The organism is Flavobacterium soyae, from assembly GCF_045348165.1.
GTDB lineage: Bacteria > Bacteroidota > Bacteroidia > Flavobacteriales > Flavobacteriaceae > Flavobacterium > Flavobacterium soyae.
On the sequence record NZ_CP150845.1, the window covers coordinates 3,114,262 to 3,575,634 of the forward strand.

Genomic DNA, 461,373 nt, shown 5'->3' on the forward strand with positions numbered 1-461,373 from the left:
GTTTGTATTTAGTTTATGATTCTTTCAAAGTAAAAGAGGTTGAAGTTTTATCTGTTTTTGCCAATAAAGTACAGCCCGAAAATATTGAATTAGTTACAAAAAGCCTTCAAAAAAGTCTTCCTTCAAATGTTTTAGTAAATACAATTCCGCTAGTTTCAAGTTTGAACAATCCAACAATGCAGGAAATTGTAAACGAACTTGATGCAAAAGTTTTGTTTGGAGAAAATTATCTTAATAATGAGATTGGGCATTTTAGCGTGGGAGCCATGCAATTGCATAACTATTTGGTTCACTTACACAATAACGCACTTGTAATTACACCCGGAGATCGATCTGATATTATTCTGGGCGCATTACAGGCAAATGAATCAATAAATTATCCAACCATTTCAGGAATAATTCTAACGGGAAATATAGTTCCGGAGGAAAGTATTTTAAAGCTGATTGAAGGACTTTCTGCCATTGTTCCAATTATTGCAGTTGACGGTGGAACTTATCACATTACAAACAGAATTGGGTCTATTAAATCTAAAATCTACGCTAACAATACGCACAAGATTGAAACTTCAATAACTACATTTGAGAAATACGTTGATAACGACGCTTTATCTGAAAGATTAATCACTTTTGAAGCAGAAGGCATGACGCCAAAAATGTTTCAATACAACATGGTTAAAAGAGCCAGACAGCACCGTAAACATATCGTTCTGCCTGAAGGAAATGATGATAGAATTATTATTGCAGCTTCAAGACTTTTAGCGATGGATGTAGTCGATATTTCAATTATCGGAGACAAAAAACAAATTGAAAGTAAAGTGTTAGAACTTGGAATTGCATTTGATTTTTCGAAGATAAATATCATTAATCCAAAAGAATCTGAACTTTATGAAGATTATGCCAATACGTATTACGAACTTAGAAAAGCTAAAAATGTAAGCATTACAATGGCAAGGGATTTAATGGAAGACGTTTCGTATTTTGGAACTATGATGGTGTACAAAGGTCATGCTGACGGAATGGTTTCGGGTGCGTCGCATACAACGCAGCATACTATTTTACCAGCACTTCAATTCATTAAAACTAAACCAAATTCATCGGTTGTTTCATCTGTATTTTTTATGTGTTTAGAAGACAGGGTTTCTGTTTTTGGTGATTGTGCCATTAATCCAAACCCTACGGCAGAGCAATTAGCAGAAATTGCAATTTCATCTGCAGAATCAAGTTCTGCCTTCGGAATTGAGCCAAAAATCGCCATGCTTTCTTACTCTTCCGGTGCTTCTGGAAAAGGAGATGAGGTTGATAAAGTAAGAACGGCAACCGAAATTGTAAAACAAAAACGTCCTGACTTAAAAATTGAAGGACCAATTCAATACGATGCTGCTGTTGACCGCGAAGTTGGAAAAAGCAAAATGCCGGATTCTGAAGTAGCAGGGCAGGCGAGCGTACTTATTTTCCCTGATTTAAATACCGGAAATAATACCTATAAAGCCGTTCAAAGAGAAACAGGGGCTTTAGCAATTGGTCCAATGTTACAAGGTTTAAACAAACCTGTAAACGATTTAAGCCGAGGCTGTACAGTTGATGATATTATCAATACGGTTGTAATTACGGCAATACAGGCACAGGGATTATAAATCAATTAAAAATTAAAAAATAGAACGCGGATTAGACTGATTCGCTACCGCGAAAACGCAGATTTACACGGATTTTATTTTTGATAGAATAAAAACCCGTTTTAATCCGTGTCTTTACGAAGTAAATCCGCGTCATCCGCGTGCCAATCTCGGCAAAAAAAATGTCTTCGAGATTAAAATAAATTTAGTGACTTAGCGCCTTTGTGGCAAAAACATAAAAAATGAAAATACTAATTATAAACTCAGGAAGTTCATCCATAAAATACCAATTGATGGTTATGCCGGAAAATGAAGTAATTTGTACGGGTATGATCGATAGAATTGGTTTAGAAACATCAAATATTACTTTTAAAACAGCTTCAAATTCCTATGAAGAAATACTGCCTGTTCATACCCATAAAATTGGTTTGCAAAAGGTTGCCGATATGCTTTTAGATGCTGAAAAAGGAGTTATAAAAACAACTTCAGAAATTACTGCAGTTGGTCATAGAGTAGTGCATGGCGGAAGTTATTTCTCAAATACAACTATAATTACTGAAGAAGTTAAAGAGAAAATAAAAGAACTTTCAGAACTGGCTCCACTTCATAATCCTGCTCATTTAGTAGGGATAAATGTTGCCGAAGAAATTTTTTCGGGAGCAAAACAAGTAGCAGTTTTTGATACTGCTTTCCACCAGACAATTCCGGTAGAGGCTTATAAGTATGCTATTCCAAATTTCCTTTTAACAGAACATAAAGTTCGTGTATATGGTTTTCATGGAACAAGTCATAAATATGTTTCAGAAAAAGCCATTGGTTATTTAGAAAAAGTTTCGAGAATAATTACAATCCATTTAGGAAACGGTTGCAGTATGACCGCTGTAAAAGACGGAAAAAGTATCGATACAACAATGGGGTTTTCTCCGGCAAATGGTTTGGTTATGGGAACTCGTGCCGGTGATATCGATCAATCGGTTATTTTTTATATGGTTAAAAATTTAGGCTATACACCAGATGAAGTAAATTCTATTTTACTGAAACAAAGTGGAATGCTTGGTTTAACAGGTTATAGCGATCTTCGCGATATCGAAGCAAAAGCCGAAGAAGGAAATAAAGATTGTCAATTAGCCTTATTAATAAATGCCTACAGAATTAGAAAAACTATAGGTTCATATACAGCAGCTTTAAACGGATTAGATGCTATCATTTTTACCGCAGGGATTGGTGAAAATTCTTCGTACATGCGTAAATTAATTTGTACTGATATGGATTATTTTGGAATTGAAATTGATCAGGAAAAAAATCAAATTCGGTCAAAAGAAATAAGAGAAATTAGTACAGTAGATTCAAAAACTAAAGTTCTGGTTGTGCCAACTGATGAAGAATATGAAATTGCAAATCAGGTTTTTCAGTTGCTAAATAATTAAGATTTAAGATGGAGAATAAACTATTTGAGCTTGAAAAATAACTGGAAGATTATTCTGAATATTCTCAATTAGACATAAAAATCCGTTTGTTGTTTCCTGAAAATTTTAGAGAAATTTATACATATAAAATTTTTGGAGATAATCTACTTTCTATCCCAGCAAATTTAATTATCGATGGTGACGATGATGAATTTGAAAAGCCATTTAGTTTTTTAAACTCATCAGAAGAATTAGATGTTTTTGAAAAAGAGTTTAGATCTGAAATTTCAGATCATTTTCTTCAAGTAGGTCATTTATACAATTTTACGGAAATTGTACTATTAAATAAGATAAAAAATACAGTGCATGTTTTTCATGTTTCTGATATTGCAGATAAAGACTGGTTGAATTATAAATTAGAAAATGGAATTTGTAATTTTGATGAGTTTGTAAATAGTATTCGACCACAGACAGTTTCTTGTTTAATTAATCCAAAAGATTATTCTGAATGGGATATGTTTGAAATTAGAAATGAAACTGAATTAAAAACTGAAACTGAATTGATGGAATTTAAAGATAGAAAAACTCTCAATGAAGAATATTTAGAACAAGTGAAAAAATCTTTAGAAAAAGGATTTATTATTAATTACTCCCCTAAATCGGTGTTATTCAGGTTGAAAAAATAATTTTATCGAAAATGCAAAAAAAAGCTTCTCAATCCAGAAGCTTTTTTTTGCATTTAAAAAATGAATATTTGTCAGTATCTTTGAATATAAAACCGAATATCTTGAAATCGATACTTTTAAAATCAATTTTCTTGTTTTTCGCTGCTTTTCAAATTCAAGCACAAGAACTACTTCCTTTCGTAGAAAATTATAATAAATCAGACTATCAGGGCGATAACCAAATCTGGAATGTGGCTCAGGGTATAGATAAAGCTATGTATTTTGCCAATAACCATTATTTATTGCGTTATGACGGCGTTATCTGGGAAAAATATTCTCTGCCAAATAAAACTATCATTCGTTCTATTTTAATTGAGGGAGATCGAATTTATTCCGGTTCTTATAAAGAATTTGGATATTGGTATAGAGAAAATGGTAAAATGCGCTACGTTTCAATTACCAAAAATCTTCGCTTATTTGATGAAAAAGACAATGAAGAAATCTGGAAAATTTTCAGGTTTAATGGCTCATTATATTTTCAGTCTTTCAATGACGTTTTTATTTACGATGGAAAACGCATTCAAAAAATTAAATTTCCTTTTTTAATATCCTACTGTTTTGTAGTTGATAATAATTTGTATGTCGCTTCGGTTGATAAAGGCCTTTTTAAAATGAAAGGTTCCAAAATTGCAACCCCAAAAAACTGGGATGTTTTAAAAAACACTGTTGTTCATGCGATCGAAACATACAAGGGCAGGACTTATATTTTTACACAAAAAAAAGGGATTTTTATTGCTGAAAATAATGGTTTAAAACCTTGGAATAATCCATTAAATGAAACATTAAAATCAAATGGAATTAATGTAGCCAAGTTTATTAAAAACAACAAATTAGTTGTCGGAACCGGAAATAAAGGGGTTTTTATATATGATTTTAATACCAATACTTTTAAAAATATCGACCGGAATAATGTTTTAATGAACAATTCGGTTTTAAGTATTGGTTTTGATAAAGAAGAAGATTTATGGCTGGGCCTGGATAACGGACTTGCTCATGTTGAGGTCAATTCTCCTATTTCATTCTTTTATGATAATTCCGGAATTCTGGGATCAGTATATTCGGTTGCTACTATTGATAAAGGTTATCTAATTGCTTCAAATCACGGAATTTTTGAATTTGATTCGGGTAATTTTAAAATGCTTCCCAATACACAAGGACAGGGCTGGAATATTACTAAAATTGGCAATAAATATGTTATAGGTCATAACGACGGAACTTTTTGCTATGAAAATGGAGTTTTAGAAAAAATAAATAATGTGAGCGGAGGATGGAATTTATCAAAAAGTACTATTAACGATACTTACTTTCAGTCTACATACAGCGGAGTTTTAGTTTATGATAATGCATCAAAACTAACACAGAATCTGAGGATAAATGATCTTTCGAAACCCATTAAATATGTAGCCCAAAACAAAAAAAATGAAATTTGGGCAGCTGACAATTATCGCGGATTATATCGGGTTTTTCTCGATGATAATTTTAAAACTGTAAAAGTTGAAAATATCACCCAGCAAAGCAAAATCAAAAATGATTTTGGTGTCAAGATTTTTGAATTTAGAAATGAAATCCTTTTTCTGATTAATAATGTTTGGTACACATTTAATTCTATTTCAAATAAATTAGAAGAAAATGAATTATTCAACACCAATTTCAAAAACATCTCTGACGTTGTAGCAATCGATAAGGATCATTTTATGGTTCTTCAGGATGGAATTCTATACCATATATATTCGCACGATAATAAGTTTGTCTGGAACATCATTCAGGAGAAATATTATAAAGGAAAGCTGATTAACGAAAACCTGAGAATTTTTAGAAGTCAGAATCATTATTTACTCAATCTTGATGATGGATTTATTTCGCTTCAGTTAGGATATGAAAACAAACAAAACAAAGGCGTTAAAGTTGAAGCTTATAATGATAACGAACTGCTTGAGAACGACGGAAAAATAAAACACAATACAGAACTTCGAATAAATGTTATTTCCGGAATTTATGGTGCAAGCAAACCAAATTTGTTTTATCAAATTAATAAAGGCAAAAATTATATCCCAATTTCAAATGGAGCAATAGTTTTAAATAATTTAAGCAGCGGTTCGCATTCAATTGCAATTTTTAAACATGACGGAGCCAATTACGATAAAGTTTCCAGTTTTGATTTTAGAGTGGCACAGCCGTGGTATTTCTCCTTTTGGATGATATTACTTTACCTGTTAATAATAGCAGCGGTTTTATTTTTCTATTATAAATGGAATAAACTTCGTTACACTCAAAAATTAAAATTACAGGCCGAAGAATTAAAGCACCAGCGTGAAATTCTTGAAATGGAATTAAAAAAGGAAAACGAATTAAATATTCAGGAATATGAAAAACATATCTTAGAACTGGAACTGCTGACAAAATCTTCTGAGGTTGCCGGAAAATCTTTATCAATTGCTAAGCAAAGCGAAATGATTGACAATATCCAAAGCATTTTAGATTCTGAAAAAGATTTTAACAAACTTAAAAGCGAGATAAAAAAAGCAATCAAGATAAATGAAGTAAATAAGCACGAATGGGAAATATTCGAGACAAACTTGAATCAAATTCATAATGAGTTTATCATAAATCTGTCAAAAAAATATCCGCACTTAACTCCAAAGGACATAAAACTGTGTGTTTATCTTAAAATGAACCTTTCTTCTAAGGAAATTGCACCTATGATGAACATCTCTTTTAGAGGTGTAGAACTGCACAGATATCGTCTAAGAAAGAAATTAAATCTGACTCAGGACGAAAACCTGTCAAAGTTTTTATTAACTCTGTAAGATTTGAGTTTGTTTTTTATAGAATTTATATTTTTTCACATCAAAATTTACATAATTCCAATACATCATTACTACATCATAAGGTTATGTTAATGAAATTAATTTAACATTTATGATACTGATAATCATTAGGATACGCTTGTGTTTTAACACAATGATGTGGCTATGCTGTAGTGGTTTTTGATGTACTACAACGTTGTAATTGCTTAATTTGGCTCTACTAACTTAAACGATTACAAACTGTATGAAAAATTTTATTTTTAGCTTTTTAGCGCTCTTATTACTGCCAGCGTATATGTCTGGGCAGGTACAAGCAATTAAAGGAAAAGTAGTTGACAGCAGCGGAATGGGAATTCCCGGAGCAGTAATTGCTTCATCTGATGCCAGAGCAACTGCTGATGCAGATTTCGACGGAAACTTTACCATCAATGCAAAACCTGGAGACATTTTAAAAGTCTCTATGTTAGGTTTTGACTCAGTTTCTGTACCGGCAACTGCCGCACCAATGACAATCACTTTAAAAGAATCAGCTGATACTGCCTTAAAAGAAGTTGTTGTAATTGGGTACGGTACAAGAAAAAAGATTGATAATACTACAGCAATTTCTTCACTAAAAGGAGAAGATGTAGCAAAAACAAAAGTTCTAAATGCATCTCAGGCTATTCAGGGTAAAGCGGCAGGTGTACAAGTAACTTCTTCTGATGTACCAGGAAGTACTCCTTCTGTAGTAATTAGAGGTTTAGGTACAGCTTTAGGAGGAAGAACACCTTTGTATATTGTAGATGGTATGGCAACAGAAAATATCAACAATATCAATACAAATGATATTACTTCATATGACATTTTAAAAGATGCTTCTGCCTTAGCTATTTATGGTACAAGAGCTGCAAATGGAGTAATCATTATTACTACTAAAAAAGGTAAAGGAGATAAAGTCTCTGTTGAAATTGAAAGCTTTGGTGGTGTAAGAACTCCGCTTAAAAAAGTAAAAATGGCGGGTAGTAATAAATACGCATACTATACCAATTCAGCTTTACAATCTACTACATATTCTCAGGACCAGCCTGTTAATACAGATTGGTTTGACGAGATTACAAGAACAGGAAGTTATACTCAAAATAACATATCTGTTTCTGGAGCTACAGAAAACATTAAATACTTTTTCAGTTTAGGAAATTATGAAGAAAAAGGGATATTAAACGGTTTAGATTATGGCCGTACTACTTTTAGAAATAATAATGAATATAAAATTTCTAAGAAACTAACTTTAACTCAAAACTTTAGTTTAACATCAACGAAATCAGCTCCACAGCCATTATCAGCTTTTACAAATGCTTACAAACAATCACCTGTAGTTCCTGTGTATTTTGCAGATGGCAAATATGGAGTGGCTCGTGTTGGAGATGATGGTTTTGCAAGTGAAACTGGAAACTCAATTAATAATGTTGGAAATCCGGTTGCTCAACTTGATTTCTTTGATGAACAACAACGAAGTATTACTTTACAAGGAGGTTTAAAATTAGATTATGAAATTTTTAAATCTTTAAAATTTACTTCACAATTTAATGGTGAATATTATACTTGGAAACAATATAATTATGATGATACAGAAAACATTTGGTTAGCTGCAAATCCTAATAAAACGTCAACGGATTATAGAACAGAGTTTCCAACTGCTAATATCAATTTATTAACAAAAGGAAGAGAACAATACTATAACTGGAGTTTATCTAACTACTTAACATATAATAAAGTATTTAACGAAATCCACGATGTTGAAGTGACTGCTGGTATTGAAACCTATGTTAAAGGATCAAGAGAAAAATTGACCATTAAAAGAAAGAATGTAAATGCTGATGCTAATTATTGGTCTTTAAAAGATGTTGAATATGCGACAAATGTAACAAGTTATAAAGATGAGGTTTTTAACGAAACTAAATTAGCATCTTACTTAGGTCGTTTCCAGTACAAATTGATGGATAGATATTTATTGACAGGAACAGTTAGACGTGATGGATCTTCAAATTTTGCTAAAGATTATCGTTGGGGAACATTCCCGGCTTTTGGAGCAGGATGGATCATTACCAAAGAAAATTTCATGGCTGATGTTAAAGGACTTAACTTATTAAAATTAAGAGGAAGCTGGGGTAAATTAGGAAATCAAAATGTACCGCTTAACAGTCAGGGTTATACTTCAGGTCTGAATGCCTATTTAGGAGGTTCTATTTTAAATGAAGGAACTACAATTAACTCACAAATTGACCCAAGTTTGTCTTGGGAAGTTACTGAGGAATCTTCTGCAGGTTTAGATTTTGAGTTTTTAGACAGCAGATTAAAAGGAACTTTTGACGTGTATGATAAAAATACAGACAACGTAATTTTGAATACAAAGCCTTATATGACATCAGGAATTACTTCTGCATCACCGGCACACGTTGGAGAAGTGTCTAACAAAGGTTTTGAAATCTCTTTACGTTGGGATGATAAAATAGGCGAAAATTTCAGCTACTATGTTGGGGGTAACTTCTCTAACAATAAAAATGAGCTTACTGGTTTAAAAAATGTTATTTTATCTCCGGTTATTGGCGGTGGATTAGGAAATGGTCAGGATACCAAATTACTTGATAACACTACTATAGGTCAGCCATTAGGAAGTTTTTATATCTATGAGTACGCTGGTTTTGATTCTGCAACAGGAAAAATGTTATACTACAATGCTGCAGGAGATAAAGTAACTCAGGATGCTTTGAGTGCTACAGCCGACAAAAAATATGTTGGTTCAAGTTTACCAAAATCTAATTACGGAGTTTCTTTAGGATTCAATTACAAAAACTTTGATTTTTCTGTTGATGGTTATGGTACCGCTGGTGCAAAAGTATACAACGGGAAAAAAGCACAGCGTTTTTACGGAGAAAACATCGAAAACTCAATTGCTACTGATTTCTGGACAGCAAATAATGTAACAGCTTCAAATCCTGCACCTTTTAATCAGGTGCCGGTGGCTTCTACTTATTACTTAGAATCAGGTGACTTTTTTAGAATCAACAATATTACACTAGGATACAAATTACCATTGCAGGAAGGTAGTTTCATAAGTGCATGCAGAATTTATTTAAATGCGATTAATCCATTTATTACACAAAAATTCTCAGGGTTCACTCCAGAATTAAACGGAGATGGAAATCCTTATGGAACTCAAGGTGTTGAGCTTGATGCTTACCCAACTTTAAGATCATTTGTACTTGGTGCTAATTTAAAATTTTAATATTATGAAAAAGATATATATAGCAGCGTTTGTATTATCAGCATTCTTTTTTACAGCATGTGCAGACGATTATTTAGATGTAGATCAAACAGAATCTATTTCTACAAGCGATGTAGAGTTATTTAATAACGATGCAGGAGCAGCTCAGTTCGTGACAGCAATTTATAATAAGTTTCTAAATTGGGATATGACTTCATTCGGCTGGATCGGGTTATCAAGTATTACATCTGATGATGCTGATAAAGGATCTTCTGCCGGAGATACAGGAACAGATAAAGATGTATTGGATGCTTTGACTTATAATGCTTCTAATCCTTCTGCAGAAAGTACTTTTATAGCCAATTATGATGGAATAAACAGATGTAATCAGGCCTTAAATATACTTCCAAAATTAGATAAAGTAGATGCTGCCTTAAGAAACAGATTAGCAGGTGAGGCTAAGTTTTTAAGAGCTTTTATGTATTTTACTTTGGTAAAATGTTATGGTGGAGTACCAATTGTAGATCATTTACCGGTTCCGGGTTCAGACTCAGACAGAATAATGCAGTTAACTCGTAAAACACCTGCAGAAGTATATGCTTTTATCGAAGCAGATTTAAATGATGCAATTGCTGCATTACCTGAAAAAGGAGCTTATGGAGCTAATGAAAAATCAAGAGCTTCAAAGGGTGCTGCTTATGCATTATTAGCAAAAGTAAGTTTATATCAAAAGAAATGGCAGCAAGTAATTGATAATGCTAACAAAGTTACAGGTTACTCAATTGTTAGCGATTATGCGTCAATGTACAGAGCATCAGGAAAATTTGATTCAGAATCTATCTTCGAAATTTATGCACAAGGAGCTGTTCCTGCTAAAGGAATCGAAGGGTATTCTAACACGCAAGGTGCTCGTGGTACTGGCGGCTGGGGCTGGGGGTTTAATACACCATCTCAAAGTTTAGTAAACGCATACGAGGCTGGTGACGTTAGAAAAGCTGCAACTATCATTTTTAGAGGACAAACTTTATATGATGGAAGACTTATTCCAACAACAGTTGAAAATGAAAGATACAACTACAAAGCTTACTCATCATTATACACTAGTGCTTGGGAAACAGATGTTGACATTAAATACCTAAGATATGCCGAAGTTTTATTAATGAAAGCAGAAGCATTAAATGAACTAGGACAAACTTCAGACGCTATTCCATTATTAAACCAAATTAGAAACAGAGCAGGTTTAGGAAATACTCCGGCAGTTTCTCAAGCAGATGTTAGAATTGCAATTTGGAAAGAAAGAAGAGTAGAAATGGCTTTTGAGCACGACAGATTTTTTGATTTAGTACGTACAGGTCAGGCTAAAGCTGCTTTTGCAGTAGATGGAAAAACTTTTACTGAGGGTAAAAACGAATTATTTCCTATCCCGGCGTCATTCATCAAACAGGCAAATGGTTTATCAGCTCAAAATCCTGGTTATTAATTCTTAAAGACATTAAAAATGAAAAAAAATAAATCTATTTTCATGCTTTCTTTTGTTTTGGTTTCAGCATTGTTTGCTGGCTGCGAAGATAGTATTGATAAAGTAAACAGTCCAATTCCGTATGAGTCAATTGGAGGATATGAAAATTCAGATGATATTGCAGCTGCTCACTTAGTATCTAAATTTAGTTTTGACGGTAACATAGCAGATTCAAAAAATAGTATAACAGACGGATCAGCAACAAATGTAACCTATGAAACCGGTATAAAAGGAGAAGCTTATAAAGGATCTCCTAGTTCTTTTATTTCATATAATACAGTTGCAAATTCAGTAGTAAACGTAAAAAGCATAACAGTTTCAATGTGGATTAAAACAGATCCACATACTGGCGGTGCACAATCATTATTTATGCTTCCTAAAAAAACAGATTTTTGGGGAAATATTTTTACACTTATTGAAGGAACAGGGCCAGCAACAACAATGCTGCTTAAAAACCATATTCAAAAAGATGTTACACCAAGTATTCCCTGGGCAGGGCAATTTATTGAGCATGGCGGAGCAAATGTTTTAACAAATATGTTTGGAACATGGAAACATTTAGTATGGACATACAATGGTACAAGCTCTACTTATAGCATTTACATTGATGGACAAAAGCTGAATATCCCTGCATCTATTGCAAAAAGATATGCGAGCGATCCTACAACGGGAGGAGCTCCTTATGGAGAATTAGCAAATTCTGAAGTTTCTAAATTTATCATTGGAGGTTATCAGCAGCATTTAGGTGCTCCTTGGGGCAATGCAGATGGGTGGATGCTTCATTATACAGGCTTAATGGACGAATTCAGAATTTATGATGCAGCCCTTACTGACAATGAAGTCGTAGCTCTTTATAAATTAGAAAAAGACAAAAGATAAGCATTTTTTACACACCTGGAGGTTTATCCTCCAGGTGTATTTTAATTAGTTAATACATTATTTATCGACATGAAAATTTCAATATACATAGTCTCTCTTTTTAGTTTTTTTAACTCATGTTCATCGTCTGGACCAGACGGAACCTCTGGAGGAACCCCATTACCAACAACTCCAACTACACCAACAAAGCCTTTAACAGATGCTGAAGCTATGGATCAGGTGCAGAAAGATGCAATAAAATATTTTTGGGAATATGCAGATTCTAATTCAAAACTTGCAAGAGAAAGATATCTTACTGATGATCCTAATTTTGAAGCAAATATTATAACAACAGGAGGTTCAGCTTTTGGTTTAATGAGCATAATTGTAGGTGTAGAAAGAGGTTTTTTACCTAGGGCAGAAGCTGTTTCTAGACTTACAACAGCATTAACTTTTCTGGAAAAAGCAGAACGTTTTCACGGAGCATGGCCGCACTGGATGGATAATAAATCAGGAAAAGTAATTCCGTTTGGAACAAAAGATAATGGAGGAGATTTAGTAGAAACTTCTTTTGTCTGCCAGGCATTAATTACTATCAGAGAATATTTTAAAAACGGAAGCACAGCTGAAAAAGAATTAGCCACAAAAGCTGATGAACTTTGGAAAGGCGTAGAATGGGATTGGTACACACAAGGACAAGATGCACTATACTGGCATTGGTCTCCAAATTATGGTTGGGAAATGAACTTTAAACTAGAAGGATATAACGAATGTTTAATTACGTATGTAATGGCAGCTTCATCGCCAACACATCCAATTTCTGCAGAAGCTTATCATAAAGCTTGGGCAAGAAATGGGGCTATAGCAGATGGCAGATCTCAATACGGTATTCCGGTAGTTTTAAACTACAATGGGGCTTCAGGAAATGTTGGGCCAATGTTCTGGTCGCATTATTCTTATTTAGGTTTAGATCCAAATAACTTAAAAGATAAATATGCAGATTACTGGCAATTGACTCAAAACCATGCTAAAATTATGGTTCAGTACAGTATCGCCAACCCAAAAGGCTTTAAAGATTATTCAGATAAATGCTGGGGATTAACAGCAAGCTATACCAGAAACCCAGATGGTACAACAGGTTATACAGCACACCAGCCTAATAATGACAATGGTGTAATTTCGCCAACTGCTGCATTATCATCGTTTCCTTATACGCCGGTAGAATCTATGAAGTTTCTGCATTATTTATATGATGAAAACAAAGCAAAATATGTTGGAATAGCAGGGCCTTATGATGCTTTTTCGCCGCAATACAATTGGGTAACACCTCGATATTTAGCGATCGATCAGGGAACAATAGCGCCAATGATAGAAAACTACAGAACTGGTTTATTATGGAAGTTATTTATGAATGCATCTGATACTAAACAAGGTTTAAAAAAGCTTGGCTTTACATCAGGAAAATACGGTTTTTAAGATATAATCTATTATGAAATATAAACTGGGTTTAGTATTGCTTTTTATTTCCGTATTGGGTTTTGCTCAAAGTGAAACAACAGGAAAGTTAAAAACAGTTGTAGTAACCAATTATGAATTAGGTTATGTACTACACAAACCAGCAAATACGAAAGATAAAAAGCCGCTAATAGTTTTTATTTCAGGAGATGGAGAAAAAGGGACAGATATTGAAAAAATAAAAGTTCACGGCCCTTTAAAATATTTAAAAACAAATACATTAGACGCTTATGTTTTGGCGCCGCAATGCAAAGAACAGGAGAATTGGGATACAGAATCAATTTACGAACTGATTTTAAAAATTCAGAAAGAGAACAAAATTGATTCAGAAAGAATATATGTTACTGGTTTGAGCTCAGGAGGCTGGGCATCATGGAATTTGGCTTTTGCACATCCGGATCTATTTGCCGCAAACGTACCTGTCGCTGGCTTTGTAGATTTAATTCAGTTAGAGAAAACTTGTGAAATAGCCAATATTCCAACCAGAATTTTCCACGGATTATTAGATGATGTGGTAAAAGTAGATTATGCCATAAGCGTTTATAAAGAGCTAAAAAAGTGTAATGCAAAAGATGTTCAGTTAACTATTTTTGATGATGCTGGACATGACAGCTGGACAAGAGTTTATGACAATCCCGAAATTTATGACTGGATGTTGAAACAGAAAAAATTGAATATGAACAAATAAATATTATAGAATGAAATCGCTATGATTCCAAATTACAAATAGAATGAAGAAAAGCGATTCCATGTTCCATTAAAAAACAAATATTAAATACACATGAAAAACAAATTAGTCTTACTTTTTTTAGGATGTGCTGTTTTGGGTTACGCTCAAAAAAAGAGCACAAAAAGTACAGTGAAAATTAAACCTAAGTCAGAGTTTGTAGCAGAGTTAATGTCAAAAATGACATTAGAGGAAAAATTAGGACAGTTAAATTTACCAACATCTGGTGATATTACAACAGGGCAGGCAAACAGCTCAAATGTTGCAAAAAATATCGCAGAAGGAAAAGTGGGCGGTTTGTTCAATATAAAATCAGTGCAAAAAATTAAAGAAGTACAAAAAATAGCTGTCGAACAAAGCCGTTTAAAAATTCCATTGCTTTTTGGTATGGATGTTATTCACGGTTACGAAACAACATTCCCAATTCCGTTAGGATTATCTTGTACATGGGATATGGCTTTAATTGAAAGAAGTGCGCAGATTGCTGCAAAAGAAGCAAGTGCAGACGGAATCAACTGGACATTTTCACCAATGGTAGATATCTCACGTGATCCGCGTTGGGGAAGAGTTTCTGAAGGTTCAGGAGAAGATCCGTACTTAGGAAGCCAGATTGCAAAAGCGATGGTAAACGGATACCAACAGCACGATCTTTCAAAAAACAACTCCATTTTAGCGTGTGTAAAACACTTTGCATTGTACGGAGCGCCAGAAGGTGGTCGTGATTACAATACAGTTGATATGAGCCATATCAGAATGTTTAATGACTATTTCCCACCTTACAAAGCAGCTGTTGACGCTGGTGTAGGTTCGGTTATGGCTTCTTTTAATGAAATTGACGGAATTCCTGCAACTGGAAACAAATGGTTAATGACAGATGTTTTAAGAAAACAATGGGGTTTTAAAGGTTTCGTAGTGACAGATTTTACAGGAATTCCTGAAATGATCGAACATGGAATGGGGAACCTTCAAGACGTTTCTGCCTTAGCATTAAATGCTGGTGTAGAAATGGATATGGTTGGAGAAGGTTTCTTAGGAACATTGAAAAAATCATTAGACGAAAAAAGAGTTTCTATCGAGACAATAGACAATGCCGTTAGACTTATTTTAGAAGCAAAATATGATTTAGGATTATTCCAGGATCCATATAAATATTGTGATGAAAAAAGAGCTAAAACTGAAATATTCACAGCAGACAGCAGAAAAGAAGCACGTCAAATCGCTGCACAATCATTGGTTTTGTTAAAAAACCAAAATCAATTATTACCTCTTAAAAAATCAGGAACAATTGGTTTAATCGGGCCTTTGGCAGATGCTAAAGAAAACATGCCGGGAACATGGAGTGTAGCTACAAGAATGGAAAATGCCGTTTCATTATTGGCAGGAATTAAAGAAGTTGCAGGACCATCAACAAAAGTTTTATATGCTAAAGGAAGTAATTTAGATTACGACGAAGAATTTGAAACTAAAGCTACAATGTTTGGAAAAACATTACACCGTGACGGTCGTTCAAAAGAAGAATTATTAGCAGAAGCTTTAAAAGTAGCACAGCAATCAGATGTAATTATTGCTGCACTTGGAGAATCTGCTGAAATGAGCGGGGAATCAAGCAGCCGTACGAATTTAGAAATTCCACAAGCACAAAAAGACTTATTAAACGCATTATTAAAAACTGGAAAACCAGTAGTTGTAGTATTATTTGACGGACGTCCGTTAGTGATTACTGACGAAGAAAAAACAGTTCCAGCCATTTTAAATGCTTGGTTTGCGGGTACAGAAGCAGGTTACGCAATTGCTGACGTTTTATTTGGAGATGTAAACCCTTCTGGAAAATTAACAACAACTTTTCCAAGAAGTGTAGGGCAGTTACCAATTTACTACGCACACAAAAATACAGGAAGACCGCTTTCTAATACAGAAGGAAAATTCGAAAAATTCAGATCAAACTATATTGACGAAAGAAACGAGCCATTATTCCCATTTGGTTTTGGTTTAAGCTACACGACTTTTGATTACTCAAACCTTAAAATTTCTTCTGATAAAATGAACTTCAGCGGAAAACTAAAAGTAACGGTTGACGTAGCAAATACAGGAAATTTTGACGGAAAAGAAACAGTTCAATTATACATTAGAGATTTAGTTGGTTCCGTAACAAGACCAGTTAGAGAATTGAAAGGTTTCCAAAAAATAGCACTTAAAAAAGGTGAAAAACAAACAGTAAGTTTTGATATTACTGTTGAAGATTTAAAATTTTATAATTCTGATTTGCAATTCGCAGCAGAACCTGGACAGTTTGATATTTTCGTTGGAGGAAATTCAACTGCCGACAAGAAAGTTAGTTTTGAGTTAACTAAATAGTTGGTTTATTGATTAGTAAGGGCCCTTCGTTTGGTTGACGGAGGGCTTTTTTATAAAAGAACATTTTTTATAAATCATAATTTTTAAAATAATGAATACTAGTAAAGCACTCAGAATACCACTTTTTTTAGCAGTAACAATTGTTTTTCAATCGTGCTGCGTAAAAGAGAATGCAATAGTGGCACACCGTGGTGCATGGAAAAAAAATAATCTTCCCGAAAATTCTATCGCATCTTTAAGACATGCCATTGACTTAAAATTACCCGGTTCAGAATTTGACGTTTGGAGAACCGCAGATGATTCGCTCGTAATCAACCACGATGCGCATTATAACAAATTGCTTGTCGAACAAACCAATTATGCTGACTTAATAAAGTTTAAACTTTCTAATGGAGAAAAACTTCCAACATTACACGAATATATTTCAGAAGGAAAAAAGAACAACAAACACACTCTTTTAGTCTGCGAAATAAAACCTTCGGAAATTAGTAAAGAAAGAGGAAAACAAACTGCCATAAAAGCAGTTGAAACCATCAAAAAACTAAAAGCAGATAAAAATACCTGTTACATAAGTTTTGACTATGAAATTCTAAAACAAATTAGACAAGTTGACCAGAAAACGGTTTTGCAGTATTTAGAAGGAAATAAATCTCCGAAAGAAGTAAAAATAGATAATATTAACGGTGTTGATTATCATTATTCAGTCTTTAAAAAGCATCCTGAATGGATTAAAGAAGCAAAAGACAATAATATAATTCTAAATGCCTGGACAGTTAACGAAGCGGCTGATATGGATTGGATTATAGAAAATAAATTCAATTACATTACCACAAACGAACCTGAACTTTTAAGCGAAAGATTAAAAGAAAAAAAATAGATTTTCATCATCATTTTACTAAGAGATTGAATTCTATAAACTTAAAAAGAATACAAATGAAAAAGATATTCCTATTGCTTTTGGCTGCCTGTACAACAAGTATTTGGCCGCAAAAAGCTAATATTCCCGGGAAAACAGATTGGTTTGACCCAAATAAACCTGCAACAACTTATTGTAATCCAATTAATATTGGATACAATTTTACTACTCACAATCATAATGGAATTCCTGAATCGCGCCGTTCCAGTGCCGATCCGGTAATTATTACCTATAAAGGCGAATACTATTTATTTGCTACGAATCAGGCAGGTTTCTTCTGGAGTAAAGATATGTCAGACTGGAATTTTGTTTATGGAAGTTTTCAAAGAAAACCTGGTGACGACGATCAATGCGCCCCTGCGGCGTGGGTTGTAAACGATACTTTATTTTATGTGGGTTCAACATGGAATAGAGATCATCCAATTTGGAAAACTGCCGATCCAAAATCAGGAAGATGGACACGTCATGTAGACAAAGCCATGCTGCCAACTTGGGATCCTGCGATTTTTCAGGATGATGACAAGAAAGTATATATGTATTACGGTTCAAGCGGAAAACTGCCGCTTGTAGGAACAGAGGTTGATTATAATACATGGCTTCCAAAAGGAAATCAGGCCGATTATGCACAATTATACAAAGCAACAGAAGTAGAAGATATTCAGCGTCCGTATGGGCAGATCAAAGAAGTTGCTGTTTTAGACCCTGCAGCGCACGGCTGGGAACGTTTTGGGCCAAACAATGATATGGAACCAGCACCTTGGGGAAATTTCATTGAAGGAGCGTGGATGACCAAACACAACGGAAAATATTATATGCAGTATGGCGCTCCGGCAACCGAGTTTAAAGGTTATGCAAATGGAGTTCATGTTGGAGATAATCCGTTAGGGCCATTTACCTATCAAAAACACAATCCAATGTCATATAAGCCAGGCGGATTTGTGATTGGAGCTGGACACGGAAATACTTTTGCAGATAACTACGGAAATTATTGGAACACAGGAACGTGCAAGATTTCTATAAAAGACCGTTTCGAGCGCCGTATCGATATGTTTCCGGCAGGTTTTGATAAAGATGATGTAATGTATTCGATAACCTCTTATGGAGATTTTCCAATTGTTCTTCCAACAAGTCAGCGTGACCAAACAAAGGGTGCTTCATCTGGATGGATGTTACTTTCGTATAAAAAGCCTGTAACTGTTTCTTCTTCTGAGGAATGTTTAGAAGTTGAAACACACAGAATGGATAACGGCGGAAAAAAAGTTTACGAGAAATTTTGTTATGGTCCTGAAAATTTAACCGATGAAAATATCCAAACCTATTGGTCTGCTAAAACAGGAAATCCGGACGAATGGCTTCAAATGGATTTAGGCCGTCAAATGGAAATTAAGGCCTTGCAGATCAATTATGCAGACCATAAAGCAACGCAGTATAACAAGGCGATGGATATTTATTATCAGTATAAAATTTTTATGTCTGATGATGCACAAAACTGGACTTTGGTGGTTGACAAATCTAAAAATGATAAAGATGCACCACATGATTATGTTGAATTAACAAAATCGTTTAAAGCACGTTACATAAAAATGGTTAACATTCACAATGCATCTGGATTGTTTGCTATTTCAGATTTCAGAGTTTTTGGAAATGGATTATCAGAGAAACCAAAAGCGGTTACGTCGTTTAAAGTGGACAGAAATAAACTGGATTCAAGAAACGCTATGATTTCATGGAAAAAACAAAATGATGCCGTTGGATATAATATTTATTATGGAATTGCTCCGGATAAATTATACAACAGTATTATGGTTTATGGAGATAACACGTACGATTTTAGAGGATTAGACAAAGGAACAAAGTATTATTTTACTATAGAAGCCTTTAATGAAAACGGTATTGGCATAAAAAATAAGATTATCGAAGTAAAGTAACATTATTTTAAAGAAAACAAGAAAAACTCTAATTATGAACAAAAAAGGTTTATAATTAGAGTTTTTTTTTGAGAAAAGGCTGCGAAAAATACCTGACAGTTCTATAGAATTTTGTTTCTTTGTAAGAGAAGCCAAAAAAGCAACATAACCCCAAAATGTTATTAAAATTATGAAAAAAACGATTCTTTTAACTGCTTTAGTTTTAAATGGATTGACCGCATCTTTTGCTCAGTCAAATGATGAAAAAAACATTAAATTATTTTATAAAAAAGCTTTAACCGAAGCTAAATGTTATTCTTGGTTAGAATATCTTTCAAATGATATCGGAAGCCGTTTATCTGGATCAAAAGGTGCTGCAGAAGCTGTTGAGTATACAAAAAGACAATTAGAAGGTCTGGGGCTTGACAAAGTTTATCTTCAGGAAGTTATGGTTCCTCACTGGGTTCGAGGCGAAAAAGAAACTGCTTTTATTTTAGATGGAAAAGTAAAAACTGCGGTGCCAATCTGCGCACTTGGAGGTTCAGTTGCAACTCCAAAAACAGGAATTACTGCTGAGGTAATCGAAGTACAAAGCATTGACGAATTGAAAGGTCTTGGAGATAAAGTAAAAGGTAAAATTGTATTTTTTAACAGACCAATGAATCCTGAAAATATCGCAGCATTTGAATCTTATTCAGGTGCAGGAGATCAAAGAAGAAGTGGTGCAAAAGAAGCTGCAAAACTTGGGGCAGTGGGTGCAATTGTGCGTTCATTAAATTTTCGTTTAGACGATTTTCCTCATACAGGAGCTCAAAGCTACGATGATTTACCTAAAAATCAATATATTCCGGCAGCGGCAATCAGCACAAATGGAGCTGAATTATTGAGTAAATTATTAAAAGCAAATCCGGCTTTAAAATTCTATTTCAAACAATCTTGTGAAACATTGCCGGATGCATTATCCTATAATGTTATTGGAGAATTAACAGGAACTGTAACTCCGGAGAACATTATTGTTGTTGGCGGGCATTTAGATTCCTGGGATTTAGCCGATGGTTCTCATGACGATGGAGCAGGAGTAGTACAAAGTATGGAAGTTGTCCGTATTTTGAAAAACCTAAACTATAAACCAAAAAATACTATTCGCGTTGTTTTGTTTATGAATGAAGAAAATGGAGGAAAAGGCGGTGCTAAATATGAGGAAGTTTCAAAACAAAAGAATGAGAACCATATTTTTGCTTTAGAAAGTGATTCAGGCGGATTTACTCCAAGAGGTTTTTCTATCGAAGCTGATGATGCTAATTTTAAAAAGATTCAAGGATTTAAAGATTTCTTCGAGCCATATTTTATTAATAGTTTTATCAAAGGACATGCAGGTTCAGATATTGAGCATTTAACTTCAAAAACAATTGTAAAAGCAGGTTTAATGCCAGATTCACAGCGTTATTTTGATTATCACCACGCAGCAAACGATAAATTTGATGCCATTAACAAAAGAGAATTAGAGCTTGGGGCAGCAACGATGACTTCGTTAATCTATTTAATAGACCAAACGGGAATTGTTCTTCCATCAGCAAATTAAGACTTTTTAATCAGCATATTTGAAAGCTGCGAGTATAAACTCGCAGCTTTTTTTATTTGATAAAATTCTAAGTTTAATTTTTCATTACTAAATAATAAAAAAATGTAATTGGAATATTAGAAAACAGAATTAAAATTTTAACCGCAATATCTCTTCTTTGCTCAGGAAGATGAATAAATCTTTCTGTTAAATAAAAAAGCATTATCGTATTTAATACTATTGCAGAAAGTACAAATGGCCACGCAATGATTAAGATATTTGAACTTTCATTTGACACAATATAAAGTATAAACAGCAGTGTAATGATTATAAAGGTTCCAATTGCTAATTCAGTAGATTGTTTTTCTTCAAAAGATTTATGGTTGATGGTTTTCATAAGGTTTAAATTTTAAATGTTTGCTGAATAGATACTATGGGCATTAAAAGCATTTTTGAAAAATCCAGATAATAGAATGAATGCGCTCGTTTTCCCCTGATAAATTGTCGAACGAAGTATTTTATCTGTTTTGGATAAAATAATGTTCCTGATAAAATTACCATGAACAAATACAAACTTCTTTTTCCATTGCCAAGAAGATAATACTGCATCCCGATTTCTTCATAAACAGAAATTCCGGTATTAGTTAAAACATGAATAATATCATGATCTTCCAGTTTTTCCTGAATATCAAAATGATGTTTATAGAGAAAATTTCCTAAACCATATCCCAAACTATCTTTCGGGAAATTCATTAATTCGGCTTTATTAATTTCCCATGGCTCATTCTTCTTAAAATATTTTTGATAAGGCTTTTTTGTGTATTCATATAATCTTTCAATTAAATAATCTCTCATATTTTGGGTAGTTAAAAGTTCTTTGAATTTCAAAGTGAATAGTGAAATAAAAAAGCTAATTGGTTTTAGCATTAGCTTTTATTGAATTTTAATAATTATCAATTATAGCTGTAAGCAAATTTGAATTGGCTAGGTCAGAAGGGGCAGTTACTTTTTCTTCTAACGGAATTTCATTACCATATCTTTCCTTTAATATTTTTTGAACCCTTGGATCTTCTAGATTAAAACTCTTCAATTCTCTTAGTTTTGAAAGTTCGATTCCGGCGGCGTTTTTATAAATCTTCCAAACTAATTCAGAACAATAAATCTTTGTATCAGTCCATTCAAAATAGGCATCATATTCTTTTCCATCAAACTGCTGGCTGTAATCTTTCATTTTTTGAAGAACGGGCGGGGTTAAAACTTTATCAGCATTTTTTAATCGTTTTACCACATATTTATTGTCTTTTCCGTGCTGAATCCATTCATCAAGCGGTGTAAGTTTCACAGGCTGAACTGCCTCAAAAACAAACCAATTTCCGTTTATATTATAAATGATACCGCAATGAGAAAATTTAGAATTGGTTGCAATTCGCACCGCTTCACATTGAGGAGATTGTGAAGTTTGGAATATAATATCTCCATCCTGAATTTTATCTAAAACTATATTCGTTTCAGATTTTGCTTTAGAAAATGGATTATTTGGAAAAACTTTCATCGCCACAAATAATGCACAGCCAAAACTCAGCAGAAATGTAATGATTAGAAAAATATATTTTTGTTTTTTCATAGCTTAGCAAAAAGTATTTAAAGTACTTTGAGTTGCAAAGTAAATAATAAAAAAAATAGTTACCAAATAAATGATAACTATTTTTAGAATATATTTTTGAAGAAGTATTAGATTCTAAAAATACCGCCAACAGCAATAATTCTTTGAAAGAAATAAAAGTGTTGTGATGCTTTATCCTCATTACTTACAGTAGTTTTGATATCGTGCATATCAATATAACCGCCCTTTAGCTCACCCTGAAGATAGAAGTGTTTAAAGAAAGTAAAGTTAATACCTGCTTTTGCAGATAAACCATAACCTGAAACATGAAAATCATCGTGACGTTCTTTTCCTAAAAGAGTTGTATTTGTTTTAGGATATAAAATTCCTCCGCCAATACCTTCAGTTAAATTAATTTGAACTTTATCAATATTAGGTAAACCAAACCATTTTGAAATGTCATCATGTCTGGCAACTTCTGTATTGATGTAGTTTAAACCATCTGTATGCTCGTACATTAAAAATGCAGGACCATTTGGATTAGTAACACCCATGTCATAACCACCTTCTATAGCACCATTTAAAGACATATCTACAGGTTTATTGATGTAATCTCCATTGTAGAGAGCAGCAGCAGGATCATTCGCAGGTAAATTAATATAACCATTAACTTTGGCCGTTTGATTCTGAGTCATTACATATTTCATGTGGTCAACACCAATGGCAACGCTGTAATGATCGCTGATAAAATAACCAAATTTCAGGTTAGTCTGCGGAATTGTCATATTAGCAGGGTTGATATAATCAACATGCCATCCTTTAGGTTTGTCGTGAGCAGCCATGTTTTCTACTCTAAACTTGTAATCTTTTCCGGTAAATGTCACATCAGATTTTGAGTAACTTTCTCTATTACCACCCCAAGAAACAAAGAACTTTCCTTTATTGTGTGCTGTGTATTTGTCTTGTATTGCAATTTCTTCCTGAGCAAATGTGTTGACAGCAAAACACATTAAAAAGAAAGGCAAAAATAAAAATTTTGTTTTCAAAGAAATATTAGATAAAAAATTAAAAGGCGTTTACAGTTTTTCTAATAGCAACCAACTTATTCATTAAACCTTCAAAATAGTCTAAATGAAGCATGTTAGCGCCATCGCTTTTTGCGTTTGCAGGATCAAAGTGTGTTTCGATAAAAATTCCGTCAACACCCACTGCAATACCAGCTTTAGCTACAGTTTCGATCATATCAGGTCTTCCTCCTGTTACTCCGGCAGTTTGGTTTGGCTGCTGTAAAGAATGCGTAACATCTAATACCGTTGTTGCATATTGCTGCATAGTAGGAATTCCTCTAAAATCAACAATCATGTCCTGATAACCAAACATAGTACCGCGATCTGTAACCATAACATTTTCATTATTACAGTCTAATACTTTTTGTACAGCATGCTTCATACTTTCCGGACTCATAAATTGCCCTTTTTTCAGGTTTACTGTTTTGCCGGTATTAGCTGCTGCAACAACTAAATCAGTCTGACGGACTAAAAATGCAGGAATTTGTAGAACATCAACATATTGTGCTGCCATATCGGCATCTTCGTTAGTATGAATGTCTGTAACTGTTGGAATGTGAAAAGTTTCTGAAACTTTTCTTAAAATTTTTAAAGCTTTTTCATCTCCAATTCCAGAAAAACTATCAATTCTGGAACGATTTGCTTTTTTAAAAGACCCTTTAAAAACATAAGGAATCTGAAGTTTGTCGGTAATACCAACTAATTTTTCAGCAATTCTAAGAGCCATTTCCTCTCCTTCAATAGCGCAAGGCCCCGCCAATAAAAAGAAATTCCCGCTGTCAGTATGCTTAATTTGTGGAATATGCTGTAAGTTCATAAAATTATTTTTTTTGCAATGCAAAGGTAGTTATGATTTATGAATAGCAGATGAAGATTTAAGATTATTTTAAGACCAATAATTGTTAATAATGTAATATTTTTCTTTAATTGTGTTTTTTCTTGCTTTTTAGAATGATTTTGTGCCGAAACTTCTGGATTCTTTTATAAAAGTCAAAAAAATGGCTTTCTCAAAAAAGAATTTTTGCTTCGAAAACAAGTATAATAAAACATTACAATTTAGTTTTACGATCTAGTAATCTTTTTACAAAATATTGAATAATAATAACGATCAGAAGAACTAAAGAAGAAAATATAATAAATGAAGCAAGACCGATAAGCGGCATTCCGCATCTTGTAGAAGTAGGATTTTGTTCAAAATACTTTGAAAAATTATATGAGCCGATATAAAATGAAACAATTGAGAGAACAATTTGAAGAACTATATTTGTAATTAATACAGCTTTAAACCTTAAGAAAATAGGTTTTAAAATTGCAATTGTGCCAAATATTAATTGAAATAATAAAGGTAAAACGATTAAAATTAAAGGAGTTGTCCCAAACATTTCGGCTTATATTTTTGTCAATTATAATTTACTCTTTCTTCAAAGACAATCCCATCGGAACCATTAAAATTCCTTTTTCATAAATATTCAAATACAGTGTTACAGGCTTTTTTTGTCCTTCCCAGGTTAGTTCATATACATTTAAAAATCCGGCGCCCATGTTGCTTCTTTTAGTTGGAAAAGGGCAGCAGGTTTCTAAACGTTTATAAGTGATTTTTTCACCATTAGGGCCGGCTAAAGCATTCAAAAAACGAACCTCATTTGTCGCTTCATCCTGCGTATTTCTAAAAAATATATTTACAGGATAATCAGGATCATAGCCGTATTTTTTGTCTTTGCTAAATTGTGTAATAACAAACGTATTATTCTTATTTAAAATTAAATCAGGAGCATTATCGTCTACATTTTTCAAAGTAGATTTTGTACTGATACAAGAAGTTACTGAAATTAATAGAATAATAAAAAGACTTATTTTTTTCATGGTTGAGGTTTATTTTGGTCACACAAATGTAAAAGGTTTTTGTCACAGATTATAAATTCAAAAAGAAAATAGAATAAAAACTCCTTGATAATTTGTTTAATCTGTGTTATCTGCGTGCTATTATACTTCCTTTTTTAAATTCAGTTTTAATATACCTTTTACAATCAGATATTGTGCCACAAGATAAGTAAGCATAATAATGAACGAACTTTTTTGAATTGGCATATGAAACTTGTTGATTGCCAATATGCTATCAGAAACTACAAAAAACAGCGCCCCAAAAAAAACATATTGATTCGCAGGTTTTTTCCAAATTAAAAGTCCGTTGTAAGCAAACAAAAGCATAACAGAAATTACGCTGGCATAAATGATAACCGGAATTTTTAAATCGCCTAAAGCAGGTAGTAAAACCGATAACATTCCGATTAAATAACAAGCAATAATGAGGCTTCCGAAAATAAAAATTATAGCATCCTTTTTTACTTTCTCTTTAATCTGTCTATTAAAAAGGATACAATACATAATGTGAGCGATTAGAAAAGAAACCAGCCCCAGAATAAAATAGATTTCAGCAATGTCTGCAAAAAGCAAAATTACGTCGCCAATCCAGGAAAATACCAACGCTGTTATAAGGATATTTTGCGTTGGGAATTTTTTAGAAAAATAAACTCCTACAATTAACAAAGGAATTAGAGCAGGTTTTAAATAACAGTCTAAACTTTCATACCCAAGATATAAAAGCAGTAAATAAATAAAGCTGAAAGCAATATAAATTTTAAAAAATACGGTGTTTTTCATTATGTGGTTTGAGATTTTATGGTTTGGTTTTGGTTAGTTCTAAAATTGATGGTTACAAAGTAAATCGTTATCAAAAATGATAAACTTAAATACCCTAAAATTATATAATTACTTAAAGAGAAAACGGAATTTAAACCAAACCAATCGCCGTAAAATGCTATAATACCAATAGCAATTGATAACCGGAAACCTTCCCAAAAAACAGCAAATCGGCTTTTGTCCATTAATTCAGAATTACTGTAAATAGTAACGAGAATAAAAAAGCCGTAAACAAAGATATCTGGAAGGCCAATTTTGGCAATATTATCAAAAAGAAAACTCACAAACAAAAGCGTAATTAGAATTTGTGTAACCGACCAATAAATTAGTTTTTGCGAATTCTGTGTTCCGTATTTATCAAAATTAAAAACATCTTCAATTTTGTTTACCGGATATTTTTCTTCGAAATTTTCAGGTCTCCATCCGGTTGGTTTAAACCAGATTGTAAGTTTATCTTTCCAGTTTTCAGCACGCCAGGCATCTTTTATTAATAACGTCAAATGTTGAAAATTTATTTTTACAGGGTTCCAGGTATTGGCAGGTCTTGTGATTCCGTAAACAGGAGGAACATCATCTAATTCTTCCTGAAAAGTACCAAAAAGTTTGTCCCAGAAAATAAATATCTGCGAATGGTTTTTATCTAAATATTCAGGGTTTATAGCATGATGAACACGATGATGCGAAGGCGTTACTATAATGTGCTCTGCAAATCCCATTTTTTTAATGTGTTTGGTATGATACCAAAATTGTAAAAACAAATGGAGTGGAAGTGTAATAGCAATTACAGAAGCCGGAACGCCCAATAGCGCCGCAGGAATCAACAAGAAAGTAAACAAATTAACTAAACTTGCAATGGGCTGACGAAGCGCACAGGCAAGATTAAACTCTTCACTGCTGTGGTGAATGGCATGTTTGTTCCAAAGGAAATTAATTTGATGCGCCAGTCGATGGCTCCAGTAGCCGTAAAAATCGATGACAAAAAAGGCAATAATATAGGAGAGAACGTTAGCTTCCTGATGGAAAATAGCAATTTTTGAAACCATCCATTCATAGGAAAGAAAAGTGACGCTTAGTCCCAAAACATCTTTTACAGAATTGGTAATTCCAGAGCTGATGCTGGAAACACTGTCAATTAATGGAGCAGTATCGTTTTTTTTGTAAATGCCATATAGTTTTTCAATTACAATTAAGACTAAAAAAATAGGCATTGCGATAATTAATATTTTTCCATATTCTTCCATAAAAAAACATTCTATTTTATCCCAAATATAGAATAAAATAGAATGTTTTTTAAATTATTGGTAAATTAAACAATTTCGGCGCTAAGTCCAGCTTCCAAAAGTTGTGTACATTGAGGTTTTAATTTATCCATTGGTCCTGTTTTTACAGTGCATTTTCCGTTGTAATGTACAATTAAGGAACATTGTTCTGCTTGTTCAGATGTGTGATTACACACTCGCATTAAGGTATCAATTACGTGGTCAAAAGTGTTCACATCGTCGTTATACACAATGATTTCGTTATTGAATCCGGTCGCCTCTTTTTCGCGAACTCTTTCTCTTACTTTTTCTTTAGTACTCATTTCTTTTTAGTTTTTTGTACTGCTGTAATTACTATTAACTAATTTACGTATTTTAATGAAACCCAGTTGTTTCTTTGAATTTTTTTAACATATGTTAGCCCTTTTTCAGTGCAGGAAGCATCAATAAAAGGAATGTCTTCTTCATAAAAACCGCTAAATAATATAATTCCATTTTTGTTTAAACAATCTACATAACTCTGCATATCGTTTAATAAAATATTTCTATTGATGTTAGCAATAATCAAATCGTAACTTTTCCCGGCTAATAAAGCAGCATCGCCTTCGTAAACGCTGATATGTCTGCAATTATTGCGTTCGGCATTTTCGATAGAATTTAAATAACACCAATTGTCAATATCAATGGCATCGATTGGTTCTGCACCTTTCATTTCTGCCAAAATAGCCAAAATAGCAGTTCCGCAGCCCATGTCTAAAGTTTTAAGGCCTTTAACATCCATTTCTAATAAATGCTGAATCATCATGTGGGTTGTTTCGTGGTGCCCGGTTCCAAAACTCATTTTTGGTTCGATTACGATATCAAATTCTGCATCTGTTTTTGGGTGAAAAGGAGCGCGGACATGGCATTTTCCGTCAACATCAATAGGTTCGAAATTCTTTTCCCATTCTTCGTTCCAGTTTACCTGATCGATTTCTTCAATTGTATATTCAATTTTAAACTCTTCTGATTGTAAAATGTAAATATCATCCAGAATATTCTCATCCCATAAATCTTTTTTCACGAAAGCCGAAATTCCGTTTTCTGTTTCTGTAAAACTTTCAAACGCTTTTTCGCCTAATTCAGCAACTAAAATTTCTGAACCAAGTTCCTTTGGCTCTATCGTAAAATGATATCCTAAATATATATTTGACATAAATAATTTTTTTGCAAAGGTAAGAATCCAAAGCAGAAGTTGTTCAAAAATCTAAGTGAACATTCTTAATTTAAGAATTATTTAAAATATAAAAAAAGCGACACTTTTTGAGTATCGCTTATATTTTGTTTTTGCCACAGATTAAAAAGATTAAAAGGATTTTTTTTGCCACGAATTCGCGAATTTTTTTAATTTGAATTTGTGGCGAAAAAACACAGAAAATAAAATTTGTGTAAATCATTTTAATCTGTGGCTAAAAAATAAATTTAGATAGCCGTTACAATTGCTAAGAAATCATCTGCTTTTAAAGCAGCACCTCCAATTAAACCACCATCAACGTCTGGTTTAGAGAAGATTTCCTTAGCATTTTCTGGTTTTACAGAACCACCGTATAAAATAGAAACTTCATCAGCGATTTCAGCCCCAAAAGCTTTACGGATAGTTTGTCTGATAAATTCGTGCATTTCCTGTGCTTGTTCTGGCGAAGCAGTTTCTCCAGTTCCAATTGCCCAAACAGGCTCATAAGCTAAAACAACTTTTGTCCAGGATTCTTTTGCAATGTGGAATAACCCATCACGTAATTGATTTTCAACAATATTGAAATGATTCCCTGACTGACGATCTTTTAATTCTTCTCCAAAACAGAAAATTACAGTTAAATCATGTTTTAAAGCAGTATCAACTTTATTTGCGATTAATGCATCAGTTTCGTGAAAAATAGCTCTACGCTCAGAGTGACCCAGAATTACGGTATTAACACCAATACTTGTTAACATATCTGCAGAAATTTCTCCTGTAAAAGCGCCGCCTTCAGCCTGGTGAACGTTTTGAGCAGCAACACCTATAGTTGTGTTTTTTACTTTTGCCACAGCAGCTTGCAAGTTTACAAATGTTGGAGCAACGATTACTTGCGCAGTAGTTTGTGCTGGTATTTTAGTAATTAATTCGCTTAACAATTCTTCAGTCTGTGCTGCGTTTTTATGCATTTTCCAGTTTCCTGCAACAATCTTTTTTCTCATTTTGGTAGTTTTTGTTATTTTTTTAATTTTTTGTTTTTAATGAAGTAAAGTCAAAAATTGAAATTGATTTTTGACATTTATATTGATTTTAGACTTGCTAAAGTTTCATTGATTTTGTCGAAATCAGTTTCGATAGCACGGTATAAAACAATTTTTCCAGTTTTGTCTACGATAATATATCTCGGAATCCAGTCTAAGTCAATAGCTTTTCCAAAAACACCTTTCATTCCATCGTTCATCATAAAATGATCGCCTTTTAATTCGTGTTTTTCGATTCCAATTTTCCATTTTTCAGCAGTTTTATCTGCAGAAAGGAATAGATATGAAACATTAGGATTATTAGCCTGCAGCTCTTTAACTTTTGGCATAGCTTTTACACAGTCGCCGCACCATGAAGCCCAAACTTCAATGACTAAAGTTTTTCCTTTATATTTTTTTAAAATGTTTTTGAAAGAAGCCTGGCCTCCATCAAGGGTTAATAATTTTTCAGACAAAGCTTCTTTCGAAAAACTTGTTTTCTGAGCCTGTGTGCATGAGAAAGTTATAAATGAAATAATGATTAGCGCTAATTGTTTCATACAATAAATGATTTTTAACAAAGTTAAACAAACAATTGGAAAGCCAAATAGAGATTAACAAAATTTGAAGAGTCGTTTATTTTGTAACAAAAAGTTAATTTTCGGTTAGAAAAAGCTGAATGAAATCGTAATAGTTGAGGTTAAAATCCTGGATTTTTTTGACCGGTATTTTTTTAAATACAAAAAATGAATGACTTTTTTATTTTGAGACTAATTTTGAAGGCAAAAAAACGTCAGGTTTCAATAAAAAAAGCTGCAATTTGTATTGCAGCTTTTTTGAATGATATGATATTATTTTTTAAATGCCATAAGCGACATCAGATAGTTTTAAATCATCAACATCATTATAGTGTACTTTTTGAACAATAGTTCCGTTGTGTAATACTACAATACTTGGATTTGCTCTTTCAATAGTTTTTAAAGCTGTTGCATCGCAGAAATAAAAATCGACATCTAAATTATATTGTTTTTTTGCTTTTGCAATTTCCTCCGCTCCAGAAGCCGTCATTGCAATTACTTTATAACCTTTTGCTTTAGCTTCTGCAGTAACTTTGGCTAGTTTTTTCATCCCGGCCGGTTCAGATTTAGTTAAATCGTAAGTTACAAAAATCAATAATTTTGGTTCTTTTAGTAATTCTGCTTTGTAATCAGAATCGTCCTTAGTCATTGTAAAATCGTGAATTGGCGGTACATATCCTTCTGTAATCACTTTATCTTTTCTGTCAACAAATGTTGCACCTTCAGGAATATTCATTAAATCTTTCTCTGTAAATTCTTTATCAACGCCATTTACTTTATAAATAAACACCATTTCGACTACTGATTTTGGAGCACCTTCAGGAATTTCCATTCCTTTTTCGATGTTAGTTCCAACTTTGTAAGGACGGAAATCTTTTATCGGATTATGGTTTAAAACCCAAACAGCTATAAAAGCACATAAAACTACGCTTACATAAACTGCAAAATTGGTTTTTGGAGTTGAAAATAATGGTTTTATTAATCTTTGATTGATGAACAAAACCAAAATAAAAAATAATAAAACAACATCTTTTGTAAATGACTGCCAAGGTGTTAAATGCAGCGCATCGCCAAAGCAGCCGCAATCTTTTACCACATCAAAATAAGCAGAGTAGAAGGTAAGGAATGTAAAGAAAACGATTAATAGCAATAAAGCCCAGATTGTTGTTCTTGTTTTGTATCCAACCAATAACATAACTCCTAGTACTACTTCAAAAATCACTAAGAAAATGGCTAATCCTAATGTTAATGGCTCTAAAAATGGCATATTGAAAACCGGCTCACTAAAATATTCAGTTAATTTATAAGAGAAACCAACGGGGTCATTTAGTTTTATTAATCCGGAAATGATAAATAATACACCGACAAATAATCGGGAGAATTGAGTAATGATGTTTTTCATGGAGTAAATATTAAAGTTGAAATTCCGAATTTTTAAATCACAAATTCCAAAATCTTGTTGGAAAATTGGAATTTGGTCCCGAAACTTCGGGATTATTTTTTTGGAATTTTATTTGTTTATCGGATTGAGAATTAAAGCAAAAACGGAGTAATTAATCATATCCTGATAATTAGCATCGATACCTTCAGAGACTAAAGTCAGCCCTTTATTGTCCTCAATTTGTTTTACGCGAAGTAACTTTTGTAAAATTAAATCTGTTAAAGAACTTACACGCATGTCACGCCAGGCTTCGCCGTAATCGTGATTTTTGGCTTCCATTAATTCTTTGGTTAATTTTACTTTAGCATCGTATAATTCGGTTGCTTTTTCAACATCAAGATCCGGCTGATCAACAACACCCAATTCTAACTGAATCAAAGCCATGATAGAATAATTGATGATTCCGATAAATTCTCCTTTTTCATCTTCATCAACTTTACGGATATCATTTTCTTGTAAACTTCTGATTCGTTGTGCTTTTATGAAAATTTGATCGGTCAATGATGGAAGTCTCAAAATTCTCCATGCACTGCCGTAATCTTTCATTTTATTGATAAATAAGGTTCGGCAAACCGTAATTACATTATCAAATTCAAGGGAAGTATTCTTCATTTATTGCTGTATATTTGCTAAAATTTCTCCAAAAATAAGGATTAAATTAAAGAGTTTCAAGTTTAAGGTTTTCTTTGTTTCAAGTTTTTTCTAAACAAAGTGTTAATGCCGATAACTTGAAACTAAGAAATAATAAAAGTTTCAAGTTTCAGGTTTCAAGTTCTCGAACTGACGTAATCTGCATCAACTTGAAACTTGAAACCAATAAAACTTGAAACAAAATGTTGATTAACTGTAAAGGTGAGCTTATAGATTTATCGATTCCTAAAATAATGGGAATTTTGAATATCACGCCCAATTCTTTCTTTGATGGAGGAAAATATAAAAACGAAGATGAAATCATTTCTCAGGTTGATAAAATGCTTTCTGAAGGGGCGGCATTTATTGATATTGGCGCCTATTCAAGTAAACCCAGTGCCGAATTTGTTTCGGAACAAGAAGAAATTGACCGAATTATTCCTGTCATAGAATTGATTTTAAAGCATTTTCCGAAAGCTTTATTATCAATCGATACTTTTAGGGCCGAAGTTGCAAAAGCGAGCATAGAAATCGGTGCAGCGATTATAAATGATATTGCAGCGGGTGAATTAGACGATAAAATGTTTGAAGTTATTGCAAAATACAACGTTCCGTACATTATGATGCACATGCGCGGTAATCCGCAGACAATGCAGAGTTTGACGCAATATGATGATATTGTAAAAGAAATACTGTTCTATTTTTCTGAAAAAGTAAAAAAAGCCAGAAGTTTAGGAATTAACGATTTGATTCTTGATCCCGGTTTCGGTTTCGCAAAAACAACAGATCAGAATTATGAAGTCATGCAAAAAATGGAACTTTTTAATTTATTAGAATTACCTGTTTTAGCAGGTGTTTCAAGAAAATCGATGATTTATAAAGCACTTAATATTACGGCGCAGGAAGCTTTAAACGGAACAACTTTTTTGAATACAATTGCGTTGACAAAAGGAGCGAAAATCCTTCGTGTTCACGATGTAAAAGAAGCGGTGGAATGTGTGGCTTTGTTTAATAAATTAAGTTTATGATATAAATAATCGCTTGGTTTGTTATTCCGAGGAACGAGGAATCGCACTCGAAACTCGACAAAGATTGATGACTTTCTTTGAGGAAGTACTAGTGCGATTCCTCGTTCCTCGGAATGACATACTTTGTACTAAAATAAAAATGAATATGAAATACGTTGCTCTAATTATTGCTTTTCTTCTTTTCTCCTGCGGAAAAAAACAAGATGTTTTACTTCCAAAATCAAACATAACAATTGTAAAAGACGTACAAGATCTTTCGCCAATTTATATCTTTTTTGAAACCGAAGGAAAAGATACAATCGCAGATGTAAACCGTAAAAGTGCGATAATTTCAACCAACTGGATTTTCAATATTGACAAACGTCTGCCTTTAAAATTGGTAATTCCGGAAGTAATGAAATTACAGGAAAAAAAGCGAGCTGACAGCGCCCATAAAAACGAAAATGCCGAAAATTATTATTCTTACGCAGATTCTATCGGGAAAAATCTAGCCTTTGTACCTTTTACGAAAGTGTATTATAAAACGGAAAAGCCAAGTAGAGAAAATTTGGTAGTTTATTTTAGAAAAGGAAAAAAACAGGTTTTCATGGCAAATAAGGAAATAAAAATTTCAGAAATATTACAACGTTTCTACACTATAAAATTTGAAAGAGTGCCAAATTTGGTATTTTTCTTCGATAAAAACATGAGTTATGAAGAATATATTCAGTATAAAATTCTACTGCAAAAACATGTAACTTATAATCTTGATAAACTTCCGGTAGAATTCATTAACTAAAACTTGAAACCTGAAACAAAGAAAACCTGAAACAAAAAAACAAAAAACTCTATTGATGATGATAAGGTTCGTTCCTTAAAATTGTAAACCCACGATATAATTGTTCGATAAAAAATAAGCGAACCATTTGGTGTGAAAACGTCATCAGCGAAAGCGAAACTTTTCCTTGAGCTTTACTGTAAACCGTTTCAGAGAATCCGTATGGGCCTCCAATTACGAAAACCAAAGTTTTGATTCCCGAATTCATTTTCTTTTGCAATTCTTCAGAAAAACCAACACTGGAGAAGTTTTTTCCGTTTTCATCCAATAAAATCAACTGATCGGCTGGTGAAAGTTTAGACAGAATCAATTCGCCTTCTTTTTCTTTTTGCTGACTTTCAGATAAGTTTTTTACGTTTTTGATATCGGGAATAATCTCCAAATCAAATTTGATGTAAAACGACAAACGTTTGGTATAATCGTCAATCAAGGTTTGAAGTGATTTATTATCAGTTTTGCCAATGGCGATGAGTTTGATATTCATTGTTCTTTTATTTTGCCACGAATTGCTCGAATTAGCATGAATTTATTTTTTTTGCCACAGATTAAAAGGATTTTCACAGATTGTTTAAAGGAAAATAAAAAATCCTTTTTAATCCTTTTAATCTGTGGCTAAGATTATTTTTTATTTTCAAAAACCGTTTCGAAATGTTCTACAATAGGAAACGGCTCATAATAATGATGTAAAATCTTTTTCCATTCCAGATATGCTTCAGAAGTTCTAAAACCTACAGTATGATCTTCAAGTGTATTCCAGTCAACCAATAAAAGATATTTGTTTTCAACTTCAAGGCATTTCTCTAAGCGATGTCCTAAATAACCATCAATTGATGAGATGTATTGGCTTGCTTTTGCAAAATCAGCTTCAAATTGAGGTGCTAATTCAGGTTTTACAAAAAGATATGCGGCTTCTAGAATCATATTTATAAATATTTTTTTTACGCAGATTTTGCAGATTTAAACAGATTTTATTTTTTAATATTTTGACATAAAAAAAATCTGCGTTCATCAGCTTAAATCTGTTTAAAATCTGCGTGCAATTTTTACACAGATTAACAGTTTTAGTTTTTAGAAAACTTCGCTTCAAAAATTTTAAACCTATTATCAAGATCTTTTATTAATTGTTTTTTAACCGATTCATCCTGAATAAAACTGTAATTGATGCTGTTGTAAACGTATTTCTTTATTACTTCGTAATTAACATCAGGATATCTTTTTGCTAATAAAACATATTGTTCGGTCATATTACTTCTTAAAATTCCTGCATCGTCTGTACTGATTACAATTGGAACATTAAATTCTTTGTAAAGCGTAAACGGATGTCTGTTTTCTTTTACTTTTAAAATGAACTCATTACTTGCTAAATTGATCTCAATAGGAATATTATTTTTAGACATATATTTTAATAAATCATACGAATTTGCTTCGTAAGCGATATCAACTCCGTGACCAATCCTGTTTGCACCGGCAACATATATGGCGTCGTTAATATGCCATGTTAGATCTTCTGGCTGCACCAAACCTAAAGTCAATTCACCAGCGTGAAGAGTATATTTTACATCTGGAAATTTAGAGTGGCAGTATTTAAACATTACCATATGTAACCAGTAATCTTTCATTGAATTTTCTCCATGTTCAGGAGAAACTATGTTTACGCCGGCAGTTAATTTGCTTTCGTTTGAAGAAATGAAAGCGATAATCAGATTTTTAAATAAATCAACCGGTTCCATAAAACGCAGCACAAAATTTTGGTAACGCATGGTAAAACGCTCATCGTCAATTTTTAAATCTTTATGCAGTTTTGCTATGAAATTGTTATTGAAATCTTCGGCATATTTTTTAGCATCTTTTTTCTCAATCGATTTGTACAATTCGTCTAAAAGTTTTAATACTGCTTTTTCATCTTTTTGACTGGCTGCCTGACGAAGTTTTGTATTAAAATCAGTTAAATCAGAAATATTCATATCGCAGGGAATTGTTGATAGTTGTGTTTCTATATAACTTACATTTTCACTAATGGCGCGTTTTTTTAATTCAAGCATTCCTTCTGCAAAATGACCTGCAATAGTGGGTTCAAATTTCATAAAAGAATCAAAAAATAAATCATCAGAAGGAACAGAGCCATTATAATCTTTAGCCGACCAGGTTTGCATTACCTGTTGTTCGTATTGAGCTAATTTTCCGTTGTTTTTAAGAGAAGAAAAAGTCTGCCAGTTTCCTTTTTCAGGTTTGGTTTTAGAAACTTCCATGGTTTCTAAATTCAAATAAAAGTCTTCTGCAATGGCTCTTTCTAAAAGTGGTTCTGCATAAACCGATCCTGAAAAATGGTGGTGTAAATCGCCTCCTTTTGGCATTTGTTGAAAAAAAGCTGTTAAGAGAGCTTCATTATTTCTGATTTTTTCTAAATAACTTTCAGCTGTTTGAGAAAAGCCGATTTGCGCTATAAAAATACAGAAAAGCGTAATTATCCTTGTCATACTCTAAGTTTAAATTACATGCAAATGTAAGAGTTTTGGAGGAGATTAAAAAATTGATTTTCGTTGTGTTGGTTTTTTACCGCAAAGCTCGCTAAGGTTTTTCGCAAAGAACGCTAAGTCTTTTTTAGATTACCTAAGTTCATAAAATGCGAAAGACGCACTGCAGTGCGTCTCTACGAAAAAACCTTTGAGCCTTTGTTCCTTTGCCACTTTGAACCTTAAGAAAACAATACATCATGAATTGCCTCAACCCTGTCAAAAACGCTTTTTGCAAAAGGGCAAAGCGGAATAATTTTCAGGTTATTAGCTCTCGCATATTCTACGGCAGCCATAACTAATTTTTTGCCAACACCTTTTCCGTTAAATTCTTCGTTAACTTCTGTGTGGTCGATTATAAATTTGCTGTCACCAGCCCAGGTGTAAGTCATTTTTCCGGCTTGTTTTCCATCTTCTACGGCTTCAAAATATCCTCTTCTTGTATCGTTAATTTGTTGAATTTCCATGATAAATTATATTAATGTGGTTTTAATTTCTATTGAATGTGTAAGTGTTTTATGTATTGGGCAGCTATTGGCAATAGTTTCTAATCGTTGCCTTTGTGTATCGTCAACTTCGCCAATTACTTCAATTTTTCTTGTGAATAATGATACATTTCGATCAGAATTTCTTTCGAAATCAATTTTGACATTAATTTCTGAAACGTTCCATTGTTTACGATTAATGTACATTCGTAAAGTAATTACTGTGCAGGAAGCCAATGATGCCGCCAAAAGTTCTGTTGGATTCAGGCCTAAATTCTTTCCTCCAATTTCCTGAGGTTCATCAGAAATTAAAATGTTTCCGCTGGCTGATGCTATTTCTGTTCGATACAAGCGCGTATCTATTTTTGCTGATATAGTATTCATATTTATTTGATTCTCGGTTCAGGTAATGGAACAAATTCTGTTTCGCCTGGAACTTTTGGGAAAGTTTGGTTTGTCCAGTCAGTTTTTGCTTTTTCGATGAGGTTTTTGTCTGAAGAAACAAAATTCCAAAAGATAAAATGTTCTTCAGGAAACGGAGTTCCTCCAAAGATATAAACCCTAGAGTTTTCGGAAATTTCAAACTCGCAAAGTGTACTGTCGGTTGTTATTAAAATTTGTTTCGGCTCGTAAACGTGTTCACCGCTTTTAATTGTTCCTTCTAAAATATACAAACCGCTTTCGCCGAATAAATCCTTGCCAATGTTTATTTTTTTAGCATCGGTACTTTTGATTTCAATAAAATAAAGCGGACTGTAAACAGGAACCGGGGATTTTTTGCCAAAAGCTTCACCGGCAATTAATTTATATGAAACTCCGTCTTCTTCCCAAGCTGGAATACCATCAGCTTCAACATGTGTAAAATTCGGATCCATTTGCTCTAATTCTTTAGGAAGCGCTACCCAAATCTGCAATCCGTGAAGCATTTTGTCTGAATGTCTTAAATATTCTGGTGTTCTTTCAGAATGCACGATTCCTTTTCCGGCAGTCATCCAGTTTACAGCACCTGGTTTTATTTCTAATTCTGTTCCTAAACTATCACGGTGCATGATGCTTCCTTCAAACAAAAAGGTCAAAGTCGAAAGTCCGATATGCGGATGCGGCGGAACATCCATATTTTGATGTTGATTTAAATGTGCAGGTCCCATATGATCGATAAACACAAATGGTCCGACAGCTCTTTTTTCACGGAAAGGCAATAAACGACCCACCATAAAATTACCAATATTGGCAGCACGTTCTTCGATGATTAAACTGATATTTGACATGGTATTTTTATTTGATTTGAAAACAAAATTAGAACAACTGGGCGTGTTTGTAACTTAATTTAGATTAAGAAAACTTGTTTTTGAATTATAAAAGTAAGGAAAACCTACGATGTTGTTTTTGTAGTGTAGATTAAATTTAACACATAGAAACATAGATTTAAAATTGTAAAAGGAAGATTATCTAAAAAAAAATCTAGATTTTCACACATAGCTATGTTTGTTAATGCAAGTGAAATGCCTTTTTACAGCACTGAAAACTATGTTTCTATGTGTTTAGAAATTAATCAATCAATTCAAATTCTAAAATTTCACTCTCAGTTCCATTTATAATAATCGACAACTGATGCGCTCCCGTATGAAAAACTCTCGTTGTAATCAATTTAAAAGATTGGTTTCTTTCGATTTTGGTTAATTGATTGGGCTGATAGGTTTTCTCACTGATTTTAAAGACTTTTTTCGCCAAATGCCCTTTTGCTTTTTTATAATGAACAGCATATTCTAAACGAATCGTTTTTGGTTCATTATTTTTATTATTTAAATGAAATTGGAATTGCAGATAATCTCCAATTTTTACAATGGGAGTTATTATTTCAAAAGAAGAAAGCTCAATATTGGAGCTTTCTAAGCCATAATGACTTAAAATTTCAGGATGACCTTGTTTTAATAAAGTTCGGCAGCCGTGTTTTATAATTCCGTCAGTTTCTTTACTGTGTCCTTTCCATTTTGAAGCAATTTCAAGTACAATCTGCGGATTATCTTTTGCAATATCATTTAAGTTATTGGCAACGCTTCTGCGGACATATTCTGATGGATCGTTTTTTAGATTGTCTAAAATTGGAAGAATAGGGGAAGGATCTTTTTTCAAAAAGGGAATTGCCATTGCCCACGGTAATCTTGGGCGTGAACCTTCGCTGGCTAATCTTCGAACGTGATGACTTTTATGCAAAGACCATTTTGTCATCTCGTCGATCATTTGCTCTTTATATTTTAAAATAAAAGGACGAACTGCAAATTCGCAGCTTATAAACTGAGTTATAGAAACAAAGGCTTTCACCGAAGTTTTAAAATCGGCTAAACCGTACATTTCGATATAATCGGCAAAGAAAATGAATGCCAGATTACCATCGGTAAAATTATTTTTCTTTAAGTTTTCGATGATTTTATCAATTATAGAAACGGCTTCGGGGAAATTTTGCGGCATAAATTGGTGAAACACAACTGTGGTATGTTTCATTCTTTCTTTCCATTCTTTTTGAGCAAAATCACCTTCGTAAATTACCTCAATAAATTTTTGTTTGTTGAATGGCGGATATACTTCGGCGACAGCCTGACTAAATTTTTCGTAAAAAGAAACCGAGTAAATATCTTTAATTAATCCCATAAATTTTGCTTGATTGAGCCTCAAAGATATTTAATGTTCTTTGATTTTTGACAAACAAATTATTTAAGAACAGGGATTTTTATTTAAGATATATCATAAAGGACAATGCGTTTTTTTTAACGTTTTATAAAATAAATTGAGTTATAGGTAAGTAATAAAATAAAAACCGAAAAATCAAAACTATGAATATTGATTTTTCGGCTTTTAAATAATTTAGTTTGGTAAACAAGAAAGATCTTTAGCAATTTTTAAGTAAAATTTATTCAACCAGTTTGTTGTAGATTGTTTATTATCTGGTGTAATAATACTAATATGGTCTTGCCCCTGAATAACGGGATGTACATCCCAAACGCCTTTTGGGGCTAATTTTCTATGAATTGTATCTGTTAAAATATAATCATGTCCAATTGGATATTGGCCAGAAGGCACACTTACTAATCCATCGCAAGGTCTCCACTTATTATACCCCAAAGGTAAGTCTAAGGTAGTTTTACCTATGCCAGCTCCATCTGGTTTTAATAGTGGATTCATATTATCCGAAGGTGTCCAGGTTCCATCTGATTGCTCTGTCATATCATTAAATGAATAAGAAGCATAGTATACATTACGAGAACTTTTTGCCCAATAATTTTGCATTTGCGATGCTTTTACGCTTAAATCATAAACGCAATTATCCTGTGACTGCCAAAAACGGGCTGCAGAACCTTCATCTGCCGCTGTTTTGCCAAAAACACGTTCCATGTATGCTTTAGGACTTTCGTTTTCCTGTCTTTGAAGCCCCCATTGTCCCAAATCAAAATTATAAATGGCATTTTCTTCGAGCACAATTCCGCCCATTGCACCCATACCAATCAGCATTTTCTTTATGTTATCACGAAAATCTACAAAATCTGCAGGCAGGGCGCCATCGTGAACACCAGAAACGGTTGTATGACTAGCTGCCCAGTTATTTTTTCCACCTTTAAATAAATCAGAAGTTGGTGCTTCATGAGGGCCGGGAATATAGGCTTTCTCTTGTTCATCACCGTTTTCGAGTAACTCAATTAATAATCTTGGGGTAGGGCCTCCCATACTATGTCCTATAAAATGAACTTTGTTGGCAGCACTCCATTTAGGGTAAAATCCCGGGTAGGATTCTCCGTATCGATTGTGTCCGTGGCGCATAGCATGCACAGCTCCATAATCGACCACACCGCCCACTATATTATAATACAATTCAACGGCTCGGTCCCAATTACTGGATAATGGCCCCATTGAAGCGGTATAGGTTGTATAGCCCTGTGTGTTTAAATAAGTTTGAATATCACCTTTACCGCCCCAATAATAAAAACCATTCATTTCATCTCTTCCCCAGCCGCACATTCCATGTACGAGTACTATAGGATAATTATTTTGACGATGAGCTGGATAGGCGGGTAAATTTGCCGTGGGTTGTTCTCCCGGAATATAAGGCTGAGGAGCAGGATTATCTTCCTTATCGCAAGAAAATAAAAGTGCAGCAAAAATCAATAAGAGCGTAAATTTGTTCATCTTTATAAAATTTAATTAATAGAATAGGTTTAAATTTTTTGAAACTATTTTGAAATTTTATTCCTGTAAATAGTTCATACTGTTTAAACTGGTTTTGATATTTTTAATAGCTATTCTGATAAAGGTATTTTTAAAATGAACTAACAAGCATCCTTTAAAAGTTTTTAAAATAACATTATAAGTTTTTTTTGCAGGTTTGTAATGGAATCACTTTGTTATCAACATTTAAATAAAAAATTAAGTTTTTTTCAAATGCTCTAAATTTTCAAATCCATAAAATAAGTCCTAATTTAGCATATTATTAAAATTAGAAAAATGATAAGCGAAGCTCAATTTCAAGCAGAATTGCAACTTTTGATAAGCAATGCCATTAGAGAGGATGTTGGTTCAGGCGATTATAGTTCACTTGCCTGTATTCCTGATACTGCTCATGGCCAGGCAAAATTACTGGTAAAAGATCAGGGAATAATTGCCGGTGTTGAAGCAGCCAAAATGATATTTGAACATGTAGATCCAAAACTAAAAGTAAAAACGTTTATTGAAGACGGAACACATGTAGAATACGGCGAAGTTGTCTTTGAGGTTTCAGGAAGCTCACAGTCTATTTTAAAGGCCGAAAGAGTGGTTTTGAATACAATGCAGCGTATGTCTGCCATTGCTACAAAAACAAGTCATTTAATGAAACTTTTAGAAGGAACTAATGCTAAAATATTAGATACACGTAAGACTACGCCAAATTTTAGAGTTGCTGAAAAATGGGCTGTAAAAATAGGCGGAGGTGAAAATCACCGTTTTGCCCTTTATGATATGATTATGCTAAAAGACAATCACATTGATTTTGCCGGCGGAATAACACGTGCGATATCTAAAACTAAAGAGTATTTAAAAGAGAATAATCTGGATTTGAAAATTATTGTGGAGGCCCGTAATCTTGATGAAATTAGAGAAATTTTGCTAAGCGACGGCGTTTACAGAATACTGATTGATAACTTTAATTATGCAGATACAAAAACAGCAGTAAATTTGATTGGTACAAAATGCCAGACTGAATCTTCGGGGAATATAAGTGAAAAAACAGTTCGTGAATATGCTTTATGTGGTGTAAATTATATTTCATCAGGTGCTTTAACGCATTCTGTTTACAATATGGATTTGAGCTTAAAAGCTTTTTAATGAAGTTATGAATTTTGAGTTATAAGTTATGAGTTATGAGTTTGGTTTTGAAAACAATTGATTATAAATAAATCTAAAATCTGAATTCTAAAATCTAAAATCAAAAAAAATATGTCGAAAGAAATAGAAGATCGGATTGAAAAACTGCCTGTAATACGCAATGCAGCCCGATTTTTTAAGAGAATAAAACTACCTTGGTTAGAAGGTTTTTCACTGTATGATTTGCTTGAAATGTACACTTTAGGAATTCTTGAAGGAGCATTTTCGTATCATGCCAGTGCAGTTTCTTTTAGTTTTTTTATGGCTTTATTTCCTTTTGCCTTATTTATTTTAAATTTAATTCCGTTTATCCCTATAGATAATTTTCAGAATGATTTTCTTCAATTTGTGCAGCAAGGCGTTCCTCCAAATACCTATGATGCTATTAGTAAAATTATCAGTGACATCTTAAATAATAGTCATTCAGGTTTATTATCATCAGGTTTTTTGCTTTCTATTTTTTTGATGGCCAATGGTGTTAACGGAATTTTAAGTGGTTTCGAATCATCTAAACACGTATTTGATAAACGTGGTTTTTTCAGACAATACCTGGTTGCCTTGGCAATTTCACTTTTAATGACTATTATATTGTTTGTGACAGTGGCGACAATTGTTGTTTTTGAGGTTTTTATTCAAAAAACAATCATTCAGGATGTATTGAGTGACCGTATTCCTCTTATCATTTTAGGACGATATTTATTTGTTGTTCTGATGATTTTGATAACATCTTCAATATTATTACGTTATGGCACAAAACAGTACAATAAAGTGCCTTTTATAAGTATTGGATCTGTTTTTACAACGGTACTAATTGTTATATCTTCGTTCTTTTTTGGGATTTGGGTTATAAAATTCTCAAAATACAATGAACTTTATGGTTCAATTGGAACATTATTAATTCTAATGTTTTATATTTGGATAAACTGTATGATTCTGCTTTTAGGGTTCGAATTGAATGCTTCTATCAGAAAATTAAAACAAAAAAAAAATAAATAATATGAAAAATTGGATGTTAATGATTGGTGTGTTTTTCTTTGCATTGAGTATTCAGGCTCAAAATGTTATAGGAAAATGGAAGACAATTGATGATGAAACAGGAGAAGCTAAATCTGTAGTTGAGATTTATGAAAAATCAGGAAAAATTTACGGAAAGATTGTAGAAATACTTCGCGAAAATCATAAAAAAGATGTTTGTATAAAGTGTGAAGGTGCCGAAAAAAACAAACCAATTTTAGGAATGATGATTATTAACGGTCTTAAAAAAGACGGTTCAGAATATAACGGAGGAACAATTTTAGACCCAACCAGCGGTAAAAAATACAAATGTTATATTTCATTAGAATCTGGAGATAAATTAAAACTTCGCGGTTATGTTGGAATTTCTATTATGGGAAGAACGCAGTACTGGACGCGAGTGAAAAACTAATTCAAAATTAAATGCGAAAATTAGCTTCAATAGTTTTATTCTTAGTCATAACCTTAAATAGTTTTGGACAAAAGAAGAATTCGCCATTACCAATAAGTCATCTTACAGGTGACTTTTATGTTTATAAAACATTTCATGATTATAATGGAACGTTGATTTCTGCCAATGCCATGTATCTTGTTACAGATAAAGGCGTTGTATTGTTTGATGCTCCTTGGGACGAAACTCAGTTTCAGCCTTTATTAGATAGTATAAAAGCAAAACATAATAAAGAAGTGATAATGCTTTTTGCAACACATTCTCATGATGATCGTGCAGGAGGATTTGATTTTTACAGAAAAAAAGGAATCAAAACATATTCGATTAAGTTAACAGATGATATTCTTAAAAAAGAGAATAAACCGAGAGCTGAATTTATAATTCCAAATGATAAGTTTTCTACAGTTGGACAGCATACTTTTGAGGTTTACTATCCGGGAAAAGGCCATGCGCCTGATAATATTGTAGTTTGGTTTAATAAAGAAAAAGTACTTTACGGAGCTTGTTTTATAAAAAGTGCCGATGCTCAGGATCTTGGTTATTTAGGAGATTCTGACGTAAAAGAATGGAAAAAATCGATTGGTAGAGTGAAGGCAAAATTTAAGAATCCAAAATATATTATTCCCGGTCATGAAGACTGGACTAATACAGAATCTTTAAATCATACTTTGAAATTGGTTGATGAGTATTTAGCTCAAAAATCTTCAGTTAAAAAGTAACAGATAACTATTAAATTCTGATTGTAGTTAAAAAATAGTTTAATTTTGTTTGAATTAATAAGAGGAGATATGACTGTAGCGGATAAAAATATATTGGAAACTTACTCAAATTTATTTGAAGGACTTAGTTTTTCAAATAAAATTGAACTTATAGAAAGATTAACAAAGTCTATTAAAAGTAATAAGTCAAAAGAAAATAGTTTCTATAAATCTTTTGGAGCTTTTGCATCTGAAAAATCTGCAGAAGAAATTGTTTCTGATATAAAAGCTAATAGAAACTTTAAGGATAAGGAAATTAAGTTTTAATGGGATATTCTAAAAGGATTAACTATACTTCCAATTTTTGGGTCAATAAAGAGATATGCCATTGAGAAAGTTAGACTTAAAAAATTAGGAAAACCTATTAATGACGAGTTTGATCTTTTAATTGGAGTAACTGCAATCGAGAATCAATTGATTTTGGTTACTGATAATACTAAAGATTTTAAGCTTTTAGACGGAATTCAAATGGAGAACTGGTTTGAAAGAAGCTAAATATTTTTGTTCAAATACATTCTTCAATCTTTATTAAAATATCTGCATGTTTTTTATCGAAGTTATTTTACCGCTTTCCTTAGCAAAAACCTTTACATATCGTATTTCTGAGGCCGAATTCCATTTTATAAAAAAAGGAATGCGTGTGGCGGTGCCTTTTGGTAAAAGTAAAATATATACAGCACTTGTATTAGATATACATGAAAATGCACCGACTTTATATGAGGCTAAAGAAATTCATCAAATTTTAGATGAAAAACCCATTGCAACCGAAACGCAGATTAAACACTGGCTTTGGGTTGCTAATTATTATATGTGCGGTATTGGTGATGTGTACCGCGGCGCATTCCCAACCGGATTATTATTAGAAAGTGAAACTATTGTTTCGCATAAACCAGAAGTTGTTGTAAACGATTCTGAACTTTCTGATGATGAATTTTTGGTTTACGAAGCGCTGCAGCATCAGAATTCGCTTAAAGTTCAGGAAATTGCTTCGATTTTAAATAGAAAAAATATCCTGCCCATTCTTCAAAAATTAATAGCAAGAGATATTATTGTTTTAGAAGAGGAAATAAAAGAAAATTACAAACCAAAACTGGTTCGGTATGTAAAATTACATTCACAGTACGAAACAGATCAGGGTTTGAGTGAGTTGTTGAATATTCTGAAAAGTGATAAACAAAAAGAAATTGTTTTGGCTTATTTTCAAATAAGTGCTTCAGAAAAAAAGCCAATAACAGTTAATAAACTGGTTGAAGTTTCAGGCTCAAGTTCAGCAGTTGTGAAAACTTTGATTAAAAATGAAATCTTAGAAGAATATTATTTACAGCAAGATCGTATTTTATTTAACGGAGAAAAAACAGATAAGGAATTACAATTAAGCGAAGCACAGCAAAATGCTTTTATCGCTATAAAAGAAAGTTTTTCTGAAAAAGAAGTCTGCTTGCTTCACGGCGTAACATCAAGCGGAAAAACAGAAATCTATATCAAATTAATTGAAGAATATCTGCAAACGGGAAGACAGGTTTTGTACCTGCTTCCGGAAATTGCACTTACAACACAGTTAGTTTCTCGTTTACGATTGCATTTTGGAGATAAAGTGGCTGTTTTTCATTCTAAATATAGTAATAATGAAAGAGTTGAGGTTTGGAAACAAACACTCGAAAATTCAGAAAAAGCTCAAATTGTAATAGGAGCGAGGTCGGCATTGTTTTTACCTTTCAATGATCTTGGTTTATTGATTGTGGATGAAGAACATGAACAGACTTTTAAACAGGCAGATCCAGCGCCGAGATATCACGCCAGAGATGCGGCAATTGTACTGGCTAATTTTCATAATGCCAAAGTGCTTTTAGGCTCGGCAACGCCAAGTATTGAAACCTATTTTAATACGCAGAGCGAAAAATACGGTTTGGTTACGCTTACAGAACGTTATAACAATGTTCGAATGCCGGAAGTTGTTTTGGTTGATTTAAAAGACAAGCATTTCAGAAAGAGAATGACGGGGCATTTTAGCGATCTTTTAATTGAAGAAATTGCTGAGGCTTTGTCTCTGGGAGAGCAGGTAATTTTGTTTCAAAACAGACGAGGATATTCTCCTATAATAGAGTGTATCACCTGCGGACACGTACCACATTGTCAGCAGTGCGATGTGAGTTTGACTTTTCATAAATTTAAAAACCAATTACGCTGCCATTACTGCGGTTATGCAATTGCTAAACCAACGCATTGTCACAGCTGTTCCAGCATTGATTTAACGACTAAAGGTTTTGGAACAGAACAAATAGAGCAGGAGTTACTATCACTTTTTCCGAAGGCTAAAACAGCAAGAATGGATCAGGATACAACCCGTGGTAAATTCGGTTTTGAAAAGATTATCGATACCTTTAAAAATCGGGAAATCGATATTTTGGTTGGAACTCAAATGCTGGCCAAAGGTTTAGATTTTGATAATGTAAGCCTGGTTGGAATTATGAACGCTGATAATATGCTGCATCATCCTGATTTCAGGGCTTTTGAACGCAGTTTTCAAATGATGACACAAGTTGCAGGAAGAGCCGGAAGATCAGAGAAACAGGGTAAAGTTGTTATTCAAACTTATAATCCGAGTCACAATACAATTCAACAGGTTACAAACCATAATTATATAGGTATGTATAAGGAGCAATTGTATGACAGGCAGATTTATAAATATCCGCCGTATTTCAGGATTATTAAACTAACGATAAAACATCGCGATTTTGATAAATTGAAAGAAGGTTCAATGTGGCTGTATCAGGTTTTAAGCCAAAACCTGAATATGCCTGTTTTAGGTCCGGAAGAACCGGCTATAAGCAGAATTCGAAATGAATATATAAGAACTATCTTAATTAAGATTCCACAAAACCTGCATTTAGGAAATACAAAAAAAACTATTCAGAAAATGTTGAATAGTTTTGAAGCTGTTGCTCAGTACAGAGCTATAAAAGTTGTTGTCAATGTCGACTTCTATTAATTAATTCAAGTTGCTAGTTTAATAATTCAATAAATAAATCGGCTCTAAAAAAATTTAATCCCTGCGGGATATTTTTTCTGGCAGATTTTATTATTCTGCTGCCAATATTTAACTCCTAACGGAGTAACAAAAAAATATCTCTGGATTACATATCGGTAGAAAAGATATTTCCAAGAATTTCAAATGTCCCTATGGGCAATGTCATTAAGTTAAGCTTTTAGAAAATAAAATTATTGCAAATCAAATCCGTGTTTATCAGCGTTTTTACGAAGTAAATCTGTTTTATCCGCGTCACAATTAGACGCTGATTTTACTGATTCGCTAAAGCGAAAACGCTGATAAAAACTGATTTTTTTAATTACTTTCTTAATTAAACTGTTAAGTAATTTTATAGATTTCCTCTTAACTTAATGACATTGCCCGTAGGGACTACACTTTATTAACTAGCAGCTTGAATTAATTAGATGTCGACAATGCTTTTACTAAATCTTCTTTCTTGTTTCGGCTAAGCGGAATTTTGGTAATTCCAATTTCAGCAAATTTGCTATTAAAGCGTTCTACCTTATCAATATTAATGATATACGATTTATGAACACGAATGAATTTGTCTTTTGATAAATCGTTTTCAAAAGATTTCATTGTCGAAAGTACCAGATTACTGTCGTCTTCAGTTACCACCCTTACGTAATCCCCAAAAGCTTCAATCCATTTGATTTTAGCTGTAAATATTTTAAGTTTTTTAAGGTTGCTTTTAATAAAAATATGTTCGCCTTCTTCTTCTTTAACCTCTTTTTTAAGCAAATGCATATCAATTGCTCTTTTTACTGAAGCATTAAAACGGTCTACAGCGATTGGTTTTTGCAGATAATCTGTGGCATCATAATCAAAAGCTTTTAAAGCATATTCAGCTTTAGAAGTGATAAAAATAATTTGTGGTTTAGATTTTAAACCATCAAGAAAATCAAAGCCATTGATGACTGGCATTTCTATATCAAGAAAAATTAAGTCGATATTATTTAGTGAGATACAACTTTTTGCTTCTATTGCATTAGAAAAATCCCCGATTAAGTGCAAACCTGGGTGATTATTAACTAATTTTGCAATAATTGTCCTTTGTATAGAACTATCATCCACAACAACACAGTTTAGTTTCATAACATTTTAATTTAGAATAAATTCAGGATAGCAGTAGTAAATATATAGTTTTTTTGGAAAAAAAACTAAAATGAACGTATATTTTTTGCATTATGACGAATAATAGAAAAATTGTGTTGTATATTTAAAAATATTGGTTACTTTTGCACCCAATTTTAACAAATAAATTTTTTATTTATGAATCATTATGAAACTGTTTTCATTTTAAATCCCGTTTTATCTGAGGTTCAGGTGAAGGAAACAGTAACGAAATTTGAAGAATTTCTTACTAGCAGAGGAGCTGAAATGGTATCAAAAGAGGATTGGGGTCTTAAAAAAATGGCTTACGAAATCCAAAACAAAAAAAGTGGTTTTTATCACTTATTTGAGTTCAAAGTAGCTGGAGAAGTTCTGATTGCTTTTGAAACTGAATTTAGACGTGACGAAAGAGTTATGCGTTTCTTAACTGTAAGTTTAGACAAGCATGCTATTTCATGGGCGGAGAGAAGAAGAGCAAAATTAAAATCTACTAAAGCTTAATTATTATGTCTACAATAGAGCAATCTGCAAAAGGAAAAAAAGACGGAGATATCAGATATTTAACGCCTTTAAACATTGAAACTAACAAAACTAAAAAGTATTGCCGTTTCAAAAAATCAGGAATCAAATACATCGATTATAAAGATGCTGATTTCTTATTGAAATTCGTAAATGAGCAAGGAAAAATTCTTCCTCGTCGTTTAACAGGAACTTCATTAAAATACCAAAGAAAAGTTTCTGTAGCTGTAAAAAGAGCTCGTCACTTAGCTTTAATGCCATACGTGGCCGATTTATTAAAATAATTAAAAACTCTAGTCGCTGGTTTCTGTTAAATCAGAACCTAACTTCTAAAATATAAGGACAACAACATGGAACTTATTTTAAAACAAGACGTACAAAACTTAGGATTTAAAGATGATGTAGTATCTGTAAAACCTGGTTACGGTCGTAACTTTTTAATTCCTCAGGGTTTTGCTACATTAGCAACTCCTTCTGCTAAAAAAGTTTTAGCTGAAAACCTAAAACAAAGAGCACATAAAGAAGCTAAAATTGTTGCTGATGCAAAAGCATTAGCTGAAACTTTAAAAGCTCTTGAAATTAAACTTACTGCAAAAGCTGGTGGAGAGAAACTTTTTGGTTCTATCACAAACATCGATATTGCTGAAGCTTTAGAGAAATCTGGTAACGCTATCGACAGAAAATTCATCACTAGCGGTATCGTGAAACGTACAGGGAAATATTCTGCGAGCATCCGTTTACACAGAGATGTTATCGTTGAATTACCATACGAGATCATTGCTGAAAAATAACATTTTGTTAACTTCTTGTTAATAAAATATAAAAATCACTCTTAGGAGTGATTTTTTTTTGCCTAATTTTGAGTGAATTAACTCACTCAAAACCAGGAAAATGAAAAAACTATTTGCATTAATGTTATGTGTGCTGGGGCTCACCGCGGCCACAGGACAAACCACTACGTCGAGTATTAAGGGTATAGTAAAAAGTTCAGGTAATGAACTATTGCCGGGAGCTGGTATTTTAGCAGTTCATACTCCAACCGGAACTAAATATTCTGCCGTTTCCAATGAAGATGGAAGGTTTAATATTTTGAATATGAGAATTGGCGGACCTTACAAGATTTTAGTAACCTTTGTTGGATATCAAAGTCAGGAATATAATGACATATATCTGGATTTAGGAAAACCATTTAATATAGATGTACTTCTGGCTGATGAAAGTCAGACGCTTGAGGAAGTTAAAGTTACCTCAAAAGATAAAGTTTTTAAAAGCGGGAAAACCGGTGCTGAAACAACAATTGGAAGGAAAGAGCTAACAGCGCTTCCAACAATTTCAAGATCGGCAGAAGATTTTACCCGTTTAGAGCCAACTGCAAGCGGAGGTTCTTTTGGTGGTAGAAATGATCAATATAACAATTATTCTTTAAACGGAGCGGTTTTTAATAATCCATTCGGACTTGATGCTGCAACTCCAGGAGGGCAGACAGGTGCTCAGCCAATATCGTTAGATGCAATTGAGCAGATTCAGGTTGCTACAGCTCCTTATGACGTAACTTTATCCGGCTTTACAGGAGCTTCTGTAAATGCGGTTACCAAATCAGGAACGAATGAAATTCATGGTACAGCTTATGCATTCTATAGAAATCAGGATTTGACAGGTAGCAAGATTAAAGGAGAGAAAATATTTGTGCCTTCATTAGAGCAGACTCAGGCCGGATTTAGTTTGGGAGCACCAATTATTAAAGATAAATTATTCATTTTTGGGAATTTTGAAATTGATAAGCGAAGTGATTTAGGCTCTAATTTTGTTGCTAATAACAATGATGGGGTTACCGGAATTAATGAATCAAGAGTTCTGGAATCAGATTTAATCGCGGTTTCGAACGCTTTGGCAAATTTAGGTTACAATACGGGTGCTTATCAGGGATTTAAGCATGAATCAAATTCAAGCAAAGGGATTATAAAATTAGATTGGAATATTAATGATAATCATAAATTAGCGGTTATTTATAATTTTCTTGATGCCTCAAAAGATAAACCGGCACACCCGACAGCTCTTGGTTTTAGAGGACCAAATGCTTCTATATTGCAATTTCAAAATTCAGGATATCAAATCAATAATAAATTGAGTTCCTTTTTAGTGGAGCTGAATTCTAAATTCAGCGAATCGGTATCAAACAAACTGCAGGCAGGTTATACTCATTTTGATGATTACAGAGAACCGTTTTCTGTTCCTGCGCCTGTTATAAATATTCAGGACGGTGCAGGATCAAATTATATTATTGCAGGTCATGAACCTTTTTCTATAAATAATACATTAGATCAAAAAGTAATTCAAATTACTGATAATTTGACTTATACTGTAGGGAAACATGCTTTTACTTTTGGAACTTCTTTTGAGAAATTTGAATTTAAAAATTCTTTCAATTTAGCAGGGTATGATAATTTTGGAAACCCAAATGGTTATGCGGGAACATTTTTTACACCTTATTTTACAGTACAGGATTTCTTAAACGATGCTGCGCAGCCATATGCTACAAGTATTATTGCACAAAATCTTCAATATGCTCAAGATACATATAATACAAAAAGTCAATTTGCTGTAGGCAGTGATGGCGGTTGGAAGCTGGCAGAGCTAAATGTAGGTCAATGGGCTTTTTATGCTCAGGATGATATTAGTTTAAGTGATGATTTTAAATTAGCCGTAGGTTTAAGAATTGATAAGCCTTTGTATTTTAATACTGCAGACTTAATTCAGAAATATATTGACACTGATAACGGCGGGGCAGGTAGAAATAATGATATTGATTATTATGATCCTCAAACGGGAGAAGCTGTTAAATTGATTTCGACGGATTTACCCAGCGACAGGATTTTGTGGTCACCACGTATAGGTTTTAACTGGGATGTAAAAGGCAATGCGACTTCGCAGCTTAGAGGAGGGTCTGGAATCTTTACAGGAAGAATTCCGTTTGTTTGGTTAGGAAATCAGGTAAGCGGCGCAGATGACAGCTTTTTGCAAATTATGGATCCGGATTATAAATGGCCGCAAGTATGGAGAACAAGTTTAGGTTACGATCATAGATTTGAAAGTAATTATATCGTAACGCTTGATTTGTCATATAATAAAGATATTAATGCGGTACATGTACAAAACTGGGGTTTAAAACCTCCAACAGGAGTATTGGCGGGTGTGGATAACAGACCAATTTATGTGGCGGCAGATCATGGCGAGAATAACGCTTATGTAATGACAAATTCTTGCAAAGGAAGTGCTTTTAATGCTTCTGCTAAAGTGCAGAAAACATTTGTAAATGGATTGTATGCAAGTATTGCTTATAATTATATGAAATCAAAAGATGTTAACTCTATTGAAGCAGAGATTACCGGAGATGCTTTTTCTTTTAATCCTGCTTTAGGAAATGTAAATAATGATGTGCTTTCGAATTCAAAATATGGTGATAATCATCGTTTTATTGGAGTAGCTTCAAAAAAATGGAAATACGGAAAAGATAAGTGGGCAACTACAGTTTCTGCGTTTTTTGAATATGCTCAGGGAGGACGTTTTAATTATACATATGGAGGAGATATTAACGGAGATGGTTCTACAGTAAATGATTTGATTTATATTCCAACAACTGCAGAAATTGCCCAAATGACTTTTAGCGGTGCTGGCCAGGGAGAAGCTTTTGATAAATTTATTTCGCAGGATAAATATATGAAAGACAGAAGAGGGCAGTATGCAGAACGTTATGGTGCAATATCACCTTGGAGGGGACGATGTGATATTAAATTATTACAGGATTATAATTTTAAGTATTCATCGGCATCTGAAAAAACAAACACGATTCAGTTTAGTATCGATATTTTAAATTTTGGAAATTTATTAAATTCTGATTGGGGTGTTGTTCAGGTACCAACTAGTGTTCAGCCTATTGGGGTAACTGTTGTTGGAAATACGCCAACTTATACGTTTAATAATACCCAAACCAAAACATTTAGTTATGATGCCAGTTTAACGTCGAGATGGCAGGCTCAATTTGGTGTTAGATACATTTTTTAGTAATGATAAAAAAGTTATAAATTTGCCCTCGCATTTGCGAGGGCTTTTTTTTTATTATTAAAAGTTCTTTTAAGGCGTTTAAACAATAAAAAAATAATGAAGTACGCAAGATTAACAAAAGAGCAGTTTGATGAATTACATGCAGAATTTGCAAGTTTTTTAGCAACTCAGGCAATAGATAAAGCAGAATGGGATTCTCTTAAAGTAAATAAACCGGAAGTTGCTGAGCAGGAACTGGATGTTTTTTCAGATTTAATCTGGGAAGGTGTTTTAGGCAGAGCAGAATTTTTAGAACATTTTTCAAAGAATCATATTTTTTTATTTCAATGTTTTGATACTTACGTACAATCGATAGTATTGAAATCATTACTTCCGGAAACTGATTTTTTGACGAAAGAAGGTTTGCAGTGGCTTAGTGATAATATGTTTACTGAAAATATCGAAATGAAAGTTGGAAAAAAGGTCTTTACTGAGGATAGAAATTCTTCAATTTTTGAATTGATTAAGCAGGGGGCTTTTCTAAGTGAAGGACAATTATTTACGCAAATTAATACAATTTTAGAATCTTAGTTTATAATAAGTTCATTTTCAAAAGTTTAAAAAAGGATAAGCAATCATGTTAATTGTTTATCCTTTTTTTACTTTTTTAACTTTTGTTTATACTTTTATGTTTTTTTATACCCGTATTTCTACGTGCTTTTTTGTTAATAATTAAATTTTTGAAATATCATCTAATTTTAACAGATTTTGAATTGTAATGTGTGTCAAAATGTTAAATTTCAATCGTTTTCGATATGTTTTGTGTAGTACTTAACTTATAAATATTAAATTTAACATAAAAATGTAAGTATTTTTAAGCCTAATAAAACAGGGTGTTTCGTAATAAAAACTCCGTATTTTCTTATATTAACAAAGATTTATTATTTTTTAAATTTTATTTTCTTTAAAAAAATAAGAATTTTACGCTTGTTTTATAATTTTGTTTTTTATAATTTTAGGATACAAAAGTTAAACAAAATGGTTTTCGGCTTTACTTCACTAAATACCAAAAGAAGATTTATCTGTATGACTTTTTAAAATCAAAATGTATACTATGTAATAATTATAATCGAATTGGCTTTGTAATAATAACTTTTAATCGAGTGCTTATGGAATTGACATTTACTTTCTTTATTGAGTTTGCATTAGGTCTTCATATTATTTTAGCTTTATTTTTTATTATTCTGAAGAAAAACAAACTTCTACATCCTTTTGATTCTACTTTTTTTGTTACTGACTTTTTTCAAAAGTTTTCAATATTCAATTCTAAATATTTAAAGTGTTGTCTGCATTGTGTTGACGATAATATTGTCTGTTAAATTTTTTAATGGATAAAACCTTTAATGTTTAATTGATTCAATTTCGAATTTGGTTTTAGATGAATCAAAATCATAGAAAGAGTAAATCAGCTTTCTATTTGAAATCGATTAAATATTATAGAATTAAAATTCTCCTCCCACACTTTAAATTTTCGTTTATGAAAATTCATTTAAAAACAAATCACTTCATTTGGAAGATTGATTCAGATCAATATTCCCCAAAAGTTTCGAGAATATTTTTATTGGAAGAAAATAAAAAGTTCTCATCTGTATACTTCGGTATATTAGATACAACATAATTTTTTTATAAAAATTTAAACTATAGTCTTTATGTGCTAAGGATTTGTTTTAGAGTTTAACTAATTGATTTTTAATGTTTTTTTTAATTGCCTAAGCATGCGTGCTTATGGCAGCAGGTATTTTATTGTCCATTTTCTAATCTTCCAAATTATGAAAAAAAAATTTACTTTTTGTAGTCTCAATTTTCAGAAGAGATTATTCGGACTATTATTTTTATTCTTATTATGCACAAATGTATTTTCGCAGACTATTTGCAGACCAGTGTCTCAAACAAATAGTCAAGGCGGATTTTTGTGCGTAGGATTAAACATTGATAGCCCTGCCAATGCTTATGACAGCGCTGGCTTAACGACTTTTGCAACCCTGACAAATTCTGTTGGTGTAAGCTGTTTCGTAGAAGAAACAATGACCTTGAACCAGACGGCCAGAGCAGGAGATCAAATTGCAATTTACTTTGGTACAGGAAATGGTTTGCTGGATCTTGGATTGTTATCTAATGTATCTCTTCAAGCCAAAATGTCTGGTACAAATGTAGGTTCAAGTGTGGCTTTAAATGATCCAAATTTGAATTTGAATTTTTTATTAGGAAACACTGTTGCGGTTGCAGAATATACCTTAACAGGCGATGCCAATCAAGTGCAAATTCAGGTTGGAGGGAATTTAAGTCTTTTGCTCAGCTTACGACTTTATGATGTTCGTTTAGAGTTTGCAGAACCAACAGTTACTGGCGGTTTATTACAAACTGTTTGTGCCGGGTCTGCGACAACGCTTACAGCGACTCCGGCCGCAGGAACTACGCTTGCATGGTATAGTTCTGAAGCGTCGACTGTACCATTAGCAACAGGAAATACTTATACAACCCCTGTTTTAAATACTAATACCACTTATTACATTAGTATTTCCCGAACTGCCGGATGTGAAGGCAATGTCCGGGTACCAGTTGTTCTTAATGTTTCTAACCCGGTTGCACCGGCGGTTAATAACGCCGGGACAGCTATTTGTTCTACGGGAGCAACGCAGCAGACCACTTTAACGCTTTTAAATCCTATTCCGGGAACAACATACTCATGGTATTCTGTTTCAAGCGGCGGAACGGCACTGGCGACAGGAGATAATTATTCATCTACAGTACCTTTGGGTACCACAACCTTTTATGTCGAAGGTGCGATAGGCAGTTGTATAAGTCCTACTCGAACTGCAGTAAATGTAGTTTCTACAGCAGTTCCTGCAACGCCAACAGTGTTAACGCAAAGTGTTACGATTCAGTCAGGTCAGAATACAACTTTAAATGCAGAAACTTCTGAACCCGGAGTACAATTAAACTGGTACGATGTAGCTGCAGGCGGAACGCCGGTTGCAACAAATACACCAAATTTTACGACACCTATTTTAACTGCAACAACAACATATTATGTTGAAGCTCAAAGTCCAAACGGCAGTTGTGTTAGTGCAGCTAGAGTTCCTGTAACGGTTACGGTACAATCGTCGGTTTTAGGCGGATGCCTTGAAGCCAGCAGTCAGCAGACAACACAAAATGGTTTGTGTTTATTATGTAGTTCTACAGATCCAAATAATTCTGTAGATGGAAATACAGCAACTGCAGCGAGACTTACGGTTCCTCTAGGTTTAATTAATGGATGGATTCAGCAGACATTGCAATTTACCAATCCAGGTAAAACGGGTGACATCGTTGATGTTGAATTAGAAATACCAGGCGGATTAACCAATCTTTCATTATTAGGAGAGATTAGTCTGGCAACGTATAATGGAGCTACATATAATAATGACAGAATTTCAATTGACAATCCGTCAATTATTTTGCAAGCATTAAGCGGAGACCGTTTTAGAGCAAGTGTAACTGCCGGAGCAAATTTTGATCGTGTAGAAATTCGATTAGGAGGTTTGGCTGCATTAGTAGCAAATTTAGATATTTATCAGGCTTCATATAGATATAAAGCTCCGGTTATAACAGGCAGCACAACTGTTTGCAGCGGACAAACGACAACATTAACCGCTGCTCTTGCAGTTGGTGAAACTGTTAATTGGTATAGTGCAGCGACTGGCGGGGCCTCATTAGCTTCTACAGCCGCATTTACGACTCCGGCTTTAACAACTGGAACAACTTATTATGTTGAAGTAACAAGAAATGGCTGTGTTAACAGTGAAAGAAATCCGGTTCTTGTTACAGTAAATAATCCAATTGCACCAGCATCAGTTGTTGCTTCACCTGCAAATATATGTAGCGGAGATACAACAACAATAACGGTTCAATCACCAGTTGTAGGCACGACCTATAATTGGTATGATGCGGCTTCAAACGGAAATTTATTGTTTACAGGGACTTCTTATACAACACCAAATTTAACTGCTCCTGTAACTTATTATGTTGAAGCGGTTATTGGAAGTTGTTTAAGTGCTGCACGTACTCCGGTAAATGTAAATATAAATCCACAACCTTCAGTACCTGTTCCTGTCTCTTCAAATGTGATTATTCAGTCAGGTCAGAGTGTGATGTTGGCAGTTACAAGTTCACCTGGAATTGGATATACATGGTATGATGCTCCAACGGGAGGAACTATTTTAGAGCCTACTAGTAGTACATATACTCCAACTCCGGCTTTAACTGCAAATAAAACATTTTATGTGGAGGCTGTAGATTTAGCAACAGATTGTGTTAGTAGTGCAAAAGCTGTAATTAATGTTACAGTAATTAATGCAATTAATAGTTGTTTGCAAGCTGGCTCTCAAATAACAAGTACAGGTGGTTTGTGTGTTTTGTGTACTTCTGCTAATCAAAATAATTCTGTAGATGGTGATATAAGTACATATGCAGAACTTACTGTACCGCTTGGTGTTACAGGTTATATTCAGCAGCTTTTGACTTTTGCTACGCCAGGTCAGACAGGAGATATAATTGATGTTGAATTAGAAATACCAGGCGGATTATCTAATAATTCATTATTAGGAGCGGTTAGCCTGGCAACGTATAATGGAGTAACGTATAATAACGACAGGGTTGCAATTACCAATAATTTATTGAACCTTCAGCCACTGACAGGAAATAGATTTAAAGCAAGTTTTACTGCAGCCGCACCATTTGATCAGGTTGAGGTAAGATTAGGAGGTTTGGCAACAGCATTAGCTAATTTATACATTTATGCAGCTTCTTACAGATTTCCAAATGCAGTAATAACAGGAGCTTCGGCACCAATTTGTTCAGGGCAGACAGCTTCTTTGACAGCTTCTTCTACAGGAACAGAAACCTTTACATGGTATGATGCTCCAACAGGAGGAAACATTGCTGCAGTTAATCCAACTGCCCCTTTAACATCTACTACAACATATTATTTAGAAGGAACTCGAGGAGGAACTTGTATTAATAGTTTACGTCAGGCTGTTACCGTTACAGTACTGCAAATTCCTACAGATGCTGATGTTATAATTACAACTCCGGTTGAGGCTACTTGTGCCGGAGATGCAGTTTTAACCCCAACATCATCAACAATTACAGGAGCTGAGTTTAGATATTATACGGATCAAAATAAAACTCAGGAAATTATAACAGGAACAACTGTAGTAAGTCAGCCGGGAGTAACATTTACTAAAGATGCTATAACAGGAGAACTTACTATTGCAGGTTTAAATGCTGCAGGAACACCTTATAATTATTTTGTCTCAATTTTAAATGGAGGTACTTGTGAAAATGTTAATGGAACATTAAAACAAGTAACTGTTAACTTTCCTTCTACTACTGTTTTAACTGTAAACGCAGCATTGACAGGCTGTGGAAGTGCTAATTTAAGAGATGCAATAACTAATTTTGATTCAACAGGAAATACAACTTATACTTTCTACGATCCATCAAATAATGTAATAACTTCAGATGCTGCTGCTAATATTACAGTAAGCGGTGTTTATTCAATTTTGGCTCAGGGTAATGGAGTTACTTGTCCTTCAGTGCTTCAGTCTGTATCAGTAACAATAAATGCCTTGCCAAGCCTGGTAGTAACAAACCCATCAGAATCAGTAAATATAGGCTCAAATGTTACCTTAACAGCGGTTTCAACAGGAACAATTTCATGGTTTGATCCACAAGGAAATGCTTTAACGGGACCAACTTTTACTACTGGGGTTTTAAATACACCGGGAGTTTATACTTATACCGTTGTTGCCAATGACGGAATCTGTTCTGCAACTGCAGCAAAAGTTATCAATGTAATTGATCTTAGCAGCTGTCAATCTTTAACAGAAAGAGTTTATGCTACTGCACAAACATCAGGAACAATGATTACAGGAACTGTTACTGACGGTGCAAATGCAGTTGACGGTAATCCGCAGACGTTCTCTACAATTACAACAGGTTTAGGACTTTTAGGAGTTGGTACAACCTGGCAAAATTTAACCTGGCCGGCACCTATTGTAAAAGGAACGCCGGTAACTATTAAATTAGGTTCTGAATCCAACGTATTAACGGTTGGTCAAAATTTATCAGTAATAGGAACTATAGGCGGAGTTGATATTGGAACGATGCAGCCCGTATCTGGCCCATTATTGAATTTAATTCCTGGAGATAATACCTTTGAGTTTACTTTTGTTCCTTCAGATGTTTCGGGTCCGCAGAATTATGACGGAATACGTATTCAGTCAGCTTCGCTTTTAACTGTTGTTCAAAACACAAAAGTATTCGATGCTCATTACAACAGATCAGTTTCAAGTGCGGTTTGTACGCCAGGTGATATTCGCGATATTTTTTATGGAGCAACTGATTTGGGAGCTGTAACTGTTACAGGTGCAATAGGAGTGAGCGATGCGTGGAATGTTGCAGACAATGATATTGCAACTTTTGCTACAATGTACAGCGGAGCCGGGGCTTTGGCCGCAGCCGACTTAACAGTCGAATTTAAAACACCATCAGTAGTAAGTGATACACTAAGGATTGTCGTTTCAAGACCAGGTTCAATTTTAAGTGTTAATTTATTAAATGGATTTACTATTCAGCGTTACTTAGGAAGTGTTGCTGTTGGAGCGCCAATTGACAATTCAAGCCCATCATTTAGTTCAAACTTATTGCCGGGAAATACAATGGCAATGGTTCTGGTTTCTTCACCAACAGAATCATACGATAGAGTAAGAATTCGTTTAGGGGGAACTGTAGGAGTATTAGATTTATTAAGAATTCACACGGTAGAAAGAGCTGCAAACACAACCGTAATAGGAGCCGATCCGGATAATAAAATAACAGTTTGCCCGGGAGCAGATATAACGCTTCAAATACCCGAAGAAGCCTGTTCAACCTATATTTGGTATGATGCACCAACAGGAGGAACTGCACTTGCTACAGGAATTACTTATACAGTACCGGCAAGTTTACCAGCAGGAATCTATAAATATTATGTTCAGCCAGTACGTTATGGCTGTGAAACTTTTGCAAGAGGAGAAGTAACAGTTGAAATTAAAGCTTCTGCTCCGGTAAATGCTTTAACAAATATTACGTTAAACGGAGGAACGGCAACTTCAATTTGTTCTCCATCAGGAACTGTAACTTTAGCCGCAAGTTTGAGCGGAACACCAGTTTTAACAACTCCAGTTTACTATTGGTACAGTTTTAACGGAACAACAAGTCAGTTAATTACCGGAGAAACAACTTCACAGTTAATCGTTAACGGATTAGCTCCGGGAACTTACACCTATTATGTAGGAGTTAGCGGAGATCAATTTTGTGAAACTGCAGCTGCAGACAGAAAACAAATTACATTTACAATTCTGCCTCCTTCAACTGTAAATGATATTTTAGTTGATGACTTAACAGTTTGTCACAGCGTATCGGCATCATTAACTCCAACTGCACCAACACTAACAAATCCGGTATTTACCTGGTATTTAGATGCAGCTAGGACACAGCCAATAACAAATGGTTCAGTTATAGGAGGAGTTACTTATACAATCAATACAGCGGGTGTTTTAACAGCTGTAGGATTAACAAAAGCAATGAGTCCAATTACTTATTATGCGGCGGCGGCCAGTGATAATACTTGTGAAAATCTTGCAGGAACATTACAAGATGCCGTAATTATAATAAGTGATCCAAATACACCAACCACTACAGATGCTACACAAGATTTCTGTTTAGTTGATGCGCCAACAATTGCAAGTATTCAGGTAAATGAATCAAATGTAGTTTGGTATAATGTTTCAACAGGCGGAACAGCGATTCCATCTACAACAGCATTAACAACAGGAACTTATTATGGAGCTGCGACAGATGCAATAACAGGATGTGAAAGCAGCGTAAGATTAGCAGTTGCCGTAAGTGTGACTGATCCGGGAACACCAACTACAACAGACGCCACACAAGATTTCTGTTTAGTTGATGCGCCAACCGTTGCCGATATTCAGGTAAATGCACCAGCAGCAGGCACAATAGTTTGGTACACAGCTGCCACAGGCGGAACAGCAATTCCATCAACAACAGCATTAATAACTGGAACATATTACGCTTCAATTCTAAATCCAGCAACAAACTGCGAAAGCAATGTTAGATTAGCAGTTGCAGTAAGTGTGACTGACCCAGGAACGCCAACAACAACAGATGCAATACAAGATTTCTGTTTAGTTGATACGCCAACAGTTGCCGATATTCAGATAAACACACCAGCCGTTGGAACAATAGTTTGGTATACTGCCGCAACAGGCGGAACAGCAGTTCCTTTGACAACAGCATTAGCAACAGGAACTTATTACGCTTCAATTTTAAATCCAGTAACAAACTGCGAAAGTAATGTTAGATTAGCAATTGCCGTAAATGTAACCGATCCTGGAACACCAACCACTACAGATGCTACACAAGATTTCTGTTTAATTGATGCTCCAACAGTTGCCAATATTCAGGTGAATACACCAGCCGTTGGAACAATAGTTTGGTATACTGCCGTAACAGGCGGAACAGCAATCGCTTCTACAACAGCTTTGATTACAGGTACTTATTATGCATCAATTTTAAACGGAACAACAAATTGTGAAAGTGCGGTAAGATTAGCTGTTGCTGTAAGCGTGACTGATCCGGGAACACCAACTACTACAGATGCCACACAAGACTTCTGTTTAGTTGATGCTCCGACAGTTGCCGATATTCAGGTAAATGCACCAGCTGTTGGTACAATAGTTTGGTATACTGCCGCAACAGGCGGAACAGCAGTTTCTTCTACAACAGTATTAGCAACAGGAACATACTACGCTTCAATTCTAAACCCAGCAACAAACTGCGAAAGTAATGTTAGATTAGCAATTGCCGTAAATGTAACCGATCCTGGAACACCAGCGACTACAGATGCAGCACAAGACTTCTGTTTAGTTGATGCGCCAACCGTTGCCGATATTCAGATAAACACACCAGCCGTTGGAACAATAGTTTGGTATACTGCCGCAACAGGCGGAACAGCAGTTCCTTCGACAACAGTATTAGCAACAGGAACATATTATGCTTCAATTCTAAACCCAGCAACAAACTGCGAAAGTAATGTTAGATTAGCAATTGCCGTAAGTGTAACCGATCCTGGAACACCAGCGACTACAGATGCAGCACAAGACTTCTGTTTAGTTGATGCGCCAACCGTTGCCGATATTCAGATAAACACACCAGCCGTTGGAACAATAGTTTGGTATACTGCCGCAACAGGCGGAACAGCAGTTCCTTCGACAACAGTATTAGCAACAGGAACATATTATGCTTCAATTCTAAACCCAGCAACAAACTGCGAAAGCAATGTTAGATTAGCAATTGCCGTAAGTGTAACCGATCCGGGAACACCAACTACAGCAGATACGACACAAGATTTCTGTTTAGTTGATGCACCGACAGTTGCCAATATTCAGGTAAATGCACCAGAGGTTGGCACAATAGTTTGGTATACAGCAGCTACTGGCGGAACAGCAGTTCCTTCGACAACAGTATTAGCAACAGGAACTTATTACGCTTCAATTTTAAATCCAGCAACCAACTGCGAAAGCAATGTTAGATTAGCAATTGCCGTAAGTGTAACCGATCCAGGAACACCAACTACAGCAGATACGACACAAGATTTCTGTTTAGTTGATGCACCGACAGTTGCCAATATTCAGGTAAACACACCAGCGGTTGGCACAATAGTTTGGTACACAGCTGCGACAGGCGGAACAGCAGTTTCTTCTACAACAGCATTAGCAACAGGAACTTATTATGCTTCAATTCTAAATCCAGCAACAAACTGCGAAAGCAATGTTAGATTAGCAATTGCCGTAAGCGTAACCGATCCAGGAACACCAACTACAGCAGATGCCACACAAGATTTCTGTTTAGTTGATGCTCCGACAGTTGCCGATATTCAGGTAAATGCACCAGCGGTTGGCACAATAGTTTGGTATACAGCAGCTACTGGCGGAACAGCAGTTCCTTCGACAACAGTATTAGCAACAGCAACAGGAACATATTATGCTTCAATTCTAAATCCAGCAACCAACTGCGAAAGCAATGTTAGATTAGCAGTTGCCGTAAGCGTAACCAATCCGGGAACACCAACCACTACAGATGCCACACAAGACTTCTGTTTAGTTAATGCACCAACTTTTGCTAATATTCAGGTTAATGAGTCAAACATTGTTTGGTACAGTACTGTAACAGGCGGAGTGCCAATTGTTTCGACTTCTACTTTGGTAAACGGAACCTATTATGCAGCCATTTTAGATCCAGCAACAAATTGTCAAAGTGCGGTAAGATTAGCAATTGCAGTTACTGTAACAGATCCTGCTACACCAACAACTACAGATGCTGCACAGACTTTCTGTTCTGGAAACGCACCAACAGTTGCTAATATCCAGGTAAATGAAACAAATGTAGTTTGGTATACTTCTGCTGCAGGCGGAACAGCAATTCCAGCTGCAACAGCTCTAGCAACAGGTAATTATTATGGAGCTATTCAGGATCCGGTAACAGGATGCGAAAGCAGTGTGAGATTATTAGTTGCAGTTACAGTTGGAAATACAATTAATCCAACAACGAATAATGCGGCCCAAAGCTTCTGTTCAACAACATCACCAACAATTGCAAGCATTCAGGTAAACGAAAGCAATGTAACTTGGTTTAGCACAGCAACAGGCGGAACAGCAATTCCAGCTGCAACAGCCTTAACATCTGGAGTTTATTATGGTAATATTGTAGATCCGGCAACAGGTTGTGAAAGCTCAACTCGTTTACAGGTTACTGTAACGGTGACAGATCCGAGCCCGACGCCAACTACAACAGATACTACACAGGATTTCTGCTCAATAAATACACCAACAGTTGCCGACATTCAGGTAAATGAAGCAAATGTGATTTGGTATACTTCTGCTGCAGGCGGAACAGCAATTCCGTCTACAACAGCTTTAGCAGCAGGAACATATTATGGAGCTGTGTCAAGCGCTATAAATTGTGAAAATCCAGCAAGATTAGCAGTTGCAGTAAATGTAAATACTCCGGGTATAATTACAACGCCAAATACAACACAAACGTTCTGTTTATCTAAACTGCCAACGATAGCAAACATCTTGGTTAATGAACCAAATGTTGTTTTCTATGCAGCTGCAACAGGCGGAACACCGCTGCCGGCAGGAACATTACTAACAGCAGGCACCTATTATGCTGCCGCACTTAGTAACACAACAAACGGATGTGAAAGCGCTGCAAGACTGGGTATTACAATTGCCTTTGAAAATGATGCATTAGTACAGCTTACAACTACAGACGACACACCATGTGTTTTCCAGGGAGTAACCTATTCAATTGCAAATGGAAAATCAAATTATGTTTGGTCAGTTACAAACGGAACAATCACTTCCGGCGGAGGAACTGCAGATGGATCTGCAACAATTTCATGGTCAGATATTGGACCGGGAAGAGTTGAGGTTACTTACACTAATAACTGTGACGAAACCACAACTAAATTCCTAAATGTAACAGTTGCAACATGTTCTGATTTAACAATTACAAATGTGGTTGATAATCCAACGCCTAATTTTGGTGATAACGTAACATTTACAATTACGGTAAACAATGTTGGCGAAGGTGGTTTCATTAATACAATTGTTAGTGATTTGCTGCCATCAGGATACAATTTAGTAAGTTCTAATACATCAACAGGTACTTATGATCCGGCAACGGGACTTTGGACAATTCCAACGCTGCCAGCAGGACAAAGTGTTACGTTAACAATAGTTGCAGAAGTACTTTCAAGTGGAAACTACTTAAATGTTGCCACAATTGAAAACTCAACTCCTTTAGATGTCGATGCGGCAAACAATACAGCTTCAGTTTCGGTTGTGCCAATTTGTTTAACAGTTTACAATGAGTTTACACCAAATAATGATGGAGCTAATGATTTGTTTAGAATTGACTGTATCGAAACACATTCTAACAATGAGTTAAAAGTTTTTAATAGATATGGTGCATTAGTGTACAGCAAAGCCCACTATGAAAACGATTGGGACGGAACTGCAAATGTATCCGGAGTAGTTAATAGAGGAGATATGCTGCCAACAGGTACTTATTTTTATGTGATTACCATTGGAGATGGAACGGTTAAAAAAGGATGGTTATCAATAATGAGATAACATTCTATTAATCATCTAATTAATTAAACTAAATAAGTATCGTTATGAAACTATATATAAAACCATTAGAAACGTATTTAATTTTAATATGTTCTCTTATTACTGTTTGTGCCAGCGCACAGCAAGATCCTCAATATACGCAGTATATGTATAATACAATGGCGGTAAATCCGGCTTATGCCGGATCTACCGGCACTCTCGAAGCCACGCTTTTACACCGTTCTCAATGGGTAGGAATTTCAGGAGCACCAGAAACACAATCGTTTTCCATTCACTCACCGCTTTCAAATGAAAAAATCGGTTTAGGGCTGAGTGTTGTCAATGATAAAATTGGACCTTCAAATGAGTTATACCTTGACGGAAACTTTTCTTATTCATTACCTCTTGGGTATGAAAAAAGATTAGCATTTGGTATAAAAGCAGGTATGAGAATGCTGAATATAGATTGGTCTAAAGGGAGATATTATAATAACAATGATGTTCTCTTAAACCAAAATATAGACAATCAAATGAAATTGGCAGTAGGAGCAGGAATTTACTATTACACAGAAAAATGGTATTTAGGATTTTCTGTTCCAAGTTTTATTTCAAACAACTATTATGATGATGTGCAGGAATCGATAGACTACGATCGTTTGCATTATTATTTAATGGGAGGATATGTTTTTGATTTGAACCCAAATTTGAAGTTCAAACCGGCATTTTTAGTAAAAGCAGTGAGCGGAGCGCCGCTGACTGCAGATGTATCGGCGAATTTTATGCTTTATGAAAAATTTGTTATTGGCGGGTCATATAGAACAGATGATTCAGTAAGTATTCTGGCAGGTTTTCAAATATCTCCAAGTTTTTATCTCGGATATGCATTTGATTACACTGTAAGCCAATTGAATAAATACAACGATGGAACACATGAATTCATCCTGCGTTATACATTCAACAAAGGACAAAGCAAAATTAAATCTCCTCGATTCTTCTAAAAACAAAACATATGAAAAAAATATATATCCTAAGTTTAGTCTTGAGCATTACGTTTAGTTTTGCTCAAAAGACTAATTTAAAGAAAGCCGATGCTTTGTTTAGAAATTATTCATATACAGATGCATCAAAGGCTTACGAAGAAATTTTACAGAATGTTAAAAGTCCGTCAGCACAAACATTAAAAAATGCCGCAGACTCCTATTATTTCATTTCTGATGCAAGAAATGCCCTTAAATGGTATAGAAAACTATACGAAGCTCAGGGCAATAATCTAACCGATATTTACTATCTGAGATATATTCAAAGTATGAAAGCTGTTATGGATTATGAAGAAGCAGATAGAGTAACCAAAGAATATTTAGATAAAAAAGGAGATCAAAAGGAAATAAACCGCTATGTTGCCCAGAAAAAGCAGCTGGATAGTTTAGCGAAAGCAAAACCACTGTATCAAATAAAAAATCTGGATATCAACACCAGTAAATCTGATTTTGGAACCACTTTTTTTCAGGAAAAAATCGTCTTTACTTCGGCAAGAGATACAACCAAGTTTAGCGAAAAACTATACACATGGAACAATCAGCCATTTTTGAATTTATATGTTTCCGAAAGAAACCCGGCAGATGGAAGCCTCTTCAATGAAAGTTTGTTTTTACCAAACGTAATGAGCAAATATCACGAAGCAACAGCCACATTTGATGCAAGCGGAAAAACGATTTATTACACCACTAACATTCTAAAGAAAAACAAATTAGTTGTAGATGGAAATAAAATCAATAACTTTCAGATTGTACGAGGTTCAGTTGTCGATAATAAACTGGAAAATCCGCAAAATGTATTCTTTAACAGCGATGATTATTCTGTAGGGCATCCTTGTTTAAGCGACGACGGCCAATGGTTGTTTTTTGCATCAGATATGCCGGGCGGATTTGGTGAAACGGATTTATATGTAGTAAAAATTGCCGATGACGGAACTATGAGTACACCACTGAATCTGGGACCAAAAATCAACACAATTGGTAATGATCTTTTCCCATATTACAGAAACGGAATGCTTTATTTTTCTTCTGACGGGCATTATGGTTTAGGAGATTTAGATGTTTACGAAAGTAAATTTTTTGCAGACGGAACTTTTTCTACACCAAGAAACCTGGGCGCTCCAATAAACAGTAACAAAGATGACTTTACTTATATCGTGGATAAGTCGGATAGTTACGGTTACGTTTCATCAAACAGAACAGGAGGAAAAGGCGACGATGATATTTATTCTTTTGTAAAAGGAAAACCTGTTTGCAGCCAAAGCATTTCAGGAATGGCAATCGACAGAAAATCTAAACTTCCATTACCGGATGTTACCATAATGGCTTACAATTCTTTTAAAGAAGTATTAGGTGAAGCAAAAACGAATTACGAAGGAAAATATGCCATTGTCGTTCCATGTAATAAAGTGGTTAAAATGATTGCAGCTAAACAAAATTACAGCAGCGATGATAAAACCGTAGAGACAACAAAAGAAAACGAAGGCGAAATTCCAAACGTTAATTTTGAACTCAGTAATTATGACGATTTAGTTGTAAAAAAGAAAGGTGTTGAAAAAGTAGATGTTAACCCAATTTATTTTGACTATGACAAATACGATATTACACCTCTGGCAATCGAAGAATTGGCGAAAGTAGTTTTCATCATGCAAAAATTTCCAAACATCAGAATCAAAATTGAATCACACACAGATTCAAGAGGAAAAGATACTTATAACTTAAAACTTTCTGATAATAGAGCAAAATCAACAAGAGATTATATTATTTCACAAGGAATAGACGCTTCAAGAATCGAAAGTGCCATTGGTTACGGTGAAAGTCGTTTAATCAATAAATGCAAAAATGGAGTAAAATGTACTGAAGAAGAACATTTGTTAAACAGACGCTCCGATTTCATCATTATTCAAAAATAGTACTGTATTTTCAATCTAATTTATTGATAATTAGATTGTGAAATATAGAACGCAAAAACCATTTGGAAGTTGGTTTTTTTAAGATTCTTTTTTAAGAATAATGGACAAGGAGAAAATCAGGCCGCAAGTTTTTGCAGCCTGATTTTTGATTTTATAAAACTTTCGTTTTTTTTAATGTTTTTTGAACCAAAATAATCATAATTTTGATATTCATTTATTTTCAAATCAAAATCAGCATTATTTTAATATTTTATGAATATTCAGGAAACCATCCAAACATTAAGAGACGAACTTAATCAACACAATTACAACTATTATGTGTTGGATAACGCTACAATTTCTGATTACGATTTTGATATTAAACTAAAAGAACTTCAGGATTTAGAAAATAAACACCCGGAGTTTTTCGATGAAGATTCTCCAACACAAAGAGTAGGCGGAACGGTAACAAAAAATTTCAAAACCATTGCGCATCAATACAGAATGTATTCGCTGGATAATTCGTATTCTAAAGAAGATTTAATTGATTGGGAAAACAGAATTCAGCGTGTTTTAGGAAATATAAACCTGCAATATACCTGCGAATTAAAATACGACGGAGCCTCAATCAGTATTTCTTATGAAAACGGAAAACTTGTTCAGGCATTAACACGCGGTGATGGTTTTCAGGGAGATGAGGTTACCAATAACATTAAAACAATCAAATCAATCCCAATCAAATTAAAAGGAGATTACCCTGAAAAATTTGACATTAGAGGAGAAATTATTCTTCCATATGCCGGTTTCGAAAAAATGAACCAGGAATTGATCGAGATAGGAGAAACTCCATATTCAAACCCAAGAAACACAGCTTCAGGAAGTTTAAAACTGCAAGACAGTGCCGAAGTCGCAAAACGTCCTTTAGAGTGTTTGTTGTATTTCGTAACAGGAAATAACCTTCCGTTTGAAACGCAGTACGAAGGATTAGAATTAGCCAGAAAATGGGGGTTCAAAGTGCCAAACGAAGCCAAATTGGTCAATGATATGCAGGAAGTTTTTGATTTTATTGACTATTGGGACATACATCGTCATCAATTACCTTATGAAACAGACGGCGTTGTAATAAAAGTAAACAACATTCATTCTCAGGAAGAATTAGGTTATACAGCAAAATCACCACGCTGGGCAATTGCATACAAATTCAAATCAGAGCAGGTTTCAACCAAATTAAAATCAATTTCTTATCAGGTTGGGCGCACAGGAGCCATTACTCCCGTGGCTAATCTTGAACCAGTTCAATTGGCCGGAACTATTGTAAAAAGAGCGTCGCTGCATAATGCAGATCAAATTGAAAAACTGGATATCAGAATAAATGATACCGTTTTTGTTGAAAAAGGAGGAGAAATTATCCCTAAAATTATTGCAGTTGATTTAGAAAAACGTCCGGAAAATTCAGAAATAACACAATACATTACACATTGCCCGGAATGTCAGACTGAACTGGTCAGAAATATCGGAGAAGCAAATCATTACTGTCCGAATTTTTACGGCTGTCCTCCTCAGATTATAGGAAGGGTGCAGCATTACATTTCAAGAAAAGCAATGGATATTGAAGGACTTGGCGGAGAAACTGTTGCATTACTTTTTAATAACGGATTAGTATACAATTATGCTGATTTATACGAATTAAAAGTTGAGGATATTTTGCATTTAGAAAGAATGGCACAAAAATCAGCCGAAAATTTGGTAAATGGGGTAGAAAAATCAAAAGAAATTCCGTTTGAAAGTGTACTGTTTGCACTCGGAATTCGTTTTGTTGGAGAAACCGTTGCCAAGAAACTGGCCAAACATTATAAAAACATCGACGCTTTAAGCCAGGCTTCTTTAATGGATTTAATTCTGGTTGATGAAATTGGAGAAAGAATTGCCAAAAGCGTAATAGAGTTTTTTGAAAACGAAGAAAATAAAATCATAATTGAACGTCTTAAAAGTTATGGAGTTCAATTTGAAACCGTAGAAAGAATAAACCCAAATGCTACCGAAAAATTTATTGGAAAAACTTTTGTAGTATCAGGAGTTTTCAGTCAATTTTCAAGAGATGAATTAAAAAAGACGATCGAAGATAACGGTGGAAAAGTAGGAAGTTCGATTTCTGCAAAAACCGACTTTGTCGTGGCGGGAGATAATATGGGGCCGGCTAAATTAGAAAAAGCAACTAAATTAAATATTCCTATACTATCTGAAGATGATTTTATAACTAAACTCAATGAAGGCTAATAAACCATCGTTAATTTTATTCTTCCTGGCGTTACTGTTTACAATTATTTTTGATTGGACAGAACAAGATTTCCTTGCAATTTATGCGAAGGCAATAGTTTTGCCTGCCATTTTTATTTATTTTTTAATCAGCAGTGAATTCAAAATCAAGAAAACCGAAAGTTTTATTTTTCTTTTTTGCTTTATAGGTCAGGTTTTTGATCTTATGGATGTTGAGGTTTCTGAAATTGGAGCTGTATTAAGTTTTCTTGTCGTGTATGCCTTAATTATGAAACTTTTTATTGTAGAACACGAAAGAATAAAACTGCAGAAAAAAGATATCCTGCCAATATCTTTAGTAATAATTTTTATTGTTTATCTGCTCATTTCAGTACTCAGTATGAAATTTGACAACACTAAAAGCTTTGATTATATATATATCATCTACGGAATAATTCTAAGTTATATAAGTTATTTCTCTTTTGTAAGCTATATTACAAAAGGCACATTTATAACCCTTTTAATGTCATTAATGACAGTTAGTTATATATTTTCAGATATATTCTACATCTTCAACGAATACTTTTCACAGTCCGTAGTTCTGGTTTTGATACGTGATATTACACAAATTTTAGCCTACTACTTTATGGTCGAATATTTCCTCGAAAAAACAAAAATGCAAAAAAGGGCCTTATACAATAATTGATTTGGCCTGATTGCTGTGTGCTTTATCTTTATCAAAATAAAAATCGATACGCCCTAAATTGATTCCATAACAGCCAACCTGATTGACCAATACATTTTCTCCTGTCTTATTTTTTACAATCGTTGGCTTATCAAGAAAAGTATGAGTATGGCCGCCAATAATTAAATCAATATCCTGTGTAAGCTCAGCCAATTTTAAATCAGAAATTTTCGAAGGTTCATCTTTGTATCTGTATCCAAGATGCGAAAGACAAATTACCAAATCACATTTCTCTTGTTTCTTTAATAACTGCGTCATATCCTGAGCAATTTCAACAGGATTATTATAAACAGTTTCTTTGTATAATTGCTTGTCAACTAAACCCTGAAGCTCAATTCCCAAACCAAAAACCCCAACCTTAATACCATTTTTATTAAAAATTTTATAAGGTTTTACCAGACCGTTCATTACGGTGTTTTTAAAATCATAGTTCGAGCAGATAAACTCAAAACTTGCATGAGGCATTTGAGCATATAAGCCATCAAGACCGTTATCGAAATCATGATTTCCTATTGTTGAGGCATCATATTTCATCATACTCATCAGCTTAAACTCCAGTTCACCGCCATAATAGTTAAAATACGGAGTTCCCTGAAAAATATCGCCTGCGTCTAACAAAAGAACATTTGGATTTTCCTTACGAATTGTTTCAATAAGTGCCGCACGACGTGATACGCCGCCTTTATTTGGATTACGCGGATCATCAGCCGGAAATGGATCTATATGACTGTGAACATCGTTTGTATGCAGAATCGTTAAGTGTTTTATATCGTCATTTCCAAAACTGCTCAATGACAATCCTAAACTTAATAAGGCAGTACTTGCAGCAGTTTTTTCGATAAATTCTCTTCTTTTCATTTTGTATATTTTTTGCGGGAACTTTATATTTTTAGTGTTTAACTTTTTTTAGCCACAGATTAAAAGGATTAAAAAGATTAAAAAATCTGTGCAAATCTTTTTAATCCTTTTAATCTGTGGCTAAAATTTTTACGCATATAGAAAAAAATGTAATAAGCTCTTGTCTTTTATTCTTCTGTAATACGAATATCTCTAGGAATCGGAATCGTATCGACTTCTTTAAAATAATCAATCAACAGATTTCGAAGCTTATAATTCAAATCATATTTCTGAATATTTTTTGCAAAAAAACTCATGTTATCGCCGCCATTTGCCAAATAATCGTTTGTAGCAACATAATATGTTTTATTTACATCAAGTGGTTTACCCTGAATCATAATATTTTTTGCCGTATTGTCTTTTGCAATAGTAAAAGTCATTCCAGACAAAGGATGCGGTTTTTTCTCTCTTATAATATAAGAAGTAATCTCTAAAATCTGATCTCCTTTTAAAGCCAGGACAACCAGATTATTTTCAAAAGGCATAATTTCAAAAGCAGATCTTGTCGTTACATTTCCTTTTGGTAAAATTGCCCTGATACCGCCATGATTTAAAAAGCATAAATCAACATTTTTATTTTCGCGGGTTTTAAAAACTTTATTACCTCTTTCTAAACAAACATCGGCCAATAAATTTCCAATAGTGGTCTGCCATTTTCCTGTACTTTTGTCTAGTGTTTCAGGACAATAAGCAAGAACACTGTCTAAATCTTTATTAATATGATCTCGATAAGGCTTAATAAATTTCTCAATTTCGGGAGTTTGTGCACTATTTTCTGCAACAGGAAGCTGTTTTCCTTCTATCTTCGTTAAATTATAATTCTTGGTGCAGCAGGAAAATATTGAAATCAGTGTTAAGAATATAACAAAAAGTTTTAAAAATCGGTTATACTTTTTTAGTTTTACCATTTTAAATGCGGCTTAAATAATTAATTTTGTAATTCGTAAAAGTACTATGTTTTTAAATTATATAAAGGAATTTTTTGTAAAAAAATCATTAAAAAATAACTTAAAAACTATCAAAGACGAAGTTTTTACCAGTAATATACAAACCGTTGGTTTGTTGGTTGATGAGAGTGAATTTCGCCATTCTAAAGAGTTAATAAAAGAACTTTTGATAAATGGAATTGCTCCAGAAAACATAAAAGTTGCTGCGTACAGACGTAAGTTCGATAAGAAAAAAATGTATTCAAGACCTACTTTCGGTAAAAAACATATCGATTGGAGAGGGAAGGTTACAGAAGTTTTTTTAAATGAATTTATTGATACAGAATTTGATCTTTTGATTAGTTATTATGAAGAGGAAAACTCTATTTTAATGATGATAACAAGTAAATCAAAGGCAAAATTTAAAGTAGGATTTTCTTCAGTCGACGAAAAATTAAATCGATGGATGATCAATACTGCGATGGCTGAGTATAAACTTTTCATTACTGAATTGTTTAAGTATTTAAAAAGTATAAAATAAAATTATAAATCAAAATATGCAATCATTAATAGGAACTGGTGTTGCGCTTGTAACCCCATTTAAAAAAGACTTTTCAGTAGATATTGAAGCCTTGCAGCGTGTCGTTAACTTTTCGATTGATGGAGGAGTTGAATATCTTGTTGTTATGGGAACAACAGCAGAAAATGCTACCTTAACACAAGAAGAGAAAGAGTTAGTTATCAGCACCGTAATTGATGTTAATAAAGGAAGACTGCCATTGGTTCTTGGAGTTGGAGGAAATAACACCATGCAGATTGTTGAAGAATTAAAAACAAGAGATTTTTCTGCTTTTGAGGCGATACTTTCAGTTTCACCATATTATAATAAACCAACTCAGGAAGGTATTTATCAGCATTTTAAAGCAATTGCAGAAGCATCTCCAATTCCTGTAATATTATATAACGTTCCGGCAAGAACATCAAGCAATATGCTTCCTTCAACCGTGGTTCGTTTAGCAAATGATTTTAAAAACATCGTAGCAATAAAAGAAGCTGCGGGTGATATGGCACAGGCATTAAAACTTATAAAAAATGCACCAAAAGATTTTCTGGTAATTTCTGGAGACGATATGATTGCTTTGCCTATTGTTTTAGCTGGCGGTGCTGGTGTAATTTCAGTAATAGGACAAGGTTTTCCAAAAGAATTTTCAGAAATGATTCGCTTAGGACTCAATAAAAAAGCTGTTGAAGCGTTTAAAACACAATACTTTTTATCAGATTGTATTGATATGATTTTTGAACAGGGAAATCCTGCCGGAATCAAACAAATCTTTCAAGCTCTTGGTATTGCTGAGAATGTAGTTCGTTTACCACTGGTTTCTGTAGATGACGCTTTAGCGGCAAGATTAAATGAGTTTGTAAAAAACAGCATTAAATAATTGTTAAAGTGTTAGTATTATAAGATACTAAAAAATTATTTTGCAGTCGCTAAATTAATGACTAAATTTGCACCCGAAAGCTTCGGTGTGATTTTTACTTTGGCATAATGTCTAAGAAAATCATAATAAAAGTAAATAAATGAAAAAAATAGTATCTCTATTAATTGTTGTCGCCCTTTTTTGTTCTTGTAGTGATTACCAAAAGGCATTGAAAAATGAAGATGTTGCGGCAAAGTTCGAAGTGGCGACAAAAATGTACGAAGCGGGCAAGTATAATAAAGCAATTCGTCTTTTTGAACAATTAGCGCCAACATATAGAGGTAAACCTCAGGCTGAAAAACTTTTTTATATGTTTTCACAGTCTTATTACAAAACAAAACAATATTATCTGGCAGGATATCAGTTTGAAAGTTTTGTTTCAGGATATCCACGAAGCGAAAAAGTACAGGAATGTGCTTATTTAGGAGCTTACAGTTATTCAAAATTGTCTCCGGTTTACAGCTTAGACCAGACAGATACAGTAAAAGCCTTAGAAAAATTACAGGCATTTATTGATAACTATCCAAATTCTGAATATATCGCTCAGGCAAATGAAACTGTGCAGGTTTTGAATGGAAAATTAGAGAAAAAAGCATACGAAAATGCTAAAGGATACAATGAAATTTCAGATTATAAATCAGCTCTGGTAGCTTTTGATAATTTTATAGCTGATTTTCCGGGAACTCCTTTCAAAGAAGACGCTTTGTTTTACAAATATGATTCAGCATATAAATTAGCAATAAACAGTGTTCCTGCAAAAATGGAAGAACGTTTAAATATTGCAAAAACAGCTTACGCAAACTTAATTAAGTTTAAAAGCGATACAAAATATAAAAAAGAGGCAGACGAAATGAATGCCAGAGTTGAAACGGATTTACAAAAATATACTAAATAAAAATAAGTCATGGATTTAAAAAAGACGAATGCTCCTGTTAACACAATAACTTACAATAAAACAGTTATTGAAGAGCCAACAGGAAATGTGTATGAAGCAATTACCATTATGGCTAAAAGAGCAAACCAAATTAATTCTGAAATTAAAAAAGAATTAACAGAGAAATTAGAAGAGTTTGCAACTTACAATGACAGTCTTGAAGAAGTTTTTGAAAATAAAGAACAAATCGAAGTTTCTAAATTTTACGAAAAATTACCAAAACCACACGCTTTAGCTGTTCAGGAATGGTTAGACGGAAAAACTTACCACAGAGGTTCAAACAAATAATATAGTATAATGTCAGTTTTAAACGGGAAAAAAATTTTACTGGGAGTCTCTGGTGGAATTGCAGCCTATAAAACAGCCTCATTAGTACGACTTTTTATAAAAGCAGGTGCACATGTCCAAGTGATAATGACACCTGCTTCTAAGGATTTTGTAACCCCGCTTACGTTATCTACGTTATCAAAAAATCCTGTACATTCCAGTTTCTTTAATCAGGATGATGAAGATGCTGTATGGAACAACCACGTTGAATTAGGCCTTTGGGCCGATTTGATGCTGATTGCTCCGGCAACAGCAAATACATTGTCAAAAATGGCAGTAGGAAATTGCGATAATCTTTTAATTGCAACATACTTATCGGCTAAATGTCCTGTTTATTTTGCTCCCGCAATGGACTTGGACATGTACAAACATCCCTCTACAATTTCTAGTTTTAATGCTTTAAAGAAATTCGGCAATACAATTATTCCGGCTGAAAAAGGAGAATTAGCAAGTGGTTTATCCGGAGAAGGCCGAATGGCTGAACCAGAAAATATTATAGCTTTTCTTGAAGCAGACTTAGAAAGTAAACTACCCCTTAAAGGAAAAAAAATACTAATTACTGCAGGTCCAACATACGAAGCAATAGATCCCGTACGTTTTATAGGAAATCATTCTTCTGGAAAAATGGGATTTGATATTGCAAATGCAGCCGCAAATCTTGGGGCTCAGGTTGTTTTAGTTTCGGGGCCAACACATTATAAAGCTAAAAATCCTTCGATTGAAGTTATAAATATAATGTCAGCGCAGGAAATGTACGATGCTTGTCACAAACATTTTAATGATAGTGATGCAGCAATTGCAGCAGCAGCCGTAGCAGATTACAGACCCAAAGAAGTTGCGTTACAAAAGATTAAGAAAAATGCAAGTGAGTTTTCGATTGAATTAGAGAAAACAAAAGACATTTTGTCCTCTTTAGGAGCTATTAAAAAAAATCAGTTTTTAATAGGCTTTGCCCTTGAAACAGAAAATGAAATTGAAAATGCTAAGCTGAAAATCCAGAAAAAAAACTTAGATTTGATAGTTCTAAATTCTTTGCAGGATGAAGGTGCCGGTTTTAAACAAGAAACCAATAAAGTAACATTTATTGATAAAAATTTTAATATCGAACCAATGGAATTAAAATCGAAAGAATTTGTAGCTGTCGATATTTTAAACAAAGTGGTTTCGCATTTTTCAAAATCATAAAGATTTAAAATATTTTATAAAAAGTAAGAATAGTTGTTCTATTTTTGCGGGTAATAAAATTTTATTTGTATGAACAAAATAGTTACACTTTTCGTATTTTTTATTTTTGGCTTTACTCAGGCGCAGCAGCTAAATTGTACAGTAACTATCAATACTGAAAGGCTTCCTACACCAAATCAGCAGGTTTTTAAAACGCTGCAGGCATCTTTGTCTGAATTTGTAAATAAAACAGACTGGACAGGATCAGGATCTGCTTTAAAACAGCATGAAAGAATTAATTGCTCAATGTATATTACATTGTCATCCTATAGTTCTGACCAGTTTACAGGAACTATTCAGGTGCAGTCTTCAAGATTAATTTACAATTCGACTTATTCTTCGCCAGTTCTAAATTTTAATGACAAAGACTTTAATTTTAGATACACAGAATACGAACCATTATTGTTCAATCCATCTGTTTTTGAATCGAATTTAGTATCTGTAGTATCTTTTTACAGTTACATAATTTTGGGTATGGACGCTGATACCTTTCAAAGTGGTGCCGGAAATCAATATTTTGAAACGGCTCAAAACATTGCAAGCGTTGCTCAGCAAGGCGGATTTAAAGGATGGAGTCAGACAGACGGACTTCAAAATCGTTATTATTTAATAACAGATATGCTTTCTCCAATGTATACTGATTTACGTCAGACAACTTTTTTATATCATACAGGTTTAGATACTATGAGCAATGATTTAAAAGGAGCAAAAGAAAAAGTAAAATCTTCTTTATTACTTATTGGAAAAGTTAATTCAGTTAGGCCAAATGCATTTTTAACCCGCGTATTTTTTGATGCAAAATCAGATGAAATAGTTTCTGTTTTTTCCGGAGGCCCAAGTATTCCTGTTACGGACTTAACCGATATTTTGAATAGAGTTTCGCCTTTAAATAATTCAAAATGGTCGCAAATTAAGTTTTAAAAACTTAATTTTTTTTCCTTTCTTCGTAGCACTTTATTTTTATAATTTCCCTTTATGATAACTTCACTATCGATTAAAAATTATGCTCTAATTGAAAAGCTTTCTATTGATTTTTCAAAAGGTTTTTCTATAATTACAGGTGAAACAGGTGCAGGAAAATCGATTATTTTAGGAGCAATTGGACTTGTTTTAGGAAAAAGGGCAGATTTAACTTCATTAAAAAACAAAGAAGAAAAATGTGTTATTGAAGCACATTTTGAAATTTCTAAATACAGCTTAAAAGATTTTTTTGCAGAAAATGATCTCGATTATGAAGATGAAACCATAATTAGACGTGAAATTTTACCTTCAGGAAAATCAAGAGCGTTTATAAACGACAGTCCGGTAAACCTTCAGGAATTACAGGATTTGAGTCTTTTTTTAATCGATATACATTCGCAGCAGCAAACCCAGGAATTGTCTGATGAAACGGTTCAATTTAAAATAATTGATGCTATTGCTGATAATTTTGATACAATTCTAACCTATCAAAATCTATTAAAAGTTTATAAATCAGAGAAATCAAAATTAAATGCTTTATTAAAAAAACAAAGTGATTCAGGAAAAGAGCAAGAGTACAATACTTTTTTATTGAACGAATTGGTTTCGGCTAAATTAAAATCTGGAGAACAGGCAGAATTAGAAGCTGATTTTGAAAAACTGAATAACGTCGAAATTATAAAAGAATCAATTGATAAATCGCTTGTAATTGCAAATGAAGAGCAGTTTGGTGTATTTCATAATCTGAATGAAATTAAAAATGCACTGCAAAAAATTGCGCCGTTTTCGGCAGAATATCAAAACTTTTTTGAACGAATCACCAGTATTTCTATTGAATTTGATGATGTTTCAAAAGAATTGCAAAACGCTTCTGAAAAATTATTAAACGATCCGGAGCAATTAGAATTAGTAAGTCAAAAACTGCAGTTAATTTTTAATCTGCAAAAAAAACACCATGTTAATTCTGTAGACGAATTACTTCAAATTCAGGCAGATTTAGGAAATACACTTTTAGAATTAGATAATATCGAAGAAGAAATCGAAACCTTATCGAAATCAATCGAAGAAAAAGCAACAGAATTAGATGCTTTTGCAGCAACAATTCATCAAAATAGAATAAATGCAATTCCGGTTTTATCAAATCAGCTAATATCGATTTTAGAAACATTAGGAATGCCAAATGTTCGTTTTAATATTGAACTTTTACCATCTGAAACTTATTTTCAAAACGGAAAAGACGAATTACAGTTCTTATTTTCAGCCAATAAAGGAACTGATTTCGGTTTATTGAAAAAAGTAGCGTCAGGCGGGGAAATGTCTCGTATTATGCTGGCAGTTAAAGCAATTTTAGCACAGTATTCAAAATTACCGACCTTAATTTTTGATGAAATTGACACCGGAGTTTCGGGAGAAATTGCCATTAGAATGGGAGAGATTATGAAAGAAATGAGTGCCAAAATGCAGATTTTTGCGATCACACATTTACCGCAGATTGCAGCAAAAGGAGATTCGCACTTCAAAGTTTCTAAAGCCACAATAGGCGATCATACACAGTCAGAATTAAAGTTACTGTCTCAGGACGAAAGAGTTATAGAAATTGCTCAAATGTTATCCGGAGCAGTCGTTTCAGATTCGGCTTTAAATCACGCCAAGGCCTTGTTGAACTAAAGAAATACTTTATATTTGTCATCGAAAAATAATTAAACAAACATAAATAAATCGTCGTTTATCCTGATTAATGGCTGATTTATGAGTAAATAAAAAAAGTATGATTATAGAACCTAGAATGAGAGGATTTATTTGTTTGACTGCCCACCCAAAGGGAGCTGAGCAAAATGTTAAAAATCAAATTGAATATATCAAATCAAAAGGTGCAATTGCCGGAGCAAAAAAAGTATTAGTTATTGGTGCTTCAACAGGTTTCGGATTAGCTTCAAGAATCACAAGTGCTTTCGGATCAGATGCTGCTACAATTGGAGTATTTTTCGAAAAACCGCCGGTTGAAGGAAAAACAGCTTCACCAGGATGGTATAACTCTGCAGCTTTTGAAGCAGAAGCTCATAAAGCAGGTCTATATGCAAAAAGTATCAACGGAGATGCTTTTTCAAACGAAATAAAAAGAGAAACATTAGATTTAATAAAAGCTGATTTAGGACAAGTAGACCTTGTAATTTACAGTTTAGCTTCTCCAGTGCGTACAAATCCTAATACGGGAGTTTTACACCGTTCGGTTTTAAAACCAATTGGGCAGACTTTTACAAACAAAACAGTCGACTTTCATACAGGAAATGTAACTGAGGTTTCGATCGCTCCTGCAAACGAAGAAGATATTGAAAACACAGTCGCAGTAATGGGAGGTGAAGACTGGGCAATGTGGATTGATGCTTTAAAAAATGAAAATTTATTGGCAGAAGGTGCTGCAACAGTAGCTTATTCTTATATTGGGCCGGCATTAACAGAAGCAGTTTACCGTAAAGGAACAATTGGCCGTGCAAAAGACCATTTAGAAGCTACAGCATTTACTATTACTGATAACTTAAAATCTATTGGCGGAAAAGCTTATGTTTCTGTAAACAAAGCATTAGTTACACAAGCAAGTTCTGCAATTCCGGTTATTCCGTTATATATTTCTCTTTTGTATAAAATCATGAAAGAAGAAGGTATTCACGAAGGATGTATCGAGCAGATTCAGCGTTTATTTCAGGATAGATTATACAACGGTTCTGAAGTTCCTGTTGATGAAAAAGGAAGAATTAGAATTGACGACTGGGAAATGCGTGACGATGTTCAGGCAAAAGTGGCTGAACTTTGGAAAGAAGCTGCAACAGAAACGTTACCGACTATTGGAGACTTAGCAGGTTACAGAAATGACTTCTTAAATTTATTTGGATTTGAATTTGCAGGAGTTGACTACAAAGCAGAAGCTAATGAAGTAGTTACTATTGACAGTATCAAATAAAAACACATAAATCTTACAGTAAAAACCATCAACCAAAAGTTGGTGGTTTTTTTATGAATATAACTATCTTTGCTGAAATTTTCAAAGTTTAAAATATTCCACTTAAAACCGCATTCCTGCTATGATTTTTTCTTTAATTATACCCGTGTATAATCGCCCGGACGAAGTTGATGAACTTTTAGAAAGTCTTACAAAATCTGATTATAATGAACCTTTTGAAATTGTTCTGGTTGAAGACGGATCATCGATTCCTTGTAAAGATGTTGTAATGAACTATGATGGGAAATTGAATATCTCATATTATTTTAAACCAAATTCTGGTCCCGGCGATTCTAGAAATTTTGGAATGCAGAAGGCGAGAGGGGATTATTTTATCATTTTTGATTCTGATTGTATTATTCCATATAATTATTTAACTGAAGTTCGTAAAGCTTTAGATGAAAAATATGTGGACTGTTTTGGCGGGCCGGATAAAGCCTTGAAAAGTTTTTCGAACATTCAAAAAGCAATTAATTTTGCAATGACATCTTTTCTTACAACAGGCGGAATTCGTGGCGGTTCTGAAAAAATTAATAAATTCCAGCCAAGAAGTTTTAATATGGGAATTTCGAAGAAAGCTTTTGAAGCTTCAAAAGGCTTTGGAAATATTCATCCTGGCGAAGATCCCGACTTATCGATCCGTTTATGGAACTTAGGATTTGAAACCAGACTGTTTTCTGAGGCTTTTGTGTACCACAAACGTAGGATTGACTGGGAAAAATTCTCCATTCAGGTAAAAAAATTCGGTATAGCAAGACCAATATTAAACAGTTGGTATCCAGAACATAATAAACTTACTTTCTTCTTTCCAACCGTATTTATTGTAGGTTTATTGATAGCTTTTTTACTATTAATTTTCAATATTGATATTTTATTACAATTATATTTTGTATATTTCGTTATTATTTTTCTTACAGCAAGTATTCAGAATAAAAGTATCAAAATTGGGTATTTATCGGTTATTGCTGTTTGGAAGCAATTTTATGGTTATGGAACAGGTTTTTTGGAATCTTTTGTGAAAGTTATTTTACTAAAGAAGAAACCGCAAGAAGCTTTTCCTCGTATGTTTTTTAAAATATAATATGACAAAAATTATCGGCTTGACCGGCGGAATAGGAAGCGGTAAAACGACAATCACTGCTTTTTTTAAGGAAATGGGGGTTCCTGTTTACATCGCTGATGATGAAGCTAAAAAAATAATGCAGTCGGCAGAAATTATTGCAGCATTAAAAAATGCTTTTGGAGAATCGCTCTTTGAAAATAATGTTTTAAACCGGGCAAAATTAGCTGATATTGTTTTTAATAATGCAGATAAATTAGAAGTTTTAAATTCGATTGTACATCCTGCGGTAAAAAAAGATTTTCAATTTTGGTTATCACAAAATAAAGATGAAGCTTTTGTAGTTTATGAAGCTGCCATTTTATTTGAAAGCGGCAAGTACAAAGAACTGGACTATATAATTACAGTTACTGCTCCTGAAGAATTAAGAATTGAGAGAGTGATGAAACGTGATAATGCAACACGCGAACACGTTTTAAGCAGAATGAAAATGCAGTGGGATGATGAAAAACGAATTTCTTTGAGCAATTTTGTTATTAATAACAGTAATCTTAAAATTGCTAAAGAAGAAGTTGTTAAAATTCTTAAAATTTTGAATATAAAACAAAAACAGTCTTAAATGTTAATATTTGGTTAATGTATTATTTAGTATATTGTTAAAATATTAATTTTGTTTCGATGAATAAATTATTTTTTAGAATACTTGTTTTACTGATGAGCTTGTCCTTGATAGGGATAATTCTGGTGCAGGTATTTTGGTTTAACTCTTCATTTAAAAATAATGAAGAGCAGTTTAAATACCACGTTACCCAAGTTATCGGAAATGTTGCAGACAAACTTGAACAGCAAGAAGAATACAGTTTTTACGATAAATATAATCGCATAAAAGACAGTACAGGTAAAATTCCTAAAAAGGAAGATTTACTGGAAGTATTTTATGTGCAGAGAAATACAAAAACAAATAAAACAATAGTTTATTCTAATACGCTGACTTCTGAAGATTACGATATAAGCGGATCGCTTTTTAATAAAAAATTCAGTAGTGAGAGATTTAAGAATTTCAGCTCTAAAAGAGTAACCGAAGTTTATAATAACAATAACGGAATTGATAATAACAATTTAGGTCAAAGCATAATACCAGACCTTACAATTGAAAAATCAGGAAGTTTAGATATTTTAAATAAAGTTCAGCAGCAAATTCAGTATAAAGATATTGCATCCTTAACTCCAATTGAAGGAAGAATTACTAAAGATAAACTTTCTAAGCTTTTAAAGAAAGAATTACAAGAATACGGAGTTAAGACGAAGTTCGAATTTGGGATTTATAGCAGCGGTGTTCCAACTAAGATTAAATCAGATGGATTTCACTACGACAAAGAAGCGACATATAATATTCCGATATATACTGATAATGAAGGAAATAGCAGGTATGAATTGTCAGTTACTTTCCCTCATAAAAAGAAATTTTTGCTATCAGAATTATTAAGTATCACTATTCTGTCAATAGTTTTTACTTTAATTATAATAGTTGCTTATACAAGTGCCCTAAATCAATTATTGCGTCAAAAACATATTTCTGAAATCAAAACAGATTTTATTAATAATATGACACATGAGTTTAAAACTCCAATTGCAACAATAAATTTAGCACTGGATGCAATTAGAAATCCTAAAATTATTGAAGATAAAGACAAAGTCTATAGATATCTTCAAATGATAAGGGATGAAAATAAAAGAATGCATGCACAGGTTGAAAACGTTTTGCGTATTTCAAAATTAGAAAAACGAGAACTTGATATTACTAAAGAACCAACCGTGGTGACTGATGTAATTGACGATGCAATTGAGCATGTAAATCTTATTTTAGAAGATAGAAAAGGTACTGTAGTAAAACATTATAATGCAGCAAGAACGACTTGTTTAATCAATGAAGTTCATTTTACAAATGTTTTGGTAAATATTTTAGAAAATGCCATAAAATATTCTCCTGATACTCCTGAAATTGAAATTTTTACAGAGAATGTAAAAGACATGATTTTGATAAAAGTAAAAGATCATGGTTTAGGAATGAGTAAGATAGCTCAAAAACGAGTGTTTGAAAAGTTCTATAGAGAGCACACAGGAGATCTTCATAATGTAAAAGGACATGGTTTAGGTCTGGCATATGTAAAAAGAATTGTAGAGGATCACAATGGTCAAGTATATGTTGAAAGCGAAAAAGGAAAAGGTAGCACCTTTATAATAAAAATACCATTAATAAATTAAAATATGGAAAATACTAACAAAAGAATACTTTTAGTAGAAGATGACCTAAATTTTGGGGCGGTTCTTAAAGATTATCTAATGTTAAATGACTTTGAAGTTACTTTAGCTAAAAACGGTATGGAAGGTTTCGAAAAATTCAAGAAAGACGTTTACGATTTATGTATTCTTGATGTAATGATGCCTTATAAAGATGGTTATACTTTAGCAAAAGAAATTAGAGAAAAGAACAGCGAAGTGCCAATTATCTTCTTGACAGCAAAATCTATGAAAGAAGATGTATTAAAAGGATACAAAGCTGGTGCTGACGATTATTTAAATAAGCCTTTTGATTCAGAAGTTTTATTGATGAAAATCAAAGCGATTATTCAAAGAAAATCAGCTGATACAAAAGCAGAGCAAGTACAATTTGAATTTAATATTGGTAAATTCCATTTAAACTCAAAACTTAGATTCTTGACTTTCCAGGATGAAGAGCCAATTAAATTGTCTCCAAAAGAGAATGAATTGCTTAAAATGTTAATTCTTCATGAAAATGACTTAATGCCAAGAGAATTAGCTTTGACTAAAATCTGGAGAGATGACAACTACTTTACTTCAAGAAGTATGGACGTTTACATCGCTAAACTTAGGAAATACCTAAAATCTGATGAAGATGTTGAGATTCTTAACATTCACGGAGAAGGTTTCAGATTAGTTGTAAAAAGCAAAGTTTCTGAATAATAAATTCATCTAAAAACGATATAAAAGCTCTGAGTAATCAGGGCTTTTTTTATGTCCTAAAATTTGGTTTTAAATTTGCAACACAATCATGTAATTTCGACTGAAAGGAGAAATCGCACTCGTAAATCTGCAACGTAAGTCGCCAATCTTTGTCGATATACGCGTGCGATTTCTCCTTTCAGTCGAAATGACAAACACTAGATAAAATATTAAAATTTCTAATTTTATTTCTACATAATCTATTGCTTTCATTTTCAAAACAATAACTTCTTATTTGTTGAAGAATTTAAAGCTAAAAATATTTTTCATACAACTTTTCTGAAAAATAAATTTGGAAATTCAAAAAACAATTCTGAATATTTGCAGACGAAAAAAATAATAACCCTTTAAAAACGAAGAAAAATGTTTGTACTTACATCGACATCACAAAACTTCACACCAAACGGATTTGGTGCAGCACTTCTTCGTGGCTTATTTCAATCTTAGAAATACATTTTTAGATATATAAAAAAGCCCGAAGACATTTAGTTTCGGGCTTTTTTTATTCTAGACACTTCAAAATTTTCCCGAAAAATATTTTACAAACTATCCGAAAGGATAAAAAATCCGCATGCTTATTTCATTCTTGAATCCTTGATTGGTTTCAATTTGACTTGATTATGCATAAACATAATTATAAAAATTTATGGGAAATAAATTAACTGGTAAAGACCTGATTAAATTGGGTTTTCCAAAAAACAATTCAATAAATATCGCCTTAGGGCAGATAAACAGATATAGAAAAAGAGAAAAAAAGGAATCTATTTTAACAGAGGCGAAAGACGTTCTGTTGAATCCTGAAAAATTTGAAGGCCACGGAACTTGGGGAAAAGTTGCTGAAGGTTTGATAAAACCGGTTCAGGTAAGAATGCATCAGCTTAAATCAACAAGGGCTCCTTTTACGATTTTTGGAGAAAATGAAATTGACCAGCAGGCAAAATTTCAATTGTATGATTCGTTGAAACTGCCAATTTCAGTAGCCGGAGCTTTAATGCCGGATGCACATTCGGGATATGGACTGCCAATTGGCGGAGTTTTAGCAACAGATAACGCTGTGATTCCGTACGGAGTTGGAGTTGACATTGGATGCCGAATGAGCCTTTCAATTTTTGATTTGCCAGCGTCGCATTTCAAAGGAAAAGAACATCAGTTAGAAGCAATTTTAAAAGACAATACAAAATTCGGGATGAATGAAACATACGCTTCAAGAGTAGATCATGAAGTTTTTCATAAAAGTGAATTTCAGGATATTCCGCTGCTAAAGAATCTTTTACCAAAAGCTTATAAACAATTAGGAAGTTCAGGCGGAGGAAACCATTTTGTAGAATTTGGAATTGCTAAAATTGAAAATCCGGAGAATGATTGGAAGCTTGAAAAAGGCGAGTATTTCGCCGTTCTTTCACATAGTGGTTCTCGTGGTTTAGGTGCAAATATTGCGAAGCATTATACCTACTTGGCAGCAAAACAATGTCCGTTACCAAAAAATGTACAGCATTTAGCCTGGCTGGATTTGAATACACATGATGGTCAGGAATATTGGCTGGCAATGAATTTAGCTGGAGAATATGCAAAAGCCTGTCACGATGATATTCATAGACGAATTGCTAAAGCGATTGGGAAAAGGATAGTGGTTACAATTGAAAACCATCACAATTTTGCATGGAAAGAAATGGTAAACGGTCAGGAATGTATTGTGCACAGAAAAGGAGCAACGCCAGCAGCAGAAGGGCAATTGGGAATTATTCCCGGTTCAATGACTGCGCCTGGTTATATTGTGAAAGGGAAAGGAAACGTAGAGAGTTTGAATTCTGCTTCGCATGGCGCCGGACGTTTGTTTTCGAGAGCGAAATGCAAAAGCACTTTTACACAAAGCGAAATCAAAAAGGTTTTGAAAGCCAATGATGTAACCTTGATTGGAGGAAATATTGATGAAGCGCCAATGGCATACAAAGACATTACAAAAGTGATGGCAAACCAAACCGATTTGGTCGAAGTCTTAGGAACTTTTACGCCGAAGATTGTTAGAATGGATCGCTAAAAGAGATTTAAAATGGAAAGAATAATTCAAATAACAGCGGGTCGCGGACCTGCAGAATGCACTTGGGTTGTCGCCCAAGTGCTTAAAAAAGTATTAGAAGAAGCACAAGATCAAAATTTAGATACTGTTTTACTTCAACGAGAAGCAGGTCAGGAAAATGGAACAGTTGAAACAGCTTCAATTTCGATAAAAGGAGAAAATGCTGAGAGTTTTGTGAAATCATGGATTGGAACCATTCAGTGGATTGGCCAAAGTCAGTTTAGGAAAATGCACAAACGTAAAAACTGGTTTATTGGAATTTTTGAAATCGAACCGCAGAAAAATGCATCAGTTTCAGAAAATGATATTCAATATCAGGCAATGCGAAGTTCGGGCGCTGGCGGCCAGCATGTAAACAAAGTGAGTTCGGCAATTAGGGCAACACATATTCCAACAGGAATTGCAGTTGTTTCTATGGACAGCCGATCGCAGCACCAAAACAAAAAACTGGCAACAGAAAGATTATTAAAAAAACTAGAAGACGAGAAACTGGTTCAGCTTAAAAATCACGTGGGCAAACAATGGGAAAATCAGCTCAATATTGAGCGTGGCAACCCTGTGAGGGTCTTTACCGGGAGTGATTTTAAAAAGAACAAAGTAGAGAAAAGTTACAAAGGAACTCGTCAGAAATTAAAAAACGATTTACGAAATGAGCATAATTAAAAAGCTGGTCGTAAAAAACAATGATGATATGCGAATTATATGTGACCAAAAAAAACAATAAATATCAACACATAAAATGAAAACAATTGATAAATACCTTTTTCAGGCTTTGGATAACTATCCGTTTTCGCTTGAAGAAACAATTGAATCTTTAGATTATGCTTTTTCTTATGATGCAAAAAATACAATGGTTTTGTGCTTGTACGGAAGAATTCAGGCAGAACAGTTAATGAATTATGATGAGGCTAAATCCTATTTTCAGGAAGCTTTATCGATTAATATTCATGCGCTTGAAGTTTATCCGTATTATTTGCAGACTTTAATTTTGAACGAAGATTATGAAGAAGCACAAAAATTAATTGATTTTGCTTTAACGATAAAAGGAATTAATAAATCTGATATTTACGTTAAAAAAGCGATTTTATTTGAAGCACAGAATGAGTTTAAGAAAGCTTTGAAGGAAATTAAAAATGCTAAGCTTCATTCTTTACAATTTGCATACGAATGTAATATTAGCGATGTAGAGAAAAGAATTGAAGGCAAAATTGATTTACTAAAGAAGAAAAAGAAATCTAAAAAAGATTCTAAAAAGAAATCGAAATGATTTTGATAAAAAAACGATGCAAATTGCATCGTTTTTTTTATTTAGTATAAGTTCCTGCAAGGTTTTCAAAACCTTGTAGGTTTGTTATTTAGATATTAATATCGAAATTTGAGTAAAACGCTTGCAAATGTAAATACCTACAAGGTTTTGAAAACCTTGCAGGAATGAAATAGCCGTTTATTTCCAATGTAATTCTAACGCAAAGCAAGTTTTTTCACCTTTTGTAATACTGAATGTCGCTGTTGTATGATCATCGTCTTCGCTTTCATGAATTACAACATTATCTTTTAGCGAAAGCTCTTTCATAAAGTTCATTTCGAAGCTTTTAACTTCTTGTTTCAGGATTCTTTTTGGGTCAACGTGATCAAGACACCATTCCAGATATTTTACATTATTTACGTGATTTACAATGTCTAAATCAGATAAATAAACTATTTTTTGAAAAACAGCTTCTTTTTCGTGATTGATGTTTATTTTAGAAAAACCTTCTTCTGTAGCTCTGTTTTCAGGGAATAATTCAAAATGTTCGTAAGGTAAAGCCAAAGCTTCCGGACGGCGTAATTGTGTATTGAAAACGGCCCAATACGTTTCGCAGCCTACGATTTTTTTTCCGTTTACATACATTTCCAACGCACGGACCGAGTGTGAATTTTCCAGACTGTTGATCCATGTTTTTACGGTTACAACATCCTGCCATTTTGGTAAAGAGTGAACTTCAACGCGCATTCGGCTTAAAACCCAGGCTTGGTGAAATTCCTGCATATCATAAAAACTAATTCCCCCAATTTCTGAATGCGCTGCGGCGGTTAATTGTAAAATATTACACAAATCGGTATATTTTAAAAAACCAGTTGGGGTGCATTGTGTGAAATTGATTTCCCAGTCCTTAGTTAAAACTGATGTGAAATTTGGAGATATTGGCATTTTTAAATTTTAGATTTTAGATTGTTGAGTTTAGATTTTTTCTATTTAAGAATAGAAGAAAGATGAAAGAGAATAGATTTTAAATTTTGGTTTTTTTGAAATATGCTGATACTATTTTAAAGCTTATAAAAATAAGACCTAATACGATTATTCCAAAAATTATGAATCCTGTAGTATCTAAATTTTTAAAATTTGGTTTTTCAATTTTTTCCTTAAGTGTTGTATAAAATACTGTAGTTAAAATAACTGTACAGAAAACAAAGAAAATATCTCCTATTAGTTTTAAAGATTTCATTTTATTACAGTTTCTATATAACTTAAAATTTCTTTTCTATCTGCTGCATAATCAAACCATTTTGTGTTTTCATTTCTCTTGAACCACGTTAATTGCCTTTTGGAGAATCTTCTTGTGTTTTTCTTGATTTCTTCAATGGCAAATGGTAAAGTGAATTCTTCATCAAAATAACTAAATAATTCTCTATAACCCACGGTTTGAAGTGCATTTAACGCTTTATTAGGATACAATGCTTTTGCTTCTTCAAGTAAACCTTCGTTCATCATAATGTCAACACGCTGGTTGATTCGATTGTAAATTATTTCTCTGTCAGCGTCTAAACCTATTAAAATAGGAGTGAAGTTTCTATTGTTTTTCTTTTGATTTAGAAATGAGGAATATGGTTTTTTAGTTCCAATGCAAACTTCTACAAAACGCATCATTCGCTGCGGGTTTTGCAATGTTTGTGAATTTTCGACTGTTATTTTTTGATAATATTCCGGATCTAAGTTTTTTAATTGTTCCTGAAGATATTCAATTCCTAGTTTTTCGTAATTTGAATTTACTTGAGAACGAACTTGCGGATCAATTTCCGGAAATTCGTCAAAGCCTTTTAAAATTGCATCAACATATAGGCCTGATCCTCCAATAAGAATTACAAAGTCATTGGTTTGAAATAGTTCTTCGATCTTGGCTAAAGCTTCTTTTTCGTAATCGCCAACGGTGTAATTTTCAAAGATGGATTTATTTTGAATGAAATGATGTTTGGCAGCATTTAATTCGTCTTGATTTGGAACCGCTGTTCCAATTGTCATTTCTTTAAAAAACTGACGGCTGTCGCAAGAAACGATTTCGCATTTAAAATGCTGTGCCAAAGCAATACTCAAGGCTGTTTTGCCTATAGCTGTTGGTCCGACAATGGTGATTAGGTATTTCATATTTTTTAGCCCAGATGGAAATGGAAACCCCGGACTTATATTTGTTCGTTTTTTTTGGTATAAAAGAGCGACCGGCGGAAGCTCCTTTTATGCCTTAAAAAAACAACAAAGATAAGGAGGAGTTGGAATGTACAGCTGGATTAGCTCCATAAATTAATTAATTTGCAATTGAGTTCCGCATTCGCAGCAGTATTTGGCGTTATCAAAATGGACTTGCGACTGGCATTTTTTGCATGTTTTTTTAATGTTTACGGAACTGCTTCTCAGGCTGCTTTTTGCAAATTCTGCCGTTACAATTCCGGTTGGAACGGCAATGATTCCGTAACCTAAAATCATTACTAGTGCAGCAATAAACTGTCCTAAAGGAGATTGAGGCGAAATATCTCCATACCCTACTGTTGTTAAGGTTACTATTGTCCAGTAAATTCCCATTGGAATACTGGTAAATCCTGATTCTTTACCTTCGACTAAGTACATAATTGTACCAATGATTACGGTACTGATGAGTACAAAATAGATGAATACTAAAATTTTCTCTTTACTGGCTTCGATTGCATCCCGAAGCTGTGCCGATTGATGAGAAATTTGCGGAATATGTAATATTTTGAACAATCTGAAAAAACGTAATGCTCTGACAACAGATAAGACGCTTGCACCTGGAAAAAATATTGATAAATACATAGGCAATACGGCAAGTAAATCGATGATTCCGTAAAAGCTGAAAACGTATTTAACAGGTTTTTGAATTGAGATGATTCTTAAAATATATTCGATTGTGAAAAAGACAGTTATAATCCATTCGCAGATAATAAGCTGTTGATGGTATTTTTGATTAATCCCTTCAACGGTTTCCATCATAATTAAAAGAACACTTAATAAAATTAAACCTAAAAGAACCAAATCAAACATTCGGCCCAAAATGGTGTTGGTACCATACAGGATAATTTTGATTTTTTCTCTAAAGATTTCGTATTTTGATTTTCTGTTTTTCATATCTGCGAAGATAATGAAAGTTTTGTTTTGTTAAAAATTGAGGATTTTTAGAGATTTGCTCTTGCGGATGTAGCTTTGAATTATATTTTTTACATCGCGGTTGTGCTGCATGGGAATTAGTATCTTTTTTAGGATATCTACATTGGTAATCTGATAATTAAGATCGTAATAAGCATATCCTTTATAAGTCCCGTTTTCGATTAAAATAGCGCTTCGCTCGTTTATATTTCTACCTCTGTCGATTAAAATCATGCTTTTGTTTTCAAAGCTGTTTTCAGAGATAAACTGCTGTACTCTTAAATTATAAATTTCAGGTGTAACTTCGCCAATGCATGCACCGTCGCATTCTTTTATTTTATATTGAAAACATTCTTTTTTTGTTTGGTATAAGCCGGTTAACTTTTGGCACAAATGATATTTCGAAGTAAACCTGAAAAGTGCATTTTTGCCTTCCTGTAAAGAAGCAAAAGATGTAATTTCTTTTTTGCGTCCGTCGGCTTTTTCGAGTTTTAAATTTAAATAACCATTAGAGTCTTTTTCGGCATATAAAGCAAGCGGAAAAACTATTTTTTTTTGAGAACGATTGTATCGCGGACGATTAACTTTTATTTCCTGACTTTCTTTTAAAAGCGCTATTAATTCACTGCCGGTTTCATCATAAGTAATGGTGAAAACTTCGGTCTGGATTTTTTTACTTTTAGTTGTAATTCCGGTAAAATGCTGATTGATTCTCTTTTTGATATTTTGGCTTTTACCAATATAAATTAAAGTACTATTTTCGTTATAGATATAATAAACACCAGTCTTTGCTGGCATTTGACTTAAAAGGTCAAGGAATTTTGGAGCAATTCCTTTTTCAACTTCAAGTTTTATAAAGTCTTTTACGATTGTTTTTTCAACATCTTTTTCAAGAAGCATTTTAAACAGCTTTGTAGTTGCCATAGCGTCTCCGCTGGCGCGATGTCTGTCTGCCATAGGGATTCCGAGCGCACGCACTAGTTTTCCTAAGCTGTATGATGGTTGTTCTGGAATTAGTTTTTTTGCTAATTCTACTGTACAAAGTGTTCTGGCTTCAAAATCATAGCCTAAACGTCTGAATTCTGTTCGTAAAATTCTATAGTCGAAAGAAGCATTGTGAGCGACAATAACGCAATCAGAAGTGATTTCGATAATACGTTTGGCAACTTCATAAAACTTTGGTGCCGATCGTAACATAGCATTGTTGATTCCGGTCAGTTTTACAACGAAAGGCTGAATAGGAATTTCGGGATTGACAAGACTTATGAACTGGTCTACTACTTCATGTCCATCAAATTTATAGATGGCGATTTCCGTAATTCCTTCCTCATTAAACTGTCCTCCAGTGGTTTCTATGTCAAGTATTGCGTACAAATTAAGTGTTCAGTCTCAGTTTTTAGTATTCAGTTTTTTTGTAGAGGCGCACCGCAGTGCGTCTTACGATTGTGGTTTATGAAAAATTATCTTCCTCCAAAAATGCTGCTTCCAATGCGAACCATTGTACTGCCGCATTCAATTGCGAGTTGATAATCTCCGGACATTCCCATTGAAATTGTAGAGACGCATTGCAGTGCGTCTTTACCATATCCGTCAATGTTTTTTAATGAATCAAAAATCGATTTTAAATGGGTGAATTCTTTTTTAATTTGATTTTGATCTTCTGTAAAGGTTGCCATTCCCATTAAACCTAAGATACGAATATTTTTTAATTCTTTAAACTCCACAGAAGTTAAAAGTTCATTTAGTTCGTTTTCGTCTAAACCAAATTTGGATTCTTCTTCGGCAATATATATTTGAAGAAGACAGTCTATTGTTCTATTGTTTTTTAAAGCTTGTTTGTTTATTTCCTGCAATAATTTCAAACTGTCAACGCCATGAATCAAACTCACAAACGGTGCCATAAATTTGACTTTATTTGACTGAACATGACCAATCATATGCCATTGAATGTCTTTTGGCATTTGTTCCCATTTCTCAGTCATTTCCTGGATTTTGTTTTCTCCAAAAATACGCTGGCCAGCTTCATAAGCTTGAATCAAGTCTGAAACAGGTTTTGTTTTTGAAACGGCAACAAGGGTTACATTTTCAGGTAAACTTGCTTTAACTGTATTTAAATTCGATTGAATCGACATGGTATTTCTTTTTTATAAAAACTGCTTAGAGATTTTCTCTGCTTTTTTACTTTCGTTGTAATCGTAAAAACCTTCACCAGATTTTACACCCAGTTTTCCGGCTCTTACCATATTTACTAATAATGGGCAAGGAGCATATTTTGGATTTTTGAAACCTTCGTACATTACATTTAAGATCGCAAGACAAACATCTAGACCAATAAAATCAGCTAATTGAAGCGGTCCCATTGGGTGTCCCATTCCTAATTTCATTACGGTATCAATTTCGTAAACTCCTGCAACTTTATTATATAACGTTTCGATTGCTTCGTTTAGCATTGGCATTAAAATTCTGTTAGCTACGAAACCTGGGTAATCGTTTACTTCAACAGGAACTTTACCTAATTTTTCAGATAAATCCATGATGATTTTTGTTACTTCGTCGCTGGTATTGTAACCACGAATGATTTCTACCAATTTCATAATTGGCACCGGATTCATAAAATGCATTCCGATAACACGTTCAGGATGTGCAACAACAGAACCAATTTGTGTAATGGATATTGAAGAAGTGTTTGTTGCTAAAATAGTATTGTGAGAACAAGCTTCGTTTAATTGCTTGAAAATGTTCAGTTTTAATTCTACGTTTTCAGTTGCGGCTTCTACAACTAAATCGGCGCCAACAACGCCGTCTTTAATATCAGTATAGGTAATTATATTGGTGATTGTTTTAGCAACATCTTCCTGTGTAATTGTCCCTTTTGCAAGCATACGGTCTAAGTTGGCCGCAATAGTTGCCATTCCTTTATCTAATGATTTTTCAGAAACGTCGATTAGTTTTACGGTAAATCCGCTTTGTGCAAATGTATGAGCAATTCCGTTGCCCATTGTTCCTGCACCAATTACAGCTATAGTTTTCATTTAATTTTGGTATTTAAATTTTAAAAGTTAAGGTTTAAAGCGGCTTTTCTGCCAGCTTTAAACCTTAAAATAATGAGTTATATTTTTATATTATTTATTGAAACAATCAATAATTTGATAAGCTACACGCAATGCATCTGTCGCCTGCTCAAGCGTTACAACCGGAGTCGTATCTGTATTGATTGCATTTGCAAAAGATTCCAATTCATCAAGAATTGCATTATTATGTTCAACATCAGGATTTGTAAAATAGATTTGTTTTTTTACACCTTCGGCATTTTGCAGGATCATATCAAAATCTCCCGGAACTTCTGGCGCATCTTTCATACGAACTACTTCACATTTTTTCTCTAAAAAGTCAACTGAAATGTAAGCATCTTTTTGGAAGAAACGTGATTTACGCATATTTTTCAATGAAATTCTGCTGGCAGTTAAATTGGCAACACAGCCATTTTCGAATTCGATTCGGGCATTGGCAATATCCGGAGTTTCGCTGATAACCGAAACACCGCTTGCATTAATGTTTTTTACTTTTGATTTTACAACACTTAAAATGGCATCAATGTCATGGATCATTAAATCCAGAACTACAGGAACGTCTGTACCACGCGGATTAAATTCGGCCAAACGATGCGTTTCAATAAACATCGGATTTTCGATCATGTTTTTTGTTGCGATAAAAGCTGGATTAAAACGCTCAACATGACCCACTTGCCCTTTTACATTGTATTCTTTTGCTAAAGCGATAATTTCTTCAGCTTCTTCAACGGTATTGGCAATTGGTTTTTCAATAAAGATATGTTTTCCTGATTTAATTGCCACTTTTGCACATTTATAGTGCGAAAGAGTTGGGGTAACAATGTCGATTACATCGACAGCGTGTATAAGTTTTGCAATTGTGCTGAAATTTTTATAGCCAAATTCTTTTGAGATTCTTTCGGCATTTTCTTGATTTTCGTCGTAAAATCCAACTAATTCGTATTTGTCAGATTGTTGTAATAAGCGTAAATGTATTTTACCAAGATGACCAGCACCTAAAACTCCTACTTTTAACATGAGAATGTATTTTAAACAAAAATATAATTTATTTGTTGAATGTAAAAATGTATGCAGTAAAGATTTGGTTTTTATAAATTAATCTTTGATTTGCTATACTTTCGTTTTTTACTAAGGAAATAATATTTCTTTAAATGACATATAAAAATAGGTGACTAATAGTATGCCGAATGCAATTGTTAAAAATTGCAGATAGCGATTTTCAATTGTAAGGTCAGTTTTTTTATTGATAACATAAGTATCTGAATAGTCGTCATGTAAATTTTTCCCCATTAAGAAAGAGAAACTTTCAAATGGAACAAATCTTAGTAAAGTTCGTTTTAAAATTATCGAAAAGGAAGGGGGATTTCCTTTTTCATCTGTTACATAACAGGCGGTTATGAATTTAGCAGGAGTATTTTTAAAGACAGATTCAAATATTAGATAATAAGTAAATTTAATAAGAAAAAAGAAAACTATAAGCCCAAATTTATCTCCAAAAGATGTTTTTAAATAACTGAAAAAAGTAGTTAGACTTTCATTCATCTCAGAGTAACTTATAAAATCAAAAGCAACAATGAGTATAATAAAAGAATCGATAAATGAATTTAAAAAACGTTTATAATTTGACGCCCTTTCAAGATCGTTTTCGATTATCTGATTATCATTTTCAATAACTTTTTCTTCGATAACGTTTAGATTTTTAGTTATAATATAATAGGAGATGAAAAGGTATATTAAGACAATTATGATATATAATATACCATAAAAACTCAGTTTATCAATATCGAAAAAAGCAGTAAACGCCAATATTTTTATTATAGAATTTAAAAATATTAAGCTGTAATTAAAAACTAATAATTTGCTTTCCTTATACTTTGAAAAATAATAAATAAGGGAGCCGGCAAGGAAAGTTAAGTAAAAGAATAAATTTAGAAGTGCTATGGATGTGCTTTTATATGAATATCCACTTGTTCTTTCTATAACAACAAAAATATTCATTCCTGAATAGTGATAAGGTTTGCCATTAAATATGAGAAAATTTTGAAATTTTGTAAAATCTTCAAAGCTAAAAAAAACAAAATAGAAGGATGCAAAAATTCCCCAAAGAGAAAATAATAAAGATAAACCGAGTATAATTTTTTTCATAAAATATTAGAATTCATTCAGGTTAGAGAATAAATCAAAAATAGAAATTAAATGATTAAAAAGTACTTGATAATTGATGATTTGTTTTCTTATTTTTGCGAAAATAAAACCGACCTATTTTGAAAGACACTGCCAAACATCAAGGACTTCGTAATCAATTAGTAAGCACTTTAGAACAAAAAGGGATTACTGATAGAGCGGTTCTGGATGCGATAAAAAAAATCCCAAGACACCTTTTTTTAAATTCAAGTTTTGAAGATTTTGCCTATCAGGATAAGGCATTTCCTATTGGGGCAGGGCAGACTATTTCTCAGCCTTACACTGTGGCGTTTCAATCGCAGCTGTTAGAAGTAAAAAAAGATCATAAAATTTTAGAAATTGGAACCGGTTCAGGTTACCAAACGGCAGTTTTATTTGCTTTGGGTGCAAAAGTGTATACTATTGAAAGACAAAATGAATTGTTTAAGCAAACTTCAATTTTGTTTCCAAAGCTAAACATTCGCCCTAAACATGTTTCTTTTGGAGATGGTTATAAAGGGTTGCCGCATTATGCTCCATTTGATAGTATTATTGTAACGGCAGGCGCACCATTTATTCCTCAGCCGTTAATGGCGCAATTAAAAATAGGAGGAAGGTTGGTTATTCCGCTTGGAGAAGACGTTCAGATTATGACTTTACTAATCAGAAAGAATGAAACTCAATTTGAAAAACATGAGTTTGGAGAGTTTAGATTTGTTCCTTTACTAGAAGATAAAAATTAAAAAGAAAGCCCAGTTTTTAAAACCGGGCTTTTTTTATTGAGCGATGATACCAATATATCGTTCCAGATTTTCTTTTTCTATTTGAGCAATGAATAACAGGAAATCTTCTTTACTGTTTTTAGTTTGTGCTGTTTCCAAAGTTTGATAATATTGCATACGGCAATCATAATCACCTTTTATATTTGCAATAATGTATCCTTTTTGAAGCAAAATTAAATTCATGACTAAACGCGAAGTTCTTCCGTTTCCATCAATAAAAGGATGGATTGTAACTAATCTTTCGTGCATTTCGGCTGCCAAAACAACAGGATGAAGTTTGTTTTTATTAGTTTCATACCAAATAAAATAATCTTCCATTTCTTTAGCAACCATATAAGGTTGAGGCGGCATATGGCTGCTGCCTTTTATCATAACCTGCACTTTTCTGTAACGTCCGGCATCTTCAGGAATAATTCCTCTAAGAATTAGATTATGAATTGATAACAGTTCGCGTTCGTTTAAGGAAGTATTTCTTTGCATTAAATCTTTAATAAAACCAATTGCTTCCTGATGATTTATAGCTTCAAGATGTTCCCGCATACTTTTTCCTGAAATGGTCAATCCTTCATTGATAACCATATCTGTTTCACGAAGCGTCATGGTGTTTCCTTCAATTCTATTACTTTCAAAAGTATATTCCAGCTCTAATGCCTGCGTAATTCTGTAACTGTCAAATTGCCTGTACGTATCTAATTTTGCTTTTAAAATATCTATTTCCTTTAGGATATTTTCTAAAGTAGGTGAGATTTCTATTTTTGAGGCAGTTTTATTATACTTAATTTCCTGCTCGGCAACCATTAATGCTTTTAAGGCAAATTCATCATCACCTATTTCATATAATATCTTTTCTTTTAACCACGCAATCATTAAGGTTTCATAGTCGATATCCAGAATCTGTGCTAATTTTGAAATTTGATCTTTGGTAGGTTTTCTGGTCCCAGATTCAAATTTGCTTATCAAAGCCTGATCGATTCCCATCAGTTGTGCTACTTCACGGGTTTTTAAGCCTTTTTTCTCTCTGGCATCTTTAATAATTGTTTTCATTTCATTAAACGACTTTAATTGTCTTGACAAAATTAGTCATTTTATTTGGAATAAAAAATTTATAACAATTTTCTTTATTGATTTTTATTTTGGAGGCAACGAACCGTCTTTTCTCATTTCCTGAACTACAGCCTGCATAATAGCATCTACAGTTTGACCTAAATCTGTAACATAATCTGATTTTGTTGTTCCGGTCCAGATTAGTTTATTATCTTTTAAAGAAAAAATATTAGTTTCAACCATATAATATGTTGTTTCCTGATAATAACCGGGATCATAGTACGCAGGAGAATACATTCCGTACCAATTTCCGAAACCATAACCGTAAACTCCAGAATATAAGCCGTCAAAACCGCCGTAATACATTCCGGTATAAGATCCTGGAACGTAAGTAGTTTCTTTTTCGGTACTTACTAAACGCATTGTAACAACGCCGTCAAAATTTTCGTCCTGAAGAATTTTTAGCTTTTGTTCCTTCGTAAGCTCTTTGGTAGTTTCGTTCAAATATTCGTAAGAAGTTTTAAAAATCGGATTACTTGCCGCAATTCTGTTCTCTGTAACCCTTCTCGAAGCTTCATCTTTAACTAAAGCCACAACCAAAACCTTTTTAAAATGTTCCTGTGCAACTGTTATTTTTGGATCTCTCCAGCTGTTTACAATTGTGGTATTGCTTCCACATGAGGTCAGGACCAAAATAGCGAATAAAAAAATTAAGTGCTTTTTCATAATTATAGTTTATTTTTGTAGTAAAAATAACAATAAAATTTAAACCAGCACGAAATTTCTTCTAATTGAAAGCCTTTTTAATTCGATCCAAATCACGTTTGGTATCTTGTTCTTTCAAAGATTCACGCTTATCGTAGTTTTTCTTTCCTTTACAAAGGCCAATTTGCAATTTTGCAAGCCCTTTTTCATTTGTAAAAAGTTTGAGTGGTACTATAGTTAATCCTTTTGCCTGCACACTTTTATGCAGTGATTTTAGCTCTTTTTTATTTAAAAGCAGCTTACGTTCACTACGTGATTTATGATTAAACTGGTTCCCAAACGAATATTCTTCAATGTAAGTATTGATTGCAAAAAGCTCCATGCCGCTAAATTCGCAAAAGCTTTCGGTAATATTGGCTTTGCCTAAACGTATTGATTTGATTTCGGTTCCCGCCAAAACAATTCCGGCAGTATAAGTGTCGATTATCTCGTAATCAAAACGAGCTCTCTTATTAAGTATATTGACTGATTTTAACATGGTGGCAAAAGTAAGAAAATTGAAAGACATTCTTATTGTCAAATATAATTAAAGATTTTTTTTAATCTATGATTTTAATCAGCTTCAACTCAAAAGCTTACTCATAAGTTTGTTCTGTAATTATAAAACAAACTTAAAATGAAAAAGATTTTTACACTAGTTGGTATTGCATTAATTGGCTTATCTGTAAAAGCTCAGGATTCGGCTCAAGGCTTAAAAGGAGCTTGGTTTGCAACTTCTCAATTCGGTTATCAGCAAACAAAAACTGCAGATCAAAAAAACACAAGTTTATCTGTTCTTCCAATAGTGGGAACATTCGTAACGCCATCTGTAGCAGTTGGAGCCGGTATTGGTTACATTAATATCAAAGCAGATTCTAATGCAGGAACTGCTGCTAATACAGGTTTATATGTTATTGAGCCTTTAGCAAGAAAATATTGGAATATAGCGGGTTCTTTGTATTTCTTCGGACAAGCTGCTTTGCCAGTTATTACCGGAAAAGAAAAAGAAAGCGGGTTAAAAGTTAATCAGGTTGGATTATCAGTATCAGGAGGTTTTGATTATTTTGTAACGAAAAACTTCTCTGTTGAGTTCTCTTACGATTTAGCTAATTTTACTTCTACGACTCTAGAGCCTAAAAATGGAGAAAAAACAACGGTTACAAATTTTGGATTGGCACATGTTGCAAATGTAGATCCGTTTTATAACACGGCTCTGGCAGGAAGTAATCCAAATTTAACTTCACCGCTTTCTTTTGGATTTAAATTCATATTCTAATTTAGCGAATTGTATTAGGTAAATTCGTTAATTTTGCAAAAAAGACCGTTCTTTTGAGGACGGTCTTTTGTATTATTTAAATTATATAAAATGGAAAGCAAATCTAAAGATCCGCTACACGGAATCACACTTCAAAAGATTGTAGAAACCTTAGTTGAGCATTATGGTTTTGACACTTTAGGAGAATTAATTCCTATAAAATGTTTTATGTCGAACCCGAGTGTAAAATCAAGTCTTACTTTTTTAAGAAAAACCGATTGGGCAAGAAAAAAAGTGGAAGAATTATATATAAAATCGCGTCCTAAATTCAACTAAATTTTAGTTCAGTTTATACGAAATCATCACACCGCCGCGATACGGAAGCCATTCGCCGCTTTTGTTCCAGTTTTGGGCTTTTTCATATCTGCCTGGCGTTCCATCATTATAATATCCGTGGTAAAAACCCTGATGCCATCCGCCACCTGCGAAAATATCCAGCAAAAATTTATCGTTTAATTTAATATTATAACCTACGGTAACCCCTAAACGATATCCAAAACCATGCTCATACTTGTTAGTATCCCAATAATTCCATTTTTGTAACTGATAAAAATCAGGACCGGCGTGAGCACCAACATAAAATCCGTTGTATTTTTCTTTAAAATGATAACGGATTTCTGGAGTAAAAGTGTAAAATTCCATTGGGCTATTTCCGTTAAACGATTTCCAGAAAGAAGCCATAACATCAAAGCTAAATGTAGTTTTTTCGCCAATACTAGTTTCTATTCCAACGTTTGGAATACCAACTAAAGCAGTAGCTCCGTTAAATTTTATAAAAGTTTGACTTTGTAATTGTATTGATAAAAAAAGAACAATAAAGGCGAATAATTTTTTCATGGTATTTTTTTGTGATCGCAGACATAATTTGTTTTCGGCCACAAATATAACGCAATATGACATTTACTATTGCAGAAACAACAAGAATTAGAAAAAAATAAAAGCTTATCTCTGCAGCAAAGAATAAATTACTTTATCCAGAAATTTACCTTCATAAAGTTCAACTTCTTTTAAATGAGCTTCCTTAACAAAACCACATTTTTGTAATACCTTTTCAGATGCATAGTTTTCTGGATCAATTACTGCTTCGATCGAATGCAGTTTTAAATCCTCAAAACCATATTGTATTAATCTATTTACAGCTTCAGGAATAAATCCTTTTCCATGAAAATCAGGCGACAGTATATAACCAATTTCTGCACGATGATTTTCAGGCTGCATTCTGTAATAACCAATAATTCCTAAAAGTTTAGGGTTATCTTTTAGTGTAATTCCCCAATTAATTCCAACATTAGTTTCTATTTTTTCCTCAATCATAGCAATATGTTCTAAAGCATCTTCATTATTTTTAACTAATGGCCTTGGAATATATTTCATAGTTTCAGGATTCGAACGTAATTCAAAAACTTCATTTACATCGTTGTTTGTAATTCTTCTTAATAGTAAACGTTCTGTTTCGATTACCGGAAATGGGTGAAAGTTAAATTCTAACATCTTAAATTAAACTATTTTAATACTAAATTTTGAATGAAATGACTGGTCAACGTCTAAAATCAAAATCCCTTCTTTTTTAAATAAATCGCCAGAATTATCTGCCGTGTCCGAATATCCAAACCAAGGTTCGATACATACAAAAGGAGCCTGGTCTTTTGTCCAGATTCCTAAACTCGGAAAATCTTCAAATTCAACTTGAACATAAGGTTTTGAATTTTCAAGAATGGTTAGCGAATTCGATTCTAAAGTTTTGAAAACCAAAGCATCATTCTCGAAAAGTTTATAATTTAACGGAACTACATTTTCGGTAGTTTTTAAAGTTTCGGTTTTATTCGAAATCAAATCATTTTCAAGAAGATTATATTTTAAAGGTTCTGTTTTTTCAAACTTAAAAGCATAGTTTTCAAATTTTTCAGGAAGCGCAATCGCCGGATGCGCACCAATTGAAAAAGGCATTTTTGATTCACTTTTATTTATAACCACATATTCTATATTTAATGTAGTATTTTCTAACGTATAAATAAGCTGCAGTTCAAATTCAAACGGATATTTTTTTAAAGTTTCGGCATTTGATTCTAAAGAAAAAACAGCGCTGTTACCTGTTTTTTCAGTCAGTTGAAATTCCATATCTCTTGCAAAACCATGTCTTGGCAATTGATATTCTTTTTTATCAATAGTGTAAGTATTGTTTTTTAATGTGCCGACAATTGGAAAAAGAACAGGAGAGTGTTTGCCCCAAAAATCCGGATTTCCTTCCCAGATATATTCCTTATTTTGATTGTCTTTTAAAGAGAACAATTCTGCCCCGGCATTTTTGATCGAAGCCTTAAGTGTTGAATTTGATATAGTTGTGTTCAAAATGTTATAATTGAAAAGAATTAGTCTTAAATCTTGATGTAAATATATTTTATAAATTTTATTTTTTTAGGAAAATGCTTAGAATTATTTTTTTAATAAAATTTTACTAAAATTAAATTTATCCTTTTCGTTTTCTCTGTAAATAGCTTTTTTTTTCATTAATTTGCTAGATAAACAGCTAAAAAATATGAAAAAACAATCTTCAAAAGCCTTATTGACCATGGCTTTATTTGTTGGGATTTCTTCAGTTTGGGCGCAGCAGACTCCGCCGGCGACGACAGCAAATCCAGTAAATAATTATAATTATCATGATGCATTTGCACCACATTTTTATACTAAAAACGGTACTTCTACCCGTACTGCAAGCGGTCAGCCGGGAGTTGAATACTGGCAGAACAGAGCCGATTATCAAATAACGGCAAAATTAAACGGAACTACAAATGAAATTGTAGGTACAGATGAAATTACATATACAAATAATAGTCCTGACAAACTTGAATTTCTTTGGCTGAATTTAGATCAAAATTTATTTAAAGAAGATTCCAGAGGAAATGCTGTTGTGCCTTTAACGGGAAGCCGTAACGGGGCTCAAGGTCAGGTTTTTGACGGAGGTAATAAAATTAAATCAGTAAAAGTAATTTCTGGCGGGAAAACCAAAACTGAAGTTGAGGCAAAATATATCATTACAGATACCAGAATGCAGATTTTTCTTCCACAGGAATTAGCGGCAAAAGGCGCTTCTGTAAAAATTAAAATAGAATTTTCATTCATTGCACCATTTGAAGGTTCAGACAGAATGGGAGTTTTAGAAACTAAAAACGGAAAAATATTCACAATTGCACAATGGTATCCGCGTATGTGTGTTTATGATGACGTAAGAGGCTGGAATACGGCGCCATATTTAGGAGCATCTGAGTTTTATTTAGAATATGGAGATTTTGATGTAAAATTGACTGTCCCTGCAAACCACTACGTTGTGGGTTCTGGTGAATTAGTAAACGGAGCAGAAGTTCTTTCTGCTGAACAATTGAAACGTTATAAAGACGCTTCACAAAGTGATAAAACCGTTATAATTCGCTCTGCAGACGAAGTAGCGGCAACAGCAAACAGCAATGCTTCGGCACAAAAAACCTGGCATTATAAAATTAAAAATGCACGTGATTTTTCTTGGGCATCTTCTCCGGCTTTTATTTTAGATGGAGCAAAAATAAACTTACCAAGCGGAAAAAAATCATTAGCATTATCTGCATATCCTGTTGAAAGTTCAGGAAATGATGCCTGGGGACGTTCTACAGAATACACTAAAGCGTCTATCGAAAATTATTCTAAAAGATGGTTCGAATATCCTTATCCTGCAGCTACAAACGTAGCAGGAAATGAGGGCGGAATGGAATATCCCGGAATTGTTTTCTGTGGATGGAAATCTAAAGGAGATGATTTATGGGGAGTTACAGATCACGAATTTGGACATATTTGGTTCCCAATGATTGTAGGTTCAAACGAGCGTTATTTTGCCTGGATGGATGAAGGTTTCAATACATTTATCAACTCTGTAAGTTCTTATGATTTTAATAATGGCGAATACAAACAGCCAGCAAGTAATTTGCATGAAGAAGCAGAATATTTTACAGACCCAAAATTAGAAACTATTATGAGTTCTCCTGATAATATGAAGGAAGCTAATATTGGTGTTTTATGTTATGCTAAACCAAGTGCAGGATTAGTTATTTTAAGAGAGCAGGTTTTAGGACAAGAGCGTTTTGATAAAGCATTGCGTACTTATGTAGAACGCTGGGCTTACAAACATCCAACTCCGGACGATTTCTTTAGAACAATCGAAAATGTTGCCGGCGAAGATTTAAGCTGGTTCTGGAGGAGCTGGTTTGTAAATAACTGGCGTTTTGATCAAGGAATCAATTGGATTAAATATGTGAAAAATGATCCAGCAAAAGGTGTAATAATCAATGTTGAGAACTTCGATAAAATGCCAATGCCAATTGTATTAGATGTAAAAACAAAAAGCGGAAAAGTAACCAGAGTTAAGCTTCCGGTAGAAATTTGGCAGCGAAATAATGAGTGGTCTTTCAAACACAATTCAACAGAAGAAATTGAAAGTATTACATTAGACCCTGATAATGCATTTCCGGATTATAACGATAGTAATAATGTTTGGAAAGCGGGAAACGGAAAAATTGAAAAAGATATTATTCTGGATGGTTATGTAGGGAATTATGTTACTGCAAGGTCACCTTTAACAATTGAGTTGACAGAGAAAAACAGTATTTTAAACGCAGAACTGCCAAACTATCCAAAATTTACTTTAACTCCTGTAGCAAATGAAAAAGATACATTTGAATCAAAAAGAGCAGGATTAAAATTTAAATTTAATGAAGCCAAAACAGGTTTCGATATGACACTTATAGATAATGGACAAGTAATACCATTTACGAAAAAGTAATAATTCAAAAATAGAAATATTTAAAAACCCGATAATTAGAAATAGTTATCGGGTTTTGTTTTTTGTTTCAAGTTTCAGGTTTCAGTTTTGCGCCCAGATTTAAAACCTTAGTTCCTCAGAACCTTTGAACCTTTGTAACTTCCTAAAAATAACTTTTCATTAAAAAAATGTTAGAATTTTAATTTTTTGTTTTGTGAATTAAAAAATAGTGTACTTTTGCACCGATGAATAAAATAAGTTTACATACAACTTCTTTGTCACGGACAAACCTGCCTGGTACTTCTCCCGAAGTACGGATGCTATCTCTATAGTATTCACAGAGTTTTTCGCCGTATATTTATTCATATCCATTTTTCATTTTGAAATCACATAATTTGTCCATTGGACAAACATATCCTAAAAGTATTTATTATTTTGTAAATTTTATTAATCAATCTTTTGATTTTGAAGATGTTACTTCTATTTTGCTTAATTTTATTGGATTCAATTCTGGATTTCAAACTAAACAATATGCTTTAATTTTTAACTTTAACTTCAATTATTGAAATGAAGATCTCTATTGTTGTTACTCAGGAAGAACACTTCAAATTCGCACAAGAAATCTGCGATACGATAGAATCATCTGCCTTGTTAAGAGGTACGGGGATTGCTAAAAGAACTCCTGAGTATATTCAGAAAAAAATGTCGAATGGTGATGCAATGATTGCTCTGGCAGACGGGAAATTTGCAGGTTTTTGTTATATCGAAAGCTGGCAGCACGGAAAATTCGTGGCACATTCCGGATTAATTGTACATCCTGACTACAGAAGTTTAGGTTTGGCTAAAAAGATAAAATCGAAAGTTTTTGATTATTCTTTAAAGAGATTTCCAGATGCTAAAATATTTGGAATCACAACTGGTTTGGCTGTTATGAAAATCAACTCAGAACTAGGTTACAAACCAGTTCCGTTCTCAGAACTTACAACAGATCCGAGTTTTTGGGCAGGCTGTAAAACCTGTACCAATTATCAAATCCTGCAAAGCAAAGAAAACAAAATGTGCCTTTGTACCGGAATGTTATACGACCCAAAAGAAAAGCAAAAAACACCACCAAGACATCCTTTTAACGAAGCTGTTTTAAGCAGACTTAAAAAAATTAAACAGGCTTTATTCTTGAATAAATTATTGTCATTTATTTTTTTATTTAAAATTTAACCCAAAAGAAATCTCAAACTGCTAAATACGAAAGTATTAGCCAAAATTATAAAAAATGAAAAAAGTAGTATTAGCTTATAGCGGAGGATTAGATACCTCGTATTGTTTGAAATATTTAAAAAATGAAAAAGGATACGAAGTTCACACTGTACTTGTAGATACAGGAGGATTTTCTGCTGAAGAATTAACAGCTATTGAAAAAAGAGCTTATGAGTTAGGAAGCGCACAGCATGCTAATTTAACAATTTTAGATAAATATTACGATAAAGCTATCAAATACCTGATTTTTGGAAACGTATTAAAAAACAATACTTACCCGTTATCAGTAAGTGCTGAACGTGTTTTTCAAGCAATTGAAGCTATAAAATATGCCAAAAAAGTAGGAGCAACTGCAATCGCTCACGGAAGTACTGGTGCAGGAAATGATCAAATTCGTTTTGATTTGATTTTCCAAACTATTGCTCCAGAAATCGAAATCATTACTCCAATTAGAGATTTAAAACTTTCGAGACAAGAAGAAGTAGACTATTTAGCTCAAAACGGAGTTCACTATTCTTGGGAAAAAGCGCAATATTCTATCAATAAAGGACTTTGGGGAACAAGTGTTGGAGGAAAAGAAACTTTAACTTCAAGTCAGCCATTGCCAAGTGAAGCTTATCCTTCACAATTGCAAAAAGAAGGTGAAGAAAAAGTAACACTTCATTTTGAACAAGGAGAATTAGTTGGACTAAACGGAAAAACGGATAAACCATCAAACAATATTGTAGCTCTTGAAAAATTGGCAAGTGCTTATGCAATTGGTAGAGATATTCACGTTGGAGATACGATTATCGGAATTAAAGGAAGAGTTGGTTTTGAAGCTGCTGCTCCGTTAATTATTATCAAAGCACACCATTTATTAGAGAAACATACTCTTGGAAAATGGCAGCAATACTGGAAAGAGCAATTAGGAAACTGGTACGGAATGTTATTTCACGAAGGTCAGTTCTTAGATCCAGTTATGAGAAATATTGAAACTTTCTTGCAAGACACACAAAAAACTGTAAACGGAACCGTAACAGTTTCATTAAAACCATATCATTTCTCACTTGACGGAATCGAATCTGAAAATGATTTAATGAACACAGGTTTCGGTCAATATGGAGAAATGAACAATGCTTGGACATCTGACGATGCAAAAGGATTTATCAAGATTTTAGGAAATGCACAAAACATATTCTCATCTGTAAACAAATTAGATCATGATTAATGTCGGAATTATTGGTGGTTCGGGCTACACGGCCGGAGAACTCATCAGAATTTTAATGTATCACCCAAAAGTAAACATCGATTTTGTTTACAGCACAACAAACGCTGGAAAGCCTCTTTCTGTGGCGCATCACGATTTGATGGGTGATATCGAAATGAATTTCACAGCCGAAATCAATCCAAATGTGAATGTTGTTTTCTTGTGTTTAGGTCACGGAAAATCAATTTCATTTTTGAAAGAAAATCAGTTTGCAAGTCATACGAAAATCATTGATCTAGGAAATGATTTCAGATTGAATAAAGATGCTCATTTTGAAGGAAAAGATTTCGTTTACGGATTGCCTGAAATCAATAAAGCTGAGATAAAAAAAACAAATTATATCGCAAATCCAGGCTGTTTTGCAACTGCTATTCAGTTGGCTTTATTGCCGTTAGCAAAACATAATCTGTTGAATAATGATGTTCATATTAATGCTACGACAGGAAGTACCGGAGCAGGAGTAAGTCTTTCTGAAACTTCTCATTTCAGTTGGAGAAACAACAATATGTCGCATTACAAAGCTTTTGAGCATCAGCATTTAGGTGAAATCGGAGAAAGTTTAGTTCAATTGCAGGATGATTTTGATAGCGAATTGCTTTTTATTCCAAATAGAGGAGATTTTCCAAGAGGGATTTTTGCAACGCTTTATACATTATGTGATGATAGTTTGGAACAATTAGTTGCTAAATACGAAGATTTCTATAAAGATCAACCTTTCGTAACCATTACCACAACAAACATCAATATGAAACAAGTGGTGCAAACGAATAAATGTATCATTAGTTTATTGAAAAAAGGAAACCGGGTTTTAATAACTTCAATTATAGATAACTTAACCAAAGGTGCTTCAGGACAAGCGATTCAAAACATGAATTTAATGTTCGGTTTAGAAGAAACCACAGGTTTACATTTGAAACCAAGCGGATTTTAATTTTAGTTGATGGTTGTTGGTTTATAGTTGATAGATATCGAATTTAAACCAACAACCATCAACAATCAACCAAAAACTAAAAAAGATGAACTTATTCAACGTTTACCCATTATACGACATAACTCCAGTAAAAGCAGTCGATTGTACAATTATTGACGACAAAGGAGTAGAATATTTAGATTTATACAGCGGACATGGTGTGATTTCTATCGGACACACGCAGCCGGATTATGTAGCAAAATTGAAGAATCAGATAGATAATTTAGGTTTTTATTCGAATGCTATTCAAAACCCTTTGCAGATTGAATTGGCACAGAAATTAGGAAAACTTTCTGGTCTTGAAGATTACGAATTGTTTTTATGCAGTTCTGGTGCCGAAGCCAATGAAAATGCTTTAAAATTAGCCTCTTTCCATAACGGAAAATCAAGAGTTGTAGCTTTTGATAATTCTTTCCACGGAAGAACTTCTGCAGCAGTTGCTGTTACAGATAACAAAAAAATCGTTGCACCAATTAATGCGCAACAAGTAGTTACTTTTTTACCTCTAAACCAGATTGAATTAGTTGAAGCTGAATTGGCTAAAGGAGATGTTACAGCAGTAATTATCGAAGGAATTCAAGGAGTTGGAGGTTTAGATCAAGGAACAACTGAGTTTTTCCAGGCTTTAGAAAAAGCATGTAAAAAACACGATGTTGTTTTGATTTTAGACGAAGTGCAATCAGGATACGGAAGAAGCGGAAAATTCTTTGCTTTCCAACACCACGGAATCAACGCTGATATTATTTCAGTTGCAAAAGGAATGGGGAATGGTTTCCCTGTTGGAGCGATTTTGATTTCTCCAAAATTTGAAGCAAGTTTCGGATTATTAGGGACAACTTTCGGCGGAAGCCATTTGTCTTGTGCAGCGGGAATTGCAGTTTTAGACGTAATTGAAAAACTGGATTTACAAAAAAATGTAAACGAAGTTTATGAGTATTTCTTAGAAAAAATTAAAGAAGTTGACGGAATTAAACAAGTAAAAGGAAAAGGATTAATGCTTGGAGTAGAATTTGATTTTGACGTAGCTGCTTTGAGAAAGAAATTAATTATCGAAAAACACATTTTTACGGGAAGCGCCAATAATAAAAATCTATTAAGAATTTTACCGCCTTTAACTGTGAAAAAAGCTGACATTGATACGTTTGTAAAAGCGTTGAAAGAAAGTTTAGAAGAACTATAATGTTAATTTGTTTAATCGTTTAACTGGTTAATCGATTAAACGAATTAATGGTTAAGCAAATTAACGATTAAACCAACTAACCAATTAAACCAAAAAAATGAATCCATTATCAATTGAAAAACGCAATGCGGTTTTGCGGACTATGGCAAAGCTGGTCGAGCAGGAGCGGAATGAGATAATTTTGACCAATCAAGAAGATTTATCAGATTACGACGGATCAGATTTAGCGATGGAAGAACGCTTAAAAGTAGATGATAAAAAAGTAGATGAGATGATTTTATCATTAAACCAATTGGCATCTCAGGAAGATCCCGTTGGAGTTGAGCGTTTTCATTTTACTCATGATAATGGAATAAAAGTGGTGAATAAAACCGCTGCTTTTGGAACGATTTTAATTATTTATGAATCCCGCCCCGATGTTACAATCGAAGCTGGAGGAATTGCTTTTAAATCCGGAAATAAGATTTTATTAAAAGGCGGAAAAGAATCTTTAAAATCAAATTTGAAAATCGTAAGTCTTTGGCACAAAGCTTTAGAAGAAAATGGAGTTTCAAAAGATTGGGTAGAGTATCTGAATTACAACCGAACAGAAACTCAGGCTTTTTTAGAAAAACCAACTCAAAAAGTTGATTTAATTGTTCCAAGAGGCGGAGAAAAACTTATTGAGTTTGTAAAAGCGCACGCGACTTGCCCAGTAATAGTAAGCGGACGAGGAAATAATTTTGTTTACGTTCATGAAAAAGCTGATACAGATTTAGCCTTAAAAGTTATTTTAAATGCTAAAACATCTAAAATTTCAGCTTGCAATGCTTTGGATAAAGTTTTAATAGATTCTAAACTGCCCAATTTTGAAGGTTTCACAGCAATGTTAATTGAAGCTTTAATCGAAGCAAAAGTGGAAGTTATTGTAGATCAATCTTTATCAAATTTCGAAAATACTAAAACACTTCAAAACGAAGATATTTGGTACGAAGAATTTCTAGATTATAAAATCGTAATTGGAACAATCGATTCTCAGGAAAATGCCATCGAAATGATCAATAAATATTGCGGTGGACATTCAGCAGCAATTATTTCAAGAGATAATGAAGCTGCACAGCAATTTATGGAAGCAATAGATGCAGCAGCAGTTTATCAAAATGCCTCAACCCGTTTTACGGATGGTGGACAATTTGGTCTTGGCGGAGAATTAGCCATAAGTACTGATAAATTGCACCAGCGCGGTCCAATTGGTTTACAGCATTTAGTAACCAATAAATGGTATATATACGGAGAAGGACAAATAAGATAATTGTAGATTTTAGAGTTCAGATTATAGATTGAGGATTAACGATTTTTGATTTCGGATTATTGGAATTTGGAATTTATTTTTTAGAATTTAACTATAGATAAAGCTTTGCGAACTTAGCGTTTGTAAACACAAAGAATATAAAAAAAACCTGCGCCCTTTGCGTTAAAAATAACTTAGTGCCTTAGCGCCTTCGTGGCAAAAACAAAAGACATGGCAAAAAAACGGATTTTATTAAAAATAGGAAGTAATACTTTAACCAAAGAAACTAATCATATTTCGCGGGGAAAGATTGAAGACCTCGGAATGCAGATTGCAGCTTTAAACGATGAATATGAATTTATCATAGTAAGTTCAGGAGCAATTGCAGCAGCAAAGCAGTTTGTGAAGCTGGATAATCAAGATAAAGATGTTTTTGTAAAACAGGCTTTAGCTTCTATCGGTCAGCCACATTTAATGCGGATTTACAATGAAAACTTTAAGGATTTAGGATTAAATACGTCGCAGTGTTTACTTTCTTATTCTGATTTTGAAAAAGAGCAGACCAAAAAGAACATTGTAAATACCATTAATGTATTAGTTAAAAACAATTATATTCCGATCATCAATGAAAATGATACCGTTGCCACAGACGAGATTCGGTTTGGAGATAATGATAAATTAGCGGCTTTAACGGCAGTGCTGCTAAATGTTGATATTCTGATTATTGCCACTAATACAAATGGAATTTATACGAAAGAATCAATTCATGATGAAGTTCCGGAAACAATAAAACTAGTAAATGATTTAAAATCGCTCGAGAAAGAAATCGGAGATTCAAAATCATCACACGGAACAGGAGGGATGCAGTCTAAAATAGAAGCAGCTGCGATTTCAAAAGCGGCCAACATCGAAACCTGGATTGTCAATGGACTGAATGATAATTTTATTCTAAAGGGATTAAAAGATGAAATTCCTTTTACGAAAATAATCTAATGAGTCAATTAGAAAATTAGTTAATTAGACAATGCACAATTATCAAATTTTCTAATTATCACATTATCTAAATTAAAAAGAAAACAAATGAACTATATTTCAATAAAAGACATAAACTCATTATCAAAATGGGTAAAACAAGCGATTAAAATCAAAAAGAATCCGCTTAAAAATCAGAGTTTAGGAAAGAATAAAACTCTTGGAATGTTATTCTTCAATCCGAGTTTAAGAACGCGTTTGAGTACTCAAAAAGCGGCTATGAATTTAGGAATGAACGTTATGGTAATGAATTTTACCAACGAAGGCTGGACATTAGAATTCGAAGACGGCGCTATAATGAATTCTGGCGCATCAGAACATATTAAAGAAGCGGCAGAAGTAGTTTCTCAATACTGTGATATTATCGCAATCCGTGCTTTTGCAGGTTTGGTTGACAAAGAAAAAGATTATCAGGAAACTGTAATTTCAGGATTCTTGAAATACGCTACAGTGCCAATTGTAAATATGGAAAGCGCTGTTCGTCACCCGTTGCAGTCGCTGGCAGATGCCATTACAATGGAAGAATTCAAAACAAAACACAAACCAAAAGTGGTTCTTTCATGGGCGCCGCATCCAAAAGCTTTACCACAGGCAGTTGCGAATTCATTTGTAGAAATGATGCAGATGCAGAAAGATATGTATTTTGTAATCACACACCCAGAAGGTTACGAACTAAGCCCAGAAATTACAAAAGACTGTAAAATCGAATACGATCAAAACAAAGCTTTTGAAAATGCCGATTTCGTTTACGTTAAAAACTGGAGTAATTTCAACGATTACGGAAAAGTAACCAACAGCGATCCAAATTGGACAGTTACAGCCGAAAAAATGGCCTTAACCAACAACGGAAAATTCATGCACTGTCTTCCAGTTCGAAGAAATGTAATCGTAAGCGATGAAGTTTTAGACGGAGAAAATTCAATCGTAATCGAACAAGCCAATAATAGAACATATTCAGCACAATTAGTTTTACAAAAGATTCTTAAGAAATTGTAAATTTAGGTGCAAAGGTCCAAAGTGGCAAAGGTTCAGAGGTTTTACAGCCTTGAGAAAAACCTTTGAACCTTTGTACCTCTGCCTCTTTGAACCTTGAAAGAAATGAACGTATCAGTAATAAAAATAGGTGGAAACATCATTGACAATCCAGCAGAATTAGAACAATTCTTAACCGATTTTTCTAAAATTGAAGGCTATAAAGTTTTAGTTCACGGCGGAGGAAAATCGGCTACGAAAATGGCGCAGAGTATTGGTTTAGTTCCACAAATGATTGACGGACGCCGAATTACAGATGCTCCAATGCTTGATGTTGTGGTCATGATTTATGCCGGACAAATCAACAAACATATTGTGGCGCAATTGCAGGCCAAAGACAATAATGCAGTTGGTTTTTCTGGAGCAGATGGAAATTTAATTCAATCAGTAAAAAGAAATCACCCAACTATTGATTACGGGTTTGTGGGCGATGTAAAACAAGTTAACACCAAATTACTGGCAACTTTATTAGAAGCTGGAGTTGTTCCTGTTTTCTGTGCGATTACACACGACAAAAATGGACAATTGTTAAACACAAATGCTGATACAATTGCAAGCGAATTATCAATTGCACTATCTGAAGTTTTTGATGTTACGCTTACATATTGTTTTGAAAAACAAGGTGTTTTGATGGATTCAGAAGATGATTCATCTGTAATTACAGAAATCAACGAAGCTTTATATAATAAACTAAAAGAAGAAAAAATAATCCATTCTGGAATGATTCCAAAATTGGATAACTGCTTCAATAGTTTATCACGAGGTGTGCAGAAAATCAAAATTGGACATCACAGAATGCTTGAAAATTCAGATATTCCATATACAACGATTACGTTGTAAAGATATAGCCACGAATTACACGAATTGACACTAATTTTTTCTGCTTAAAAAAGAGAAAATAATTTTAAATGGACATTAAAAAGTCTATTTTGATTTTAAATCTGTTACAAAAAGATAATTTGTGAAAACTCGTGCAATTAGTGGCAAAAAAACAGAACTGCGCAGTACTTTTAAATATTATTTTAAGAAATTTGCGCAAATTAAAAATGTCGCATATTATTTAGTTAAGAAAGTAAAAGCTTAAAGAAACTTAGCGACTTAGCGCCTTTGTGGCAAGAGCACAACAAAATGAAAAATATAGATACGCTTACCCAAGAAGCAATCAGTTTATTAAAAAGCTTAATCGAAACTCCTTCATTTTCAAGTGAAGAAGATCAAACGGCTTTGTTAATCGAAAATTGGTTCAATCAAAATGAGATTCCTTTTAAGAGAGAAAACAACAATGTGTGGGCTTTCAACAAATATTTCGACGAAAAGAAACCAACACTTTTACTAAACTCACATCACGATACAGTACGTCCAAATCAAGCTTACACCAACGATCCGTTTAAAGCGATTGAAAAAGATGGAAAATTATTCGGTTTAGGGAGTAATGACGCAGGAGGATGTTTAGTTTCATTGCTAGCAACTTTTGTGCATTTTTACGAAAATCAAAACCTTTCTCACAATATTGTAATTGTAGCTTCGGCAGAAGAAGAAAGCAGTGGAAAAAACGGTTTAAACAGTGTTTTAAAAAGTTTGCCAGAACTGGATTGTGCTATTGTTGGAGAACCAACATTAATGCAGTTAGCAGTTGCCGAAAAAGGTTTATTGGTTCTTGATGTAAAAGTAAAAGGAACCGCAAGTCACGCTGCACATCAAAACGATGATAATGCATTATACAAATCAATTCCGGTAATGGAATGGTTTAAAAACTATAAATTCGACAAAATATCAGACGTTTTAGGTCCGGTAAAAATGACTGTAACACAAATTAGTGCAGGAAAACAACATAATGTGGTACCGTCAGAATGTGATTTGGTTGTTGACATTCGAGTAACAGATTGTTATACAAATGCTGAAATTTTAGAAGTTGTAAAAGCAAATGTAAATGCCGAAGTAACGCCAAGATCAATGCATTTAAATGCTTCGTCTATACCAGTTACACACGGTTTAGTTCAGGCAGGAATTGCTTTAGGAAGAACAACTTATGGTTCGCCAACACTTTCAGATCAATCGGTTTTGAGCTGTCAGTCTTTAAAACTAGGGCCGGGAGAAACGCTGCGGTCACATTCAGCAGACGAATTTATTTTTGTAAATGAAATTGTAGAAGGAATCGACTTGTATATCAAAATACTAACTGATTTCTTTAAATTATAATATTTTTTAGGAGCTAATCCCGCTATCCGTTCCAATCTTTTGTGCCGAACCCCGGCACAAAAGGATTTCCACTACTATCGGGGCTAGGACACTCAGGAACTTAGAAACATTAAGTAAAAAAGAAACTTTGTGAATCTCTGAGAACCTTTGAGTATCTCTGTGAAACAAAAAACATACACCTTATGAAACTTTGGGAAAAAGGAATACCAACAGATAAACAAATCGAACATTTCACAGTAGGGAATGATCGTGAACTTGATTTGGTTTTAGCAAAATACGATGCTTTAGGCTCTATAGCACACGCCAAAATGCTTGGGCAAATTGGTTTATTAACTGCTGAAGAAACAACTTCTTTAGTTGATGCCTTAAACGAAATCATTGCTGATATTGTAGTCGGTAATTTTGAAATCGAAGACAGTTTTGAAGACGTACATTCTAAAATAGAATATTTACTAACCGTAAAACTAGGCGATGCAGGAAAGAAAATCCACACGGCGCGTTCTCGTAACGATCAGGTTTTGGTTGATGTTCATTTGTATTTAAAAGACGAATTAAAAGCAATAAAAGAACAAGTAAAAACTTTGTTTGACTTGTTGATGGAATCTGCAGAAAAACATCAAAATGTTTTATTGCCTGGTTATACGCATTTGCAAATTGCTATGCCATCGTCATTCGGAATGTGGTTTTCTGCTTACGCTGAAAGTTTAATTGATGATATTACAATGTTGAACGCAGCTTCTAAAATTGTAGATCAGAATCCGTTAGGTTCTGCTGCGGGTTACGGAAGTTCATTTCCAATCAACAGAACGTTTACAACAAAAGAATTAGGTTTTGAAACCTTAAAATACAATGCCGTTGCCGCACAAATGAGTCGCGGAAAAGCAGAAAAAACAGTTGCTTTTGCCATGACAAGTGTTGCAGGAACATTGTCAAAATTTGCAATGGACGTTTGTTTGTATATGAGCCAGAATTTTGATTTTATTGGTCTTCCTGCTCATCTTACAACAGGTTCAAGCATTATGCCTCATAAAAAGAACCCAGATGTTTTTGAATTAATCAGAGGGAAATGCAATAAGATTCAGGCGCTTCCGTATGAAATCACTTTAATTACGAATAATCTTCCAAGCGGTTATCACAGAGACTTACAGCTTTTAAAAGAAGGTTTGTTTCCGGCGATTCAAAACTTAAAAGCTTGTTTAGATATCGCTATATTTTCAATAAAAGATATTACAGTTAAAGATCATATTCTGGAAGATAAAAAATACGATTATTTGTTTACGGTTGATACTTTAAACGAAATGGTTGTAGAAGGAATGCCCTTTAGAGACGCTTACAAAGCCGTTGCAGAACAATTGGAAGCAGGAACATACAAATCTCCAAAACAAACAAAACACACGCATGAGGGAAGTATTAATAACTTATGCCTTGATGCGATTAAAGATAAAATGAAAGCAGCTTTTTAAAAATATTTTACTCAATAATAAAAAACCGATTTGCATTTAATGCAAATCGGTTTTTATTTGAAATTTAGTTTTTAATTACTTTAAATGTTTTAATTCTATTTTCAATCTGAATTTTACAGATATAAGTCCCTTTAGCAAGGTTTCCGATATTTAGTTGTAAATTCTCATCTGATACAATACTTTTTGAATTTGCATAGACCTTAGCACCATTTGAAGAAAAGATACTTATAAAAGCACTGCCATTTTCATGGCTTGAAAATTTGATATTTAATATACTATCAATAATTGTTGGATAATATTTAAGATCTAAATCAGCAGTTATATTATTAATTCCTAAATTGCTGCAAGAAGAGCTTATTTTGCCGTCTGCAGCAACTTGAAGTGTTGCACCCGCACCGCATGTGGTATTGGTAATATAGTCAGCAGTTTCTGCCGCTGGAAAAGCAGAGTATGTATAAGAAGGTTTGGTAACCGCATTTCCGTAATCATCCGGAGCTTTAAGACAGTCTGAAAAAGTAACTCCAACGGTTCCTCCATCAGTACTGATATAATTTTTGAAAGCTGTTCCTATTTTTGCAAAATCTGTACCTTCAACATAGCAGGTTGTATTGTTTTGACCTCCTCCTAAACCAATTGCCAGTGAACCGGATACTGAAGTATTGTAATAACAATTAAGAACATGAAGTTCTGCATTTCTTCCACGCGGCATACGTTCTCTGCAGCCTTCTGCCCAATAACAGTTTTTAAAAGTAATGCTGTAATGACCATCAGCAGGAGCATCAGTTTTTGAAGAGCCTACTAAATCTGAAAAACGATGATCATCTGTACCGCCGGATCCTCCTGCTTTAGGCGTTTTTAAATAGGTAAATTTAGACCATGAGACAGTAACATTATCAGCAGTTCCTTTATTATCAAAATTACCATCCATTCCGTCTTGAAATTCACAATGATCTACCCAAATATTGGCAGCTTCAGATGTTAAATTATCATGACCGTCAACATCATAAGCTCCCGGGCCTTCAAAAATCAAATTTCTTATGATAATATTATTTGAGCCTGGTTTTAAATTAAGAATTCCAGATCCAGCTGCGGTTTGATCAGTATTAACTAATCTTGCTCCGGTCAATCCAATAATCGTTTTATCATTGACCAATAAACTTGTATAACTGCAATTTATAGTTCCGGAAATCAGGATTACCTGAGGAGAAGTTAATTTTAGTTTTGCTATTAAATCGGCATAGGTAGAAACGGTTACTGGTGCCGCAGTTCCGCCGCCTGAAGCCGCCGCACCATATCCTTCAGGTGCAGTCATATAATAATTTTGCGAATAAATTGCAGAAAAGCTTAAAAACAAGATTAATAAGAACAGATTTCTTTTCATTTTGAGTAATAATTTAGGTTTATAAAAGTTATTTAGGGCTTGTTGTAATCGATTACTCGAATGTAATTAATTTTGAATATTTTCAATAATCTTTTTCATTTTTTTTAGTGAATTTTAAATTTAGCAGGTAATATTTATATGATTTACGGATAGTAACCTCGTTTTTATTTCAATTAAAGGAAGGCTTTGTTTACAAATTAGATTTTATTGATAACAAAAAAGACTATTTTTGGTTAACATTTTTTAAAAGTAAAATATGAATAAATTTGATGCTAAAGCTTCTGAAGCGCTTCTGGATAAAAATCTAATCACCGAAAATCAGTTTCAGGAAATTAAAGAGTATAGAAGTCTGAATATTTTCTCTTTAAATGTAGAGCTGAAACTATTGCTTTCGATTTCGGTTTTAATGTTTACTTCCGGAATTGGAATTCTCATTTACGATAATATTGACAGTATTGGACACATTGCGCTGCTATCTATTTTGTTTGCCATTACCTGCGGTTGTTTTTATTACTGTTTTAAAAACTCTAAAGGTTTTCAGAAAACAGAAGCTGCAACAGAAAGTCATTTTCTGGAATATGTGGTTTTAACAGCAAATGTTCTCACCTGCATTTTTATTGGATATCTTCAATTTCAATATGAAGCATTTGGAACGCATTATGGTTTAGCAACTTTAATTCCAACCATTGTCAGCTTTGTTTGTGCTTATTATTTTGACAATAAAAGTGTTTTAACAATTGCTGTAACCGGCTTGGCCGCTTATATAGGACTTTCGGTAACGCCGCAGGAGATTTTCAACGATAACAATAACTTTTATGCTAATGAGAGTTTAAGTTATTCGGCTGTTATGTTTGGGATTTTATTGATATTATGGACAATTTACAGTTTCAGGATTAATTTAAAAACTCATTTTGCTTTCATCTATCTTACTTTTGCGCTCCATATTATTAGTATTGCGTCAATAAGTAATCTATATCGTTATGACATAATCTGGTTTCTTTTTGCCGTTGTTTTAGCTGTTTCATCTTACTATTTTTATAAAATAAGTCATCAGCTTAAAGCGATTTCCCTTTATGTTTTTATGATTATTTACGCCTATATTGGAATTAATATTTTTTTGTTCAGAATTTTTGAGAATATCGATTTCTCTGACATTTGGGAGCTTTTTATTCTTTTATTGCCGGCATATTTTATTGGCTCGATTATATTATTTATAAAACTGATTAAAAATTTTAATAAAGAAACAGCGTAATGATAGTACACGATAAAAATTTATTAAACAATTTAGCTTTAATTGAAGAAGCAGATTTGCTGGAAAATGCAGGTTTTATAAGTAAAGAACAAAAAAAGATAATTAAGAACGAATTACCTTCTTTTAAAGTTCAAAATAATATCTTAGTTCGTTTAGGATTCTTTTTACTGGGAGCATTTTTGTATTTATCGATTTGTGGTGTTATCTCATTAATGGGGTTAACATCTTCTGAAAGTGCTTTTTTAAACATATGCTGTTATCTTTTTGCGGTTGTAGGTATTGTTGGCGCTGAACTATTATCAAATCAAACGTACTATAGACATGGCTTAGACGATGCATTTATTTTAGGAATACTTTTAAACATTGGGGTTGGTGTTTTTATTTCTACAGAAAATTTTGAGACAGGATTAATACCGGCTGTTTTTGTGGCGATTGCTTCTTTCTTAACTTACAGAAGATATTTACATTTATTATCTGTACTTGTTTTTTGTATGGCTTGTTCAGCAGTTTTATTTTTCGGGATGTTTGAAATTGGAGATATTGGTAAAACAATTTTACCATTTGCTGGAATGCTGGTTTCGGCAGGATTTTATTTCTTTACTAAAAAAAGAATTAAGAGCCTAAAAGAGGTTTATTATTATAACGGATTGTTATTAGCCAATAGTTTCTGCTTGATTTTATTTTATCTCTCTTGTAATTATTTAGTTGTAAGAGAACTTTCTTCAGAACTTTTAGGAGCTGAGGTACAGCCGGGACAGGATATTCCATTTGCTTATTTCTTTTACGCTTTTACATTTATAGTTCCGGTTGTGTATTTGGTTCATGCTTTAAAAACCAAAGACAGAATCATGCTTTGGATAAGTTTTGCTGTAATAGCTTTTACTGTTTTCACAATCCGATTTTATTATTCAGTCTTACCAATTGAAGCAGCATTAACGATTGGAGGTTTAGTAATGTCTGCAATTGCTTATTTTTCAATTCAGAAATTAAAAAACAAAGAATCAGGATTGACTTTTAAACCAGACAGAATCAATAATTCAACAGCATTTTTAGATGCTCAGACTTTAATCGCAGCTTCAGCTTTTGGCATGAAACCAGAAGTTAAAACTGAGTCGCCAATGGATTTTGGAGGAGGAGGATTTAGCGGCGGCGGATCTGGAGAGAGTTTTTAGATTGATATATTAGCCGCAGATTATATTGATTAAAATGATTTTCTAATCTTTGTCAAGCCGCCACGAATTACACGAATTTACACAAATCAATTCGTGAAAATTCGTGTAATTCGTGGCAGAAAAAATCATTTTAATCAATATAATCTGTGGCAAAAAACTATACTTTACTTTTTAGTGCTTCTGCATCGATATCACTATGCGAAACATTATAAACTGCTTTTCCGTTTTTGACTAAAATCAATTGTGGAGACTCATGATAAACATCAAATCTGTCTGCAATTTCATTAGAAATGTCTCTATACGTAATTAGATCAAGAAAATAAGCATCGACAGCTTCTTCAAGATCAAACTCTCTTTCAAATTGTTTCAGCGCCATTCGGCTGATACTGCATCTTGTACTATGCTTAAAAATTATGACAGGTTTTTCGTTAGATACTGCTTCGATTTCCATTAATTGATGAATATCGGTCAATTCAGTCCAGTTAACTTTACTTTTTGGAGAATCTGAGTTCTCTGAACTCCCGAAGATTGAATTAAAAAAACTCATAATTTGGCTTGTTTTATGACTTTTTGACATTTAAAACTGATTAAAATCAGAGTTTTTGCGTCATTTTGTCTTTGTTTTTACTGTGGAATATAATTTGAATATTCGACAGCAAAGTTAAATCTTTTGAGTTAAAAATTTATCTCGATAAGTTGTAACTTTAATGTAACCAAAATATTTAAAACAAAAAATCAATCAAATCATAAAAATATGAATATAAATAAATTTACCATTAAATCGCAGGAAGCCATTCAGTTGTCGCAGCAATTAGCGCAGCGATATGGCCAGCAGCAAATTGAAAATGAACACATTTTTAAAGCAATCTTTGAAGTTGATGAAAATGTAGCGCCATTTATTTTAAAGAAATTAAATGTAAATGTGCCCTTGTTTTTACAAATTTTAGACAGTACAATTCAGAGTTTTCCAAAAGTTTCAGGAGGCGATATTCTGCTTTCAAGAGACGCAAACAAAGCTTTGAACGAAGCCGAGATCATTGCACAAAAAATGAACGACGAATATGTTTCGATCGAGCATTTAATTTTAGCAATTTTTGATTCAAAAAGTAAGATTTCACAAATTTTAAAAGATCAGGGTGTTACCGGAAAAGGTTTAAAAGCTGCAATCGAAGAACTTCGCAAAGGAGAAAGAGTAACATCGGCTTCTGCCGAAGAAACGTATAATTCATTGAATAAATATGCTAAAAATTTAAATGAATTAGCACGTACCGGTAAACTAGACCCTGTAATTGGCCGTGATGAAGAAATCCGCCGTGTATTGCAGATTTTAACACGCAGAACAAAAAATAACCCAATGCTTATTGGTGAACCCGGAGTTGGTAAAACTGCAATTGCAGAAGGTTTAGCGCATAGAATTGTTGACGGAGATGTTCCTGAAAACTTAAAAGAAAAAATTGTTTTCTCATTAGATATGGGTGCATTGATTGCCGGAGCAAAATTCAAAGGAGAATTTGAAGAGCGTTTAAAATCGGTTGTAAAAGAAGTTACTTCTGCCGAAGGTGATATCGTATTGTTTATTGATGAAATTCACACACTTGTAGGAGCGGGTGGAGGAGAAGGTGCAATGGATGCGGCTAATATCCTGAAACCAGCTTTGGCCCGTGGAGAATTAAGAGCAATTGGTGCTACGACTTTAGATGAATATCAAAAATATTTTGAAAAAGATAAAGCCCTCGAAAGACGTTTTCAAAAAGTGCTGATCGATGAGCCGGATACTGAAAGTGCGATTTCAATTTTACGTGGGATCAAAGAAAAATACGAAACGCATCATAAAGTGCAGATTAAAGATGAGGCTATTATTGCCGCCGTTGAACTTTCACAGCGTTATATTACAAATCGTTTTTTACCAGATAAAGCGATTGACTTAATGGACGAAGCGGCCTCTAAACTGCGTATGGAAATCAATTCAAAACCAGAAGAATTAGATGTTTTGGATCGTAAAATCATGCAGTTGGAAATTGAGATTGAAGCTATCAAACGTGAGAAAGAAGAAAGCAAACTTAAAATTTTGCATTTAGATTTAGCGAACTTGAAAGAAGAACGAAACGAAATTTATGCAAGATGGAAATCTGAAAAAGATATTGTTGATGGAATTCAGGCTGTAAAATTAGAAATCGAAGATTTTAAATACGAAGCTGAACGTGCAGAACGTGACGGAGATTACGGAAAAGTAGCCGAAATTCGTTATGGAAAAATAAAAGAAGCACAAGAACGCCAGGATGCATTGCAAAAACAATTGCTGGAATTTCAATCAGGCCATTCTTTAATTAAAGAAGAAGTAACTCGTGAAGATATTGCTGAGGTTGTAGCAAAATGGACTGGAATTCCGGTTATGAAAATGCTTCAGACAGAAAGAGAAAAACTATTGCATCTTGAAGATGAATTGCATAAACGTGTTGTTGGTCAGGAAGAAGCTATAGAAGCTGTGAGTGATGCCGTTCGCAGAAGCCGTGCCGGTTTACAGGACATGAAAAAACCAGTTGGAACATTCTTGTTTTTAGGAACAACCGGAGTTGGTAAAACGGAATTAGCAAAAGCCTTGGCAGAATATCTTTTTGATGATGAAAATGCCATGACGCGTATCGATATGAGTGAGTATCAGGAACGTCACAGTGTGAGCCGTTTGGTTGGGGCGCCTCCGGGATATGTAGGTTATGATGAGGGAGGTCAATTGACTGAAGCCGTTCGTAGAAAACCGTATTCTGTAATTTTGTTAGACGAGATCGAAAAAGCACATCCGGACACTTTCAATATTTTATTGCAGGTTTTAGATGAAGGACGATTAACAGATAACAAAGGCCGTCTTGCCGATTTCAAAAACACGATTATTATTATGACCTCAAATATGGGAAGTCATATTATTCAGGAAAAGTTTGAAAATCTAAAAGGAAGCGTTGAAGCAGCGACAGAAGCTGCTAAAAATGAAGTTTTAGGATTGTTGAAACAAACCGTTCGTCCTGAATTTATAAACCGTATTGATGAAATCGTAATGTTTACACCGCTTACAGTTGATAATATTTCAAAAATTGTGAGCCTGCAATTGAAGAGTGTTACAAAAATGCTGGCTTTGCAAGGTATTGCGATGGATGCGACGCCAGAAGCAATTGATTACCTGTCAGACAAAGGTTATGATCCTCATTTTGGTGCAAGACCTGTAAAACGTGTAGTTCAGAGAGAAGTTTTAAATCAATTGTCAAAAGAAATCCTGGCAGGAAATATAACAACAGACAGTATCATCTTACTGGATGCCTTCGATGGGAAATTGGTATTTAGAAACCAAACCCAGGAAGTAAAATAATTGTAGAGAACACACTATGTAGAGGCGCATAGCAGTGCGTCTTTCCTAGTAAAAAGAAAACATCAGCAGAAATGCTGGTGTTTTTTGTTTATATCAGTAAATAATGAAACTTTTTTCAAAAGTCATATAAACAGAAATTCTGATTTAGTTCTCAAATTTACTATAACACAAAATAATTATCATGAACAATATATTTAGAGGATTAATAGCCGGATACGGTGCGAAAAAATTAGGCGGCGGATGTTTTGGCACTATACTGGTGTTTGTAATTATCTGGCTGTTACTAGGTCAGTGCAGCTAAAAATTAAATACCAGTAATCATTAAAAACATCAGGATAAAAAGTCTTAAATTCGCACAATTAAATAAAATATAATGGCATCAGGTTTTTTCGTACTACTAGACGACATAGCAGCAATTATGGACGACGTTGCGGTAATGAGTAAAGTTGCAGCAAAAAAAACGGCAGGTATTCTGGGCGATGATTTAGCGGTTAATGCCGAGAAAGCTTCTGGATTCGCTTCATCGAGAGAACTTCCTGTATTGTGGGCAATAAGTAAAGGTTCACTTCTTAACAAAATCATTATTTTACCTGTTGCTTTTTTATTAAGTGCATTTTTTCCTATTGCAATTATTGTAATTCTGGTTCTTGGCGGACTTTTTCTTGCCTATGAAGGAGCCGAAAAAATTTACGAATTTATTTTTCCTCATGCACACGAAGAATCAGAAGGAATTACCGAAGAAACCCTTACAGAAGAGCAAATCTTGGAAGTCGAAAAAGACAAAATAAAATCAGCAATCGTAACCGATTTTATATTATCTGTCGAAATAGTAATTATAGCGCTGGGAACAGTCATAGGAAAACCTATTATGCAGCAAATTATTGTAACTTCAATAATAGCCTTAATAGCAACCATAGGAGTGTATGGTATTGTAGCTCTTATTGTAAGGATGGATGAAGCAGGTTATAAACTTATTAAATTTAGTAAAAGAGATAAAAGCATCTCAAAATTCATTGGAAACATTTTGGTTAAAGCCCTTCCATTGGTCATAAAAAGTTTAACCGTAATTGGTACAATAGCTTTAATATTAGTTGCCGGAGGTATCTTTGTGCACTACATTCCATATTTTCATCATTTAGCTGCTGAAATTAATATTCCATCAATTATAAAAGAATTTGTAATTGGACTTGCTTTAGGACTTATCGTTTTATTACTTGTGAATCTTTTCAAAAAATTATTCAGAAAAAAATCATAACAAGACATACTTTTTTGGCATTTTTTTTGTTAAGATATTTATTTATAACTAATTAGTGATTTGTTTGAAAAAATTTAACATTTTTAGAAGCAACTATAATCATTTATTAGTATCTATGTACAAATAAGAACAAATTATTATTCTATGAAAAACTTTAAATTACAATCAATTGCATTAATGTTATTATTCATTACAGCATTAACTTCTTGCAGCAGCGATAATGATTCTCCAACTGAAGATGTTGTTTACAAAAGTGCTTATGCAACAGAAGTTTCAGGACCATTAACTGGAAAAGTAGGACAGGAACTTAGCTACGCCATCACTTTTCAAGTAGAAAACGGGTGCGGTGAATTTAATAAATTAGTAGATGTTGAATTTAATAAAGTGCCGGGATACCAGGTAGAAGTAAAATATCCAAAAGCGACTTGTAATAGACCAGATCCTGAAAACAGAGTAACGATATACAAAATTACTACGTCTAAAGCAGGAACTTATTACTTAAGACTTGCTAAATCTGAAACAGAGTATATAGTAACAGAAGTAGTTATAACAGATTAATTTTAATCTTTTTAAATATTCAAAGCCGTTTTACAATCGTAAAGCGGTTTTTTTATTTTGTAATATATCGAAACTTTGTTTCCTGGAGTACGAAATCAAAATTTAAAATTACGATTAGTCCCGCTATCCGCTATATCTTTTGCCTGCTAAAGAAGCAGACAAAAGGATGCCGTTTCTATCGGGGCTGCACGAGAAAAAATTATTTTCATAAGATATTACGGTTCTTTTTGAAATTATTTTTATCGAATAAGTTTCTCAATTACAAAAGATTAATCTTTTTATTGTCCAAATTAACATTTAAACAAAGCAACCATTTTATTTATCCCGCATCTTCATATTATAACAATTAATTATTATTTTATATGAAAAGTTTTAAATTAAAATCAGTTTTAGTAGTTTTATTCTTGTCAATTGTATTTATTTCATGCAATAATGACGACGACGAGAAACCAGTAGATAATCCAGTTTCAAAAGCAGCATTGGTAACAGAAATTAAAGGACCTTCGACAGGAAAAGTAAACGTAGAACTTAGTTACGATGTAACTTTTGTAGTAGACAATGCTTGCGGAGAATTTGATAAAATAAGCGATGTAACGATTAATTCAGTAAAAGGACTGCAGGTTGTGGCAAAATACCCTTCAGGAGTTTGTACACAGCAAGTTCCAGACCCTAAAAAGACAGTTTACAAATTCAAATCAACAGTAAAAGGAACTTTTGAAATCAAATTCAAAAAATCAGAAACTGAATTTCTGATTCAGAAAGTGATTATAGATTAATACTCTTTAAGCGATATATTTTTAGGTCAAAACCATTTTGCAGATGTTTAAGTTTTAAGCTGATGTGAAATGGTTTTTTATTAAATAAGCAGAAATAGTTATCTTTGAATAATTAAAAAGAAATATGATATGGGAGCCTTGGAATTGAGAGATAGTGTTTTAGAATATATCAATACTGCTGATGAACGTCTTTTAAAAGTCGTTAAGGCGGTTATTGAAAGTTATCAAGAGGAAGAAATAGTTGCTTTTTATGTTGATGGAAAACCTATTACAAGAGCTGCTAATAAAACTGAATTAGCAAATGCTGAATTAGAGATTAAAAACGGTAAGATAATTTCGCAGGAAGATTTAGAAAAAGAATCTGAGAACTGGTAATGGGTGAAGTTCAAAAAAATGTCTGGACTAATACAGCCAAGATCAACTAAAAACGATCTATAATTATTACAAAGAAAAATCTGTTCAAGGAGCAAATAATGTAAAAGGATGATATTTTGAATGCTGCTAAAAAAATAAATTTTAGTGAACAATTTCAAAGAGATGAGATAGAATCTGAGTATAGAAGAATTATTATAAGAGATTACAAATTACTGTACAAAGAAGAAAATCAAGTAGTTTTTATTGTAAAGATATTTTCTCTTAAACGAGATTCTTCCGCACAATTATAGAAGAGCTGTTTAGCTCTTTTTTTATGCATTGTTAAAAGAGTATACTTTTGCCATTCCTCTAAAAATTACTATTTTTGCACTCTAAATTTTATGTCATGTCGAAAAGAAAATATAAAATATCGGTAATTCAGTTAAACCTGAATGATGTAGCCGAAAATAATCTTAAAAAATGTATCAGCTGGGTAAGAGATGCTGCAAGCCAAGGTGCAGAAGTTATTTTACTTCCAGAATTATATAGCAGTCATTATTTCTGCCAAAGCGAAGATGTAGAAAATTTTGCATTAGCAGAACCGCTTTACAGCACTTCATTTATTGCTTTCAGCGAATTGGCAAAAGAACTTGGAGTAGTAATTATTGTTCCTTTCTTCGAAAAAAGAATGGCAGGAATTTACCATAACAGTGCTTATATCATTGATACAGATGGTACAGAAGCTGGTTTATATCGTAAAATGCACATTCCGGATGATCCGCATTTCTACGAAAAATTCTATTTCACTCCAGGTGATTTAGGTTTTCAGGCAATAAAAACTAAAAAAGGAACTGTTGGAACATTAATCTGCTGGGATCAATGGTATCCTGAAGCAGCTCGTATTACAGCATTAAAAGGAGCCGAGGTTTTGTTTTATCCAACAGCAATAGGATGGCATCCAAAAGAAAAAGAACAATACGGAGAAAACCAATACGGAGCATGGATGAATGTAATGAAAGGCCATGCAGTTGCAAATGGTATTTTCGTTGCCGCAGCAAATAGAATTGGTCTTGAAAAATATATTGAAGGAACAGAAGGAATTCAATTTTGGGGAGCATCATTTATTGCTGGGCCGCAAGGAGAAATTTTAGCTCAGGCTTCTCACGATAAAGAAGAAATTTTAATTGCCGAAGTTGATTTGGATTTACAAGAAAATGTGCGTCAGAACTGGCCATTTTTCAGAGACAGAAGAATTGATGCTTTTGGAGACATTACAAAAAGAGCCATTGATAGATAATTAAATTTCTATTTATAAAGTAAAAGGCGGTTTCAATAATTTGAAACTGCCTTTTTTATTATTTAAAATACTGGTTATTTTAAATTTGGCTGAAAGATTTTTATAGTTCCGTCACCTTCGCTGCTTACTACTAATAAACTTCTTTTAGTAGGGCTTTTTGCAGCCGGAATAAAAAGAACACCTTCTGGAGCGTCTCCTGTTTTTACTGTTTGTAAATATTGTGGCGAAGCAGGATTGGTAACATCATAAGTCATAAAAGCATCAGATCTTTCAAGACCAACAAACAAAATATTTTGAGTTCCCATTTTAACAGCAACTACAGCTTCTGGTTCAGAACCTTTATCATCACTGCGTTTGTCATCATAAGTACCTAATTCATTTGTTTTTTTGTCAACATCATTTTTACTGTCATAAACAATTTTGCCAGTGTTTCCATTCCAAATAGTGAATGACCTTGCACCAAAACTTACCATTTCGTCTAAATCTCCATCACCATCAGTATCTCCCATATCAGTAATAAGGTTAAGCCTTCCTAAATTAGCGTCTAGCTTTAAAGTAGCAGCATCAGGAAAAACTGTTGCATCAAGATTCAGGCTTTTCATGCGTTTAATGTCGGTATAGGCAGTATATTCTCTTGCATCACCTTCATTTGCAGTTACAAAATATGGAACATTATTAGAAGAAAAATGACTGATAGCATCCGGCATATACAATCCTTTTACTTTCCAAGGATTAAAAGCTATTTTAGTGTCACTATCGCTTACATCAATAGCATTTTCAGCAGTATTGTAGTCTTTTAATCCTAAAGGATAAATAGCAGTAATGGTTTTTGAAGTTAAATCAACTTTTGCAACACCATTATTTTCCTGCAAAGTTACCCATGCCGTTTTTGAATCGTCAGAAATTGTAACATATTCTGGTTCAATATCCTGAGCAAAGCTTTTTGCAAACTTAGAAATTCTGAACCCATCTTTAGCCAATGCCGCCGCCTGATTGCTAAAAGAAGCAAAATCAAGAGTTGTAACAGCATAAGTACTTGTTTCAATTATAGAAATAGTTCCGTTTGGATCTTGTGAATAATCTGCATTAGGCTCACCTTCGTTAGCAGTCATAATATATTTTCCATCAGCAGAAAATGTAATCATGTCTGGCAATGCACCAACTGTGACTTGCTTTATTAAGCTGTAATCGCTGGTATTAAAAACAACAACTTTTCCATTTCCTTGTTTATTAACAGTTGATTCTAAAGCTGCTGCCAGTTTCCCATCATAAACAGAAACGCTGTTTGATGCACCTTCATAAGCAGCTAAATCAATTTTACCAATTTTTACCGGTTTTGTCGGGTCAGCTAAATCAATAACATCAATTTGATTAGTTCCACTGTTATTTACCGTAAAAAGTCTTTTTGTTTTTTCGCAGTAAGCAGAGATTTCTGCAGCAGCTTCTCCGCCAATTGTAATCGAACCAATTTCTTTAAAAGCGGCAGGATCTTCATTTACAACAACTTCTGGTTCTTCGTTGTTTGGATTTTCATCGTTATTACAGCTTACCATTAAAAATAAAGCTGCTAATAATGAAAGAGTTACTTTTTTCATTTGTTAGTTTTTTAGTTTTACCAAATGTAATTACCTCATTTTGGTAAAATATTAAGCCTTTATTATTTAATCTTTAACTTAATTTTTGGAAGATATTATTTGTGAAATTACAGATGATTTTGAATCAGATGTTTTAAAATCCTGATGAATGCTTATCTTTGTACACTTTTAAAAATTAGAACCTTTTATGGCAGCAAATAATAGAAGATTTCCGGCAGAGTGGGAAAAACAACAAGGAATTGTATTATGTTTTCCGCATAATGGTAACGACTGGCCGGGAAAATATGAAGCAATTCAATGGGCTTTTGTAGAATTTATAAAAAAAGCAGCCGCTTTTGAAACTGTTTTTTTGGTCGTAGCCGATGAGAAACTAAAAGAAAAAGTAGCCGAAATGCTTGAAAGAGCCCGTGTAAATATCAAAAATGTTTCCTATATAATACATAAAACCAACAGAAGCTGGATGCGTGATTCCGGGCCGATTATTGTAAAAAATGGCTCTAAAAGAGAAGCATTAAACTTTAATTTTAACGGCTGGGCAAAATATAAAAACTATCAATTAGATAAATTTGTTCCGGGTAAAGTGGCTGATTTTATTGATGTGCCGTTAACTCAGGTTACTTATAAAGGAAAACCGGTAATTGTTGAAGGCGGCGCAATTGACGTAAACGGAAAAGGAACTTTATTGACTTCTGAAGAATGTTTAATGCACCCAGCAGTTCAGGTTAGAAATCAAGGTTTTACTAAAGAAGATTACGAAGCAGTTTTTAAAGAATACCTTGGGGTTACCAATGTTATCTGGCTTGGAGACGGAATTGAAGGTGATGATACGCACGGACACATCGATGATTTATGCCGATTTGTAAACGAAGATACTATCGTAACTATTGTGGAAACAGATAAAAACGATTCAAACTATAAACCTTTGCAGGATAATTTGAAACGTTTGCAAAATGCAAAACTAGAAAACGGAAAATCGCCTGTTATTGTAGCATTGCCGATGCCAAAACGTGTAGATTTTGAAGATTTAAGATTACCGGCAAGCTATGCTAATTTCTTAATTCTGAATAATTGTGTTTTAGTACCGACATTTAATGACAGTAACGATCGCGTAGCTTTAAATATACTTTCAGAATGTTTCCCTGACAGAGAAGTAATTGGAATTAGCTGTATAGATTTTATCTGGGGATTTGGAACACTGCATTGCTTAAGCCAGCAGATTCCTGCTTAATTTTTTAATCTCGTAAAGTCGCTAAGACACAAAGTTTTTAAAATTTAAATTTATTAGTAGCCGCCAGTTTTAACTGGAGGTATTTATTTGCTATAACGAATAAAGGCTTTAGCCAAACTCTATTTTTGGCTAAAGCCCTCGATAGTAACTTTATTTTTCCTCCAGTTAAAACTGGCGGCTACTAATAAATTTAAATTTTAAAAACTTTGCGTCTTAGCGACTTTACGAGATTAAAAACACTCAGAGATAAACTAAACTTAAAAAACGAAAATAAAAAATAAAATAAAAAAAATCCCTTTCTATATCAAAAAAAATGCATAAAAAAACCTTGGGACGTTAACCAAGGTTTTTTGTTTTCTATATTTCTTCAAATACTTTATCTGCTCTTCATTGTCTGATAAACGGAGGTAAAAGCTGACTTGCAACTTCTCCGAAACCAATACGAACTTCTGCATTTTCACAGAAACCTCTAATGATTACAGTATCATTATCTTCGATAAATTTACGTTCGCTTCCGTCATTTAATTTAAGCGGATTTTTTCCTCCCCAGGTCAATTCTAACATAGAACCAAAACTATCAGGAGTTGGCCCCGAAATAGTTCCAGATCCCATCATGTCGCCAGAATTTACACGACATCCGTTTGAAGTATGATGTGCTAATTGCTGTGTCATTGACCAGTATAAATATTTAAAATTAGACTTTGAAACCACAGTTTCTTCAGCATTTTCGGGTTTTATCGAAACTTCTAAATGAATATCAAAAGCTTTTTTTCCTTTTGTTTGTAAATAAGGAAGCGGAGTTGGATCCTGTTTTGGACCTTTTGTTCTAAAAGGTTCTAAAGCATCCATTGTTACAATCCACGGAGAAATTGAAGAAGCAAAGTTTTTAGCTAAGAATGGTCCAAGCGGTACATATTCCCATTTTTGAATATCGCGCGCGCTCCAGTCATTCAGTAAAACCATTCCAAAGATATAATCTTCGGCTTCATAAGTCGAAATATTTTCGCCCATTACATTTACATCTGTAGTAATAAAAGCAGTTTCTAATTCAAAATCTACTAAACGAGACGGGCCAAAAACGGGATATTTTTCGCCTGCCGGTAAGGTTTGTCCCATTGGTCTGTGTACCGGAATTCCTGACGGAACGATAGTAGAACTTCTTCCGTGATATCCAACCGGAATATGTAACCAGTTTGGCAGAAGCGCATTTTCAGGATCACGAAACATTTTACCTACGTTTGTAGCATGTTCTCTACTAGAATAAAAGTCGGTATAATCGCCAATTAAAACAGGCAGCTGCATTTCTATATCGTCAATATTAAAAATAACAATATCGCGGTCTTTTGTTGAATCTCTAAGTTGAGGATTGTTTTCGTCGAAAATATCAGAGATACGGTTTCGTACCAAACGCCATGTTTTTTTTCCATCAGAAATAAAATCATTAAGCGTGTCCTGCATAAACATATCATCAGTTAAATCTATTCCTTCAAAATAGTTTAATTGTTGTAAAGCCCCTAAATCTATAGCATAATCGCCAATTCTAGTTCCTACTGTAACGACATTTTCTTTGGTAAGAAATACACCGAATGGGATGTTTTGAATAGGGAAGTCGCTATTTTCTGGTACTTCTAACCATGATTTTCTTTTAGTATCGTTGGCGGTTATTGGCATGTGAGATGTTAATTATTTGTTGAAAAATTACATGTCAAATATATCATAATCTAACAGTATCACAAACGTTTTTTTGTATTTTTGCAGGAAATTAACGAAAAACGAAGAAATGCAACGCGACGAACAAATTTTTGATCTTATTCTAGAAGAAAAAGATAGACAAATTCACGGATTAGAACTAATTGCTTCAGAAAATTTTGTAAGTGATCAGGTAATGGAAGCAGCCGGGTCTGTTTTAACTAACAAATATGCTGAGGGGTATCCAGGCAAAAGATACTACGGCGGTTGCGAAGTAGTTGACGTTATCGAGCAGATTGCTATTGACAGAGCTAAAGAATTATTTGGTGCTGAATACGCAAACGTACAGCCTCACTCTGGTTCTCAGGCAAATACTGCTGTTTACCATGCTTGTTTAAATCCCGGAGATACTATTTTAGGTTTTGATTTATCTCACGGAGGCCACTTAACTCACGGTTCACCTGTAAACTTTTCAGGACGTTTATACCGTCCGGTTTTTTATGGTGTAGATGCTGAAACTGGTCGTTTAGATTATGATAAAATTCAGGAAATTGCAACTAAAGAACAGCCAAAATTAATCATTGCAGGAGCTTCGGCTTATTCTCGAGATATGGATTTTGCTCGTTTCAGACAAATCGCTGACAGCGTAGGAGCAATTTTATTTGCTGATATTTCTCACCCAGCGGGTCTTATTGCAAAAGGATTATTAAATGACCCAATTCCACATTGTCATATCGTTTCTACAACGACTCACAAAACATTACGCGGACCTCGCGGAGGTTTGATCTTAATGGGGAAAGATTTCGAAAACCCACAAGGATTAAAAACTCCAAAAGGAGAAATCAGAATGATGTCTTCACTATTAGATTTAGCTGTTTTCCCAGGAAACCAAGGCGGGCCTTTAATGCACATTATTGCTGCTAAAGCAGTTGCTTTTGGAGAAGCATTAAAAGACGAATTCTTTACATATGCAATGCAATTACAAAAAAATGCAAATGCAATGGCAGATGCTTTCGTAAAAAGAGGATACAACATTATCTCTGGCGGAACTGATAACCACATGATGCTTATCGACTTAAGAAATAAAAATATTTCTGGTAAAGAAGCTGAAAATGCATTAGTAAAAGCAGAAATTACAGTAAACAAAAACATGGTTCCTTTTGACGATAAATCACCATTTATCACGTCTGGAATTCGTGTTGGAACAGCTGCAATCACAACTCGTGGTTTAGTAGAAAAAGATATGGAAACTATCGTAGCTTTAATCGATAAAGTTCTTACAGATCATACAAACGAAGATGTTATCGAAGAAGTTGCTGAACAAGTAAATGAATTAATGAGCGAAAGACCGATTTTTGCATATTAAAAATTAGTTGTAAAGTCATAAAGTCGAAGGTCGAAAGTCTAAAATGGAATGCGAATTTCTGTGTTTAGTTTTTGATCTTCGATTTTCTTTTTAGTTTTTCTAAATGACTTTATGATATTCGACTTTCAAACTTTAAGACTTAAAAAAATGGGCGTATTAAGACTACAATTGCCAACCGACCCAAGATGGGTAAATATCGTTGAGAAAAACATAGAAGAAATCTTAACAGATCACGCTTGGTGCGAGCAAAAAGCAGCAACAAATGCGATTACGATTATCACCAATAATTCTGAACATCAGGATTTAGTGAAAGATTTACTGGCTTTAGCCAAAGAAGAAATCGATCATTTTGAGCAGGTTCATAATATCATCATTAAAAGAGGATTGAAATTAGGACGTGAACGTAAAGATGAATACGTAAACGAATTGTACCAATACATGAAAAAAAGCGGTGACGGAAGCCGTGTTTCAGGTTTGGTTGAAAGATTATTATTCTCAGCAATGATTGAAGCCAGAAGCTGCGAACGTTTCAAAGTTTTATCTGAAAATATTCAGGACGAAGAATTGGCCGTTTTCTACAGAGAATTAATGGAAAGCGAAGCCGGGCATTACACCACATTTATAACCTACGCAAGAAAATACGGAACAGGAATTGATGTTGAAAAACGCTGGAGAGAATGGCTGGAGTTTGAAGAATCGATTATTAAAAATTACGGAAAAAATGAGACTATTCACGGATAGTTTTAGTTTTGCTTAAAGTTTAAGGTTTCAAGTTTCAAGTTTCAAGTTTTTCATTGGAGCGAGTTTCGACTTCGCTCAACGTGACAAACGTGAAACTTGAAACAAAACATAACAAAAATAAAAATCCGCATCAAATCCGCGCTTTCGCGAAAGCGAATCCGTGTCATCCGTGTACCAATTAAGCGCAAAGTTTAGCAATCTAAAATCTAAATTCTTAAATCTGCAATCTAAAAATTCCTATCTTTGAAAGTAACCAAAATTCAAAGCCATGAGAATAGAAACCGATCTGAAATTAGGATTTAAAGACGTAATGATTCGCCCAAAAAGATCAACGCTCAAAAGCAGATCTGAAGTTTCATTAGAACGAAATTTTAAGTTTTTACACAGCACCTCAGATTGGACAGGAATTCCCATAATGGCCGCCAATATGGATACGGTAGGTACTTTTGAAATGGCTCAGGTTTTGGCAAAAGAAAAGCTTTTCACCGCCATTCATAAACATTACACTTTAGAAGAATGGAATAATTTCCTGAAAAATGTAACGCCGGATTTCTACAATTATATAGCCATAAGTACCGGAACCGGAAAAGAAGATTTTGACAAAATAGGCAAAGTTATTACTTCAAATCCGTTATTGCGATTTATTTGTATTGATGTTGCAAACGGTTATTCAGAACACTTTGTTCAGTTTTTAAAACAAACCCGAAAACAATATCCAGATAAAGTAATTATTGCCGGAAACGTAGTAACTGGCGAAATGGTTGAAGAATTACTTTTGGCTGGTGCCGATATCGTAAAAGTGGGAATTGGACCGGGTTCTGTCTGCACCACACGTGTAAAAACAGGCGTAGGTTATCCGCAGCTTTCTGCCATTATCGAATGTGCCGATGCTGCACACGGCTTAGGCGGCCATATTATAAGTGATGGCGGCTGTTCAACTCCGGGTGATATTGCAAAAGCTTTTGGTGCAGGTTCTGATTTTGTAATGCTGGGCGGAATGCTTGCCGGACATACCGAAAGCGGAGGAAATTTAATCGAAATGAACGGTGAAAAATTCAAACAATTTTACGGAATGAGTTCAGCAACTGCAATGGAAAAACATGTAGGAGGCGTTGCAGAATACAGGGCAAGCGAAGGTAAAACAGTAAAAGTTCCGTTTAAAGGAAATGTTATCGCTACAGTTTTAGACATTTTAGGCGGATTACGAAGCACTTGTACTTATGTTGGTGCCTCAAAATTGAAAGAACTTACCAAACGAACGACTTTCATCCGTGTAAGCGAACAGGAAAATCAGGTTTTTACAAATTAAAAATATCTCAAAATACAATATGATTACTATTTCAGAAGCAGGGGTAAGTGATATTAAAACAATTCAGAAAATCACAAATATTACCTGGCCCATTACTTATGGCAAAATTTTATCGCAAACGCAGTTAGATTATATGTTAGGTTTATTTTATTCTGAAGAAGCTTTAACGAAGCAAATAGAGAATAAAGAACAATTATTTTATCTGATTTCAGACTCAGAATCAACAATTGGATTTATCGGAATTGAGCATAATTATAAAAATGAAGCCATAACCAAAATTCATAAAATCTATCTTTTGCCGGAAACGCAAGGAAAAGGTTACGGAAAAATAGTTTTTGAATCGATTGAAAAACTGGCTTTAGAAAACAATTCAACAGCTCTTTTATTAAACGTAAACCGTTTTAATACAGCATTGAATTTCTATAAAAAACTAGGTTTCGAAATTAAGGAAACTGTTGATATAGAAATTGGAAATGGTTATTTAATGGAAGATTATGTGATGGGGAAAAAGTTTTAATAGAATTGAACGCGGATGACACGGATTTGCTTTGCAAAGACACGGATTTAAACGGATTTAATTTTCAAATTATGATAAAAAAATCAGTTTCATCTGCGCTTTTTCGGAGCAAATCCGTGTCATCCGCGTTCTATTTATTAGAAATTACGTTACAATAACATCATGTTTAAACAACAAACCTTTCAGCTCTTTCAAAGCAAAAACAGCCTTTTTAAGTTTAGTTTTAGATGGATCGATCGTATAATTATAACTCGTTTTAAAATCGGTTTTGTTGGCAATGGCTTTGTCGAATTCGGAACGGTATAAATCACAGTTATCAAAAAGAACACCTGTAAGATCCGCAGCCATAAAATCGACGGCAATTAAACTGCAATTGGTAAATGGCGTTCCTTTTATTTTTAAAGTATAGAATTTTGAAAAGTCCAGAATGCAGTCATTAAAGCGAACTTCAAAAATCAATTTATCACACATGGCGAAATTGACTTCTTTAATTTCGCATCCGTTAAAAGTTACGGTTCTAAAAGCAACATAATTAATTTTGGCTTCGGTGAAAATACAGTCATTAAAAACACAGTCGATAAAAGTAACTGCTAAAAAAGTGCAGGCAGAAAAGTTACAATTATTAAAAACGCAGCATTCGAAATCTTTAAAATTAAGATCGTCTTTGGCATAAATAATCGTATTATATTCTTTATCAAGAAAATATTCGCTCTCTTTTTTCAAGTTTATTTTAAAATTTTTTAAGAGCGAAAAGGTACTAATTTAAGCCAAAATATTAAGTAAAAGTTGTGAACAAAATTTAGAAATTGATGTAGCTTTACGTTTATTTTTTACGTTAAAAACATCAATTTAAATATATGGAATCAACAAGAAAGGAGCATGATTTTTTAGGGGAATTAGAAATTCCGAATCATCTGTACTACGGAATCCAAACTTTTAGAGCGGTAGAAAACTTCAATATTACCGGAATTCCTATTTCAAAAGAACCTTTATTTATTAAAGCTTTAGGTTACGTAAAAAAAGCCGCAGCCTTAGCCAATAAAGATTGTAATGCAATCGATCCAAAAATTGCCGAAGCTATTTGTTACGGAAGCGATCAGGTTATTGCGGGAAAATTTAATGATGAATTTGTAAGTGATTTAATTCAGGGCGGCGCAGGAACTTCTGTAAACATGAATGCCAATGAAGTAATTGCCAATATTGGACTCGAATATCTGGGACATAAAAAAGGCGAATATAACTTTTTGCACCCAAACAATCACGTTAACTGTTCGCAGTCTACAAACGATGCCTATCCCTCGGCATTTAGAATTGCGTTGTATTTAAAAATGGAAAGCTTTATTAAAACTTTTGCCGGTTTAGAAGTAGCTTTTGCAAAGAAAGGAGAAGAGTTTAAAGAAGTTTTAAAAATGGGAAGAACACAGCTGCAAGATGCTGTTCCCATGACTTTAGGACAAGAATTTAAAGCCTACGCCACAACAATTGGAGAAGATATACAACGCTTAAAAAATGCTCAGGAATTATTGCTGGAAATCAATATGGGCGCAACGGCCATTGGAACAAAAGTAAATGCACCAGAAGGTTATCCTGAAATTTGTGTTGCTTACTTAGCTGAAGAAGTTGGAATTCCGTTGACACTTTCACCAGATTTAATCGAAGCAACGGTCGATACCGGAGCTTATGTACAAATTATGGGGACTTTAAAACGTTCTGCCGTTAAGATTTCTAAAATCTGTAACGATTTACGATTGTTGAGTTCAGGGCCTAGAACAGGTTTAAACGAAATTAATTTACCGGCACGCCAGCCAGGTTCATCGATTATGCCGGGTAAAGTAAATCCGGTAATTCCAGAAGTCGTAAACCAAACTTGTTTTTATGTAATTGGCCAGGATTTAACCGTTACAATGGCGGCAGAAGCAGGACAATTGCAATTGAATGTAATGGAACCCGTTATTGCTTTTGCGATGTTTACATCTTTAGATTATCTTTCAAATGCTATTCAAACCTTAATTGATAAATGCATTAACGGAATCACGGCAAATGTTGATCACTGTTATAATATGGTCATGAACAGCATAGGAATCGTTACGCAGTTAAACCCAATTATTGGTTATGAAGAAAGTGCGAGTATAGCGGGCGAGGCTTTAAAAACAAACAAAAGTGTACATCAAATTGCGGTTTTAGAAAGAAAGCTGATTACACAGGAAAAATGGAATGAAATCTATTCTTTAGAAAATTTAATACATCCAAAATTTATCACAAAGTAAAATTGCTATAAAAAATATAATAACAAGCCGTCAATTTACTGACGGCTTTTTTTATGATGTTTTGTGTTTTGTTTGATTTAAGTTGTTGTAAAATGGGATAATGTTGCTTTAGTTTTTATAATTTTTTTATGGTTGAATTGTTCTGAGTGATCTGAGTTTTATGTTGATAAAGAAATTAAAAAACATAAAATGGTTATTTAGAGACTGTTATTATTATGTAAGATAATTAATATTTTTTAGTGTTATTATTATAAGAAAATACATATATTTGTAATGTAAATTAAACTTTTAAAAAATTAAAATTATGAAAAAATGCGGTTTATTATTAGTAGTTTTTATGTCTGCAATTATGATGAAAGCTCAAGAGGCAAAATCTGTTTCTCTTAATTTATATGGGAGTTACAATTTTGCAGATACTATTGATTATGATGGTTACTCTGCAAAAATTGAAGATGGTTTTCAATATGGAGCTGGTGTAGAATACTTTTTTTTGACAAATAACTCTATCGAATTAAAGTATTTAAGAAACGATACTAAAATTCCATTTTATGGCCCTCTTGGTAATCAATTAAATGCTGGTGATGAAAAAGCGGCATTTAACTATATTTTTCTAGATGGAACTCATTATTTTGAGACTGGTGGAAAAATGTTACCTTATTTAGGTGGTGGAATTGGTGTAGGAATTACAGAAATGCCTCAAGATAACGGAGGAACTTATTTTGCATGGAATATTAAAGGAGGTGTAAAAATCAAAACAGCTTCTGCAGTATCTGTAAATCTTAATGCATACCTTCAATCAATGTCTGCAGCTGTAGGTAACAGTTATTACTGGACTTACTACGGACCTGTTGGAGTACAAGATTACGTAAGTACATACCAATTTGGATTAGGGGCAGTTTTTAGCTTTAATTTTAAAAACTAAGCAAACCTAAATTTATTTTTAGCAAGAAAAAAAAGTCGTCAGTTTTATTGACGGCTTTTTTATTGTAAAAAAAATTGCAATAAAAAAAGATTGGCAGCAAATTAGCCTTAGTTAGTATAAATTAAATTAAATAATGCAGTACATCGTTTTGTAAAATATTGAAAATAAGAGTTATATTTACAATAGGATTGGGTAGTAATTAAAAAAGCTTAACTTGATAATGGTGAAATTCTTCAGAAATACAAGTTTTCAGCATAAAATTAAAATCGCAGTTCTGCTTTTTCTATTTCCATTATTTCTAGCAGCCCAAAGTCAAACAAATTCTCAAAACAAAGAAATTTGTCCTCCTAAAACTATTTTAGAAATCTTTAAAAAAACGGATTCTACATTAGTTGTTAAACCTACAAAAAACAATTTTTTTCTTGTAATTCCCGCAATTGGTTCACAACCCGCAACCGGATTCTTTTTTGGTGCCGTTGCGCAATATACTTTCAAAGGAAAACAAGAATCAGATAAATATTCAGTAGCTAATTTGGGTATAACCTATACCGTAAAAAAGCAATGGCTGATTAATGTCAAAAACAATATTCTGCTAAAAAATAACCAAATATTTTTAAGCGGCGATTACAGGCTTTATATATTCTCACAGCCAAACTACGGACTCGGAACAGATATAATTCCGCCTCATCGCGATCAGCAACCCGGTTTTAGTATCGATTCATTGGCTCAGGAAATGGATTATAATTATTTCAAATTTCATCAAACTGCTTCTTTTGAAGTAAGAAAGAATTTTTATGTAGGTGCAGGAATCAATATTGATTGGTACACCAATATAAAAGATAAAGAACTGGATGTTGAAAACGGAAATCTAACTTATCACTACAATTATAATCAGGAACATGGTTTTGATAATTCAGAATATTTTTTAACCGGAGTAAGTTTTAATATGGTTTACGATTCGAGAGACAATCAGGTAAATTCTTCACGGGGCTGGTTTGCCAATATCAATTATCGTTTTAATCCGGTATTTTTTGATAATCAAAAATACAGCAACGTTTTATATGCAGAATATCGAAATTTTATTCCGCTTTCGCAGAAAAATCCTCGATACATCCTCGGAATCTGGGCTTACGGACAGTTTGTAACAAGAGGAGATGTTCCGTATTTAAATCTGCCCGCAATTGGCTGGGACCAGCGAAGCAGGAGTGGAGAAGGTTATACACAGGGATTATTTAGAGGAAACGGACTTGTATATCTTTCAACAGAATTTCGGTTTCCTATAACCTGTAATCAAATGTTTAGCGGCACCGTTTTTACCAATTTTGTAACCGCAAGTAATGACGATAATAATGTATCTCTTTTTCATGCCATTCAACCTGCAGCCGGCCTTGGTCTTAGAATACTAATTGATAAAAAAACACGTACCAACTTGATTGTCGATAATGCGTGGGGAAATAATTCTAAAGGATTTTATCTAAATGCTGGAGAAACTTTTTGATGTTTGTTTTGTTAAGTATTTGATATGATGAATTTTATGTTTTAAAAATGTAAGAATTTACAAGAAAAAACTTAAATTTGACGTACAATTTAACTTTCAAATATGTGATTTATGAAACAGTACAGTTTATTATTAGTTGTATTCCTGTCGACGATAGGAATGCAGGCTCAGGATGCAAGGTCTTTTTCGCTTAATTTGTATGGCGGCTATAATTTTTCAGACGAGCTGGATTATGACGGTTATTCTGCAACAATTGAAGATGGTTTTCAATATGGAGCAGGATTTGAGTATTTCTTTTCAACAAATAATTCAGTTGAGTTAAAGTATTTAAGATCAGATGTAAAAATACCTTTTTATGGTCTGGCAGGAAATCAATTAAATGCCGGAAATGATAAAGGTGCCTTTAATTTTATCTTAGCAGATTTTACTCATTATTTTGATACAGGGTCAAATTTATTGCCTTATTTGGGAGCTGGAGCAGGAGTTAGTATTTTAGAAACACCTCAGGGTGGAAGCGGTACTTATTTTGGCTGGGACGTAAAAGGCGGGGTAAAGATTAAAACTGCTTCGACCGTTTCTGTAAATATTAACGCTTATCTACAATCGATGTCGGCAGCCGTTGGAGAGAGTTATTACTGGACGTATATTGGACCAGTTGCGGTTGATGATTATGTTTCGACTTTTCAATTTGGACTTGGAGCAGTATTGAGTTTTAACTTTAAAAATTAGAAAGAATAATATTTAACACATAGAAACATAGATTCATGTATTAATTGAATAAAGAATAAAATAAATGACAAATCATTTTACACATAGCCTATGTTTGTTAATACAAGTGAAACGCCTTTAAGCAGCCGCAAAATCTATCTCGAGGCTTCGGGCAATGTCATTAAGTTAAGCTTTTAGAAAATAAAATTACTGCAAATCAAATCCGTGTTTATCCGCGTTTTTACGAAGTAAATCTGTTTTATCCGCGTCACAATTAGACGCTGATTTTACTGATTCGCTAAAGCGAAAACGCTGATAAAAACTGATTTTTCTAATGACTTTCTTAATTAAACTGTTAAGTAATTTTATAGATTTCCTCTTAACTTAATGACATTGCCCGGAGGGACTATGTGTTTAATTATAAGACATAATAAGTGTAACTTTATAAGTAAAAATTGGCAGCTAGATAAAGCTGCTTTTTTTATGCTTCAATATAAATGTTCATAATTAAATCATAATTTATAACTATTATGAATAAGATTTTTGAACTCAATCCTTATTTTTGTTGTATATACAAATTAATATGAAGTTACTAATAGTCGAAGACGAACCCAATCTTTTATCGATTTTAAGGAAAGGATTTGCCGAAAACAACAACGAAGTAAGTGTGGCTCTAGATGGCAAAACTGCCCTTGAAATGATTCACAATTATAACTTTGATGTTGTTATTTTAGACGTTATGTTACCGGATATTAACGGAATCGAGATTTGCCGCAGACTTCGCGCCGGCAAAAATTTTGTTCCCATTTTACTTTTAACAGCGCTGGGAACTTCAGAAAACATTGTAACCGGTCTTAATTCCGGTGCCGATGATTATTTAGTAAAGCCTTTTAAATTTGGTGAACTTGATGCAAGAGTAAATGCTTTACACCGAAGAGCACATCAGGAAACCGATAAAATTGATGTAATTACAATTGGCGATTTAGAAATAAACGGCCGTGCCAAAACGGTAAAAAGAGATGGAGAATCGATAATTTTAACGGCAAAAGAGTTTAAATTACTGTATTATCTGGGAAAAAATGCCGGAAGAATTGTTTCTCGAGACCAAATTTTAGATAACGTTTGGGATATTAATTTTGATATGAATACCAATGTTGTTGATGTATATATTACATATTTAAGAAAGAAAGTTGATAAACCTTTTAAAACCAAACTTATTCATACCATGAAAGGTTTAGGTTATGTTATAAAGCCATAGAATGGATATTAGAAAAAAAATTACTTTTACCTATGTAGCACTTTCTACTTTTAGTACATTGCTGCTGAGTATCATAGTATTCGTTTTATTTAGAGAAAATAACCGTTACCATTTCTTAAAAAGGTTAGAAGACCGTGCAAAAATTGTAGCTTCAATTCACTTTCAGCACGATCCCGAAAAAATCAAATACTATAGAAATTTAAAGAAAAACGGACTGGAAGAACTTATTGAAGAAGAAGAATATGTTCTTAAAATAAACAGCGCCAATAGTTTTGATTACAACACAAAACTAAATCTCCCTAACAAGTTTTATTCTAATATTCTCGCAACAGGAAAAGATTACTTTGAGGTAAACAGTAAATATTATCTAGGTCAGGTTTTTACAGAAAGCAGTCAAAAGTACATTGTAATTATTGGTGCACGCGATCGTCGCGGAAAAACAACGTCTATATATATTATAAAAATATTACTTTTTGGAGGCATAGGTTTTATACTTCTGGCTTTCTTTTTAGGTCGTTTTCTGGCAAAAAAAGTTATAAATCCGGTAGCAAGAATTACCAAAGAAGTTAACAGAATCAGTGCATCAAATCTTCACAATAGATTACCGGCCGTTAAAAACTCTGATGAAATTTCAGATTTGACAAAGACTTTCAATGATATGTTAGACCGGCTGGAAACATCATTTGAAATTCAGGCAAACTTCATAAATAATGCTTCGCACGAGTTAAAAACACCAATAACAACCATAATTGCCGAGGCAGAAATTATGCTTCTAAAAGAACGTGAAGTAGCAGAATATGTAGAATCATTGCAAAATATTTACAGTCAGGCATCAAGATTAGGAAACCTGACCGAAAGCTTATTAAAATTGACACAAACCGGTTACGACGGAAATAAACAAGTTCTGGATATTGCCAGGATCGACGAACTGTTATTAGAGGTAAAATCAGATCTAGATAAAATTTATCCTGATAATCGAGTCAGCATCAAAATGAATTTTGCACCAAAAGATTCTAATTTGCTTTTAATTCCGTGTAATAAACCGCTTTTAGAACTGGCGGTCAACAACATTATTACCAACGGCGTAAAATATTCAGATAATAATGAAGTATTTGTAACCCTTTCTGCCAATCAGGATGCGATTAAAATTTCGATTAACGATATCGGTATTGGTATTCCGCCAGAAGATATTCCGCATTTGTACGAACCTTTCTTTAGAGGAAAAATTGCGGCCAAATATATTGGTTACGGTTTAGGATTGCCGCTGGCTTCTAAAATCATTCGTATGCACGATGGCGAAATACAAGTACAGTCTGAACAAAACAAAGGAACAATCGTAACGATCATCTTTAAAAAGATAAACCCTAAAAAGGCCAACATTAAAAAATCTAATGTTGAATCTTAGAAAATTCTAATTTAAGATTAATACCCTTCTAATTTACAGCCCCTTATTTTGTATGTATAAACTAAAAGATTATACATATGAAAAATTTCCTAATACCCACAACTTTAAAAGATGATACAATTTCTGCTGTAAAATCAGCAATTTGTCAGGCAAAAGAAGCTGACTGTGAAATTGTTTTAATGATGGTTTCTGATGTTCCGGATGCATTTTCATCATCTAATTTTTTACGCGAAATGAGAGCTGGACTTACCAAAAGTCAGGAAGAAGTTCTCGAAACCTGCAGATATATGATTGATCATACAAAAAACTGCAAAATTAAAATTCACAATCAATACGGACTTTCGTCTCCAATTTTTAGAGGAATAATTGAACATTTTGCTGTAAAATTAGTCATTTTAACGCATTCTTATAAACAGGAAACTAAACGCATTCATCAATATTTAGTGCAATTAGCGGCAAATCAAAAATGCCCGATTCTGCATTTAGGAAACGATTTTAAAGAAGATTTTACAAAAGCACTTTATATAGAAAACAGCGCTGCAAATGTTCATGTAAAAGATGTACAGCAGTTTTTAAATGAAAATTTCTCATATGAAATTGTAAGCCAGACTTCAAGAGTGGATGATAATTACGAAGCAGCTGCACCTTATTTGACCGAAGCTATTTCAAAATATGAAATTGACCTTTTGGTAGAAACCCGAAAAGGAGAAAAAATCAAATTTAAAAAAGTAAAAAAACAAAATATTAATGAAAAACTGGGGCTTCCGGTACTTTCATTGTATGAAGAAACAGTTTAAGTAATTGATAATTGATTCTAAGACTAATTACTATTCACTAAGGACTAAAAAAATAATTTAAAACCGAAAATATGTTATTAAAGAAAAGAATACCAATGAAATACGTTCTCGGGAAAATTAAAATAGAAATTGCTCTCGTACTGGCTTATACCATATTATTTGAAATATTTCATCATTATTTTATCAACCTTCCTGTAGATATCCCAATTGCGATTCCAACCATGATTGGAACCATTATTTCCTTATTATTAGCCTTTAAGTCTAATCAGGCTTACGACCGCTGGTGGGAAGCACGAATTGTTTGGGGAGCAGTTGTAAACGATTCAAGAACCTTAATACGTCAGGTACTGACATTTTATAAAGACCCTGATTTTTCTGTTGAAGCAAGCGAATTCAAAGAGAACTTTGCAAAAAGACAAATCGCATGGTGTTATAGTTTAGGTCAGGCACTTCGAAATAAAGATGCCATAAAACCCTTAAAAGGTTTAATGAGTGAAGATGAAATTAAATACATCAAGAACCATCAAAATGTTCCAAATGCCATTTTAATGCTTCACGCACGTGACCTTAGAAATGCTAAAAACGAGAAAAAAATCAACATGTACCAGCAAGTTGAAATCGATAATACATTATCGCGATTATGTGATGAAATGGGTAAATGTGAGAGAATCAAGAACACGATTTTTCCAACGACTTACAGTATGTATATTAGATTAACCCTGTGTTTGTTTATTTTCTTACTGCCTTTTGGGTTAACAAGTGTATTAAGCTGGTTTGCTATTCCGTTGATTACTGCAATTGCAGCTGCTTTCTTTTTGATCGAAAGAATGGCGATACATTTGCAAGATCCGTTTGAAAACAGGCCAACAGATACGCCGGTTACATCAATTGCAAACACAATTGAAAAAAATATCAAACAAATGCTGAACGAATATCAAAGCGAATTTGATATCCTGAAAGAATTCCACTTAGACGACGAACCTAAGAAAATCGAAAAAGACGCTTATTTCGTGTTATAAGATTTTAATTTTGGTCTTCTTTAATTGTTGGCTGGACAGTGTATTGGTTAACGCTGTCCAGTCTTTTTTTTGAAGTTGCTAAGATTCTAAGCTGCTAAGGTTCTGAGTTTTTTATTTTAAAAGCAATAGTTTGTCATTTCGAGGAACGAGAAATCGCACTCGTAAATCGACAAAGATTAGCAAATATCTGTGCGGAGTTTCTAGTGTGATTTCTCGTTCCTCGAAATGACAAACTAATCGTGAAGACAAACTTTATAACTGTTTCGCAGCCAATCTCCCCAAAGTTCGAATAGATTCCCGCAATTCATTACTCCACGGAAGCCCAAAACTCAAACGCATACAATTCGAAAACTGATTTTGAAAAGAGAAAATCCTTCCCGGCGCAATGCTGATATTATGTTTTAAAGCCAAATGGTAAAAAGCAGCCGTATCAATTTTTTGATCTAATTCGACCCAAAGAAAAAATCCGCCTTGTGGTTGACTTACTTTTGTTCCTGCCGGAAAAGATTCTAAAACCGTATTGATATAATTATTGCAGTTGCGGTTAAGGATTTGACGAATTTTACGAAGATGATTTTCATAACGTCCGTTTTTCAAAAAATCACCCACAACTTCGTGCGTAATAGTAGGCGAGGAGATCGTATGATATAATTTTGTCCTTAAAACTTCTTTTTTAAATTTCCCAGGAGAAACCCAGCCAACACGATATCCTGGTGCCAAAGATTTAGAAACCGAACTGCAGCAAAGCACAATGCCGCTTTCATCATATGTTTTGCAATTCGTTGGCCGGCTTGCGCCAAAGTACAAATCGCCGTGAATATCATCTTCGATTAACGGAACATTATAAAAATCCATTAAGCGAACAATTTCTTTTTTATGTTCATTTGGCATCATGCTTCCAGACGGATTGCTGAAATTACTCATCAAAACACAGGCTTTTACCTTATTGGCTGCAAGCGTTTTTTTAACCGCTTCCAGTTCAATTCCCGTTGTCATGTTCGTTGGAAGTTCCATCACATGTAAACCTAAAGAACTGGCCAATTGCAGAATTCCAAAATAAACCGGACTTTCGGTAATAATCGTATCTCCCGGTTTTGTCAGAGTCAATAAACAATCAGAAATGGCAGAAATACAACCCGGAGTGGTAATAATATCCTCTTCCGTCAAAGAACCGCCCCAGGTAAAAGACCAGCGTGCGATTTCTTTTCGCAAATTGCTGTTTCCCTGAATTTCCTCATAACTCGTACCGCTGTTTGGTAATTGCCGCATCGCCTGAACCATTCCTTTATTTAGTTTAGCAATAGGAAGTAATTCATTTGAAGGAAAACCAAGCGAAAGCATCGTTAAGTTTTTTTTGCGCATATCGCCATAAACCAAATCGACTAAATCTTCGCGTTCAATGTTTTCAACGGTTAAAATTGGCGTACTTGCAGAAGGTTCTGCAATTATGCGTGCCGAAATATTACTCACATAATAACCAGACTGCGGGCGGGATTCAATCAGCGATCTACTTTCAACTTCATAATACGCTTTACTTACCGTACTCATGCTGTAACCCGTTTCTGCACAGACTTCCCGTATCGAAGGCAGTTTGTCTCCAACACTTAAAAGCCCTGATTTTATCTGATTTTCGATAACATCGGCAAACTGTAAATACAAGTAATTTGAACTCTTCATGAAAACAAACTGTTATGCTGCAATTTACAAAAACTGTATCTGTATTGCTATTTTATTTTTTAGAAATTTGTTTCATCAAAAAAGTAAAAAAGATACTGTCGTGAAAACAACAAAATATTATATTGCTGCCATTACCTGTTTTGTAATCTGGGGATTTTTCAGTTTGGTTTTAAAGCCAATACATGACTACCCTTCATTAGATATTTTATTCTATCGTGTTTTCAGCTGCAGCATTTTAATGCTCCTGATTTCTGTTACATTTAGACGAAAAAAAGTCAAAGAAGCGATAGCAGTTTTTAAAGCAATGCCAAAAGCTGAAAAAAGAAAATCGACTCTGCTAAACATTGGCGGAAGCGTTTTTTTAATGGCCAATTGGTTCACGTTTATTTACGTTATGAATCATGTCAGCGTAAAAGCCACATCTTTGGCTTATTTAGTCTGTCCAATTTTAACCACATTGCTTGCTTATTTTATTTTGCACGAAAAACTAAGTAAAACACAATGGATTGCAGTTGGATTAAGTATTTCCGGCTGTCTGCTTTTGTCTTATGCAAACATAATGGATATGTTTTTCAGCATCATAATTGGCTTTACGTATGCATCTTATTTAGTAAGCCAGCGTGTTAACAAAGGTTTTGATAAATTTATAGTCCTGACGTTTCATATTACTTTGGCAGCTTTATTTTTAGTGCCTTTTTTCCCAGCTTACAGCGGACCAATTCCAACAGAATTTAGGTTTTATTTCTGTATCGAAACTATTGCTATTTTGTTTACCATTTTTCCCTTGTTTCTTAATTTATATGCGCTTTCAGGAATAAATTCTTCAACCGTTGGAATGCTTTTAAACATCAATCCAATGATTGCTTTTCTTCTGGCCATGTTTTTTTATAAAGAACCATTTGGTATTGTACAAATTATAGCATACGGCATTATTTTTATTGCAGTCTTAGTTTTTAATTCACATCATATTTTTGCCATAAAACAAAAATATATCCTGTCGTCTAAAGATTCTCAATAAAGTAACTCTTGTATTTTTATTGGTTTAAATGTAAAATTACGAGAATCTTAACAGGGGTTTAAAACAGGAATGAGTATTTTTCATTCCTGTTTTTTTATGCAGTAAAATGAAATATAGGCCACAGATTATACGGATTAAAAGGATTATTTTCTTTGTGTAGAAAGTTTGCCACGAATTACACTAATTTTCACGAATTCAATTGATTAAAGAATCACTATAAAAAAAAATTCGTGTAATTCGTGGCTAAAAAAAATCCCTTTAATCCTTTTAATCTGTGGCAAAAAAAATTAAAACCGAATCTCTATTATATGAAACCAGCAAAACTTCAAGCTTTTACTCCATTGTTTTATTTAGTGTGGTCTGATGATCTTTTAACTCAAAAAGAATTTGCCACATTACAAGAATTTATAAAATCTCAAAAGGCCCTTTCACTTGAAGAACAGGAATATCTTCTCTCTAAAGTTGATATTTCAAATCCGCCATTGCGAAATGAATTGGCACAATGGAAACTGGATATTGAAAAAAGTATTCAGGATAAATCATCCATAAAATCAATTTTTGATATTGCTGCAGCACTTTCAGATAAAGATCTGGACATTTCATCATTAGAATCAGATTTTACAAAACTCGAAAATGACCTTGGAATTTTAGGTGAAGAAGCACTTCAAAACTTTAAAACAAAAGCAGATTCTTTTACCGCAAATTCGCAGACAACAAGCAATTTTGATATCCAAAAAGTAACCGAATTTTTGGACGGAAAAGAAGCTCACATCATAAAAAAAGTAAAATCAATTATTTCAAGACCTGAATTTGCTTACGAAACTTCGACAGATATTAATGTTTTTCGTCAAAAGGTTTACAACTGGTGTAAAATTTTAGCCGATGAAAACCTGGGAAACATGGCCTATCCGAAGGAATACGGCGGAGGAGGAAATGTAGAAGATTATTTTGCAATTATGGAAACGCTGAGTTATCACGATTTAAGTTTGGTGATAAAATTTGGCGTTCAGTTTGGACTTTGGGGAATGAGCGTTCAGTCTCTCGGAACCGAAAAACATTATGCAAAATATTTAAAAGATATTGGTTCTTTAAAACTTCCGGGTTGTTTCGCCATGACCGAAACACATCACGGATCTAACGTAAAAGGTTTAGAAACTACAGCAACATACAATCATAATAATAAAACGTTTACAATTCATACGCCAGACAAAAATGCTCAAAAAGAATATATCGGGAATGCAGCAGTTCACGGACAAATGGCAACTGTTTTTGCTAAACTAATTATCGACGATCATGATTATGGCGTAAACGCTTTTGTAGTTCCGTTAAGAGATACAAACGGAAATACAATAAATGGCGTTACAATTGGTGACTGCGGGCATAAAATGGGATTAAACGGTGTAGATAACGGAACTATCAGCTTTGATAATGTTGTGATTCCGAAAGAAAATATGCTGGATCGTTTCGCATCTGTTAATGATAAAGGAGAATTCGAAAGTCCAATTCCGAGTGACAACAGAAGGTTTTTTACCATGTTAGGAACTTTGGTAGGAGGAAGAATCGGGATTCCGCGTTCGGCATTGGCAGCAGCCAAATCGGGATTAACGATTGCCATTCGCTATAGTGATCAACGCCGACAATTTGGCCCTGAAGGCGGATCAGAAGTTCCAATTTTAAATTACAGAATGCACCAACGCAGATTATTACCACATTTAGCAAAAACTTACGCTGTTCATTTTGCGCTTCAATACCTAACCAAAAGATTTTTGAATAGGACAGAAACCGAAATGCAGGAAATAGAAGCTCTTGCAGCTGGAATGAAATCGTACTCAACATGGAGTACAAGAGATATTTTGCAGGAATGCCGTGAAGCTTGCGGTGGTAAAGGTTATTTATCTGAAAACCGAATCAATGCTTTAAAAAATGATACCGAAATTTATACCACTTTTGAAGGTGATAATACTGTTTTAATGCAGTTGGTAGCCAAAAACCGTTTATCTGAATTTAGAAAAGCTTTTGGAAAAATGGGCTCTTTGGGAATTATCAACTATGTCTATGAAAATGCCAAAACGGCCATTACAGAAAAAAATCCAATTGCGACAAGAAGAACTGATGAAGAACATTTGCTTGATGGCGAATTTCATCTGCAGGCTTTTGTACACAGAGAAAAAACAATTCTGGCTTCGGCAGCAAGACGTATCAAAAAACTGGTTGATGGCGGTTTAGAAGCTTATGATGCTTTTAATGTTGTTCAGCATCAAATGATAGATGTTGCGCAGGCTTATTTGGAGCGTATTGTTTTAGAACAATTTCAGGAAGCAATTAAGGAAATCAAAGATGAAAATTCAAAACTAATATTGACCAAATTATATCAATTATATGCGCTTTCGCAGATAGAAAAAAACAAAGGATGGTATCTTGAAGATGGTTATATGGAAGCGGTAAAAACTAAAGCGGTTCGTAAACTGGTTAATCAGCTTTGCTGGAATATTCGTCCGGATGCTGTGGCATTGGTAAACGCTTTTGATATTCCGGAGAGTTGTTTGGCGGCGCCAATTGCGGTGTAGTTTTTTAAACATTTTTTAAATCATATAAGTGATATAAGGTTTATAATTTTTTAGAAGAACTTTGTCAAAGTTTATTTTTCTTTTGATAAGGCTTAACGCAAAGTTTTGTCATTCCGAGGAACGAGGAATCACACTGGAAATTCCACACAGCAGATCGCCAATCTTTGTCGAGTTTCTAGTGTGATTCCTCGTTCCTCGGAATGACAAAATTACGGGTAATATTATAATACTTGTTATTTGTGATAAATTAATTTATATCATATAAGTCAATCAAATCATTTTACTATTAAAATAACCAGCCTTTTGAAAATCGTCTATATTCATAGAAATCGACTTCACTTCAGGAAGACAATTTTTTAGTTTCGTTACAATTGCTTTTGATAAATTGTTTTTTTGTTCCTCATTTCGGCCTTCCATTATATAACCAAAAACATGAATAAAATCACTCAAAGTATTACCATTATTATAATGTGAAAAAGGATTTATGCGAACTTTAATTTCTGGTGCGGTAAAAAGATTTGTTGATAAAGCAGAATTAAAAACTTCCTGCATGATGTCATCTGCAGATTTTAATCTTAATACATTTTCAGAGCAGTCGATAATAAAATTTGGCATTTGATAGTAGTTTAGGTTATAAATTCACTTCAATCAAAATTATAAAAACATTATCAGTTTTCGTTTATTTTATCGGATATATAAATAATTCATTTTTCTGTTTACACTTTATTATATTTGTACGTTTCATTTATTTTTAACGCAGTTTGAAAAATCCACTTTTGTTACTTTTTGTCGTTCTGATGAGCTTTCCGGTTTTGGCTTCGGAAAGTACAGATGACATTATAGACAAGTTAAATCTTGCTTTAAAAAACAAGCAGCATTACGTTCGGTTAAAAGAAGAACGAATTCTCAACTTCAAGAAAATTAAATCTGATGATTTAACAAAAGAACAGGAATACAATTACAATAAAACTTTATATACAGAATACCAGAAATTCAATTCAGATTCGGCTATTTTATACGTAAAAAAGAACCTAAAAATTGCCGATGAACTTCACAATAAAGATTTAGCAGATTTAGCCAGTCTGCAATTGGTCACACTTTATTCATCTTCAGGGAAATACCGCGAATCTGAAGCCATTTTAAAAAGTATCGACAAAAATAAATTGTCAAAATCACTGCTTCCCAATTATTACACTTCTTATCGTGAATTTTTTGAGCATTACGCCGCTAATAGTTTCAGCAGGCAATATTTAGAACAGATTCAAAAATATCGCGATTCATTATTGATGGTTTTAGACCCAAAATCTATTAATTATCAAATCAATAAAATCCAGCAGGATATTTATCACCAAAAGCTTGTGATTGCTCAAAAAAAATTAATGAACCTGTTGAAAAATGCCAGCGAAGATAATCCGCAATATGCTATGATTACCTATTTGCTGGGAAGCATTTATGAGAACACACATCAGCTGGAATTACGAAAAAAATATTATGCGCTTTCGGCAACAGCCGATATTAAAAATGCTAATAAAGACAATGCTTCACTGCAGGAACTGGCTTTGGTTTTTTACGAAATTGAAGATGTCGATATGGCCTATAAACTCACACAATCGGCAATTGAAGATGCGCTTTATTGCAATGTGCAGTTTCGAACACTTTTAATGTCAGAAGTTTATTCGATTATCAATACCGTTTATTTAGAAAAAGAAGCAAAGCGGAAAACAGAATTACAGCTTTATTTAATTTGTATCAGTCTGCTTTCTGTATTTTTGATTGTTGCTGTTATTTACGTTTACAAACAAATGAAAAAGGTTTCGAGGATTCGTGGAGAACTTTATGAAACCAGTCGAAAACTGGCCGAACTAAATCAGGATATTACCGAAACCAATAATCAGCTGCAGGAGCGTAACGCACAATTATCAGAATCGAATCATATCAAGGAAGAATATATTGCGCATTTTTTCAGTCTTTGCTCAACCTACATCAATAAACTGGAGAATTACCGAATCATGTTAAATAAAAAAGCAGCGGCAAAACAATTCGACGAAATCTATAAAATGCTAAAATCAACTACCTTGGTTGATACAGAATTAGAAGAATTGTATAAAAACTTTGATATCATTTTCCTTAACCTATATCCTACTTTTGTAAAAGACTTTAATGCGCTTTTAATTAAAGAAGAACAAATTGTTTTAAAGCAGGGAGAGTTGCTAAATACTGAACTTCGAATTTTTGCTTTGATTCGTTTAGGAATTAACGACAGTGTAAAAATTGCAGCCTTTCTTCGTTACTCTTTAAGTACAATTTACAATTATCGAACGCGAGCGCGAAATAAAGCGGCAGTTTCGAGAAACGATTTTGAAGAAATGGTGATGAAAATAGGTTTAATTACGTTGAAAATCTAAAGATTTATTTTAAGATCACTACTTTTTTTGCTCTATATTTTTTATTAAAAAATTGACAATCAGTATTTTAATTTTTTTATTCACTACTTTTTTTCGTTTAAAAATTCAAAATATACTATAACGTTTTAGCTTTACAATATTATTAAAAGGTACATTTGACCACTAGTACCTTTAACTAAATTGAATGCTTAAATAAATTAATAGTTATGTTTAAAAACGTTAAAACAATTGTTGTTTTAGTTTTATTGAGTTCATTCGGATTGAATGCACAAAATAAGGTTCCGGTTTATCTTGATGATAAAAAGCCAATTAGTGAGCGTGTAGAAGATGCGCTTTCAAGAATGACAACCGAGGAGAAAATTGCCATGATTCATGCGCAGTCAAAATTTAGTTCACCTGGTGTAAAACGCCTTGGAATTCCGGAAAACTGGATGACCGACGGACCGCACGGAATTCGTACCGAAGTAAAATGGGACGAATGGGACCAAGCAGGCTGGACAAATGATTCTTGTATTGCATTTCCGGCTTTAACAGTACTTTCTTCAACATGGAATAAAGAATTAGCTTCTTTATACGGAAAATCAATTGGTGAAGAAGCGCGTTACCGAAACAAAAATGTACTATTAGGTCCTGGAGTAAACATTTACAGAAGCCCGTTAAACGGCCGTAACTTCGAATATATGGGAGAAGATCCGTTTTTAGCTTCAAAAATGGTGGTTCCCTATATTAAAGGAGTTCAGTCTAATGGAGTTGCTGCCTGTGTAAAACACTTCGCTTTAAACAATCAGGAAACAAACCGTAACTCAGTAAACGTAGTGGTGGATGACCGTGCGTTGTACGAAATTTATCTTCCGGCTTTTAAAGCGGCTGTGCAGGATGGTGAAGTATGGGCAATTATGGGTTCTTATAACAAATACAAAGGACAGCAATGCTGCCACAACGAATACTTATTAAACGATATTCTTCGTGGAGAATGGGGCTTTAAAGGTGTTGTAGTTTCTGACTGGGGAGGTGTAAACGATACCAAACAAGCGATTCATAATGGTTTGGATATGGAATTTGGTTCCTGGACAAACGGACTTACCTGGGGAACAAGTAATGCTTATGATAATTATTACTTAGCAAAACCATACTCTGAAATGATTAGAAAAGGGGAAATAGGAACGAAAGAATTAGATGAAAAAGTACGTCGTATTTTACGTTTAACTTTCCTGACTACAATGGATAGAAACCGTCCTTTTGGATCTTTTGGAACTGAAGAACATGCTAAAGCAGGTTTAAAAATTGCTCAGGAAGGAATTGTTTTATTACAAAACAATAACAACATTTTACCAATTGACCTTTCTAAAACTAAAAAGATTGCTGTAATTGGAGAAAATGCTATTAAAATGATGACTGTAGGAGGAGGAAGTTCTTCTCTAAAAGCAAGATATGAAATTACGCCTCTTGAAGGTTTAAAGAAAAGAATTGGCAGTCAGGCTGAAATAGTGTACGCCCGCGGTTATGTTGGTGACCCAACAAGTAATTATAACGGAGTGGTAGTAAAAGTAAGTTTAGAAGAAAAGCGTTCTCCAGCTGAATTAACTGCTGAGGCTTTAAAAGTGGCTAAAGATGCTGATATTGTTCTTTTTATTGGAGGTTTGAATAAAAGCCCAAATCAGGATGATGAAGGACACGATCGCAAAGAATTAGGATTGCCATACGGTCAGGATAAGTTAATCAGCGAATTAGCAAAAGTAAATAAGAATATTATTTACGTAAATATTTCTGGAAATGCGGTTGCAATGCCGTGGGTAAAAGAAGTTCCGGGAATTGTTCAGGGATGGTTTTTAGGTACTGAAGCTGGAAATGCTTTGGCCTCGGTTTTAGTTGGAGATGTAAACCCTTCCGGAAAATTATCTTTCACTTTCCCTGTAAAATTGTCTGATAACGGAGCACACGCTTTAGGAGAATTTCCTGGTGGAGACGAAGTAAAATATAACGAAGGAATTTTTGTTGGATACCGCTGGGCAGACAAACAAAAAGTAAAACCATTATTCTCTTTTGGACATGGATTAAGCTACACCACTTTTGCATACGGAAAAGTAACTGCTGATAAAAAACAAATTTCAAGCAGCGACAAAATCACGTTTTCTGTTACTGTAAAAAATACAGGAAGCAGAGAAGGTTCTGAAGTGGTACAGCTTTATATCAGTGATTTAAAATCTTCATTGCCTCGTCCGATTAAAGAATTAAAAGGATTTGAGAAAGTTTCGCTAAAAGCGGGAGAAGAAAAAACAGTTACGTTTACAATCGATAAAACTGCTTTGAGTTTCTTTGATGATAAAAAACACGACTGGGTTGCAGAATCGGGTACTTTTGAAGCAATCATTGGTGCATCTTCGACAGATATAAAATCTAAAGTGGGTTTCTCACTTCAATAATTTCATTATTTCTAAATTGGTTGGTTGTAAAGCTGCAGGTGTAAAAAGTTGCAGCTTTGCTTTATATTTTTAGTTATAAATAAAATGTTATAAGTTAGAAGTTTTTTTAATCCTAATTAAATTTATAAAATGAAACAAATATTATTCGCTGCAGTTTTTATTTTATTCCAAAAGCTTTCGGCGCAAAGCCTGGAAAAAATGCAGTGGTTTAATGAACCTGAAAAATGGGAAATTAAAAATAATGCACTTATTATGAATGTAACCGCAAACAGCGATTACTGGCGAATTTCTCATTACGGATTTACCGTTGATGATGCACCTTTTTATTATGCAGCATACGGCGGCGAATTTGAAGCCAAAGTAAAAATTTCCGGAAATTATATTGCACGTTTTGACCAAATGGGCTTAATGATTCGCATTGATGAAAAAAATTACATAAAAACAGGAGTAGAATTTGTTGATGGAAAATTCAATATCAGTACGGTTGTAACACACGACAAAAGCGATTGGAGTGTAACCACTCTTGAAAAAGCACCGCCATTTGTCTGGATTAAAGCAGTTAGAAGATTAGATGCTGTTGAGGTATTTTACTCTTTTGATGATAAAAATTACATTATGACCAGAAATGCTCCTTTACAAGACAACACACCCGTAATGGTTGGATTAATGGCCGCTTCTCCTGATGGAAAAGGTTTTGAAGCTAAATTCGAAAACTTCTCTGTAAAACATTTACCAGATCAAAGAAGATTAGAGTGGCTGAAAAACCATCAATAAACTAAATACCAAAAAACTGAACCTATAAATCATAATTTAACTTAAACCAAATACAAATGAGTTCAATTTCATCTGATATTAAACCAAAAAAGCATTACGAAATTCTCGACGGTTTGCGTGGGGTTGCAGCTATTTTAGTTGTTGCTTTTCACATTTTTGAAACCTTTAGCGGCGGAAACCGTTTTATACAAATTATCAATCACGGATATTTAGCCGTTGACTTCTTTTTCCTTTTATCTGGATTTGTTGTGGCGTATGCTTATGACGACCGCTGGGGGAACATGACGCAATGGGAATTCTACAAACGCCGATTAATTCGCTTACAGCCCATGGTAATTATGGGAATGATCATTGGTGCTGTATTTTATTATTTCCAAGCCTCAGATATATTGTTTCCGCAAATTGCAGGAATGCCGGTGTGGAAATTAATTTTAACAATGTTTATTGGTTTTACCTTACTGCCAATTCCACCTTCAATGGAAATTAGAGGCTGGGGAGAAATGCATCCTTTAAATGGTCCGGCTTGGTCACTTTTTTTCGAATATATCGCAAACATCTTGTACGCCCTGATTTTTCGCAGATTTTCGAATAAAGTACTGTCAGTTTTTGTGCTGATATTTGCCGGACTGTTAATTAATTATACCGTTTTTGGCCCAAAAGGTGACGTAATTGGCGGATGGTCATTAAACCTGGAGCAAATGAATGTTGGTTTCACCAGATTATTATATCCGTTTTTTGCAGGAATTTTACTTTCCCGTTTAGGAAAATTAATTCACATAAAAGGCGCATTTTGGGTTTGCAGTATTTTGATCACAATTATTTTGGCATTACCAAGATTTGGTGATGAAAACAGTATATGGCTGAATGGTTTATACGAATCTTTCGTTATCATTTTAATCTTCCCGGTTATTGTTGCAATTGGAGCAGGCGGGCAGATTAAAAGTGCTTTTTCAACAAAAATATGCAAGCTTCTAGGCGATATTTCGTATCCAATTTACATTACCCATTATCCGTTAATTTATTGGTACACAGCTTGGGTGGTCGATAATAAAGTTTCAATTCAGGATGGTTATGTTTTAGGAATTGGTGTTTTAATTGCCAGCATTCTAATCGCATATTTATGTTTAAAATTATACGATGAGCCGGTTAGAAATTGGCTTCAGAATAAGTTTCAAAAACGTAAAATAGCGTAAAATGTACAAGGTAGAGATGCACTGCAGTGCATCTACGCAACGTATATAAAATCTTGAAGTTCTAATTTTGTTAGTTATAGATATTCAAAAAAGGGATGAAATTTCATGTTTTCATCCCTTTATTTTTTTGTTTTTATGTAGAGACGCACAGCAGTACGTCTTTTTTTGCCACAGATTAAAAGGATTAAAAATGATTTTATTTTGTATGAATTTGCAAAAATGCGTTAAAATATTGTGTCAATACTTTGCGGAGACGCACTACTGTGCGTCTCTACGGATATGCATTTCGAAAAATTGTAAAATAGATTAATGAAAGACAAAAGGGATAAACAATTACGTTTATCCCTTTTGTCTATAAAGTTATTCTAAAAAAGAGAACATAAAAACTTAGTATCTCAGAATCTTAGCACCTCAGTACCTTAAAAAATTATTCTAAAACCAATGCACCCAAAGCTTCTTTACTAAAACCTTTTAACTGTTCTGTTTTTCCGGCTTTAATTTTAGCAGTCCAGTTTGGGTCAGATAATAATGGTCTTCCTACGGCAACTAAATCAAAATCACCTCTGTCGAAACGTCTGTTTAATTCTTCTAAAGAAGTTGGCTCAGAACTTTCTCCGGCAAAAGCACCAAAGAAATCGCTTGAAAGACCAACAGAACCAACCGTAATTGTTGGAGCTCCTGTTACTTTTTTAGCCCATCCTGCAAAATTCAAATCAGAATCTTCAAATTCAGGTTCCCAGAATCTGCGTTGTGAAGCGTGTATAATATCAACTCCGGCGTCAACAAGCGGTGTAAGCCAGGCTTCTAATTCCTGTGGATTTTTAGCCAGTTTATAATTGTAATCAGAAGGTTTAAACTGAGAAAAACGCATAATAACTGCAAAATCATTTCCTACTTGCTTTCTGATTTCTTTTATTACTTCAATAGCAAAACGGTTACGTTCCGGCAAAGTTTTTCCACCGTAAATGTCTTCACGTAAATTCGTTTCAGCTCTAAAGAACTGGTCAATTAAATAACCGTGTGCACCGTGAATTTCAACAGTATCAAAACCTAATTTTTTAGCATCAGCTGCAGCCTGGCCAAAAGCAATTATGGTGTTTTCAATATCTTTCTCAGACATTGTAATTCCGTTTCTAAAATCAGGACGGTTTAATCCAGACGGACCTTCAAAAGGAACTGGCGGAACCCATCCTGAATGGTGGTTATCCATAATTCCCATATGCCAGATCTGCGGGCCCATTTTTCCGCCTGCAGCATGAACTTTTTCAATAACTTTTTTCCATCCGTTTAAAGCTAAATCCCCGTGAAAATGCGGCACATTAGCATCATTTGATGAAGAAGGTCTGTCGATAACAGTTCCTTCAGATAATATTAAACCAACTTCGCCTTCAGCTCTTTTTTGGTAGTAAGCAGCTACTTCATCAGTTGGAACTCCGTTAGGAGAAAAAGAGCGCGTCATAGGCGCCATTACGATTCGGTTTTTTAGATTTAACGTTTTTAAGTTAAATGGCGAAAACAGGTTGTTTGTACTCATAGTAATTTACAAATTAGATTGAATTAATTTACTGAGTGCTTCAAAGGCACCTTCGTTACGTTTATAATAAGTCCATTGTCCAACACGTTTGGCTTCGATGAATCCGGCACGTTGTAAAATAGACAGATATTCTGATACTGTAGATTGTGTCAAACCGGCTTTGGCCTGAATTTGTCCCACGCAGACACCGTGTTCAAATCCGCCATGTTCAAGCTGTCCGGGAAAGTTTATTTCGGGTTCCTTCAGCCATTCCAGCATTTGCAATCTGGATTTGTTAGAGAGCGCCTTAAAAATTTCTATATTTTCCATAGGGCAAATATATCGACTTTTCCCGATATATCAATTTAAAGAAACATTTTTAGGAAAATTTTATGATGGAGGAGGAGAAATGATGAAGAATTTAGGAAAGAAAAATTATATTTGCTTATGTATTAATCTCGCAAAGTCGCAGAGGCGCAAAGTTTTTTCAATTGCCTCCAGCTTTAGCTGGAGATATTGAGAAAGGTGGGAAAAGGGCTTTAGCCAAACTGTATATTTTTGGCTAAAGCCTTTCGGGCTAATTTTTATAAACCTCCAGCTAAAGCCGGAGGCAATTCAATTGAAAAAACTTAAAAAAAGCTTGGTGTCTCTGTGCCTTTGCGAGATTAAAAAATGTTCTCCAAAACAAATAAACTTAATCAATTATGAAAAAAACTCTACTTATTTTAGGATTCTTATGTTGTGTAATAACCAGTTCAAAAGCACAGGTTGTAGGTACTGATATTGGTGATATAGCGCCAGAAATCGATCTTCCTGATACAAAAGGCAATAATGTGGTGCTTTCATCTTTGCGAGGTTCTTTGACTTTAGTCGATTTTTGGGCTTCGTGGTGCGGACCATGTATTAAAGAACAACCGGCATTATTGAAATTATACAACGCTTATCCGGATAAATTTTCGATTTACAGCGTTTCTATGGATACTAAAAAACCTTTGTGGTTAGCGGCTATTGCTAAAGGAAAATTACCATGGATACAAGTAAGTGATCTAAAATATTGGAAATCTCCGGTTGTGGGAGATTATATGCTTCAATCAGTTCCCTTAAATTTTTTAATAGACAAAAACGGAATTATCCTTGCTAAAAACATTCACGGAAAAGCGTTGGAAGATATGGTTAATAGTTTGTTGACAGCGCAGTAATTTTGTTTCAAGCTGATATGTTTTTGGTATTCTTAGCAAAAAAAAATATGAACTTTACAAGTAATGAAATTCAATATTTACATAATTTATGATTCAAGAATTGGTCTTAGTTACAGACTTTTGATGAATAATTGTTTTCGTTCGATGCTGAATTAAAATACTATATAAGTTTAATAAATAAGCCAAATAAAGCGGCAATGATTATTATATAAGGTTCAGGCAGATTTTTGACACGGAACAAAGTAATAATTGTTATTACAGCAATAAGAACTGTTGGAATATCAATTATAGTTTGGGAAGCAATTACAAGGACCGAACCTGCCAAAGCACCAATAACTGCTGCCGTAATTCCATCAACAAATGATTTAACCGATTTATTTCCTGCAATTTTATGAAAATAAGGTGCCATAGCAACAGTAAATATATAGCAGGGTAAAAATGTGGCTAAGGCAGCAACCAGAGCACCCAAAAATCCGTCAACTAAATAACCGATGAACCCAACAGTAATTACTACCGGGCCTGGTGTTATCATTGCTACAGCAACAGAATCTAAAAATTGCTGCTCTGTTAACCAATGATTTTCAATTACAACGCCTGAATGTAAAAAAGGTACAATGGCTAACCCGCTTCCAAATACAAATGTTCCTGCCTCGGCAAAGAAAATGGCAATTTTGATTAACGTTTTACTTTCATAATTCCATAAAGGAACCTGCAGGAGCAATATTGAATTTATAGATTTTGAGTTCCACCATTTAGGAGGTGATTTAATGATCATATATAAAAATCCTGCCGCAATAAATAACAAGACCGGTTCTTGCCGCATGATAAATGTTATACTAAAAGTAATAAGAAAAAACAACCATAATAACCAGTTTGTTCTAAAAGACTCGATATTAAATTTACCAATAGATTTTACGGTAAGTTTGTACGAACTTACGACTATAAGCCCAATGACGGCTGCACCAACGCCATAAAATACAGCTTGAATCCAGGGCAGCCCTCCATATAATTTATATATAATTCCTAAAAGAACAACCATAATAAAGGAAGGCAGAATAAATGCAAACCCAATTAAAGTAGCTCCTATTAGTCTATAATGCACAAATCCCAAATAGATTCCTAATTGAGCAGCCAATGGCCCCGGAGCTAATTGGGCTAAAGCCAGACCCTGTTTGTATTCTTCTTCAGAAATCCATTTGCGATTTTCGACTAAATCTTTATGCATATATCCTACAAGTGCAACTGGTCCTCCAAAACCTATTGTTCCCAGTTTTAGAAAATATAAAGCTAATTCTTTTAATGAATATTTTGCAGCTGTCATTGATAAGGATATTTTTAAAAAGCAATTCCAAATTGAAAGCCAACAGTAAACGATGCAGGGTGATCATTACCAAAACGAACAGGCAGAGGCAGAGCGGCAAAATAACTGCAGTTATTGCTTTTTATGACCGTTTTATTAATTACAGGAGTTATACCGTATCTTCCGCTGCTTTCAAAAGCTGCTCTTCCGGCAAATGTGTAACCATTTCCCAGTGCGACTAAAACGCCGGGATGAAATAATAAATTGGTTACTTTATCACTGTTTCCCTGTACTCTAATGTTGGGAACAACTTCAAATGAAAAACCTATTTTTTGACTCTTCCAAATATTGATTCCGGTAGGAAAACCTACGGCATAATAATCTCTAAAATTTATACTTGTCTGTTCATTGCTAAAAGTTGCAATAGGGTGCATGATTCCAAAATAACCCGTAATTTTTGGATATGTAGTTTGAGAAAATGAATTATAACTAAAAAATAATAAAGTGATTACGAAAATGTGTCTGAATGAAATCATAATAGTTTTGTTAATTAAGAAACAAAGCTATTAATAATGAGATTTTTTAAATAGAACGCTGTTTACCTTTTGTATCTGAATTACTTTTCAGCCTGTTTTTTCTGTAAGAAGAAGGATTTTTTCCCGTTTGCAGTTTAAATATTCTTGTAAAATGACTTTGGTCTGAAAACCCTGTCATATAAGCAATTTCAGTTAAGGTATAAGTTGAATTTTGAATTAAATTGATCGCTTTTTCAATTCGCAGTTTTCGAACATATTCACCAAAATTCAGGTCTTCAAAATATTTAGAAAACTCTCTTGACAAATAGGATGGATTTAATTCTAAATCATTGGAGATTTTCTTTAAATCAAAAGTAAACTGCGCATCTATTTGATCCTGAATTATATTTTTTAATTCTTTTACCCACAAAGGCGTTTTTTGACTGCTTTTTTTCTCAATTAAAAACTTCTTGTATACTTCGTGAAGTAAATTTTCGAACGGACTGTTTTGCAGATGGTTCTGCTTGTACAAATGTTTTGCCCAGCTGTATAGTGCATCGTAGAGTTTTAATCCGGTTTCTAATAATTCGGCATCGTTTGTAATGTTGTGCGAAAGCCCGGCAGAAATTGCCCAAAGTCCGGCAGCTTCTTTCGCAAGATCGTGGCGGTCAGTATCGGCGCCGCGAACAATTTTTGCCATAATTAAAACAGCCGGATCGTCAATTTGATACTTTTTTACAATGTAATCAAAAGTGCAATCTTCATTATAATGCGTAAATTCTACATCTGGAATATCAAACGGAATTGCATCTAATTTTTTTGCTTTCTCTAAAACTTCATTAAAAGGAACATAAATAAATTCGGCATCAGCATCAACAAATTTTTTGATCAGCCATGGGCAGGCGATTCTGTCAATTTTAGGCCTTTCACGTGTTATCCATTTCATTTTGATAAGGCTAAAAATTAATCATTTTCTGTTGAAGTTTTCTTTACGCCGCCAAAACTAGTTTTCATCAACTCTCTAATCTGAAACTGCGTTTTATTTCGGGTTACACTTTTCCATTCGTCAAAATCATAAATATGAATTTGATCAGCATACGGGTTTGTTACAAAGAAAAGTCTTGATATTGAATATTTATAATATTTTAATTCATGCGAAATATGACGGTTGGGTACGATAATAAGAATCGTATCCCAATCCAGAAAATTTTTGGGAACATCATCTCTTTCTGTTAATCCAAGAGATTCAAAAAAGGCAAGTATCTTTTGGTCATTATTCTTATCGATCTTTTCATCGATACGTTTAATGGTACTAAGAAGCTTTTTTTCATCTTTAATAACACTCATACAATATTTGTTTTTTTAAATTTTATATAAAATTACACCAAATCAAAATCATTTAAAAAAGTATAGCCAATAGAATGATTCTAAATTTTAATCATTATTTTAAGATCGTTTACAAGGAGTTATTATGTGTAGGTTTTGATAAAATATTATCGACTTAAATCATTTTTATACCATAATTTTATCATTCTAACTTTATTTAACCGCATTTTTATGAAAATTATTTTTTTTAAAAGAATTCTTTTGTTTTTGATTTTTTTGATTTCAGGTCTGGCTTCCGCCCAAAAATCAGAAAGAGAATTGATTTTAATCGATAAGGACTGGCGATTTTCATTTGGTCATTTATATGATACAGAAAAAGATTTTGGACACGCAGCAGGCTATTTTTCCTATTTAACCAAAACCGGATTTGGGGATGGTCCGGCGGCAAAAGACTTTGATGACCGTGCGTGGCGAAAGTTAGATCTGCCTCACGATTGGGCAGTTGAACAGGAGTTTAGCGAAAAAGGAAGTTTTAGCCATGGATTTAAAACTGCCGGAAAAGGTTTTCCTGAAAAAAGCATTGGCTGGTACCGAAAAAAAATCAATATCCCGGAAACTGATAATGGTAAAATTATCAGTTTAAAATTTGACGGTGTTTTTAGAAACTCAAAAGTATTTTTTAACGGCTATTATTTGGGAACAGAACAAAGCGGTTATAACGGATTTGAATATGATGTAACGGCTTATGTTAATTATGGAGGAGAAAATACAATTGTTGTTCGTGCCGATGCATCTATGGAAGAAGGCTGGTTTTATGAAGGCGCAGGGATTTACAGACATGTTTATTTACAGAAAACAAATCCGGTTCATGTAGCAGTTAATGGAACTTATGTAACATCAGAACTTAAAAATAATGATGCTGATGTTATTGCCGATGTTACGGTTGAAAATAAAGGAAATTATAAAGGATCGATCGAAATAATTCAGACTATTTTTAATGCTGAAAACAAGCAGGCTGCAAATTTTTCTGAAAGTATACTGGCCCCTGAATTTTACAAAACAATTACTCATAGTTCAAAATTATATGTAGAGCACCCGCTTTTATGGAGTATTGAATCACCTAATTTATATCGTTTAGTAACGCAGATTAAGCAGAACGGAAAAACAATTGATAGTTATGAAACCACATTTGGAATTCGAACTATTGAATTCGACCCGGAAAAGGGCTTTTTCCTTAACGGAAAACCTTTAAAATTAAAAGGGACCAATAATCACCAGGATCATGCGGGAATTGGAACGGCACTGCCAGATGATATTCAGTATTACCGAATTAAAAAACTGAAAGAAATGGGCTCGAATGCCTATCGTTGTTCGCATCATTCGCCAACGCCCGAACTGTTAAAAGCTTGCGATGAATTAGGAATGCTTGTAATTGATGAAACACGTTTGATGGGGATCAACGATTATCATTTAAATGATTTAAAGCGAATGATGGAGCGCGACCGAAATCATCCGAGTATTTTTTGCTGGTCTGTTGGAAATGAAGAATGGAATATTGAAGGCAATATTGTGGGCGAACGTATTACGAATGTAATGCAGAATTATGCAAAAAATATTGACCCAACAAGACCTGTAACAGTGGGAATCAGCAGCGGATTTAAAAGCGGGATTTCGTCTGTAGTTGAAATTATGGGCTATAATTATCTTGGAAACGGTGATATCGACGCACATCGAAATCAGTTTAAAAACCAACCCGGAATGGGAACAGAAGAAGGTTCAACTTTTGCAACGCGCGGCATTTATTTTACAGATGATGCCAAACATTATCAAAGTGCTTATGACCGAAAACCGCGCCCGACTTTTTACAGCATAGAAGAGGGCTGGAAGTTTTATGCCGAAAGACCATATCTGGCAGGAATGTTTATCTGGACAGGATTTGATTATCGTGGAGAGCCAACGCCTTATGGCTGGCCGTCTGTAACGTCGTATTTCGGAATGATGGATGTGTGCGGTTTCCCAAAAGATAATGTGTTTTATTTAAAATCATGGTGGGGAAACAAACCTGTTTTACACATTATGCCGCATTGGAACTGGAGCGGAATGGAAGGCAGAGAAATTGATGTCTGGGTACATTCTAATTGTAATGAGGTAGAGCTTTTCCTGAACAAAAAAAGTCTCGGGAAAAAGAAAATGGAGCAAAACAGCCATTTAGAATGGAAAGTAAATTATATGCCGGGAACTCTGGAAGCAATTGGATATAAAAATGGAAAAAAAGTATTGACCGAAATTCAAAAAACAACTGAAAAAGCTGAAAACATTAAACTTTCTGTAGATAAAGAAAATGTGCAAAATTCAAAAGTAACGGTTGTAACAGTTGAGGTTACAGATAAAAATGATTTACATGTTCCAACAGCCAGTGATGAAATTACATTTTCAATAAAAGGCGGAAAGATTTTGGGAGTAGGTAACGGCGATCCAATTTCTTTAGAAAAAGATCAGTTTCTTGATGCTCTTTCATTAGTTCAAATAACTAATTTTCAGGAACAAAAAGGAACAACTGTTACTTTGCCTCAGGAATTACAAAATTATCCTGAAAATGATTGGAAAACAGCTTTTAAAGATCGGGATTATAAAAACCAGGCATCATCTTATATTTATAAAGGCGAATTTGAGCTAAAAAACAATTTAGCTTCCAATATCGTGAGTTTCTTTTACAAGAAAATAGGAGTAGAAACGGTAGTTTTTATCAATGGAAATAAAGTAAATGCAAGTACCGAAGATCCTCAAAAGTATATTTTAGATTCGGCGATTTTGAAAGAAGGAAAAAATACGATTCATATTGCCGTAACTCCATTACAAAAAATAAAAGACTGGGACGTTATGAACACAAATCCGGGAGTTATTCAGGTAATAACGCCAGCTGAACCTTGGAAAAGAAAGCTTTTTAACGGATATGCACAAATCATAATCCAAAAAGAGGAAAATGTGGGAGAAGTTGTTTTATTCGCTTCCGCGAAAGGATTACGGGCATCAAGTTTGAAGAATTAATTTTAACCGCAAAGGCGTAAAGGTTTACGCAAAGCACGCAATGAGAAATAAAACTTTGCGTCTTCGCGACTTTGCGAGATTATTCGACTCCAGTTTAAAAAACCTTGCGACCTTTGCGAAACCTTTACGCCTTTGCGGTTAAAAAACCTGATCCCGAAGCCTCGGGAGAAACCTGAAACAAAATAAACTAAAAATATATTTGATTTTCATAACTTTGCAAAATGAATAATCAAATAGAAACTCAGAATTGCGATTTTACTTCAGATTTAAAGCTGAAGGGGTTTAAAGTATATCAGATAAATGGAGATTTAAGTAAAATTCCCGTTTACAGCCGCAGGGATTTTTATAAAATCTGTATCAACACGAGTAAAAGTATTATACAATATGCTGATCGCGGAATAGAAACTGATGGAACTATTCTGTTTTTTGGTAATCCAATTATTCCATATTCATGGGAAACTGTTTCTGAGGGTTATGAAGGTTATGCCTGCGTTTTTACAGAAGAATTTCTGAAAGCAAAAGACCGTTCAGAAACACTTCACGAATCACCTTTGTTTAAAATAGGAGGAACGCCAATTTTTTCTTTAAATGCTGAACAAAAGATATTTATAGATTCATTGTTTCAAAAAATGATTCAGGAATATGAAACTGATTATGTTTTTAAAGACGATTTAATGCGCAGTTATGTCAACTTGATTATTCATGAATCGATGAAAATGCAGCCGTCAGACAACTTCTTTAAACATAAAAATGCTTCTGCAAGAATTACGTCTTTATTTTTAGAATTATTAGAAAGACAATTCCCAATAGAAACAAAAGACGAACCTTTGGCATTAAAAACGCCTCAGGATTATGCGCAGAGCCTTGCCGTACACGTAAATCATTTAAATCGTTCTGTAAAAGAAATTACAGGAAAACCAACAACGGCGCATATTACCGAGAGAATTATTAGCGAAGCAAAAGCTTTATTGCAGCATACGGACTGGAGTATTTCAGACATTGGTTATTCGCTTGGTTTTGAATATCCGAGTTATTTTAATAACTATTTTAAAAGACTTACAGGAACGATTCCGAAATCGTTGAGAATGTAAATTGTTTCAATTTCATAATTTTTTGTTTGAATATTGTTATTTCCGGAACGCATTCCTGAGCTAATTTTGCTTTGAAATTACAACAGTAAAATAATTTATCGGTTTTCGACAGACTAAATAAATACTTCATAAAGCGGATTCTAGCTTTTTAAATTTAGTTTATAATTCTGATAATGAAATATATAAGTAATTTTAATAAAGTAAATCTCAAAAAAATAACTAAATTTATGTCAACAAATTATTCAGCCGTTATCGAAGAAGGAAAAGTCCCTGGTACATATATGACGGGCGACGTTTCCTATAAGAAACAAAGCAGTGATATTCATCCTGAAAATACTGTTATTAAGGAAGTTACTTTTGAACCTTGTGCAAGAAGCAACTGGCATATAAATGCTAGTCTGCACATGCTCATTGCAAAAGATGGAATAGGTTATTATCAGGAAAGAGGAAGCGCAGCCCGAATACTTCTTAAGGATGAAGTAGTTACAATTTTACCGGGAGTAGAACATTGGTATGGAGCAACTCCATTTGATAAGTTTTCGTATGTTGCCATTATTACAGAAATTGATAAAGGCCACGGAACCTGGTTAGAAAAAGTAACTGATGGAGAGTATTTTCTGTTAAGTCACTAAGTTTCTAAGATGCTAAGATTATAAGTTTTTTGAAACCTGAAACTTGAAACCTGAAACAAACTAAAAAAACAATATGGAAACAAAAAACATAAAAGCCTTTGGTACAGAAGCTGCCGAAGCACCGTTGAAAACATTAGATATTAAACGCCGCGCGGTACAGGCACATGACGTAGAAATTGAAATTTTATATTGTGGAATTTGTCATTCTGATCTGCATTCTGCAAGAAATGAATGGCACGGAACGATTTACCCAATTGTTCCCGGACATGAAATTGTGGGCCGAATTGTAAAAATTGGTGATCACGTTAAAAATTTCAAAGTTGGCGAATTAGCCGGAGTAGGATGTATGGTTGATTCTTGCAGAGAATGTGAGAATTGCAAAAATGATTTAGAGCAATATTGTGATGAAGGAAGTATTTTGACATTCAACTCTCCAGACAAACATTTAGGCGGAATACAAACTTTTGGAGGTTATTCTGAAAGCATTGTTGTAGATGAAAGTTTTGTGCTGCACATTTCAGATAAATTAGACCTTGCGGGAGTTGCACCTTTACTTTGCGCAGGAATCACAACTTATTCTCCTTTAAAACACTGGAAAGTTGGTCCTGGACAAAAAGTTGGAATCGTTGGTATTGGCGGTTTAGGGCATATGGGAATTAAATTGGCAAAAGCAATGGGTGCTCATGTTGTGGTTTTTACCACTTCGTTATCTAAAACCGAAGATGCAAAACGTTTAGGTGCAGACGAGGTAGTTTTATCTACAGATCCGGAACAAATGGCTAAATATGCTAAAAGCCTGAATTTTATTTTAGACTGTGTTTCTGCAGAACATAACATCGATTCATACCTAAATTTATTAAAAGTAGATGGAACATTGACTTTAGTTGGTGCCCCAATGGATCCGCTTCCTGTAACATCATTCAGTCTTATATTAGGAAGAAGAAGTTTTGCAGGATCTGCAATTGGCGGAATCGCTGAAACTCAGGAAATGTTAGACTTCTGTGCAGAACACAACATTACATCCGATATCGAAATAATTGGTGTAAATGATGTGAACAATGCTTACGAAAGATTATTAAAAGGAGATATCAAATATCGTTTTGTAATTGATATGGCGTCTTTAAAATAAGCTGCTAAGATCCTAAGTTTTTTCTTGATATAATCCTATTCGTTTAGCGAATAGGATTTTTTTTTACCCAAAACCAAAAACTCATAACTATGAAAGTTATAACCAAAATTATATAACAGAAAAATCTTTCTTTTAGGGAACTTTGACTTAACCATACAACTAATTACTAATCTAATTTATTAAGTCATGCCAGATTCAAGAATTAAAAACGAAGCACAATACGAAGCCCTTGTTAAAAAGGGGTACAGTAAAGAGAAATCGGCGCGTATTGCGAATACACCAGATGCAGGAGAAAAAGGCGGAAGAGCAAGGCCTTATGAAGAATGGACAAAGGAAGAACTCTATGAACAAGCTAAAAAGGTGGGGATTTCAGGACGTTCTTATATGAATAAAAGAAGTTTGATAAAATCTTTAAGAGCTAATTAGAGTAAAATGCTGCACAATTTGTAACGTTTGAGAGATAAACGATTCTATAAAATAAGGGAAAAACATTTTTAATTTTTCACAATTTTAATCCGTTTAATGATGTTCAGGTGTCTGCTTAATTAATAAAAAACAATATTGCATCAAAGTTGCATTTAGTGTTTACAAGCAGAGAAATCAACTTTTATACTTGTTCAGTAAAGATTCAGGAAGGCTCAGTATCAATATTACGATTGGAGCAAAGATGTTTTTATTCATCCTGAATTTTTGACTTGAAAAATTCCACCAGAAAAAATTAAGGAATTTACAGCCGAATGTTCGATTAACAGTTTTTAGTTTTTGTATTAAAAAAAGAAATTCGAACTCAAATAACATTGGCAGACATACTCACAAAAAAAAATCTAAAAGATGCAATTTACCCGTTATAAAAAAAATGACAGGGAAGAAAAGCGGCGATTTTTTTTCTATAATAATTATCAACAGGAGCATAAATTGAAAAATGAAGTTTTAATAGATATTCAGGCTGTAATAATCGGTGTTTGAAGTGGATTTTACATCCTGACAATATGACATATCAATGATTATTTTTGTTTAATTTCCAGTGTTTTATGTTATTTAAATTTAATTAAAACTTTAAGATGTTTTTGATGCTTGTAATTTTTAATAATTGAAGCAGTAAAGTACCGATAAATTTTCTTTTTTGGTAAAAACGCTTAAAGAAATTATACATATTAAACAATTTTTAGGGCTTTGAAATCTTCTTTCAGAATTTTATAATGTCTGCAAAACAGGTTTAAAAGAAAAGCTTATCTACGTGTTATTTTAGTTTTCGCGAGTTATTGTTTTGCTTTAGAAAGATTATAGTAAATTATCAGGAATTTAGATTTGAAATTCAAAAAAATAATTTAATTTTTCTGTAAAAACCCAGTGATATCAAGGGATTTTAACGGTTTTTAGAAAATGATATCACGTTTTGCTGTGTAAGGCCATCAACAGTTGCTACAAACTATTTTCAAAATTTGCTGCTTGTTTATATTTGTTTACGCGGAATTTCTGATGTGTTTTATTTTAATCATTAACTTAAATTATTGCTTTACATGATTAGTTTAAATACTTGTAATACAATATATTAGTTTTTTTTACTATATTTAAAAAAACTACAGCTTCGAACTTTATATTCATCTTCAAAGCCAATTTTGTTATTAGTAATTCTTAAACAGAAATAAGTTTTTTTAGGATAATCAACATACTGTATATTTTGAATAAAGTTTAGAATTTATAAAATAAATTTCGGTTTGTTTTTTGTTTTTGAATGAGCTAATATTAAAATTAATAGAGTTAATTTTCATTGTTTTTAATGATGAAATTTGAATTAACTAATCTTATAATCTTAACACCCATGAAATCATAAAAAAGAGCAAAACATGAAACCGACTATATATAGAAATCAGTCAACTTACATAAAATAAAATAGATAAGTATTTTTATTTTGCTGAGGATCAGTTGTTCCAGATTTATTCTGGAGCAGCTGTTTTTTTTTGAGCTTCACTCAAAGGTTCAAAAGGTTTGTTTAAGAATGTAAAAGACCTTTGTTTCTCTGCTGCTTTGCACCTTTGTTCCTTACCAACTAAAAATTATGAAATTTCTAATTGAAATTGTATAAGAGTTTGATTTGCAATAAGTACGAAATTTAGATTATATAAAATGAGGAAAAAACCAAAAGTTGATTTTGTATATAAATACAAGCTGCTTTTTTAAAACCATAAAGCAAATGAAAAAACTTTACATAAATTCTGGGGGATTTGATGCCGTTTTTAACGATTTTAAAGATAGTTTTGGTGGTGAACTTACTGCTGATAACAATGAATATAATTTAGAAATAAATTCAAAATGGACAAAAGGTTCTATTAAAGGAACCCGATTTGACGACAGAGTTTTATTTATGCATTTTGATCTTGAATTTAACCACGAGGTTAGTTTAAGTATTGAATCATTTAAAACAGCACCTGTCTTTTTTGTTTATTGCGAAAACGGAAATGTAAGCCATAGTTTTGGCGCAAATGGAGAAAAGAAGATACTAAACAAAAATCAATCGGCTGTTTTAAGCAATTCTTCAGTAATAAATAGCGTTTTGTATTTTGAAAATCATAAACGCATACAATTTACATTATTAGGAATACCGACTATTGATAATAAAAATGCTGAACTGGTTTCGCAGGTTATACACCATTTTACAAACGATTCCGGAAATTACATTTACATTGGAAAAGAAAATTTAAAAATATCAGATAAGATAAAAGAATACAACACAGTTCCGGAAAAAGGACTTGTTGGAACGCAGCTTAAAAAAAGTATTATAATGAATATTATAGAAACAGAAGTAGTGCGTCACAGTTCTAATTATCCAAGAGCCTTTGATCCTGTTGTTAATCTGACAATGAAACCGGTTAGTGAAATCAAACGAATTTTTGCCATGAATTTTTCTGTAATACTTGCTGCAGCTAGACATTTTAGATCAAAATATCATTTTCATTTAAACCATATAATCAAAAATTAGCCGGCTGACAATAACTGCTATTATGAAAAAACAGCTTTCTAAAAAGCTGTTTTTTCATTTTTATAGACCACAGGCTGCACGGGTTTGCGCGGGTTTTGTTTTTTCGCGCGGATTTAATTTGATTTGTGCTGATTTTTTAGTTTTTCAATCCAGACAGCTGTCTGGATTGAAAAACTAAGCCTATTGCAGAGAAAAACTCAGGGCCTTGAAAATTTAGAGCCTTAGCGCCTAAAAAAAAAACAATTAAAGCTGGTTTGCCAACATGGGAATTATGTAACGAATTTGATTTTGGATAAAAATGCTTTGTGCTTTTAATTTATACATTTGAAAGTTTTGACTGCCTTTTTGAATAGGATCAGATGTTCAAAATGATAGCCTAAAAACGATTTTTCAAATATATTTTAATTCTTTTAACGCTTTATTCCCCCACTACGGCATGGTATTAATTATAAATAATATCAAGGCAGATATTATTGCCTTAAAGAAAACATTAGAATTACATAATATTGATGTAGATACCGCCGAGTCTGGTGAAGAAGCCCTGAAAAAGATATTAAAAAACAATTACTGTCTTATTATTATGGACGTTCAAACACCGGATTTCGATAGCTTTGAAGTAGTTAAAATTCTCTCTGCAAATAAGCAGACAAAAGATGTTCCCGTAATTTTCCTATCAGCTTTAAATATTGAAAAGAAATACATTTTTAAAGGTTCTGAAACCAGTGTTGTAGAATATATTACAAAACCTGTCGATACTGATCTGCTAATGCTGAAAGTAAAAAATTTCATTAAAATTTACGAACAGCAAAACGAATTAAAAGAGATAAAAGACCTGCTTTCTAAAGAAATTAAAATTAGAAAAGAAGCACAGGATAACCTCGAAACTAAAATCGCCGAAAGAACAAGGAAACTGGTTTTGAAAAACGAAGAATTGGAGATGAAAAATCACGAATTACAGCAGTTTTCCTGGGTAGTTTCGCACGATTTGAATGAACCCATACGGAAGATTCAGGTTTTTATAAAAATAATCAAAGAGCTTTATTTAAAAAATGATGAAAAAGGAATTGATTATATCGACAGAACCATAAAATCTGCAGAAAGAATGCAGACCTTAATTACAGATCTTCTTGCTTATTCCCGTTTATCTGCAAAGGTTAAACCTGAAATTACCAACTTAAATATTGTTTTACAAGATGTGCTTTCTGATTTTGATTATTTAATCGAGAGAAAAAATGCGACAATTAAAACAACAGAACTCCCAGCAATTGAGAGTATTCCGAGTCAGCTTCGACAAGTATTCCAGAATTTGATTGGAAATGCCCTTAAATTCTCCAACACAGAAAATCCGCCGGTAATCGAAATCACCTCAGAATTAATCTCCGATAAATCTTTCGACAGCCCAGCCTCTCCGGAAGGGAAATACTGCAGAATTATTGTAAAAGATAACGGAATTGGTTTTGATGAAGCTTATCTCGACCGAATTTTTATTATTTTTCAGAGTTTAAACGATCGCCGGATGTATGAAGGAACCGGAATTGGATTGGCAATTGCCAAAAAAATCATCGAAAAACACAACGGATTAATTACTGCTAAAAGTGAAGTAGGCAAGGGAGCAAGATTTATTATTGTTCTTCCTTTAAAACACGAATAAATACAGAATGTAAGGTTTAAAAAAAATCAGCCGATTAGTTCACCAGATTTCATTATTGGGTTTTACGATTAGTTTATCACCGTTATAAGCTTATAAATGGTAATTCCTTGGTTAATTATACGCAGGAAGTTGTTTGGAACACCATATTATTATACTCTAGATAACGATGAAAAACCAGAATTGCAGAATAATTCAATACAATTGATTTAATTTTTAGGTTTAGGAACTTCGTCTTCGGGAAGGATAATTTTATTGAGTTCGGCTTCTTTTTCAGCGCGTCTTTGTGCTGCTTTTCCTTTCCCAATAGGTATTCCGGCGGTAAAATACAAAGATCTGTTGTAAACATTAGGCCCATCGCCCTTCATAACAGGAACCAGTCCGTAATAATATTGAATCGTAATATTTAATCCGTTGCCCACATTCATGTGATATCCCGTACCAAAAGCAACTCCTGCATCAATAACCCTGATTTGATCCCTGATTTTTTTCTTGTAAACAACATCGTTATCATTGATTTCATTTTTAAACTGATCAAAAGCAGAAGCCAAAAGTCCAAACTGAGGTCCCGTTTTAAGATAAATTCGATTTTTAAACTGATACTTAATCAAAATAGGAACATTAAAATATCGAATTTCACGATCAACAGTTCCTCCCGCAAAAGTATTATCCAGATTTTCATCTTCTAAAGAATAAACAGGAATCTGCCGCGCGCCCATAGGAGATTTTACAATCACTCCTGTATTAATCATCCAGGCAGGATTTTGCTTTGACCTGATATCAAAATAAAAACCAAGATTAAAACCGGGGTTCATTCCCGAGCTTTCAAGATTAGAAATATCCGAAAGATTGATGCCGCCTTCTAAGCCAAACTCTAAAAAAGGAGAATTTAGTTTATCACCAAAAATCAAAGAAATTAAAACCTGCGATTTTGCCTGATTGATGCAGCATATTGTAATGAGCAATACTAAAACTTTTTTCATAAAGTAATTTTATAATCCAAAACGATATTGTAAACCAGCCAAAGCCTGTGTACGGCTTCCTAAAAAGCCTGCTTCAAGTCTAAACATAATGTGTTTATTATATTGAAACTGTGTTCCCACAATAAAATTCCACATATCTTTTGGTCTTTTTTGCAATGAATATTGAATAGTAGATTGATCTGCAGTACTCAAAGCCCCGTCTAAAGTGGTTAAAAAAGTCCCCGCTCTTTCTAAAGCACGATTTGCAGTATTATGTTTTGCAATGTTACTAGGATTAGACTGCTGCGCAGGAGTTAAACCATCCCACCAAGTGTCGACTTTTGTTTGGTTTTCAGATACTTTTGCCAAACCATTATCCACTTTAGTCTGTGCAGTACTCAAATCAAAAATATCCGATAAAGCAAGATTTCCATTAGTACCGCCATTAATGTGAACCCTAAAACCTCCAACCCAAATTGCAATATTTTGTTCCGGTTTATGAAACTTAAACGTTTTACCCAATCTTGGACCAAAAACATAAGAAAATGCAGGTTTATCCAGCGCACTTATATCTGTCCAGGCCATGTTCATGTCTAATGCCAGCCATCCGCCGCCAATACCAATTGTGGGCGTCATACCAAAACCAAAAGTAGTAGCATCAAAATTTGCAGATGTACCAAACGATGCAACTTCAGACCAATTATTATCAGCATCCGGAACCCAGATTCCGGCATTTATTTTTGTTGTTGTATTAGCTTTACCAAAAATTCCATAAATATTTAAAAAAGGAAGTAACCAAATATCTGGTCGTATGGTCAATGCACCAGCTTCAACAGAAGATTTATCGAAACGTACTATTTCATCAAGATTGTAAAGCGGGCCGTTATTAAAACCAACCTCTAAATTACTTATTACAATTTCAGAATCCTGCCAAAAGTAGTTTACAGACAATCCTGCTGAATATGGTAAATTATACCCTTTTTGGGCTACTTTTTCTCCCCAGATAGGCAAAGCATATGGATATTTCTCTACTTTAAGACTGTCTTTTAACTCCTGGTTTTTTTCTCCTACAATTTTATCAGTATAAACTTGGGCAAAAATTTGAATAGAAAACAATAATAAAAACGCGGTTATTAACAAATTACTTTTCATGGATTTGAATTTTATAATGGTTAGTTTTTAAAACAAAGAAGGCAAATATATGTTTTATCTTACAAAATAAACGCAAAAAAGAGAATCAATTACAAACTTTTTAGATTATTAGTATGTTAATTAGTGTTAAAGTTAATTAAAATTTTCTATCCTTGTATTTTTTTTCTTAAAACATCTCTAATAATCAGTGGTTTATATTTTTTTTTTAAAGGAAAAAGAATAAATGCTATTTTTGCAGATATGAAATGGATAGCAATAGTCATGTCAATTTATTTGATGGCACTTTCAAATATGCCTTGTGCAGATATGGAAGTGAACAGTGCTATGCATAAAACAGCCCGGTTTTCATCAGAAGAAAATCATTCGCATGATAAAGACAATGATCTGTGTTCTCCATTCTGCGCCTGCAATTGCTGCGGCGCACAGGTTTTAAGTTACCAGACATCTCCAAGCTTTGAGTTTTCTTCGGCTTGCACAAAAATTTCAATCCCTTTACCAAGTTACAATTCTGTATTTACTTCTAATTTCTACGGAAGTATTTGGCAGCCCCCTCAAATATCATAATGATGCCCGGTTAATTCTGGGTTAAAGAGTTGTGGACTTTCCACAAAATGATAAGACAAACTTTTGTCTAATTTCTCATGTCATTATATATTTCAAATGCTAGATAAAATCATTCAGTTTAGTATACGAAACAAATTCGTTATACTATTATTTACCCTCGTTTTAATAGCGTGGGGAAGCTATTCGCTTAAAAAATTGCCGCTTGATGCCCTGCCGGATGTCACCAATAATCAAGTTCAGATTATTACCACAGCACCCACTTTGGCAAGTCAGGAAGTAGAGCAATTAATAACGTATCCGTTAGAACAAGCAGTAAAAACAGTTCCGGATATTATAGAACTACGCAGTATTTCCCGTTTTGGCCTATCTGTTGTAACCGTTGTGTTTGTAGACGATGTCGATATTTACTGGGCGCGTGAACAAATATTTCAACGTTTAAAACAAGCCGGGGAAAACATTCCCGCTTATGCAGGTTCGCCGGAATTAGCCCCAATAACTACAGGCCTTGGAGAAATTTATCAATATGATGTTTATGCCAAAAAAGGCTACGAAAACAAATACGACGCAGTAAAGCTAAGAACCATTCAGGATTGGATTATTATTCCGCAATTGCAAGGTGTAAAAGGTGTTGCCGAAGTAAGTGCCTGGGGCGGAAAACTAAAACAATACGAAATCGCCGTAAACCCAAACACATTAAACAGTCTGGGCGTAACGATTACCGAAATTTTTGACGCTCTCGAAAAAAACAATCAAAATACCGGAGGCGCTTATATAGAAAAAGATCAATATGCCTATTTCATTCGCGGTGTCGGAATGGCAAAAGGCGTAAAAGACCTGGGCAATGTTGTAGTTAAAAACCGAAATGGCTCTCCCGTTCTCGTGCGAGATGTAGCGCAGGTTCGCGAAGGTGTTGCATTGCGCTACGGAGCATCGACAAAAGACGGAAAAGGAGAAATCGTTTCTGGCTTAGTTTTAATGCTGAAAGGCGAAAACTCCAGCGCCGTTGTTGACAGGGTCAAGGAAAGAATGATTCAGATTAATAAAAGCCTGCCCGAAGGTGTTACAGCCGAAGCCTTTATTGACCGGGGAAAACTCGTTGATAATGCCATTGGCACCGTTACCAAAAACTTACTTGAAGGAGCTTTAATTGTTATTTTTGTTCTGATCCTGTTTTTAGGAAACCTTCGTGCAGGATTGATTGTGGCTTCGGTAATTCCGCTCGCGATGCTGTTTGCTGTTATTTTAATGAATGCCTTTGGCGTAAGCGGAAATTTAATGAGTTTAGGCGCAATAGATTTCGGGATTATTGTCGATGGAGCTGTTATTATTGTAGAGGCTTCAATGCATCATCTGCAGAAACTTAAACATAAAAAAGAGCTTTCTCAGGAAGAAATGGATGCTGAAATTTACAATTCGGCTTCAAAAATCAGGAATAGTGCCGCTTTCGGAGAAATTATTATTCTAATAGTGTATTTACCTATTCTCGCTTTAATTGGAACCGAAGGGAAAATGTTTAAGCCAATGGCCATGACAGTAGGTTTTGCCGTAATTGGAGCTTTTATACTTTCGCTGACGTATGTACCTATGATGAGTGCTTTGTTTCTTTCGAAAAAACCGGAACACAAAGAAAATTTCAGCGACAGAATGATGCTTTGGTTTGAGAATTTATATACCCCATTTTTAAGTAAAACATTAGCATTAAAAAAAGTGGTTTTAGGAGTTTCGTTAGGATTTTTTGCTTTAGCACTTATTGTTTTTCAGAATATGGGAGGAGAATTTATCCCAACAATTGAAGAAGGCGATTTAGCCATAAACGCTTCAATTATGACCGGAAGTTCGCTTACGCAGATGGTAGAAACTACGACAAAATACGAACAGATTTTAAAAGCCAAATTCCCTGAAATTAAAACGATCGTAACCAAAATAGGGAGCGGCGAAATTCCAACCGACCCAATGCCTATTGAAAGCGGTGATTTGATTATTGTTTTAAAAGACAAAAAAGAATGGAAAGGCAAATATCATAATTGGGAAGAACTGGCAAACGCCATGAAAGAAGAAATGGAAGTGATTCCGGGAGCCAATATCGAGATTTCACAGCCCATCCAAATGCGTTTTAACGAATTAATGACCGGAAGCCGAAGCGATATTGCCATTAAAATTTTTGGTGATGATCTGGAAATTCTGGATTCAAAAGCATCAGAATTGATTTCTAAAATTAAAAACATCGAAGGAATTGGAGATTTAAAAGCTGATAAAGTAACCGGATTACCTCAAATTACAATAAAATACGATTACAATAAAATCGCTTTATATGGATTGAACATTTCAGACATCAACCAGATTATTCGTTCGTCGTTTGCGGGAGAAAGTGCAGGAAAGATTTATGAAGAAAGCAAACGTTTTGATGTTGTAGTAAGAATGGATCAGGACAATCGAGCTGATATTACCGATGTCAGCAACTTGTTTATTCCGCTGCCAAACGGGCAGCAAGTACCACTTTCGCAAGTTGCAGCGGTAGATTACGAACAAGGCCCGGTGCAGGTTACGCGCGAAGACGGAAAACGTAGAATTGCTGTTGGCTTAAACGTTCGTGGAAGAGATATAAAAACCGTTGTAGAAGATATTCAGCAAAAACTGGATAAAGATTTTAAACTTCCTGCCGGTTATTATGTAACGTATGGCGGACAATTTGAAAATTTAATCGAAGCCACAAAACGACTTTCGATTGCATTGCCAATTGCTTTAGGATTGATTTTGACATTGCTGTATTTTACATTTAAGAGCTATAAACAGGCGCTTTTAATCTTTACAGCAATTCCGTTGTCAGCAATAGGCGGTGTATTTGCACTTTCGCTGAGAGGAATGCCGTTTAGTATTTCTGCCGGAATTGGATTTATTGCCTTATTCGGAATTGCGGTTCTTAACGGAATTGTTTTGATTTCCAATTTCAATCAATTAAAATCAGAAGGAATTCTCGATCCGCTTGAAAGAGTTATCATCGGAACCAAAACAAGGTTACGTCCCGTTTTAATGACTGCAGCCGTAGCTTCGTTAGGTTTTTTGCCAATGGCATTATCCACTAGCAGCGGGGCAGAAGTACAGAAACCTTTAGCAACGGTAGTTATTGGCGGTTTAATTTCTGCAACCTTATTAACGTTAATCGTTTTACCAATTTTGTATTTAATGTTAGAGAAGTTTAACCGCAAAGTAAAATGATTTTTCACGCAGATTCTGCAGATTTTAGCAGACTCAAACAGATTTAATTAAAAAAATGAAAATAATAATTTGCGTATATCTGCTTAAATTTTTTTAAAATCTGCATGAAACAAAAAATTAAAGAAAATGAAAAAGTTACTATATAATTTAAGAACAATAAACTTTGCGAACATCGCACATCCTTTGCGGTTAATTGCGTTCCTATTGGCAAGTACGATAACATCGGCGCAAGCCAAAATATCTTTAGAGAGAACAATAGAGCTCGCCAAATCAAACAACATCGATTTAAAAATCGTCGATAAAGAAATAGAAAAACAAACCGTTTTAAAGAAAACCGCTTTTCAGCCTGATCCACTTCAGGTTCAATATCAAGGCGGGCAGTTCAACAGCGTTGATTTCGACCATAATGTTTCGGTACAGCAATTCTTTCCGTTAGGAAATGTCACAAAAGCCAATCGACAATTGCAGGAAGAACTTGCCAAACTGGCCGAAAAACGAAAAGCTTTATCATCTTACGAACTCGAAAAAGCCGTGACTTTAGCCTATTATCAATATTTATATGGAATTTCAATTCAAAAATTAAACTCAGAATTAAATGAGATTTATACCAAATTCCTAAAGAATGCCGAACTCCGTTTTAAAACCGGAGAAAGCGGGAACATCGAAGTAATCAGTGCCAAAGCCAAAGTAAAAGAAATCGAAACGCAAAAAGAACAATTAAATTACGATTTGGCTATTTACCAAAAACAGCTTCAGTTTTTTGTGCAGACGACAGAAAATATAATTCCAGATGAAACAACTTCTTTAAAATATGCTTTTATAGAAAGTCAGGATTCAAAAGCAGAAAGTTTAATGACAGATTTTTACCAACAGCAGATTTCGGTTTACCAAAAAGAATCCGGAACGCATAAAGCAGCGCGAACACCAAAATTAGGGTTAGGTTATTTTGCGCAAACTATTAATACCGAATCATTGTTTCAGGGTTTTACGGCCGGACTTCAGATTCCGTTATTTGGAGGGGTAAATACAGCAAAAGCCAAAGCTTCGGAAATTAGTATTTCGCAGTCGCAGCTGGCATTAGATAAAAACAAAATTATCTTAAATCTGCAAAAAGAAGAACTGCAGAACAACTTTCAAAAACAGCAGAAAAACTTAGATTATTATCAAAATGAAGGTTTGCAATACGCCAACCAGATTATTGATACGGCACAAAAAAGTTATGCCAACGGCGATATGAGTTATTGGTCGTATATCAGTTTTTTAAATCAGGCCATTGACATTAAAAAACAGTTTGCCGAAGCTACGCACAGTTATAATCAAAGTGCTATCGAACTCCAGTTTCCAACCATCAAAAACAATTAAAAATGAAAGATATAGATAATAATTTAACCGCAAAGAGCGCAAAGAAAAAACGCAAAGTCCGCAAGGCAATAAAACTTAGCGTGCTTTGCGTAATCTTTGCGCTCTTTACGGTTAACTTAAGCTGCAATGAGAAAAAAGCCGAAGAAACCCACGAAGAAAAAAAATCGCAGACAGAAGTTGTCTTAACAGAATCTCAATATAAAACGGTTGGCATTGAAACGGGATTTGTAGAAGACAGAAACCTGAATAAAATTATCAAAGCCAATGGTTATACTACGGTTCCGCCTCAAAATTCGGCTGAGGTTTCGACTTTAATTGGCGGAACAGTAAAAGATATTTATGTTTTAGAAGGAACGTTTGTCAATAAAGGAAAAGTTTTGGCAACGATTCAAAATCTAGAAGTAATTGAAATGCAGGAAGATTATCATTCAGCAACAGCCAATGTTGAATACCTGCAGTTAGAATACAACCGCCAGAAAACTTTGAGTGATGAAAACGTAAACCCGAGGAAAACATTTCAGGAAGTAAAAGCCAAATTAGCTGCCGAAAGAGCCCGAGCACAGGCAGCAAAAAATAAACTGGAAGCCTTGCATGTTTCTACAAAAGGAAGTTCTTCTTTAGTGCCAATTGTGGCACCTATAAGTGGTTATGTTGGAAAAATAAGCATTGCTAAAGGCGCTTTTGCCCAAACGGGAGTTTCTTTGTTTGAAGTTGTAGATAACAGTCAGATGCATTTGGATTTGAATGTTTATGAGAAAGACCTGGGGTCGATTTCTATTGGTCAGGTAATCGATTTTGTACTGACAAATCAATCGAATAGATCCATTAAAGGAAAGATTTTCGGAATCAATAAATCCTTTTCGAACGAAAGTAAAACTGTTGCTGTTCATGCCAAAATTGATCCTGCCGATGCTAAAGATTTGATTTCGGGAATGTATGTTTCGGCAAATATCAATATTGTAAATGCCACAGTTCCGGCTTTACCAAAAGATGCTGTTGTTCGAAATGCCGACAAGTATTTTGTTTTTGTGCAGGAAGAAGAACATAAAAATGAGAAACCGAAAGAAAAAGAAATTCATTTTAAAGCAATCGAAGTGATTCCCGGCACAACCGATTTAGGTTTTACAGAAGTTAAGTTTGTTGATAGAATTGAGCCTGATGCTAAAATTGTTACAAAAGGTGCTTTTTATTTATTGTCTGCAATGAAGGGCGGAGGTGAGCATGAGCATTAAAAAAGTTTCCGGTTTTCTTTGTTTGCTTCGCCAATTCGGCTTTTAGCCTCGGGTCAGGTTTCAAGTTGTTTAACCGCAAGGCTCGCAAAGAATCACGCAAAGTTCGCAAGTTCCAGAACCTGAAACCTGAAACCTGAAACTTGAAACAAAAAACTAAAAAAAATCAATTGCCTCCAGTTTTAGCTCGAGGTCATAAAAGCTCAATTTCAAGGGCTTTAGCCAAACTTGCGTGTTTTTGGCTAAAGCCTTTTCTTACTCTTATTTTAGAACCTCCAGCTAAAGCTGGAGGCAATTGAAATTAAATCTTAAAAAACTTTTCGACTCTGCGACTTTGCGAGATTATTTCACACCAGCTTAAAAAGAGCTTAGCGCCTTAGTGTCTTCGTGGCAAAAACGAGATTAAAAACATTTTTACTTAAGAGTAATTGCCGTAAAATGATTAAATTTAGAGCATAATTTTAACGAAGTTTCAGAGAAACTAAAACATGAAACTTTAAACCTGAAACGCTGCAATGATACATCAAGATTTAGAAGTAAAAAATACTAAAAATAAAACCAAACCATCCTGCTGCTGTTCACACGACGAACCTGTACATTCTGTTAATGACGGACATGACCATGGGCACAATCATGAGCATAATATCAAAGACAGTTTGTTTAAATTATTCATGCCATCCATCATATCTCTTATTTTATTACTTATAGGAATTGGTTTTGATCATTATTTTCCTCAAAGCTGGTTTTCAGGATATGTTCGAATCGCTTGGTTTGTTATTGCGTATCTCCCAGTTGGGCTTCCGGTTTTGAGAGAAGCTTATGAAAGTATTGTAAAAGGCGATGTATTCTCAGAGTTTTTCCTAATGTGTATTGCTACCATTGGAGCTTTTGCCATTGGAGAATATCCCGAAGGTGTTGCCGTTATGCTGTTTTATACCATTGGAGAAACATTTCAGGGAATGGCAGTGAGTAAAGCAAAATCTAATATTAAAAGTCTGCTGGATCAGCGCCCGGATGAGGTTAATATTTTAGAAAATAATATTGCAGTAAAAATAAAGGCTAAAGATGCTAAAATAGGCGATATTATTCAGCTTAAAGCGGGAGAAAAACTAGGATTAGACGGCGAATTATTATCAGATTCGGCTTCATTTAATACCGCAGCTTTAACGGGAGAAAGTAAACCAGATACTAAAAAGAAGGGCGATAAGGTACTAGCCGGAATGATAAATGGAAATACAATTGCACAGGTAAGAGTTACAACGGCTTACAACGATAGTAAACTTTCGAAAATTTTAGAATTGGTTCAGAATGCTGTAGCTAAAAAAGCGCCAGCTGAGTTGTTTATCCGCAAGTTTGCCAAAATTTATACCCCAATTGTGGTGTATTTAGCAATTGCAATTTGTTTACTGCCAATGCTTTTTGTCGACAATTATATTTTTAGCGACTGGCTGTACAGAGCTTTGGTTTTTCTGGTTATTTCTTGTCCTTGTGCTTTGGTTATCAGTATTCCGCTTGGTTATTTTGGCGGAATAGGCGCTGCAAGTAAAAACGGAATTTTATTTAAAGGAAGTAATTATCTGGATAGTATTTCAAAGATTCAGAATGTTGTAATGGACAAAACCGGAACAATGACCGAAGGCGTTTTTAAAGTTCAGGAAGTTATTATAAAACCTGATTTTGATAAAGAGGAAATTCTGAAATTAATAAATGTTCTGGAAAGTCACAGTACGCATCCGGTGGCGACTGCAATTCATAATCACGCTGGTAAGATTGATACAGCGATCGAATTAAAAAACGTCGAAGAGATTTCGGGACACGGATTAAAAGCAGAAGTAAACGGAAAAGAACTTTATGTGGGGAATTTTAAATTGCTGGATAAGTTTAACATCAGCTATGATATAGATCCAAGTTCTGTAGTTTATACAACAATTGCCATTGCTTATGACCAGAAATTTGCAGGTTATTTAACCATTGCCGATGAAATTAAAGCAGATGCTCCCGAAACGGTTTCTAAGCTAAAAGCATTAGGCATAAAAGTAACTATGCTGAGCGGAGATAAAACCAATGTCGTTCAGTTTGTGGCTGATAAACTTGGTATTGCAAAAGCTTTTGGAGATTTACTCCCAGAAGACAAAGTCAATAAAGTAAACGAAATTAAAGCTAAAAATGAAACGGTTGCTTTTGTGGGAGATGGTGTAAACGATGCGCCGGTAATTGCTTTAAGTACCGTAGGAATTGCAATGGGAGGTTTAGGAAGTGATGCCGCAATCGAAACCGCCGATGTTGTAATTCAGGACGATAAACCAAGTAAAATTGCAATGGCAATAAACATTGGTAAACAAACCAAAAAAATTGTCTGGCAGAATATTGGTTTAGCTTTTGTAGTAAAAGCTTTTGTACTGATTCTCGGTGCCGGCGGACTTGCTACAATGTGGGAAGCTGTTTTTGCTGATGTTGGAGTGGCTTTATTGGCGATATTAAATGCAGTTAGAATTCAAAAGATGCAGTTTTAAGTTTTAGAAGAAATCCTGATTTTACAGAAGTCAGGATTTCTTTTTTACTGAATTGATACTTTTAAATTTCTATGCATTTATAAAACAATCCTATTTTTTTCTATATTCGTAAAAAAACAAATTCATGAAAAAAATTTTGCTCGTTTTTATAAGTGTTGTTTTTACATTTATATTAAGCCTTAATTCGGTTTCTGCCCAGATTAAGCAGGATAAACTATTATTCGGAGTTGCTTATTATGATGAATATATGCCTTATGAACGTTTGGATAAGGACATAAAAATGATGAAGGAAACAGGTATCAATGTAGTTCGCATTGCAGAATCTACCTGGAGTACTATGGAACCGCAAGAGGGTGTTTTTGATTTCAGCCATATAGATCGTGTTCTTAATGCGATGCACAAAGCGGGGATTAGTGTTATAATTGGTACGCCTACTTATGCTGTGCCTGCCTGGCTGGTAAAAAAACATCCAGACGTTCTGGCAATTACAAATAGGGGAACAAACCAGTATGGATCTCGCCAAAATATGGATATTACGAATGTTCATTTTAGAAATTATGCCGAAAAGGCGATTCGAAAAATGTTAGAGCATATCAAAGATCACCCTGCAATTATAGGATATCAAATTGATAACGAAACTAAATCGTATGGAACAAGCGGACCAAATGTTCAGGCACAGTTTGTTGCTTATATGAAATCAAAATATCCATCGCTTGATGATTTAAACAAGATTTTTGGTCTGGATTATTGGAGTAACCGAATCAACAATTGGGATGATTTTCCGTCTGTAAACGGAAGTATTAATGCAAGTTTAAACGCCGAGTTTGCTAAATTTCAACGTTCACTGGTTACAGAATACTTAAGCTGGCAGTCTAAAATGGTGCGTGAATATAAAAAGCCAAATCAGTTTGTAACCCAGAATTTTGATTTTGACTGGTGGGGACATACTTATGGGATTCAGCCAGAGGTTGATCATTTTGCAGTTTCAAAAGTACTTGATATTTCGGGTGTAGATATCTACCATCCATCGCAAGATAAACTTACGGGACTGGAAATCTCTTTTGGCGGTGATGTTGCACGCTCTATGAAAGGCGGGCAGAATTATCTTGTAATGGAAACTGAAGCTCAGGGATTTGCAGAATGGGTGCCATATCCGGGTCAGCTGCGATTGCAGGCATTCAGCCATTTAGCATCTGGGGCAGATATGGTTTCGTATTGGCATTGGCATTCAATTCATAACTCTGCAGAAACGTATTGGAAAGGATTATTAAGCCATGATTTTGAGCCTAATCCAACTTATGAAGAAGCTGGAACAATTGGAGCAGATTTTAAAAAATTTAGCCCGCATTTAATACATCTGCAAAAGAAAAATGATGCAGCTATTTTATTTAGTAACGAAGCTTTGACGGCCTATAATTCTTTTGGTCCGGGAAATTACAACGGAATTTTAAGACCCATGTATGATGCGCTTTACAAGATGAATGTTGGTGTTGATTTTATTGATCCGTCAAGCATTGATATTGAGAAGTATAAATTAATTGTTGTACCTGCCTTATATGCTGCACCTGATAGTTTATTGATGCGCTTAAACAATTTTGTGAAAAATGGAGGCCATATTGTCTATACTTTTAAAAGTGGTTTTTCTGATGAACACAATAAAGTAAGAACGGTGCGCCAGCCGGGAGTTATTAGTGAGGCCTGTGGTATTACGTACAGCGAATTTACTATTCCTGAAAAGGCTGGTCTTAAAAATGATCCTTTTAATGTAGGGAAGGAGTATAATAAAGCAGAAAAATGGATGGAACTTTTAGTTCCTGTTACAGCAAAAGTTTTAGCTTATTATGACCATCCTCAATGGGGAATTTATGCTGCCGTGACTCAGAATAATTATGGAAAAGGTGTCGCAACTTATATTGGTTTTGGAACAAATCCAGCCTTAAATGATAAAATTCTGGAAGGAGCTGTTAAAAATGCCGGACTTTGGGGTAAAGATCAGGAATTAAAGTTTCCAATTATTGTAAAATCAGGTACCAATCAATTAGGAAAAACAATTCATTACTATTTCAATTATTCAGGCGAAGAGGTGTCATTTATATATCCGCATAAACAAGGAAATGTTTTATTGACAGAGGAAAAATTAGCTTCACAAAGTAAAATTTCGCTTCCTGCATGGGGATTTACTATAATCGAAGAGTCATAGAAAAATGTAACGTTTGCCGATTAATTAAAAAATGAGGCTGTCTCAAAAGTCGGAGCAGCCCCTTTTTATTTTACATATTTCTTTGTTCCGTAGGAACATTTCATAGTAGAAATTATATTGTTATCATCGTTTACGTTCCGGTAAGAACGTTTGATTTTGACATCGTTTTTTAATAATCGGGCATATCAAACGTTCCTACGGAACGTAAATGTGTCCGACCTCTATTTTTTCTACCTATGAAACATTCCTAATGGAATGAAACCCGATATCAAATAAATAACAAGTTATATTTCTTTGTTCTGCAGGAACATTTCATTGGTAGAAACAAGTTAAGTTTACATTTAAACAAATAATTATAGTAAAAGAGCTGCCTTGACTTTTGAGACAGCCTCATTTTTTTGAATTATAATTAGAAATTATCTCTCGAAAACTGTTCGCAAAATTCCCTTATAGTTTGTCTTACTGTTCTAAACTCCTGCAAAATTTCTTCTTCAGTTCCTGCTGCTTTAGCAGGATCATTAAAGTTTTGATGTATTTTTTGAGCTTTTGAAGGAAAGAACGGGCAGCGTTCTTTTGCATTATCACAAACTGTAATTACAAAATCAAAATCTATATTTTGGTATTCGTCAACATGATTTGAAGTATGATTAGAAATGTCGATCTGATCTTCTTTCATAGTTATTACAGCCCTTGGATTAACTCCGTGAGTTTCTATTCCGGCACTGTAAACTTTAGCTTTATCTCCTAAAAAGTATTTTAAATAACCTTCGGCAATTTGACTCCTGCAGCTGTTTCCTGTACAGAGTACTAAAATGTTTTTTGTCATAATTTAAACTAATAACCAAATGATATTGATAATGCAGAATTTTGGCTCAAAACCAAAAATGAGTTGCAGCACAATTACAGATGTTGTGATGATAATTGGTTTTTTGTACTTAAGTATTTTCTGTTTCATAATTAACAGCAGCCTGAATTTGGTGCGCAGCTATTAGCTTCGCTTTTATAGAGTTCAGTTAAAGCTATTTTTTGTTTTGATGAAGGAACTTTGCATGCATCTTGTGCCAGACATGCAGTAGTTTTATTTTTTAGAATAAAATGAGTTCCATTAAACTCTAAATCATATCTTCCAATCGTATCATTTTGATATTCAACTTCAATCTCAAAATCTTCAATATCTAATTTTTCTTCTGATAACTTAATGATATGCAAAAGTTTGCCCGGTTTCAATCTGTGTTCATAATCATCTGCATTCCACAATTGAAAATTAACTGCATTTTCATGGCGAATCACGCCGCCGCAGTCAATAAATTTTTTACTGTTGGTTCCAATTTCGGTCACATGAAAGTGTTCAGGAACAAAAGTTCCGTTCTCTAATTGAAATGTTACATTTTCCAAATTTGGAAGAATGTTTTTAATGTCTGATAGTTTCATTGTTCTTTTATTTATAGTTATAATGCAATATTACGATATGATTGTTAAAAAAAAGTTTAACAGCACTTCTGTTCTTTTGTAACAGCAATAATATTAGAAAAATATGTCCTTAAAATGTCAAAAGTACTTTCGTCAATACAATAGCAAATAGCATTTCCTTCAATGTTTCCTCTTATAAGCCCGGCATTTTTCAATTCTTTTAAGTGCTGTGAAACCGTTGGCTGGGCAAGTGGAAGTTCATTTACAATATCGCCGCAAATACATTCATTTACTTTCAAAAGATATTCAATAATAGCAATTCTTGCAGGATGCCCCAAAGCCTTTGCTATTGTTGCGATTTGATTTTGTTTTTCAGTAAAATGTTCCGTTTTAGTAGCTCCCATTTTATTTTAAATTTTAATATAGCAATATTACGATAAAGTTTTATAAGAAACAAATTTTTTTAACGCAAAGCACGCAAAGGTTTTAAATACGGGAGGAGGGGTGTTATTAAAATGCAGATTTTACCGCAAAGCACGCAAAGTTTTTACGCAAAGTTCACTAAGGTTTAGAAAAAGAAAAAGTTTTGTGAACTTAGTTTTTTATAAAAACCGTTTACATAAAATCTTTGCGTAAAAACTTTGCGTGCTTTGCGGTAAAAAAATCAGCCGTAAAAAACCTAACGCTTAAAATTTCGCCATCCCAAACCAATCAATACTAAATTGAAAAGAAGTAATGGTAAAAACGCTTTTACAAAACCATTTTCAGAGTTATCATTAAACGTTTCTACTTTAAAATTGTTCCATTTTTGCTGGTCGACAGGAGCATTATCAAATATCTTCGGATAAAAATGCAGCCGCAGTTTTTCGTGAAACTGCTTCGTTTCTTTCAGGAATAAAAGCTGGTTCCGCAAGTCAGATTTTGCAATTTCATTCAATTGAATCTGAGTATGAAGCGTTGGAATAAACTGTGCAATCAATTCGCCGGTATTATTTCGCTGCTCTAATTTTGATTCTAATTCTTTGGATTGTACGGCAGATTCATCATCGCCCATTTGCTGCATTGCATAATACCAAAGCCAGCTGAATTCTGTTTCCGGCAGAGGGTAATTTTTAAACTGCGGATAATGTTTGTAGAATTTATCCAGCGTTGCCTGCTTATCCATATCCCATTTTTCGTGATATGCATTTCGCTGGGTAAGTGTTAATTCTAAAGCTTCGGGAACTTTATATTTATTGATGATATACGTATTGATTCCAGCCGGAAGAATAATAATCAAAAACAACCAGATCGTTAATAAAATAACGGCATTGAAGTTGGAATTTCTCTGAAGCGAAACAATAAAAAAACAAACCGAAAACCAAAACAAAATGTACAAAACTGCGATTCCGTAAAATAGAATAAACGTTTTGTCAATTGGAATTTGCAAAAAGAAAACTGCAATTAAAAGCAGGAGAGACAAAAGCGCAATTAAACTTAAAATGCGAACATAAAACAGTTTTAAAATATATAAAAAGATATTAGGACTTTGCGCTGTCACAATTTTCCAGGTTCCTGATTCTTTTTCTTCGGAAATAATATTATACGAAAAAGCAATAATCAAAAGCGGAAACAGATATAAAAGCACAAAACTAAAATCGATATTTCCGGACAAAAGATTACTTGGATTATTGAGTTCCGAATCGTATTTCTGAGCTTCCAGTCCACGAATTGTAACACTTTGAATTGAGGGATTTACATCACGCTGCCCGATTGCTAGACTGCTGATGGGTAAAGTCGTATTAACCAATGAAAACTTGATGTAGTAGAGCAGAAGCCCAATTTCGTCTTTATGAAAAGCAGCATTTCTGGCAATGTGTTCTTTTTGATAAATTACAGCTTCGGTAATATTCTTTTGTTGTTTTTCCTGAAACTGACGGCCGATTAAAAGGCTTATAAAACCAATGATTAATAAAAAAAGTAATCCAATCCTGGTGCCTTTTGAGCGTATGAAATTTTTAAATAATAGTACTAACATATTAGATGGCTTTTAGGTTTTTAGCAGCAGCTTTAATCAAAACAAGCAGCAGAATTATCCATAGCAATATGGAGATGATAGCAGTAATTTCAGTCTTTAAGACTTCCCAAACTGGTTTTGGTTCATAGTGAAATTCTTCAACATCGGCCCAATGGTTTTTATCGATCGTCTGCGGTTTATCGTTTGATCCGTTTTTTTTATTACTGATATATTTGATCTGCAAAGCATTCATTTTCTGCGCCATATTGTAACGGTATTGCTCCGCTTGTTTTTGAAAATCGATGTACGAATCATAATCTGTATTTGATAATCCCATCGACAGATTTTTCATTGCGATGTACGGATTTAAAAACGAAACGGCTTTAGAAAAACTATTTTGTTTTTCGTAAATTTTCAGCAGATCTTCTAAATGTTTATTATAAATATTCGAGCTGATTCTTTCACCTTCGGTCATAATAAATCCGGAATAATTAAAAGGAAGTTTTTGTACCGAATCGACTTTGTAAACACGTAATAAAGAATCTTTTATGGCTTTGTAATGCACATCATTCGGGTTATGACTGTCACCTTGTTTCAGGATATCTTTTTCAATATCGCTGTTAAACTGGATTTTCGAAGGCGCTTGATATAAATATGCCCCAATTGACTGAGTAGTTCTTGGGAGAATTATGGTAAAAATCAGCCAGATTCCAATTAATGAAACCAACGCTTTTTTTGAGGTTTTGCTTGACGCCGAAACCAAAACGGCAATGACAGAAAAGAACATCAGATAAATAAAATGAAACCCAATAAACAACAGCATTTTAATTGTTTCATCTGCCGAAATTGAAAAGTTTTGAAGCATTAACCAAATCAAAACCAATACGATAATGGTTGGAACAAAAAACAGCATAATGATACTGGCTATCCCAAGTATTTTACCAAATAAAAGCTGTTTCCAGCTGATTCCCTGACTTAAAAGGATTTTTAAAGTTCCGTTTTCTCTTTCGTAGGCAACAGAATTAAACCCAGCAAAAAAGATCAATAATGGCAGTAAAACCTGCAAAACCATGGCAATGCTTATTTCGCCAAAACGAAGCATACTGTTAGAGAATCCGGCTTCAGAGAAATTAGCGGTATTTTGTTTATGCGCTTCGAGGAAAATTGCATTTCCAAAAAAAGGTTCCATTCCAAATTCAAAAACACTTAACGAAGTACTTTTTCTAAAAGCAAAATTCCCGTAATGTGCCATTCTATGCGGGTTTTTATCTGGATTTTTCAACCAGTCTTCGCGGGATTCATGCTGATATTTTTCACTGGTTTCGTTTTGGCTTTTGTAATTATCCCAGCCTGAAAAAGCGGCGAATAAAAGCAATACGCCAATAAAAAGTGTAATAATATAAACTGCCGAATTTTTAAAAACAGCATTTTTAAAATGTCTGGCTATAAGGAGTTCTGTGTGTAATAATTTCATATTAATTAAAATTTAGCTGTTGAGTGTAATTTGTTTAAACACATAGAAACATAGCTTTTAGTCGATTTTAAAAAAGGCGTTTCACTTGTATAAATTCATCCCGAGACTTCGGGACTATGTGTTTAAATATTTTTCAACTCAACGAATTAAAATTTATAAGTTATGGTAAGGCTCACATTTCTTGGGCTTCCGGGAAATAAACGCAAGTAATTCTGTGCGCCAAGCCAATAGGTTTTATTTAATAAATTGCCGGCATTTACAGCAATCTGCACATTGCTTTTGCTAGGTTTATAAAATATCGCTGCATCAAAAATGGTAAAATCAGGAAGTGTAAAATCTCTTGTAAACCAAGGAATCTTACTGCTTTGATACTGCATTCCGAAACCAATTCCTAAATCCTGCAAAGCAGAACCTGCTTTAAAGTTGTAACGCGTCCATAAATTGGCACTGTTTTTTGGCGTATTTTGTTTTCTGGCACCAATTAAAGCCGGATTATTGTCTTTTATAATTTCGGCATCGATATAACTGTACGAAGCGTTTACCTGCCAGTCTGGTGTAATATAACCTGCTAAATCGCACTCAAAACCACGGCTTCGTTCTGCACCTCTTGTAACCAATAAATCAGGATTTGCAGGATCATTGGCATTCATTAAAATATTGCGCTGTCTGATTTCATAGATCGCTGCGTTAAAACTCATTGAGTTGTTTAAAAAAGTTGTTTTTATTCCTGCTTCTTTCAAATCACTTTTGAGTGGATCGAATAAACTTCCGGCAGGCAATGAGCCGGTTTGAGGCATTAATGTAACCGTATTCGATTGCGGCTGATAACCTTCGAGATAAGTTGTATAAATATTTATAGCATTATTTACCGCATAAGTAATCCCAACTCTTGGCAGCAAAGCCGTTTTTTTTACTTTTAATTCGTTACTGGTTTCGTAGTTTGTAATATCCTCAAACCATTCGTTTCGCAAACCCAATAAAAAAGTAAATTTTTCCCATTGAATCTGATCCTGAATATAAATGGCATTGGTTGCTGTAAGTGCCGATGGCAGCGCTGTTCTAACGTTCAGCGTATAATCCTCAGGGCTTGTAATTTTGTAAGTTGGATTATTCAAATTAAAATATTCTACATTTGGTTTTGGCATTACAACACCGTCAACTGTAATGGTTTGATAATTTGAGGAATTTGCCAAAACAAAAGTGTTCGCAACCGTTCCGTCTTTTAATAAATAACCTCTTGCCGCGTTTTGTCCGCCGCCTTTGTTTTTGTTCCAGCTGCTTAAATCATAACCCGTTAGTAATTTATGATTGAGTTTTCCGGTTTTGAAATCGAAGTTTAAATAAGCACTCAAATTGTCGATATCCCAATTTTGCTGACGCTGCACAAACTGCATCATCGCCAGATTTGTAACAGGCTGATTGTTTATATCGACCGCAAATGCATTTGTAGTTCTGTGTTCCTGAAGATCTTCTGTCCAGGTTTGTTTCATGTACGATGCATTAAAACCAATTTTAGAACTGAATTTATGGGCAAAATTCGTCATCAAAATCATTTCTTTCGATTTAAAGAAATCACTTGGCGATCCTAGATTTAAGCTGATTGGGGTTTTATTTAAACTTGTTTTTCCGGCAGCGGCACCAAAAATTGGCTGGCCTCTGTCAAGATTTCCGTTCATATCGCTCAAAATCAACTCCGTATTAATGGCAGTTTTTTCATTTGGGATATAACTGAAGGAAGGTGAAATCAAAAACGATTTATTTTTCACTAAATCACGAAATGATTTTGCCTGCTGATATGCACCGTTTACACGATACAAAAGTGTTTTTGATTCGTTTAAAGGGCCTGTAAAATCAAGTGTTCCGTGTAAAGTACTGAAACTGCCCACGCTCATACTGATTTCTTTTCGGTCAACTGCCAAAGGTTTTTTAGTCACCATATTGATGCTTCCGCCCGGATCAACAGAAGAAAATGTCGCACTCGACGGACCTTTTATCACTTCGACACGCTCAATATTGCTGGTTAAAGGCTGTAAAAAATAGTATTGGCGCGTTCGCATTCCGTTGATAATCTGTCCTTCTTCATTTTGGCTGATACCTCGAATCGTATATTGATTGTAATAACTTGCCGGAATTACACCGCTTGCCATTTTTACAGCATCGGCGAGATAAAAAGCGCCTTTATCAGTTATTAGTTCTTTGGTTATGGTTGAAATAGACTGCGGAATATCTTTGTTTAAAGCTGCCGTTTTTGTGGCAGCAAACGAATAATCGCTGGTGTACTTTTTGGTCGAACGTCCCACAATTTCAACGGTTTGCAATTCGTTTTTGGTCATTTTAACAGAATCCTGAGCAATGCTGTCAGTATTTTTTTTGTTAATAGTCTGTGATTGTGCGGACTGCGCGGTGATTATTATAAATAAAAAGAGAATTAAATGTTTCATTTTGGTTTTGATTGGAAATACCTTTTCCTTTAAACGGTTTGTAAATACAAATCTTCGAGCTCATTTGCTGAGATTTTAGCTGCTTCGATTACAGTGACTAAATTTCCCTGTTTCATAATACCAATGTGCGAAGCGACTTCTCTGGCTCTGAAAATGTCATGTGTTGCCATTAAAATTGCCGTTCCGTCGGCAGAAAGCTCTTTTAAAATCTGCGAAAACTCGTTGGAAGCTTTTGGGTCTAAACCGCTCGTAGGTTCGTCTAGTAAAAGCACCTTAGCTTTTTTGGCAATTGCAATGGCGATTCCCACCTTTTGGCGCATTCCTTTAGAATACCCATCCAGCTTTTGATCGTGCGCTGCAGCCTGTAAACCGGCTTTGTTCAGGAAATAAGTTAATTCTCCTGCAGAATATTTGAATCCGGCGAGAGATGAAAAGAACTTTAGGTTTTCTAAACCGGTTAAATTGGGATAAAGCATTACAGTTTCTGGAATGTAGGCCACATGCTTTTTTGTTTCCTGTGTATTTTGAGTAACCGAAATGTTATTGATTTCTAATTCTCCCGATGTTGGCTTGATAAAGCCCAAAAAAAGATTGATTGTAGTCGTTTTTCCGGCGCCGTTTTGTCCTAAAAGCGCAAAGATTTCGCCTTCGTTTATGGTTAAATTTAAGGAATTCAAAGCCGTATGATCACCATACTTCTTGGTGAGATTTTTTGCTGTAAGCATAGTTTTTATGTATTTTGGTAAATTGATTTTGGAAATGATATGGAAATCCCAGGCTTTTACTTTATTTGTAAAGGCTTGATTATGAATATCTAATTTTGAGAAGGGATAATTTACTACAAGAGTTAAAAGGCTGGTTTGAGTCCAAATAAAGGAACCAAACAGCTGTAAAACAGTATTTCTTTTTACTCAATTTATTATATAGGTAAAAAGCTGCTTTTATTTAAATAAGTAAAATGCAGTAAATTAAATGAATGCGGGAGGCGCGCGCAGTGCAAAGAGACTGCCTTTAAAAAATGCAGTATAAACCTTCGAATAAAAGAATTTATAAGAGGTTTCGACCGTTATTTTATGAAATGATAATGCCTGAAATGAATTCGGAATAAAAGTACTAAAGGCAAAATGGCAAATATGACAATTAGCATCAACCGAATGGCTGTGCGTTATTTGTTTTTGTCCGGCGGTAGTTTTGTGCTCACAGTGTTTCTCTGAAGTCTGCCTTAAAATATGTTCGTAGGAGTGAACCGTCTGAAACAGCATGGCGAACAATACTGCAAAAGACATCAGTAAATTTACAACTACGATTTTCTTTTTCATTCAGTGGTATTTCTGCTGCGATATTTAACCTTTTCATTATGAAAGAAACAAACGCAACAGTGTTGCAAATATAAATACTTAATTTAGAAATGCACTAATTTCAGCTTTATATTTTTAATGATTATATTGTAAACTGGCTGTATTTGCTGATTTTACAAATTACTGTACAATAGTTGCAGCGTATGAAAATCAGAAGATCCGTCAAAGTATTTATGCAAAACTTCCTGAAAAACGGGCTCTGTATTTTGAATGCTTGCAAAAAGCGTCATACACGATTGTAAATTTTCAACATCTGGCGTACCAAATATATCTACAGCGTCGAGTTCGTCTTTTTTGACCAATTCTTCTGTTATTTCAATAAGGTGTTTTCCTAAAATTGGGTGTTCGAGAAAAGCAATTGCTTCATCGGCATTTTTAATTTCGTAGAATTTTGATGTATCACTCGAACCCATTCCTTTTATCTGTGGAAAAATAAACCACATCCATGGAGATTTTTTTTTGCCTTTCTTAATTTCATCAAGAGCAGTCAGGTACAATTTGTTTTGAGCGTCTAAAAATCGAAGTAATTCTTTGTTATTGTAAGCCATTCTTTACTTTATTGATTTGGGGGTATCAGGTCATAAAACTACTCAAAATATGTTTAGCTGTATATTACTAAATCCTTTTTTTACTGCTATTTTATTGAAATATTATGAAGAAAAAGTGATTAAAAAAGAACCGTAAAAATTTAGCTGCAAAAAGTAAAATACTCATCTAAAAGTTCATTCAAATTTTATTAGGGCAAAAATTAAATAACAAAATATTTCCTGTTAACAAGCTTGTTTATTGTTATAAATAAAAATTTTTTCTAGATGCTTTGTTGTAATTTTCCTATTTTTATCAAACAGGGTTATTTGCTGCGATATTTTTAAAACAATTTCTTCAATTGTATTTCATCATAGCAATACCCAATTTCTGCTAACGGGTTTCATACTCAAATTAAAAAATAAAATATGAAAATAGGATTAATAGGATTTGGAAAAACAGGAAAATCAGTAGCATCAATATTACTTGAAAATAAAAAATTCTCACTGGAATGGGTTTTAAGACAAAGCAAGGTTTTAGAACACAGATCTGCCCCGGAATTTTTAGGAATTGAATCTAACGAACCCGGATTAATTTATTCAAGTTCAAATACAAATGTTAACGATTTGCTTGAAAAACATCCTGTAGATGCAATCATTGATTTTTCTTCAGATGAGGGGATTTATTTTTACGGAGAATCTGCAGCAAAGAAAAATGTAAAGATTATATCTGCAATATCGCATTACAAGGATAAAGAGCTGAAACTACTTAAAAAACTTGCTGATAAAACAACTGTTTTTTGGTCTCCAAATATTACTTTGGGTGTCAATTATTTATTGTTTGCCGCCAGGTTTTTAAAGAAAATTGCACCTTGGGTTGATATCGAAGTAAACGAAGAGCATTTTAAGAAAAAAGAAGGAACATCCGGAACGGCCATAAAAATTGCCGAAGCGCTTGATGTTGAAAAAGAAAGTATCAACTCGGTCAGAGCAGGAGGAATTGTTGGGAAACATGAAGTTATCTTTGGATTTCCATATCAAACGGTTCGTTTAATTCACGAATCGATTTCAAGGGAAGCTTTTGGAAGCGGCGTTGTTTTTGTCGCTGAGAATTTAAAAGACAAGAAAAAAGGATTGTACAGCTTTGAAGATATTCTATCGCCTTATTTTGCGGTTTAGTTATGCCGCAAAGGCACTAAGTTACTAAGTTTTTTAATCTGCAGTCCCGATAGCTATCGGGACTGCAGATTCGCTAAGTTTTTGTTTCATGCAGATTTTACTGATTAAGCAGATTTTTAAATCATTTTAATCCTTTAATCTGCGGCTTTATAAAAAAACAATCTTCTGTCTTTTCGGATATTTTTTATTTTCCGATGATTTCTTTTCTGTGTAAAGTTCCCCAGTCTTTTAAGGCCATAATAACTTCTCCTAAAGATTTGCTGTGTTCTGTTCGTGAATATTCGACTGTTGGCGGAAAAGTATCATAAACAGTTCTGGTAACAAGTTTGTTTATTTCAAGATCTTTCAGCTCTTTAGAAAGCATTTTATCTGTAATTCCGTTGATGTCTTTAGAAATTTCTTTGAAACGTTTTGGCCTGTCAGACAAAGCAATTAAAATGGGCAGTTTCCATCTTCCGCTTAAAATTTCCAAAGCATCTCTTACAGGCAGCAGTGCCGCCATGCATTCTTGTGGCCTGTAATTTTTTTCGTCTATTTTTTGAGTTTTTACTTCTGTTTCCATATTTATCACGTTACTATCCTCAAGGATAGTGCTATCCTTGAGGATAGTACTATAAAAGAGATAGTAAATGTAGATAAGTTTGTATCGTAAAACAAATAATTTAAACCATGAGCCAGAAAATTCTGCGAATAATTACCAGCACAAAAGGAGACACTTCGTTTAGTAATCAATTATCAAATGCTATTATCGAAAAATTAACAGCACAAACAGAAACTGAAGTACAGACACTTGATCTTACTAAAACACCTTTACCTTATTTGACTGGTGCACATATTAATGCTGTTTATATGCCTTCAGAAGCACATACGCCGGAACAAACAGAAGTATTGAAATATTCTGATGCAGCAATAAAAACGTTATTAGAATCTGATATTATTGTGATTGGCGTGCCTTTGTATAACTTTGGAATTCCTGCAGTTTTAAAAGGATGGATTGATCAGGTTGCAAGAGCAGGCAAGACTTTTAGTTATAGTGCAGAGGGACCAAAAGGGTTAGTAACAGATAAAAAAGTGTACTTATCGATTGCATCCGGGGCTATATTTTCTGAAGGGCCATATAAAAGCTACGATTTCTCTGAGTCGTATCTTAGAGCTGTGTTAGGCTTTTTGGGGATGACAGATGTTACCACTTTCCGTGTAGAAGGAACTGCAATTCCTGATTTTGCAGAAAATGCTTTACCAAAAGCTTTGTCTTCTGTTGAAGAATTTGCTTTTTAAAAAATGGAGAGAAATTAAAAAATCTGCTGGATCTGCCAAATCTGTGTGCAAAAATTACTCACGCAGATCCGGCAGATTTATAAAATGAAATTCAATAATATTATTTCTCTATAATCATGGTGACACCTTGTCCGCCCGCGGCACAAATTGAAATAAATCCTCTTCCGGAGCCTTTTTCATTTAATAATTTTGCCATAACGCCAATTATTCTTCCTCCGGTTGCAGCAAAAGGGTGTGCGGCTGCTAGGCTGCTTCCCTTTACATTTAGTTTTTCCCTGTCGATTGCACCAAGGGTTTTCTTTAAACCTAATTCAGCACTCAATTCCGGGCTTTCCCAAATTTTTAAAGTAGCTAAAACCTGAGCAGCAAAAGCTTCGTGAATTTCATAATAATCAAAATCCTGCAGGTTTAATTCGGCTTTTTCAAGCATTCTGCTGGCTGCAAATAAAGGGGCTAATAAAAGATTCTGCTGATTTTTGACATATTCAATCGCCGCAATTTCTGCAAATGTAATATAAGCCAGGATTGGTAATCCGTGTTCTTCTGCCCATTCTTCGCTGGCTAAAAGTACGCAGGATGCACCATCTGTTAAAGGAGTTGAATTTCCGGCAGTTAAAGTTCCGTGTGCTTTATCAAAGGCAGGATTTAGTTTAGCCAGTTTTTCTATACTGCTGTCTTTTCTTAGGTTATTATCTTTATCAAGTCCGTTAAAAGGCGTAATCATATCATCAAAAAAACCTTCATCATAGGCTTTTGCCATATTCAAATGACTTTTAAGCGCCAGATTGTCCTGATCTTCCCTTGAAATTTTATAATATTTTGCTGTAATTTCAGTATGTCCGCCCATCGAAAGCCCGGTTTGAGATTCTTCATTACGTGGAACTAAAGGGCTAAAATCTTTTGGACGAAGTTTTAAAAACAATTTAATTTTTTCTCCCAATGATTTTGCCTGTCTGGCTTTAAGTAAAGTTTTTCTCAATTTTTCACTTACTGCAATTGGCATATCGCTAATAGAATCAACTCCGCCGGCAATTCCGGATTCGATTTGGCCAAGCGCAATTTTATTGGCAATATAAACAGCACTTTCTATTCCTGTGTCGCAGGCTTGCTGTAAATCGCAGGCTGGGGTAGCAGGATCAAGAGCCGTTTTCATAACACATTCTCTAATTAAATTGCTGTCGTAAGTATGTTTAATTACAGCGCCTCCGGCAACTTCACCTAATAATTGGCCTTTTAAATTGTACTTATCAATAAGTCCGTTTAAGGCTGCGGTCATCATTTCCTGATTTCCAGTTTCTGCGTAAGCGGTGTTAGCTCTTGCAAACGGAATTCGGTTATAACCCACAATGGCAACTTTTCTAACAGTTTTGGTAGTATTCATCTTAAAAAAATTATTTCTGACGATTCATTTTAAGCTTAAAGATAAGCAGAGTTTATTATTAATTTGTTATTTAAACGAGAATATTAGTTCATTAAACGTTATTTTAAGGGTGTTTGTCTATAATTCCTTCTTTTTATTTAGAATGATTAAAAATAATTTGGAAAACAGAATATTAGAAATTACTTTTGCCAAATAAAACTTAAAATATTACTAAAATGAGTATAAATATCATTAAGAAAGTTTGTTTTTTGATGGTTCTTTTGACTTCACTAAACGCGATGAGTCAGGAATTAGGAAAAGTAAACGGAAAAATTTCTTTAAGCGGTAATGAACCGGCACCAGGTGTTTCTATAGTTCTTAAAGGCACCAGATATTCGGCAGTTACAAATGACAATGGTCAATATGAAATTAAAAATGTTAAGCCGGGTTCATACACCATTAGTATTCGTGCAGTTGGAATTCACGCCGTTGAAAATACAATCGTAGTTACTGCAAAGCAGACTACAACAAAAAACTTTGCACTTTCTGAAAGTCAGGAAGATCTTGATGAAGTTGTTATTACAAAAAATAAATACAAACAAGATAAGCCTTCATTGTCATTACGTCTTCAGACTCCGGTGTTGGAAATTCCGCAAAACGTACAAATTGTAAGCGGACAAACTTTAAAAGATCAGCAGATTACAAGTATGAGCGACGGTGTTATTCGTAATGTGAGTGGTGCTGTACGTTTAGAGCATTGGGGCGATTTATATACGAATATTACAATGCGTGGTTCGCAGATTCAGGCTTTCCGTAACGGATTTAATGTGGTTTCTTCTTTCTGGGGACCATTAACTGAAGATATGAGTTTTGTTGACCATATTGAATTTGTAAAAGGCCCTGCAGGTTTTATGCTTTCAAGCGGTGATCCAAGCGGACTTTATAATGTGGTTACTAAAAAGCCAACCGGAATTACTAAAGGTGAAGTTACTGCAATTGGCGGAAGCTACGATTTTTACCGGGTAAGTCTTGATCTTGACGGAAAATTAGATAAAAAAGGAAAATTACTTTACAGATTTAACGGAGCTGCTCAGAATAAAGGCTCTCACCGTGCTTATGAGCACAATAACCGTTATGTAATTGCTCCGGTAATTTCATATCAAATTGATGATAAAACGAAAATCTCTGCAGAATATAATTTCCAATATGCAAATATGACTGAAGTTGGTTCTTATTATGTATTTGGCCCTGTATCTGGCGGGTATGCAACACTTCCGGTAGGGTTTACAATGACACAGCCAGGACTGCCTGATACAAATATTCAGGATCACAGCGGTTACCTTACATTCGAACACAAGTTTGATGATAACTGGAAACTTACTGCACAGACTTCTTACTTTAAATACATTCAGCAGGGTTACAGTTCTTGGCCTGGTGTTGTTGGACCTGGTGATGTTGACAGAGATTTTAACGGAATTCCGGAAGGAACTATTGGAGAAGGAGATATAATCAGAAATGTTGGTATCTGGGATGCAGAAAGCAATATGTACTTAGGACAGATTTTTGTAAACGGAAAATTTAATACAGGATCTGTTACTCATAAAGTATTAGGTGGAGTAGATTTAGGAAACAAAGATTATATGGCAGATTGGGGACAATCTCACGATCTTGATACAGTTGATAATCCATTTAATGTATATAATCCAAATTATGGTACGCCATCTAACGGGTTTCCTGCTTTTGATCATGAAACTCCACTTAGTAAAAGAGCAGGCGGACGTATGAGTTCAGAATATGCTGCGAGTTATATTCAGGATGAACTTGGCTTTTTTGAAAATAAACTGAGATTAACTCTTGCAGCGAGATATACCTGGATCAATCAGTCAGCTTGGGGAGATACCCAGGAAGACAGCCACATTACGCCTCGTGCCGGACTTAGTTTTTCTATAGATCCAAGTACTGCCATTTATGGATTGTACGATCAGGCTTTTACACCCCAATCAGGGATTACACAAAATGGAGATCCAATAAAACCTCTTACAGGAAGTAATTTTGAGTTTGGTATTAAGAGAGACTGGTTTGACGGGTCATGGAGCACTACGCTTGCAGCATACAGAATTCTAAAAGAAAATGAACTTACCTCAGATCCAAATAATAAGCCAAATGAGGTATATAAGGTTATTTTAGGAAAAAAGAGAGCCGAAGGTGTTGAATTTGATGTAAGAGGAAAATTATTCGACGGTCTTAACCTTATTGCCAACTATGCTTTTACAGAATCTATAGTTCTTGATTCTAATGTTTCGAGTATTAGGGAAGGTTCTGTTGTACCAGGTTACGCAAAACATACTGCAAATGCATGGTTAAACTATACAGTTCAAGGCGGTGCGCTTAAAGGTTTTGGTGCTTCTATTGGAGGATCTTTCCTTGCAGGGCGTCAAACTGATACCTGGAGTGAAGGTTTAGAAAAACTTCCAAACTATTTTAGACTTGATGGTGGTTTATCTTATGAAACAGGTAAATTTAAAGTTACCGGAAACGTATTTAATATCTTAGACAAATACCTTTACAGCGGCTCTTACTATCAATGGTTAAATGCTTACTACTGGCAGACAGAACAGCCAATTAACTTTAGAATTGGAGTTACTTATAAATTGTTTTAAATTTTTTAGTTACAAAGGTTCAAAGAGACAAAGTTTCAAAGTTTTTGAATCTTCCAAGAAAATAAAAAATCCGTTTAATCTGTGTAATCTGTGGCAAAAAAAGCCCACGGATTTAACGGGTTAAACGGGTTTTCACAGTTTTATTTATACATTCGATTAAAACAAACCGGCGTAAATCCGTTTAATCTGTGGCCTAAAAACCACACAAACTATTACCCTTTCTTAATCAAAGGAATTAATTTTGTTCCAATAAGTTCTATGGCGTTCATTAATTGTGAATGCGTTAATCCGGCATTGTCCATTTGGAAAGTAAATCTTTCAACTCCGCCGAGTGCTTCGCTGTGGCGTAAAATTTTCTCTGCAGCTCTTTCAGGACTTCCCACAATTAAAACACCAAGGTCATCAATTAAACCATTGAATTTGTCTTGTGTAACCGGAGGCCAGCCGCGTTCTCTTCCTAATTTTGTCCACAATTCAGCATAACCCGGATAATATTCTTCAATTGCTTTTTCGGTCGTATTTGAAACATATCCCGGCGAATGCAAGCCAACTTTTAATTCGTGTGGTTTAAAACCAGCCGTTTTTCCGGCCTCGCGATATAAATTAATCAAAGGTTTAAAACGGTGCGTTTGTCCGCCTATAATAGCAGCCATTAAAGGTAAACCTAAACTTCCGGCCCTGATAAAAGATTCGGGAGTTCCGCCAACTCCAAGCCAAATCGGCATTTTTTCCTGTAAAGCCCTTGGATAAACCGGAAGATTATTTAATTCCGGACGAAATTTTCCGTACCAGGTTATAAACTCGTTATCTCTAATTTGCAAAAGCAATTCGAGTTTTTCCTTAAAAAGTGCATCATAATCATTAAGATCATATCCAAAAAGGGGATAAGCTTCAATAGCAGATCCTCGGCCTGCAACAATTTCGGCTCTTCCTTTCGAAATCAAATCCAATGTGGCAAAACTTTGATAAACCCTTACAGGATCAGCGGCACTTAAAACCGTTACCGCACTGGTCAAACGTATATTTTTTGTTCTTGCAGCCGCGGCACTTAAAATTACCGCTGTTGCCGAATCCAGAAATTCTTTTTTATGATGTTCCCCAATCCCGAAAACATCCAATCCAGCCTGATCTGCAAATTCAATTCTCTGCAGGAGTTGTTCCATTGCATCAACACCGCTCAGGGTATTGTTGTCGCCATACATTGCCGAAGCAAAACTATCGATTCCTATTTCCATTTTTTTTAGCTTTAGGCTTTAGGCTGTACGCTTTAAGCTTTTTTTAGAGAGCTTATAGCTTACGGCATAAAGCGTATAGTATTTTTTTTGGGCTTTAAGCTTTAGGTAATAGGCTTTAAGCTTTTTTGAAAAGCCTATAGCTTACAGCCTAAAGCCTACAGCAACATATTAATGAGAAAATCCAAATGAAATACTGGTTATAATAATCAGAATAACAATCAGCGTAATAATAACATACAAATAATCTTTCTCGATCAAAAAAGAGAAAAGAGAAAGTAAAACCCTGAAAACAGGGGTTAGAAACAATAATATAATTCCAAAGAAAATCAAAAATTCGCCGCTTCCTGAAATTACCCCATTAACAACTGCTGTAATAACTTCAAATATATTTCGGTCATTTTCTTTAAAAACAGAATAATCTTCAATGTCATTTCCGTGATGCATTAAATAAACAATTCCGCCAATAAAAGCTACTGATAATGAAATCCAAACACCATAGCGCAATAAATTCCCAATAATGGTTTGAAAACTTTTTTCTCCAAATTTTTCGTGCGTCATAACTTTAGATTTTTCCATTAATTCCGTTATAAACCATATTAACTGCTAACACAAAAATTAAACAGGCGAAAAATATTCTAAGTTTTTTAGGATTTGTTCTAACCAAAATTTTTGCTCCGGCCATTGCGCCAAATAAAACGCCAATAACAACCGGCATACAAATTCCGGGTTCGATATACCCTTTTTGAATGTAAATTACAGAACTCGCCATTGCCGTAACTCCCATCATAAAATTACTGGTTGTGGTAGAAACCTTAAACGGAATTCGCATAATATTATCCATTGCGATTACCTTAAAAGCACCAGAACCAATTCCGAGTAAACCAGACATCATTCCGGCAATTCCCATCATGCTGAAACCGCCAATAACGTTTTTGGTCCCGTAGCTTACCACTTGTCCGTCATGTGTTGGATAAGTTCCCTGAAGTTTTAAGTTTTTTGCCAAAGGACTTGATTCTAAAACAATATGCTCTTCTTTTTTGCGAAGCGAATTTATAGCCGAAAAAATTAATGTAAGTCCGAATAAAACTGCTATAAATGAAGTAGGAGCGATGGTGGAAAGTAAAGCTCCGCAAACGGCTCCGATGGTTGTAGCGATTTCCAGAAAAATTCCGAGGCGCATATTAGTAATTCCTTCCTTAACATAAGCCGCCGCAGAACCCGAAGAAGTCGCAATTACCGAAACTAAAGCGGCTCCAATTGCATAATGAATATCAACATCGAGAATAATAGTTAGAAGTGGAATAATAATTATACCGCCTCCCAGACCTGATAATGAACCAATAAAGCCTGCTAAAAAAGCCCCAAGAAGCATTATCAGAGTAAAGGTAAGTATTGTCATTTAAGATATGTTTTTGTATCTGCTAATTTACGAATACATATTTGTCCGTGATAAGTTTACGACCTTAAATATACCTTAAAAATGTTTTTTGAATTATGAATTATGAGTTACGAACTTTGTCAAAGTTATGGCGACTGCGACAGCGACATACTTTTATATTCTATTATCAACTGCAAAAGATGTTTTTCCGATATTGGCAAGCAATAAGGCGGCCGCTGCACTCGTCCAAACCGAATAATCAAGAGGCGCTTTTACCGAAACTGAAACAGCCATTGAAAATGCAAAAAGAAACAGTAAAAGGGCAGTTCCTAAAGCGGCAATTCTAGTTTTAAAACCGAATATTAATAATAGGCTTAGTAAAATTTCGAAGAAAGTTGCGATACTGCCTAAAATTTCTGCTGTGGCCTTGTTGGCAAAAGAATTAAGTGTTTGTGTATAAACGACAAAATTTTCCCAATTTCCCCATGCAACACCATTTGAACCGGGTGCGCCCCAAAGTCCAAATCGATCAGCTACCGCTGAAAGCATTGTGATTGCTAAAACTATTCTTAAAATTAAACCTGCTTCTAATATGGTTATGTTTTTCATTCTGATTATTAATTTTTATTTCAATGTCATTAAACGAATTTCTTTTGAAAATTAAGGAAAAATCGTCCGGTTATTTTTTAATAACGGCAGAATGATCGTCAAATTGTTTAAAATAAACGATAAAATGCCAAAAAAGGGATTAGAAGATTAATTCTATCCCTTTTTGGTTTTAAATATGGAATTCTTATTTCAATGTTGTTTTAATTACAATTGCAGCTTGCTGAACCGCAGTTTGTATAGCAGGAACATTTGCAATTGGGTTTAAAAGCCCGTAATCGTGAATCAATCCGTTGTATCTTGTTAAGGTAACAGGAACTCCGGCTTCGTTTAATTTTCTTGCATACGCTTCACCTTCGTCTCTTAAAACATCATTTTCGGCAGTTTGAACCAGTGCAGGAGGTAAGCCTTTCAATTCTTCTAAACTTGCTTGCAGCGGTGAAGCATATTTTTCGGTTCTTTTAGCAGTATCTGGCAAGTAATTATCCCAAAACCATTTCATCATGTTTTTAGTCAGGAAACGTCCGTTGGCATATAAATTATAAGATTCAGTTTCAAAATTAGCATCCGTTACCGGCCATAATAAAACCTGCAGTTTAATATGAGGACCTTTTTTATCTTTTGCCATTAAAGTAATTGCTGCAGACATATTTCCTCCAACACTGTTCCCCACAACAGCCAGGTTTTTACCATCTACACCAATTTCTTTTCCATTTTCGGCTACCCATTGCGTTGCTGCATAAATTTCATTGATTGCAACCGGATATTTAGCTTCAGGAGAAGGTGTATAATCTGGGAAAACAGCAACTGCACCACTTTCTACAACTAAATCTCTCACTAATCTTCTATGCGTTGGATAATCTCCTAAAACCCATCCGCCGCCGTGAATAAATATAAATACCGGAGTATTTGCTTTTGCGCCTTTAGGTTTTGTAATATGAATTTTTACTTTTAAACCGTTTTGAGAAATTACTTTTTCAGATTCTTCGATACCAGAATAATCAACTTCTACAGATTTTTGTGCACCAACTAATACGTTACGTGCGTCTGTAATAGATAATTGTTCTAAAGGTTTTCCGTCACCTGAATTTAATGCATTTAAAAAGCCTCTGACTTCTGTAAAAATTTCCGGGTCATTTTGTCCCTTAAATTGTCTTTCTTGTGCTGAAGCAATTGTATTTACAATTAACAATGCTGCAATAAATAAACCCTGTTGTAATACTTTAATAGTTTTCATATCTTTTGTTTTTATCATTTATAATTTGATAGGACAAAGATATGGTGGTAATAAGGCTGTAAAAATAGACAAAAGTCTATTCTAATTGTACATTTTTCCCTTGAAGGTATTTTTTCTTGAAATTTGATGGAGTATCTCCAACTTTATTGGTAAAAAGCCGGTTAAAATAAGCCGGATCTTCATATCCGAGCTGATAGGCAATCTCTTTGACACTTAATGAAGAATACCCCAAAAGCCTTTTGGCTTCCAGAATAATGCGGTCTTTAATAATATCGTTGGGCTGCGAAAGTTCTAAACGATTGAATTTGTTCGAAAGCGTTTTGGGTGCAACGCCCAGTATATCGGCATAATCGGCAACAGTATGTTTGGTTCTGAAATGAATTTCGACCAATCGGCTGAAATCTCTAAAGAAATCCATTTCCTTAGATGGTTCATCATTCAAAACACCCAACTGCTGTATTTTCCAGATTCGGGTTGCTTTAATAATAAGCTGTTTCAAATACGTTCGGATCATTTCTTCCTGAGAAGAATCGGGAGCGTCAAATTCTTCCTGAATCTGACTGTATATACTTTCTACAAATAAAACCTCTTTTTCAGGCAGCGTTGTCATTGGCATTTCAAAAATATTATTGAATAACAATCCGTCGCAGGCAACTTCGGCATCATGAATCTGCACACAATAAAAATCACGGTTGTAATACATGAAATAACCTTGCTTTTTTCCTTCTTTATTAATTTGTAAATATTGATTACTGTTTATAAAAAACAGGGAAGGGCTGTAAGTTCTATATTGTTTAAAATCAATTGTTATTTCATAATCTTCGGGTAAATACAAGACCTTAATATAAACTTTGTAACCATCACCATTAATTTCCTCAACAGTTTCCCGATTTAGAATTAAAAATCCCAGTTTTTTATAATTCGATTCAAATATTTGGTGGTTCATCGAGCCTGTTTTGGTTTAAAAATACTAATTTTCTTTGGCAGAGCCGAATTTTAATTTGGACTTATTTGTAGATGTTCGAGTTTTTTCCCAACCAAAGTTTTTTCTCCAACAACTTTAAATCCGAGTTTTAAATAGAGATTTTTTGCCAGCGGATTATCTTCTTCAACCAATAATCCTAATGTCTGTTTGTTTTTATGGACATATTCGGCAATTAAAAACCGAAGTATTTTTGAACCAATTCCTTTTCCCTGATGATTCGGATTTACACCTAATGAATCGATATAAAATTCTCCTGCTCTTGTTTCAGGTTCGGGATCAAATTCAGGATTAAAATTCGTTCTGACATGTTTTATTATTGATGTGCGTAATTCTTCTATATCAGAACCGTTGTAAATATTTACTGCGCCGGTGATTTCGCTATCGGCTTTAGCCACAAAACAATTTTGATACGAATATTGGTTATTTTCTCTTTCTACAAAATACTGAAGAAAGTCTTTTGCAGCAGCATAATCTTTTTTAGCAATAAACTTGTAAATGATGTCCTCCATTGCCAATAATAAAATAGGAGCAATGTATTTTGAATCGGATATATTGGCTTTACGGATATTCATTTTAAAGAGATTTTAAAGCAAATTTACTTTTTAAAAATGTTTTTCACGCAGATTTAAAAGAGATTTAAGCAGATAAACGCAGATCTTTTTTAATCTGCCTAAATCTGTAAAATCTGCGTGAAATAAAAACTTAGCGTCTTAGTAACTTAGAATCTCAGAACCTTTTCAAATTGCTGAATTTCTACCAATATAAAATAAAAATATACCACTTTTAAGAATCAAACCCCTCGTATCTTTGTTAGTATATTTTAATTAAAAATTTAAAAAACGATGAAAGCAATAGGATTCAAATCATCATTACCCATAGAAGAAAAAGACAGTTTTATCGAATTTGAAACTGTGAAACCAATACCCGGAGCGCACGATTTATTAGTAAAAATTGATGCAGTCTCCGTAAACCCGGTCGATTTTAAAATTCGCCAGAGCGGTGCAAAAGATACCGTTCTTGAAACCCCAAAAATTATTGGCTGGGATGCTGTGGGAATTGTTCAGGCAGTTGGCGAAAAAGTAACTTTATTTGAAGTTGGTGATCCGGTTTATTACGCCGGAGATTTAACGAAACAAGGAAGCAACGCAGAATTTCAAATTGTTGACGAAAGAATTGCAGGCAATAAACCAACATCATTAACCAATGCAGAAGCTGCCGTTATTCCGTTAACAGGTTTAACAGCTTGGGAAATTCTTTTTGACAGAATTAGAATAAATCCTGAAAAAGACAAAGGAAAATCAATCTTGATTATTGGAGGTGCCGGCGGTGTTGGTTCTATCGCCATTCAGCTATCAAAAAAAATTGCAGGATTAACGGTAATTGCAACCGCTTCACGTCCTGAAACTATTGATTGGTGCAAGAAGCAGGGTGCCGATTTTGTTGTAGATCATAAAGATTTAATTTCTTCTGTTAGAGAAGCTGGTTTCCAGCATGTAGATTTTATTTTAGATTTTGTTGATACGAATGCGTATTGGGATATTATGGCAGAATTGATTAAACCTCAAGGACACATTGCCTCTATTACCGGAAGCGCTGAACCTGTTGTTTTAAATAAACTGAAAGGCAAAAGTGTTTCATTTTCATGGGAATTGATGTACACACGTTCGATGTTTCAAACAGAAGATATGATCGAACAGCATCATATCTTGAATAAAATTGCCGATTTATTAGACGATGGTGTTTTAAAAACGACTTTAAAAGAAACCTACAAAGGACTTTCTGTTGAGAATCTTAAAAAAGCGCATCAGCTTTTAGAGTCTGGAAAAACGATTGGAAAAATTGCGATTAAATATTAAAAGTATTTTTAGGAATTAAAGAAATCTCATTTTAAAGAAATGGGATTTTTTAATAAAAATTCTGTAAGTCTACCCTTAAATTATATAAAATATTCCATTTTTAATTATTGATATTTACTAGCTATAACCCAAATTAATTTAATCAATGACTACTATGAAAAATTTAAAGTATATTTTCATTCTTTCGGGGGTATTATTTGTTTTTAGCTGCAACAATAATGATAACAATGGCAGCCCTGAAAATGGAGGCGGAACAGTAACTGATCCTGTAGAAACTAATCCAGCAAATTCACAATATAAACCTGCTTTTTCAGGTCAGACCAGAATTAACGGAATGACTACCAATACAGAATTTAAAGCCGATATTATTACATCGGCGCTTACCAGCCCGTGGAGCGTGAAAGTTCTTCCTGACGGCCGGCTTCTGGTAACTCAAAAAACAACGGGAACATTACGTATCGTTACAACCGGCGGAGTGGTTAGTGCACCAATTACAGGTCTGCCGGCAGTAAACCCTGCTAATCAGGGAGGTTTATTAGGTTTATGCCTTGATCCTGATTTTGGAACAAACAGAATGGTTTACTGGGTGTTTTCTGAGGCTGTAACAGGCGGAAATATTTCGGCTGTTGCAAAAGGAAAATTGGCAAACGACGAAAAAACAATAGAAAATGCTGTAGTAATTTATCGTTCAAGTCCTGCAAATCCAAGTGATTTACATTATGGCGGACGTATTCTATTTGACCAAACCGGGAATCTTGTTGTAAGTACGGGAGAGCGTTCTGTATTGCAAACAAGGCCTTTGGCACAATCGTTAACGTCAAGTCTTGGAAAAGTAGTCAGAATTACAAAAGACGGACAGCCTGCAGCTGGAAATCCAACTTTTAGCGGGACAAATGCTCTTCCTGAAATATATACTTATGGACATAGAAATCCGCAGGGACTTGCTGTGCATCCGGTTACGAAAGAAATTTGGCTGAGCGAACACGGGCCAAGAGGCGGCGATGAAATTAACCGTCTTAAAGCAGGAGCAAATTATGGCTGGCCGACAATTACATACGGAATTGAATACAGCGGACAAGTTGTTGGCGATGCTATTCAGCAAAAAGAAGGAATGGAACAGCCGGTTTATTACTGGGATCCTGTGATTTCTCCAAGTGGTATGACTTTCTATACCGGAAATCGTGTGCCAGAGTGGGAAAATAATCTGTTCATAGGTTCATTAAGCGGAACCCACATTGCCCGACTTGTAATAAAAAATAATAAAGTGGCTGGTGAAGAAAGGCTTCTTGCAGGTGAAGGCCAGCGTTTTAGAGATATTACACAAGGTGCTGACGGTGCTTTATATGCTGTAACAGATCAGGGAAGACTTTATAAAATAGATAAGAAATAATTATTAATTGTTAATCTATTGCTGAAAAAAAAAATAAACCCTATATAAAAATAAAAATTATAGGGTTTATTTTTTTATTATGCTTGATCTTGATTTGATTCAGAACATTGAGCTTTGATAAGCTTTTATTATTATTCAATTGTAAGTGTCATATTGGGTACTACAATATCTCCGTTGCTTCCGCTATATCGCTGGGCAAAAACTTCGATATAATCATTGTTAACTAATTCTGTGGTTGCATTTAATGGCAGTACAATAATATCATTTGCAGCCAGTCCTCTTCCGTAAACTTTATATTGACTTATTGCAGTTCCATTTTTAGCAATATAAATGATGTATATACCGGCAGCAGGTACCTGAAAAGAGATAGATCCTCCAACCTGGAAAATTCTTTTCTTTTTTCCCAGATATCGTAATCGATTTGCAGCATCAGTTGAAAATCTAAATAAATTCGAATATGTTGTAGAAGGTGTTCCTGAGCCTACTTTTACTATATTACTTGGATTAGCACCATTTGTAAAGCTGACTCCAAGACCGGATCCAACAGCATAATCCATAGAAAAATCGGCTGTAGCACTAGCATCAGTTTCTGTTGGTATTCCTGCAGATCTTACACTCCAGCTATTATTAAAATTAAATCCTGTATACGTTCCCGTTGTATAGGCTTTTACATATCCTGCTGTGTTTGTACCAGTAAAAACAACAGATTCTAATACTGCATCTCCAGTGATAGTAAGTCCTGATGTAGAAACATCAAATCCTATCGCAGTACCGTCGACCTGGCTAAAACCTCCTTGTTTTTCTACTAATGTAAATGTTCCGGTTAGTTTTTCGTAAGTACCTGTATTATTGCCAAACCAGCCCATATTACTTAATAGCAGCTGCGTTATATTGTTGTAAGTGATTCCGGTTGTATTTCCTGAAAATTGAACAATACTAAGAAAAACCAATCCAAAACCAGATATTGTTCCTACACTGGCTGAGTTGGCAACTATACAGTCCCTAAAAACTAAATTTTGAGCTGCCGAACCACTCAGGTTAAAAATACTTCCGGTTGCGGCTCTAATGGTAACGTTTTTAATATTCCCGCCTGTAGCACCTTCAAAAATATTTCCCGTAGTTCTAAGTATAATATCTTCAGTAGAATCTAAACCTTGAATATAAGCATTATTGAGGTCGATAGGATGATCAAATATAATGAGGCCATTTATTTCATACAATGTATTGGAGCTTAAAAGGTATTTAGTCCCTCCGCCGTTTGACAGTTCAGTTGCGAGAACAGTTGCTAAGTTATCTGCAGCTTTTATACGTTTAAAATTTACTCTTGGACTTGTACCACTGCTCATTACTAACCATGATGTTGAACCCGAAGAATAATGGTAAAAAGCTTTTAAATCAGTATCATAGACAATTAATCCGTCAGCAGGAGAGGTTATTGCATTTCTTTGGGCAGTTGTCATTCTGGGAGCCAGCATTCCCTGACTTGTCGATGCTATATCTAACACAGAACTTGCATCAGGTGTAACTGTTCCAATTCCTATTTGTGCATTTGTAAAATATGATAAAAAGAAAAGAGTAAGTATTAATAGTGTTCGGCAATTTATTGAGGCTGTATTTTTCATAATTTCAGGTTTTTGTAGGTTGAAAATCAAAAAAAAACATTATTAATTTCCTGCATTTGAAATAATTACTTTTTGAGATATTTTTTTATTCTCAGCAGTTAAAAATGTCGCAATATAAACTCCGGAACTTAGACCTGATGTAGAGAAACTATAATTTTCTTCAGCACCCAGATTCTTTTTAGATCGTACCGTTTTGCCAGAAATATCGTAGAGATGAAATGATTTGAATTGGATTAAATCAGGGTTGGAAGCTTTTAATGATCGGGCTGCATTATCCTGCATAATGAAAAAATTATTTTTAGTTTCTTCACTTGTACCCAATCCTTTGTTTGTGAAAGTAATTTTAAATCGGTCGGGATATACGCCCTGTGGAATTGTGACTTCATAATTCCCGGTTTTAATATTGTGAAAAGACCCATCTGCAGCATCATATAAAAATATATTTTGCGAAGGATCGAAGTTTATAACTTCAGGGATATAAAACTTAAGTGTTGTATTGGCGGCTGCTTTTACCGTTAACGGAATTTGTTTTGTAATGTCAAAATTAATGCCCTGTATCACATAATTTTTTCCTTCCAGTAAAAAGAAGGCATCATTAGGAAAGTTATTGTCCATACTTAAAGCATCGATACCCTTATCAATACCATCAGTAGCTTCGGGTAAAAAAGCAAGGGCAAGCTGTCTTGTAAATTGATTGTTGATAATGGCATTTATCCTGATATGAGGAATATCATTAGATGCTTCTGCTTCTTCATTTTTAGCAGTTTCTCCACTTTTAGCAGTAGTTTTGTTTCTTGCAGGTTTTTCAAAATGCGACAAACTTTCGCCTTCTTTATAAAATATTCGATACGAATTTCTAAACGTTACAGTGCCATCTGCGGCTCCTTTAATTACAAAACCCTGCCCGATAGGCGCATATTTACGCTCACGCATAAGTCCGAATGTGGTTCCAACGTTATTTAGTGAACCATCGCCATTATAACTATTAAAAGTGGCAGGAACATAAATACCGTTTGAACCTAAAGTTCCGGGTGAGTAAGTGGCATATCCGCCTCTGTAAGCCGCAATTAAATGTGAATTTACAGTTTTGTCCTGTTCCCAGAAATAAGCAATTCCGGTACAGGCATTATTTAAAGGATCTAATAAAAAAGCATTTAAATGTAAAGCAGACGGGTATGGATTTCCTGTTAAAGTTGAGGCATTGTTTGCTCCAACCGTAACAGTAATATTGCCATCATTTGGTTTTCCTCTAAAATCATAGCGTTGTGCACCTGTGCCGGGATTATTTACAATTCCCGTTCCTTCCGGATCTACAGCGTCAGACCCGCTGGTGCCTTTCATCGTAAAACCTTCACCTGGCGCTATTGTGGTTGTAGTTCCGACCTGAACCCATTGCGAATAACTATTGGCATTGGTAAGTTTATAAATCCATCGCGATGCGATTGAGAGCGGATTTGCACTTCCGTCATAATTTGCTAATGGAAGAATTGTTGCGGGAGTCGAAGCCGTTGAGGTTGTTGGCCTGTTTAGCATCGTAATGCCAAAATTCTGGTTGCCGGATGCTGCCACATTGATGCCTACTGGAGAACACCAGTAATTGTAGTCAAAATTATCAGCAGTTCCTTCCTGGTAAATAGACACAATTCCGGTTCCAACATTAGTTGAAGTTCCTGTTGTACCTTGTACCAATTGAGATAAATTACGCAGATACAAGTTTGAGTTTGCTGCTAAATTTATATCCTGCTTCACGAAAAGCACCTGGTTTTTTACATACACGGGAGTACTGGCGCCAACATAAATCTGTCCAAAACTTTGAATAGAAATTATATAAATTAGTAAGGTAATCTTTTTCATAACTTTTATTTTAATTAAAAATCAGATGCTGTCGAATAACTATATTTCAAGTAATACTAAACCCTTAATTATATATTTCTGCCTGCAGCAAAACAGCTGCTATTTCCTTATCTGCATGATTAAGAATTCACTTTTATAAAAAAAACGGAAAACAAAGTATGATTGTAAACTAATCTAAATTGTAAAAAAAGTTATTTGAATTAGTTTTACTAACTACAAAATTACTTACTTATTGGTTACAATAAATTAAAAACCTAAGAAATTTACTATACTCAAAATTAAGTGCTATATAGTTCAGTTTTTTATATAATTTTTATCTGATTTTATATAATTGCCATTTTTATGCAAAGTTTTTTATAAAAGTGATTCAGTATCAAAGAACTTTTTTGACTACATTGGTTTTAAAAAGATTAGAATATCCTCTCGCAATTAACCTTGTTTCAGTTTCATTCCAGATTTCGCATTGTGCATTCACAAATTGTTTCCCTTTTTTTATTATTAATGTTTTGGCTATAATAATATCGCCAGAATAAGCAGGAGCAAAGTAATCAATGTTTAGGTTTATTGTGGTATAAAAATTTTCCTCGTCAAGAGAAAACAATGTAGCACCAATACAGTCGTCTGCAATTGCAGCCGTTACCCCGCCGTGTAAGGACTTAATTGGGTTGGTCATTTCTTCTCTAATTTGATATTTAAAAGTTACCGTACCGGGTCCGGCTGTAACAACTATGGGTTTCATCCAAAGCATAAAAGGAGAAGGGGAAAGAATAAATTCGCCGCCAATGTGATCTTGCAATACTTGTAATCTTGTTTTAGTTTTCATTTAATTCAATTTAAAATTATAATTATTATACCAATCGGTATGTTTTTATGTATAAAAAAAGTAATCGTAAATACTGCCTTATTCTAAGTCTTCAATAATTTTATGAAGCGAAAGCATAACAGCTGATAAATCATTACCATTTCCGGTTAATTTGCTTATCATTATGGCACCTTCAATTAGTGCAATTATGGTTAAAGCTGTATTTTCTGCATTTATCGATTCTGCTTTAAATTCTCCTGCATTTATACCTTGACAGATGAGGTACATTAGTTTTTCTTTCCAATAGAGCAGTGTTCTCTCGGCATATTTTTTAAGAACCGGATGTGTATCATCAGATTCTATTGCGGTATTTAATATCGGACATCCGCCAGGTGTAACTTCTAAATTTTGATATTTGGCATAAATGCGGGGATAAACCAACAATTTTTCTTTAAAGGTTCTTTGTTTTTCGATTTCCCGGCTTAAAACATCGTGAAGTTTTTTCACGTTAAACTTAAAAGAAGCAATTGCTACCTCGTCTTTATTTTCAAAATTTCCATAGATACTTCCTTTTGTAAGACCGGCTGCCGTTGTAATATCACTTATAGATGTACCGCTGTATCCTTTTGTATTAAAGATTGGGGCGGTTTTCTCTATTATAAACTGCTTTGTTTTTTCCGCTTTACTCATCTTGAAATAATTTTGTTATACAAATATATACCAATCGGTATGATTTAAAGACTGATTTGTGCAATTATTTTTTGTGAGATTATTGCGATAAGGTTTTATTTCACAGATTGAAAATTTAGTATCTTAGTAATTGTTGTTGAATTTGCGTTTTGCAGCATAATTGTTTTCAATTTAAATTATCTAAATATGCCTTGGGACCCAGAGATTTATAATAAGTTTAAAGATATTCGATATAAACCGTTTTATGATTTAATAGCATTTATACAGCCAAAAGATGGAATGAAGGCTATTGATTTAGGATGTGGTACGGGAGAGCAGACTTTTATTTTGGCAGATAAATTTAAAGAAGCCCATTTTCTTGGTGTTGATGCTTCTTCTGAAATGCTGGCGAAATCAAAATCTCTTGAAATGAAAAACCTGCATTTTAGAAAAGCAACCACTGAAGAAACTATAGCCACTGGAGAAAAATGGGATTTAATATTTAGTAATGCAGCTTTGCAATGGTCGAATGATCATGAAAAATTATTTCCGCAATTACTAAAATTACTTAATAAAGATGGGCAGTTTGCAGTACAAATGCCGGTTCAGCCAGAAAACAAACTCAATATAATACTTTATAAACTGGCTGATGAAGAACCGTTTAAATCGTATTTAAACAGCTATAAAAGAGATTCACCAATTTTAAGTATGGATTATTATGCCCAAATTCTTTTTGACGGTGGTATGGAAGATATACAGCTCATGCACAGGGTTTATCCAATTATTGCAAACGACCATGATACACTATATAATTTTATCGCAGGTTCGGCATTAATTCCTTATATCGACAGACTTGGCGGAGAAAAGGAAGAACTTTTTATTAAAACCTTTAAAGAGCGAATAGCGGAACATTTTCCTAAATTTCCGGCTATTTATCCTTTTAAAAGAATTTTACTTTACGGAAGAAAAGTATAATAAAAACAAAAAGCCTGCAGATCAATTTCTGCAGGCTTTCTTCATTGAATTAATAGTTAAGTCAGGTGTTTATTCTTTATATAAAATAATAACAGCTTTGTAGCCTGTACCAACATTCCATTGGCTTGCTTCTATAACCTTTCCGTTGTCATCATAAACCTGAAATTCGGCAGTATTTGGTGATGCTGAGCCTTCGTTTAAAGCCTCAAAATCAATTTTGTTCATACCTTTTACCAGGTTTATTTTAAATCCTTTATATTCTCCCACCAAACTAACTTCTGGTTCGATAACTTTATCATTAAGATATACTCTGATTTTATCGCTGTCTACAAAAGCGGCATCACGGTAACGAATGGTTGAGGTTGTAGATTTGGTTACAAAACCGCCTAGATACTCATTTCGTCTGTAAAAAATACCCTCAACATTGGCTTCTCTTTTATAAAGTGTGTTATTTTTAAAAAGTTCATCTGGATTTATTTTTAAAACTATCGGATCTTTTGCAAGGGTTGGTTCATTTGGCGGCGGAGTTTCCGTTGGCGGAATTACTTCTTTACTTTCCGGAGTTTTAGATTGAATAGGCTGATATTTTCCTTTAACTTCTTCCTGCGAATAAACTTGCAGTGAAGCACCAATTATAATTAAAAACAATATTCTTTTCATATATTTTGATTTATTTTAAAATGTATTAGAAGTCATTTTTAACTTCTTAATATCTATTTATAACAATCGATTAGGGCATTTATTGCCTCAAAAAGCAATTATATTACCAGAAATTGAAGTTTTGTAATAACCATATCGAATAGTGTAAAAATTTGTTTACATATCGCGATAATTTTAAAAAATATAATTGTTTACTAAAAAAACAAAAAATAAACTATTCAATATTTAACAATGCAGTTGGCGAATAGCCAAATTGTTTCTTGAATGCAAATGAGAAATGAGAGAGATTTTCAAAGCCAACTTCGTAATAAATTTCAGTTGGTTTTTTTTTGTTTTCTGCCAAATGATAATGCGCTAATTCGAGTCTTTTTTTGGTAAGCCACTTTTGAGGCGTTGTATTGAAGTATTTTTTAAAATCCCGATTAAAAGTAGACAAGCTTCGGCCTGTTAAATAGCCTAGTTTTTCCATTGGCATATTAAACATAAAATTTCGCTGCATAAAATCGATCAAATCAATTTTGCCCGGTTCATCAAAGCTCGCTAAGATATTATCTATTCGTTTGTCGATTGCCCTTAAAATGCTGATGGCTTCGGTAATTTTTAATGAAGCAATGTTTTCGGGAAAATCTCCTTCAATGTCAAAATAAGGCATTAAAGAAGTCAGACAGCTTTCTAATAACGGATGATTGTTATAAGAAATGATTTTTTGCTCAGAACCAGTTTTGGCACTTAAATCAATATTTTTATAAAATTCTTTCAAACGTTTAACAGAAAGATGCATTACAACCGTTTTATGCGGCTGGCCATTTTTGGGATAATTTATAATAGTGGCAAGCAAATTTCTGGGAATTAGAAAAATATCCCCGGTTTTAAAAGTAAAAACAGCATCGGTTTGTATAATCCTGGTTTCTCCGGAAATAAACCAAATCAGCATATGATCATCAAAAACCAAATCAGATTTGAAGAATTTATCTTCATAACAAGAGAGTTTGATCTCAGGCGTTAAATATTTTGATATATGTTCCATTTTGCAGCTGTTTTAACCGTCAGGCTTTTCTTCGAGTATCAAAGATAAAAATCCTGACGGTATATTATTTTCTAAACCTTCATTAAATAACATCAAATGATATTCCTAAAAGACGTTCGCTTAAATCCCAAAGCCTTTTAGCGTTATCCTGATCTAACGAATAAGGCTGTACGCCATATATCGTTTTGGGTTCATCAAATTTATGTTCTATGTTTCCAAGATCTAATTTTGCAATATCAGCATCTTCACAATAAACACCGCCAATAGTATTCAACAAAGGGCTTGTGGCACACCAAATTGTTGTTGCAGCGCCTTGTGGTACCGTTTTTAATAAAGCGGCAACTTCTGGTTTTAAATTTCCATTCTCATCATGCGTTCCTATTTGTTTAAATAATTCTATAGGTTCTTCTCTTCCTAAATCAGTACCCAAAACACTTCCCGGATGTACTGAATATGCTCTTACATTAAACACCTTAGCGCGGTTATCTAATTCTAATGCAAACAAATTACAGGCAGTTTTTGACTGTCCGTAACCTTGTAAAGTATGATAATCCCGATGAAGAAAATTAGGATCATCAAAATTAAACGGCGCCATTTGATGCCCGTACGAAGATATATTTAAAACTCTCGCTCCATTTGCCTGTTTAAGAGCCGGCCATAATTTTGCAGTAAGCTGAAACTGTCCAAGATAATTTGTTACCAATTGCGATTCATATCCGCGGTTGTCTCTGCGTAACGGAACCCACATAATTCCTGCATTATTAATAAGAAGATGAAGCGGTCTTCCTGAAGATAAGAACTTTGCAGTAAAGGAATCTATAGAGTCAGGATTCATGAAATCTAAAGTTTCCAGCTCGACATTTGCAATTCCGTCAAGATTTTTTTGAGCTTTTGTAATATCTCTTGCAGCAACAATTACTGTGGCGCCTGCATTCGCAAGTGTTTTAGTGGTTTCTAACCCAATTCCGGTGTGTCCGCCGGTTACAATGGCAATTTTTCCTGTAAGGTCAATTCCTTTAATTACATCTGCAGAAGTTGATTTTGCATTAAATCCTGAATTAATAGGTTTTTGTAATGCTCCCTGATAATTATTTGTTTTCATTTTTATAAATATTAAATTGTTATGAAGCAAAATTATAGAGATGTAAAACTTTCGATTTTGTTTAAAACGTCATTTTTACTTTGTTTAAAACGTCATTTTGAATTCATTGTTTTTAATTATCTTTAACGCTGCACTACAACCAGTCTATTAAATTTTATTTTATGAAAGCATTGGTAATTGGAGCTACGGGCTCAACAGGGAAATTTTTGGTAGATCAGCTGCTGAAGGATAATGATTATTCTTCTGTCGTAACTTTTGTTAGAAAACCTTCGGGGAAAGAACATTCTAAACTGACAGAACATATTGTCAATTTTGATGAAATTGAATCTTTTAAAGATCAGATAATCGGAGATGTTCTGTTTTCCTGCCTTGGGACAACTTTAAAAGCTGCCGGTTCGAAAGAAAAACAATGGAAAATAGATTTTGATATTCCGGCTGCATTTGCTCTGGCTGCGAAACAAAATGAAGTAAAGTCTTTTGTACTGGTTTCTTCTTACGGAGCATCTGCCAAAAGCAATATTTTTTATTCTAAAATGAAAGGGAAACTGGAAGATTATATCGCCGAACGGAACTTTTGGCAATACATTATTTTTAGGCCCGGGCCTTTAGTACGTGAAGATACAGACCGACTGGGCGAAAAGATTTCGGTAAAACTTTTCAATTTTCTGAATGCAATTGGCATTCTTACCAAATTTAAACCGCTTGAAACACAGATTCTTGCAGCAAAATTAGTAAAGGCTCCAAAAATACTTTCGGAAGGAACTACAATAATCGAACTTAAAGAAATTTTTGAATTTTAATAAATCAAATCCACTCTCCCGAAGCATCATAACCGTCTGGCAGATAGGTAAGATATTGCACCATTCTTGGGCTTTTGCCTCTGTTTGCCGATGCACAGTGTGGTAAAGTATTGTTCCAAATTATAAAATCGCCTGCATTGCCCGTTATAGGTTCCGGTTTTAAGGTTTCAATAGCTTTATTTCTTGGATTTTCATTTGTCCCAAGATTATCCAGCCAATCATCAATTTTGTTATGAAATCCCGGAACACAGTGAAAAGCACCGTCATTACTGCCGCAGTCCGTAAGATAGAGCAGTCCCTGAAAACCAAAAGTTATGGGCTGTTTTAAACTAATATCCCAATGCAGCGGGCTTCCTAAAAAAGTAAAATCTTTAGTTTCAGGAGGGTTAAAGCTTACTTTGTCAATCGTTTTGTAAATTTTGGCTGAATTGTAGAGCTGTTCGTATGCTTTTTTAATTCTTGGTGAAAAACGGTTTTTATTTAATGTTTTGTGATCAGAAAAATTAAGCATTAACCCTTTTTGATCTTCATGTCTGTTATACCAGGTTTCACTTTTATCAGGGTCCATTTTTAAGTAATTCCAGATTGCTTTAACGGTATCTTCGCAGTCTTTTTTTGAAACAGCATTTTTTATAATTACATAACCGTTTGTATCCCAAAACTCAAGATCTTGTTCTGATAATACATTGTCTATAGAACTTACGGTATTATTTTCGTCTTTTTTTTGATTGTTAATCCAGGTTTTAAAAGCCTCAAAATCAGGTTTTTCGAAATATAAAAACTGTATGGCATCTTCCATACTGATTCCTAGCAGGTACAAGGTTTTAATTTCCTGATCCCATTGTGTATCCGTTATAGCATTAGAGTTGTTTATAGTACGTTTCCATAAATTTTCAAGAATAGTCCAAGGCATAATTTTATAAACGTTTATTGTTTCTGCTCGTTAGGCAGGTTGTTAAAATATAATTGAAATCGTCATTAAGATTATTACTAAATTTAATTGTTATTCCAAAAATAACCTAATTAAAGCGTCTCTTTTTAAAGTATAAATACGTGTTTTAATTTAAATTATTCAGTGTTATATCGTCACTTTTAATCTGATAACGATATATAAAAATTTTAGGAACAGGAAAAGATATTTTTTTTGCCGGAATTACAATGCAGCTAAATTTTTAGGTTTAAAAAAAATGTATTCTAAAATAACCGGTTTATAGATCATGATGACCGGATTTTAAACTGTGAGTTGTCCTGAAAAAAGCTGACAATAATTTAACAGTAAGTATTAATTTTGACAGTACCTTTGTTTAAAACTATATTTTTTCTGTTAAATATTTTTAGAATAAATTTCTGTTCTTTGCAGTTATAAAAAATGAATACAGTCTTCGCTGTAAAAAATAGTTTACAATATTATACTAAACATTGAGTTAAGACTAATCATATTTACGTTATGGACAATAGAAAGTTTATATTAAGTTTAAAACATGGTAATGAGGCTTCTTTCAAAGAAGCTTACTTAAATTACTATGATAAACTGATAAACATTGCCAGACGATTTAATTTTACAGTTCTTACCCCGCAGGATTTTGTACAGGAAACTTTTTTAAGGCTTTATAATAAAAGAGAACTGCTTAACGAAGATGTTTTATTTGATAAACAACTGTTTGTTATCTGCAAGAACATTATTATCAATCATGTTAACAGAGAAAATAAAATAATTCAGCTTGATCCTTCAGGGTTTGAAATCGAAAACGAGGACTTAGATGATGTAATTTTTGAAGAAAGAAAAGAAAAATTATATACTTTCATAAATCAGCTTCCTGAGCAGCAGCAAAAAATATTTACTTTACATAAACTGGAAAACCTTAGCTATAAGGAGATTGCAGCAATGACAGACCTTTCTGAAAAGACAATTGCCAATCATATTTATCTTGCCAGTAAATTTATTAGAAAAAAAATCGAAGATCATTAGGAACTTTTTTGTTCTCGTTTGTTATACTAATAAACAGAAACAAAAAATGCATATTGAATCTTATAAAACTGATGTTAAAACAAAGGAAGATGCAAGCTTTATTGTAGTGCTTCTGCAGTTTGTCATTTCTGACTGTTCGATGAATTTTGAGGTAGAAAACTGCGATCATATTCTAAAAATCGAAACAAACAGAGAGATTAAAGAAATGGTATATGGTGTTTTTAATAAACAGGGATTTTATTGTCAAAAACTTTAACGCTCTAAAGACATGGATGAAAAGAAAATAGAAGAAGAATTAAAAAAAGTATGGGACGAAATCCCTGTTTCGCATTCTGATAATGAAAAAGAGATGTCCTGGGAGCAGTTTCAAGCGAAGGCATTTTCTCCTAAGAAACAAAAAAATAAGCCTTGGCGTTATTATGCGGCTGCAGCGGCTGTTTTGATTTTTGCTCTTATTGGAACCGGACTTTATTTTAACAGCAGCAACCCCGCAAGCAATAATATTCAATTTGCCGAAAATATAATAGAAAACCCTGCTTCTATAATAAAAACTGCAGTCCTGCCAGATAGTTCAGTAGTAGAATTGAGTCCGAATTCTAAAATTGCATACGCCGGTAATTTTGCTGCAAATAGAAAAGTTGAAGTTTTTGGAGAAGTTTATTTTAAAGTTAAAAAAGATAAAAAACACCCTTTTCAGGTATTTTGCAATGAAACGACAACTACTGTTTTAGGAACTTCTTTTACAGTAAAAGGATATACTCAAAAAGAAGTAACAGTTGAACTTTATGAAGGAAGCGTTCAGATGAATGTAAAAAACCTGAATGAAAAATGGATACTAAAACCGGGCGAGAAATTTACGTATGGAAACAATTCCGCATCGGTTACTGAATTCAACAGATTTGTAGATTTTGATAATGAAAAGCTAACTGCCGTAAGCACTTACATTGAGTCAAATTACGGTTATAAAATGATTATTCCGCAGGAATATCATAATCAGCGAATCACGGTACGCATCAATAAAAAAGAAGATTTAAAAACGATTATCCAATTAATATCAGAAATGTATAACCTAAACTTTGAAGTAAATGAAAAATTAAAACAAATTACTTTTCAATAGAAAAGAAAAGGATGCACTAGCCGCGAAACTAAAAACATCCTTCCTACTAGTCAGGATAGTATAAAACTATTCCATTTAATAATATTCAAAAATACAAAATTTCATGAAGCATATAATTTCAGCGTGCTTTTTTTTATTCAGTTGGGGAGTATTTTCTCAAAACGTCACGGTAACTGTAGATCAAACGGTAACATTAAAGGACTTCTTTAAACAAATTGAAAATCAAACCGATTTTAAATTTGCCTTTACAGATCAAATTAATACGAGCCAAAGATATTTTACTCAAAAAAGTGCATATAATAATATCGAAATCAAGCAGCTTATTAATGAATTAAATAAAAGTACATCGATTCAATTTTCGATTGTAGGCAGTAATATTTTTGTGAAGCAGAAAGCCGTTAAAACAGCTAAAAAAAAAAATAAACTGACAGGACAGGTTCTTGATGAAAACAGGGAGCCCGTAATAGGTGCGAATGTTTTCATCATAGAACTTTCTACCGGTATTACAACAGATATTAATGGAATGTTTACCATAGAACTCGACAGAGGGATTTATAATCTTGTTGTAAGTTATGTGGGTTTAAAAAACAAAGAAAGACAGATTGCAGTTGATGATGATGTAAGAATAAAATTCAACATGGATTCTGACAGTCAGGAGCTGGAGCAGGTAATTGTAACCAATAGTAAGGCTGTTGATGTGAGGAATACTCAAATGAGCGTTAACAAACTTTCGATGGCAGAAATTAAGCGAATTCCTGTGGCAATGGGCGAGCCGGATCCTTTAAAATCAATATTAACATTGCCAGGAGTTACAAATGCAGGAGAAGCTTCTTCTGGTTTTAATGTTCGGGGAGGTGCTGCAGATCAAAATTTAATTCTGCTGGATGGCGGGCCGGTATATGGTGATTCGCATATGTTTGGGTTTTTCTCTATTTTTAACGCTGATGTTGTAAACGGGTTGGATTTATATAAAGGCGGAATTCCGTCTAAATTTGGCGGACGTGTATCTTCTGTTCTAGATGTAACGCAGCAAACCGGAGATTTTGAAAATTTCAAAGTAAACGGAGGCATTGGTTTAATATCAAGCCGTCTTTTAGTGCAGGGACCCATAAAAAAAGATGTAGGTTCGTTTCTTATTGCAGGTCGTGCTTCTTATGCACATTTATTTTTAAAACTGGCTGATAATAATAATTCGGCTATGTTTTATGATATTAATGCTAAGTTCAATTATAGATTGGGCGCTAATAATTCACTTGCTTTTTCCGGATATTTTGGGAATGATGTTTTTGATATAAATGACCGTTTTGCCAGTACTTACGGAAACACAATGGGAATTTTAAGCTGGAAACATAAATTTTCTGATAACCTGAATACTAATTTATCTGTTTTTTACAGTGATTATAAATTTAACCTTGGCTTACAACAAGAAGATTTTGACTGGAACAATAATATTCGAACATACGGACTTAAGTATGGCTGGAATCATATTGTAACAGATAAGTTTAAATTAAATTACGGAATTGACGGCCAGTACTATAATTTTAATCCCGGTACCGTACAGCCTACAAGCTCAGATTCGCAGTTTAATTATAAACAGCTGGATAAAAAATATTCGTTAGAAACATCTGCTTATGTGGATTTTGAGAATCAAATCACTCCAAAATTAAACCTTCGTTACGGACTTCGCTACAGTATGTTTTATCGTTTAGGTAATGAAACCATTAATACTTATGAAGATGGAAAGGCAGTAGTATACAATCCGTTATATCATATTTATCAAGAAGGTACTCCAACAGGAACTATATCGTACGGAAGCGGAGAAAAAATAAGCAGTTTTAATAACCTTGAACCACGTGTGGCATTGTCTTATGCTTTTAATGATAATTCGTCTGTAAAAGCTAGTTACAACAGAATGGCACAATATATTCATATTTTATCTAATACTCAGTCGCCATTGCCAACAAGTATCTGGACGCCAAGCGGTCCGTTTACAAAACCACAATTGCTGGATCAGTATGCGGCCGGATATTTTAGGAATTTTAAAGATGGTGACTATTCTTTTGAAGGAGAGTTATTTTATAAGAATATACAAAATCGTATCGATTACATTGATGGTGCCGATATATTGGCAAATAATAATATTGAACAGGTTATCTTAAATGGTAAAGCCAGATCGTACGGTATGGAATTATTATTTAGAAAAAATACCGGAAATTTTACCGGATGGGTTTCATATACCTTATCAAGAGCAGAACAAAAAACACCCGGCAGAACTGCTGAAGAACCCGGAGTTGCAAACGGTAATTGGTATTTGTCTGGATATGACAAACTGCATAATTTGAGTATTGTGGGAAGTTATGAATACAATCCTAAATGGTCTTTTAATGCTAATTTTACATTACAGTCGGGCCAGCCGGTAACGTATGCAAATGGGTATTATGAATTTGGAGGAATTAATATACCGAATTTTTCACTTCGAAATGAAAACAGGCTGCCGCTTTTCCACCATTTAGATCTGGCAGCAACTTACACGCCTAAACCGGACAAAAAGAAAGGATGGCAGAGCTATTGGGTATTCAGCCTTTATAATGTTTACAATAGAAAAAATGCAGCATCTATGACGTTTACAACAAATGAAGACACGGGAGCGAATGAAACCAGAAGACTTTCTATTTTTGGGATAGTACCTGGAATTTCTTATAATTTTAAATTTTAATGAGTATGCAAAGGATTAATAAATATAATTTTAAAAGTAAAGCACTAGTTTTATTCAGCTTATTTTGTGTGCTGTTTTTATCATCTTGTGAAGATGTAGTCAATCTTGATTTAGAAACTGGACAGACAAGAATAGTAGTAGATGCTGAAATTATCTGGCAGAAAGGAACTCCTGGTAACGAACAAACCATAAAGATCAGTAAAACAGCTCCGTATTATAATAACACTACACCAAAAGTTTCAGGAGCGCAGGTAAGGGTTGAAAACAGTACCGGAACTGTTTTTACTTTTAATGAAACTGAACCGGGCATTTATGTATGTACTAATTTTGTTCCTGTTTTAAATACAGATTATACACTTTATGTACAAGCCGAAGGTCAGAGTTTTACGGCAGTAGAAAAACTAACTTCTGTAACACCAATTGACAGGGTAGAGCAAGAGACAGTTCCGGATTTTGACGGCAAGGATATAATAGAATTGACATTTTATTATAAAGATCCTGCCGATCAGGTTAATTATTATCTTTCAGATTATAAAAGCAGTTTCCTGATTTATCCGGAATATGAGCTTACAGATGATGACTTTTTTAATGGAAATGAAGTAAGCACAAGATACTCTCATGAAGATATGAAAGCAGGAAATACGGTTGATATTACACATCGAGGCATTTCTAAAAACTTTTATGACTATATGAATTTAATTTTAGAAATATATGGAGGAAGTCCCTTCTCGATTCCTCCGGGCAATATACGCGGAAACATTGTAAACACAACAGATTCTAATAATTATGCTTTTGGTTATTTCAGGCTTTGTGAAGCAGATAAAGTTTCGTATTTGGTAAAATAAAAATATTAATTGAAGGTTGATTTGTACGCGCATCTGGCATTAAAGAAATTTAATGTCAGATGTTTTTTTATGCTGTTTCCAAAAGGATACACTTCTTTATCAAACATCGAATTTTATCTCTATGCGGCAGGAAATATAAAATTAACCTGCCGATTAGACTGAAAAAAACAAAAAATATATTAAGTTTTAGATTAAAAGTTACTCAAAATTTTTTCTCAAATCAATTATGGTTTGATTAGGCATGTCAAGATTTACAAAACCTCTGCGGGGCCTGTCTAAATCGAGTGTAAATAAAATAACTAACGAAACTAAAAGACAAAACCCGACTTGAACTATCCAGTCAACTCTGCCTTTGCGCTCTTCAGAATATCCGCCATAGAATGCAATAATCATAGACAGGAAAAACAGCATGACTAAAATACTTTCTGGAACTTTTGCTTTTTCTCCAGACAGGCGGGAAGTAGTTACATCAATCATGTCATTAAGTGCGGGAATCATCTGCTGGGTTGCGGCAAGATTATTTGGATCTTTAGCCAGTTTGGCAGCACGTTTCCATAATTTCGAAGAAATTACCTGAGATAAACTGTCGGCTCTTAAAATTCCTTTTGTATGGGGACCCGTTTCATAGTACAAAATTCTTGTTTCTACATAATCCTTAAAATCTTTGCGGAACAATGCTCGTGTTGAATCAGGATACAAATCGCTGCGCAGTATAGCAGTACCTATGATATTTGCTTCGTCGACAACAATTTTTCTTCGGGAATCATAACGATCACTGCTCATACTAAATGTAAACGCCAGTAAGAAAAAAAGCAATGCAATGAGTGCAGATGTTTCTGTCGATTTTTCCTCTGTTGGTTTTTTATTTCGAATATAATTTCCGGCAACTTTTCCGATAAAGCTTGAAATAAGCATTAATATAAAAAGCAGGAGAGCAATTATCCAGGCTTCAGTTTGATTGAGAATACTCGTATCCATATAGTAGTTGTTTTTAGAAGTAATGTAACAACTAAATTAAGAAAAAAAATCTTTCAAATTTAAGGAATGCAAAAGCGGGATTTAAATTATAATGCTGTAAGTTAAATTCGCAGCTGGTTTGTTATTGCTCTTTTTTCTTTAAGCATCGTCCCCTTGGTTCATCACCCTTATGAAGTACAATTTCAGAATGTAAAAATTGGGCGGCATCTGCAGAATCTTTTACTTTGGCAGCGCTGCGCTCTAACATTTCAGATTCAAACTCTGTTAATACACTTTTCCTGATTCCGGTTTTTCTCCATTGCGATAAAGGTTTACATCCTTTTGAGATCGCTCTGGCCAGCGACAATGCATCCAGCAGTGCCTGATTTGCACCCTGTCCTTTAAACGGGCTCATTGGGTGAGCAGCATCACCAATCAGTGTTGAGGAGTTTCCTTTCTCTAATAATTGAGAATTCAATAACTGACGGTCATAAACAGGATAGCCCGAAATCTGGGCTTCTAAAGTTGCCGTTAAAATCTGCGGAATAGGATCGTGCCATTGTGTTCTGCGGCACGCTTCTTCCTTGAGGGCTAAAGGTCCTTGAGTACTTAAAAATTTTGCTTCATCTTCGGGCATTGGAAAACTCAATTGCCACATCACAGAATATGAAGTATACGGCATGATATAGATTCGCTCATTGCCATTGGCGGTTTGAAATACAGTAGCCGAATCCAGTAAAGAATTATTAATACCTTCCAGCATGCTTAAAGGACAAATACCCAATATTACAATACAGCCCAAATAGCGTAAAGGTGTTATATCATCACCAATTAACAGCTTTCGCACCGAACTGCGAATACCATCGGCACCCACAACAAGATCAGCTTTGGTTTTTTTTATTTCACCATTTACCTGAAAGTTTAGCTCGATACTTTCATCCTCACAATTTTTAAAATCAACTAATTGATGTCCCCATTGTACGACATCATGTCCGCCAAGCTGTTCAAGCAGTTCTAAGCGCAGAGATTGTCTTGCGATATGCACATTGGTACGTTTTGCAGTCGTTTTAGCGTCAGATTGTATCCATTTTCTATTTCCCCATTCACCAACCACTTTTCCTTCTGTAGTATGAACTAAATGTCTTGTTGAAACTACTCCGTCTTTTAATGAAAAAATACCTAATCCTTCGATCGCTTTACTGGCTTGCTGCAAAGTGAGTCCGTAGCCCTGAGATCGCGCAGCGAAGTTATTATCGCGCTCATAAAGAGTAAAAGGAATTCCGCGGTGCAAACAAGCCGCAGCAAGTGCAGCTCCGCCTATTCCGGCACCAATAATGGCAACGTGAGGATAGTTTTCTTTATCTGGTTCAGGATAACTGGAAGAATTCATCAAACCAGATCCGTTACAGTTTAAACATTTGTACAGGTTAGCCTTAGGACGAACCGGAGCTGTTCCATTGCCTTTTGTTTTCTCAAATTGATCGAATGCCATCTGGTAATTGAGCCGCACTTTTTTACTAAGCCTTCGGCTTTTTTTACCACGTCCCTGACATTCCTGGCAAGTAGTCCACATATTCGTTTCTTTAAAACTAAATTTTTTGTACAAAATTTAGAATGGGCAAATTTAGAGCGAAATTAGTATATACACAAATTGAATTTTATTGAGATATAATTGCTGTTTTGTTTTGATTCTGAGACTTTAAATTTCAGAACCATCTAATAACATTTTGAAAAAGGTTCAATTAGAGTACACTTTGCAATTTTTAATAAAATTTTAAGAAGTAAAAAAAACTATGGGTTGATTTTTATAGATTTGCAAATCTATAATTTCCAAAAATTAGTTTGGGAAACAATTATAAAAGCCAAAGACAATGAAATTCATTACTTCAATATTTTTATTTTTACTACTTGGTTATTCAAATTGTTACTCTCAATTGAGTTCAGATCAAATATGGGAAAGCTTTAAACAAGGAGAACGTACCAATTGTTCCTCGATTGCTTTAATAAAAGCTGCTTTAAATATTTATGGATTAGACAACCTTTTTGTAACTGAAAAAATAAATGACAGCGAGCAAAAAATAACGCTAAAAAATAATGCATCATTTAATCTGAAAAATAATGAACTCGATAAAGCCAGATTTTCTGCCGGTTTTGTTTTAATTAAAGACAACTGTGAGAGTGAAGTAATAACTGACTATGCAATACTGGCATACGCAGTAATGGCAAAATATAAGCAGATTATTGATAAGGAAGCAACTTTTGATAAAGCATTAGAAGATTTAGAAGATGGTGAAGTATATACCCCAACAATTTATAAGTATTTAGGATTCGAAAAAGGCAAACAAATTCAAAAGTTAAAGCGGCAGTCAGGAAATGAATTTTGCGGCGTTGTGGCATGGTCAACTGCGCATGCAGTTTTTGTTTGTGAAGAATTTATGGATTATTATGGCAACAAAAAAAGTATTTGGATAAAATATCCGGGACGATTTAGAATAATCAAGTCACCGGATGGAGTAAAAAACAACCATAAAATTACCGAATTTTCTGAAGAGACTGTCACTTATGAGGACGAGATAGAATAAATAATGCACATTGTTAAAGTTTTCTAAAAAAAAGAAATGAAATAAGTTGTGATTTAACTTAATTTATATATTTTTGTCACAACCAACAACTAATTTACATCTATAAAATGAAGAGCAAAATTATATTATTAAGTATCCTTTTCTTCTTGACAACTGGTGCTATTATGGCACAGGCAAAAAATGCCCCAAGAAGTATCATTAGTACAACAGCCCTAATTCGCAAATACCACGATCAAAAAGAATTGAGCGGTATGCAAAAAGGAGAACTTTTAGAATTGTACATCGAGCGTATTAAAGTTTTAGTAAAAACACTTCCTTACATTGCTTTGGTTACAAAACCAGGTGTTACAATGGCAGATTTAGGTATTCCAGACGATGGTGACCACAAAAAAATATTAGATAACCAGGCAATTGGTACTTCAACTTTCTTAGATACTACTGTAGAGTTTCAAAGAAAAATGATGCCTTACTCTGATAAAGGGAATCTTATCGCGGCAATTTTATTCTACGAAAACACATTAAAATCTTTACACGAATTCAATGACTTGAACGAAATGTAATAACATATATAGTCTGCAAAAACTTATTAAACTCCAAAGTCATTTGATTTTGGAGTTTTTTTATGCATTTTCATTGTATCAAAATAATAAAACCTTATCATTTTGATATGGGTTTTAATGAGTATTAAATTATAATTTGCTAAAGGATTCCTTTATAGGCTGTCTGTATGCTTAAATCTTAGTGTAATTTTAATATTGGTATTTAATTTGGATATAGTGTTTTTGTATTTCTGAGTACTAAAATTGGAAGTACAATAAACGAATATGAAAATCCAAAAACAAACTATAGATTTTTCAGCTCAAGAGTTTTTGTCAGCAGAACCATTTTCAGAAAAAAAAGCTTTCTTATTGAATAGTAAGATAACTGAAGAAGAACTGCCAGAGTTTACAGTTGAAGTCACCAATTCTAATCATGCTTTCTGGGTAAAAGAAATTTGTGAAGTTACATTGTCCTCTGCTATAGCAAGAGGAACAGGTATTTCCGGGCGTTCACCTGAGCTGCTTATAGAAAAGATACATAAAGGTGAAGCGGTCATTGCTTTTGCATCAGATGGGCGATGGGCAGGTTTTTCTTTTATCTCCTCCTGGGATAATGGCAGATATGTTTCTAATTCCGGATTGATTGTTGCCCCCGAATTCAGGCATACAGGCCTTGCAAAAACTATTAAAAGAAAAATTTTCGAGCTTAGCCGTCAGAAATATCCTGAGGCTCGTATATTCAGTTTAACAACAGGTTTGGCAGTAATGAAAATGAATCACGAACTGGGTTTTGAGCCTGTTACTTATTCAGAGCTTACTACCGATGAACTTTTCTGGGAAAACTGCAAGTCATGTGTCAATTGCCCTATATTATTAAACAAAGAAAGAAAAAACTGTTTATGTACAGCAATGATGTACGACCCAAAAAACGTTTCTAGCACTATTTAAGAACAGATTTATTTACTTAATATTATAAAAAATCCTATTTCATTAGAAATGGGATTTTTGTTTATCGTGATTTTTGCATTTGTAAAAGTGAATTTTTTTAATATTTGTTAAAATTGAGAATGTCTTTATAAATGATGTTAAAAATTTTTACATTCTCATTAATTAGATCTTGAAATATGAACTTTGTATCTATATTTATTCTTGATTTTTTATTTTCTGTTAAGTCATATATTGTTGGCTATTAGTTTCTTATGTTTGTGAAATCGTTGTGTAGGTCTTGATTTTTTGTCAACTTTTTCCTTAATTTATTTTTAAACTCTAGTTTCGTTATGGTCCTTTTTACAGGGAACAAACTAATTAAAAAACCGAAACTTATGAGAAACAAATTACATGTTATTTTTTTTAAAAGAGACAAATACTGCCATATTATTATGTGGATTTTTTTCGTTCTCTTAACTTCAAGTTCTTATGCCCAGCGCGGCTATTATGATGCGCCGTACAAAAGATACGAAGCAAACTTAGGACAATTGTCTAATGGTGCTTCTGTTACTTCAAAATCGTATATTCAGGCCGATCTTCAATCTGAAGCTTCAGACCAGCAATGTGTAAACCTTTCAGCTGCCAATGCTGCTGTACAATGGACACTTACAGAAGCTGCCGATGGGCTTGTAGTTAGATACAGTGTTCCAGATGGGCAAACGGGTACGATAGGCGTGTATAACGGAAACACAAAGCTGACAACCCTTACATTGACTTCAACATGGTCTTGGGAATATTTGTGGAGCAACGGAAATCCGAATAATAACGGAATTACAAATCAAAACCCAAGAATGCGATTTGATGAAGTACGTTATAAACTTCCTGCTAAAATTGCTGTTTCCGGAACTTTAAAACTCGTAAGGGAATCAGGCAATATTCATTTGGATTTTGCAGAGATGGAACCAATTCCAACGGCTGTTACCGCTCCGGCCGGTTCAGTGACTTATACCGGAAACGGCAGTGATCTTCAGACTTTTATTGATGCAAACGGCGGTAAAAAGATATTTGTTCCGAGTGGAGTTTATAACGTAAATCGTGAATTGTATTTTGGTTCGGCAAACACTTCCTTAATTGGAGCAGGAATGTGGTATACTCAAATTAATTTTACCAATACAAGCAGCTTAAACGGAGGATTGCGTGCCAATGCGAGTAATATTTCATTCAGCGATCTTTATTTGACAACAAATTCGGCTTCGAGAAGCAATTCTTATAAAGGTATAAATGGGGTTTTTACAAGTGGTTCAACGGTAAAAAATATTTGGGCAGAACATTTTGAATGCGGTGCCTGGATTGCACAATACAATACTGGAGGTCCTGCAATTGCCGATGGATTTACGCTGTCTCATTGTCGTTTTAGAAACAATTATGCCGATGGAATTAATCTTTGTAAAGGAACTGCAAACTCAATTGTAGAGCATTGTAATTTTAGAAACAATGGCGATGACGACCAGGCAATTTGGTCTGCAGATGGACTGGAATGTATCAATAATACGTTTAGATACAATACTTCTGAAAACTGCTGGCGTGCCTGTGGTCTTGCTATTTACGGCGGAAAAAATAACAAAGGGTATAATTTGATTATAAAAGACAATCTGGAAGCAGGAATCAGGGTTAGTAATAATTTTCCCGGAGCACCATTTAACAATGATGGTATGCACGAAATACACGATATTACCATAACAGCATGCGGAACTTTTAATGATACCTATAATAATCCAGTGGCGGCTGTTGACATTTTTAGTGCTTCTAATGCCGGAACTCAGGTTAAAAACGTACAGTTTTATAGTATTGATATCTTAGATTCAAGAAATGATGCTATTTCTATAAGTAAAAGATCAGGTGATGGTATTTACAATCTTTCGTTTAAAGACATAACGGTTAACGGAACTGGTAAAGAATTTCCAAACAATAATGTGCTTAACAGAAATTGGGGCAGAGGTTATTTTGTACTTATAGCAGGTTCTCCAGGTGGTAATGGTACGTATTGCAATATGAACTATTCTAACAGAGGCGGAAATGCTGCGGCTAATGAAGAAATCAGTGCAATTGGTGCATTTTCATGGACGCAGAGTTCTAATTGTTCCACTACAAATGTTCCGGTTACGGGCGTTACAATCACACCTACAACAGCGACTTTAGGTGTTGGAGCAATACAGCAATTAACGCCAGTTGTTGCTCCAACAAATGCTGCAAACAAAACGGTAAGTTATAGCTCTAATAATACTGGTGTTGCGACTGTAAACGGGGCAGGTTTAGTTACGGCAGTTGCTTCGGGATCGGCAGCCATTACGGTGACAACTCAGGATGGTGCTAAAACTGCAACTAGTATCATCACAGTAAATTCATCAAATGTAGCGGTAACAAGTGTGAGTCTTAGTCCTTCGTCAGCAGCTTTAACTGTAGGTGGAACGCAGCAATTAACACCGACAGTTTTGCCATCTAATGCAGCTAATAAATCTGTGAGTTATGCTTCAAACAATACAGGTGTGGCATCGGTTAATTCATCAGGTTTAGTTACAGCAGTTTCAGCTGGTACAGCTGCAATTACGGTAACAACTGCAGACGGAAATAAAACAAGTACAACAGCAATTACCGTTAATGCTGCAACAGGAAATTATTTTGCAATAAAAAATAGGTGGACAGGGAATTATTTATATGATGCGGGTGCCAATGCTGGGTATGGTGCAGCTATTGTAAACAACAATTACAAATGGGAAAAAGTTGCTGTTGATGCCACTTATTATATAATAAAAAACGTAGGTACCGGAGATGTAATGCATATTGAAAATTTAACAGGAGTAGTGCAGTGTACTACAGGATCATCTGGCTGGTGGAGCGCACAATGGTCAAGTGAAAATGTTGACGGCACCTGGGTAAGAATTAAAAACAGGTGGCAGACAGGAAGTATGATACATATTGAAAACCTAACGGGATCTGCTCAATACATCGGAGCTCAAAACAATTGGGAAAGTGCACAATGGCAGTTTCAAGCAGCCTCTGCATCAAAGAAAGTTAATGTTAATGAAGCAGAAACAGCAGTTGAGAATTCTGTGGTTAATATTTATCCAAATCCTGCCACCAACAATGAATTTAATATTGTTTTACCAGAACTAGAAGCGGGCGACACGGCAGTAATAACGGTTACGGATATTAACGGGAGAAAGATTTTGGTAAAAAAACTCAACTCATCTGCAAAAATTAATTATAATTTAGCGGCTGGAATATATGTTGTTACAATTAATTCTAATGCTTTTAATGTTTCTAAAAAACTGATTGTTAAATGATGGACTATTAAGTTGATGATTTACAATTGATTTTAATTCCTCTAAGGTCTTTTTAGACCTTGGAGGAAAATCCAGGAAATATAAAATATTATTATTTCAATTAATAAAAGTTTAATAATGATCATAATAAAGAAAGCCTTCGGGTTGTTTTTTATTATTTCATACAATCTAAATCAAATAAAACTCTTTTTTCAGTTTAAAAGTAGCTGTGAGAAAGCCTAAATTTCTATTTCATTTCCCATTAAAGGAACTTTGCATTTAAAATGATATCGATCCTGAATTTTAATTCGCAGCGCATCTGCCGGCAGATTTTCACCGTGTACTAAATAAATGCATTTGGGAATGTTTTTAAGAGCCGAAAGCCAGTTTAAGAGATCTTCCTGGTCTCCATGTGCAGAGAGTCCTTCTATTTGAAAGATTTTGGCCCTTACATTATAGTAATTACCATATATTTTAATTTCATCAGCTCCTTCAAGCAGCCTTCTTCCACGAGTACCTTCTGCCTGATAGCCTACAAAAATAACGGTAGTCTTTTCAATACTTATGTAATGTTCAAAATATGATAATACTCGTCCGCCTGTCACCATACCGCTTGCAGCAATGACCACTTTAGGCTGAGGGTCTGCAATAATGCGTATTGTTTCTTCAAACTCAGAGACAATAGTAAACATTTTATACATTTCATGGCAGTCATTAACGGAAAGTTTATGCCATTGTAAATTTTCCAGAAATACATGCAGTGCATTAGCTCCCATTGGTGTATCCAGTATATAGGGAATATTAGGAATCCTGCCTTCTGTTTTAAGCTGCCATAATAGAAACATTATTGATTGCGCTCTCTCTACGGCAAAGCCGGGAATGATCACAGTTCCTTTTTGTTCTATAGCAGTATTTATTAATGTTTCCAGTTCTTTCTTTACATCCAAATCAGGATGCAGACGATCTCCATAAGTGCTCTCCAGAAATAGATAATCAGCCATTGTGGGTTTTGTTGGCGGAAACATCAATACATCGTCATCTCTACCTATATCACCTGAAAATACTAAAGTTTTGCCTTCGAGAGTTAGTGTAATACTGCAGGCGCCTATAATATGTCCGGAACTTTCAAAAACAGCCGTGATATCATTAGCAACAACTACTGGTGTGTTTGGCTGTATGACTTTTAAAAAAGAAGTAACGTCCTGAGCTTGTTGGATTGTATAGAGTGGTTCTGCCTGTGTATGTTTAGAATACTGTTCTTCATTAGCTTTATAGGCTTCTTCTTCCTGAATTTTGGCACTATCTAAAAGAACAAGTTTAGCTATGGATTTGGTTGGGGCTGTACAGTATATTTTGCCTTTAAAACCTTGAGATATTAGTCGGGGCAGCCAGCCGCAATGATCTAGATGACCATGAGTGAGAAGTACACAATCTATTGTAGAAGGTAAAATAGGTAATGGATCCCAGTTGAGTTCTCTGAGTGATTTAAGACCTTGAAAAAGACCACAGTCAATCAATATTCTGCTGTCTTTAGTTTCTATCAGGGTTTTTGAACCCGTTACAGTTCCCGCACCTCCTATAAAATTTATTTTCATTTTAAATAAGTTTACAAATTTGTGAAGCTTCATGCAATACATTTTTGATCCGGTTTTCACTAAGCCCGATTTTATGAAGACCTTGCGAATCATCAATAAGATCTTTTACAAGTATCTGATCCAGAATAAGCAATTTTTCTTTTTCTACCATTGACAGCGTTGTAAGACAGGTAACAGGATAAAGAGTTCCTTTGTCTATTTTATCTTTGAGGTTGTTATATTGCGGATAATCCCAGCTTAAAAGAGAGATTCCGCTGCAATTGGCAAAATCCTGAGCATCTTTTGTAAAACGATTGTTGGTTACTATAATACAGGAATTAATAGTTTCGCTATTAGAAAAAAGAGTGTGCTGTTTTGCTTTAAGGTCATTAAAACGAGAAAGGATGTACATAGGAACTTTTACATCCGAAGATCCTTCTTTGCTGCCGTGAAATTTACATTCAACCATAGATATTATGTTATTTTTCATAATGGCTATGTCTACTTCATGCGAAACGCATTTTCCTTGCAGCGTTAAGTTTATTTTTGTCTTAAATCCATCGGCAGCATACAATCTTGAAATGAATTTTTCAAAGAAAAATCCTGTTGGACCCAGCATTTGTAAAGCCAATCTAATATTGTAACGTGCTGCATGTCCATTTGCTGCTTTTTTTAAAATAGCGAAGGCTAGTTTGTAGATTTCTTTGGTGGTTATACCATCATACATTTGCTTTTCTATTTCAGCCAGGGATTCCCGTATAAGATCATCGGCAGCTCCCGATTTTTTAAGGGAAAGTTTTAATTTTTCTTTGTCGAAAGGTACTTCGTGACCAGAGTGCTTCGTTATTTTCATTATAGACTATGAGTTGATGTCGAATTATACTTCCTGTATTTAATGACAGAACTTGCTTTTTACTATTAAATCACTGTAATTATTTATTCAGTTTCCCTTCAATAAATTAATGCTTACCGTAGCGATATCAGCTTCTGGAAATCGTTTAAAAATTGCTTTATCCGGAAATAATCCGGCTTCTGCAGCCACATCATTAAAAACATCTATTTCGATAATATATTGGTCAGAAAAACCATGAGTTGCATCGTAAGCTGTTGCAGGGGTTCTTCCTAAATTACCAGCTGCCAGCTTTGGGCTTATAGTATGTAATTCAATTAAAAGCAAACCAAATCTGCGTACATAAGGCGACCACTTTTGTAAATGTTCCAAGAGATTATCTTCTATCAGATTGTTGCTGATTCTTTTTCCTCTAAAGGCAAATGCACCGGTAGATTTACTAATCCTGTTTTTGTCAACATGTTTCGGATCTTTCCAAATTCGGTTGTGATCTAAAAAAGTCCTCACGTTAAGCAAATCTTTCAGGTCAATGTTGTAATTCTCACTCAGATCATCCGAAAGCACATCCGGACGTCCAATATCTCCCCAAATTACCTTTGCCCAAATATCAGCTTTTATAAGATTAGCTCTGGTAACTTTCAGGGCTGTCTGATTATAATCTGCTCCAACCAGAAATAACGGGTATTCATCCAGCATTTCGCCTCGCAGGGTCTGCCTGTCGATTACTTCAAAAATATGCTCCAGAAAAGCGCCATTACCACAGCCCATATCCAGGATTCCTTTTGGCTGTTGTTCAATAGGCAGGTTAAAAAGCTTAATGATAATCTCATCTACAACTTTAAAATAAGTGTCGTGAGCGCCGCCGCTTCCCCAAACATTCATTTCACGATCAACATGAATTTCGTTTTCGCCATCGGCTATCATTCTTAAAACAGCCGGATCACCAAAAATTAATTCTTCAATTTTAGCAAATGTTGGCAGGTATGAAACCGTAACCCCATAAGCAGTGGCCCGTTTTGCAAAAAACAAACCTGTTTCGGTAAATTGATAATTGCCGTTTTTTTCCAGAAACCATCCAAGATGCACAAAAAAGTCTAATATCTTTTTAAAATTTTCAGGGGATTTATGAAATTCTTCAGGCCTGAAAGAAGTCTCCATAAAATATTTATGAAACATTCCGTTCATGGCAAGACGTACAATTGTCGGCCCGATTAAATAACCCTCAATATGTTTTAAAATTTGTTCCTGAATGCTATTTGTTAATGGATCATCAGAGAATTCAATTCCGTAATTTTGTTTATATTTTTCAAAAATAAGGTTCAGTTTTTCAAACGGTACATCTTCAAAGAGACGAGGATGAAACTGAATAGAAAACTGAAGCAGATCAATAACGTCTTCATAGAGATAAAACATCGAAAAGGCCGTTTCGGTTTTTTCATTTACAGAGATTGTAATTACCTGAGTTTTATTATTGACTTCATAATCTAAAAAACCCTGAGAAGCCAAAATTCTCAAACCCACATTAAGATAACCTTCATTTGCTTTAAAAGCTGTTGCAAGCTCTGTTAATTGTACTTGTTTTTTGTTTAAGATAAACTCTAAAACTGCATAATTCTTTAGTGCTATTGCTGCCGGAGCAACAGCCAGGCCGTCAAGATGTCTGAAAATAGAACTTCGGAGCTGCGATTTATTGATCATAGTTAAAGAATGAAGTTATGTTAAAATTAGTGATTATTTTTTAAACTTAAGATGTATCGGTTTGAATAATAATGCTGTTTCTTTTTCCCGATTATGGTTTAAAAAAATAACAGATATTCTTAATTAACCCTGCCGGTTTAGAAAAATTCTTACACGGTAAAAAAATGCAAATAAATGGTAAGTGTCTTTATTTTAGAGGTTTAAAAAAAGTAGATTAATGTAATTAACATTTTTTTTGCAAAAATATCAGTTAAAGTTTTTGAGTTAATTTTTTTAATCTACTTTTGTTCTATCAAATTAGTAGTATTTAAAGTAAATACTGGAATTATAAATATTTTAGTTTCTAAGTCATAAAATATTTCAATAAGAAGAAACCTAAAAGATTGAAGTAAAATAGTATACAGGCCAATTAAAATAATAATAATCAAAAAAAATAAAAAATGAAGAAACGAATGTGCTGCAGATAAAAAACATTTCTGTTGCAGCAGAAATGGTGAAGCTTAAAGAAATTGTACATCTCTCTATAAGGAAAGCGAGAGTGGAGTAAAATCTATTTTCGCCCCACCTTATTTATTAAACTAAAAAAAGTAATGAAAAAAAAATTAAATAGATATACATGGATATGTATTTTGTTGATTTCCATAGGGATTAAAGCTCAGGAGACAAAACCTTTAATCCAGTCAAAACTTGAGGGAACAGTAATAGATGCTGTTACAAAGGAGCCTGTTATTGGAGCTTCGGTAAATATTAAAGGAACTACACATGGTGTTTTAACAGATTTTGACGGGAAGTTTTTTTTCCAGACAGGACAAAAGTTTCCTTATACGCTGGTAGTAAGTTTTCTGGGATATAAAAAAGCAGAAACGGTAGTTACTCAAAATTCAGTTGTTATTAGTCTTGATCAGGAACAAAATCAGTTGTCAGAAGTTGTAGTGACCGCATTAGGTATTACTAAAGAAAAGAAATCTTTAGGATATACTACCCAGTCACTTAAAAATAAGGAATTGGTAGATACAAAAGAAACCAACTTTTTAAATAATCTTACCGGTAAACTGGCAGGTGTGCGAATCACCAATTCACAGGGAGATATGGGATCTTCTCGTATTATTATTCGTGGAGAAACCTCTATTGCAGGAAATAACCAGCCGCTATTTGTGGTAGATGGAGTTCCGGTAGATAACTCACAGTTAGGAAGTGTTGGCGGGGCTACCCGTGATTTTAAAAATGCAATTGCCGATTTAAATCCTCAGGATATTGAATCATTAACGGTACTAAAAGGTCCAAATGCTGCGGCTCTTTACGGATCGCGTGCGGCGCATGGTGTTGTACTTATCACTACAAAATCTGGTAAAAACCAAAAAGGACTTGGCATCAGTTTTAGTACTGGTATAACGGTTTCTCAAGTTACTACTTTACCTCGTTTTCAAAATACATTTGGACAAGGTTCAAACGGAAGGTTTAGTTATGTAGATGGTAAAGGAGGCGGAATTAATGATGGAGTTGATGAAAGCTGGGGACCTAAAATGGACGGGCGTCTTATTCCTCAATTTTATTCAAATGGCGAAGCGGTGCCTTTTGTTTCTCATCCTGATAATGTTAAGGAATTCTTTAATACTGGTCTTACTTATGATAACAGTATTTCTGTAGCTAAATCAGATGAAAAGTCAGATTTTCGTTTAGGTGTAAATAATCAAAAACAGTTAGGAACTGTACCTAACAGTGAGGTAAACAAAACAAACTTTAGTATTAATTCTAATTACCAAATCTCTAAAAATATTAAAGTAGGGGTAACGGGCAACTATATTGTTACTGATGCTCCGGCTTTACCGGGCGGTCCATCCGGTAATCGTGCTGCGGGTGTAATGCTTCAGTTTCTTTGGTTCGGACGTCAGGTCGATATCAATCAGCTTAGAAGTAATAGAGACGTTAACTGGAACAACAGTTATTACAGCAACCCGTATTGGAATGCTTATTATAATACTACCAGCCAGCAGCGTAACCGTTTAATTGGAGATATCCATTTGGATGCAAAGCTTGCAGAAGGACTTAATTTTAGGTTCCGTACCGGAATTGACTATTATAACGACCGCAGAAAATACAAGATTAAATATGGTACAAACGGAACTCCTTACGGATTGTATGCTGAAGATGCATATACTGTAAGCGAAAGAAATACAGAAGGTATTTTTACTTATACCAAAAAACTGAGTGATGATTTTAGTTTAGATGCTCTTGGCGGATTCAATATTCGTAACCACAGCGATGCAAACAATTATCAAAAAGCACCACGTTTGGCTGTACCGGATTTATATACTTTGACGAATTCTCGTGATCCGTTAACTTCATCAAACGCATATTCAAGATTGAGGGTATACAGCGCGTATGCTTCGGCACAGTTTGGTTATAAAAATTATGCTTATTTAAATCTTACGGCACGTAATGACTGGTCATCGACATTACCGAGCAGTAACCGTTCTTATTTTTATCCTTCTTTTAACGGAAGTTTAGTTTTATCTGAGGCTTTGAATTTGAAAAGTAATACACTTGATTTCTTAAAAGTACGCGGCGGCTGGTCTGAAGTTGGTAACGATGCAGATCCGTACCAATTGTCTACAGTTTACAATTTCCAAACTGCATTTGACGGAAATCCAATTCAAACTTCTTCACAGAGAAAACTTAATGAGAACCTGAAACCGGAAACAACTCGTTCTACAGAAGTAGGTTTAGAAGCTTCTTTTTGGAAAAACAGACTGCACTTTGATGCTGCTTATTATAACACGAATAGTTTTGACCAGATTTTGGAAATCAAAACAACGGCTTCAAGCGGTTATAATTCACAATTAATCAATGCAGGAAAAATAAACAACCGTGGTATCGAAGTTCAATTGGACGGAAACCCTGTTCAAACTGAAAATTTCAAATGGAATGTCGCTTTAAATTATTCTAAGAATAAAAGCGAAGTAAAGATTTTGGACTACGACAGACAAATTCAAAACTATACCATTGGTTCTTCGGGAGGTGTTGATGTATTAGCATCTGTTGGGCAGGCTTACGGCGCACTTTATGGCACAGCTTATCTGCGTGATGCAAACGGAAATATTGTTGTAGGTGCAAACGGACTGCCAAAAGCTGATCCGCAAAAAAAAGTATTAGGACATTATACTCCAGACTGGATTGGCGGTATTACAAACACATTAACGTACAAAAATATTGAACTTTCATTTCTTGTTGATGCCAGTGTAGGGGGAGAGCTTTTCTCTGGAACTAACAGAACGGGTAATTATACAGGGGTGCTGGCTCAAACAATGCAAGGACGTGATGCTGCAAATGGCGGGTTAAACTACTATTTAGCAGGTACTACAAAAACTTTATTGCCGGCAGGTGCAGCTGCGCCAGGTGGAGCTACGGTATACGATGATGGTATGATTTTTAACGGTGTATATGCTGATGGAACTCCAAATACTCAGGTACTTAGTGCGCAGGAATATTACAAAGCATCATACAATATCAGCGAAGCTTATATCTACAGCTCAACTTTTGTAAAATTAAGAGAAGTAAAACTTACTTATAATGTAGATAAAAAACTAGCCAGAAAAATTGGATTTGATGGGGCAAGTATTACTGCTGCAGGCCGTAACTTGTTCTTTATTTACAAAGATGCACCAAATATTGATCCTGAAACAGCTTTCAATACCGGAAATGCTCAAGGATTGGAGAGTTTAGCGCTGCCGACAACCAGAAATTTCAGCCTTAATTTAAATCTTAAATTTTAAAACACAAAATCATGCTAAAAAGAATAGCTTATATAACTCTATTTGCATTGACACTGACCTCGTGCAGTGATACCTTGGATGATATTAATGAAAACCCAAATGCAACAGAAACACCATTGGCACCTTACTTGTTAACTGGAACATTAAAACAGAGTGCTGACTTATACTGGGGATCGGAAAATAATTTTAACTCGTCTTTGTTATTTGTTCAGCATTGGGCTAAAATCCAATACACAGAACCGGACAGGTACGATGTATCGAATACTTCTTTCACTTCATTGTGGAATACCGGATATGCAACCTTAATTACAGATTTGAACACAATTCTTAATTTCCCGGCAGACCAGGCAAATTCAAATTACAAAGGGATTGCACTAACGCTGCGTTCATGGACATTTTTGTTGCTGACAGATGCTTACGGAAGTATTCCTTATAAAGAAGCAGGTCAAAAAGTAACACCGGCATATAATACTCAAAAAGAAGTATATACAGGATTACTTGAAGATTTGAAACAAGCGCAGTCTTTGCTAAATACAGCAAACGGTACTGTAACCGGAGATTTGGCTTATAAAGGCGATATTTCAAAATGGAAAAAACTGGTAAATTCACTTCGTCTGCGTATCGCATTGAGAATTTCAGACAGAGAACCAGTTTTAGCGAAACAAACTGCAATTGATGCAACAAGCGATGCTGCTGGGGTACTTAGCAGTAACAGTGATACTTTTAAGTTTACTTATACAAGTTCGCCTCAGCAAAATCCGGCATCGGCTTGGTTTGAAACCCGTGATGATTATCGTATTTCGAAAACATTGGTTGATAAGTTAAATGAGCTCGCTGATCCGCGTTTACCAGTTTACGCTCAACTGCCATCAGATGCAACTGTGGGTAAATATGTTGGAGGCACTAACGGATTGTCTAATAGTGATGCCAATAGTCAGGGTTTTGCCAAAACATCAAAACCGGGTACTTACTTCCTGACTTCGTCATCGCCGGCTGTAATTGCTTCTTATTCTGAAACATTATTCAATCTTGCCGAAGCTGTTGCTCGTGGTTATATTTCCGGAAATGCAGAACAGCTTTATAATGATGCAATTACAGCATCGTTCAATCAGTTTGGTATTACTAATGCAGCGACTATTGCTGCCTACCTTAATCAGGCAGTTGTGAAATACGACGCATCAAATTATGCCAAATCGATAGGTACACAAAAATGGATTGCTTTTTACGGACAAGGCCTTGATGCTTTTACGGAGTGGAGAAGACTGGATTATCCGGTATTAACTGCCGGTCCTGCTACGGTTTTGGACGGAAAGCTGCCTTCTCGTTTCTTCTATCCGGGTACTGAACAGTCGTTGAACGGTGCCAGCTACCAGGCAGCAATTGCTGTACAAGGAAAAGATTTGCTTACTACGAAATTATGGTTTGATGCGAATTGATATTCTACTAAATACAAAAAGCTAAATCGAAAGATTTAGCTTTTTTTTTTGACCCTTCATTTGATTTCTTTCCTTCTCATTTTTGGTGGGTAATCTTATCATTTTGATAAGTATTTATATCATTTTGATAGGAATTTATAAGTAGTATGATAATTCTGTTTTTATATTTTATTGTTAGTCAATGTTTTGTGTTGTTTTAAAATGTTAAGGCACACCATTTGTTTTTGTTAGAGAAAAATCAAGCCAGTTAATTTAAAACTAACATGAAAACAAATAAAACAAGAAATAAAGAGATTACAAAACTATATATGTCAAATAAATCTATACAGAATAAAGACAGGGTTATTAACTTAATGGTGTTTACCATTGTTTTCTTTATTGCCCTTTTGCTAATCTCCCAAATAGTATAGATGAAAAAATAGAGAAGAAAAGTAAGGAGTTTTAAATTAGGATTTAAAACTTAAGAGTCGTAAATTAGAATTTGTTAATAATTTATTGAAATTCAGTTTTTTATACTGACTTAAAAAAGAAAATAACAAAGTAACAACGGATAGTTTAAAATAATTCTAAAAATGAAAATAATATTAAATCTAAGAGCCAGTCTGCTTTTTCTAATGATTATTTTTCTTTCATTGGTGAGTGCATACTATAATTTTTCGATCGAAAACGATACTGAGGATATTTTGAAGGCTAATTATAACACGCTCGAATATTCCAGGAACATGCTCCTTTCGTTAGATGAAACTAATTCGGATAAAGAAAAAACAATAGCAGTATTTCAAGATAATCTTACCAGACAAAAGGGAAACATTACAGAAGCTGGTGAAGATGAAGTAACGAGCAGTCTGCAGAAAAAATTTGATTCTTTAAAAAAGAACTGGACAGATGAGACCCTGAAAAGCCAAATTCGCCAGGATATTTTTCAGATTATGAAATTGAATATGACTGCGATCAAGAATAAAAACGATAGTGTAAAACATAAAACAGAAACGGCTAATCTCTGGATTGCCATTTTAGGCATACTTTGTTTCCTGATTGCTTTTAACCTTCTTTTAAATTTATCTAATCGTATTACTAATACCAAAGGATCTTAATTTATTTCATTAAATCAAAAGAAAAATGTGCAGCACTTTTTAGGCTGCACATTTTTTTTATTGTTATCAGAAGCTAAAAAAGTAAAAAACATGAAGGTATTTCATAAAAAACTTTACGTTTTATTGAATTGATTTTGTTTTTTATGAAACCAGCAGCTCGATACCACTCAAATCTGCTTTTTCGCTTTTTAGAAATTCGTAGGTGATTCGATCTGCCTGACAGTCTACAAATTTGATTCGTTTCAAACTATTGTTTTTAAAGAAAGTGTTATTAAGGATTACATTCTGAAATGTTACTTTCTTAAAGTCGCAGTTTTCAAAATAACAATCCTCTAATGTGCCGTCAAAAACCATACTGTCAATCTGCATTCCAATAAAAGAGGTATTATTCCACAAAGCATTTGTTATTGTATTCTTTACGAAGGTACCAGATTTAAACTCCGCTCCTGTAAAATTCACATTAGAGAAATCGCAGGATTCGATATGGCTTTTTAAAAATTCAGTATCTTTCAAAGAACAGTTTTTCAATATATTGTTTGATAATTCAGAACTTTGAATGTGGCCGCTGCTTATATCAACATCTGAAAAATTACAGTTATCAATATAATTATTTTTTAGAAAATTCACTTCAATAAAATTAGCACGAGAAAAATCACAGCCTTTTATATAGTTTCTTGAAAATTCAGTTTTTCTCAGTGAACAATCCTTAAATATATTGTTTGCTAAATTTGAATTTTGGATATCGCTGCTGCTAATATCAGAATCTGAAAAATCGCAGCGATCAACATTATTATTTTTAAGCAGCAGTCCCGACATATCTGAACCAATGAAAGTACAGCGCTGCATATTGGACGAGCTGAATTTTTCATGCAGATTTTTCAACCCCGAAAAGTCAGCGTCTACCCAGTTTCCGCTTGACATATTCCAGCTCAGTGTTTTTTTCTTTTTTACTGATGGTATTTCATCCGATTGTTTATCTAAAAAAGGCTCAACAGCAGTTACAATGCTTTCAGATTGAAAGTTTTCTGAAAAGTAATTAAGATCAACATTCAGGATTTCTGCAAGACGATTAAAAGTAGTAATGTCCGGCATTGATTCTCCGCGTTCCCATTTTCCCACAGCTTGTGAACTAATAAATAAACGTTGAGCAAGCTGGGCCTGAGAAATATTTATTTTCTTTCTCGCTTCGGCAATTTTATTGCCAATCATTTTAGTGTTTAACATAAGTACTATCTTTTTATATTTATTTTTTCGACACTACAAAGGTATTTGCGTCCTTTTCCAGAATCAAAAAAAAACAAAAACTTATAGTTGTATTTACGCTACTTTTAGTTGTTATTCAACAACTATCAATGGTATATATGAATTTGATTATCTTTTTAATAATGTTCAGTATCAAATTTAAACATTGAGTTGGATATCTGAAAGTATATCTTAATTGATTTTAGCATTACAGAAATAAGTAAAATACCTTATTAGGAAATAAAGAAAACCAGATTCGTCAGCACATTTTCAGGATTTTGAAATTAAGTGTGGGGATGCCCAAATCATTTTATGATCGATATACTATTTCTTAAATTAAAAAAAACTTTATTATTTTTAGTTTAAAATATACTTTTTAGTATATTTGTAATTATTATTTTAAGTGTGATGTTAACAAAAGCAGAAAAAACCAAGCAGTTTATTTTAGAAACAGCAGTACCTCTTTACAATGAAAAAGGTATTTCTGGTGTACATATAGATGATGTACTGGCAGCGACAAAGCTGACAAAAGGCTGTTTGTATGGTCATTTTGAAAATAAAGAAGATCTCTCTGAACAAGTTATTGACCTGGCGCTAAAGATAACTTCGGACAAAATCAGGGCAGCAGTTTATAAAGGTAAAACGGCAAAAGGTAAAATATTTGCATTTATGGATTTTTATAAAAATCCGATTGATACACAAATTCCCGGGGGATGTCCAATATTTAATAATGCTGTAGAATCGGATGATAATTACCCAGTTGTAAAACAAAAAATTGCCCGAATATTAAGAGCCGGCCAGGAAGAGCTTACCGCATTGCTGCAGCAGGGAATTGCTTCAGGTGAATTTTCTAATGAACTTGATGCTGGTGTTTTTGCTTTTAAAATGGTAGCAGCAATTGAAGGTGGAATCATAATGTGCAGGGTGATGGATACAGCAAAGCCTATGCAGGGGCTGATTAAAAACCTAAAGTCTGAATTAGAACAATACTCAATTTAATTTTTTTTACTTAAAAATAAACTAAAAAGTATATTTTAAAATAGACTAAAAGGTATAATTATTAAAATTTTTAATTAGAAACGATACAAGAATAAATAATTTAATACTAAAATTTAAAATTAACATGGATATAAAAGGGAAAACAATATTAATCACCGGAGGAGCTTCCGGAATTGGGCTTGAATCAGCCAGACAGTTTTTAGCTGAAGGGGCAAATGTAATAATTACAGGGAGAAATCAGGCTAAATTAGATGCTGCTAAAAAAATGCTTCCGGCATTAACAGTTATAAAAAGTGATGTTGAAAATGAAAATGATGCACAGTCGCTGTTAGAAAAAGTAACTTCTTTAGGCGGAATTGATATTTTGTATAACAATGCAGGAGTTGGAAGCCCGGCTCTTAATCTTGGTATTGCAGATGATCAAGTTTTAAAGAATGCCGTTTACGAAATGAATGTAAATTATTTTGGTGTTATAAGGCTTACTAATCTTTTTATCGATATGTTGAAATCCAGAAAAGAAAGTGCAATTATTAATACCACATCTATTTTAAGTCTGGTACCAGCCTTAGAAGAGCCAACCTATTCTGCAACAAAAGCGGCCTTAAGTTTTTATACTAAACTGCTTAGGAAGAACCTGGAAATAATAAACAGTACTGTAAAAGTATTTGAGTTACTGCCTCCGGTTGTTGAAACTGAGATGACAGCAAAAAGAACTGATAAAAAAATGGCTCCGGAAGAATTGGTAAAAACACTTATTAAAGGGATAAAAAAAGACCAGTTTATTATTCGCGCCGGAGATACAAAAGCATTATATATCGTAAGCAGGTTTTTTCCAAAAATAGCTTTTGATTTAGTAAATCCTAAAAAGATTTACCCGGGTTTAAAACCATCCATAAAATTACATACCAAATAAGATGAAAGCATTTATAATTAATAAGTACAATAAAAAAGGGAGCCTGCAGTATGCTGATATGCCAATACCAAAACTAAAGGATAATGATATTTTAGTTGAAGTTCATGCAGCGGGAATTAATCTTTTAGATTCTAAAATAAAATCAGGAGAATTTAAACTTATCCTGCCTTATAAACTGCCGTTAATTTTGGGGCATGATGCTGCCGGAGTAGTAGTACAGGCCGGTAAAAATGTAAAGAAGTTTAAAATTGGCGACCAGGTTTATGCCAGACCGGCTGATCATCGTATAGGTACATTTGCAGAGTTTATTGCCATAGATGAAAAAGATGCGGCGCTTAAACCTAAAAATATTTCAATGGAAGAAGCAGCATCTATTCCCTTAGCAGCGCTTACGGCATGGCAGGTTTTGATAGAAAGGGCCCAAATTAAAGCAGGGCAAAAAGTATTCATTCAGGCTGGTTCCGGAGGTGTAGGAACTTTAGCAATTCAGCTGGCCAAACATTTAGGTGCTGTGGCTGCTTCGACAACGAGCGCAAAAAATTTCGATTTACTTAAAGATTTAGGGACTGACATTGTTATTGATTACCAAAACAGTGATTTTGAAAACATTTTGAGTGATTATGATGTGGTGCTAAACAGCCAGGATCAAAAAACACTCGAAAAATCACTTAAAATATTAAAACCGGGAGGAAAACTTATTTCTATTTCGGGACCGCCGACTCCTGATTTTGCAAAAGAAATTGGAACTCCGTGGTTCATCAAAATTATTCTTTCTTTAGTAAGTTCAGGAATTCGCAAAAAAGCAAGAAATAAAAATGTTGAGTATTCTTTTTTATTTATGAAGGCAGACGGGCAGCAGTTAAGCAAAATTACAGCGCTGATTGAAGCTGATATAATTAAACCGGTAATAGATAAGATTTTTCCATTTGATAAAACCAACGAAGCATTATCGTATGTAGAAAGCGGGCGTGCGAAAGGAAAAGTAGTGGTTAAAATAAAATAATAATCTTCTTTTAAATATACAGGCCAACACTTTTTAATTAAAACGAGCACTTAAATTACTGAATAGTTATAGATGATTTTCATTTATTGTAGCCCTGTAAAGTAGTTTTAACGAAGATCATTATGATCTAAATTCGGCGCTGGGATTTAACTGATTTAGACCAAAACCGAATGCTTGTTTTAAATTAAAAGTGCTGTATGATAATACTTAGAAGTTTTAGTATTATTAAGAACTGTTACCCTAAATAATTAGACGGATATGTTCTCTGGCCGTATTTAATATCTATTTCTTTTAAAAATTCCCTGCGTTTTTCTGTCAATTCAGGAATGGGCAGGAATTCACCGGCTTCTACGGGAATACCTATTTCCTGAAATAAATTCTCCAAACCTGCAGGTACTACAGTACATAAGAGACATGCGTTGTTTTCTGAAATATTTTTAAAGCAGTGTACGGCTCCTCCAAAAGGGATATTTATAAAACCATCTTGGGTTACAATCTGTTTTCCGGTTTCAGTTTTAAATTCGAGTTCTCCTTCCAGTACATGAAACATTTCCTGGATTTCTGGGTGTGCATGCGGAGGCGGTCCCCCGCCAGGAGGAACTGTCATTTCAATAACGGCGTAATTACCATTGGTCTGCTCACCTGAAATTATAATTCTGTAATTGCCTCCGGCAACTGCTAATCTTTCCCCTTCATTTTTACTGATAATCTGGATAGTTGTATTCATAATTATATTTGATTTCCGCTGTACATTCCATCCTTATATATTTCTGCCTGCTCATCAGTGAAGAATAAAACCAGTTCAGCATCTTCTGAAGCCTTTATTAAAACAGGCTCATCTTTAAATACGATGCATTCCTTTTTATTAAGAGCAATAATATCATTTACCTGCACCGATCCCTGAAAAACATACAAAAGGGCAGTAAGGTTTTTCTTTGGAAATTCAAGAACTTCAGAAGTGCTTCCGCTAAGGAGTTTCATATCGTAAATCCAGGTCTGGCTGCTGAATTGAAATTTAGTTTCAGGATTGGGGGATCCAATTAAACGCCAGCTGTTTTCACTGTGCAGGCTGTCCAGTTCTAAGAATACCACTTCAGGGTCAAGATCTTTTTTTTGGGGACGGATAAAAATCTGAAGTCCTTCCATAGTTTCCTGCTGTCCCATTATTTTTTCTTCATGGAAGAATGACCTGCCGGCTTTCATCAGCATTAGTGTCTTTCTGCCAATTATCTTAACAAATCCTTCTGAATCACTGTGTTCTGCTTCACCTGTTCTAAAATAAGAAAGTATTTCATCATTAATGTGAGGATGCATTTTAATAACCGTATTGCTGTTAATTTCAGGATGGTCAATTCGTCCAATACTTCCTATTCCGGTATCAGTATTTGAAACCGCCGATCCGGGATACAATACTTTAATTGGGCCGTGTCCGATAAACATGGAACTGTTTATTTTCTGTATCATAATTTTTTGTTTTAAAGAAGCCGGACATCAATATCCGGCTTCTATTATGTAAGCTGGTAATTAAGAGAACTGTCCTACTTTAGACATTACTTCTTCAAAAAGAATTGGAAGTACTTTTTGTCCGTCTTCTGTTGCCCAATTGTGTACCATTTCAGATATTATCTGGTTAATAGTTGTAGTTCTTACACCTTGGCTTTCCCATGTCTGCTGTGCAATATCATCAGCAATTTGTGAAGGAGATCCGCCTGCATCAAGAACGACCTGAACATTAAATCCTTCTTCCTGCATCGAAATTGACGGCCATACAATACATACATCATTGGTAAGCCCTGCCATAATTACATTTTTTCTTCCGGCAGCAGTTTTTAGAACGGCATTTTTAAAATTCTCGTCGTCCCATGCATTTGTGATTCCTTCTCTTTTTACCCTGTCTGCAAATTCCTGAGGAAGCAGTTCCTGCAAATCTTGAATTAATGGTCCCTGTGCATGATCTTCCTGACTGCTGGTAAGAACAACCGGAATGTCTAAAGCTTTTGCAAATTTAGCCAATGCTCTTGTTCTGCTCACAATCATTTCATGTGGTCTGTTAGCTGCAAAATTAAGTGTGCCTGTTTGATGATCTATTAATAACATTACGGTATCATCTTTTGTAAACTGTTTCATTTTTTCTAATGTTTTATAAATTTTATTACTGATTTATAAGGCAAAGTTATTTCAGCTCTGGAGCAGAAAACGATGACATTTGTCAATAAAGAACATTAGAAAGTTTAGAACAGAGGCAAATGTTATTTTTGGAATAATTTACTGCGTACCCGGCTGAGGGTTTCTTTGCTGATACCAAGATAAGAAGCAATAATATGCTGGGGAAAACGCTGTACAAAGTCAGGATAACTTTTTAATAACTGCTCATATCTTTCCATTGCAGGAAGGGCAATGGAGTTATTTAATCTTTTTTGGGAAGCTATAAAACTGTTCTGGTTCATATTCCAGAACATTTCCTTGATTGCAGGTATTTCAAGGAGACGCTGCAGATCATCAGCTTCTAACACGAGGAGTTCTGTATCTTCCCATGCATCAATATTATAAACAGAAGGTGTTTTCATAAGATAGCTTTCACGATCCACGATCCACCAGTTTTCAAGAGCCAGCTGAATAATATGCTCATTACCGGCACTGTCAATGCTGAATTGCCTCATAGCACCTTTTAGTATAAAACCAGTAAACTGACAGACATTTCCCTGTTCCAGAAAAAACTCCTTCTTTTTTAATTTAGCAGGTTTCAGAGATATTTTTATTAATGCTTCATCTTCCTCGGTAAGAGGAGATTCGCTGTACCTGCTGATATAGCTGAAAAGCTGTTCATACATAGCTTCAAATATTTTGAAATAAAGGTACTAAATTTTATATTTTTAAAAGGCTAAAGAATCTTAGAGTGGTTGGATATGTTACAATCGATTTATTCTTTCATAAATTTTAGGATCATGTTTTCTAATTTTAATTTTTACATATTTTGAGGCCGGCATATTACTATCTTTGACAACATTATTAACAGAAACCAGAACATTTGTTTCGGGAAAATAAGTAACAGCGTTTTTCTCAGGGATTTGATATGAAACAATAATAAACAAAGGGGCAATTCTTTCGATATCATCATCGTAGTTAAATAAATCGACTTTATCGCCGGACTTGAATCCCGCCTGCTCGATATCTTTTTGGTTCATAAATATTACCCTGCGTTCATTTTTTATACCGCGATAACGATCATCAAGACCATAAATTGTGGTATTAAACTGGTCGTGTGTCCGGGTACTTGCCATCATATACTCGTCTGGGGCAAGTTCATTTTTGGGTATTGCCGTTAATGTAAATGGTGCACGGTCTCCAAAATCTTTAGTGATAAATTTTCCATCGCGTGCCGCATTAGGCAAATAAAAACCTCCTTTTTGCCGTACCTTGAAATTATAATTTTCAAAACCGGGAATACATTTTTCAATGGCGTCTCTCACATCGTCATAACTATTATGATATCGCTGCCAGTTAACAACCGATTTATTTCCCAGAGCTGCCATAGCCATTCTGCACACAATCTGAGTTTCATTAATAAGATTATCAGATACAGGTTTGAGCATTCCTTTTGATGATTGTACAACGCCCATTGAGTTTTCTGTAGTTATAAATTGTGCTTCACCATTCACGATATCAATATCGCTTCGGGATAGAGTAGGCAAAATGATGGCTTCCTGTCCATGAATCAAGTGGCTGCGATTGAGTTTTGTAGATACATTTACAGTTAAGTTCAGTTTTCTTAACGCACTTGCTGTATAAGTTGTATCCGGCGTTGCTGATAGAAAATTACCTCCCATACAAAATAGTAATTTTACTTTTTCTTCCTTCATGGCTTTAATGGCCCTTACAACATCATATCCGTGTTTACGGGGAGGATTAAAACCAAAATAAGCCTGAAGGCGGTCGAGTTGTTCATTAGTAGGTTTCTCATCAATCATCATGGTTCTGTTTCCCTGAACATTGCTATGACCGCGAACGGGACAGACACCTGCACCGGGTTTACCGATACTTCCTTTAAGCAGCAGAATATTAAGAATTTCTCTAATCATTTCTACACCGTTGGGCTGCTGTGTAAGTCCCATTCCCCAGCAGACAATAATTCTTTTTTTGAAAGCGATGATTTCTGCAGCTTCATAAAGTGCTTCTTTAGAAACACCCGAAAGTTGGACAAGTTCCTCTAAATTATAATCTTCAAACTGTTTTAGAAAAGCATCGTATCCGGTAGTTTTTTCTTTGATGAAATCATAATCAAAGACTTTTCCGGGATTTTTATTTTCCAATTCAAATAATATAATTTCAAGGGCTTTTAACAGTGCCATATCTCCATTTATTTTTACAGGAAGAAAAAGATCGGCTAGTTTGACACCGTTTCCTATAATTCCGTTAATTTCCTGTGGATTATGAAAACCCATTAAACCAGCTTCCGGCAATGGATTTACAGCGATAATTTTTGCTCCGTTTTTTTTGCCTTTTGCTAATGCCGTCATCATTCTTGGTGCATTGGTTCCGGGATTTTGACCAATAATTACGATTACATCGGTATCATAAAAATCATCTAGTGTTACGGTTCCTTTTCCAATTCCGATTGTAGTCCTTAAAGCAGATCCTGATGTTTCATGGCACATATTAGAACAATCTGGCATATTATTGGTACCAAATTCTTTAGCAAAGAGCTGATAAAGAAATGATGTTTCATTGCTTGTTCTTCCTGAGGTATAAAATGCGGCTTCATCTGGTGATTCTAATGCATTGAGGTGCTCTGCTATTTTTTTGAATGCATTATCCCAGCTTATAGGTTCATAGTGTGTGCCATTTTTAGGAAGGTACATAGGTTCGGTCAATCTTCCCATTTTTCCAATTTGAAAATCGTCTAATTTGGCAAGGTCATAGACAGAATTTTGTTTAAAAAAGTCAGCTGTGATTTTTTTTGTAGTCGCTTCTTCAGCTAAAGCTTTAACGCCGTTTTCGCAGTATTCTCCTAAAGGTGATCGCTCATCATCGGGATCAGGCCATGCACAGCTCGGACAATCAAAACCACCAGCCTGATTCATCTTAAATAAAGCCTTTGTCCCGCGAACAACCGTTTTTTCTTCGATAAGATCGCTAAAAGCGGCCACTACACCAGGAACGCCGGCAGCCCATTTTCCAACTTTTGTCAGCTTAAGATCTGAAAGTTTATATGGATTTTCTGCATCTGGTTCTCTCGTAATTTTAGCGTCGATGTCTTTTGGGGATTTATCTTTTTTCATCACTTTTGCAATTAATTAATTTATTTGTAAAGGCTTTTGTTATTATAATTTTAATATCAATTATATAAAAAATTCTTATTTTAACCCGTTGGGTGTAATTATTTTAACATATAAAAACATAGCTTTTGTTTACTTAAAAAAGGCGTTTCACTTATTTAAAATGCATCCCGATGCTTCGGGACTATCTATGTAAAAGAAATATATTTCTTTTTGTATCCTTTTTTACACATAAAATCTATGTTTCTATGTGTTTAATATTTTTTTTATGAATTACACCCAACGGGTTATTTTAATTTTTCTAAGAAGTTGGTATTACTACCTGATATCACTGGAATTATATATATTAAATCTGTCATCTTTAAGAAAGCCCAAAAGAGTAATATTAAATTCTTTAGCCAATTCTACAGCAAGACTCGATGGCGCACCAATAGCAGCAACAACAGATATTCCTGCCATAGCCGCTTTTTGGATTAACTCAAAACTAGCTCTTCCGCTAAGGAGCAAAATATGTTTATTTAATGGCAGTAAATTATTTGCTAAGGCAGTGCCAATTAACTTATCCAAAGCATTATGTCTCCCAACATCTTCCTGTAAAAGAACTAAATCACCCTCAATAGTAAAAAGGCCTGACGCATGAATGCCGCCAGTAACCGCAAAACTGCTTTGAGCTGCTTTTAATTTATTTTGTAATTGGTAAAGTACTTCTGCAGCGATATTCAGTTTTGGATTCTCTAAAGGATTAAAAGAGCTAACCGTTTTGATAGATTGTATAGAATTTTTTCCACAAACGCCGCAGCTTGATGTGGTATAAAAATTCCGGTCTGACGACATTAAATGTGGAATGAAATTATCTGCCAAATCGACCTGAACAATATTTTTCTTTTGAAAGGAACAGTCTGTTTGTATGTGATAGATTTTTTTTACGTCCTGATAAGAAATTATAATGCCTTCGGTAAATAAAAAACCAATTGCAAGATCAAAATCATTGCCCGGCGTACGCATTGTTACAGAGATATTCTTGTGTGTTTTTTCAGTTTCGGAACCGTAAGAAATTTTTATTTCAAGCGGTTCTTCTACAGAAAGAATGTCTAATAAGGATGAACTTTCAAATCCATTCACTTTTGTAATGTAAACCTCTTTAATGGAAACTAATTCCAAATCATTCATTTCCATGTAAATTCATTAAATGTTGATACGTAAAATTAGTAAAAAATGATTGATAAGAGGATTTTTCTCTCAGCAATTAAACCGTTTTAAGAAATGAAATTGCAATGATTTATATTGTTTTAATTGGAATTGATAATTTAGAAAAAGCCCAAAAAAGATATGCAGACAAGAAAAACAACTTCGCTTCTTATCTGCATATTTAGAATAAAAATCAGTTATATTGCGCTGATTTTTATTGAGCTGGCTTTATCATTAAAACCTCCTAAACAGCTATTGTTTCCTGTTATTACAACAGATTCTCCTCCAAAATTATCGTTTTGGTAGAATGTAATTTTATATCCATTTTCTAAACGAACTGATGATAAATCATCATTTACAATGCCGTATGATTTTAGCTGAGCCAATGTATAATCGCCCGCAGGTAAAGCAATTGCATAACCTGTATAACTACAATTTTGGTAAACCGTAACAACACCTCCGGCTGATCCATTGTATTTATTATCAGTATAGACACGTGAAAAATTACCTACACCATCAAAATAATTATCAGCTAATTTTGCAGGATCTGTCGCAAATTCTCCGCCTTGTACAATACCATCATTTCCATCATTCCATGCCCAAGGAGCATTAGCACCGCCAGTTTTAAAATCATTTCCTTTAAATCCTCCGCCTGCATTATAAAACAATTCAGTATTGAATCTTTGATCCCATAATCCTCCGCTTTCAAAAATATCGACAAGTTTGTACTCCACATAAGTATCATAATTATCAGATGGTATTTGTGCAGTTCCACTTGCAGATGGGTAGTAAATAATTCCGTCCCCGTCAATATCGTGCTGCGGCCATGCTTTAAGGCTGTGTCCTTTAGAATCTTGCGCTGTAACAGGGTGTAACTCTCCATTGTAATCTCTCATTTGTAATGTTCCGTCAACACTTTCCAGTCCGCTTACAAAAGGACTTCCGGATGGTACATACGAAAAGAAATCGGAATGACTTACTGTAACAGCTCCTTTTAAGGCACCGTAAGCAGAACCATCTTTTTCTACAATCATTAATACACCTTCTAAATCATTTTCATGCTGGTCTAAACTGTATAAAAACGGATTATCTGTCCAATCGCGTGGAGAGAAAAAAGCATAAGTAATAAACCAATGTGTATTTGATTCAACAACCGAATAGTAACAATGTGCAGCTAATGAGTTAGCATAAGCAGGAAGGTTGTTCCAGTTGTTTTCGCCATTCCAGTCATTATCATAATTAATAGCAGTAATGTAATCTGATTTTCCGCCTTCGGCATAAGTTCCTGTAGCATCTACATCTCTGTAATGAATAGGAGCCCACCTTTTTGCAAGATTAGAACTTGCTGCGGCACTCATTTTTTTAAAATTTTGCTGCTCTTTTGCTACAGCAGGATTTTCGGTTTCTTCTAATGTCGTATCCTGACATGAGAATGTAATAGCCGAAAGCATAATAATTAAGGCTTTACTTAATACCTTTTTTGGATTCTGTTTTTTCATAATTCTGGTTTTAATGGTTTATAACATATTTAAATTCATTGATTTTGATAAATTATTTGATAGTAATAACCAGCTGAGGAATAAAAAATAATCAGTCACAGCATTTTATTTCTGAAAATTTTGTCAATAGAACGATTGTTTTTTGAGTTATAATTCCTACCAGTTATAAGTACCTTAAAGGAGAAATCGTACTATCTAAGCGGTATTATAATACGGTTAACAAAAAGTTAACAGGATTAAGATTATTTGCCGCTTTTGAAGTTAATAAAATTGCCAATGGGCATTCAGTATATATTACATTCATAATGACGTGTATACTTAAGTTATGATAATGATATTATGCAGATTAGGACATGTTACCAATAAATTAAATTATGGTTAACTGCTGTCTGTATTTATATTTTAAAATAATTAATTCTGAAATTTACAAGTATCAATAAAGTATAAACCAATTTTTTACGTGCAAAACTATCTTATACCTTCAGAAATTTCGTGGCTGTCTTTCAATAACTGTATTTTGGATGAAGCCGAGGACTCCAATAATTCGTTATACGAAAGAATTAAGTTTTTAGCCATTCATTCTTCTAATTTAGATGAGTTTTTTAGAGTAAAAATCAGAAAACTGCTGATTAAAAATTCAAAAAAGAATAAGGAGCTGCTCAGCAAAATTTTAACTGAAGTAAATCTTCAGCAAAACAGGTTTGGAACAATTTGGAACACTTCAATACTTCCAGAATTAGCAGCTAATAATATTGTCTATTATGAAAATCAAGAGCTTATAGAAGAGCACCTGCAGGAGATCGAATATTATTTTAAAAGCATTATTCTCTCTTATATTCAGGTAATTTACATTTCGGTAAATCAGCCTAAAACTTATTTTTTACATAATCGCTGCTTATATTTTCTGGTAAAGTTAAAAGATAGTGCAGGTAATTATAATTATGCTTATCTCAATATTCCATCTGATAAACTGGATCGCTATAAACAATTGCAAAGTCAGGACGATACGCATTATATTATTTCGATTGATACCATAATAAAGAATTGCTTATCTTTTATATTTCCTGCCGGAAAAGTGGTTTCCTGTTATGCGATAAAATTAAATCGCGATGAAAATTATCTGATAGAAGATGAAAACTCAGGAGATTTGATAGCAAAAATCGAAGCAAAAATTGAAGAACGGAAACGAGGTTCATCAACAAGGTTTCTGTATGATTCCAATATGGATGCTGAAACACTTTCGGTATGTAAAAAAGCTTTCCGCCTGCACAATAATGAAATGATAAAAGGCGGAAGCCATCATAATTTTTATGATTTATTCAAGTTTCCAAATCCTGTTAAACCAAATCTGCAAGGAGCAAATTATCCCGGGCTCAAACATCTGCCTTTTGAAAGCAGGAAGTCAATTTTTGAAATTATTGACAAACAAAATCAATTGCTTCACTTTCCGTATCAGTCGTATTATTATGTACTTCAATTTTTTAATCAGGCGGCAATTAACAGAAACGTTCTGGAGATAAAAATTACTTTATACCGAATTTCATCGCAGTCGTTAATTGCAAATGCTTTGATAAGCGCGGCTAAAAATGGCAAAAAAGTGACTGTTTTTGTAGAAGTTAAAGCACGTTTTGATGAATACAATAATTTATTCTGGTCCCGCGAAATGAAAAATGCGGGAATAAAAATCATTCAAAGCATGCCGAATTTAAAAGTTCATGCAAAAGTGGCAATGGTAACCATGAAAGATAAATACGGAAATAAGAAATATTATAATTATTTGTCAACCGGAAATTTTAATGAAAGTACAGCCAATATTTATTCTGATTTTGGATTTTTCACCTCTGAAAAAAAATATACAGATGATTTAAAAAAAGTCTTTACATTTTTAAAAACCAAGAAAAAAGCAGGAACACCAAAACATATTCTGGCGGCAGGTTTTAACATGAAAGACAAGTTAATAGAATTAATAGACAATGAAATAGAAAATAAAAAAGCCGAGAGGGAAGCTGCTGTATTTTTAAAAGTAAACGGAGTTGATGAAAAAGATATTATTGACAAACTTATTGAAGCCAGCAGGGCAGGGGTTGATGTGACATTGATCGTACGTGGAATCTGCACTTTACTGCCGGGAATTAAATATGTAAGCGAAAATATAAAAATCTATAGGATTGTAGATATGTTTTTAGAACATTCCAGAATTTACAAATTTGCAAATAATGGCGAGGAAAAAATCTATTTATCATCTGCCGATATGTTAAGCCGAAATTTAAACAGAAGAATAGAAGTTGCTTTTCCGTTGTATGATGAAAAACACATTGAAGAAATTAATACAATAATTCAGTTGCAGCTAGAAGATAATACAAAAAGGAGAACTATAAATAGTGAAGGAACTAATGAATTGGATATCCTAGGTATTGATGAACCAAGACGTGCGCAGACTGAAATTTATAATTGGATTGGGGAGTGTAATATGGAATGATGTTTATGTGAAGATATTATTTTTTATAGAGAAAAAGCCTGACTGTAAAGTTTGGCTTTTTTTTGTAATACAAAACTTATTTTTGTAAATAATTGATTGTTTTTTTATTAAAATGTTACGGAATCCCGTAAAGATTTAACCATAACATTTTCTAGATTTGCGCCGAAATTAAGACTGCTTATGAAAAAATTTTACTTATTACTTTTTACACTTTTACCATTTTTAATTTACTCTCAGGATATCCTTTGGGAAAAATCATATGGAGGTATACATGCCGATTATCTTTTTGATGCACTGCCGACTGCAGATTACGGATTTATTCTGGCAGGAAGTTCTGTGTCTGATAAAACCGGAAATAAAACAGATGATAATCATGGTGATCTGGATTACTGGATCTGGAAAATGACGGAAAAAGGAGAACTTGACTGGCAGAAAAGCATTGGAGGAAATGGTTTTGATCTTCTTCAAAGCATTAAAAATACAAAAGACGGCGGATTTATTCTGGCAGGAACTTCCAGTTCAGGAAACAGTTTTCAAAAGAAAGAAGAATGTAAAGGTCTCAGCGATTTTTGGGTAATAAAACTTGATGCTTCCGGTACCGAACAATGGCAGAGAACTATTGGAGGAAATGGTCAGGATGAGCTTTTATGTGCTTTTCAGACTAAAGACGGAGGTTATATTCTGGGCGGTTCATCCGGTTCCAGCCCTTCTTCAATTTCAAATAATACTATAGATAAAAAAAATAGTGCTTCAGCTAAAACAGATTTATACAGTAAATCTGAAAAAAGCCGCGGTAATATGGATTACTGGATAGTAAAACTGGACAGGCAGGGTGTTATTGAATGGCAGAAAACATACGGAGGAGAATATGCAGATTTATTAAGAAGTATGGAACAGACTTCTGACAACGGTTATATTCTGGCAGGATATTCAACTTCTCCAATATCGGGAGACAAAACCGAAGCTAATAATGGTTCAGGAGATTACTGGATTGTAAAACTAAACGATTCAGGAGAAATCGAGTGGCAGAGAACGTATGGAGCAGAAGGCGATGATCAGCCGTATGTAATTCACCAGACTGCAGACGGCCGTTATATTGCCGGAGGAAATTCTAACAGCACGGGTGCCTTAACTTCACTAGGCGGGATTGTAGGCAGCGGGACGGATTTTTGGGTATTAAGACTTGATACAGAGGGAGGAGTTTTATGGAGCAAAACTTTCGATTTTGGTAAAGCAGATATCCTGACATCGCTGGTGGAGAACAACGATCATACTTATTTAATCGGCGGTCACACCAAAACAGAAACCAGGCAGTCTGTAATTGGCGATTTGGCAAAAAAGGCAGGAATTGGTAAAGAAAAAGACGGAATCAACGATTACACAGCGCTCAAAATAGATGATAAAGGAGAAGAGTTATGGAGTAAAACCGTGGGAAGTAACGGTGAAGATATTTTAAGAAAACTGGTCGAAACCCGAGATGGCGGTTACTTAATGGCCGGAACATCAAACGCTGCCTCATCAAAAGATAAAAATTCAAATATTGGCGGAAATGATTTTTGGGTTGTAAAATTGAAAGATAAAACAAAAGTTGAAAAAGTTAAAGCCAGTATTGAAGCAATCCCCAATCCTGCGGTTACATACACCAATATTATTATTGGTTATGACTTCAAGGAAGGTACCGCCACAGTTGTAGATATTCTAGGCAGAACTTTACAGCATTTTAGTATAAACAGCAGAACTGTTCCGGTGAATTTAACCGGTTATGCAGAAGGAATTTATATTATAAAAATTCAGACAGATGTTAAGACAGAGTCTGTGAAAGTAATTAAAACCGTTAATTAAAAAGAAAATGAATATTTTATCACTACAAAAAACTATTAAAAATTTGTTCTTTTTAACAGTTATATATATGCCGCTGGTAATTTTTGGACAAATTTCAGAAAATGACCCCAGTAAATATGTACCTAATATTATCCCTCCTTCTCCTACAGCTTATGCATTAGGAACGTATGGAAACACACCTATTGGTTTATTTACCGGATCACAAAATATAAATATCCCTTTGTATACCTATAAAACAGCCAATTTAGAAGTTCCAATCAGCATGTTTTACAGTTCAAATGGTATAAAAGTAGATGAGATTTCTTCAAATGTAGGGCAGAGCTGGAACCTTAATTTTGGCGGGGTTATTACAAGGGTGGTAAGGGACAAACCCGATGAAACCCGGGGAGACTATCCTATTCCAATTTCCATAACAGAACAGATGGGGCGTTATTCGCCTCCGGCTTTGGACTTTTACCAATACATTGGAGAAAACGATGTGGACAGCGAAGCTGATATTTTTAATTTTAATTTTGGGAAATATTCAGGTAAGTTTATCTTAAATAATGAAGGTGGTGTCGCTTTGATGCCTGCCCAGGAACTTCGGATTGAGTACACACTGACCCCGGAAAGTATAAATTTTGTAATTACAGCACCCGATGGTGTTAAATATTATTTTGATAATCAGGAAATTACCACACAGAGGGTTTTAGGAAGCGGTCATTCTATCCCTAATATAACAGTTTCATCATGGTATTTGAGTAAAATTGTTCATCCTAAAGGAGATGAAATCCAGTTTACTTATAATGATGCTGTGTCTGTTTACACAGCTTCAAAATCACAGACTTACAGAATGCTGTATCCCCGCATACAATATGATGCTGCAGGTAATTTGGAACAGTACACAGGAGGTTTAAGCTCCATGTATGACCATACCATAAATCTGGCAGGGAAAACAATAAAATCCATAAAGAGTACAAACCCAATTCATGGGGAAGTTTCGTTTACTTATCTTTCTGCTTCGAGTGCAGATGTAACATCCGGAAATAACAAAATATCGCAGATTACTATAAAAGATAAGGCGGCGGCTGAAATTGACCGCATCAATTTTACTTATACCACAACAGCTAACAGCAGGGTCTTTCTGGATAAAATCCAGTTTAAGGATGTAAACCAAAACTATCAGTTTGAATACAATAACAGAAACAGCTTTCCGGCGAGATTATCTTTGAGCCAGGACCACTGGGGGTATTATAATGGTAAAACTAATGTCAATATCGTACCTAAAAGTACGGCGTATGAACTAGGATCTGTAAATTATAACGGGGCAGATAAAGAACCTGATGGGAATTTTGCAAAAATTGGTTTAATGACAAAAATTATTTACCCGACAAAAGGATATACTACATTTGATTATGAGCCAAATGATTATTATGGCCAGATAACGGTTCAGCCCAGCAGGGTTTACAGCTCGGTGAGTGCTGTTACAACAGAAGAAGCAAATACTGCAGTTTCCCAATCAACTTTTACAAGCGGCTCAATGGCCCAAAATGTTCCTTTAACTGCGGGAGTAAGTTTCTCCTGTCCGGATCCCGATTTAAATCTGGGCAAAAATAAAGCGACAATAAGCGTCTATAATGATACTGCAAAAAGGTACGAGACACTTTACAGGTCAGACAATGCTGCTGAAGTTACTCTCAATACTTATCAAATAACCCCAAGTATGAGTACTGCAGCAAAAAACCTGTATTTTGTCGCAGGGGCAAATCAAAATTATATTATTAGTTTAAGTGCTGATTGGAACTGTACATCAGCTTCTGTCAATTATAATTATATACCCGCAGGAGGGGTTGTTGTACCATCAAATGTTATAACCGGCGGTGTAAGGGTGCAGCGCAGTTCTGATTATCCTTCTGCATCATCAGCTCCTGTTATCAAAAGGTTTTTTTATGCTAAAAAAGATGATCTGACCAAATCAACAGGAAACAAAGGACAGGATCCTTATTATATTGATTTTTATAAAGTACAAAAAACTATAGAATCTGCAGGAGCAGGAATGCAGGGGGTTATAACTACTGCCACCTATTTAAACTTATCTTCCAGCAGTTTGTCTTCATTATTTGATACCGGCAGTTCAAATGTATTTTATAATTATGTGACCATTTCATACGGATCGGATTCTTTTTTAAACGGCGGTGAAGAACATGAATTTATTGTTCACCGTGATGGCGGCGGCGGTTTTGTCGTAGGAACTTATGATGTAAGAAGCACACCTCTGTCTAATCTGGGCTGGGATAACGGCCTGCTGAAAAAAGCCACCTATTTTAATAAAGACCTAAAAACCGTTAAGCAGACTATAAATGAATATGAGGAAAGAACCGCTTTAAGAAAAGAAGCCATATCCTACAGTGCCAGAAAAAATTATGAAAAAATTGCTTCGGCACCAGTTAATTATGTTTGTACAGAGGCAGATTTAACCAAAAGAACACCATATTGGTCATGTGTAGCAAATCATAGACATGAAAAAATGATGAATGAGATATTTTTCGGAGATGGTTACACCTGTATAGCCCCAGGCCATGATAACAGAACAATATATTTTCCGCATCCCTGCTACGGGGTTACTCTGCCCAAAACAATTTCAAATCTGGCAAACATTGATAATATCAGTATCGTTTCCTATTCCAATATTTCGTTCTGGCATTACTTAAAATCCACTCAGGAAATCACTTATGATCTTAACGGAGGGAACCCTGTCAGCACAGTCACTAATTATAATTACAGAGGGATTAATCATACACTATTATCATCGCAAACCTCAACCAGCTCAAATCAGGAAGCACTCGAAACCAAATATTTTTATGCCAAAGATACTGAAATGGCGGGCGAACCATTTGTAAGTGAACTCAAAGCAGCCAATATGGTTGGAATGCCGTTAGACACACAAAATTTCAGGAACTTAGTAAAAGTATCCGAACAAAAAACGGGTTACGAAAGAAATGCATCAACAAGCAATTTATTACTGCCAAGATATATGTATGCAAACAAAGGAACAGCGGCTATCGTTACTGCTGATAAAAAAATAACTTTTGACCAGTATGACGATAAAGGAAATATTCTGCAGTACACACTCGAAAACGGAACTCCTGTTTCGATTATCTGGGGGTATAATAAAACACAGCCTATTGCCAAAATAGAAAATGCGCTTTACAGCACTGTATCAGGTTACGTGGCTAATCTGCAGACACAATCTGATACAGGGACAGAAGCAGCATTGACAACTGCTCTTAATTCTTTAAGGACTGCTTTGACAGACAAAATAGTAACAACCTATACTTATCTGCCGCTTATTGGGGTAAGCACTATTACAGATCCTAAAGGTTTTCCAACAACTTACAAGTACGATGCTAACGGCAGGCTTGATTATGTAAAAGATAATGAAGGAAACGTGGTATCAGAGAACCAATACAATTACAAGCCATAAAACCAAAAACAGTATGAAAAATATAATCAAATTTTTTTTGGTTTTGTTTCCTTTTACGGCAATAGGCCAGACACAAACCGAAAATTACGTTAAAACCGTTACTTATAAGAAACCTTCTCTTGTAAAAATAACAGCCCCAACAATCGATCAGGCTGCTCAAAACGTCACCTATTTTGATGGTCTTGGACGGCCAATGCAGCAAATTGTAAATAAACAATCATCTGACTCAAAAGATATTATAACCTATATGGGTTACGATGCTTTTGGCAGACAGGTAAAGGAATACCTGCCGTATGAAGCATCTTCAACTAATATGGCTTTTGACTCAAATGCTGAAACAGCAGCGATAAATTTTTATAATACCGCTAAATATGAAAACACAGCCAATCCGTTTTCGCAAAAGAGTTTAGAATCTTCACCATTAAACAGGGTACTGAAACAAGCTGCTCCCGGAACTCCATGGGCAATGGGCAGCGGTCACGAAATTAAAGTAAACTATCAGACCAACACGGCTGCAGAAGTAAAATTATTTAAAGCCATTACAACGTGGACAGCAGGATCAGGCTTATATGAAATTTCATTTTCAGATGCCGGAAACTATCCCGCAAATGCGCTTTATAAAAATATAACCTATGATGAAAATACCGCTGCAAACCCGACAGAAACGGCAGGCTCAACTGTAGAGTTTAAAAATAAAGAAGGACAGGTTGTTTTAAAAAGAACTTATGATGCAGGAACAAAACATGATACTTATTATGTTTATGATATTTATGGAAATCTGACCTACGTAATTCCGCCAAAAGCAGACGGAACCATAACTTCTGATGTTTTAAACGGATTATGCTACCAGTATAAATACGATAATAAAAACCGACTTGTCGAGAAAAAACTTCCGGGAAAACAGTGGGAATTTATTGTGTATGATAAACTGGACAGACCAGTAGCCACAGGTCCTGCATTTTCGCCCTTTAAAGACGATGCTGCAATAGGCTGGATCATTACCAAATATGATGTTTACGGCAGACCGATTTATACAGGCTGGAGCAGTCAGGCAGTAAGTCCTGCAGCAAGGTTTACACTGCAGGGAAATCAAAACACGGCAGCAACGTTGTTCGAAGACAAAGCAGTGACAACCATTGATGGTATTGCCACTAATTATAAAAATAGCATTGCACCAACCAGTTTTAAACTTTTAACAGTTAATTATTACGATGATTATACCTTTACCGGTGCTCAGGCAGTACCTGCGTCTGTAATAGGACAGCCGGTTTTAACAAACGTAAAAGGACTTTCAACCGGAAGCTGGACAAGGGCATTAAGCACGGCTGCTTCTACTGCGGGAGAAACAAGCACTATTTTTTATGACACTAAAGGCAGAGTGATAAGCACTTATGTGAAAAATCATTTAACTGGTGTATGCCATACTGACAACGAACTTGATTTTACAGGAAAAACGCTCACAACTCAGACAGAACACCAGCGTTTAAGCGGCGGCGTTAAAATAAATATTGAAGAAAAATTTACATATTCTTTGCAGGATCGTCTGCTCACGCATACCCATAAAATAGGAGCAGGAACAGCGCAGCTTATGGCGGCTAATACTTATGATGCTTTAGGGCAGCCAACCCTTAAAAGTGTTGGTAATAGTACAGGTGCTCCTTTACAGAAAGTAGATTATAACTACAATATTAGAGGCTGGCTTACCGAGATTAACAAAACAGCAGGTCTGCAGCAGGGAACTGACCCAAAAGATTTGTTTGCTTTTAAAATTAATTATAATGCAACCCAGGCTGTAATAAGCGGTGTTAACGGGCTGTATAACGGAAATATATCTGAAACTTTGTGGAGAACCGGGTCAGATAATATAGAACGTGCCTACGGATACCAGTATGATAATCTAAACCGTTTAAAAAATGCGATTTATGAAAAAACCGGTATGACCACAAATGCATATGATGAGAATTTAACCTACGATAAAAACGGCAACATCATGTCCCTGAAACGAAACGGGGACACTGACCCGCAGGTACAGCCTATTTTAATCGATAACCTGGCTTATACTTATCCCGCAAATTCTAACCAGCTGAGCACTGTTTTAGACAACAGCAATAACACCAGCGGTTTTAATGATTTTAACAAAACAGGCGATGATTATGGTTATGATGCCAGTGGAAACCTGACTCTTGATAAAAACAAAAACATTACCGCAATACAGTACAACCATCTTAATTTACCAAAGAAAATAATTTTTGGAACAACAGGCAGTATTGAGTACATTTACAATGCGGCAGGTGAGAAACTTGAAAAAATTGTTACTGAGGGAGCAGTTGTAACCACAACCAATTATCTGGACGGATTTCAATATAAAAATACTGTTTTGGAGTTTTTTCCAACAGCAGAAGGGTATGTGAAAAACGACAATGGTGTTTATTCGTATGTGTTTCAATACAAAGACCATTTAGGTAATGTTCGCTTAAGTTACGGCAAAAACCCGACAACCCAAGTTCTTGAAATTATCGAAGAGAATAACTATTACCCTTTTGGTTTAAAACACAAAGGCTATAATATTGCAGCAGCCTCGACAAACCAAGCGAGTAAGTATAAGTATAACGGAAAAGAACTGCAGGACGAACTGGGGCTTGGGGTTTATGATTATGGAGCTAGGCATTACATGCCAGACTTAGGTCGTTGGATTGAACCTGATCCACTTCTAAATGATCTTGATTTTAAGTTTGATCCTAATGATATTGATGAAGATGATGAAGAAGAGGTAGCTTTCGCAATGAAAACTACTTTAGGTAATGGTGGAGGAATATTTAATACTGATAATCTAAATCCTTATTCTTATGGTTATAACGATCCTATAAGATTTGAAGATCCTGATGGTAAATGTCCGATTTGTGTATTTGTTATAGCTGCATTAGTCTTTTCTGAATTTGCGAATGCTCCAACAGGTAATAGACAAGTAGATTCTAGAAACTATAATCAGTCTAAATCAAATAAAACACTTGTGTCCGAAGCAGTTTTGGCAGGTGGAGCTAAAACCTTATTAAATTCTGCTAAATCTAGGGCAGTCGAAAAAGTTGTTGAAAAAAGTTCGGAAAAGAAAGTGCCGAATCCGAATGGTAAAAATGGCGGAGAGGCACATCAAAAAACAGTAGATAAATCAGAAGCAAAATTGAAGAAAGAAGGATTTACTGAAACAAGGCGGGAAGTAAAAATAGAAACACCGAAAGGAGAAAAATCTAAAAGATTTGTCGATGTAGAGGGAAAGAATCCTAAGACTGGTGAAGTAAAACAAATTCAAGTAGGGAAACAAAATAAGAATGGTACACCTGTTGCAAGAGAAAGACGGGCTATTGACGATATTCATCAAGCAACCGGAAAAAAACCGGAATTTGTTCCTTATAATTAATTCTTTTAAATTTAAATAATGAGTAGTTCAAAACAGTTAAACTTTTTTATTACACCCGAAGACTATAATTCAATAAATAGTTTTCTTAAAGAATGTAGTGCAATAATATTAACTAACGATGATATCGGAAAAGAAAAAAATATACGTAATTCAATAATAGATTTAAATGAAGAGATTAAGCAGGCCTTTTTGACCAGAAATGACTTTTTAAAAGATGTCGTTATTAAGACGATTGAAGATGATATTTCTTATTACTATATCACTTCCAGTCCCTTGCTTGAATTTAGTATTGGAGGATTTTATCCATATGATAAAAATTCATTACAAAGTGCTCGCTTTTATTATATTAAAGCATACTATAATGAGAATGGTGATTTTGTTTCTAAATCTGAAGATTTCGTAAGCTGGTGTGATGAAGTCTTTAAAAAATTTAAAAAGATTTTTTTAAAGAAGTATTCTAAAAATTGTTACTGTTCAGAGTCTGCAATTAAGTGGATAGAATTAAATAATGCTGTATTAAATAATGGAGAACAACAATGGTCAAAGCAGTAAATGTGTAATTAAAGAATAGATTTATGAATAATAAAAAAGTGTTATCTAATATAGAACTAATAAATAAAGGGTATTTATGGGTCAATATTCCTTCCATTATAATCATAATATTCATTTGGTTTGGCTTAACAGCTTATTTAGAAGTAAATGGCAAAATTAGCGCAATTATTGGAGGTGCTATTGGTTGGATCTATTGGGAGTTGACCATTAAAAAATGGATAATTTGGGCATTAAATAATAATGTTGATCCAGATAGACTCTTAAAGATTGGAAAAAAGTCTTTACTTTTATGGGATAGAAAAAAGATAGATTCGATATTAAATCAAAGCAAATAGGTTATATCCAAATTTAATGATTTTTGATCTTACACTATCAATGTATTGAAACAAAATAATTTTAAGGATGGGCATTCATTGTTCATCCTTTTATTTTTTTGATTAAGAGCTCAAAGGTTTTGATGAAATAATAGCAAGAAATTCTAATTGTTGAAGGAAAACTAAATAATAATATATGGCAATACTAGTTAAGCAAGTTTTTTATAAACACTTAAATGATAATGAATTAATTGATAATATGACTATTGATTTTGAGGTTATTCTAGATCAGTCAGTTATAAATTGGAATTATAGGGCAATAAAAAATATTACTTTCAAAGAGAAAGTAATTATTAAAGATGTCGACATAAATTCAGGTTTTCTCTTTGCTAATTGTATATTTGAAAAAGGAATAGTTTTTCAAAATATACAATCAAAGCTTCTTGACGGTTCGTACAATTATAGTATTGCATTTGAAAATTGCGATTCAGCATCTATTATTTTTGAAAGAGGATGTAATCTGGCAAAAAGAGTTTTAATCAGCAATAAATGTAAAATCCGAAGCATCTCTTTTAGTGAAACAATAGTTGTTAATGGAGGGATAAATATTTATGAAACTATAATTACATATTTACATATTGTTCACTCTGAGTTTATTTTTAATTTACAAAGATCTACCATTAGCAAGGAAGTCAGAATTGAATCTTTAAATGGCGATATTGGTCTTCTGGCAAATGAATTTAATAAAGATATAGCATTTTGGAATATTGAGTGTCCATTCGGCTTTTCATCAAATCAAAACATTTTTAAAGAGGAATTTAATATTAGTGGCTCCAGAATTAAGAAGCTTACTTTATTTGGAGATCATTTTTATAAAAAAGGAGAATTAGAAAATAGAGATTTAACGGGGAATAATTTAGAAACATATATTAAAGAAATATACATTTCAGAAACAAATTTTACACAAGGTTTTGATTTTAATGGTTTGGGTAAAAAATTAGACAGATTAGAAATAAAAAGCAATCCAGAGTTAAAAGGAGTACTTAAATTCGAAGGCTGGATAGTAGATAGTACTTTAATTACCGGGGTCAATCAAAATTTAAAATTATTGTTTAAAAGAATGTCGTTTCGCTTTTTTATGATTAATGATTTTACAAACTACAGCGACATTAGTTTTGATAAGTGTAAAGGATATGATGATAGCACTTTAAATTTATTGGATTGTGATTTAGGAAGTACGAGATTCAATGAATTTGCTTTCAACAGTTTTGTAGAGTTACGCTTTGATAATGTTACTTTGGATAAAATTAAGCCGACTAATAACAAATGGTTTGAAGATGCTGTACTTAAAATAGAAGTCGCGGAACAGTCTGAAGAAGATCGATTCAAAAGGAAGCGGGAAATATACAGACAATTAAAACAGGCTTTGAAGAACAATGGAAATCAGATTGACAGTCTTTTTTTTCAAGCTCGGGAAATGGAATCGTACAGAAATGAACTCAAACAGTCTAAAAATTATAGTTTGAGTGATAAAATAATTATGACCTTTAGCAGGTTTAATGATTATGGTCTTAATTGGATAAAACCAGTAATAATAGTTTTTTTTCTAACATTATTCGTGTATGTTATAATCCTTGCCGGCATATCGGATAAAATTCTATTTTCATTTTCATGTGATCCTTATGATATTAAAAATACATTTGAGGTCTTTATGTCGAATTTTAAAACCTTCTGGAATTTATTTAATCCAGTCAGAAGAACGGATTTAACTTATGGTAAGATGATTCAAACAGATTGGATTTATTTTATTGACTTATTACATCGCATATTTCTGGGGATTATGATTTTTCAAATAATCAAGGCATTTAGAAAACATGTATCTAGTTAGAAAATTTGTTTGTATTTAGTCATAATCCATATTCACATTAAATTTATAAATGAAAAACACAATTTATATATTAATACTTCTAATATTTATTAATTGCAATAAAATGAGTAATATAGAAAAGGCACTCCTTATTGAAGATGAAACGGAATCGCTTCTTAAAATTCAGGAAATAATCTGGAAGAAAGCGGAACAGTCGGAGGACTTTGAAAATTTAACAGAGGCTGAACAAACATTTGTTTATGTTGAAGCGTTGGAAGCTGAAGTCAATAATGGTGGTTTTGACCAATATTTTTTTAATACAAATGGTAAGTACTCAGAAGAGACATTGGAAGCTTTAAAAAAAATAGGTGCTGTAAAAACTTATAAGATAGTTCAAGAAGCTTTCAGGATTTTTCCAGAAAATCCAATTCCAAAAGATATAGAAAAAAGGCGTGATTTATTGGAAAATATTGATAGTAAAACTTCTCAAAGATGGACAGAACTTGAAGACCAGTTTTATCTTTATGAAGAAAATATTGGAGGGTTATTGTTAAAATATGTAAAAGGACATAAAACAGCATTTAAATAAAGGAAATTTTAAATACTCTATATTTTTTTTAGGTGAATCGGAATGATATTATTGCATGTTTAAAATTAAAGTTTTGTTTAATTAATGGAAGAAAAAATATTTTTTATCAAAAGAGGTTTTCGTGATAATGCTTTAAGGGAATTGGTTTTTAATCAAAACTTCTTAAAATTTGAGGATAAAGATTTAGCACAGAATTTAAATACAGTTTTTCAGAAAGGAGAAATAAAAGACTTCAGATATGGTATTCGTTGGATTAAATTTGAAATTACTTATGGTAGAGAATATCAAATCTTTGTTCGTAATAAGGAAGACAAGACTTTAAAAATTACTTTTAAATCTTATTTTGGACGTAAAAAAGAAATTCTTCATAAACAGTATGCTGAGATTGTAGATCATTTATGGGATTATTATTTCGCAGAGATAATTAATGACTTCATAAATATGTATAATGATGGTAAAGAATTTACTATTGGTGATGTTCACTTTACAAAAGAAAATATATCATTAAATATCAGCGGAATGTTTAATCAGAAAAGAATAAATATTGCATGGGAAAATGTTAGAACTAAAAACTATTACACTTATTTTTCTATTTATTCAATAGAAAATCCGTTGGAGATAAATAGAGGTTATAATTACCATCAAGATTGGAATACAAGTGTTTTATACAGTGTTATCAGGACAATTTTACGAAATAAGGAAATTGAAATTTATAATTAATCATTGGCGAATTAGCTATAATTTAAGTGTTTAAAATGATTATAATTAGTTTAGATTATACAAAAAAATGAAATAAAGTTTAGAAAAGAAATTATCAAATTTCTTTTCTAAGAGATACAAATAATAATTATGACAATAGATATTACGATTTTACAAACCTTATTAATTACATTATTTTCTGCTTTTATAGGGGGATATATTTCCTTCTACTTTACTTCTAAATCTAAAAAGGATGATGCTATTTTAAAATTTAGAGAAGAAAAATATTCAAATTTATTAATACTCTTAAAAGGGTTTGTTGGTAATACTGCCAATACAGAAGGTAGTGTTTCAAAGTTAGTGATATGAGATTTTGAAAATCTAACCTTTTGAAATTGAGTGAATTTTAGAAATAAATAATTTAAAGATGAGCAGTAATGCTCATCTTTTTTGTTTTAATATTGCCTTAAACGAGCTAAAATGAGTAAAATTGCGACATGGTGTTCCAAAGTTAGTGATGGTATGAATTGTCCAAAATGTAAAGAACAAAAGGTTATTAAAAATGGGAGAACAAAAAACAATAAACAGCAGTACTATTGTAAAATGTGCTCTCACCGTTTTATAGAATATTATACAAATCAAGCTTGCAAATTAGATATTAATGAAAAGATTATTCAATTAACCAAAGAGGGTTTAGGTTTAAGAAGCACTGCAAGAATACTGGAAATATCAACCACAACATTATTGAAAAGAATTGTCTCCATTGCGAGAAATATAACCAGACCAATTGTCAGCAGAGGCAAAACTTACGAAGTAGATGAACTGTGTACTTATGTCAGACACAAGAAAAATTATATCTGGCTGGTTTATGCTTTGGAAAAGAATTCTAAAAATGTGGTTAGTTTTAATGTAGGCAAACGAACTAACAAAACTCTGAATCGTGTTTTGGAAACTCTGAAATTATCAGAAGCAAAAAAGATATTTACAGACAAACTAAAAAACTACAGATCTCTGATTGATAACAAAGTGCATTCTGTAAAACGTTTTGGTACAAATCATATTGAAAGAAAAAATTTAACGCTGAGAACCCATCTTAAAAGACTAAACCGTCGAACGATCTGTTTCAGTAAAAGTCTATTAATTTTAGTTTCAATTTTAAAAATATACTTTTGGATTTGCGTTTTTAAATAATGAGTTTATCTGAAAAAACAGCAGCATTAATATTCTTGACTTAACTTATGAACCTTGTTTTGATTTAAAATCATCATTTACTAGGTATTTTAGAGAGATCACTACTCATAGATCCAGAGAGTATATTAACTTGATTTCTGCAGCAGCTTTAATTTCTTGAGATGATATCTTACAATTAGAAATAATTTTACATTTCCTTCATAATTAGTGTGTTAATAAGCTATGCTGATATAGTTTTGGTTTATACTTATTAAGGATTCGTTGAAACAATTATAATAATATTATAATTAAAATTTAGAAGATAAACGAATTACATCAGATAACTTTAATGCTTTAACGGATATAAATGTTAATAACGAAATTGAGCTCGTTTTAACCTTTATCTTATCGCCTAAACATTATCTACACATGAAAACAATCCAATTCAGAACCGATGATTTAACCCAGTACACCGTTTGTATTTCCCAAATTACCTGTATGTTTCCGGCAGATGAATCTTTAGGGACCTGGATTTATTTGAGCTGTGGAACCAGATTAAAAACTCTTTTAATTCTTGATATTGTTTTAGAAATGATCAGTAAAGCTGAAAATGAGGATTAACAGGAAATTAATAGCCTGAAAAACTATAACAATAAACTAAAAAAAAATTACAATTGAATTGCTGCCTATATTGCTAAATATGAATATTTTTTGCTCATCCTTTTTAAGTATATTTAAAGATATTTTTTATGAGTTATTTATCAAGGTCCAATTAATTAAAAAACGAAACAAATGAAAAAAGTTATAGCAGCAGTTTTGATTTTAGCTTTTGCACAAATAATTCAAGCGCAGAAGGGTTTTAAACCTCTTTTTGACGGGAAGACTACAAATGGCTGGCATACTTATGGTAAAAATTCGGCTGGGGCCGGATGGAAAGCAGAAGATGGAGTATTGCATTTTAATCCAGATACGGCTAAAGATGGGCAGGGAGGGGATTTAGTAACTAATGCTGAATTTGAAAATTTTCATTTAAAGTTAGAATGGAAAATATCTCCAAATGGCAACAGCGGTATTATTTTTTATGTTAACGAAGATCCTCAAAAATATCAAAACACATTTAGTACAGGTCTGGAAATGCAGGTTTTGGATAATGATGGTCATCCCGATGGAAAAATTACGAAACACCGTGCGGGAGATTTATACGATTTGATTCAAAGTAAATCAGAACCTGTAAAATCGGTTGGAGAATGGAATAAGGCTGAAATTATCAGTAATAAAGAAAAATTAACCTTTATTTTGAATGGAGTTGTCGTAGTTGAAACGGTACTTTGGGACGATAATTTTAAAAAATTAATAGATGGAAGTAAATTTGCCGGATGGCCTGATTTTGGAACATTCAAAAAAGGAAAAATAGCTTTACAAGATCATGGAAACAATGTATGGTATCGCAATATTATAATAAAAGAATTATAAATAAAGATGAACGAAATGATGAAAAAGATTTTTTTATTTTTTAGTTTTATCATAATTATAAGTTGCCAAAAAGAGAGCAGTAAACCTGCAATTGTTAAACCTCCTTTAAAAGTTGAAAAGGAATCTCAAAAAAAGACTGCATTAGAATATAATGTTGATGAAAATGATAAGGAAATTTACAATCCGACATTGGTAGATTCTTTGCCTAAATATCCGGGAGGTATAAATAAGTTTCATATTTTCTTAACGAAGAATTATGTTATGCCAGAAGAAGCAGTTAAAAACGAAGCGATAGGGTCAGTCTTTTCAACTATTGTAATTGAAAAAGATGGAACGTTATCTGATATAAAAATCCTTCGTGATTTTGGCTATGGATCAGGCGAAGAGCTACTAAGGGTTTTGCAATTATCTCCTAACTGGACGCCTGCTATAAAAGGAGGAAAACGAGTAAGATGTTTGTACAGCTTTCCCTTTTATGTTCAGTAGCTAAACTTTTTATAAGCAAAATTTTCTATATTTAAAAAAACTGCTAAACGTTTCTTTTAGCAGTTTTTATATTAATCTTTACAGGGATATTGGTTTTGGGTTACAGCTTTTATATTTTTACAAAAAGCAAAATTGAAAAAATTAGGAGCTTATTCCGCTATAAGTCTTTATCTAGCATCTATATTCAGACAAACCAATTGATTAAAAACAAGCTCTTGGAGTAAAAATGCTTTGTATTTTTATCCGTACAGTTTTTACATTGAATATTATTTATGGAATATAAAATTTATCAGCCTCATGAAAAATTAAAAGCGTGGATACGTTATTTCTGGAGTTATGATTCGATGGCTCTGGAAAAAAAAGTGCTGCATATACGCTCTTTTGCCGATCAGTATCCGAGGCTTATCTTTCAGGATATCAATACTTTTTCTCCAATTAAGGATGCCAATGGAAATATAATGCCCTTATGCTATTTAAGCGGGCTGGATACCAAACCCTCTGATGCTTTTTGGGATACACAGTTTTCTCATTTTGGAGTTAGTTTTTATCCTCACGCTTTACATGCCTTGTTTGGTATTGACGCATCGGAAATGACCAATAGAATGGTGGATATTAATTTGCTTGATAAGACCGAAATTCCATTTTTGCTTTTGGATGCTCAGGATCATCACAACAGGGTACAGATTTTGAGCACCTATTTTTATGAAAGATTATACCACGGAAAAATAGACCAGACGATCAATGATCTTTTTCACAGCAATAAGTCATGGCTGTGGAACATGGAAAAAAAACAGCAGCAGTTAGCCGGTCATTATGGGCTTTCAGAGAGGCAGCTTCAACGGAGGTTTAAAATAAATACAGGAGTTTCTATGACTAAATTCGGCAGGCTTATCCGCTTTGAGAATGCACTCAAAGTCCTGCCCACTGCAGTTTATGGTGATCTTACAGCATTGACCTATGATCTTCAGTATGCAGACCAGTCTCATTTTAATACAGATTTCAAGGAATTTTCAGGTCTTTCACCTTATCAGTTCATCAGGAAAGAAAGCCTGGGAACCGAAAGTTCTTCCTTTATTTACCTGAGTGAATAACCCGATGTCGTTTTCATACAATTCTGTAAACCTGCCATTATTTAGTTTTGGTGGAATTTAAAATTGTAACGATATGAAAAAAATAGTATTTGGGTTGGCAGCTCTGCTGTGCTTTGTAAGCTCATGCAGCAGTGATGATAACAATACATCTCCGGGAGCATCCCGAAAGGTAAAGTATGAATTAACAGGAACATTTTCTAAGAATATCAGAGTAGTCTACATTAATGAAAGCGGTTCTAATGTAATGGAAGACAATGTAAGTATTCCTTGGTCTAAAGAGGTGACTTTTGGGGAAGGAATCTATGCTTTGGGAGTGAGTGGTTCTTCGATTACAGGACAGGAGGGTACACCCGGACAGACGCTGACTGCAAAAATTTATGTGAATGGGGTTGAGAAAAATACACTTACCAACACTGTCTCCAGCGATGGAATTATTAGTTGTTCACTATCTGATGCATTGCGGTAATAAGTCTGCAGGAATGTCAAGTAGATGATATTGTAAAAAAATAAAACGGGCTCAACTTGAAAAATTGAACCCGTTTTGTTCATATTATTAATTTACTAGTTACTAGTTACAGAATAGCTGTTACAAGTAAAGTTTGCTCCGTTTCCGTTTGTACCGTAGCATGACGAGATTTCAAATCCATACTGTATGTCTCCAACAGTAACATTACCAAACCATCCTCTATCTTTTATCCAATTAAAAATTGCTTTAGCATCAATTGTACCGCCATTGGTTTTTGTAGTACGTAAAAATGAATATACATTATTAGAGCCATTGTTGCCTCGGAATACGTTCCAGGTATGACCGCCAATAGTTTGGTTTGTATATACCGGAACAGCGGCACCTGTTGAGGAATAATTATAAGAAATTGGTTTTACATTTCCTGAACCGTCTGAATTTCCTGTGTAGTTTAACCATAACATTATTTCATTGGCTTTATTGCTGTCCCAAAGATCATAAGCCGAAACCCAGGCACCTCCACTAGGGGTAGTTGCGTTAAAGCTGGTACTAAGTGTATTGATTGTATTCAACACTTTACCAACATATTTGGTCGAATTTGGGTATGATTTAATGCCTGCTGTATTTGGATGGTTAGCCCAAATACCCCAATTACTGTAATTATTTGCCCATATGGACTGACTTCCTGCACCCGAACCCCATATGTTATTATAAACGGTATAACCGCCATTTGACCAGCTGGCATATTGGGCAGATGATGACCATGCAGCTTTAACTTCTGAATCATTTGATTCACTTGTTTCGCAACTCATAAACATTAAGCTTAATACTACAAATAAAAATGATTTTTTCATAAAATTTTAATTTTAAGGGTTAATAATTAGTTATACTAAAGTATTAATAATTATGTATTTAGTGAATTTATTGTAGTAAAACAAGTGCATTTTTTAATTATTATCATAAAAACAGGATATAACCTGTTAAAATATAAATTCAAATTGTTAGTTATGGTAAAATTGACCATAAATAAAATAAAAAACTGAGAATAATATAATCTAAAAAAAATAAAAATAGACTTATTCTTACTATCATGAGAATAAATCTATTTTTTTTCCTATTTGTCGAGAAGGTAAATGGCTTATTTATACGTTATTGTATAGTTATAACAGCTTCGTGAAGAAAATTAGCTTACTGTCCTAAATTTGCCACCCATATATTTCCTGATTTTCCGGCACCCATTTCTACATAAGTACTGCTCATCATTGCCTTGCAATGGTCTTCGCTATTTTTCCATCCTGTTACAACTTCGGCAGGAGTACTGTAATTCCGCGCTATAACTTCGCCTACATATTTTCCGGTATAACCAGCAGCAGCGGCTCTTTGTATAGGGCTTGTCCCTTCAGGAGATATATGCGAGAAAAAATTACGTGTATTCATTTCATGAGCATAATTAACAGCAGTTTTTGCCAATAATGAATTGCTTACTAATGCAGGTACCGGAGGCATATCATCGGTACCACATTTACATCCCGTTGCCCTAAGTTTATTAATTTCTATCAAAACAGAATCTGTTACGTCTGTATCATCAATAGTATCATCATTATCGCTGCTGCACGAGATAAATAATAAGAAGGTCAAAAGAATATAAACAGCGTGCTTTGGAAACATAATAATCGATTATTTATTAAGGCATAAAGATATGTGAGAAGAGCAGAATTTGAACTAATATTTCTTAAAAAATATATACAATAATTTGATCCAAATGCTTTTGATATCGTTTTCAAGAAAAAATGACCAAATCTCTAATACTATCCTGATTTTAGAGATTTGGTCATTTATTATGAAATAAAGCAATAACTTAATTATGCGAAATTTGGCTAATTGTATATCCTGATGCAGAAGATCCGGCTATAAAAACGGTATAAACTTTTCCGGCAGCAAAATCAGTTGCTGCCAAGGCTGCCAGATTTTCAGATTCCCCGCTGCCGCGTACTTGAATACCTAATGAACCGGCATTAATTTCAGAATAATCACTTTGATTGTAGCGTGCAACATTTAAAGCCAGATTATTGCCTTGGGCGTCAATGAAATCAATATTGGCAGGAGCACCAGCACTTAAATGAATAAACTTTACCTTGGCTTTTCCACTGGCCGGAGCAGTTATATTATCCTCATAAAGTCTCACTTCTGCATCATTTCTTGATTCTCCCGTTAAGTATACAGTATATCTTTTATCATCATCCAGATCAAGTTCTTCAGAAGCATATAGGTCATTATCGTTTTCGTCTCTAAACTGGCTTACGAGATTGTTTCCCACCGCTACATCATGGTACGATACTGAATGTTCCAGATAATCCAGATTACCAATATAAGGAATGTTGGCCATAACAAATTTTTGAGAACCGGAGTTAGGCGCGGCATTTACAACTTTAAGGTGTGCAGAACCAAAAGGGTCTACTTCGTTGCTATCACAAGATGATAAAAATATCAGGGCTGCCGCAGCCATTACCTTTACAGGAATTAATTTAATAAAGATTGTTTTGATTTTCATAATTCTAATTTTGAGTTTTACTTTGTTTTTATCCAATTACATATATTTTACCTTAATGGTGATTTTGTTGTTCGGGTTTTTTATATTGACCTTAAAGTCATCAAAGACTGGTTTTTTCATTTTTTCCATGAAGAAGTCCGAGAAACCAAAACCTTCTTTGGGTATTCCAATCAGATTTTTATTGAGTTCCCCATTTTTATTTTCATCATCAATAAGAGTGATACCGTAAACACCGGGTTCGATATCACAATTAATCATCATAGAACCGTTATCAACTGCTTTTTTTTCAAAGACTAATTTTTTGAAAACTTTTTCCTGTTCATAATCTTCACTGTTTTTAAATACATTTAGTATAATTTGTCCTTTTTCAGAGCGGATACCAGAAATTTTAACATTGGTATTTTGTCCATAAGTATTGGTAAGAGATAAAATGACTATTAAGATTGTAAGCCAGCCTGTTTGAGGAATTTTCATTTGAATCATTATTTGAATTTTAGGATATTGCTCTGCGAAAGTAATAAGGCAGTTTTTTAAGAGTCATAAAAAATAAAGTCAAACGGACAATTTTGCGGGTGAACCGTTACATAAAGTAAAAAGACGTCTTAAATAGGCAATCAATAACAGGAAAATTATTTTAAGAAAAGGATTGTTATTGCTTAATCTGTTTTTTGTATATATAATCCATAATCTTCACACTGAAACCCATTGTTATTGCGGTTTTTTTGTTTTTATATCATTTTGAAATAATGTGGTTTTACTTCATTTATATGTTGTTAATTATTTGTTTTTCAGGTTGTTGTGTTGTTGTTCAAACGGAGTGTATTTCAATAAAATGAATACTTCAAAATGCAGAGAAATGATCTTATGCTTTTATTTTGACCTCTCATGGATAAAAATCCCGCACTCGTGCCTTTTTTTTAATTTGAACTATGGCGGCATACTAATTTTATTACAGAAATGATATAAGAAGCGTAAGTAAAGTGTGTCCCTGAAATCACTTTAATAAAAGAACGTAACTAACCTGAAAAAACATAACAAAATAGAAAATTTAAACGGTTTACAACAGCAAACATATTCATATCAGGCTCAACAAGCAGCAATAGTAATTCCAGATATTATAACTCCTAATTTAGAATAGCAAAAAATGAAACCTACAAAAGAATTTACAGTTGCAGATTATCTGCTTACCCGGCTCAAACAATTAAATGTTACCGAAGTTTTTCAGATTCCGGGCGATTATGTAAAACATTTTACACAAGCTCTGGAAGATTTTGATGGAATTGAAACCATTGGAACTTCAAACGAATTGGACGCGTCTTATGCGGCAGACGCTTACGCACGTACCAGAGGTTTAGCTGCCGTATCTTTACAATACGGCGTAAGTACTTTTAGTGCACTAAATGCTATTGCAGGAGCTTATGTAGAACGCAGCCCTGTTGTTGTAATTAGTGCCACGCCCGGAGCCGATGCAAGGCAAATTGGGAGTATGTACAATGTTCTTTACCATCACTCTACAGGTAATCTTAACGCAGATCAGGAAGTTTATGAAAGAGTAACTGTTGCTGCCGAGACCCTGAGTACTTCTGCAGGTGCACCTGAAAAAATCGATAAATTACTTATCGCAGCACTTACACACCAGCGACCTGTGTACATAGCATGCTATAAAGAGGTGTGGGGCGAACCTTGCCCTAAACCTTCTAATAAAAAACTGGAGGCCGAAATAATAAAGAGTGAAGCAGCAGCACTTGAAAATGCTGTTTCTCAGGCCTGGACCCAAATTAGTCAGGCCAAAACACCTATAATTTTTGCAGGTGTAGAGCTTTTACGACATAAGTTAACCAAGCAATTAGAAGAACTTATTAAAGCAAGCGGAATGTTGTACACTACAACTTCACTTGGAAAAACGGTGCTGGATGAGAAAGGCGATAAATTTATAGGTACCTATTCTGATCAGGCCTCAATACCAGAAGTTATAAAAGTGGTCGAAGCTTCAGACTGTATTTTATCTTTAGGAACTATTATTACCGATGATTATTTATGGCTGGTAGAAAATAAATTTTCGGATATGATTCAGATTACTACTCAGGAAACAAGGGTTGGTTATTTTACCTATTCGAATGTAACTTTAAAAGATTTCATCGAAGCCTTAACAGAACGTTTTAAAAAAGCTTCGGGATATCCTTTAAAAACAGTAGCTCCTGCTCAGCCAAAATTCCCGGAACCATGGCGATCCAACTCAGATCCTAAATATGATAAAACTCCGGAAGTAATAACATTTAACCGTTTTTTTGAGCATGCAGCATTATTTCTGCAAAAGCAAAAAATGATGGACGATATTGTAATGACTTTTGGTGTAAGTTCATCAATGTACGTAGCTACCAATATTTACGGATTATCTCAAAACGCATATATTTCTTCGGCTGCCTGGCAGTGTATTGGTTTTGAAACTGGTGCAGCTTCTGGAGCTCAGCTTGGGAGTGGTAAACAAGTCTGGACTGTAGCCGGTGACGGCGGTTTTATGATGATTGCACAATCACTTTCGACCCTTGTAAAATACAACATCAATTCCGTAATTTTTGTAATGAGCAATGGAGTATACGCAATTGAGCAAGTATATGTAGACATGGACTCGTTTAAGGCAGGCCCATCTCATAAATTTGACGAATTTGATATTCTTCCAAAATGGGATTATCAGGCACTTGCCAAAGCATTTGGAGCAAACAGTTACCGCGCTGAAACAGTTACTGAGTTAGACGAAGTACTGCTAAAACTTAAGAAAAAAACAAATCTGCCAACCTTGGTAGAAATTGTGATTCCTCAAAAAGATCTGGCACAACAAATGGCAAGACTGGGAAATGAATAAAAATGATTATCTATAAAACGACTAAAAAATCTAAAAGCATACTATCATGAGCAAAAAAACATACTCTATTTTTGGAGCAGGTGCTGCAGGACTTTATACTGCATGGAGATTACTTGATGGAAAATCTAAAAACGAAAAAAATCAAAAAATGCTCGTTAAGGGCGATGTTTTAGAACTCTACGACTGGGGAAAATACGATTTTTCTAAAAAAAATCCAGGAACAAGAGAACCGGGCGCACGTGTTTGTACATGGCATTATAAAGACAACAAAGACAATTCATACCTGGAATTGGGCGGTATGAGATATTTATATTGGGATGGCACTCCTCAGGGGCCAGGACATCGTTTAGTGACTAAAACGATAGAAGAACTTGATTTAAAGAAAGATTCAATTCCGTTTAATGAGTCAGCAGATCCTTTAATGTCTTTGCGTTCTAAAAACATGTATATCTCAGATATCAATTCTAACCAGCCAGCGCCGTATTTCGCAAACAATTATGCTCAGGATGCCCCGCCAGATGATGGTTTTACAACTATACAATCTGTAGCGATCACACAAACATCCGGGCCAACAACCCGAAGAGAGTGGTGCAGATTTTATGAAGAAGGAAGAATCAATATTGACATGCCTGATAGTTCGATCTTTCAAAAAGGAGACTTGTTAAAAGAAATTGGATATTGGAACCTGGGCTATGATATGCTTGGACAAGAAGGATTTAGTTATTTATCTGATGGTAATGGCTATAGTTCAAACGTAGTAAACAGCAATAGCGCCCAGTCATTTAATGTCAATGATGAGTTTCTTCCGGGAACAGAATATAAAACTTTAATAAAAGGATATTCCAGCTTATTTGACAGCTTATTTGAAGAAGTTGAAAAATTAGCAAAAGAAAAAGGAATCACTCTAAATTATTATCCAAATGTTAGGCTGCGTTCTATTTTGCACACCAAATCAGGAGTGAATTTTACAACTGCAACACGCAAAGATCCAGATGCACTTGCAGAAAGAAAAAAATGTGATGCAGCATTTCTTGCTATGCCAAGAGCAGCCATTGAATTAGTAGCACAGGCAACCAGATACAGTGATGAGGAAGGAATGGATGTATTAAATCATGAAAAAGTACAGTTGTATTTAGAGTCTGTATTAATGGAGCCTTCATACAAAATAGGTATGTTTTTCGATACACCCTGGTGGAGAACAACCGAAGCCGGAAGCCCAACTTATCCTGCTAAACTAACAAGTTATTTCTTAACACAAGAAGGAATTGAGAAATTAAGAAAAGAGGGTTTTCCTTCTAACTATCTTAAAAAAATAGAATCGGCAAAAAATCCAGTTATAATTAGTAATTCGTTTAACGATAAGGCAAGCTTTATTGCTGCTGTAGAAAACGCAGTCGAGGAACGTTTGACTTTTAAACAAGAAAAACAAATTTCGACCGTAGCCGAATTAGATACTATTGGGCCAAGTATAACAGATATGCCTATCCGACAAGTAGTTTATTTTGGTGATAATGCCAGAGACGGAAAAGGAAAAAAAGTATACGGTATTTTGGCCAGTTATGATGATATTCTATACGCAACATTCTGGAAAGCATTAGAACTTGGGCCAGATGCAACACGTAAAATTCCTGAATCAAGAGATTTACAGCCGCTCGAAGGGCCAAGAGAAGCTACTCCCGTAATGGTAAAAATGCTTCGCTCACAATTAGCGTCATTGCATTTTGGGCCACAGGCTGATTATTCGTATGTGCCTGAACCTTTGGAAACGAGATACATGGATTGGTCACTTCCCCCTTTCAATGCAGGGTATCATGCCTATAAATCGCATTATAATTTGGGTGATGTGCAAAGAAAAATTAGAAAACCTTCACAGCTTGTACCAAAAACAGATTGCGAAATTTTTATCGTTGGAGAAACATATTCAAACGATCAGGCCTGGGTAGAAGGTGCATTTTGTACTGCCGAATCTGTTTTGAATGATTTCTTCGGTATCGAACCTATTATTGACGAAAAATACTATCCATTTATCAGTCCGGAATAATTTACTTTAATCAAATACAACAAATTATTTTTCCTCATTTTAGATGTAAATTGAAAACTGCTGGAATAATTAAAATAAGGAAGCAGTAAGGAGGGGAAAAAAAAGCTTTCACATATCTGTGAAAGCTTTTTTTAATTTGAAAAATACATAACCTGTCATTTAGTACCATTATTGTATCTTTTTATGCATGACAGTCAATGACAGCAATTTTTTATGCTTATTATTAATCCACAATTTAAAAGAGCAGTCTATTAATTTAATATTCTTAATTTGAGTTAAAAATTATGTATGTGCTAAAATTATTTGTTGTTTATTGAGAAAATAAACACATTTTAGTTAATAAGAATGGTTTAGTGCAAAAAACGGATAATATAGTATTAGCATGTGGTAATATAAGCATTTTTGATAGCTCACATTTAACATAATTTTACAAGTGTTAATAATACACTAACCAATATTGTAAAATTATGAAACCAGCCAACCATGCTTTAAAAGGTATTGCAGCATCTTGTTACAGAGACAAAATGCTCTTTACAATTTTATTTTTGTTTGTTGTTTTTAACTCTTTTTCTCAGCAGAGAATCAGCGGAAAGATCACTGACACCAATAATCTTCCTCTTCCTGGAGTATCAGTTTTAGAGAAAAATACAACTAATGCTGCAGCAAGTGATTTCGACGGAAACTTTGAAATAGTTACTAAAGGAAATAATGCCATTTTAGTTTTTTCTTATTTAGGACTTAAAACAAAAGAAATAAAACTAGACGGCAAAAAGGTTCTGAATGTTGTTTTAGAATCAGATGTAAATGAATTATCTGAAGTTGTTTTAATTGGATACGGAACTCAAAAAAGAGGTGAAGTAACCAGTGCGGTAGCAACTGTAAAAGCTAAAGACTTTACTCAGGGTGCTGTTCGCGACGCTTCTGAATTAATAAAAGGAAAAGTTGCCGGTTTAAGCATCTCAAACGGATCAGGAGATCCTTCTGCAAGTCCTTCTGTTTCTTTACGTGGAATATCATCTTTACAGGGAGGAACTTCTCCGCTTGTTTTGATCAATGGAATTCCGGGGAGTTTAAACAGTGTAGCTCCTGAAGAAATTGCCTCAATTGATGTGCTTAAGGATGCATCAGCGGCAGCTATTTACGGAACCAGAGGAGCAAATGGAGTTATCCTGATTACTACCAAAACAGTTGATAAGGATATAGAAACAACGCTGACTTTTAATCAATACACCGCCTTATCTAATTTTAGCCGAAAAGCCGATTTTATAAATGCCGCAGAAATGAGGCAATTATTAGCCGACGGTGTTAAAATGCCTTTTAAAGATGAGGGATATACAACAGACTGGTTAGACGAGATTTCAAGAACAGGTGTTACCCTAAATAATAACCTGGGATTAAAAGGCGGAAATGCAAAGTCTAATTATGTAGCCAATATAAATTACATTACACAGGAAGGAACTTTTAAAAAATCGTACAATGATGAGTTCAGGGTATCATTTGACGGAAACCATTCTATGTTTGATAATTTATTGAAGATCAACTTAAACTTATTAAGCGGAAGACAAAAAATGGGTGCACTGGGTGATGGAAGATCTTTTAACAGTAACATTTATAGACAGGCGCTAATCAGAAATCCTACAGACAGACCTCAAAATGATGATGGAACCTGGACACAGACTGACAGATTTCAATATTCAAATCCGGTAGCTATGATTGAAGAAGCTGATGGAATAATCGAAAATGACTGGACCCGATTAAGCTCTACAATCACACTGAATCTTTTACCGGGATGGGAAAACAAGCTTTTACTGGCAACACAAAGAAATACTAGTTTTACTGGTTATTCTGAAAGTAAAAAGCATTATTCAAATACCAATCAGGGACGAAACGGATTTGCTTCAAGGGGATCAAGTGAGAGCCAGACTGATAACCTGGAGTTTACCTCCAGATATGCTAAAACATTAGGAAACCATAATTTTAGTGTTTTAGGAGGATATAGTTATCAGTACAATTCTAATGAAGGATTCTGGGCAAATAACTTTGATTTCCCGACAGATGCTTATTCATATTATAATTTAGGAGCAGGTAAAGCACTAAAAGACGGACTTGCCGGAATGGGCAGTTATAAAAACGACAATACGTTAGTAGGTTTTTTTGGAAGAGCAAGTTACGGTTATGATAATAAATACCATTTACTTGCCAGTGTGAGAAGAGAAGGCTCGTCTAAATTTGGTACAAACTACAAATGGGGAACTTTTCCTTCTGTATCTGCCGGATGGACAATCAGTAACGAATCATTTTTAAAAAATCTTAGTTTTATTAATAATTTGAAATTTCGTGCAGGATACGGAGAAACAGGTATAATTCCGAGTGACTCTTATTTATCGCAGACATTATATAAATATGAAGGATATTTTTATAATAACGGAGAGTGGGTTCAGGGATTAGAACCTGCAAGTAATCCAAATCCTGATTTGCGCTGGGAAAAAACACAGGAGCTGAACCTTGGGGTCGATTTTTCATTCTTTAACAGCAGACTAAGCGGAAGTGTTGATGTTTATAACAAAAAAACAAAAGATATGTTATGGAATTACAGTGTTCCAACACCTCCATATTTATATCCAAGTATCACCGCAAATGTTGGGAAAATGGAAAACAAAGGAATTGAGGTACTGTTGAACATAGTGCCGGTAAGAACCAAAGATTTTGAATGGACATCGACAATGACCTTTTCTCACAACAAAAATAAGCTGACAAGTTTATCAAATGATTTATATGAGATAGAAGGAAACTTTATTAATGTTGGAGATGCGGGAGATCCAATTTCGTTTTCAACGCATCGATTAGAAGTCGGGCAGTCAATAGGAAATTTCTGGGGATTAAAATCAGTTGATATTACAGATGACGGGAAATGGATTATTGAAACGAAAGACGGTACAAGAAAAACACTAACGCCTGATTTATACAATGACGAAAACAAACAATACTTAGGAAACGGTATTCCGGCTTATTATACAGGATGGACCAATACGTTCAGATACAAGAATTTTGATTTAGGAGTAATCCTAAATGGAGCATACGATTTTCAAATCTTAAACTTCCAGCGTATGTTTTATGAAAATCCAACTATTAACTATAATATGCTGACTTCTGCGCATGATAAAGTGTATGGAAAAACGCAGCTTAATTATTCTCAGACCTATGTGAGTTATTATATAGAAGATGGCGATTACGTTAAACTTGACAATGTTACTTTAGGCTATACTTTCGACCTTAAAAGCCTGAAATTTATCAGTTCGGCAAGAATATATGCGTCAGGATCAAATCTGGCTACAATTACAGGCTATAAAGGAATTGATCCTGAGATCATAAGAAATTCTGACGAAATCTTATCATCAGGAAACGACGGACGTGACAAATATCCGTCAAGCCGCACCTTTACACTAGGAATTAATATAACCTTTTAATAAGCAGTATTATGAAAAAGTTAAACAAAAAATATAAAATAGCACTATTATCTGTATTGCTTTCATGTGCCGCATGTACAGATCTGGATGAAACGATATACAGTGATATTTCAGCAGAAAAAACACAGCTTACTGCAGAAGATTTAACCAATATTATAGCTCCTGCATTTAGTAAATTCAGAGACGTATATTGGGGATGGAACGGACTTTTTGATCTTTACGAAGAGTCTTCAGATTTAATCGTAACACCTTTTAGAAACGGAATTGGCTGGGGAGATTTATACATCACCATGCACCTGCATACCTGGGGACCAACTTTAGGACATATTGATGGTTTATGGTTCAACGCTTATGCCGGTATAAACAGTGCCAACAGAGCTATTTACCAGATTGAGAATTTAGAGGGAATTGAAAACAAACAAGTTTATATCAATGAACTCAGAGCTTTAAGAGCCACTTATTATTATTTACTGTATGATAATTTTAGAAGAGTTCCGTTAGTAACCACTTACGATCTGCCTGCGGGTTATTTGCCAACGCAGAATACAGATAAAGAAGTTTATGATTTTATCGAAAAAGAATTACTGGAAACAATACCTACCTTAAGTGAAGCCAATACACAGGCCACTTACGGAAGAGTAACAAAATGGGCTGCAAAAATGACACTGGCCAAACTATACCTGAACTCTGAAGTATATCAGGGAACTGCAAAATGGACACAGGCTTTAAGTCAGGTAAATGATATCATTGACAGCGGTAAATTTAGTTTAGCGTCTAATTATTCAGATCCGTTTGTAATCAAAAATGAAGGATCAGTCGAAGAGATATTTTCGATTCCGTTTGATGATAAATTTGCAGGAGGCTCTTATTATCCTTATAAAACCTTATATGCCGCAAGTCAGAGTACATTTGAATTATCAGGAACGCCTTGGGGCGGGAGCGGTGGAATTCCTCAGTTTATTGATACTTACGACGTAGATGACCAGCGTTTAAAAGATTCCTGGCTGGGAGGTTTACAATTTACGAAATCTGGAGAGCCTTTAATTTTAGAAAGCGGCCAGCAATTAAACTATATCAATTATATGTCTGATGTAAACGGAACAGAATACAATGAAGGATATCGTTTTGTAAAATATGAAATTGGTTCAGGAACAGTTGGCGGAAGTGCAAATGATGTACCTTTTTACAGATATACAGATGCTTTAATGATTAAGGCAGAATGTTTATTACGAACAGGAAACGCAGCAGGAGCCGCATCCATAGTAACAGAGATCAGACAAAGAGCATTTAAAAGAACAGACCCTGATAAAGCGGCCGTTTCGGGAGCGAAATTACTAGGAGGAAGCGTTTACAAGTACGGTGCCTATGCAAACGGACAGATTACAAACCTTGAAGGCGGAAGTGATATTCAATACGGTGGTTTCCTTGATGAATTAGCATGGGAATTTGTGGGAGAACATCATAGAAAACAAGATTTGATAAGATTTGGGGTATACACTAAAAAATCATGGTTTTCGCATAAACCAAATGGTGAATTTAGAATTGTGTTTCCAATTCCGCAAAGTCAAATGGATTCGAACCACAATTTAACCCAAAATGAAGGATATAATTAAAAAATGAATATAGAAAATCGTTTTTGAGTGAAAATATAAGGTTGCAAGTTGGTTACTTGTAAGTGTTGGAAAAGCTATCCCTGATAATAACGGGGATGGCTTTTCATTTTTTCTAAATTTTAAAAAATAATGATATGGTATATAAAGTACTGCTAAAAGCAATAAAGATTAGTCTGGTTTTGATGATCTGCCAAATATCAATCTCTTGTAAAACAACAGATAAAACAGCAAACAGAGAAATTAAAATGCAGTATTCAGCTGTTTTTGAAAATTTTTAATCTCGTAAAGACGCAAAGTTTTTTTAATTACCTCCTGCTTTAGCTGGAGGGACACAAAGTTTTTTTAATTGCCTCCTGCTTTAGCTGGAGGAAAAATAAGGTCAACTAGAAAGGCTTTAGCCAAAACTTTTTTTTGGCTAAAGCCTTTTTTAAACAATCATAGGTACCTCCAGCTAAAGCAGGAGGCAATTCAATAAAAAATTCTAAATCTGCGTGAAAAAAAATAGATCAATAAATTAAAACTGCGCACGATAATGAGATGGAGATATACCTTTTAACTCCTTAAATTTTCTGTTGAAATTAGCTATATCCTGAAATCCGCAGAGTTCAGATATAGACGAAATAGAGAGGTCCTTTTTATTGTGCAGCAGTTTACAAGCATTTTCAATTCTGATTTCAATCAAAAACTGAAAAAACGTTTTATTGGTACGCTTTTTAAAATAACGGCAAAAAGCATTTTTACTCATATTTGCTTTATCCGCAACTTCTTCCAGAGTAATATTCTGGTGGTAAAACTCAACCGCATATTCAAAAACAGCACTCATTCGTCTTCCTTCATCATCAGTATATTTTTTCCTGTAAACAAAAGAAGAAAGAGGTGTTTTCTCTGAAGAAATAATAATGTTTATAATTTTTAGGAAAGAAGCAATGCGCTGTATTTTATTCTGCTTTTTTAGCTTGGCAAAATGATGTGTAATTTTCTTTTGATTCGACAGGATTTTCACTCCATATTCTGATTCCTTAAAAAAATCCTCGACACTGCTCATATCATTCAGGCTGAAAAAATCTTTTCCAAAAGAAGTTTTCGTAAAAAATAAAGTCAGCATTATAGACTCCGGGCTTGCTTCAACATTACTTCTAAAAACATGAGGCAGATTTTCACCAATTACCAATATATCCCCCTCCTTATAATCATTAATAGAATCCCCAACGATCAGTGTACCGGAACCTTTTACAATATAGCTGATCTGAATTTCTTCATGCTGATGCAGCTGATCGTAAAAAACGCGCTCAATATCTTCCTGATAGATAAGAGCTTCTCTCTCGGTTTTTGGTATTTTAAAGGGTAAGATTTTCAAGGTTTGTTTTTTGGATATGTAAATATTATCAAAAAAATCAGATTATACAATAGATGTGGTAATATAGTCCTGATATAGGTTAATAATGACAAAGACGCCTTTTTGTTTAAGTTTTATTTTTGATAAAAATTAAGATATGAAGATAAACTGGGAAGGCGTAATGCCAGCTGTAACGACTAAGTTTACAGCAGAAGGTCAACTGGACCTCGTAATGTTCGAGAAAAATATTAAAGCGCAGATTGATGCCGGAGTTAATGGAATTATATTAGGCGGAACCCTTGGTGAAGCCAGTACCTTAACTAAGGAAGAAAAAGAAGTTTTAATAAATACCACTCTAAGAATAGCAGAGGGAAAAATTCCGGTTATCGTAAATATTGCAGAGCAGACAACAAGCGAAGCAGTAACTTTAGCAAAACGAGCTGAAGAATTGGGTGTAAATGGTTTAATGTTACTGCCGCCAATGCGCTATAAAGCAACAGATCACGAGACGGTAGTGTATTTTAAAGAGATTGCAAAAAGTACTTCATTACCTATTATGATTTACAATAATCCGGTTGATTACAAAATAGAGGTAACGCTGGATATGTTTGAAGAACTTTTAAAACTCGAAAATATTCAGGCTGTAAAAGAATCTACTCGTGATATCAGCAATGTGGTAAGAATAAGAAACCGTTTTGGAAACCGCTTAAAAGTGCTTTGCGGTGTTGATACATTAGCCCTCGAAAGTTTAGTAACAGGAGCCGATGGATGGGTAGCAGGTTTAGTAGTAGCCTATCCGGCAGAAACTGTAGCCATTTACAAATTAGTAAAAGCCGGTAGAGTGAATGAAGCCGTAGACATTTACAGATGGTTTATGCCATTATTAGAACTGGACATTTCCCCGCAATTGGTACAAAACATAAAACTTGCAGAAGTAGCAACCGGACTGGGGACAGAAAATGTAAGAGCACCAAGACTTCCTTTACAGGGAACTGAAAGAGAACGTGTTTTGTCTATTATTGATCTTGCAATGAAAAACAGACCCGTTTTACCAGAATACAAAACTATTTAAGTAAACTTGAAAAGAAAGCGATGACTACAGGAAAAAACTATATTGGAGACGTGCTTTCCGCAAAAGGCAAAAAGACATTTAAAACCATAAATCCGGAGCTCAATATAGAAAATGAAACCGTTTTTTATGAAGCTGCAGAAGACGAAATAAATCAGGCCGTACTTTTAGCCGAAGAAGCATTCAAAACTTACAGTAAAACAGCAGACGCTGAAAAAGCTGATTTTCTGGATGCTATTGCCGAAGAAATAGAAGCATTAGGCGAAGAACTGTTAACAACCTATATTCAGGAATCAGGGCTTCCGGCTGGCAGGGCAAATGGAGAACGTGCCAGAACAACAGGACAGTTAAAAGCTTTTGCAGCAATGCTTCGGGAAGGTTCCTGGGTCGAAGCCATTATCAACAAAACTGAAGGAAAACCAGACATCCGCCGATTGCAGATTCCAATAGGACCTGTCGTTGTATTTGGAGCCAGTAATTTTCCGCTCGCTTTTTCTACCGCCGGAGGTGATACAGCAAGTGCATTAGCAGCTGGCTGCCCTGTAATTGTAAAATCACATCCGCTTCATGCCGGAACAGGTGAATTAGTAGCTTCTGCCATTATAAAAGCCGCTAAACGAACCGGAATGCCAAATGGCGTTTTTTCAAACCTTAACAGCAGCGGAATCGAAGTTGGAAAAACCTTAGTAGAACATCCGTCTGTAAAAGCAGTTGGTTTTACAGGAAGTATAAAAGGAGGAACGGCACTTTGTAAAATTGCAGCCGGCAGACCATTACCAATTCCGGTTTACGCCGAGATGGGAAGTATAAACCCTGTTTTGGCCTTACCTTCAGCCTTAAAAACAGACAGTGAAAAATGGGCAAAAAATTATGCAGCATCCATTACTGCAGGTACAGGACAATTTTGTACCAATCCGGGGCTTATTTTAGGGATCGACAGTGAGGAATTAAACCATTTTTTCTCTATTTTAGCAAGAGAGACAGATTTGTCAGAGCCATCGTGTATGCTTCATCCGGCAATTAAAAGCCAATATGAAAATCTTAAATCAGAAGTTCTTGAACAAGAAGGATATACACAGCAGACCACTTTACAAAAAGAGGTAAAACCAAATTATGCCGTACAAAATATTATAGCTGTAGATGGAGATACTTTTTTAAAAAACAAAACATTCCATAAGGAAGTTTTTGGTCCATTTTCAGTTTTGGTTAAATGCAGGGATATAAAACAGCTCAACGAAATTATTCAGGATCTGGAAGGTCAGCTTACAGGAACCGTTTTAAATTCAGACTTACAGGAATGGGAAGATTTTAAAGAAGTAATCGAAAATCTTAAAAATAAAGTAGGGCGTTTAATATTTAATAATGTCCCGACAGGGGTTGAGGTCTGCTCAGGAATGACACACGGAGGCCCGTTTCCTGCCAGTTCAGACAGCAAATTTACATCAGTAGGATTAACAGCAGTAAAAAGATGGGTGCGTCCCGTAACATTTCAGGACTGGCCGGATCAATTGCTGCCGGAGGCACTGCAGGATAAAAATCCGTTACGTATTAACAGAACAGTAAACGATATATTAACCCAGAATCCTATTTAGTTTATGCCAAAAAAAACATTTTTTTGCGTTGATGCACATACCTGCGGAAATCCTGTAAGAGTAGTAGCCGGAGGCGGTCCAAACCTCGTTGGAAACAATATGAGCGAAAAACGCCAGCACTTTTTAAAAGAATACGACTGGATTCGAAAAGGACTTATGTTTGAACCCAGAGGTCATGACATGATGAGCGGCAGCATTTTATATCCGCCAAGCAATCCTGAAAATGATTTCGGAATCCTGTTTATCGAAACATCAGGCTGTCTCCCTATGTGCGGCCACGGAACCATTGGAACCATAACCATTGCTATAGAAGAAGGATTGATAGTACCAAAAATTCCCGGAAAAATAAAAATGGAAGCCCCGGCAGGTTTAGTGCAGATAGAATATCAGCAGACCGGGAAAAAAGTCGACTGGGTACGTTTAACCAACGTAAAATCATATCTGGCTGCCGAAGGCCTGACGGTTGACTGTCCTGAATTAGGCGAAATAGTGTTTGATGTAGCGTATGGCGGGAATTATTATGCGATTGTCGATCCGCAGCAGCATTTTTCAGGCATTCAGGATTTTACAGCAGGAAAAATTGTGCAGTACAGTCAGGAAGTCCGCAAAAGCATCAATAAGAAATATCCCAATCTCTTCATTCATCCCGAAAATGATACGATTCGTGATGTAAGCCATATGTTATGGACGGGTGATCCTATTGATCCCGCTTCATCAGGGCGAAATGCCGTTTTTTACGGAGATAAAGCAATTGACCGTTCACCATGCGGAACCGGAACTTCGGCAAGAATAGCGCAGCTGCATGCAAAAGGAAAACTAAAAAAAGGAGAACAATATATCCATGAAAGCTTTATAGGAAGCAAATTTATTGGCAAAGTAGAAGAAGAAACTTCAATAGGCGATATCAAAGCCATTGTACCAAGCATTCAGGGCTGGGCAAAAGTGTACGGTTATAACAACATCATCATTGATGAAGATGATGATCCCTATGCTTTTGGATTTCAGGTAATTTAGAAAAAAGAGTACGATCAAAAATTCATTGGTTTACAAAAATCCTGGACCAATGAATTTTTAAATTTATAATATTAATGAAAAAAGTAAGTATAATAGGCGGAGGTATAATAGGATTGTGTTCAGCTTATTATTTAGCCAAAGAAGGATATGAAGTAGTAGTTTTTGATAAATCAGATATGAATGACGGCTGTTCATATGGTAACGCCGGAATGATTGTCCCTTCTCATATAATTCCGCTGGCACAACCCGGAATGATTGCCCAGGGCATAAAATGGATGTTTGACAGTCATAGTCCGTTTTATGTTAAACCCCGCTTAAATTTAGATTTAATGAAATGGGGACTTCAGTTTTATAAACATGCCAATTATAAACATGTCGAAAAAGCAATGCCCGCACTTCGGGATTTGTCGCTTTTGAGCAAAGAACTATATCAGGATTTTGCCAGGCAGAACAGCTCTTTTTTTTATGAAGAAAAAGGACTTTTAATGTTGTTTAAAACTGATAAAACAGGTATAGAAATTGAACATGAAGGGATACTAGCTGAAAGATTAGGGCTTCAGGTTGATTTTCTTTCTAAAGCAGAAGTTTCCCAGCTGGAAAAAGGAACTGTAACAGATGTAATAGGAGGGGTTCATTATAAAAGCGATGCCCATATTTATCCGCAGAAATTCATGCAGTTTATAAAAGATGAATTAAACAGGATGAATGTAAAAATTGAACAGAATACGTCCGTTAACGATTTTGTTTTAAAGAATAACAAAGTCGCTGAAATTATAACAGATAAAGGCACTTTTACTACAGATGAGGTTGTTTTGGCTGCCGGATCGTGGAGTCCGTATATTGCCAGAAAACTTAATATAAATATCTCGATCCTGCCGGGAAAAGGATATAGTTTTACCTTAAAAGATCAGGAACATAAACCGTCGATTCCTTCTATTTTATGCGAAGGAAAAGTTGCTGTAACTCCTATGAATACCGATATTCGTTTTGGAGGAACAATGGAAATTACTCATACAAATGATATCAAAATCAATCAAAACAGGCTGCAGGGAATTGTAAATTCAATTAATGACTTCTATCCGGAGTTAAAAATTGAAATACCAAAAGAAGAAGATACCTGGTTTGGATTCAGACCTTGCACACCGTCAGGAATGCCGATAATAGCCAGAGATAAAAAACTTAAAAACCTGACAGTAGTAACAGGTCACGCCATGATGGGATTAAGCCTGGCTCCGGCAACAGGAAAAATAGTATCAGAGATTATTGCTGAGAAACCAGCTTCTGTAAATACGCAGATGTTTCAGCTCTAACAAAATCAGCTTCATTTTTATCATGAAGCTGATTTTTTTTGCTGTCAAATTAAGCTGCCGCGAATTACACGAATTTACACGAATTAAATTTATCGTCTGCCAAAATTTTCAGTCTTAAAACTATTGATTACAAATGAAATAATAACCAAACTCACAACTAAATTCAAAATATAAAACCTATTTCGAATTTCAATTATTCTTTGTAATCCTGATCAAAAACAACCAAAAAAACAACCAAACAAACCAAAAAATGAAAGACCAGAACCATGAAGAATTTAAAAAAGAATTAGGACTTCTCGACGGGACCATGCTTGTGGTAGGTTCCATGATTGGGTCGGGAATATTTATTGTCAGTGCCGATATCGCCAGACAGGTAGGATCTACGGGATGGCTTATATTAATATGGCTCATTTCCGGAATTATTACCATGATCGCTGCTGTAAGTTATGGAGAATTAAGCGCTATGTTTCCTAATGCCGGAGGTCAGTATGTGTATTTAAAAGAAGCCTATAATAAATTAATAGCATTCCTGTATGGCTGGAGTTTTTTTGCAGTCATTCAAACCGGAACCATTGCCGCTGTTGGCGTGGCCTTTTCAAAATTTACAGCCTATATTATTCCCGCAGTAAGTGACGAAAATATACTGTATGAAATAGGAAATTTTAAACTTAATGTAGCCCAGATCGTTTCGATCGTTACCATTTTTTTTCTAACCTATCTAAATACGCGCGGTGTAAAAAACAGCAAAATTCTACAGACAATCCTAACGATTATAAAGATTCTGTCCATTTCAGGATTAATCATCTTTGGGTTCACATTAGCGGCCAAAGCTTCTGTATGGAATGCCAACTGGCATGATGCCTGGACGCCGCATTCTTTTAATCTCGAAACTGCTTCGTGGATGCCTATTGGTACTACAGCTTTAATTTCGGGTATTTCAGCAGCAATGGTTGGAACCTTGTTTTCCAGTGATTCCTGGACCGGAGTAACTTTTATTGCAGGAGAAATCAAGAATCCTAAACGTAATGTAGGGTTAAGTATGTTTTTAGGAACCCTGATTGTAACAATCATTTATGTATTAACCAACCTGATGTATGTAGCAGTTATTCCGTTAAGCGAAATCGCCGCTGCAAAATCAGACAGGGTAGCAGTAGTGGCTTCACAGTATATTTTCGGAAATATCGGAACACTCATTATTGCACTTATGATTATGATTTCAACCTTTGCCTGCAATAACGGATTAATTATGGCGGGAGCCAGAGTATATTATACGATGGCAAATGACGGCTTGTTTTTTAAAAAAGCAGCCAGACTAAACCATCAAAGTGTTCCGGCATGGGCGCTTTGGGCACAATGTTTATGGGCTTCTGTATTATGTTTCACCGGTAAATACGGTGATTTATTAGACTTTGTAATTATCATCGTGCTTATTTTTTACATCCTCACGATTTTCGGAATTATCATTCTTCGAAAAAAACAGCCGGATACCGTTCGTCCTTATAAAGCAATTGGATATCCATTTTTACCCTTTTTATATATCCTGATTGCATCAGCGGTTTGTGTTTCGTTATTGTTCACCAAATTCTCGACCTGCGGCTGGGGCGTTTTAATTATGCTAATGGGAATTCCAATTTATTATTTTATTAAAGAGAAGGACCCGAATTAATAATTATATATTGTGACGTACCATGTAGAGACGCACAGCAGTGCGTCTAACGTCCGGTATATCAATAAATGTGAGGTGCGTCTCTAAGTGATGTGTCCTCTACACGCATCCAAAAATTTTCATTTATCCCTAAAAATGCAGTCAAAAACGATGTACGGTCCGGTTATTAGCATTTAATAACAAATTATTCTTCACATTGTAATTTCCAGGGATAATATAATATTAGTATATGTTAATATTAACCCAGCTAACTCAATAAATATTATATATTTTTATTCATATTTAAATTATGAAGACAACTGGCAAAAAAATAAGTGTATTTTTAACACTTTGGTGGTGTTTAATCAGTCAGGCCCAGGGTACGCTGAAAGACTATAAAAGAGCAAATGCGGTAGATTCTTTGTTTAAGAACAAAGTATTTAATGCTCCTAATGAATTTCATTGGATTGGGAATGATTATGTCTGGTATAGTAATAACATCGGGAAAGGGAAAGAATTTCTTTTGGCCGATGTTAAACAGCAGAAACAAGATCCAGCTTTTAACCATACTAAATTAGCACAGTCATTGTCAAAAATTATAGGAAAAGAAGTAAATGTAAATGAACTGCCAGTCGAAAATCTGGAATTTGATAAAACATTATCAACATTAACTTTTACAGCAGATTCACTTAAGCTTTCCTGCAATTTAAATACTTATGAACTGACAAAAGTTGGTGACTATAAAAAATCATTAAAAAAAGATGATTATTGGGGCGGAAATTTTGATGAATTAGGCAATAAACCTGTAGGTTCGCCGGATTCCTTATACATTGCATTTATTAAAAATTATAATCTGTATATAAAAAATAAAAAGACAAAAGCAGAAACCCAGTTAAGTTATGATGGTTCAAAAGGTTTTTTTTATTCTTCCTATATGCAGTGGTCGCCGGACAGTCAAAAAATAATGACTTATAAAGTCAGACCCGGCGAAGAGCATAAAATCTATTTTGTAGAATCAAGTCCGTCAGATCAGTTTCAGCCTAAATTACAAACCAGAGATTATTTAAAACCCGGAGATCAGCTTCCTTTTAAAAGTCCGCAGGTATTTATTATTGCTTCAAAAACACAAATTCCTGTTTCAACCGATTTATTTCAGCAGCAATACGATCTTTCAGAAATAGAATGGAAAGACGACAGCAGTGCTTTTACTTTTGAATACAATCAGAGAGGGCATCAGGTATACCGTGTTTTAGAAGTAAATGCTGCAACAGGGAAAGTTAAAGTTCTTATAGAAGAAACGAGCCCTACTTTTATAGAATACAGTGGAAAAAGATACCGTTATAACAGCAGAAAAAGCGGAGAAATCATTTGGGCTTCAGAGCGTGACGGATGGAATCATTTGTATTTATACGATGCCCTTACAGGTAAAGTAAAAAATCAGATAACAAAAGGGAACTGGCCTGTAAGAGAAGTAATTAAAATTGATGAAGAAAAAAAACAAATCTATTTTACCGCCAGTGGATTAGACAGCAGTCAGGATCCTTATTTACTGCATTTCTGCCGAATTGATTTTAATGGGAAAAACTTTAAAAGATTAACTACAGAAAATGGAAATCATAAAGTTACTTTTTCCCCGGATTATAAATATTACATAGATCAGTATTCAAGAGTTGATGCTGCGCCGGTTACAGTTTTAAAAAGTACAGAAACTCAAAAAACTATCCTGCCCCTGCAGGAGGCAGATATTTCTAAACTGCAGCAAACGGGCTGGACAGCACCGGAAGTTTTTACGGCAAAAGGCAGGGATGGCAAAACAGATATTTGGGGAGTAATTGTACGCCCGACAACTTTTGACCCCAATAGAAAATATCCTGTTATAGAATACATTTATGCAGGACCGCAGGATTCCTTTGTTCCAAAGAATTTTCAACCATATTACTGGGCAATGTCTTCTTTGGCAGAATTAGGATTTATTGTGGTTCAGATCGACGGAATGGGAACTTCAAACCGCTCTAAAGCTTTCCACGATGTATGCTGGAAAAATTTAAAAGACGGAGGTTTCCCGGATAGAAAACTCTGGATAAAAGCCGCCGCGGCTAAATATCCATATATGAATATTGATAAGGTTGGAATTCACGGAACATCGGCCGGAGGTCAAAATGCCGGAGCAGCTCTGGTTTTTAATTCAGATTTTTATGATGTTGCGGTAGCTTCCTGCGGCTGCCACGATAACCGAATGGATAAAATGTGGTGGAATGAACAATGGATGGGATATCCCGTAGGTGCTGAATATGAAGCCTGCTCCAATACGGCAAATGCAGCACAGCTAAAAGGAAACTTAATGCTCATTTTGGGTGAATTAGATGATAATGTTGATCCGGCTTCGACTATGCAGTTTGCCAATGCCTTAATAAAAGCCAATAAAAATTTTGAGCTCGTAATCGTTCCGGGAATGGGACATTCTGCCGGAGGTGATTATGGAGAACGCAAACGCCGTGACTATTTTGTAAAATATCTGCTGGGTGTTGTACCTCCGGCCTGGGAAGAAATTTACAAGTAAAAACATTAAAAGAATAGTATAGAGATTTTTAAATCGTGGAGAAAAATTGAATTATGAAAAGATATAAAGTACTTATTTGGACATGGCTGAGTTTTTGGGCATTGTGTACAACTGCTGTACAGGCACAAAACGGTGATCAGATTTTAGATGGAATTGGTGAGACTGGACTAATTGCCCGCTATTTATTTGATGGTGATGTAAAAGACTGGTCACGAAACAACTGGCATGGAAAAATAGAAGATTCTAAAGCTAAATTTGTCAATGATGAACAGTTTGGACGAGTATTGTATCTGCTGGCCGATAATCAGGCTTTTGTTTCGATTCCAGGCGAAGCACTGTCTGGTGAAGAATCTCTAAGTATTACAGGATGGATTTTTATGCGTTCTAAACAGAAAGACCAGTGTTTTTTTGATTTTGGAAAAGATGCCAAATCCCATTTATATCTCGCCCCAATAGGCACAAAAGATAAAGAAGGTTTGTATACAGAAATCACAAAAGGTACAGAACAATATGATACACAGGCAGCAGCTCTGGAAGAAGGAAAATGGAATCATATAGCCGTTGTGGTTAATATTCCGTCTAAAACAATGAGTACTTATGTAAACGGAGTATTGGCAGGTGAAACAAAAAATGTAAATCTGGAATTGGAGCAGTTATTTGATAAAAATTCCGGCAGTAAAAATACATTGTACATAGGGAAGTCATTAATCTCTGAGAATAGTTATCTCAATGCTAAATTACACGATTTTAGAATTTACAGAATTGCATTAAGCGATAAACAAGTTAACAGGATTTATAATAATGCTTTAACCGCAGGTCAGGAAGAAGAAGCAGAAGAAGACCTAAAAGCAGATCTTCCGTTATTTTCTAAAACAACTCCGCAATTGTATAATCAATACCTGACCAGTGTTTCAGATATTGAAGTAGAAACAACACAGGGAAATCTGCCAAGACTTCCTGCATTTATAAAAGGCATATATCGTGACAGAATTACTGGTCCGGAAGTTCGTGTAACCTGGCCTTCGCCAACAGATAATAATCAGGTGCTTAAAACAGGTAAATACATCGTAACGGGAAGTGTTCCGGGTACAGATTTAAAGCCTAAAGCTGTTGTAGTTGTAAAAGAGGCGAAAAAAGCAAATAACCCGGAGCGTAAATTAGAAGTTTTTAGTCTGGATCAGGTTTCTTTAAATAATAATAACCACGGAGAACATACAAAATTTATCGAAAACCGTGATAAGTTCTTCACCACACTGGCACAGACAGATCCTGATTCTTTTCTGTATATGTTCCGTAATGCTTTTGGACAGGAACAGCCAAAAGGAGCAGAGCCGCTGGGTGTATGGGATACTCAGGAAACCAAATTACGCGGACACGCCACAGGACATTATCTCACAGCAATTGCTCAGGCGTATGCAGGTACGGGATATGATAAAACATTGCAGGCCAATTTTGCCGATAAGATGAACTATATGGTAAATATATTGTATCAATTATCGCAAATGTCAGGCAGCCCAAAGGAAACTGGCGGGAAATATATATCAGATCCAGCTGCTGTGCCATTTGGGCCAGGTAAAACAGCCTACGATTCTGATTTGAGTGCCGAAGGTATCCGCACTGATTATTGGAATTGGGGAAAAGGATTTATTAGTGCCTATCCGCCGGATCAGTTTATAATGCTGGAAAACGGGGCAGCTTATGGAGGGCAGAAAACTCAAATTTGGGCACCGTATTATACTTTACATAAAATTCTTGCCGGATTAATGGATGTTTACGAAGTAAGCGGTAACGAAAAAGCGCTAAAAACAGCTAAAGGAATGGGAGACTGGGTTTATGTCCGTATGAAAAAACTGCCTGAAGAAACCCTTATCAGTATGTGGAACCGCTATATTGCCGGAGAATTTGGAGGTATGAATGAAGCGATGGCAAGATTGTACAGAATTACAAAAGATCCTCATTATCTTGAAGCAGCACAATTGTTTGACAATATAAAAGTGTTTTACGGTGATGCAAAACATTCACACGGACTGGCTAAAAACGTTGATACTTTTCGCGGACTGCATGCCAATCAGCATATTCCGCAGATTATGGGAGCGCTTGAAATGTACCGTGATTCTAATTCTGCTGATTATTACCACATAGCCGATAATTTTTGGTATAAAGCAGTAAACGATTATATGTACAGTATTGGCGGCGTTGCAGGGGCCAGAAATCCCGCTAATGCAGAATGTTTTATCAGTCAGCCGGCTACCATTTATGAAAACGGTTTTTCATCCGGCGGTCAAAATGAAACCTGTGCAACTTACAATATGCTTAAATTAACCGGAGATTTGTTCCTGTATGAACAGCGTGCCGAGCTGATGGATTATTACGAACGTGGTCTTTATAACCACATTCTGGCTTCTGTAGCAGAGAATAGTCCGGCAAATACCTATCATGTTCCGTTAAGACCCGGCTCAGTAAAACAATTTGGGAATCCGCACATGACAGGTTTTACCTGCTGCAACGGTACAGCCATCGAAAGTAATACCAAATTTCAGAATTCGATTTATTTTAAAAGTGCCGATAATAAAGCACTTTATGTAAATCTGTATGTGCCTTCAACTTTAAACTGGAAAGAAAAAAATATAACGATTGAACAGATAACCGCTTTTCCAAAAGAAGATAATACCAAATTAATGATTAAAGGAAATGGAAAATTCGATATTAAGGTACGTGTACCGCACTGGGCATCAAAAGGATTTTTTGTAACCATAAATGGCAAAGAACAAAATGTAAAAGTACAGCCGGGAAGTTACCTTACTTTGAACCGCAGCTGGAAAAACGGAGATATTATAGAACTGCGCATGCCATTTGAGTTTCATCTGGAACCGGTTATGGATCAGCAAAACATTGCGAGCTTATTTTACGGCCCGGTATTGCTGGCAGCCCAAGAACCAGAACCGAGAAAAGACTGGCGTAAAGTAACCTTAGAGGCTAAAGATATTAGCAGATCGATAAGTGGAGATCCTAAAAAACTGCAGTTTATTATAGACGGCGTTCTTTTTAAACCTTTTTATGAAACCTACGGACGTCATTCTGTTTATCTGGACGTGACACTGAAATAGTGAATAGAAAAGTAAAATAAGTTTGCCGCGAATCACACGATTTCTGCAAATTTAATTCGTGTAATTAGTGGCAAAAGCCAAAAAAAATCAGAATCATTAAACCAAAAACATGAAAAAATCAATTTTAAGTTTTATTCTATTTTTATTTGTGGTAACGCCTCTGTTTTCCAGCGAGCTTACAGATGTAGTCAATACATATCAGTCAGATAAAACGGCACTGCAGAATTTTTATTCTAACAACGAATCAGAAGAATATTATGTACGCTTTTCTAAATTTTATGACGATTGGACAAAAAAGCTGGGAGAGATTGATTTTAAAAGCCTGTCTAAAGATGCCAAAGTCGATTATCTGCTGCTTAAAAACCTGATTAGTAAAGAAAACTATTTCCTGCAGATAGAGTTTAAAGCCTATAAAGAAGTACAGCCTGTATTAGATTTTACAAATGATATCACACTTTTTATTCAGGAAAGAAGAAGAGGAAAACGACCGGTTTCAAAGCAGCTTGCCAAAGCATTTGATGATGCCGGAGTTAGCATAGATAAAAAAACAGAACTGCTGAAAAACAAACCTTTTAAAGATTGGTTTGCTGCAGATAAAGCAGCAAAATCAGCAGCAGCATTTCAGAAATCATTAAAAGAAGCTTATGAGTTTTATTACAGCTATGATCCTGATTTTACCTGGTGGATGGAAAAACCGTATAAGAACTTATCAGTCAAACTTAAAAACTACGAAGACTTTTTAAGAACAAACTATTCTAAGACAAGTATAAAAGACGACGGAAGCGGTATTATAGGAAAACCAATAGGGAGAGAAGCCATAATAAAAAGTCTGGCTTACGAATATATTCCGTATTCGCCAGAAGAATTGATCGCTGCTGCACAAAATCAGTTTGAATGGTGTAAAAAAGAAATGATTAAAGCCTCAACGGAATTAGGCTACGGAAATGACTGGAAAAAAGCCCTTGAGCATGTTAAAGATACTTACGTTCAGGCTGGTGAACAGCCACAGGCGATTACGAATTTGTACAATCAGTCTGTAAAATTTATAGAAGACCGGGATTTAATTACCCTGCCGGATTTGACAAAAGAAACCTGGCAGATGATTATGATGACACCAGAACGTCAAAAGATAAACCCGTTTTTTACCGGAGGCTGGGAAATTAGCATTTCGTATCCAACAGAAGATATGGACCAGAAGGATAAGTTGATGAGTATGCGGGGGAACAACCCAAATTTTTCATTCGCAACCGTTCAGCATGAGCTGCTTCCGGGACATAACCTACAGTTTTTCATGAACAGCCGTTACAAGTCGTACCGCCAGCCTTTTGATACACCATTCTGGATGGAAGGCTGGGCTTTGTATTGGGAAATCATACTTTGGAACAAACAATTTCCGCAGACACCAGAGCAAAAACTCGGAATGTTATTTTGGAGAATCCACCGCTGTGCACGAATTATTTTTTCATTGAAATATCATTTGGGAGAAATGACGCCGCAGCAATGTATTGATTTATTAGTAAATGAAGTGGGCCACGAAAGAGCAAATGCAGAAGCAGAAGTAAGACGTTCTTTTGCGAGCGGAGACGCACCGTTATATCAGACAGCGTATATGACAGGCGGATTACAGTTTTATGCCTTAAGAAATGAACTGCTGGCAAAAGGATGGACAGAAAAACAGTTTCATGACCGTGTTTTAAAAGAAAATATAATGCCCGTAGAAATGCTCCGAATCCTCTTAGAAGATTTACCTGTTTCTGAGGACTATAAAACAAACTGGAAATTTTCGACTGATTTTAAATAATTGAAAGTCTCTTTTAAAGAAGTATAACAAAGAAGCCGGACACGACCTGTTTTGCTCTTAAAAATAATAAAAGATATGAAAAGAATAAAAATACTGGCTTTGATAATCTGCTGTTCTGTAGTTTCCAATTTACAGGCGCAGGAATATTGGGACAAGATTAAAGCAAAAAAATCAACGCTTGAAATTGATAAAGGTTTTACGACTTTAAGCACAAAATCTTTTGAAATCAAATTATTGAAGTCATCCCAAACGGTGGCGTCTTTGTCTCCTGTTTCAGATAAAACTTTTGATTTTACACCGGGAGACCGACTGGCAATTCGTGATAAAGACGGTTTGTATCAGTTAGGCGATATTAACCTGCGAATTAAAGCTGTCGACGCATCCTGGAAAAGTTATTCAACAGCAGCTAAACGTGCAGCTGTTACCGCTTTAAGCGTTTCAGGAAATACTTTGGCGGCGGCAGATCTTTCTAATACACTTCCGGCTGACATTCCGGTTACGATAAAACGTTTCTATGAAGAAAAAGAGGGGAATTTGGTAGTGCGTTTTGAAATCACAAACAAATCTAATGCAGCGGTAGAAATTGGGGCTTTAGGAGTTCCTATGATTTTTAATAACATTCTGGAAGGAAAAACACTCGATGAAACCCATCTTCATAATGTATTTTTTGATCCTTATATTGGTAAAGATGCAGGCTATCTGGAAGTAAAACGATTGAGCGGCCACGGTCCGGCTTTGTTAGTACTTCCTGAGATGAATATGCCTTTTGAAGCGTATCGGCCATTACTAGATGATGAAACACCAAGAAGCATTGTTTTTGAAGGTTTTCACGAATGGATGCCTGTTTCCAAAGCCTATGCTGAGCAGGAATGGAAAAAAGCAGAACAATGGAATTCGCCAACTTCAGTACTGCTTCAGGTGGGAGAGGTTAAAAACTTCTCCCTAAAGCTTGTATTGGTTAATCAGATTGAGAATATTCAGGCTGGTTTAATTCAGAACGAACGTCCGGCTGCTGTTGGAGTTCCGGGTTATGTTTTGCCTCTGGATGTAAACGGACAGCTTTTTCTAAAATATAAAAAAGCAGTCAAATCCTTAAAAATTGAACCAGAAGGAGCTTTGACAATAACACAGAAATCAAAAGATAAAAATGGTTATTTTCAATATGAAGTGCAGGGAAAAAAATGGGGAAGAGCCAGATTAACCGTAACCTATGAAGACGGATTAGAACAGACAATTAACTATAAAGTAATAAAATCTGAAACGAACACCATTGCAGATTTCGGACATTTTTTGACAACAGCCCAATGGTTTGATCAAAAAAATGATCCTTTTCACCGTAATCCTTCGGTAATCTCGTATGATTATGAAACCAAAAAACAGGTTAGTCAGGACAGCCGTGTCTGGATTGCAGGTTTAAGTGATGAGGGCGGGGCAGGCGGCTGGCTTGGCGCTGTCATGAAACAATTGATTGATCCAAATAGAGAAGAAATAGCAAAATTAGAGCAGTTTGTTGATAAGACTTTATGGGGCGGAATTCAGTATAATACTGCCGATACACTTAAATACGGAGTTAAAAAAAGTGTGTTTTATTATGAGCCGGCTTTAATGCCGGAAGGTACTTACAGCAAAGAGGTAAACTATAAAACCTGGGCAGCCTGGGACAAAAAAGGCGCAGATGATCCGGGAAGATCTTATAACTATCCGCATGTTGCCGCTGCGCACTGGACTATGTATCGTCTGGCCAGATATCATGATGGTTTAGTTACGAATCATACCTGGGACTGGTATTTAAAAAATGCTTATGAAACCAGTATTGCCATGACAACTTTAGCACCGTATTATGCGCAGTTTGGACAAATGGAAGGAACAGTATTTTTATTGATTTTAAAAGATTTAAAAACTGAAGGATATACCGAAATGGCAGCTAATCTGGAAGCCAAAATGAAAGCCAGGGCAGATCACTGGAGAACATTGAATTATCCTTTTGGCAGCGAAATGCCGTGGGATTCTACAGGTCAGGAAGAAGTATATATGTGGTCTGATTATTTTGGATATACAGATAAAGCAAAAGTAACCCTTGATGCTATTTTGGCCTATATGCCTACAATGCCGCATTGGGCTTATAATGGAAATGCCCGCAGGTATTGGGACTTTCTTTACGGAGGAAAATTATCGAGAGTAGAACGTCAGATTCATCATTATGGTTCGGCACTAAATGCCATTCCGGTTTTGGAACAGTATAAAAAAACGCCGGATGATTTTCATTTACTAAAAGTAGGGTACGGCGGATTATTAGGCGGAATTTCAAATATTACACAGGATGGTTTTGGACCGGCTGCTTTTCATTCTTATCCTGAAACACTGCAGATTGATTATTTATCCGGGGATTATGGTTCCGGTTTTTTTGGATATGCCGTAAATACCGCTGCTTTTATTACCAATGAAAAAGAGTATGGCTGGCTGGCTTTTGGAGGAAATTTAAAAGAAAAAGGAGATGAGATTGAAGTAGAAATTACAACTGCTGCAAAATCTAAAGTATTCATTTCGCCAATAAAAACAGGATTGACACTAGATGCGGGAACATTTAAAAAAGTAACTTACAATACTAAAACAGGTGCTGTTACAATAACATTGAACAGTAAAGATAATTATACGCCTAATGCTTATTTAAGAATAGATAAAGATGTAAAATTGTCTTATGAAAAAGTTAGGGGAGCTTATAAAATTCCTTTAAAAAATAAACCTGTACAAATTAAATTATAAGTATGAAATGAAGCGGAAATCAATAAAACACCTTTTCAAAAAAATAGTATTTACTTTATTCGGATTACTTACGGGTTTAAATTCCGGTGCGCAGAATTTTGAAAAATTTTTTCCAAAAAAAGATTTAACTACAGTTGGCGTATATTATTACCCCGAACATTGGGATCAGAGTCAGTGGGATCGCGATTTGAAAAAAATTGCCGAAATGGGTTTTGAATTTACTCACTTTGGCGAATTTGCATGGGCGCAGTTAGAACCGCAGGAAGGTGTTTATGATTTTAAATGGCTGGATAAAGCGGTAGGAATTGCTGCAAAATATAATTTAAAAATAATTATGTGCACCTCAACCGCTACACCTCCGGTATGGCTGGTCCGCCAGCACCCTGATGTACTCGCCACTTATGAAGACGGCACCAAAACAGATCATGGTTCGAGACAGCACGCTTCATTTTCAAGTAATTATTATCGAAGCTATTCGCTGAAAATGATTGAAGAACTGGCAAAAAGATATGGCAGTAATAAAAACATTATTGGATGGCAGGTTGACAATGAACCTACGCGTTTTCTGGATTACGGAGCAGATGCACAGCAGCGCTATCGTAACTGGCTAAAGGAAAAGTATACAACTATTGATGCCCTGAATCAGGCTTGGGGAAACAATTTCTGGAGTGGAACTTACAGCAGTTTCGATCAGATTAATATTCCGTTGCACAAAGAATGGGGAATGAATTTACATTCGCAGTTAGACCATTATCGATTTGCAGATGAAGAAACCGCAACTTTTCTGGACAGCCAGGCAGTTACAATACGAAAGTATGCAGATAAAAATCAATGGATCACTTCTAATTACAGATCTAACTACGACGAAAGTTTCGTTGGAATGAGTAAAGAATTAGACTTTGACTGTTATACCCGTTATTTGGTTTACGGCGGAAGCCTGGGAATAGGACCAAATGGGTATCGCTTAGGCGATTATACCAGTATTGGCATGTCTAATGATTTTTTTCGTCCCTTAAAAGGTATGTACGGCTGTATGGAATTACAGCCGGGACAAGTAAACTGGGGAAGCATCAATCCGCAGCCACTGCCCGGAAGCATCCGTATGTGGTTATGGCATGTTTTTGCCGGCGGCAGTAAATTTACCTGTACCTATCGTTTTCGTGCGCCTTTGTATGGATATGAGCAGTTTCATTATGGTATTGTAGGTACAGATGGTGTTACACCAACCGCTGGCGGTAAAGAATTTAATCAGTTTATAAAAGAAATTGATACACTGCGAAAGAAGTATGATGCTAAAGCTGCATTGCCGGATTACTATTTAAAACGTAAAACCGGAATTTTGTTTAATGCCGATAATGTGATGGCGATTGAATTAAACAAACAGACAAAAGAGTGGAATACAATTGGGCATTTCTTAAAATATTACAAAGCAGCTAAATCAATTGACGCACCGGTTGACTTTGTTCGCGATACGGCTGATTTCTCGAATTATCCTTTTTTAATAGTACCGGCTTATCAGATGATTGATCAAAAAATGATCGATAAACTAAATCTGTATGCCAAAAATGGAGGAAATTTAATAATGAGCTGCCGATCCGGAATTCAAAACCGTCAGGGTCATCTTTGGGAAGCTAAGTTCTATGAACCTATGTGGAATTTAATAGGTTCTCAAATAGAATCGTATGATTTGTTAATGCCGCAGTCTCCGGGTATAATAAAATTTGATAATCAGGAATTTAAATGGACAAGCTGGGGCGATTTACTAAAACCAAATAAAGAAACAGAAATCTGGGGAACCTATGACGGAGATTTTTACTCGGGAACGCCAGCCATTATTTCACGTAATTTAGGTAAAGGAACCGTAACCTACGTTGGCGTAGATTCTAAAAATGGTGAACTTGAAAAACAAGTCATAAGAAAGTTATACCAGAAACAAAATACGCCTATAGAAAATTATCCTGAAGGAGTTATGGTGGAGTATCGCGACGGATTTGGTATAGCAGTTAATTATTCGGATAAAATCTATCAAATTAATTTACCAAAAAGCGCCAAAATTATTATTGGAAACACAGCAATAAAAACTGCTGATGTATTGGTTTGGAAATATTAATATAAATCTGTTTTGGGTAATTCAAAAACCATTGTCAGGTCAAGCAAAGTTGAATTTTGCCGGGCTGAGCGAAGTCCAATTTTGTCAGGCTGAGCGAAGTCGAAGCCCTTTCCGTTTAAAAGCCTTCGACTTCGCTCAGGATGGCATTTATTTTTTATAAAAATATTTTACTCAGTTTAATTTATAATACAATGCAATGCTGAAAAAGAAACTATTTTATAGTCTTATTATACTTGTTTTTACGGGAACCATCATGGCTCAGGATGATGTTCAGGTAAACGGTCCAGGTGCTGGAAATCCCATTTTACCGGGCTGGTTTGCAGATCCCACTATCAAAAAGTTTGGAGACATTTATTATATCTATGCCACAACAGACAACGAAATGCTGGCATCTGGAGCTCCTACGGTCTGGTATAGTAAAGACCTGAAAAACTGGTATAATTATATCATGGAAATTCCTTCTTTTTCTGCAAAATCAATCACTAATTTTTGGGCTCCCGATATAATAGAGGGAGACAACGGTAAGTATTATTTGTATTTTGGGAATTGCGAAATAGGCTGTAATATTTACGGATATGTATCAGATTCTCCGGTTGGGCCATGGACAAAATTGAGTGAAAACGATGTTCCGGTTATTTCAAACGGATATCCCAGAGAAGGTTTTCCATCACTTGATGCACAGTTTTTTAAAGATGCAGACGGCAAAATATATGGATATTGGGGAACGTGGGTGCATTATAATGGCGGATATGCTGTAGGAGAATTGGATAAAAATACAATGAGTGAAATGAAAAATTCAGTCAATATTCCATTAGAACAAACCCCGGCTCCATTTGAAGCAGCTTATATGATGAAAAAAGGATCCAAGTACATTTTAATGTATTCAGGAGCTTCCTGTCATGATGAAACCTACAATGTTCGCTATTCCTATTCTAATTCGCCTTACGGGCCTTTTACTCCGGGGAAAAACAATCCTATTTTGAGTACCAATGAAGATCAAAGTGTTCATGGTCCCGGACATCATTCTGTTTTACAGGAAAAAGACGATTACTACATCGTCTATCATAAACATGATTATCCCATGACAAGAGGCGGACTTGCAAGGCAGGTTTGTATCGATAAAATGATTTTTGAAAATGATTCGACAATCCAAAAAGTTATCCCTGCAAACCAAGGAATTGAAAAATTAATACAATCTGAAGTACCTGAAAATATTGCTTTTAAGGCAAAAACAACCGCTTCTTCCTTTTATCATTTAAAATCAACTCAGTATAATTATGAATATAAACCGTCTTTTGCCACAGATGATAATAATGCCACAATGTGGAAAGCGGCTGATAATACCACACCTCAGTATTTAATAGTTGATTTAGGTTCTGAGAAAAAAATAAAAAGAATAATGACTCAGTTTGAATTTGCGAGTTATTATTACCAGTATAAACTGGAATATTCTCTAAACGAAAAGAACTGGAATATGTATGCTGATAAATCCAGAAATCAAACGGCGGGAAGCCCAATGATTGATGATAATGATGTAACTGCCCGTTATATAAAACTAACTGTTTTAGCGGCTGAAAAAACGGGACTTTATCCCGCAGTCTGGAATATAAAAGTGTACAGTTCCTTATTTGATATTCCTCTTCATTTAAAAAATAAACCATCAGTTAAAGTTCCGGCGGAAAAAAGCAGTAAAAAAATGATTGTTGATCTAAATGCCAAAAGTTTTAGTAACCTTAGTTCAGCTTCTTTTTTAAATAAAGGATCTATAGGCGGCATTTTTGAAAAAAGCGGGGATATTTCTTTAGAAGAATTAAACGGAATTAAAGCTTTTAATTTTAAAAAAGGAGCTTTGACGCTAAATAAACCAGTTCCTAAAAGTCTGGCATGGAATGGCTCGTATACCGCCGCAGTCTGGGTTAAAAATCCCGAGATAGCAAACGAAGGAGAAATTTTAGTTTCCTGGTGTGACAGGCAGGCATTGGGTTTGGCAAATTCCTATAATGCATTGGCATATAACAGCGGAAATTATGGTGCTGGCGTACATTTAGACGGTCATTTTGATATGAGATATAAAAAAGTACCCGAAGCCGGTAAATGGCATCACATTGTTTTAACTTTCGATGGTGTTGTAGAAAAAGTATATGTGGATGGTATTTTAGATAATTCACAAAATATGCTATTATCATCTGCCATAGATAAGGCAAAAATTATAATAGGAGCATCAGATGCGGGAGAATATTTTTCCGGATATATTGCATCAGTACAAATGTATGACTATGCACTTACTCAGGAAGATCTGCAAAAACTGATGAAAGAAACTAAACCAAAAGAGAAATAAATAACCATAAGATTTAATTTAATTTAAAAAAAATGACAATAGGTGCAGGAGGCTCAAATGCCGCAGCTGAATTAGAAAAAATAGAAAACAGAACCTATGATGTTCAGCCTATTCTGCTGGAAGAATATTTAGGGCGTATCAAAAAAGCCGTACAGCTAATGAAAGACCATTCTGTTAAAGTACTATATCTAAATGCAGGAACCAATTTGTATTATTTTACAGGAACGCTTTGGAGTGCTTCTGAAAGAATGGTGGGAGCTTTGCTTTTTGATGACGGCTCTTTAGAATATATCGTACCAAAATTTGAAGAAGGCACTTTTAAAAAATACAAAAAAGTTAACTCTTCTATTAACTGTTGGGAAGAACATGAATCTCCGTATGTTTTGTTTGGAAACTTATTGAATACAAAAAATATTTTAACGGGTTTAATTGCAATTGATGAATCAGCCCCTTATTTTTTGGTTGATGGAGTTTCAAAAGCAAATAGCAGTTATGATTTTATAACGGCACAAAATATTACGTCGGCTTGTAGAATGCAGAAATCTAAAAATGAAATCGCGATTATACAGAAAGCAAAAGATATTACGATGGAGGTTCAAAGAGCTGCTGCGAGAATATTAAGACCCGGAATTACAGTGGGTGAAGTCACAGATTTTATAAATAAAGCCCATATCAAAGCAGGAATTTCTTCCGGTTCTTACTTCTGTATTGTTTTATTTGGAGATGATACACAGTATCCTCACGGTGTTTCGGTCCCGCAGCCTTTAAAAGAAAATGAAGCAGTTATTGTAGATACAGGCTGCAGGTTAGAAGGATATCTTTCTGATATTACCAGATCGTATGTTTATGGAGAAGCTTCTGATGAATACAGAACTATTTGGAATTTAGAAAAGAAGACTCAGCTTGCTGCTTTTGAAGCTGCAAAGATTGGTGCTTCCTGCGGATCAGTAGATGATGCAGCCCGAAAAACATTGGCAGAAGCCGGATTAAGCCCTGATTATAATTTACCGGGATTACCGCACAGAGTGGGACACGGAACCGGACTTGATATTCATGAATACCCGTATTTAGTCCGCGGAAGCGAAATAAAACTGCTGGAAGGAATGGTGGTGAGTAACGAACCAATGATTTGCATTCCGGGAAAATTCGGAATCAGACATGAAGACCATTTTTATATGACTGAAAATGGAGCAAAATGGTTTACTGAACCTATGTTTATTGTTGACAATCCTTTTGGGTATTAATTTTTAACACCAAATAATAAAGACGTAAAATGAAGCAATTATTACTTTTATTATTAAGCCTTTTGTATTCTTTTGTTCAGGCACAGGAAAAACCGGTAATTCAGATTGAAACCGAAAATTCGGCCTTAGTTTTAAAAGTAGGTAAAAATCAAAAGTTATATCAGACTTATTTGGGTACAAAGCTGAATAACAGTTTTGAATATGAATTAGTATCCAAAGAAAACACCAAAAAGTTTATAGTCAACGACGGAAATCCATTGATTGATTTACGTCATAATGCTTATCCGGCTTTTGGTACGGATAATTTATTTACGTCTGCAATTCGAACTACGCATAATGATGGGAACCCTTCTCTGGAATTAGAATATCAAAATCATATCGTGAGAAAAATTGATGCTAATTCAACAGAAACAATCATTAAACTCAAAGATCCTCAATATCCTTTTTATGTAAATCTTTACTATAAAACATTCTATAAAGAAAATGTAATTGAGCTGTGGACAGAAATTCAGCATCAGGAAAAAAAGCCTGTAATACTTTATAATTATGCTTCATCGGCCTTACATTTAGATGCCGACAGATATTGGCTCACACAATATTACAGTGATGTTGTGGAGGAAATGAGAATGGAAGAAAGCCAGCTTAACCGGGGAAGCAGGATTATAGATTCAAAATTGGGAGTTCGTACCAACATGTTTGCCGCACCGAGTTTTTTCCTTTCGTTAAATTCAAAATCAAATGAAAACACAGGTGAAGTTATTGCCGGTACGATAGCGTGGTCAGGCAATTTTAAATACACGTTTGATGTAGACAATAACAACGAACTGAGAATTATTTCAGGAATCAATGAATTTGCCTCAGAGTACAGTCTGGAACCCGGAAAAGTATTCAAAACACCTTCTTTTATTTATACATTTTCGAATCAGGGAAAAGGGCAGGCGAGCAGGAATTTGCATGCCTGGGCCAGAAAATATGGGCTTAAAGACGGAGAAAAACCACGTTTGACTTTATTGAACAATTGGGAAACTACTTTTTTTGATTTTGATCAGACTAAGCTGAGTAATATGTTTGAGGATGCCAAAACATTAGGTGTCGATATGTTTTTACTGGACGACGGCTGGTTTGGAAATAAATACCCAAGAAGCGGTTCTGTATCTGGTTTGGGAGACTGGCAGGCCACGAAAACGAAATTACCGGACGGTATTGGTTTTTTGATGGAAAAAGCCAGGGAAACCAATGTAAAATTCGGTATCTGGATTGAACCCGAAATGATTAATGAGAAAAGTGAATTGTATGAAAAACACCCGGATTGGGTTTTAACCCTTCCAAATCGCGAAAAGAGCCTGTATCGTTCGCAATTGGTTTTGGATTTATGTAATCCGAAAGTTCAGGATTTTGTATTTAAGGTGGTTGATGATATAATGCAGACACAGTCTGGTGTGGCTTTTTTTAAATGGGACTGTAACCGCATGATGACGAACGCTTATTCCTCTTATTTAAAAAATAAACAATCCCATTTGTTTATAGAATATACAAGAGGATTATATAAAGTTCTGGATCAGATTAAAACGAAATATCCAAACCTGCCCATGATGCTTTGCGCCGGAGGCGGAGGCAGAGTGGATTACGGGATGCTGGACTACTTTACAGAATTTTGGGCGAGCGATAATACAGATCCTTTTGACCGTATTTTTATACAATGGGGCTATTCAGGTTTTTATCCTGCACTGGCGGTTTGCAATCACGTAACCTCAATGGGAAATCAATCCATTAAATTTAAGACCGATGCGGCCATGATGGGAAAATTAGGTTTTGATATTCATGTGGGTGGTTTAAAAACCGATGAGCTTTTATATTGTAAAGAGGCTGTAGCCAATTACAAGCGGTTAAGTCCCGTAATCTGGCAGGGAGATTTATACCGATTGATTTCTCCTTATGAAGACAGCAGGGCCGTTTTGATGTATGTAAATGAAAATAAAACACAATCGGTACTTTTTTCTTATACGCTGCATCCGCTTACAGATCCTAATTACAGTTTAGTAAGGCTGGAAGGACTTGATGCTTCAAAAATGTACAGTGTAAAAGAAATTAACTTAATGCCAAAAGCTAAAAATACTTTTGAAGAATCAGGTACTGTTTTTTCTGGTGATTTCCTTATGAAAGTTGGATTAAAAGTTTCTTCGTCAAGACAGGAAAGCAGTGTTGTTATAGAAATCACAGCTGTAGAACTGAATGATTAGTTTGAACCGTTCCATTGTTTATTAATCTTTTCTTAAGACTTGTTCTTTTTTTATATAATAATTTTTTAAGATGTTTGATAATATTTGATAAGTGACTGGGTAATAAGTAGATGTAAATACAAAAACGAGGTAAAATAGTATTAAATATAGTTAATATTGTATTATAAATACTATAATTTCATGTTTACATTTACATAGAATTCATTGCCCCTTAACTAATAACTAAATATACTATGAAAAAACTTTTACTACTAGCAGTCCTTTTTCTGTCCAGTCATTGTATAATTGCTCAGAAAACGCTTTTTACACCCACAGAATGGAGTGATCCAAATAATGAATTTTATAATAAAATATCAAATTCCAGAAAATATGAATCCACAAATTTTGTACTTTACTGGGGAGATAAAGTTGGGACTAATCCAGCTGCATATTCAGACCCAGTTTTGAGGTTTGCGCCTAAAGCAGTTGCAGATACGCTTGAACACAGCTTTAAACGATACATAACCGATCTGCATTTTATTAATAATTCACCGACAACGAATTTTGGAAAATACAAGATCATTATTATGGTCATGAATACCTGGAATTCAACAGATCCGCGTTTAGAGGCATTTGCCCATGCAAGTTCTTTTAGTAATACTATTGGTGCAATGTTTGTGCATCCCGAAGCCACCAGAGACGGCGGGGCATTATCTCACGAATTTGCCCACACGCTTCAAATGATGATGCGGATTCAGGAGAATCCCGGTAACGGAACAGCATTTGCAGGTTACGATTGGGCAGGCCCTTTTTTTGAAGGCCATGCCAATTTTATGAGGGCACAGGCATATCCGAAATGGGCCGATATAGACGGAACCTTAACGAGATGGATACAAACCAGGCATTTTATGTGGTCATCTACCCGTCATCATTATACCAATTTTCATTTAATGTATTATGTGCAGGAAAAAGACGGATTTGATTTTACCAGAAGAATGTGGGCAGAATCTAAAAATGAGGAGCATCCTCTTGAAACCATTAAAAGGCTGAAAGGATTTACTCAGGAACAGCTTAACGATTATCTTTGGGGATATGCGCAAAGACAGCCGGCTTTTGATTATCCTATTCAATGGAATTCTCAAATAAACACAACAAGTAATTTCGGAAAAACAATTAGAGATACATATACGTTTATTAAAAATAATATGCCTCGTTATACAAGCAGGCAATACACATTATTGACAAAGGTAACAGGTACAACAGATCAATACTATACCAACAACGACTGGGCGCCGCAGGATTATGGAATGAATATAATTCCTTTGTACCCAACTTGCAGCGGTACTCAAAAGAAAGTTACAATTAAGTTTAAAGGACATACCGAAGTAAATCCAACTCAGGCCGGATGGCGTTATGGTTTTGTTACTACCAAAACAGACGGTACTGTATCTCGCTACAGCCCAATGTATAACTCTGATGGAGAAGCATCTTTTACCCTTAATACATCCAATGAAGCCGGAATTTTTCTTGTGGTTTTTTCAGCGCCAAAAGTACATGTAAACTACAATATGGATGTTGGTTATCCAAAACAGAGAAGATATCCTTATGAATTAAAAATAGCAAATGCTAATCCTGAAGGGTTTCAGCCGGCAGCCGATTTTAGAAAATTTCTTAAAACAAATGGACATTTGCATTCCAACGGAGGCGGATGGGTATCAAATAATGCCAGTGTTGCTGCTTCGGTTTTTGTTGGGCCTTATGCTATTGTAAGGGGCGGTACTGTTTCAGGCAATGCCCGTATAGATGGTTATGCAATGGTTGATGGTGGAAATGTGAGCGGAAATGCTATTGTTAGGGATAATGCCTGTGTTTACAATGCCACTTTATCCAGTAATGCTATTGTTGAAGGAAATGCATGGATGGAAGGCGGTTCAGTCGCAAACTCAGCTAATATTAAAGGAAATGCGATGCTGTTTGCCGGAAATTTTGGAAGTTCAGTTGTCGTGGGGGGTGATGCAGAAATAGGAAGCTGTTCTACTGCGGGTGTCTATCTTCAGTTTCCTTATTGGAGAAATGGCAGAACAGAATGTGATGGTAAAGGTGCTAATGATGCTTCTAATGTTGACATAAATACTGCATTTACAAATTTCTCGGCAGGAACAATGGCTTTTAGTACAACGCCTAACTGTACTACAACACTTAGTGTTAATAAGTCAGTTCTTGATTCAGAAGTTGATTTGAGTATTTATCCAAATCCAGCATCAGGAAATATCACAATTTCCTTTATGCAGACTGAACAGCAAAAAGTTAACATAACATTGTTTGATATTAATGGAAGAAAGTTAAATACTATAACTAACAAGACTTATGATGCCGGCAGAATTAATATTCCTTACAATTGCAGTTCTTTGACTAGTGGTGTTTACTTATTACGCATTGAAACGGAAAGTACCATCGTAAATAAAACATTTATTAAGAAATAGAAATACTCCATTTATTTAAAATTTAATCAGCCCTGTCAATACTATTTGACAGGGCTTTTATCGTTTAAATAATGTTTCACAGAGATTCTTTTTTGATTTTTATAAGTACAAGACCTGTAAATTTATTAATTGTATAATTATTTTATAGATAATTTAATTGCTAATATTTTATGTATTGTATTTTTTTAAAGCTAAAAAAATATCAAATTACCAATATGACCTCTTTTTTTTTCCAAATTACCCCTGTTGAGAAACTTCTGTAAGACATTACTTTGTAATAACATCATAATATGAAATGCAGCTGCTGTCTATAAGATGTTTTTTACTAACTAAACCCATAAAACCTATGAGACCGTACGATTAATTGCAATGAATGCACGTTATAATGGACTTACTTTTTAATTTTTGAAACTGAATTTCAAATAAGAAGAAAACAGAGACTGATTATTTTAAGTGCAGAGCCTTGCTGGTATATAAATAGTATTAAAAATAGATTTTTACAGTACTGTATAACAAGCAAGGAGAAGAACCAAACTATTAATTAAACAATTTAAACTATTTTATTTCAATGAAAAAAAGATATGCAGTTATGTTATTAGGCATCATTTTATGTGCCTGTTCCAAAGAAGAAGCTCTGGATGTAAATTCTGGAGATGCAGCGGCCAATGAGCCTGCAGTTGAAAACACAGTATCAAACACTAATGCTTCTACCGCTAAGGTCGGTGCTGCATCAATTGCCGGGTTAAACTGGGCAGACGGGCGAGATAATTTTGTAGATGGCTGGGTTATTATCTCAGGATTGACCGCAGGGGACAGCTACAGTACAGTTGCATCGAAAACAGAAGCCGTACTAAATGGTTTTTCCAGTAAAATAAGCGGAGTTAACACAATACGCATACCTATTAACCCGCCTTCTGTTGCAGAGAGCTGGTGGGGCAGTTATCAGGGAGTAATCGATAAAGCGACCAGTAAAGGATGGAAAGTAATCATTGCATGCTGGGAGTCATCTTCCTCAAAAGACGGCAAAATTGATAATACTACAGCTTTTTGGAATATGTGGACTACTGTAGTAAATAAATATCAAAGCAACGGGAACGTTTATTTTGAACCATTCAATGAGCCTCATGGCTATACATTATCGCAGCTCACGAGTATTTATGCTCAATTTCTTTCTAATTATTCCGGTGTTCCAAAAGGCAGAATAATCCTGGACGGAATAGGGTATTCTGAGAATGTTACCGGAGTTGGGGCAGACAGCCGTTTTAATGGCTGTTTACTTGGACTGCATAATTATGCTTTCTGGGCAACCAGATCAGTTACTCAATGGAGAGCAGACTGGCGCAGCCGCATAGGAAGTTATGGCGCCCGTACGGTGATTACTGAATTTGGTGCCGCAATGAACTCAGGCAAAGACTACCAGAACGGAAACCAGTCTGATAATGAAATTGCTTATATTGTGGCCACCAGCGATGTCTGCAGAAACGATCAAATTGCAAGTGTTTACTGGCCTGGATTGAGAGATAATGATTCTTACAGTCTGTTTACCAGAGGGGGCAGCGGAACCAACATTACTATAAATACAGTAAGCAGTACTGGTGTATTTCGTGTAAGATACGGCTGGGGCGAGAATTAATTTAACCCTAAAGCTATTTTGAGTTTAGTAAGGAAGAAGGTCAGCAATGACCTTCTTTTTTATGTTTGATAATTTGGAGTATGGAGAACTTAAGTGAGGTTTTTAAAATCCATAAAATTCAATTACTTTTTGTTTTAAGGGATTTGTACTCCAATCTGACCATTTGTTAGTGTATGGATCATATCCACATTTTAAAGGCTTTGAAAATATATTATGAGGCTCTTCAATATAAGCGCGGCAATCGGTACAAATATGTCTAAACTCGCAGTCTTTACAAGTTGTTATTTGATCTTTTGTAATATTCCTCATTTATAATCCCGCAATGCTTTTCATTAATAACTACAATTGCTGCCAACAATGAATTAATAAATGTCTTAATCCTCAAAAAAATCTAATTATGTAATATCTCTTTTCTGAATGATATTTAGTTCCTTATTAAAAGAATTTCTGTATTTTTTGATATACTCTGAAGGTTTCATCCCAAACAATTTTACAAACTGCTGGCGGAAATAGCGCTGATCTTCTATACCAACCAGAGGGCCGGCCTGCGCGATATTAATATTTTCAGTAAGCATAATTACTGCAGCTCTTCGGATTCTGATAGATCTGATAAAAACATTTACAGTTTGTCCCGAAATTGCTTTAATCTTTTTGTAAAGATTTGAATGGCTCATACCCATTGCAGCAGAGAAACTCTTTAGGTTAAATTCGCTGTTTTCGAGATTGGCTTCGACAATTTCGATACATTTATCAAGAAATTCTTTGTATTCAGCGGGAACTTTATTTACATTTTCCCGAAGTGTTATACTGTCCAGGAAATACTTGCGCAGCTGCCCTCTGTTTCGAAGAACAGAATCAACTCGTGCCAGAAGTATATCACTGTCAAAAGGCTTAGTGACATAATCATCTGCACCTTCGGTAATACTTTGCAAATGGATGTCGTTACTGGTTGTAGCAGTGAGAAGTATTACCGGAATATGGCTCAAATCATCATTTTGCTTGATTTTTTTGCATAAATCCAAACCGTTCATGCCTTCCATAGAGATATCGCTCAGTACAATATCCGGCATATGTTTTTCTATAAGTTTTAACCCTTCAAGACCATCAGCCGCAGAATAAACAATATAATTTTTAGAGAAAAGCTGCACGAGGTAATGATTCATTTCAGGATTGTCTTCAACAATTAGCAATACTTTTTTTGTACTGATTAATTCCTCCTGCAGATTTTCAGGATATGATGGCTGTATTCTTTTTTCATATGTATTTTGATGTGCGGCCGGCATTCCTTCAAGAAGTTCTCCCACAAGCGGAGACATGTGCGGATGATTCTCGCTTATGTTCATTTCTGCAAAATGGCTGTTTCCTTTAAGAAGTGTAATAATAAACGAAGTACCTTTTCCAACTTTACTTTTACACTGTATTTCACCATGATGTTTATTCACAAAATATTTGGCAATATAAAGGCCTATTCCAAACCCATTGCTGGCTTTAGACTCAATTTGCTTGAATTTTTCAAAAATAGTATCGATATCATTTTCATTGATGCCGCTTCCGGTATCTGATATAATAATCGAAACATCCGCAGTATTTTCCGTTATCTCAATAGTTATTGATCCATTATTTGGGGTAAATTTGAAAGCATTGGAGATTAAATTGAACAGCGTAATCTCTATTTTTTCATAATCGCCATATATTTCGGTTGGTGTTTTTTCTTCGATAAATTGATAGTTTAAACTTTTAACAGCTGCCATTTGTGTAAAGCTTTCGTAGATTTCACGGCAAAGCATGTTTAAATTAATCTTCGAAATTTTGAGTTCATCAAGATCTGTTTCGGCTTTTCTAAACAGTAATAATTGATCTGTAAGACTCAATAATCGTTTAGCATTTTTATAGGCAAGATTTAGGTCGAGATCATCTTCAGAACGGTTTTTTCTTTCAATTGCACTTTTAAGCGGATTTATAATTAAGGATAAAGGAGTGCGTAATTCATGGGCCATATAAGTGAACATAGAAAACTGTTTTTCGGCATGTTCCTTGTCTTTTTTATGCTCCATTCGGGCAAGTTTTATTTCATAGCGGAGTCTTTCCTTATTTTTATGATAATCTACATATGCGTAGATCGCACCAATTGCACCGATTAAGTAAAGTGTATATGCCCACCATGTTCGATACCAGGGCGGAAGGATTTTTACCGTTGTCAGTGTTACTTCATTGGTCCAGTTTCCAAAAACATCGGTTGTCTTTACTTTAAAAACATAAGTACCTTCAGTCAGTCTGGAATAATTTGCCCTGTTATTTTTTGAGGTATAATTCCAGTTTTTATCCCAGCCTTCAAGAAAGTAAGCGGTATTGATTTTTTCAGAATTAACATAATCAAGATAAACAAAATCAAAACTTAATGCCGATTTTTCATAAGGGAGTTCAGCACCGCTTATCATTTCGAGTTTTTTTTCTGTTATATAAGGACTGTTCATTTTTAAAGACTGATTGTTTACCAGCAAATCATTTAATAAAAATCGGCCTGTATTTTTTTTGTCTTTTATACTGTCAGGATGAAAAACATTGAATCCGTTTATACCCCCAAAAATAAATTCCCCTGTAGAAAGTTTAGTACCTGCATTCCAGCTAAATTGATTGCTCTGCAGTCCATCAGTAACCCCAAAATTTCTAAAAGTATTATTCTTAGGATTAAATCTTGAGATACCGTGATATGTACTCATCCATAAATTCCCTTCTTTGTCTTCTAAAAGGCGGAGTATAGTATTGCTTGAAAGGCCGTTTTGAGTAGTGTACTTTTTATAAGTTCTTGTTTTTCTGTCAAATAAAAGCAGACCGCCTTCTACTGTACCAATCCAGAGATTGTTGTTTTGATCTTCAGTTATACATCTGATTGTATAATCAGAATGATAGTTTTTTACTTTTTTTGTTTTTGGGTCGATTTCAAAAAAAGAATTGAATGTTCCGCCCCAGATCTTTCCGTCTTTGGTTTCATAGAGACAGGTAACATCGCGTAAAGCTGTACTGTAGCAGATAAATTTATTTTGTTTTCTATCAAATTGGTATAATGCGCCTGAGTTAGTTACGGCAAGCCACAACGTTTTTTTTGAATCTAAAAAGAGCAGCCATGATTCCTGTTCTGCTTTTTTAGTGTATTGATTATAAATAGAAAAATTCTGAATCGCCTTTGATTTTGGATCGATTCGGCATACTCCGCCTTTCCACATCGCTACCCAGATTGCATTATCAGAATCTCTGACTATACTTGTAACAAAATTGCTCTGAATTTTTCTGCCGGCAGCTGATGTTACAGAGTAGACATCGTAGGTATTTTGTTTCCTGTTCCAGTATCGCATTCCGGCGCCGTCTGTGCCTATCCAGATGTTTTTCTTTTCATCTTCACAGAAAGAAAGCATGAAGTTTGCAGCAGGATCTTCATCTTGTTTATTAGTCTGTGGTGTTTTGCTTTTAAAATGATTAAAATAAAGCGGTTTTTTGCCCATCATGCTTACACCGCCGCGCAAAGTTCCAAACCACATTTCTCCGTTTTTACTTTCAAATATATCATAAAGAGATTTACTGTTAAGTAATGAAACAGGGCCGCTTGCACGATATAAAACAGGGGCAGACTGGTTTTTTGTAATAGTGTAAAGACCCGCACCGTCAGTAGCAATCCAGAGTCTGTTACCCTGCTGAAAAAAATCGCGTACTACAGTTTTTTCCAGAAAGTAATTTTTAGAATACGTATTCAGGCTCTCATTATATAAGTAAGCACCTTCATCAGAGCCAATCCACAATCCTTCATTTGTCAGCTTTATACAATTTGCGGCCGTAATAGTATTGTTGAGAAGTGTTAGTTTTTTTGATTTAATATCATACTGGCAAAGACCTGAGCCGGTTACAAAAACATAAAATACTTTTTTCTTAGCATTATAAGCTATTGATCGTGCTATATAATTTAATTTTCCATTAAATGGTATTGCCGTTCCAATTTGCTCCCCCTCTTTATAAACTACTATCGCCTCTTTTGTAGCAACAAGAATTATATTTTGAGAATGTACAGCAATTATCTCATAAGCAGTAATTTTTAAAGGTTTAGCTTTTTTATCAATTCCAAAATACTTCAATGGAGTAAAAGAGGAACGTTCTGCATTAAAAACAACAGGGCCGGCTGTTGTTCCTATCCACAAATTGTTTTTATAGTCACCTTCAATACAGCTAATGGCATTTCCCTGAATAGAATTAGGATCAGTATGGATATGACGGTAAATTTTAAAATCATTTCCGTCATATCTATTCAGTCCGTCAAAAGTTCCAAACCACATATATCCATTTTGATCCTGATATATTGACGCAGCAGAATTGTTAGAAAGCCCTGATGATATATCAAGATGTCTTATTGGGTAATTCTGTCCAAATGCATTTATAGAAAGAAAACTAATAACAAGAAAAGACTTTAGCTTATTCATAGAATTTTTTTTAAAAAGCTTGCTGCTCTTTGATATACGAAAAATACAAGGAATGTGATCTGAAAGCCGGATCATTTTTTATATGAATATAGGTAAAATCTGTATGCTTTGCGAAATTAATGTATTTTTATATGGTGTGTAAAAATAACATTTGTTTTTTAGATTAATTACGCCTGTTGAGGTAATGCATAAAAAATTAATTGGCACTCATAGAAACATAGATTTTGTGATGTTGAAAAAGGTAAATAGAAAAATCCGTTTTTATTAGCGTTTTCGCTTTAGCGAATCTGTAAAATCAGCGTATAATTTTGACGCGGATAAAACAGATTTACTTCGTAAAAACGCGGATAAAAACGGATTTTATTTGGAATAATTTTTATTTTCTAAAAGCTTAATTTAATGACATTGTCCGAAGTATCGAGATGTGTTAATGAAAGTGAAACGTCTTTTTTTAAGAATATACCGGTTAAAAATTATACTCTTAGTTAATTATTAAAAATATTATTTTAATGGTTAATTATTGGTTTTGTTATTTTTTTTTGAATGAAAAATTGCATAATATGTTTTTATGAAGCGTTGTATATGGTTTTTTACGAAAATGTCCCCTTTTATAAATGAATTTTTCCCTGTCTTAAAAACTTGCTGTATCCTTAATTTGCAAGTGAGTTGATAAGCTATAACGTTTGAATAAAAATGTTTTGTTTTTGTTCAAAGCAAGTCGATGAAATAACAAACAAATTATCTTAACCAAAAACAATTTAGACATGACCAGCATTCCAATTAAAATTTACTGGCGAAAAACTCTACTCATTCTAAAAAAATAGAGTAAGCTTATTTTTGATGCAGGTTATAATTTTAAGAAACGATTTCTATAGAAACAATTATTATAGAAAATATCTCCTGTTTCTTTAAAAGTTATATATATCTGCAATCATTTTGTAACCAGCACTAATTAACAAAAACTAACTTAAACCAAACCAATTAAAAAAGTATGAAAAGAATTAAAACCAAATTTTTACTTTTATTACTCTTACTTCCTTTTTGTGTTTTTGCTCAGAACACAATTAGCGGTGTTGTCCTCGAAAAAGGAGCCAAGCAGCCCATACCAGGAGTAAACATAAAAGTATCGGGAACAAACATTAGTACCTCTACTGACTTTGATGGAAAATTTAAATTATCCGGAGTAAAAGCAGACAGCCAAATTACGTTTTCCTATACCGGTTATGCCACTCAGACGATTCCGGCAGGCGGGCAGAAAAACATAACTGTATATCTTGAAGAAGATACTAATCAATTAAAAGAAGTAGTTGTTCAGGTAGGTTACGGAAGCGTTAAAAAGAAAGACGCTACAGGATCTGTTACGGCACTTACTACAAAAGACTTTAACAAAGGAAATAATATTACGACAGAAAACCTGCTTAACGGAAGAGTAGCCGGTTTAACAGTAAATTCAACAGGCGCTCCGGGTTCTAGTTCTCAAATTAGGATTCGAGGTGGAAGTTCGCTTTTTGCAAGTAATGATCCACTTATTGTAATTGACGGACTGCCTCTTGATAATGCTACAAATACAGGTTCTTCGTCCTTTTTGGCATCATTAAATCCGGCTACTGTCGAATCGATAACTGTTTTAAAAGATGCTTCGGCTTCGGCAATTTATGGTTCCCGCGCTTCAAATGGTGTAATAATTATTACTACTAAAAAAGGAAGCAAAACATTATCTGTAGATTATAATGTACAATATGCTGCGGGCACGCTGACTAAAACTGTTGATGTTTTTAGTGCAGATGAATTTAGAAGTGTGATTGCAGACAGAAGAAGCGATGACCTAAATAAGCTGGGAACTGCAAATACTGACTGGCAAAAAGCAATTTACAGAAACACCGGAACGGTAGATCAAAGTTTAGCCGTGAGAGGAAATCTATTCAATATTATTCCAACAAGCTTAACGCTGGGAAATACAGATCAGCAAGGATTGCGTTTAACCAATAATTTTAAAAGAAATACGGTTGGTTTAGTAATGAACCCTGCTTTCTTTGACAACCATTTAAAACTTAGGCTTTCGGCCAATTATACAAACGAAATAAACAGATTTACTGATGCTGTTGAAGGAGCTGCTATTGGTTTTGACCCAACACAGCCAATAAAAGTTGAAGGTGCGCCTTACGGAGGTTATTTTGAATATACTACTGGTGTAGATGCCAACGGAAATTATCCGTTAGTATCAACTGCAGCAAGAAACCCTGTTTCGCAATTGCTGAATACAAATGATAGAGGAACAAATGACAGGATTTTTGGAAATTTTGAAATTGATTATAAATTTCATTTTTTACCCGCTTTAAGAGCCGTTGTAAATGTTGGTTTTGATGAATCGAATGGAGAAAGAAGAAGATTAGTTGGTGCTGATGCCGGTTCTGCTCCGTCAAACAACAACATTCCGTATGGTACAAATGAATATACAGAAGCAACCAGAAGAAATAAATTATTAGATACTTATTTAGTTTATAACAAAACGTTTAACTCATTGAATTTTGAAATGACAGGTGGTTATTCGTATCAAAAATTTCAAAGCTCAAGATTTGAAACAGGCAACATTCTGAACCCTGATCTGCCATCAACATTTCCTGAAACTACTCTTGATACAGATGTTGTTTTATTAGGATTCTTTGCCAGAACAAATTTAAATTTCAGAGATAAATATTTATTAACACTGTCTTACAGACGAGACGGTTCATCAAGATTTGAAGAAGCCAATCGCTGGGGGAATTTTCCATCGGCAGCATTTGCATGGAAAATCAGAGAAGATTTCTTTAAAAACAGTACTGTATTATCTGACTTAAAATTAAGGTTAAGTTACGGTATAACGGGACAGCAGGATATTCCTGAGCCAAACGGATATCTTCAAAAATATCAGGTCGGCGGTGGAAATTCTGAATATTATTTTGGAGACAGCCCGGTTCCGGTGGCACTTCCTTCAAAAAGAACAGACAATTTGAAATGGGAAGAAACCACTTCATACAATGCAGGTCTTGATTTTGGTTTTTTAAACAATCGCTTATCTGCCGGACTTGATGTGTATTACAAAGAATCTAAAGATTTATTAGTAAACGCAGCAATATCTGATGGTAGTAACTTCTCTAACCGTGTCTATCAAAATGTTGGAAGTTTTACCACAAAAGGTGTTGAGTTTACGATTAATGCCAATGCAGTTAAAACAGAAAATTTTAACTGGAACATGAACTTTAATATTGCCAAATTCGAAAGAAGAATAAAAAATCTGGTTAACGGAACTGATATCTTTTTAGGAGACAATATAGCAGGAACGGGAACTCCGGGACAAATTTTTAGAGAGGGTTACACTCCTTATTCTTTCTATGTATACAAACAATTATACAACAGCGAAGGAAAACCAATTGAAGGGGCATTTGCAGATTTAAATGGCGATAATATCAAAAATGATTCAGATAAATACATTTATAATAATCCAGATCCGGATTTTACATTAGGATTTGCATCAAACATGAATTATAAAAAGTTTGACTTTTCATTCAATTTAAGAGCAAGTATTGGTAATCGGATTTTTAATGCCGTAGATGCCAGCAGAGCACAATATGACGCTATGGAAAACGGAGGTGTTTTAAGTAATATCCCTTCGCAGGTAACAGAAACTAACTTTCAAACTACTTCAAATGTTGTATTATCAGATCTTTATATAGAAAATGCTTCATTTTTAAAATTAGACAATGTTACGTTAGGATATACTTTATCGAACTGGTTAAACAGTAAAGCTTCATTAAGAGTGTCGACCGGGGTTCAGAACGTTTTTGTACTTACAAAATACAATGGTTTAGATCCTGAAATTACAAATAACGGTGTAGATAAAACGATTTATCCAAGACAAAGATCAATCCTGTTTGGTCTTAATCTTAAATTTTAATAACGAAATCATGAAAAAATATATAGTAACAACAATAATAGCATTGACTGTGGTTTTTCAGTCGTGTACAGATGATTTAAATGTAGTCTCGAAAGATGACGACGTTCTTTCTTCTGATGTTTTATTTTCTACACCTGACGGATACAAAAAAGCATTTGCCGGAGTGTACGGAAATTTAACTTTAACAGGAGTTATTGGTCCTAATGATTCTTCACTGGAAGGGGTAGATGCAGGCACAAGCCAGTTTACAAGATGTTTATTATACATGCAGGAATTAACTACAGACGAATTGGTTTGGAGCTATGAAAATGATGGAGGAACGGCAGAATTACAACGTAATATCTGGACAGCGGCAAACCCTGTTATTTTAGGTATGTTTAGCAGAACGATGGTTTCTGTTTCTTATGCAAACGAGTTTTTACGTCAAAGCACACCAGAAAAATTAAGTTCAAGAGGTATTACAAATACTGCAGATCTGGCAGATATAGCACTTTACCGTCAGGAAGTTCGTGTTTTAAGAGCGTATGCTTATTACAATATGATGGATTTATTTGGAAAAGCGCCAATGTATACCGAAAATGATCCGGTAAATTTTACCGGCCCAGAGTTTAACAGAAAGCAATTATTCGATTTTATCGAAAGTGAATTAAAAGCCGTTTTACCAGATTTAAAAGCAGCCAGAACAAATGTATATGGAAGATTAGACCAATCTATGGCTCGTATGATTTTGGCTAAAATGTATTTGAATGCCCAGGTATATATTCAGACCGATCGTTTTGATGACTGCATTACAATGTGTAACGAAATTATTGACGGCGGTTATACTTTGAAAACAAAATATCTGGACAATTTTAAGGCAGACAACAATACTTCTCAGGAAATCATTTTCGGGATCCAGTCTGATGGAGCAGTTTCTCAAAACTGGGGAGCAACAACTGTTTTAACAAACGGGCAAATTGGTGCCTGGGAAAATAATGGTGCTGATTTTGGAATTGGCGGCTGGACAGGAGCGCTTAGAATCAGAAAAGAATTTGCTCAAAAATTTGACGGGACAAAATTCAGTCAGGATACCAGAAATACAATTGGTAAAGGCGTTCAGGGCGATCCATCAAAACAAAGATCTATTGATATTGAAGATATTGGCGTAAAAACACAAGGTTATATTTTATCTAAATTTTCTAATAAAACTTCAACAGGAGTTAACGGCAGCAGTTCTACTTATGCTGATACTGATTTTCCTTTATTCAGGTTAGCCGATGTATATTTAATGTATGCTGAAGCTACTTTAAGAGGCGGAAACGGGACAACAGCCCAGGCATTAAATTATGTAAATGCTTTAAGACAAAGAGCCAATTCTAATTCAACTGTTGGTAACATTACTTTAAGTGAATTAACGCTTGATTTTCTTATTGATGAAAGAGCACGCGAATTACACTGGGAAGCACACCGAAGACAAGATTTAATTCGTTTTGGAAAATATACAGGAGGATCATATAATTGGGCATGGAAAGGAAATTCTTCAAAAGGAATCTCTATTCCGTCTTACATGAGTGTTTTTCCTATTCCGGAAGGGTCATTGGGAGCAAATAGAAATTTAACTCAAAACACGGGTTACTAAAACTTTTTTTAAACTTAAACGATATACAAATGAAACTTATATATAAACTATTTATAGCAGTGGTGTTACTTACAGGATTTTGGTCTTGTGAAAACGAAGAGAATTTGATGATTTTAGAGCCTCAGGAAGCTGCTTTTTCTATCATAACTCCTGAAAACGGTTCTTCTACTATTTTAAATAAAGAAACACCAAACAATACGGCCCTGACTGTAACCTGGGAAAAAGTAAATTACGGAACCCCAACGATTGTTACCTATACAGTGCAGTTTGCAGCAAGTAATACAGAGTTTGCAGCACCGCTGGATATTACAACTTCTACAACTACACATGCTGCTATTACAGTAGCAGAACTTAATGCAAAAGCACTGGAACTTGGACTTACAGCCGGTGTTGAAGGAACAATCGATATTAGAATTAAATCTACCGTTGGAACAACACTTTCAGAACCAAAATTTTCTACGCCAATTACAATTGCATTGACTCCTTACAGAGGTGTTTTCCCTAAAGTCGATTTATTTTTAGTAGGGCCCGGAACTGCAGCAGGATGGAGTGTAACCAGCAACAACATGCCAATTTACAGAGACCCAAAAGAAAATGCAAAACACTATTATACAGGATATTTTAATAAAGATGGTTTTAAATTAATCGAGCAAATTGGATTCTGGGCTCCAATGTACGGAGCAAATGGCGCTAACGTACAATACAGAGCAACAGAAAGCGATAGTGATCCTGGTGTATTCCCAACAACAGCTTCAGGTTATTACAGCTTTGAGATTAATATTGAAGAATTGACATACAAAATTACGCCTTACACAGGACCAATGACAACCTATGCAACAATTGGTTTGACCGGATCTGTATTAACAGGCGATGATACCGGCTGGAATACAGAGGTTCCTTTAGTGAAATCTGCATTTGATGAGCATATCTGGAAAGTTACCCAAACTTTAAAAGCCGGAAAAATGAAATTCAAAGCAAACAACAGCTGGGATGTAAACTGGGGAGATAACGGTGGAGATATCATTGTTGAGGCCGGAAAATATGATATCTGGTTCAATGATTTAGACGGTCGTTACATGTTTATATCAACTCCATAAATTGAATTAAAAATCAGAGAAGCCTCAATGGTGAAAATTTGAGGCTTCTTCTTTACATTAAAAGAAGTTATTTTAAATTCAAAATTTCAATCATTATAATTCATAATTATGAAAAAATATATAAAAATTCTTGGGCTGCTTGCCATTACAGCAATTCAGTTTTCGTGCTCAGGTAATGATTCTGAAGATGCAGAAGCTGTTAACCCGCCAGATGCAAGTGATACTTTTATCAGAGCATCAGATGTTTCATTTCTCCCTCAAATGGAATCTTTAGGAACTAAATTTTACAATAACGGCAAAGCCGAAGGAATGCTTACAACACTAAAAAATGCAGGTTGTAATACAGTTAGAATTCGTTTATGGAAAAAACCTGTAAATGGGCGTTCTGGTTTAAGTGAAGTAAAACAGTTGGCTCAAAAAGCAAGGCAGGCCGGTTTAAGAGTCTGGCTTACCGTTCACTATTCTGATACTTGGGCCGATCCTGGCGCTCAGACCATTCCCGAAGAATGGAAAAATTTATCTTTTACCGATTTAAAAACGGCAGTTTCTAATTACACATCAGCAATAATTACAGAAATTAATCCGGATATTATTCAAATTGGTAATGAAATCAATAGTGGGTTATTGTGGCCGAAAGGAAACCTAATTAGTAACGAACAGCAATGTATAGCTTTATTAAGTGCTGCAAGTGCTGCAGTTCGCAGTAAAGCGCCAAATACAAAAATAATGATTCATTATGCAGGTGTAAATGGCGGTGGTACAGATTGGTTTTTTACCAAAATGAAAAGTGTTGATTACGACTATATCGGATTATCTTATTATCCTGTCTGGCACGGTAAAGATTTAACAGAAGTAAAAAATACCATTGATGCTTTAGGAAAGAAATTCAGCAAAAAAGTCCTGATTGCAGAAACCGCTTATCCTTTTACTTTATTGCACAATGACCAGACTAATAATATTGTAGGCACAAACGATCAGCTGGTTCCGGGATATCCTGCAACTCCGGCAGGACAAAGAACTTTTGTTTTGGATATTAAAAACATAGTAAAAACATCAGAATCCGGGCAGGGATTTGCGTATTGGGGTGGAGAATGGGTTGCTTTTAAAGGACCGCAATCTCAAAGCGGCTCTACATTCGAAAATCAGGCTTTATACAGTTTTGATAACAATGCCTTATCAGTAATGCAAGCTTTCAGTAAAGACTAAAACATGAAAAAATCACTTAAAATTGTATCTTTTTTGATGATAACTGCCATTTTGTTTACTTCATGTAAATCTAAAATGACAAGTGAAAAATATTCTTTTTCAAAAGGAGCAGATGTGGGCTGGCTTCCGCAAATGGAAGCAACGGGCTATAAATTTTATGATGCAGACGGTTCTCAAAAAGACTGTCTGCAATTATTAAAAGACCGCGGAATAAACACCATTAGGTTACGTGTCTGGGTAAATCCAAATGATGATAAAGCCAGCGGGCACTGCAGTCCCGAAGAAACAGTTGTTATGGCGGTCCGCGCACAAAAAATGGGAATGCGCATCATGATCGATTTTCATTACAGCGATTCCTGGGCAGATCCCGGCAAACAAAATAAACCAGCTGCATGGGCAAAACACTCCTTTCCAGAATTATTAAATGATGTTTATCAGCATACTTATGATGTTTTGCAGCTGTTAAAAAAAGCAGGAGTAACCCCGGAATGGGTTCAGGTTGGAAATGAAATTCCGGGCGGTATGCTTTGGCCGGAAGGAAGCACAGACAATTTTAATCAGCTGGCACAACTGCTTAATAAAGGATATGAAGCAACAAAAGCTATCGACCCAAAAATTAAAGTAATTGTTCATCTTGATGAAGGAAATAAAAGTGAAAAATTCAGATGGTTTTTTGATAAAGTAACTGAAAATAAGGTAAAATACGATGTAATTGGTTTATCGTATTATCCGTATTGGATTAAAACCGATTATCAAAGTACCATTTTAGATTTAGAAAATAATCTAAAAGACATGGCTTTGCGCTACAATAAAGAAGTTATGGTGGTTGAAGTTGGCGGTGATTATGAAGCTGTACAAAATACCAAAGAAATGCTTGAAGCTACTATAAAAGCCGTAAAAAGCGTACCTAATAATAAAGGTTTAGGTGTTATTTACTGGGAACCGCAAGGCGAAAAAAGCTGGAGCGGTTATCAATTAAACGCTTGGCTTTCTGACGGAAAACCTTCGCCGGCATTAGACGCTTTTAAAGAATAAATGTTTTTTAAATTAAAAATTAAAAATTGCCATTAAGATATTAAGTTTCATAAAGCTAAATTATCTTAACCCGTTGGATGTAGAGCATAAAAAAAAATTAAACACATAGAAACATAGATTTTATGTTCTTGAAAAAGTAAATCAAAAAGAAACTTGTTTCTCACACATACCTATGTTTGTTAATGCAAGTGAAACGCCTTTCCTGAGTTCAATAAATTCTATGTTTCTATGTGTTAAAAATAGTTGCACCTAACGAGTTGTCTTAATATCTTAATGTTGAAATAATTAAAACAGAAAATGAAATTAATTTTTAGATCAATATCATTCTTATTTCTACTGATTTTTTCGTCCGGAAAAATGATGTCGCAATCCACTACTGTTGTTTTAAAAGATAACTGGCTTTTTTCTAAAGAAGTAAAAGAAGATGCTTTTTCTGTAGATTTTAATGCTTCAAAATGGGAAAAAGTCAGTGTGCCTCATGATTGGGCCATTTATGGACCTTTTGATAAAGAATGGGATAGACAGGTTTCGGCAATTGAACAAAACGGAGAAAAAATCCCAACCGAAAAAACAGGCCGTACCGGAGCACTTCCGCATATTGGAACAGGCTGGTATCGTAATACATTTTCTATTCCGGAGTTTAAAAAGGGGAAAAAAGCAATTCTTATTTTTGAAGGGGCTATGAGCGAACCTCAGGTTTTTTTAAATGGAAAAAAAATAGGAGAATGGGGGTATGGTTACAGCTATTTTTATATTGATATTACCAAAGATCTCAAAGCAGGCTCAGAAAATTTATTGGCCGTAAAACTGACTAATATGCCATTTTCTTCAAGATGGTACCCCGGAGCTGGTCTTTACAGAAAAGTTAGTATTGTAGTAAAAGAGGAGGAAAGTTTTGCACAATGGGGAACTTTTATAACAACTCCTGAAATGAAGGCGGATAATGCTGTTGTTGATATTAAAGCTGAGTTTCATGGCAGTAACCTGTCAATGGAAACCCAAATAAAGGATGCAGATAATAATGTAGTAGCGGCACAAAAAGGTGCAGAAATGAAGGATGGAAAATTCCATCAGATAATTGCAGTTGCCAAACCACATTTGTGGAGTCCTGAGACACCATATTTGTACACAGCGGTAACCAAATTATATGCAGCTGACGGAACTTTAAAAGACGAACAAAACATAAAGTTTGGTATAAGATTCATTAAATACGAACCCAATAAAGGATTTAGCCTTAATGGTAAAGTGACAAAATTTAAAGGAGTTTGTCTTCATCATGATTTGGGTCCTCTTGGTGCGGCTGTAAACAAAGCGGCACTTCGCAGACAGCTTACGATTCTAAAAGATATGGGATGCAACGCGATCCGAAGTTCTCATAATATGCCCTCTTTTGAACAGCTTGAACTGGCTGATGAAATGGGATTTATGTTTCTCGCAGAAAGTTTTGATGAATGGGCAAAGCCAAAAGTAGAAAACGGATATCATCGTTTTTTTGAAAAATATGCAGAAAAAGATATTGTGAATTTAGTGAGAGCCACACGAAACCATCCTTGTATTGTAATGTGGAGTTCAGGAAATGAAGTTCCGGATCAATATGGGGCCGAAGGTTTGACAAGGGCTAAATTTTTGCAGGATATTTTTCATAGAGAAGATCCAACACGCCCTGTAACGGTGGGAATGGATCAGGTAAAACAGACTATGGCATCAGGTTTTGGGTCTTTATTAGATGTTCCCGGGCTGAACTACAGGGTTCATCTTTATGAAGAAGCTTATAAATCATTCCCGCAAGGATTTATTTTAGGTTCAGAAACAGCTTCAACTGTGAGTTCAAGAGGAATTTATAAATTTCCTGTTGTACAGGCAAAAAATAAAGAATACGATGATCTTCAATGTTCGTCTTATGATCTTGAAGCCTGCAGCTGGTCAAATGTTCCTGATGAAGATTTTGTACTTCAGGATGACAAGCCGTGGGTTATTGGAGAATTTGTCTGGACAGGTTTTGATTATTTAGGAGAACCTACGCCTTATGATGAAAAATGGCCGTCAAGAAGTTCTTATTTCGGGATTTCAGATTTGGCAGGACTTCCTAAAGACCGTTTTTATCTTTACAGAAGCAGATGGAATACGAAAGATAAAACGCTTCATATACTGCCGCATTGGAACTGGAAAGGAAGAGAAGGGGAAATCACTCCTGTTTTCGTTTACACAAATTACGACAGCGCTGAGCTTTTTGTAAATGGAAAAAGTATGGGAGTCCAGAAAAAAAATAATTCAAGTCCGCAAAATCGTTATCGTTTAATGTGGAATGATGTGAAGTATGAGCCTGGAACGGTAAAAGTTACAGCATTTGATTCAAATGGAAAAATAGCGGCAGAAAACGAGATTAAAACTGCCGGCGATCCATATAGAATTGTACTCGACGCAGACCGCGAAACTATTAAAGCTGATGGTGAGGATATCTCTTTTGTAACTGTTTCGGTAGTAGATAAAAACGGAATTCCATGTCCTGCAGCGGTCAATGAACTGCAGTTTAAAGTAACTGGTGCTGGAGTTTACAGAGCTGCATGTAATGGCGATGCCGCATCATTGGAAATATTTCACCAGAATAAAATGAAGCTTTTCAGCGGTAAACTTGTGGTTTTGGTTAAAGCAGTTAAAACTGCAGGCCCAATCCAATTGGAAGTAACTGGTAAAGGACTTCAGAAAGGTAAAATAAATTTAAAGTCAGAGCTTTAATAAAATATTGCAATCTTGAAAAAGTGATTTTCCTTTTCAAAATTACTTTCGAATCACTCATTGCCCACAGAAAGAAAAACAAAGCCACCGCATTTCAGTGGCTTTGTTTTTACTTTTTATCTCAAACTGTTTCATCTTTTCATTATTTACCGTTAATTAAAAAATCATTTAATCTTTTAGTGAATTCTAATCCTTTGTGACAATTCATAAAAAATACAAAACCTATTTTGGAATCTTTATAAAATTCGAAATTCGAATTATACCGGTTGTTATTATTTCCTGAATGGGAATATTTTAGCCCGTAAGGTGTTTTTTTGCAAAATATTCCCAGACAAATTGATTTTTGAGGTTCAGTTTCTAACTGAGGTAATGCCATATCTTGAAAGATGCTTCCTGGCGTATCGCTTTCTTTTATCAGTGCCATAATGAATTTTGCGTATTCTTTGCTTTCAGTACATAAACTATATGCAACACCCGGCTGTTGCCATAACTGGTTTTTCCCCCAGTATTTATTATCTTTTAATCCATCTGCCAGATGTTCTTCAACATATTTATTTTTTATTAGGTAAGAGTTTTTTATATCAAAAGGATTAAACACTTCTTCCTCAATTATATCTTCGATTTTTTTATTAGTTAAATGTGCCGCAACTTTTCCAAGATATTCGTATCCCTCACCAGAATAGCCGTATTTTTCACCAGGATTAGCAATAAAAGCTAACTTAGATCCATCTTCTCTCCAATTAGGTAACCCCGTGGTATGAGATAATACCATCCTTGCGGTTATTAATTTATTGCGGTCATCGTATTGAATATCTTCATAAGGGTAATACTTATAGAGTGGGGTATCTAAATCAAGAAAGCCCTTTTTTATAAGTTTATGAACAGCATAAGCGAAAACAGGTTTTGTCATTGAAGCTGCTTCAAACAGGGAATAGGTATCGATACTCTGTTTCTCATTATTTTTTATTCCTGATGCCTGATAGTAGACTATTTTGCCATCTTCTATAATCGCAATTGATATGGCAGGTATTTCGAGTGAATCCATCTGTTTTTTGATGAATTTATCAACATCACTTGTGGTTATGTTTTTGCCTTCTAACGTTTTTATTTGGGCAATTGTTTTATGGCTTAAAACGACTAATACAAAAAATAGCAGCAGATGCAGTTGTGTTCTTAGATTTTTCATTTATAGAAATTTATTTACTAAAAAAGACACCAAATTATTATAAATGTTACAGTAATAATCTCGTTAAGATACAATAATTGTCGTTTAAATGTAAATATGTAGGATTTTTTCTTTAATTTGGTAGGGATTAAAACTTAAAAGATTAGAGATGAAACCATTTAAAATTTTTCTAGTTGAAGATGACCCTTTTTTTGGAGAGACTCTAAAATATCACCTTAAATTAAATCCTGACTTTGAAGTACTCTTGTTTCAAACCGGAAAGGAGTGTTTGGATAACTTGTTTCAGAACCCCAATATTATTTGCCTGGATTTTGGATTACCGGATATAACCGGTGATTTACTGCTTAAAAAAATTCATCAGATTAATAATAAAATCCCAATTATCGTTATAAGCGGTCAGGAAGAAATTGAAGTGGCTGTAGATTTCTTAAAATCAGGAGCCAAAGATTACATTGTAAAAAATACTTATACAAAAGAGCTGCTTTGGAACTCGATTATTAAAATCAGGGAGAATTTAAGTCTCATTGATGAAGTCGAGGAATTAAAAGAAAAGTTAGAGCAAAAATTTAGCTTCGAGAAGACTATATTAGGGCAAAGCGAGGCAATAAAAGCGGTTTTAAATAAAATAAATAAATCATTAAGTACAAACATAAATGTTTCTATTACCGGAGAGACAGGCACTGGTAAAGAAATGGTAGCTAAGGCCATACATTATAATTCTGATAGAAAATACAAACCATTTATAGCATTAAATATGGCAGCAATCCCAAAGGAATTGATCGAGAGCGAATTTTTTGGCCATGAAAAAGGGGCTTTTACCGGAGCGGACCAAAGATTGATCGGTAAATTTGAACAGGCTGATGGAGGTACAATTTTTCTTGATGAAATTGCTGAACTTGATTTAAATCTGCAGAGTAAATTGCTTAGGGCATTGCAGGAAAGAGAAGTTACAAGACTTGGAGGAAAAGGAGTTATTAAGTTTAATGCCCGGCTCATAATTGCCACTCACAAAAATTTAAAAGAAGAGGTAAAAAAAGGAGCGTTCAGAGAAGATCTTTATTATAGAATTGTGGGACTTCCTATAGAATTGCCGCCTTTAAGGGAAAGAGGCCGCGATGTTTTGCTTTTATCAAAGCATTTTATTGATCTTTTTACAAAAGAGAATAAATTGAAAACAATAAGTATTTCAAAAGAGGCTAAAGATAAATTACTCAAACATAAATTTCCCGGAAATATAAGAGAGCTTAAATCAATCATTGACCTGGCTTGTGTAATGTGTGAAAACAATGAAATCTCTGCCGAAGATTTAACTTTTGATAGTATAAATAATAACACTGATTTTTTCTTGTCTGAAGATAAAACACTGAAAGAGTTTACGGCTGAAATTATATTGTATTATTTAAAAAAAAATAATGAAGATGTTGTAAAAACGGCCAAACAATTAGACATCGGAAAATCTACGATTTATAACTTAATTCAATCAAGTCAAACTAAAAAAAAGGATTTAAATGAAAATAGCTACAACTTTATTTGAAAATAATTCTTTTATACGAGAATTAAACACTGATAATTTAGATTTCGCTGATTTAGACTTAGTTTTAGGTTTTGGGTCAAGAGAACTTTTATCAGACGAAAAGGTTTTTAATCAATTAAAAAATAAATTCCCGGCTTCGCAATTGATTCTTAGTTCATCAGCGGGTGAAATTTATGAAAATGAAGTTTTAGACAATACCATATCTCTCACAGCAATTAAATTTTCTTCAACTCAAATCAAAACTTACGAAGTTGATATAACTGCTTTTGAGAATAGTTTTCAGGCGGGGTCTTCTCTAATTGGTAAATTTGATCAGGAAAATTTAAAATTGGTTCTAATACTCTCAGATGGAGGAAAAGTAAACGGGAGTGAGTTAGTTAATGGAATGAATGCCGTAAAAAAAGAAGAGGTGTTAATTGTAGGAGGGCTTGCTGGCGATGGATCAAGGTTTGAAAAAACTATTGTAGGATTGAATAAAACTCCTGCACAGGGCAAAATTATTGCTATTGGTTTTTATGGCGAAAAATTACTTGTGTCTCATGGATCTTTGGGAGGATGGGAAAGTTTTGGATTAGAGCGAATAGTGACCAAATCTGAAAACAATGTTTTATATGAAATTGATGGAAAAAATGTATTAGATCTGTATAAAATCTATTTAGGAAAATATGCGGAAGAATTACCGGGTTCTGCATTACTTTTTCCGCTGTCAATCAAGGCTGACGGAGTCGATGAACCAATTGTCAGAACCATTTTATCAATAGACGAGGCCAGTCAGACAATGACATTTGCAGGTGATGTGCCAAAAGGCAGTAAAGTACGTTTTATGAAAGCTAATTTTGACAGATTAATAGATGCGGCAAGTGAGGCCGCAGCTTCTTGTTTAGAGGTAAATAGTTTTAGTCCAAAATTAGCTCTTCTGATTAGTTGTGTGGGGCGAAAATTAATTCTGGGAAGCAGAATAGACGAAGAAGTTGAAGCTGTTTCTGATATTTTTGGCGATAAAACAACTCTTTCCGGTTTTTATTCCTATGGAGAAATTTCACCATTGAAACCATTTGGCGAGTGTATACTTCACAACCAGACAATGACAATTACCTGTATTAATGAAATAGATTAGTTATGGAAATTCATAAACTTTTACAAAGGCAAATTAATAAAAATGTACCTCTGGGTCTTCAGGATGACCCGTCTTTTCAATCTTTTATAAAAACGGTTAATGACTCTTATTTATCTTTTGAAAGGGACAAAGATTTAATGGATCATTCATTTCAGGAAAGTGAAAAAGAATACAATGAGGTTCATGAGAATTTAAAAAAAGAATATGAATTAAAACAACAATCTATTTTAAATCTTTACGAAAGCCTTACCGATTTAGATCAGGGTTATGGATCGATAAATGAAGAGGAAAAAAATGACCTTCTTTTTATTTCAAAATATTTAAGTGAACAAATAGCTAAAAGAAAAGAAACTGAAAAAAAACTATTTGAAACTGTCCAGTTCTTAAAGACTTTATTAGAGAATTTACAATCAGGAATTTTAGTTGTAGACAATAACGATACTATCTTATTTGTTAATCAATATTTATGCGATATACGCAGTATCAATGCTTCTCCCGAAGAAATGATAGGAAAAAAGACAATTGATTATTTAAATGAAGCAAAAGTATTGTTTAAAGACAGTACAGCTTATAAAAAAAGGATAAATGAAATTTTATTAAATAAAGAAATTGTAATTGGCGAAGTACTTGAAACGGTAGATAATCGTTTTTTTGAAAGAGATTATATACCAATTTTTATTGAAAATCAATGTATTGGACATCTTTGGAAATCTACAGATGTAACTCAAAAAATTAAAAGTAAAAATCTGCTGAAACAAAGTGAAGAGCGTAATCGTATTATAATGAATTCTTCATTAAATGCTATTATCGCCATTGATATTACGGGAAAAATAACTTTTTGGAATAATCAGGCTGAAATTATTTTTGGCTGGAAAAAGGAAGAGGTTTTAGGTAAAAACTTAAATGAAACTATAATTCCTGACCGACATAAAAAAGGACATCAGGAAGGACTTAAATATTATGCAGAGACAGGTAAGAGTAAAGGATCTGTTTTAAACAAACAAATAGAGCAGCTGGCGATAAATAATAAAGGGCAGGAATTTCCTGTAGAAATTTCGATTATACCCATAGAGCAAAATGGAGAAGTATTTTTTTGCTCCTTTATCCAGGATATTTCAGAGAGAAAAAAAGTCGAAACAAAACTGAAATTTCAGGAAGAAAAATACCGCAATATTATTGCCAACATGAATTTAGGACTTATCGAAGTTGATAATAATGGAATAATTCAATATGCAAATCAAAGTTTTGCAAGTATTTCAGGATTTGAAATTGATGAGCTCATTGGCTTGAATCCTTCCAAAACGTTTGTACTTGGAAAGAATATCGAGAAGATGAAAGCCAAGAAAAAACTGCATGAACGGGGAATTTCTGATGTGTATCAAATGCCCGTTAAAAACAAAAGAGGAGAGTTAAGATGGTGGGCTATTGGAGGAGCTCCCAATTATGATGACAAAGGGAATCTGGTTGGTTCAATAGGAATTCATCTTGATATTACGGAGCAAAAACTGATGGAGGAGGAACTGGAAAAAGAGAAAATTAAAGCAGAGGAAGCCTCTAAAGCTAAAGAGATCTTTTTAGCAAATATGAGCCATGAAATACGTACACCTCTTAATGGTATAATTGGTTTCTTGCGCGAACTGGAAAGACAGCCGCTTACAGATTTGCAAAAAAAATATGTTGAGAACAGTACTGTAGCTTCAAAACATTTACTGTCAATCATTAACAATATATTAGACATATCTAAAATTGAAGCAGGAGAGATGTCTCTTGAAATAGAAGATTTTATTTTTAAAGATGTAATTAATAATGTAGTTGCAGTTCTTGAGCCCCTTGCCAAGAAAAAAGGATTAAAGCTTATCTCGCAGATTTCACCAGAAATTAATACTGTTTTAAAAGGAGATTTTTTAAGACTGGAACAAGTTTTATTTAATCTGGTAGGCAATTCTTTGAAGTTTACCAATAAAGGAAAAATATATTTGAAATGTGAAATCGTGAAAGATAGCAAAGCTTTTCAGAGACTTCAAATTTCTGTAATAGACACTGGAATTGGAATGGAGCAAAGTTTTGCAGATATCATCTTTAATAAATTTTCTCAGGAGGATAAGGCAATAACAAGAAAATTTGGGGGTACAGGTTTGGGAATGGCTATTACGCGGGAATTGATTCAATTGATGAAAGGGGAAATTAAGGTTCAGAGTGAGAAAGCCCAGGGTACTACAATTAGTTTTATATTAAACTTTGAAAAGGGAGATATCAATAATATTAAAAAAGTTCAAGAAGAGATTAATGTCGATATTTCAGGAACTAATATTTTATTAGTAGAAGATAATATTATCAATAGAATGGTTGCTATTAATTCCCTGCATTATTTTAATTGTGAGGTAACTGAAGCCACTAACGGTTTAGAAGCGATTGAAATTTTGAAAAACAGGAAATTTGATATTATTTTAATGGATATCCAGATGCCTGAAATGGGCGGTATAGAAGCTACAATAAAAATTCGGGAAGAACTCAAACTGCAAACACCAATAATTGCCCTTACTGCCAGTGCTTTTAAAAGCGAAGTTAAAAAATGTAAAAATGCTGGTATGGATGATTATATAACCAAACCGTTTGAAGAGTTTGATTTAATAGAAACCATATCAAGATTTACCAATAAACAATTTAATACTATAGATAAGCCTGTTTTTGAGAGCAATGAAAAACTTTACGATTTAAAAATTTTGGACAAAATTAGCAGGGGCAATTCAGAATTTGTTTTAAAAATGATTGTAATTTTTATTGATCAAATAGAAGAAATACTTCCTAAGGCAGAAGCTGCACTGTCTTCAGATAATTTTTTATTGATGAATCAGCTTATTCATAAGATCAAGCCAAGTATTGAAAGCATGGGAATAGTGAGTATTAAAGATGAAATTAATATTCTGGAAATAATTACAAAAGAGGAACAGCCAGTTAAAGAAAAAATCACCCATTTATTTTTTCAAATAAAACAAACCCTGCTTACAGTTGTAGACGAATTGCAAAAAGAAACTTTAGATTAATTTCCAAAAAATGGAAAATTTTCCACTTTTCGGAAAATTAAATCTATTTATTATTTTGTAAGTATCTTATTTATAATGTATTATGTTTTTGGCTTGATTATGGGCTACCTGTTATCAGAGATAAATAAGATAACATGGAGAATCTGCCCCAAATTAAATTTTTCATAGTAGAAGAGGATATTTTTTGTGCTAATGTGTACAATCAATATCTCTTAAACATGAATTATAATGACATTACCCACTATGCAAATGGTACAGATTGTATTAATAATTTGCATCAAAATCCAGATATCATTTTTCTGTATCATCACATGGAGGATATTAATGGATTTGAAGTACTTAAAAAAATTAAGCAGTATAATTCTAATATATATGTAATTATGATCTCCAGGCAGGAAAATACTAAAACAGTAGTTAACGCTTTAAGGCTTGGTGCTTTTGATTATATAATAAAAGGAAATGATAGTTATGAAAAAATAGAGCTGATTATAAATAAAATAATTGCTATTAAGGAGCAATTAAAAGCATCTCATCCAGGATTTATTAAACGGTTATTGTCTATCTTTTGATCAAATTAACGAGACAAAAAGTCTTGATAAAAACTAGTATTGTGTTCAGCTCAATTGCTTCTGTATCAGTAAATGACTACATCAAAAACTAAATCAATTTATGCCTGATTTCTTTGTATTTTAAACGACCTACAGGTAATAACTCACCATTTTTTAGTAACATATTATATTTTCCGCCGGCTTCTACAATCAGTTTATCTGCTTCCTGCCAGCAAAGAATATAGGATTTATGAATTCGCTCGAATTCTGCCGGGAGGAGTTTTTCTAATGATTCCATAGACTTATCATGCAGTTCTACACGACCATTTGCTAAATGTAATTCGGTATAAATTCCTGCGCCTTTTATGTACCTTATGTCTTTTATTGTGATGAGATTAATAGTTTTTCCCTTTTTTACGGCTAAAAACTGAATATCTTGACCATTTGTTTTTTCTGGTGTTGTAAAACGTGTAAAAGCCTGAGCCAGTCTGTTGGCATCAAATGGCTTAGGAACAAAATCCAAGACACCATAATTAAATGCCATAATTGCTTTATCTGTATAAGCAGAAATAATAATGGTTTGAAAAGATTTTGCGACAACGGTCTGCAGCACTTCAAATCCGTCCTCGCCATTCAAATTCAAATCGAGAAGCAGTAAATCGATTGATTGTTTTTCGATAGTATTTAGCCCGTTTTCAACAGAATCACTAAGTAAAATCTGTACCTCTTTATCAAAAAAATCACGGGTCATTCTTTCGATTCGTTTGGCAATTCGGGCCTCGTCTTCAATAATTAGAATTTTCATTTTTTGTCAAAAATTTTAATTGTTGTACACCATCCTTCTTCAACAGCAAACGAATCAAATTCCCAATTACTGCCATAACTTTCATTTAATCTGGCTTTGATGTATTTAAAACCTGTTCCGCTGCTGTTTTCTTTCTTTCTGTTTCGGTTTTTTGCCACGGTTAACAATGTATATTGTTTGTATTGTTTTTCCCGGATAAAGCTTAAACAGAAAGTAATACAGCCTTGTTTTGGAGGTAAACTGTGTGTGATTCCGTTCTCTATAATGGTATGAATTACCGCAGGCGGAATTTCTTCATTGACATCAATATTTTTTTCTTCCCAGTTATAACATACTTCTTTTCGAAAAGACATTACTTCTATATGTTTCCGGCATAATTCAATTTCCTGCTGAATAGGAATTAGGGTGTCCTCGGCAATAGAATTCATAATATCAAATTCATCTGCCAGCGCACGAATAAATACAACACCCTGCTGCGGAGATTCTTCTATCCAGTCTATCAATGAAGTCAGTGTATTACGCAGAAAGTGCGGCTGAATATTTTTCTTAACCAGTTCTAACTGTAATCTCGATGAAAGCAATAACGAGGCATTATGGGCTTCTTCGAGAGCTTTTGCCCTAATAGTATGCAGATAAAGCATAGACAGGACGATAATCGTAAATGCGATAAATAACCCAAAATCATAATATATATATCTGTTTACAATTACACTAGCCAGTAAACCAATTACTACGATTAAGCCGCCTTTAATTTTGCGGAATGCCGCATCGATGGCAATAATAAATGAGACAGCACACATTGCATAACTAAAATAAATGGCTGTCATATCGTAATGGCCGTAGTATACAATATAAATAGTTAGAAGACTTACAATCAAAAGAAATAAAAACAACCGCTTTCTTTTAAAGCCAAACTGCAGCATAAAATACCAGGGAACCAGTATTGAAATTACGAATGTGAGCAAACCGACAATCTGTAATCGGGTATAAAAGCTGGTATACGGAATATCGATATAAAATTTCATGTATTCTATAATAAGCAGACAGAAAAAGAGCAGACAGATTATCCCAAAAAGTAAAACGGTTGCTTCTTTACGGGTACTGTTTATGTAGAGAAAGAAATAATAAATAAAGGCAATAAGAAAAGCCCCTGCCATCAAATTCATAAAAGACATGACCACAAGCGGCGCACGATGAAGTCTTAAAAAGCTTTCCAATTTTAAGCCGATGCTGCGATTTGCATCCCGAATTTTAGTTTGTGTTCCAATTACTGTGACAATGTGTTTGCCTGTATTAGCCAATTTTTCGGGTATTTGGTAATAAGTCATTTCAGTTCCCGGAATTTCAGGCTGGCCTGATTTTGCCATTTTACCGTTGCTTCCCACAAAAACACCATCCCAATAAACATCAAAAGAACCAAAAGCAGTTACCTGTAAACCTAACGGGGTCAGTTTATTTTCACGTTTAAGGATTTCGATTTCTATTGGAACTTTAAAAATGGAGTTATCAGATTTGCCCAAATAATCATGAGGACGATTTTCATCATCAACATAATATGTTACATCCGATTTCACATACTCGGTGTATTGTTTACAGGATGAAAACAACAGCAGTAATAAAACTATAAAAAAGGGAGGTCGATACATAAGATAAAGATAAAATAAATATCGAATACCGAAATGCATTTCAAAAGCTCTTAGAGCCGTTTGCATGTTTTAAAAGGTAAGATTTTATTTTATAAAGTAATCTTGTATCATCAAAACCAATAAACATGAAAACCTTAATAACCAGTATTTTAATTTTATTTATTTCAATGTTTAGCTTTGCACAAAAAGCTGCTGTATCTGGCAAAGTTCTGGACAATACAACTAAAGAAGCAATTCCGTATGTGACAGTATCCATACAAGATAACACCTCAAAAACAGCAGCAGTTGGTGTAACAGACGACCAGGGTATGTTTAATCTCGAAGAACTGCCAAGCGGTAAATTGACAATTTCTTTTAGTTATATAGGTTATCAAAATTATATCCAGACATTGGAAATCATTTCGGGAAAACCAAAAACAGAATTAGGAATTATTTTTTTACATACCGATGCTGTACAATTAAATGCTGTTGAAGTGGTGACTGGGCAAAAACCCAGCGTTAGTTTAAAACTCGATAAAAAAGTTTTTGAAGTAGGCAAAGATGTGCTTTCGCAGAATGGCTCTGCTCACGATGTTTTAAACGGAGTTCCTTCTGTAACAGTTAGCCCAACGGGGGGAATAAGTCTTCGCGGAAACAGCAGCGTTTTGGTATTAATCAACGGGCGCCAATCTGGTTTAACACAAAGCAATTCACTCGATCAAATTGCCGCTGACCAGATTGAGCGTATCGAGGTAATAACTAATCCTTCGTCCCGATATGATGCTTCCGGCTCGGCAGGAATTATTAATATTATATTAAAGAAAAACAAAAAAAGCGGTTTCAGCGGTCAGGTTCGATTAGTTGCCGGATCACCAAATGACAGCCGCCTTAATCCAAGCATCAATTTTAAATCAGATAAAATCAATATTTTTTCCAATTTTGGCATCCGTTCTTCTGATTATGTTGGATTATATACTACCAATCAGTCGACTATGAACAACGGTAATCCAAATTATCTTAACCATGTGCAAAATGAGGATCGCCATGACGATGGAAAATTGATTTATCTGGGTGCTGATTATTATATTGATGAGCATCGTACCATTACCGTAGCTTTTTTAAAAAATGCCACGAAAGATGATGATAAAACCCGTTTATTGTATGATTACAGCAATGCAAACCATACACGAGATAGTCTTTTAACAAGAGAAGGAAAATCACTGGAAAAAAGAGATTACAACCAATTTGAGTTTAATTATACCCAGACTTTTAAAAAGCCATCAAAAAAATGGACAATTGATGTTCAGTATGATTGGTGGAACAGTGATAAAAAGTGGAATCTTTTAACACAGCGTATTTATCCGGAAACGCTGGTCTATCCCGATATTAGGACCAACTCAATAGGAAGCAGTAAAGATTTGCTTGTTCAGAGTGATTTTATTCTGCCAATTGATACTGTTTCTGTATTTGAAATGGGAGTTAAGGCAGAGATTCGTAAAGTTTCCAGTCAGTTTTTGGCTGAGCAGCAACAGGAAAATATTTGGACGATTTATCAAAATATTGACAATGATCTAAATTATACCGAAACCATTTCAAGTGCTTATGCGCAATACAGCAACAAATTTAAGAGATTTAATTATATGCTGGGCCTTCGTACAGAATTCACTAAAATTGCGATTACAGATATTAAAAACACTTATAACGATGATAAAAAATACAACAAATTATTTCCCACCGTTAATTTAAGCTATAAGTTTGAAGGTTCTACTTTGCAGTTAAATTACAGTAAGCGAATTAATCGTCCGCCTTTATATGCTTTGTATCCTTTTAACGAACTGACCGATTTGAATGCGCAATATATTGGTAATCCAGATCTAAACCCTTCCTATTCTGATGTGTTTGAACTGGCTTTCCTTAAAGCATGGAAAAAGCTTACGCTCAATCCTTCCGTTTATTATCAGTGGGAGAGTGGTTACATTCAGGATTTTACTTATCGTGAAAATGATATATTTTTTACAACGCCTATTAATATTCAGCATGAAATACGAAGCGGTGTGGAACTTTCGACCTTGTATAATCCGTTAAAATGGCTTCAGGTAAATTTAGAAATGAATTTTTATCATTTTACGCAAAAAGGAAGTTATCAGGACGAAAACCTTGATTATAGCGGAAAAACTTTTACAGGACGTTTAAGCACTCAGGTTAAGCTCCCATCAAAATTCAGTTTTCAGGGGCGTTATAATTTTCGGGGTGCACAGCAAAATGCGCAAACAAGAAATGATGCATTGCAATCGCTTGATTTTGGTTTAAGCAAAATTTTATTAAAAGACAAAGCTACCATTGTATTTGATGTCACAAATGCTTTTGACTTACGCCAAAATAAAAGTACAACAACTGGTACAGATTATTATATTACCGAAAACAGTATACCAAATGCAGCCCGCTACAGACTTAGTTTTGTGTATCGTTTTAATTTAACAGATCAAAAAGCAATCAGGCAGGCGAGTAGTGCTAATCGTAATTAATACGGCTGTAGTTTATTTATTATATGCTTACATTTGCGTTTCTATTGAAAATCAAGATTGAAAATATTTAGCAAATGATAAAAGAACCTAGGTACAAAATTTGTTCAGAAGATGATATTCCGCAGATTTTGGAGGTATATAAGCAGTCCTATAAAGAACATTATCTCTATTTATGGACCGACAATGGTGAAAATTATATAAACAGCAACTTTACAAAAGAAAAAATAACCTCAGAGATGAATGTGCCTCATAGTCAGTTCTATCTTATTTACGATCAGGAATTAGCTATAGGCATATTAAAAATTAATAATAATAAATCAGCAGACGGAAAAAATGATACTGATGCTTTAGAAATCGAGCGGTTATATTTTCTAAAAGAAGCTGCCGGGAAAGGTTTAGGAAAAGCTACTCTTAAAATGGTTTTACAACTTGCCGCTAATGAAAATAAAAAGACGATCTGGCTCAAAGCAATGAAGTGTTCAGATGCTTTAAAGTTTTATGAAAAGCAAAATTTTACAGTAACAGCCGAAATGGATTTGACGTTTCCTTTTATAAAAGACGAATTTAAAGGAATGGTTGTAATGGAGAAAGAGGTCAAATAATTTTTGAATACACAGTTTTTTTATTTATGATCCGGCAGAAACTATGGCTGGATCATTTTATATTTTTTATTAGAGAAGCAACTAATCTCTTAATATCATATTATGAATAATATATTTTCTGACGGTGGCCAAATTGGAATCGTATCAAATTTCTCTGATCTTGTGCAAACAAATTTCAAAGGAGAAATGAATGCACTATGCTGGCACAGAAATTTAGATGGCGATTTTAATGAGATTGCAGCCAAGTTATCTTTAAAAGAAAATATAACAGAAGTTTTCCCCGAAGATCTAATCGCACTCCAACTCTCAGAAAAGGGAAGTATAGCAAGGGAAATAATCTTAAATGATTTACAATTATTAACTGATTTTGGAGCTTCGCCCTCTCTTAATTTACTGAAGTGTTATGAACGTGATGATGAATTTGATTTCATCTCGACAGATGTGTATTCGTTTCATGTTGATCGTTCGCCCATTGCAACAGATACTTTTTTATGTACCTATCACGGTGCGGCAAGTGATATTATTGCTAATTCGCAGGCAGCGCAAAAAATCCTAATTCCAGAAATCCGGGCAAAGCTAAAAGAACTGTATGATGGACCAGAGGAAGAATTCGAAAACTTTTTGAAGGAAAATTATTTTGATTTGCATTATCAGGTACATCAGGATGCTGAACCTATTAATTTAGGGTTAGGGCATCTTTGGCGGCTGGCTGTAGATCATCCAAAACAACAAGTACTGCCTTGTATTCATAGAGCACCAATAGAAAATGAAGGTGAATATCGGTTGTTGTTAATTTGTTAAATGAAATTTTTGCGACAATGCAGCCATAATGGTACAATTGCCAAACCTAATCGCTCGGATATGCGTAACGACAGCACGGAAATTCTTTCCGTGTCCGTCCCTATATTAATAAAAACGGATGTAAAGTAATTATAGTTAAAAACTGGATTTTCTTTTTTAAAATCTGATAAGATATACTTTGCGGACACAGATTAGAAATCTATGCGATCGGGTTAGCACTTAATATATTACAATTATAACCTCTTACAAATAGTAGTAAGAGGTTATTTTAGTTTTATTTCCTCAGCGAAATTATAGTTTGCAGCAATACAGAAATCATTACAAAAAATAAACCAATGTAAAACGATATATTCAATTCCCTGTTTTCATTAAAAAGCAAGAATGCTAATATAATTGCATAAACTGGTTCAAGATTAAAACTTAAATTTACTGTAAAAGCTGAAATGCGTTTTAAAGATTCTGCAAACAATACATAAAGACCAACTGTACAAAAGGAAGCTAATAAAAGAAGATAAAAGGTATCACTTAGGTTTGGAAAAATGTTATTTACAGGAAAAAAGTGAAGATAAAACGGCAGTAGAATTCCAAGACCTGCAGTTCCGCCGATCATTTGATAGTAATTGATAATTCTACTGTCATAGCTTCTAACCAGTTTCTCATTATATATTGTATAAAGTGCTGCGAACGCTGATGAAATAACGCCGAGGATTATCCCTAATTGATAAGATGAATCAAAATGGAAAATTAGGGCAATACCTATTAGTGTAATCAGACTTAAAAATAACTCCGATAAATTAAAGTCATTTCGGTTGATTAGCGGAGCGAGAACTGCAGTAAAAAAGCTGGTCATGCAATAGCAAACCACCCCAATAGATATGTTGGAGTATTTTATACTAGCATAGAAAAATACCCAATGAATAGTTATAAACATTCCAATTTTTGCTATAGCAAATTTCTCTTTAAGTATAAGAGTTATTGATACTCGGAATAGCTTTAAAATTATAAATAATACAATAGAGGAAAAGAATACTCTGTACCAGACTAACAGGCCCTCATTAAGAGATATAAGCTTACCGAATATACCCGTAAAGCCTGCGAGGATTACAGCAATGTGTAATACCAAATATGATTTTTTCATAAGAATTGTCTGTACCTAAATACATGATAAAAATTAATAATAAATTGAGCAATAGACATAAGTGAAAATGCCGATAATAATTCGGCAGCTAAACACCGCTAATGCGTAGTTAATTATTAAAATCTAGGTGGAGGAAGACAGCTCTTTCTGTTCATATTTATTTTTTTTGCTAAAATAGAAAAAAATTAGATAGTGATATGCAGCATTTAAAAGTTTTATTTTTTTGAATTAAGAAGTACTAAACAGAATGAGATACATAGACTATAAAACCCGTATCAGTGGTGCAGAAAATTAACAAGATTGTATGATACAAAAATAAAAATGTAACTTTACACAGATGAAAATTTTAGTAATAGAAGACGACCAAAGGGTAGCCGAACTGATACAAAGAGGGCTTGAAGAGCAGGGATTTATAGTCACACTGGCTTATGATGGTCTTTCGGGAAAGAAGCTGGCATTTAATAATGACTATGATCTGGTAATAACAGATATAATTTTACCTAAACTTGATGGTTTAGATCTCTGCAAAGAAATTCGCAGAACTAAGCCAGAACTGCCTATCATTATGCTGACCGCTCTTGGTACAACTGATGATAAAGTAGAAGGATTTGATGCTGGTGCAGATGATTACCTGACTAAACCTTTTGAAATGAGAGAACTTTTGGTTCGCATAAAAGCATTGTTGAAACGAAGCAGTAATACAATTTATAACATTGGTTTTATTCTAAAGTATTCTGATCTTGAAATGAACCTTCAGACTAAAGATGTAAAAAGAAATAATTTAGACATAAGTCTTACACCAAAAGAGTTTAAACTTTTAGAATATATGCTTCAAAATACGGAGCGTGTTTTGTCCCGTACAGAAATTGCAGAAAAAGTCTGGGATACAAACTTTGACACCGGAACAAATTTCATCGATGTATATATCAATTATCTGCGAAAAAAAATTGATAAGAATTTTGACAAAAAACTTATTCATACCAAATCCGGAATGGGATTTATTTTAAAAACAGATGAAAATTAGAAATCAGCTTACTCTATTATTCACTTTTATTACAGCCTCTATTTTATTGGCATTTGCTTCGGTAATTTATCTTTCGGCAAAAGAAAACAGAGAAAAAGAATTTTATGCTTCCTTAAAAAAAGAAGCAGTCACTAAAGCTAATTTGTTTCTTAATGCAAAAGTTAATTCTAAAACATTACAAAACATCTATAAAAATAACAGAGCTACTTTGAATGAGGTTGAAGTTGCTATTTATAATACATCATTTAACCTGCTTTACCATGATGCGGTAAATATAGATGTGGTTAAAGAAACTAAACCCATGCTTGATAAAATTATTCAGCAGAAGGAATTACAATTTTATCAGAAAGACTGGCAGGTAGTTGGTCTAAAATATAAATTCCAGGAAAAAATTTATGTTATCACCGCAGCAGCTTATGATGAATATGGATATAAAAAACTGCAGAACCTGCTTCAAAATACTATTATAGTTTTTATAATATCTATTCTCTTTATATATATTGCCGGTCGTTTTTTTTCAAAAAAAGCATTTGAACCCATTGTTGAAATGACCAATAAAGCAAAAAAAATTTCGGCTACTAATCTTGATTTAAGAATAAGTACTAACGAAAGCAAAGACGAACTTTCGGAGATGGCTAATACTATTAATGAAATGCTGAACCGTTTAGAAAATTCATTTGATGCTCAAAAGCATTTTGTTTCAAATATTTCGCATGAATTAAGAACGCCGCTTTCTGCGATAATTGCAGAATTAGAATTGTCAACCAATAAAGACCGCAGCGTTGAAGAATATAAAAGAGCTATTCAATATGCCCTTGATGATGCTAAAAAACTAGCTAAACTATCTAACAGTTTACTTGATTTTGCCAAAGCAAGTTATGACCTTTCAGAAATAGCTTTTAAATCAGTCCGCATAGATGAGGTATTGTTAGATGCAAGACAGCAGATACAAAAATCAAACCCCGATTATAATGTGGCAATTCATTTTGAAAACGATTTTGAAAACGACAATCAAATTTTAGTAAATGGCAACGAATACCTTTTAAAAGTAGCCTTTGCTAATTTATTTGAGAATGGCTGTAAATTTTCAGAAAACCATCAGAGCCGGGTTTCAATATCATTTATTGAAAATAGAATTGCTTTACGTTTTTCTGACAATGGAATTGGTATTTTGCCAGAAGATTTAAAACATATTTTTACACCTTTTTATAGAGGCACAAATAGGGGGTATGCTGATGGAAATGGTATTGGGCTCTCACTGACAAAAAAAATCATTTTACTGCACAAAGGGACTATTTCAGTTTCATCAAAAATAAATGAGGGATCTACTTTTTTAGTTGAGATACCACATGTTTGAATTTTTCTCTAATGAAATTCTAATTTTTTTCTAAAAGGTCTCTAATGGCTTAACCTGCAGGCTTATTCTATTTTTGCATAACAATAAATATGGAATAACGTTATGCAAAAACATCCCTTTTTTTTATATGTTTTATTGGTTTTGGTTTCGGCAGAAGGAATTTCGCAAACCACTTATAATCTTCAAAGCGCCTTACAGACAGCGAGAAAAAACAATCAGGTACTTAAAAGCCAATATTATAATGTTGCTATTGCAGCAAGCGATATTGAAACAGCAAAATTAAGACCTAATCCAGTTTTTGGGTTTAATTACATTGGTATTACAGGAGAGAAAAATTATGCCCCCAATACAGGTTTTTTTAATAATGCCAATACACAGGCAAATTTGCAGGCAGGTAAAGTTTTTCAGTTTTTCGGAACACGGAAAAATAAAATTGAGTTTGCCAGTCAAAACACAACAGCGGCACAAAAAAGTTATACTGAAACAGAACGTACTCTTTTTCAAGAAGTAGGTTTGAAATGGGTAGATATCTGGGCAGCCCAAAAGCAATTAGAAATAATTAAAAAAGCCAATAACAATATTGATAGTTTATTGATAATTAATAAAGTCCGCCTTAAGAATCAGGTTATTTCACAGACTGATTTTAATCGTACTTCTTTATTGTCCAATCAATATACATTACAAATAAGATCATTAGAACAAAATCTGAAAAATGAGCTGTTCAATCTTAAATATCTGCTAGGCACTCAGGAAGAAATAAATATTGATGTAAATGATGATTTTTCTTTTATTATTCCGGCTGATTTAGAAGTTCTTCTGCAGAAAGGTTTAATCGAACGAAGCGATGTTTTAGCTACCAAATCGATTATTGAGGCTTCCAATGCAAATATTAAACTCCAAAAATCTTTAGCATACCCACAGCCTGAATTAGGAGTTATTTATAATCCGCAAAACATGGTTCCTTATGTTGGAGTGTACGGTACAATAGAACTGCCGTTTTTTTCAAGGAACCAGGGAGAAATTAAAAAATCTAATTGCATAAAACAGCAGGCAGAACAAAGCCTGCAGACAACAAATCTTCAAGTTGAAACCGAAGTTACCAATGCTTTTAATGCTTTTGAAACTCAAAAAAAGAATGTTCAAAACTTTGATAGTTTACTTACTCAATCTGAAAATATTTTAAAAAGCGTAAAATATTCCTATTTGAGGGGCGGAACAACAATTATTGATTTTCTCGAAGCACAGAGAAGCTGGTTAGATATGCAGCAGCATTACTATGAAACCATGCAGCAATATAGAACAGCATATATAAAATTGCTTTATGCCTCAGGTTTAATTAATCAAATAGCACAATAAATATGAAACATTTAATAAAATACAGCGGGCTTATGTTACTGCTTCTTTGCGCCTGCGGAGGAAAAGATAATAAACAAGTACAAGAAATAAATAATGTACCGCAGGTGCTCAATAATGGTAAAACTATTTTATTCCCTAACACCAGCAGTATCGCATTTTTTAAGACCGAGCCAATAGGCAGTTCTGTACTTAGCAATAATATTACCGCTCCGGCTAAAGTATCAGCAACAGTTATGAAATCAGAAGAAGGAGCTTCGCAAAACATTATTTTATTCGAAAATTCGGATTTGGCGGCCAGTTACACACAGCTCATTCAGCATATAATTAATATCAACCAGATTAAGAATAAAAACATCAGACAAAAACAAATAGAATTAGAGCGCGCCAAAGATTTACAAGCTCATGGTGCGGCCACAGGTAAAGAATTGTTAGAAGCACAAACTGCTTTATCAATGGAACAGGCAGGTTTAGCTAATGAAAGAGCAGCTATAATAGAGCATGAAACTAAATTGAAGGCCGGCGGATTTCAGCCTGAAGTACTAAAAAAGGCAAAGGCAGGAACATCATTTATTATTTGTGATATTCCTGAAAATCAAATCAGCAAAATCAAAAAAGGAGATAATTGTATTGTCCGTTTTACTGCTTTTCCTAATGAGAAATTTACCGGAAAGATCGATGCCGTTGCCGATATGATTGACCAGTCTGCCAGAATGGTTAAGCTTCGAATAAGTTTAAATGATACCAGCGGTAAATTGAAAGCCGGAATGTTTGCAACTGTTTCTTTTGGTTTAAGTGAAGGAGATTTTATTAGTGTTGATAAAAATTCTCTGGTTACAGTTCAGGCAAAAAACTATGTTTTTGTAAAAAAAGGAACTAAATATTTTGAACGTACAGAAGTAACTACAGGTGATCAGATAGGAAACAGAATTGTTGTTTATACAGGTTTGACTAATGGTGATGCTATAGCCGTTCAGGGTGTAATGCAGTTAAAAGGACTAAGTTTTGGATATTAAATGAATTCATTATGTCTATAAAAGAAAAAATATTAAAAGGTGATTTTTCAGATCTTTTGCTTAATCGTAATAATACGCATTATGTTCATCCGTCGGCAGCAGCAAAAATTTTTGAATCTATTCCTTTTGAGGCAGCTTTGAAAGCCTATCAGACTTTGCCAGGTAAAAATCAGGTAACTGTTTTTTCTTATTTAGATCCTCTTTTGCAAAAAAAAATAATTAGAAACTATTCACCTAAAAAAAGTGAATTTATTTTAAATGAGTTAAACCCTGATGACAGGATGATGTTTTTTTCTTCTCTAAAAAGTTTAGAACAAACCTATTTTTTAAATCTGCTTGACGAAAAAAACAAAGAAAATATTCAAACATTATTAGGCTATCCCAAGGATAGTGTAGCCCGAATAATGAATACTAACGCTGCAGCCATTAGTCAGGAAATTACAATTGAAGATGCTATACTTCATTTAAAAAATAATTATAAAGATGATGAAGCCGCTAATGTGATTTTTGTGGTCGAATCTGATAATAAACTGATAGATGATATTCCGATAAGGAAATTGGTATTCAATGATACAAACAAAAAAATAACAGAGATATTGGATGGCTTTTGTCCCAGTTTATCTATTACAGAAACTAAAAGAAGCGCTGTTGCCAAGTTCAAAGAATATGACCGGGATGTTTTACCGGTTGTCAATTCAGAAAACATTTTGTTAGGCGTAGTCACTATTGATGATATTTTAGATGTTGCCGAGCAGGATCATACTAAAGAGATTCAAAAAATAGGAGGCTTAGAAGAACTGGATTATCCCTATGTAAAAACATCATTTTTTTCTCTGCTGAAAAAACGTGCCAGCTGGTTAATTATTCTGTTTTTAGGAGAAATGTTAACAGCCACTGCAATGGGGTATTTTGACGGCGAAATTCAAAAAGCGGTAGTATTGGCATTATTTGTTCCCTTAATTATTTCAAGCGGTGGAAACAGCGGATCTCAGGCAGCAACTCTTATTATCAGGGCCATGGCTCTGGGAGAAATAGGTTTAAAAGACTGGTGGTTTGTAATGTGGAGAGAAATTTTATCAGGTTTATCGTTAGGTGTCGTTCTGGGAAGCATCGGTTTCGTAAGAATTACAATATGGCAGAATCTGCATTGGTATGATTACGGAGAACATTGGCTTTTAATAGCTATAACCATATTTTTCTCTTTAATAGGAATTGTAATGTGGGGAACATTAAGCGGTTCTATGATACCCATATTGTTAAAACGATGTAAAATAGATCCAGCCACTTCATCGGCGCCATTCGTAGCTACACTGGTAGATGTAACAGGGCTCATTATCTATTTTTCGATAGCATCTATTATTTTAAAAGGAACAATTTTATAAGATAATCCGCTGAGTAAAATTCTCTAAAAAATAGTAAACACATATTACTAATACTCTAATATAAAATAAATGATACAAGCACATATATACATTGATAAGGATGAGTTAAAAGGCACACAGCCTTTGTACGAATATATTTTAAGGGTTTTAATTGAACAAAATGTGCTGGGAGCTACCGTATTTCATGGAAAGTTAGGATATGGTGAGCATCAGCGTCTTAAAAGACCTAATGATTTGTTCAGTTTTGATGAAACTCCCCTGCTTATCATCTTTATTGATGAAGATGATAAAGTAAAACGAGCCTTAAAAGCTTTGCGAGAAGTATACAAAGGCGGTTTTATAGTTACTAATCAAGTTGAAAAATGGTAGATAATGATTAAGAATTTACTCATATTCAGTCTGCGAAACCGCTGGGCTGTAATTGCTATTAGCGTTGTATTGATGGCAATAGGATTTTGGTGTTTTACACAATTAAAAATTGAGGCATATCCTGATATTGCAGACACAAATGTAATTGTAGTTGCCCAATACGAAGGCAGGGCAGCTGAAGAAGTCGAACAGCAGGTAACAGTTCCTATTGAAAGAGCTTTACAAAATACACCTAATGTTTTAGACCGCAGAAGCCGTACTATTTTTGGTTTATCTGTAGTGCAGCTTACTTTTAAAGACGGAACTGATGATTATTTTGCACGCCAGCAGGTTACAGAGCGTCTTGCAGGTGCCGAACTGCCGGAAGGTGCTGCACCGGAATTAGCACCGCTTTCTACAGCGGTAGGCGAAATTTTCAGATATGTTGTAGAAGCTCCGTCAAACTACAGTCAGGCTCAGCTAAGGGATTTACAGGATTGGGTTATAAAACCTGCTTTACTGCAGGTTCCGGGAATTGCTGATGTTACTACTTTTGGAGGGCCTTTGAAACAATTTCATATCATTACTTCTCCGGAAAAGTTGAGGAAATACAATCTTACTTTGCAAAACGTAATGGATGCGGTAAATGTAAACAATCAAAATACCGGAGGAAATATAATTGAAAGAGGCGGACAGGGTTTTGCTGTACGGGGATTAGGAGCTATTAAAACAGATCAGGATATTCAAAACATTGTTCTAAAATCGGAGAATGGCATTCCAGTTTTTGTCCGCGATGTGGCAACAGTCGAAATCACACCGCCGCCGCCAAGCGGAGTTTTGGGGTATACCGTAACCAAAGATAAAAAAGATGTAAGCAGCGGTGTTGAAGGAATTATTCTTTTAAGGAGATATGAAAATCCAAGCGAGGTTTTAAAATCATTAAAAGAGAAAATGGCCGATTTACAGGAAAATGAACTGCCGCAAGGTGTAATCCTGCGCCCAATGTATGACAGAAGTTTCCTGATTGACCACTCTTTAGAAACTGTTGCACATACTTTACTGGAAGGAATTTCGATTGTAATTATCCTGTTGATTTTATTTCTTGGCAGTGCCAGAAGTGCATTGGTTGTAGCTTTAACTATTCCATTTTCATTATTGTTTGCTTTTATTTTAATGAGGCTTACAGGGATTCCTGCCAATTTACTTTCGCTGGGAGCAATAGATTTCGGAATTATCGTAGATGGAGCCTGTCTTATGGCAGAACATCTTATTAGGAGATATCGAACAGCTACGCCTCAGGAAAGAGAAGAAGGTATCGTAAAAATTACGCTGCAGGCTGCACAAGAAGTAGGAAGAGAAATTTTCTTTTCAGTAACTATTATCATATTGGCTTATATGCCAATACTTTTAATGACAAGGGTAGAAGGTAAATTATTTTCTCCAATGGCTTTAACCCTGGCTTTTGCAGTTATAGGTTCAATGCTGGCGGCACTAACCTTTATTCCGATACTGATTTCGTTTGTCTACAGAAAAGAATTACTGGATATTGATAAGCCTATTAAAGAGCATAAAAATGCTGTATTGGATTTTTTAACGAATACGTACGAAAAAACATTATCCCGATTTTTAAATAATTATAAGAAAACCACTTTGATAGGATTTTCAGTTGTTGGGCTGTTTATTTTATGTGGAATAAAATTAGGAACTGAGTTTCTGCCAACATTAGATGAAGGATCGATTTTTTTAAGAGGGAATTTCCCTGCCGGAATTTCTATTCAGGAAAATGCGAAATACGCCCCAAGAATCAGAAAAATTATTGCTAAATATCCTCAAATATCTTATGTAATAACTCAAACGGGACGTAATGATGACGGTACTGACCCATTTCCTGCCAATAGAAATGAAATTCTTGTTGGACTTAAAGATTATAAACTGTGGAGCGACACCATTGCTAAAAAGGATTTGGTTGATATTATTAAAACTGATTTACAACAGCAAATTCCATCGGTACAGTTTTCTTCGGGACAGCCCATTATTGACCAGGTAATGGAGATTGTAAACGGCAGCGCGGCAGATCTTGCTATTTCTGTTGTTGGCGATGATTTGCAGATGATGAGAAAAAAAGCAGAGAGTATTGCGCAGATTGCCAAAAAAATCGACGGTGCTGTCAATGTAAATATTGAACAGGAGGGAGAACAGGAACAATTAGCGATAGATATTGACCGGGAACAAGCTGCCCGTTTTGGAATTAATGTTGCCGATATTCAAAATATGATTGAGGCTGCGATTGGGGGCAAAACGATTTCTACATTATATGACGGGACAAAACGTTATGACATAGTAGTTAGGTTTTTGCCGGAGTACAGAAATTCTATCGATGCCGTAAAAAATATTTTAGTGCCGTCGTCAAATGGTGCATTGATTCCGATGAGTCAATTGGCAAATATACATTTTGTAGAAGGACAAACTAATATTTATCGTTATGGAAGCAAACGTATGATTACTGTTAGAACAAACATAAAAGGAAGAGACCAGGGAAGTTTTGTAAAAGAGCTGAGACAAAAAGTTGATAAAAGTGTAACAGTACCCAAAGGATATAATATTATTTATGGCGGACAATATGAAAATCTCGAAAGAGCGGGAAAACAATTAGCTTTTACTATTCCTCTCACAATTATCATGGTCTTTTTATTCCTGTTTATGCTGTATAAAAATTTCCAGCACACCATGATAACAATGAGTTGTATATTGTTTGCTTTAGGAGGCGGCATTGTGGCTTTACTCCTTAGAGGATATTACTTTAATGTTTCTGCCGGGGTTGGTTTTGTGAGCATTTTTGGTATTTCTGTAATGGCAGGTGTATTGCTTGTATCGGCTCTCAACAGAAAAACTATATCTGAAGATGATTTGCACAACAATGTATTGACGGCGTCAAAAGAGCAATTAAGGGCATTATTGTCAATTCTTATTGTTGCTATTATAGGTCTTGTTCCTGCAGCTGTTTCGTCTGGTATTGGCTCAGATGTACAGCGGCCGCTGGCAACAGTAATTATAGGCGGATTAACCAGTACACTGTTTTTTGCACCTGTACTAATTCCTCCTTTATACCTCTGGATAAATAAAAAATATAAAGAATGAGTTGTAGATTACGTTATGCAATTGTTTGATAGATAGTCAATTTTAAGTTGTTTCTGACGAATGTTAATTAAAAATAGGCTGTTTTTAAAGAAACAGCCTATTTGCATTTATGTTAAATTTTAAAATCTATTTATATTTGATATTAATGCTGATAATATCAGAAGTCATATTAGTAGTTCTGGTATAATGTCCATAACGAATTTCTAAAGTATTCCAGTGTTTAAGACCAAAGATACCGTTTGGCGGAGTGAATTTCATTCCCATTCCAAAGAAACTGCTGTCAAACTTTGATAAATCATAGTTGCTGGTGTAATATTCATCCGCAGCCGTATGTTCTCCATAAGGTTTGAAATATTTTGTGCCAGTTTGAGTATAATATCTGTAAAATGGACTTAATGAAAAAGCCTGAGTTAATTTTACAGGAATTTCCAGGTCAGCGGTATGTGCTTTTAGGCCCCAGTCATCAGTATAATATCGGTAGTAAGCGCGGATAATAACAGCATCACCTAAAAAATAACTTGCCCTGATTCCAAGAGGTATTTTAAGTCTGCTATCGGGCATTTTTTCCTGATGCACAGTACCATCTGTAAAATATACTCTATGAAAGGGAAGACTTAAATAGCCATTCTGACTAATAACATCTCCTATAAGCATCACCTGAAGATTTTTATTTATAATCTGAGAGTAACTTAAGGTTCCTGCAAATGTATTTCTGTTTGCACTGTCATAGCCTTTACTTCCCGAAGAGCGAAGTTCAACAGGTTCAATTAGTTTGAGCTGATCGATAAACGTTTGGAATTTAGCTGTAAATTCACCGTTTTTATTTTTTGTTTTCTGCGAAAAACTTATGTTTCCACCAAAAGACTGATAATCGAATTCGGTTGATGACGAAACACCTATAGCAAAAGTTTGCCCTTTCTCTTCATTTTCTCTTAAATAAGTTAATGAGGGGTAAAATCGATTATCTGAAGAAGAAGCAGATGAATTGGCACTTAAATCAATCATATCTGATGAAGCAGAGGTATAATGATCAATTCCTGCTTCTATATCAAAGGTATGTTTAATTCCTGTTTCACCATATTTCACTAATTTAACGTCAATGGTATTGGCAATATCGGTAAGATGTTCTGAACCGCGCCCGCCGGTAACGGCAGAATTGTCACCGTCCTGTGTGTAATAACTCGAGACTAAGTTTACTTCTTCGAGTTTTAATTTTCTGCTTTTGTAACTGGTAGAATCAGTTGGGACATTTTGAGCTCTTAATTGAAACAATGCCAATAATGCAAATCCTGTTATGAATACTCTTTTCATTTTTCTTTACAAAGATTAGTTACAGCCGCAGCCGCCACCGCTTTTTCCTGAATTTGCCCCGGAAGCTCCTTCTCGGTAGGATTGGAAACTAAGTTCTGTTTTTTCAATTTTCCTGTTAGAAAGTACCATTTCAGAATCGTTGAGTTTCCCTTTCTGGTATTCTTTTACCGATGTACAGGAGGTCAGCAGTAAGACTGCAAAAGCAGTACTGCATAACAATACGAGGATTTTTTGCTTTTTCATTTTAGACGAATGTTTTTGGATGTGTAAATTTTATTGTTATCGTCAATTATAATGCAGTATAAATCAGGTATCTGATCTATCAAATACAAACCAGCTTTGATACCCATAACAGCTATGGGAGTTGCCATAGCATCTGCAAATTCAGCATTTGAAGCTATAATGGTGACACTTTTTATTCCGGTTATAGGCAGACCTGTTTTTGGGTCGATCGTATGCGAATATTTTTTTCCATTAATAGTAACGAATTTTTCATAATTTCCAGAAGTAGCTACTGCCTTATTGGATATTTCCATATAGGAGAATGCAGCATTTGGTGAGTCAGGGTCTGCTACTCCAATAGTCCATCTTTTTCCGTTTGGCTGCAGTCCCCAGGCAGAAAGATCTCCGCTGGCATTAATAATACCGCTCTGGACATTGTTTTTAATCAGGATTTTTTTTGCCATTTCGGCCGCATATCCTTTTCCAATACCTCCAAAACCAATACGCATTCCCTTTTCTTTTAGAAATACAGTTGTATTTTCTTTGTCAAGTGTAATATTTCTGTAATCAATAAGATGAACCATTTTTTTTGCTGTTTCAGCGTCCGGCAGTTCAGTCATGGCTTTATCAAAATTCCACAGGTTTTTATCAATGCTTCCGTAAGAGATATCAAAAGCTCCTTGTGTTACTTTTGAAATTCCAATACATCTTTCAATGAGATTAAAAACTTCCAGATCTACTTTTATAGGTTTAATTCCTGCATTCTCGTTAATCATATTGGTCTGGCTGTCTCCTTTGTAGGTAGTCAGAAGTTTTTCAATTCTTCTGATTTCTTCAACAGCAAGTTTAATATTCTGATTTCCAATTTTCTCATTCTCGGCTACAACTGTAATAGTGAAGTTGTTACCCATGAGTTTCAGGGACTGCGAGTATTTTTGACTTTTTGATATGTTATTTTCGGCTGTCACAGATCGCTTTTATTTCGGCTGTCCATTGTTCAGGTGATGTTTCCGGTTTTCCATGCCAGGTTTTAAGTATTTTACCCTCAGCGTCGAGAAGAAGGGTTAGAGGAAAACTTCCTTCTTTATTGTATATCTCGGCTAAATCTTCGTTACGTTTAACCTGTTCAGGAGTTCCTGAGTTTTTCTTTTTTCTTGGAAAATCAGCATTTACTAAAACTAAATTGTCATTTGCCATCTTTGTGAATTCTTGATTTTCAAGATAGTCTCTGCGCAGCATGATACAAGGCCCGCACCAGTCTGAACCGGAGAAGTTCAATAGAATTAATTCGTGCTTTTCCTTTGCGGTTTTTTTTGCATTATTAAAGTCAGGTTCCCAGTTTATAGGCAGTACTGTCAATAAAAGGAATAGTGTAATTAGTTTCATTTTGCAGTTTTGTTTTTAGACATATACGAAATAACGAATTGCTGCGGATCTTATTTTTTTGACTTGCTTAAGATTAGATTAATTTTTAAGGAGATAATTCATCCTTATTTTTTAAGCAGTCTGAACTCCAAAAATATATCCAATCAGAGCAGATACTGCCATTGCAAAAGTACCCCAAATACAGATACGTAAAACGGCTTTAAGAATATTTGATCCTCCTGCTTTGGCTGCCATAATTCCTGATAATGCTAAAAAAAGTATTGAAAAACCATATTGGTAAAATACCATATTTTTTATCGGAGCAAAAATAGCTACCAGCAGTGGAAGCAGACCTCCAATTATAAATGACATAGCCGATGCAAAAGCAGCCATTAATGGATTGGCCTGTGTGATTTCATTAATTCCGAGTTCATCTTTGGCATGGGTTTCAAGTGCATTATGGGCAGTTAATTCCATTGCGACTTGACGGGCAAGTTCTTTATTTAAACCTCTTTGAATATAAATATGCGTTAATTCGTCAAGTTCAGATTCAGGCATGTTTATTAATTCTAGTTTTTCACGATCAAGATCAGCAGTTTCAACATCTGCCTGCGAACTTACTGATACATATTCTCCTGCTGCCATAGAAAGCGCTCCTGCTGCAAGTCCGGCTATGGCCGCAAGTAAAATAGGTTCTCTTGTTACATTTGCAGCAGCAACGCTAATCGCTAAACTTGTTGTAGACAAAATTCCGTCGTTTGCTCCCAGAACAGCTGCTCTGAGCCATCCGCTTCTATTAATGTAATGATTTTCTGCCTCCATAAACATTGTTTTTACAGTTATTTAAATTTTTTCAGGATTACTGTCTGTTTTTCTTTACACCTCCCAAATTGGTCTTTAGAAATTCTCTAATTTGAAATTGTATTTTGTTTCGTGTACTTTTTTTCTATTCAGCATAATATATTTTTTTTAAATTTATTCATTTTAGTATAGATTTGTCTAAATCTAAATCTTAAATTTAAGAATTATTAAAATGGAGAAGGCTATTAAACTGCAGATCAGGAAAGAATTAAACAGCTAGCAGCAGCTCAGTGTTCTAAAGTTAAAAGGAAGCTTAATTTCTAAAGGCTATACAGAGATTATTCATATTGATGATTATAATGATGATTTTCATTTAAATTCTTTTGAGACCGCAATTGAAGATAGAAACAAAGTTTATGATTTTATTAATACATTTATAACTAAAGCTGAGCTTTTTGATACTGTAACCATCAAATGATTACCTGGAAACATAGAATGAAAATTACTATATAATGCTCTTATTTGAGAAGTAATAATATGATGATAGAGATATTTCTATATAGTTAAAAATAAATAAGGGACTTATAGATTTTTATTATTTTATGCTGCTGTAAAACTGTAGTATAGATATTGTAATAATGTATTTCTAATTGTTCTTTTCTTTATTTTTTTTATCTTGTTTCTTGAAATAACCTCTGAACAGAAAGCTTTGTTTTATAGCTTCCATGTTTTGGTTAAAATTGTGGGTGCTTTTTTCTATATTATCCAAACTTAGATTAATTTTTTTAGTTAATAGAGAATCTTTAAGTAAAGCAGGAATTGGTCCTTTGCCTTCTTGTAAACTACTGTTAAGGCCAGTGCTGAGAAGATTAATCTGGACAGATGCCTCATTAATTGATGCAGTGGTTTCTTTTAAATTTGAAAGTGTAGTCTGAAGGTCATCGGAAAAAGCTTTATTTGTGAGTAAAAGCCCTGCGGCACCCTTACCGGAATGAATATCATTAGCTATTTCCTTTAAGGTTAAAGTAAATTTCTTAGCATTTTCAGTAGTTGTGCGAATGTTTGACAATGATGCCTGAAGATTCTCTGAGAGCTCTTTTTTTTCCAAAAGGTTCAGCGTCTCACTTTGTTCCAGACGACTAGTAAGGTTCTTAAGAGACTCTGATACTATGTAGATGTTTTCATTACTTCTCGAGAGTGTTGTAAGAATCTCATCGATGCTGACAGTTTTCTCTACAAGTAAATAATCCCCATCTTTAACCATGCCTGCATTTATGCGCGCGGGCGTAATATTGAGAAGTTTATTTCCCATCAATCCATCAGTACCTATGGCAATTTTTGAGTTTACTGGAATTTTGCTTACGATCTCTTTTTTCATAAGGAGTGTAACTTCAATTGTTCTTGAATTTAAAAGTTTAATTGACTTTACAGTTCCTGCATTTACTCCTGAATATAAAACATTACTGCCTTGCTGAAGACCGTTTATATTTGAAAACCTTGCTTTTAATTGAATACCGCTGCTAAATAAACTGTTCCGGTTTCCCACATAGAATAATGAAACCACTAGCAGTATTAATCCTAGTAAAACAAAAGTTCCGAGTTTTAAATTATTTTTATCATCAGTATCCATCACTATTGAAAAAATTGTTTAATATTGGTGTCGTTCGAATTTTGGAAATCTGCGTAGGTGCCTGCTGCGTAGCAGCTGCCATCTAAGAGAAGGATTACACGATCTGCTGTTTTCTTTACACAATTCATATCATGAGAAATAATTATGGAGGTTGTATGATACTTCTTTTTTAGTTCTAAGATAAGATTTTCAATTTCTGCTGCAGTTACAGGATCAAGTCCTGAGGTAGGTTCGTCGTATAAAATTATCTTAGGTTTGAGTATTATGATTCTTGCCAAAGCTATGCGTTTGAGCATGCCTCCTGATAGTTCTGAAGGCATCATATCGATCGTGTGCAGAAGTCCCACATTTTCCAGTGCTTCACAAACAAGTTTATTAATCTGGTCCTGTGAAATATTAACCCTGTTTCTTCGTAAAGGGAATTCTAAATTTTCTCTGACGGTCATGGAGTCATAAATTGCATTGCTTTGGAAAAGGAATCCAATTTTTGTACGCATCTGATCCATTTTGTCATATTTTATTGATGTAATATCAGTTCCGGTTACAAAAATATGACCGCGCTGCGGTTTTATAAGACCTATGATGCATTTAATGAGCACGGATTTTCCGCATCCTGATTTTCCGAGAATCACTACATTTTCTTCTTCAAAGACCGTAAGATTAAGATTGACCAATACTTTATGGTTTCCAAACTGCTTGGAAAGATTCTCAATGATAATAACAGCTTTGCGGCCTTCCGGCAGATTGATACTGCCTGTTAATGAATTTTCCATAATCAGTTAAGTCCTAATATTTCTGTTATTTGTACCGCCAGTAAATCAATTATAAAAATCAAAACTGAAGCTAAAACCACTGCAGAGTTGGCTGCATTTCCAACGCCTCGTGTGCCTTTCACTGCATTATAACCTTTATAAGCACCGACAATGCCTATTACAAACCCAAAGAAATAGGTTTTTATATACGATGGGAGAATATCTGTTAATTCCAGAGAATTAAAAATTTCAGAAAAAAATAAGTGCAGACTTGTTACTCCCTGTATATTGATTCCTATAAATGCTCCAACGAGTGCTATTGCGTCAGCCATTACAATTAGAATTGGCAGCATAATGGTGCAGGCCAGAACACGTGTGGCCACAAGATATTTGAAAGGGTTGGTTCCACTTACTTCCATGGCGTCGATTTGTTCAGTAACCTTCATAGATCCTAACTCAGCTCCAATACTGCTGGCAATTTTGCCAGCAAATATCAAAGCTGCCACCACAGGTCCAATTTCTCTAATGATGGCAATTCCCACCATAATTGGCAGCCGTGATTCAACTCCATATTTCACAAGAGACGGACGAAGCTGCATAGTCAGCACCAGTCCGATTATCAGACTGGTTAATGATACAAGCGTAAAAGATTTGTATCCAATATTATAGCATTGCCGAAACAATTCCCTGGTTTCAAAAGGTTTTCTAAAGCCTATAGCAAAGTATCGGGCTGTAAACCTTGACAGGTTTCCGGTATCTTCTAAAAACTGCAGTACTGTCATTGTAAGTTTCATATGACCATGTATTTTATTTTTAGTAAAGGAAGAATTTATTGCAGAAATTAAAAATGATTGGCATCACATTTAGCTTCAGATGTGATTTAGGTACTTTTTAAAATAGAGGGATGATAGCAGTTTAAAGTACACAAATTTACTATGTTTTTTCTTGTGTTGTAATCAAAATATTTTTTATGATTCAGGTCATTTTTACGACTGATGAAGATCATTTTTTTTACTGTATTCTTTATCCAATTTTGTTTTACTGTAGGCAGTGTATTTGATGCAGTATTAAATTAGTGTACATATAAAAAAAAAGAGTCATGAAAAAAAATAATGATGTTTTAAGAAAGGAAGTCAAGGAAGCCCTTAAATGGGAACCTCTTCTGCATACTAATGAAATTGATGTCCATGTCAGTGAAGGCGCAGTTAATCTTGAAGGAACAGTAGATACTTATGCGCAGAAAAAAGAAGCTGAACATGTCGTTAAAAAAATTCCGGGAGTGAAAGATGTAGTTAATAATGTAAAAGTGGATTTATTTACTTCAGCCATTAAAAGTGATAAAGAAATTACAAATTTAGTGACTAAGGCCCTGCATGAAAACTGGGCAGTGCCCGATCATAAGATAGAAGTAACCGTTAAAGACGGCTGGGTGACACTTAAAGGAATTTTACATTGGAATTTCCAAAGAAAGGCCGCCGATAATGCCATACGCTATCTTAATGGAGTCAGAGGAGTAATTGACAAGATAAAGATAGAAGCGGAAGTAAAAAATGAAATAAAAAAAGAACTGGTTGAGAAAGCACTTCGCAGAAGCTGGCTTCTGGAAGTTGATAATATAAAAGTCAGGGTTGATGGAAAAACAATTTTTTTAAGTGGTATTGTCAGTTCGCTTTTCCAGAAAGAAGAAGCAGAGAAAATTGCATGGGATACGCCTGGGGTGTGGTTTGTAGATAATGAAATTTTGGTAGAATTTGATTAGGATAAATAAAAACAAAAAAATCATGAAAAATAATGAGGTATTACAACGGGAAATACAGGAAGCGATAAAGTTCGAACCAATGCTGCATGCGGCTGAAATTGGTGTTATTGTCAAAGAAGGGATTGTTACCCTTAATGGAACTGTGGACAATCTGGTAAAAAAAACAGAGGCACTGCATGCTGCAAAGAAAATTAAAGGAGTGGCGGCAATCGTAGATGAAATTGAAGTAAAAATTGACAGTACTTTAGTTTTTTCTGATCAGGATATTGCAGCAAAGATTGTAAAAAAGTTAAAAGAAAATCTAATTGTTCCTCAAAATACAATTAGTCTGACTGTCGAGAGAGGAAGTGTAACAGCAGAGGGGATAGTACCATGGAATTTTCAAAGGGAAACAGCTCTGGATATAATTAGAAATCAGGCTGGAGTAAGGGATGTTACCAATAACATAAAACTTAAGAGGGAACTCTATGATCAGGCAGAAAAGGAAATACTTGAAAAAGCACTCCGCAGACATTGGGCTTTTGATATGGATGAAATAGATATTCAGGTTGCCGGTGCAACCGTTCAGCTTTCAGGTACGGTCGGCTCAATTTTTCAGAAGGAAGAAGCGGAGAGAATTGCCTATAAAACTCCAGGGGTAATAAAAGTTGTTAATCATTTAAAAGTGGATCTTGAACAGCCATATTTGTGTTAAAATCAGATAAAAAAATGAAAAACAGATTAAGCGGATAATTAGCAGGATTTAAATTAAGGATTATGATAAATCAAAATGAAAAGGCAGAAATTAAGTTTTTAGAAGGTCCTCAGTCAAGATTTGCGGAACTGAAATTTATAGCGTCTACTTTATTGGAATTGATAAGATGTTTTAGGAAACTTTATTCGATAGGTCCTTGTATTACTTTTTTTGGATCAGCACGTTTTAGTGAAGACCATCCTTATTATGAATTTGCAAGGAAAGCAGCGGGAGAATATGCAAAGCTTGGTTTTACGATTATGACAGGCGGAGGGCCCGGTTTAATGGAAGCTGCGAATCGTGGAGCCAAAGAAGCCGGAGGAAAATCTGTAGGCTGTAACATAAAGCTTCCAATTGATCAAAATCTCAATTCTTATCTTGATAAGTGGGTACAGGTAAAACATTTTTTTGTACGCAAGATACTTTTAGTTAAATATTCTTTCGCCTTTATAGTAATGCCGGGAGGTTTTGGAACAATGGATGAGTATTTTGAATCTCTGACACTTATGCAAACAGGAAAGATTAGAAATTTTCCGATAATCATATTTAATACCCCATATCATAAAGCACTCATTGAACACATAAATTCAATGAAACAGCAAGGAACTATTAATGAATTGGATTTAAAGCTTTTTATGGTTACTGATGATATTGAGCAAGCAAGACTTTTTATTATCGAACACAGTATTAAGCGTTACGGACTCAAACCAAAATTTCAATTTGAAAATGAAGGATGTTTTTAGTGTTTTGTAGATTCTATATTATAAATGAATTTTATTTATTAAGATCTCTGATTACATTTTTTGCCAGCATATCTTTTATTATTAATTTCCCATATTGATGGGCAAGACTAGAAATGCCAGAAGGGTTGAAGGACTCAGTACAAACTGAATAAAGCAGTTTTTGATCGGATAAACTGTATAGATTACTTTCCCAGAAATAAGATGTATTGTCAATATAGTAGCCTTCCTCATAAATTTTGCCATAAACAGCGGCATAGTAAGGGTAAAAACCGCTATGGCGATATTGATTTGATATGTCGTACATACTGGCTGGAGCATGGTATTTTTCTTTATCGCGGCGAAGCAGAACAATAGTCAATACTGCACTTACATTTTCCTGCTGAAGTTTACTCAATATCAGTTTTTCATCCTGACCGTTAAGTGTATTTAAGCCGTACAACTCAATAGAGCATACTGCGTTATAACCTAGATTGCATAAATCATCGGCCATGTGATTCTCCAATTTTTTTCGCAGTTCTTTATCAGAACCTTTTGTTAATGCAGTCACGATGATTTTTCCTTTTTCAAGATCCACCATTTGTGCTGATTTGTATGTACTAATGATGCTTGTGCTTGAGCACTGAATCATTAAAAGAGATGACATTACGATAATATATACACTTGTTTTCATTTTGACTCTTATTAAAATTCATAGTAAAATTATAGTTATCACTTTGAAGGAAATATGACCAGAATCATCTTTCAAGTAGTAGTTTGTTTTTTTTAAGTATCTACTTTGAGTACATGTTAAATAATCGATGAGAGATACCATTTTATAGAGTTTAATATGGCATAAATTTTTCAGTTTAGATCAATATTTTGGGAACATTTTTTAGTAAAAACAATCAATACGTAAAGGGTAAAACTAATATTTTAAATCATAACAGTATGAAGACAAAATTGAGCATAATGGGCATGATCGCTGCACTGATATATTCGTGCCAGGATAAAACAGGCGTTAATTCGAATGAAGATAAAATTAATCAAGATTTGGTTCAGGCTGCAGATATTGAGCGTCAAACACTTAGAGAATGGTTCTCTTTTAATAGAGAGGCTGACAGCGTAATTGCCTCGGCAGATTCAATTATTAAACGTGAGATTGAAAACCACGATAGGAGAGGAAGAACTAAAAATAATATTGTAATTACGCAGTATCATTTAGAGAGATTGAAAAAGAAAGTTAAGTATATTAAAGATTATGAAGTCAGTACAGAACATTTTGATGAAAATGTAAGCCATACATTAGATTCATTAAAAGTCGATTATCTTCAGGAAAAATTAAAACTTGAAGCGGCTTTATGTGAATTTAATGTATACGAATTGCCGTAAACTGAACCAGACGTAGTAATTGTCAGCATGTAAAGAAGTGAGAATTAAAAAAAACAGACATTACATCTTTAAAATAAAGACTGGCAGGTTCGTATTGGATTGAGTCTGCCTGCTTTTTTATTCTTTTCTATAGACCAGCATAGGTGTTCTGGTATCAAAACCTTTTTCAGCAGTTTTGACAGACTGCAAGAGCTGTTCAAACCAAGTACGGTCTTCTTTTGTAAACATTATTATAATAGATGGTTTTGTAATTATAATATCAATTTGAAGATTTTTTAGTAATGAATTTTCAGTGGAAAGCTTTTTAAAATAAAAGGTAATTTTCTCAGATTGAAATTTACGTTCAATGTCATTTAGTTTGTTTTTTATCTGCTTTTCATTGCTAAAATAATCATAGTGATAGACTGATATTGCGGCGTCAAATAAAGCTGAGAACTTTTTAACCAACTGAATTTCATGCGGAAAGTTTTCAATGTCAGATGGATACAATATCGATTTTAAGGGTTTTACACGGTAATATCGGGGCACTACAAAAATTGGAACCGGAGATTCGCTTAAAATTCGGGACGCATGGCTGCCCAGTAATTTATTGATTAGTCCGCCTCCACGGGTGCCAATACATATATAATCGGCTTTAATTTTTGCGGCACAGTCAATAACAGCGCTGCTTACATCGAGTCTGCTCTCTGTAATAAAATTAATTTTACCGGGGACTTTTCCAGTTTGTTTATAAAGAGTATTTACAAATTTTATAAGTTCTTTTTGCTGTACTTTATTATCCGTTGGAGGTATATCGACAAAGGTAACGGCCGCGTATGGATCTATTATAAATGAGGTATCTGCATGGTAGAAAGTCAATTCATAAGAAGCCTGAGAAGCAAGCTGTATAGCAAAACGCACCGCTGTCTTTGAGTTATCAGATAAGTCTGTTGTAACAAGAATTTTTTTCATGGTTATAAAATTTTAAGATATGAAAATAAGGTGATGTAAAAGAGGAAATTAATTTACTGCTGCTGTTCAGGAAATTCCATTTCGTTTAAATATTTGTTAATTTTTTTCCATTCTTTGTTATTAATCTCTGCGGTATCTATGTCTGTTGTCCAGTCAAATGCAGGAAATAATTTAAGCCGGTTTACAATACGTTTTTTATAACCAAATGAAAAACGATCGCCTCTCATTTGGAATTCTATAGTTTTATCAGGGTTTTTTATATTTTGATACAAAACGTTCTGTGTTTTCCAGTCTCCGCCCCAAGTCAGGAAAGAGTTAATGAAACATAATATTGCAACAATGAATGCAGTAATGAATCTGGACTTTGAATTTTTGAGTTTACCCCAAAATGAACCAATTATAAAAACGAAAGTAAGGACAGCCGTATAGAGTATTATAAAATGTACAATAGAATTATTAATATACAATGCAGTATACCGGTTGAGCAATACCAGAGCTGTTGTAATTAAGAAAAGAATATAAATTGCAATTGTTTTCATGGGCTGAATTATTTTAAATTATCATAATAAACTGTTGAGTTAAATTAATTTTCATTTTAAATCATGTACCTCAGATTCCTCTTCATAATGATGTGAAGACTTGTTTAAATCTTCTTCAAATTTCTTTTTGTCTTTTATATTGCGTATGACTACAAAAATCATCGCTGACAATACGATCAATCCTGTAAAGGATAATATAATCCAACTTGGTTCCATAATACTAAATTTTTAAAATTTGTTTTTGTGATCTGCAGATTTAATTTTAAGTCAAATTAATCTTTGCTTGTTTTTTGTTGAATCTGTGAGCCTTTTTTTTCTGAAAGTACCATATAGATTCCTTCTGTAGTTTGCAGCAGAGCAAAAAGAAAAGGAATTAATAGAAGAACTTTACTATACAATAGGAGTATATTTATGCTCCACAACGAGCTGGTTGTCTACAGACCAAATACCAGGTGTTTTCCAAGCTGTTTTTTCGGCCAGATCTTTTTGGTACAGTGAGGAAACTACTCCTGTTAAAGTTACTTTTGTACCGTCTACACGAACCAGAATGTCTTGTGAACGAAGTGTCCAGTTATTTTTTAAGGCTCTTTCAACATCTTTTTTCTCAATTTCATTTTGTATTTCAGATTTGATTTTGATGTGGTTGGTCACCCCTTTGACACCTGGCAGATATGCAATAGCGTTGTTTGCTGCCTCTTTTTGATAATTCCAGGTAACATGGCCTTCAAGTGTAATCCATCCGTCTTCTACTTTTACTTTTAAATTTTCGTTTGGAACTGACCAGCAGTCAATTAGTGCTTTTAGAACATCATTTGCAATATCATTATCCGATTTTGTGTTACTGGAATATCTTACGTCAATTTCCTCTACAACTGCTTTTACACCATCTACATTTTTAGCAGCACTCTCTGCTTCGATTTTTTTGAAATAAGCATCTACGGTTCCCATAAGGGTTACTATACCATTTTTAGCAGTTACTCCAATTTCTGCAGCATGAAGCTGTGGTTCCCATTTAATGGCATTTTGCACATCTCTTTGTAATTCTTCATCAGTTTTCATTTTACTTTAATTTAAGACAGTTAATTAATAAAGTTTTTTGATCTATTTTTATTAGTTTTCCAGCAGTACTTGATTTTCTTTCTCAGAAAGTGAGTTCTCTTTTGGAAGATGTATGTGAAGAATGGCCTGTATTTTTTCAATTTTGTCAGCAGGCAGCTCAGCACAAAGCATAAATTTATGAGCTCTGATTTCGGTTTTATACTCGATGTTCTTATTTTTTGAAAATGCAATAGCAATCAGTGGAATTACAGCTCCTATAAGTATTGCTATACAAGCATATATAATAGGCATTTTAATATTAGGCATGCCAACTCCAAGATCAAAAAAGAATAAAGAGCCAAATATCATTGAGGTTAAGCCTACTGCAAATAATCCGATGGAACTCCATTTTTCCATTTGATCGTAAATACTGTAATACCCCAGAACATTCTGTTCGGTATAACAATCCGTGCCTATCAGCGATAGTTTTGTAATATCATAACCTCGTCTTTTAAGCTTTATTATTGCATCTTCTGCCTGTTGCTGAGTTTGAAAATGCGCTACAAATAATTTATGATTTTTCATGGCCGGTTATTTATTATTTTCTTTAGTGTTAATATGATGAAATTTAGAATTTATATCTGTGAGTTCTGTTTGGTAAAATTGCATTAAAACTCTAAAGAAGGAAATGATGCTTATCATTTGTTAAAATGATTTTAGACATATTTAAGTACTCTGCGGCAAAGGTCCGGATAATGAAATAACACTGATCAAAAGCTTTTTAGCATGATTATAAAAAATATTGTATAAATGCAGTTTTTTGGGAACATTAAAGAATTACAGTAACTTGAATTAAATAGTAATTTTGTTTAACTGCATAGGTTGTAAACACTAAATACTATGATTTGTTAATTGTTTTTTTGAAGTTAGCATAAAATACAGTAGTCAAATCAAAATGATATTGATCAGGTTTTACTTTTAGAAAACTTCAGGTAATGTGATGAATATCATATAGTTTTATTCAGTAAATAATTAATTTAGCACAATACTTATTTCTTATAAAGTATATGTTTCATAAATTAATCTTCTTTATTAAAAATGTACTTTCTGTATTAAATCATATTAAAAATCATTATGGAAACTTCACAGGAATATCAGGTAGATCTTCACTGGAAAGAGGATGAAAATGCAGAAGTGAGTTCACTGCTTTTTAAGGATAAGATCCAGATAGCGGCCCACTACTGTCTTAGCCATGTAAATAATGATATCTGGTCTGCAGAGCATTTGTTTATTGCCTCTGTTGCCAGCTCCTATATGACGGCATTTTTAAGAACAGCAAAAAATAAGGGGATTAATTATAAAAGCTACAAAAGCAGCATTAGAGCATCCGTTGCAATATCTGATAAAGTTTCTGAAATAACAGATATCCTGATAAGACCTACTATTGTAATTATTGAAAGGAGTCAGATCAATAAAACCTTAAAGATTTTTTCATTGTGCAGAGAACACAGCCTGGTATTAAATTCTTTAAAGATCAGGATACATATATTTCCTTCGGTTGTCGTACAATAGAAACTGATATGCTTTAGGGATAGTTTTTTAAGAAACTGTTTTGTGTTTTTGAATTGTTTTAGATTAATTTTTATTTAACAATATTATGAATATAAAGGAACAGGAATTAAGAGGATTAAGTCTCGATGAAGTTGCTGAGAGCAGAAAAAAAAATGGCTTGAACAAGTTAGAGTATAAAAAAGAGAATAGAGTCTATTCCTTTTTAAAAAGCATTTTTTCAGAACCAATGATTCTTTTACTGTTTCTTGCCTCAGGGATTTACTATAGTAATAAACAGTATAGTGATGCTGTATTTCTTACTGTTTCGATTTTATTTATTGCCGCCATATCGATTTATCAGGATAGAAGAAGTCGAAATGCATTAGCAGCACTGCAGGAGTTTGTACAGCCTTTGTATCAAGTCATCCGTCAGGGAAAGCATCAAAAGATAATGACTCAGGATATTGTGAAAGGTGATACAATTATTGTTGAAGAAGGCAGTTTAGTGCCGGCAGATGGTGTAATAATGCGTTCCAATGATTTTTCAGTAAATGAGTCTATATTAACTGGTGAGTCTATGGCTGTTTTCAAGGATTCAGAAATAGAAGATAATAAAGTATTTTCAGGTACTACAGTTGCCAGCGGACTTGCTATTGTGAAGGTATCAGATATTGGTGTCCAGACCAGATTAGGCAAAATAGGAACCAGTCTTGAAGGTGTTAAAAAAGAGAAAACACCCTTGGAACTTCAAATTGGCAGTTTTGTAAAAAAAATGGTTTTAGCAGGCGCTCTTGTATTTATTTTGGTATGGATTATCAACTATTCAAAAATAGGCAGTATTGAGAAAAGTCTTTTAATGGCCCTTACTTTAGCGATGAGCATACTGCCTGAGGAGATTCCGGTTGCTTTCACAACTTTTATGGCTTTGGGAGCACAAAGACTGATGAAAATGGGTATTGTCGTGAAACAGATGAAAACTGTTGAAACATTAGGCAGTGCTACGGTTATCTGTACCGATAAAACAGGGACAATTACCCAGAATAAAATGGAACTCGCAAAACTTTGGATTCCTTTGGGATTGGAGCTGTCTCCAGAAGTTTTTTCTAATTTAATAAAGGCACGTGAACTCATAACAACCGCAATGTGGGCAAGTGAACCAATAGCTTTTGATCCTATGGAAGTTACACTGCATAATGCTTATAAAAAAATCGCTGGCCAAGATTTAAGAACGGATTTTAAAATGGTTCATGAATATCCCTTGTCAGGAAAGCCGCCTATGATGACACACGTTTTTGAAGATCAGTACGGCAGCCGAATTATTGCGTCAAAAGGAGCACCTGAAGCGATTTTGGAAGTCTGTCATCTTTCATCTTCTGAATATAAAATAATAACCGCTGCGCTTGATACTCTAACGAGCAGAGGCTACAGGGTTCTCGGCGTAGCAAAGGCTGACCTGGAGGGCAGCGAATATCCTAAAACACAGCAGGAAATTCGATTTATTTTCGAAGGTTTAATTGCTTTTTATGACCCTCCAAAAGATAATATTGAACAGGTGCTGAAATCTTTTTACAAGGCAGGAATAGCAGTTAAGATTATTACCGGAGATAATGCCAGAACTACAGCATCAATTGCTCAGGAGATAGGTTTTCAGGGCTTTGATAAAACTATTACAGGAGAGAAACTTATGGAAATGACGGATTCAGACCTGCAAGCTATAGTAATGGATATTAATGTTTTCAGCCGTATGTTTCCCGATGCTAAATTAAGAATTGTTAATGCTTTAAAAGCTAACGGACAAATTGTTGCTATGACAGGAGACGGTGTCAATGACGGCCCATCACTAAAAGCGGCACATATTGGTATTGCAATGGGGAAAAAGGGAACTGCAATAGCAAAAAATGCGGCTTCGCTTATCCTTGTTGAGGATGATCTTTCAAAAATGGTAGAAGCAGTTGCTGCGGGAAGGAAAATTTATGTCAATCTGAAAAAAGCGATACGTTATATTATATCGATACATATTCCTATTATTCTCATTATTTTTATTCCGCTGGCTTTAGGCTGGCTTTATCCTAATATCCTAAGCCCTTTGCACGTTATTCTGCTTGAACTTGTGATGGGGCCGACTTGTTCAATATTATATGAGAACGAACCAGCCGAGAATGATATTATGCAAAAACCACCAAGATCTTTACAAGCAGCTTTTTTTAATGCAAAAGAAATTATGATCAGTTTGTTTCAGGGGATTATGATAACTCTGGGAGTTTTACTGGTATATCAATGGTCAGTATACGGTAATTTAGGAGAAGCTGCCACCAGAAGCATGGTTTTTTTAACTTTAATCACGGCCAATGTTTTACTTACTCTTGTCAACAGATCTTTTCATTATTCCTTATTGGTAACGCTGCGATATAAAAATGCCATGGTTGCTATTATAATTAGTATTACAATACTATTGGTTATTCTGCTGTTTGCCATACCATTTTTACGATCTTTGTTTGATTTTGAATTAATCTCATTTTTTCAATCGGCTGTCTGTTTAACTATAGGTACTTTGTCGGTATTATGGTTTGAGGGAGTAAAATATCTTAGAAAAGGAGATTAACTAAAATTTAAATTTCTATCTCACTGCCCATTAAAGCGGCACTGCAGTTATATCCATATTGGTCTTTAATTTTAATTCGCAGTTCATCTGCCGGCTGATTCTCGCCATGAACCAAATAAATGAATTTGGGAGCATTTTTAAGATCTGAGAGCCAGTTTACAAGACCTTTCTGGTCTGCATGAGCAGATAATCCTTCTATCTGTACAATTTTGGCTTTAACTGTGTAGTAATTTCCATATATTTTTATTTCATCTGCTCCCTCCAGGAGTTTTCTCCCGCGTGTTCCTTCGGCTTGATAACCGACAATTATAACTGTAGTTTTTTCCATACTTATATAATGCTCAAAGTATGATAAAACACGGCCGCCTGTAGCCATACCGCTTGCTGCTAAAATGACTTTTGGCTGGGGATCCTCAATAATTCGGATAGTCTGCTGAAATTCAGAAACTATTTTAAACATGCTGCACATTTGATGACAGTCATCGCTGGAGAGTTTATGCCATTTCAGATTTTCCTGAAAGATATTAAGCACACCTGCCCCCATAGGAGTATCCAGGATATAAGGCACATTTGGAATCCGGCCTTCTTTTTTAAGCTCCCATAAGAGATACATTATGGACTGGACGCGTTCTACAGCAAATCCGGGAATGATTACCGTTCCTTTGAGATTTATTGTGTCATTGATAAATTTTTCAAGTTCTTTCTTTGGGTCAAGATCAGGATGAAGACGATTACCATAGGTACTCTCTAAAAAGAGATAATCTGCCTGAGAAGGTTTTTGCGGTGCAAACATCAATACATCATCATCACGTCCTATATCGCCAGAGAAAACCAGTGTTTTTCCTTCCAGATTTAACGTAATGCTGCAGGCACCGATTATATGTCCTGCATTTGAAAAAACCGCGGTAATTTCATTGGCTATAACTACTGATTCATTTGTATAAATGACTTTAAAAAAAGGAAAAACACACTCTGCCTGCTGTACAGTATAGAGAGGTTCTGCTGGTGTATGTTTTGAATAATGCTCTCTATTGGCCCTGTCGGCTTCTTCCTGCTGTATTTTGGCGCTGTCCATCAGAACAAGCTCAGCGACGGCTTTTGTAGGACCTGTACAGTATATTTTTCCTTTAAATCCCTGATCTATCAGCCTTGGCAGCCAGCCGCAGTGGTCTAAATGACCATGGGTAAGCAGTACGCAGTCAATCGTGGAAGCCAGGACAGGCAAAGGTTCCCAGTTGAGTTCCCGAAGTACTTTAAGACCCTGAAAAAGACCACAGTCTACTAAAATTCTTACCCCATTACTTTCTATGAGGGTTTTTGAACCTGTCACGGTTCCGGCACCTCCTATAAATTTTATTTTCATTTTAAATAAAGTTACAAATTTGTGAAGCCTCTTTTAATACATTTCTGATCCTGTTTTCACTTAGTCCAATTTTAGAAAGGCTTTTTGAATCATTAATAATGTCTTTGACGAGAATCTGATCCAAAATAAGCAGTTTTTCTTTCTCAACCATAGAAAGAGTTGTCAAACAGGTTACAGGGTAAAGTCTCCCTTTGTCTATTTTGTTTTTGATGCTGTTGTCTTTAGGGTAGTCCCAGCTTAAAAGACCAATTCCGGAGCAGACTGCAAAAGTCTCAGCATCTTTTGTAAAACGGTTGTTGGTTACTATGATACAGGAACTGAAAGTTTCTTTATTGGAAAAAACAATATGTTCCCGGATTTTAAGATCATTAAAACGCGAAAGGATATACATGGGGACTTTTACATCTGAGGAACTTTCTCTGCTGCTGTGAAACTTACATTCAATCATCCACACCGTATTTTCTTTTTTAAGTGCAACGTCAATTTCATGGGACACACATTTACCCTGAAGTGTTAAGTTTGTTTTGGTATCAAACCCTTCTGTTTCATATAATCTGGAAATGAATTTTTCAAAGAAAAAACCATGCGGACCTAGAAGCTGTAATGCATAGCGCAGATTGTACCTCGCTGCATGCCCGTTTGAAGCTTTTTTTAAGATTGCAAAAGCCAGTTTGTATATTTCTTTTGTAGTGATACCTTCATAGATCTGGTTTTCTATAAGCTGTAAAGACTGCTCTATCAAGTCAGGGGCAGCGCCGGATTTTTGGAGGGAAAGCTTTAATTTTTGTTTGTCAAAAGGTACAATATGCCCTGAGTGTTTAATAACTTTCATAACAAGGGGTTTGGTTTTGAACTGATCTAAGATTATAAAATGCAGGATGTCCATGAAGACATCCTGCATTTTATAATCAGCTTATTGTAATCTGTTGTACCGGTTTAGCAGGACTGCTTTTCTTTTTAGGAAGGGTCAGTTTTAATACCCCGTTTTTATATTTGGCATCAATTTTATCTGCTGCTATATTTTCAGGGAGAACAAAAGAACGGCTGAAGGAGCTAAAGGAGAATTCTTTTTTTCTAAAGTTTTTATCTTCTTCTTCAGATTCCTCTTCTTTTTCGGCACTAATTTGTAAAATGCCATTTTTTATTTCGGCCTTAAAATCTTTACTGGTAAGACCAGGTGCTGCGATTTCAATTTCAAAATCAGCACTGTTTTCAATTACATTTGCGTGAGGTATGAATGCCCCTTTTTGATTAGTAAAGGCAAAAAATGGAGGGAATTCAAGAAAACGATCAGTAAAAAAATCTTCAAAAATGCTCGGGTGTGAGCTGTTTTTTTTCTTTGTTGTAACAAGTGTCGTCATCGTTTAAAAAATTTAAGTTAAACATTTCTAAAATGAATTACCCAAAAATACAACGTATCACCTGTCAAAAGAATGAGAAAAATCACTTGATAAAGTGATATAGATCATAAATGAAAAATCAGTTTTTAATTTTACTGAGTTTATCTAAATTAAGAATATGGATTGTGCTGGCTGTTTTTTCAATTAATCCTTCTTCCTTAAAATCGGTCAGAGTGCGGCTAACTGTTTCAGGAGACGTACCGGAGAAAGCTGCCAGATCATCCCGGCTGAACTTGATAGTGAAGCCGTCAGGGCTGTGCTGCTGAAATAAATGTACGATTCCCTGGGCTATTCTTTTTCTTACCGACATATAGGCAATTTGCAGAAGGCGGGATTCTTTATCCTTCATATCATTGGAAAGGATTTTAATAAATTTGGTTCCTATATCCGGATAGAGAAACAGCAGTTTGTCGAGCTGTTCAATGGGCAGGAAACTTAATTCTGTATCTTCAAGAGCAATTGTAGTATCATTATAAGTATCATTTGAAAATAAAATACTGATATCCAGATAATCATTTTCTTTATAAATACCTGTAATAAGCTCGCGGCCTTCTTCGGTAAGCTTTACAGTTTTAACTTTTCCGCTTATGATATAATAAATACCTGTCACACGATCACCCTCATAATGAATGCATTGATTTTTTTTATACTTTCTCGAACTCCTCTCAAGCATAATTTCTTTAAGTTTCGAAAGTCCGTCTTCTTTGGAAATAATTGTATTGAGGTTTTCGGCACTCTGTCCATAGAAAAGCTGTTGTGCTTCTTTTTTTTTGAGTCTCGTTTCAATAGCCCTCAAAAGTTCCAAGTCGTCAAAAGGTTTGGTAAGGTAGTCATCAACCCCCAGTTCCATACCTTTTCGAATATCAGCTCTTTCCGCTTTGGCGGTTAAAAATATAATAGGTGCAGCCTGCGTCTGGGGATTTTTATGTAGAATATGTACTACGCCATAACCATCAAGTTCGGGCATCATGATATCGCACAGTACAATATCAGGAATGGTTTTAAGAGCAAGTTCAACTCCTTTTTTGCCATTTTCAGCGGCAAAAACTTCATAGCCTGAAAGTTCCAGTATTTCGACAATATTTTCTCTTATACTATCGCTATCTTCAATAATAAGCACTTTATTCATAAACGCGGCAGTTCAATAGTAAACAAGGTTCCTTTATTTGCAGCACTTTTAAACGATATAGTGCCGTTCATAATTTTTACATAGCGTGAAACAATATGAAGCCCCAAACCGGTACCGGGAATAGTTCCTGTATTATGAGCCCTGAAAAAGGCTTCAAATAAATGCTCATGTTCTTCCTCTGGTATCCCTATACCATTATCTTTGATATTAATGGTTATCTTATCACTGTCAAGAGTAGTCCAAAGCTCAATTTCTGTCTCTTCACCTGAATACTTGATGGCATTAGACATAAGATTGATGATACAATTTTTAAGAAGATTTTTATCTAGTTTTACCAGTGCAATTTCGCTATTTGGGATATTGATTATTTTCTGTTTTTTTTTGGTAAGAAGTTTCAGTTCACCTATGATTTCTTTTATAAAAGCCTGAAGGTCAAAACAGGATATCTGGAGGGTTATTTTATTGGCTTCTGCTTTTTCAAGAAGAAGGAAATCATCCAGTATAACAGTTAAATTGGCAACAGCACTTTTTATTTTTCGTATATGGGCATCAATCTTTGGGGTGTTTAACTCTTCTGCATAACGTTGAATTAAGGACGAAGAAAGCTGGATAGTACTCAGTGGTGTTCTAAACTCGTGAGAAGCCATTGATAAAAGCCTGCTTTTGATTTGATGCAGTTCTTTTTCTTTCTCCAGCGTGGTGCTTACTTCCTCTTTAGCATTTGTTAAGGCCTCTATAGTTTCGTTTAAGGTTAAAGTCCGGTCTTTTACAAGCTCTTCCAAATGCTGGGTATACTGCATTAATCGGGTTTCTGCTTCTTTTTGGTGGCTCAGATCATGTATAAAACCTGCAAAAATTCTTTTATTTTCAAATTTTACTTCGCTTACTCCAAGTCTGAAAGGAAATATATTGCCGTCTTTTTTTCGTCCTAAAACATCTCTTCCATAACCAATAATATGAGGAACTCCTGAAGACTTGTAACTTTCCAGATAGGAATTATGTTTTTCCCTGTCGGGAGAGGGCATAAGTATCGAGATATTTTTCCCGATAACATCATTGGGTGCATATAAAAAAAGCCGGCATGCCGAAGGATTTATCGTCTCTACAATACCTTTGTCATTAATTGTAATGATCCCGTCTATTGCATTTTCAATTATAGCATTTAACAACGCCTGGTTTTTCATATACCATTCGAATTACATAGTAACAAATATCGTTAAATGTTTTTGAATATCAATGAACGGACTTATTAAATATTCATTTTGAGATACTTTTTTTCATCTTAAAAATTTATTTATTTGACTGCCCATTAAGGCTTTTGTTTGTTATCTCTGCAGTTTTATTTACTGCAGTATTTATATGTTTTATGCCATTAATGAGTGCATCTGAATTAAAAGAAATACTACTGATTCCTTCTTTTACCAGAAACTCGGTAAAAGAAGGGGAGTCGCTTGGAGCCTGACCGCACAAACCAATTTTTTTATTTTTTTTTACAGCTGTTTTGATCATTTTTCTGATGAGTTTTGTGCTGGCAGGGTTCTGTTCATCAAAGAGAGCTGCAGTTAATGCAGAATCCCGGTCAATGCCCAGGGTAAGCTGGGTGAGATCGTTGGATCCAATGGAGAACCCGTCAAAAATTTTAGCAAATTCGCTGGCAAGAAGCACGTTTGAAGGTATTTCGGCCATGACATATATTTCGAGACCGTTCTCTCCCTGTTTTAGTCCATAATCAGCCATAATTGTAAGAACTTTTTTCCCCTCCTGTGGTGTACGGCAGAAAGGGATCATCAGTTTTACATTGGTAAGCCCCATTTCATCGCGCACTGTTTTGAGTGCCATACATTCAAGTTGAAATCCTTCGCGGTAATTTTCATGATAGTAGCGGGATGCTCCCCTGAACCCCAGCATCGGGTTCTCTTCCAAAGGCTCAAAAACGGCGCCTCCTAAAAGTCCTGCATATTCATTGGTTTTAAAATCGCTCATTCTCACGATGACTTCTTTAGGATAAAAGGCAGCAGCAATTACTGCAATTCCCTGAGAAAGTTTATCAATTATATACTGTTTTTTATTGGAATAATTCTGGGTCAGTTTGTCGATTTCGGATTTTTGCTTTTGATCTGTAACTTTTTCGGGATGAACCAGGGCCATAGGATGAATTTTTACATTATGGGTAATAATAAATTCTAAACGAAGCAGTCCTACACCATCATTAGGATATAATGCAAGTTCGAAGGCCCTTTCAGGTTCAGAGACTATAAGCTGTACTTTAGGTTTTATGGGAAGCGGAAGGGAATCAAGTACCGCACTTGTGCGTGTAAACTCTAATTTATCTTTATATACATAGCCAGTTTTACCCTCGGCGCAGCTCAGGGTAATAAGGTCTCCATTTTTAATTACCTGGGTAGCGTTTGATGTACCCACTATGGCTGGAGTTCCAAGTTCTCTGGCCACAATAGAGGCATGGCTTGTTCTTCCTCCTTTATTGGTAATAATCCCGGCAGCTTTTTTAAGTATCGGATCCCAGTCAGGACTTGTGTAATCAGTTACGAGAATATCTCCTTTCTGAACAAGATCCAAATCGGCGACGGAATATAATACCCTTGCAATACCACTGGATACTGCCTGTCCGATTGCTTCGCCGGTAGTGAGTACTTGTCCTTTATTTTGTAATTTATATGATGTAACAGACAAAGGTCTGGCTGTGGAGTGCACAGTTTCTGGTCTTGCCTGAATAATATAAAGCTCACCGCTGAGTCCGTCTTTAGCCCATTCAAAATCCATAGGTTTTTGATAATAATCTTCAATTATAATGGCCCATCTCGCCAAAATTTCTATTTCTGAATCTTCCAATACAAAGCTGCTGCTGTATTTTCGGGGTGTTATTTTTAGAACTGTCGAATTGGTGCCGGCAGCATTATCATTGTATACCAGTATTTTGCTTTTACTTCCAAGATTTTTCTGCAGTATTGCTTTTTTATTGTTTTTAAGTGAAGTTTTAAATATAATAAACTCATCAGGCGTAACTGTGCCTTGTACAATGGTTTCGCCCAGACCCCAGGTTCCGGCAATATGCACCACATTACGAAATCCTGATTCGGGTTCAAGGGTAAAACCCACACCGGAACAGCCAAGATCTGAGCGGACCATCTGCTGAATCCCTACAGAAAGGAATACTTTATTATGATCAAAACCTTTATCCTGTCTGTATTTTACTGCCCTGTCAGTATAAAGTGAAGCAAAGCAGCATTTCACGGCATATATAAGTGGAACACTGCCTTTTATATTGAGATAGGAATCATGCTGTCCGGCAAAGCTGGCATTAGAGAGATCTTCTGCCGTGGCACTGCTTCGTACTGCAACTGCAAAATCTCTTTCTTTATCGTCGGATAAGGAATTATAGGCTGTTGTTATGCTGGTTTCCAGATCCAGAGGAAATCTGCCCTCAAGGATTAGCTTTCTTGCTTTAGATCCGATTTCAGCTAAATTGGTAAAATCGACCGTATCTAATTTGACCAGAAGTTCCTGCAGAGGGCCTCGCAGCTTATTATATTCTATAAAATACTTGTATGCCTTAGTTGTAATGGCAAATCCATTTGGAATTCGAAGTCCCTTAGAAGTGAGGTTGTTGTACATTTCACCCAAAGAAGCATTTTTTCCTCCGACTTTGCTAATGTCATCAATTCCTATTTCACTGAATTTTAAAATCAACTTCTCCATTTTTATTTGTTAAATCAGTTTGTAATTTATTGCTGGTTTTAATAAAATAAAGGTAGTGCAGTACATTTCAGTTGAAAATGATGAGTGTCACAGTCTTGTTTATATTTTTGGGTGAAGAGATTTTAGGTTTTGTGACGTGCATCATTTTTCGGTACTGAATTATAGAAGAAATTTGTTTTGTTAGCTATTAGCATATTAGGTAATGGCAAATAAAATTCCTTAGAATAAAAAGTATGATGTTTTATTACAGAAAATATTTAAAAGTCTTATGAAAACAAAAAAATCATCAAAAAGAAGTGTCTCAGTTTTTGATAAAATACGCAGATATGATAAAACCGGCAATGAGTACTGGAGTTCAAGGGAGCTTAGCGGTTTGTTAGGTTATACTGATTTTAAGCTGTTTTTACCGGTTATAGAAAAAGCAGAAACAGCCTGCAGGAATGCTGGCCAAAAGCAGGAGATGCATTTTAAAGAGATTACAGACCCCAAAAAGAGAAAAGCAGCCGCTTTTGAAAATGAAGATATAAATTTGTCTCGTTATGCTTGTTACCTAATCATACAAAATGCTGATCCTGCCTTAAAACCTGTAGCTGTAGGACAGGCATACCTGGCAACGCAAACCCGTTATGCTGAGCTTAGTGCAATACAAAAACAAAACAACTTAAAAATGGTAAAACAGAGAAGGATTTTTCTTCGAAATGAACTTGCTAAGCGAAATCTGCAGCTTGCTGGGGCAGCCCGCAAAGCAGGTATAATAAAACCGAAAGATTATGCATTATTTCAAAATCACGGCTACATGGGGCTTTACGGAGGGCTCGATGTAAAAGCTATACGTAAAATTAGAAATCTTGATGCTGATGAAAATATTCTGGACCATATGGATAGTATTGAATTAGCCATGAATTTATCTCGTGTGAAGCAGACAGCCGAGCTGCTGAGTGATGAGGAAACAAATGATGCAGCTGATGCCAACAGTGTCCATTTTGCTGTCGGAGTAAAACTTCGCAAAGCAATTGAAGAAACGGGAGGTACTTTACCAGAGAATCTGCCGGTAGTAGAAAATATTGCATTGACCAAGCATAATGATAATAAACTGGCATCAAGAAAAGGCAGCCATTAATTTCATTTGGATGAAATTTGTTTAATGCCAGGAAGGAAATATATTAACCCAGCTAAAAAATAATAGTTTTGAATACAGCAGAATTTTTTACCCGACTTATTGCGGCTTTTGCTGCAGGATTAATCATAGGTTTTGAACGGCAGTGGCATCATAAGGAAACTGGCTTAAAGACAAATATGCTTGTAGCAGCGGGAGCTGCTGCCTTTGTATTATTGTCGATGAAAATTTCAGCAGATGTACCCAATATTGATGTGACCCGGATTACTGCCCAGATTGTGGTGGGAGTAGGTTTTCTGGGTGCGGGTGTTATTTTTAGGGAGGGCTCAAATGTACATGGATTAAATTCTGCAGCTACTATATGGTGCAGTGCTGCTATCGGCTGTATTATTGCATCGGGCTATTTTATAGAAGCTTTAATCTGTACTTTTCTTGTCACAATTGTAAATGCCGTTTTTGAACCTGTAGATCAGTGGTTAAGAAATAGGAAGTAAGCTTTTTAATGTAACTTTTCTACCTTTTAGATAACACTAGAAACGTACTGCTTTAAATTATATATTATCTTAAAACAAGTATAGATATGAAAACAAAGTTTATTATTCTTGCTGCTACTGCTGTACTTTTCTACTGTTGTCAGCAAAAGGACTGGACAGATTCAAATGGAAACTCAATTGCTATTGATTCAGTTCAATTCTCGGATATAAATAATAAAACACTTAAAAAGTGGTTTTTATTAAATAAAGAATCAGACAGTATAATGGACTCGGCTCAACTAATTATTCAACAGCAGAGTGATATAGTGGAATCTTATCCACAAGACGAGCGAGAATACATGAATACCAATATTTTGGAAGCACAGCGACACCTTAACCATTTTAAAAATAAGGTAAAACATATCAGAGAGTTTGTTTCTCATATTGAAGAATATGATCCTGCTATGGAACGCACAATTGACTCATTAAAAGAAGACTATGTTCAGGAAAAAATTAAACTTGAGGATGCATTAAGCAAATTAAGATAGCTAAAGATAGTCCGTTTTTTGCACCTGATCCGAAAGAATGTTTGAAACCTAGTATAAAAATAGAACAATCCCTATGTATCAAATACATAGGGATTGTTCTATTTTTTAAGTGACGTTTACTTCACAATTTAAAAACCATTTTATGAATGATTTAAAGAAGTTGGCTTATTTTCAAGTGAATTTGTAAGATGATTATTTTGCTAAAACGCTTTTTATGAGCTTAGTAAGTTCATCAGATTTTGATATAAACGGACTATGTCCTGAATTGATGGTATAAGTATCAGTAATACCAGCTTCTTTTGCCATTTTCTGCTGAAAATTATAAGTAATAGTATTATCTGCAGTTGTGAAAATGTAGTATTTTTTCCCGCCAGCATTATAATCTTCTGTTTTATAATTTAAAGGTGTTCCAAGCGGAATTGTAGGTTCTGCTTTGTATTTTTCTACAAGAAATTGTTTTTGCGCATCTGTTGCATCCTGAGCAAATATTTTAGGAAGATTCACTTCTGGATTTATGATTCCGGCCAAAGTCTGATCATCAGACAATTTTAATGATGGAGGTAAAAGTGAAGCCGTATCCATTTGTGAATAATCTAAAACACTTTTTCCGCTTTGTGGAATAAAACCAGCAACATAAATCAGTTTTTTGATTTTTTGAGGAACTTCAGCAGCAGTTTGAGTAATTACAGCTCCTCCCAAACTATGACCAATTAAAATTACTGGTTCGTTGTATGAGTTAATTGCTTTCTTCACTTCATCAACATAAGCCTGAAATGAAACCTGATAGGCTGGAGTAGTGTCGTCTCCATGTCCCGGAAGTTTTACGACTGTAACATTGTAACCCGCGGCTTTTAAGTCTTTTTCGGTTTGATCCCATACATAGGATGCCTGCCAAGCGCCGTGTGCCAATACAACAGGAGATTTTTTTACAGTATCATCATCATTTGTACATGATGCACTGGCGATGGAAGTAAACAATAGTAGGAATAGTTTTGATATTGATTTTAAGGGAGTTTGAGAATTCATTTTCGATTTTTTCATTGTTTTTAAAATTTTCATTGTATTATTTTTTATTAAAATTGGATGTCTTTTTGGGTTAGGAAAGAACATCAAAACCATTTAAAATTGTTGCAAGAAGTGTGTAAGCGCCAACTAAAAAGATAAGTTCAGCGACTCCGTCTTGTCCTAAGATTTCTTTGGCAAGATTATAAGATGACTCAGGAACAATTCGTCCTTTGGCTAACACAGAAGCAATTTCATACGCCACGGCTTCTTCTTGATTTAATTCATTTGGACGGATTCCTGATGCCAACGATGCAACTGCTTCGGCTGAAAAGCCAAAATGTTTAGCCATAATTTCGTGAGCATAAAGTTCGAAACGCGCGCCAAATGCTGCACCAACAGTAAGAATAGCGACTTCCCGTACTTTTTTAGGAAGTGTTGCATGATTGTCTAATGAACGCACAAAACTTAAAGCAGGAATTCCAAATTGCGGAAAACCAAGCATGGGCGGAAACGGGCCCGTTAAAGCACCTTCGTTATTCAGCATAGAAACTGGACCTTGGCTTGTCGTGATAAGCTTTACAACTTCGTCGTGTACATAGCGAACTTCAGCGTTCATTGTTTCTGGATGTATAGGATTTACTCGCATAATAGATATTATTTGATTTAGCGGAGATTTTCTTCAAATTGCCCGTCAATTAAAATGAACACAACGCGGCATATTTTTCCAGATCGATTGCTCCAAGCATGATTGGTGCCTCGTTGTACAATAATATCTCCCGCTTTTGCAGTAGTTTCGCCTTCGTCAACAATCAAGGTTAATTCGCCAGTCAGAACAATTCCGTAATCAATAGTTTCGGTTTTATGCATTAAAGGATGCGGCGCGTTTCCACCAGCTTTTGAAGCGTTTTCTCCACTCATGGTTTTAAAATGTTCCAAAGCTTGTTCTTGGGTCAGATTTCTAATTTCATCACTTTCCGGCGGAAAATCGATTACTCGTATTCTTGTTCCTTGTTTTGGAGGGCCTAGAATAAGTCCGTTTTCTTCAGGATCTTTAGAAATGCTGTCGATTAGCGCAGGAGTTTGTTTTGTATTCCAAACCTCATGAAATTTGGCTCCATTTGGCCCGCCAACCATATAAGTTCTCGCCGGAACTTCATCAGAAACTATAATGGCTTTTCCTTTTTCATTATGTCCTGTTACGATACGTCTGAATGTTGTATTGTTAGTTTCCATGATTATTGAGATTAGATTTTATTTTTTCTGAATACAAATACACCCAAATAATGAAAAAGAACTCCAACTGCCCAAGCAGAAGTAGACCAAAGCGGCCAAGGATAAGTAGTGTCTGTTAAATACCAAATAAGAAAGATTATTGGAGTTGCCAATAGGAAAACAAGAAAGTGAATTTTGAATCCTAATTTTGAATTGTTTGCTTTTGCTTCGATGTTAAATTTAGTTTTCATGATTAAGTTTTTTTAATGATTAGTAATAGATTATTTTTAAATGAAATGTTTTTAATTATTTGATTTTCAATTTATTTACATGACAAAGGTATAGCGGGTACTTGACGAACATCGTTGACTTTGGTTAAGAACGAATCTTTTAGATTTAAAAAGAGAGCATTTTGTATTTAGCAGAATAAAATCTAATTTTAGGCAAGTTATTTCTCTAATTTATTGCTATGGATGCACTTAAAAACGTTATAACATCATTTGTTCCTATGTCTGATGAAGAGTATAATTTGATGCTTCCAATTATCGAAAGGAGAGAAGTGCCAAAAGATACCGACCTTTTGCAGCAGGGAGAAATCTGTCGTCATATCTACTTTATAGAAAGTGGTTTTTTCAGAATGTTTTATGTGGATTATAAGGGAAACGAAATCAACTGCAGGTTTGCAAAGCCAGATGATTTTCTGGTTGATTTCGCTAGTTTCATCACGCAGAGAACAGCTCAATACTATTGCAGAGCGATGGAAGATTCGAAAGTAATTGCTTTAGAATATGAACAGGTAGAAAACTTATATCATAGTTCTCCCAACTGGTCAAAATTTGGAAGATTAATAGCCGAATATGCTTATTTGATCATTATCGAAAGAGAGGAAATGCTTCATTTTCAAACTCCCGAAGAACGCTACAAAACCATTTTAAAAAAAGAACCTTATCTTTTTCAGATGGTTTCGCAGAATCAGCTTTCATCTTACATTGGTATAAAACCAGAATCTCTAAGCAGGCTTCGTAAACGAATGATCGGTAAGTGATTCGTTAAAATAAAGTATAACGGAAGACAAAATTTATCTTCCGTTATAATTAATTCAGCAGTAATGTAACAGAATTACTTTTTCTTAACTAACCAGCTTTCAACTGCTTTCGAAAAATCAGCTACATCAATTGGGTGTCTGCTTGTTATAATGTTGGCATCAACTACTACAGGCTGATCAGAAACAATTCCGCCTGCATTTTTAAGGTCGATCTGAATGTTCCAATATCCCGTTAATTTTCTGCCTTTTAAAATATCAGCCGAAGCTAATACAACCGGTGCGTGACAAATGGCAGCAATCAATTTTCCTGATTTATTAAAATCCTGAATGAATTTAATAACGTCTTTGTCGTAACGAAGGTTGTCAGGATTCCACGCGCCTCCCGGAATAAATACGGCATCATAATCACTTACTTTAATCTGATCTGCTGTGCGGTCAAATTTTATCCACCCAACGGGCTGTAAATATTGAATAGCCATCACATGTGTTTTTGCCATTTCAGGACTGCTTAATCCGTATCTTGCTGGAGCAGGATTGTATTTTGGCGATACAATATCAACCTGAGCGCCCAATTCTCTAAAATACCATACAGGTCCAGTTAATTCGATTTCTTCAAAACCGTCTGCAGCAAGTACTGCAATTTTTTTACCTTTTAAAACTGTTTTGTCTTTTACAGGATTAAAAAAGAAAGCTCTCAAAGCTTCGTTTCCTGGCGCGTTCAACAGCGAAGAAACAGGCATTACAGAAACATGAGACGGTGTTGTCAATTGGTTGATCACATCTAATTTATGATCGATATCTTGTGCTTGTGCATCTGATAATGCAATGGCGCTTAATAAACCTGCTGTCATAATTTGTCTTAATTTTTTCATGATTTTTTATTTTAACTATTACTACTGATTTCTTAGGATTTTGTTGAAATTGAAAAAGATTTATTTAAACACATAGAAATATAGATTCTAATCATGAACAAGGATGTTTAAGAGAAATATATTTCTTTCACATAGTTTCACTATGTGTATTTAAACAAGTGAAACGCCTTTTTTTTTTGGGGTTTACAGAAACTATGTTTCTATGTGTTAAAATATTTTTATTCTCTTGTCATCGGAGCAAATTCTATAAGGTTATGCAGTCCGTTTTGAAAAGGAGGTTTCTTGATGCTGGTTTCCAAATATTCGATTACAGGTTTAATTGGTGGAAAGTTGAGGTGATATTGAAAAGCATTATTGCTTCGGAACTTCTCATAGGTTACAAACTGCGTTTCATCTCCTTCAATTTCTGAAAGCTGATACGTTACGACTCCAGGTTCGCTTCGAAATTGCGGCATAGCGATATGGTAGGTATCTTTAAAATGCTGTTCTGTTCCTTTTTTTCCGTCAACAAAAAGCATAATCACAAGCTGATTGTCTTCTTTTTTTGAAGTTTTTCTCCATTGCTCTTTGGTTAAAGGTTCCAGATCTTTTACATAATAGATTTTAGGTGCCGTTTTTAAGGATTTTTCAGTTAAAGTTTGTAATGCTTTTGCCTGAGTTTTTTTGCCGAAATCTTCCAGCTGTTTTTTTCCGTTCCATCTTTCAATCAGCCATAAAATATTTGGTTTGTCTTGTTCGTAAAAAGCTTCTGCCATAATATTTTCTTTGGATGAAAGAGAAGCTGTTACATAATCTTTCAATGCTTTTCGAAATGGTTCTAAAGCATTTTCTGGTACTTCATACATCGTTAATTTCGAGATGATTTCAGAAGCTTTTAACTGCTGTAAAAGTGCTTTACCAACTGCTTTTGCCGATTGTGGATTCTGCCCCGTAACCAAGCGCTGGTCGACCGTAACATGTGTCTGCCATAAGCCCGATTTTTCAAAAATGGCTCCTCTTTCTATAAGTTTAGATTCTAATAAAAAAGGGGCAGCTTTATCTAGTTTTACAGCGGTTTCTTCTTCATTTGTAAAGGCATTAATTTTTTTGCCGTCTACAAGATATTTACCATCAAGCTTAATATTTAAAAGGCCTGCCGGACCATGAGATACAGCACTGATGATTCCGTTATTTTCATAAATTTTAGAAGCTATTGCAGTCAGCTGTTTATTGTTGGACAAATCCCACATCGCACCGTGACCGCCAGCAAAATGTATGGCAGCATAATCTTCAGGATTGATGCTTTGAGGGTTCAACGTGTTTTCTATTTTCTCTCTGTATTTTGAGTCAAGCCAAAATTTTTTGTTTGTCGAATCACTTAAATTGAATCCTTCTACAGGTGCTTTGCCTCCTTTCGGACTCACAAAATCAATTTCGTATCCTGCACTTGTTAGAACATCCCAAGGGTGCGTTACTTCAGAAAGATAAAATCCTGTTTTCTCTCCCGTATTTCCCTTTTTTTCATGATTGGTGACCACGAACAAAATTTTCTTTTTCATGCTTTCAGAATTTTTAGCTTTAACATTGGCTGTAACAGTCATAAACATACAGAGTGCGACTATCAAGACTTTCTGGGTAATTGAATTATATGGTATTGTTTTCATGTTTTTTCGTTTAAAATTTTCTGTTATCTCTCTAACAAATTTCCATTTTACATATTCGCTGGAAGTTGATTTAAATCACTTTAAAAGTGTGATTACGATCACATTGGATTTAAAAACAAGGCAAAATTATATCGGTCATTCTTTCCAAATCATTGACTTTGGTTAAGAATGGATTTTTTTAATTATGAATTGTGAATTGTGAAATTGATTAACTTCTTGACAATTTTATTCAACATAGCCCAAGGTTTCAACCTTGGGTACACAAAAAGAGGCGGTTATCCGTTGCGTCACCAAGGTTGAAACCTTGCGTTATGTTTCTTAAGATTGTTTATTAATTATTAAGATAAAGTCTGCTAAGCGTTTCCCGACAGACGCCGAGATATTCTGCAATATATTTTTTTGGTATTTTCTGCAAGATGCTTGGATAATAACTGGCAAACTTTTCATAACGCTCTTTTGGATTGTCTGATAATAGAGAAATAATTCTTTTTTGCTGCGAAGAGTAGAGCAGGGTTAATTTCATTCTAAAAAAATGCTCCATTTTATGAAGTTCAGATGCCAGTTTTTCTCTTGCGTAAAGTGTCAGACATAATATTTCGGCATCTTCCATGCAGATAATATTTATCGTAGATTCTATTTGATTGAAATAAGCGTTATAATCTGAAATCCACCAATTTTTGATGGCAAACTGAAGAATATGCTCCTTGCCATCTTTATTAATGTAAAATGCTCTTAGTGTACCTTTTATAATCCAATATTCGCATTGGACTTTGTCTCCGCTTTGAATTAAGTACTGATGTTTTTTTATTTTCTTTTTGGTAAAGAAAGTTTTGATATATGCAAACTCTTCATCGCTTACAGGAGTAATTTCTTCAATATGATTTCGCAGCTGATCCATAGACAATACATCATTTTTTAGACATCAATATGCTGTGGAAAATGACCAAGAACATGCCAGTAATTTTGTGAAACAGAAATAAAAGCAATAATGAAACGTAAACTACCGCTGCTGCTGGTTTTTTATTTTTTATAGTTTAAATATTAGAAAATCAAAGTTTTATATTTCTACGAAGATTTTGGAGAAATATGCAATAGCTCCGAAAAAAGTGGAGTAATTTCTAGTCTGTGTAATCATCTTTTTTAATAGCCAGTTTACTCATTTTAGATTCTAAAGTTGTAGGCTTGATATTTAGTATTGAAGCTGCGCCGGCTGTTCCGCGTATTCTGCCGTTTACTTTTTTTAAAATTGAAATGATGTAATCGCGTTCTAGTTGCAGCTGTGCATTTTTTACATCTTCTAATGTATGAACATTTTTTGTATTGAATGATTCTGAAAGAGGAGAAGAATTCAGATTAAGATTTAATTCAGCTTTTCCATTATTTAATATAACCGATCTTTCTATAAAGTTTTCTAATTCGCGAATATTTCCCGGCCAGTCATATTCATTCATTTGTTCGATCATTTTCGGGCTTATGCCGTTAAATTTTTTGTTGAATTCCCTGCAGAATTTCTTTGCAAAATAATCTGCTAATTCTGAAATATCGGTTTTACGCTCCCGTAAGGCAGGCATGGTTATCGGAAACACATTTAGGCGGTAGTAAAGATCCATTCTAAAATTACCCAGAGCAACTTCTTTTTCGAGATTTCGGTTTGTAGCGGCCACAATTCGTATATCAACTTTTCGAGCTGAATTTCCTCCCACAGAATCGATTTCTTTTTCTTGTAAAACACGCAATAATCTAATCTGCATTTCATTCGATAATTCGCCAATTTCATCTAGGAAAATAGTTCCGCCATCTGCTAGTTCAAATTTTCCTTTTCTGCTTTCAACGGCGCCCGTAAATGCACCTTTTTCATAACCAAATAATTCAGATTCTATTAAAGTTGGCGATATGGCAGCACAATTCACTTTTATAAAAGGACCGTCTTTTCGGATGGAGAGATTGTGAATAGATTGAGCCGCTTTTTCTTTTCCTGTTCCGCTTTCTCCAAGTATAAGAACTGAGGTGCTGTAAGGAGCAACTTGCACAATAAGATCAAGAGCATTTAATAAAAGAGGGTGTTTCCCAATAATATCAGTAAATTGAGGAGAAAGAGTTTCTTTTAAGTTTTCACTCTTTTTTGAGTCAACTAACTTTTGCTGATTTGTAACGCCAGTCATAAGATTAGCAAAATCTTTTTTTGCACTCGTCAATAAATCAATGTGATGTTGGGAATAATTGTTTTTCTTTTGACTGCAGAATATATATTGAATCGTCACTTCAGTATTTAATAAAAAAGGAAATACAAGAAAAGATTCTGCTCGAAAATGATTTTTTATGAAAGATAATTTTGGATTAAAATCTTCCATTTCATAAATAACTGGTTCATTTTCCAGATAATCGATTTCAGTAAAAGAAGTAGTGCTTTTTGAATTCGTGATATTTTCTAATTCTCTTTCGCCTATGTATTGATATTCGTCAAAGCCTATGCGTAAATAAGCAGTACATTTTTTTTGATCGGAGTTCTTTATTTCAAATACAATCAGATCGTAAGTAATAAAAGTTTGTAGTAAACGTGCAGTTTCATTTAGATAATTTTCATATTGAAGTGTCTGATGACTTATTTTGCTTAGCTTTTCCTGCAAAAGTTTTTCCTGTCCTGAGCGAGATTCTATGCTGTTTTTATGTCTGTATGAAGCGATTTCTAAAGTAATAAGTAAATCTTTTTCTCGAAATGGTTTTACAAGAAATCCGTAAGGGTCTGTTTTTTTTGCTTCTTCGAGTATTGTTTGATTAGAATTAGCAGATAAATAGATGAAAGCTATATTTTCGGTTTTTAATTTTTTTGCAAGATCAATTCCTGATTGCTCTCCTTCCAAATGAATATCTAATAATACAAGATCGGGTTTGTTTTTTGCTATTTGTTCATAAGCTTCTTTGACTGAAACAGCAATTCCGGTTACAAGATATCCAGCTTGTTTTAATATTAGCTGAAGGTCATTTGCGACTATAAATTCATCTTCTACAATCAATACTTTACTGCTCATAGTAAATCAAGTATAAAATTTTAAATCCAATGCTGCGATTAATTATTTATGAGGTATAAATTTAATTATAATATGTACTCCCTTATAATTTTCGATACTAAAACTGCCTTTTAATTGTTTTACAAGACCTTTGATAAGATTGAGCCCAAGGGAATTGTTTTTGGTTTTGTTAGTTAAATCCGGCAGGCCTATTCCATTATCTGATATTTTAAGCACCAAATCACTATCTTCCAGATCTAAGCTAATTTCTACAATTCCTTTTTGGTTTTCTAAAAAAGCATATTTTATGGCGTTTACTATACTTTCGGTGATTATTAATCCCAATGGAATTGCCTGCGAAACATCCAGATCTATTGCTTTGATATTTTTTTTGAAAGTTATTTGATTTTTATTATCAAAACTTTCATGTAAATAATCTACCAGTTCACTAATATATTCAGCCATTGCAATTGTAGAAACATTATCATCAAGATAAAGTTTTTTATGTATCATTGACATTGCCTGCATTCTGCGGAGACTATCCTTAACTGCCGTTTTAGCTTCGTTATCTTTTAAGTATAATGACTGGGAGTTGAGCAGACTTGTAACCATCTGAAGATTATTTTTAACTCTATGATGCACCTCTTTTATCAACCATTCCTTTTCTTTAAGAAGTTTGTCTTGTTCTGTATTTAGATTTTCCAGGTAAAAATTTTTCTGATCAAGCTCTTTCTTATTGGCCTCTAGTTTACAATTACTTCTTTGTTTAATAAGATAGCGATTAAATAATAATCCAACTATAATCAGTAGTAATGCTGCTATAGCTACTGTAATATTTCTTGATCTCTTAGTTTCCTCAATCCTGCTATATTGCAATTGATTTTGCTTGTTAAGCAATTCTATATCCTTTTGTTTTTTAGCAGTTTCAAATTGAACCTGTAATTCAGCAATCTGCCAATTTTTGGTTTCATTGAACATAGAATCCTTTAATTGCTGGTGCTTAAGTAAATGTTTAATGGCAGAATCATAATTCTTCAAACCAGAATTGGCCTGAAAGAGCATGAAGTGTATATCTTTAGTGAAAGAAGGTTTATTTGCAGCCTGCGAATAGTTTAATGCTGTTTGCAAATAAGGCAATGCTTTTCCATATTGCTGTTTGTTTATGAAATACTGACCAATCTCTGAATCGATATTTGCAGTTATTTCATTTCCCTGTTCCATTTGTCCTGACAGTTTTATCAGTTCAAGATAATATTTTTCAGCCTTTTTGTTTTGCTGCATAGTTTGGTAGCAGTAGGCCAGTGAACTAGTAAGGCATGCCTTAGAATAAATTCCAATAGGTTTATATTTTGCCTTTATATCCAGAATATAGGAAAGCGCTTCCTTATCTTTTTTTGCATTTATTAGCTCTCTTGCAAAAAGTCTTGCTTCCCTGAATTTGTATAGGTTATCAGTACTTTTAAAATGTTGGTTGTCAAAAATCTTTAAATACCATTCTATACTTTTGTCTGGCTGACCGAGTTCTTTATACATATGTGCAAGACGGCTATAGAAAGTAAGGGCAGAAGTTGAATCATTTGCTGCCTCCATACCTTCTATAGCCTTTAAACCATAAGATATACATTTACCAGAGTCACCTTTATAACGATAGGTAACGGACAACAGATCATAAATGTAATGGAGTTCTTTATAACCTAATGCTTTGTATAGCTCAAGTGTTTGTAATAATTCTATTTCGGCAAGATTAAATTTACCACTTACCAGATGTATATCAGCGATGGTCTTTAAAACCCATGCTTGCCTTTCTTTATTACCGCTTTTTTTGTAAAGAGAAAGCATATTTTCAAAACAATCCAATTTAGTTAATCCAGTTTTTTCACGCATAGGTATCAGCGTTGCAAGTTCATGCCATAAAAGAGCTGTTTTTTCTTCATTGCCAGGAAGATCTATTTTATTAATAGTTTTTAGATATTCCCTTTTACTTTGCTTAAAACCTTCTGTAATAAATAAATGCATTGCTTTTACATGCATTCTTTCTGCCTGCAGGTTTGATGCGTATTGAATCTCAGTAATTTTATTTGATTGTTCCAGATAAAACAGTGAATTGTTTAAATCTTTTGGCGATCTGTCTGAATGAAAAAGATAATGCCGTGCTAAGATAATCAGCATACGAAAACGGGTAGAATCTTTCAATGTTCCTAATAACTTTATTGCAGATGGTATTTGATCTTTTCTGATATAGGCATCTCCTATTAATAAATCTGCCTGATTTTTTCCAAATTCATATTTCAGTTTATTACTAAGATAAAGGGCTTTCTTTGCAAAATAAGAAGCACTGTCCATCTGTGTTGTCGGGCCGCCTGTTTTATAAAGATAATATTCCCGATATAAATAATAATGGCTCAACTTTAATAAAATATTTACGCGGCTTGTATCCGAATTAGAATTGCGGAGTTGTGATATTAATGTTAACTGCCTATCCCACATTTTTTGAGAAAATGAGAATGAGGGTATAATTAGCATAATAATTGCGATAGTTATACAGAAATTGTTCTTAGCAGGCATAATAGATTTTTCATTCTTAGTAAAAGTTATTACTATTGTACATCTGTTACATAATGCTCCACGGACAAGATAAGATATCCTTTTTTTGCGAATTAAATTTAAATATATATTCTTAATTCTAATCGAATTTTATAAAATTTCCCATAGTTTTTCCTTTCAGTAACAGCAGATTATAATTCTCCTAAATAAAAATATGATATATCATCATTGGGAATTCTGTAACTTAAATTATTGTTAAGATAAAAATAAAGATTTTCTTTTAAGTCTAGTGTCTTGAGCATTTTATGGGCGGTTTATATCCTGTAGAATTTAACTTAACCAGATTGGGAAACTATATTCATTTTTAGAAGTAAAAACGGGTTAAATAGTGTCTTAAAAACATAAAAAAAAACGCTAAATTATAAAATTTAATGTTTTTTTAAGAGTGACCTTTGCCTAACAATTTGCAAACTTATGCCAAAGAAAAACAGGTTTTATTGATGAATGAATCGATTGATAGCACAGCAACTATTTTGGATACTCTGGATGTCATTAAAAAAATAGCCACTGAATGAATCATCAATGAATGTATAAATAAATTAGGCTGTAATCTAAAGCAAAAATTGCTTGAAGTATAACTTTACCGTTGTTTGAAAAAACAACAGCAAAGTTGATCCGGGTACTTTTATTTTAATCTTTAATTAATACATTTGGTTTACCAAATCTATAACCAAACGTCAACCCAAATGACGTTGCTAAAAAGAAAAAAGAAAATGAATAGAAAAACAATAATTTTAATATTTTGCGTTTTGTCTAATTTTTGTTTCGGACAAACTAATTATTATGTTGCAGCAACTGGTAATAATACCAATTCCGGTTCTCTTGCTTCACCTTGGAAAACAATACAATACGGATTGAATCAATTGCCAGCTAATGGAATTTTAAACGTTTTTCCGGGAACTTATTTAGAAAAGATTACGATTTCGAAAAGTAATATAACCTTAAAAAATTATTCGACAACACTTCCTGTTATTGATGCAGCAGGAATAACAACTCAGAATGCTATTATCGCTATCAATAATAAAAGTAATGTAATTATTGATGGGATTGAACTGCAAAACAATATTCAAAATACGGCTCAGGGAATTTTAGTTGAAGGAAGTGGGGATAATATTATAATTAAAAACTGTAAAATACATGATATTCATTTTTCATCTAATGTAAATGCCGCTGTAAACGAAAACGTAAATGCACAAGGAATTATAGTATTTGGAACTAATGGTACAACAGCAATTACCAACTTAAAAATACAAAATAATGAATTGTATAATTGCAGGTTAGGTTACAGCGAAGGAATTGCGGTAAATGGAAATGTCAACGGGTTTGAAGTCACTAATAATAATGTTCATAATCTTACCAATATTGGTATAGATATTATTGGTCACGAAGGCACTTGCCCAACTCCTGCAAACGATCAGGCAAGAAACGGACTTGTTAAAAACAATATTGCCCATGATTGTATTGCAGCGTATTCAACATCCGGAGGGATTTATATAGACGGTGGGAAAAACATAATAGTTGAAAACAATACCTCGTATCATAATGGTTACGGAATAGAGGTTGGCTGCGAAAAAATAGGTCAGACTACCGATGGAATTATTATTAGAAATAATGTTTTTTATGACAATCAAATTTGTGCTGCAGCAATGGGTGGATTTGATTATCCGTCTGGTTCAGGAAAAGTTATCAATTCTTCTTTTAGAAATAATACCTGTTATTTTAATGATTACAGCAATTCTGGAAACGGAGAATTATATCTTTCTTACAGTGAAAACAGTAGTATCGAAAATAATATTTTTTATACCCAGACTCAAAATATTTTGGCTTATGCAGAATTAACGCAGCCAAATTTAAATTTCAATTATAATACATTTTACTGTCAGGCAGGTACAACAAAAATGATAGCAGACTGGAACGGAACACAATATACAGGATTTGCTTCTTTTTTAACAGGAACAAAAACAAATACAAACTCGATATTTGCAAATCCTCAATTGACGAACGCTAGTATTACAAATCCTGATTTTCATCTTTTGACAACTTCTCCTAGTAGAAATGCAGGAAATCCCGCTTATTTTGCCGCCAGTACCGAAACAGATTATTATAATGAATTAAGAATTGAAGGAGGAAGAATTGATTGTGGAGCAGATGAGCTTGGAACTACTTTAGGAATTGATAAATTGGAAGTTTCTAAATTCAATATTTATCCAAATCCGGTAACAAATTTTATCAATATTGATTCTGAAATAAAGGTTGATAAATACCAAATTTTTAGTATTAACGGACAAAAACTCATGGAAGGATTTGAAATAAATGAAATTAATATTTCGGGATTGAATTCAGGATTCTATTTTATTAAGTTTGAAATTGATAATAAGAGTTATGTGTCTAAAATAATTAAAAAATAAAAGATTATTTTAATCTCTAACTCTTGGAAGTAGGGAACAGTATTCAGGTACGCTTCATAAGATAGAACACTTTCAAAGTGAACTTGCCAAAGGTTATATAATTCTTATAAAAAATAGCAGCAGCATTAATGCTGCTGCTATTTTTTATCTATTAATTAGTTAGCGCTACATAAGTTGCCGTTTGATCTCACAGGTATTGATTTTAAAACAGGAGATCTTGCTTTAGATAGATGAAAAGGAAGCTAAAATTATTTTGGAATTACTATATTTAGTATCAAAAAATTACGATAAACCAAGAGAAAAAAAACCTGATCGCTTGGGTATGGGCAACGATAGCGCGGAAATTCTTTCCGTACCCATTCCTATATTAATTAAAACGGATGTAAAGTAGATAGTTAAAAACTAGATTTTCTTTTTAAATCTGTAATGATATACTTTGCAGGCACGGATTACAAATCCGCACGATCGGGCTTCTGTTAGGATAAATCCAAACGACTTTTTAGCAGACTATTTTTCTTGACTTCTTTTTTTATACACTTTACGGAAAACCGTACTATTTCTATTGAATAAACCAATAGTTTTGAGAAAATTTAAATTTTAAAATATGGTAAATTTTGATGAAAATGACTTAATTTATGAAGATTATGTCGACACTACAACAAAAGGGGATGATCCGGATTACATTGGAATCCAGGATAGAATCAAGGTCAATAAAAAAGAGCTGTACGAAGTTGTTTGGTTCTGTGATGCCTATGTTAAAAACAATGATGTGCCTAAAACGAAATCCAGTTTTCGTAAAGTCGAGAAATTAATACGACTGGATGAGGCTAGTGACATAGTATTGAGAACCGAACTTAATAAATTTGTGTTAAAGTATTGGGACTCAAACAAGGTCTAGAAGCTCCAGCCGTTTGAAGTATCCCAACTTCAGACTGTTTGTTATGTCTAATTTACATCCATTAAAAATCGTCTTGTGTTTCACTTTTTGAAAGTTTCGAGATTTCGGGTAAATTAGCATAGATTAAACATAAAAAAATCCCATTTCGTAAGAAATGGGATTTGATTTTCGTGACCTCGACAAGACAAATTACAACATCATTTTTGGATGATTATATATAAGGTCTGTCTTTGATTGGCTTAAAGAATTTGGTTTGGATATCCTGTTGGGGATATACATGAAATTTAAGTAGCGAGTATCCAGTAAGAATTTTGTGGTAGTATATTGGGATAAGCTAGTTCGCGTATAGTTAAGTTGGGTATATTAACTGGTTTATCTTCTCTTTGTTATATACTTCAAGTTAAATACACCAAGCAGGTCAAAAATTCAGTATTTCTCTTGGATTTTAACCTGCTTTTTACTTATCTAATTTCCGGATATGCCCCTAAAGTAACTTCCACACGCTGTTCCTGATAAATATTAGGATTCGGACCCGGGGGAAGAAGCTGTGTAATATAAATTCTATCACCAGGGTTATAATTGCTAAGTGCATTTCTGACTGTCTGTCCGCTGAAAACATTATAGGATCCTATTCTTGTAATCAAAGTGCCGGGCATTATGTTATTCTGCTGTAAAGCCCCTCCCGCGGTAACGGGCCCTAGGATAATGCCGTTTATATTTTGTGGAGAAATACCATAACCGTTATAAATACCAAGGGTGCTTTGGAAGGGAATGCCGTCAATCAAACCCAAAGAAGCTTTAAATTTTACCTCTTCAAGTGTCGTAACGGGCTGATTTACGGCATGCTGTACAGATATTATTTTGGTCTGGTTCCAATTCTGTGTCATCGAAGCCATTTCACTGCTGTTTAAAACACTGCGGTATGAATTACTGCTCTTTCCTTTATTATCGCCCCATCGCACTCCGTTTGCTATGAAACCTACATAATCCTTTTTTCCTAAAGCTGCGACTGCAGCTTCAATATTTGGGGTTAGATTAGGATTGTTATTCTCAAGCATTTCCGCATATTTCAAATGCAGGTCCTGCAGAGGTTTATTTCCCTCTTGTCCAGCCTTTTCGGCTGCAGCGATGTGGTTTTGGATTGCTTGCTTTTCGGACAGTTCAGGAAAAAAAGCATTTTCAAATGATTCTATCATCTTATCATCAGCATCATACATTTCTATAGTTGTATTAGATATAGTATTGTCTGTATATTGCTGGTTGACCTGCTGGTCAAAAGATGTTTTCAATGATTTTCTGCTGCTGCCCAATCCAAGGAAAGACCATCCACTTGAACTCTGACTCACACTGCTTTTATATGCATCACTTAAAAATTGATCTATCATTCTTGTGGTGTCAAGATGTGCATTTATGGAACTTTTTTTAGAATCTCTGAATTTATAGCTGAATAGTATCTGTCCATTTCCGTTTGCAATTAAGTTTTTAACATACTGATCGGGATATTCCACTGCAATGTTATTGAACCTTCCGCCCGTAAAAAGTGTCGTTCCCGGTATTCTCTTACTGTAAATAACAGAGCCGCCGGCCTCTATTATTATTTCTAATTCAGCAAGCGAGATTATTGAAGCTTCATATTTTGTATTGTACTCATTTATTAAGTTTTGCTGGGGTATAATTGCGTTCATTTCATAATTATTCGCCATTGTCATTATCTGGCCGTACAATGCGGGATTTGTATTAACAATGGGATTGACTAATGGCTGTCCGGCTAAATTTTTTGCAAGCTGGGGCTGAAAGGCCTGAATTGATGTATTTCTGTTTATGGCAGCGGCTATAGCGGCCTTTTGACTTTCATTGGGCAGGGACAAATCTGCTGAAACAGGAATTATGATAGTTCGAACATTTTCATTCCCCTGGTATGTTTCGTTACCATTTTTATCTATAAACTTAATTTTTTTTAGATCAAGACTCAATATGGGCAGTATAAATATCTTAGCTTTTGAGACGGAAGAAGCATTTTCATAGAAACCGTGTACCGTATAGGGAGAATATTCCCCTTTGTTATTAACAGCAATATAATTCTCAATATCGAATCTGTTAGAATTCGGCGTTACCTGAGAATTTATTATTAATGAAAAAAAAGAAAACATATAAAGCAGCAAGTATTGTTTTTTCATCTTATTTGTTTTATTTAAAGGTTACTATAATTTTTTTGTTCGGTGTACTAGTAGGTGTATCTGTTCCGTAAAATGCTTTTTTCAGTTTTGAATAAGCCTTAGAACTGTTCTGAACGCTGCAGTTTTCAAGTTTAGCATCTTGTCCTAACAATATACAGCCTTGGATTTCAGAGGTATAATTGCCAACATGAATTTGAACACCTGTCCTCTCAGGTACATCTTCAAGCTGGATTCTCCATCCATCCGGCTTATCGTACCTAAGTACGCCGTTGTATTGTCCAGGAGGGATGCAGCTTATATTATTTAAATTGTCCGCCCAGGGTAATTCTAAGGTATAACACAGAATTTCTTTGCCTGAAATAAGATACCCCATTGTGCAGCTTTTGGATGCGAATTTACGTTCAATTGTTAAATCAAAATTTTCCTGAGAATAACTGACAGATGAAAAAAACACTATCAGAAGCGTTGTTTGTTTTAATATTTTCATTTGTTATAGTTTACAAAAGTGATGCTTTGAGATCTTCTCCTGACTATTTTAAGAATATACAGTGTACTAAATTATGAAATAGGAAGATATGATTTTAGCGTATAAATACCTGATTTTTATTATTTTGAGTTTTGTTAAGTTCAGCGTTTTCTTTACTGATCAAAGCCCTTATTGAAATTTATGGTATTCTCAAAAGATGAAATATAGATTTGTCCAGGAAAGGATAAGTACAGATTTCTGCTTTAAATTTTTAGTGTATATCATTATGAATAAATTAAAGAATCATAATCCAACTTAATGACAGTGGAAGTTTTAAATAATGATGAGAAGATAAAACATTTTCTAAATAAGATCGCATTATTAGCCTTTGAACAGCACAATTTAGTAGAATGTAAAACTTAATTTCTGCTCCATTATGGTGTTCGAATCCTGTCAAGTTATTACACTTTAAATTCAAAATTACTCTTGTTTTTATTGGAAGATGTATTTTTCGTAAAGTATTTTCTTATTTTTATGTCTTTGAAAAAGTAAAAGGAAATAAAAAATAAGTTAATATGTTTATTTGCAGCTGTTTAAGTAAAAAAAATGGCGTCAATTCTCTTCAATTGACGCCATTTGGCTGTGGTGACCCTTACTGAACAATTTACAAACCATTTTATGAACGATTTAAAGAAATTAGCCTATTTTCAAGTGAATTTGTAAGATAATTATTTTGTATTTTAAGTCAAGAGCGGTTTGTATGTCCCGTAAAGGTTAAATGTTAAAAATGTTTAGACATATATTTTAAATTTATTCGAAAGTGCAAACTAAAAATTGAAGTTTTTTTTCATAGTCAAGAAATCACAATTGACGATGGATTAAAGTTAAGTAATAATCCTGAAATTGTTCTAAACAGAATTTAGCGATGATAACTTTTTGAAGACTATACTCTTAACTTGTGGAGGTAAATAAGGTGGTAGCTCCCAAACAAGGGTTCTGTCGCATCTTTGAATAACTTTTATCTTTAGAATTTTAAACCGATCAAAAAATGAATACTAAAGGTCATTGTTATCCAAAATACATAATTCTTCAGGCAGTATATTTCAAATTAAGATTTACACTTAGTTACCGCGATGTTGAAGAAATAATGAAGATTAGAGGAGTGATTGTGGATCATGCCACGATTCAGCGTTGAGTTTATAAGTTTGCACCTTTGCTTGAGGCAGAGATGAAGAAGAGAAAAGGCAGTGTGAGAGCGAGTTGGAGATTGGATGAGACCTATATAAAAGTAAAAGGTATTTGGTGTTATTTATATCGAGCGGTAGATAAATTAGGCAATACAGTAGATTTTCTTTTGACCAGAAAAAGACAGAGAATGAGTGCGCAGTCATTTCTAATTAAAGCAATTAGTAATAACTACAGGCCAAGAGTAATAAACATTGATAAAAGTGGTTCTAATACTGCCGCTATCAAAGTCTATAACAAACGTTCGTTCTCAAAGATTAAGATCCGACAGTGTAAATATCTCAATAATATTACTGAACAAGATCATCGTTTTATCAAGTGGCGAATACAAAATGGATTAGGCTTTAAAAGCTTTGAATCGGCAAGACGAACATTGAGCGGAATTAATGACATTTCTTTTAAAGACTGAAAATTTAATTTCAAAATATAAATTAATTAAATAAAAAACCACGAATTACCCAATCTTTAAAATTGTTGTAATCCGTGGTTAACTAAAAAAAACTAATTCACATTCTGTATTATCTTACCAAAGTTTCAAATAATTGATTTAAAATTTATGGAAAGACATTTTTCATTAAAAAGAACCGCAAATATTACCGTTAATGGTAGCACCAGCTCTACTAGTAATATCTGCTTTAACTTCGTCATTCTTTAATGTTAACATTGTATACGGAGGTGTAAAAGCTGTATTTTTTCCTTCTCTATTTCCTGTAGTATTAAGAAAAGCATTATGGATAGAACTAACAGCAGTAAAAGTTGCAGATAAGTCGATAGGTGTGTTTACATTTTCAAAAACGCTTTCTTCTATACGGATATTAGCTTCAAAACCAGCAGCAACACATACATCGTTTCCTTCACAATTAAAATAGCTATTGACGATGTCTACTTTACCAAAACGAACTCTTGGCAGTCTTTGCTTACAACCATTACCCCACCAACATCTTGCAAAAGTTATACTCAATTTACCTCTATCAGTAGTTTGTGTATCGCTGGAACCAATCAGGTTAGAAAAACGATGATCATTCGATCCGCCTGGTCCACCAGCTTTTGGTGCTTTTAAGTACTGAAATTTAGTATAAGACACGGTAATAAAATCTGATTTGTTTTTAAAATCTAAGTTACCATCTACACCGTCTCTGAATTCACAGTGATCAATCCATACGTTTTGACAATCGTCAAGTACTGCATTGTCCCAACCATCTGTATCATAAGCTCCTGGTCCTTCAAAAATAAGGTTTCTAATGATGATGTTTTTGCAACGAGAAATGTTCATAATTCCGGAATTGGATTTTGTTTGATCAGTTGATACCAATTTCGCTCCACTTTCACCATACAGGGTTTTTCCTGTTTGGTCTTTAAACGAAAGTCTTCCCCCGGTAATAGCAGGAATGGTAATGGTACCAGATACTTTAATTACTTTTACTGTGGCATTTTGAAGGGCTGCTTTTAATTGAGCATAATCAGTTACTACAGTTTCTTCTGCAGTTCCTCCTCCGGTTGTTCCACCGTTTTGTGACGCCCATCCGGGAACATCATCACAGTTTCCTTCTTTGGCAATCAGGCCGCTTCCTGTAGTAGTCGTTGCTAAAATACTGCTTTCGTCATTTTGAGGTGAAGCAATTTCTTCAGTGTTACATGCTGTAAAACCGAATGCCAGTGTTAGTAGGAACACTGTGATTGTTGATTTAATTTTCATAAATTTAAATTTGGGGTTTATAAATATTTAAGAGCGCAAATCTGTAAATAATTATTTCCGAAAATGTTGAACTTATTCAACATTTTAAAAAAAAATATCCAATAAAAAGTCTTCTTTAAATAATTGTTAAGTCGCAAAAAAAGTTCGAAAAAAAAATACTTTTGCGTAATATTATATTGATTATTAATTCATTTAAATATTTGCACCCCAAGTAAGAATAAAAGTAAAAATACATGTACAAGCCTGCCCTCAGATTAAATATTGAAGATAAAATTAACCTAACAGATGACGAATGGAAATGCATAGCAGAGAAAGCCGAAATTATCAAATTAAAGAAAAACGAATTTTTACAAATTCAGGGCTCAAAATGTTCTTATAGCTTATTTATTCTAAAAGGAGCTTTTAAAACTTACATTCTGAATGAAAAGGGAAAAGAAATCATTATTTTCTTTTCATTTGAAAATGAATGGATCTGTGATCATGAAAGTTTTTATTATCAAAAGTTGAATACTTACAATGTTAAAGCCATTCAGGATAGCGAAATATTTATTTTTAATGAAGTAAATAAAATGCTGTTAATAAAGCAAGTACCCAAGCTAGTTGAGTTTCACATTATAATGATTGAAAAAGTTAATTTTGCACTCCAGCAAAGGCTTTTGGATCTTTTAAGTAAAACGTCTAAGCAAAGATATCTCGAGTTTATAGAAAGATACCAGCATAAAATGAAAGTGATCAGTAGCAGAAATTTATCTTCATATCTTGGGGTTTCCCATGAATTTTTATCGAAGATTAAGAAAGAATCTAAACAATAAATGAGGTACTGATTCAGATTTGTTTCAGGAATTGTTCCTGCTGCTATATCTTTTGCGCGGAAATCAGGCACAAAAAGATACTGCTTCCATTACATTAAGCACAAAATCTATGCCTTCTGCTGTTAATAAAAAACAGAAACTGACTAATATTGGCTGAAAAATGACCTTTTTCAGACCTAGGTAGTAGAATAATTTTGCCGTAATGAAATACCATTATATAAAATTAAATTATTCTTTTTTACTGTTGGTTATTGCAGTTTCCGGTTATGGGCAAATTCCCTTTGACAGGGACTCTGTACATACTATTATCACTACACTTCCTGCATTCTCCATATATAAAGACAACTACTTTGTAACAGGTGTTCATTTGGGAGAGAATCCATCGCGAAACACCATGGATGCAAAATTCCAATTCAGTTTTAAGCAACGTTTATCAGACAAGCCTTCGGTAGTAGGCTTTTATCCTTACCTGACCTATACACAGAAATCCTTCTGGAAAGTTTATAAAGCATCAAGCCCATTTGAAGAAAGTAACTATAATCCTGGGCTGATGCTTTTAAAACCAGTATTTAAGGACAACCGATTTTTTGGTGCGCTGACCCTCGGAATCGAACATGAATCTAACGGACGTGACAGTATTTATTCCCGAAGTCTTAATACTGTCTCAGTAGGGTTTACAAGGATATTTTCGCCAAAACTCATTCTCAGTCTTAAGGCATGGATTCCATTTCTCATTGATAATAATCCCTCTCTGCCCAGATACATTGGTTATGGCGAAGGACATCTGCAGTGGGTCGTGGACAAAGACCGACTGTTTTTTGATGTGACCGTAAGAAAAGGGGCTGACTGGGATTTTAAAGGAAGTATCAATACAGCTGTCAGTTATCGGCTTACAAAAAATGCTAATCAGCTTATAACCCTGCAGTGGTGGCAGGGCTATAGTGAGAGTTTGATCGATTTTAAAAAGGAACGGGGGATGCTTAGGGTGGGATTTATTATCAAACCTACTTTTTATCGCTTTTATTGACCCTTTGGGCTGTTATAAAAAAGAATATTTTATTTTAAAAATTATGGATATGAACTTTCAAGTATTAAAGCAAGGTATTTATTGCATTGGTATCATCAGCGTTTTGTTTTGCACAACCAGCTGTAATGATGTAAAGGAAAAAAAAGCTTTTTACACAGCAGTAAAAGGTAAAGACACTGCATTTTTAAAAATTGCAACTTATGAAAATAGATTCTACGGCAGCTATGAAGTTTACTACGGCAGCAGAGCTATGAAAGATTCCGGCGCTGTTGAAGGACTAATATCAGGTGATACCCTGCGAGGTAAATTCAGGTACATTAGCTATGGTGGCAGCAAGATCATAAGCCCGGTTATTTTTTTGCGCAACAAAGACAAATTGTTACAGGGACAAGGCGTAGTCACCAGTTATATGGGGATCGCATATTTTATGCGGGAGTATCCTATAGAATTCAATAGTAAAGGATTTGTTTTTGATATCGTTAGCGAAAATGAAGAAAATCAGAAACAGCATAAATAAATTCGGTCTCATCGGTTCGCTTAAATAAAGGCGGAAATTTTAAGTCTTTTTCCTGTATTCTGATGGAGATAAATGGATGTGTTTTTTTAAAAATTTACCAAAGAAAGACTGATCGCTGAAATTCAGTTCATCCGATATTTGTGAAATACTCAGTGTTGGATTGGCTAATAGGATACAAGCCTCGGTAATAACTGCAGCATCTATGAGTTCTCCGGTTGTCCTGCCTGATACATTTTTGAGTATTTTGGAAAGATGTCCTGCTGTCATATACAGGGCATCAGAATAGAACTGTACTTTTCTTTCCTTTTTAAAATTTTCCTCCAATAGCTTTATAAATTTGGAAGTGAGTTCTTCCTTACGGGTCATTTTGGTGATGATCTCGTCATACCTTTCCCTGTATATTTCTGCAACCTGATACATTAACAAATTAAAACTATGCAGTAGAAGTTCCTTGCCATAAAATGGGCTTACAGTTGTATTTTTTTCGTGAAGTAGATTGGTTAGTTTAACAAGACTTTCTACTTCTTCTTTTTTTAGTTTTAGGTTCAAGGCGGTTTTAGAAGCAAAAAACTCAAAAGCATTTACTTCATTACGGTTAAGGCTATGGCTTAATGCGAAAGTTAAAGTGAACGTAATTCCTATTATAGACATACTACTTTCAATTTCTCTAACATGGGTAACGGTATGAGGAGAAATAAGAACAATATCATCTGCCTGAAGTTTGTAATCGATTAAGTTGAACTGGATTTTTGCGCTACCTGATAATATTATCATGATTGTGTAACTGTCAGAGCGGAAAGGGTAAGGAAAGGGGTTTTCTGTAATATCCTCTTTACTGATATAGATATGAAGCCCTTCTGCCTGAGGGTCATCACCTAGTGCTTCAAGGATATCACGAATAGAGTTTTTCTTGATATTTTCTTTCAATGCAGATTTTTTGTAAAGATAAAATTTTATTTAGATAACCGTGATATAAACAAATCATGTGTCATTCAAACGATGTTTGTAATCTGAAAAGATCCTTGTTGTATTTTAAATATTTCAACATTAACCTGTTTTTAATTTAGTTTAAGATTGTAAGTAATTGTTATTTATAGATTAATGTTTTTTGTTTAAGGAAACGAGAAGTTTCTTCTGAAGAAAAATAAAATTAGTGTATTTTTGCACTTATAAACAAATTGACATTCTTGAAAAAGTATATTATCATATTACTTTGTGGTCTCATTTTTCTTCCCTCTCTTGGAAGCATGTTTGTGTATGCTTCATTCAAACTAAATCAGCAGGAAATTGCCAAAACAATCTGTGTACAGCGTAAACAGATTTTTAACTCTTGTAATGGACGATGTGAACTGCAGAAAAGCCTAAAAAAATATTCTGATAACGAAAAACAAATGCAGGACAGCCTTAAAGAAAAATTAGAGATTGTCTATATCTGCATTAACTATGAAGTAAATTTTACTTTTATACCTCCTGTAGAATACCACAAAAATGTTTTTGCTTTTTTAAACAGCAAACCAATTGGAATTTCTTCTACTACTTTTCGCCCGCCCGCAGCGATTTTATACATCTAAACTTCTTTTTAAATTCATTAAGAAAAATTTGTCATTGCCTTTCGCAACTTGACAATACCACTATTGCTATGAACTCAATTAATTTTTAAGTATTCATTTATTCTTAAAAGATTAAATTAAAAATTTAAAAGTTTTTGACAGTTGACTTTGTGAAGTCATGTCCCTCATTAATCTATAACAAAAGCTTCATTCAATGCTATTTGTTATCAGGTTGGCAATATTCTTATTTGAAAACCGACAGAATTTTATTGATCAATCTTTGTTGAAATTATACATACAAACAAGTCAGCAGTTTATAACATAATCTGCTGGATTAAATAATTAAAAATTAAAAAAATATGAAAAAAATAGGTTTGATTCTTTTGCATTCTCTACTTGTAATATCATGCGAGAAAGCACAGGAAAAACTTCCGATTTTAGGAAATCCGATAGTAAAAGGAAATGAAACACAATACCCGCGTATCAAAGATTTTTCATTTATGAATCAGGATAGCTTGAAGATCACCAACAATACTTTTGATGGCAAGATTTATATAGCTGATTTTATTTTTCTTTCGTGTCCGTCGATCTGCCCGAAAATGAACGTACAACTTAAAAAAGTGTACGATGTTTACAAAACTAATGATGAGGTATTATTTCTTTCTCACACCATTGATCCAGAGCATGACACTATACCGCGCCTCAAAGCTTATACGGTAGATAATGATATAAAAAAGAACTGGCATTTTGTTACAGGAAACAGAGACAGTATTTATAAAATTGCAACCGAGAGCTACTTTGCAATGGCATATCCGGATAAAAATGAGCCGGGAGGTTTTGTACACAGCGGCGGATTTCTGCTCATTGACAAAAACAGGCATGTTCGCGGGGTTTATGATGGGACAAACCCAAAGGAAACAACAAGGCTGATTGCCGATGTGAAAAATCTTTTAGAAGAAAGTGCTGCCAAATAATAGTTCACTAATGAAAAAAAGTATCACTTTATTTATTCTTATGCTGCTCGCGTTTCAAAATGCAGGCAGTGTCTGGATTATTGGTGATTTTTATATCAATCGGGATTATATTGCCAAAAATGTATGTATCAACAGGTTTGATTCCATTCCAATCTGTAATGGAAAATGCTATCTGGATACTAAATTAAAAGCAAATGATAAGCAGGAGCAGAAATTTCCAACTGTCACATATAAAGAAGTACCACTTTTTTTTGAAAGGCCTCTCGAATTTTTATTCAGAGCGACGCATTTTGTAATCAAAAAGGAATATCCAGTGCTTCAGGCGGGCGGTCAAAAGTCTAATTTTATTTTTTCGATTTACCATCCTCCCAGATGTGGTTAATACTTTCGTTTAGTATTAATCATAAAATCAAAAAAATGCAACTATCAGAAATACCAGTCCGCGGTCTGGGTTTATTCTCAGATGATAACAGTCATTTTTGGATGGATAATCTAATGAATCTGCTGCAGCGTTTTCCGCAGTTGGAATATCCTCACCGGCAGGATTTCTATATGCTTCTCTTTATTGATGATGCAGAAGGAGAAATTAGTATTGACAATCAGAAAATTCGAATGGATAATGCCAAGGTTATTGTCATAAAGCCGCGCTGCATTAGCAGTATAGACATAAATAGCAAAGCGAAGGGAAAAATAATCTGCTTCACAGAAGATTTTTTCTCCTTGCGTTATAACAATAACATTTTAGACCAATTTTCATTTCTTCATGATACTTCCAAAGTATTTATAAGACTTAGTGAAGAGGAGAAAAACAAGTGGATGTATCTGCTTGAAATATTTTTTAAGGAGTTCAGGCTCCACAGGAGAGAATCGGTAAAAGTGCTTCGATCCTATCTTAATATTTTACTTTTCGATTTAGAGTGTCTTTATGATCCTTTGGGATTTGTAGTAAACAAATCGCCGAAACAGCAAAAGATAAAAGAATTCGAGAAACTTATTGAAAAGGATTTTAAATTTAAGAAAATGCCTGCAGCTTATGCGGATCTGCTTAACGTGACGCCAAATTATCTCAACAAGATATGCAAGGAAGTAACCAATTATACAGCGGGAGATCTGATAAGAAAACGTATTGTTATAGAAGCACAAAGGCTCATTCATTTTACCAATTATTCTATAAATGAAATTGCTGACCAGCTTGGTTTTGAAAATGCGTCCTATTTTGTTACTTTTTTTAAAAGGCAGACAAACAAGACACCCGAGCAGTTCCGCAGATTATCAAACCAATAAAAAATAAAAAAATGACAAAAAATAAAATTTTAATAGTAATGCTGCTACTGTGTGTATCAGTATCGGCTCAATTCGTACAAAAACCGTTGCCGTATGGCTATGATGCTTTGGAACCATACATAGATGCCAAAACAATGGAAATCCATTACAACAAACACCATGCGGGATACGTAAAGAATTTAAATGATGCACTCAAAGATACAACATTTGAAAAAATGACACTGTTGGAGTTATTCTCTAAGGCATCATCATTACCGGTGGCAGTGAGAAACAATGTCGGAGGACACTATAATCACGAGATGTTCTGGTCAGTATTAACGCCTGATAAAAATACAAAACCTTCGGCTGCACTTCTAAAATCTGTAACTGAAAAATTTGGAAGTATGGAGAATTTAAAACAGAAGTTAGACCAGGCTGCACTTTCGCGCTTCGGCTCTGGTTGGGTATGGCTTTACGTTTCAGGTGAAAATCAGTTAGAGATTTCTACAACTGCCAATCAGGACAATCCACTCATGGATGATGCTCAAAATAAAGGTGTACCAATATTAGGCATAGATCTCTGGGAGCATGCCTACTATTTGAAATATCAAAATAAACGCGCGGATTATCTGGGCGCTTTATGGAATGTAATAAACTGGAATGAGGTTAGTAACCGCTATAATTCTGCACTAATAAAATAATCATCTAAACTTTAATACAATGAAAAAAATTCTTTTAATTGCTGGTATTACCGTTGTCTTAAGTTGTAATAAAAAAGAAACAAAGGCGCATCCGCACGATCATCCACATACAATGGAATCTGAAAACACATATAAAGATCCTAAAAACCCGCTTAATAAATTAACCTACGCCAGCAACATAGACTTTAGCTGCAATATGGATGTCAGCAAGTATGGCGTTAGTGATACCGTTACTTATAAAGGGAAATTATACGGTTTTTGTTCAACAGTATGCAAAGATGACTTTATGAAAAAGCCAGATGAATATCTGGCAAAAAATAAGAAGTAATTCTAAAGGAAATAAAAAAAGCTAAAAAGTATTACTTTTTAGCTTTTTTATGTGATTCTTAATAAGTACTATTCAATGGTTTTATTTGTTTTCGTCAGGTCAAAATTTAAATTGGTATTCAAAATTACTCCATTATTGTTTTGAAAAACATTTTTTCCGTCTATCTGTCTTCCCAACTGTACGGTTTGATTTAGATAACCTCCCTCAATTCTTATATTTTTATTAAACCTGTAACCTAATAGAATTCCTATTCTGTTTTGGTCAAAAATATTGGCATTTACATTTTTTCCAAATCCAATAAAAATTTCGTCATAGAAAGCTAAATATGGTGTTTTGTCTTTTATCTCATTTCCTTTTAAAGGCACTTGAACTCTCATCATATATCGCATTCGGTTCAATAATGGAAATTCGTCTTCTGTTGTCTCATTTATAGAACTGTACCTGCCTACAAATCTTTGTTCTAACATAAATCTATGCGAAAAATCAACGATTCCTTCTTTATGATTTAGCTGTACCATTTCAAAAATTCTATGTTCTGTAAAATCTCTGCCCATGCCATTTATAGGTATTTCTCCATAAGGATAGGTTTCGATCCAGCCATAACCAACCCGGAATTGAACTCTTGAATTTAAGTTATAATTTAATCCAACCCTTAATAAACTTTGCTGCCATTCAGTAATCATTTCATTTCTTCGCCATTGGTATTCGGTGTGTATTCCAAATTTTTCTGAGATTTTGAAGGTTCCAAAAAAGTTATACCACCCAATACTGTTGTTTGTATTAATACGATTGTTTTGCCCAAATGTTGATTGTAAAACCCCAATCAAAAAAAAGATTGTTAGTAAATAATTTTTAATGCTCATTATTTTATAAATTCAAGACTTCCATCTGTTAAGTTATAAAACACACCAACAATTTTTATCTCTCCTTTATCTTCCATCTCTTTAAGAATATGACTTTTATCACGGATTTGCGCAATAGCATAACGCACATTATTTTCCGAAACGTGTTTTACAAAATCATCATTTTTAGAAATTTTCTTACCTGTAAAATCCTGGCTCATTGCTACAGCAGGTTTTATTTTTGAAAGCATAGCAGTCATATTTCCAAGTTTTACATCATCAATTGCACCTTTTATGGCTCCACAATGTTGGTGTCCCATTACCAGAACTAATTTTGCACCTGACACTTTACAAGCAAATTCTATACTGCCTAATAAATCGACGTTTACAAAATTCCCTGCTACTCTTCCCACAAAAATATCACCTAAGCCCTGGTCAAATACATCTTCGACAGGTACACGACTATCCACACAACTTAACACAACTGCTTTTGGAAACTGTCCTGGTGCTGATTTTCTGGCTTGGGCGCTATGGTCTCGCACAGTAGTTGTACCGCTTTGAAAACGTTTATTTCCATCTATAAATTCCTGTAAAATGGCATCAGGTGTAAGCCTGGTTTGTTCTTCCTTGGTCATTACATGAGAAATTACAGGTTTTTCATCTCCTTTTATAGTAGAAGGTGAGTTTGCTTTTTCTGTTTTTGTTCCGTTGTTACAAGAAACCAAAAGTACTGCTGCGAATAGCATTACTACTGATTTAAGTTGATTGTCCATTTCTTTATTTTAAATTAAATCTGCCTACTTTGTAAAACGGTGTTCGGCATGTCCGTTTATTATTTTTTTGAATGTTTATATATAACAACAAAAGAGGTTGTTTCCCTACTTGGAAACAGCCTCTTAAATTTAAAAATTTACCTTAACTGTATTATTTGCCCCAAAATTCGTCTTCCTTGATTTGGTCATCAGAAAAGAGCCATACCTGAGTGATTTTTTCATTGATTACTTCAAATAAATCAATACCTGTCATATCAATAGTTCTACCATTGTTCTCTCCTGTAAAATGCACAGGCATAGCTACCAAACTGCCATTTGCCATTAATGCTCCGGTAGGTTTGATAACAAAGGTACCTTTTGTTTCAGTCATCATACCTGTTAACATTTCTCCAGTTTCACCAGGATGATTATTGGTTCCTGAAAATTTATGATTTCCTGGTTGATGCCATTTTGAATCTGCTGAAAAAAAAGAAAATGCTTTAGGAATATCTCCTGTTCCTAACGCTTCTGAATACGATTCTACTACTTGTTTTGGAGTCATAATTTTTATGTTTATAATTAATAAATTAAAGTTTGTATAATACTTGATTAGTTAAATATTGTTTCAAAATCCTTTAACGAATAACTACTAGGATATTTTTTTAGCCTAAGTATTATTATAGTTTTGAAGTACAAATTTATTATTATTAAAAAAAAACACCAATGATCTAGTTTAAGAAAAAACATTGACCTAGATTAAGATTCTTGTAGTCTGCTTTTACTTTTCCTGCTGCGCATGCGGCATAAGAATTCAGGGGTAATACCCAGAAAGGCAGCGATATGAACTTGGGATATACGGCCTTGCAGCATTGGGTATGCTTCTAAAAATGAAGTATAGCGCTCCTCTGCCGAACAACTGATAGCCTGCAGATGCCTTTGCTGTAATTTAGAGAGGTTAATCTCCGTAAGTATTCTGAATATACGATCAAATTTTGGAGCCAGTCGGTATAAAGAAATCAAATCGTCGCGGCTTATCTGTAAAACTTCGGTTTGCTCCAAAGCATCAATATTTATTATGGTAGATTCAAGGTTGTAAAAACTATTTATTTCTGTTATCCAGCTATTCTCAGCCGCAAACTGAAGTGTATGAATTTTGCCTGCCTTATCTACCCTGTGCATGCGAACACATCCCTTAATAATGAAATGGTAATTTCTGCAAATGTCACCTTCCTGAAGCAGATAGTGGTTTTTGCGGTATAAGCGGTAATGAAATTTCTCAGAGACAAGTTTGGATTCCTTTTGATTCAAGGGAATTAATTCGTTAAAATGCTGAAGTATAATATTGATGGATTCCTCACTCATTAAGTATGCCGGTTTAAAAAATGCAAAAATAACTGAATTTAAATATCTAGTGTTAACTAAATATTAGGTTTTGTATAATAGAAAAGACTTTTAGTAAAAGCCTTTAACGTCTTATTAAGTAGTTGGATTTCAATTGATTAGTTTTTGAATATTTGAATTTAAATTTAACTGTCCTCTAGTAATCTGCCAATAAAGTGTATTTAGCACAGTTTATGGATTGAAAAACTAAATTGAGCGGAATAAAAGACAGTATAAAAAGTGGCGTTAACGAATCTGGCAGGAACGTTTTTTGAAACTTCCTGCTTTTTTGTTTTTAGTAATTTCTGGATTACTGACCGAAATTTGCAGAATAAAAACAGAATAATTTATGGACTTTCCAATTTTTCATTTAGACTGGCTCAACAATAGAATGCTTATTGCTATTATTGCCATTATTCACGTAATGATTAATCACGGTTTAGCTGTTGGTTTTATGCCGCTTATAACGTGGCTGGAACAAAAAGGGGTAAAGAACAGCGGCAGGGAGCAGATTACTAATTTAGACTGGGACAACAGGATTTATAATATGATGAAAGTTGCTTTTATCATTACAACGACACTAGGGGCAATGACAGGAGTTGGAATATGGTTCTCCGTTGCACTAGTCAGTCCCACATCGATTGGAAGTTTAATACGTGTTTTCTACTGGGCCTGGTTTATAGAATGGCTGGTATTTGTTACCGAGGTGATTTTGATCATGATTTATTTTTTGACATGGAAGAGCAGTAATACCTCGCTTAAGGCTAAATTACTACATATTCGTTTTGGATGGTTCTTAAGTTTGTTCTCCTGGATTACCATGGCAATCATCGTTTCTATTTTGAGCTTTATGATGGATCCCGGAAACTGGAATACCCATAAGAGTCTGCTTAATGGGTTTACCAACCCAATTTATTTGCCCCAGTTATTGTTCAGGACCCCCACGGCTATGCTTGTGGCGGGCAGTTTTGGAATGATGCTGGTAACGCTTTTCTTTAAAAAAGGCACAGACTTAAGGCTTAAAGCTGTTAAATATGTTTCAAAATGGATCATTCTGTGGGCTCCAATTTCGCTTCTCGGAGCGGTGATTTACTATCGTGCAATCCCAGAGGCGATGACCGCCAATATGAGTACGGCGGTAGGTACGATGGATTTCAATAAGTACTATGATTTAATGAAGTACTTTATAATTTTTGGAATATCATCTTCTTTGATAATGGCAGTTCTAGGCTTATATAAAGCCAAATGTATTAAAAGTTATATGGTTTTATTTCCTGTGATTATGGCTTTTGGATATCTGGGGTTTTTTGAAAGGGTACGGGAATTTGTCCGAAAACCTTACGTGATTGGAGGTTATATGTATTCTAACTTATTACTGGAGGAAGATTATCCAGTTTACCAGCAGTACGGACTTCTTAAAAATGCCACCTATACCACAGTAACCGAGATTACACCTGAGAATAAAGTAGAAGCCGGCAGAAATGTTTTTGCGATCGCTTGCAGCCGGTGCCATACCACTCAGGGTGTCAATAGTGTTGTTGATGTTTTTGAGCGAATGTACGGAATAGGAAAACCTTTGGATATTAATTCTATGGCTTCGTACATACCCAATATGCATAATGGACGAACTTATATGCCTCCTTTTCCGGGTACTCAAGAGGAAAGTGAAGCATTGGCGGCCTACATCCGCAACATTCAGGATACCGGCGATGTTCTGGAGGGAGCACAGTCTGAAGGTGTAGAGGTGAGTGAGCTGCAAAATACACAGTCAGTTTTAGAAAATAAAAAATAACAAAAGTTTAAAATGATAAATTTATATATTCCGTTACAAAATAACGTTCCGGTTCCAAAAGATATTCCCCTGCCGTTGCCAATGCCTGAATGGTTCTTTGTAGTTGTTCTGGTACTGTCATTTCTGTTGCACATCATTTTTGTTAACCTAATGCTTGGAGGTTCAATTTTGGCTTTGATTGCACAGATTAAAGGACTTAAAAATAAGGAATACGATATACTCGCACACGAAATAGCCAAAACCATAACAGTCAATAAAAGTATAGCCGTTGTACTGGGAATTGCTCCGCTTTTGAGTATTAATATATTGTATACCATTTATTTTTACTCAGCAAATGCCCTTACCGGTTTAATGTGGATTGCGGTAATACCGTTGGTAACCTTAGCGTTTCTGCTTACTTATCTGCACAAATATACCTGGGAGACATTAGAGAATCACAAAGCAGTTCATATTTCAATTCTTGCCCTGGCAACAGTTATCTTTCTGTTTATTCCATTTATATTTTTGACCAATATCAATTTAATGCTCTTTCCTGAAAAATGGGCAGTAGTAAAAGGTTTTGTTGATGCGCTGTTTCTTCCGAATGTTTTTCCCAGATATCTGCACTTTATCTTGTCTTCGCTGGCAGTAACGGGATTATTTCTATTTTGGTACAACAGCCGTAAGCGTTACCCATTTGAAGAGATATACACAAAATTTACCCGCTACGATATTCAAAAGAAAGGCTATTCTCTGGCCCTGACAGCTTCCGTATGTCAGTTTATGATTGGTCCGCTGGTGTTATTGACATTACCATCTAAAGGCATGGGATGGAATCTTATTCTGGTGATTTTCTCGGGAGTTGTATTTGCCGTTCCCGCTATGTGGCTTATTTGGAAGAGGTTGACAGGTGATAAGGAAAACATCGAAAAAGATTTTTATAAAATAGCACTGCTGCTTGGAATAACGGTTTTGTGTATGGGCTCAGGCAGGCAGATATACAGGGCAAATTCGCTTGAAAAACATAGGGAACTGGTGAGAATTAAAACCAACGAGTTTCAAATCCTGAAAAAGAAGGCTGTAGCCAAAATAAAAGCAGAAGAAGCCGGAGCAGCTTCGGCAGGTATGACAGAAGCAGAGAAAGGGCAGAAGGTATTTAACCAGTATTGTGCATCCTGCCATAAAATAGATGAAAAATTAGTGGGACCGCCCGTTTTAGAAATGGCAAAAATCTATAAAGGCAATGTTGCCGATTTACAGAAATGGATAAAAAATCCGGGTAAAAAACGTCCAGATTATCCACAAATGCCAAGTTTTGAATCTCAGTTGGATGAACAGCAGTTAGATCAGCTGGCAGAATATATACTGACGATTAAATAAACATAAAACGACTTATATGATACGAGTATATTATCTCTTTCCTGTAATTGTCTTTTTTTGCATTATGGTTGCCATATATATGGAGAATCAATCTGAAAAAGAAATCGAAGAAACTCAAAACAGTAGAATTGAAACTCTTCAGACAGCTTCATCTGTTTGGGAAGAGAATAACAATTAATAGAATTTTTAACTTTAAAAAAAAATAGTATGATACAAGTTTTTTCGATTATGATTTTAATTTTTGTACTTCTTGCAATTGTTTTTCTGATAAAAATAAAATCGGTTACACTTCAGCTGATTAAGTCAAAGGAAGTGAATAACAAAGAAAACCCATTAGAAAAGGATTATCAATTTATAAAGGGACTGTATTAGTTAAAAAGTGTCCACAAAAGAAGTTTCTTTTTTTATTTTGATAGTTTGGAGCCCTGTTGATGCTGACACACACAGGGCTTCTTTTTTATAGATAAAAATTTAATTAAACACATAGAAACATAGATTTTAAGTATTTAAAAAAGAGGAAATCAAAAGAAACTCATTTCTCACACACAGCTATGTTTTTTAATGCAAGTGAAACGCCTTTTTGAGTTTAGTAATTCTATGCTTCTATGTGTTAAAAATAATTGCGTCCAATGGGTTAAGCATAAATAAAAAATGTTGCTTATCAAAATGGTATGTATTGAAGATGTTTTGGTATCTGATATTCCTGAGCTAAGTTTTAATTTTGACAGATATAAAAATTAAAAAGAATAGATAAAATGAATAAGGCATTACTAATAATCGATATACAGAAAGAATATTTTGAAAATGGTGCATTAGAACTTGTAAATCCAATTGGGGCAAGTGAAAACGCAAAAAAATTACTGGAACATTTCAGAAAAGAAAATGGCACTGTTGTTCATGTACAGCATATATCTGGAGAAGGGGTTCCCTTTTTTATTCCTGGAACACAGGGGGTAGAAATTCATGAAAATGTAAAACCGCTGTTAGGGGAGAAAGTAATAACCAAACAGTTTCCTAATAGTTTTAGAGGTACCGATCTGCTTGAATATCTACAATCAAAAGAGATAACTCATTTGGTTATTGCCGGGATGATGACTCATATGTGCATAGATGCAGCGACAAGGGCGGCTTTTGATTTTGGATTTGAATGCACGGTAATTGGTGATGCCTGCGCTACAAGAGATCTTCAGATTAATGGGCAGGATGTTAAGGCTGCTGATGTGCACAATGCCTTTCTGGCAGCATTGGAATTCTTCTACGGTAAAATTTTGACAACAGAACAATACCTGCTGTTGTAAACAGAGGTAAAAGAAATCAATTTTATAAAATGGGCTGTAATTTATTACTGCTCATTTTTGCGTTTGTAAGTCATTTGTAAATGAAATCGTAAATTTACACAAATAAGCTATAATTTTCTATGAATAAGATATTGTACAATAAAAGTAGCATTGGGTTTGCAATCATTATTTTAATGATAGCAGCCTCTATGATTTTTGACAGCAGGGAAATAATACTTCCGGAAATTGCTGCGCTGGCTATAGGATGCCTAGTCTATCAAAATCCAATATGGCTTTCTCAGCCTTTGCATATATTTTTACTGCCTTCCATTACTGCTGTATTGGGGTTTTTAGTCAACATGCTTGACATTGGATTGGCACAAAAGCTTATTTTAATATTAGCCCTTATGATGCTGGTGTTGAAACTTTTTAAAAGTTTTCTTGCTCCGGCATTGGCCACAGGTTTACTACCTGTCATAACCAATGCTACTTCTTACTCCTTTATTGTTTCAATTTTGCTTTTAACCTCTGCCTTAGCATTGTACTTAATTTTAGCTGGCAGTAAGGAAAAAACTAATTGCGGGTTAAAACAAAAGAATTCAAAAGAGGGTTTGTTTTATATGCTCTTCGTTGCAGTTTGGATATTGATTTGTGATCAGGAAAAATGGATGTTTATGGCGGCTATTCCTCCGGTAATTGTAACGGGATATGAAGCTGTACACAAAGAGGCGTATGAAGCGTCGACCTTTAAAAAACAGGTGATCTGTATGTTTTTAGCTTCGTTTGTCGGAATACAAGCCTTGCATTTTCTGGATAATCTTCTCCTGGCCGTTTTGGTAGATATTGCTGCAGTATCTTTAATTTTAAGAATATTTAAATGTAGGCTCCCTCCGGCGTATGCGATGGCAATCCTGCCTATGGTGCTGTATAATGCTTCTTATGCCTATTTTTATTTTCAGGTTCTGCTAATGTCAATAATAATATTAGGAGCTGTATGGCTTTACAAAAATTCCGTCTTTCGAAAGAGTTTTACAATTTTTTCCAGTGAGAAGAGTTGATAGGACGGGTGGTATTTATTTATAATATGTGAGTACCCAGTTAAGGAATTATAGAAACCATTTTAGTACATTAAAAACTAATCAGATAAAAATGAAAACAGTCAAATTTCATAAAACCGAATGCGGTGTTGAGGTGCTTCTCAATGTATTGCACGGAGATGTGCTAAGTGAAAAATATTTGGAGCGTGATACTTATAACACCGACTTTTTTGAAATTTTGCTTTTTAAGACTGCAAAGGGATCCTTGATTTTAAATCAGCAGAAAATTAGTATTACTGACAATACAATTATTTTTATTTCACCTTTTCAGAAAAGACAATGGCTCTTGGATAAAGAGGGGCTTGACTTCACTGTTTTGGTTTTTCAGGAAAATTTTTTAAACGATTTTTTCTCAGACAAATTCTTTACGTATCGACTTCTTTATTTCTATCAGTTGAATTATCCCTTAAATATTACAATTGAAAAAGAAGAACTTCAAAAAGCGCTTGATCAGCTTATGGAAATCAAATCAGAACTAGTAGAGAGCAGGAAAGACAGTATTCACATCATACGCTCTCTTACCTACTACCTGCTTTTGAAGTTCAACAGGGTATATGCAGAGAAAAACAATCTTTCGATTGAAAGGGCTGAAAATAATTATGCATACCAGTTCAAGCAGTTATTGGAAATGCATATCAGGCAGAAACAGAGAATTGACCATTATGCGGATTTATTAAATGTGAGCAGGATCTCAATTAATACTTGTGTGAAAAAACAGTTTAACGTTACTGCTACAGAACTGCTAAAGCAGAGACTGTTGTTTGAAATAAAAAATGACCTGATACATTCCGGGAAGACTATAGCTGAGATAGCCTATTCTCTTCATTTTTCTGAACCCGGACATATGATGCGGTTTTTCAAGACCCAAACCGGCATCACCAGTAGTCAGTTTCTTTCAGATTATCAAAATGGTATATTTTCATAGGTCTCGCCAAGTAGGAAATTATAAAAAAAGTACAAGAATGCTGTCCTGTAAATATAATTTACTGCGTGGTAATTTTGCGTTTAATCTGCCTTAGGCAGTCATACAGTTTAATATGTTCAAAAAATACAAACCCAATAAAATATATTATCAAAGTACAATAGCATTGGCAGGACCTGTTGTAATTTCACAGCTGGGTCATACCTTAGTACAGACCGTTGACACAATTATTATAGGTCATTATGCCGGTACCATATCGCTTGCTGCTGTTTCGCTGGTTCATTCTGTTTTTATGGTGGTTTTGGTTATTGGGTTAGGAATAGCTTATGGGTTGACACCATTGATCGCACAAGAAAATGGAAAGTCAAATTTTAAGGAATGTGCCCGACTTCTTTCTAACAGCTTATGGCTTAATATAGTATCTGCAATTCTTCTTTTTTTGGTGGTATACTTTGGCTCCATGTTTGCCATGCAGCATGCGGATCAGGATCCTCAGGTTGTAGAAACGGCAAAACCCTATCTGCTAATTTTAAGTTTATCGATTCTTCCTCTGATGATTTTTCAAACTTTCAAGCAGTTTGCAGAAGGACTTGGTTTTACAAAACAAGCCATGACCATAACGATTTGGGGAAATGTTCTTAACGTCATTATTGCAGTGATTTTGGTAAAAGGAATCTTTGGTATTGAACCGATGGGAGTTAAAGGAGTTGGAATTGCAACCTTGATAGATAGAATTTTAATGATGCTGGTAATGGCATGGTATGTACTTCGATCAGATCATTTTAAAATTTATTTACAGTATTTCTCAGTAAAGTTTATCGATTTTTCAAAAATCCTAAAAGTGATAAAAATAGGATTACCTGTAGCAATGCAATACGTATTTGAAATAGGAGCCTTCGCGGTTGCAGCTTTAATGGCTGGCCATATAGGGGCAAGAGAACAGGCTGCACATCAGACAGCCATAACCCTTGTTGCAATGACCTATATGATGGCAGGTGGGATAGCATCGGCAGCAACTATTAAAATTGGAAATAGTTTTGGAAAAAAGAATTACGCAAGACTTCAGAAGTTTGCTGAGGTTTCGTATCATCTGGTTATTGCTTTCATGCTTTTCTTTGCGGTTGTTTTTACACTTTTTAATCAATACCTGCCTTATCTGATTACAAGCGATGCTAATGTTATAGCAGTGGCTGCACAATTATTAATTATTGCCGGAATATTCCAGCTCTTTGATGGTACTCAGGTGGTGGGATTAGGTGCTCTTAGAGGAATGGGAGATGTCAATATTCCAACTTTTATAACCTTTGTTGCGTATTGGATAATCGGTCTTCCGTCTTGTTACATTATTGGTATTCATTTTAATGTAGGGATTACGGGAATTTGGTACGGTTTAACTCTTGGTTTGTTAACATCGTCTGTTCTGCTTTATTTGAGGTTCAGGTATGTAATGAAAATAAAACTTAAGCAAATTAATTTATAAACCAAAATACGATCTTATTAGAATTTGAAATGATAAAAAAAAAGCAACAAGAATATTTTGATATTCCCGTTGCTTTTTAAACAATTTAGACAATAAAAAAATCTTTATGTATTTTAACCCATTCTTCCATTGGAGTCATTTTTACAGGCAGTTTTTCTAAAACCTCTTGCAAGTTAGGATTGAATTTTGTTGGATATACTGGAAGACTGGCCAACATTTCATAATACCCTTGCACACCTCTGGCACTTTCTTCTCCAACAAGAATGCTTAATTTATCTCCAAATTCTTGTGGAGGCATTGCATAGAAATCAATTTTTTCATTCAAGCCAATAGAGAATTTTTCGGCAAGACCATTTCCTTTCAGGTCATCTAAACCGCTCACAAGAAATGATTGTCCAGATAGCTCTGGTTTGTATAAAGCTTCTACCACAAAGGCACTAACATCTCTTGATGCAATATAGCCAATAGGCATATTTTCTGGAGTTGGGTAAGCTACTTTTCTTTCACTTTTCACATAATCGGTTGTATAGGGAGCCAGCAAATTTTCGGCATAAATAGATGGCTCAATAATAACATACGGTACTCCGCAATTTTTAAGATATTCTTTTGTGTCTAGCTTTACATCTTCCATAGGAATTCCTAATTTTTGTGGTGCCAAAAACCCGCTGGTATTCCAAACTATCATTTTTACGCCATTTTCCTTAGCGGCATCTATTACATTTTTGGCAAATTGAAATCCATCTGCCGGATTAGGTAAGGAAACTGGAATCAACAAAGCAATAGTGTCAATTTCTTTAGTGATTTCTTTCATTTTTTCGGCATCAGACATATCGCCTAATACTGGGATTGCACCTGCCTTTTCCAGTTTTGTAAAGCTTTTTTCTGAACTTGTTGCAGCGTAAACTACTGCTCCTTTATTTTTTGCTTCTTCAATTACATGAAACTGTTGTGAACCTGTGGCGCCAAATACTAATATTTTCATATTTTTTCTATTTTAGTGGTTTAATTTTGGTAAAGCTAATTAATAACTTACTTTTGTACAAGTACTTACGGTTTGGTTGGGTACTTACCAATTAGTTAGAAATATTGAAAATCAATGGAAAAAAGTCTAAAAATAATTAATGCTTGTGATACAAACTGCCCTGTAAAAAAATCATTGAACATTTTGAGTGGTAAATGGACAATGATGATTTTGTATCAGATTAACTCCAGAACGATTAGATATGGAGAACTTAAAAGAGCTGTAGTAGGTATTAGTGAAAAAATGCTGATACAGGAATTGAATTCTCTGGTTGAGCATAAATTGGTCAATAAAAAAGCATACCCGGAAATTCCTCCAAGGGTCGAATATAAATTAACAGAACTTGGTTTGAAAACGCTACCAATCATTGATCAGATAGCAGCTTTTGGATTGGAAAATTTAGTTTAGTATTCTGGAATTATATTATACAAAAAGCAATTATTGCAGTATACTATTTCTTCCAAACGCTTTATATTGAAAATGCTCAGGTATAAAATTAAATGGAAGGTTTACTATTCTGATGGCGATATTCTCCCGGAGTCAGGCTCACTATTTGTTTGAATATTTTTGAAAAGTGAGGTAAGTTTGAGAATCCGGTGTCTAAAGCAATTTCCAAAAATGTTTTATCACTGGTTGCAATAAGATATTGTGCTCTTTCGATTTTTTTTTCATGGATATAGTTTAAGGGCCTTTGTCCTGTATGGGCAAGAAATTGTTTAGAAAAATAGTCCTGATTCTGATTGGCTCTTTGGGCTAATTGAGCCACCGTAATATTTTCGCTCAAGTGAAGCTGTATATAACTCATTGTATCTGATATTTTAGAAGATGTAACCTGTTGTTGGCTTGTACTAAAATCTTTAGTACTCAAGAATCTCGAAATTAATTGAAGAAGGATACCCTGATTTTCAAACTTAAGATATGTTTTCATTGCATTATTAAGTGAGAGATATTCTTTATAAAAAGCTTCTTTTTCATATACTTTCGGATTGTATGATCTATTAATCCCTCTTCCGGGATTATTTTGCAACATTTTTTTAATAAGGTCTACATCAAGTTCTGTAGCAGCTAATCTTATCACTTTTCTATTATTATTGAACAAAGAAATCCCGTCAGGAGACTCTTCGAAAAACTGAATAAAATATTGACTTAAATACAGGTCACAACTCAGATTGCAAATCGTAAAACTGGGAATAAGATAAAGATAACCTGGCTCTAAAGCCCAAGGGGTCGAACTATCAGAAATAAATCCGGCTCCGTCATCTATATAATAAATTCGATAATAGGGACTGATCACACTATTATAATTCCAGTTATGATTGAGTTTTACATAATCAATATGTAATAATGAGAAAGAGTATTTAAAAGTATTGTTGGACATAATGATATTATAATTACAAAATACCGTTTTTGAATAATAAATGATCGTTTTTGAATAATCAATTCTACATGTGTATATTTTACATTTGTTTTATTGTATTAATGCAAATTAAAGTAATAAAATATTAATAATTAAATTTTAATCTAAAATTATTACAGTATACTTATTTTATTTAATGTTAATGAATTTTTAAAATTAATTGTTAGTTTGCTTTTTTAGATGTAATCACTGTTGTTTAAATAAAATAAAACGAAAATCTATAATATACTCCTTAATGTAAAATATTTCCTTAACCATTTTTAGAACGCTTTTTAACCTTAAAAAACCAAACCAATTATGACCAGAATTTTAAAAAAAAAAACAATATTTTATATGATATTGTTTATCGGGCTTTTTGCCAATGCTCAGGATTTTCCTGTAAAAGGACATGTTACTTCATCTATTGATGGACAAATAATTCCAGGAGTAAATATTGTTGTTGACGGTACAAAAAAATCTACTACAACAGATTTTGATGGTAATTTTACTATCAATGTGTCGAAAAATGATGGATTGACTTTTACATTTTTGGGGTTCATTACTCAAAAAGTGATTGTCTCGAACCAAACCGTTTTTAATATTTCTTTAAAAGGAGAATTAAGTCAACTACAAGAAGTTGTTGTTGTGGGTTATGGTAACCAAAAGAAGGTAAATTTAACAGGATCTGTTAGTTCAATTTCAGCAAAGCTAATAGATGATCGTCCTATTACTCAAGCATCCCAAGCCTTGGCAGGTTTAGCAAGCGGTGTAACAGTACAACAAGGTTCAGGACGCCCTGGTAATGACGGCGCTACAGTTCGTTTGCGTGGAATAGGTACTTTTTCTGGAGCAGGAAATGATCCTTTAGTTTTAATTGATGGTCTTGCTAGTTCGCTAAATGATGTTGATCCAAATAATATTAAAAGTATTTCTATATTAAAAGATGCAGCATCTGCTTCTATTTATGGTACTCGTGCAGCGAATGGTGTAATTCTTATTGAAACTAAAAGAGGTAGAAAAGGACAATTAACAGTGGGTTATAATAGTTATGTTGGATTTCAAAAAGTGACTGCTCTTCCAGACTTTGTTGATTCTGCTACCTATGCTGCCTTGCGTAATGAAGCAAACGCAAATATGAATAGCGGCCCTTCTTATACAAGTGCTGAAATAGAATTATTTAGAAATCAATCCAATCCAGATAATTATCCGAATGTTCCGCATTTAAAAAATCTTTTGAAATCGGGGTCGGGTCTGCAAATGAGTCATAATTTTAGTTTCACCGGCGGTGATGAAAAGAACTCATTCCTTCTTTCTTTAGGAATACTTGATCAAGATGGAATAGTAGCTGAAAATAGTTATAAAAGATATAATTTTCAATTGAATTTTGATAGCCAAATAAAAAGAAATTTAAAGCTTAAGACCAATTTAAGTGGGTATGCAGCAAATACGGATGAACCTCGTCATTTCAATGGGGATATGACTAACATGATTAATTTTGCAGTGCGAGAAGGCCCTATTTTTGCAGGAAAAAAATCAGATGGTACCTATGGATATCAAGATAATTACAGTCCAGAAGCTTGGTTAGACAGTGAGTCTTTTACTAATAGAAAGAATAAATTATTTTTAGGAGGAACTGAATTAGCTTGGGATTTCATGAAAAACTTTACATTGAGTGGAAAAGTGGGTTATCGTTATACCAATTATCGTGATAAAGAATTTGTTTCGGATTTTAGATTTGATGCCAATAAATATTTAGGGCCTAATAGTCTTAGAGTAAGCTCCGGTTTTGATAATACCATTACATTGCAATCTCTTTTGAAATATGCCGTAGATATTAATAAAAATAGTATCAGTGTTTTAGCAGGTTTTTCTCAAGAAGAGTATCATTTTGAATACGTTACTGGTTCTCGAGATAATTTTCCGAATAATCTTTTGTATGAGCTTAATGCGGGTTCACCAAGCAATATGCAATCCTCGGGTTCAGCTAACGAATGGGGGTTAAGATCTTATTTTGGAAGAATTAACTACTCATTTAATGATCGTTATTTACTTGAAATAAATGGTAGATACGATGGAACATCAAGATTTCCAACAGATGGAAGATGGGGCTTCTTCCCATCGGTATCAGTAGGATGGAAAGTATCTAAAGAAAACTTCTTAAAAGATGTGAAATGGATGGAAAATTTGAAATTTAGAGCATCATGGGGGCAACTTGGAAATCAAAACATAGGGAATTATCCATATCAAAATGTTCTTAGTTTGGGTCAGAATTATACTTTTGGAGGAAGTCTTGTTTCCGGAGCTAGATTGACAACACTTTCTAATGCTGATATTAGCTGGGAAACTACTACGGTTACAGATATTGGATTGGATGTCGATTTATTTAAAGGAAAATTAACTATGGTTTTAGATTACTTTGACAAAATCACGTCAGACATTTTGTATCAGACAAGTGTTTCGGGAGTACTAGGTCTTAATCCATCAACTGTAAATGCAGGAGAAGTGAGAAATTCAGGTTTTGAAGTTTTACTAAATTATCAAGATAAAATTGGAAATCTTAATTTTAGTCTATCACCTAATTTTACTTATACCAATAATAGAATTACCAAATTGTCTAATGGTTTAAATCAAGATATAAATGCAGGTCTATTTGTAGGTCATTCTGTAAATTCAACTTATGGTTATGTAGCGGATGGGTTGTTTGTAAATCAAAATGAAATAACTAATTATCCTACGCAGCCTTATGCAGCAGAGCCAGGGTTTGTGAAATATAAAGATATTAGTGGTCCTAATGGAGTTCCAGATGGAAAAGTAGATGCAACTTATGATCGTAAAGTTATTGGTAGTTATTTTCCAAAATATTCTTTTGGAGCTAATTTGCAAATAGATTATAAAGGTTTTGATTTCTCACTTATTTTACAAGGATTAGCCGGATTTAGTAGACAAATTGGTTCTTATCAAGCGTATGCATTTTACAATGGTGGACAAGTTCAACAATGGCAAGCCGATAATAGATGGACTACAGAAAATCCAGACCCTAATGCTAAATACATAAAACTAACAAGTCTTAATCAAGGCAGTGGAACAATTAGTCCATCTACATTTTGGGATAGAAACGCTAGCTTTTTAAGAATTAAAGATATTCAAATAGGATATAATTTTCCGAAGGATTTATTGAATGTATTAAAAATTCAGAAATTAAGATTATATGTAACAGGTCAAAACTTACACACATTTAATAGTTTTTATAAAGGATGGGATCCGGAAATGAGTCAGTCAACAGGAGATAATAGCCCTTTCTACCCTATTACAAGTGTATATGCTTTAGGAATAAACTTAAACTTTTAGAAATACTAATCTGTTAAAAAAATATAAAATTATGATCACTAATATTAAACAATACAGAAAAATTAGAAACTTGGCTTTAAGGTTTTGCCTACTTGTGCTTGTTATTTCTAACAATGCTTGTTCCGATGATTTCTTCGAAAAAAATCCGCTTGATGCGGTTTCTGATGCTACTTTTTGGAAATCAGAATCCGATGCAAAATTAGCTTTGGTAGGTTGTTACAATAATGGAGGCGCATGGAGTGGAGAAGATTTTTGGACTCCCAGAGGAATTATATATCTTGATTTTATGGCAGGTCTTGGATCTGAAAAAGAATTAATTCCAGATCGTTTTACAAATGGGACATTAGATCCATCCTATTGGGCTGTAGAAGCATATTGGGATAACTCTTATAGAAAAATTGTAACTTGTAATAATTTCCTCTCTCATATTGACGACATTGTAATGGATTCAAAAACAAAGGCAATGATGAAAAGTGAGATTAGAACGATAAGAGCTTATCAATATTTTAATTTAGCTTTTTTCTTTTCAGATGTACCATTCTTTACTAAGGTTTTAACTATTGACGAAGCTAATAGTATTGCGCGTACTCCAAAAATAGATATTATGAATTTTGTTGAAACTGAATTATCGGAAAGTTATGTGAATTTGCCATCAACCCGTCCAACTACTGAAGATGGACGTATTACTTCTGGTGCTGCTTTAGCAATTTTAGGACGTGTACAAATGGCTAATAAAAAATGGGATGCAGCTGCAGTTACCTATAAAAAAATAATAGATAGTCAGACTTACACTTTAAACCCTAGTTATAAAACAATGTTTAATGTTCAAAATGAGATAAATAAAGAATTTATTCTTACGTCTCAATACAAAGAAGATGTATATGCACATGTTCTTCCTCAGTATCTCTATCCAGAAGCGTTTGGAGGTTGGCATCAATTTTCTCCTTATAACGAATTAGTTAAGCAGTTTCAATGTACAGATGGTTTAAGTATAGAAGACTCTCCTTTATATGATTCTTCAAATCCGTATAATAATAGAGATCCTAGGTTAGATTATACAATTATGATTTCGGATAGAACCGTTTTTCAAGGTAAAACATTTGTAAGTAGGCCTGATAGTAATTCTCCAGATAGAATTACCAGATACAACTGGAGTGGCTATTCTATTAATAAATTTATAGATCCTTCATATACCGGTAATCTAATGAATTATGGTGGAAATTGGAGTATTATTCGTTACGCAGAAGTGTTGTTGAGTTATTTAGAATCAAAATTAGAAGCTGGAGAAACTATAAATCAAGTATTGTTAGATGAGACAATTAACAAAATTAGATCAAGAGCAGATGTAAACATGCCTGCAGTAACAACTACTAATATAGTTGAATTAAGAAATAAAATTAGAACGGAGCGTGAAGTAGAGTTTGCTTTTGAAGGACTTCATTATTATGATATTTTGAGATGGGGAATTGCTGCCGAAAAATTGAATCGTCAATTTACAGGTATGAAATTAACAAATGACCCTGCTAATTATACTGCCTTTGATGTTGATAAAGATGGATATTTGATATACCAAAAAAGAAATTTTGTTAAAGGAACTAATGAATTATGGCCAATTCCTCAAGCGGAAAGAAATGTTAATACAAAATTGACTCAAAACACGGGATATCCTAATTAAATGTTTTCATTTCCTGTTTTTTAAACAGGAAATGATTTTTTTTATGACGACGAAATTAAAAGTAATAACTAATTATATATGAAAAGAAGAAGTGCTTTAAAATTAGAGATGTCAGCATTAGCAGGATTTTATTTATCTCCTTATTAGGACAAATCAATATTCTTAATGCTTTTATTAAATAATTTAAGTTGCTAGTTTAGAATGTTCATATATAAAATTTATGAAGCAATGCGCTGCAAAAAAGCTTCAGATAACAAATAATAGAAATAAAAAAATGAGAACAAAAATTTTATTCACGCTTTTATCCCTACTTCAGTTTAGTGTTTATGCTCAGGATAAAAATCCTATGCCAGCTATACCTGCTTCATTACCTATAAATAGTGTGAAAATGGGAGATTTGGAAACATTTTCTGAGGTAAAATTAGAACTACCTATTGCAAAAGGACCTTTTGAGCCAACATGGGAATCAATTGAGAAAAATTACCCTGGTGAGCCCGCATGGCTTCGTGAGGCAAAGTTTGGTATATGGGTTCATTTTGGACCACAAGCTGCGGGAGAAAGCGGTGATTGGTATGCACGTAATCTTTATAAGACAGATAAAAAGGCTTATGAAAATCATGTGAAAAGATATGGACATCCTTCGGAAGTTGGATACAAAGAAGTTTTGCGTGATTGGAACCCTACAAAGCTTGATCCGGAGAAACTTACAAAAATTTATCAGGATGCAGGTGCTCGTTTTTTAATGATTCAAGGAGTGCATCATGATAATTACGATTTATGGAATTCTAAATACCAACCTTGGAATTCAGTAAATATTGGTCCTAAAAGAGATTTGATTGGCGAATGGGCAAAAGCCTGTAAAGCAAACGGAATGCGATACGGAGTAACTTTCCATCACGAGTACACATGGTGGTGGTGGCAAACAGCATTTGGAAGCGATAAAGAAGGCCCTAAAAAAGGAATTCCTTATGATGGTCATCTTACGCTTGCTGATGGTAAAGGGAAATGGTGGGAAGGATACGATCCAAAAATGCTTTATGGTATCGATTTAAGAGAATACAAAGGAGTAGAAGAAAAAGCACATACTGAATGGTCACCACCACCAGCAGGAATATTTAGTAATCATTTAGGATATGCTAAATGGTATGCAACAAATTGGGCTTTAAGAATGATGGATGTTGTAAAAAATTACGATCCTGATTTTATTTATACTGATGGCACTGTTCAGGGACCATTTACAGGAGATGGAACAGGAACAGGTTTAAAAGCGAATGCGATGCAAAGTGTTATAGCTGATTTTTACAATCGAAGTTTAGAGAGTCGAGGTGAGGTAAATACTTTTAGCATTGTTAAGTTTCGCCATAATACTAATGGTACAGTAAATACCGAGGAGTTTGGTATTCCTTCAGAAATTAAAAAAGACCAGCCCTGGATTGCTGAAGCTCCGGTAGGAGATTGGTTTTATGCTCCAGACTTTACTTATGATTCAGGTATGATGATCCGTTATATAATTGAAGCTATAGCACGTGATGGAAATGCTGCAATATGTATTTCTTTATTGCCTGACGGTTCAATTAATGAAGAAAGTCAAAAAATGTTAAAAGAAGTAGGAAATTGGATGCGACTCAATGGAGAAGGAGTATATGGAAGCCATGCTTGGGTAATTCCAGCCGAAGGAGAAACGGTTAATGGTAAGTTGAAAATGCTTCCTGGAGGAAAATTGGGTCGTAGTCAAGCTGAATTTAAGTTTGATGCTCAGGATATCCGATTTACAGTTGGAAAAAACAATAAACTGTATGCCTTTTGTATGAATGTACCAGCTCCGAATACTCAAATAAAAATTAAGTCTCTTGGTACAGATGCAAAGCATTATGGTAAGAAAGTCAAAAAGGTTAAGTTGTTAGGTTACAAAGGAAAGTTAAAATGGAAAGATACAACTGATGGCTTATTGATAATTTGCCCTAAGAATATGCCATTTGCTACAGCTATTACTTTTGAAATCGAGTAAAATTTCTTATAATGATAAAGGTAACTGCAATTAATTGTTAGAGCCTGTTTAAAAATGTAAAATAAAAACCAGTAACTTTTACAAATTCGCAACATCCTCACATTACTTCATTTGCTCATGAATTGGCATTATCTGTAGTTTTTGAATCCGGTTTTCAGCATTTTGTCGACAGACCAGAAGGGTATAAAAGTTTGCCTCTGGAACCCAAAGAATTTCTAAAAAAATGTTCCTGTAAGCTGGAACAATACAAAACTTCTGGAGGGTTATCCTGGAGAAAAAATTATTATCGCTCGAAAAAAAGGAAATCAATGGTATCTGGGCGGACTTAATGGCAAGGACAAATTACAAACATTAAAAATAAACTTTGATTTTCTTGGCAAAGGAAATTTTAAATTAAAGCTTATTAAAGACGGGGAAAATGATAAGTCATTTGCTGTCAAAGTTATAAAAGTAAAAAAAGAAGATGTTTTGAATGTGGAATGTCTTCCAAGAGGATGATTTGTAGCTGTTATAGAAAAATAAATTTAAATAAATTTTAGACAGAAAGAAAGCTCTTTGTCCTTATATAAATGAAAAAAATGAAGCAAATAACAATTCTATTGGCCTTACTTATTCCAACGTTTTGTATTGGACAAGTGGTTAAGAGCTATAAAAAACATAACAATAAAATAGTTATAACTCTCGATAAAGGAGAACTGTATTTAAGTCCTTTAACCGAAAATACTGTAAGAGTTCAGTATGGTTTGGAGATGAAAAGTCAAATTCCTGAATTAGTTTTTACGTCAAAAGTTAAGGTACCTGATTTTAAGATTTCTGAGTCCAACTCCCTAATTGAAATTGCCACATCAAAAATGACTGTTGTAGTTGATAAAAAGAGTGGAGCATTGTCCTATCGCAATCATGAGGGCAAGGTGTTTCTTAGCGAAAAACCAGATAGTCGGATTTTGAAACAAAGTTCAATACAAGGAGAACCATGTTATGTTGTTGAACAAGGTTTTAGTTCTTTACCTGATGAATATCTGTTTGGTACAGGTCAGTTTCAGGACGGATATTTGAATATAAAGGGATTGCCCAGAAGGCTAAGCCAAGTGAATACACAAATCGCTATTCCATTTGTTATGTCAAGCAAAGGGTATGGTTTGTTATGGCATAATTATGGACTTACCGATTTTAATCCAGTTGATTCCATTGTAAATTTAAAGCCTGTAGGTACAAGTGGGGAAGCTATTACTGTCGATGTTACAACTACTAACGGAACACAAAAGGAAACTCGTCAAGATGGTGTTTTTACCGGAAATTTTACTGTAAAAGATAATAGTGAATATGCTATCTTGTTAGATGTTGGTCAAAAAATGGCCAGAAAATGGCAATTGACAATTGATGGTAAAGAGATTCTTAATTTTAAAAACCATTGGCTGCCACCAATAACCAGTACATTGGTCAAACTAACTTCAGGAAAACACGAGATTATGGTTACAGGAGAAAAAAATGATCTTCCTGTAGTATATTATCGTAAAGTTATAAATGAAACAGTTTTTAGATCTCCTGTTGCTGATAGGCTGGATTATGTTGTTTTTGTCGGGAATTCAGATGAGGTTATTTCAAGCTATCGTAATCTCACTGGACAGGCTCCGCTTATGCCTATATGGTCATTAGGTTATATTCATTGCCGGGAGCGTTTTACGACTCAAGATGATTTACTTGAAAATGCCAGAGCATTCAGAGAGAAAAAAATACCAATGGATCTAATTGTTCAGGATTGGCAATATTGGGGGAAATACGGTTGGAATTCGATGAAATTTGATGAAGAAATGTATCCAAATCCGTCTGCAATGGTAAAGGAATTACATGAAATGAATATGCGACTGATGCTTTCCGTTTGGTCCAAAATAGATAAAGAAAGTGTACTTGGTAAAGAATTTGATAAGAAAAATTATTATATCCCAAATACCCAATGGATTGATTTTTTTAATCCTGATGCAGCAAATTATTATTGGAAGAGTTTTAGTGAAAAGCTCTTAAAACCTTATGATATTGATGCCTGGTGGCAGGATGCTACTGAACCGGAAAATGATGATTTAGTAAATAGAAAAATAAATAATGGAACAATTCCCGGAGAGCAAATGCGAAATGTTTATCCGATGTACGTGACGAAAACTGTCTATGAGGGCTCTCGTAAGGATGCTCCGGACAAAAGAGTTTTTATTCTTACAAGAAGCGGATTTTCCGGACAACAGCGTTACGCAACAGCAGTTTGGAGCGGAGATATAGGCAACGACTGGGAAACCCTACGTCGACAACTAACAGCTGGATTAAATTATTCGATAACCGGATTACCCTGGTGGACTTTTGATGCAGGAGGTTTTTTCCGTCCCGGAGAAAGTCAATACACAGATACTAAATTTCACGAACGTTTTTTAAGATGGTTTCAGTTTGCTACATTCTGTCCTTTACAAAGAGTACATGGATATCAAACGAATACTGAATTCTGGAGATATGGTGAAAAACTAGAAGGCGAATCTTTAAAATATTTAAACTTTCGTTATCGTCTGCTTCCCTATATTTATTCCCAAGCAGCAGACATAACCTTTAAAAACGGAACCTTGATGCGTCCACTGATAATGGATTTTGCAAATGACACAAAAGCACTGGAGCAAAATTATCAGTATATGTTTGGGACATCTTTTCTTGTTTCTCCGGTTATTTCAGAAGGAGTGGAAAATTGGGACGTTTATTTGCCTAAAAGCGAATCAGGATGGTTTAATTTTTGGACAGGGAAACATTATGATGGAGGACAAATGGTAAAAACAGCTGCATCTCTTTCAACTATTCCTTTATATGTGAAATCGGGTTCTATCATTCCAATGGCTGAAAAAATGCAGTACACAAACGAAAAGCCAGCAGACACCCTTGAAATTAGAGTATATAAAGGCGCCAATGGCAAGTTTGAGCTTTATGAGGATGAAGGAATAAATTACAACTATGAGAAAGGAGCATTTTCTATAATACCTTTTGAATGGAATGAACAAAAACAAACCCTTATAATTGGTAAACGAAAAGGGGGGATTTTTAATGGATTAATTGAAAATCGCGTGTTTAATATCGTGTGGGTTGACGAATCAAATGGTATTGGTATCGAAAATAGGAGACTGGGGGTTTCAGTAAAATACAATGGAAACCGTATAGGAATTCTAAGAAAATAAAAACGAAGAATAAGAAATAAAACATTATAATGGATGGTTATGGAAGTTCTTTCTCTTCTAAGTGTTACAGAATTCTGAGCTATGCACAAAGTAGCATATGGACAGTAAACCCAAAAGAATTAAAAAGCTATTAGTTTATTCTAAGTTGTATTTATAGGGCTACAAGTATTTCATATTTGGGATAATTTTCTCAAGGTCCTTTTTGACGGATATTGCTGAGTATATTTAATTCTACGAATTATCTCTATTATTTTTGCAGAGGCGGTAACAAACTCTATAGTAATTAGGTGTGGTTCTGATTATCAAAATGGTAGTGTTTAAATAGTTTTTGGTATCATATTCTCTTTTATACTGTGATAATTTTGTAAAATATTATAAAATTAGTAAGTCATGAGAAATAAAGATAGTAACAAAGATCGCTTTCGTAATAAGCCGGCTTATTTTCATTCTCTTATAAAACAAGGAGACGCTCCGGTACCTTTGTCAATTTTGGATGTGGCTACAACAGGAAAAAGATATTCGGCTGCGCAGGCCCTTAACAACAGTATTGAACTGGCAAGATTTGCGGACCAACGTGGATTCGCTCGTTACTGGGTAGCTGAACATCATAGTATGCCCGCTGTTTCTACTTCGTCACCGGCAATGTTGCTTTCTAGACTTATAGGCGAAACTAAACAGATACGACTGGGATCTGGTGGAATGATGTTATCAAATTTCCCTCCCTTGGTAGTTGCCGAACAGTTCGGTATGCTTCAAGCTATGGCTCCGGGACGTATTGATCTGGGAATAGGTCGTGCACCAGGTACCAATGGGCCCACTGCATCAGCACTCCGTCGCGATAGTATTGGAGCTGAAGATTTTCCTGATCAGTTGACGGAATTATTACATTTTCTAGAAGATGATTTTCCGGTAGGACACCCGTTTAAGGATGGGGTTTTCGCCGTTCCGGGACCCAGGCAAGATCGTGAAAACGGCATACCGCGATCTTTTGAAAGCCCATCGGTATGGTTGTTAGGGTCTTCGGGATATTCTGCACAATTGGCAGGAAAACTTGGATTACCCTTTGCCTTTGCCGCACAGTTGGCTCCGGAAAATATGTTATTTGCATTTGAACTTTACAAAAAGAATTTTAAACCGTCAAAGGTCCTCGATCGCCCATATACTATTGCCTGTTTCTCTGTATTTGCAGCAGACAATGAAGAAGAAGCAAAAATCCAAACACATTCTTTTTCACATAGTATGTTACGCATGATGAGTGGAAAATCCTATGTTATTCCATGTCCGGAAGAATTGAAAACTTACTTCTATAGTGACTCGGAAAGGCATGTATTGGAAAGTTGGAATCAAAAAATGATATATGGAACTGCAGACCAAGTAGTAAGCAGGTTGAATGAATTTCAAAAGATTTCAGGAGCAAATGAACTTATGATAGCCAATCTGGGGTATTCTCCAGAAGGTATATTGCATTCAGCAAAATTGATAGCAGATGCATACAATATGCCCAACATGAAATTGAAAGATATTGAAAATTGTTAATATGATTCTACTAGGAAAAAATAAAACCTATGGAGTGAATTTTTCATTTCATCATTTTAAATACATTAAAAATAGAGCGATTAATAAAATTTTGATTAATATCTGCTTATCAGAATGGTATTAAATTGTAAGTATTTGACATCTTAAAAACAATTTTCTATCCCGACCTTTGCAAGGTTCTCTTTGCTTGAAAAGGCTCATTAAAGGGCGTGAGAGATCAATAAAATAAAACAGAATATTTATGAAAAAAGTAATTTTAGTATTGGGGTTTATGCTGTCAACTGTCTTCTTGTTTGGGCAAGTCAGTTCAGGCGCAAAACCGACTATCCAATTAATCAGAAATGCAACATTACTTATAGAGTATGGCGGAAAAAAAATCTTGGTTGATCCAATGTTATCCCCAAAAGGAGCGATTGACTCTTGGGCTGGAATTCAGAGAAATCCAACGATTGAATTAAAAATGCCAGTAGAAGATATTGTTAAGGATGTTGATTTGGTTATTGTGACACATACACATGAGGACCATTTTGACAAGATTGCGAGTAAAACCCTTGATAAATCCATAGAATTAATAATTCAGCCCGCAGATAAGGACTTTTTTAAAAAGGAAGGTTTTAGCAATGCAGTCGTTATTGATGACAACAAACTATGGAATGGTATAAACATAACCCGAATAGATGGAAAGCATGGAACTGGAGAGGTATTAAAGATGATGGGTAAGACGTCCGGGTTTATATTAAAGGCAAACAATCTACCGACAGTGTATATTGTTGGAGATGCAATCTGGACCGATGATATTAAAAAGACCATCAAAAAGTTTAAGCCTGACTACATTATCGTTAATTCTGGAGGAGCTCTTATTAAAGGTTTTGAAAATATTCCAATCATAATGAATGAAGAGCAGACAATGTCTTTAATTAAGGAGAGTGGTAAAGCAAAAGTCATAGCAGTACATATGGATGCATTAGATCATTGCCGTACAACCCGGAACTCTTTAAGCAAGAAAGCCGCCGAATTCAATATTGAGACAGACAAATTGATAATTCCTCAGGATGGAGAAGTAGTCACACTTTCCTTTTAAATTTTCTCATTGCTTATAACGGTTATTGGTAAATAGAAATACGAAGAGATGGAAGTATTTATTTGGTTCAGGAAAATTTAGCATGATACTGTCAAGCTCCATCTTGTCATCATAAAATCACCCGTTATTTCATAAGAACAACGGGTTGATTTTTGTGAATTAGCCAAAACTTAATCCTAATAGTTTTAAAAAAATCAGCTGAAATATTGTGTACATTTTAAGTATTAAAATTCATACTGTTCTCCATCATCTGGTACCAGTATTTTTTCCAAAATATTTTCTTCAGTAAGAAACTGTTTTAGTTCTTTTCTTGAAAGGGTATTGTGATTTACTCCCTCCATATGGCTTACAACAATCGTTGCGTTGGGGGCAGCTTTGCGTACTTTCTTTACATCTTCTTTACCCATGATCAGCGGTCCGCTTCCAATAAATTGGTTATCACCTCCGTTTAACACAATAATATCAGGATTGTGCTTTTCAAGCTCTTGCTGTACACCTTCATACCATACCGAGTCAGTAACTAAATACAATGTTTTTTCTTCGGGATGCTTCATGACAAATCCATGCACATTTCCCGCTAATTTTAATGTTTCTCCAAATCCGTGCTGCGCTTGAGTTTGAAATAATTCTATACCGTCAAAATCAGTCCCATCGGTCAATGCTTCAACGTTAGTGAAGCCAGCAGATTCCACTTCCTTTTTATCATTCTCATCCTGTACATAAATTTTTATATCTTTTGGCAAAATCTTTTTTGCTGCATCGTCATAATGATCGTAATGTAGATGGCTTAAAAAAACAGCATCTAAACCATTAATAAGATCATTTACAGATACGGGGAGCTCTACCAGAGGATTAGAACGTTCATCTCCACTCGCTGGATGAGGAAAAGCAGGCAATGTACCCTTTTCAGAAAGCATGGGATCAATTAAAAATTTTTTGCCACCATAATTCACGACCATTGTTGCGTTTCTAATTTGTTGTAGTTTCATAACTATTATTTTTTAAATGGTTTATATCTCTATTTCAGCGAATAAAGGCCTATTGTATTATTTTCACTATCCCTAAGAAGGGCAGAAAAACCAAAGTGAGGAAGTGGGGTTTTTGGAACTAATATCTTTACACCTTTTTCACGGGCTCTCGCCTCCTGAACGGCACAATCATCACAATTGAAATATATGATCGTTCCATTGGGTGAAGGTTTGTTAAATTCCATTTTTACAAGAGCACCGCCTGCCCCGGAAAAATGATCTTCCCATTCGAATAGCTGCATCTGACCATTTTCTTTTGTGAGGTCATTGAAATTTACGTCATCAAAAACATATTGATAAAAATTCATAGCGCGCTCCATGTCTTCGACATAGATCTCAAACCATCCGCCAATATTTCTTTTTGCTTTCATAATACTATTTTATAAATAACAAATATTGTAATTATTGAAAATTGAATACAGCTTGCAGCTCTTTATTTTTGCTTTCTTCTAAAGTAAGAAATGGCAATTCTTGGCACATCTCGTTTTCATTCATAATCGAAAACAAATTATCTTTCATGAAAATTGCCACATTTTCCTGATCAGCCTGTCTTACGATGTTATCAATCCATTCCTTTTTTACTGCAATTTTATCCTTTCGGTTCCCGGTTTCCGCTCCTATAACAATCCACTTGATATCTTGTAGATTTATTTCCCCGAGATCATTAAACAAAGGTTCAAAAGTCAGGAAATAATTTTTTGCTTTAATATTATTTCTCAACGCATCAATTCTGCGCTTATCATTCTTTGCCGTAATAGTTGCACCAATCCAGATATTTTGCAGTTCGGTTTGAAAAGAAATGCGTTCCGGGAATTTTGTAAGAAATAAAAAAGTATGTTGAGGAAAATCTTTTATGTAATCAAAAACAAGTTTTCTCCAATCTTCCTGCCAGTCTGAAAAATCACTCATACTGGTCATAAAGTATGTTTGGGGCTTTTTAGAGGAACTTATCTGCTTTAAACGATGTGGACTAAATTCAGGAATTTCAAAATCAGGCGTTATTTTAAACCTGTTGTTAATTTTCCTGGCATAACAATATACACAGCCTGCAGTACAACCATTAACAGGGTTAAGGGTTTTTACTAATTTACTAATATTAACAATTTCCATAATAAAATATTAAGATTTTACTTTGCAAATTTACGGGCCTTAGCAGTATACAACTGTAGAAGCAGATCAAGAAATATTATTGATCCAGATCAACTTCCTAATAAAGGATTTCTTGCCCTTCGGCTTCTTAATCGGCTGATAAACTCTGGAGATACACCAAGATAGGATGCAATATGCACCTGAGGTAGCCTGTTGAAAAGATTTGGATAATTGGATAGAAAATTATAGTAACGATCTTCTGCTGATAAGCTGATGTTTTCCAGCATACGATTTTGAAGAAGTACTAAATTCCTCTCTGTCAAAATTCTAAAAATTCTGTCAAATTTTGGTGCACGACGATATAGTGTTATAATATCTTCCAGATTTATTTGAAGTACTTCAACATTTTCCAAAACATCAATATTGAGTAAGGATTTTTTCGCATCATAAAAGCTTCCTAAATCATTTATCCAGGAATTTTCAGTAGCAAAAAGCAAAATGTGCGGGTTGCCGTTTTCATCGTCTTTATACATTCGCAGACACCCTGATAATACAAAAGTAAGGTGCTGGCAGATATCTCCTTCCTGAAGGACAAACATACGTTTTCTATAAGAACGCGGATGAAAGTATTGGCGGATCAAATCCTCTTCCTCTTTTTTCAAAGGAATGATTGCGTTAAAAAAATCAATCATTTCCTTAAATTTATCTTGCGCATCCTGATGCATAGGCTTAATATTAAAATGTTAAACTTGTATAAATATACGAAATATGGAATAATGTAAAACCTTGTTAAGGTTGAGCTTACAGATTGATTATTAAACTTAAGATAGGGTATAATAAACAAAAAAGCCTGCCACTTTGAATAGCAGGCTCCAAAAGATTGTTGAAAATTAATTTTTTACAGAAAACAATCCAAATTGATGTCCTGAATTGTCTTTCAATCGAGCAAAAGTAATATTGGAATCATCCGTAACCGGCCCCCATATCAGTTTGCCTCCGTTTTCCTGCGCTTTTTCTATTGCCTCATGAATATTTTCAATAAATACATAGAAAACAGCATATTCTTCCATCTTATCAGCTGTATACATCATTCCTCCTGTAGGAATTTCATTGCCGGGTTCTATTATACCATCGTATTGGTATCCCTGACTTTCAAGATCAGGATTTGTTTTAAAATCCCAACCGAACATTTTTTTATAAAACTCCTTTGCTTTTTCCGGTTGATTAGCACCGAACTCAAACCATCCTACTTGATTAAATTTCATAATGTATTTATTTTAAAAATTAAACTATACTCCTAAATCTATTTCTTTTACATAGACCAATATTAAACGATCAAACAAAATGTATTAATCTATGCAATGGATTAATTACTTCCTTTTATTTGTATGAAGTAACCTTAAACACATCCACAATAGCAATGGCGAATTTCGGAGTTGATAATTAATTTTGACGATGAATTAGGTCAATAAAAACTATTGATCTAAATCAATAGTTTCTAATTTTAGCGATTAAAAACTTCGGGTATCATCAATATTATTAATCCTGTTTATTCAAGGATGGCTAAAAGTATACCCCACAGTAACAAAAAAACTTTCGTTATAAATTTTCCATTGTTGTTTGGTATTTGCATTTTCTAATAACGGTACAAATCCACGGATAAATCTTGCACCAAAATTAAGACCGTTTGGTAGTTCATAATTTAAACCTGCAACAAAACCTGCATCCATTTTTTGACTATAATTACTTGTGGTTTCACCAGTTCCATAAATTGATTTATCAGTATATGTATTTCCATTGGCATCTTTGCGTTGTATAGATGCATTTAATAAAACACCAATGTAAGGCCCTGTATAAACTTGAAATCCTTTGTAATAAAAACTTGGACTCACTGGGAATATATCGATATACTGGCGCTTAAATTTACTTGAGAATTCAGGGTTTATTCCATCATCAATTTTGATAGAGATTACTCGCTGGCTGTAAAATAGTTCGTGTTTTAGTCCGAAGTATTTAGATGTCTTATTATCGAGTGTAATCCCGATTGATTGTCCGGTTAAATTTTTTTGAGAACCGCCACTGGATAAACTATCAATATTTTTACCGATTAATGACGTCCAGTTTATGCCACCACTTATCCCAAAAGTAAGTCTTTCTTGTTGCGCGCTGACTTTGAGTATAAAAAAAAGCATGATGCAAATTGTATATGTATTTTTCATTATTATCTGTATTATTTTAAAAATTAATATCCCAAATTCCTGTTGCTTTTTCTAGTTCGACAAGTGACGCAGCATAATTGTATAAGGTTTCATAATAATTAAGTTGAGTTTCATTGTATGTTCGTTGAGCATTTAAAACTTCAAGTAAACTGGTTTCTCCGCGTTTGTAACTATAAACTTTTCCATCGAGCAAACGTTGCGCATCGGCCAATAAACCAGTACTAAATTGACGCACTTGTTTTTGTGCTGTGAGATAATTAAACCATGCTTTTTGTACTTCTATCTGAATCTGTAGTTCTGTTTGTTTATATAAAACATCGGCTTGTTGTACACTAAATTCAGCTACTTTTAATTCACCTTTATTTCGATTAGAAAATTTAAGCGGAATAGTAATGCCTCCCGAAACTGCCGCGAAAGATGGAGTAGGAGCAACACTATTGGTAACTACCGAGGTACTTTGTACTCCCATATTTACTCCAAGATCGAGAACTCTATTTGCTTTGGTTAATCTTAAAATATCTTGTGATACATTTTTGTTTTTAAGTGCTGCCAATAAATCTGCACGATTGTTTTGAGCAGAAGTTATAATTTCGTTTAAATCAAATAAACGATCAAACTTTGTTAAATCTCCAAAAGGTAAATACAACGAATCTGCTTTTTGATTTCCCACAACGATGCCAAGTTGTAATAACGAGGTTTTCCAGTCGGTTTCACTTTGGTAAACGTCATTAAGCATAGCGTTAGCTTCTAGTTTACTTTGACGAGCATCAATTTCGGTAATACTACCCAGTTTAAAACGAATGCTATCAGCAAGAGCTATATTTTTAAGAATAGTGTAGGAGGTTAATTGCACTTTTAAAATTTCCTTTTGCTTTAAACTGGTTAAATAATTTAAAGTTGCATCGGCGCGCAGGTTCCTGAAATAATCTTCCAATAAAGATTTGGTTAACTCGCTTGTGCTTTTGGCTACATTTATTCGGGCTTTGCGTTTTCCACCAAGTTCCAGTGTCCAACTTAATTCGGAAGAAAATCCATATCCCATTTGCATTCTGCGCTGTCCATTATCACTGGCTCCAATGGCAAGTTCAGGATCGGGGAATACTTTCGAAGCTTCTACATTGGCTTCAGCTATATTTACATTAAATTTTTCGGCGGCATATCCTAAATTGTTCTTATTTACTAGGGATAAAAACTCTGAATAATTCATTTTTACTTTTGTAAATGTAGTGTCTATTTGAGCATTTGATACTGCCGAAATAAGCAGCAGTAACAAAAATATTATCCATTTATATTTTATATTTTTAATCATAATACATCATTTTATTGATTATCGGTTTTAGGTTGCATTACTTCATTTTTCTGATCGAATTTCTTTTCGATGAGATAATAAAGTGATGGTAAAACAAATAGCGTTAGTATCGTAGAAAATAGCAATCCGTAAACAATTACTGTTGCCAGAGGTCTTTGTACATCACTGCCTATGCCTGTTGCCAGTGAAGCAGGTAATAATCCTAATACTGCAACCGTTGCAGTCATTAATACCGGACGGAAGCGTTGTTTTGTGCCATTTGTAACTGCGCTGAGTAAGCCCATTCCGTTTTTACGAAGTTGGTTAATGTGCGAAATCATGATAACTCCGTTTTGTATCGCAACGCCAAACAGGGCAATAAAACCAACCGCCGAAGATACATTGAGCGTCATGCCACGTACATTAAGCGCTAACATTCCTCCAAATAATGCCAAGGGAACGATACTCATTAATAATCCTGCCTGACGGAATTTTCCAAATGCGCCATATAGTAATACAAACATTAGTGCCAGAGCAAGAGGAACTATTATTGCCAAATGGCTGTAAGCTCGTTCTTGATTTTCGAATTGTCCTCCCCATTTTATTTTAAATTGTTCATGGTCGTATTTTACTTTTTCTTCAATTTTGGATTGTGCTTCACTCAGGAAAGAACTCAAATCGGTGTCTCTTAAATTTAAGCGAACAGTAAGATGACGTTTGTTCATTTCTCTGGCAATGGTACTTTCTCCTGTATTGAGTTTGATATCGCATACTTGTGATAAAGGAATTTTTATGCCTTCGGAATTAGTCAGCATTAGATTTCCTATTTTTTCGGGAGTATTGCGACTATCTTCGTTGTAACGGGTTGTGATATCATAGACTTTGTTACCAACAAAAATTTGAGAAACGGCTTTTCCTCCCATTGCAACTTCTATCAATTCCGATACATCATCTACGTTCAATCCGTATTGAGCGATTTTCTGGCGGTCGGCAATAACTTGTATTTGCGGTAATGGTGGTTCTTGATCTATAGCAAGATCTACAGCGCCTTTTACATCTTTTAGGGTTTTAATAATATTCTCGGCAATTCGGCGGGTTTCCTTATAATCTTCGCCATAAACTTTTACAACCAATTCGCTATGCGCGCCGGAGATTTTATCCATTACACCATCGATCATAGGTTGCGAGAAACCAACATTATATCCGGGCATAGCGGCATATTCAGCAGCAAGTTCTTTGATTAAATCTGCTTTGGTTTTGCCTGATTTCCACTCGCTATAGGGTTTTAAACCAATACTGCATTCGTAATGTGATGGTGTCCATGCATCTGTTCCGTCATCATTGCGCCCTGCCTGAACCATCATATAAGTTACTTCATCATGTTTTAAAGTACGATGACGAAGTGTATCACTCATTTCTTTCGATTTCTCTAAAGTAATACCCGGTGGTAGCGAAACCTGTAGCCATATAGAACCTTCATCTAATGGAGGCAAAAAATCTTTTCCTACCATTACAGTAAGCGCAAATGCAAGGGCTAATACCGCAATTAAAGGAGCAAACACTTTTTTAGGAGCCTGAATTATTTTTAATATGCGATTATGATAAGAATTAGTTAGTTTATCCAACCACTTATTATGATACATTTTTTGTGGCTTACGATAAATAAAATAAGCCAATCCCGGAATAAGTATTAAAGCGACCAATAACGCTCCAAAAAGTGCATATCCTACAGTAAATGCCATTGGCGTGAATAGTTTTTTCTCTACACGTTCAAAAGCAAACAGGGGTAAATAAGCCGTAATGATTATTAGGGTAGCAAAAAAGATAGGACGAGCAACACTTTTTACGCTCTCGGCAATGCTTTTTTCGGTGAGTTCTGTGTCTTCATTATCTTCTCGTTTTTTCAGGATAGTTTCCATCATTACAATTGCTCCGTCCACAATAATTCCAAAATCAATTGCTCCAAGAGAAAGCAGATTGGCGGGAATATTGGTAAATTTCATTAAGATAAAAGCAATTAAAAGCGAAATAGGAATTGTAATTGCTACCAATAAAGCTCCTCTCCAGCTACCCAGAAAAACAATTAGTACAATAATTACCAGAGCCATTCCTTCTAATAAAGTATGCGAAACAGTCGCAAGAGTTGTGTCTACCAAACTGGTTCGGTCTAAAAAAGCATGGATCTGAACACCTTCCGGAAGGTAATTTTTATTTAAATCGTCAACCGCTTCGTTTACACCTTTTAAAACTACCGATGGGTTTTGATTTTTTAGCAAAAGCACGATCCCTTCGATATTATCCGAATAATCAACTCCACGTTTATCTGTATATCCCAATGCGCCTTTACGCTCCAGATTACCGTATTTCAATTTTCCAATATCGTTTAAATAAACTGGAACCCCATTGACCGATTTTACGACAATACGACCAATATCATCCAGATTTTTCACCAAACCTATTCCGCGGACGACATACGATTGATCTCCACGATTGATGACACTTCCACCTACATTGGCATTGTTTTTTTCGATAGTTTCGGTTATTTCGCTTAGCGATAAACCATATTGTTCTATTTTTAAAGGATCAAGTTCAACCTGATATTGCGTTGTGATTCCGCCAAAATTGGTAACATCGGCAACGCCCGAAACCTGTTTTATTCTCGGGATAATCGTGTATTCTTGTAATTCACTTAATTCTCGTAAATCATGATTTTTACTTTCAATAATATAACGATAAATTTCGCCGGTAGGAGAGGTAAGCGGATCTAACCCCGGTGTTGCGCCATATGGTAGCTCGACATCGTTTAAACGTTCCTGAATTCTTGTTCGAGCAAAGTAATCTTCGACACCATCATCAAAAACAATGGTCACCATAGATAAACCAAAGGTGCTTTTGCTTCTCATAACATGCATTCCTGGTAAACCATTTATAGCACGTTCTATCGGAATAGTAATTTGCTGTTCTATTTCTTCGGCTGCCAATCCCGGAACTTGTGTTACCACTTGCGAGGTTACATCGCCAATGTCTGGATAGGCTTCTACAGAAAGTTGTGTCCAAGAGTAATAACCAAACAAGGAGAGAAGTAAAAATAACGCCAGAATTAACCAGCGTTTTGCTATTGTTGTTTCAAATATATTTTGTTTCATTTTTTTTTAAGGTTTAAAGGCACTGAGGAACTAAGGTTCAAAGACTGAGTACTTTTTTATTATAGATATCTCGTTTCGTTTGTCAATTTAGACGAAGGAAAAATCTCCACAAGTGGCTCGACAATGATTATGGAGTTTCTCGCAAAGATTTTTCCTTCGTCGAAATGACAATATTGGAGAAAACCTTTGCGCCCTTTGCGGTTAATTTTTAGTTATGTTTTATTTCGCTTCAAGCAGATAAAAAGCCCCTTCGCTTATGATTGTTTCATTAGATTTTAATCCGGATGATATTGCTATTTTTCCGTTTTTAGAAATCCCGGTTTCTACATAACGTCTGGTGAATTTTCCTTTTGCAATCTGTACAAGTACAAAACTTTTATCGTTAAATTGTAAGACAGCTTTGGCAGGAACAAACAAAGTGCTTCTGGCGATATCTATAAATTTTACATTTACATACATACCAGGTTTAAGAGTATGGTTATTATTGTAACATTCAATTAATACTTGTACGCTGCGGGTGGCTTCATCGACGATTTCATCGATATGGTATATTTTTCCTGTAATTTTTTTGTCGGGATAGGAAGCAATCTGAATGTCAGCACCATCTAATTCCTGAATAAAGCGAATATCTTTTTCTTTAACCTGTCCTGCAACCCAAACCTTTTTTAAATCGGCAACTTTAGCTTTGGGAGCATCATCAGCTTTTATGTATTGTCCCATTACAACTTCGTTTGTAATAATTTCTCCGGCAATAGGAGAGGTGACTATTAATGGTTGACCAAAAACGAGTTTATTTACATTTACTCCAAATATTTTTAGGCTTGCAATAGCATTTTGATATTCTTTTTCGTTGACTTCAAAGTTGGTTTCTGCTTCTTCCAAATCCTTTTGAGATCCCACACCATTTGCCTTTAAATCCTGCTGGCGTTTTAATGAAAGTCTGGTAGCCTGATAAGCTGATTTTGCCTGAAAGAAGCTTTTTTGAGCATCGATAAAATCAGGCGAGACCATCTCGAAAAGGGGGGTGCCTGCCTTAGTTTTCATTCCCAGTTTTAAATATACTTTGGTTACTCTGCCTGAAAACGGAGGAGCAATTTCTGCATAAAAATTCGGAATCGCTTTTACTGTTCCTGCCGTTATTAATTGGGATTGATACAGTTCGGTTTTAACAGTTTCCAATTTTAATTTAGGAGCAATTGTTGATGTTACGGGGACAAGAATAGTATCGTTTTGTACGGAATAATTATCTTTCTCTATTGTAGTTTTTTTATCATTACATGCGGTAAGAATGGTCATTGCAATTAAAAAAAGAATACTCTTTTGATTTAGATTTTTGAATATTAAGAGTTTGTGGCTGGAGTTTCTTTTGTGCATCATAATGGTTTGTTTTTATGTAAATCTAACAGGCTGTGAAAACCTGTTAGATTTATGTTGAAGTTTAGGCGAGAACTATTTTTATCAAATAAAATAGCTTCCTTTTATAATGGCGCAAAAATAGAACAACCCCGGAAGAGGGGCTGTTAGAGATGTTTTAGAAAAAAATTAGAATTTTATTAGAGAAGATTTAATCTATAGTGGCTTTTGTGTCATGGTAAAGTTCGACGGTAAATATTGTACCTGATTTTTTATCAGATAAAACAGAGATAGTACCTTTATGAAGTAAGATTATTTTTTGGGTCAAAGACAATCCAATACCGTTTCCGTCAGCATAAATTTTATTTGATCCTCGATAAAATGGTTTAAAGATATGTTTTAAGTCTTCTTCTAAAATTCCAATACCATTATCGTAAAATTGTAAAATAATAGCCTCTTTTTTAAACGAGATGAGAACCTTACTTTGCTTGCTTTCTGAGAATTTGCAACCATTTTCGAATAAGTTTACAAAAGCTACTTTTAGGAGATATTCATTTCCATTAACAGTGATTTGATCATCATCTTCAAAATTATTTTCAAAATGAATAGCTACATTATAATTTGGATTTGATTTTTGAACTTGTTGTTGGGCATCAAGTAAAACTTCATCAATACGAATTTGTTTGAATGTGATTTCCGAAGGATCGTAATTAGCTTTGGCAAGATCCAGCAAACTATTAGAAAGCTTTGCTATTTTTTTAGCATCTTGTAATGTGTTTGAAATAACGATCTTATATTCTTCTATCTTTCGTTCTTTATTGGTGGATAGTTCAAGTTCTGCAATTATAGCAGAAAGAGGCGTTCGTAATTCGTGAGAAATATTAGAAACAAACTGCTTTTGTGAATCAAAGGAATTTTCCAGCCGGTTTAGCATTTTATTAAAAGTTGCTGCCAGCTCTGATATTTCATCTTTACTTTGGTTTATATCTAATCGCAAATCAAGATTTGTAGCAGAGATTTTTTTTGCTTTGCTAGTCATTTTAACGATAGGTTCGAATGCTTTTTTTGAAAAAAAATGACCTGTTATATAAAGTATCAAAATAGATATGATGAAAACAATAATACAGGTTTTAAGTAAATTATCTAATTTAATATATCCAAATCCATCGTATGCTGCAGCTGTAATTACATATTCTTTTTCTTGAAAGTTATATTTCATTCCAATTACCTGCCAATCATTCTGATAAAATTGTATTTCGCCTTTTCGGACAATTTCATTAATCATTGGCTTTGTTTCTTTGACCACATCTATATCAACAGCATCATGATATAATAATTGAAACGAAGTTTTATAAATGGCGACTTCCACTTCATTTAATGTAGCACGATTGTTTTTATAAATGTCTTGTAGCGTTTTACTGTTTACTTTGGCATTAAAAAATAAATTGGCTTTGGTAATTGCCTCCTTTTTTAATAATGCATAAAATTCTTTTTCTCTGTTTTCTCTTGCAGAAACCAGAATAATAGTAGCAAATACTAATAAAATAGCAGCAGTTATAATAGTAAACAATATGGTTAGGCGGGTTCTTGTTTTCATTCTGCTTTCAAAATAAATCCCATTCCGGATCGGGTATGAATGAGTTTTTTATCAAAATTTTTATCTATTTTTTTTCTTAGATAATTAATATAAACATCAATAAAATTTGTGCCGGTATCAAAAAGAGTATCCCATACTTTTTCGGCAATTTCTGTTCGGGATAAAACGCGCTCCGAATTTCGGAGCATATATTCTAAGAGTTTAAATTCTTTTGGAGTAAGATTTATTTCAGTTTCGTTTCTTTTGACATTTTTGGTTTGGAGATTCATTTCAAGATCAGCGTATTTTAGAATAAAACCAATGTTGTTTATAGTAGTATTACTTCTTTTTAACAAGGCTCTTATACGAACTAAAAGCTCTCTCATTTCAAAAGGTTTTGTCAGATAATCATCTGCTCCGGCATCAAAACCCTCTACTTTATCATTGGTTGTACCCAATGCAGTAAGCATTATTATAGGTAAATTGGGTTTAATTTGGCGTACCTCCTTGCACAAATCAAGTCCGTCAAGTTTAGGCAAGATTATATCTGTAATAATCAGATCATATTCATTATTAATTGCAAGTTTTTTTCCAGACAGGCCATCATAAGCTACTGTAGGGGAAAAACCATGCTCACTAAGTCCTCTTTGGATTAGTTCGGCTACTCTTTGATCGTCTTCAACTACTAAAATTTTCATCTAAACAAAGTTATAACATTGAAAGTAGAATAGATTAAAACAAAATAATTATTTAATGATACAATACATGTTGGATTGGCTTCATTATTTTTTTTATAGTTTGGCTAGTGTTTCTCCGTTAATTGTTTGTAGGCATGTTCGTAAGAATGCAAGGTCTGAAACAGCATTGCAAACAATACAGTTAAAGACGCAAAAAGATTAATTAAGACAATTTTCTTTTTCATTCTTGTTTTGAAAATCTTTGCATAGAAAGGACTGTTTTTTAAACCAATCTAACGCAACTTTGTTGCAAATATAAAATTCTTATTTAAATATTTCTATGATAGTATTTTTATTTACATTTTAGTAAAAAAAACAGGCTCAATTTAAAGAATTGAGCCTGTTTTAATAATTTTGTATAAGTTAATTGCTCGTTACAGAATAGCTGTTACAGGTATAAATTATTTTAAAATTTGTCTTAGTTTTGTCGCTGTTTTATATTAGTAAAAAAAACTGCTAAGAGATAATGAGTAATAAATCAATTATTAACCTCCCTTGAGTAACAATTAATAATCGCAGATATTCGCAGGGAAGATTTAAGTAATGAGGAAATGATATATCATTTTCTAGATGTGATAGCACTATCTTGATCAAGAAATTTTTCTTTTTCGTTTAAAAACTTCTTTACTACTGCGTTTGCCATGAATTTTAGAAAGCTTAAAATTTCTGTAGCTTCTTCCAATGTAACATCCATTCCTTCATCATTAAGCATTTTTGTGCCTTTTGTGGTGAAATTTTTCCATTATGCTTTTCTTCTTCGAATTCCATAAAACTAAAATTATTGTTAATATAAAAATAATATTTTTTATTCTTAATGTTTACAATGCTTGAGAACGGTTTGTATCCAGTAGAGTTAACTCTACATATTTACAAACCGCATGCTTTTTCGATGTAAAAGATGGTTAAATCGCTTCAAAAAGGCCAAAAAAAAAGCTAAAACTTTCGTTTTAACTTTTTTTTAAGAGTGACCGTTACTGAACAATTTACAAACCATTTTATGAATGATTTAAAGAAATTGGCTTATTTTCAAGTTAATTTGTAAGATAATTATTTTAAATTTTCAATTATGAGCGGTTTGTATGTGTCGTAAGGGTTAAATATTTAAAAAACGCTAAAACGTAAAATCTCTGATTTATTAATGAGCCATTTTTTAAATTAATTTTCAAACAATAGAATTTTAAAGTAATATGAAAGTTGAGTTTTGTTTTATATAAAGTTAATATATAATTGAAGATAATCCAGTTCAAAATTTGGTGATGATTTTAGAAATTGAAATTTATTTTTTTTTCAAATGTGATGGAATAATTCTTTGAACCACGTCAAAATTGTTAATGCTAAATATTAAAGAGAGACAACAACTTTTAATGGAAGAAAAGGTTTCCTCTCCAGTTAGTCCTCCGGCAAAATTGTCGTTAGAATAATTGTTCCTTCGTACATTAGCTTTCGTGTTAAAAAAGATAGGAGACCCAAATATGAATATCTACGTTTAGATTTTTTTTAGAGACAAAATTGTACTGGACTCAAAAATATATTGTGTCTCTCAATCTTGTTGCATTTTATAATTTGCAACCAGTTTAATAAAATGTACCTCATTAATTCTAAAAGTGTTATGCTAATTTTATGGTGTAAAGACTTATTACACACGTAAAATTTAAGCTATGAATAATTTAATGAGTAAAAAAACATTTTCTTTTCTTTTTGCAATATTGTCAATAAATTTTGCTTTATCACAAGAAAATGAAAAATCAGGAACACCACAGGTTTTGCCTCGTCCTGATTTTCATTTTCCCGGAAACGTTGGGAGAACCTATTTAGAATCAGATCCTCCCCAATTTCCTCAACCTGCAAAAGCTCCCAAGGGAGCACCAAATATTGTTCTGATTTTACTGGATGATGCAGGTTTTGGACAGTTTAGCACTTTTGGCGGAGGTATACCTTCTCCAACTATGGATAATCTTGCCGCTGAGGGATTGCGATTTAATCGATTTCATACAACTGCTTTATGTAGTCCTACTCGTGCCGCTTTAATTACAGGTCGTAACCACCATTCAGCATCATTTGCAGGTATAACCGAAGTAGCTACGGGTTATGAAGGGTATACTTGTATTCTTCCTAAGAGCTGTGGTACGGTAGGAGAAGTATTAAGTCAAAACGGTTACACAACAGCATGGATAGGTAAAAATCATAACACACCTCCGTGGGAGTTAAGTTCAGCAGGCCCATTTGATCATTGGGCAAACGGATTGGGTTTTGATTATTTTTACGGATTTAATTCTGGCGATATGAATCACTGGAATCCTGTTTTGTTTGAAAATAGGAATCTGGTGCCAGCTTCATCAGATCCAAATTATTATATGACTACGGATTTAGCAGATCATGCCATTTCCTGGATGCAAAAAACTAAAAGCATTGCTCCGGATAAACCTTTCTTTTTATATGTTGCACCAGGTGCTACCCATGCCCCGCATCACGCTCCTGCTGACTGGATAGCTAAATTCAAAGGAAAGTTTGATATGGGATGGGATAGTTACAGAGAACAAGCATTTGAGCGTCAAAAAAAATTAGGAGTGATTCCGGCTAATACAAAATTAACAGTTCGTCCTGAAAGTTTACCTGCTTGGGAATCTCTTAATGCTGATCAAAAAAGACTATATGCTCACATGATGGAAGTATTTGCTGCTTATGGAGCATTTTGCGATGATCAGATGGGGCGTATTATAAAGGCTGTAAAAGAACTGCCAGATGCTGATAATACGATGATCGTTTATATAGCTGGAGATAACGGTTCAAGTGCTGAAGGTGGAATTGAGGGATCGGTAAACGAAATGTTATTTTTTAATGGTTTTCCTGAAAAATGGCAGGACAACCTAAAAGTAATTGATGAATTAGGAGGCCCAAAACACTATAATCATTTTAACTCAGCATGGGCTTGGGCTATGAACACACCTTTCCAGTGGACTAAACAAGTATCCAGTCATTTTGGAGGAACAAGAAATCCTATGATAATTGACTGGCCAGCAAAAATTAAAGATAAAGGAGGGTTGAGAAACCAATTTATGCATGTAATAGATATTGTTCCAACGATCTATGAAGTTTGCGGTATTACTCCTCCTATAGAAATCAATGGAATAATGCAGAAACCAATCGAAGGAACCAGTTTTGCTTATACTTTTGCTAAAGATAGTACTCAGGCAAAAGGGCGTCATAAAGTTCAATATTTTGAAATGGGGTGTACTCGAGGTCTCTATTCAAATGGCTGGATGGCATCTGCTACAGCATTTGTACCTTGGAATCCAAATCGGGAAAGTTTTGATCCAGACAAGCAAAAATGGGAGCTTTATAATATTGATGAGGATTTTAGTCAGGCAAATGATCTGGCTGTTAAGCAACCTGCAAAACTCAGACAATTACAAGATCTTTGGTGGGTAGAAGCTGCAAAATACAATGTATTGCCTCTGGATTGGCGAGGTTCTATAAGAATGAATGCTGAATTAATGGGAAGACCTACTCTTGTGGGACGTCGTAAATCAATGACCTATTATGACGGTACTAATGGTTTGCCTGATGCAGCGGCACCTTCTATACTTAATAAATCATGGACTATTACTGCAGATATAGAACTGAATGATGCCAATGAAAATGGTATTATTATCACTCATGGAGGTATGCAGGCTGGTTACGGATTGTATTTAAGAGATGGTAAACCTATATTTGTATACAATTATCTTTCATTAGACCGAACTTCTATTGTAGCAACAGAAGCTTTACCTAAAGGAAAACATAAACTAGTAGTAGATTTTAAATACGATGGTGGAGGAATGGGTAAAGGAGGAACGATCACGATGACAGATAGCGGAAAAAAAATAGGCAGTGGCAGATTAGAAAAAACAGTCCCGGTTCAGTTTTCTATTGTTGAAGGATTAGACGTTGGTAAAGATGGAGGATCTCCTATTGACTGGACGTACAAAATGCCATTCAAATTTAGCGGTAAAATTGAAAAAGTAATCGTCGATTTAAAATAGTTTAATATTTATGTGATTATAGAATGCTAAAAAATATAAAATCTTAATCATTTTTAATAACTAGCTTTTTTATCTTGTAAAAAATGGTTTGTAAAAACCACTATAATTAAGGAACCTTCAATGTCATTTGATTTTGGAGGTTTTTTTGTTCAAATCTATTTTCATATTATTCTTTCGTTAACCATTATAACGACCTTTTTAATATAT

Annotated in this window: 374 protein-coding genes and 1 pseudogene (1 of these 375 only partly in view); 218 read left to right on the forward strand and 157 right to left on the reverse strand. The window is 34.3% G+C overall.

From position 1 onward, the window contains the following. From pta to AABD74_RS13445, 13 genes are all read left to right on the forward strand, one after another. Positions 1-1,634: the 3' portion of a phosphate acetyltransferase gene (gene pta / locus AABD74_RS13385; protein ID WP_406843175.1), read on the forward strand. 460 nt of this gene lie to the left of the window's left edge; 1,634 of the gene's 2,094 nt are visible here — the last part of the coding sequence; the start codon falls outside the window, past its left edge; the stop codon is at positions 1,632-1,634. Positions 1,635-1,855: 221 nt separating this feature from the next. After that, positions 1,856-3,040 carry an acetate/propionate family kinase gene (locus AABD74_RS13390; RefSeq protein ID WP_232682188.1) on the forward strand — a complete coding sequence of 395 codons (1,185 nt, stop codon included), beginning with the start codon at positions 1,856-1,858 and terminating at the stop codon, positions 3,038-3,040. A gap of 89 nt (positions 3,041-3,129) precedes the next feature. Beyond that, positions 3,130-3,705: a hypothetical protein gene (locus tag AABD74_RS13395; RefSeq protein ID WP_406843176.1), complete on the forward strand. Its 576-nt coding sequence runs from the start codon at positions 3,130-3,132 to the stop codon at positions 3,703-3,705. Positions 3,706-3,806: 101 nt separating this feature from the next. Continuing rightward, positions 3,807-6,551: a LuxR C-terminal-related transcriptional regulator gene (locus AABD74_RS13400; RefSeq protein WP_406843177.1), complete on the forward strand. Its 2,745-nt coding sequence runs from the start codon at positions 3,807-3,809 to the stop codon at positions 6,549-6,551. Positions 6,552-6,795: 244 nt separating this feature from the next. Further along, entirely contained in the window at positions 6,796-9,816 is a 3,021-nt protein-coding gene (locus tag AABD74_RS13405; RefSeq protein ID WP_406843178.1) for a SusC/RagA family TonB-linked outer membrane protein, read from the forward strand. Between the two features lie 4 nt (positions 9,817-9,820). Continuing rightward, complete coding sequence (locus tag AABD74_RS13410; RefSeq protein ID WP_232682185.1) at positions 9,821-11,275, forward strand: RagB/SusD family nutrient uptake outer membrane protein; 1,455 nt, start codon at positions 9,821-9,823, stop codon at positions 11,273-11,275. A gap of 18 nt (positions 11,276-11,293) precedes the next feature. Continuing rightward, positions 11,294-12,193 carry a LamG domain-containing protein gene (locus AABD74_RS13415; protein WP_406843179.1) on the forward strand — a complete coding sequence of 300 codons (900 nt, stop codon included), beginning with the start codon at positions 11,294-11,296 and terminating at the stop codon, positions 12,191-12,193. Positions 12,194-12,262: 69 nt separating this feature from the next. After that, the gene (locus AABD74_RS13420; RefSeq protein ID WP_232682183.1) at positions 12,263-13,648 is read left to right on the forward strand and encodes a glucoamylase family protein; all 1,386 of its coding nucleotides are present in this window, start codon (positions 12,263-12,265) and stop codon (positions 13,646-13,648) included. 13 nt (positions 13,649-13,661) lie between these two features. Beyond that, positions 13,662-14,375 (forward strand): prolyl oligopeptidase family serine peptidase, encoded by a 714-nt coding sequence (locus AABD74_RS13425; RefSeq protein WP_232682182.1) that lies wholly within the window; start codon positions 13,662-13,664, stop codon positions 14,373-14,375. Between the two features lie 93 nt (positions 14,376-14,468). Continuing rightward, a complete protein-coding gene (gene bglX, locus AABD74_RS13430) occupies positions 14,469-16,769 on the forward strand; it encodes a beta-glucosidase BglX (RefSeq protein WP_232682181.1) in 2,301 nt (766 codons plus the stop codon). Positions 16,770-16,860: 91 nt separating this feature from the next. Continuing rightward, positions 16,861-17,646: a glycerophosphodiester phosphodiesterase family protein gene (locus tag AABD74_RS13435; RefSeq protein WP_406843180.1), complete on the forward strand. Its 786-nt coding sequence runs from the start codon at positions 16,861-16,863 to the stop codon at positions 17,644-17,646. Between the two features lie 56 nt (positions 17,647-17,702). Further along, the gene (locus tag AABD74_RS13440) at positions 17,703-19,613 is read left to right on the forward strand and encodes a discoidin domain-containing protein (protein WP_406843181.1); all 1,911 of its coding nucleotides are present in this window, start codon (positions 17,703-17,705) and stop codon (positions 19,611-19,613) included. A 169-nt stretch (positions 19,614-19,782) separates the two neighbouring features. Then, positions 19,783-21,174 carry a M20/M25/M40 family metallo-hydrolase gene (locus AABD74_RS13445; RefSeq protein WP_232682178.1) on the forward strand — a complete coding sequence of 464 codons (1,392 nt, stop codon included), beginning with the start codon at positions 19,783-19,785 and terminating at the stop codon, positions 21,172-21,174. A 73-nt stretch (positions 21,175-21,247) separates the two neighbouring features. On the opposite strand, the gene AABD74_RS13450 is transcribed toward AABD74_RS13445, so the two are convergent. From AABD74_RS13450 to AABD74_RS13520, 15 genes are all read right to left on the reverse strand, one after another. Next, on the reverse strand, positions 21,248-21,550 hold the full coding sequence (locus tag AABD74_RS13450) for a hypothetical protein (RefSeq protein ID WP_232682177.1): 303 nt from the start codon (positions 21,548-21,550) through the stop codon (positions 21,248-21,250). A 5-nt stretch (positions 21,551-21,555) separates the two neighbouring features. Next, on the reverse strand, positions 21,556-22,080 hold the full coding sequence (locus tag AABD74_RS13455; RefSeq protein ID WP_311202635.1) for a hypothetical protein: 525 nt from the start codon (positions 22,078-22,080) through the stop codon (positions 21,556-21,558). Positions 22,081-22,096: 16 nt separating this feature from the next. Next, positions 22,097-22,777 carry a YiiX family permuted papain-like enzyme gene (locus AABD74_RS13460; protein ID WP_232682176.1) on the reverse strand — a complete coding sequence of 227 codons (681 nt, stop codon included), beginning with the start codon at positions 22,775-22,777 and terminating at the stop codon, positions 22,097-22,099. 107 nt (positions 22,778-22,884) lie between these two features. Further along, positions 22,885-23,802, reverse strand: coding sequence for a hypothetical protein (locus AABD74_RS13465; protein WP_406843182.1), 918 nt, complete (start codon positions 23,800-23,802; stop codon positions 22,885-22,887). Positions 23,803-23,821: 19 nt separating this feature from the next. Next, on the reverse strand, positions 23,822-24,640 hold the full coding sequence (kdsA, locus tag AABD74_RS13470) for a 3-deoxy-8-phosphooctulonate synthase (protein ID WP_232682175.1): 819 nt from the start codon (positions 24,638-24,640) through the stop codon (positions 23,822-23,824). 232 nt (positions 24,641-24,872) lie between these two features. Further along, a complete protein-coding gene (locus AABD74_RS13475; protein WP_406843183.1) occupies positions 24,873-25,205 on the reverse strand; it encodes a hypothetical protein in 333 nt (110 codons plus the stop codon). Positions 25,206-25,233: 28 nt separating this feature from the next. Beyond that, positions 25,234-25,686 (reverse strand): 2-dehydro-3-deoxyphosphooctonate aldolase, encoded by a 453-nt coding sequence (locus AABD74_RS13480; RefSeq protein WP_406843184.1) that lies wholly within the window; start codon positions 25,684-25,686, stop codon positions 25,234-25,236. A gap of 120 nt (positions 25,687-25,806) precedes the next feature. Beyond that, entirely contained in the window at positions 25,807-26,484 is a 678-nt protein-coding gene (locus AABD74_RS13485; protein ID WP_406843185.1) for a lysoplasmalogenase, read from the reverse strand. After that, complete coding sequence (locus AABD74_RS13490) at positions 26,484-27,764, reverse strand: sterol desaturase family protein (RefSeq protein WP_232682171.1); 1,281 nt, start codon at positions 27,762-27,764, stop codon at positions 26,484-26,486. Before AABD74_RS13490 ends, AABD74_RS13485 begins: the two co-directional genes overlap by 1 nt. Positions 27,765-27,829: 65 nt before the next feature. Further along, complete coding sequence (locus AABD74_RS13495) at positions 27,830-28,105, reverse strand: ATP-dependent Clp protease adaptor ClpS (protein WP_232682170.1); 276 nt, start codon at positions 28,103-28,105, stop codon at positions 27,830-27,832. Positions 28,106-28,143: 38 nt separating this feature from the next. After that, on the reverse strand, positions 28,144-28,977 hold the full coding sequence (gene prmA, locus AABD74_RS13500; RefSeq protein WP_406843186.1) for a 50S ribosomal protein L11 methyltransferase: 834 nt from the start codon (positions 28,975-28,977) through the stop codon (positions 28,144-28,146). A 266-nt stretch (positions 28,978-29,243) separates the two neighbouring features. After that, complete coding sequence (tpiA, locus tag AABD74_RS13505) at positions 29,244-29,996, reverse strand: triose-phosphate isomerase (protein WP_232682168.1); 753 nt, start codon at positions 29,994-29,996, stop codon at positions 29,244-29,246. 77 nt (positions 29,997-30,073) lie between these two features. Further along, the gene (locus AABD74_RS13510; protein ID WP_232682167.1) at positions 30,074-30,574 is read right to left on the reverse strand and encodes a TlpA disulfide reductase family protein; all 501 of its coding nucleotides are present in this window, start codon (positions 30,572-30,574) and stop codon (positions 30,074-30,076) included. 298 nt (positions 30,575-30,872) lie between these two features. Beyond that, a complete protein-coding gene (locus tag AABD74_RS13515) occupies positions 30,873-31,994 on the reverse strand; it encodes a BT_3928 family protein (RefSeq protein WP_232682166.1) in 1,122 nt (373 codons plus the stop codon). Between the two features lie 108 nt (positions 31,995-32,102). Continuing rightward, positions 32,103-32,645: a DUF1599 domain-containing protein gene (locus AABD74_RS13520; protein ID WP_232682165.1), complete on the reverse strand. Its 543-nt coding sequence runs from the start codon at positions 32,643-32,645 to the stop codon at positions 32,103-32,105. Positions 32,646-32,866: 221 nt separating this feature from the next. On the opposite strand from AABD74_RS13520, the gene folP reads away from it, so the two are divergent. Then, complete coding sequence (gene folP, locus AABD74_RS13525; protein WP_406843187.1) at positions 32,867-33,691, forward strand: dihydropteroate synthase; 825 nt, start codon at positions 32,867-32,869, stop codon at positions 33,689-33,691. 145 nt (positions 33,692-33,836) lie between these two features. After that, positions 33,837-34,469 (forward strand): hypothetical protein, encoded by a 633-nt coding sequence (locus AABD74_RS13530; protein ID WP_406843188.1) that lies wholly within the window; start codon positions 33,837-33,839, stop codon positions 34,467-34,469. A 49-nt stretch (positions 34,470-34,518) separates the two neighbouring features. Here AABD74_RS13530 and rlmH read toward each other — a convergent pair whose 3' ends face one another. The 8 genes from rlmH to AABD74_RS13570 all read right to left on the reverse strand — a co-directional run bounded on the left by rlmH (position 34,519) and on the right by AABD74_RS13570 (position 41,685). Continuing rightward, entirely contained in the window at positions 34,519-34,992 is a 474-nt protein-coding gene (gene rlmH / locus AABD74_RS13535; RefSeq protein ID WP_406843189.1) for a 23S rRNA (pseudouridine(1915)-N(3))-methyltransferase RlmH, read from the reverse strand. Positions 34,993-35,126: 134 nt separating this feature from the next. Continuing rightward, entirely contained in the window at positions 35,127-35,429 is a 303-nt protein-coding gene (locus AABD74_RS13540; protein ID WP_232682160.1) for an antibiotic biosynthesis monooxygenase, read from the reverse strand. A gap of 140 nt (positions 35,430-35,569) precedes the next feature. Continuing rightward, the gene (locus tag AABD74_RS13545; protein WP_406843190.1) at positions 35,570-36,985 is read right to left on the reverse strand and encodes an adenosine deaminase; all 1,416 of its coding nucleotides are present in this window, start codon (positions 36,983-36,985) and stop codon (positions 35,570-35,572) included. A gap of 218 nt (positions 36,986-37,203) precedes the next feature. Further along, positions 37,204-37,488, reverse strand: a complete 285-nt coding sequence (locus AABD74_RS13550) for a GNAT family N-acetyltransferase (protein WP_232682158.1) — start codon at positions 37,486-37,488, stop codon at positions 37,204-37,206. A 6-nt stretch (positions 37,489-37,494) separates the two neighbouring features. Further along, entirely contained in the window at positions 37,495-37,890 is a 396-nt protein-coding gene (locus AABD74_RS13555; RefSeq protein ID WP_232682157.1) for an OsmC family protein, read from the reverse strand. A 2-nt stretch (positions 37,891-37,892) separates the two neighbouring features. Next, on the reverse strand, positions 37,893-38,774 hold the full coding sequence (locus AABD74_RS13560; protein WP_232682156.1) for a pirin family protein: 882 nt from the start codon (positions 38,772-38,774) through the stop codon (positions 37,893-37,895). A gap of 280 nt (positions 38,775-39,054) precedes the next feature. Continuing rightward, entirely contained in the window at positions 39,055-40,155 is a 1,101-nt protein-coding gene (locus AABD74_RS13565) for a DNA alkylation repair protein (RefSeq protein ID WP_232682155.1), read from the reverse strand. 213 nt (positions 40,156-40,368) lie between these two features. Next, the gene (locus AABD74_RS13570) at positions 40,369-41,685 is read right to left on the reverse strand and encodes an esterase/lipase family protein (RefSeq protein ID WP_406843191.1); all 1,317 of its coding nucleotides are present in this window, start codon (positions 41,683-41,685) and stop codon (positions 40,369-40,371) included. A 315-nt stretch (positions 41,686-42,000) separates the two neighbouring features. Here AABD74_RS13570 and nadC point away from each other — a divergent pair, with 315 nt between their 5' ends. The 6 genes from nadC (at position 42,001) to priA (ending at position 48,109) form a co-directional block, all read left to right on the forward strand. Next, positions 42,001-42,858 carry a carboxylating nicotinate-nucleotide diphosphorylase gene (gene nadC, locus AABD74_RS13575; RefSeq protein ID WP_406843192.1) on the forward strand — a complete coding sequence of 286 codons (858 nt, stop codon included), beginning with the start codon at positions 42,001-42,003 and terminating at the stop codon, positions 42,856-42,858. 111 nt (positions 42,859-42,969) lie between these two features. Next, a complete protein-coding gene (locus AABD74_RS13580) occupies positions 42,970-43,893 on the forward strand; it encodes a YihY/virulence factor BrkB family protein (RefSeq protein WP_232682152.1) in 924 nt (307 codons plus the stop codon). Position 43,894: 1 nt separating this feature from the next. Then, positions 43,895-44,323 (forward strand): DUF2147 domain-containing protein, encoded by a 429-nt coding sequence (locus AABD74_RS13585; protein WP_232682151.1) that lies wholly within the window; start codon positions 43,895-43,897, stop codon positions 44,321-44,323. Positions 44,324-44,334: 11 nt separating this feature from the next. Beyond that, positions 44,335-45,081 carry a subclass B1 metallo-beta-lactamase gene (gene bla-B1-FLAV / locus AABD74_RS13590; protein ID WP_406843193.1) on the forward strand — a complete coding sequence of 249 codons (747 nt, stop codon included), beginning with the start codon at positions 44,335-44,337 and terminating at the stop codon, positions 45,079-45,081. A 45-nt stretch (positions 45,082-45,126) separates the two neighbouring features. Then, complete coding sequence (locus AABD74_RS13595; RefSeq protein ID WP_406843194.1) at positions 45,127-45,387, forward strand: hypothetical protein; 261 nt, start codon at positions 45,127-45,129, stop codon at positions 45,385-45,387. A gap of 274 nt (positions 45,388-45,661) precedes the next feature. Continuing rightward, entirely contained in the window at positions 45,662-48,109 is a 2,448-nt protein-coding gene (gene priA / locus AABD74_RS13600) for a primosomal protein N' (protein ID WP_406843195.1), read from the forward strand. Between the two features lie 456 nt (positions 48,110-48,565). Here priA and AABD74_RS13605 read toward each other — a convergent pair whose 3' ends face one another. Beyond that, positions 48,566-49,264 carry a LytTR family DNA-binding domain-containing protein gene (locus AABD74_RS13605; protein WP_053473460.1) on the reverse strand — a complete coding sequence of 233 codons (699 nt, stop codon included), beginning with the start codon at positions 49,262-49,264 and terminating at the stop codon, positions 48,566-48,568. A gap of 177 nt (positions 49,265-49,441) precedes the next feature. Here AABD74_RS13605 and rpsF point away from each other — a divergent pair, with 177 nt between their 5' ends. The 10 genes from rpsF to AABD74_RS13655 all read left to right on the forward strand — a co-directional run bounded on the left by rpsF (position 49,442) and on the right by AABD74_RS13655 (position 72,011). Continuing rightward, a complete protein-coding gene (rpsF, locus tag AABD74_RS13610; RefSeq protein ID WP_007810575.1) occupies positions 49,442-49,783 on the forward strand; it encodes a 30S ribosomal protein S6 in 342 nt (113 codons plus the stop codon). A 5-nt stretch (positions 49,784-49,788) separates the two neighbouring features. Continuing rightward, the gene (gene rpsR, locus AABD74_RS13615) at positions 49,789-50,085 is read left to right on the forward strand and encodes a 30S ribosomal protein S18 (RefSeq protein WP_002987043.1); all 297 of its coding nucleotides are present in this window, start codon (positions 49,789-49,791) and stop codon (positions 50,083-50,085) included. A 66-nt stretch (positions 50,086-50,151) separates the two neighbouring features. Further along, positions 50,152-50,592: a 50S ribosomal protein L9 gene (gene rplI / locus AABD74_RS13620; RefSeq protein ID WP_406843196.1), complete on the forward strand. Its 441-nt coding sequence runs from the start codon at positions 50,152-50,154 to the stop codon at positions 50,590-50,592. 100 nt (positions 50,593-50,692) lie between these two features. Beyond that, entirely contained in the window at positions 50,693-53,863 is a 3,171-nt protein-coding gene (locus tag AABD74_RS13625; protein WP_406843197.1) for a carboxypeptidase regulatory-like domain-containing protein, read from the forward strand. Positions 53,864-53,959: 96 nt separating this feature from the next. After that, positions 53,960-54,433, forward strand: coding sequence for a DUF6495 family protein (locus AABD74_RS13630; protein ID WP_406843198.1), 474 nt, complete (start codon positions 53,960-53,962; stop codon positions 54,431-54,433). A gap of 1,238 nt (positions 54,434-55,671) precedes the next feature. Next, positions 55,672-66,144, forward strand: coding sequence for a gliding motility-associated C-terminal domain-containing protein (locus tag AABD74_RS13635; protein WP_406843199.1), 10,473 nt, complete (start codon positions 55,672-55,674; stop codon positions 66,142-66,144). Between the two features lie 44 nt (positions 66,145-66,188). Next, positions 66,189-67,121 (forward strand): type IX secretion system membrane protein PorP/SprF, encoded by a 933-nt coding sequence (locus tag AABD74_RS13640; protein ID WP_232682140.1) that lies wholly within the window; start codon positions 66,189-66,191, stop codon positions 67,119-67,121. A gap of 11 nt (positions 67,122-67,132) precedes the next feature. Next, positions 67,133-69,070 (forward strand): OmpA family protein, encoded by a 1,938-nt coding sequence (locus tag AABD74_RS13645; RefSeq protein ID WP_406843200.1) that lies wholly within the window; start codon positions 67,133-67,135, stop codon positions 69,068-69,070. Between the two features lie 252 nt (positions 69,071-69,322). Further along, positions 69,323-71,326 (forward strand): NAD-dependent DNA ligase LigA, encoded by a 2,004-nt coding sequence (gene ligA / locus AABD74_RS13650; RefSeq protein WP_232682137.1) that lies wholly within the window; start codon positions 69,323-69,325, stop codon positions 71,324-71,326. After that, positions 71,316-72,011: a hypothetical protein gene (locus AABD74_RS13655; RefSeq protein ID WP_406843201.1), complete on the forward strand. Its 696-nt coding sequence runs from the start codon at positions 71,316-71,318 to the stop codon at positions 72,009-72,011. The genes ligA and AABD74_RS13655 overlap by 11 nt, the downstream gene beginning before the upstream one ends. Here AABD74_RS13655 and AABD74_RS13660 read toward each other — a convergent pair. Together AABD74_RS13660 and AABD74_RS13665 are read right to left on the reverse strand one after the other, a co-directional pair. Then, positions 71,997-72,908, reverse strand: a complete 912-nt coding sequence (locus AABD74_RS13660; protein WP_232682135.1) for a bifunctional UDP-sugar hydrolase/5'-nucleotidase — start codon at positions 72,906-72,908, stop codon at positions 71,997-71,999. The two genes, AABD74_RS13655 and AABD74_RS13660, sit on opposite strands and share 15 nt — an antisense overlap. A 167-nt stretch (positions 72,909-73,075) precedes the next feature. Continuing rightward, positions 73,076-73,855 carry a 5'-nucleotidase C-terminal domain-containing protein gene (locus AABD74_RS13665; RefSeq protein WP_232682134.1) on the reverse strand — a complete coding sequence of 260 codons (780 nt, stop codon included), beginning with the start codon at positions 73,853-73,855 and terminating at the stop codon, positions 73,076-73,078. Positions 73,856-73,901: 46 nt separating this feature from the next. Between AABD74_RS13665 and AABD74_RS13670 the strand changes: the two genes are divergently transcribed. The 15 genes from AABD74_RS13670 (at position 73,902) to AABD74_RS13740 (ending at position 89,222) form a co-directional block, all read left to right on the forward strand. Next, positions 73,902-74,414 carry a DUF6913 domain-containing protein gene (locus tag AABD74_RS13670; RefSeq protein WP_232682133.1) on the forward strand — a complete coding sequence of 171 codons (513 nt, stop codon included), beginning with the start codon at positions 73,902-73,904 and terminating at the stop codon, positions 74,412-74,414. Between the two features lie 16 nt (positions 74,415-74,430). Next, positions 74,431-75,312: a 4-hydroxy-tetrahydrodipicolinate synthase gene (gene dapA, locus AABD74_RS13675; RefSeq protein WP_406843202.1), complete on the forward strand. Its 882-nt coding sequence runs from the start codon at positions 74,431-74,433 to the stop codon at positions 75,310-75,312. Positions 75,313-75,451: 139 nt separating this feature from the next. Next, positions 75,452-76,246 (forward strand): outer membrane protein assembly factor BamD, encoded by a 795-nt coding sequence (locus AABD74_RS13680; protein WP_232682131.1) that lies wholly within the window; start codon positions 75,452-75,454, stop codon positions 76,244-76,246. A gap of 9 nt (positions 76,247-76,255) precedes the next feature. Beyond that, positions 76,256-76,573 carry a DNA-directed RNA polymerase subunit omega gene (locus AABD74_RS13685; protein ID WP_007807938.1) on the forward strand — a complete coding sequence of 106 codons (318 nt, stop codon included), beginning with the start codon at positions 76,256-76,258 and terminating at the stop codon, positions 76,571-76,573. Between the two features lie 9 nt (positions 76,574-76,582). Continuing rightward, positions 76,583-77,797: a bifunctional phosphopantothenoylcysteine decarboxylase/phosphopantothenate--cysteine ligase CoaBC gene (gene coaBC / locus AABD74_RS13690; protein ID WP_232682130.1), complete on the forward strand. Its 1,215-nt coding sequence runs from the start codon at positions 76,583-76,585 to the stop codon at positions 77,795-77,797. 69 nt (positions 77,798-77,866) lie between these two features. Next, positions 77,867-78,757, forward strand: coding sequence for a DUF4835 family protein (locus tag AABD74_RS13695; protein ID WP_406843203.1), 891 nt, complete (start codon positions 77,867-77,869; stop codon positions 78,755-78,757). Between the two features lie 54 nt (positions 78,758-78,811). After that, positions 78,812-80,464, forward strand: a complete 1,653-nt coding sequence (gene recN, locus AABD74_RS13700; RefSeq protein ID WP_406843204.1) for a DNA repair protein RecN — start codon at positions 78,812-78,814, stop codon at positions 80,462-80,464. 100 nt (positions 80,465-80,564) lie between these two features. Beyond that, the gene (gene fabV / locus AABD74_RS13705) at positions 80,565-81,755 is read left to right on the forward strand and encodes an enoyl-ACP reductase FabV (protein WP_232682126.1); all 1,191 of its coding nucleotides are present in this window, start codon (positions 80,565-80,567) and stop codon (positions 81,753-81,755) included. Positions 81,756-81,876: 121 nt separating this feature from the next. Continuing rightward, positions 81,877-82,875: a glycosyltransferase gene (locus AABD74_RS13710; RefSeq protein ID WP_406843205.1), complete on the forward strand. Its 999-nt coding sequence runs from the start codon at positions 81,877-81,879 to the stop codon at positions 82,873-82,875. A gap of 1 nt (position 82,876) precedes the next feature. After that, positions 82,877-83,473 (forward strand): dephospho-CoA kinase, encoded by a 597-nt coding sequence (gene coaE / locus AABD74_RS13715; RefSeq protein ID WP_406843206.1) that lies wholly within the window; start codon positions 82,877-82,879, stop codon positions 83,471-83,473. Between the two features lie 59 nt (positions 83,474-83,532). Next, positions 83,533-85,119, forward strand: a complete 1,587-nt coding sequence (locus tag AABD74_RS13720; RefSeq protein ID WP_232682123.1) for a sensor histidine kinase KdpD — start codon at positions 83,533-83,535, stop codon at positions 85,117-85,119. Between the two features lie 3 nt (positions 85,120-85,122). Beyond that, positions 85,123-85,839 (forward strand): response regulator transcription factor, encoded by a 717-nt coding sequence (locus AABD74_RS13725; protein ID WP_012025443.1) that lies wholly within the window; start codon positions 85,123-85,125, stop codon positions 85,837-85,839. A 685-nt stretch (positions 85,840-86,524) separates the two neighbouring features. After that, positions 86,525-87,916, forward strand: coding sequence for an RtcB family protein (locus AABD74_RS13730; RefSeq protein WP_406843207.1), 1,392 nt, complete (start codon positions 86,525-86,527; stop codon positions 87,914-87,916). Positions 87,917-87,928: 12 nt separating this feature from the next. Then, the gene (gene prfH / locus AABD74_RS13735; protein ID WP_406843208.1) at positions 87,929-88,618 is read left to right on the forward strand and encodes a peptide chain release factor H; all 690 of its coding nucleotides are present in this window, start codon (positions 87,929-87,931) and stop codon (positions 88,616-88,618) included. A 76-nt stretch (positions 88,619-88,694) separates the two neighbouring features. Then, positions 88,695-89,222 carry a M48 family metallopeptidase gene (locus AABD74_RS13740; protein WP_232682118.1) on the forward strand — a complete coding sequence of 176 codons (528 nt, stop codon included), beginning with the start codon at positions 88,695-88,697 and terminating at the stop codon, positions 89,220-89,222. A gap of 177 nt (positions 89,223-89,399) precedes the next feature. Here the strand turns inward: AABD74_RS13740 and AABD74_RS13745 are convergent, their stop codons facing one another. The 9 genes from AABD74_RS13745 to AABD74_RS13785 all read right to left on the reverse strand — a co-directional run bounded on the left by AABD74_RS13745 (position 89,400) and on the right by AABD74_RS13785 (position 97,585). Further along, a complete protein-coding gene (locus AABD74_RS13745) occupies positions 89,400-90,146 on the reverse strand; it encodes an acyl-[acyl-carrier-protein] thioesterase (protein ID WP_406843209.1) in 747 nt (248 codons plus the stop codon). A gap of 79 nt (positions 90,147-90,225) precedes the next feature. After that, complete coding sequence (locus tag AABD74_RS13750) at positions 90,226-90,441, reverse strand: hypothetical protein (protein ID WP_406843210.1); 216 nt, start codon at positions 90,439-90,441, stop codon at positions 90,226-90,228. Further along, entirely contained in the window at positions 90,438-91,358 is a 921-nt protein-coding gene (miaA, locus tag AABD74_RS13755) for a tRNA (adenosine(37)-N6)-dimethylallyltransferase MiaA (protein ID WP_406843211.1), read from the reverse strand. The genes AABD74_RS13750 and miaA overlap by 4 nt, the downstream gene beginning before the upstream one ends. 153 nt (positions 91,359-91,511) lie before the next feature. After that, complete coding sequence (locus AABD74_RS13760; RefSeq protein ID WP_232682114.1) at positions 91,512-92,351, reverse strand: ion transporter; 840 nt, start codon at positions 92,349-92,351, stop codon at positions 91,512-91,514. Positions 92,352-92,381: 30 nt separating this feature from the next. Beyond that, positions 92,382-93,743, reverse strand: a complete 1,362-nt coding sequence (locus AABD74_RS13765) for an exonuclease domain-containing protein (RefSeq protein ID WP_406843212.1) — start codon at positions 93,741-93,743, stop codon at positions 92,382-92,384. An 86-nt stretch (positions 93,744-93,829) separates the two neighbouring features. After that, the gene (locus tag AABD74_RS13770) at positions 93,830-94,501 is read right to left on the reverse strand and encodes a YggS family pyridoxal phosphate-dependent enzyme (protein WP_406843213.1); all 672 of its coding nucleotides are present in this window, start codon (positions 94,499-94,501) and stop codon (positions 93,830-93,832) included. 12 nt (positions 94,502-94,513) lie between these two features. Then, positions 94,514-95,401 (reverse strand): 3-hydroxyacyl-CoA dehydrogenase family protein, encoded by an 888-nt coding sequence (locus AABD74_RS13775; RefSeq protein ID WP_406843214.1) that lies wholly within the window; start codon positions 95,399-95,401, stop codon positions 94,514-94,516. Positions 95,402-95,491: 90 nt separating this feature from the next. Continuing rightward, entirely contained in the window at positions 95,492-96,457 is a 966-nt protein-coding gene (locus AABD74_RS13780) for a Gfo/Idh/MocA family protein (RefSeq protein ID WP_232682110.1), read from the reverse strand. A 111-nt stretch (positions 96,458-96,568) separates the two neighbouring features. Then, positions 96,569-97,585 (reverse strand): RDD family protein, encoded by a 1,017-nt coding sequence (locus AABD74_RS13785; protein WP_406843215.1) that lies wholly within the window; start codon positions 97,583-97,585, stop codon positions 96,569-96,571. A 119-nt stretch (positions 97,586-97,704) separates the two neighbouring features. Here AABD74_RS13785 and AABD74_RS13790 point away from each other — a divergent pair, with 119 nt between their 5' ends. Then, entirely contained in the window at positions 97,705-98,346 is a 642-nt protein-coding gene (locus AABD74_RS13790; protein WP_053472160.1) for a protein-L-isoaspartate(D-aspartate) O-methyltransferase, read from the forward strand. Positions 98,347-98,379: 33 nt separating this feature from the next. Here the strand turns inward: AABD74_RS13790 and AABD74_RS13795 are convergent, their stop codons facing one another. From AABD74_RS13795 to smpB, 3 genes are all read right to left on the reverse strand, one after another. Next, positions 98,380-99,429: a Fic family protein gene (locus AABD74_RS13795; protein WP_232682108.1), complete on the reverse strand. Its 1,050-nt coding sequence runs from the start codon at positions 99,427-99,429 to the stop codon at positions 98,380-98,382. Positions 99,430-99,513: 84 nt separating this feature from the next. Next, the gene (locus AABD74_RS13800; protein WP_406843216.1) at positions 99,514-100,155 is read right to left on the reverse strand and encodes a hypothetical protein; all 642 of its coding nucleotides are present in this window, start codon (positions 100,153-100,155) and stop codon (positions 99,514-99,516) included. Positions 100,156-100,216: 61 nt separating this feature from the next. Then, positions 100,217-100,672, reverse strand: a complete 456-nt coding sequence (gene smpB, locus AABD74_RS13805; protein WP_232682106.1) for an SsrA-binding protein SmpB — start codon at positions 100,670-100,672, stop codon at positions 100,217-100,219. Between the two features lie 138 nt (positions 100,673-100,810). Between smpB and AABD74_RS13810 the strand changes: the two genes are divergently transcribed. Together AABD74_RS13810 and AABD74_RS13815 are read left to right on the forward strand one after the other, a co-directional pair. Then, on the forward strand, positions 100,811-101,449 hold the full coding sequence (locus tag AABD74_RS13810) for a porin family protein (RefSeq protein ID WP_232682105.1): 639 nt from the start codon (positions 100,811-100,813) through the stop codon (positions 101,447-101,449). 90 nt (positions 101,450-101,539) lie between these two features. Beyond that, the gene (locus AABD74_RS13815) at positions 101,540-101,764 is read left to right on the forward strand and encodes a VF530 family DNA-binding protein (RefSeq protein WP_406843217.1); all 225 of its coding nucleotides are present in this window, start codon (positions 101,540-101,542) and stop codon (positions 101,762-101,764) included. Positions 101,765-101,767: 3 nt separating this feature from the next. On the opposite strand, the gene AABD74_RS13820 is transcribed toward AABD74_RS13815, so the two are convergent. From AABD74_RS13820 to AABD74_RS13830, 3 genes are all read right to left on the reverse strand, one after another. Continuing rightward, complete coding sequence (locus tag AABD74_RS13820) at positions 101,768-102,325, reverse strand: DUF3575 domain-containing protein (protein ID WP_232682103.1); 558 nt, start codon at positions 102,323-102,325, stop codon at positions 101,768-101,770. Positions 102,326-102,430: 105 nt separating this feature from the next. Continuing rightward, complete coding sequence (locus tag AABD74_RS13825; protein ID WP_232682102.1) at positions 102,431-102,979, reverse strand: GNAT family N-acetyltransferase; 549 nt, start codon at positions 102,977-102,979, stop codon at positions 102,431-102,433. 6 nt (positions 102,980-102,985) lie between these two features. Next, on the reverse strand, positions 102,986-103,837 hold the full coding sequence (locus tag AABD74_RS13830) for an aldose 1-epimerase family protein (protein WP_406843218.1): 852 nt from the start codon (positions 103,835-103,837) through the stop codon (positions 102,986-102,988). Positions 103,838-104,024: 187 nt separating this feature from the next. Here AABD74_RS13830 and AABD74_RS13835 point away from each other — a divergent pair, with 187 nt between their 5' ends. From AABD74_RS13835 to argH, 11 genes are all read left to right on the forward strand, one after another. After that, positions 104,025-106,295: a M1 family metallopeptidase gene (locus AABD74_RS13835; RefSeq protein WP_406843219.1), complete on the forward strand. Its 2,271-nt coding sequence runs from the start codon at positions 104,025-104,027 to the stop codon at positions 106,293-106,295. A gap of 546 nt (positions 106,296-106,841) precedes the next feature. Beyond that, positions 106,842-107,489, forward strand: coding sequence for a GNAT family N-acetyltransferase (locus tag AABD74_RS13840; RefSeq protein ID WP_232682098.1), 648 nt, complete (start codon positions 106,842-106,844; stop codon positions 107,487-107,489). A 55-nt stretch (positions 107,490-107,544) separates the two neighbouring features. After that, entirely contained in the window at positions 107,545-108,738 is a 1,194-nt protein-coding gene (locus tag AABD74_RS13845) for an argininosuccinate synthase (RefSeq protein WP_073409232.1), read from the forward strand. Next, positions 108,731-109,708, forward strand: a complete 978-nt coding sequence (argC, locus tag AABD74_RS13850; protein WP_406843220.1) for an N-acetyl-gamma-glutamyl-phosphate reductase — start codon at positions 108,731-108,733, stop codon at positions 109,706-109,708. Before AABD74_RS13845 ends, argC begins: the two co-directional genes overlap by 8 nt. Before the next feature lie 85 nt (positions 109,709-109,793). Further along, complete coding sequence (locus tag AABD74_RS13855; RefSeq protein WP_406843221.1) at positions 109,794-110,927, forward strand: aspartate aminotransferase family protein; 1,134 nt, start codon at positions 109,794-109,796, stop codon at positions 110,925-110,927. A 97-nt stretch (positions 110,928-111,024) separates the two neighbouring features. Beyond that, the gene (locus tag AABD74_RS13860; RefSeq protein ID WP_406843222.1) at positions 111,025-112,218 is read left to right on the forward strand and encodes a glutamate-5-semialdehyde dehydrogenase; all 1,194 of its coding nucleotides are present in this window, start codon (positions 111,025-111,027) and stop codon (positions 112,216-112,218) included. 210 nt (positions 112,219-112,428) lie between these two features. Next, a complete protein-coding gene (proB, locus tag AABD74_RS13865; RefSeq protein WP_406843223.1) occupies positions 112,429-113,190 on the forward strand; it encodes a glutamate 5-kinase in 762 nt (253 codons plus the stop codon). A gap of 87 nt (positions 113,191-113,277) precedes the next feature. Further along, entirely contained in the window at positions 113,278-114,225 is a 948-nt protein-coding gene (locus tag AABD74_RS13870) for an N-acetylornithine carbamoyltransferase (RefSeq protein ID WP_406843224.1), read from the forward strand. A gap of 102 nt (positions 114,226-114,327) precedes the next feature. Continuing rightward, the gene (gene argB, locus AABD74_RS13875) at positions 114,328-115,101 is read left to right on the forward strand and encodes an acetylglutamate kinase (RefSeq protein ID WP_406843225.1); all 774 of its coding nucleotides are present in this window, start codon (positions 114,328-114,330) and stop codon (positions 115,099-115,101) included. A 288-nt stretch (positions 115,102-115,389) separates the two neighbouring features. Beyond that, positions 115,390-116,460 carry a M20 family metallo-hydrolase gene (locus AABD74_RS13880; protein ID WP_406843226.1) on the forward strand — a complete coding sequence of 357 codons (1,071 nt, stop codon included), beginning with the start codon at positions 115,390-115,392 and terminating at the stop codon, positions 116,458-116,460. A 182-nt stretch (positions 116,461-116,642) separates the two neighbouring features. After that, on the forward strand, positions 116,643-117,923 hold the full coding sequence (gene argH, locus AABD74_RS13885) for an argininosuccinate lyase (RefSeq protein WP_232682089.1): 1,281 nt from the start codon (positions 116,643-116,645) through the stop codon (positions 117,921-117,923). A 64-nt stretch (positions 117,924-117,987) separates the two neighbouring features. On the opposite strand, the gene AABD74_RS13890 is transcribed toward argH, so the two are convergent. Beyond that, positions 117,988-119,304, reverse strand: a complete 1,317-nt coding sequence (locus AABD74_RS13890) for a T9SS type A sorting domain-containing protein (protein WP_406843227.1) — start codon at positions 119,302-119,304, stop codon at positions 117,988-117,990. Positions 119,305-119,560: 256 nt separating this feature from the next. On the opposite strand from AABD74_RS13890, the gene AABD74_RS13895 reads away from it, so the two are divergent. Together AABD74_RS13895 and AABD74_RS13900 are read left to right on the forward strand one after the other, a co-directional pair. Next, positions 119,561-120,556 (forward strand): DUF2157 domain-containing protein, encoded by a 996-nt coding sequence (locus AABD74_RS13895; protein WP_406843228.1) that lies wholly within the window; start codon positions 119,561-119,563, stop codon positions 120,554-120,556. Continuing rightward, on the forward strand, positions 120,556-121,728 hold the full coding sequence (locus AABD74_RS13900) for a hypothetical protein (RefSeq protein WP_406843229.1): 1,173 nt from the start codon (positions 120,556-120,558) through the stop codon (positions 121,726-121,728). Before AABD74_RS13895 ends, AABD74_RS13900 begins: the two co-directional genes overlap by 1 nt. A 157-nt stretch (positions 121,729-121,885) precedes the next feature. On the opposite strand, the gene ytxJ is transcribed toward AABD74_RS13900, so the two are convergent. Next, a complete protein-coding gene (gene ytxJ, locus AABD74_RS13905) occupies positions 121,886-122,275 on the reverse strand; it encodes a bacillithiol system redox-active protein YtxJ (RefSeq protein WP_406843230.1) in 390 nt (129 codons plus the stop codon). A 207-nt stretch (positions 122,276-122,482) separates the two neighbouring features. Here ytxJ and clpB point away from each other — a divergent pair, with 207 nt between their 5' ends. The 6 genes from clpB to AABD74_RS13935 all read left to right on the forward strand — a co-directional run bounded on the left by clpB (position 122,483) and on the right by AABD74_RS13935 (position 129,326). After that, complete coding sequence (gene clpB / locus AABD74_RS13910; RefSeq protein ID WP_406843231.1) at positions 122,483-125,086, forward strand: ATP-dependent chaperone ClpB; 2,604 nt, start codon at positions 122,483-122,485, stop codon at positions 125,084-125,086. A gap of 373 nt (positions 125,087-125,459) precedes the next feature. Continuing rightward, positions 125,460-126,341: a DUF808 domain-containing protein gene (locus AABD74_RS13915; RefSeq protein WP_232682083.1), complete on the forward strand. Its 882-nt coding sequence runs from the start codon at positions 125,460-125,462 to the stop codon at positions 126,339-126,341. Positions 126,342-126,485: 144 nt separating this feature from the next. Then, positions 126,486-126,899 (forward strand): hypothetical protein, encoded by a 414-nt coding sequence (locus AABD74_RS13920; protein ID WP_232682082.1) that lies wholly within the window; start codon positions 126,486-126,488, stop codon positions 126,897-126,899. 362 nt (positions 126,900-127,261) lie between these two features. Then, positions 127,262-127,675: a hypothetical protein gene (locus AABD74_RS13925; protein ID WP_406843232.1), complete on the forward strand. Its 414-nt coding sequence runs from the start codon at positions 127,262-127,264 to the stop codon at positions 127,673-127,675. Between the two features lie 129 nt (positions 127,676-127,804). Continuing rightward, positions 127,805-128,050, forward strand: a complete 246-nt coding sequence (locus AABD74_RS13930; protein WP_232682079.1) for a hypothetical protein — start codon at positions 127,805-127,807, stop codon at positions 128,048-128,050. A gap of 385 nt (positions 128,051-128,435) precedes the next feature. Next, positions 128,436-129,326, forward strand: coding sequence for a carbon-nitrogen hydrolase (locus tag AABD74_RS13935; RefSeq protein ID WP_232682078.1), 891 nt, complete (start codon positions 128,436-128,438; stop codon positions 129,324-129,326). Positions 129,327-129,400: 74 nt separating this feature from the next. On the opposite strand, the gene AABD74_RS13940 is transcribed toward AABD74_RS13935, so the two are convergent. Then, entirely contained in the window at positions 129,401-130,921 is a 1,521-nt protein-coding gene (locus tag AABD74_RS13940; protein ID WP_406843233.1) for a choice-of-anchor I family protein, read from the reverse strand. Between the two features lie 187 nt (positions 130,922-131,108). On the opposite strand from AABD74_RS13940, the gene AABD74_RS13945 reads away from it, so the two are divergent. After that, positions 131,109-132,149 (forward strand): agmatine/peptidylarginine deiminase, encoded by a 1,041-nt coding sequence (locus tag AABD74_RS13945; RefSeq protein WP_232682076.1) that lies wholly within the window; start codon positions 131,109-131,111, stop codon positions 132,147-132,149. A gap of 387 nt (positions 132,150-132,536) precedes the next feature. On the opposite strand, the gene fahA is transcribed toward AABD74_RS13945, so the two are convergent. Then, positions 132,537-133,820, reverse strand: a complete 1,284-nt coding sequence (gene fahA / locus AABD74_RS13950) for a fumarylacetoacetase (RefSeq protein WP_232682075.1) — start codon at positions 133,818-133,820, stop codon at positions 132,537-132,539. A gap of 109 nt (positions 133,821-133,929) precedes the next feature. Here fahA and glyA point away from each other — a divergent pair, with 109 nt between their 5' ends. The 4 genes from glyA to AABD74_RS13970 all read left to right on the forward strand — a co-directional run bounded on the left by glyA (position 133,930) and on the right by AABD74_RS13970 (position 137,771). Further along, the gene (gene glyA, locus AABD74_RS13955; protein ID WP_073482052.1) at positions 133,930-135,204 is read left to right on the forward strand and encodes a serine hydroxymethyltransferase; all 1,275 of its coding nucleotides are present in this window, start codon (positions 133,930-133,932) and stop codon (positions 135,202-135,204) included. Between the two features lie 147 nt (positions 135,205-135,351). Next, positions 135,352-135,945: a tRNA-(ms[2]io[6]A)-hydroxylase gene (locus tag AABD74_RS13960; RefSeq protein WP_053472194.1), complete on the forward strand. Its 594-nt coding sequence runs from the start codon at positions 135,352-135,354 to the stop codon at positions 135,943-135,945. Between the two features lie 268 nt (positions 135,946-136,213). Beyond that, positions 136,214-137,254, forward strand: coding sequence for a GMP reductase (locus tag AABD74_RS13965; RefSeq protein ID WP_406843234.1), 1,041 nt, complete (start codon positions 136,214-136,216; stop codon positions 137,252-137,254). Between the two features lie 19 nt (positions 137,255-137,273). Continuing rightward, positions 137,274-137,771, forward strand: coding sequence for a GNAT family N-acetyltransferase (locus AABD74_RS13970; protein ID WP_406843235.1), 498 nt, complete (start codon positions 137,274-137,276; stop codon positions 137,769-137,771). Positions 137,772-137,915: 144 nt separating this feature from the next. Here AABD74_RS13970 and AABD74_RS13975 read toward each other — a convergent pair whose 3' ends face one another. Further along, positions 137,916-138,494: a pentapeptide repeat-containing protein gene (locus tag AABD74_RS13975; protein WP_232682070.1), complete on the reverse strand. Its 579-nt coding sequence runs from the start codon at positions 138,492-138,494 to the stop codon at positions 137,916-137,918. 134 nt (positions 138,495-138,628) lie between these two features. On the opposite strand from AABD74_RS13975, the gene aspA reads away from it, so the two are divergent. The 8 genes from aspA to AABD74_RS14015 all read left to right on the forward strand — a co-directional run bounded on the left by aspA (position 138,629) and on the right by AABD74_RS14015 (position 147,645). Beyond that, on the forward strand, positions 138,629-140,038 hold the full coding sequence (aspA, locus tag AABD74_RS13980; protein ID WP_406843236.1) for an aspartate ammonia-lyase: 1,410 nt from the start codon (positions 138,629-138,631) through the stop codon (positions 140,036-140,038). 304 nt (positions 140,039-140,342) lie between these two features. Continuing rightward, positions 140,343-140,960, forward strand: coding sequence for an outer membrane beta-barrel protein (locus AABD74_RS13985; RefSeq protein WP_232682068.1), 618 nt, complete (start codon positions 140,343-140,345; stop codon positions 140,958-140,960). 220 nt (positions 140,961-141,180) lie between these two features. Continuing rightward, positions 141,181-142,458 carry a BamA/TamA family outer membrane protein gene (locus tag AABD74_RS13990; protein ID WP_406843237.1) on the forward strand — a complete coding sequence of 426 codons (1,278 nt, stop codon included), beginning with the start codon at positions 141,181-141,183 and terminating at the stop codon, positions 142,456-142,458. Positions 142,459-142,569: 111 nt separating this feature from the next. Beyond that, positions 142,570-143,187: an outer membrane beta-barrel protein gene (locus AABD74_RS13995; protein WP_406843238.1), complete on the forward strand. Its 618-nt coding sequence runs from the start codon at positions 142,570-142,572 to the stop codon at positions 143,185-143,187. Positions 143,188-143,749: 562 nt separating this feature from the next. Continuing rightward, complete coding sequence (locus tag AABD74_RS14000) at positions 143,750-144,424, forward strand: response regulator transcription factor (protein ID WP_232682065.1); 675 nt, start codon at positions 143,750-143,752, stop codon at positions 144,422-144,424. A gap of 1 nt (position 144,425) precedes the next feature. Then, entirely contained in the window at positions 144,426-145,829 is a 1,404-nt protein-coding gene (locus tag AABD74_RS14005; protein ID WP_406843239.1) for an ATP-binding protein, read from the forward strand. Between the two features lie 77 nt (positions 145,830-145,906). Beyond that, entirely contained in the window at positions 145,907-146,626 is a 720-nt protein-coding gene (locus AABD74_RS14010; protein WP_406843240.1) for a hypothetical protein, read from the forward strand. Between the two features lie 71 nt (positions 146,627-146,697). Further along, positions 146,698-147,645: a bestrophin family protein gene (locus tag AABD74_RS14015; RefSeq protein WP_406843241.1), complete on the forward strand. Its 948-nt coding sequence runs from the start codon at positions 146,698-146,700 to the stop codon at positions 147,643-147,645. A 252-nt stretch (positions 147,646-147,897) separates the two neighbouring features. On the opposite strand, the gene AABD74_RS14020 is transcribed toward AABD74_RS14015, so the two are convergent. After that, the gene (locus AABD74_RS14020) at positions 147,898-149,322 is read right to left on the reverse strand and encodes a PLP-dependent aminotransferase family protein (RefSeq protein WP_406843242.1); all 1,425 of its coding nucleotides are present in this window, start codon (positions 149,320-149,322) and stop codon (positions 147,898-147,900) included. A 100-nt stretch (positions 149,323-149,422) separates the two neighbouring features. On the opposite strand from AABD74_RS14020, the gene AABD74_RS14025 reads away from it, so the two are divergent. Both AABD74_RS14025 and AABD74_RS14030 read left to right on the forward strand, forming a co-directional pair. Continuing rightward, entirely contained in the window at positions 149,423-150,340 is a 918-nt protein-coding gene (locus AABD74_RS14025; protein ID WP_232682059.1) for an EamA family transporter, read from the forward strand. Positions 150,341-150,648: 308 nt separating this feature from the next. Beyond that, the gene (locus AABD74_RS14030) at positions 150,649-152,907 is read left to right on the forward strand and encodes an acyl-CoA dehydrogenase (protein WP_406843243.1); all 2,259 of its coding nucleotides are present in this window, start codon (positions 150,649-150,651) and stop codon (positions 152,905-152,907) included. A 270-nt stretch (positions 152,908-153,177) separates the two neighbouring features. Here AABD74_RS14030 and AABD74_RS14035 read toward each other — a convergent pair whose 3' ends face one another. Beyond that, positions 153,178-153,522 carry a 5-carboxymethyl-2-hydroxymuconate Delta-isomerase gene (locus AABD74_RS14035; protein ID WP_232682057.1) on the reverse strand — a complete coding sequence of 115 codons (345 nt, stop codon included), beginning with the start codon at positions 153,520-153,522 and terminating at the stop codon, positions 153,178-153,180. A gap of 146 nt (positions 153,523-153,668) precedes the next feature. Here AABD74_RS14035 and AABD74_RS14040 point away from each other — a divergent pair, with 146 nt between their 5' ends. The 4 genes from AABD74_RS14040 to AABD74_RS14055 all read left to right on the forward strand — a co-directional run bounded on the left by AABD74_RS14040 (position 153,669) and on the right by AABD74_RS14055 (position 159,702). Continuing rightward, positions 153,669-155,312 carry a DUF6377 domain-containing protein gene (locus AABD74_RS14040; protein ID WP_406843244.1) on the forward strand — a complete coding sequence of 548 codons (1,644 nt, stop codon included), beginning with the start codon at positions 153,669-153,671 and terminating at the stop codon, positions 155,310-155,312. 206 nt (positions 155,313-155,518) lie between these two features. Beyond that, positions 155,519-157,735 carry a glycoside hydrolase family 3 C-terminal domain-containing protein gene (locus AABD74_RS14045; RefSeq protein ID WP_406843245.1) on the forward strand — a complete coding sequence of 739 codons (2,217 nt, stop codon included), beginning with the start codon at positions 155,519-155,521 and terminating at the stop codon, positions 157,733-157,735. 129 nt (positions 157,736-157,864) lie between these two features. Beyond that, positions 157,865-158,509 (forward strand): DUF1349 domain-containing protein, encoded by a 645-nt coding sequence (locus AABD74_RS14050; RefSeq protein ID WP_232682054.1) that lies wholly within the window; start codon positions 157,865-157,867, stop codon positions 158,507-158,509. Between the two features lie 56 nt (positions 158,510-158,565). Then, complete coding sequence (locus AABD74_RS14055) at positions 158,566-159,702, forward strand: acyltransferase family protein (RefSeq protein WP_406843246.1); 1,137 nt, start codon at positions 158,566-158,568, stop codon at positions 159,700-159,702. A gap of 427 nt (positions 159,703-160,129) precedes the next feature. On the opposite strand, the gene AABD74_RS14060 is transcribed toward AABD74_RS14055, so the two are convergent. Together AABD74_RS14060 and AABD74_RS14065 are read right to left on the reverse strand one after the other, a co-directional pair. Further along, positions 160,130-161,236: an NADH:flavin oxidoreductase gene (locus AABD74_RS14060; RefSeq protein WP_406843247.1), complete on the reverse strand. Its 1,107-nt coding sequence runs from the start codon at positions 161,234-161,236 to the stop codon at positions 160,130-160,132. A 6-nt stretch (positions 161,237-161,242) separates the two neighbouring features. After that, positions 161,243-161,545, reverse strand: coding sequence for a helix-turn-helix transcriptional regulator (locus AABD74_RS14065; RefSeq protein WP_012025367.1), 303 nt, complete (start codon positions 161,543-161,545; stop codon positions 161,243-161,245). Positions 161,546-161,919: 374 nt separating this feature from the next. Here AABD74_RS14065 and AABD74_RS14070 point away from each other — a divergent pair, with 374 nt between their 5' ends. Next, positions 161,920-162,414, forward strand: coding sequence for a TlpA family protein disulfide reductase (locus AABD74_RS14070; protein ID WP_406843248.1), 495 nt, complete (start codon positions 161,920-161,922; stop codon positions 162,412-162,414). A gap of 160 nt (positions 162,415-162,574) precedes the next feature. Here AABD74_RS14070 and AABD74_RS14075 read toward each other — a convergent pair whose 3' ends face one another. From AABD74_RS14075 to AABD74_RS14090, 4 genes are read right to left on the reverse strand one after another with little or no spacing between them, the layout of a single operon-like run. Beyond that, entirely contained in the window at positions 162,575-163,735 is a 1,161-nt protein-coding gene (locus AABD74_RS14075) for a chromate transporter (RefSeq protein WP_406843249.1), read from the reverse strand. A 14-nt stretch (positions 163,736-163,749) separates the two neighbouring features. Beyond that, positions 163,750-164,250, reverse strand: coding sequence for a hypothetical protein (locus tag AABD74_RS14080; RefSeq protein WP_406843250.1), 501 nt, complete (start codon positions 164,248-164,250; stop codon positions 163,750-163,752). 46 nt (positions 164,251-164,296) lie between these two features. Continuing rightward, positions 164,297-165,175 carry a chromate resistance protein ChrB domain-containing protein gene (locus tag AABD74_RS14085; RefSeq protein WP_232683183.1) on the reverse strand — a complete coding sequence of 293 codons (879 nt, stop codon included), beginning with the start codon at positions 165,173-165,175 and terminating at the stop codon, positions 164,297-164,299. Positions 165,176-165,192: 17 nt separating this feature from the next. Then, positions 165,193-165,576 (reverse strand): hypothetical protein, encoded by a 384-nt coding sequence (locus AABD74_RS14090; protein WP_232683184.1) that lies wholly within the window; start codon positions 165,574-165,576, stop codon positions 165,193-165,195. Between the two features lie 210 nt (positions 165,577-165,786). Between AABD74_RS14090 and galA the strand changes: the two genes are divergently transcribed. The 7 genes from galA to AABD74_RS14125 all read left to right on the forward strand — a co-directional run bounded on the left by galA (position 165,787) and on the right by AABD74_RS14125 (position 176,086). Further along, positions 165,787-168,603 carry a beta-galactosidase GalA gene (gene galA, locus AABD74_RS14095; RefSeq protein WP_406843251.1) on the forward strand — a complete coding sequence of 939 codons (2,817 nt, stop codon included), beginning with the start codon at positions 165,787-165,789 and terminating at the stop codon, positions 168,601-168,603. A gap of 221 nt (positions 168,604-168,824) precedes the next feature. Further along, positions 168,825-169,694: a helix-turn-helix domain-containing protein gene (locus AABD74_RS14100; protein WP_406843252.1), complete on the forward strand. Its 870-nt coding sequence runs from the start codon at positions 168,825-168,827 to the stop codon at positions 169,692-169,694. A 227-nt stretch (positions 169,695-169,921) separates the two neighbouring features. Next, a complete protein-coding gene (locus tag AABD74_RS14105) occupies positions 169,922-170,326 on the forward strand; it encodes a cupin domain-containing protein (RefSeq protein ID WP_406843253.1) in 405 nt (134 codons plus the stop codon). Positions 170,327-170,399: 73 nt separating this feature from the next. Then, positions 170,400-171,455, forward strand: a complete 1,056-nt coding sequence (locus tag AABD74_RS14110) for an NAD(P)-dependent alcohol dehydrogenase (protein WP_232683189.1) — start codon at positions 170,400-170,402, stop codon at positions 171,453-171,455. 186 nt (positions 171,456-171,641) lie between these two features. Further along, positions 171,642-171,881, forward strand: coding sequence for a Rho termination factor (locus AABD74_RS14115; protein WP_232683190.1), 240 nt, complete (start codon positions 171,642-171,644; stop codon positions 171,879-171,881). A gap of 1,768 nt (positions 171,882-173,649) precedes the next feature. Further along, positions 173,650-174,435 carry a hypothetical protein gene (locus tag AABD74_RS14120; protein WP_406843254.1) on the forward strand — a complete coding sequence of 262 codons (786 nt, stop codon included), beginning with the start codon at positions 173,650-173,652 and terminating at the stop codon, positions 174,433-174,435. Positions 174,436-174,871: 436 nt separating this feature from the next. Beyond that, positions 174,872-176,086, forward strand: coding sequence for an ATP-binding protein (locus AABD74_RS14125; protein ID WP_406843255.1), 1,215 nt, complete (start codon positions 174,872-174,874; stop codon positions 176,084-176,086). 206 nt (positions 176,087-176,292) lie between these two features. Here AABD74_RS14125 and AABD74_RS14130 read toward each other — a convergent pair whose 3' ends face one another. Together AABD74_RS14130 and AABD74_RS14135 are read right to left on the reverse strand one after the other, a co-directional pair. After that, positions 176,293-177,066: a porin family protein gene (locus AABD74_RS14130; RefSeq protein WP_232682925.1), complete on the reverse strand. Its 774-nt coding sequence runs from the start codon at positions 177,064-177,066 to the stop codon at positions 176,293-176,295. Between the two features lie 9 nt (positions 177,067-177,075). Then, positions 177,076-178,197 carry a hypothetical protein gene (locus AABD74_RS14135; RefSeq protein ID WP_232682926.1) on the reverse strand — a complete coding sequence of 374 codons (1,122 nt, stop codon included), beginning with the start codon at positions 178,195-178,197 and terminating at the stop codon, positions 177,076-177,078. Between the two features lie 240 nt (positions 178,198-178,437). On the opposite strand from AABD74_RS14135, the gene AABD74_RS14140 reads away from it, so the two are divergent. From AABD74_RS14140 to AABD74_RS14165, 6 genes are all read left to right on the forward strand, one after another. After that, on the forward strand, positions 178,438-178,761 hold the full coding sequence (locus AABD74_RS14140) for a DUF6660 family protein (RefSeq protein ID WP_232682928.1): 324 nt from the start codon (positions 178,438-178,440) through the stop codon (positions 178,759-178,761). Positions 178,762-178,857: 96 nt separating this feature from the next. Further along, positions 178,858-181,977 carry an efflux RND transporter permease subunit gene (locus tag AABD74_RS14145; protein ID WP_406843256.1) on the forward strand — a complete coding sequence of 1,040 codons (3,120 nt, stop codon included), beginning with the start codon at positions 178,858-178,860 and terminating at the stop codon, positions 181,975-181,977. A 126-nt stretch (positions 181,978-182,103) separates the two neighbouring features. Then, positions 182,104-183,339: a TolC family protein gene (locus tag AABD74_RS14150; protein ID WP_406843257.1), complete on the forward strand. Its 1,236-nt coding sequence runs from the start codon at positions 182,104-182,106 to the stop codon at positions 183,337-183,339. Positions 183,340-183,341: 2 nt separating this feature from the next. Next, entirely contained in the window at positions 183,342-184,571 is a 1,230-nt protein-coding gene (locus AABD74_RS14155; RefSeq protein ID WP_406843258.1) for an efflux RND transporter periplasmic adaptor subunit, read from the forward strand. Positions 184,572-185,083: 512 nt separating this feature from the next. Next, complete coding sequence (locus tag AABD74_RS14160) at positions 185,084-187,081, forward strand: heavy metal translocating P-type ATPase (RefSeq protein ID WP_406843259.1); 1,998 nt, start codon at positions 185,084-185,086, stop codon at positions 187,079-187,081. 124 nt (positions 187,082-187,205) lie between these two features. Next, positions 187,206-189,281: a beta-galactosidase gene (locus tag AABD74_RS14165; protein ID WP_406843260.1), complete on the forward strand. Its 2,076-nt coding sequence runs from the start codon at positions 187,206-187,208 to the stop codon at positions 189,279-189,281. A gap of 409 nt (positions 189,282-189,690) precedes the next feature. Here AABD74_RS14165 and AABD74_RS14170 read toward each other — a convergent pair whose 3' ends face one another. From AABD74_RS14170 to AABD74_RS14210, 9 genes are all read right to left on the reverse strand, one after another. Next, complete coding sequence (locus tag AABD74_RS14170; protein WP_232682934.1) at positions 189,691-190,107, reverse strand: arsenate reductase ArsC; 417 nt, start codon at positions 190,105-190,107, stop codon at positions 189,691-189,693. 131 nt (positions 190,108-190,238) lie between these two features. Further along, a complete protein-coding gene (locus AABD74_RS14175) occupies positions 190,239-190,712 on the reverse strand; it encodes a DUF6428 family protein (protein ID WP_232682935.1) in 474 nt (157 codons plus the stop codon). Between the two features lie 56 nt (positions 190,713-190,768). Then, positions 190,769-191,095, reverse strand: a complete 327-nt coding sequence (locus AABD74_RS14180; protein ID WP_232682936.1) for a helix-turn-helix transcriptional regulator — start codon at positions 191,093-191,095, stop codon at positions 190,769-190,771. Positions 191,096-191,370: 275 nt separating this feature from the next. Next, on the reverse strand, positions 191,371-192,708 hold the full coding sequence (locus tag AABD74_RS14185; RefSeq protein WP_406843261.1) for a DUF3526 domain-containing protein: 1,338 nt from the start codon (positions 192,706-192,708) through the stop codon (positions 191,371-191,373). A 1-nt stretch (position 192,709) separates the two neighbouring features. Further along, the gene (locus AABD74_RS14190) at positions 192,710-194,161 is read right to left on the reverse strand and encodes an ABC transporter permease (protein WP_406843262.1); all 1,452 of its coding nucleotides are present in this window, start codon (positions 194,159-194,161) and stop codon (positions 192,710-192,712) included. Positions 194,162-194,307: 146 nt separating this feature from the next. Then, positions 194,308-196,602 (reverse strand): TonB-dependent siderophore receptor, encoded by a 2,295-nt coding sequence (locus AABD74_RS14195; protein WP_406843263.1) that lies wholly within the window; start codon positions 196,600-196,602, stop codon positions 194,308-194,310. A 29-nt stretch (positions 196,603-196,631) separates the two neighbouring features. Further along, a complete protein-coding gene (locus tag AABD74_RS14200) occupies positions 196,632-197,327 on the reverse strand; it encodes an ABC transporter ATP-binding protein (RefSeq protein WP_406843264.1) in 696 nt (231 codons plus the stop codon). 243 nt (positions 197,328-197,570) lie between these two features. Then, a complete protein-coding gene (locus tag AABD74_RS14205) occupies positions 197,571-197,921 on the reverse strand; it encodes a hypothetical protein (protein WP_406843265.1) in 351 nt (116 codons plus the stop codon). 152 nt (positions 197,922-198,073) lie between these two features. After that, a complete protein-coding gene (locus tag AABD74_RS14210) occupies positions 198,074-198,508 on the reverse strand; it encodes a DUF1810 domain-containing protein (protein WP_232682942.1) in 435 nt (144 codons plus the stop codon). A gap of 405 nt (positions 198,509-198,913) precedes the next feature. Between AABD74_RS14210 and AABD74_RS14215 the strand changes: the two genes are divergently transcribed. After that, positions 198,914-199,663, forward strand: a complete 750-nt coding sequence (locus AABD74_RS14215; protein WP_406843266.1) for a dihydrodipicolinate reductase C-terminal domain-containing protein — start codon at positions 198,914-198,916, stop codon at positions 199,661-199,663. 184 nt (positions 199,664-199,847) lie between these two features. On the opposite strand, the gene AABD74_RS14220 is transcribed toward AABD74_RS14215, so the two are convergent. Beyond that, positions 199,848-200,225: a helix-turn-helix domain-containing protein gene (locus AABD74_RS14220; protein WP_232682944.1), complete on the reverse strand. Its 378-nt coding sequence runs from the start codon at positions 200,223-200,225 to the stop codon at positions 199,848-199,850. Between the two features lie 107 nt (positions 200,226-200,332). On the opposite strand from AABD74_RS14220, the gene AABD74_RS14225 reads away from it, so the two are divergent. Next, positions 200,333-200,941, forward strand: coding sequence for an FMN-dependent NADH-azoreductase (locus AABD74_RS14225; protein WP_232682945.1), 609 nt, complete (start codon positions 200,333-200,335; stop codon positions 200,939-200,941). A gap of 100 nt (positions 200,942-201,041) precedes the next feature. Here the strand turns inward: AABD74_RS14225 and AABD74_RS14230 are convergent, their stop codons facing one another. After that, positions 201,042-202,322, reverse strand: coding sequence for an acetyl-CoA C-acetyltransferase (locus AABD74_RS14230; protein WP_406843267.1), 1,281 nt, complete (start codon positions 202,320-202,322; stop codon positions 201,042-201,044). A 215-nt stretch (positions 202,323-202,537) separates the two neighbouring features. Here AABD74_RS14230 and AABD74_RS14235 point away from each other — a divergent pair, with 215 nt between their 5' ends. Then, on the forward strand, positions 202,538-204,961 hold the full coding sequence (locus tag AABD74_RS14235; protein WP_406843268.1) for a TonB-dependent siderophore receptor: 2,424 nt from the start codon (positions 202,538-202,540) through the stop codon (positions 204,959-204,961). A 212-nt stretch (positions 204,962-205,173) separates the two neighbouring features. Here the strand turns inward: AABD74_RS14235 and AABD74_RS14240 are convergent, their stop codons facing one another. The 7 genes from AABD74_RS14240 to AABD74_RS14270 all read right to left on the reverse strand — a co-directional run bounded on the left by AABD74_RS14240 (position 205,174) and on the right by AABD74_RS14270 (position 210,974). After that, entirely contained in the window at positions 205,174-206,196 is a 1,023-nt protein-coding gene (locus AABD74_RS14240) for an LLM class flavin-dependent oxidoreductase (RefSeq protein ID WP_406843269.1), read from the reverse strand. A gap of 168 nt (positions 206,197-206,364) precedes the next feature. Then, positions 206,365-206,772: a DUF1634 domain-containing protein gene (locus AABD74_RS14245; RefSeq protein WP_232682950.1), complete on the reverse strand. Its 408-nt coding sequence runs from the start codon at positions 206,770-206,772 to the stop codon at positions 206,365-206,367. Then, entirely contained in the window at positions 206,759-207,595 is an 837-nt protein-coding gene (locus AABD74_RS14250) for a sulfite exporter TauE/SafE family protein (protein WP_232682951.1), read from the reverse strand. The genes AABD74_RS14245 and AABD74_RS14250 overlap by 14 nt, the downstream gene beginning before the upstream one ends. A 153-nt stretch (positions 207,596-207,748) precedes the next feature. Further along, the gene (locus AABD74_RS14255) at positions 207,749-208,183 is read right to left on the reverse strand and encodes a DoxX family membrane protein (RefSeq protein WP_232682952.1); all 435 of its coding nucleotides are present in this window, start codon (positions 208,181-208,183) and stop codon (positions 207,749-207,751) included. Between the two features lie 184 nt (positions 208,184-208,367). Continuing rightward, positions 208,368-209,417, reverse strand: coding sequence for an alpha/beta hydrolase (locus tag AABD74_RS14260; RefSeq protein WP_406843270.1), 1,050 nt, complete (start codon positions 209,415-209,417; stop codon positions 208,368-208,370). Between the two features lie 76 nt (positions 209,418-209,493). Next, the gene (locus AABD74_RS14265) at positions 209,494-210,363 is read right to left on the reverse strand and encodes a helix-turn-helix domain-containing protein (protein ID WP_406843271.1); all 870 of its coding nucleotides are present in this window, start codon (positions 210,361-210,363) and stop codon (positions 209,494-209,496) included. A gap of 50 nt (positions 210,364-210,413) precedes the next feature. Beyond that, positions 210,414-210,974 carry a GNAT family N-acetyltransferase gene (locus AABD74_RS14270; RefSeq protein WP_406843272.1) on the reverse strand — a complete coding sequence of 187 codons (561 nt, stop codon included), beginning with the start codon at positions 210,972-210,974 and terminating at the stop codon, positions 210,414-210,416. Between the two features lie 270 nt (positions 210,975-211,244). Between AABD74_RS14270 and AABD74_RS14275 the strand changes: the two genes are divergently transcribed. Then, entirely contained in the window at positions 211,245-212,258 is a 1,014-nt protein-coding gene (locus AABD74_RS14275; protein WP_406843273.1) for a zinc-binding alcohol dehydrogenase family protein, read from the forward strand. Positions 212,259-212,412: 154 nt separating this feature from the next. Then, positions 212,413-213,648 carry a PQQ-dependent sugar dehydrogenase gene (locus AABD74_RS14280; RefSeq protein WP_406843274.1) on the forward strand — a complete coding sequence of 412 codons (1,236 nt, stop codon included), beginning with the start codon at positions 212,413-212,415 and terminating at the stop codon, positions 213,646-213,648. A 131-nt stretch (positions 213,649-213,779) separates the two neighbouring features. On the opposite strand, the gene AABD74_RS14285 is transcribed toward AABD74_RS14280, so the two are convergent. From AABD74_RS14285 to AABD74_RS14300, 4 genes are all read right to left on the reverse strand, one after another. Continuing rightward, positions 213,780-215,270 carry a hypothetical protein gene (locus AABD74_RS14285; protein WP_232682958.1) on the reverse strand — a complete coding sequence of 497 codons (1,491 nt, stop codon included), beginning with the start codon at positions 215,268-215,270 and terminating at the stop codon, positions 213,780-213,782. Positions 215,271-215,312: 42 nt separating this feature from the next. Next, positions 215,313-217,124, reverse strand: a complete 1,812-nt coding sequence (locus AABD74_RS14290) for a T9SS type A sorting domain-containing protein (RefSeq protein ID WP_406843275.1) — start codon at positions 217,122-217,124, stop codon at positions 215,313-215,315. 373 nt (positions 217,125-217,497) lie between these two features. Beyond that, on the reverse strand, positions 217,498-217,947 hold the full coding sequence (locus tag AABD74_RS14295; protein ID WP_232682960.1) for a PaaI family thioesterase: 450 nt from the start codon (positions 217,945-217,947) through the stop codon (positions 217,498-217,500). Between the two features lie 78 nt (positions 217,948-218,025). Then, on the reverse strand, positions 218,026-218,616 hold the full coding sequence (locus AABD74_RS14300; protein ID WP_232682961.1) for a TetR/AcrR family transcriptional regulator: 591 nt from the start codon (positions 218,614-218,616) through the stop codon (positions 218,026-218,028). A 186-nt stretch (positions 218,617-218,802) separates the two neighbouring features. On the opposite strand from AABD74_RS14300, the gene AABD74_RS14305 reads away from it, so the two are divergent. Then, on the forward strand, positions 218,803-219,570 hold the full coding sequence (locus tag AABD74_RS14305) for a methyltransferase domain-containing protein (RefSeq protein WP_406843276.1): 768 nt from the start codon (positions 218,803-218,805) through the stop codon (positions 219,568-219,570). A 69-nt stretch (positions 219,571-219,639) separates the two neighbouring features. Here the strand turns inward: AABD74_RS14305 and AABD74_RS14310 are convergent, their stop codons facing one another. The 3 genes from AABD74_RS14310 to AABD74_RS14320 all read right to left on the reverse strand — a co-directional run bounded on the left by AABD74_RS14310 (position 219,640) and on the right by AABD74_RS14320 (position 222,359). After that, positions 219,640-220,230: a hypothetical protein gene (locus AABD74_RS14310; RefSeq protein WP_406843277.1), complete on the reverse strand. Its 591-nt coding sequence runs from the start codon at positions 220,228-220,230 to the stop codon at positions 219,640-219,642. A gap of 214 nt (positions 220,231-220,444) precedes the next feature. Continuing rightward, positions 220,445-221,257, reverse strand: coding sequence for a helix-turn-helix domain-containing protein (locus tag AABD74_RS14315; protein ID WP_406843278.1), 813 nt, complete (start codon positions 221,255-221,257; stop codon positions 220,445-220,447). An 82-nt stretch (positions 221,258-221,339) separates the two neighbouring features. Then, positions 221,340-222,359 carry an SDR family NAD(P)-dependent oxidoreductase gene (locus AABD74_RS14320; RefSeq protein WP_406843279.1) on the reverse strand — a complete coding sequence of 340 codons (1,020 nt, stop codon included), beginning with the start codon at positions 222,357-222,359 and terminating at the stop codon, positions 221,340-221,342. 161 nt (positions 222,360-222,520) lie between these two features. Between AABD74_RS14320 and AABD74_RS14325 the strand changes: the two genes are divergently transcribed. Continuing rightward, positions 222,521-223,159, forward strand: a complete 639-nt coding sequence (locus AABD74_RS14325) for an NAD(P)H-binding protein (RefSeq protein ID WP_406843280.1) — start codon at positions 222,521-222,523, stop codon at positions 223,157-223,159. A gap of 4 nt (positions 223,160-223,163) precedes the next feature. Here AABD74_RS14325 and AABD74_RS14330 read toward each other — a convergent pair whose 3' ends face one another. Next, positions 223,164-224,072 carry a phytanoyl-CoA dioxygenase family protein gene (locus AABD74_RS14330; RefSeq protein WP_406843281.1) on the reverse strand — a complete coding sequence of 303 codons (909 nt, stop codon included), beginning with the start codon at positions 224,070-224,072 and terminating at the stop codon, positions 223,164-223,166. 534 nt (positions 224,073-224,606) lie between these two features. Here AABD74_RS14330 and AABD74_RS14335 point away from each other — a divergent pair. The 5 genes from AABD74_RS14335 (at position 224,607) to AABD74_RS14355 (ending at position 229,806) form a co-directional block, all read left to right on the forward strand. Next, entirely contained in the window at positions 224,607-225,128 is a 522-nt protein-coding gene (locus AABD74_RS14335) for an RNA polymerase sigma factor (RefSeq protein WP_232682969.1), read from the forward strand. A 46-nt stretch (positions 225,129-225,174) separates the two neighbouring features. Then, complete coding sequence (locus AABD74_RS14340) at positions 225,175-225,384, forward strand: hypothetical protein (RefSeq protein ID WP_232682970.1); 210 nt, start codon at positions 225,175-225,177, stop codon at positions 225,382-225,384. A gap of 12 nt (positions 225,385-225,396) precedes the next feature. Then, the gene (locus AABD74_RS14345; RefSeq protein WP_406843282.1) at positions 225,397-226,245 is read left to right on the forward strand and encodes a FecR family protein; all 849 of its coding nucleotides are present in this window, start codon (positions 225,397-225,399) and stop codon (positions 226,243-226,245) included. A gap of 103 nt (positions 226,246-226,348) precedes the next feature. After that, positions 226,349-228,961: a TonB-dependent receptor gene (locus AABD74_RS14350; RefSeq protein WP_406843283.1), complete on the forward strand. Its 2,613-nt coding sequence runs from the start codon at positions 226,349-226,351 to the stop codon at positions 228,959-228,961. Between the two features lie 5 nt (positions 228,962-228,966). Further along, positions 228,967-229,806, forward strand: a complete 840-nt coding sequence (locus AABD74_RS14355; protein ID WP_232682974.1) for a DUF4249 domain-containing protein — start codon at positions 228,967-228,969, stop codon at positions 229,804-229,806. Positions 229,807-230,004: 198 nt separating this feature from the next. Here AABD74_RS14355 and AABD74_RS14360 read toward each other — a convergent pair whose 3' ends face one another. Next, entirely contained in the window at positions 230,005-230,784 is a 780-nt protein-coding gene (locus tag AABD74_RS14360; protein ID WP_406843284.1) for a hypothetical protein, read from the reverse strand. Positions 230,785-230,905: 121 nt separating this feature from the next. Next, entirely contained in the window at positions 230,906-232,336 is a 1,431-nt protein-coding gene (locus AABD74_RS14365) for an FAD-dependent oxidoreductase (protein ID WP_406843285.1), read from the reverse strand. Between the two features lie 298 nt (positions 232,337-232,634). Here AABD74_RS14365 and AABD74_RS14370 point away from each other — a divergent pair, with 298 nt between their 5' ends. From AABD74_RS14370 to AABD74_RS14385, 4 genes are all read left to right on the forward strand, one after another. Next, on the forward strand, positions 232,635-233,345 hold the full coding sequence (locus AABD74_RS14370; protein ID WP_406843286.1) for a hypothetical protein: 711 nt from the start codon (positions 232,635-232,637) through the stop codon (positions 233,343-233,345). Positions 233,346-233,452: 107 nt separating this feature from the next. Beyond that, complete coding sequence (locus tag AABD74_RS14375; RefSeq protein WP_232682978.1) at positions 233,453-233,905, forward strand: hypothetical protein; 453 nt, start codon at positions 233,453-233,455, stop codon at positions 233,903-233,905. Positions 233,906-234,169: 264 nt separating this feature from the next. After that, positions 234,170-234,832: a GNAT family N-acetyltransferase gene (locus tag AABD74_RS14380; RefSeq protein WP_406843287.1), complete on the forward strand. Its 663-nt coding sequence runs from the start codon at positions 234,170-234,172 to the stop codon at positions 234,830-234,832. A 374-nt stretch (positions 234,833-235,206) separates the two neighbouring features. Continuing rightward, positions 235,207-238,155 (forward strand): Ig-like domain-containing protein, encoded by a 2,949-nt coding sequence (locus AABD74_RS14385; protein ID WP_406843288.1) that lies wholly within the window; start codon positions 235,207-235,209, stop codon positions 238,153-238,155. 218 nt (positions 238,156-238,373) lie between these two features. Here the strand turns inward: AABD74_RS14385 and AABD74_RS14390 are convergent, their stop codons facing one another. The 3 genes from AABD74_RS14390 to AABD74_RS14400 form a co-directional block, all read right to left on the reverse strand. Then, on the reverse strand, positions 238,374-239,729 hold the full coding sequence (locus AABD74_RS14390; protein WP_406843289.1) for an MBL fold metallo-hydrolase RNA specificity domain-containing protein: 1,356 nt from the start codon (positions 239,727-239,729) through the stop codon (positions 238,374-238,376). 1 nt (position 239,730) lies between these two features. Next, positions 239,731-240,561, reverse strand: coding sequence for an ATP cone domain-containing protein (locus tag AABD74_RS14395; protein ID WP_232682983.1), 831 nt, complete (start codon positions 240,559-240,561; stop codon positions 239,731-239,733). Positions 240,562-240,648: 87 nt separating this feature from the next. Continuing rightward, positions 240,649-242,256: a class I SAM-dependent methyltransferase gene (locus AABD74_RS14400; RefSeq protein WP_406843290.1), complete on the reverse strand. Its 1,608-nt coding sequence runs from the start codon at positions 242,254-242,256 to the stop codon at positions 240,649-240,651. A gap of 590 nt (positions 242,257-242,846) precedes the next feature. On the opposite strand from AABD74_RS14400, the gene AABD74_RS14405 reads away from it, so the two are divergent. The 3 genes from AABD74_RS14405 (at position 242,847) to AABD74_RS14415 (ending at position 248,559) form a co-directional block, all read left to right on the forward strand. Beyond that, complete coding sequence (locus AABD74_RS14405; protein WP_406843291.1) at positions 242,847-246,029, forward strand: SusC/RagA family TonB-linked outer membrane protein; 3,183 nt, start codon at positions 242,847-242,849, stop codon at positions 246,027-246,029. An 11-nt stretch (positions 246,030-246,040) separates the two neighbouring features. Beyond that, entirely contained in the window at positions 246,041-247,465 is a 1,425-nt protein-coding gene (locus tag AABD74_RS14410) for a SusD/RagB family nutrient-binding outer membrane lipoprotein (RefSeq protein ID WP_406843292.1), read from the forward strand. A gap of 572 nt (positions 247,466-248,037) precedes the next feature. Beyond that, the gene (locus tag AABD74_RS14415; RefSeq protein ID WP_406843293.1) at positions 248,038-248,559 is read left to right on the forward strand and encodes a hypothetical protein; all 522 of its coding nucleotides are present in this window, start codon (positions 248,038-248,040) and stop codon (positions 248,557-248,559) included. A gap of 141 nt (positions 248,560-248,700) precedes the next feature. Here AABD74_RS14415 and AABD74_RS14420 read toward each other — a convergent pair whose 3' ends face one another. Further along, positions 248,701-249,783 (reverse strand): pentapeptide repeat-containing protein, encoded by a 1,083-nt coding sequence (locus AABD74_RS14420; protein ID WP_406843294.1) that lies wholly within the window; start codon positions 249,781-249,783, stop codon positions 248,701-248,703. A gap of 426 nt (positions 249,784-250,209) precedes the next feature. Between AABD74_RS14420 and AABD74_RS14425 the strand changes: the two genes are divergently transcribed. The 3 genes from AABD74_RS14425 to AABD74_RS14435 all read left to right on the forward strand — a co-directional run bounded on the left by AABD74_RS14425 (position 250,210) and on the right by AABD74_RS14435 (position 252,716). Further along, the gene (locus tag AABD74_RS14425; protein ID WP_232678692.1) at positions 250,210-250,800 is read left to right on the forward strand and encodes a TetR/AcrR family transcriptional regulator; all 591 of its coding nucleotides are present in this window, start codon (positions 250,210-250,212) and stop codon (positions 250,798-250,800) included. Between the two features lie 124 nt (positions 250,801-250,924). Continuing rightward, positions 250,925-251,713, forward strand: a complete 789-nt coding sequence (locus AABD74_RS14430; RefSeq protein ID WP_406843295.1) for an SDR family oxidoreductase — start codon at positions 250,925-250,927, stop codon at positions 251,711-251,713. A gap of 1 nt (position 251,714) precedes the next feature. Further along, positions 251,715-252,716 carry an NADP-dependent oxidoreductase gene (locus AABD74_RS14435; RefSeq protein ID WP_406843296.1) on the forward strand — a complete coding sequence of 334 codons (1,002 nt, stop codon included), beginning with the start codon at positions 251,715-251,717 and terminating at the stop codon, positions 252,714-252,716. Between the two features lie 235 nt (positions 252,717-252,951). On the opposite strand, the gene AABD74_RS14440 is transcribed toward AABD74_RS14435, so the two are convergent. The 7 genes from AABD74_RS14440 to AABD74_RS14470 form a co-directional block, all read right to left on the reverse strand. After that, the gene (locus tag AABD74_RS14440) at positions 252,952-253,443 is read right to left on the reverse strand and encodes a cupin domain-containing protein (protein WP_406843297.1); all 492 of its coding nucleotides are present in this window, start codon (positions 253,441-253,443) and stop codon (positions 252,952-252,954) included. A gap of 2 nt (positions 253,444-253,445) precedes the next feature. Further along, the gene (locus AABD74_RS14445) at positions 253,446-254,180 is read right to left on the reverse strand and encodes a pirin family protein (RefSeq protein ID WP_406843298.1); all 735 of its coding nucleotides are present in this window, start codon (positions 254,178-254,180) and stop codon (positions 253,446-253,448) included. Positions 254,181-254,240: 60 nt separating this feature from the next. Continuing rightward, positions 254,241-254,843 (reverse strand): isochorismatase family protein, encoded by a 603-nt coding sequence (locus AABD74_RS14450; protein ID WP_232678682.1) that lies wholly within the window; start codon positions 254,841-254,843, stop codon positions 254,241-254,243. A gap of 122 nt (positions 254,844-254,965) precedes the next feature. After that, positions 254,966-255,547: a Crp/Fnr family transcriptional regulator gene (locus AABD74_RS14455; RefSeq protein WP_406843299.1), complete on the reverse strand. Its 582-nt coding sequence runs from the start codon at positions 255,545-255,547 to the stop codon at positions 254,966-254,968. A gap of 78 nt (positions 255,548-255,625) precedes the next feature. Beyond that, positions 255,626-257,995 carry an FdhF/YdeP family oxidoreductase gene (locus AABD74_RS14460; protein WP_406843300.1) on the reverse strand — a complete coding sequence of 790 codons (2,370 nt, stop codon included), beginning with the start codon at positions 257,993-257,995 and terminating at the stop codon, positions 255,626-255,628. 315 nt (positions 257,996-258,310) lie between these two features. Then, positions 258,311-259,168 carry a formate dehydrogenase accessory sulfurtransferase FdhD gene (fdhD, locus tag AABD74_RS14465; RefSeq protein ID WP_406843301.1) on the reverse strand — a complete coding sequence of 286 codons (858 nt, stop codon included), beginning with the start codon at positions 259,166-259,168 and terminating at the stop codon, positions 258,311-258,313. Between the two features lie 209 nt (positions 259,169-259,377). Next, on the reverse strand, positions 259,378-260,679 hold the full coding sequence (locus AABD74_RS14470; protein ID WP_232678673.1) for a hypothetical protein: 1,302 nt from the start codon (positions 260,677-260,679) through the stop codon (positions 259,378-259,380). Positions 260,680-261,139: 460 nt separating this feature from the next. On the opposite strand from AABD74_RS14470, the gene ppk1 reads away from it, so the two are divergent. The 16 genes from ppk1 to AABD74_RS14550 all read left to right on the forward strand — a co-directional run bounded on the left by ppk1 (position 261,140) and on the right by AABD74_RS14550 (position 280,585). Next, positions 261,140-263,158, forward strand: coding sequence for a polyphosphate kinase 1 (gene ppk1, locus AABD74_RS14475; protein WP_406843302.1), 2,019 nt, complete (start codon positions 261,140-261,142; stop codon positions 263,156-263,158). Positions 263,159-263,338: 180 nt separating this feature from the next. Then, positions 263,339-265,000 carry a T9SS type A sorting domain-containing protein gene (locus AABD74_RS14480; RefSeq protein ID WP_406843303.1) on the forward strand — a complete coding sequence of 554 codons (1,662 nt, stop codon included), beginning with the start codon at positions 263,339-263,341 and terminating at the stop codon, positions 264,998-265,000. Between the two features lie 7 nt (positions 265,001-265,007). After that, positions 265,008-268,463, forward strand: a complete 3,456-nt coding sequence (locus AABD74_RS14485) for a sugar-binding protein (RefSeq protein ID WP_406843304.1) — start codon at positions 265,008-265,010, stop codon at positions 268,461-268,463. Positions 268,464-268,476: 13 nt separating this feature from the next. After that, entirely contained in the window at positions 268,477-271,878 is a 3,402-nt protein-coding gene (locus tag AABD74_RS14490; RefSeq protein ID WP_406843305.1) for a DUF6443 domain-containing protein, read from the forward strand. Between the two features lie 18 nt (positions 271,879-271,896). Further along, complete coding sequence (locus AABD74_RS14495; RefSeq protein ID WP_406843306.1) at positions 271,897-272,430, forward strand: hypothetical protein; 534 nt, start codon at positions 271,897-271,899, stop codon at positions 272,428-272,430. Positions 272,431-272,453: 23 nt separating this feature from the next. Then, a complete protein-coding gene (locus tag AABD74_RS14500; protein ID WP_406843307.1) occupies positions 272,454-272,765 on the forward strand; it encodes a hypothetical protein in 312 nt (103 codons plus the stop codon). Positions 272,766-272,940: 175 nt separating this feature from the next. Continuing rightward, entirely contained in the window at positions 272,941-274,632 is a 1,692-nt protein-coding gene (locus AABD74_RS14505; protein WP_406843308.1) for a hypothetical protein, read from the forward strand. A gap of 103 nt (positions 274,633-274,735) precedes the next feature. Beyond that, positions 274,736-275,200 (forward strand): DMP19 family protein, encoded by a 465-nt coding sequence (locus AABD74_RS14510; protein WP_406843309.1) that lies wholly within the window; start codon positions 274,736-274,738, stop codon positions 275,198-275,200. Positions 275,201-275,284: 84 nt separating this feature from the next. Next, positions 275,285-275,920, forward strand: a complete 636-nt coding sequence (locus AABD74_RS14515; protein WP_406843310.1) for a hypothetical protein — start codon at positions 275,285-275,287, stop codon at positions 275,918-275,920. 129 nt (positions 275,921-276,049) lie between these two features. Beyond that, positions 276,050-276,268: a hypothetical protein gene (locus AABD74_RS14520; protein ID WP_406843311.1), complete on the forward strand. Its 219-nt coding sequence runs from the start codon at positions 276,050-276,052 to the stop codon at positions 276,266-276,268. Between the two features lie 111 nt (positions 276,269-276,379). After that, positions 276,380-277,090 (forward strand): IS1 family transposase, encoded by a 711-nt coding sequence (locus tag AABD74_RS14525; RefSeq protein WP_406843312.1) that lies wholly within the window; start codon positions 276,380-276,382, stop codon positions 277,088-277,090. Positions 277,091-277,498: 408 nt separating this feature from the next. Continuing rightward, complete coding sequence (locus tag AABD74_RS14530; protein ID WP_232678642.1) at positions 277,499-277,690, forward strand: hypothetical protein; 192 nt, start codon at positions 277,499-277,501, stop codon at positions 277,688-277,690. 171 nt (positions 277,691-277,861) lie between these two features. Continuing rightward, complete coding sequence (locus tag AABD74_RS14535) at positions 277,862-278,542, forward strand: DUF1080 domain-containing protein (protein WP_406843313.1); 681 nt, start codon at positions 277,862-277,864, stop codon at positions 278,540-278,542. A 15-nt stretch (positions 278,543-278,557) separates the two neighbouring features. Further along, on the forward strand, positions 278,558-279,028 hold the full coding sequence (locus tag AABD74_RS14540) for an energy transducer TonB (RefSeq protein ID WP_406843314.1): 471 nt from the start codon (positions 278,558-278,560) through the stop codon (positions 279,026-279,028). A gap of 272 nt (positions 279,029-279,300) precedes the next feature. Then, entirely contained in the window at positions 279,301-280,119 is an 819-nt protein-coding gene (locus tag AABD74_RS14545) for a DUF6597 domain-containing transcriptional factor (protein ID WP_406843315.1), read from the forward strand. Positions 280,120-280,213: 94 nt separating this feature from the next. Further along, positions 280,214-280,585, forward strand: coding sequence for an MmpS family transport accessory protein (locus tag AABD74_RS14550; RefSeq protein WP_232678633.1), 372 nt, complete (start codon positions 280,214-280,216; stop codon positions 280,583-280,585). 95 nt (positions 280,586-280,680) lie between these two features. Here the strand turns inward: AABD74_RS14550 and AABD74_RS14555 are convergent, their stop codons facing one another. From AABD74_RS14555 to AABD74_RS14570, 4 genes are all read right to left on the reverse strand, one after another. Beyond that, the gene (locus AABD74_RS14555; protein ID WP_232678631.1) at positions 280,681-281,436 is read right to left on the reverse strand and encodes a GH12 family glycosyl hydrolase domain-containing protein; all 756 of its coding nucleotides are present in this window, start codon (positions 281,434-281,436) and stop codon (positions 280,681-280,683) included. Positions 281,437-281,770: 334 nt separating this feature from the next. Continuing rightward, positions 281,771-282,250 (reverse strand): CAP domain-containing protein, encoded by a 480-nt coding sequence (locus AABD74_RS14560; protein ID WP_232678629.1) that lies wholly within the window; start codon positions 282,248-282,250, stop codon positions 281,771-281,773. Between the two features lie 190 nt (positions 282,251-282,440). Next, the gene (locus tag AABD74_RS14565; RefSeq protein WP_406843316.1) at positions 282,441-283,133 is read right to left on the reverse strand and encodes a DUF4397 domain-containing protein; all 693 of its coding nucleotides are present in this window, start codon (positions 283,131-283,133) and stop codon (positions 282,441-282,443) included. A gap of 36 nt (positions 283,134-283,169) precedes the next feature. Beyond that, positions 283,170-283,607 (reverse strand): DUF2141 domain-containing protein, encoded by a 438-nt coding sequence (locus AABD74_RS14570; RefSeq protein ID WP_406843317.1) that lies wholly within the window; start codon positions 283,605-283,607, stop codon positions 283,170-283,172. Positions 283,608-284,277: 670 nt separating this feature from the next. On the opposite strand from AABD74_RS14570, the gene AABD74_RS14575 reads away from it, so the two are divergent. The 5 genes from AABD74_RS14575 to AABD74_RS14595 all read left to right on the forward strand — a co-directional run bounded on the left by AABD74_RS14575 (position 284,278) and on the right by AABD74_RS14595 (position 293,395). Further along, positions 284,278-285,996, forward strand: coding sequence for an alpha-keto acid decarboxylase family protein (locus tag AABD74_RS14575; RefSeq protein ID WP_232678621.1), 1,719 nt, complete (start codon positions 284,278-284,280; stop codon positions 285,994-285,996). Between the two features lie 46 nt (positions 285,997-286,042). Next, complete coding sequence (locus AABD74_RS14580) at positions 286,043-288,037, forward strand: hypothetical protein (RefSeq protein ID WP_406843318.1); 1,995 nt, start codon at positions 286,043-286,045, stop codon at positions 288,035-288,037. Positions 288,038-288,504: 467 nt separating this feature from the next. Further along, positions 288,505-291,504, forward strand: coding sequence for a SusC/RagA family TonB-linked outer membrane protein (locus AABD74_RS14585; RefSeq protein ID WP_406843319.1), 3,000 nt, complete (start codon positions 288,505-288,507; stop codon positions 291,502-291,504). Positions 291,505-291,515: 11 nt separating this feature from the next. Next, positions 291,516-293,117, forward strand: coding sequence for a RagB/SusD family nutrient uptake outer membrane protein (locus AABD74_RS14590; RefSeq protein WP_232678612.1), 1,602 nt, complete (start codon positions 291,516-291,518; stop codon positions 293,115-293,117). A 134-nt stretch (positions 293,118-293,251) separates the two neighbouring features. Beyond that, positions 293,252-293,395: a hypothetical protein gene (locus AABD74_RS14595; RefSeq protein ID WP_406843320.1), complete on the forward strand. Its 144-nt coding sequence runs from the start codon at positions 293,252-293,254 to the stop codon at positions 293,393-293,395. Positions 293,396-293,631: 236 nt separating this feature from the next. On the opposite strand, the gene AABD74_RS14600 is transcribed toward AABD74_RS14595, so the two are convergent. Continuing rightward, complete coding sequence (locus AABD74_RS14600) at positions 293,632-294,474, reverse strand: AraC family transcriptional regulator (protein WP_232678610.1); 843 nt, start codon at positions 294,472-294,474, stop codon at positions 293,632-293,634. Positions 294,475-294,610: 136 nt separating this feature from the next. On the opposite strand from AABD74_RS14600, the gene AABD74_RS14605 reads away from it, so the two are divergent. The 15 genes from AABD74_RS14605 (at position 294,611) to AABD74_RS14675 (ending at position 323,341) form a co-directional block, all read left to right on the forward strand. After that, entirely contained in the window at positions 294,611-295,525 is a 915-nt protein-coding gene (locus AABD74_RS14605) for a dihydrodipicolinate synthase family protein (protein WP_232678608.1), read from the forward strand. 20 nt (positions 295,526-295,545) lie between these two features. Continuing rightward, positions 295,546-297,114 carry an aldehyde dehydrogenase (NADP(+)) gene (locus AABD74_RS14610; RefSeq protein WP_406843321.1) on the forward strand — a complete coding sequence of 523 codons (1,569 nt, stop codon included), beginning with the start codon at positions 295,546-295,548 and terminating at the stop codon, positions 297,112-297,114. 3 nt (positions 297,115-297,117) lie between these two features. After that, entirely contained in the window at positions 297,118-298,128 is a 1,011-nt protein-coding gene (locus AABD74_RS14615; protein ID WP_232678604.1) for a 4-hydroxyproline epimerase, read from the forward strand. A 74-nt stretch (positions 298,129-298,202) separates the two neighbouring features. Continuing rightward, a complete protein-coding gene (locus tag AABD74_RS14620; RefSeq protein WP_406843322.1) occupies positions 298,203-299,438 on the forward strand; it encodes an NAD(P)/FAD-dependent oxidoreductase in 1,236 nt (411 codons plus the stop codon). A 250-nt stretch (positions 299,439-299,688) separates the two neighbouring features. Beyond that, on the forward strand, positions 299,689-301,104 hold the full coding sequence (locus AABD74_RS14625; protein ID WP_406843323.1) for an APC family permease: 1,416 nt from the start codon (positions 299,689-299,691) through the stop codon (positions 301,102-301,104). Between the two features lie 289 nt (positions 301,105-301,393). Beyond that, on the forward strand, positions 301,394-303,643 hold the full coding sequence (locus tag AABD74_RS14630) for a DPP IV N-terminal domain-containing protein (RefSeq protein WP_406843324.1): 2,250 nt from the start codon (positions 301,394-301,396) through the stop codon (positions 303,641-303,643). Positions 303,644-303,696: 53 nt separating this feature from the next. Then, positions 303,697-306,750, forward strand: coding sequence for a beta-L-arabinofuranosidase domain-containing protein (locus AABD74_RS14635; protein WP_406843325.1), 3,054 nt, complete (start codon positions 303,697-303,699; stop codon positions 306,748-306,750). Between the two features lie 109 nt (positions 306,751-306,859). Further along, entirely contained in the window at positions 306,860-308,551 is a 1,692-nt protein-coding gene (locus AABD74_RS14640) for a DUF885 family protein (RefSeq protein ID WP_406843326.1), read from the forward strand. Between the two features lie 75 nt (positions 308,552-308,626). Further along, the gene (locus tag AABD74_RS14645; protein ID WP_406843327.1) at positions 308,627-311,314 is read left to right on the forward strand and encodes a DUF5695 domain-containing protein; all 2,688 of its coding nucleotides are present in this window, start codon (positions 308,627-308,629) and stop codon (positions 311,312-311,314) included. 7 nt (positions 311,315-311,321) lie between these two features. Then, complete coding sequence (locus AABD74_RS14650) at positions 311,322-313,424, forward strand: beta-galactosidase (RefSeq protein WP_406843328.1); 2,103 nt, start codon at positions 311,322-311,324, stop codon at positions 313,422-313,424. A gap of 196 nt (positions 313,425-313,620) precedes the next feature. Next, a complete protein-coding gene (locus tag AABD74_RS14655; protein WP_406843329.1) occupies positions 313,621-315,762 on the forward strand; it encodes a family 43 glycosylhydrolase in 2,142 nt (713 codons plus the stop codon). Positions 315,763-315,794: 32 nt separating this feature from the next. After that, entirely contained in the window at positions 315,795-317,006 is a 1,212-nt protein-coding gene (locus AABD74_RS14660; RefSeq protein ID WP_406843330.1) for a M24 family metallopeptidase, read from the forward strand. Positions 317,007-317,035: 29 nt separating this feature from the next. Then, positions 317,036-319,246 carry an alpha-galactosidase gene (locus AABD74_RS14665; RefSeq protein WP_406843331.1) on the forward strand — a complete coding sequence of 737 codons (2,211 nt, stop codon included), beginning with the start codon at positions 317,036-317,038 and terminating at the stop codon, positions 319,244-319,246. 233 nt (positions 319,247-319,479) lie between these two features. Further along, positions 319,480-321,708: a DUF6055 domain-containing protein gene (locus AABD74_RS14670; protein WP_406843332.1), complete on the forward strand. Its 2,229-nt coding sequence runs from the start codon at positions 319,480-319,482 to the stop codon at positions 321,706-321,708. A gap of 568 nt (positions 321,709-322,276) precedes the next feature. Continuing rightward, the gene (locus tag AABD74_RS14675) at positions 322,277-323,341 is read left to right on the forward strand and encodes a cellulase family glycosylhydrolase (RefSeq protein WP_406843333.1); all 1,065 of its coding nucleotides are present in this window, start codon (positions 322,277-322,279) and stop codon (positions 323,339-323,341) included. A gap of 102 nt (positions 323,342-323,443) precedes the next feature. On the opposite strand, the gene AABD74_RS14680 is transcribed toward AABD74_RS14675, so the two are convergent. Both AABD74_RS14680 and AABD74_RS14685 read right to left on the reverse strand, forming a co-directional pair. Next, on the reverse strand, positions 323,444-323,650 hold the full coding sequence (locus AABD74_RS14680; RefSeq protein WP_406843334.1) for a hypothetical protein: 207 nt from the start codon (positions 323,648-323,650) through the stop codon (positions 323,444-323,446). An 86-nt stretch (positions 323,651-323,736) separates the two neighbouring features. Further along, positions 323,737-327,807 carry a two-component regulator propeller domain-containing protein gene (locus AABD74_RS14685; RefSeq protein WP_406843335.1) on the reverse strand — a complete coding sequence of 1,357 codons (4,071 nt, stop codon included), beginning with the start codon at positions 327,805-327,807 and terminating at the stop codon, positions 323,737-323,739. A 991-nt stretch (positions 327,808-328,798) separates the two neighbouring features. On the opposite strand from AABD74_RS14685, the gene AABD74_RS14690 reads away from it, so the two are divergent. The 6 genes from AABD74_RS14690 to AABD74_RS14715 all read left to right on the forward strand — a co-directional run bounded on the left by AABD74_RS14690 (position 328,799) and on the right by AABD74_RS14715 (position 339,433). Continuing rightward, complete coding sequence (locus AABD74_RS14690) at positions 328,799-331,741, forward strand: SusC/RagA family TonB-linked outer membrane protein (RefSeq protein WP_406843336.1); 2,943 nt, start codon at positions 328,799-328,801, stop codon at positions 331,739-331,741. 10 nt (positions 331,742-331,751) lie between these two features. Beyond that, positions 331,752-333,359, forward strand: coding sequence for a RagB/SusD family nutrient uptake outer membrane protein (locus AABD74_RS14695; RefSeq protein ID WP_406843337.1), 1,608 nt, complete (start codon positions 331,752-331,754; stop codon positions 333,357-333,359). Between the two features lie 29 nt (positions 333,360-333,388). Then, complete coding sequence (locus tag AABD74_RS14700; protein WP_406843338.1) at positions 333,389-334,456, forward strand: SusE domain-containing protein; 1,068 nt, start codon at positions 333,389-333,391, stop codon at positions 334,454-334,456. Between the two features lie 108 nt (positions 334,457-334,564). Further along, entirely contained in the window at positions 334,565-335,662 is a 1,098-nt protein-coding gene (locus AABD74_RS14705) for an arabinogalactan endo-beta-1,4-galactanase (protein WP_406843339.1), read from the forward strand. Positions 335,663-335,665: 3 nt separating this feature from the next. Further along, entirely contained in the window at positions 335,666-336,697 is a 1,032-nt protein-coding gene (locus AABD74_RS14710) for an arabinogalactan endo-beta-1,4-galactanase (protein ID WP_406843340.1), read from the forward strand. A gap of 297 nt (positions 336,698-336,994) precedes the next feature. After that, positions 336,995-339,433 carry a DUF4982 domain-containing protein gene (locus tag AABD74_RS14715; protein WP_406843341.1) on the forward strand — a complete coding sequence of 813 codons (2,439 nt, stop codon included), beginning with the start codon at positions 336,995-336,997 and terminating at the stop codon, positions 339,431-339,433. Between the two features lie 142 nt (positions 339,434-339,575). Here the strand turns inward: AABD74_RS14715 and AABD74_RS14720 are convergent, their stop codons facing one another. Then, the gene (locus tag AABD74_RS14720; protein WP_406843342.1) at positions 339,576-340,619 is read right to left on the reverse strand and encodes a serine hydrolase domain-containing protein; all 1,044 of its coding nucleotides are present in this window, start codon (positions 340,617-340,619) and stop codon (positions 339,576-339,578) included. A gap of 148 nt (positions 340,620-340,767) precedes the next feature. Between AABD74_RS14720 and AABD74_RS14725 the strand changes: the two genes are divergently transcribed. From AABD74_RS14725 to AABD74_RS14740, 4 genes are all read left to right on the forward strand, one after another. Next, entirely contained in the window at positions 340,768-342,153 is a 1,386-nt protein-coding gene (locus AABD74_RS14725) for a sigma-54-dependent transcriptional regulator (protein ID WP_406843343.1), read from the forward strand. Then, positions 342,128-343,270 (forward strand): FIST signal transduction protein, encoded by a 1,143-nt coding sequence (locus AABD74_RS14730; RefSeq protein ID WP_406843344.1) that lies wholly within the window; start codon positions 342,128-342,130, stop codon positions 343,268-343,270. The genes AABD74_RS14725 and AABD74_RS14730 overlap by 26 nt, the downstream gene beginning before the upstream one ends. A gap of 2 nt (positions 343,271-343,272) precedes the next feature. After that, a complete protein-coding gene (locus AABD74_RS14735; RefSeq protein ID WP_406843345.1) occupies positions 343,273-346,314 on the forward strand; it encodes a PAS domain S-box protein in 3,042 nt (1,013 codons plus the stop codon). Positions 346,315-346,448: 134 nt separating this feature from the next. Further along, entirely contained in the window at positions 346,449-346,883 is a 435-nt protein-coding gene (locus AABD74_RS14740; protein WP_232678555.1) for a response regulator, read from the forward strand. A gap of 88 nt (positions 346,884-346,971) precedes the next feature. Here AABD74_RS14740 and AABD74_RS14745 read toward each other — a convergent pair whose 3' ends face one another. Together AABD74_RS14745 and AABD74_RS14750 are read right to left on the reverse strand one after the other, a co-directional pair. Beyond that, positions 346,972-347,667, reverse strand: a complete 696-nt coding sequence (locus AABD74_RS14745; protein ID WP_406843346.1) for a LytR/AlgR family response regulator transcription factor — start codon at positions 347,665-347,667, stop codon at positions 346,972-346,974. Then, entirely contained in the window at positions 347,664-349,241 is a 1,578-nt protein-coding gene (locus AABD74_RS14750) for a histidine kinase (RefSeq protein WP_406843347.1), read from the reverse strand. The genes AABD74_RS14745 and AABD74_RS14750 overlap by 4 nt, the downstream gene beginning before the upstream one ends. A gap of 197 nt (positions 349,242-349,438) precedes the next feature. Here AABD74_RS14750 and AABD74_RS14755 point away from each other — a divergent pair, with 197 nt between their 5' ends. From AABD74_RS14755 to AABD74_RS14765, 3 genes are all read left to right on the forward strand, one after another. Next, a complete protein-coding gene (locus AABD74_RS14755) occupies positions 349,439-351,817 on the forward strand; it encodes an outer membrane beta-barrel protein (protein ID WP_406843348.1) in 2,379 nt (792 codons plus the stop codon). Positions 351,818-351,891: 74 nt separating this feature from the next. Next, a complete protein-coding gene (locus AABD74_RS14760; RefSeq protein WP_232678547.1) occupies positions 351,892-352,419 on the forward strand; it encodes a GNAT family N-acetyltransferase in 528 nt (175 codons plus the stop codon). A 102-nt stretch (positions 352,420-352,521) separates the two neighbouring features. Then, positions 352,522-353,220 carry a DUF1826 domain-containing protein gene (locus AABD74_RS14765; RefSeq protein WP_406843349.1) on the forward strand — a complete coding sequence of 233 codons (699 nt, stop codon included), beginning with the start codon at positions 352,522-352,524 and terminating at the stop codon, positions 353,218-353,220. A gap of 274 nt (positions 353,221-353,494) precedes the next feature. Here the strand turns inward: AABD74_RS14765 and AABD74_RS14770 are convergent, their stop codons facing one another. Then, complete coding sequence (locus AABD74_RS14770) at positions 353,495-354,358, reverse strand: DMT family transporter (RefSeq protein WP_406843350.1); 864 nt, start codon at positions 354,356-354,358, stop codon at positions 353,495-353,497. A 337-nt stretch (positions 354,359-354,695) separates the two neighbouring features. On the opposite strand from AABD74_RS14770, the gene AABD74_RS14775 reads away from it, so the two are divergent. From AABD74_RS14775 to AABD74_RS14805, 7 genes are all read left to right on the forward strand, one after another. Continuing rightward, the gene (locus AABD74_RS14775) at positions 354,696-355,382 is read left to right on the forward strand and encodes a response regulator transcription factor (RefSeq protein ID WP_232678541.1); all 687 of its coding nucleotides are present in this window, start codon (positions 354,696-354,698) and stop codon (positions 355,380-355,382) included. Then, positions 355,372-356,739 carry an ATP-binding protein gene (locus AABD74_RS14780; RefSeq protein WP_406843351.1) on the forward strand — a complete coding sequence of 456 codons (1,368 nt, stop codon included), beginning with the start codon at positions 355,372-355,374 and terminating at the stop codon, positions 356,737-356,739. The genes AABD74_RS14775 and AABD74_RS14780 overlap by 11 nt, the downstream gene beginning before the upstream one ends. A 102-nt stretch (positions 356,740-356,841) precedes the next feature. Next, the gene (locus tag AABD74_RS14785; protein ID WP_406843352.1) at positions 356,842-358,095 is read left to right on the forward strand and encodes a TolC family protein; all 1,254 of its coding nucleotides are present in this window, start codon (positions 356,842-356,844) and stop codon (positions 358,093-358,095) included. A 2-nt stretch (positions 358,096-358,097) separates the two neighbouring features. Next, on the forward strand, positions 358,098-359,108 hold the full coding sequence (locus tag AABD74_RS14790) for an efflux RND transporter periplasmic adaptor subunit (RefSeq protein WP_406843353.1): 1,011 nt from the start codon (positions 358,098-358,100) through the stop codon (positions 359,106-359,108). 11 nt (positions 359,109-359,119) lie between these two features. Beyond that, positions 359,120-360,490 (forward strand): magnesium transporter, encoded by a 1,371-nt coding sequence (gene mgtE, locus AABD74_RS14795; protein WP_406843354.1) that lies wholly within the window; start codon positions 359,120-359,122, stop codon positions 360,488-360,490. Positions 360,491-360,559: 69 nt separating this feature from the next. Further along, positions 360,560-360,859, forward strand: a complete 300-nt coding sequence (locus AABD74_RS14800) for a DUF190 domain-containing protein (protein WP_232678532.1) — start codon at positions 360,560-360,562, stop codon at positions 360,857-360,859. 3 nt (positions 360,860-360,862) lie between these two features. Then, complete coding sequence (locus AABD74_RS14805) at positions 360,863-363,976, forward strand: efflux RND transporter permease subunit (protein WP_406843355.1); 3,114 nt, start codon at positions 360,863-360,865, stop codon at positions 363,974-363,976. A gap of 126 nt (positions 363,977-364,102) precedes the next feature. Here the strand turns inward: AABD74_RS14805 and AABD74_RS14810 are convergent, their stop codons facing one another. The 8 genes from AABD74_RS14810 to AABD74_RS14845 form a co-directional block, all read right to left on the reverse strand. Continuing rightward, a complete protein-coding gene (locus AABD74_RS14810; RefSeq protein ID WP_406843356.1) occupies positions 364,103-365,287 on the reverse strand; it encodes a DUF3570 domain-containing protein in 1,185 nt (394 codons plus the stop codon). 15 nt (positions 365,288-365,302) lie between these two features. Further along, positions 365,303-365,530, reverse strand: a complete 228-nt coding sequence (locus tag AABD74_RS14815; RefSeq protein WP_232678525.1) for a DUF4266 domain-containing protein — start codon at positions 365,528-365,530, stop codon at positions 365,303-365,305. Further along, positions 365,527-366,420 carry an FAD:protein FMN transferase gene (locus tag AABD74_RS14820; RefSeq protein WP_406843357.1) on the reverse strand — a complete coding sequence of 298 codons (894 nt, stop codon included), beginning with the start codon at positions 366,418-366,420 and terminating at the stop codon, positions 365,527-365,529. The genes AABD74_RS14815 and AABD74_RS14820 overlap by 4 nt, the downstream gene beginning before the upstream one ends. A 40-nt stretch (positions 366,421-366,460) precedes the next feature. Continuing rightward, the gene (locus tag AABD74_RS14825; RefSeq protein ID WP_232678521.1) at positions 366,461-366,895 is read right to left on the reverse strand and encodes a thioredoxin family protein; all 435 of its coding nucleotides are present in this window, start codon (positions 366,893-366,895) and stop codon (positions 366,461-366,463) included. A gap of 111 nt (positions 366,896-367,006) precedes the next feature. Further along, on the reverse strand, positions 367,007-367,696 hold the full coding sequence (locus AABD74_RS14830) for a VIT family protein (RefSeq protein ID WP_232678519.1): 690 nt from the start codon (positions 367,694-367,696) through the stop codon (positions 367,007-367,009). Positions 367,697-368,321: 625 nt separating this feature from the next. Continuing rightward, positions 368,322-369,305, reverse strand: coding sequence for an MlaD family protein (locus AABD74_RS14835; protein ID WP_232678515.1), 984 nt, complete (start codon positions 369,303-369,305; stop codon positions 368,322-368,324). Positions 369,306-369,307: 2 nt separating this feature from the next. Further along, positions 369,308-370,078 carry an ABC transporter ATP-binding protein gene (locus AABD74_RS14840; RefSeq protein WP_406843358.1) on the reverse strand — a complete coding sequence of 257 codons (771 nt, stop codon included), beginning with the start codon at positions 370,076-370,078 and terminating at the stop codon, positions 369,308-369,310. Between the two features lie 2 nt (positions 370,079-370,080). Continuing rightward, entirely contained in the window at positions 370,081-370,851 is a 771-nt protein-coding gene (locus tag AABD74_RS14845; protein ID WP_406843359.1) for an MlaE family ABC transporter permease, read from the reverse strand. 305 nt (positions 370,852-371,156) lie between these two features. On the opposite strand from AABD74_RS14845, the gene AABD74_RS14850 reads away from it, so the two are divergent. From AABD74_RS14850 to AABD74_RS14860, 3 genes are all read left to right on the forward strand, one after another. Further along, the gene (locus tag AABD74_RS14850; protein ID WP_232678508.1) at positions 371,157-371,816 is read left to right on the forward strand and encodes a BON domain-containing protein; all 660 of its coding nucleotides are present in this window, start codon (positions 371,157-371,159) and stop codon (positions 371,814-371,816) included. A gap of 22 nt (positions 371,817-371,838) precedes the next feature. Beyond that, positions 371,839-372,510: a BON domain-containing protein gene (locus tag AABD74_RS14855; protein ID WP_406843360.1), complete on the forward strand. Its 672-nt coding sequence runs from the start codon at positions 371,839-371,841 to the stop codon at positions 372,508-372,510. A 62-nt stretch (positions 372,511-372,572) separates the two neighbouring features. Next, positions 372,573-373,292, forward strand: a complete 720-nt coding sequence (locus AABD74_RS14860; protein WP_232678504.1) for a TIGR00730 family Rossman fold protein — start codon at positions 372,573-372,575, stop codon at positions 373,290-373,292. Positions 373,293-373,323: 31 nt separating this feature from the next. On the opposite strand, the gene AABD74_RS14865 is transcribed toward AABD74_RS14860, so the two are convergent. Next, positions 373,324-373,962, reverse strand: coding sequence for a hypothetical protein (locus tag AABD74_RS14865; RefSeq protein ID WP_406843361.1), 639 nt, complete (start codon positions 373,960-373,962; stop codon positions 373,324-373,326). Positions 373,963-374,219: 257 nt separating this feature from the next. On the opposite strand from AABD74_RS14865, the gene AABD74_RS14870 reads away from it, so the two are divergent. Continuing rightward, positions 374,220-374,660: a hypothetical protein gene (locus tag AABD74_RS14870; RefSeq protein WP_406843362.1), complete on the forward strand. Its 441-nt coding sequence runs from the start codon at positions 374,220-374,222 to the stop codon at positions 374,658-374,660. A 117-nt stretch (positions 374,661-374,777) separates the two neighbouring features. Here AABD74_RS14870 and AABD74_RS14875 read toward each other — a convergent pair whose 3' ends face one another. The 5 genes from AABD74_RS14875 to AABD74_RS14895 all read right to left on the reverse strand — a co-directional run bounded on the left by AABD74_RS14875 (position 374,778) and on the right by AABD74_RS14895 (position 377,773). Then, complete coding sequence (locus tag AABD74_RS14875) at positions 374,778-375,611, reverse strand: universal stress protein (protein ID WP_406843363.1); 834 nt, start codon at positions 375,609-375,611, stop codon at positions 374,778-374,780. Positions 375,612-375,664: 53 nt separating this feature from the next. Further along, entirely contained in the window at positions 375,665-376,150 is a 486-nt protein-coding gene (locus tag AABD74_RS14880) for a hypothetical protein (RefSeq protein WP_406843364.1), read from the reverse strand. 51 nt (positions 376,151-376,201) lie between these two features. Beyond that, entirely contained in the window at positions 376,202-376,366 is a 165-nt protein-coding gene (locus AABD74_RS14885) for a FeoB-associated Cys-rich membrane protein (RefSeq protein ID WP_406843365.1), read from the reverse strand. A 174-nt stretch (positions 376,367-376,540) separates the two neighbouring features. Further along, positions 376,541-377,209 carry a BON domain-containing protein gene (locus AABD74_RS14890; RefSeq protein WP_406843366.1) on the reverse strand — a complete coding sequence of 223 codons (669 nt, stop codon included), beginning with the start codon at positions 377,207-377,209 and terminating at the stop codon, positions 376,541-376,543. 51 nt (positions 377,210-377,260) lie between these two features. Further along, on the reverse strand, positions 377,261-377,773 hold the full coding sequence (locus AABD74_RS14895; protein ID WP_232678490.1) for a hypothetical protein: 513 nt from the start codon (positions 377,771-377,773) through the stop codon (positions 377,261-377,263). Between the two features lie 549 nt (positions 377,774-378,322). On the opposite strand from AABD74_RS14895, the gene AABD74_RS14900 reads away from it, so the two are divergent. Further along, positions 378,323-378,760 carry an OsmC family protein gene (locus tag AABD74_RS14900; protein ID WP_406843367.1) on the forward strand — a complete coding sequence of 146 codons (438 nt, stop codon included), beginning with the start codon at positions 378,323-378,325 and terminating at the stop codon, positions 378,758-378,760. Positions 378,761-378,845: 85 nt separating this feature from the next. Next, the gene (locus tag AABD74_RS14905; protein WP_406843368.1) at positions 378,846-381,341 is read left to right on the forward strand and encodes a cation-translocating P-type ATPase; all 2,496 of its coding nucleotides are present in this window, start codon (positions 378,846-378,848) and stop codon (positions 381,339-381,341) included. A 7-nt stretch (positions 381,342-381,348) separates the two neighbouring features. Here the strand turns inward: AABD74_RS14905 and AABD74_RS14910 are convergent, their stop codons facing one another. From AABD74_RS14910 to ppsA, 6 genes are all read right to left on the reverse strand, one after another. Beyond that, a complete protein-coding gene (locus AABD74_RS14910; protein ID WP_406843369.1) occupies positions 381,349-382,704 on the reverse strand; it encodes an MBL fold metallo-hydrolase RNA specificity domain-containing protein in 1,356 nt (451 codons plus the stop codon). Between the two features lies 1 nt (position 382,705). Then, positions 382,706-383,536 (reverse strand): ATP cone domain-containing protein, encoded by an 831-nt coding sequence (locus AABD74_RS14915; protein ID WP_232678482.1) that lies wholly within the window; start codon positions 383,534-383,536, stop codon positions 382,706-382,708. 76 nt (positions 383,537-383,612) lie between these two features. Beyond that, positions 383,613-384,065 (reverse strand): Hsp20/alpha crystallin family protein, encoded by a 453-nt coding sequence (locus AABD74_RS14920; RefSeq protein ID WP_232678480.1) that lies wholly within the window; start codon positions 384,063-384,065, stop codon positions 383,613-383,615. A 118-nt stretch (positions 384,066-384,183) separates the two neighbouring features. After that, a complete protein-coding gene (locus tag AABD74_RS14925) occupies positions 384,184-385,233 on the reverse strand; it encodes a response regulator (RefSeq protein WP_232678478.1) in 1,050 nt (349 codons plus the stop codon). Then, positions 385,230-386,417, reverse strand: a complete 1,188-nt coding sequence (locus AABD74_RS14930; RefSeq protein WP_406843370.1) for an ATP-binding protein — start codon at positions 386,415-386,417, stop codon at positions 385,230-385,232. Before AABD74_RS14930 ends, AABD74_RS14925 begins: the two co-directional genes overlap by 4 nt. 106 nt (positions 386,418-386,523) lie before the next feature. Next, positions 386,524-388,950 (reverse strand): phosphoenolpyruvate synthase, encoded by a 2,427-nt coding sequence (gene ppsA / locus AABD74_RS14935; RefSeq protein WP_406843371.1) that lies wholly within the window; start codon positions 388,948-388,950, stop codon positions 386,524-386,526. Between the two features lie 268 nt (positions 388,951-389,218). On the opposite strand from ppsA, the gene dinD reads away from it, so the two are divergent. The 3 genes from dinD to AABD74_RS14950 all read left to right on the forward strand — a co-directional run bounded on the left by dinD (position 389,219) and on the right by AABD74_RS14950 (position 391,088). After that, complete coding sequence (dinD, locus tag AABD74_RS14940; protein ID WP_406843372.1) at positions 389,219-390,070, forward strand: DNA damage-inducible protein D; 852 nt, start codon at positions 389,219-389,221, stop codon at positions 390,068-390,070. A 68-nt stretch (positions 390,071-390,138) separates the two neighbouring features. Further along, positions 390,139-390,561 carry an MgtC/SapB family protein gene (locus AABD74_RS14945; protein WP_232678469.1) on the forward strand — a complete coding sequence of 141 codons (423 nt, stop codon included), beginning with the start codon at positions 390,139-390,141 and terminating at the stop codon, positions 390,559-390,561. An 86-nt stretch (positions 390,562-390,647) separates the two neighbouring features. Continuing rightward, positions 390,648-391,088: a hypothetical protein gene (locus AABD74_RS14950; RefSeq protein ID WP_232678467.1), complete on the forward strand. Its 441-nt coding sequence runs from the start codon at positions 390,648-390,650 to the stop codon at positions 391,086-391,088. 192 nt (positions 391,089-391,280) lie between these two features. Here AABD74_RS14950 and AABD74_RS14955 read toward each other — a convergent pair whose 3' ends face one another. The 4 genes from AABD74_RS14955 to AABD74_RS14970 are packed head-to-tail and all read right to left on the reverse strand — an operon-like array spanning position 391,281 to position 393,556. Next, a complete protein-coding gene (locus tag AABD74_RS14955; RefSeq protein ID WP_406843373.1) occupies positions 391,281-392,147 on the reverse strand; it encodes an alpha/beta hydrolase in 867 nt (288 codons plus the stop codon). A gap of 37 nt (positions 392,148-392,184) precedes the next feature. Further along, positions 392,185-392,739, reverse strand: coding sequence for a carboxymuconolactone decarboxylase family protein (locus AABD74_RS14960; protein ID WP_406843374.1), 555 nt, complete (start codon positions 392,737-392,739; stop codon positions 392,185-392,187). 17 nt (positions 392,740-392,756) lie between these two features. Beyond that, positions 392,757-393,326, reverse strand: coding sequence for a cupin domain-containing protein (locus tag AABD74_RS14965; protein WP_406843375.1), 570 nt, complete (start codon positions 393,324-393,326; stop codon positions 392,757-392,759). Between the two features lie 11 nt (positions 393,327-393,337). After that, complete coding sequence (locus AABD74_RS14970) at positions 393,338-393,556, reverse strand: 2TM domain-containing protein (protein ID WP_406843376.1); 219 nt, start codon at positions 393,554-393,556, stop codon at positions 393,338-393,340. Between the two features lie 218 nt (positions 393,557-393,774). On the opposite strand from AABD74_RS14970, the gene AABD74_RS14975 reads away from it, so the two are divergent. Further along, entirely contained in the window at positions 393,775-394,350 is a 576-nt protein-coding gene (locus tag AABD74_RS14975) for a Crp/Fnr family transcriptional regulator (protein WP_406843377.1), read from the forward strand. A 74-nt stretch (positions 394,351-394,424) separates the two neighbouring features. On the opposite strand, the gene AABD74_RS14980 is transcribed toward AABD74_RS14975, so the two are convergent. The 5 genes from AABD74_RS14980 to AABD74_RS15000 form a co-directional block, all read right to left on the reverse strand. After that, entirely contained in the window at positions 394,425-395,222 is a 798-nt protein-coding gene (locus AABD74_RS14980; RefSeq protein WP_406843378.1) for a DJ-1/PfpI/YhbO family deglycase/protease, read from the reverse strand. Between the two features lie 218 nt (positions 395,223-395,440). Further along, a complete protein-coding gene (locus AABD74_RS14985) occupies positions 395,441-396,865 on the reverse strand; it encodes an antibiotic biosynthesis monooxygenase (RefSeq protein ID WP_406843379.1) in 1,425 nt (474 codons plus the stop codon). A 331-nt stretch (positions 396,866-397,196) separates the two neighbouring features. Then, positions 397,197-397,763: a Crp/Fnr family transcriptional regulator gene (locus AABD74_RS14990; protein WP_406843380.1), complete on the reverse strand. Its 567-nt coding sequence runs from the start codon at positions 397,761-397,763 to the stop codon at positions 397,197-397,199. A 220-nt stretch (positions 397,764-397,983) separates the two neighbouring features. Next, positions 397,984-399,894: a sigma 54-interacting transcriptional regulator gene (locus AABD74_RS14995; RefSeq protein WP_406843381.1), complete on the reverse strand. Its 1,911-nt coding sequence runs from the start codon at positions 399,892-399,894 to the stop codon at positions 397,984-397,986. Positions 399,895-399,936: 42 nt separating this feature from the next. Continuing rightward, positions 399,937-402,438: a histidine kinase dimerization/phosphoacceptor domain -containing protein gene (locus AABD74_RS15000; RefSeq protein WP_406843382.1), complete on the reverse strand. Its 2,502-nt coding sequence runs from the start codon at positions 402,436-402,438 to the stop codon at positions 399,937-399,939. Positions 402,439-403,190: 752 nt separating this feature from the next. Here AABD74_RS15000 and AABD74_RS15005 point away from each other — a divergent pair. Next, positions 403,191-404,885, forward strand: coding sequence for a T9SS type A sorting domain-containing protein (locus tag AABD74_RS15005; protein ID WP_406843383.1), 1,695 nt, complete (start codon positions 403,191-403,193; stop codon positions 404,883-404,885). A 604-nt stretch (positions 404,886-405,489) separates the two neighbouring features. Next, a complete protein-coding gene (locus tag AABD74_RS15010) occupies positions 405,490-405,783 on the forward strand; it encodes a hypothetical protein (protein ID WP_406843384.1) in 294 nt (97 codons plus the stop codon). Between the two features lie 461 nt (positions 405,784-406,244). Here AABD74_RS15010 and AABD74_RS15015 read toward each other — a convergent pair whose 3' ends face one another. After that, complete coding sequence (locus AABD74_RS15015; RefSeq protein ID WP_406843385.1) at positions 406,245-407,960, reverse strand: hypothetical protein; 1,716 nt, start codon at positions 407,958-407,960, stop codon at positions 406,245-406,247. Positions 407,961-407,970: 10 nt separating this feature from the next. Continuing rightward, positions 407,971-408,447: a DUF5675 family protein gene (locus AABD74_RS15020; protein ID WP_406843386.1), complete on the reverse strand. Its 477-nt coding sequence runs from the start codon at positions 408,445-408,447 to the stop codon at positions 407,971-407,973. Positions 408,448-409,474: 1,027 nt separating this feature from the next. Here AABD74_RS15020 and AABD74_RS15025 point away from each other — a divergent pair. Both AABD74_RS15025 and AABD74_RS15030 read left to right on the forward strand, forming a co-directional pair. Then, entirely contained in the window at positions 409,475-409,621 is a 147-nt protein-coding gene (locus tag AABD74_RS15025) for a hypothetical protein (protein ID WP_406843387.1), read from the forward strand. 12 nt (positions 409,622-409,633) lie between these two features. Next, positions 409,634-410,080, forward strand: a pseudogene (locus AABD74_RS15030) (IS6 family transposase); the annotation flags it as partial. Between the two features lie 165 nt (positions 410,081-410,245). Here AABD74_RS15030 and AABD74_RS15035 read toward each other — a convergent pair. Beyond that, a complete protein-coding gene (locus tag AABD74_RS15035; protein WP_406843388.1) occupies positions 410,246-411,367 on the reverse strand; it encodes a polysaccharide lyase family 1 protein in 1,122 nt (373 codons plus the stop codon). Positions 411,368-411,600: 233 nt separating this feature from the next. Here AABD74_RS15035 and AABD74_RS15040 point away from each other — a divergent pair, with 233 nt between their 5' ends. From AABD74_RS15040 to AABD74_RS15050, 3 genes are all read left to right on the forward strand, one after another. Continuing rightward, entirely contained in the window at positions 411,601-412,179 is a 579-nt protein-coding gene (locus AABD74_RS15040; RefSeq protein ID WP_406843389.1) for a Crp/Fnr family transcriptional regulator, read from the forward strand. Between the two features lie 202 nt (positions 412,180-412,381). Further along, positions 412,382-413,206: a phospholipase A gene (locus tag AABD74_RS15045; RefSeq protein WP_406843390.1), complete on the forward strand. Its 825-nt coding sequence runs from the start codon at positions 412,382-412,384 to the stop codon at positions 413,204-413,206. Positions 413,207-413,255: 49 nt separating this feature from the next. Then, positions 413,256-413,723 carry a hypothetical protein gene (locus AABD74_RS15050; RefSeq protein ID WP_406843391.1) on the forward strand — a complete coding sequence of 156 codons (468 nt, stop codon included), beginning with the start codon at positions 413,256-413,258 and terminating at the stop codon, positions 413,721-413,723. 39 nt (positions 413,724-413,762) lie between these two features. Here AABD74_RS15050 and AABD74_RS15055 read toward each other — a convergent pair whose 3' ends face one another. Continuing rightward, positions 413,763-414,650, reverse strand: coding sequence for an AraC family transcriptional regulator (locus AABD74_RS15055; RefSeq protein WP_406843392.1), 888 nt, complete (start codon positions 414,648-414,650; stop codon positions 413,763-413,765). A 260-nt stretch (positions 414,651-414,910) separates the two neighbouring features. Here AABD74_RS15055 and AABD74_RS15060 point away from each other — a divergent pair, with 260 nt between their 5' ends. The 6 genes from AABD74_RS15060 to AABD74_RS15085 all read left to right on the forward strand — a co-directional run bounded on the left by AABD74_RS15060 (position 414,911) and on the right by AABD74_RS15085 (position 418,539). Further along, the gene (locus AABD74_RS15060; protein ID WP_406843393.1) at positions 414,911-415,294 is read left to right on the forward strand and encodes a hypothetical protein; all 384 of its coding nucleotides are present in this window, start codon (positions 414,911-414,913) and stop codon (positions 415,292-415,294) included. A 338-nt stretch (positions 415,295-415,632) separates the two neighbouring features. Beyond that, the gene (locus AABD74_RS15065; protein WP_406843394.1) at positions 415,633-416,247 is read left to right on the forward strand and encodes an SCO family protein; all 615 of its coding nucleotides are present in this window, start codon (positions 415,633-415,635) and stop codon (positions 416,245-416,247) included. A 10-nt stretch (positions 416,248-416,257) separates the two neighbouring features. Then, complete coding sequence (locus AABD74_RS15070) at positions 416,258-416,629, forward strand: hypothetical protein (protein ID WP_406843395.1); 372 nt, start codon at positions 416,258-416,260, stop codon at positions 416,627-416,629. After that, positions 416,620-417,531: a helix-turn-helix domain-containing protein gene (locus AABD74_RS15075; RefSeq protein ID WP_406843396.1), complete on the forward strand. Its 912-nt coding sequence runs from the start codon at positions 416,620-416,622 to the stop codon at positions 417,529-417,531. Before AABD74_RS15070 ends, AABD74_RS15075 begins: the two co-directional genes overlap by 10 nt. An 11-nt stretch (positions 417,532-417,542) precedes the next feature. After that, positions 417,543-418,211, forward strand: a complete 669-nt coding sequence (locus tag AABD74_RS15080) for a superoxide dismutase (RefSeq protein ID WP_406843397.1) — start codon at positions 417,543-417,545, stop codon at positions 418,209-418,211. 19 nt (positions 418,212-418,230) lie between these two features. Next, positions 418,231-418,539: a YHS domain-containing protein gene (locus tag AABD74_RS15085; protein WP_406843398.1), complete on the forward strand. Its 309-nt coding sequence runs from the start codon at positions 418,231-418,233 to the stop codon at positions 418,537-418,539. A gap of 68 nt (positions 418,540-418,607) precedes the next feature. Here the strand turns inward: AABD74_RS15085 and AABD74_RS15090 are convergent, their stop codons facing one another. The 4 genes from AABD74_RS15090 to AABD74_RS15105 all read right to left on the reverse strand — a co-directional run bounded on the left by AABD74_RS15090 (position 418,608) and on the right by AABD74_RS15105 (position 421,495). Beyond that, positions 418,608-419,402, reverse strand: coding sequence for a DUF2490 domain-containing protein (locus AABD74_RS15090; protein ID WP_406843399.1), 795 nt, complete (start codon positions 419,400-419,402; stop codon positions 418,608-418,610). Beyond that, positions 419,402-420,154, reverse strand: coding sequence for a carbonic anhydrase family protein (locus AABD74_RS15095; RefSeq protein ID WP_406843400.1), 753 nt, complete (start codon positions 420,152-420,154; stop codon positions 419,402-419,404). The genes AABD74_RS15090 and AABD74_RS15095 overlap by 1 nt, the downstream gene beginning before the upstream one ends. Before the next feature lie 151 nt (positions 420,155-420,305). Continuing rightward, positions 420,306-420,695: a nuclear transport factor 2 family protein gene (locus tag AABD74_RS15100; RefSeq protein ID WP_406843401.1), complete on the reverse strand. Its 390-nt coding sequence runs from the start codon at positions 420,693-420,695 to the stop codon at positions 420,306-420,308. Between the two features lie 194 nt (positions 420,696-420,889). Beyond that, positions 420,890-421,495 carry a Crp/Fnr family transcriptional regulator gene (locus AABD74_RS15105; RefSeq protein WP_406843402.1) on the reverse strand — a complete coding sequence of 202 codons (606 nt, stop codon included), beginning with the start codon at positions 421,493-421,495 and terminating at the stop codon, positions 420,890-420,892. A 367-nt stretch (positions 421,496-421,862) separates the two neighbouring features. Between AABD74_RS15105 and AABD74_RS15110 the strand changes: the two genes are divergently transcribed. From AABD74_RS15110 to AABD74_RS15140, 7 genes are all read left to right on the forward strand, one after another. Continuing rightward, a complete protein-coding gene (locus AABD74_RS15110) occupies positions 421,863-423,305 on the forward strand; it encodes a c-type cytochrome (protein ID WP_406843403.1) in 1,443 nt (480 codons plus the stop codon). A gap of 12 nt (positions 423,306-423,317) precedes the next feature. Beyond that, positions 423,318-424,664, forward strand: a complete 1,347-nt coding sequence (locus AABD74_RS15115; protein ID WP_406843404.1) for a c-type cytochrome — start codon at positions 423,318-423,320, stop codon at positions 424,662-424,664. Positions 424,665-424,680: 16 nt separating this feature from the next. Continuing rightward, a complete protein-coding gene (locus AABD74_RS15120) occupies positions 424,681-424,842 on the forward strand; it encodes a hypothetical protein (RefSeq protein WP_406843405.1) in 162 nt (53 codons plus the stop codon). A gap of 577 nt (positions 424,843-425,419) precedes the next feature. Beyond that, entirely contained in the window at positions 425,420-425,962 is a 543-nt protein-coding gene (locus tag AABD74_RS15125) for a cysteine hydrolase family protein (RefSeq protein WP_406843406.1), read from the forward strand. Between the two features lie 119 nt (positions 425,963-426,081). Next, a complete protein-coding gene (locus AABD74_RS15130) occupies positions 426,082-426,999 on the forward strand; it encodes an HPP family protein (RefSeq protein WP_406843407.1) in 918 nt (305 codons plus the stop codon). A gap of 91 nt (positions 427,000-427,090) precedes the next feature. Then, on the forward strand, positions 427,091-427,963 hold the full coding sequence (locus tag AABD74_RS15135) for an AraC family transcriptional regulator (RefSeq protein ID WP_406843408.1): 873 nt from the start codon (positions 427,091-427,093) through the stop codon (positions 427,961-427,963). 112 nt (positions 427,964-428,075) lie between these two features. Beyond that, the gene (locus AABD74_RS15140) at positions 428,076-429,440 is read left to right on the forward strand and encodes an MATE family efflux transporter (protein WP_406843409.1); all 1,365 of its coding nucleotides are present in this window, start codon (positions 428,076-428,078) and stop codon (positions 429,438-429,440) included. Positions 429,441-429,525: 85 nt separating this feature from the next. Here the strand turns inward: AABD74_RS15140 and AABD74_RS15145 are convergent, their stop codons facing one another. Then, positions 429,526-430,422: an SDR family oxidoreductase gene (locus tag AABD74_RS15145; protein ID WP_406843410.1), complete on the reverse strand. Its 897-nt coding sequence runs from the start codon at positions 430,420-430,422 to the stop codon at positions 429,526-429,528. A 114-nt stretch (positions 430,423-430,536) separates the two neighbouring features. On the opposite strand from AABD74_RS15145, the gene AABD74_RS15150 reads away from it, so the two are divergent. Beyond that, positions 430,537-430,869: a winged helix-turn-helix transcriptional regulator gene (locus tag AABD74_RS15150; RefSeq protein WP_406843411.1), complete on the forward strand. Its 333-nt coding sequence runs from the start codon at positions 430,537-430,539 to the stop codon at positions 430,867-430,869. 88 nt (positions 430,870-430,957) lie between these two features. Here AABD74_RS15150 and AABD74_RS15155 read toward each other — a convergent pair whose 3' ends face one another. Further along, on the reverse strand, positions 430,958-431,839 hold the full coding sequence (locus AABD74_RS15155; protein ID WP_406843412.1) for a helix-turn-helix domain-containing protein: 882 nt from the start codon (positions 431,837-431,839) through the stop codon (positions 430,958-430,960). 336 nt (positions 431,840-432,175) lie between these two features. Here AABD74_RS15155 and AABD74_RS15160 point away from each other — a divergent pair, with 336 nt between their 5' ends. The 7 genes from AABD74_RS15160 (at position 432,176) to AABD74_RS15190 (ending at position 444,708) form a co-directional block, all read left to right on the forward strand. Further along, positions 432,176-435,205 carry a SusC/RagA family TonB-linked outer membrane protein gene (locus AABD74_RS15160; protein ID WP_406843413.1) on the forward strand — a complete coding sequence of 1,010 codons (3,030 nt, stop codon included), beginning with the start codon at positions 432,176-432,178 and terminating at the stop codon, positions 435,203-435,205. Between the two features lie 94 nt (positions 435,206-435,299). Then, complete coding sequence (locus tag AABD74_RS15165; protein WP_406843414.1) at positions 435,300-436,880, forward strand: RagB/SusD family nutrient uptake outer membrane protein; 1,581 nt, start codon at positions 435,300-435,302, stop codon at positions 436,878-436,880. A 274-nt stretch (positions 436,881-437,154) separates the two neighbouring features. Further along, positions 437,155-438,888, forward strand: a complete 1,734-nt coding sequence (locus tag AABD74_RS15170) for an alpha-L-fucosidase (protein ID WP_406843415.1) — start codon at positions 437,155-437,157, stop codon at positions 438,886-438,888. A gap of 285 nt (positions 438,889-439,173) precedes the next feature. Then, complete coding sequence (locus AABD74_RS15175; protein WP_406845642.1) at positions 439,174-439,386, forward strand: glycoside hydrolase family 97 C-terminal domain-containing protein; 213 nt, start codon at positions 439,174-439,176, stop codon at positions 439,384-439,386. A gap of 80 nt (positions 439,387-439,466) precedes the next feature. Continuing rightward, positions 439,467-442,091 (forward strand): glycoside hydrolase family 31 protein, encoded by a 2,625-nt coding sequence (locus AABD74_RS15180; RefSeq protein WP_406843416.1) that lies wholly within the window; start codon positions 439,467-439,469, stop codon positions 442,089-442,091. Between the two features lie 390 nt (positions 442,092-442,481). After that, positions 442,482-443,627, forward strand: a complete 1,146-nt coding sequence (locus AABD74_RS15185; protein ID WP_406843417.1) for an LLM class flavin-dependent oxidoreductase — start codon at positions 442,482-442,484, stop codon at positions 443,625-443,627. 241 nt (positions 443,628-443,868) lie between these two features. Then, complete coding sequence (locus AABD74_RS15190; RefSeq protein ID WP_406843418.1) at positions 443,869-444,708, forward strand: MBL fold metallo-hydrolase; 840 nt, start codon at positions 443,869-443,871, stop codon at positions 444,706-444,708. A 224-nt stretch (positions 444,709-444,932) separates the two neighbouring features. On the opposite strand, the gene AABD74_RS15195 is transcribed toward AABD74_RS15190, so the two are convergent. The 12 genes from AABD74_RS15195 to AABD74_RS15250 form a co-directional block, all read right to left on the reverse strand. Then, positions 444,933-445,697 carry an MBL fold metallo-hydrolase gene (locus AABD74_RS15195; RefSeq protein ID WP_406843419.1) on the reverse strand — a complete coding sequence of 255 codons (765 nt, stop codon included), beginning with the start codon at positions 445,695-445,697 and terminating at the stop codon, positions 444,933-444,935. A 29-nt stretch (positions 445,698-445,726) separates the two neighbouring features. Next, on the reverse strand, positions 445,727-446,107 hold the full coding sequence (locus AABD74_RS15200; RefSeq protein ID WP_406843420.1) for a VOC family protein: 381 nt from the start codon (positions 446,105-446,107) through the stop codon (positions 445,727-445,729). A gap of 31 nt (positions 446,108-446,138) precedes the next feature. Beyond that, positions 446,139-446,846: a DUF5131 family protein gene (locus AABD74_RS15205; RefSeq protein ID WP_406843421.1), complete on the reverse strand. Its 708-nt coding sequence runs from the start codon at positions 446,844-446,846 to the stop codon at positions 446,139-446,141. Positions 446,847-446,935: 89 nt separating this feature from the next. Continuing rightward, positions 446,936-447,517: a Crp/Fnr family transcriptional regulator gene (locus AABD74_RS15210; protein ID WP_406843422.1), complete on the reverse strand. Its 582-nt coding sequence runs from the start codon at positions 447,515-447,517 to the stop codon at positions 446,936-446,938. Between the two features lie 198 nt (positions 447,518-447,715). Then, a complete protein-coding gene (locus AABD74_RS15215) occupies positions 447,716-448,090 on the reverse strand; it encodes a VOC family protein (RefSeq protein WP_406843423.1) in 375 nt (124 codons plus the stop codon). Between the two features lie 288 nt (positions 448,091-448,378). After that, positions 448,379-449,044: an outer membrane beta-barrel protein gene (locus tag AABD74_RS15220; protein ID WP_406843424.1), complete on the reverse strand. Its 666-nt coding sequence runs from the start codon at positions 449,042-449,044 to the stop codon at positions 448,379-448,381. Positions 449,045-449,060: 16 nt separating this feature from the next. Further along, positions 449,061-450,353, reverse strand: coding sequence for a TolC family protein (locus tag AABD74_RS15225; RefSeq protein ID WP_406843425.1), 1,293 nt, complete (start codon positions 450,351-450,353; stop codon positions 449,061-449,063). 11 nt (positions 450,354-450,364) lie between these two features. Then, the gene (locus AABD74_RS15230; protein WP_406843426.1) at positions 450,365-453,478 is read right to left on the reverse strand and encodes an efflux RND transporter permease subunit; all 3,114 of its coding nucleotides are present in this window, start codon (positions 453,476-453,478) and stop codon (positions 450,365-450,367) included. Between the two features lie 219 nt (positions 453,479-453,697). Continuing rightward, a complete protein-coding gene (locus AABD74_RS15235) occupies positions 453,698-454,774 on the reverse strand; it encodes an efflux RND transporter periplasmic adaptor subunit (protein WP_406843427.1) in 1,077 nt (358 codons plus the stop codon). 268 nt (positions 454,775-455,042) lie between these two features. Continuing rightward, positions 455,043-456,428, reverse strand: a complete 1,386-nt coding sequence (locus tag AABD74_RS15240; protein ID WP_406843428.1) for an ATP-binding protein — start codon at positions 456,426-456,428, stop codon at positions 455,043-455,045. Then, the gene (locus tag AABD74_RS15245; protein WP_406843429.1) at positions 456,425-457,105 is read right to left on the reverse strand and encodes a response regulator transcription factor; all 681 of its coding nucleotides are present in this window, start codon (positions 457,103-457,105) and stop codon (positions 456,425-456,427) included. Before AABD74_RS15245 ends, AABD74_RS15240 begins: the two co-directional genes overlap by 4 nt. Before the next feature lie 598 nt (positions 457,106-457,703). After that, positions 457,704-457,856, reverse strand: a complete 153-nt coding sequence (locus tag AABD74_RS15250; RefSeq protein WP_406843430.1) for a hypothetical protein — start codon at positions 457,854-457,856, stop codon at positions 457,704-457,706. Between the two features lie 946 nt (positions 457,857-458,802). On the opposite strand from AABD74_RS15250, the gene AABD74_RS15255 reads away from it, so the two are divergent. Beyond that, on the forward strand, positions 458,803-461,166 hold the full coding sequence (locus AABD74_RS15255) for an arylsulfatase (protein WP_406843431.1): 2,364 nt from the start codon (positions 458,803-458,805) through the stop codon (positions 461,164-461,166). Positions 461,167-461,373: the final 207 nt, after the last annotated feature.

What these genes read in the sequence shown, in the direction of transcription:
- AABD74_RS14740 (WP_232678555.1), top strand. Translation starts at nt 346,449, where the DNA reads ATGGAGAATCTGCCCCAAATTAAATTTTTCATAGTAGAAGAGGATATT.
- AABD74_RS14880 (WP_406843364.1), bottom strand. Translation starts at nt 376,150, where the DNA reads ATGAAAACAATTGCAATTTATATTCTTTTCTTAATTACAACAGCTCTG.
- AABD74_RS14780 (WP_406843351.1), top strand. Translation starts at nt 355,372, where the DNA reads ATGAAAATTAGAAATCAGCTTACTCTATTATTCACTTTTATTACAGCC.
- AABD74_RS13445 (WP_232682178.1), top strand. Translation starts at nt 19,783, where the DNA reads ATGAAAAAAACGATTCTTTTAACTGCTTTAGTTTTAAATGGATTGACC.
- AABD74_RS15075 (WP_406843396.1), top strand. Translation starts at nt 416,620, where the DNA reads ATGTGGTTAATACTTTCGTTTAGTATTAATCATAAAATCAAAAAAATG.
- AABD74_RS13810 (WP_232682105.1), top strand. Translation starts at nt 100,811, where the DNA reads ATGAAAAAGATTTTTACACTAGTTGGTATTGCATTAATTGGCTTATCT.
- AABD74_RS15220 (WP_406843424.1), bottom strand. Translation starts at nt 449,044, where the DNA reads ATGAAAAATACATATACAATTTGCATCATGCTTTTTTTTATACTCAAA.
- AABD74_RS13800 (WP_406843216.1), bottom strand. Translation starts at nt 100,155, where the DNA reads ATGAAAAAGCACTTAATTTTTTTATTCGCTATTTTGGTCCTGACCTCA.
- AABD74_RS15250 (WP_406843430.1), bottom strand. Translation starts at nt 457,856, where the DNA reads ATGCTTAATGATGAAGGAATGGATGTTACATTGGAAGAAGCTACAGAA.
- AABD74_RS14910 (WP_406843369.1), bottom strand. Translation starts at nt 382,704, where the DNA reads ATGAAAATAAAATTTATAGGAGGTGCCGGAACCGTGACAGGTTCAAAA.
- AABD74_RS14360 (WP_406843284.1), bottom strand. Translation starts at nt 230,784, where the DNA reads ATGGATACGAGTATTCTCAATCAAACTGAAGCCTGGATAATTGCTCTC.
- AABD74_RS13655 (WP_406843201.1), top strand. Translation starts at nt 71,316, where the DNA reads ATGAAGGCTAATAAACCATCGTTAATTTTATTCTTCCTGGCGTTACTG.
- rpsF (WP_007810575.1), top strand. Translation starts at nt 49,442, where the DNA reads ATGAATCATTATGAAACTGTTTTCATTTTAAATCCCGTTTTATCTGAG.
- AABD74_RS14920 (WP_232678480.1), bottom strand. Translation starts at nt 384,065, where the DNA reads ATGACGACACTTGTTACAACAAAGAAAAAAAACAGCTCACACCCGAGC.
- AABD74_RS14610 (WP_406843321.1), top strand. Translation starts at nt 295,546, where the DNA reads ATGACTACAGGAAAAAACTATATTGGAGACGTGCTTTCCGCAAAAGGC.
- AABD74_RS14620 (WP_406843322.1), top strand. Translation starts at nt 298,203, where the DNA reads ATGAAAAAAGTAAGTATAATAGGCGGAGGTATAATAGGATTGTGTTCA.
- AABD74_RS14160 (WP_406843259.1), top strand. Translation starts at nt 185,084, where the DNA reads ATGATACATCAAGATTTAGAAGTAAAAAATACTAAAAATAAAACCAAA.
- AABD74_RS15045 (WP_406843390.1), top strand. Translation starts at nt 412,382, where the DNA reads ATGAAATACCATTATATAAAATTAAATTATTCTTTTTTACTGTTGGTT.
- AABD74_RS14430 (WP_406843295.1), top strand. Translation starts at nt 250,925, where the DNA reads ATGGATATAAAAGGGAAAACAATATTAATCACCGGAGGAGCTTCCGGA.
- AABD74_RS15050 (WP_406843391.1), top strand. Translation starts at nt 413,256, where the DNA reads ATGAACTTTCAAGTATTAAAGCAAGGTATTTATTGCATTGGTATCATC.
- AABD74_RS13665 (WP_232682134.1), bottom strand. Translation starts at nt 73,855, where the DNA reads ATGGTAAAACTAAAAAAGTATAACCGATTTTTAAAACTTTTTGTTATA.
- AABD74_RS14835 (WP_232678515.1), bottom strand. Translation starts at nt 369,305, where the DNA reads ATGGATACTGATGATAAAAATAATTTAAAACTCGGAACTTTTGTTTTA.
- AABD74_RS14805 (WP_406843355.1), top strand. Translation starts at nt 360,863, where the DNA reads ATGATTAAGAATTTACTCATATTCAGTCTGCGAAACCGCTGGGCTGTA.
- AABD74_RS14395 (WP_232682983.1), bottom strand. Translation starts at nt 240,561, where the DNA reads ATGAAAATAACGAAGCACTCTGGTCACGAAGTACCTTTCGACAAAGAA.
- AABD74_RS14445 (WP_406843298.1), bottom strand. Translation starts at nt 254,180, where the DNA reads ATGATACAGAAAATAAACAGTTCCATGTTTATCGGACACGGCCCAATT.
- coaBC (WP_232682130.1), top strand. Translation starts at nt 76,583, where the DNA reads ATGTCAGTTTTAAACGGGAAAAAAATTTTACTGGGAGTCTCTGGTGGA.
- AABD74_RS13845 (WP_073409232.1), top strand. Translation starts at nt 107,545, where the DNA reads ATGAAAAAAGTAGTATTAGCTTATAGCGGAGGATTAGATACCTCGTAT.
- AABD74_RS15125 (WP_406843406.1), top strand. Translation starts at nt 425,420, where the DNA reads ATGAATAAGGCATTACTAATAATCGATATACAGAAAGAATATTTTGAA.
- AABD74_RS13915 (WP_232682083.1), top strand. Translation starts at nt 125,460, where the DNA reads ATGGCATCAGGTTTTTTCGTACTACTAGACGACATAGCAGCAATTATG.
- AABD74_RS13530 (WP_406843188.1), top strand. Translation starts at nt 33,837, where the DNA reads ATGAAATACGTTGCTCTAATTATTGCTTTTCTTCTTTTCTCCTGCGGA.
- AABD74_RS15210 (WP_406843422.1), bottom strand. Translation starts at nt 447,517, where the DNA reads ATGATTGATTTTTTTAACGCAATCATTCCTTTGAAAAAAGAGGAAGAG.
- AABD74_RS14125 (WP_406843255.1), top strand. Translation starts at nt 174,872, where the DNA reads ATGGTATTAATTATAAATAATATCAAGGCAGATATTATTGCCTTAAAG.
- AABD74_RS14580 (WP_406843318.1), top strand. Translation starts at nt 286,043, where the DNA reads ATGAGCAAAAAAACATACTCTATTTTTGGAGCAGGTGCTGCAGGACTT.
- AABD74_RS14155 (WP_406843258.1), top strand. Translation starts at nt 183,342, where the DNA reads ATGAAAGATATAGATAATAATTTAACCGCAAAGAGCGCAAAGAAAAAA.
- AABD74_RS13725 (WP_012025443.1), top strand. Translation starts at nt 85,123, where the DNA reads ATGGAAAATACTAACAAAAGAATACTTTTAGTAGAAGATGACCTAAAT.
- AABD74_RS14400 (WP_406843290.1), bottom strand. Translation starts at nt 242,256, where the DNA reads ATGATCAATAAATCGCAGCTCCGAAGTTCTATTTTCAGACATCTTGAC.
- AABD74_RS15010 (WP_406843384.1), top strand. Translation starts at nt 405,490, where the DNA reads ATGGTAAATTTTGATGAAAATGACTTAATTTATGAAGATTATGTCGAC.
- AABD74_RS14145 (WP_406843256.1), top strand. Translation starts at nt 178,858, where the DNA reads ATGCTAGATAAAATCATTCAGTTTAGTATACGAAACAAATTCGTTATA.
- AABD74_RS14955 (WP_406843373.1), bottom strand. Translation starts at nt 392,147, where the DNA reads ATGAAAATTTTAAAAACAATGAAAAAATCGAAAATGAATTCTCAAACT.
- AABD74_RS13450 (WP_232682177.1), bottom strand. Translation starts at nt 21,550, where the DNA reads ATGAAAACCATCAACCATAAATCTTTTGAAGAAAAACAATCTACTGAA.
- AABD74_RS15095 (WP_406843400.1), bottom strand. Translation starts at nt 420,154, where the DNA reads ATGGACAATCAACTTAAATCAGTAGTAATGCTATTCGCAGCAGTACTT.
- AABD74_RS14800 (WP_232678532.1), top strand. Translation starts at nt 360,560, where the DNA reads ATGATACAAGCACATATATACATTGATAAGGATGAGTTAAAAGGCACA.
- AABD74_RS13820 (WP_232682103.1), bottom strand. Translation starts at nt 102,325, where the DNA reads ATGAAAAAATTATTCGCCTTTATTGTTCTTTTTTTATCAATACAATTA.
- coaE (WP_406843206.1), top strand. Translation starts at nt 82,877, where the DNA reads ATGACAAAAATTATCGGCTTGACCGGCGGAATAGGAAGCGGTAAAACG.
- AABD74_RS15015 (WP_406843385.1), bottom strand. Translation starts at nt 407,960, where the DNA reads ATGAAAAAACAATACTTGCTGCTTTATATGTTTTCTTTTTTTTCATTA.
- AABD74_RS14905 (WP_406843368.1), top strand. Translation starts at nt 378,846, where the DNA reads ATGAATATAAAGGAACAGGAATTAAGAGGATTAAGTCTCGATGAAGTT.
- AABD74_RS14460 (WP_406843300.1), bottom strand. Translation starts at nt 257,995, where the DNA reads ATGAAAAAAGATAAATCCCCAAAAGACATCGACGCTAAAATTACGAGA.
- AABD74_RS14130 (WP_232682925.1), bottom strand. Translation starts at nt 177,066, where the DNA reads ATGAAAAAAGTTTTAGTATTGCTCATTACAATATGCTGCATCAATCAG.
- AABD74_RS14785 (WP_406843352.1), top strand. Translation starts at nt 356,842, where the DNA reads ATGCAAAAACATCCCTTTTTTTTATATGTTTTATTGGTTTTGGTTTCG.
- glyA (WP_073482052.1), top strand. Translation starts at nt 133,930, where the DNA reads ATGCAACGCGACGAACAAATTTTTGATCTTATTCTAGAAGAAAAAGAT.
- AABD74_RS14305 (WP_406843276.1), top strand. Translation starts at nt 218,803, where the DNA reads ATGCCTTGGGACCCAGAGATTTATAATAAGTTTAAAGATATTCGATAT.
- fabV (WP_232682126.1), top strand. Translation starts at nt 80,565, where the DNA reads ATGATTATAGAACCTAGAATGAGAGGATTTATTTGTTTGACTGCCCAC.
- argB (WP_406843225.1), top strand. Translation starts at nt 114,328, where the DNA reads ATGAACGTATCAGTAATAAAAATAGGTGGAAACATCATTGACAATCCA.
- AABD74_RS14410 (WP_406843292.1), top strand. Translation starts at nt 246,041, where the DNA reads ATGCTAAAAAGAATAGCTTATATAACTCTATTTGCATTGACACTGACC.
- AABD74_RS13930 (WP_232682079.1), top strand. Translation starts at nt 127,805, where the DNA reads ATGGGAGCCTTGGAATTGAGAGATAGTGTTTTAGAATATATCAATACT.
- AABD74_RS14900 (WP_406843367.1), top strand. Translation starts at nt 378,323, where the DNA reads ATGGAAACTTCACAGGAATATCAGGTAGATCTTCACTGGAAAGAGGAT.
- AABD74_RS14375 (WP_232682978.1), top strand. Translation starts at nt 233,453, where the DNA reads ATGAAGAGCAAAATTATATTATTAAGTATCCTTTTCTTCTTGACAACT.
- AABD74_RS14340 (WP_232682970.1), top strand. Translation starts at nt 225,175, where the DNA reads ATGCATATTGAATCTTATAAAACTGATGTTAAAACAAAGGAAGATGCA.
- AABD74_RS14070 (WP_406843248.1), top strand. Translation starts at nt 161,920, where the DNA reads ATGAAAAAAACTCTACTTATTTTAGGATTCTTATGTTGTGTAATAACC.
- AABD74_RS15145 (WP_406843410.1), bottom strand. Translation starts at nt 430,422, where the DNA reads ATGAAAATATTAGTATTTGGCGCCACAGGTTCACAACAGTTTCATGTA.
- AABD74_RS15185 (WP_406843417.1), top strand. Translation starts at nt 442,482, where the DNA reads ATGAGAAATAAAGATAGTAACAAAGATCGCTTTCGTAATAAGCCGGCT.
- AABD74_RS15190 (WP_406843418.1), top strand. Translation starts at nt 443,869, where the DNA reads ATGAAAAAAGTAATTTTAGTATTGGGGTTTATGCTGTCAACTGTCTTC.
- AABD74_RS14295 (WP_232682960.1), bottom strand. Translation starts at nt 217,947, where the DNA reads ATGAAAACTAAAACAAGATTACAAGTATTGCAAGATCACATTGGCGGC.
- AABD74_RS14500 (WP_406843307.1), top strand. Translation starts at nt 272,454, where the DNA reads ATGAATAATAAAAAAGTGTTATCTAATATAGAACTAATAAATAAAGGG.
- AABD74_RS14045 (WP_406843245.1), top strand. Translation starts at nt 155,519, where the DNA reads ATGTTTAAAAACGTTAAAACAATTGTTGTTTTAGTTTTATTGAGTTCA.
- AABD74_RS15020 (WP_406843386.1), bottom strand. Translation starts at nt 408,447, where the DNA reads ATGAAAATATTAAAACAAACAACGCTTCTGATAGTGTTTTTTTCATCT.
- AABD74_RS15255 (WP_406843431.1), top strand. Translation starts at nt 458,803, where the DNA reads ATGAATAATTTAATGAGTAAAAAAACATTTTCTTTTCTTTTTGCAATA.
- AABD74_RS14585 (WP_406843319.1), top strand. Translation starts at nt 288,505, where the DNA reads ATGAAACCAGCCAACCATGCTTTAAAAGGTATTGCAGCATCTTGTTAC.
- AABD74_RS13515 (WP_232682166.1), bottom strand. Translation starts at nt 31,994, where the DNA reads ATGAAAAACATCATTACTCAATTCTCCCGATTATTTGTCGGTGTATTA.
- AABD74_RS13680 (WP_232682131.1), top strand. Translation starts at nt 75,452, where the DNA reads ATGAAAAAAATAGTATCTCTATTAATTGTTGTCGCCCTTTTTTGTTCT.
- AABD74_RS14640 (WP_406843326.1), top strand. Translation starts at nt 306,860, where the DNA reads ATGAAAAAATCAATTTTAAGTTTTATTCTATTTTTATTTGTGGTAACG.
- AABD74_RS14055 (WP_406843246.1), top strand. Translation starts at nt 158,566, where the DNA reads ATGAGTTCAATTTCATCTGATATTAAACCAAAAAAGCATTACGAAATT.
- AABD74_RS14105 (WP_406843253.1), top strand. Translation starts at nt 169,922, where the DNA reads ATGTCAACAAATTATTCAGCCGTTATCGAAGAAGGAAAAGTCCCTGGT.
- AABD74_RS15000 (WP_406843382.1), bottom strand. Translation starts at nt 402,438, where the DNA reads ATGCCTGCTAAGAACAATTTCTGTATAACTATCGCAATTATTATGCTA.
- AABD74_RS14030 (WP_406843243.1), top strand. Translation starts at nt 150,649, where the DNA reads ATGAAACCAGCAAAACTTCAAGCTTTTACTCCATTGTTTTATTTAGTG.
- prmA (WP_406843186.1), bottom strand. Translation starts at nt 28,977, where the DNA reads ATGTCAAATATATATTTAGGATATCATTTTACGATAGAGCCAAAGGAA.
- AABD74_RS15140 (WP_406843409.1), top strand. Translation starts at nt 428,076, where the DNA reads ATGTTCAAAAAATACAAACCCAATAAAATATATTATCAAAGTACAATA.
- AABD74_RS15035 (WP_406843388.1), bottom strand. Translation starts at nt 411,367, where the DNA reads ATGAAAATTAAATCAACAATCACAGTGTTCCTACTAACACTGGCATTC.
- AABD74_RS14225 (WP_232682945.1), top strand. Translation starts at nt 200,333, where the DNA reads ATGAGCCAGAAAATTCTGCGAATAATTACCAGCACAAAAGGAGACACT.
- AABD74_RS14165 (WP_406843260.1), top strand. Translation starts at nt 187,206, where the DNA reads ATGAAAAAAATTTTGCTCGTTTTTATAAGTGTTGTTTTTACATTTATA.
- AABD74_RS14605 (WP_232678608.1), top strand. Translation starts at nt 294,611, where the DNA reads ATGAAGATAAACTGGGAAGGCGTAATGCCAGCTGTAACGACTAAGTTT.
- AABD74_RS14950 (WP_232678467.1), top strand. Translation starts at nt 390,648, where the DNA reads ATGAAAACAAAGTTTATTATTCTTGCTGCTACTGCTGTACTTTTCTAC.
- AABD74_RS14700 (WP_406843338.1), top strand. Translation starts at nt 333,389, where the DNA reads ATGAAACTTATATATAAACTATTTATAGCAGTGGTGTTACTTACAGGA.
- AABD74_RS13495 (WP_232682170.1), bottom strand. Translation starts at nt 28,105, where the DNA reads ATGAGTACTAAAGAAAAAGTAAGAGAAAGAGTTCGCGAAAAAGAGGCG.
- AABD74_RS14985 (WP_406843379.1), bottom strand. Translation starts at nt 396,865, where the DNA reads ATGAAAACAATACCATATAATTCAATTACCCAGAAAGTCTTGATAGTC.
- AABD74_RS14270 (WP_406843272.1), bottom strand. Translation starts at nt 210,974, where the DNA reads ATGAATATCCGTAAAGCCAATATATCCGATTCAAAATACATTGCTCCT.
- AABD74_RS14450 (WP_232678682.1), bottom strand. Translation starts at nt 254,843, where the DNA reads ATGAAACAGTTTACAAAAGATGATACCGTAATGTTATTAATAGATCAT.
- AABD74_RS14755 (WP_406843348.1), top strand. Translation starts at nt 349,439, where the DNA reads ATGAAAACCTTAATAACCAGTATTTTAATTTTATTTATTTCAATGTTT.
- AABD74_RS14565 (WP_406843316.1), bottom strand. Translation starts at nt 283,133, where the DNA reads ATGAAAATCAAAACAATCTTTATTAAATTAATTCCTGTAAAGGTAATG.
- AABD74_RS14000 (WP_232682065.1), top strand. Translation starts at nt 143,750, where the DNA reads ATGAAGTTACTAATAGTCGAAGACGAACCCAATCTTTTATCGATTTTA.
- AABD74_RS13750 (WP_406843210.1), bottom strand. Translation starts at nt 90,441, where the DNA reads ATGAAATCTTTAAAACTAATAGGAGATATTTTCTTTGTTTTCTGTACA.
- AABD74_RS15230 (WP_406843426.1), bottom strand. Translation starts at nt 453,478, where the DNA reads ATGAAACAAAATATATTTGAAACAACAATAGCAAAACGCTGGTTAATT.
- AABD74_RS13940 (WP_406843233.1), bottom strand. Translation starts at nt 130,921, where the DNA reads ATGAAAAAAGTAACTCTTTCATTATTAGCAGCTTTATTTTTAATGGTA.
- AABD74_RS13640 (WP_232682140.1), top strand. Translation starts at nt 66,189, where the DNA reads ATGAAACTATATATAAAACCATTAGAAACGTATTTAATTTTAATATGT.
- AABD74_RS14965 (WP_406843375.1), bottom strand. Translation starts at nt 393,326, where the DNA reads ATGGAAACTAACAATACAACATTCAGACGTATCGTAACAGGACATAAT.
- AABD74_RS14100 (WP_406843252.1), top strand. Translation starts at nt 168,825, where the DNA reads ATGAATAATCAAATAGAAACTCAGAATTGCGATTTTACTTCAGATTTA.
- AABD74_RS14380 (WP_406843287.1), top strand. Translation starts at nt 234,170, where the DNA reads ATGAAAATCCAAAAACAAACTATAGATTTTTCAGCTCAAGAGTTTTTG.
- AABD74_RS14120 (WP_406843254.1), top strand. Translation starts at nt 173,650, where the DNA reads ATGAAAAAACTTTACATAAATTCTGGGGGATTTGATGCCGTTTTTAAC.
- AABD74_RS13760 (WP_232682114.1), bottom strand. Translation starts at nt 92,351, where the DNA reads ATGAAAAACAGAAAATCAAAATACGAAATCTTTAGAGAAAAAATCAAA.
- AABD74_RS14370 (WP_406843286.1), top strand. Translation starts at nt 232,635, where the DNA reads ATGAAATTCATTACTTCAATATTTTTATTTTTACTACTTGGTTATTCA.
- AABD74_RS14840 (WP_406843358.1), bottom strand. Translation starts at nt 370,078, where the DNA reads ATGGAAAATTCATTAACAGGCAGTATCAATCTGCCGGAAGGCCGCAAA.
- AABD74_RS14190 (WP_406843262.1), bottom strand. Translation starts at nt 194,161, where the DNA reads ATGAAATTATTACACACAGAACTCCTTATAGCCAGACATTTTAAAAAT.
- AABD74_RS13965 (WP_406843234.1), top strand. Translation starts at nt 136,214, where the DNA reads ATGAGAATAGAAACCGATCTGAAATTAGGATTTAAAGACGTAATGATT.
- AABD74_RS14220 (WP_232682944.1), bottom strand. Translation starts at nt 200,225, where the DNA reads ATGGAAACAGAAGTAAAAACTCAAAAAATAGACGAAAAAAATTACAGG.
- AABD74_RS14175 (WP_232682935.1), bottom strand. Translation starts at nt 190,712, where the DNA reads ATGAAACTATCAGACATTAAAAACATTCTTCCAAATTTGGAAAATGTA.
- AABD74_RS14050 (WP_232682054.1), top strand. Translation starts at nt 157,865, where the DNA reads ATGAAACAAATATTATTCGCTGCAGTTTTTATTTTATTCCAAAAGCTT.
- AABD74_RS14210 (WP_232682942.1), bottom strand. Translation starts at nt 198,508, where the DNA reads ATGGCTTACAATAACAAAGAATTACTTCGATTTTTAGACGCTCAAAAC.
- AABD74_RS15025 (WP_406843387.1), top strand. Translation starts at nt 409,475, where the DNA reads ATGAATACTAAAGGTCATTGTTATCCAAAATACATAATTCTTCAGGCA.
- AABD74_RS14110 (WP_232683189.1), top strand. Translation starts at nt 170,400, where the DNA reads ATGGAAACAAAAAACATAAAAGCCTTTGGTACAGAAGCTGCCGAAGCA.
- AABD74_RS13475 (WP_406843183.1), bottom strand. Translation starts at nt 25,205, where the DNA reads ATGTTTGGGACAACTCCTTTAATTTTAATCGTTTTACCTTTATTATTT.
- AABD74_RS14195 (WP_406843263.1), bottom strand. Translation starts at nt 196,602, where the DNA reads ATGAAACATTTAATTCTCTTTTTATTTATAATAATCACCGCGCAGTCC.
- AABD74_RS14510 (WP_406843309.1), top strand. Translation starts at nt 274,736, where the DNA reads ATGAGTAATATAGAAAAGGCACTCCTTATTGAAGATGAAACGGAATCG.
- AABD74_RS14710 (WP_406843340.1), top strand. Translation starts at nt 335,666, where the DNA reads ATGAAAAAATCACTTAAAATTGTATCTTTTTTGATGATAACTGCCATT.
- AABD74_RS14350 (WP_406843283.1), top strand. Translation starts at nt 226,349, where the DNA reads ATGAAGCATATAATTTCAGCGTGCTTTTTTTTATTCAGTTGGGGAGTA.
- AABD74_RS14300 (WP_232682961.1), bottom strand. Translation starts at nt 218,616, where the DNA reads ATGAGTAAAGCGGAAAAAACAAAGCAGTTTATAATAGAGAAAACCGCC.
- AABD74_RS13605 (WP_053473460.1), bottom strand. Translation starts at nt 49,264, where the DNA reads ATGAAACTAAACTGTGTTGTTGTGGATGATAGTTCTATACAAAGGACA.
- nadC (WP_406843192.1), top strand. Translation starts at nt 42,001, where the DNA reads ATGATAAGCGAAGCTCAATTTCAAGCAGAATTGCAACTTTTGATAAGC.
- AABD74_RS14720 (WP_406843342.1), bottom strand. Translation starts at nt 340,619, where the DNA reads ATGAAAAATCTAAGAACACAACTGCATCTGCTGCTATTTTTTGTATTA.
- AABD74_RS13565 (WP_232682155.1), bottom strand. Translation starts at nt 40,155, where the DNA reads ATGGGATTAATTAAAGATATTTACTCGGTTTCTTTTTACGAAAAATTT.
- AABD74_RS15180 (WP_406843416.1), top strand. Translation starts at nt 439,467, where the DNA reads ATGAAGCAAATAACAATTCTATTGGCCTTACTTATTCCAACGTTTTGT.
- AABD74_RS14575 (WP_232678621.1), top strand. Translation starts at nt 284,278, where the DNA reads ATGAAACCTACAAAAGAATTTACAGTTGCAGATTATCTGCTTACCCGG.
- AABD74_RS13775 (WP_406843214.1), bottom strand. Translation starts at nt 95,401, where the DNA reads ATGAAAACTATAGCTGTAATTGGTGCAGGAACAATGGGCAACGGAATT.
- AABD74_RS14975 (WP_406843377.1), top strand. Translation starts at nt 393,775, where the DNA reads ATGGATGCACTTAAAAACGTTATAACATCATTTGTTCCTATGTCTGAT.
- bglX (WP_232682181.1), top strand. Translation starts at nt 14,469, where the DNA reads ATGAAAAACAAATTAGTCTTACTTTTTTTAGGATGTGCTGTTTTGGGT.
- AABD74_RS13960 (WP_053472194.1), top strand. Translation starts at nt 135,352, where the DNA reads ATGGGCGTATTAAGACTACAATTGCCAACCGACCCAAGATGGGTAAAT.
- AABD74_RS13550 (WP_232682158.1), bottom strand. Translation starts at nt 37,488, where the DNA reads ATGGAAATTCAACAAATTAACGATACAAGAAGAGGATATTTTGAAGCC.
- AABD74_RS14315 (WP_406843278.1), bottom strand. Translation starts at nt 221,257, where the DNA reads ATGGAACATATATCAAAATATTTAACGCCTGAGATCAAACTCTCTTGT.
- AABD74_RS14695 (WP_406843337.1), top strand. Translation starts at nt 331,752, where the DNA reads ATGAAAAAATATATAGTAACAACAATAATAGCATTGACTGTGGTTTTT.
- AABD74_RS13855 (WP_406843221.1), top strand. Translation starts at nt 109,794, where the DNA reads ATGAACTTATTCAACGTTTACCCATTATACGACATAACTCCAGTAAAA.
- AABD74_RS14470 (WP_232678673.1), bottom strand. Translation starts at nt 260,679, where the DNA reads ATGAAAAAACAGAATCCAAAAAAGGTATTAAGTAAAGCCTTAATTATT.
- AABD74_RS15130 (WP_406843407.1), top strand. Translation starts at nt 426,082, where the DNA reads ATGAATAAGATATTGTACAATAAAAGTAGCATTGGGTTTGCAATCATT.
- AABD74_RS14885 (WP_406843365.1), bottom strand. Translation starts at nt 376,366, where the DNA reads ATGGAACCAAGTTGGATTATATTATCCTTTACAGGATTGATCGTATTG.
- ytxJ (WP_406843230.1), bottom strand. Translation starts at nt 122,275, where the DNA reads ATGAGTTTTTTTAATTCAATCTTCGGGAGTTCAGAGAACTCAGATTCT.
- AABD74_RS13455 (WP_311202635.1), bottom strand. Translation starts at nt 22,080, where the DNA reads ATGCTAAAACCAATTAGCTTTTTTATTTCACTATTCACTTTGAAATTC.
- AABD74_RS13570 (WP_406843191.1), bottom strand. Translation starts at nt 41,685, where the DNA reads ATGAACAAATTTACGCTCTTATTGATTTTTGCTGCACTTTTATTTTCT.
- AABD74_RS13485 (WP_406843185.1), bottom strand. Translation starts at nt 26,484, where the DNA reads ATGAAAAACACCGTATTTTTTAAAATTTATATTGCTTTCAGCTTTATT.
- AABD74_RS13920 (WP_232682082.1), top strand. Translation starts at nt 126,486, where the DNA reads ATGAAAAACTTTAAATTACAATCAATTGCATTAATGTTATTATTCATT.
- miaA (WP_406843211.1), bottom strand. Translation starts at nt 91,358, where the DNA reads ATGAAATACCTAATCACCATTGTCGGACCAACAGCTATAGGCAAAACA.
- AABD74_RS14405 (WP_406843291.1), top strand. Translation starts at nt 242,847, where the DNA reads ATGAAAAAAAAATTAAATAGATATACATGGATATGTATTTTGTTGATT.
- AABD74_RS14560 (WP_232678629.1), bottom strand. Translation starts at nt 282,250, where the DNA reads ATGTTTCCAAAGCACGCTGTTTATATTCTTTTGACCTTCTTATTATTT.
- AABD74_RS14425 (WP_232678692.1), top strand. Translation starts at nt 250,210, where the DNA reads ATGTTAACAAAAGCAGAAAAAACCAAGCAGTTTATTTTAGAAACAGCA.
- AABD74_RS15225 (WP_406843425.1), bottom strand. Translation starts at nt 450,353, where the DNA reads ATGATTAAAAATATAAAATATAAATGGATAATATTTTTGTTACTGCTG.
- AABD74_RS14930 (WP_406843370.1), bottom strand. Translation starts at nt 386,417, where the DNA reads ATGAAAAACCAGGCGTTGTTAAATGCTATAATTGAAAATGCAATAGAC.
- rplI (WP_406843196.1), top strand. Translation starts at nt 50,152, where the DNA reads ATGGAACTTATTTTAAAACAAGACGTACAAAACTTAGGATTTAAAGAT.
- fdhD (WP_406843301.1), bottom strand. Translation starts at nt 259,168, where the DNA reads ATGGAAATGAATGATTTGGAATTAGTTTCCATTAAAGAGGTTTACATT.
- AABD74_RS13635 (WP_406843199.1), top strand. Translation starts at nt 55,672, where the DNA reads ATGAAAAAAAAATTTACTTTTTGTAGTCTCAATTTTCAGAAGAGATTA.
- AABD74_RS13490 (WP_232682171.1), bottom strand. Translation starts at nt 27,764, where the DNA reads ATGGAAGAATATGGAAAAATATTAATTATCGCAATGCCTATTTTTTTA.
- AABD74_RS15115 (WP_406843404.1), top strand. Translation starts at nt 423,318, where the DNA reads ATGATAAATTTATATATTCCGTTACAAAATAACGTTCCGGTTCCAAAA.
- AABD74_RS14690 (WP_406843336.1), top strand. Translation starts at nt 328,799, where the DNA reads ATGAAAAGAATTAAAACCAAATTTTTACTTTTATTACTCTTACTTCCT.
- AABD74_RS13935 (WP_232682078.1), top strand. Translation starts at nt 128,436, where the DNA reads ATGTCGAAAAGAAAATATAAAATATCGGTAATTCAGTTAAACCTGAAT.
- AABD74_RS14310 (WP_406843277.1), bottom strand. Translation starts at nt 220,230, where the DNA reads ATGAAAAGAATATTGTTTTTAATTATAATTGGTGCTTCACTGCAAGTT.
- AABD74_RS14355 (WP_232682974.1), top strand. Translation starts at nt 228,967, where the DNA reads ATGCAAAGGATTAATAAATATAATTTTAAAAGTAAAGCACTAGTTTTA.
- AABD74_RS14135 (WP_232682926.1), bottom strand. Translation starts at nt 178,197, where the DNA reads ATGAAAAGTAATTTGTTAATAACCGCGTTTTTATTATTGTTTTCTATT.
- AABD74_RS14915 (WP_232678482.1), bottom strand. Translation starts at nt 383,536, where the DNA reads ATGAAAGTTATTAAACACTCAGGGCATATTGTACCTTTTGACAAACAA.
- AABD74_RS13480 (WP_406843184.1), bottom strand. Translation starts at nt 25,686, where the DNA reads ATGAAAAAAATAAGTCTTTTTATTATTCTATTAATTTCAGTAACTTCT.
- AABD74_RS14765 (WP_406843349.1), top strand. Translation starts at nt 352,522, where the DNA reads ATGAATAATATATTTTCTGACGGTGGCCAAATTGGAATCGTATCAAAT.
- AABD74_RS14490 (WP_406843305.1), top strand. Translation starts at nt 268,477, where the DNA reads ATGAAAAATATAATCAAATTTTTTTTGGTTTTGTTTCCTTTTACGGCA.
- AABD74_RS14235 (WP_406843268.1), top strand. Translation starts at nt 202,538, where the DNA reads ATGAGTATAAATATCATTAAGAAAGTTTGTTTTTTGATGGTTCTTTTG.
- AABD74_RS13945 (WP_232682076.1), top strand. Translation starts at nt 131,109, where the DNA reads ATGGCAGCAAATAATAGAAGATTTCCGGCAGAGTGGGAAAAACAACAA.
- AABD74_RS14635 (WP_406843325.1), top strand. Translation starts at nt 303,697, where the DNA reads ATGAAAAGATATAAAGTACTTATTTGGACATGGCTGAGTTTTTGGGCA.
- AABD74_RS14685 (WP_406843335.1), bottom strand. Translation starts at nt 327,807, where the DNA reads ATGAATAAGCTAAAGTCTTTTCTTGTTATTAGTTTTCTTTCTATAAAT.
- AABD74_RS13890 (WP_406843227.1), bottom strand. Translation starts at nt 119,304, where the DNA reads ATGAAAAGAAATCTGTTCTTATTAATCTTGTTTTTAAGCTTTTCTGCA.
- AABD74_RS14655 (WP_406843329.1), top strand. Translation starts at nt 313,621, where the DNA reads ATGCTGAAAAAGAAACTATTTTATAGTCTTATTATACTTGTTTTTACG.
- AABD74_RS14615 (WP_232678604.1), top strand. Translation starts at nt 297,118, where the DNA reads ATGCCAAAAAAAACATTTTTTTGCGTTGATGCACATACCTGCGGAAAT.
- AABD74_RS15155 (WP_406843412.1), bottom strand. Translation starts at nt 431,839, where the DNA reads ATGTCCAACAATACTTTTAAATACTCTTTCTCATTATTACATATTGAT.
- AABD74_RS14390 (WP_406843289.1), bottom strand. Translation starts at nt 239,729, where the DNA reads ATGAAAATAAATTTTATAGGAGGTGCGGGAACTGTAACGGGTTCAAAA.
- ligA (WP_232682137.1), top strand. Translation starts at nt 69,323, where the DNA reads ATGAATATTCAGGAAACCATCCAAACATTAAGAGACGAACTTAATCAA.
- AABD74_RS13630 (WP_406843198.1), top strand. Translation starts at nt 53,960, where the DNA reads ATGAAGTACGCAAGATTAACAAAAGAGCAGTTTGATGAATTACATGCA.
- AABD74_RS13670 (WP_232682133.1), top strand. Translation starts at nt 73,902, where the DNA reads ATGTTTTTAAATTATATAAAGGAATTTTTTGTAAAAAAATCATTAAAA.
- AABD74_RS14090 (WP_232683184.1), bottom strand. Translation starts at nt 165,576, where the DNA reads ATGAGTGTTATTAAAGATGAAAAAAAGCTTCTTAGTACCATTAAACGT.
- AABD74_RS14140 (WP_232682928.1), top strand. Translation starts at nt 178,438, where the DNA reads ATGAAATGGATAGCAATAGTCATGTCAATTTATTTGATGGCACTTTCA.
- AABD74_RS15080 (WP_406843397.1), top strand. Translation starts at nt 417,543, where the DNA reads ATGACAAAAAATAAAATTTTAATAGTAATGCTGCTACTGTGTGTATCA.
- AABD74_RS13625 (WP_406843197.1), top strand. Translation starts at nt 50,693, where the DNA reads ATGAAAAAACTATTTGCATTAATGTTATGTGTGCTGGGGCTCACCGCG.
- AABD74_RS13410 (WP_232682185.1), top strand. Translation starts at nt 9,821, where the DNA reads ATGAAAAAGATATATATAGCAGCGTTTGTATTATCAGCATTCTTTTTT.
- AABD74_RS15070 (WP_406843395.1), top strand. Translation starts at nt 416,258, where the DNA reads ATGAAAAAAAGTATCACTTTATTTATTCTTATGCTGCTCGCGTTTCAA.
- clpB (WP_406843231.1), top strand. Translation starts at nt 122,483, where the DNA reads ATGAATATAAATAAATTTACCATTAAATCGCAGGAAGCCATTCAGTTG.
- AABD74_RS14645 (WP_406843327.1), top strand. Translation starts at nt 308,627, where the DNA reads ATGAAAAGAATAAAAATACTGGCTTTGATAATCTGCTGTTCTGTAGTT.
- AABD74_RS14860 (WP_232678504.1), top strand. Translation starts at nt 372,573, where the DNA reads ATGATAAATCAAAATGAAAAGGCAGAAATTAAGTTTTTAGAAGGTCCT.
- AABD74_RS14365 (WP_406843285.1), bottom strand. Translation starts at nt 232,336, where the DNA reads ATGTGGACTACTTGCCAGGAATGTCAGGGACGTGGTAAAAAAAGCCGA.
- AABD74_RS13900 (WP_406843229.1), top strand. Translation starts at nt 120,556, where the DNA reads ATGATAGTACACGATAAAAATTTATTAAACAATTTAGCTTTAATTGAA.
- rlmH (WP_406843189.1), bottom strand. Translation starts at nt 34,992, where the DNA reads ATGAATATCAAACTCATCGCCATTGGCAAAACTGATAATAAATCACTT.
- AABD74_RS13825 (WP_232682102.1), bottom strand. Translation starts at nt 102,979, where the DNA reads ATGTTAGAATTTAACTTTCACCCATTTCCGGTAATCGAAACAGAACGT.
- AABD74_RS14240 (WP_406843269.1), bottom strand. Translation starts at nt 206,196, where the DNA reads ATGGAAATAGGAATCGATAGTTTTGCTTCGGCAATGTATGGCGACAAC.
- AABD74_RS13860 (WP_406843222.1), top strand. Translation starts at nt 111,025, where the DNA reads ATGAATCCATTATCAATTGAAAAACGCAATGCGGTTTTGCGGACTATG.
- AABD74_RS13660 (WP_232682135.1), bottom strand. Translation starts at nt 72,908, where the DNA reads ATGAAAAGAAGAGAATTTATCGAAAAAACTGCTGCAAGTACTGCCTTA.
- AABD74_RS14665 (WP_406843331.1), top strand. Translation starts at nt 317,036, where the DNA reads ATGAAGCAATTATTACTTTTATTATTAAGCCTTTTGTATTCTTTTGTT.
- AABD74_RS15040 (WP_406843389.1), top strand. Translation starts at nt 411,601, where the DNA reads ATGTACAAGCCTGCCCTCAGATTAAATATTGAAGATAAAATTAACCTA.
- AABD74_RS14705 (WP_406843339.1), top strand. Translation starts at nt 334,565, where the DNA reads ATGAAAAAATATATAAAAATTCTTGGGCTGCTTGCCATTACAGCAATT.
- AABD74_RS13695 (WP_406843203.1), top strand. Translation starts at nt 77,867, where the DNA reads ATGAACAAAATAGTTACACTTTTCGTATTTTTTATTTTTGGCTTTACT.
- aspA (WP_406843236.1), top strand. Translation starts at nt 138,629, where the DNA reads ATGGAATCAACAAGAAAGGAGCATGATTTTTTAGGGGAATTAGAAATT.
- argH (WP_232682089.1), top strand. Translation starts at nt 116,643, where the DNA reads ATGAAACTTTGGGAAAAAGGAATACCAACAGATAAACAAATCGAACAT.
- AABD74_RS14725 (WP_406843343.1), top strand. Translation starts at nt 340,768, where the DNA reads ATGAAACCATTTAAAATTTTTCTAGTTGAAGATGACCCTTTTTTTGGA.
- AABD74_RS14545 (WP_406843315.1), top strand. Translation starts at nt 279,301, where the DNA reads ATGGAATATAAAATTTATCAGCCTCATGAAAAATTAAAAGCGTGGATA.
- AABD74_RS13645 (WP_406843200.1), top strand. Translation starts at nt 67,133, where the DNA reads ATGAAAAAAATATATATCCTAAGTTTAGTCTTGAGCATTACGTTTAGT.
- AABD74_RS15160 (WP_406843413.1), top strand. Translation starts at nt 432,176, where the DNA reads ATGACCAGAATTTTAAAAAAAAAAACAATATTTTATATGATATTGTTT.
- AABD74_RS15005 (WP_406843383.1), top strand. Translation starts at nt 403,191, where the DNA reads ATGAATAGAAAAACAATAATTTTAATATTTTGCGTTTTGTCTAATTTT.
- AABD74_RS14330 (WP_406843281.1), bottom strand. Translation starts at nt 224,072, where the DNA reads ATGCCTTGGACTATTCTTGAAAATTTATGGAAACGTACTATAAACAAC.
- smpB (WP_232682106.1), bottom strand. Translation starts at nt 100,672, where the DNA reads ATGTTAAAATCAGTCAATATACTTAATAAGAGAGCTCGTTTTGATTAC.
- AABD74_RS13870 (WP_406843224.1), top strand. Translation starts at nt 113,278, where the DNA reads ATGAACTATATTTCAATAAAAGACATAAACTCATTATCAAAATGGGTA.
- AABD74_RS14540 (WP_406843314.1), top strand. Translation starts at nt 278,558, where the DNA reads ATGATGAAAAAGATTTTTTTATTTTTTAGTTTTATCATAATTATAAGT.
- tpiA (WP_232682168.1), bottom strand. Translation starts at nt 29,996, where the DNA reads ATGAGAAAAAAGATTGTTGCAGGAAACTGGAAAATGCATAAAAACGCA.
- AABD74_RS13745 (WP_406843209.1), bottom strand. Translation starts at nt 90,146, where the DNA reads ATGCCAATATCTCCAAATTTCACATCAGTTTTAACTAAGGACTGGGAA.
- AABD74_RS13895 (WP_406843228.1), top strand. Translation starts at nt 119,561, where the DNA reads ATGAATAAATTTGATGCTAAAGCTTCTGAAGCGCTTCTGGATAAAAAT.
- AABD74_RS14995 (WP_406843381.1), bottom strand. Translation starts at nt 399,894, where the DNA reads ATGAGCAGTAAAGTATTGATTGTAGAAGATGAATTTATAGTCGCAAAT.
- AABD74_RS13510 (WP_232682167.1), bottom strand. Translation starts at nt 30,574, where the DNA reads ATGAAACAATTAGCGCTAATCATTATTTCATTTATAACTTTCTCATGC.
- AABD74_RS13835 (WP_406843219.1), top strand. Translation starts at nt 104,025, where the DNA reads ATGAAAAAACAATCTTCAAAAGCCTTATTGACCATGGCTTTATTTGTT.
- prfH (WP_406843208.1), top strand. Translation starts at nt 87,929, where the DNA reads ATGGAAAGAATAATTCAAATAACAGCGGGTCGCGGACCTGCAGAATGC.
- AABD74_RS14970 (WP_406843376.1), bottom strand. Translation starts at nt 393,556, where the DNA reads ATGAAAACTAAATTTAACATCGAAGCAAAAGCAAACAATTCAAAATTA.
- AABD74_RS14925 (WP_232678478.1), bottom strand. Translation starts at nt 385,233, where the DNA reads ATGAATAAAGTGCTTATTATTGAAGATAGCGATAGTATAAGAGAAAAT.
- AABD74_RS14595 (WP_406843320.1), top strand. Translation starts at nt 293,252, where the DNA reads ATGGTATATAAAGTACTGCTAAAAGCAATAAAGATTAGTCTGGTTTTG.
- AABD74_RS14520 (WP_406843311.1), top strand. Translation starts at nt 276,050, where the DNA reads ATGACAATAGATATTACGATTTTACAAACCTTATTAATTACATTATTT.
- AABD74_RS14085 (WP_232683183.1), bottom strand. Translation starts at nt 165,175, where the DNA reads ATGAAATGGATAACACGTGAAAGGCCTAAAATTGACAGAATCGCCTGC.
- AABD74_RS14020 (WP_406843242.1), bottom strand. Translation starts at nt 149,322, where the DNA reads ATGAAGAGTTCAAATTACTTGTATTTACAGTTTGCCGATGTTATCGAA.
- AABD74_RS15085 (WP_406843398.1), top strand. Translation starts at nt 418,231, where the DNA reads ATGAAAAAAATTCTTTTAATTGCTGGTATTACCGTTGTCTTAAGTTGT.
- AABD74_RS14980 (WP_406843378.1), bottom strand. Translation starts at nt 395,222, where the DNA reads ATGAAAAAATTAAGACAAATTATGACAGCAGGTTTATTAAGCGCCATT.
- recN (WP_406843204.1), top strand. Translation starts at nt 78,812, where the DNA reads ATGATAACTTCACTATCGATTAAAAATTATGCTCTAATTGAAAAGCTT.
- AABD74_RS14815 (WP_232678525.1), bottom strand. Translation starts at nt 365,530, where the DNA reads ATGAAAAAGCAAAAAATCCTCGTATTGTTATGCAGTACTGCTTTTGCA.
- AABD74_RS15240 (WP_406843428.1), bottom strand. Translation starts at nt 456,428, where the DNA reads ATGAAAACAAGAACCCGCCTAACCATATTGTTTACTATTATAACTGCT.
- AABD74_RS14255 (WP_232682952.1), bottom strand. Translation starts at nt 208,183, where the DNA reads ATGAAAAACATAACCATATTAGAAGCAGGTTTAATTTTAAGAATAGTT.
- AABD74_RS13710 (WP_406843205.1), top strand. Translation starts at nt 81,877, where the DNA reads ATGATTTTTTCTTTAATTATACCCGTGTATAATCGCCCGGACGAAGTT.
- AABD74_RS14660 (WP_406843330.1), top strand. Translation starts at nt 315,795, where the DNA reads ATGACAATAGGTGCAGGAGGCTCAAATGCCGCAGCTGAATTAGAAAAA.
- AABD74_RS14290 (WP_406843275.1), bottom strand. Translation starts at nt 217,124, where the DNA reads ATGAAAAAGATTACCTTACTAATTTATATAATTTCTATTCAAAGTTTT.
- AABD74_RS14680 (WP_406843334.1), bottom strand. Translation starts at nt 323,650, where the DNA reads ATGAGGAATATTACAAAAGATCAAATAACAACTTGTAAAGACTGCGAG.
- AABD74_RS15245 (WP_406843429.1), bottom strand. Translation starts at nt 457,105, where the DNA reads ATGAAAATTTTAGTAGTTGAAGACGATCAAAGAGTAGCCGAACTAATC.
- proB (WP_406843223.1), top strand. Translation starts at nt 112,429, where the DNA reads ATGGCAAAAAAACGGATTTTATTAAAAATAGGAAGTAATACTTTAACC.
- AABD74_RS14325 (WP_406843280.1), top strand. Translation starts at nt 222,521, where the DNA reads ATGAAAGCATTGGTAATTGGAGCTACGGGCTCAACAGGGAAATTTTTG.
- AABD74_RS14260 (WP_406843270.1), bottom strand. Translation starts at nt 209,417, where the DNA reads ATGAAAACTATTAAAGTATTACAACAGGGTTTATTTATTGCAGCATTG.
- AABD74_RS14890 (WP_406843366.1), bottom strand. Translation starts at nt 377,209, where the DNA reads ATGAAAACTGATGAAGAATTACAAAGAGATGTGCAAAATGCCATTAAA.
- dapA (WP_406843202.1), top strand. Translation starts at nt 74,431, where the DNA reads ATGCAATCATTAATAGGAACTGGTGTTGCGCTTGTAACCCCATTTAAA.
- AABD74_RS14200 (WP_406843264.1), bottom strand. Translation starts at nt 197,327, where the DNA reads ATGCTTACAGCAAAAAATCTCACCAAGAAGTATGGTGATCATACGGCT.
- AABD74_RS14345 (WP_406843282.1), top strand. Translation starts at nt 225,397, where the DNA reads ATGGATGAAAAGAAAATAGAAGAAGAATTAAAAAAAGTATGGGACGAA.
- AABD74_RS13780 (WP_232682110.1), bottom strand. Translation starts at nt 96,457, where the DNA reads ATGTTAAAAGTAGGAGTTTTAGGTGCTGGTCATCTTGGTAAAATACAT.
- AABD74_RS14230 (WP_406843267.1), bottom strand. Translation starts at nt 202,322, where the DNA reads ATGAATACTACCAAAACTGTTAGAAAAGTTGCCATTGTGGGTTATAAC.
- AABD74_RS14855 (WP_406843360.1), top strand. Translation starts at nt 371,839, where the DNA reads ATGAAAAATAATGAGGTATTACAACGGGAAATACAGGAAGCGATAAAG.
- AABD74_RS14830 (WP_232678519.1), bottom strand. Translation starts at nt 367,696, where the DNA reads ATGGAGGCAGAAAATCATTACATTAATAGAAGCGGATGGCTCAGAGCA.
- AABD74_RS14015 (WP_406843241.1), top strand. Translation starts at nt 146,698, where the DNA reads ATGTTATTAAAGAAAAGAATACCAATGAAATACGTTCTCGGGAAAATT.
- AABD74_RS14415 (WP_406843293.1), top strand. Translation starts at nt 248,038, where the DNA reads ATGAAAATAATATTAAATCTAAGAGCCAGTCTGCTTTTTCTAATGATT.
- AABD74_RS13585 (WP_232682151.1), top strand. Translation starts at nt 43,895, where the DNA reads ATGAAAAATTGGATGTTAATGATTGGTGTGTTTTTCTTTGCATTGAGT.
- bla-B1-FLAV (WP_406843193.1), top strand. Translation starts at nt 44,335, where the DNA reads ATGCGAAAATTAGCTTCAATAGTTTTATTCTTAGTCATAACCTTAAAT.
- AABD74_RS14420 (WP_406843294.1), bottom strand. Translation starts at nt 249,783, where the DNA reads ATGTTAAACACTAAAATGATTGGCAATAAAATTGCCGAAGCGAGAAAG.
- AABD74_RS14180 (WP_232682936.1), bottom strand. Translation starts at nt 191,095, where the DNA reads ATGGGAGCTACTAAAACGGAACATTTTACTGAAAAACAAAATCAAATC.
- AABD74_RS13540 (WP_232682160.1), bottom strand. Translation starts at nt 35,429, where the DNA reads ATGATTCTAGAAGCCGCATATCTTTTTGTAAAACCTGAATTAGCACCT.
- AABD74_RS14285 (WP_232682958.1), bottom strand. Translation starts at nt 215,270, where the DNA reads ATGAAAAATACAGCCTCAATAAATTGCCGAACACTATTAATACTTACT.
- AABD74_RS13405 (WP_406843178.1), top strand. Translation starts at nt 6,796, where the DNA reads ATGAAAAATTTTATTTTTAGCTTTTTAGCGCTCTTATTACTGCCAGCG.
- AABD74_RS14590 (WP_232678612.1), top strand. Translation starts at nt 291,516, where the DNA reads ATGAAAAAGTTAAACAAAAAATATAAAATAGCACTATTATCTGTATTG.
- AABD74_RS13815 (WP_406843217.1), top strand. Translation starts at nt 101,540, where the DNA reads ATGGAAAGCAAATCTAAAGATCCGCTACACGGAATCACACTTCAAAAG.
- AABD74_RS14320 (WP_406843279.1), bottom strand. Translation starts at nt 222,359, where the DNA reads ATGAAAACAAATAATTATCAGGGAGCATTACAAAAACCTATTAATTCA.
- AABD74_RS14150 (WP_406843257.1), top strand. Translation starts at nt 182,104, where the DNA reads ATGAAAAAGTTACTATATAATTTAAGAACAATAAACTTTGCGAACATC.
- AABD74_RS14480 (WP_406843303.1), top strand. Translation starts at nt 263,339, where the DNA reads ATGAAAAAATTTTACTTATTACTTTTTACACTTTTACCATTTTTAATT.
- AABD74_RS14625 (WP_406843323.1), top strand. Translation starts at nt 299,689, where the DNA reads ATGAAAGACCAGAACCATGAAGAATTTAAAAAAGAATTAGGACTTCTC.
- AABD74_RS13925 (WP_406843232.1), top strand. Translation starts at nt 127,262, where the DNA reads ATGAAAAGTTTTAAATTAAAATCAGTTTTAGTAGTTTTATTCTTGTCA.
- AABD74_RS14825 (WP_232678521.1), bottom strand. Translation starts at nt 366,895, where the DNA reads ATGAAACTAATTACACTATTCCTTTTATTGACAGTACTGCCTATAAAC.
- AABD74_RS14005 (WP_406843239.1), top strand. Translation starts at nt 144,426, where the DNA reads ATGGATATTAGAAAAAAAATTACTTTTACCTATGTAGCACTTTCTACT.
- AABD74_RS15215 (WP_406843423.1), bottom strand. Translation starts at nt 448,090, where the DNA reads ATGAAATTTAATCAAGTAGGATGGTTTGAGTTCGGTGCTAATCAACCG.
- folP (WP_406843187.1), top strand. Translation starts at nt 32,867, where the DNA reads ATGTTGATTAACTGTAAAGGTGAGCTTATAGATTTATCGATTCCTAAA.
- AABD74_RS13440 (WP_406843181.1), top strand. Translation starts at nt 17,703, where the DNA reads ATGAAAAAGATATTCCTATTGCTTTTGGCTGCCTGTACAACAAGTATT.
- AABD74_RS14080 (WP_406843250.1), bottom strand. Translation starts at nt 164,250, where the DNA reads ATGATTTCATTCAGACACATTTTCGTAATCACTTTATTATTTTTTAGT.
- AABD74_RS13795 (WP_232682108.1), bottom strand. Translation starts at nt 99,429, where the DNA reads ATGAAAACAATTATTAAAGATGCCAGAGAGAAAAAAGGCTTAAAAACC.
- AABD74_RS13995 (WP_406843238.1), top strand. Translation starts at nt 142,570, where the DNA reads ATGAAACAGTACAGTTTATTATTAGTTGTATTCCTGTCGACGATAGGA.
- AABD74_RS14870 (WP_406843362.1), top strand. Translation starts at nt 374,220, where the DNA reads ATGAAGACAAAATTGAGCATAATGGGCATGATCGCTGCACTGATATAT.
- AABD74_RS15090 (WP_406843399.1), bottom strand. Translation starts at nt 419,402, where the DNA reads ATGAGCATTAAAAATTATTTACTAACAATCTTTTTTTTGATTGGGGTT.
- AABD74_RS14525 (WP_406843312.1), top strand. Translation starts at nt 276,380, where the DNA reads ATGAGTAAAATTGCGACATGGTGTTCCAAAGTTAGTGATGGTATGAAT.
- AABD74_RS14505 (WP_406843308.1), top strand. Translation starts at nt 272,941, where the DNA reads ATGGCAATACTAGTTAAGCAAGTTTTTTATAAACACTTAAATGATAAT.
- AABD74_RS15110 (WP_406843403.1), top strand. Translation starts at nt 421,863, where the DNA reads ATGGACTTTCCAATTTTTCATTTAGACTGGCTCAACAATAGAATGCTT.
- AABD74_RS14010 (WP_406843240.1), top strand. Translation starts at nt 145,907, where the DNA reads ATGAAAAATTTCCTAATACCCACAACTTTAAAAGATGATACAATTTCT.
- AABD74_RS14280 (WP_406843274.1), top strand. Translation starts at nt 212,413, where the DNA reads ATGAAAAATTTAAAGTATATTTTCATTCTTTCGGGGGTATTATTTGTT.
- AABD74_RS14035 (WP_232682057.1), bottom strand. Translation starts at nt 153,522, where the DNA reads ATGCCAAATTTTATTATCGACTGCTCTGAAAATGTATTAAGATTAAAA.
- AABD74_RS14820 (WP_406843357.1), bottom strand. Translation starts at nt 366,420, where the DNA reads ATGGGTAACAACTTCACTATTACAGTTGTAGCCGAGAATGAGAAAATT.
- AABD74_RS15065 (WP_406843394.1), top strand. Translation starts at nt 415,633, where the DNA reads ATGAAAAAAATAGGTTTGATTCTTTTGCATTCTCTACTTGTAATATCA.
- kdsA (WP_232682175.1), bottom strand. Translation starts at nt 24,640, where the DNA reads ATGAACTTACAGCATATTCCACAAATTAAGCATACTGACAGCGGGAAT.
- AABD74_RS14440 (WP_406843297.1), bottom strand. Translation starts at nt 253,443, where the DNA reads ATGAATACAACTATCCAGATTATCAGTAAAAATGAAGGGGAAAGATTA.
- AABD74_RS14675 (WP_406843333.1), top strand. Translation starts at nt 322,277, where the DNA reads ATGAAAAAAAGATATGCAGTTATGTTATTAGGCATCATTTTATGTGCC.
- AABD74_RS13460 (WP_232682176.1), bottom strand. Translation starts at nt 22,777, where the DNA reads ATGAAAAAACAAAAATATATTTTTCTAATCATTACATTTCTGCTGAGT.
- AABD74_RS13740 (WP_232682118.1), top strand. Translation starts at nt 88,695, where the DNA reads ATGAAAACAATTGATAAATACCTTTTTCAGGCTTTGGATAACTATCCG.
- AABD74_RS14790 (WP_406843353.1), top strand. Translation starts at nt 358,098, where the DNA reads ATGAAACATTTAATAAAATACAGCGGGCTTATGTTACTGCTTCTTTGC.
- AABD74_RS14265 (WP_406843271.1), bottom strand. Translation starts at nt 210,363, where the DNA reads ATGAACCACCAAATATTTGAATCGAATTATAAAAAACTGGGATTTTTA.
- AABD74_RS15235 (WP_406843427.1), bottom strand. Translation starts at nt 454,774, where the DNA reads ATGACCATTCTTACCGCATGTAATGATAAAAAAACTACAATAGAGAAA.
- AABD74_RS14530 (WP_232678642.1), top strand. Translation starts at nt 277,499, where the DNA reads ATGAAAACAATCCAATTCAGAACCGATGATTTAACCCAGTACACCGTT.
- AABD74_RS14455 (WP_406843299.1), bottom strand. Translation starts at nt 255,547, where the DNA reads ATGTATGAACAGCTTTTCAGCTATATCAGCAGGTACAGCGAATCTCCT.
- AABD74_RS14735 (WP_406843345.1), top strand. Translation starts at nt 343,273, where the DNA reads ATGGAAATTCATAAACTTTTACAAAGGCAAATTAATAAAAATGTACCT.
- AABD74_RS13555 (WP_232682157.1), bottom strand. Translation starts at nt 37,890, where the DNA reads ATGAATACTATATCAGCAAAAATAGATACGCGCTTGTATCGAACAGAA.
- AABD74_RS13785 (WP_406843215.1), bottom strand. Translation starts at nt 97,585, where the DNA reads ATGAAAAAAATTATACTCGGTTTATCTTTATTATTTTCTCTTTGGGGA.
- AABD74_RS13840 (WP_232682098.1), top strand. Translation starts at nt 106,842, where the DNA reads ATGAAGATCTCTATTGTTGTTACTCAGGAAGAACACTTCAAATTCGCA.
- AABD74_RS13520 (WP_232682165.1), bottom strand. Translation starts at nt 32,645, where the DNA reads ATGAAGAATACTTCCCTTGAATTTGATAATGTAATTACGGTTTGCCGA.
- AABD74_RS14205 (WP_406843265.1), bottom strand. Translation starts at nt 197,921, where the DNA reads ATGAAAAAGAAAATCGTAGTTGTAAATTTACTGATGTCTTTTGCAGTA.
- AABD74_RS14715 (WP_406843341.1), top strand. Translation starts at nt 336,995, where the DNA reads ATGAAATTAATTTTTAGATCAATATCATTCTTATTTCTACTGATTTTT.
- AABD74_RS13580 (WP_232682152.1), top strand. Translation starts at nt 42,970, where the DNA reads ATGTCGAAAGAAATAGAAGATCGGATTGAAAAACTGCCTGTAATACGC.
- AABD74_RS14185 (WP_406843261.1), bottom strand. Translation starts at nt 192,708, where the DNA reads ATGTTAGTACTATTATTTAAAAATTTCATACGCTCAAAAGGCACCAGG.
- fahA (WP_232682075.1), bottom strand. Translation starts at nt 133,820, where the DNA reads ATGCCAATAACCGCCAACGATACTAAAAGAAAATCATGGTTAGAAGTA.
- AABD74_RS14670 (WP_406843332.1), top strand. Translation starts at nt 319,480, where the DNA reads ATGAAAAAACTTTTACTACTAGCAGTCCTTTTTCTGTCCAGTCATTGT.
- AABD74_RS13985 (WP_232682068.1), top strand. Translation starts at nt 140,343, where the DNA reads ATGAAAAAATGCGGTTTATTATTAGTAGTTTTTATGTCTGCAATTATG.
- AABD74_RS14485 (WP_406843304.1), top strand. Translation starts at nt 265,008, where the DNA reads ATGAATATTTTATCACTACAAAAAACTATTAAAAATTTGTTCTTTTTA.
- AABD74_RS14770 (WP_406843350.1), bottom strand. Translation starts at nt 354,358, where the DNA reads ATGAAAAAATCATATTTGGTATTACACATTGCTGTAATCCTCGCAGGC.
- AABD74_RS14245 (WP_232682950.1), bottom strand. Translation starts at nt 206,772, where the DNA reads ATGGAAAAATCTAAAGTTATGACGCACGAAAAATTTGGAGAAAAAAGT.
- AABD74_RS13415 (WP_406843179.1), top strand. Translation starts at nt 11,294, where the DNA reads ATGAAAAAAAATAAATCTATTTTCATGCTTTCTTTTGTTTTGGTTTCA.
- ppsA (WP_406843371.1), bottom strand. Translation starts at nt 388,950, where the DNA reads ATGGAGAAGTTGATTTTAAAATTCAGTGAAATAGGAATTGATGACATT.
- AABD74_RS13730 (WP_406843207.1), top strand. Translation starts at nt 86,525, where the DNA reads ATGGGAAATAAATTAACTGGTAAAGACCTGATTAAATTGGGTTTTCCA.
- AABD74_RS15195 (WP_406843419.1), bottom strand. Translation starts at nt 445,697, where the DNA reads ATGAAACTACAACAAATTAGAAACGCAACAATGGTCGTGAATTATGGT.
- mgtE (WP_406843354.1), top strand. Translation starts at nt 359,120, where the DNA reads ATGTCTATAAAAGAAAAAATATTAAAAGGTGATTTTTCAGATCTTTTG.
- argC (WP_406843220.1), top strand. Translation starts at nt 108,731, where the DNA reads ATGATTAATGTCGGAATTATTGGTGGTTCGGGCTACACGGCCGGAGAA.
- AABD74_RS13685 (WP_007807938.1), top strand. Translation starts at nt 76,256, where the DNA reads ATGGATTTAAAAAAGACGAATGCTCCTGTTAACACAATAACTTACAAT.
- AABD74_RS14060 (WP_406843247.1), bottom strand. Translation starts at nt 161,236, where the DNA reads ATGAGTACAAACAACCTGTTTTCGCCATTTAACTTAAAAACGTTAAAT.
- AABD74_RS13720 (WP_232682123.1), top strand. Translation starts at nt 83,533, where the DNA reads ATGAATAAATTATTTTTTAGAATACTTGTTTTACTGATGAGCTTGTCC.
- AABD74_RS14495 (WP_406843306.1), top strand. Translation starts at nt 271,897, where the DNA reads ATGAGTAGTTCAAAACAGTTAAACTTTTTTATTACACCCGAAGACTAT.
- AABD74_RS13560 (WP_232682156.1), bottom strand. Translation starts at nt 38,774, where the DNA reads ATGTCAAATATCAGTTTAATCATCGAAGAACGTGCTGCCAATATTGGT.
- AABD74_RS14385 (WP_406843288.1), top strand. Translation starts at nt 235,207, where the DNA reads ATGAGAAACAAATTACATGTTATTTTTTTTAAAAGAGACAAATACTGC.
- AABD74_RS14865 (WP_406843361.1), bottom strand. Translation starts at nt 373,962, where the DNA reads ATGAAAACAAGTGTATATATTATCGTAATGTCATCTCTTTTAATGATT.
- priA (WP_406843195.1), top strand. Translation starts at nt 45,662, where the DNA reads ATGTTTTTTATCGAAGTTATTTTACCGCTTTCCTTAGCAAAAACCTTT.
- AABD74_RS13990 (WP_406843237.1), top strand. Translation starts at nt 141,181, where the DNA reads ATGGTGAAATTCTTCAGAAATACAAGTTTTCAGCATAAAATTAAAATC.
- AABD74_RS14810 (WP_406843356.1), bottom strand. Translation starts at nt 365,287, where the DNA reads ATGAAAAGAGTATTCATAACAGGATTTGCATTATTGGCATTGTTTCAA.
- AABD74_RS13435 (WP_406843180.1), top strand. Translation starts at nt 16,861, where the DNA reads ATGAATACTAGTAAAGCACTCAGAATACCACTTTTTTTAGCAGTAACA.
- AABD74_RS14960 (WP_406843374.1), bottom strand. Translation starts at nt 392,739, where the DNA reads ATGCGAGTAAATCCTATACATCCAGAAACAATGAACGCTGAAGTTCGC.
- AABD74_RS15200 (WP_406843420.1), bottom strand. Translation starts at nt 446,107, where the DNA reads ATGAAAGCAAAAAGAAATATTGGCGGATGGTTTGAGATCTATGTCGAA.
- AABD74_RS14990 (WP_406843380.1), bottom strand. Translation starts at nt 397,763, where the DNA reads ATGGATCAGCTGCGAAATCATATTGAAGAAATTACTCCTGTAAGCGAT.
- AABD74_RS14250 (WP_232682951.1), bottom strand. Translation starts at nt 207,595, where the DNA reads ATGACAATACTTACCTTTACTCTGATAATGCTTCTTGGGGCTTTTTTA.
- AABD74_RS14215 (WP_406843266.1), top strand. Translation starts at nt 198,914, where the DNA reads ATGAAAATAGGATTAATAGGATTTGGAAAAACAGGAAAATCAGTAGCA.
- AABD74_RS13425 (WP_232682182.1), top strand. Translation starts at nt 13,662, where the DNA reads ATGAAATATAAACTGGGTTTAGTATTGCTTTTTATTTCCGTATTGGGT.
- AABD74_RS14335 (WP_232682969.1), top strand. Translation starts at nt 224,607, where the DNA reads ATGGACAATAGAAAGTTTATATTAAGTTTAAAACATGGTAATGAGGCT.
- AABD74_RS15105 (WP_406843402.1), bottom strand. Translation starts at nt 421,495, where the DNA reads ATGAGTGAGGAATCCATCAATATTATACTTCAGCATTTTAACGAATTA.
- AABD74_RS14745 (WP_406843346.1), bottom strand. Translation starts at nt 347,667, where the DNA reads ATGAAAATTCTAATTATTGAAGACGAGGCCCGAATTGCCAAACGAATC.
- rpsR (WP_002987043.1), top strand. Translation starts at nt 49,789, where the DNA reads ATGTCTACAATAGAGCAATCTGCAAAAGGAAAAAAAGACGGAGATATC.
- AABD74_RS14895 (WP_232678490.1), bottom strand. Translation starts at nt 377,773, where the DNA reads ATGAAAAATCATAAATTATTTGTAGCGCATTTTCAAACTCAGCAACAG.
- AABD74_RS14115 (WP_232683190.1), top strand. Translation starts at nt 171,642, where the DNA reads ATGCCAGATTCAAGAATTAAAAACGAAGCACAATACGAAGCCCTTGTT.
- AABD74_RS13420 (WP_232682183.1), top strand. Translation starts at nt 12,263, where the DNA reads ATGAAAATTTCAATATACATAGTCTCTCTTTTTAGTTTTTTTAACTCA.
- AABD74_RS14570 (WP_406843317.1), bottom strand. Translation starts at nt 283,607, where the DNA reads ATGAAAATTCCTCAAACAGGCTGGCTTACAATCTTAATAGTCATTTTA.
- AABD74_RS13770 (WP_406843213.1), bottom strand. Translation starts at nt 94,501, where the DNA reads ATGTCGATTCAATCGAATTTAAATACAGTTAAAGCAAGTTTACCTGAA.
- AABD74_RS15120 (WP_406843405.1), top strand. Translation starts at nt 424,681, where the DNA reads ATGATACGAGTATATTATCTCTTTCCTGTAATTGTCTTTTTTTGCATT.
- AABD74_RS13970 (WP_406843235.1), top strand. Translation starts at nt 137,274, where the DNA reads ATGATTACTATTTCAGAAGCAGGGGTAAGTGATATTAAAACAATTCAG.
- AABD74_RS13880 (WP_406843226.1), top strand. Translation starts at nt 115,390, where the DNA reads ATGAAAAATATAGATACGCTTACCCAAGAAGCAATCAGTTTATTAAAA.
- AABD74_RS14170 (WP_232682934.1), bottom strand. Translation starts at nt 190,107, where the DNA reads ATGACAAAAAACATTTTAGTACTCTGTACAGGAAACAGCTGCAGGAGT.
- AABD74_RS15205 (WP_406843421.1), bottom strand. Translation starts at nt 446,846, where the DNA reads ATGGAAATTGTTAATATTAGTAAATTAGTAAAAACCCTTAACCCTGTT.
- AABD74_RS14650 (WP_406843328.1), top strand. Translation starts at nt 311,322, where the DNA reads ATGAAGCGGAAATCAATAAAACACCTTTTCAAAAAAATAGTATTTACT.
- dinD (WP_406843372.1), top strand. Translation starts at nt 389,219, where the DNA reads ATGAAAACAAAAAAATCATCAAAAAGAAGTGTCTCAGTTTTTGATAAA.
- AABD74_RS15170 (WP_406843415.1), top strand. Translation starts at nt 437,155, where the DNA reads ATGAGAACAAAAATTTTATTCACGCTTTTATCCCTACTTCAGTTTAGT.
- galA (WP_406843251.1), top strand. Translation starts at nt 165,787, where the DNA reads ATGAAAATTATTTTTTTTAAAAGAATTCTTTTGTTTTTGATTTTTTTG.
- AABD74_RS14275 (WP_406843273.1), top strand. Translation starts at nt 211,245, where the DNA reads ATGAAAGCAATAGGATTCAAATCATCATTACCCATAGAAGAAAAAGAC.
- AABD74_RS14065 (WP_012025367.1), bottom strand. Translation starts at nt 161,545, where the DNA reads ATGGAAAATATAGAAATTTTTAAGGCGCTCTCTAACAAATCCAGATTG.
- AABD74_RS14555 (WP_232678631.1), bottom strand. Translation starts at nt 281,436, where the DNA reads ATGAAAAAATCATTTTTATTTGTAGTATTAAGCTTAATGTTTATGAGT.
- AABD74_RS15135 (WP_406843408.1), top strand. Translation starts at nt 427,091, where the DNA reads ATGAAAACAGTCAAATTTCATAAAACCGAATGCGGTGTTGAGGTGCTT.
- AABD74_RS14535 (WP_406843313.1), top strand. Translation starts at nt 277,862, where the DNA reads ATGAAAAAAGTTATAGCAGCAGTTTTGATTTTAGCTTTTGCACAAATA.
- AABD74_RS14775 (WP_232678541.1), top strand. Translation starts at nt 354,696, where the DNA reads ATGAAAATTTTAGTAATAGAAGACGACCAAAGGGTAGCCGAACTGATA.
- AABD74_RS14850 (WP_232678508.1), top strand. Translation starts at nt 371,157, where the DNA reads ATGAAAAAAAATAATGATGTTTTAAGAAAGGAAGTCAAGGAAGCCCTT.
- AABD74_RS13390 (WP_232682188.1), top strand. Translation starts at nt 1,856, where the DNA reads ATGAAAATACTAATTATAAACTCAGGAAGTTCATCCATAAAATACCAA.
- AABD74_RS14075 (WP_406843249.1), bottom strand. Translation starts at nt 163,735, where the DNA reads ATGACAGCTGCAAAATATTCATTAAAAGAATTAGCTTTATATTTTCTA.
- AABD74_RS15150 (WP_406843411.1), top strand. Translation starts at nt 430,537, where the DNA reads ATGGAAAAAAGTCTAAAAATAATTAATGCTTGTGATACAAACTGCCCT.
- AABD74_RS14760 (WP_232678547.1), top strand. Translation starts at nt 351,892, where the DNA reads ATGATAAAAGAACCTAGGTACAAAATTTGTTCAGAAGATGATATTCCG.
- AABD74_RS14435 (WP_406843296.1), top strand. Translation starts at nt 251,715, where the DNA reads ATGAAAGCATTTATAATTAATAAGTACAATAAAAAAGGGAGCCTGCAG.
- AABD74_RS14845 (WP_406843359.1), bottom strand. Translation starts at nt 370,851, where the DNA reads ATGAAACTTACAATGACAGTACTGCAGTTTTTAGAAGATACCGGAAAC.
- AABD74_RS14630 (WP_406843324.1), top strand. Translation starts at nt 301,394, where the DNA reads ATGAAGACAACTGGCAAAAAAATAAGTGTATTTTTAACACTTTGGTGG.
- AABD74_RS14730 (WP_406843344.1), top strand. Translation starts at nt 342,128, where the DNA reads ATGAAAATAGCTACAACTTTATTTGAAAATAATTCTTTTATACGAGAA.
- AABD74_RS13545 (WP_406843190.1), bottom strand. Translation starts at nt 36,985, where the DNA reads ATGACAAGGATAATTACGCTTTTCTGTATTTTTATAGCGCAAATCGGC.
- AABD74_RS15100 (WP_406843401.1), bottom strand. Translation starts at nt 420,695, where the DNA reads ATGACTCCAAAACAAGTAGTAGAATCGTATTCAGAAGCGTTAGGAACA.
- AABD74_RS14875 (WP_406843363.1), bottom strand. Translation starts at nt 375,611, where the DNA reads ATGAAAAAAATTCTTGTTACAACAGACTTATCTGATAACTCAAAGACA.
- AABD74_RS14515 (WP_406843310.1), top strand. Translation starts at nt 275,285, where the DNA reads ATGGAAGAAAAAATATTTTTTATCAAAAGAGGTTTTCGTGATAATGCT.